General features: G+C 65.5%; 428 protein-coding genes, 5 tRNA genes and 7 pseudogenes (2 of these 440 only partly in view). 204 read left to right on the forward strand and 236 right to left on the reverse strand.

The window, feature by feature from the left end; translation table 11 throughout:
* Positions 1-168 carry the 5' end (the start) of a Cdc6/Cdc18 family protein gene (locus NO931_RS04510; RefSeq protein ID WP_256391448.1) on the reverse strand. The gene continues 1323 nt to the left of window position 1, outside the view, so only the first 168 of its 1491 coding nucleotides appear in the window; its start codon is at positions 166-168; the stop codon falls past the left edge of the window.
* Between the two features lie 1306 nt (positions 169-1474).
* Between NO931_RS04510 and dipA the strand changes: the two genes are divergently transcribed.
* The 3 genes from dipA to NO931_RS04525 are packed head-to-tail and all read left to right on the forward strand — an operon-like array spanning position 1475 to position 3586.
* Positions 1475-2116, forward strand: a complete 642-nt coding sequence (dipA, locus tag NO931_RS04515; protein ID WP_256391449.1) for a divisome-positioning GTPase DipA — start codon at positions 1475-1477, stop codon at positions 2114-2116.
* A gap of 1 nt (position 2117) precedes the next feature.
* Positions 2118-2510: a divisome-positioning protein B gene (gene dipB / locus NO931_RS04520; protein ID WP_256391450.1), complete on the forward strand. Its 393-nt coding sequence runs from the start codon at positions 2118-2120 to the stop codon at positions 2508-2510.
* Positions 2510-3586 (forward strand): OapC/ArvC family zinc-ribbon domain-containing protein, encoded by a 1077-nt coding sequence (locus tag NO931_RS04525; protein WP_256391451.1) that lies wholly within the window; start codon positions 2510-2512, stop codon positions 3584-3586. Before dipB ends, NO931_RS04525 begins: the two co-directional genes overlap by 1 nt.
* 245 nt (positions 3587-3831) lie before the next feature.
* Here NO931_RS04525 and NO931_RS04530 read toward each other — a convergent pair whose 3' ends face one another.
* The 4 genes from NO931_RS04530 to NO931_RS04545 all read right to left on the reverse strand — a co-directional run bounded on the left by NO931_RS04530 (position 3832) and on the right by NO931_RS04545 (position 8376).
* Positions 3832-6027 (reverse strand): (Fe-S)-binding protein, encoded by a 2196-nt coding sequence (locus NO931_RS04530; RefSeq protein WP_256391452.1) that lies wholly within the window; start codon positions 6025-6027, stop codon positions 3832-3834.
* A gap of 278 nt (positions 6028-6305) precedes the next feature.
* A complete protein-coding gene (locus tag NO931_RS04535; RefSeq protein ID WP_256391453.1) occupies positions 6306-7010 on the reverse strand; it encodes an energy-coupling factor transporter transmembrane component T family protein in 705 nt (234 codons plus the stop codon).
* Positions 7004-7771, reverse strand: coding sequence for an energy-coupling factor ABC transporter ATP-binding protein (locus NO931_RS04540; protein ID WP_256391454.1), 768 nt, complete (start codon positions 7769-7771; stop codon positions 7004-7006). The genes NO931_RS04535 and NO931_RS04540 overlap by 7 nt, the downstream gene beginning before the upstream one ends.
* Positions 7768-8376: a biotin transporter BioY gene (locus NO931_RS04545; protein ID WP_256391455.1), complete on the reverse strand. Its 609-nt coding sequence runs from the start codon at positions 8374-8376 to the stop codon at positions 7768-7770. The genes NO931_RS04540 and NO931_RS04545 overlap by 4 nt, the downstream gene beginning before the upstream one ends.
* A 156-nt stretch (positions 8377-8532) precedes the next feature.
* Between NO931_RS04545 and NO931_RS04550 the strand changes: the two genes are divergently transcribed.
* Together NO931_RS04550 and NO931_RS04555 are read left to right on the forward strand one after the other, a co-directional pair.
* Entirely contained in the window at positions 8533-9135 is a 603-nt protein-coding gene (locus tag NO931_RS04550) for a conditioned medium-induced protein 4 (RefSeq protein ID WP_256391456.1), read from the forward strand.
* 59 nt (positions 9136-9194) lie between these two features.
* Entirely contained in the window at positions 9195-9857 is a 663-nt protein-coding gene (locus NO931_RS04555) for a CRISPR-associated protein Cas4 (RefSeq protein ID WP_256391457.1), read from the forward strand.
* A 35-nt stretch (positions 9858-9892) separates the two neighbouring features.
* Here the strand turns inward: NO931_RS04555 and NO931_RS04560 are convergent, their stop codons facing one another.
* From NO931_RS04560 to NO931_RS04585, 6 genes are all read right to left on the reverse strand, one after another.
* Positions 9893-10480 (reverse strand): L-threonylcarbamoyladenylate synthase, encoded by a 588-nt coding sequence (locus NO931_RS04560; RefSeq protein WP_256391458.1) that lies wholly within the window; start codon positions 10478-10480, stop codon positions 9893-9895.
* A gap of 58 nt (positions 10481-10538) precedes the next feature.
* A complete protein-coding gene (locus tag NO931_RS04565) occupies positions 10539-11870 on the reverse strand; it encodes a glutamate-5-semialdehyde dehydrogenase (protein WP_256391459.1) in 1332 nt (443 codons plus the stop codon).
* Positions 11863-12726, reverse strand: a complete 864-nt coding sequence (gene proB / locus NO931_RS04570; protein ID WP_256391460.1) for a glutamate 5-kinase — start codon at positions 12724-12726, stop codon at positions 11863-11865. The genes NO931_RS04565 and proB overlap by 8 nt, the downstream gene beginning before the upstream one ends.
* Positions 12719-13495: a pyrroline-5-carboxylate reductase gene (gene proC / locus NO931_RS04575; RefSeq protein ID WP_256391461.1), complete on the reverse strand. Its 777-nt coding sequence runs from the start codon at positions 13493-13495 to the stop codon at positions 12719-12721. The genes proB and proC overlap by 8 nt, the downstream gene beginning before the upstream one ends.
* 249 nt (positions 13496-13744) lie before the next feature.
* Positions 13745-13815, reverse strand: a tRNA-Gly gene (locus NO931_RS04580).
* A gap of 121 nt (positions 13816-13936) precedes the next feature.
* On the reverse strand, positions 13937-14143 hold the full coding sequence (locus tag NO931_RS04585) for a hypothetical protein (protein WP_256391462.1): 207 nt from the start codon (positions 14141-14143) through the stop codon (positions 13937-13939).
* A 147-nt stretch (positions 14144-14290) separates the two neighbouring features.
* On the opposite strand from NO931_RS04585, the gene NO931_RS04590 reads away from it, so the two are divergent.
* Positions 14291-15079, forward strand: coding sequence for an NAD+ synthase (locus tag NO931_RS04590; protein WP_256391463.1), 789 nt, complete (start codon positions 14291-14293; stop codon positions 15077-15079).
* Between the two features lies 1 nt (position 15080).
* On the opposite strand, the gene NO931_RS04595 is transcribed toward NO931_RS04590, so the two are convergent.
* Both NO931_RS04595 and NO931_RS04600 read right to left on the reverse strand, forming a co-directional pair.
* On the reverse strand, positions 15081-15809 hold the full coding sequence (locus NO931_RS04595) for a hypothetical protein (RefSeq protein ID WP_256391464.1): 729 nt from the start codon (positions 15807-15809) through the stop codon (positions 15081-15083).
* Between the two features lie 82 nt (positions 15810-15891).
* Positions 15892-16602 carry an enoyl-CoA hydratase/isomerase family protein gene (locus NO931_RS04600; RefSeq protein WP_256391465.1) on the reverse strand — a complete coding sequence of 237 codons (711 nt, stop codon included), beginning with the start codon at positions 16600-16602 and terminating at the stop codon, positions 15892-15894.
* A 154-nt stretch (positions 16603-16756) separates the two neighbouring features.
* On the opposite strand from NO931_RS04600, the gene NO931_RS04605 reads away from it, so the two are divergent.
* Positions 16757-17443 carry a DUF7114 family protein gene (locus tag NO931_RS04605; protein WP_256391466.1) on the forward strand — a complete coding sequence of 229 codons (687 nt, stop codon included), beginning with the start codon at positions 16757-16759 and terminating at the stop codon, positions 17441-17443.
* Between the two features lie 47 nt (positions 17444-17490).
* Here NO931_RS04605 and NO931_RS04610 read toward each other — a convergent pair whose 3' ends face one another.
* The gene (locus NO931_RS04610; protein WP_256391467.1) at positions 17491-18744 is read right to left on the reverse strand and encodes an RNA-guided endonuclease InsQ/TnpB family protein; all 1254 of its coding nucleotides are present in this window, start codon (positions 18742-18744) and stop codon (positions 17491-17493) included.
* Between the two features lie 362 nt (positions 18745-19106).
* Here NO931_RS04610 and NO931_RS04615 point away from each other — a divergent pair.
* From NO931_RS04615 to NO931_RS04630, 4 genes are all read left to right on the forward strand, one after another.
* Positions 19107-19178 (forward strand) — tRNA-Thr (locus tag NO931_RS04615).
* A gap of 277 nt (positions 19179-19455) precedes the next feature.
* On the forward strand, positions 19456-19827 hold the full coding sequence (locus tag NO931_RS04620; RefSeq protein WP_256391468.1) for a sensory rhodopsin transducer: 372 nt from the start codon (positions 19456-19458) through the stop codon (positions 19825-19827).
* 138 nt (positions 19828-19965) lie between these two features.
* A complete protein-coding gene (locus NO931_RS04625) occupies positions 19966-20292 on the forward strand; it encodes a DUF7552 domain-containing protein (RefSeq protein ID WP_256391469.1) in 327 nt (108 codons plus the stop codon).
* 150 nt (positions 20293-20442) lie between these two features.
* Positions 20443-23955, forward strand: a complete 3513-nt coding sequence (locus NO931_RS04630) for an LAGLIDADG family homing endonuclease (RefSeq protein WP_256391470.1) — start codon at positions 20443-20445, stop codon at positions 23953-23955.
* A gap of 775 nt (positions 23956-24730) precedes the next feature.
* Here the strand turns inward: NO931_RS04630 and NO931_RS20965 are convergent.
* On the reverse strand, positions 24731-24982 hold the full coding sequence (locus NO931_RS20965) for a DUF8028 family protein (protein WP_510629978.1): 252 nt from the start codon (positions 24980-24982) through the stop codon (positions 24731-24733).
* A gap of 213 nt (positions 24983-25195) precedes the next feature.
* Between NO931_RS20965 and NO931_RS04635 the strand changes: the two genes are divergently transcribed.
* Together NO931_RS04635 and NO931_RS04640 are read left to right on the forward strand one after the other, a co-directional pair.
* Positions 25196-25318 carry a hypothetical protein gene (locus NO931_RS04635; RefSeq protein ID WP_256391471.1) on the forward strand — a complete coding sequence of 41 codons (123 nt, stop codon included), beginning with the start codon at positions 25196-25198 and terminating at the stop codon, positions 25316-25318.
* Complete coding sequence (locus tag NO931_RS04640) at positions 25318-26556, forward strand: RNA-guided endonuclease InsQ/TnpB family protein (protein WP_256391472.1); 1239 nt, start codon at positions 25318-25320, stop codon at positions 26554-26556. Before NO931_RS04635 ends, NO931_RS04640 begins: the two co-directional genes overlap by 1 nt.
* Positions 26557-26796: 240 nt before the next feature.
* Here the strand turns inward: NO931_RS04640 and NO931_RS04645 are convergent, their stop codons facing one another.
* Positions 26797-26976 carry a hypothetical protein gene (locus NO931_RS04645; protein WP_256391473.1) on the reverse strand — a complete coding sequence of 60 codons (180 nt, stop codon included), beginning with the start codon at positions 26974-26976 and terminating at the stop codon, positions 26797-26799.
* Positions 26977-27647: 671 nt separating this feature from the next.
* A pseudogene (locus tag NO931_RS04650) lies at positions 27648-28878 on the reverse strand (phage NrS-1 polymerase family protein).
* 747 nt (positions 28879-29625) lie between these two features.
* Between NO931_RS04650 and NO931_RS04655 the strand changes: the two are divergent.
* The 6 genes from NO931_RS04655 (at position 29626) to NO931_RS04680 (ending at position 34571) form a co-directional block, all read left to right on the forward strand.
* Positions 29626-30483, forward strand: a complete 858-nt coding sequence (locus NO931_RS04655) for a DNA-binding protein (protein WP_256391475.1) — start codon at positions 29626-29628, stop codon at positions 30481-30483.
* Between the two features lie 118 nt (positions 30484-30601).
* The gene (locus tag NO931_RS04660; RefSeq protein WP_256391476.1) at positions 30602-30784 is read left to right on the forward strand and encodes a hypothetical protein; all 183 of its coding nucleotides are present in this window, start codon (positions 30602-30604) and stop codon (positions 30782-30784) included.
* 121 nt (positions 30785-30905) lie between these two features.
* A complete protein-coding gene (locus NO931_RS04665; protein ID WP_256391477.1) occupies positions 30906-31526 on the forward strand; it encodes a DUF6735 family protein in 621 nt (206 codons plus the stop codon).
* Positions 31527-32173: 647 nt separating this feature from the next.
* Positions 32174-32575: a hypothetical protein gene (locus NO931_RS04670; protein ID WP_256391478.1), complete on the forward strand. Its 402-nt coding sequence runs from the start codon at positions 32174-32176 to the stop codon at positions 32573-32575.
* A gap of 267 nt (positions 32576-32842) precedes the next feature.
* On the forward strand, positions 32843-33766 hold the full coding sequence (locus tag NO931_RS04675) for a transcription initiation factor IIB (RefSeq protein ID WP_256391479.1): 924 nt from the start codon (positions 32843-32845) through the stop codon (positions 33764-33766).
* Between the two features lie 349 nt (positions 33767-34115).
* Entirely contained in the window at positions 34116-34571 is a 456-nt protein-coding gene (locus NO931_RS04680; protein WP_256392037.1) for an SWIM zinc finger family protein, read from the forward strand.
* A 4-nt stretch (positions 34572-34575) separates the two neighbouring features.
* On the opposite strand, the gene NO931_RS04685 is transcribed toward NO931_RS04680, so the two are convergent.
* Together NO931_RS04685 and NO931_RS04690 are read right to left on the reverse strand one after the other, a co-directional pair.
* On the reverse strand, positions 34576-35115 hold the full coding sequence (locus NO931_RS04685) for a hypothetical protein (RefSeq protein ID WP_256391480.1): 540 nt from the start codon (positions 35113-35115) through the stop codon (positions 34576-34578).
* A gap of 310 nt (positions 35116-35425) precedes the next feature.
* Positions 35426-36313 carry a DUF8172 family protein gene (locus tag NO931_RS04690; RefSeq protein WP_256391481.1) on the reverse strand — a complete coding sequence of 296 codons (888 nt, stop codon included), beginning with the start codon at positions 36311-36313 and terminating at the stop codon, positions 35426-35428.
* Between the two features lie 693 nt (positions 36314-37006).
* Between NO931_RS04690 and NO931_RS04695 the strand changes: the two genes are divergently transcribed.
* Entirely contained in the window at positions 37007-37912 is a 906-nt protein-coding gene (locus NO931_RS04695) for a DNA-binding protein (protein WP_256391482.1), read from the forward strand.
* A 634-nt stretch (positions 37913-38546) separates the two neighbouring features.
* Here the strand turns inward: NO931_RS04695 and NO931_RS04700 are convergent.
* Entirely contained in the window at positions 38547-39824 is a 1278-nt protein-coding gene (locus tag NO931_RS04700; protein ID WP_256391483.1) for an RNA-guided endonuclease InsQ/TnpB family protein, read from the reverse strand.
* 148 nt (positions 39825-39972) lie between these two features.
* A complete protein-coding gene (locus NO931_RS04705; RefSeq protein ID WP_256391484.1) occupies positions 39973-40491 on the reverse strand; it encodes a DUF7342 family protein in 519 nt (172 codons plus the stop codon).
* Between the two features lie 241 nt (positions 40492-40732).
* On the opposite strand from NO931_RS04705, the gene NO931_RS04710 reads away from it, so the two are divergent.
* The gene (locus NO931_RS04710; protein ID WP_256391485.1) at positions 40733-42190 is read left to right on the forward strand and encodes an ATP-binding protein; all 1458 of its coding nucleotides are present in this window, start codon (positions 40733-40735) and stop codon (positions 42188-42190) included.
* 117 nt (positions 42191-42307) lie between these two features.
* On the opposite strand, the gene NO931_RS04715 is transcribed toward NO931_RS04710, so the two are convergent.
* Positions 42308-42475, reverse strand: a complete 168-nt coding sequence (locus tag NO931_RS04715; RefSeq protein WP_256391486.1) for a hypothetical protein — start codon at positions 42473-42475, stop codon at positions 42308-42310.
* A 481-nt stretch (positions 42476-42956) separates the two neighbouring features.
* Positions 42957-44120, reverse strand: coding sequence for an outer membrane protein assembly factor BamB family protein (locus tag NO931_RS04720; protein WP_256391487.1), 1164 nt, complete (start codon positions 44118-44120; stop codon positions 42957-42959).
* A gap of 160 nt (positions 44121-44280) precedes the next feature.
* Between NO931_RS04720 and NO931_RS04725 the strand changes: the two genes are divergently transcribed.
* Together NO931_RS04725 and NO931_RS04730 are read left to right on the forward strand one after the other, a co-directional pair.
* Positions 44281-44970, forward strand: coding sequence for a hypothetical protein (locus tag NO931_RS04725; RefSeq protein WP_256391488.1), 690 nt, complete (start codon positions 44281-44283; stop codon positions 44968-44970).
* A gap of 148 nt (positions 44971-45118) precedes the next feature.
* Positions 45119-47122 carry an excalibur calcium-binding domain-containing protein gene (locus tag NO931_RS04730; RefSeq protein WP_256391489.1) on the forward strand — a complete coding sequence of 668 codons (2004 nt, stop codon included), beginning with the start codon at positions 45119-45121 and terminating at the stop codon, positions 47120-47122.
* Positions 47123-47685: 563 nt separating this feature from the next.
* Here NO931_RS04730 and NO931_RS04735 read toward each other — a convergent pair.
* From NO931_RS04735 to NO931_RS04780, 10 genes and pseudogenes are all read right to left on the reverse strand, one after another.
* The gene (locus NO931_RS04735; protein ID WP_256391490.1) at positions 47686-48366 is read right to left on the reverse strand and encodes a DEAD/DEAH box helicase family protein; all 681 of its coding nucleotides are present in this window, start codon (positions 48364-48366) and stop codon (positions 47686-47688) included.
* A complete protein-coding gene (locus NO931_RS04740; RefSeq protein ID WP_256391491.1) occupies positions 48363-52202 on the reverse strand; it encodes a DEAD/DEAH box helicase in 3840 nt (1279 codons plus the stop codon). Before NO931_RS04740 ends, NO931_RS04735 begins: the two co-directional genes overlap by 4 nt.
* A gap of 21 nt (positions 52203-52223) precedes the next feature.
* A complete protein-coding gene (locus NO931_RS04745; protein WP_256391492.1) occupies positions 52224-55988 on the reverse strand; it encodes a hypothetical protein in 3765 nt (1254 codons plus the stop codon).
* 2 nt (positions 55989-55990) lie between these two features.
* Complete coding sequence (locus NO931_RS04750; RefSeq protein ID WP_256391493.1) at positions 55991-56986, reverse strand: hypothetical protein; 996 nt, start codon at positions 56984-56986, stop codon at positions 55991-55993.
* A 1-nt stretch (position 56987) separates the two neighbouring features.
* A complete protein-coding gene (locus NO931_RS04755; protein ID WP_256391494.1) occupies positions 56988-58883 on the reverse strand; it encodes a hypothetical protein in 1896 nt (631 codons plus the stop codon).
* A 510-nt stretch (positions 58884-59393) separates the two neighbouring features.
* Positions 59394-59669: a hypothetical protein gene (locus tag NO931_RS04760; RefSeq protein ID WP_256391495.1), complete on the reverse strand. Its 276-nt coding sequence runs from the start codon at positions 59667-59669 to the stop codon at positions 59394-59396.
* Positions 59670-60082: 413 nt separating this feature from the next.
* Positions 60083-60703: pseudogene (locus NO931_RS04765) on the reverse strand (7-cyano-7-deazaguanine synthase).
* On the reverse strand, positions 60700-61308 hold the full coding sequence (locus NO931_RS04770) for a GTP cyclohydrolase I (protein ID WP_375142041.1): 609 nt from the start codon (positions 61306-61308) through the stop codon (positions 60700-60702). Before NO931_RS04770 ends, NO931_RS04765 begins: the two are co-directional and overlap by 4 nt.
* A gap of 1 nt (position 61309) precedes the next feature.
* Positions 61310-61829: pseudogene (locus tag NO931_RS04775) on the reverse strand (hypothetical protein).
* Positions 61829-62322 (reverse strand): annotated as a pseudogene (locus tag NO931_RS04780) (6-pyruvoyl trahydropterin synthase family protein). The pseudogenes NO931_RS04775 and NO931_RS04780 overlap by 1 nt, the downstream one beginning before the upstream one ends.
* Positions 62323-62335: 13 nt before the next feature.
* Between NO931_RS04780 and NO931_RS04785 the strand changes: the two are divergent.
* The 5 genes from NO931_RS04785 to NO931_RS04805 all read left to right on the forward strand — a co-directional run bounded on the left by NO931_RS04785 (position 62336) and on the right by NO931_RS04805 (position 69275).
* Entirely contained in the window at positions 62336-63064 is a 729-nt protein-coding gene (locus NO931_RS04785; RefSeq protein WP_256391497.1) for a hypothetical protein, read from the forward strand.
* An 81-nt stretch (positions 63065-63145) separates the two neighbouring features.
* The gene (locus tag NO931_RS04790) at positions 63146-66049 is read left to right on the forward strand and encodes a DUF6884 domain-containing protein (RefSeq protein ID WP_256391498.1); all 2904 of its coding nucleotides are present in this window, start codon (positions 63146-63148) and stop codon (positions 66047-66049) included.
* A gap of 141 nt (positions 66050-66190) precedes the next feature.
* On the forward strand, positions 66191-67225 hold the full coding sequence (locus NO931_RS04795; protein ID WP_256391499.1) for a tRNA-guanine transglycosylase: 1035 nt from the start codon (positions 66191-66193) through the stop codon (positions 67223-67225).
* Positions 67222-68118, forward strand: coding sequence for a hypothetical protein (locus tag NO931_RS04800; protein WP_375142032.1), 897 nt, complete (start codon positions 67222-67224; stop codon positions 68116-68118). The genes NO931_RS04795 and NO931_RS04800 overlap by 4 nt, the downstream gene beginning before the upstream one ends.
* Positions 68118-69275, forward strand: a complete 1158-nt coding sequence (locus tag NO931_RS04805; protein ID WP_256391501.1) for a BREX system ATP-binding domain-containing protein — start codon at positions 68118-68120, stop codon at positions 69273-69275. The genes NO931_RS04800 and NO931_RS04805 overlap by 1 nt, the downstream gene beginning before the upstream one ends.
* A 10-nt stretch (positions 69276-69285) precedes the next feature.
* On the opposite strand, the gene NO931_RS04810 is transcribed toward NO931_RS04805, so the two are convergent.
* Complete coding sequence (locus tag NO931_RS04810; RefSeq protein ID WP_256391502.1) at positions 69286-69528, reverse strand: helix-turn-helix domain-containing protein; 243 nt, start codon at positions 69526-69528, stop codon at positions 69286-69288.
* A 257-nt stretch (positions 69529-69785) separates the two neighbouring features.
* On the opposite strand from NO931_RS04810, the gene NO931_RS20905 reads away from it, so the two are divergent.
* A complete protein-coding gene (locus tag NO931_RS20905; RefSeq protein WP_445668780.1) occupies positions 69786-70142 on the forward strand; it encodes a DUF7344 domain-containing protein in 357 nt (118 codons plus the stop codon).
* A gap of 594 nt (positions 70143-70736) precedes the next feature.
* Here NO931_RS20905 and NO931_RS04815 read toward each other — a convergent pair.
* A pseudogene (locus NO931_RS04815) lies at positions 70737-71154 on the reverse strand (RNA polymerase subunit sigma-70); the annotation flags it as partial.
* A gap of 39 nt (positions 71155-71193) precedes the next feature.
* Between NO931_RS04815 and NO931_RS04820 the strand changes: the two are divergent.
* On the forward strand, positions 71194-71472 hold the full coding sequence (locus NO931_RS04820; protein ID WP_256392053.1) for a hypothetical protein: 279 nt from the start codon (positions 71194-71196) through the stop codon (positions 71470-71472).
* Positions 71473-71689: 217 nt separating this feature from the next.
* Here the strand turns inward: NO931_RS04820 and NO931_RS04825 are convergent, their stop codons facing one another.
* Together NO931_RS04825 and NO931_RS04830 are read right to left on the reverse strand one after the other, a co-directional pair.
* Positions 71690-71977, reverse strand: a complete 288-nt coding sequence (locus tag NO931_RS04825) for an SHOCT domain-containing protein (protein WP_256391503.1) — start codon at positions 71975-71977, stop codon at positions 71690-71692.
* A gap of 34 nt (positions 71978-72011) precedes the next feature.
* The gene (locus NO931_RS04830; RefSeq protein WP_256391504.1) at positions 72012-72206 is read right to left on the reverse strand and encodes a hypothetical protein; all 195 of its coding nucleotides are present in this window, start codon (positions 72204-72206) and stop codon (positions 72012-72014) included.
* A 118-nt stretch (positions 72207-72324) separates the two neighbouring features.
* Between NO931_RS04830 and NO931_RS04835 the strand changes: the two are divergent.
* Positions 72325-73069: pseudogene (locus NO931_RS04835) on the forward strand (glycerol dehydrogenase); the annotation flags it as partial.
* 43 nt (positions 73070-73112) lie between these two features.
* On the opposite strand, the gene NO931_RS04840 reads toward NO931_RS04835, so the two are convergent.
* The 7 genes from NO931_RS04840 to NO931_RS04875 form a co-directional block, all read right to left on the reverse strand.
* The gene (locus tag NO931_RS04840; RefSeq protein WP_256391505.1) at positions 73113-76946 is read right to left on the reverse strand and encodes an ATP-binding protein; all 3834 of its coding nucleotides are present in this window, start codon (positions 76944-76946) and stop codon (positions 73113-73115) included.
* 185 nt (positions 76947-77131) lie between these two features.
* Positions 77132-78004 (reverse strand): hypothetical protein, encoded by an 873-nt coding sequence (locus NO931_RS04845; protein WP_256391506.1) that lies wholly within the window; start codon positions 78002-78004, stop codon positions 77132-77134.
* Positions 78005-78593: 589 nt separating this feature from the next.
* A complete protein-coding gene (locus NO931_RS04855; protein WP_256392054.1) occupies positions 78594-78812 on the reverse strand; it encodes a hypothetical protein in 219 nt (72 codons plus the stop codon).
* 380 nt (positions 78813-79192) lie between these two features.
* On the reverse strand, positions 79193-80368 hold the full coding sequence (locus NO931_RS04860) for a mandelate racemase family protein (protein ID WP_256391507.1): 1176 nt from the start codon (positions 80366-80368) through the stop codon (positions 79193-79195).
* A 74-nt stretch (positions 80369-80442) separates the two neighbouring features.
* Positions 80443-81309, reverse strand: coding sequence for an MBL fold metallo-hydrolase (locus NO931_RS04865; protein ID WP_256391508.1), 867 nt, complete (start codon positions 81307-81309; stop codon positions 80443-80445).
* Positions 81310-81380: 71 nt separating this feature from the next.
* The gene (gene gfo6 / locus NO931_RS04870) at positions 81381-82463 is read right to left on the reverse strand and encodes a D-xylose 1-dehydrogenase Gfo6 (protein WP_256391509.1); all 1083 of its coding nucleotides are present in this window, start codon (positions 82461-82463) and stop codon (positions 81381-81383) included.
* Positions 82464-82532: 69 nt separating this feature from the next.
* Positions 82533-83288, reverse strand: coding sequence for an ATP-binding cassette domain-containing protein (locus tag NO931_RS04875; protein WP_256391510.1), 756 nt, complete (start codon positions 83286-83288; stop codon positions 82533-82535).
* Between the two features lie 125 nt (positions 83289-83413).
* On the opposite strand from NO931_RS04875, the gene NO931_RS04880 reads away from it, so the two are divergent.
* Positions 83414-84397 (forward strand): ABC transporter permease, encoded by a 984-nt coding sequence (locus tag NO931_RS04880; RefSeq protein WP_256391511.1) that lies wholly within the window; start codon positions 83414-83416, stop codon positions 84395-84397.
* 75 nt (positions 84398-84472) lie between these two features.
* On the forward strand, positions 84473-85450 hold the full coding sequence (locus NO931_RS04885; RefSeq protein ID WP_256391512.1) for a substrate-binding domain-containing protein: 978 nt from the start codon (positions 84473-84475) through the stop codon (positions 85448-85450).
* A 59-nt stretch (positions 85451-85509) separates the two neighbouring features.
* Here NO931_RS04885 and xacF (NO931_RS04890) read toward each other — a convergent pair whose 3' ends face one another.
* Positions 85510-86949, reverse strand: coding sequence for a 2,5-dioxovalerate dehydrogenase (gene xacF / locus NO931_RS04890; protein WP_256391513.1), 1440 nt, complete (start codon positions 86947-86949; stop codon positions 85510-85512).
* Positions 86950-87039: 90 nt separating this feature from the next.
* Between xacF (NO931_RS04890) and NO931_RS04895 the strand changes: the two genes are divergently transcribed.
* The gene (locus NO931_RS04895) at positions 87040-87903 is read left to right on the forward strand and encodes a fumarylacetoacetate hydrolase family protein (protein WP_256392039.1); all 864 of its coding nucleotides are present in this window, start codon (positions 87040-87042) and stop codon (positions 87901-87903) included.
* A 66-nt stretch (positions 87904-87969) separates the two neighbouring features.
* Here the strand turns inward: NO931_RS04895 and NO931_RS04900 are convergent, their stop codons facing one another.
* The 4 genes from NO931_RS04900 to NO931_RS04915 all read right to left on the reverse strand — a co-directional run bounded on the left by NO931_RS04900 (position 87970) and on the right by NO931_RS04915 (position 93152).
* Positions 87970-88734 (reverse strand): IclR family transcriptional regulator, encoded by a 765-nt coding sequence (locus NO931_RS04900; protein WP_256391514.1) that lies wholly within the window; start codon positions 88732-88734, stop codon positions 87970-87972.
* Between the two features lie 1028 nt (positions 88735-89762).
* Complete coding sequence (locus NO931_RS04905; RefSeq protein ID WP_256391515.1) at positions 89763-90602, reverse strand: IclR family transcriptional regulator; 840 nt, start codon at positions 90600-90602, stop codon at positions 89763-89765.
* Between the two features lie 235 nt (positions 90603-90837).
* Positions 90838-92280, reverse strand: a complete 1443-nt coding sequence (gene xacF / locus NO931_RS04910; protein WP_256391516.1) for a 2,5-dioxovalerate dehydrogenase — start codon at positions 92278-92280, stop codon at positions 90838-90840.
* A 101-nt stretch (positions 92281-92381) separates the two neighbouring features.
* Positions 92382-93152, reverse strand: a complete 771-nt coding sequence (locus tag NO931_RS04915) for an IclR family transcriptional regulator (protein WP_256391517.1) — start codon at positions 93150-93152, stop codon at positions 92382-92384.
* A 279-nt stretch (positions 93153-93431) separates the two neighbouring features.
* Between NO931_RS04915 and NO931_RS04920 the strand changes: the two genes are divergently transcribed.
* The 3 genes from NO931_RS04920 to NO931_RS04930 are packed head-to-tail and all read left to right on the forward strand — an operon-like array spanning position 93432 to position 96699.
* A complete protein-coding gene (locus NO931_RS04920) occupies positions 93432-94544 on the forward strand; it encodes an amidohydrolase family protein (RefSeq protein WP_256391518.1) in 1113 nt (370 codons plus the stop codon).
* Positions 94545-94549: 5 nt separating this feature from the next.
* Positions 94550-95059, forward strand: coding sequence for a Rieske (2Fe-2S) protein (locus NO931_RS04925; RefSeq protein ID WP_256391519.1), 510 nt, complete (start codon positions 94550-94552; stop codon positions 95057-95059).
* Positions 95056-96699 (forward strand): BCCT family transporter, encoded by a 1644-nt coding sequence (locus tag NO931_RS04930; RefSeq protein ID WP_256391520.1) that lies wholly within the window; start codon positions 95056-95058, stop codon positions 96697-96699. The genes NO931_RS04925 and NO931_RS04930 overlap by 4 nt, the downstream gene beginning before the upstream one ends.
* 230 nt (positions 96700-96929) lie before the next feature.
* Here NO931_RS04930 and NO931_RS04935 read toward each other — a convergent pair whose 3' ends face one another.
* From NO931_RS04935 to NO931_RS04945, 3 genes are all read right to left on the reverse strand, one after another.
* A complete protein-coding gene (locus NO931_RS04935; RefSeq protein WP_256391521.1) occupies positions 96930-97463 on the reverse strand; it encodes a universal stress protein in 534 nt (177 codons plus the stop codon).
* Positions 97464-97514: 51 nt separating this feature from the next.
* A complete protein-coding gene (locus tag NO931_RS04940) occupies positions 97515-98678 on the reverse strand; it encodes an MFS transporter (RefSeq protein WP_256391522.1) in 1164 nt (387 codons plus the stop codon).
* Positions 98679-98797: 119 nt separating this feature from the next.
* Positions 98798-99208, reverse strand: a complete 411-nt coding sequence (locus NO931_RS04945; RefSeq protein WP_256391523.1) for an EamA family transporter — start codon at positions 99206-99208, stop codon at positions 98798-98800.
* 125 nt (positions 99209-99333) lie between these two features.
* Between NO931_RS04945 and NO931_RS04950 the strand changes: the two genes are divergently transcribed.
* Positions 99334-100587 (forward strand): saccharopine dehydrogenase family protein, encoded by a 1254-nt coding sequence (locus tag NO931_RS04950; RefSeq protein ID WP_256391524.1) that lies wholly within the window; start codon positions 99334-99336, stop codon positions 100585-100587.
* Between the two features lie 556 nt (positions 100588-101143).
* Entirely contained in the window at positions 101144-101500 is a 357-nt protein-coding gene (locus NO931_RS04955) for a DUF7858 family protein (RefSeq protein ID WP_256391525.1), read from the forward strand.
* A 65-nt stretch (positions 101501-101565) separates the two neighbouring features.
* Here the strand turns inward: NO931_RS04955 and NO931_RS04960 are convergent, their stop codons facing one another.
* The gene (locus NO931_RS04960) at positions 101566-102243 is read right to left on the reverse strand and encodes a ThuA domain-containing protein (protein WP_256391526.1); all 678 of its coding nucleotides are present in this window, start codon (positions 102241-102243) and stop codon (positions 101566-101568) included.
* Between the two features lie 155 nt (positions 102244-102398).
* On the opposite strand from NO931_RS04960, the gene NO931_RS04965 reads away from it, so the two are divergent.
* Entirely contained in the window at positions 102399-103418 is a 1020-nt protein-coding gene (locus tag NO931_RS04965; protein WP_256391527.1) for a zinc-dependent alcohol dehydrogenase, read from the forward strand.
* A gap of 27 nt (positions 103419-103445) precedes the next feature.
* On the opposite strand, the gene NO931_RS04970 is transcribed toward NO931_RS04965, so the two are convergent.
* From NO931_RS04970 to NO931_RS04980, 3 genes are all read right to left on the reverse strand, one after another.
* The gene (locus tag NO931_RS04970) at positions 103446-104078 is read right to left on the reverse strand and encodes a YdcF family protein (protein ID WP_256391528.1); all 633 of its coding nucleotides are present in this window, start codon (positions 104076-104078) and stop codon (positions 103446-103448) included.
* A gap of 9 nt (positions 104079-104087) precedes the next feature.
* Complete coding sequence (locus NO931_RS04975; protein WP_256391529.1) at positions 104088-105290, reverse strand: aminotransferase class V-fold PLP-dependent enzyme; 1203 nt, start codon at positions 105288-105290, stop codon at positions 104088-104090.
* 89 nt (positions 105291-105379) lie between these two features.
* Positions 105380-105763, reverse strand: coding sequence for a RidA family protein (locus NO931_RS04980; protein ID WP_256391530.1), 384 nt, complete (start codon positions 105761-105763; stop codon positions 105380-105382).
* 218 nt (positions 105764-105981) lie between these two features.
* Here NO931_RS04980 and NO931_RS04985 point away from each other — a divergent pair, with 218 nt between their 5' ends.
* Together NO931_RS04985 and NO931_RS04990 are read left to right on the forward strand one after the other, a co-directional pair.
* Positions 105982-107373, forward strand: coding sequence for a family 10 glycosylhydrolase (locus NO931_RS04985; protein ID WP_256391531.1), 1392 nt, complete (start codon positions 105982-105984; stop codon positions 107371-107373).
* A gap of 59 nt (positions 107374-107432) precedes the next feature.
* Complete coding sequence (locus NO931_RS04990; protein WP_256391532.1) at positions 107433-108095, forward strand: hypothetical protein; 663 nt, start codon at positions 107433-107435, stop codon at positions 108093-108095.
* Positions 108096-108128: 33 nt separating this feature from the next.
* On the opposite strand, the gene NO931_RS04995 is transcribed toward NO931_RS04990, so the two are convergent.
* From NO931_RS04995 to NO931_RS05010, 4 genes are all read right to left on the reverse strand, one after another.
* The gene (locus tag NO931_RS04995) at positions 108129-109211 is read right to left on the reverse strand and encodes an ABC transporter ATP-binding protein (protein WP_256391533.1); all 1083 of its coding nucleotides are present in this window, start codon (positions 109209-109211) and stop codon (positions 108129-108131) included.
* Between the two features lie 74 nt (positions 109212-109285).
* Positions 109286-110224, reverse strand: a complete 939-nt coding sequence (locus tag NO931_RS05000; protein WP_256391534.1) for a carbohydrate ABC transporter permease — start codon at positions 110222-110224, stop codon at positions 109286-109288.
* Positions 110225-111253, reverse strand: coding sequence for a carbohydrate ABC transporter permease (locus NO931_RS05005; RefSeq protein WP_256391535.1), 1029 nt, complete (start codon positions 111251-111253; stop codon positions 110225-110227).
* Between the two features lie 12 nt (positions 111254-111265).
* On the reverse strand, positions 111266-112723 hold the full coding sequence (locus tag NO931_RS05010) for an ABC transporter substrate-binding protein (protein WP_256391536.1): 1458 nt from the start codon (positions 112721-112723) through the stop codon (positions 111266-111268).
* A gap of 214 nt (positions 112724-112937) precedes the next feature.
* Between NO931_RS05010 and NO931_RS05015 the strand changes: the two genes are divergently transcribed.
* The 3 genes from NO931_RS05015 to NO931_RS05025 all read left to right on the forward strand — a co-directional run bounded on the left by NO931_RS05015 (position 112938) and on the right by NO931_RS05025 (position 116888).
* Positions 112938-114458 carry an FAD-dependent oxidoreductase gene (locus tag NO931_RS05015; RefSeq protein ID WP_256391537.1) on the forward strand — a complete coding sequence of 507 codons (1521 nt, stop codon included), beginning with the start codon at positions 112938-112940 and terminating at the stop codon, positions 114456-114458.
* Positions 114459-114461: 3 nt separating this feature from the next.
* Positions 114462-115991, forward strand: coding sequence for an FAD-dependent oxidoreductase (locus tag NO931_RS05020; RefSeq protein WP_256391538.1), 1530 nt, complete (start codon positions 114462-114464; stop codon positions 115989-115991).
* A gap of 87 nt (positions 115992-116078) precedes the next feature.
* A complete protein-coding gene (locus NO931_RS05025) occupies positions 116079-116888 on the forward strand; it encodes a sugar phosphate isomerase/epimerase family protein (protein WP_256391539.1) in 810 nt (269 codons plus the stop codon).
* Positions 116889-116962: 74 nt separating this feature from the next.
* On the opposite strand, the gene NO931_RS05030 is transcribed toward NO931_RS05025, so the two are convergent.
* From NO931_RS05030 to NO931_RS05040, 3 genes are all read right to left on the reverse strand, one after another.
* Positions 116963-117451, reverse strand: a complete 489-nt coding sequence (locus tag NO931_RS05030) for a sigma-70 region 4 domain-containing protein (protein ID WP_256391540.1) — start codon at positions 117449-117451, stop codon at positions 116963-116965.
* Between the two features lie 426 nt (positions 117452-117877).
* The gene (locus NO931_RS05035) at positions 117878-118909 is read right to left on the reverse strand and encodes a hypothetical protein (protein WP_256391541.1); all 1032 of its coding nucleotides are present in this window, start codon (positions 118907-118909) and stop codon (positions 117878-117880) included.
* Positions 118906-119604, reverse strand: coding sequence for a PIG-L deacetylase family protein (locus NO931_RS05040; protein ID WP_256391542.1), 699 nt, complete (start codon positions 119602-119604; stop codon positions 118906-118908). The genes NO931_RS05035 and NO931_RS05040 overlap by 4 nt, the downstream gene beginning before the upstream one ends.
* Positions 119605-119738: 134 nt before the next feature.
* On the opposite strand from NO931_RS05040, the gene NO931_RS05045 reads away from it, so the two are divergent.
* Both NO931_RS05045 and NO931_RS05050 read left to right on the forward strand, forming a co-directional pair.
* A complete protein-coding gene (locus NO931_RS05045) occupies positions 119739-120767 on the forward strand; it encodes a Gfo/Idh/MocA family protein (RefSeq protein ID WP_256391543.1) in 1029 nt (342 codons plus the stop codon).
* The gene (locus NO931_RS05050) at positions 120764-121819 is read left to right on the forward strand and encodes a Gfo/Idh/MocA family protein (RefSeq protein WP_256391544.1); all 1056 of its coding nucleotides are present in this window, start codon (positions 120764-120766) and stop codon (positions 121817-121819) included. Before NO931_RS05045 ends, NO931_RS05050 begins: the two co-directional genes overlap by 4 nt.
* A gap of 17 nt (positions 121820-121836) precedes the next feature.
* On the opposite strand, the gene NO931_RS20685 is transcribed toward NO931_RS05050, so the two are convergent.
* Entirely contained in the window at positions 121837-122823 is a 987-nt protein-coding gene (locus NO931_RS20685; protein WP_256391545.1) for a Gfo/Idh/MocA family protein, read from the reverse strand.
* Positions 122820-123803 (reverse strand): Gfo/Idh/MocA family protein, encoded by a 984-nt coding sequence (locus NO931_RS05060; protein WP_256391546.1) that lies wholly within the window; start codon positions 123801-123803, stop codon positions 122820-122822. The genes NO931_RS20685 and NO931_RS05060 overlap by 4 nt, the downstream gene beginning before the upstream one ends.
* A gap of 141 nt (positions 123804-123944) precedes the next feature.
* Between NO931_RS05060 and NO931_RS05065 the strand changes: the two genes are divergently transcribed.
* From NO931_RS05065 to NO931_RS05080, 4 genes are all read left to right on the forward strand, one after another.
* Positions 123945-125063: a BMP family lipoprotein gene (locus NO931_RS05065; RefSeq protein ID WP_375142033.1), complete on the forward strand. Its 1119-nt coding sequence runs from the start codon at positions 123945-123947 to the stop codon at positions 125061-125063.
* 93 nt (positions 125064-125156) lie between these two features.
* Positions 125157-126689 (forward strand): ABC transporter ATP-binding protein, encoded by a 1533-nt coding sequence (locus tag NO931_RS05070; RefSeq protein ID WP_256391548.1) that lies wholly within the window; start codon positions 125157-125159, stop codon positions 126687-126689.
* Complete coding sequence (locus tag NO931_RS05075; protein WP_256391549.1) at positions 126686-127819, forward strand: ABC transporter permease; 1134 nt, start codon at positions 126686-126688, stop codon at positions 127817-127819. Before NO931_RS05070 ends, NO931_RS05075 begins: the two co-directional genes overlap by 4 nt.
* Positions 127816-128865 (forward strand): ABC transporter permease, encoded by a 1050-nt coding sequence (locus NO931_RS05080; protein ID WP_256391550.1) that lies wholly within the window; start codon positions 127816-127818, stop codon positions 128863-128865. The genes NO931_RS05075 and NO931_RS05080 overlap by 4 nt, the downstream gene beginning before the upstream one ends.
* Positions 128866-129006: 141 nt before the next feature.
* Here the strand turns inward: NO931_RS05080 and NO931_RS05085 are convergent, their stop codons facing one another.
* The 3 genes from NO931_RS05085 to NO931_RS05095 form a co-directional block, all read right to left on the reverse strand.
* Positions 129007-129432: an HIT family protein gene (locus NO931_RS05085; protein ID WP_256391551.1), complete on the reverse strand. Its 426-nt coding sequence runs from the start codon at positions 129430-129432 to the stop codon at positions 129007-129009.
* 72 nt (positions 129433-129504) lie between these two features.
* The gene (locus NO931_RS05090; RefSeq protein ID WP_256391552.1) at positions 129505-130221 is read right to left on the reverse strand and encodes a uracil-DNA glycosylase; all 717 of its coding nucleotides are present in this window, start codon (positions 130219-130221) and stop codon (positions 129505-129507) included.
* A 2-nt stretch (positions 130222-130223) separates the two neighbouring features.
* On the reverse strand, positions 130224-130466 hold the full coding sequence (locus NO931_RS05095; protein ID WP_256391553.1) for a DUF7860 family protein: 243 nt from the start codon (positions 130464-130466) through the stop codon (positions 130224-130226).
* A 139-nt stretch (positions 130467-130605) separates the two neighbouring features.
* On the opposite strand from NO931_RS05095, the gene NO931_RS05100 reads away from it, so the two are divergent.
* From NO931_RS05100 to NO931_RS05120, 5 genes are all read left to right on the forward strand, one after another.
* Positions 130606-130917, forward strand: coding sequence for a CGCGG family putative rSAM-modified RiPP protein (locus NO931_RS05100; protein ID WP_256391554.1), 312 nt, complete (start codon positions 130606-130608; stop codon positions 130915-130917).
* Between the two features lie 79 nt (positions 130918-130996).
* Positions 130997-131221: a DUF8151 family protein gene (locus NO931_RS05105; protein ID WP_256391555.1), complete on the forward strand. Its 225-nt coding sequence runs from the start codon at positions 130997-130999 to the stop codon at positions 131219-131221.
* Between the two features lie 109 nt (positions 131222-131330).
* A complete protein-coding gene (ileS, locus tag NO931_RS05110) occupies positions 131331-134528 on the forward strand; it encodes an isoleucine--tRNA ligase (protein WP_256391556.1) in 3198 nt (1065 codons plus the stop codon).
* A 67-nt stretch (positions 134529-134595) separates the two neighbouring features.
* Entirely contained in the window at positions 134596-135180 is a 585-nt protein-coding gene (locus NO931_RS05115; protein WP_256391557.1) for a class I SAM-dependent methyltransferase, read from the forward strand.
* A 36-nt stretch (positions 135181-135216) separates the two neighbouring features.
* Complete coding sequence (locus tag NO931_RS05120; RefSeq protein ID WP_256391558.1) at positions 135217-135627, forward strand: GNAT family N-acetyltransferase; 411 nt, start codon at positions 135217-135219, stop codon at positions 135625-135627.
* A gap of 6 nt (positions 135628-135633) precedes the next feature.
* Here NO931_RS05120 and NO931_RS05125 read toward each other — a convergent pair whose 3' ends face one another.
* Together NO931_RS05125 and rnz are read right to left on the reverse strand one after the other, a co-directional pair.
* The gene (locus tag NO931_RS05125; protein ID WP_256391559.1) at positions 135634-137625 is read right to left on the reverse strand and encodes a DUF460 domain-containing protein; all 1992 of its coding nucleotides are present in this window, start codon (positions 137623-137625) and stop codon (positions 135634-135636) included.
* 144 nt (positions 137626-137769) lie between these two features.
* The gene (gene rnz, locus NO931_RS05130) at positions 137770-138699 is read right to left on the reverse strand and encodes a ribonuclease Z (RefSeq protein ID WP_256391560.1); all 930 of its coding nucleotides are present in this window, start codon (positions 138697-138699) and stop codon (positions 137770-137772) included.
* A gap of 448 nt (positions 138700-139147) precedes the next feature.
* On the opposite strand from rnz, the gene NO931_RS05135 reads away from it, so the two are divergent.
* The 3 genes from NO931_RS05135 (at position 139148) to NO931_RS05145 (ending at position 142967) form a co-directional block, all read left to right on the forward strand.
* Positions 139148-141466 (forward strand): DUF7282 domain-containing protein, encoded by a 2319-nt coding sequence (locus NO931_RS05135; RefSeq protein WP_256391561.1) that lies wholly within the window; start codon positions 139148-139150, stop codon positions 141464-141466.
* Positions 141467-141589: 123 nt separating this feature from the next.
* The gene (locus NO931_RS05140) at positions 141590-142594 is read left to right on the forward strand and encodes an AAA family ATPase (RefSeq protein WP_256391562.1); all 1005 of its coding nucleotides are present in this window, start codon (positions 141590-141592) and stop codon (positions 142592-142594) included.
* Between the two features lie 4 nt (positions 142595-142598).
* Positions 142599-142967, forward strand: coding sequence for a hypothetical protein (locus NO931_RS05145; protein ID WP_256391563.1), 369 nt, complete (start codon positions 142599-142601; stop codon positions 142965-142967).
* A gap of 3 nt (positions 142968-142970) precedes the next feature.
* Here NO931_RS05145 and NO931_RS05150 read toward each other — a convergent pair whose 3' ends face one another.
* Positions 142971-144092 (reverse strand): methyltransferase domain-containing protein, encoded by a 1122-nt coding sequence (locus NO931_RS05150; RefSeq protein ID WP_256391564.1) that lies wholly within the window; start codon positions 144090-144092, stop codon positions 142971-142973.
* A 318-nt stretch (positions 144093-144410) separates the two neighbouring features.
* Between NO931_RS05150 and NO931_RS05155 the strand changes: the two genes are divergently transcribed.
* On the forward strand, positions 144411-144971 hold the full coding sequence (locus NO931_RS05155; RefSeq protein ID WP_256391565.1) for a TATA-box-binding protein: 561 nt from the start codon (positions 144411-144413) through the stop codon (positions 144969-144971).
* Positions 144972-145017: 46 nt separating this feature from the next.
* Here NO931_RS05155 and NO931_RS05160 read toward each other — a convergent pair whose 3' ends face one another.
* Both NO931_RS05160 and tnpA read right to left on the reverse strand, forming a co-directional pair.
* The gene (locus NO931_RS05160) at positions 145018-146292 is read right to left on the reverse strand and encodes an RNA-guided endonuclease InsQ/TnpB family protein (RefSeq protein ID WP_256391566.1); all 1275 of its coding nucleotides are present in this window, start codon (positions 146290-146292) and stop codon (positions 145018-145020) included.
* Positions 146289-146669, reverse strand: coding sequence for an IS200/IS605 family transposase (tnpA, locus tag NO931_RS05165; protein WP_256391567.1), 381 nt, complete (start codon positions 146667-146669; stop codon positions 146289-146291). Before tnpA ends, NO931_RS05160 begins: the two co-directional genes overlap by 4 nt.
* A 257-nt stretch (positions 146670-146926) precedes the next feature.
* Between tnpA and NO931_RS05170 the strand changes: the two genes are divergently transcribed.
* From NO931_RS05170 to NO931_RS05180, 3 genes are all read left to right on the forward strand, one after another.
* Complete coding sequence (locus NO931_RS05170) at positions 146927-147295, forward strand: DUF7473 family protein (RefSeq protein ID WP_256391568.1); 369 nt, start codon at positions 146927-146929, stop codon at positions 147293-147295.
* 51 nt (positions 147296-147346) lie between these two features.
* Positions 147347-148087: a bacterio-opsin activator domain-containing protein gene (locus NO931_RS05175; RefSeq protein WP_256391569.1), complete on the forward strand. Its 741-nt coding sequence runs from the start codon at positions 147347-147349 to the stop codon at positions 148085-148087.
* 102 nt (positions 148088-148189) lie between these two features.
* Positions 148190-148420 (forward strand): HalOD1 output domain-containing protein, encoded by a 231-nt coding sequence (locus NO931_RS05180; protein WP_256391570.1) that lies wholly within the window; start codon positions 148190-148192, stop codon positions 148418-148420.
* 16 nt (positions 148421-148436) lie between these two features.
* Here the strand turns inward: NO931_RS05180 and hisG are convergent, their stop codons facing one another.
* A complete protein-coding gene (hisG, locus tag NO931_RS05185) occupies positions 148437-149291 on the reverse strand; it encodes an ATP phosphoribosyltransferase (RefSeq protein ID WP_256391571.1) in 855 nt (284 codons plus the stop codon).
* A 77-nt stretch (positions 149292-149368) separates the two neighbouring features.
* Positions 149369-150421, reverse strand: coding sequence for a DUF2332 domain-containing protein (locus NO931_RS05190; protein ID WP_256391572.1), 1053 nt, complete (start codon positions 150419-150421; stop codon positions 149369-149371).
* 153 nt (positions 150422-150574) lie between these two features.
* On the opposite strand from NO931_RS05190, the gene NO931_RS05195 reads away from it, so the two are divergent.
* From NO931_RS05195 to NO931_RS05210, 4 genes are all read left to right on the forward strand, one after another.
* Positions 150575-151924 (forward strand): amidohydrolase, encoded by a 1350-nt coding sequence (locus NO931_RS05195; RefSeq protein WP_256391573.1) that lies wholly within the window; start codon positions 150575-150577, stop codon positions 151922-151924.
* A 146-nt stretch (positions 151925-152070) separates the two neighbouring features.
* Positions 152071-153120 carry a collagen-like triple helix repeat-containing protein gene (locus NO931_RS05200; protein WP_256391574.1) on the forward strand — a complete coding sequence of 350 codons (1050 nt, stop codon included), beginning with the start codon at positions 152071-152073 and terminating at the stop codon, positions 153118-153120.
* 336 nt (positions 153121-153456) lie between these two features.
* Positions 153457-154812, forward strand: a complete 1356-nt coding sequence (glnA, locus tag NO931_RS05205; RefSeq protein WP_256391575.1) for a type I glutamate--ammonia ligase — start codon at positions 153457-153459, stop codon at positions 154810-154812.
* 397 nt (positions 154813-155209) lie between these two features.
* A complete protein-coding gene (locus NO931_RS05210; RefSeq protein ID WP_256391576.1) occupies positions 155210-156493 on the forward strand; it encodes an adenosylhomocysteinase in 1284 nt (427 codons plus the stop codon).
* Between the two features lie 22 nt (positions 156494-156515).
* On the opposite strand, the gene NO931_RS05215 is transcribed toward NO931_RS05210, so the two are convergent.
* The 4 genes from NO931_RS05215 to NO931_RS05230 form a co-directional block, all read right to left on the reverse strand.
* Entirely contained in the window at positions 156516-157115 is a 600-nt protein-coding gene (locus NO931_RS05215; RefSeq protein WP_256391577.1) for an FmdB family zinc ribbon protein, read from the reverse strand.
* A gap of 127 nt (positions 157116-157242) precedes the next feature.
* Positions 157243-158703 (reverse strand): MATE family efflux transporter, encoded by a 1461-nt coding sequence (locus NO931_RS05220; RefSeq protein WP_259371464.1) that lies wholly within the window; start codon positions 158701-158703, stop codon positions 157243-157245.
* A 31-nt stretch (positions 158704-158734) separates the two neighbouring features.
* Positions 158735-158857, reverse strand: a complete 123-nt coding sequence (locus tag NO931_RS05225) for a hypothetical protein (RefSeq protein ID WP_256391579.1) — start codon at positions 158855-158857, stop codon at positions 158735-158737.
* Positions 158854-159456 (reverse strand): TetR/AcrR family transcriptional regulator, encoded by a 603-nt coding sequence (locus NO931_RS05230; RefSeq protein ID WP_256391580.1) that lies wholly within the window; start codon positions 159454-159456, stop codon positions 158854-158856. The genes NO931_RS05225 and NO931_RS05230 overlap by 4 nt, the downstream gene beginning before the upstream one ends.
* A 475-nt stretch (positions 159457-159931) precedes the next feature.
* On the opposite strand from NO931_RS05230, the gene NO931_RS05235 reads away from it, so the two are divergent.
* Positions 159932-160171 (forward strand): DUF8001 family protein, encoded by a 240-nt coding sequence (locus NO931_RS05235; protein ID WP_256391581.1) that lies wholly within the window; start codon positions 159932-159934, stop codon positions 160169-160171.
* A gap of 67 nt (positions 160172-160238) precedes the next feature.
* Entirely contained in the window at positions 160239-160619 is a 381-nt protein-coding gene (locus NO931_RS05240) for a helix-turn-helix domain-containing protein (RefSeq protein ID WP_256391582.1), read from the forward strand.
* Positions 160620-160700: 81 nt separating this feature from the next.
* Here NO931_RS05240 and NO931_RS05245 read toward each other — a convergent pair whose 3' ends face one another.
* A complete protein-coding gene (locus NO931_RS05245) occupies positions 160701-162719 on the reverse strand; it encodes a hypothetical protein (RefSeq protein WP_256391583.1) in 2019 nt (672 codons plus the stop codon).
* A gap of 105 nt (positions 162720-162824) precedes the next feature.
* Between NO931_RS05245 and NO931_RS05250 the strand changes: the two genes are divergently transcribed.
* The 3 genes from NO931_RS05250 to NO931_RS05260 all read left to right on the forward strand — a co-directional run bounded on the left by NO931_RS05250 (position 162825) and on the right by NO931_RS05260 (position 165113).
* Positions 162825-163064 carry a hypothetical protein gene (locus tag NO931_RS05250; RefSeq protein WP_256391584.1) on the forward strand — a complete coding sequence of 80 codons (240 nt, stop codon included), beginning with the start codon at positions 162825-162827 and terminating at the stop codon, positions 163062-163064.
* A gap of 162 nt (positions 163065-163226) precedes the next feature.
* Positions 163227-164507: a threonine synthase gene (gene thrC, locus NO931_RS05255; RefSeq protein WP_256391585.1), complete on the forward strand. Its 1281-nt coding sequence runs from the start codon at positions 163227-163229 to the stop codon at positions 164505-164507.
* A 249-nt stretch (positions 164508-164756) separates the two neighbouring features.
* Positions 164757-165113, forward strand: a complete 357-nt coding sequence (locus NO931_RS05260) for a hypothetical protein (protein WP_256391586.1) — start codon at positions 164757-164759, stop codon at positions 165111-165113.
* Between the two features lie 8 nt (positions 165114-165121).
* On the opposite strand, the gene NO931_RS05265 is transcribed toward NO931_RS05260, so the two are convergent.
* The 5 genes from NO931_RS05265 to NO931_RS05285 form a co-directional block, all read right to left on the reverse strand.
* The gene (locus NO931_RS05265; protein ID WP_256391587.1) at positions 165122-167185 is read right to left on the reverse strand and encodes an ATP-binding protein; all 2064 of its coding nucleotides are present in this window, start codon (positions 167183-167185) and stop codon (positions 165122-165124) included.
* Between the two features lie 85 nt (positions 167186-167270).
* Positions 167271-169232: an ATP-binding protein gene (locus NO931_RS05270; RefSeq protein ID WP_256391588.1), complete on the reverse strand. Its 1962-nt coding sequence runs from the start codon at positions 169230-169232 to the stop codon at positions 167271-167273.
* Between the two features lie 116 nt (positions 169233-169348).
* The gene (gene serA, locus NO931_RS05275) at positions 169349-170938 is read right to left on the reverse strand and encodes a phosphoglycerate dehydrogenase (RefSeq protein ID WP_256391589.1); all 1590 of its coding nucleotides are present in this window, start codon (positions 170936-170938) and stop codon (positions 169349-169351) included.
* 173 nt (positions 170939-171111) lie between these two features.
* Positions 171112-172011 carry an EamA family transporter gene (locus tag NO931_RS05280; protein ID WP_256391590.1) on the reverse strand — a complete coding sequence of 300 codons (900 nt, stop codon included), beginning with the start codon at positions 172009-172011 and terminating at the stop codon, positions 171112-171114.
* 1 nt (position 172012) lies between these two features.
* Entirely contained in the window at positions 172013-172702 is a 690-nt protein-coding gene (locus NO931_RS05285) for a DUF502 domain-containing protein (RefSeq protein WP_256391591.1), read from the reverse strand.
* Positions 172703-172832: 130 nt separating this feature from the next.
* Between NO931_RS05285 and serB the strand changes: the two genes are divergently transcribed.
* Together serB and NO931_RS05295 are read left to right on the forward strand one after the other, a co-directional pair.
* Entirely contained in the window at positions 172833-173468 is a 636-nt protein-coding gene (serB, locus tag NO931_RS05290; protein ID WP_256391592.1) for a phosphoserine phosphatase SerB, read from the forward strand.
* A gap of 284 nt (positions 173469-173752) precedes the next feature.
* The gene (locus tag NO931_RS05295) at positions 173753-174331 is read left to right on the forward strand and encodes a DUF7090 family protein (RefSeq protein ID WP_256391593.1); all 579 of its coding nucleotides are present in this window, start codon (positions 173753-173755) and stop codon (positions 174329-174331) included.
* A 7-nt stretch (positions 174332-174338) separates the two neighbouring features.
* On the opposite strand, the gene NO931_RS05300 is transcribed toward NO931_RS05295, so the two are convergent.
* Genes NO931_RS05300 through NO931_RS05310 form a run of 4 tightly spaced genes read right to left on the reverse strand, consistent with a single transcriptional unit; the run spans position 174339 to position 175961 of the window.
* Positions 174339-175115 carry a DUF7089 family protein gene (locus NO931_RS05300; protein WP_256391594.1) on the reverse strand — a complete coding sequence of 259 codons (777 nt, stop codon included), beginning with the start codon at positions 175113-175115 and terminating at the stop codon, positions 174339-174341.
* The gene (locus NO931_RS20910; protein WP_445668781.1) at positions 175115-175201 is read right to left on the reverse strand and encodes an adenosine deaminase; all 87 of its coding nucleotides are present in this window, start codon (positions 175199-175201) and stop codon (positions 175115-175117) included. The genes NO931_RS05300 and NO931_RS20910 overlap by 1 nt, the downstream gene beginning before the upstream one ends.
* Before the next feature lie 48 nt (positions 175202-175249).
* Positions 175250-175687, reverse strand: a complete 438-nt coding sequence (locus NO931_RS05305) for a type II toxin-antitoxin system VapC family toxin (protein WP_256391595.1) — start codon at positions 175685-175687, stop codon at positions 175250-175252.
* Positions 175671-175961 carry a hypothetical protein gene (locus tag NO931_RS05310; RefSeq protein WP_256391596.1) on the reverse strand — a complete coding sequence of 97 codons (291 nt, stop codon included), beginning with the start codon at positions 175959-175961 and terminating at the stop codon, positions 175671-175673. The genes NO931_RS05305 and NO931_RS05310 overlap by 17 nt, the downstream gene beginning before the upstream one ends.
* A gap of 123 nt (positions 175962-176084) precedes the next feature.
* On the opposite strand from NO931_RS05310, the gene hemB reads away from it, so the two are divergent.
* From hemB to NO931_RS05325, 3 genes are all read left to right on the forward strand, one after another.
* Positions 176085-177065 (forward strand): porphobilinogen synthase, encoded by a 981-nt coding sequence (gene hemB, locus NO931_RS05315; protein ID WP_256392040.1) that lies wholly within the window; start codon positions 176085-176087, stop codon positions 177063-177065.
* A 61-nt stretch (positions 177066-177126) separates the two neighbouring features.
* Positions 177127-178335, forward strand: coding sequence for a hypothetical protein (locus tag NO931_RS05320; protein WP_256391597.1), 1209 nt, complete (start codon positions 177127-177129; stop codon positions 178333-178335).
* Positions 178336-178387: 52 nt separating this feature from the next.
* Entirely contained in the window at positions 178388-179563 is a 1176-nt protein-coding gene (locus tag NO931_RS05325; RefSeq protein WP_256391598.1) for a hypothetical protein, read from the forward strand.
* 12 nt (positions 179564-179575) lie between these two features.
* On the opposite strand, the gene NO931_RS05330 is transcribed toward NO931_RS05325, so the two are convergent.
* Positions 179576-180052 (reverse strand): cupin domain-containing protein, encoded by a 477-nt coding sequence (locus NO931_RS05330; RefSeq protein ID WP_256391599.1) that lies wholly within the window; start codon positions 180050-180052, stop codon positions 179576-179578.
* A 406-nt stretch (positions 180053-180458) separates the two neighbouring features.
* Here NO931_RS05330 and NO931_RS05335 point away from each other — a divergent pair, with 406 nt between their 5' ends.
* The 8 genes from NO931_RS05335 (at position 180459) to NO931_RS05370 (ending at position 190710) form a co-directional block, all read left to right on the forward strand.
* Positions 180459-182171, forward strand: a complete 1713-nt coding sequence (locus NO931_RS05335; RefSeq protein ID WP_256391600.1) for an ammonium transporter — start codon at positions 180459-180461, stop codon at positions 182169-182171.
* Positions 182172-182394: 223 nt separating this feature from the next.
* The gene (gene hemL / locus NO931_RS05340; protein ID WP_256391601.1) at positions 182395-183732 is read left to right on the forward strand and encodes a glutamate-1-semialdehyde 2,1-aminomutase; all 1338 of its coding nucleotides are present in this window, start codon (positions 182395-182397) and stop codon (positions 183730-183732) included.
* 206 nt (positions 183733-183938) lie between these two features.
* Complete coding sequence (locus tag NO931_RS05345) at positions 183939-184367, forward strand: hypothetical protein (protein WP_256391602.1); 429 nt, start codon at positions 183939-183941, stop codon at positions 184365-184367.
* Positions 184368-184487: 120 nt separating this feature from the next.
* Entirely contained in the window at positions 184488-185612 is a 1125-nt protein-coding gene (gene hemC, locus NO931_RS05350; RefSeq protein ID WP_256391603.1) for a hydroxymethylbilane synthase, read from the forward strand.
* Entirely contained in the window at positions 185609-186469 is an 861-nt protein-coding gene (gene cobA / locus NO931_RS05355; protein ID WP_256391604.1) for a uroporphyrinogen-III C-methyltransferase, read from the forward strand. Before hemC ends, cobA begins: the two co-directional genes overlap by 4 nt.
* 15 nt (positions 186470-186484) lie before the next feature.
* Entirely contained in the window at positions 186485-187339 is an 855-nt protein-coding gene (locus NO931_RS05360; RefSeq protein WP_256392041.1) for a uroporphyrinogen-III synthase, read from the forward strand.
* A gap of 88 nt (positions 187340-187427) precedes the next feature.
* A complete protein-coding gene (recJ, locus tag NO931_RS05365) occupies positions 187428-188864 on the forward strand; it encodes a RecJ family nuclease (RefSeq protein WP_256391605.1) in 1437 nt (478 codons plus the stop codon).
* Between the two features lie 85 nt (positions 188865-188949).
* Entirely contained in the window at positions 188950-190710 is a 1761-nt protein-coding gene (locus tag NO931_RS05370; protein ID WP_256391606.1) for a sensor histidine kinase, read from the forward strand.
* A gap of 36 nt (positions 190711-190746) precedes the next feature.
* Here NO931_RS05370 and NO931_RS05375 read toward each other — a convergent pair whose 3' ends face one another.
* Complete coding sequence (locus NO931_RS05375) at positions 190747-191526, reverse strand: PHP domain-containing protein (protein ID WP_256391607.1); 780 nt, start codon at positions 191524-191526, stop codon at positions 190747-190749.
* Between the two features lie 263 nt (positions 191527-191789).
* Here NO931_RS05375 and NO931_RS05380 point away from each other — a divergent pair, with 263 nt between their 5' ends.
* The 3 genes from NO931_RS05380 (at position 191790) to NO931_RS05390 (ending at position 195552) form a co-directional block, all read left to right on the forward strand.
* Positions 191790-193532, forward strand: a complete 1743-nt coding sequence (locus tag NO931_RS05380) for an excinuclease ABC subunit C (RefSeq protein WP_256391608.1) — start codon at positions 191790-191792, stop codon at positions 193530-193532.
* A 256-nt stretch (positions 193533-193788) separates the two neighbouring features.
* Positions 193789-194913, forward strand: a complete 1125-nt coding sequence (locus tag NO931_RS05385) for an SPFH domain-containing protein (RefSeq protein WP_256392042.1) — start codon at positions 193789-193791, stop codon at positions 194911-194913.
* A gap of 87 nt (positions 194914-195000) precedes the next feature.
* On the forward strand, positions 195001-195552 hold the full coding sequence (locus NO931_RS05390; RefSeq protein WP_256391609.1) for a hypothetical protein: 552 nt from the start codon (positions 195001-195003) through the stop codon (positions 195550-195552).
* A 7-nt stretch (positions 195553-195559) separates the two neighbouring features.
* Here the strand turns inward: NO931_RS05390 and NO931_RS05395 are convergent, their stop codons facing one another.
* Positions 195560-196069, reverse strand: a complete 510-nt coding sequence (locus NO931_RS05395) for a redoxin domain-containing protein (RefSeq protein ID WP_256391610.1) — start codon at positions 196067-196069, stop codon at positions 195560-195562.
* Positions 196070-196396 carry a glutathione S-transferase N-terminal domain-containing protein gene (locus tag NO931_RS05400; RefSeq protein WP_256391611.1) on the reverse strand — a complete coding sequence of 109 codons (327 nt, stop codon included), beginning with the start codon at positions 196394-196396 and terminating at the stop codon, positions 196070-196072.
* A gap of 182 nt (positions 196397-196578) precedes the next feature.
* On the opposite strand from NO931_RS05400, the gene NO931_RS05405 reads away from it, so the two are divergent.
* Entirely contained in the window at positions 196579-198000 is a 1422-nt protein-coding gene (locus tag NO931_RS05405; protein WP_256391612.1) for a hemolysin family protein, read from the forward strand.
* Positions 198001-198358: 358 nt separating this feature from the next.
* Here NO931_RS05405 and NO931_RS05410 read toward each other — a convergent pair whose 3' ends face one another.
* The 4 genes from NO931_RS05410 to NO931_RS05425 form a co-directional block, all read right to left on the reverse strand.
* The gene (locus NO931_RS05410; RefSeq protein WP_256391613.1) at positions 198359-199543 is read right to left on the reverse strand and encodes an inorganic phosphate transporter; all 1185 of its coding nucleotides are present in this window, start codon (positions 199541-199543) and stop codon (positions 198359-198361) included.
* A gap of 24 nt (positions 199544-199567) precedes the next feature.
* On the reverse strand, positions 199568-201286 hold the full coding sequence (locus NO931_RS05415) for an extracellular solute-binding protein (RefSeq protein ID WP_256391614.1): 1719 nt from the start codon (positions 201284-201286) through the stop codon (positions 199568-199570).
* Between the two features lie 81 nt (positions 201287-201367).
* A complete protein-coding gene (locus NO931_RS05420; protein ID WP_256391615.1) occupies positions 201368-202081 on the reverse strand; it encodes a DUF5828 family protein in 714 nt (237 codons plus the stop codon).
* A gap of 218 nt (positions 202082-202299) precedes the next feature.
* On the reverse strand, positions 202300-202515 hold the full coding sequence (locus NO931_RS05425) for a DUF8007 family protein (RefSeq protein ID WP_256391616.1): 216 nt from the start codon (positions 202513-202515) through the stop codon (positions 202300-202302).
* Positions 202516-202706: 191 nt separating this feature from the next.
* On the opposite strand from NO931_RS05425, the gene NO931_RS05430 reads away from it, so the two are divergent.
* Positions 202707-203309 carry a DUF8052 family protein gene (locus NO931_RS05430; RefSeq protein WP_256391617.1) on the forward strand — a complete coding sequence of 201 codons (603 nt, stop codon included), beginning with the start codon at positions 202707-202709 and terminating at the stop codon, positions 203307-203309.
* 63 nt (positions 203310-203372) lie between these two features.
* Here NO931_RS05430 and NO931_RS05435 read toward each other — a convergent pair whose 3' ends face one another.
* The 5 genes from NO931_RS05435 to NO931_RS05455 all read right to left on the reverse strand — a co-directional run bounded on the left by NO931_RS05435 (position 203373) and on the right by NO931_RS05455 (position 207469).
* On the reverse strand, positions 203373-205226 hold the full coding sequence (locus NO931_RS05435; protein ID WP_256391618.1) for a carbon starvation CstA family protein: 1854 nt from the start codon (positions 205224-205226) through the stop codon (positions 203373-203375).
* Positions 205227-205342: 116 nt separating this feature from the next.
* Positions 205343-206350: an ArsA family ATPase gene (locus NO931_RS05440; protein ID WP_256391619.1), complete on the reverse strand. Its 1008-nt coding sequence runs from the start codon at positions 206348-206350 to the stop codon at positions 205343-205345.
* Positions 206350-206646, reverse strand: coding sequence for a DUF7990 family protein (locus tag NO931_RS05445; RefSeq protein ID WP_256391620.1), 297 nt, complete (start codon positions 206644-206646; stop codon positions 206350-206352). Before NO931_RS05445 ends, NO931_RS05440 begins: the two co-directional genes overlap by 1 nt.
* A 138-nt stretch (positions 206647-206784) precedes the next feature.
* On the reverse strand, positions 206785-207102 hold the full coding sequence (locus tag NO931_RS05450) for a hypothetical protein (protein ID WP_256391621.1): 318 nt from the start codon (positions 207100-207102) through the stop codon (positions 206785-206787).
* Between the two features lie 181 nt (positions 207103-207283).
* Positions 207284-207469: a DUF5786 family protein gene (locus NO931_RS05455; RefSeq protein WP_256391622.1), complete on the reverse strand. Its 186-nt coding sequence runs from the start codon at positions 207467-207469 to the stop codon at positions 207284-207286.
* A gap of 133 nt (positions 207470-207602) precedes the next feature.
* Between NO931_RS05455 and NO931_RS05460 the strand changes: the two genes are divergently transcribed.
* Positions 207603-207965 carry a hypothetical protein gene (locus NO931_RS05460; RefSeq protein ID WP_256391624.1) on the forward strand — a complete coding sequence of 121 codons (363 nt, stop codon included), beginning with the start codon at positions 207603-207605 and terminating at the stop codon, positions 207963-207965.
* A gap of 117 nt (positions 207966-208082) precedes the next feature.
* Here NO931_RS05460 and NO931_RS05465 read toward each other — a convergent pair whose 3' ends face one another.
* Both NO931_RS05465 and NO931_RS05470 read right to left on the reverse strand, forming a co-directional pair.
* The gene (locus NO931_RS05465) at positions 208083-209177 is read right to left on the reverse strand and encodes an NADH:flavin oxidoreductase/NADH oxidase (RefSeq protein WP_256391625.1); all 1095 of its coding nucleotides are present in this window, start codon (positions 209175-209177) and stop codon (positions 208083-208085) included.
* 69 nt (positions 209178-209246) lie between these two features.
* Positions 209247-209657 carry an SRPBCC family protein gene (locus NO931_RS05470; protein ID WP_256391626.1) on the reverse strand — a complete coding sequence of 137 codons (411 nt, stop codon included), beginning with the start codon at positions 209655-209657 and terminating at the stop codon, positions 209247-209249.
* A gap of 249 nt (positions 209658-209906) precedes the next feature.
* Here NO931_RS05470 and upp point away from each other — a divergent pair, with 249 nt between their 5' ends.
* Both upp and NO931_RS05480 read left to right on the forward strand, forming a co-directional pair.
* Positions 209907-210581, forward strand: a complete 675-nt coding sequence (gene upp / locus NO931_RS05475; protein ID WP_256391627.1) for a uracil phosphoribosyltransferase — start codon at positions 209907-209909, stop codon at positions 210579-210581.
* A gap of 197 nt (positions 210582-210778) precedes the next feature.
* The gene (locus NO931_RS05480) at positions 210779-210976 is read left to right on the forward strand and encodes a DUF7569 family protein (RefSeq protein WP_256391628.1); all 198 of its coding nucleotides are present in this window, start codon (positions 210779-210781) and stop codon (positions 210974-210976) included.
* A 184-nt stretch (positions 210977-211160) separates the two neighbouring features.
* Here NO931_RS05480 and NO931_RS05485 read toward each other — a convergent pair whose 3' ends face one another.
* The 5 genes from NO931_RS05485 to hisA form a co-directional block, all read right to left on the reverse strand.
* Positions 211161-211769: an IMPACT family protein gene (locus tag NO931_RS05485; protein WP_256391629.1), complete on the reverse strand. Its 609-nt coding sequence runs from the start codon at positions 211767-211769 to the stop codon at positions 211161-211163.
* Between the two features lie 10 nt (positions 211770-211779).
* The gene (locus NO931_RS05490; RefSeq protein WP_256391630.1) at positions 211780-212295 is read right to left on the reverse strand and encodes a hypothetical protein; all 516 of its coding nucleotides are present in this window, start codon (positions 212293-212295) and stop codon (positions 211780-211782) included.
* A gap of 924 nt (positions 212296-213219) precedes the next feature.
* Positions 213220-213723, reverse strand: coding sequence for a TrpY family transcription regulator (gene trpY, locus NO931_RS05495; protein ID WP_256391631.1), 504 nt, complete (start codon positions 213721-213723; stop codon positions 213220-213222).
* Positions 213724-213784: 61 nt separating this feature from the next.
* On the reverse strand, positions 213785-214375 hold the full coding sequence (hisB, locus tag NO931_RS05500) for an imidazoleglycerol-phosphate dehydratase HisB (protein ID WP_256391632.1): 591 nt from the start codon (positions 214373-214375) through the stop codon (positions 213785-213787).
* A 96-nt stretch (positions 214376-214471) separates the two neighbouring features.
* On the reverse strand, positions 214472-215197 hold the full coding sequence (hisA, locus tag NO931_RS05505) for a 1-(5-phosphoribosyl)-5-[(5-phosphoribosylamino)methylideneamino]imidazole-4-carboxamide isomerase (protein ID WP_256391633.1): 726 nt from the start codon (positions 215195-215197) through the stop codon (positions 214472-214474).
* A gap of 183 nt (positions 215198-215380) precedes the next feature.
* Between hisA and NO931_RS05510 the strand changes: the two genes are divergently transcribed.
* From NO931_RS05510 to NO931_RS05535, 6 genes are all read left to right on the forward strand, one after another.
* Complete coding sequence (locus tag NO931_RS05510) at positions 215381-216547, forward strand: inorganic phosphate transporter (RefSeq protein WP_256392043.1); 1167 nt, start codon at positions 215381-215383, stop codon at positions 216545-216547.
* A gap of 133 nt (positions 216548-216680) precedes the next feature.
* Positions 216681-217070 (forward strand): ferredoxin Fer, encoded by a 390-nt coding sequence (fer, locus tag NO931_RS05515; protein WP_256391634.1) that lies wholly within the window; start codon positions 216681-216683, stop codon positions 217068-217070.
* 157 nt (positions 217071-217227) lie between these two features.
* Positions 217228-217494 carry a hypothetical protein gene (locus NO931_RS05520; RefSeq protein ID WP_256391635.1) on the forward strand — a complete coding sequence of 89 codons (267 nt, stop codon included), beginning with the start codon at positions 217228-217230 and terminating at the stop codon, positions 217492-217494.
* A gap of 66 nt (positions 217495-217560) precedes the next feature.
* Entirely contained in the window at positions 217561-218622 is a 1062-nt protein-coding gene (locus tag NO931_RS05525; RefSeq protein ID WP_256391636.1) for a prepilin peptidase, read from the forward strand.
* Between the two features lie 218 nt (positions 218623-218840).
* The gene (gene hisI / locus NO931_RS05530) at positions 218841-219218 is read left to right on the forward strand and encodes a phosphoribosyl-AMP cyclohydrolase (protein WP_256391637.1); all 378 of its coding nucleotides are present in this window, start codon (positions 218841-218843) and stop codon (positions 219216-219218) included.
* Positions 219219-219222: 4 nt separating this feature from the next.
* The gene (locus tag NO931_RS05535; protein ID WP_256391638.1) at positions 219223-220359 is read left to right on the forward strand and encodes a DUF7118 family protein; all 1137 of its coding nucleotides are present in this window, start codon (positions 219223-219225) and stop codon (positions 220357-220359) included.
* A 62-nt stretch (positions 220360-220421) separates the two neighbouring features.
* Here NO931_RS05535 and glmM read toward each other — a convergent pair whose 3' ends face one another.
* Positions 220422-221780 carry a phosphoglucosamine mutase gene (glmM, locus tag NO931_RS05540; RefSeq protein ID WP_256391639.1) on the reverse strand — a complete coding sequence of 453 codons (1359 nt, stop codon included), beginning with the start codon at positions 221778-221780 and terminating at the stop codon, positions 220422-220424.
* A 125-nt stretch (positions 221781-221905) separates the two neighbouring features.
* Here glmM and NO931_RS05545 point away from each other — a divergent pair, with 125 nt between their 5' ends.
* The 3 genes from NO931_RS05545 to NO931_RS05555 all read left to right on the forward strand — a co-directional run bounded on the left by NO931_RS05545 (position 221906) and on the right by NO931_RS05555 (position 223416).
* On the forward strand, positions 221906-222556 hold the full coding sequence (locus NO931_RS05545; protein WP_256391640.1) for a thioredoxin domain-containing protein: 651 nt from the start codon (positions 221906-221908) through the stop codon (positions 222554-222556).
* Between the two features lie 57 nt (positions 222557-222613).
* Entirely contained in the window at positions 222614-223111 is a 498-nt protein-coding gene (locus NO931_RS05550) for a DUF367 family protein (protein ID WP_256391641.1), read from the forward strand.
* Positions 223112-223221: 110 nt separating this feature from the next.
* The gene (locus NO931_RS05555; RefSeq protein WP_097009945.1) at positions 223222-223416 is read left to right on the forward strand and encodes a cold-shock protein; all 195 of its coding nucleotides are present in this window, start codon (positions 223222-223224) and stop codon (positions 223414-223416) included.
* A gap of 104 nt (positions 223417-223520) precedes the next feature.
* On the opposite strand, the gene NO931_RS05560 is transcribed toward NO931_RS05555, so the two are convergent.
* Positions 223521-225503 carry a DEAD/DEAH box helicase gene (locus NO931_RS05560; RefSeq protein ID WP_256391642.1) on the reverse strand — a complete coding sequence of 661 codons (1983 nt, stop codon included), beginning with the start codon at positions 225501-225503 and terminating at the stop codon, positions 223521-223523.
* 228 nt (positions 225504-225731) lie between these two features.
* Here NO931_RS05560 and NO931_RS05565 point away from each other — a divergent pair, with 228 nt between their 5' ends.
* On the forward strand, positions 225732-227129 hold the full coding sequence (locus tag NO931_RS05565) for an NCS2 family permease (protein WP_256391643.1): 1398 nt from the start codon (positions 225732-225734) through the stop codon (positions 227127-227129).
* A gap of 77 nt (positions 227130-227206) precedes the next feature.
* On the forward strand, positions 227207-227452 hold the full coding sequence (locus NO931_RS05570; protein WP_256391644.1) for a glutathione S-transferase N-terminal domain-containing protein: 246 nt from the start codon (positions 227207-227209) through the stop codon (positions 227450-227452).
* Positions 227453-227536: 84 nt separating this feature from the next.
* Here the strand turns inward: NO931_RS05570 and alaS are convergent, their stop codons facing one another.
* Positions 227537-230314 (reverse strand): alanine--tRNA ligase, encoded by a 2778-nt coding sequence (gene alaS, locus NO931_RS05575; protein ID WP_256391645.1) that lies wholly within the window; start codon positions 230312-230314, stop codon positions 227537-227539.
* A gap of 196 nt (positions 230315-230510) precedes the next feature.
* Here alaS and NO931_RS05580 point away from each other — a divergent pair, with 196 nt between their 5' ends.
* Entirely contained in the window at positions 230511-230666 is a 156-nt protein-coding gene (locus NO931_RS05580; RefSeq protein ID WP_256391646.1) for a hypothetical protein, read from the forward strand.
* Here NO931_RS05580 and NO931_RS05585 read toward each other — a convergent pair.
* Complete coding sequence (locus NO931_RS05585) at positions 230663-231244, reverse strand: hypothetical protein (RefSeq protein ID WP_256391647.1); 582 nt, start codon at positions 231242-231244, stop codon at positions 230663-230665. The genes NO931_RS05580 and NO931_RS05585 overlap by 4 nt on opposite strands.
* 140 nt (positions 231245-231384) lie before the next feature.
* Between NO931_RS05585 and NO931_RS05590 the strand changes: the two genes are divergently transcribed.
* Positions 231385-231894: a metallophosphoesterase gene (locus tag NO931_RS05590; protein ID WP_256391648.1), complete on the forward strand. Its 510-nt coding sequence runs from the start codon at positions 231385-231387 to the stop codon at positions 231892-231894.
* A 353-nt stretch (positions 231895-232247) separates the two neighbouring features.
* Here NO931_RS05590 and NO931_RS05595 read toward each other — a convergent pair whose 3' ends face one another.
* Positions 232248-233099 (reverse strand): ArsR/SmtB family transcription factor, encoded by an 852-nt coding sequence (locus NO931_RS05595; protein WP_256391649.1) that lies wholly within the window; start codon positions 233097-233099, stop codon positions 232248-232250.
* A gap of 122 nt (positions 233100-233221) precedes the next feature.
* Between NO931_RS05595 and NO931_RS05600 the strand changes: the two genes are divergently transcribed.
* Positions 233222-233344 (forward strand): DUF7859 family protein, encoded by a 123-nt coding sequence (locus NO931_RS05600; protein WP_256391650.1) that lies wholly within the window; start codon positions 233222-233224, stop codon positions 233342-233344.
* Here NO931_RS05600 and NO931_RS05605 read toward each other — a convergent pair.
* A complete protein-coding gene (locus NO931_RS05605; RefSeq protein ID WP_256391651.1) occupies positions 233341-234360 on the reverse strand; it encodes a threonine aldolase family protein in 1020 nt (339 codons plus the stop codon). The two genes, NO931_RS05600 and NO931_RS05605, sit on opposite strands and share 4 nt — an antisense overlap.
* A gap of 72 nt (positions 234361-234432) precedes the next feature.
* On the reverse strand, positions 234433-234768 hold the full coding sequence (locus NO931_RS05610) for a CHY zinc finger protein (protein WP_256391652.1): 336 nt from the start codon (positions 234766-234768) through the stop codon (positions 234433-234435).
* 144 nt (positions 234769-234912) lie between these two features.
* On the opposite strand from NO931_RS05610, the gene NO931_RS05615 reads away from it, so the two are divergent.
* The 3 genes from NO931_RS05615 (at position 234913) to NO931_RS05625 (ending at position 238063) form a co-directional block, all read left to right on the forward strand.
* Positions 234913-236007, forward strand: coding sequence for an aminopeptidase (locus NO931_RS05615; RefSeq protein WP_256391653.1), 1095 nt, complete (start codon positions 234913-234915; stop codon positions 236005-236007).
* 318 nt (positions 236008-236325) lie between these two features.
* Entirely contained in the window at positions 236326-236478 is a 153-nt protein-coding gene (locus tag NO931_RS05620) for a hypothetical protein (protein WP_256391654.1), read from the forward strand.
* Between the two features lie 115 nt (positions 236479-236593).
* Complete coding sequence (locus tag NO931_RS05625; protein ID WP_256391655.1) at positions 236594-238063, forward strand: HTTM domain-containing protein; 1470 nt, start codon at positions 236594-236596, stop codon at positions 238061-238063.
* A gap of 136 nt (positions 238064-238199) precedes the next feature.
* Here NO931_RS05625 and NO931_RS05630 read toward each other — a convergent pair.
* Together NO931_RS05630 and NO931_RS05635 are read right to left on the reverse strand one after the other, a co-directional pair.
* Positions 238200-238303 (reverse strand) — tRNA-Arg (locus NO931_RS05630).
* 43 nt (positions 238304-238346) lie between these two features.
* On the reverse strand, positions 238347-238724 hold the full coding sequence (locus NO931_RS05635) for a YccF domain-containing protein (protein ID WP_256391656.1): 378 nt from the start codon (positions 238722-238724) through the stop codon (positions 238347-238349).
* Between the two features lie 111 nt (positions 238725-238835).
* On the opposite strand from NO931_RS05635, the gene NO931_RS05640 reads away from it, so the two are divergent.
* From NO931_RS05640 to NO931_RS05650, 3 genes are all read left to right on the forward strand, one after another.
* Entirely contained in the window at positions 238836-239435 is a 600-nt protein-coding gene (locus NO931_RS05640; protein WP_256391657.1) for a hypothetical protein, read from the forward strand.
* Between the two features lie 84 nt (positions 239436-239519).
* Positions 239520-240083 carry an AAA family ATPase gene (locus NO931_RS05645; RefSeq protein WP_256391658.1) on the forward strand — a complete coding sequence of 188 codons (564 nt, stop codon included), beginning with the start codon at positions 239520-239522 and terminating at the stop codon, positions 240081-240083.
* Positions 240080-240502 carry an RNA-binding domain-containing protein gene (locus NO931_RS05650; RefSeq protein WP_256391659.1) on the forward strand — a complete coding sequence of 141 codons (423 nt, stop codon included), beginning with the start codon at positions 240080-240082 and terminating at the stop codon, positions 240500-240502. Before NO931_RS05645 ends, NO931_RS05650 begins: the two co-directional genes overlap by 4 nt.
* 20 nt (positions 240503-240522) lie before the next feature.
* Here the strand turns inward: NO931_RS05650 and NO931_RS05655 are convergent, their stop codons facing one another.
* The 4 genes from NO931_RS05655 to NO931_RS05670 form a co-directional block, all read right to left on the reverse strand.
* A complete protein-coding gene (locus NO931_RS05655; protein WP_256391660.1) occupies positions 240523-241491 on the reverse strand; it encodes a hypothetical protein in 969 nt (322 codons plus the stop codon).
* 189 nt (positions 241492-241680) lie between these two features.
* Complete coding sequence (locus NO931_RS05660) at positions 241681-243189, reverse strand: polymer-forming cytoskeletal protein (RefSeq protein ID WP_256391661.1); 1509 nt, start codon at positions 243187-243189, stop codon at positions 241681-241683.
* Complete coding sequence (locus NO931_RS05665; protein WP_256391662.1) at positions 243186-243722, reverse strand: DUF7344 domain-containing protein; 537 nt, start codon at positions 243720-243722, stop codon at positions 243186-243188. Before NO931_RS05665 ends, NO931_RS05660 begins: the two co-directional genes overlap by 4 nt.
* 67 nt (positions 243723-243789) lie before the next feature.
* Positions 243790-244308 carry a hypothetical protein gene (locus tag NO931_RS05670; protein WP_256391663.1) on the reverse strand — a complete coding sequence of 173 codons (519 nt, stop codon included), beginning with the start codon at positions 244306-244308 and terminating at the stop codon, positions 243790-243792.
* 151 nt (positions 244309-244459) lie between these two features.
* Here NO931_RS05670 and NO931_RS05675 point away from each other — a divergent pair, with 151 nt between their 5' ends.
* The 5 genes from NO931_RS05675 to NO931_RS05695 all read left to right on the forward strand — a co-directional run bounded on the left by NO931_RS05675 (position 244460) and on the right by NO931_RS05695 (position 249730).
* Positions 244460-245014 carry a hypothetical protein gene (locus tag NO931_RS05675; protein ID WP_256391664.1) on the forward strand — a complete coding sequence of 185 codons (555 nt, stop codon included), beginning with the start codon at positions 244460-244462 and terminating at the stop codon, positions 245012-245014.
* A gap of 216 nt (positions 245015-245230) precedes the next feature.
* Positions 245231-245731, forward strand: coding sequence for a hypothetical protein (locus tag NO931_RS05680; protein ID WP_256391665.1), 501 nt, complete (start codon positions 245231-245233; stop codon positions 245729-245731).
* A gap of 75 nt (positions 245732-245806) precedes the next feature.
* Positions 245807-246955 carry a CARDB domain-containing protein gene (locus NO931_RS05685; protein ID WP_256391666.1) on the forward strand — a complete coding sequence of 383 codons (1149 nt, stop codon included), beginning with the start codon at positions 245807-245809 and terminating at the stop codon, positions 246953-246955.
* A gap of 144 nt (positions 246956-247099) precedes the next feature.
* Positions 247100-248266, forward strand: a complete 1167-nt coding sequence (locus tag NO931_RS05690; protein ID WP_256391667.1) for a signal peptidase I — start codon at positions 247100-247102, stop codon at positions 248264-248266.
* A 231-nt stretch (positions 248267-248497) separates the two neighbouring features.
* On the forward strand, positions 248498-249730 hold the full coding sequence (locus NO931_RS05695; RefSeq protein ID WP_256391668.1) for a DUF5305 domain-containing protein: 1233 nt from the start codon (positions 248498-248500) through the stop codon (positions 249728-249730).
* Between the two features lie 27 nt (positions 249731-249757).
* Here the strand turns inward: NO931_RS05695 and NO931_RS05700 are convergent, their stop codons facing one another.
* Positions 249758-250933 carry a hypothetical protein gene (locus NO931_RS05700; RefSeq protein ID WP_256391669.1) on the reverse strand — a complete coding sequence of 392 codons (1176 nt, stop codon included), beginning with the start codon at positions 250931-250933 and terminating at the stop codon, positions 249758-249760.
* 179 nt (positions 250934-251112) lie between these two features.
* On the opposite strand from NO931_RS05700, the gene NO931_RS05705 reads away from it, so the two are divergent.
* Positions 251113-251355 (forward strand): DUF7511 domain-containing protein, encoded by a 243-nt coding sequence (locus tag NO931_RS05705; RefSeq protein ID WP_256391670.1) that lies wholly within the window; start codon positions 251113-251115, stop codon positions 251353-251355.
* An 88-nt stretch (positions 251356-251443) separates the two neighbouring features.
* Here the strand turns inward: NO931_RS05705 and NO931_RS05710 are convergent, their stop codons facing one another.
* The gene (locus NO931_RS05710; RefSeq protein WP_256391671.1) at positions 251444-252850 is read right to left on the reverse strand and encodes a signal recognition particle protein Srp54; all 1407 of its coding nucleotides are present in this window, start codon (positions 252848-252850) and stop codon (positions 251444-251446) included.
* Between the two features lie 203 nt (positions 252851-253053).
* Here NO931_RS05710 and NO931_RS05715 point away from each other — a divergent pair, with 203 nt between their 5' ends.
* From NO931_RS05715 to NO931_RS05725, 3 genes are all read left to right on the forward strand, one after another.
* Complete coding sequence (locus NO931_RS05715; protein ID WP_256391672.1) at positions 253054-255336, forward strand: amino acid permease; 2283 nt, start codon at positions 253054-253056, stop codon at positions 255334-255336.
* Positions 255337-255396: 60 nt separating this feature from the next.
* Entirely contained in the window at positions 255397-255825 is a 429-nt protein-coding gene (locus tag NO931_RS05720; RefSeq protein WP_256391673.1) for a universal stress protein, read from the forward strand.
* Positions 255826-255941: 116 nt separating this feature from the next.
* Positions 255942-256124: a hypothetical protein gene (locus tag NO931_RS05725; RefSeq protein WP_256391674.1), complete on the forward strand. Its 183-nt coding sequence runs from the start codon at positions 255942-255944 to the stop codon at positions 256122-256124.
* Between the two features lie 31 nt (positions 256125-256155).
* Here the strand turns inward: NO931_RS05725 and NO931_RS05730 are convergent, their stop codons facing one another.
* Positions 256156-256368: a zinc ribbon domain-containing protein gene (locus NO931_RS05730; protein WP_256391675.1), complete on the reverse strand. Its 213-nt coding sequence runs from the start codon at positions 256366-256368 to the stop codon at positions 256156-256158.
* Positions 256369-256428: 60 nt separating this feature from the next.
* Between NO931_RS05730 and NO931_RS05735 the strand changes: the two genes are divergently transcribed.
* Positions 256429-256677, forward strand: a complete 249-nt coding sequence (locus NO931_RS05735; protein WP_256391676.1) for a DUF8143 family protein — start codon at positions 256429-256431, stop codon at positions 256675-256677.
* Between the two features lie 160 nt (positions 256678-256837).
* Here NO931_RS05735 and NO931_RS05740 read toward each other — a convergent pair whose 3' ends face one another.
* From NO931_RS05740 to ahaH, 9 genes are all read right to left on the reverse strand, one after another.
* Positions 256838-256972 carry a hypothetical protein gene (locus tag NO931_RS05740; protein WP_256391677.1) on the reverse strand — a complete coding sequence of 45 codons (135 nt, stop codon included), beginning with the start codon at positions 256970-256972 and terminating at the stop codon, positions 256838-256840.
* Between the two features lie 83 nt (positions 256973-257055).
* Positions 257056-258483, reverse strand: coding sequence for an ATP synthase subunit B (locus tag NO931_RS05745; RefSeq protein ID WP_256391678.1), 1428 nt, complete (start codon positions 258481-258483; stop codon positions 257056-257058).
* A 2-nt stretch (positions 258484-258485) separates the two neighbouring features.
* Positions 258486-260246 (reverse strand): ATP synthase subunit A, encoded by a 1761-nt coding sequence (locus tag NO931_RS05750; RefSeq protein ID WP_256391679.1) that lies wholly within the window; start codon positions 260244-260246, stop codon positions 258486-258488.
* Between the two features lie 3 nt (positions 260247-260249).
* The gene (locus NO931_RS05755; RefSeq protein ID WP_256391680.1) at positions 260250-260579 is read right to left on the reverse strand and encodes a V-type ATP synthase subunit F; all 330 of its coding nucleotides are present in this window, start codon (positions 260577-260579) and stop codon (positions 260250-260252) included.
* Positions 260576-261640 carry a V-type ATP synthase subunit C gene (locus tag NO931_RS05760; RefSeq protein ID WP_256391681.1) on the reverse strand — a complete coding sequence of 355 codons (1065 nt, stop codon included), beginning with the start codon at positions 261638-261640 and terminating at the stop codon, positions 260576-260578. The genes NO931_RS05755 and NO931_RS05760 overlap by 4 nt, the downstream gene beginning before the upstream one ends.
* Positions 261637-262218 carry a V-type ATP synthase subunit E gene (locus NO931_RS05765; RefSeq protein WP_256391682.1) on the reverse strand — a complete coding sequence of 194 codons (582 nt, stop codon included), beginning with the start codon at positions 262216-262218 and terminating at the stop codon, positions 261637-261639. Before NO931_RS05765 ends, NO931_RS05760 begins: the two co-directional genes overlap by 4 nt.
* A 21-nt stretch (positions 262219-262239) precedes the next feature.
* A complete protein-coding gene (locus NO931_RS05770; protein ID WP_256391683.1) occupies positions 262240-262518 on the reverse strand; it encodes an ATP synthase subunit C-like protein in 279 nt (92 codons plus the stop codon).
* A 271-nt stretch (positions 262519-262789) separates the two neighbouring features.
* On the reverse strand, positions 262790-265018 hold the full coding sequence (locus NO931_RS05775) for a V-type ATP synthase subunit I (RefSeq protein WP_375142042.1): 2229 nt from the start codon (positions 265016-265018) through the stop codon (positions 262790-262792).
* A 55-nt stretch (positions 265019-265073) separates the two neighbouring features.
* On the reverse strand, positions 265074-265406 hold the full coding sequence (gene ahaH / locus NO931_RS05780; RefSeq protein ID WP_256391685.1) for an ATP synthase archaeal subunit H: 333 nt from the start codon (positions 265404-265406) through the stop codon (positions 265074-265076).
* Between the two features lie 287 nt (positions 265407-265693).
* On the opposite strand from ahaH, the gene NO931_RS05785 reads away from it, so the two are divergent.
* Positions 265694-266314, forward strand: a complete 621-nt coding sequence (locus NO931_RS05785; protein ID WP_256391686.1) for a methyltransferase domain-containing protein — start codon at positions 265694-265696, stop codon at positions 266312-266314.
* Positions 266315-266364: 50 nt separating this feature from the next.
* On the opposite strand, the gene NO931_RS05790 is transcribed toward NO931_RS05785, so the two are convergent.
* Entirely contained in the window at positions 266365-266832 is a 468-nt protein-coding gene (locus tag NO931_RS05790) for a type IV pilin N-terminal domain-containing protein (protein ID WP_256391687.1), read from the reverse strand.
* A 53-nt stretch (positions 266833-266885) separates the two neighbouring features.
* Positions 266886-268121, reverse strand: coding sequence for a DUF7096 domain-containing protein (locus tag NO931_RS05795; RefSeq protein WP_256391688.1), 1236 nt, complete (start codon positions 268119-268121; stop codon positions 266886-266888).
* 202 nt (positions 268122-268323) lie between these two features.
* Here NO931_RS05795 and NO931_RS05800 point away from each other — a divergent pair, with 202 nt between their 5' ends.
* The 3 genes from NO931_RS05800 (at position 268324) to NO931_RS05810 (ending at position 271558) form a co-directional block, all read left to right on the forward strand.
* On the forward strand, positions 268324-269694 hold the full coding sequence (locus tag NO931_RS05800) for a helix-turn-helix transcriptional regulator (RefSeq protein WP_256391689.1): 1371 nt from the start codon (positions 268324-268326) through the stop codon (positions 269692-269694).
* A 110-nt stretch (positions 269695-269804) separates the two neighbouring features.
* The gene (locus tag NO931_RS05805; protein ID WP_256392044.1) at positions 269805-270599 is read left to right on the forward strand and encodes an electron transfer flavoprotein subunit beta/FixA family protein; all 795 of its coding nucleotides are present in this window, start codon (positions 269805-269807) and stop codon (positions 270597-270599) included.
* Complete coding sequence (locus NO931_RS05810) at positions 270596-271558, forward strand: electron transfer flavoprotein subunit alpha/FixB family protein (RefSeq protein ID WP_256391690.1); 963 nt, start codon at positions 270596-270598, stop codon at positions 271556-271558. Before NO931_RS05805 ends, NO931_RS05810 begins: the two co-directional genes overlap by 4 nt.
* 104 nt (positions 271559-271662) lie before the next feature.
* Here the strand turns inward: NO931_RS05810 and NO931_RS05815 are convergent, their stop codons facing one another.
* From NO931_RS05815 to NO931_RS05825, 3 genes are all read right to left on the reverse strand, one after another.
* Positions 271663-271905, reverse strand: coding sequence for a HalOD1 output domain-containing protein (locus NO931_RS05815; RefSeq protein WP_256391691.1), 243 nt, complete (start codon positions 271903-271905; stop codon positions 271663-271665).
* Positions 271906-272062: 157 nt separating this feature from the next.
* The gene (locus tag NO931_RS05820) at positions 272063-272527 is read right to left on the reverse strand and encodes an Lrp/AsnC family transcriptional regulator (protein ID WP_256391692.1); all 465 of its coding nucleotides are present in this window, start codon (positions 272525-272527) and stop codon (positions 272063-272065) included.
* An 86-nt stretch (positions 272528-272613) separates the two neighbouring features.
* Positions 272614-272946 (reverse strand): DUF7344 domain-containing protein, encoded by a 333-nt coding sequence (locus tag NO931_RS05825; protein WP_256391693.1) that lies wholly within the window; start codon positions 272944-272946, stop codon positions 272614-272616.
* A gap of 352 nt (positions 272947-273298) precedes the next feature.
* On the opposite strand from NO931_RS05825, the gene NO931_RS05830 reads away from it, so the two are divergent.
* Positions 273299-274582 carry a cation:proton antiporter domain-containing protein gene (locus NO931_RS05830; RefSeq protein WP_256391694.1) on the forward strand — a complete coding sequence of 428 codons (1284 nt, stop codon included), beginning with the start codon at positions 273299-273301 and terminating at the stop codon, positions 274580-274582.
* Positions 274583-274723: 141 nt separating this feature from the next.
* On the opposite strand, the gene NO931_RS05835 is transcribed toward NO931_RS05830, so the two are convergent.
* From NO931_RS05835 to NO931_RS05845, 3 genes are all read right to left on the reverse strand, one after another.
* Positions 274724-274918, reverse strand: a complete 195-nt coding sequence (locus NO931_RS05835) for a cold-shock protein (RefSeq protein WP_256391695.1) — start codon at positions 274916-274918, stop codon at positions 274724-274726.
* 196 nt (positions 274919-275114) lie between these two features.
* Entirely contained in the window at positions 275115-275699 is a 585-nt protein-coding gene (locus NO931_RS05840) for a hypothetical protein (protein ID WP_256391696.1), read from the reverse strand.
* Positions 275700-275756: 57 nt separating this feature from the next.
* Positions 275757-276614: an alpha/beta hydrolase gene (locus NO931_RS05845; RefSeq protein ID WP_256391697.1), complete on the reverse strand. Its 858-nt coding sequence runs from the start codon at positions 276612-276614 to the stop codon at positions 275757-275759.
* 109 nt (positions 276615-276723) lie between these two features.
* On the opposite strand from NO931_RS05845, the gene NO931_RS05850 reads away from it, so the two are divergent.
* Positions 276724-277029, forward strand: a complete 306-nt coding sequence (locus tag NO931_RS05850) for a 2Fe-2S iron-sulfur cluster-binding protein (protein WP_256391698.1) — start codon at positions 276724-276726, stop codon at positions 277027-277029.
* A gap of 39 nt (positions 277030-277068) precedes the next feature.
* Here NO931_RS05850 and NO931_RS05855 read toward each other — a convergent pair whose 3' ends face one another.
* Together NO931_RS05855 and NO931_RS05860 are read right to left on the reverse strand one after the other, a co-directional pair.
* Entirely contained in the window at positions 277069-277749 is a 681-nt protein-coding gene (locus NO931_RS05855) for an RNA ligase partner protein (protein ID WP_256391699.1), read from the reverse strand.
* Positions 277750-277793: 44 nt separating this feature from the next.
* A complete protein-coding gene (locus NO931_RS05860) occupies positions 277794-279503 on the reverse strand; it encodes a sensor histidine kinase (RefSeq protein ID WP_256391700.1) in 1710 nt (569 codons plus the stop codon).
* 206 nt (positions 279504-279709) lie between these two features.
* On the opposite strand from NO931_RS05860, the gene NO931_RS05865 reads away from it, so the two are divergent.
* Both NO931_RS05865 and NO931_RS05870 read left to right on the forward strand, forming a co-directional pair.
* Positions 279710-280819: an RNA ligase gene (locus NO931_RS05865; RefSeq protein ID WP_256391701.1), complete on the forward strand. Its 1110-nt coding sequence runs from the start codon at positions 279710-279712 to the stop codon at positions 280817-280819.
* An 86-nt stretch (positions 280820-280905) separates the two neighbouring features.
* The gene (locus NO931_RS05870) at positions 280906-281301 is read left to right on the forward strand and encodes a DUF5811 family protein (RefSeq protein ID WP_256391702.1); all 396 of its coding nucleotides are present in this window, start codon (positions 280906-280908) and stop codon (positions 281299-281301) included.
* Positions 281302-281507: 206 nt separating this feature from the next.
* Here the strand turns inward: NO931_RS05870 and infB are convergent, their stop codons facing one another.
* Complete coding sequence (gene infB, locus NO931_RS05875) at positions 281508-283313, reverse strand: translation initiation factor IF-2 (RefSeq protein WP_256391703.1); 1806 nt, start codon at positions 283311-283313, stop codon at positions 281508-281510.
* Between the two features lie 205 nt (positions 283314-283518).
* Between infB and NO931_RS05880 the strand changes: the two genes are divergently transcribed.
* The 4 genes from NO931_RS05880 (at position 283519) to NO931_RS05895 (ending at position 286183) form a co-directional block, all read left to right on the forward strand.
* Positions 283519-283836, forward strand: a complete 318-nt coding sequence (locus NO931_RS05880; protein WP_256391704.1) for a 30S ribosomal protein S24e — start codon at positions 283519-283521, stop codon at positions 283834-283836.
* Position 283837: 1 nt separating this feature from the next.
* Complete coding sequence (locus NO931_RS05885; RefSeq protein ID WP_097009620.1) at positions 283838-283972, forward strand: 30S ribosomal protein S27ae; 135 nt, start codon at positions 283838-283840, stop codon at positions 283970-283972.
* 19 nt (positions 283973-283991) lie between these two features.
* The gene (locus NO931_RS05890) at positions 283992-285614 is read left to right on the forward strand and encodes a bifunctional N(6)-L-threonylcarbamoyladenine synthase/serine/threonine protein kinase (RefSeq protein WP_256391705.1); all 1623 of its coding nucleotides are present in this window, start codon (positions 283992-283994) and stop codon (positions 285612-285614) included.
* Between the two features lie 122 nt (positions 285615-285736).
* Positions 285737-286183: a response regulator gene (locus NO931_RS05895; RefSeq protein WP_256391706.1), complete on the forward strand. Its 447-nt coding sequence runs from the start codon at positions 285737-285739 to the stop codon at positions 286181-286183.
* Positions 286184-286209: 26 nt separating this feature from the next.
* On the opposite strand, the gene NO931_RS05900 is transcribed toward NO931_RS05895, so the two are convergent.
* From NO931_RS05900 to NO931_RS05915, 4 genes are all read right to left on the reverse strand, one after another.
* Positions 286210-286872 carry a cyclase family protein gene (locus tag NO931_RS05900; RefSeq protein WP_256391707.1) on the reverse strand — a complete coding sequence of 221 codons (663 nt, stop codon included), beginning with the start codon at positions 286870-286872 and terminating at the stop codon, positions 286210-286212.
* 73 nt (positions 286873-286945) lie between these two features.
* Complete coding sequence (locus NO931_RS05905) at positions 286946-288862, reverse strand: cation:proton antiporter domain-containing protein (protein WP_256391708.1); 1917 nt, start codon at positions 288860-288862, stop codon at positions 286946-286948.
* A 149-nt stretch (positions 288863-289011) separates the two neighbouring features.
* A complete protein-coding gene (locus NO931_RS05910; RefSeq protein ID WP_256391709.1) occupies positions 289012-291000 on the reverse strand; it encodes an AMP-dependent synthetase/ligase in 1989 nt (662 codons plus the stop codon).
* 128 nt (positions 291001-291128) lie between these two features.
* A complete protein-coding gene (locus tag NO931_RS05915; protein WP_256391710.1) occupies positions 291129-293210 on the reverse strand; it encodes an AMP-dependent synthetase/ligase in 2082 nt (693 codons plus the stop codon).
* A 158-nt stretch (positions 293211-293368) separates the two neighbouring features.
* Between NO931_RS05915 and NO931_RS05920 the strand changes: the two genes are divergently transcribed.
* Positions 293369-293641, forward strand: coding sequence for a hypothetical protein (locus tag NO931_RS05920; protein ID WP_256391711.1), 273 nt, complete (start codon positions 293369-293371; stop codon positions 293639-293641).
* On the opposite strand, the gene NO931_RS05925 is transcribed toward NO931_RS05920, so the two are convergent.
* On the reverse strand, positions 293623-294534 hold the full coding sequence (locus NO931_RS05925) for an MBL fold metallo-hydrolase (RefSeq protein WP_256391712.1): 912 nt from the start codon (positions 294532-294534) through the stop codon (positions 293623-293625). The two genes, NO931_RS05920 and NO931_RS05925, sit on opposite strands and share 19 nt — an antisense overlap.
* Positions 294535-294695: 161 nt before the next feature.
* Here NO931_RS05925 and NO931_RS05930 point away from each other — a divergent pair, with 161 nt between their 5' ends.
* Both NO931_RS05930 and serS read left to right on the forward strand, forming a co-directional pair.
* Positions 294696-295082 carry a hypothetical protein gene (locus NO931_RS05930; RefSeq protein WP_256391713.1) on the forward strand — a complete coding sequence of 129 codons (387 nt, stop codon included), beginning with the start codon at positions 294696-294698 and terminating at the stop codon, positions 295080-295082.
* 67 nt (positions 295083-295149) lie between these two features.
* On the forward strand, positions 295150-296532 hold the full coding sequence (serS, locus tag NO931_RS05935) for a serine--tRNA ligase (protein ID WP_256391714.1): 1383 nt from the start codon (positions 295150-295152) through the stop codon (positions 296530-296532).
* 33 nt (positions 296533-296565) lie between these two features.
* Here the strand turns inward: serS and NO931_RS05940 are convergent, their stop codons facing one another.
* A complete protein-coding gene (locus NO931_RS05940) occupies positions 296566-296895 on the reverse strand; it encodes a nuclear transport factor 2 family protein (RefSeq protein ID WP_256391715.1) in 330 nt (109 codons plus the stop codon).
* A 60-nt stretch (positions 296896-296955) separates the two neighbouring features.
* Between NO931_RS05940 and NO931_RS05945 the strand changes: the two genes are divergently transcribed.
* A complete protein-coding gene (locus NO931_RS05945; RefSeq protein ID WP_256391716.1) occupies positions 296956-297597 on the forward strand; it encodes an alpha/beta hydrolase in 642 nt (213 codons plus the stop codon).
* A gap of 30 nt (positions 297598-297627) precedes the next feature.
* Here NO931_RS05945 and NO931_RS05950 read toward each other — a convergent pair whose 3' ends face one another.
* Positions 297628-298875 (reverse strand): iron-containing alcohol dehydrogenase family protein, encoded by a 1248-nt coding sequence (locus NO931_RS05950; RefSeq protein ID WP_256391717.1) that lies wholly within the window; start codon positions 298873-298875, stop codon positions 297628-297630.
* A 1-nt stretch (position 298876) separates the two neighbouring features.
* Complete coding sequence (locus NO931_RS05955; RefSeq protein ID WP_256391718.1) at positions 298877-299842, reverse strand: ring-cleaving dioxygenase; 966 nt, start codon at positions 299840-299842, stop codon at positions 298877-298879.
* Positions 299843-299970: 128 nt separating this feature from the next.
* Between NO931_RS05955 and NO931_RS05960 the strand changes: the two genes are divergently transcribed.
* The 4 genes from NO931_RS05960 to NO931_RS05975 all read left to right on the forward strand — a co-directional run bounded on the left by NO931_RS05960 (position 299971) and on the right by NO931_RS05975 (position 304048).
* The gene (locus tag NO931_RS05960) at positions 299971-300324 is read left to right on the forward strand and encodes a hypothetical protein (RefSeq protein ID WP_256391719.1); all 354 of its coding nucleotides are present in this window, start codon (positions 299971-299973) and stop codon (positions 300322-300324) included.
* Entirely contained in the window at positions 300321-301163 is an 843-nt protein-coding gene (locus tag NO931_RS05965) for a beta-keto acid cleavage family enzyme (protein WP_256391720.1), read from the forward strand. Before NO931_RS05960 ends, NO931_RS05965 begins: the two co-directional genes overlap by 4 nt.
* A gap of 139 nt (positions 301164-301302) precedes the next feature.
* Positions 301303-303732 (forward strand): bacterio-opsin activator domain-containing protein, encoded by a 2430-nt coding sequence (locus tag NO931_RS05970; RefSeq protein ID WP_256391721.1) that lies wholly within the window; start codon positions 301303-301305, stop codon positions 303730-303732.
* Between the two features lie 242 nt (positions 303733-303974).
* Positions 303975-304048: transfer RNA gene (locus NO931_RS05975), tRNA-Phe, on the forward strand.
* A 166-nt stretch (positions 304049-304214) separates the two neighbouring features.
* On the opposite strand, the gene NO931_RS20810 is transcribed toward NO931_RS05975, so the two are convergent.
* The 7 genes from NO931_RS20810 to NO931_RS06005 all read right to left on the reverse strand — a co-directional run bounded on the left by NO931_RS20810 (position 304215) and on the right by NO931_RS06005 (position 309192).
* A complete protein-coding gene (locus NO931_RS20810) occupies positions 304215-304826 on the reverse strand; it encodes an HNH endonuclease (RefSeq protein WP_375142034.1) in 612 nt (203 codons plus the stop codon).
* 363 nt (positions 304827-305189) lie between these two features.
* Positions 305190-306728, reverse strand: coding sequence for a methyl-accepting chemotaxis protein (locus NO931_RS05980; protein ID WP_256392045.1), 1539 nt, complete (start codon positions 306726-306728; stop codon positions 305190-305192).
* A 1-nt stretch (position 306729) separates the two neighbouring features.
* The gene (locus NO931_RS05985) at positions 306730-307305 is read right to left on the reverse strand and encodes a heme NO-binding domain-containing protein (protein ID WP_256391722.1); all 576 of its coding nucleotides are present in this window, start codon (positions 307303-307305) and stop codon (positions 306730-306732) included.
* A gap of 362 nt (positions 307306-307667) precedes the next feature.
* Positions 307668-308033 (reverse strand): DUF2892 domain-containing protein, encoded by a 366-nt coding sequence (locus NO931_RS05990; RefSeq protein ID WP_256391723.1) that lies wholly within the window; start codon positions 308031-308033, stop codon positions 307668-307670.
* 87 nt (positions 308034-308120) lie between these two features.
* Positions 308121-308318 carry a helix-turn-helix transcriptional regulator gene (locus NO931_RS05995; protein WP_256391724.1) on the reverse strand — a complete coding sequence of 66 codons (198 nt, stop codon included), beginning with the start codon at positions 308316-308318 and terminating at the stop codon, positions 308121-308123.
* Positions 308319-308321: 3 nt separating this feature from the next.
* Positions 308322-308711: a hypothetical protein gene (locus NO931_RS06000; protein ID WP_256391725.1), complete on the reverse strand. Its 390-nt coding sequence runs from the start codon at positions 308709-308711 to the stop codon at positions 308322-308324.
* A 250-nt stretch (positions 308712-308961) separates the two neighbouring features.
* Positions 308962-309192 carry an Lrp/AsnC family transcriptional regulator gene (locus NO931_RS06005; protein WP_256391726.1) on the reverse strand — a complete coding sequence of 77 codons (231 nt, stop codon included), beginning with the start codon at positions 309190-309192 and terminating at the stop codon, positions 308962-308964.
* A 140-nt stretch (positions 309193-309332) separates the two neighbouring features.
* On the opposite strand from NO931_RS06005, the gene NO931_RS06010 reads away from it, so the two are divergent.
* From NO931_RS06010 to NO931_RS06020, 3 genes are all read left to right on the forward strand, one after another.
* The gene (locus NO931_RS06010) at positions 309333-310421 is read left to right on the forward strand and encodes an AI-2E family transporter (RefSeq protein ID WP_256391727.1); all 1089 of its coding nucleotides are present in this window, start codon (positions 309333-309335) and stop codon (positions 310419-310421) included.
* A gap of 92 nt (positions 310422-310513) precedes the next feature.
* Complete coding sequence (locus NO931_RS06015; protein ID WP_256391729.1) at positions 310514-310885, forward strand: truncated hemoglobin; 372 nt, start codon at positions 310514-310516, stop codon at positions 310883-310885.
* 130 nt (positions 310886-311015) lie between these two features.
* Positions 311016-311717 (forward strand): CehA/McbA family metallohydrolase, encoded by a 702-nt coding sequence (locus tag NO931_RS06020; RefSeq protein WP_256391730.1) that lies wholly within the window; start codon positions 311016-311018, stop codon positions 311715-311717.
* Positions 311718-311749: 32 nt separating this feature from the next.
* Here the strand turns inward: NO931_RS06020 and NO931_RS06025 are convergent, their stop codons facing one another.
* Positions 311750-312160, reverse strand: a complete 411-nt coding sequence (locus NO931_RS06025) for an Lrp/AsnC family transcriptional regulator (RefSeq protein WP_256391731.1) — start codon at positions 312158-312160, stop codon at positions 311750-311752.
* A gap of 106 nt (positions 312161-312266) precedes the next feature.
* On the opposite strand from NO931_RS06025, the gene carA reads away from it, so the two are divergent.
* Entirely contained in the window at positions 312267-313349 is a 1083-nt protein-coding gene (gene carA / locus NO931_RS06030) for a glutamine-hydrolyzing carbamoyl-phosphate synthase small subunit (RefSeq protein WP_256391732.1), read from the forward strand.
* A gap of 97 nt (positions 313350-313446) precedes the next feature.
* Here carA and NO931_RS06035 read toward each other — a convergent pair whose 3' ends face one another.
* The gene (locus tag NO931_RS06035) at positions 313447-313743 is read right to left on the reverse strand and encodes a hypothetical protein (RefSeq protein WP_256391733.1); all 297 of its coding nucleotides are present in this window, start codon (positions 313741-313743) and stop codon (positions 313447-313449) included.
* Between the two features lie 261 nt (positions 313744-314004).
* On the opposite strand from NO931_RS06035, the gene NO931_RS06040 reads away from it, so the two are divergent.
* Together NO931_RS06040 and NO931_RS06045 are read left to right on the forward strand one after the other, a co-directional pair.
* Complete coding sequence (locus NO931_RS06040) at positions 314005-314238, forward strand: hypothetical protein (RefSeq protein ID WP_256391734.1); 234 nt, start codon at positions 314005-314007, stop codon at positions 314236-314238.
* 133 nt (positions 314239-314371) lie between these two features.
* Positions 314372-314689: a hypothetical protein gene (locus tag NO931_RS06045; RefSeq protein WP_256391735.1), complete on the forward strand. Its 318-nt coding sequence runs from the start codon at positions 314372-314374 to the stop codon at positions 314687-314689.
* Between the two features lie 23 nt (positions 314690-314712).
* Here the strand turns inward: NO931_RS06045 and NO931_RS06050 are convergent, their stop codons facing one another.
* The 10 genes from NO931_RS06050 to carB form a co-directional block, all read right to left on the reverse strand.
* Complete coding sequence (locus tag NO931_RS06050) at positions 314713-315705, reverse strand: NAD(P)/FAD-dependent oxidoreductase (protein WP_256391736.1); 993 nt, start codon at positions 315703-315705, stop codon at positions 314713-314715.
* Positions 315702-316811, reverse strand: coding sequence for an ABC transporter substrate-binding protein (locus NO931_RS06055; protein ID WP_256391737.1), 1110 nt, complete (start codon positions 316809-316811; stop codon positions 315702-315704). The genes NO931_RS06050 and NO931_RS06055 overlap by 4 nt, the downstream gene beginning before the upstream one ends.
* 118 nt (positions 316812-316929) lie before the next feature.
* A complete protein-coding gene (locus NO931_RS06060) occupies positions 316930-318042 on the reverse strand; it encodes an ABC transporter substrate-binding protein (protein ID WP_256391738.1) in 1113 nt (370 codons plus the stop codon).
* 82 nt (positions 318043-318124) lie between these two features.
* Positions 318125-318994, reverse strand: coding sequence for an ABC transporter ATP-binding protein (locus NO931_RS06065; RefSeq protein ID WP_256391739.1), 870 nt, complete (start codon positions 318992-318994; stop codon positions 318125-318127).
* A complete protein-coding gene (locus NO931_RS06070) occupies positions 318994-320118 on the reverse strand; it encodes a FecCD family ABC transporter permease (RefSeq protein WP_256391740.1) in 1125 nt (374 codons plus the stop codon). Before NO931_RS06070 ends, NO931_RS06065 begins: the two co-directional genes overlap by 1 nt.
* Before the next feature lie 62 nt (positions 320119-320180).
* Positions 320181-320588 carry a DUF3006 family protein gene (locus tag NO931_RS20690; RefSeq protein WP_256391741.1) on the reverse strand — a complete coding sequence of 136 codons (408 nt, stop codon included), beginning with the start codon at positions 320586-320588 and terminating at the stop codon, positions 320181-320183.
* 28 nt (positions 320589-320616) lie between these two features.
* Positions 320617-321750, reverse strand: coding sequence for an ABC transporter substrate-binding protein (locus NO931_RS06080; RefSeq protein WP_256391742.1), 1134 nt, complete (start codon positions 321748-321750; stop codon positions 320617-320619).
* A 323-nt stretch (positions 321751-322073) separates the two neighbouring features.
* Positions 322074-322997 (reverse strand): DUF4382 domain-containing protein, encoded by a 924-nt coding sequence (locus NO931_RS06085; RefSeq protein WP_256391743.1) that lies wholly within the window; start codon positions 322995-322997, stop codon positions 322074-322076.
* Positions 322998-323197: 200 nt separating this feature from the next.
* Positions 323198-323614 (reverse strand): FxLYD domain-containing protein, encoded by a 417-nt coding sequence (locus NO931_RS06090; protein WP_256391744.1) that lies wholly within the window; start codon positions 323612-323614, stop codon positions 323198-323200.
* 91 nt (positions 323615-323705) lie between these two features.
* Entirely contained in the window at positions 323706-326960 is a 3255-nt protein-coding gene (gene carB / locus NO931_RS06095) for a carbamoyl-phosphate synthase large subunit (protein WP_256391745.1), read from the reverse strand.
* Positions 326961-327167: 207 nt separating this feature from the next.
* Here carB and NO931_RS06100 point away from each other — a divergent pair, with 207 nt between their 5' ends.
* Both NO931_RS06100 and NO931_RS06105 read left to right on the forward strand, forming a co-directional pair.
* Positions 327168-327665 carry a hypothetical protein gene (locus tag NO931_RS06100; RefSeq protein ID WP_256391746.1) on the forward strand — a complete coding sequence of 166 codons (498 nt, stop codon included), beginning with the start codon at positions 327168-327170 and terminating at the stop codon, positions 327663-327665.
* A gap of 57 nt (positions 327666-327722) precedes the next feature.
* The gene (locus NO931_RS06105) at positions 327723-328277 is read left to right on the forward strand and encodes a class I SAM-dependent methyltransferase (RefSeq protein ID WP_256391747.1); all 555 of its coding nucleotides are present in this window, start codon (positions 327723-327725) and stop codon (positions 328275-328277) included.
* A gap of 47 nt (positions 328278-328324) precedes the next feature.
* Here the strand turns inward: NO931_RS06105 and NO931_RS06110 are convergent, their stop codons facing one another.
* From NO931_RS06110 to NO931_RS06135, 6 genes are all read right to left on the reverse strand, one after another.
* Entirely contained in the window at positions 328325-328537 is a 213-nt protein-coding gene (locus NO931_RS06110; RefSeq protein WP_256391748.1) for a hypothetical protein, read from the reverse strand.
* Between the two features lie 100 nt (positions 328538-328637).
* Positions 328638-329171, reverse strand: coding sequence for a DUF5815 family protein (locus NO931_RS06115; RefSeq protein WP_256391749.1), 534 nt, complete (start codon positions 329169-329171; stop codon positions 328638-328640).
* A gap of 65 nt (positions 329172-329236) precedes the next feature.
* Complete coding sequence (locus NO931_RS06120; RefSeq protein WP_256391750.1) at positions 329237-330433, reverse strand: ATP-binding protein; 1197 nt, start codon at positions 330431-330433, stop codon at positions 329237-329239.
* Between the two features lie 219 nt (positions 330434-330652).
* Complete coding sequence (locus tag NO931_RS06125) at positions 330653-330970, reverse strand: hypothetical protein (RefSeq protein ID WP_256391751.1); 318 nt, start codon at positions 330968-330970, stop codon at positions 330653-330655.
* Positions 330971-330994: 24 nt separating this feature from the next.
* Complete coding sequence (locus NO931_RS06130; RefSeq protein WP_256391752.1) at positions 330995-331420, reverse strand: hypothetical protein; 426 nt, start codon at positions 331418-331420, stop codon at positions 330995-330997.
* A gap of 24 nt (positions 331421-331444) precedes the next feature.
* Entirely contained in the window at positions 331445-332071 is a 627-nt protein-coding gene (locus tag NO931_RS06135) for a twin-arginine translocation signal domain-containing protein (RefSeq protein ID WP_256391753.1), read from the reverse strand.
* A gap of 713 nt (positions 332072-332784) precedes the next feature.
* On the opposite strand from NO931_RS06135, the gene NO931_RS06140 reads away from it, so the two are divergent.
* Positions 332785-334677 (forward strand): heme-binding protein, encoded by a 1893-nt coding sequence (locus tag NO931_RS06140; RefSeq protein ID WP_256391754.1) that lies wholly within the window; start codon positions 332785-332787, stop codon positions 334675-334677.
* 3 nt (positions 334678-334680) lie between these two features.
* Here the strand turns inward: NO931_RS06140 and NO931_RS06145 are convergent, their stop codons facing one another.
* The 3 genes from NO931_RS06145 to NO931_RS06155 form a co-directional block, all read right to left on the reverse strand.
* The gene (locus NO931_RS06145; protein ID WP_375142035.1) at positions 334681-334893 is read right to left on the reverse strand and encodes an HVO_2922 family protein; all 213 of its coding nucleotides are present in this window, start codon (positions 334891-334893) and stop codon (positions 334681-334683) included.
* 146 nt (positions 334894-335039) lie between these two features.
* Positions 335040-335513 carry a TRAM domain-containing protein gene (locus tag NO931_RS06150; RefSeq protein WP_256391755.1) on the reverse strand — a complete coding sequence of 158 codons (474 nt, stop codon included), beginning with the start codon at positions 335511-335513 and terminating at the stop codon, positions 335040-335042.
* A 90-nt stretch (positions 335514-335603) separates the two neighbouring features.
* Positions 335604-336839 (reverse strand): S1C family serine protease, encoded by a 1236-nt coding sequence (locus NO931_RS06155; protein WP_256391756.1) that lies wholly within the window; start codon positions 336837-336839, stop codon positions 335604-335606.
* Positions 336840-336986: 147 nt separating this feature from the next.
* Between NO931_RS06155 and NO931_RS06160 the strand changes: the two genes are divergently transcribed.
* Positions 336987-337862 (forward strand): EamA family transporter, encoded by an 876-nt coding sequence (locus tag NO931_RS06160; RefSeq protein WP_256391757.1) that lies wholly within the window; start codon positions 336987-336989, stop codon positions 337860-337862.
* Between the two features lie 63 nt (positions 337863-337925).
* Entirely contained in the window at positions 337926-338807 is an 882-nt protein-coding gene (locus NO931_RS06165; RefSeq protein WP_256391758.1) for a hypothetical protein, read from the forward strand.
* Positions 338808-338917: 110 nt separating this feature from the next.
* On the opposite strand, the gene NO931_RS06170 is transcribed toward NO931_RS06165, so the two are convergent.
* Both NO931_RS06170 and NO931_RS06175 read right to left on the reverse strand, forming a co-directional pair.
* Positions 338918-339898 (reverse strand): transcriptional regulator, encoded by a 981-nt coding sequence (locus NO931_RS06170; RefSeq protein ID WP_256391759.1) that lies wholly within the window; start codon positions 339896-339898, stop codon positions 338918-338920.
* 163 nt (positions 339899-340061) lie between these two features.
* Positions 340062-340379, reverse strand: coding sequence for a DUF7991 family protein (locus NO931_RS06175; RefSeq protein WP_256391760.1), 318 nt, complete (start codon positions 340377-340379; stop codon positions 340062-340064).
* A 93-nt stretch (positions 340380-340472) separates the two neighbouring features.
* On the opposite strand from NO931_RS06175, the gene NO931_RS06180 reads away from it, so the two are divergent.
* Positions 340473-341510 (forward strand): thiamine pyrophosphate-dependent enzyme, encoded by a 1038-nt coding sequence (locus NO931_RS06180; protein WP_256391761.1) that lies wholly within the window; start codon positions 340473-340475, stop codon positions 341508-341510.
* Between the two features lie 30 nt (positions 341511-341540).
* Here NO931_RS06180 and NO931_RS06185 read toward each other — a convergent pair whose 3' ends face one another.
* The 6 genes from NO931_RS06185 to NO931_RS06210 all read right to left on the reverse strand — a co-directional run bounded on the left by NO931_RS06185 (position 341541) and on the right by NO931_RS06210 (position 347599).
* Positions 341541-342674: a Brp/Blh family beta-carotene 15,15'-dioxygenase gene (locus NO931_RS06185; RefSeq protein WP_256391762.1), complete on the reverse strand. Its 1134-nt coding sequence runs from the start codon at positions 342672-342674 to the stop codon at positions 341541-341543.
* Positions 342671-343387: a lycopene cyclase domain-containing protein gene (locus NO931_RS20695; protein ID WP_256391763.1), complete on the reverse strand. Its 717-nt coding sequence runs from the start codon at positions 343385-343387 to the stop codon at positions 342671-342673. Before NO931_RS20695 ends, NO931_RS06185 begins: the two co-directional genes overlap by 4 nt.
* Positions 343388-343487: 100 nt before the next feature.
* Positions 343488-344237: a bacteriorhodopsin gene (locus NO931_RS06195; RefSeq protein ID WP_256391764.1), complete on the reverse strand. Its 750-nt coding sequence runs from the start codon at positions 344235-344237 to the stop codon at positions 343488-343490.
* A gap of 75 nt (positions 344238-344312) precedes the next feature.
* Positions 344313-346361, reverse strand: a complete 2049-nt coding sequence (locus NO931_RS06200; RefSeq protein WP_256391765.1) for a bacterio-opsin activator domain-containing protein — start codon at positions 346359-346361, stop codon at positions 344313-344315.
* A gap of 86 nt (positions 346362-346447) precedes the next feature.
* Positions 346448-346849 carry a DUF6276 family protein gene (locus NO931_RS06205; RefSeq protein ID WP_256391766.1) on the reverse strand — a complete coding sequence of 134 codons (402 nt, stop codon included), beginning with the start codon at positions 346847-346849 and terminating at the stop codon, positions 346448-346450.
* A gap of 60 nt (positions 346850-346909) precedes the next feature.
* Positions 346910-347599, reverse strand: a complete 690-nt coding sequence (locus tag NO931_RS06210; protein WP_256391767.1) for a V-type ATP synthase subunit D — start codon at positions 347597-347599, stop codon at positions 346910-346912.
* A gap of 153 nt (positions 347600-347752) precedes the next feature.
* On the opposite strand from NO931_RS06210, the gene NO931_RS06215 reads away from it, so the two are divergent.
* Entirely contained in the window at positions 347753-347899 is a 147-nt protein-coding gene (locus NO931_RS06215; protein WP_256391768.1) for a hypothetical protein, read from the forward strand.
* Between the two features lie 59 nt (positions 347900-347958).
* Positions 347959-348606, forward strand: coding sequence for a ribonuclease HII (gene rnhB / locus NO931_RS06220; protein WP_256391769.1), 648 nt, complete (start codon positions 347959-347961; stop codon positions 348604-348606).
* A gap of 61 nt (positions 348607-348667) precedes the next feature.
* Here rnhB and NO931_RS06225 read toward each other — a convergent pair whose 3' ends face one another.
* Complete coding sequence (locus NO931_RS06225; protein WP_256391770.1) at positions 348668-350251, reverse strand: preprotein translocase subunit SecD family protein; 1584 nt, start codon at positions 350249-350251, stop codon at positions 348668-348670.
* Positions 350248-351135, reverse strand: a complete 888-nt coding sequence (secF, locus tag NO931_RS06230) for a protein translocase subunit SecF (protein WP_256391771.1) — start codon at positions 351133-351135, stop codon at positions 350248-350250. The genes NO931_RS06225 and secF overlap by 4 nt, the downstream gene beginning before the upstream one ends.
* Before the next feature lie 214 nt (positions 351136-351349).
* Here secF and coxB point away from each other — a divergent pair, with 214 nt between their 5' ends.
* The 3 genes from coxB to NO931_RS06245 all read left to right on the forward strand — a co-directional run bounded on the left by coxB (position 351350) and on the right by NO931_RS06245 (position 355380).
* Positions 351350-352222 carry a cytochrome c oxidase subunit II gene (gene coxB, locus NO931_RS06235; protein WP_256391772.1) on the forward strand — a complete coding sequence of 291 codons (873 nt, stop codon included), beginning with the start codon at positions 351350-351352 and terminating at the stop codon, positions 352220-352222.
* Entirely contained in the window at positions 352219-354741 is a 2523-nt protein-coding gene (locus tag NO931_RS06240) for a cbb3-type cytochrome c oxidase subunit I (RefSeq protein WP_256391773.1), read from the forward strand. The genes coxB and NO931_RS06240 overlap by 4 nt, the downstream gene beginning before the upstream one ends.
* A gap of 81 nt (positions 354742-354822) precedes the next feature.
* Positions 354823-355380, forward strand: coding sequence for a GNAT family N-acetyltransferase (locus NO931_RS06245; RefSeq protein ID WP_256391774.1), 558 nt, complete (start codon positions 354823-354825; stop codon positions 355378-355380).
* A gap of 17 nt (positions 355381-355397) precedes the next feature.
* On the opposite strand, the gene NO931_RS06250 is transcribed toward NO931_RS06245, so the two are convergent.
* Positions 355398-355781: a DUF7410 domain-containing protein gene (locus NO931_RS06250; protein ID WP_256391775.1), complete on the reverse strand. Its 384-nt coding sequence runs from the start codon at positions 355779-355781 to the stop codon at positions 355398-355400.
* Positions 355782-355876: 95 nt separating this feature from the next.
* A complete protein-coding gene (locus tag NO931_RS06255) occupies positions 355877-357292 on the reverse strand; it encodes a hypothetical protein (RefSeq protein ID WP_256391776.1) in 1416 nt (471 codons plus the stop codon).
* Between the two features lie 145 nt (positions 357293-357437).
* Here NO931_RS06255 and NO931_RS06260 point away from each other — a divergent pair, with 145 nt between their 5' ends.
* Positions 357438-357704, forward strand: coding sequence for a cytochrome C oxidase subunit IV family protein (locus NO931_RS06260; RefSeq protein ID WP_256391777.1), 267 nt, complete (start codon positions 357438-357440; stop codon positions 357702-357704).
* A gap of 13 nt (positions 357705-357717) precedes the next feature.
* On the opposite strand, the gene NO931_RS06265 is transcribed toward NO931_RS06260, so the two are convergent.
* The 7 genes from NO931_RS06265 to NO931_RS06295 form a co-directional block, all read right to left on the reverse strand.
* Positions 357718-358503: a DUF7546 family protein gene (locus NO931_RS06265; protein WP_256391778.1), complete on the reverse strand. Its 786-nt coding sequence runs from the start codon at positions 358501-358503 to the stop codon at positions 357718-357720.
* A 2-nt stretch (positions 358504-358505) separates the two neighbouring features.
* Positions 358506-358967, reverse strand: a complete 462-nt coding sequence (locus tag NO931_RS06270) for a hypothetical protein (protein ID WP_256391779.1) — start codon at positions 358965-358967, stop codon at positions 358506-358508.
* Positions 358968-359114: 147 nt separating this feature from the next.
* Complete coding sequence (locus NO931_RS06275; RefSeq protein WP_256391780.1) at positions 359115-359612, reverse strand: pyruvoyl-dependent arginine decarboxylase; 498 nt, start codon at positions 359610-359612, stop codon at positions 359115-359117.
* A gap of 160 nt (positions 359613-359772) precedes the next feature.
* Positions 359773-361011: a proteasome-activating nucleotidase Pan2 gene (gene pan2, locus NO931_RS06280; protein WP_256391781.1), complete on the reverse strand. Its 1239-nt coding sequence runs from the start codon at positions 361009-361011 to the stop codon at positions 359773-359775.
* Positions 361012-361101: 90 nt separating this feature from the next.
* The gene (locus NO931_RS06285) at positions 361102-362130 is read right to left on the reverse strand and encodes a sugar ABC transporter permease (RefSeq protein ID WP_256391782.1); all 1029 of its coding nucleotides are present in this window, start codon (positions 362128-362130) and stop codon (positions 361102-361104) included.
* On the reverse strand, positions 362127-363092 hold the full coding sequence (locus NO931_RS06290; RefSeq protein WP_256391783.1) for a carbohydrate ABC transporter permease: 966 nt from the start codon (positions 363090-363092) through the stop codon (positions 362127-362129). Before NO931_RS06290 ends, NO931_RS06285 begins: the two co-directional genes overlap by 4 nt.
* A 19-nt stretch (positions 363093-363111) precedes the next feature.
* Entirely contained in the window at positions 363112-364341 is a 1230-nt protein-coding gene (locus NO931_RS06295; protein WP_256391784.1) for an extracellular solute-binding protein, read from the reverse strand.
* Between the two features lie 460 nt (positions 364342-364801).
* On the opposite strand from NO931_RS06295, the gene NO931_RS06300 reads away from it, so the two are divergent.
* Positions 364802-365944, forward strand: coding sequence for an ABC transporter ATP-binding protein (locus NO931_RS06300; protein WP_256391785.1), 1143 nt, complete (start codon positions 364802-364804; stop codon positions 365942-365944).
* 113 nt (positions 365945-366057) lie between these two features.
* Here NO931_RS06300 and NO931_RS06305 read toward each other — a convergent pair whose 3' ends face one another.
* Entirely contained in the window at positions 366058-368088 is a 2031-nt protein-coding gene (locus NO931_RS06305) for a DUF7997 domain-containing protein (protein ID WP_256391786.1), read from the reverse strand.
* 201 nt (positions 368089-368289) lie between these two features.
* Here NO931_RS06305 and NO931_RS06310 point away from each other — a divergent pair, with 201 nt between their 5' ends.
* On the forward strand, positions 368290-369366 hold the full coding sequence (locus NO931_RS06310) for a TrmB family transcriptional regulator (protein ID WP_256391787.1): 1077 nt from the start codon (positions 368290-368292) through the stop codon (positions 369364-369366).
* Between the two features lie 93 nt (positions 369367-369459).
* Here NO931_RS06310 and pepF read toward each other — a convergent pair whose 3' ends face one another.
* The 3 genes from pepF to gfo6 (NO931_RS06325) all read right to left on the reverse strand — a co-directional run bounded on the left by pepF (position 369460) and on the right by gfo6 (NO931_RS06325) (position 373229).
* Positions 369460-371253, reverse strand: coding sequence for an oligoendopeptidase F (pepF, locus tag NO931_RS06315; protein ID WP_256391788.1), 1794 nt, complete (start codon positions 371251-371253; stop codon positions 369460-369462).
* 90 nt (positions 371254-371343) lie between these two features.
* Positions 371344-372153 carry a tRNA pseudouridine(38-40) synthase TruA gene (truA, locus tag NO931_RS06320; protein ID WP_256391789.1) on the reverse strand — a complete coding sequence of 270 codons (810 nt, stop codon included), beginning with the start codon at positions 372151-372153 and terminating at the stop codon, positions 371344-371346.
* Positions 372153-373229: a D-xylose 1-dehydrogenase Gfo6 gene (gene gfo6, locus NO931_RS06325; protein ID WP_256391790.1), complete on the reverse strand. Its 1077-nt coding sequence runs from the start codon at positions 373227-373229 to the stop codon at positions 372153-372155. Before gfo6 (NO931_RS06325) ends, truA begins: the two co-directional genes overlap by 1 nt.
* Before the next feature lie 212 nt (positions 373230-373441).
* Here gfo6 (NO931_RS06325) and NO931_RS06330 point away from each other — a divergent pair, with 212 nt between their 5' ends.
* Positions 373442-374260 carry an SDR family NAD(P)-dependent oxidoreductase gene (locus NO931_RS06330; RefSeq protein WP_256391791.1) on the forward strand — a complete coding sequence of 273 codons (819 nt, stop codon included), beginning with the start codon at positions 373442-373444 and terminating at the stop codon, positions 374258-374260.
* A gap of 34 nt (positions 374261-374294) precedes the next feature.
* Here NO931_RS06330 and NO931_RS06335 read toward each other — a convergent pair whose 3' ends face one another.
* Entirely contained in the window at positions 374295-376130 is a 1836-nt protein-coding gene (locus NO931_RS06335) for a S9 family peptidase (RefSeq protein WP_256391792.1), read from the reverse strand.
* Positions 376131-376289: 159 nt separating this feature from the next.
* Between NO931_RS06335 and NO931_RS06340 the strand changes: the two genes are divergently transcribed.
* Positions 376290-377351 carry a glycosyltransferase family 4 protein gene (locus NO931_RS06340; RefSeq protein WP_256391793.1) on the forward strand — a complete coding sequence of 354 codons (1062 nt, stop codon included), beginning with the start codon at positions 376290-376292 and terminating at the stop codon, positions 377349-377351.
* Here the strand turns inward: NO931_RS06340 and NO931_RS06345 are convergent, their stop codons facing one another.
* Positions 377352-377867: a DUF2299 family protein gene (locus NO931_RS06345; RefSeq protein WP_256391794.1), complete on the reverse strand. Its 516-nt coding sequence runs from the start codon at positions 377865-377867 to the stop codon at positions 377352-377354. It abuts the gene before it with no gap.
* Positions 377868-378248: 381 nt separating this feature from the next.
* Between NO931_RS06345 and NO931_RS06350 the strand changes: the two genes are divergently transcribed.
* On the forward strand, positions 378249-378425 hold the full coding sequence (locus tag NO931_RS06350; protein ID WP_256391795.1) for a DUF7511 domain-containing protein: 177 nt from the start codon (positions 378249-378251) through the stop codon (positions 378423-378425).
* Positions 378426-378583: 158 nt separating this feature from the next.
* On the opposite strand, the gene folP is transcribed toward NO931_RS06350, so the two are convergent.
* The 4 genes from folP to gap all read right to left on the reverse strand — a co-directional run bounded on the left by folP (position 378584) and on the right by gap (position 385914).
* Positions 378584-381076, reverse strand: a complete 2493-nt coding sequence (folP, locus tag NO931_RS06355) for a dihydropteroate synthase (RefSeq protein WP_256391796.1) — start codon at positions 381074-381076, stop codon at positions 378584-378586.
* A 137-nt stretch (positions 381077-381213) separates the two neighbouring features.
* Positions 381214-383514, reverse strand: coding sequence for a PAS domain S-box protein (locus NO931_RS06360; protein ID WP_256391797.1), 2301 nt, complete (start codon positions 383512-383514; stop codon positions 381214-381216).
* Between the two features lie 88 nt (positions 383515-383602).
* Positions 383603-384820 (reverse strand): phosphoglycerate kinase, encoded by a 1218-nt coding sequence (locus NO931_RS06365; protein WP_256391798.1) that lies wholly within the window; start codon positions 384818-384820, stop codon positions 383603-383605.
* Between the two features lie 56 nt (positions 384821-384876).
* Positions 384877-385914: a type I glyceraldehyde-3-phosphate dehydrogenase gene (gene gap, locus NO931_RS06370; protein WP_256391799.1), complete on the reverse strand. Its 1038-nt coding sequence runs from the start codon at positions 385912-385914 to the stop codon at positions 384877-384879.
* A gap of 379 nt (positions 385915-386293) precedes the next feature.
* On the opposite strand from gap, the gene NO931_RS06375 reads away from it, so the two are divergent.
* A complete protein-coding gene (locus NO931_RS06375) occupies positions 386294-387349 on the forward strand; it encodes a type II glyceraldehyde-3-phosphate dehydrogenase (RefSeq protein ID WP_256391800.1) in 1056 nt (351 codons plus the stop codon).
* A gap of 145 nt (positions 387350-387494) precedes the next feature.
* Positions 387495-387884: an Hsp20/alpha crystallin family protein gene (locus NO931_RS06380; protein ID WP_256391801.1), complete on the forward strand. Its 390-nt coding sequence runs from the start codon at positions 387495-387497 to the stop codon at positions 387882-387884.
* A gap of 13 nt (positions 387885-387897) precedes the next feature.
* Here NO931_RS06380 and NO931_RS06385 read toward each other — a convergent pair whose 3' ends face one another.
* Together NO931_RS06385 and NO931_RS06390 are read right to left on the reverse strand one after the other, a co-directional pair.
* The gene (locus NO931_RS06385) at positions 387898-388770 is read right to left on the reverse strand and encodes an ATP-grasp domain-containing protein (RefSeq protein ID WP_256391802.1); all 873 of its coding nucleotides are present in this window, start codon (positions 388768-388770) and stop codon (positions 387898-387900) included.
* A gap of 134 nt (positions 388771-388904) precedes the next feature.
* Positions 388905-389435, reverse strand: coding sequence for a 50S ribosomal protein L16 (locus NO931_RS06390; protein WP_256391803.1), 531 nt, complete (start codon positions 389433-389435; stop codon positions 388905-388907).
* Positions 389436-389745: 310 nt separating this feature from the next.
* Here NO931_RS06390 and NO931_RS06395 point away from each other — a divergent pair, with 310 nt between their 5' ends.
* The gene (locus NO931_RS06395) at positions 389746-391143 is read left to right on the forward strand and encodes a DUF4397 domain-containing protein (protein ID WP_256391804.1); all 1398 of its coding nucleotides are present in this window, start codon (positions 389746-389748) and stop codon (positions 391141-391143) included.
* Between the two features lie 70 nt (positions 391144-391213).
* Here NO931_RS06395 and NO931_RS06400 read toward each other — a convergent pair whose 3' ends face one another.
* Positions 391214-392284: an ATP-binding protein gene (locus tag NO931_RS06400; RefSeq protein ID WP_256392046.1), complete on the reverse strand. Its 1071-nt coding sequence runs from the start codon at positions 392282-392284 to the stop codon at positions 391214-391216.
* A gap of 302 nt (positions 392285-392586) precedes the next feature.
* Between NO931_RS06400 and gltB the strand changes: the two genes are divergently transcribed.
* Positions 392587-397116, forward strand: coding sequence for a glutamate synthase large subunit (gltB, locus tag NO931_RS06405; protein ID WP_256391805.1), 4530 nt, complete (start codon positions 392587-392589; stop codon positions 397114-397116).
* Positions 397117-397153: 37 nt separating this feature from the next.
* Here gltB and NO931_RS06410 read toward each other — a convergent pair whose 3' ends face one another.
* Positions 397154-397807 carry a helix-turn-helix domain-containing protein gene (locus tag NO931_RS06410; RefSeq protein WP_256391806.1) on the reverse strand — a complete coding sequence of 218 codons (654 nt, stop codon included), beginning with the start codon at positions 397805-397807 and terminating at the stop codon, positions 397154-397156.
* A gap of 254 nt (positions 397808-398061) precedes the next feature.
* Positions 398062-399330 (reverse strand): M48 family metallopeptidase, encoded by a 1269-nt coding sequence (locus NO931_RS06415; protein ID WP_256391807.1) that lies wholly within the window; start codon positions 399328-399330, stop codon positions 398062-398064.
* A 153-nt stretch (positions 399331-399483) separates the two neighbouring features.
* Here NO931_RS06415 and NO931_RS06420 point away from each other — a divergent pair, with 153 nt between their 5' ends.
* Complete coding sequence (locus NO931_RS06420; RefSeq protein WP_256391808.1) at positions 399484-400488, forward strand: NAD-dependent epimerase/dehydratase family protein; 1005 nt, start codon at positions 399484-399486, stop codon at positions 400486-400488.
* Between the two features lie 177 nt (positions 400489-400665).
* Here the strand turns inward: NO931_RS06420 and NO931_RS06425 are convergent, their stop codons facing one another.
* The gene (locus NO931_RS06425) at positions 400666-401151 is read right to left on the reverse strand and encodes a hypothetical protein (RefSeq protein WP_256391809.1); all 486 of its coding nucleotides are present in this window, start codon (positions 401149-401151) and stop codon (positions 400666-400668) included.
* A 142-nt stretch (positions 401152-401293) separates the two neighbouring features.
* Between NO931_RS06425 and NO931_RS06430 the strand changes: the two genes are divergently transcribed.
* Positions 401294-402352, forward strand: coding sequence for an NAD(P)-dependent glycerol-1-phosphate dehydrogenase (locus tag NO931_RS06430; protein ID WP_256391810.1), 1059 nt, complete (start codon positions 401294-401296; stop codon positions 402350-402352).
* A 20-nt stretch (positions 402353-402372) separates the two neighbouring features.
* Here NO931_RS06430 and NO931_RS06435 read toward each other — a convergent pair whose 3' ends face one another.
* The 5 genes from NO931_RS06435 to NO931_RS06455 form a co-directional block, all read right to left on the reverse strand.
* On the reverse strand, positions 402373-403059 hold the full coding sequence (locus NO931_RS06435; protein WP_256391811.1) for a glutamine amidotransferase-related protein: 687 nt from the start codon (positions 403057-403059) through the stop codon (positions 402373-402375).
* Positions 403060-403119: 60 nt separating this feature from the next.
* Positions 403120-404424: a histidine--tRNA ligase gene (hisS, locus tag NO931_RS06440; RefSeq protein ID WP_256391812.1), complete on the reverse strand. Its 1305-nt coding sequence runs from the start codon at positions 404422-404424 to the stop codon at positions 403120-403122.
* 600 nt (positions 404425-405024) lie between these two features.
* Positions 405025-406842 carry a S9 family peptidase gene (locus NO931_RS06445; RefSeq protein ID WP_256391813.1) on the reverse strand — a complete coding sequence of 606 codons (1818 nt, stop codon included), beginning with the start codon at positions 406840-406842 and terminating at the stop codon, positions 405025-405027.
* 101 nt (positions 406843-406943) lie between these two features.
* Positions 406944-408458, reverse strand: coding sequence for a carboxypeptidase M32 (locus NO931_RS06450; RefSeq protein WP_256391814.1), 1515 nt, complete (start codon positions 408456-408458; stop codon positions 406944-406946).
* A 161-nt stretch (positions 408459-408619) separates the two neighbouring features.
* Positions 408620-409765: a M20 family metallopeptidase gene (locus tag NO931_RS06455; RefSeq protein WP_256391815.1), complete on the reverse strand. Its 1146-nt coding sequence runs from the start codon at positions 409763-409765 to the stop codon at positions 408620-408622.
* 271 nt (positions 409766-410036) lie between these two features.
* On the opposite strand from NO931_RS06455, the gene NO931_RS06460 reads away from it, so the two are divergent.
* Together NO931_RS06460 and NO931_RS06465 are read left to right on the forward strand one after the other, a co-directional pair.
* Positions 410037-411152 carry a GNAT family N-acetyltransferase gene (locus NO931_RS06460; protein ID WP_256391816.1) on the forward strand — a complete coding sequence of 372 codons (1116 nt, stop codon included), beginning with the start codon at positions 410037-410039 and terminating at the stop codon, positions 411150-411152.
* 135 nt (positions 411153-411287) lie between these two features.
* Positions 411288-412364, forward strand: a complete 1077-nt coding sequence (locus tag NO931_RS06465) for a TylF/MycF/NovP-related O-methyltransferase (RefSeq protein ID WP_256391817.1) — start codon at positions 411288-411290, stop codon at positions 412362-412364.
* Here NO931_RS06465 and NO931_RS06470 read toward each other — a convergent pair whose 3' ends face one another.
* Positions 412365-412679, reverse strand: a complete 315-nt coding sequence (locus tag NO931_RS06470; protein WP_256391818.1) for a DUF7553 family protein — start codon at positions 412677-412679, stop codon at positions 412365-412367.
* Positions 412672-412926, reverse strand: coding sequence for a glutathione S-transferase N-terminal domain-containing protein (locus NO931_RS06475; RefSeq protein ID WP_256391819.1), 255 nt, complete (start codon positions 412924-412926; stop codon positions 412672-412674). Before NO931_RS06475 ends, NO931_RS06470 begins: the two co-directional genes overlap by 8 nt.
* A 132-nt stretch (positions 412927-413058) precedes the next feature.
* Between NO931_RS06475 and NO931_RS06480 the strand changes: the two genes are divergently transcribed.
* Together NO931_RS06480 and NO931_RS06485 are read left to right on the forward strand one after the other, a co-directional pair.
* Complete coding sequence (locus NO931_RS06480; RefSeq protein ID WP_256391820.1) at positions 413059-413427, forward strand: DUF8147 domain-containing protein; 369 nt, start codon at positions 413059-413061, stop codon at positions 413425-413427.
* A 128-nt stretch (positions 413428-413555) separates the two neighbouring features.
* Positions 413556-415424 (forward strand): PINc/VapC family ATPase, encoded by a 1869-nt coding sequence (locus NO931_RS06485; protein ID WP_256391821.1) that lies wholly within the window; start codon positions 413556-413558, stop codon positions 415422-415424.
* A gap of 21 nt (positions 415425-415445) precedes the next feature.
* Here the strand turns inward: NO931_RS06485 and NO931_RS06490 are convergent, their stop codons facing one another.
* Together NO931_RS06490 and NO931_RS06495 are read right to left on the reverse strand one after the other, a co-directional pair.
* The gene (locus NO931_RS06490; RefSeq protein ID WP_256391822.1) at positions 415446-417434 is read right to left on the reverse strand and encodes a PAS domain-containing sensor histidine kinase; all 1989 of its coding nucleotides are present in this window, start codon (positions 417432-417434) and stop codon (positions 415446-415448) included.
* Positions 417435-417509: 75 nt separating this feature from the next.
* Positions 417510-417815 carry a hypothetical protein gene (locus NO931_RS06495; protein WP_256391823.1) on the reverse strand — a complete coding sequence of 102 codons (306 nt, stop codon included), beginning with the start codon at positions 417813-417815 and terminating at the stop codon, positions 417510-417512.
* Between the two features lie 109 nt (positions 417816-417924).
* Here NO931_RS06495 and NO931_RS06500 point away from each other — a divergent pair, with 109 nt between their 5' ends.
* Positions 417925-418899, forward strand: a complete 975-nt coding sequence (locus NO931_RS06500) for a cobalamin-binding protein (RefSeq protein WP_256391824.1) — start codon at positions 417925-417927, stop codon at positions 418897-418899.
* Between the two features lie 39 nt (positions 418900-418938).
* Here NO931_RS06500 and NO931_RS06505 read toward each other — a convergent pair whose 3' ends face one another.
* Entirely contained in the window at positions 418939-419097 is a 159-nt protein-coding gene (locus NO931_RS06505) for an HVO_A0556 family zinc finger protein (RefSeq protein ID WP_256391825.1), read from the reverse strand.
* Positions 419098-419593: 496 nt separating this feature from the next.
* On the opposite strand from NO931_RS06505, the gene NO931_RS06510 reads away from it, so the two are divergent.
* The 5 genes from NO931_RS06510 (at position 419594) to NO931_RS06530 (ending at position 427356) form a co-directional block, all read left to right on the forward strand.
* Complete coding sequence (locus NO931_RS06510; RefSeq protein WP_256391826.1) at positions 419594-420136, forward strand: peptidylprolyl isomerase; 543 nt, start codon at positions 419594-419596, stop codon at positions 420134-420136.
* Between the two features lie 388 nt (positions 420137-420524).
* Positions 420525-422297, forward strand: a complete 1773-nt coding sequence (locus tag NO931_RS06515; RefSeq protein WP_256391827.1) for a nitrite/sulfite reductase — start codon at positions 420525-420527, stop codon at positions 422295-422297.
* A 252-nt stretch (positions 422298-422549) separates the two neighbouring features.
* The gene (locus NO931_RS06520; RefSeq protein ID WP_256391828.1) at positions 422550-425204 is read left to right on the forward strand and encodes a DUF2309 domain-containing protein; all 2655 of its coding nucleotides are present in this window, start codon (positions 422550-422552) and stop codon (positions 425202-425204) included.
* Positions 425205-425398: 194 nt separating this feature from the next.
* Positions 425399-426832, forward strand: coding sequence for a proton-conducting transporter transmembrane domain-containing protein (locus tag NO931_RS06525; protein ID WP_256391829.1), 1434 nt, complete (start codon positions 425399-425401; stop codon positions 426830-426832).
* 143 nt (positions 426833-426975) lie between these two features.
* Positions 426976-427356 (forward strand): hypothetical protein, encoded by a 381-nt coding sequence (locus NO931_RS06530; protein ID WP_256391830.1) that lies wholly within the window; start codon positions 426976-426978, stop codon positions 427354-427356.
* 514 nt (positions 427357-427870) lie between these two features.
* Here NO931_RS06530 and NO931_RS06535 read toward each other — a convergent pair.
* Positions 427871-428149: a hypothetical protein gene (locus NO931_RS06535; protein ID WP_256391831.1), complete on the reverse strand. Its 279-nt coding sequence runs from the start codon at positions 428147-428149 to the stop codon at positions 427871-427873.
* Between NO931_RS06535 and NO931_RS06540 the strand changes: the two genes are divergently transcribed.
* Positions 428111-430168 carry a hypothetical protein gene (locus NO931_RS06540; protein WP_256391832.1) on the forward strand — a complete coding sequence of 686 codons (2058 nt, stop codon included), beginning with the start codon at positions 428111-428113 and terminating at the stop codon, positions 430166-430168. The genes NO931_RS06535 and NO931_RS06540 overlap by 39 nt on opposite strands.
* Positions 430169-430284: 116 nt before the next feature.
* On the opposite strand, the gene cynS is transcribed toward NO931_RS06540, so the two are convergent.
* Positions 430285-430749 (reverse strand): cyanase, encoded by a 465-nt coding sequence (cynS, locus tag NO931_RS06545; RefSeq protein WP_256391833.1) that lies wholly within the window; start codon positions 430747-430749, stop codon positions 430285-430287.
* 512 nt (positions 430750-431261) lie between these two features.
* Between cynS and NO931_RS06550 the strand changes: the two genes are divergently transcribed.
* The 6 genes from NO931_RS06550 (at position 431262) to NO931_RS06575 (ending at position 435259) form a co-directional block, all read left to right on the forward strand.
* Positions 431262-432107, forward strand: a complete 846-nt coding sequence (locus NO931_RS06550; RefSeq protein WP_256391834.1) for a formate/nitrite transporter family protein — start codon at positions 431262-431264, stop codon at positions 432105-432107.
* A gap of 501 nt (positions 432108-432608) precedes the next feature.
* Complete coding sequence (locus NO931_RS06555) at positions 432609-433448, forward strand: formate/nitrite transporter family protein (protein WP_256391835.1); 840 nt, start codon at positions 432609-432611, stop codon at positions 433446-433448.
* Between the two features lie 79 nt (positions 433449-433527).
* Positions 433528-433872 (forward strand): ferredoxin, encoded by a 345-nt coding sequence (locus NO931_RS06560; protein WP_256391836.1) that lies wholly within the window; start codon positions 433528-433530, stop codon positions 433870-433872.
* A 40-nt stretch (positions 433873-433912) separates the two neighbouring features.
* A tRNA-Leu gene (locus NO931_RS06565) sits at positions 433913-433997 on the forward strand.
* Between the two features lie 262 nt (positions 433998-434259).
* Positions 434260-434913 carry a helix-turn-helix domain-containing protein gene (locus tag NO931_RS06570; RefSeq protein WP_256391837.1) on the forward strand — a complete coding sequence of 218 codons (654 nt, stop codon included), beginning with the start codon at positions 434260-434262 and terminating at the stop codon, positions 434911-434913.
* A gap of 55 nt (positions 434914-434968) precedes the next feature.
* Positions 434969-435259 carry a DUF8002 family protein gene (locus NO931_RS06575; RefSeq protein ID WP_256391838.1) on the forward strand — a complete coding sequence of 97 codons (291 nt, stop codon included), beginning with the start codon at positions 434969-434971 and terminating at the stop codon, positions 435257-435259.
* 8 nt (positions 435260-435267) lie between these two features.
* Here NO931_RS06575 and NO931_RS06580 read toward each other — a convergent pair whose 3' ends face one another.
* Positions 435268-435978 carry a phosphoribosyltransferase family protein gene (locus tag NO931_RS06580; RefSeq protein WP_256391839.1) on the reverse strand — a complete coding sequence of 237 codons (711 nt, stop codon included), beginning with the start codon at positions 435976-435978 and terminating at the stop codon, positions 435268-435270.
* Positions 435979-436172: 194 nt separating this feature from the next.
* Between NO931_RS06580 and NO931_RS06585 the strand changes: the two genes are divergently transcribed.
* Positions 436173-436709 (forward strand): YqaA family protein, encoded by a 537-nt coding sequence (locus NO931_RS06585; protein WP_375142043.1) that lies wholly within the window; start codon positions 436173-436175, stop codon positions 436707-436709.
* A 126-nt stretch (positions 436710-436835) separates the two neighbouring features.
* On the opposite strand, the gene thrS is transcribed toward NO931_RS06585, so the two are convergent.
* The 3 genes from thrS to pyrE all read right to left on the reverse strand — a co-directional run bounded on the left by thrS (position 436836) and on the right by pyrE (position 441849).
* A complete protein-coding gene (gene thrS, locus NO931_RS06590) occupies positions 436836-438785 on the reverse strand; it encodes a threonine--tRNA ligase (protein WP_256391840.1) in 1950 nt (649 codons plus the stop codon).
* A gap of 145 nt (positions 438786-438930) precedes the next feature.
* On the reverse strand, positions 438931-441087 hold the full coding sequence (locus tag NO931_RS06595) for a nuclease-related domain-containing DEAD/DEAH box helicase (RefSeq protein WP_256391841.1): 2157 nt from the start codon (positions 441085-441087) through the stop codon (positions 438931-438933).
* A 237-nt stretch (positions 441088-441324) separates the two neighbouring features.
* Positions 441325-441849, reverse strand: a complete 525-nt coding sequence (pyrE, locus tag NO931_RS06600; RefSeq protein ID WP_256391842.1) for an orotate phosphoribosyltransferase — start codon at positions 441847-441849, stop codon at positions 441325-441327.
* A 683-nt stretch (positions 441850-442532) separates the two neighbouring features.
* Between pyrE and NO931_RS06605 the strand changes: the two genes are divergently transcribed.
* From NO931_RS06605 to NO931_RS06620, 4 genes are all read left to right on the forward strand, one after another.
* Positions 442533-442979, forward strand: a complete 447-nt coding sequence (locus NO931_RS06605) for a DUF5810 domain-containing protein (RefSeq protein ID WP_256391843.1) — start codon at positions 442533-442535, stop codon at positions 442977-442979.
* 25 nt (positions 442980-443004) lie between these two features.
* Positions 443005-443421 (forward strand): DUF5809 family protein, encoded by a 417-nt coding sequence (locus NO931_RS06610; RefSeq protein ID WP_256391844.1) that lies wholly within the window; start codon positions 443005-443007, stop codon positions 443419-443421.
* Positions 443422-443449: 28 nt separating this feature from the next.
* Positions 443450-443728: a WNWW family protein gene (locus NO931_RS06615; protein WP_256391845.1), complete on the forward strand. Its 279-nt coding sequence runs from the start codon at positions 443450-443452 to the stop codon at positions 443726-443728.
* 74 nt (positions 443729-443802) lie between these two features.
* A complete protein-coding gene (locus NO931_RS06620) occupies positions 443803-444369 on the forward strand; it encodes an NUDIX hydrolase (protein ID WP_256391846.1) in 567 nt (188 codons plus the stop codon).
* Positions 444370-444387: 18 nt separating this feature from the next.
* On the opposite strand, the gene NO931_RS06625 is transcribed toward NO931_RS06620, so the two are convergent.
* Both NO931_RS06625 and NO931_RS06630 read right to left on the reverse strand, forming a co-directional pair.
* Positions 444388-444537, reverse strand: a complete 150-nt coding sequence (locus tag NO931_RS06625; protein ID WP_256391847.1) for a hypothetical protein — start codon at positions 444535-444537, stop codon at positions 444388-444390.
* A gap of 53 nt (positions 444538-444590) precedes the next feature.
* Positions 444591-446642, reverse strand: coding sequence for a DEAD/DEAH box helicase (locus NO931_RS06630; RefSeq protein WP_256391848.1), 2052 nt, complete (start codon positions 446640-446642; stop codon positions 444591-444593).
* Positions 446643-446938: 296 nt separating this feature from the next.
* Here NO931_RS06630 and NO931_RS06635 point away from each other — a divergent pair, with 296 nt between their 5' ends.
* The 4 genes from NO931_RS06635 to NO931_RS06650 all read left to right on the forward strand — a co-directional run bounded on the left by NO931_RS06635 (position 446939) and on the right by NO931_RS06650 (position 450721).
* On the forward strand, positions 446939-447160 hold the full coding sequence (locus NO931_RS06635) for a DUF4391 domain-containing protein (protein ID WP_256391849.1): 222 nt from the start codon (positions 446939-446941) through the stop codon (positions 447158-447160).
* An 89-nt stretch (positions 447161-447249) separates the two neighbouring features.
* Positions 447250-448740 carry an MATE family efflux transporter gene (locus tag NO931_RS06640; RefSeq protein WP_256391850.1) on the forward strand — a complete coding sequence of 497 codons (1491 nt, stop codon included), beginning with the start codon at positions 447250-447252 and terminating at the stop codon, positions 448738-448740.
* Positions 448741-448823: 83 nt separating this feature from the next.
* Positions 448824-449357, forward strand: a complete 534-nt coding sequence (locus NO931_RS06645; protein ID WP_256391851.1) for a GNAT family N-acetyltransferase — start codon at positions 448824-448826, stop codon at positions 449355-449357.
* Positions 449358-449443: 86 nt separating this feature from the next.
* Positions 449444-450721 (forward strand): MFS transporter, encoded by a 1278-nt coding sequence (locus NO931_RS06650; protein ID WP_256391852.1) that lies wholly within the window; start codon positions 449444-449446, stop codon positions 450719-450721.
* 38 nt (positions 450722-450759) lie between these two features.
* Here the strand turns inward: NO931_RS06650 and NO931_RS06655 are convergent, their stop codons facing one another.
* A complete protein-coding gene (locus NO931_RS06655) occupies positions 450760-451161 on the reverse strand; it encodes a hypothetical protein (protein ID WP_256391853.1) in 402 nt (133 codons plus the stop codon).
* A 410-nt stretch (positions 451162-451571) separates the two neighbouring features.
* Here NO931_RS06655 and NO931_RS06660 point away from each other — a divergent pair, with 410 nt between their 5' ends.
* From NO931_RS06660 to NO931_RS06675, 4 genes are all read left to right on the forward strand, one after another.
* Positions 451572-452525, forward strand: a complete 954-nt coding sequence (locus NO931_RS06660) for an aminopeptidase (protein WP_256391854.1) — start codon at positions 451572-451574, stop codon at positions 452523-452525.
* Positions 452526-452660: 135 nt separating this feature from the next.
* On the forward strand, positions 452661-452834 hold the full coding sequence (locus tag NO931_RS06665; RefSeq protein ID WP_256391855.1) for a DUF5786 family protein: 174 nt from the start codon (positions 452661-452663) through the stop codon (positions 452832-452834).
* The gene (locus NO931_RS06670; RefSeq protein ID WP_256391856.1) at positions 452831-453400 is read left to right on the forward strand and encodes an endonuclease dU; all 570 of its coding nucleotides are present in this window, start codon (positions 452831-452833) and stop codon (positions 453398-453400) included. Before NO931_RS06665 ends, NO931_RS06670 begins: the two co-directional genes overlap by 4 nt.
* 145 nt (positions 453401-453545) lie before the next feature.
* Positions 453546-454142, forward strand: coding sequence for a uracil-DNA glycosylase (locus NO931_RS06675; RefSeq protein ID WP_256391857.1), 597 nt, complete (start codon positions 453546-453548; stop codon positions 454140-454142).
* A 22-nt stretch (positions 454143-454164) separates the two neighbouring features.
* Here the strand turns inward: NO931_RS06675 and NO931_RS06680 are convergent.
* A pseudogene (locus tag NO931_RS06680) lies at positions 454165-454338 on the reverse strand (DUF7331 family protein); the annotation flags it as partial.
* Between the two features lie 252 nt (positions 454339-454590).
* Here NO931_RS06680 and hisH point away from each other — a divergent pair.
* Both hisH and NO931_RS06690 read left to right on the forward strand, forming a co-directional pair.
* Positions 454591-455259, forward strand: a complete 669-nt coding sequence (hisH, locus tag NO931_RS06685) for an imidazole glycerol phosphate synthase subunit HisH (protein WP_256391859.1) — start codon at positions 454591-454593, stop codon at positions 455257-455259.
* Positions 455260-455393: 134 nt separating this feature from the next.
* Positions 455394-455716: the 5' end (the start) of a hypothetical protein gene (locus NO931_RS06690; protein WP_256391860.1), read on the forward strand. 550 nt of this gene lie beyond the right edge of the window; the window shows 323 of its 873 coding nt (coding positions 1-323); the start codon lies at positions 455394-455396; its stop codon lies beyond the right edge, outside the window.

Here is a 455716-nt window from a genome sequence, read left to right on the forward strand (position 1 = left end):
CACCTCCTTGTTCTCGAAGATCGGCTCGCTGTCGAGCAGGTCGTCGAACAGCCCCTGACTGTCTTCCTCCTCGTCGTCGAGGACGACGTCGTCGAGGTCGACGTCGAACGACCGCGGGCTGTCGCCCGGGTCGGAAGCGCCGTCGGGAGTGGTGTCGTTGTCGGCCATCTGTTGATCGTCCAACCCCTCTGTTTCGTCTGGAACGGACACCCACGGGAACGTCGAAATCGGCGTCACACGGCGTAACGAGCGTTAATATACGGCGAAATGCTCACGGGTGCGTCCAGTTGATGCAGACGAAGCAAAGGTCGAGGAGGGTCTTAAATTCTTCCCTCTAGTCCGTCAGTACGAATCGAACGGCCGGGCTACGGCTCGAACGCAGTCGTACGTGGACGTCCAGCTGTCGTCGTTGTCGGACCGGAGTACCACCATTCGGACGTTTATCCCGAAGTGTATGATGAATTGACTCTGGCACCGAGGACGAGGTGCTCGCTCACATCGAGATGTGAGACAGTCGGGATCGGGATAGACCGAATCACCGTTCGACGACGTCTCGTCGCTCGGGCGGACGCCGTTTCGTTCGGGGGCCACTTCGAGCTGGGCCGTTTCGATCGGAGATCGCAACGGACCCACAGCCCATACACGATAGACCCCGAAGCCGTCTGCGATATCTCCAGACGAAACAGAGGGGTGGGCGGCGTGTTAAGCGCCGTACGCACCGCATACGACGGGAGTGCTAACACTCGATCAGTGAGGTCACGGTCGAGTAATTGTCTGCGGTTGTAGATAGTGGGCCGATAGTCCACCCGAAGCGAGGGGGTTGTGGCGTGAACGGGGCAGACCCCCCCACCCCTTTGTTTCAGGTGGAACGCGGAAAGGCAGGGGAGGGGGTGAGAAAGCCAGCAACGCTTCTAGCGAGGCAAACCTTTACTATCCATGCAGTAAAACCATACCCGTAGGACAGTAGCAGAGATAGTATTGAGTGGATTAATCTAGTTATAAACTAGACGAACGACACAATCGTGAGACCGTCTCTCGTGATTCTTCCCCGCGCTCGCCCCCTCCCCACCCCACCGTCCTGACGTTCCACCTGAAACGAAGGGGTGGGGGCCCGTCCGATACGGCTGTGAACTGCCAGCAACGCCCGTGCCAACGCATCCCACTGGTGGTGCGTTATCGCGCCCCGCGAAATACACTACTACGCCGCTTAGAATAGAAACGACCCACAGGAGCCAACGACGACCCACGACCATCCACAACGTGGCTCACATCACCTTCCCGTGCCGGTCGGTAGCCAGCTCGGTCGGTCCAGTAGCACCACCCCCGCGTTCGCTCTGATTCGAGCACGTGGCAACGAAAAACAATCAGTGACGCAAGTGTATCCAATAATATGGGTGTCTGACGTAGGCTTAAGTAGCGTGGGGCTCCTTGTCCGCCATAGCACCTAGCCCACGCGCGGGTGCGGGGTGACAGGATGGGACTGTTCACAGGACTCAAAGATAGTATATCGCGGGTGACGGACCGACTCTTCTCCGACGACGAACAGAAGCGGATCGGCATCTACGGGCCGCCTAACGCGGGCAAGACGACGCTGGCCAACCGGATCGCCCGGGACTGGACCGGCGACGCGGTCGGCCCCGAGAGCCACGTGCCCCACGAGACGCGCCGGGCGCGCCGCAAGGAGAACGTCGAGATCGAACGCAACGGCCGATCGGTGACGATCGACATCGTCGACACGCCGGGCGTGACGACGAAAGTCGACTACGAGGAGTTCCTCGACTACGACATCGAGGAGGACGACGCCGTCCGCCGGTCTCGCGAAGCCACCGAGGGCGTCGCCGAAGCGATGCACTGGCTCCGCGAGGACGTCGACGGCGTGATCTACGTACTCGACAGCACGGAAGACCCGTTCACGCAGGTCAACACGATGCTGGTCGGCATCATCGAGAGCCAGGATCTGCCGGTGTTGATCTTCGCGAACAAGATCGACCTGGAGGATTCGAGCGTCCAGCAGATCGCGAACGCCTTCCCGCAGCACGAGACGGTCGAGCTTTCGGCGCTGGAAGGGAACAACATGGACGAAGTGTACGACAAGATCGCGGAGTACTTCGGATAACATGCCGGAAGTGAAAGAACCCGCCGACGGGGTCCAGATCGACCTGATAAGCGGCGAACGGATGGAGGGGATGGCGAGCATGGAGAAGATCCGGATGATCCTAGATAGCGTCCGGGACAGCAACATCGTCATCCTCGAACAGGGGCTCTCGCCCGACGAGGAGTCGAAGCTCATCGAGGTGACGATGACCGAGATCACCCCCGCCGATCCCGAGGATTTCAACGGGATCGAGATCGAGACGTACCCGCGCTCGGAGGCCGACAGCACGGGGCTGTTCGGCCGCCTCATGGGCAAGGAAAACGCCTCCAAGCTGACCGTGATCGGCCCGGCCAACCAGATCGAGACACTCCACAAGGACGAAACGCTGATCAGCGCGCTCGTCTCCCGCCAGTAATGCCTCACCAGTGTACGAACTGCGGCCGGACGTTCCCCGACGGCTCCAAGGAGATGCTGTCGGGCTGTCCGGACTGCGGGGGCAACAAGTTCCAGTTCGACCCGTCCGGCGGGAGTTCCGGAGCCACTGGCGGGGCGGCCGACCCGGACGCCTCGACAGCGGCGTCCGACGCAGCCGATTCGTCGGCGTCGGCATCGGAAGACACGTCGGCCTCCGGCGTCGGCGGAACGGTCTCGCAGGCGAAACAGACCGTCAGCGACTGGGTCGGGCGCGGCGGCCAGTCCGACGCCGACGACGCCGCGGCGGCGTCGTCCAAAGCGGACGAATCGATGCCGGCCGCCGACGCGAGCGGTAATCAGGACGCTGCTGCGAGAGCCGACGACGACGCCGATGCGACAGCAAGCCAGAACGCCGACGCGACAGCAAGCCAGAACGCCGACGCGACAGCAAGCCAGAACGCCGACGCGAGCCATTCCACGTCCGATCTCGGATCGACCCGCGACTGGCCGGACGTGGGGAGTCGCGATCCGAAGGGCGATCCGACTCGGTCGAACGACCAGACTGGACCGCTGGGCGACATGTCTGGATCGAGCGACGGCACCAACTCGTCGCCGTCCGCCGGAGACGGCGTGCCGTCACAACCGCCGTCCAGCGAAGACGGTGTGCCGGCAGAACCGCCGTCCAGTGAAGACGGTGTGCCAGCAGAACCGCCGTCCAGTGAGAACGCCGCGCAGGCCAGCGCCCGATCGGACGTTATCGACCCGAACGATCTACCGAACGACGCCGCCAGCGACGGCGCCGAAGCATCGGAACACCCGCTGGACGACGACCGGAGCGACACGCCGCCGGACGCCGACGACGGGAACGTCGTCGGCACGCCCGACGACGAGCAGCCCGATCTGGAGGCGCTCCGGCAGGAGCTCAACGAGCAGTTCGAGAGCATCAAGATCGTCCGCCCCGGCGAGTACGAGCTCAACCTGATGGAGCTGTACGACCGCGACGAGTACATCATCTCGCTGATGGAGGACGGCCGCTACGCCATCGAAGTCCCCGACGCCTGGCGCGACGGGGAGTAGGGCGTCCCTCTGGAAGTTTCGGATCCGTCTCGATTTCTCTTCCCGACTTTCGAAACTGCAGCCAGATCCCCCGTTTCGGTTGGAAGCTGTCGTACAGTGTGGTACGACATGGTTCGAACGAGTTCGTAGCCGTTCGTTTTCTCGGAATCCCGACTCCTCCGGCACCGGGTGGAACCTCGATTTCGGCTCCGGGCGAAGGACCGACCCCGGCGTCGAACGAAGGACCGAACCCGGCGTCGACCGACTCAGTTCTCGCCCAGTTCGTCCGGTTCGTTTCCGGTCACCGCCTCGACGAGCAGTTCGGCGACGTCGACGATTTCGATCTCGTCCTCGTAGCCGCCGGTCTTGCGGCCGTCCTCGTACATCGTCATGCACATCGGGCAGGCGACGACGAACTTCTCGACCGCCTCTCCAGCATCGGTGTCCTCCAGCGCTTCTCGAAGCCGCTCCTCGCTGGGCTTTGGCTCCTCGTCGAACTCCATCCAGAGGCCGCCGCCGCCACCGCCACAGCAAAACGAGTTGTCGCGGTTGCGCGGCATCTCGTGGAGCTCACAGCCAGTCGCGCGGACGAGTTCGCGGGGCGCCTCGTACTCGTCGTTGTACCGGCCGAGGTGGCAGGGATCGTGGTACGTGACGGTGTAGTCGAGTTCGTCTCCAGAGAGCCCCAGCCGACCCTCCTCGACCAGTTCCTCGACGACCTGCGACCAGTGGAACACGTCGATCTCGCCCTCGGCGTTCCAGTGCTCGTCGTAGTCGAAGGGCATCATCGGATCGTCCGCGAACTCCTCGAAATCGACCTCGGGGTACTCGTTTTTCATCGTGTTGTACGAGTGGGGATCGGTGCAGACGATCTTCTCGAACTCGCACTCGGCGAACGTCTCGACGTGGTGGCCCGCGAGTTCGAGGTAGAGGAACTCCTCGCCGATCCGGCGAACGTCGTTGCCGTCGTACTTCTCGTCGTCGAACAGGATGCCCCACTCGATGTCGGCGGCCTCGAACAGCTTCGCCAGCGACCGGGCGACCTTCTTGTTGCGCTCGTCGAAGCTCGGGTAGTCGCCGACGTACCAGAGGTACTCGACCTCCTCTTTGCGGGCGTCGGTCGGCTCGATCTCCAGGGGATCCGCCCAGTCGGCTCGCTCGCGCTGGGGATCGCCGAACGTGTTGCCCTTCTGCATCACGTCCTGGAACACGTCCTGGACGTTCGGGTCGACGTCGCCCTGGTCGGTCAGCTGGCGGTTCATCCGGGTGAAGGAGTTCAGGTGTTCGATCTCGACCGGACAGGCGTCCATGCAGGCCATGCAGCTCATGCACGACTCCATGGTCTCGCTGTCGATCACGCTCGCCCCGCCGTCAGCGATAATCGGCTTCTCCTCGGTCTCGCCGGCGTCGAGCGACTCGCGGTAGGATTTCAGGTCGAGGATCACGTCCCGCGGATCCAGCGGACGACCGGACGCCTTCGCCGGACAGACCGACGAACACCGGCCGCACTTCGTGCAGGCGTCCTGATCGAGCAGCTCCTTCCACGTGAAGTCGTCCAGCGACTCGGCGTTCGTGGCGTCGAGATCGGCCGGAACGCCCGGGAGCCGGGAGCCCGCGTTCTCGTCGCGCGCGACGACGTTCGCGAACGACGAGAGCATGTGGAACGGCTTGGCGTACGGCACCGCCGCGACGAACGCCAGCGCGTGCAGCGAGTGGAGCCACCAGACCGCGGGGTAGACCGTCTGCGCGCCGCTTGCCGAGAGTCCCGCGGCGTCGAACCCGATCGCGAGGAAGTAGCCGACGAAGCTGATCGACTCGTGGTCGGGGAATCCGCGTCCGACGATGCCGACGCCTTCGAGCAGGTAGCCGCCGACGCCGAGCACGAACAGCGTCCAGACGAACAGGTCGTCCTCCAGTCCGGTGTGTTTGCCCCAGAGCCGCTCCGAGCGGCGCCAGTAGCGCTTGTACAGCGCCATCCCGACGCCGACGACGAACAGCAGTCCCATCGCGTCGAGCACGAACGAGTACGCCAGGTAGAAGTCGCCGGTCCAGAACGACTCGCCGGTCAGCGGCCGGTAGAGGTCCATGTCGATGCCGAGAATCGTCGTCCCGATCAGCAGGGTGAGAAAGCCCCACATGATAAAGGCGTGCATCACGCCCGCCGTCAGGTCCCGGTCGAACTGGTAGCGATTGGAACCGACGATCGTCACCGCGTCGACGAGTCGACCGGGCAGGTTCGCGAGTCGCTCCCGGCGGTCGTCGCTGCCCTGCGCGTACCGGGCGAACCGCTCGTAGACGCCGTGGAGAAAGATCAGGATCGCCACCGCGGCGAGCATGTAGAAGATCGCCTTCCCGACGTAGCCGATCTCGAAGAACGTCGGGCGGGTCACGTCGCCGCCGGACTGGGCGACGACGATCGCGTCGGTCGATAGCGCGCCGCCGACAGCTCCGACCGACGTCATGGCTGCCACCACCTGTCCCTTCCCGTCCAGCTTCTCCACGACCGTAGATCGTGGTCACGCGTATCTATCATGTACTATCACGGGGGCACCTGCGAGTTAAATCTTGCTCCGAACTCGACGCCCCACCCCCGTCACGTCTTGCGCGAATCTACAACTAGTTTGGCGTTCATACGTCACTGGACCCGCTCCGCGTCCCGCTCTCACAGCCGCGTCCGCCGTCCACCACTCACGGCCGCGTCCGCCGTCCACCACTCACGGCCGCGTCCGCCGTCCACCACTCATAGCAGCGGCGAGAGCGCCAGCCCGACTGCGAGCGCCAGCACCGGAACGTCCCGCGCCCCGAACGACAGCGTCGGCAGCGTCGGGTTCCACGCGAAACAGCGGGCCTGGAGCGCCACCGCCAGCCGATCAGCACGACGGAACGTCCGGTCGACGCCGCGGACGCCGATGCGTCGCGCGCGCTCGACGAACGAGCCTCGATCCCCGCCCCGGGCGGCCATCGCGTCCCGGATCGAGCGCAGGTCGGCCAGTAGCACCGGGAAAAAGCGGAACACGAGTCCGACGCCGACGCCGAGCGTGACGCCGATCCGGCCGGGCAGGAGCCACTGGATCGCCGTCCGCGAATCGCGTGCCGGCGTCGACGCGACGTACGTCGCGCTGACGAGCAACACGAGGACGACGCGGTAGCTCGCCAGCGCCGACGCCGCGCCGTCCGAGAGATCGAGCCACGGCGGCCCGAGCGTCGCGGCGGCGACCAGCGGCGCGAACAGGAGGATCGCGAGCACGAAACGGAAGGCGGCGAGCGCCCGGATCGGCGACAGCCCCGCGCTCGCGGGCGCCGCCAGCGCGACCACAGTCAGGACTGCCAGCGCCTCGGGCCCGCCGTGGCCGAACGCCGCGATCGCGAACCCGAACTGGGCTGCGAGCTTCGTCCGCGGGTCCAGCCGGTGGGCCAGCGAGTCGCCGGGTTCGTAGGCTAGCATCGATCGTTTGTGGTCGCGGCCTCGCCCGGCCATCGCTGCGATTCGGGCACGCGGACGCCGAGCCCCGAGAGCGCGTCGCGCACCGCAGCGGCCGACTCGGCGTCGGCACCGACCCTCGCGTCGGCTGCAACCTTCCCGTCGGCCAGCGCGACGACCCGATCGGCCAGCGCCAGCACGTCGCGCAGATCGTGGGTGACGACGACGATCCCCGTTCCGTCGGCACGAAGCGCCCGCAACCGATCGAGTACGGACTCGCGGGCGGGCTCGTCCAGCCCGGTGAACGGCTCGTCGAGGACCAGATGGTCGGGCTCCATCGCGAGTGCCCCGGCGATCGCGACCCGTTCCTGCTCGCCGCCCGAGAGCCGGTCGATGCGCTCCTCGTGCCGGCCGTCCATGCCGACCGCCGCCAGCGCGTCCGCGACCCGATCATCGATCTCGTCCGCGTCCAGCCCCAGATTTCGCGGCCCGAACGCGACGTCTTCGCCGATCGTCGCGGCGACGAACTGGTCGCGGGGGTTCTGGAACACCATCCCCACGCGCCTGCGCGCGCCCACCAGATCGTCTTCCACGGGCGTCCCGTCGACCAGCACGTCGCCCTCTTCGGGCGTCTCCAGCCCGTTGAACTGCCGGACGAGCGTCGTCTTGCCGCTGCCGTTCGCGCCCGCCAGCACGACGAACTCGCCGTCGGCGATCGTCAGCGAGACGCCGTCGAGCGCCGTCGCGTCGCCGTACCGACAGACCAGCTCTCGGGTTTCGATCATCGCCCGCTCGCGATCCCCTCCGCCGACCAGTCGGGGACGGCTCTGCTCCGCACCACTGCGATCACGGCGGCGATCTTGGCGGCTTCGGCCGGGAAGAACACGATCGCTCCAACCCAAATCGCCTCGGCGAGCGCCAGTTGGTTGACGACCATCATCTGGGCCGTTCCGAGCGCGTAGATCACGAGCGTCCCGGCAGCCAGCGCACCGACGAGACGCGCCGCTCCGGTGTCCGATGGCGAGGGAATCCCGATTTTTCCGTAGGCGAGCCAACCGATCAGCGGGACCGCGAGCGGGTACGACCAGAGGTAGCCGCCAGTATTCCCGAGTAGGACGCCGATTCCCGGGGAGCCGCTCGCGAAGACCGGCGCGCCGAGCGCACCGGCCAGCACGTACAGTATCGCCGAGAGTCCGCCCCACTTCGCGCCCAGGAACGTCGCGGTGAGGAATATCCCGAGCACCTGCAGCGTCACCGGCGCCGGCGAGAGCGGATACGGGATTGAGATATACGCGAGCGCCCCGGTCAGCGCCGCGAACAGCGCCGCGCCGCTCAGTCCGACGACGTACTCTTCGTCTACCAGATCGACCTGCTCGTCGGTCCGTTGCATGGTGGATCGATCTACGTCAACCGTAATTAACGAACTGGTTTACGAAGCGGCGTTCGCTCGCGCGCGGTCGGCGTCGCGGAACGCCGCCGCGGGCCGTCCTGAAAGCTCATCGTCAACAAGGTTTTTTACTCCCTCCTGTTGATAGGTACCGTACCGATGGACGAGAAGACCGAGGAGCTCCGCGACATATTCATCGACGTGACGGACGAGGACACCGTCACGGAGTCCCAGGAGGACACGCGGGGCTCGCTCGCGGACGCCGACCGCGAGAACGTCGACGAGCGGATCGAGGGGGTTATCGAGAGCATGCGCGAACGCTACGAGTTCGATACCGACCTCTCGACCGAGCAACTCTGCGAGCTCGTCGAGCGGTTCTACGATGGCGACTCCGACGCCGAAATCGCGCGGGCGCTCGACGAGTCGCGTACGTCGGTCGTCCGGGCACGACTCGACGTCCACCTCGTGCGCGATCGGGATACCGACGCTCCCTTCGAGTTCGACGCCTTCCGCCGGGCGCTCGCCGACGACCCCTCGACGGCCGAACTCGCCGAGCGCTTCGACGTCAGCGAGTCCACAGTGAGACGCTACCGCCGGGTCGTCGACGCCGAAAACGAGTCCCGGCAGGCAAACGACCGCTACCGCGACGAGTTCGATAGCGTCCTCGCGGACGCCGACCTCTCCGAGCGCATCACCGAGGATGTCCAGCAGGACGGGCTCGAGGACGCCACCGAGGGGATGGAGACCGACGTCTCGTTCTGAATTTTCCCCGTCACTAATCGCCCGCAGATTCAAACCCGATCCCGCGGCGAGAGCCTCGCGTGTCTCGTCACGCCTTCAGCGACCTCCGTCTCGCGGCGTACTGCCCGCGGAAGCTCTACTACGCCCGCCGCGAGGACGACCGATCGCCGCCGCCCGAGGTCGAGCGCCGCCGCGAACTGGCGTTCCGGTACGAGGAGCTGACAGCGGCCGCCGCCGACCTCACCGACGAGCCGATCGCGGTCGCTCCCGAGAAGTTCCGCGAGAATCTGGAGCGCGCTCGACGCCGCCTCGACGACTGGGAGGATCTCCGCGATCCAGCCGAGCGCGACGTTCTCCTCGCCGGCCGGGAGTGTCGCGGCGTCGTCCACAAACTCCTCGACAACCCGCCGCGTCCCTCGCTGATTTCAGCCGGTAGCCCGCCCGAGCAGGGCGTCTGGGACGCCCAATCGGTCCACGCCGTCGCCGCCGCGAAGGCGTTGGCCTGGGAGCGCGAGCAGCCGGTCGAGCGGGCCTACGTGGAGTACCCCGCCCACGGCGTCGTCCGGCCGATCGATCTCACCGTCCGCAGGAAAGCCCGGTACAGAAAGGCGATCCGTACCCTCGAATCGATCGACGGGCCGCCGCCGCGACTGCGCGACGACGCCAAGTGCGACTCCTGCGAGTACGCCGACGAGTGCGGCGTCCGGACGCGCTCGCTCCGCTCGATGTTGGGGTTCGGGTAGCTACCGAGGTCACTGCTCTGGCAGCGCCGCCGGCGTCAGTGCTCGTCGAGCCACGCCTCGATCTCGTCGGCCATCGCGCCCCGCCGGTGGATCGTCCCGTCGCTCACGTCGACGACGGTGCTCTCGGTACCCGCGGTCTCGCCGCCGTCGAGCACGACTGCGGCATCCCCGCGGATCTCCTCGTCGAGGTCGTCCGACCGCAGCACGCTCGCCCGTCCGCTCACGTTCGCGCTCGTCGCGGTGATCGGCGTCGGAGCGACGGCGTCCAGCAGTTCGAGCGCCAACTCGTGGTCCGGCACGCGCACGCCGACGCGGTCTTTCCCCGCGGTGAGGACGTCCGGCACCGACTCGCGGCGCTCGCAGACGACCGTCGCCGGACCCGGAAGGAACTCCTGCATGAACGCCCGCTCGCGCTCGGTGGGATCGACGTACTTCGCGGCCGTCTCGACGTCCGGCACGCCCAGCGACATCGGATTCGACCGGTCCCGGCCCTTCGCCTCGAACGCCCGCTCGACGGCGTCGGCGTCGAGCGCGTCGGCGCCGAGGCCGTAGACGGTCTCGGTCGGGTAGACGACGAGCCCGCCCGATCGAATCGCTTCGGCGGCGCGATCGATATCGGTCATTGGCGGAACGTGGTCGGTTGGACGGCAAAAGCGTGGCGTCACGCCGATGCGTCGACGCCTACCGCTCGGACAGCGACCCCGGCGTCCACGAGCCGTCGAAGTCCTCGTGGACGAAGGGTTTCGCGTCGGCGCCGGCGTACGTCCCGACGATCTGCCCGTCGCCTTCGAGGTAGTACTGGTACGTGGTGAGCCCTTCGAGGCCGACGGGACCGCGCGCGTGGATCTTTCCGGTGCTGATCCCGACTTCGGCGCCGAGCCCGTAGCGGTAGCCGTCGGCAAAGCGCGTCGAGGCGTTGTGGAACACGCTCGCCGAGTCGAGGCTCCGCATGAACCGCCCGGCCCGATCCGAGTCGTCCGTCACGATGGAGTCGGTGTGTTTCGAGCCGTAGGTCGTGATGTGACTGGTCGCGTCGCCGAGCGATTCAACGATCTTGACGGCGACGACGAGGTCGCCGTACTCGGTCTCCCAGTCGGCGTCGCTGGCTTCCTCCATCGACACGATCGCTCGCGACGCCTCGTCGCCCCGCATCTCGACGCCGGCGTCCTCGTACCGCTCGGCGATCATCGGCAGGAACTCCTCGGCGACGTCTTCGTGCACCAGCAGCGTCTCGACGGCGTTGCACACCGCGGGGTACTGCACCTTCGCGTCGTACGCGATGTCTGTCGCCATCGAGAGATCGGCGTCCTCGTCGACGTAGACGTGACAGACGCCCTCCGTGTGCCCGAGGACCGGGATGCTCGTGTTGTCCTGGATGTAGCTCACGAATTCGGAGCTACCGCGCGGCATGACGAGGTCGATCGAGTCGTCCATCCCGAGGACGGTGTCCACGTCGGCTCGCGCTTCGATGAGCTGCGCCCAGCCGTCAGGCACGTCGGCCGTCGCCTCCTCGATCAGCTCGAAGAGGACGCGGTTCGAGTGGCTCGCCTCGCTGCCGCCCTTGAGGATCACCGCGTTCCCCGATCGCAGACAGAGCGAGGCGATCTGAACGAGCGCGTCGGGCCTGGACTCGAAGATCGTTCCGACGACGCCGATCGGAACAGTGTTTTTGTACAGCTCCAGGTTCTCGTCGAGTTCTCGGGCCGTTTGGGTCGTTCCCAGCGGGTCGTCCTGCGCGGCGACGCTCCGAACCATGTCGGTGATACTCTCCAGCTTCGACGGCGAGAGCTCGAGCCGGTCGACGAGCGCCTGCGTGTACTCGCCCGCTTCGAGGAGATCTTCGGCCTCGGCGACGTCTTTCTCGTTTGCCGCGAGGATCTCGTCGTGGTTCGCGTCGATCGCGTCCGCGATCGAGTGCAGCGCGTCCGATCGCGCCTCGTCGGACAGTCCTGCGATCTCCAGCGCGGCCGCCTGTGCCTCCTCGACTTTCGTTTCGGTCGTTTTCTCAGTCATCGTCCTCGTGATCTCCGTCGTTGTTTACCGGGACGAACAGCGTCCCGACCGTTCTCTCGTCGCTGATCTTGTCTAGCACGTCGTCCTCGGTAGACTTTGCGATGATGGCCGGGATGCCGTGCTCGCTCGCCGAGCGGGCCCCGGACACTTTCGTCTGGATGCCACCGAACTCGTCCGTCGAACTCTCCGAGACCAGTTCTTGTACTGCAGCGTAGTTGCTGTTGACGGCTTCGATCCGCTCCGCCGACGAGTCGTGTTTTGGGTTCCCCGTGTACACGCCGCCGACGTCGGTCAGCGTGACCAACAAGTCCGCGTCGATGCCGATCGCGACCGACGACGACAGCATGTCGTTGTCGCCGATGCGAAGCTCTTCGGTCGCGACGGCGTCGTTTTCGTTGAGTATCGGGACGATGCCCCACTCGAACAGCGTCTCGACGGTGTTCGTGAAGTTGGTGAACCGGTCCGGGTCGTCGAGGTCGTTCTCGGTCAGGAGGATCTGTGCGACGGTCTGGTCGAACCGCTCGAAGCTCTCCGTGTACCGCCGCATGAGCTGTGATTGCCCGACCGTCGACAGCGCCTGGGACTGTTCGACCGTCTCGTCGGTCAGATCGACCAGCCCCTTCCCCGCCCCGACCGCCCCGGAGGATACGAGCAGGACCTGCTTTCCCTGTCGGCGGAGGTCCATCACGTCCTCGACGAGCTTGTCTACCTTCTCGTCGTCGAGATTCGACTCGTCGTCGGTCAACGAGTTCGTCCCCGCTTTGACGACGACCAGATCGGCGTCCGCCGCCAGCCGTCTGGCTTCGCGGACGGCGTCGGCCTCGACGGGATCGGTCAGTTCGGGCGTTTCACTCATCGTCGTCCCCTCGCGCCAACTCCTCCGAGCGCCGTTCCGCGGCGGCGACCGCGTCCGCCACCGTCTCGTCGACGGTGCTCTCTCGAAGCACTTCCATACCCTCGATGGTCGTCCCCTTCGGCGAACAGACGTCGTCGATGAGTTGCTCGACGGATTCCTCCGACTGAAGCACCGTCTCGGCGGCGCCCTTGAACGTCTGTGCGGCGAGTATCTTCGCGTCTTCGGGGCTCAACCCGCTCTCGACGCCCGCGTCCATCATCGCTTTGATGAGATAGAAGACGAACGCGGGCCCGCTCCCGTTGACCGCGGTCGTGGTGTGCATCTGCGCTTCGTCGACCTCGACGAACACGCCGGCGTCGTCGAGAAGCTCGGCGACGTCGTCGGTGATCTCCGCTCCCGCAACGGCTGCCGCCATGTCTCCCGTCGCGGCTGCGAGGTTCGGCATGACCCGAACGACGTCGGCGTCGGTCCGCGGTTCGAGCGCGTCCGTCGAAACGCCCGCGGCGATCGAGACGAGCGTCTGGTCCGCCGAGAGGTCGAGGTCGTCGACGATCGCCGCAGTGAGATCCGGTTTGACGACGACGAACACGACCGTCGCTTCGGCCGCGGTCGCGAGGTCCGTCGTGGTCGTTTCGCAGTACGCTTCGACCTCGTCGAGCGCCCCCTCATCGACGTCACAGGCTGTGATCGTGTGATTGCCGGTCCTCGAAAGCCCTCGAATGAGGGCGCTCCCCATATTTCCGCACCCGATGACGCTGACGTGTACCATTGCTACCCGACTACAGCCGTGTGAGACACAAAGCGGCTATGATTTTGCCGTCGGCTTTTCGCGACGGGGGTGCGGGCTCGACGGCGGTCTCGGTCGTGACGCAGTCGCTCGTGATGAAATCCTCGCAGAAATGCGCCGGCCGGGACCGAGCGAACGCTTCGCGTTCGCGAGGGTCGGAACGGCTTCGCCGTTCCGGGAGTTCACCGAGCGCAGCGAGGTGAACGTCGGCCGGCAAACGACCGCAGGGAGTGCGCCGGCCGGGAATTGAACCCGGGCTATGAGCTTGGGAAGCTCATGTCCTACCACTAGACCACCGGCGCTCGTTCGCTTCGCTCACTCGCGCCCCGAGGCTCGCGATTCCTTTGGAATCGCTCACCACCAGCGCTTGAAACCTGCTTGAGGATGCCCGCACTTGAACGTAGCGCTTCCGTCGGCGAATCGTCACTCTCGAAGTCGCCAGACGTCGCGCACGTTCGGTACCGGCACGGCACCGGCGGCCAGCGCGCTGCCGACCGCGAGCGCGTACCAGCCAAGCGCCGCAGCGGTGCTGTCGACGCCGTCGATTAGCGCGAACGCGATGCCACAGCCGACGATCCCGAGCCCGATGACCGCCCAGGCCGCGAGCGTCCGCTGTGCTTCCGGTTCCATGTTCGAGTACTCGGACTCGAGGGTCCTAAATCCTGCCCGCGATCTCTCGGAATTACTTCGACGATCGCCCACGTTTCGAGTCGAAACGAGGACGATATTTGGGGGCAACGGACAGCTATTAGCCGGTCCAGCACTAATTCTTCGGTAATGGTGGACCTTCGATTCTCCGACGCCGAACTCGCCGCTCGGCGCGATCACATCACGACGTTCATTGCCGAGCAGGTCGCGGCGGCCGGCGCCGACGGCGCCGTGCTGGGGCTCTCGGGCGGGATCGACAGCACTCTCGTCGCACACCTCGCCGTCGAGGCGCTGGGCGAGGACGGCCTCCGCGGGCTGGTGATGCCCGGCACGGTCAGCCGCGACGACAACATGAGCGACGCCGAGCGCGTCGCGCTCGATCTGGGCATCGAGTACGACGTGATCGAGATCGGGCCGATCGTCGACGCGTTCGTCGACGCCTATCCCGAGAGCGAGGGCGACGAGGTCGCCGTCGGCAACGCTCGCGCCCGGACGCGGGCGGTGCTCAACTACCTGGTGGCCAATCACGAGGACCGTCTGGTACTGGGCACCGGCAACCGGAGCGAGGCGCTCGTGGGCTACTACACGAAGTACGGCGACGGCGCCGTCGACTGTCACCCGATCGGCAATCTCTACAAGCAGCAGGTGCGCCAGCTCGCCCGCGCGATCGGCGTCCCGGACGATCTCGTCGAGAAGCCGCCGACGGCGGGGCTGTGGAGCGGCCAGACCGACGAGGACGAACTCGGCATCCCCTACGACACGCTCGATCCGATCCTCGCGCTGCACGTCGACGGCGGCGTCCCCGCGGTGTCGACCGCGCGGATCGTCGACGTCGACGTCGAGACCGTCGAACGCGTCGAGGAACTGTACGAGCGCAGCGCCCACAAGCGCGCGATGCCGCCGTCGCCCGAGCGCTGAGTCACTCGGCCGACGCGTTGCTCGCCGATTCGTTGGTTTCCGAGCCGCCACTCGCCGACTCGTCGGTCACGACGACCTCGATGTAGTCGTTCTCCTCGAGCACGTACGTCTCCGGATCGACCGACTCGCCGTTCACTTCGTAGCGCACGGTCGTCCCGTCCTCGCTCCCGTCGTACAGCGTCCCGTCGTAGTAGAACGTGTCCTCGGTGACGCCGAAGGCCGTCGTCTCCAGGCCGTACTCCAGGGTGACGCCGCTGGCGTGGCCGTGCCAGCGCGCCTCGCCGCGCTCGAAGTGGAACGCCGGACTGGCGCGGGGGTGCTGGAACGCCGCGCGGGTGAAGTCGATCGCCTGGCCGTCGACGGTGACGCTGATCTCGCCGTGGTAGTGCACCGTAGCCTGGTCGTAGGGCTCGTAGACCTGGTCATCGCCGGCCGGCCCGAGATCGAAGCCGGGCGGGTTCGGCGCCGCTCCCTGTTCGCCGAGGTCGCCGTCGCCGCCCCCGCCGAGCGCACCGGAGACGACGACGTAGGTGAGCAGGCCGGCGATCAACGCGACGCCGACGATGCCGACGGCGTACAGCGCCAGATCCCGGCCCTCCTCGTCCCCGTCGTCGGCGTCGATCCGTCGGCGGTCGATCGCTCCGAGCTCGCCGCGGTGGTCGGCTTCGAGATGATCGAGGTAAGCCGACTCGTCGGAAAATGAGGCGTCGCAGTAGTCGCAGTCGGGCATGCTACCGACTGGGTGCTTCCCCGTATCAAAGCTGTCGGCTCGCTGGGTCCGCGGCGTCGTTGCGACAGGTCGCACCGAGTGATCACTCCTCCTCGCGCCTACGTGCGCGCAAGTCGTCCGCCCGCTCGACGACGAGTTTCGCGAACGCGTCGGCCTCCCGACGTTCCCGCGCCTCCCGATCGGCGTCGTCGCGCAGTCGGCGTTTCACCGCGCGCACGGCGGCGGCGTCGTTGCCTGCGATCTCCGCGGCGACGGTCCGGGGCTCTTCGATCACGCGCGAAACGAGGCCGGTCCGCAGCGCGTCGTCGGCGTCGAGCGCGCGCCCGGACAGCGCCAGATCCATCGCGTCGCCGCGGCCGACGATCTCCGGAAGGCGGACCGTCCCGCCCCAGGCGCCGAACAGCCCGAACGTGACGCCGGGCTCGGCGAACGTCGCCGCGGGCGTCGCGACGCGCACGTCACAGGCCAGCGCCAGCTCGACGCCCCCGCCCCGCGCGGCGCCGTCGATCCCCGCGACGACCGCGCTCTCGGCGGTCTCGATGGTTCGTGCGACGCGCTGGCCGCGCCGGGCGAAGTCCCGGGCCTGGTTCTCGTCGTCGAGTTCGGCCACGGCGTCGAGATCCGCGCCGGCGCAGAACGCCGAGCCCGCGCCCGTCAGGTACACCACGGTCTCGTCGGCGTCGTCGATCGCCGCGGCGAGGTCGTCGAGCGCCGCCGGCGTCAGCGCGTTTCGGCGCTCCGGTCGCCCCAGCCGAACCGTCCGAACGTCCCCCTCGACTTCGGTCTCGATCATACGTCTCGTGGCGCGCCCGCGACCGTGTAGGTTCCGGCACCGGTCGCAGGCGTCTCGTCGGCGCCGCCCTCGTGTGCCGGTCGGCTCGATCGCGTCGCAGCCGCCCCCGGGCGTTTCCAAAGGTCTTTGCCTGTCCTTTCCCTAGCCCGCGGTGATGGACGATGCCGCGAGGATACGGCGCGCAGCCACCGACGCCGTCTCCGACATCGAGCCCCGACGGCTCCGCGAGGAGATCGACGACGCGCTCGCGGACGCCTCGATGGCCCCTGGCGCCCTCGTACTGTTGAGCGCTCGCGCCGTCGACGACTCGGTCGCCGCCGAGCCGGTCGCGGAGCGCGGCGCCGGCGTCCAACTCATCTACGAGGGGCTTCGGCTCACCCGACAGCTCGCTCACGACGAGCCGTGGGCTGACCTCGACCCCGCCGATCACACCGAGCCAAACCTCGCCGTACTCGCCGCCGACGTTCTCGTCTCGCGGGGATTCTACCTCCTCGCGCGCACGGAGGCGGCCGGCGCGGCGGTCGACGTCGTCCGGGCGTTCGGGCGCGACCAGACGCTGCGGCGCGACGCCGAGAACGCCCGGGCGCTGGATCGCTCGCTGGAGACCTCGGTGCTCGAACTCGCGGTGATCGCGGGCACCACCGCGGTCGACGGCGTCAGCGCTGACGCCGCTCCGGCGCGGCCGCGGCTCATGCAGGTCGCGACGGAACTCGGTCGGACGACCGAGCTCCCGCTGGCGCCCGCGGCGGAGCTGTTCGGCGACGGACTGGACGCTTTCCTGAGTTCGACGCCGAGCGACGGCGGCGCTGACGATCAGGTCCGCTCGGCGACCGATCACTGACGCCACGACACCGCATGCCGGGGGTGGGTCGAATCGAAATACTTGAGCTACCCACGACCAAAGTCGCGGGATTCAGCGTGGACTCCCGTTCTGGCCTCAGTTGAGGCAGGAGAATAGCCTCCATTCACGGTCAACGTCCCGCTGTTCAAGCGCACGCCCAAGGGTGCGCCTCCGTCGCCGCCGGTTTGGATGCGACGGAGATACCGTAGACCGATATTCTTCGCGGCGTTGTAGTCGGCGTGATTCTCATACTCGCATTTCAGGCACTCGAACGCCTCACCATCACGGTTGTCGGGGTGGGTAAAGCCACAGTGTGAGCAACGGCGACTCGTGTTCTCAGGGTCAACTTGCTCAACCGTGATACCGTATTCTTCGGCTTTGTACTCAACGTAGTCGCACAAGCGGTCGAACGCCCACTTGTGCCCCCACGACGCGCCAGTTCGCTCACGGATGTCCGTCAAATCCTCAAATACAATGACAGAACACCCGTTCTCACGGGCTTCCGTGACGAGCTCGTTGCTGATGCGATGCAGCATCAGTTTGAACCGACCTTCTTCCTTCTGTCCGACTGATCCGATGTTCTGGTGTGCCCACCGCGTCCCGCACTGTTGGAGGTCGCCACGTCGCTTTTCGTATTCTCTGCGCCAGTGGTCGAACTCGTTGCCCGTCCAGAACGTGCCCGTGCTGGTGACGGCGAGGGTGTTCACACCGAGGTCAACCCCGAGAACCGTTCCGTTCTCAGGTGTTGCCTGTTCCGACGTGTCAGACTCCACTTCCATCTTACAGTGGATGTGAAGTGCCCATTTACCGTCATCGTAGTGTAGTTCCGCACCCGTCGTTTCGTATTTATCTGAAAAAAGATACTTCGAGTGCGGTGTGTCACTATCCTCGTCAGGTAGTACGTAGTCGGCTTCGATGCGACCGTCCGTGGTGGCGAGACTCACGTACTCACCGTGGAACGTTGCTGTGCGGTGGTCGTAGACGACGTGCGGGCTGGTGAAGGAGGGTTTCGACGCGTTCTTGCCGTGCTTCCAGCGGGCGACGACGCTTTTGCAGGCTTCAGCGGCTTTGTTCCTCGCTGCTTGCACCAGTCCCGCGTTGAAGCCATCTGTTTTCTCTCGCACGTCGCTATAGGTTGCGTCGTCCAGCGTGGTTTTGCTGGTGGTGACGTATTCGCCTTGGAAGGCGTGGTCGACGACGTACTGCGCCGACCAGAGGAACGTATCGACGGTGTCTTCGAGGAGTGCGGCATCGTCGCTATCTACGTCGAGTGCAACGGGGACGGTACGCCGCACGTCCATATCTTATATGAAGAAGTGGTGTTTCTTAAACGTCGGGATGTCGGCCTGCCACAGTAGCGTGGTTTGATTCAACAGTGACAGATTCATCCCACGGCTAAAGCCGTGGGTTTCTCCTGTATTTCGTATAATGCTTTAGCTCGTTGAGATTCACGAAAATGGAAATGTGATAGCAGTATTCCGGCTGTGAGTCCACCCGGCAGCAAGCGCTTTACACCGCTGAATGTCTAGGAAACCGCGATCGTGCGTTATTGATTGGGTACGTCACCACACGGCACTCTCGGGCGGTTTCATCACATATTTATACGCGACCGCAGTAGAATCGGATGCCGAAGGCGGAAATCGGCGTGTACGCATCATAGCGCGCCTGGGTAGCTTAGCGGTAAAGCGCGTCCTTGGTAAGGACGAGAGCCCGGGTTCAAATCCCGGCCTAGGCTCTTCTCGCGAACTCACGTTGCGGAGCAGCAGCATTGCGAGTATCGTGACCGAGGCGAATCGCTCGTCGGTGTCGACTGGCTCGATACCGACGCGCCCTCGCCGTCTTGCACCATCGGCGCCACGGTCACCGCGAGAGCGTCGTGGCGTCGCACTTCGTCTGGGCGGGCGATTAATCCGGGATCGACGAGCGCCCGTCGTACCTTCGGGCGTACGAAGCGGCGATTGTAGGGCCGATCGGGACCAACGGTTTTCCCGTCGGTCGTGGCACCGATACCTGTGATCGGAAAGCACTGCTGGGCGATCCCGGAGGGGTACATCCCCGCGGGGAGCACCGGCCCGGCCCCGGAGATGACGAGCCACGAGACGATTTGCATCCTGAACGCCGGCGACGAGGACGCCGACGTCGAGATCACGATCTACTTCAGCGATCGCGAGCCAGTCGGTCCCTACCGGCTGACGGTGCCGGCCGAACGCACCGAGCACGTGCAATTCAACGACCTCGACGACCCCGAGGAGATCCCGAGGGGCACCGGGTTCGCGAGCGTGATCGAATCCGACGTGCCGATCGTCTGCCAGCACACCAGACTGGACTCCCGGCAGGCCGAAAACGCGCTGCTGAGCACGATGGCGTACGCCGGCGACCCCTGAGCGTCGAGCGCGATGTCGACGCCGCGGCCCGTCGGCGGTTTCGAGCGGAGCGCAGCGAAACAATTTTACGGATTTAGGTAGACCTAAAACATACGATTGGCGCACCATCGTTCGCCGTCGAGAGTTCACCTCACAGCCATGACCTGCTCGCTTCGCTCACTTCGCGCTCGCGTCGAATCGCTCGCGACCAGCGACGGCCGCTTCGGCGTCGCCTGCGCCCGGACCGGATTCACGCCGGTTCCCGTCGCCGGGCTCTGGTTCGAGAGCCGCGAGGACGCCGGGCTGGCCGCCCGCTTCGCGAGCGCCTACCGCGCGCGCCTGCGACGCTTCGATCCGGCGATGGAGTACCACGATCTGGTGGTCCACGAGTGTCCGTCCGCTCCCGCGACCGCAGCCGTACGCGACGCCGAAGCCGAGCGCCGCGACGGCGTCGAAGCACGGCCGTCCCGCGAGGACGGCGATTGAACGCCGGCGTCGCTCCCGACGCGAAGCCGATTAATCCCGCCCGCATCCCCGCTCACGCTCCGTCTACCGGTCGCGCGTTCGACCTGTCTCCCGTCCAGTTACACTACCCTTTGCCAAGGTTCATAGGCGATGCCGCGTTACGAGAGAGCAATGGCGCGAGCGGAAAATACCGAACTCGTGGACTCTTTCGAGCAGTTCTATCGGAACTACTATCGGGAGGAGATCGGCCAGCTCGCGCAGAACTACCCCGGCGAGCAGCGGTCGCTCCACGTCGACTGGCAGGACCTCTACAAGTACGACCCGGACCTGGCCGACGACTACCTCTCCCAGCCCGAGCAGCTCCAGGAGTACGCCGAGGAGGCGTTGCGAATCTACGACCTCCCGGTCGACGTGAGCCTCGGGCGAGCGCACGTCCGCGTTCACAATCTCCCCGAAACCACCGAGATCCGGCAGATCCGATCGCGACACGTCGGCAAGCTACTGGGGGTTCAGGGGATCATTCGCAAAGCGACCGACGTCCGCCCGAAGATCGAGGAGGCCGCCTTCGAGTGCCAGCGCTGTGGCACGCTCACCTACATCCCCCAGTCTTCCAGCGACTTTCAGGAACCCCACGAGTGCCAGGGCTGCGAGCGGCAGGGCCCGTTCAATATCAACTTTGACCAGTCCGAGTTCGTCGACGCCCAACGCCTTCGGGTCCAGGAGAGCCCCGAGGGGCTGCGCGGCGGCGAGACGCCCCAGAGCGTCGACGTCACCATCGAGGACGACGTCACCGGCCAGGTCACGCCCGGCGACCACGTCACAGTCACCGGAATTCTCCACCTACAACAGCAGGGCAACGATCAGGAGAAGTCGCCGATCTTCGACGTGTACATGGAGGGCGTCTCCGTCGAGATCGAGGACGAGGAGTTCGAGGACATGGAAATCTCCGAGGAGGAGAAGGCCGAGATCGTCGAACTCTCGAACGACCCCGACATCTACGAGAAGATGATCGCGTCGATGGCGCCCTCGATCTACGGCTACGACCAGGAGAAACTCGCCATCATCCTGCAACTGTTCTCCGGCGTCACCAAGCACCTTCCCGACGGTTCGCGGATTCGGGGCGACCTGCACATGCTGCTGATAGGGGACCCCGGTACGGGGAAGTGCGTCAAGGGCGATACGAACGTCACACTCGCTGACGGTCGTGAGCGTCCGATCAAAGAGATCGTCGAGGCGAATCTCGAGGATCCCAAACCGGTCGACGACGGTGTCTATGACACGATAGACCAAGACGTCGTGTCGCTCGGTGCAGACGGCTCACAGTCGATCCAGCGAGCGACGAAGGTGTGGAAACGCGAAGCGCCCGAGCAGATGTACCGGATTCGGACGTCGAGCGGGTACGAAGTAGAGGTGACGCCGTCTCACCCACTATTTACTCCCGGCAATGGTGGTATCGATGCCGTTCGTGCAGGAGATCTATCTGAGGGCGCATTTGTCGCTACGCCACGGGAGATTTCGACGACTCCGGACGACACACTCGACGTGTCGTATCGGCGCTCTCAGTCCAATAACGCCGTCCGACTCGATCTTCCGGACGAGTGGACGCCGTGGCTCGCACGCCTCGTCGGCTACGTGATCGCCGAAGGATACGTCGAACAGCGGGATGACAATACTGGGTTCGTCTCGATCACGAACAACGACCGAGAGATACTCGATGACGTTGCCCGCGCATACGACCGATTGGGGCTCAACTACTTCGAGCGCGAACCGCACGAGGGCAAGGAAGCACGTGAGATCATCTGCACGTCCGGCGAGTTCGTTAGCTTCCTCTCGACCCTCGATCCCAGCATTCTGTGCGGATCGGCCGACCAGCGCGTCCCGTCGGATCTCATGCAAACATCGTCCGCGACGAAAGCTGAGTTCGTACGCGCGTTGATCGACGCGGAAGGACACGTCTCTGCCAAGGAACGGGAGATCACAGTCGCGTCAATGAGTCGTGAACTCCTTGAGAACGTACGGAGTCTCCTGCTTTCTCTCGGTATCACGTCGCAGTTAGCGCCTCGACAAAACGGAAGCTATCGGCTCCGGATCAGCGGTCCGCAGTTCGGACGCTTCGTCGATCAGATCGGCTTCGTCACGGACCGTAAATCGGCAGCTGCCCAGGAGTACGCTGAGACATCCAGTAACACCAACCGTGATGTCGTCCCGATCGACGGCGACGAACTGCGCGAGACACGCAACGACCTCGGATTGACGCAGTCGGAGTGTGGAATCCCGCGAACGACGTACCAGCACTACGAGCGCGGCTCTCGAAACCCGAGTAGAGGGAGTCTCCAATCTGTTGTGGACGCCTTTGAGAGGCAAGCAGGTGCGGCAGAGACGTTCACAGAGGTTGCTGCTGACGGCGGGACGACTGAGATTCAGCACAATGTCGAATCGCTACGCGAACTCACTGAAAACGGAGTTCTCTGGGACCGCATCGAGTCGATCGAAGCGATTGATCCTGAGTACGACTGGGTCTACGACCTCGAAGTTGCGGGCACCCACAGCTACCTCTCGAACAACATCTACTCGCACAATTCCCAGCTACTCCAGTACGTCCGCGAGATCTCGCCCCGGTCCGTCTATACCTCCGGTAAAGGATCTTCAGCTGCCGGGCTTACTGCTGCTGCGGTACGCGACGACTTCGGTGACGGCCAGCAGTGGACGCTCGAAGCGGGCGCACTCGTCTTAGCTGACAAAGGGATCGCCGCGGTCGACGAACTGGACAAAATGGATGCGTCGGACCGGTCAGCAATGCATGAGGGGCTGGAACAGCAATCCATTAGTGTAAGCAAAGCAGGAATTAACGCTACACTGAAAAGTCGCTGCTCTCTGCTCGGCGCCGCGAACCCCAAGTACGGCCGCTTCGACCAGTACGAGCCGATCGGCGAGCAGATCGACCTCGAACCCGCACTGATCTCGCGGTTCGACCTGATCTTCACCGTCACCGACCAGCCCGACGAGGAAGAGGACGCCCGCCTCGCCGAGCACATCATCCAGACGAACTTCGCGGGCGAGCTCAACACCCAGCGCAACGAGATGGCGACGCCCGACGTCACCCGCGAGCAGGTCGACGCCCAGACCGAGCAGGTCGAACCCGCAATCGAGGCCGACCTGCTGCGCAAGTACGTCGCCCACGCCAAGAGCAACGTGTTCCCGACGATGACCGAGGAGGCCCGCGATTCGATCCAGCAGTTCTACGTCGACCTTCGCTCGAAGGGGACCGACGAGGACGCCCCCGTCCCCGTGACCGCCCGGAAGCTCGAAGCGCTCGTCCGCCTCGCGGAGGCCAGCGCCCGCGTGCGCCTTTCCGACACGGTCGAGGCCCAAGACGCAGACCGCGTGATCGAGATCGTTCGCTCCTGTCTGCAGGATATCGGCGTCGACCCTGAAACGGGGCAGTTCGACGCCGACGTCGTCGAGACGGGTCAGTCCAAGACCCAGCGCGACCGGATCAAGAACATCAAGCAGCTGATCGCCGACGTCGAGGAGGACTATGAGGACGGCGCGCCGGTCGACGTGGTGATGGACCGGGTCGACGAGATCGGCATGGACCAGACGAAAGCCGAGCGCGAGATCGAGAAACTCAAGCAGAAAGGCGAGGTGTACGAGCCGAACCTCGATCACCTTCGGACCGCCTGAAACGGGTCGGCTTCGGTTCAAGTCGTTTGTACAGCCGATTGTGAGCCCTATTTTGGACTACTTTGTTTGATCACCTAGTGTAATCTTGCAATTGTCCTCTGTAGGCCTCACAACTGTCGAGATCGGACGATTGGGACGTTTAGAACTGGGGCTGGCTCAGCACCGATTTTCACGATCGGCGTTATCGACCGCAAGAGTAGGTATACGGCCTGTTTAGACAATAGTCGTGAGCTGACGACCCCAGCATGGCTGGAGCCAATCAGAAGGTGGTGAGATGTCGATATCCGGAGTTTCGGTAGCTATTGCAGACGAATTCCCTCCTGAAGATACCAACCACACGTCCTCTCGAACTGAGACGTCCGAGACCTGATCTCGTCCACACACCGACGCAGTCTTGCGGTTTTCATCTCTTGATTCGGATTCAGCGTCGCATCGAACGATACCGATGCATCACCCGAAATGATAATCCGCTCGTTGACGCCGATAGACGGCCGCATTCGCTCGTCTGCAAATCCGTCTGTCTCGCATTCTCCCCAACTGGGCAGGTTCACACACGCCCTCGAAACCTCCAATATCTCCTCTCTTGCGGGGGTGTGAAGCCGTGTGTGGAAAATCAGGCCGAAGAATGAGCATGCGCTAGTGATGTGCTCGACCTATGAGAACGAGCAGTGACGTAACTACAGAATGCGCCACACGCTTTTCAGTGTGTGAGTAAGACGTTGCTTGGAAATTCCACTTCGAGCTGCGACCGTCCCAGCAACGACCCAGTGGTAGGTCACCGAGGTCGGTACGTGTGTCCAGTGATGAGGACGACGAGATTCAATGCCACAAGTGACATGAAGACACCAATCTGTGCGTCTGTCTCGAGTCCCCGTCCAAGCAGTGGCAGATACAAAAACGGGAGACAGACTGCACTCCAGAACGACAGCACACGCAGCGGTTTGACGATCAAGAAACGGAGTGTGCCTGTCTCCTCGCTCCCCGACCAAACGCCAGAGAACCGATCACGAAGTGCAGCAAAAGCCATCAGTAGTTCACATACTATAGTTCTCCTATACAAACAAATAGTTCGCGTAGACTACAATCGATGTTTTAGCTGAATCGAGGCGCTAAGCCCCCTTCCTCACCGAGCGTAGGGAGCAGGGAGGGGATACAGCGCCGCTCGTTTTTTATACACTCTATTACGGCAGACTCACGTTCCGCAAGACTTATGCGCATAAGCACGCATAATGCGTATGTCGTGAGACGGAAGAATATCACCATTCGAGAGGACCAAGCCGAGTGGGTTGAGGAGAACCACCTGAACCTCTCGTCGTTCGTCCGTAGTCAACTCGACGAACTCATTGAGGAACGCGAGAGCTGATGTACTACGCCTACAAGTATCGTCTCGAGCCGTCCGACGCCCACCGCGAGGAGTTGGACCGACATCGCGATATCTGTAGGCAACTGTACAACCATACCCGCTACCGCCTCAACGAGTATCGAGAGAACCACGGCAAACTGCCGTCCATGACCACACTTCGATCGGAGCTCCCCGACCTCAAGAAGTGGTGGGTCTGCCTCTCGGACGTGTACTCGAAAGTTCTCCAAACCGTCGTCGAACGCCTGTTCAACAACCTCAGTAGTCTTTCTGCGCTCAAGCAGAACGGCTACGGCGTCGGGATGCTCAAGTGGAAGCCACCGCGCGAGTTCCGCAGTTTCACGTACAATCAGTCTGGCTTCAAGCTCGACAAGAAGGGCGGCCAGACTGTGTTGTCACTCTCGAAACTCGCGGACATCCCGATCCGGCTCCATCGAGAAATACCCGACAACGCCGTACTCAAGCAGGTTACGCTCAAGAAGGAACCGACGGGCGAGTGGTTCGCTACGTTCGGTGTCGACGTTGACCGAGAGCCACCGAAGAAGCCCGACCGTCCGAAGACCGTCGTCGGGATCGACGTGGGTATTCTGAAGTACGCCCACGACACCGACGGCCACGCGATCGAATCGGCCGACCTCTCGGACGAACGCGACCGACTCGAGCGAGAGCAACGGAAGCTTTCACGCAAAGAGCACGGATCGAGCAACTACGAGACACAACGCCGTTGCGTGGCCGAATGCCACGCCGATCTGAAGAACAAGCGCCGCGACTTCCTTCACAAACTCTCGGCGTACTACGCACGAGAGTACGATCTCGTCGCGGTCGAAGATCTGGACGCGAAAGGTCTGGTCGAGCTTGACGGCAACTCACGGAACCGTGCCGGAGCAGCATGGGGAACGTTCCTTCGAATGCTCGAGTACAAGTGCGAACGCGACGGCACGCATTTTGTCGCGGTCGATCCAGCCGGAACGACCAAAGAGTGTGCGGCGTGCGGTGTCTCGACCGACAAACCGCTGTGGGTTCGCGAACACTGCTGTCCCTCGTGCGGCTTCACCGCCGATAGGGACTGGAACGCAGCGTGGAACATTCTTTCTCGCGGTATCAAGCAGGTAGGAGCGGGACGCTCCGAATCAACGCCTGTGGAGACTGCGCTCCCTACGGGAACCACTTCAGTTCCTGCAAAGCGCGTCATCGAAGCAGGAAGCCCCATCCTCAAGGAGCGAGCGCAAGCGAGCGAGTAGGGTGGGGTAGTTCACTGATGCTCTCGGACACAAATGACGTACACGGCGCCACACGTTCGGTCGTTCGCGGGACGTGATGAGTTCAGATTGCTCGTGGATGATTTGACGCGTGGCGAACGGGTACTGCTGTTTGTTGATGACGCTGTGTCTGGAGCACAGAACAACCGGTGTCAACCAGCCAGTGTCGGTGAGCGCTCTACTACGACCGAACTCTCCGAGCGATTTGAACTGCTCAGGTATTCACTCCGTCGTCTCCACCGGCGTGACCTCCTTCGCCCCACATTCGGGGCACTCCCCCTCGTGTGTATTAAACCGGGCATCACAGTCCTGACACCGGTAGGTCGCGTTCTCCTCGGCAGTTTCCTTCGCAGTCTGTTTGAACTGCTCGACCTGACGCCCGAACTTCTCGAAGAGTCCCATCGTTCTCTACAATGAGCGGTGCAAGAGGGATAAGCATTCACTGGGAAAGCGTCCAGTCGATTCGGATCCCGCGTTCTGGCAGCGTCAGTCTGTTCTCTCTGGAAGTATTTCGACTCAACTCTGGGGATACAGGGCGCCTCTCTTGTACGGTAGTAGCTCACAAGTTTGCTAGTGGGTTCGTTAGATACAGGGTGTTCACCTATCGAGAGAGAACTGCAGGATAAACATTACAATGAACGCAGTAACTGCACCTGTGAGACCAGACTCAATCGAGGAACCACCAAGGACAACAAATCCGATGAATGTCCCAACTGCAATTGCGATAGGACGGCGAATACTCTGCATAGTTCTGTGTTCTTTCCTATTACTGAAAGTGTTCTGTAACGAGAAGGTGATTCGCGGGAAGACTCCATACGCGCCCTGTATCTAATTCTGGAGGTCAGTTCGCTGCGCTACGTATTAGCCGATTCACTTGCGGATAGATGAAATGAACACGACACTCGTGAGAGATACAGGGATCCACCGGCCCTTCTGATTTCATTGATTCAGTTACAGTGTATCCGACCCGTCTCAACAATACATCGTGAATCTGCTGAGTAGCCAGCTCATTCGATTACCAGTACACAAAGGGACCCTTGGGGACATCCCAGATTGCTGGTAGTGCCATGACCCTACCGAGCTTGCTCGTCCCGACCGAAGAGCCCCCAGAACCGCTCTCGGAGTGACTGGGTCCTGGTGGTCTGATCTTCGAGCTCGTCTTCAAGCTGCTGGCGTTGGGCTCGTTCGTCGGTTAGTTGTTCTGCAAGACGATCACGCTCGGTGGTGAGCTCACGAACTTCGGTTTCGAGACGTTCGATCGTTCGGAGTCGGACGTGTTCTCGCGTTTCGATCCGCTGGAGTTGCTCATCCGTGACGACGCGCTGGTTCGTCGTGGTAGCAGACGGACTGGCGTCGACGTCACTCCCCGAATCACTGGGAGTGTAGAACTCCGATGTCACGGCGATCGCCCGCTCGATCGTCTTCTCGCCGTACGTACTCCCATCGCCGAAATGGACGTCGTCCCATTTTGGGCGGGCCAATCCAGAGCGACGAACGAGCCGGTCCATCTGCGTTGGGTCACCACCACTCCAGAAGGCAATGATCGAACAGAGTGCGAAATCCGCCTCTGAGTGGCTTTCGTAGCCGCTTGTGTTGCCGCCGAAGAGACGCTCAAACTTCTGACCGTTTGCTGCCGCCCGTGCGTTTGCTATGAGTTCGTCGTCGGTGAGCGCTGCGGATTCGGCTGGGGCGTCGCCAGTCGGATCGGTGGTATTTGACGAGGTGGTGTCGGCGTCTGTAGAGGATGTCTCTGTGGCAGAAGCAATGTGCTCGTGATAGATGGTTGTGAGTCCGTCTGAGCGAGGATGAACGTCTGTCGGCGTTGAGTCGACGTGTGCTCCCGTGACGGTGAAAAAGCGGGCTGTCTCGTAGCATTCGACGTCACCTCGTCGGTTCCGATCGCCAGGAAGCGTTCCCTCGACGATCGTATGGACGCCGGTGCCCGAGGGGCTGATCTCGGTGAACGAGTCGAGCGCCTCGACGATCGATTCGGCCCAGGGTTCGAGTACTCCTGTGGCTGGATCACGGCAGTCATCGAGGTCGACGCCGACGAGTGGGTCCTCATTGGTGAAGACGAAGCCAACTCCTGCTATCTCACCGTCTGTGGTCGCTGCATCTCGAGCGGTCTCGAAGGATGTCCACGTCGAGGGATCCGTCGCCGACGCGAACTGGCCATTCGTCGGGACCACCGGGATCTTGGTATTTCTTGCCCTCTCGCTCTTGGACGCGCCAGCAGACCCACTGGTCGCGCTCTGTGAGCGCTGTGGGGAGTTCCGAATGATCTGGGAGTGAAGTGATGCGCATTGAGTCGAGTTGGCTGAGAGGCGCGTGAGGGCCGCATAGGCATTTCGCTTTGCTCGCTTGCGGTGGTCTGGGTTCTGGGGTCGTGGCTTGGATGTCGTGGGATGGGGAGTGTGACTCAATGGGGTGACTAGGGAGATAGATGCGGAGACGCAGAATGGTACTGCCGTGCTTTCTGGATCAGTACCGGTGACCACGACCAGCCTGAAAGCCCCCGGTGCGCTCGACGGCTGCGACTCGTTGTGCTCCTCGCTCGCAGTGCTCGCTGTGGTGCTTACGTCGTCTCGCTCGTCGAGCGCACCGGCCCCTTTCGATCCCACCCCGTGGAGTGTGTGGTCTACTGTCGGTCGTGTACGTCCGGTGTGTGCGCTTCGTCCGCCCGCTCGCCGTCACGCTCGGCCGGACCGTCGCTCGCGCTCTCCGGACGCCAGCGGGTTAGTCAGGCGGTTCCTGCGCGCCGTCGGCGCTCGGAACTCGCCAGACTAACTCCGCTGGCCACTCGGTCCGGCTGAGACGCCAGGTCACTCACTCCGTTCGTGCCCCGAGCCTCACCTCGCTTTGCTCGGTGAGCCGGCGCGCGGTCTTGATTGTGGGGTCGCTCGTGCTCTCGCTCGCGCCCAGCGAGCTGGGCGAAGGCGCGAGCGAGAGCGTAGGAGACGATGTGTCGGAGAGTGTTGAGTTGTGACTCATGTAGGAGTGAGTCTCGGAAAAGACGCGGTAGGAGGCGCGCCTCCGGAGTGTATGACTCCAATGAGTACTACGAACGAAATCGGTAATGAGCTTTCGGTTGCACAGGCAGTTGAACAAGACGAAGAGCGGTTTGCGGTCGATGAGGAGTCGGCGGAGCTACGGCCGAGGGTGGAAGCGGAGATACAGGCAACGGTAGATCTGAATCACCCCGATGGGGTGGGACGGGGACTGACACTCGAAGCCGAAGAACGACTGGTGGCGCGTGAGTGGGAGATCGGGCGGACGCGACACCGGATTGATCGAGGTCATGATGCAGACCGGGAGGCACGGACGAGAGATGTGGTCAGGCAGGGAAGTCAAGAGCGACGCGAGACGTTCCAGAAACGGGCGGCAAGCGTGGATCCGTGGGCGGATCCAGAGCGAGGCGATCCGAGGACAGAGCTGTCACGGGAGGAGTTGGCGATGGTGAACACCCAAGCAGGGCGGTTGAGCGAGAAACTCGACGGCTGGACGCGGGCGGCGATCAGTCGGCGGTTGGCTGAGCGGATCGCAGACGGTGCGGATGTGTTGGGTGCGGTCGTCGGGGTGTTCGAGGAACTACAGACTGCCAACGGACACGTCATTCCAATCGCGGCGGTGGATGAGGTGAATCGAAGCGAGGTGAGTATCGAAGGCAGAGTAACGAAACTGTGGGAGCCAAGCCATCGCAGTATTGCTCAGGTTGGGTTACTTGAGGATGAGTCGGCGAGAATCAGATTCACGGTATGGGAAAAGAGCGAGCAACCGATCGTCCGGGAAGGAGAGACGGTCACGTTCCGAGGTGTGGCCAAGAGCTGGTACGAGGGCCGATGTTCGGTCGCGCTCACAGGGTGGAGTCGCGTCGGCTTCCCGGATCGGCGAGGACGGACGCTCAAGTAGCAGAGCTGAGCCCCATTCAACATCATTTATTACTTTACTAAGGACGAAACAGCCACTGTAGTAGGTTGCATACTTACCGAAAAGAACTTGTTGTAGAATTTACTATTCCTGGCAGTGTATGGAAGAGATCTCAATCACTCAGCTAGCGACGCTCTGGTTTGTTGTCCTTATATTCATACAAACAGGTTCTGGAGGCGGTGGCGGAGTTCAGATGGCCATCGGAATCGTTGCTCTTCTTCTCATGTATATTCTGCCAGCCATGATTGTCCTTCTCACCGTTCTGCGACTGGCCAATAACTAATTTAGCTGCACTTGGAGAGCAACGATTCGAGACGTGATCGTGACAGGAACTTCCAGCAGTGCTCCCCGGATTTTTGCGCCCCTCACGGGTGCGGGGCGCAGTGCCTTGCAGGAATCACAGAATGGGACATAGAGCACTCCTAGCCTATGAACGACCGGAAGAATCGTACAACATTCATTACTCTCACTGGGGCGCACTCAACCTCCAGTTAAAACACGACATCGACGACGAGACGCCCTTCGGAGGACATGACGTCCACGCCGAGTGGGCAGCCGAGATCTTCGAGCAAAGTTGTGGGCAAGAACTCCCCAGTGGTCTCCTCAAGAGCGATGAGCGACCTCGAACGACGGTCTATCCAGACCCAGAAGCGACTGGCCTCACCAAAGAAGAGATCATCACCCAACACCTAGATTTCGAGTATCACGAAGCATTCTATGTGGTGACGACCGAGTTCGACATCACAGCGTACCGGACGCTCTGGTTTGGACTCCAGCACGTCTGCGAGCGCATCAATGATGGCCCGAAATTCGGGAATGGGGCGCTCCAGACGGTGCGCTGGTACGACGGCGAACCCGTCGGGGATGGACCGCTCCGTGGACGTTTCGAGGCGCTCAAAGACGTCGTAGGTGATCTGATCGACGACGACGTTCTCACCCACGACGAGGCGATCGAGTACATAATCGAGAAACTCACCGTCTGGTGTGGCACAGAGCAGGAGTTGGTCGTGCGGACGCCGAGCTAGCGCTCCTACATTGTATCTGCGCCTGCAGGGGTGCAGGCGCACTCAATTCGTGCCTGTCTGAGAACCCGTGCATACTTCTAGTCAAAAGCAGATCGACGACGCAGAACAGGCCCTCGAATGGTGGCTCGTGAGCAACGCAGAAGCAGGCATTCCAGAGCTTGCCCTCATTGAGGTGCTTCGGACCTACGCAGAGACCATCGAACAACTCGGCTACGTTCCGCGGTCGTGGGGCCCGACCCAGCACGTGCCGTACCCGAAAGCGGGTGATGGCCAGCGATGAACGCCGTCCTTCGTGTACTCCTTGTAGGCTGGAATCGAGCGAGTTCGTTGGTATGTGAGTGTCGCCACTGTGGGACAACCGTCCTAGATGAGAATGAAGCGTGCCCCGCTTGTGATCGAACAGCAGTTGTCGTGTACGACGTTTCCTGAGTGGGTTGGTACAGGGTACAAATCTCCCACAACAGCAGTCCCCGGGTGCGGGCAGTGGAATCGTTAGATACAGCCTGTAGATTCAGCGAAGTATCTTAAATAACTGTGGGCGTCACGAGAGACGGACTAGTCAGTGTCGTAGAATGCAGCCAATTTGGATGAACGGGCTCAACTCGTGTAAGGAAAGTTTATGTTTTCATCGTTCGTGACTGCAATTTGTGTCCGAACAGCCCTCCAATACTGAGATAGATATCGGACTTATCGTCCAGACAATATTCGTTCTCGCGGTGGTGATCGGCATCCCTTCGGCGTTTGCGCTCGATGGACAACTCCGCTCTCTCGCTTTCATAATCATAGGCGTCCTGCTGCTCGTGGGCTTTCTCGTCGTCGGTTACCGCCACGCACGCCGACAGAACTCTCTCCATCAGCACGTCGCTTTTTTAATAGTTTGGTTCGGTGGTATCGCTCTAGCGGACCGGCTCGAACGCACAGCAAGCGGCCGCCTCCCAGAGCCGATTCCATACCTCTTGGCAATAGGCGTCACGCTCGGTGCACTGTGGATCGGTTCACGGCTTGCCTACGGAGGTGCACTGACCCGGGCGCTGTTTGGATCAGACTGAGACTTCACGGTGAGGCTGAACTGGTCAGTCGAGGTCCGGTCACTCCCAATACAAGCGTTCTCTGTCGTATTCGCGGATCTACCTCACAACTGTTTCACCGAGGATTCTGTCTAACTAATAGGATCTCAATGGACCCATCTCTGGTCTATTGACTGCCCAACGAGTGGTCTGTTTTCTTCTGCGGACGCTCCCGCAGAGAGTGTATTGTCCCCTCAACGGGTGAGGGGACTCGCTCGAAGTGGGCTCCTCGAAGATTCGGTGAAATAGATGGCAATCAGTGATATCTACGAGACGGCGTTCGACGAAGATGTACAGCAAGAGACGACCACGAACCAGTGTCCCGAGTGTGATGGACGAGTCACGACGAACACGGTCGAGACGGTCTGTGAGGAGTGTGGTCTCGTCATCGACGAGCAACGGATCGACCCTGGGCCGGAGTGGCGATCGTTCGACAAAGATCAACGAGAGCGGACGGGTGCTCCCCTGACCGTTGCACGCCACGATCGCGGCCTCTCGACGGAGATCGGGCGAGGCATCGATGCGAAGGGGAATGGACTCTCTGGTCGAAAACGACGACAGCTCCGTCGGTTGCGGCGTGAACAGACGCGCGGGAAGTGGCAATCGAAAGCAGACCGCAATCTCGCCCACGGACTTGGCGAAGTGCGGCGGATTGCCAGTGCACTCGGCCTGTCCGAGACGATTCGTGACCAGGCGTGTGCTCTGTTCCGAAGTGCTCAGTCAGAGCAACTCCTTCGTGGACGATCGATCGAAGGGATGGCTGCTGGGAGCGTCTACGGGGCGTGTCGGTGTAACGGACTTGCTCGAACGCTCGACGATGTCTCGAAGGTGGCGCAGGTGACGCAGTCGAGAGTGACGAATTGCTACCAGACGCTGAACGCAGAACTCGGCCTTCCGGCGAAGCCAGTGACACCAGGCATGTTCGTTCCTCGGCTCGCCTCCGAGCTCGGTATCTCCGATTCGGTTCGTCGACGTGCCCAAGCGCTTGCAGAAGTCGCGGAGGACGGGCAGATTACCACGGGTGTGAGTCCATCAGGATTCGCCGGCGCGTGCATCTACACGGCTGCTCGTGAGTGTGAACAGGTGTTAACGCAAGCGCAGGTGGTGGCCGTTGCGGACGTCTCGCCGGTGACGCTGCGAAAGCATCGCAACGCGCTCGTAGAGACGTACTAAGTCGCGGGAGTTTTTCCAGCACTTGTGGGCGGACGCTGACGCCGTCTCGGTGATTGAGTTCAAGCGGTGAGAAGCTGGTATCTGTGGAGATTCGAGGTCGTACGTCGACGTGTGGACAGTGGTGAGCCGAGCGTTCCCGTTATAGACGTCGATCGTTATCCCACTGGGAAGCAATAGGCGAAGTACTGCTCGTTGCTGCCCACGTCCTTTCACAGCCTTGGGTGCCTGCTCTTTCGACCTAGCTCAGGTTGCTACCACGAGACTCTGACAGAGTGTGCGTTCCGCTGGGAGTGTATTGTGCCCCTCACGGGTGCGGGGCACTCACTTCAGTGTGGCCCTGCTGAACGAAATGACTACTCCAGCACTTGCCCGACTAGAAACGACGAACCGTGTCCGAAAACGTGCCCAGTACGAAGCCTTCGAGTTTTCCGTTGACCAGGAGGGCGTCCTCATCCGAAATGGAAGCTACGCCGATCCGGAGAATCACGAATACCTCGTAACGGTCACAGACGGCCTGCCAACCGATTGTGAGTGTCCAGCCAACGCGAACTACGATGGTGCGTGCAAGCACCGCGTCGCCGTCGCGATTCGACGACCGGTTCTGGATGCACTCGAGAACCTACGCCAGACGCAAAAGCCACACTCGGCGCTCCTCACCGATGGTGGGTCCCAAGCAGACACAGCGGATGGCGGCGAACAGGGAGAAGACAACGCTGCTGACCCCGCGTGTGATTGCGCAGCGCTCCCCGAGGGGTTTCCTTGCTGGGAATGTGTTCGGACTGGACGACGTGAGCTTCCGCAGTAGTGGACTACACTTCTGGTGGTTTCTCGATGGACTGGTCAACCAGTGTTTGGATATCGGAGACTAAGGGATGTGCTTGGGGCAGATGATCGAGGACCCACTTTAATCGTGACCAGCGGAGTAACCCAAGATCCCCCTGTCGTACAAGCATTCCCAGATTGACCGCTGGTGGGTAATAGCCATCTGCCGAAGGGGAGTACTCAAGAACCGTTACCTCCGTCGTATCCGCACTCAAGACACCATTTGACTCGTGGATTGGAAGAGACATGAGGACCTCATCGATACCGTTGGTTGTGGGATCAAGCGTGTCGGTCTCGCAGTGTGAGCACCGCGCTGCATCGAGCATCCAACACTCCGGAATGTCGAGTGTTGCTTGGAGCTTCGGAAGATCGGAGATCCGAAGTGCATCGTACATCACCCGGTTGCTTGCGGTGATCTCACGACCACAGAGATCACATTGGAATGGGCCTGAGACGGCTATCTCCTCACCATAGAGTTGCTCTGTGAGCAATGTGCGTTCTTCGGGTGGGATCGTCTGTGTCTTCATTATCACTCGTTTTGATGGCGTGTGCTTACGCTTTTTCGAGGGTTGGAGGACATGTCTTTAAAGAGAGGTGGAGGAAGGTATTCACCTTCTACGCTGCAGGGGTGTGAGACGATTGTCCGTCCCGAATCAGGATCCACACCGCTTTCTAAGACGAACAACAAAGCCCAGCACTAGGTTTATGCCGTCTGAACAGGTTCTTTCTACTATGAACCTCGAAGAGACTGTCGACTACCTCGCAGAGGAGTTCGACCTTGAGCGAAGTGAACACGTTCGCGAGGTCGGTCAGTCGGTTGCAGAGCTTCGTGACTGATCAGAACATTTCTCTGAAGTCTCGTTCGACAAGTCCTTCCTCTAGGTACGTGCTGAACTCTTGTTTCGTTGGTCCTTGATGATCGAGCAGGTCGTCCCGTTCTGTACGATTTAGCACTGCCTGAGCGAAGTCCGTACAGTGCGATTCGTGCTGCCTAGCATACTCTGAGAGGGCCTCACGCCAGTGCATATCCAATTCGAATTCGGCTAATCGGATTTGGATCCCGTCTTTCCGTTCGACGAGGTCGATGTCCAGCTCTTCGAGCTTCTTGAATCGGAGGTTGTTCCGACGAACAGTGATGAGCCGCTTCGAATCGACGATGTAGGGATCGACCCACTCTCGCCAAGTGTCATCGTCGACGTGTGTTTGAGGCATCTCAAAGTCTGGCTTCACACTCTCGATGCAGAATTGGAGCATCGCGATGCTGGTTCGATGATTCGCATTCGGGAGGGAATGTCGGAGAATCAAATTCGACATTATTTCTCCAGCGACGTTCGGAAGTGGGGCTCCCCAGGAGACGTGATTGAGTGCCTGTTGAATCTTTTGCGGTTCAAACTCCTTGTAGAGCTGGAATTTATGCTCTTCTCGAACCTCTACAGCGGCTTCGAGCAATTCCACTAATCGGAATGCTACAACTTGCCCAACACGAGGGAGGTCACTAATACGATCCCTCAGCCATTCCTGATCGAAGTCGATCTCTTGTGCTGATTCGATTTCTGAATCCCCCTCGTAGAGTACATAGATCGGTGTTTCAAAGGGATACCCGATGAGCTTTGTCGACTTGTTGGATTGCTCTCGCTGAGATCGGATCTCTGCTATCGACGCTGAGCTAAATTTGAGTGATCGGTTTTCGTCCTGTGGGTGGTGATAGAAGACGAGCCGCGCCATCTTATTGTGTATTTGTGGGGAGTCGGTAAAGCAGTCCTGTTTTCCACCAATGTCATCTCTGTTGTTGTGGACAACAGCATCTCGTGGAGGTCGATGTTGCGGGTCGGCCTTTGGACTGTTCTCGTTACAGCGGAAATGACCGATAATGTCGTCGATCCTCTAGTGGAGTTGCTCAGTGTTTGAGGCATGGGGTTACCACTTCAAAAGCCCCTGGCCCGATCGACCGCTCCGGGGCTCGCTGTGCGCCTCGCTTCGCGTCGGTGCTTACGTCGCCCGGGAGGGACCGATCGCGCCAGCCCCTTTCAGTCCCACCCGTGGCGGTTGTGTCAGGTGCTGGAGTACGGCCCGCCCCGCTCGCCGCAGTCGCCCGACGCAACGCTCGCGACTGACCATTCCGGGTGCGCCGAGCACGCTCGGCGTACCGGGCGTATGGCTTCGACGCCAGCATTAAGCGCGCTTTCGATCCTCGCAAGCTCGGACCGGAAACCGGCTTAAAGCTGGACGCTCGCGTCGGGCGAGACGGCGCGCGGTACTGGGTGGGTGGTCTCGATAGCGCGCACTGCTCGCGCCCAGGGGCGCTCGCGAAGGCGCGAGCAGCGCGCGCGGATGTGTGGTCGACGATGAGAGTCACGGCTGGGGAGTCGTGGTGTTGGAAAAAGACGCTGGGTAGGCGCCTTCGGAGATTGGCACTCCATGAGTACTAATTACAGTACGGTAGATGAAGTTTCGGTTGCTGAACAGACGGACGAGTACCAGACGACGGTGGACGAGTGGGCGGACGAAGCGGCGGACGAGTGGGCGAGCGGAGCGGCGGACGAATGGGTCGTTGATGAGACACCGGAGCTGCGGGCGAGCGTCGAGCAGGACGTGCAGGCAACAGTCGATTACGCGGATGATCAGGAGATCGACGGGCGGCTGTTCGGGCAGACGCTGGCAGCACAGGAGCGACTAGAAGCGAGAGAGTGGGAAGTCGAGCGGACGCATGAACGGTGGGATCGGGGGCGGTATTCGATGCGGGAAGAAGAGACACGCGTTGTGGTGAGTGAAGGACGAGAGCGATTTCGTCGAGAGTTCCAGCGGCGTGCGGCGAGCGTGGATCCCCGGTGTGATCCGGATGCTTCCGATCCCAGAGCGCGACTGAGCAGGGAGGAGTTGGCGATGGTGAACAAACAAGCACGGCGGGTAGAAGCGAAGCTCGATGGGTGGTCCAGAGCGGCGATCAGTCGGCGGTTGGCCGAGCGCGTCGTCGATGGGTGTGGTCTGCTGGGTGCGGTCGTGGGCGTGTTCGAGGAGCTAGAGCAGGCGGCTGGGACGGTAATTCCGATCTCGGCGGTCGAAGAGGTTGACCGAGGTGAGGTGAGTATTGAAGGCCGCGTGAAGGTCCTCTGGGAACCGTCTCATTCTGCCATTGCGCAGGTTGGGTTACTTGAGGATGATTCGGGTGTCTGTAAATTCACGGTGTGGAAGGCTAGCGAACAGGCGTGGATGTCTGAGGGAGAGCGCGTCCGGATTCGCGATGCAGCTAAGAGTTGGTATGAAGGACGTGTCTCGTTAGCGCTGACTCGACAAAGTGAGGTCTACTTCCCAGATCGGCAGTAGCGAGGGTCAGTTCCTCTATTTTTGGAAGCATCCAGTAGAATAGGGTAAGACGGTTACAGCCTCCAACACGAAGGTAGCTGACAAACTTGACGACTACTTTGAGTGCCGATTGGCAGTGTTCCGGAGACACTCACTGTAATCGATCAGATAGTTGATCGAGAATCGTCCACAGAAGCCGAGAGGGCGTCTCTACTGAGAAAGAAACTGACTCGTACTCGAAGTCGTCGCCAGGGCCACTCCGCTCTTGGAAGTGAGCTTTCTCGTCGACATGAGGATTTGGCTCGCGATGGAATCCACAGTCGTATCCGGTGCTCTCGCTGTAGTGAACGGCGAACTCTGAATCCTCCGGAGCTGGCCACCAAGCAACCCTGAGCGTTGCACGCTCAGCGGCGCGTCCGAATGCCGATGGATTGATGTCCGCACGAAGTTCCCGGAACTTCCCATCAGGGATGCCCTGTACGTCTTCGATCGCAGGATGTCGCGTTAACTGCTGTCGTAACTCCCGGAGGATTCGGTGGCGTTCTTGACCGAGATCCCGAGACGAATCGCGGCCACCGTCCGTGATGAATGGCGGTTGCAGTTCGTTCGCTCGAGTTCTCATGTTGGTGCAGGGCGATTCGTAAACTACCCTACCCTACTTCGCTCGGTCTGACGACCTCGCTCGTTGAGGGTAGGGCTTTCGCGTGGACTCCTGTTCTATGCCACCGTCCGTAGTAGCAGGGGGGACGTACTCCCCACTCACGTTCAGCGTCCCGCGATTCAAGCGCACGTCTACTGGTGCGCCTCCGTCGGCTGCGTTTTGCCTCCGACGGAGATACCGGAAACCGATGTTCTTCGCCGCGTTGTAGTCCGCGTGGTTCTGATACCCGCATTTCAGGCACTCGAAGTGCTCGCCGTCGCGGTTATCCTCATGAGTACAGCCACAGGTCGAACAGCGTTGGGAGGTGTGGTTCGGCGGGACTTGCACGGCTTCGACGCCGTACTCTGCCGCCTTGTATTCGACGTATTGGAACAACCGACGGAACGCCCAGACGTGTGGCCACGTCGCCTGCGGGATGTTCTCGCGGATGTGTGTTAGGTCCTCAAAGACGATGTGCGAACAGCCGTATTCGACGGCTTCCTCAATGAGTTCGTTCGCTACGCCGTGGAGGTATATCTCGAAGCGCCCGTACTCCTTCTGACCGACACCTTCGATGGCTTCATGGGCGGCTCGCGTTCCGGTCTGTTGGAGCGAGCCACGACGCTTCTCGTACTCCCGACGCCAATGGTTAAACTCATCGGCGGACCAGAACGTACCGGTTGATGTAACAGCGATGTTGTTCACCCCGAGGTCCACACCGAGGACTGTTCTGTGCTCGGTATCGGGTTCAGGGTCGTCGGCTTCGACCTTCTGCATGGACGCATGAAGGAACCACTCGCCTTCACGATGCTGTAAGGTCGCCATGCGGAACTCGTAGTCCTCGTCATCGAGGTACGTCCGAGGGTGACGGTCGGGGTCGCCGGGAAGAATGTAGACACACTCGACCCGTCCGTTGACGGTCGAAAGCGAAACGTGGTCGCGGTAGAATGTCGCGCTTCGTTTGTCGTAGACCGCACTATCGGAGGAGAAGTAGGGTTGTGACGTTCGTTCACCGCGCTTCAGTCGTGCTACGCCGCTCTTGATGGCTTCGACCGCCCTCCGAACCCCTTTCTGAACAAGGTTCGCGGTAAGGTCGGTTTCGTCCCGTAGTTGGTCGTACAAGGCACGTTCTGCTTTGGCCTTCGAGGTAACGTGGTATCCGTCGTCGCCGTGCCAACACCATTCGCTCGCAGTGTTCGCGCAGTGTTTGAATTGCTCGACCGTCTCGTGGAGGGACGAATCGGCGTTCTGAGGCACGTCGAGCTTGATTACGGCGGTACGGCGGTATTCCACGACGATTCACATAACGTGGCGGTGTTACTTAAATATTCGGGAGTAGGGCTGCCGGGGAACATTGCTCGTTGCGGAATTGTCGGCTCCTCCCCTTCCTACTCCGTTCGCTCCGCTCACTCCGTTGAGGAGGGGGCCTCCGCCTCGAAAGTTAGGTGAACTCGCCGTACCGTTCTAACGCGTCTTCGATGAGCGACAAGCGGTAGCGAGTGTGCTCCCAATCACTTGCAACGTGTCGTCGCTCTCGGGATTCTTCGGCTGAGAATGAGTCTTCAGCCGTCTGTTTCCGGACCTGCTCGGGGCTACTGGCATCGAATTCAGCCTGCCAATTCTCGATGTCCGATTTCAGTTCCGTGGCGAGTGCTGCGAGGCTATCCTGATCGTGTTCATCGATGAGTGCTCTGACCTCTCGAGTACGGACGTATACTGGGTCAGGGAAGTACGTCGTCGCACCACCTTCAGCGTCTGCTGTCAACACGTTCAATTCTACGAGCCGCTGGAGGTGACGCCGTGCGGTGTTCTCCGCGACGAGCGCCTCATCGGCGATCCACGATGCAGGACGGGGCTCAGCTACTGTGAGTGCAACACTCTGGACTCTGTCGAAGCTGCTGGTGTGTTCTTTCCAGGCCTCATCTCCAGGTGTTTCTGTTGGTTCGTCGTCCGTTTCCATACCCATCCTACCTGCTCAAGACGTATAATTGTATCTCTGAGTCTAATTATTGACCTGCTCAGAGTAGATAGGGCTACACTGTAGGTTTCAACAATTCACTCCTCGAAAAGTAGGGGCTCCGAGTATTGACCAATGAAGTTCCCTCCTTTGGGATGATATTGAAAGCTCTAACACCCAACTCTTGACTGATATTGTTGACTGCAGTCAACAACATTATGCTGTTCCAGTCTCACGAAGGGGTATGGACGAAGCGAATCTACTGGCTCTGCTGAATCGGATGAATCTATGGTGGGGGGGCGAAGAGGTTCAGGAATCGTTGAAAAAGGCGGAACATCGTCGACGCGACTTCTACAAGATCAGAGAGCGATTGATGACCTCTTCGCGGCCGATAATGACAATCCGTGGCCCTCGGCAAGTAGGGAAAACAACGCTCTGTGGCCAATTGATTGAGTCGCTACTCACCGAGGACCAAATTCCTAGTGATCGGATTCTGTACCTCACAATAGAAAACAGTGCGATCCTCTCGAATCCAGAAGGGGTAATCGAAGAAGCCATCGAGACGTTCAAAACTAATATCCTTCAAAAGGACTTCCGGGACGTAGATGGGACGGTCTACATTTTCATCGATGAAGTACAAAAGACATCGAATTGGGCAGATACGCTGAAGTATTACACTGATACATACTCGAATCTCCAGTTCGTCGCCACTGGTTCTATCAGTACCCTAATCAAGAGTGATGCGGGTGATACGCTCATCGGCCGGATGGACGAACGGGTTATGATGCCGATGAAATTCATCGAATATGTCCGATACGAATCCGTTATCGACGAGGAGACGGTTTACGACGAGTCCACTGAACTACGCTCCAAGCTCGAAGAGAGCGTAAAAGAGGGTGACTCAGCGGCACTCCGTGGTGCACTCTCACGATTCTTCGGTGTCTATGAGAATAAGAAGCCACAACTGCTGCGGTTAAAAGACGAGTACCTCCTGAAAGGGGGCTACCCTAGTGTTCTCAACGAGAGTGTTCCCAACTCGTACCCCGTTTTGGATACCGACCTACGGAACACAGTCACTGGCGATCTTGCAAACGTGTTTCAGGTGGAAACACCAGAGAAAGTGCTACGAGTTCTCTCTCTGCTGGCCGCCTCCACGGGATCAAAAGTGAGCAAATCAAGTATTGCGGAGGCGGCAGATCTGAGCCGACAAACGGTTGACGCATATCTGGAGCACTTAGACGAGTTCTATCTGATCAATCGCTGTCCGAAGTACAGTGGTTCAGAGTACTCTTCTGGCGGCCTGCCGAAAATCTATCTGCAGGATGTTGGGGTCTATAACGCGCTAAACGGGACTCTCGCTGAATCAACGTTAGAGAACCCGGAAGCAATGGGGCCGATTTTCGAGACGGCGGTCTGCGATCACACTCGACGACTACAATTCTACCTCTCGAATGCACAGAACGCGGACATCTCCTATTACGATTCTGGCGGCGAAGTCGACTTTGTTCTCGATGGAAACGAGTATCTCATTCCGATCGAAGTCAAGAATGGCGACTCTACATCACAGTCGTTGCGGGGGCTGAAGCGATTCCTAGAGGAACGCAACGCCGAATTCGGCATCTGTGTTAATAATTCAGACGTACTTGATAATGAAGATGGTATTATACACATCCCTGCCTGGATGTACTTCTTCCTCTGCTAGCTGTCTCTGTCTGGTGTGTCGCTCAGAGAGCTTCAACAAAGTACGATCATGTTCCATTGGAAGAAGGTGTCCTTAGATTTGACACTCAGTTGTCTGCCGATACAGTAGAGAAAGGTATCACTCTGGTGTCCCTGAGAACACTCCTGTCAGCACGACGGCGGTACCCGCCAGTCCGAACAGGAAACCCACCAGTGGATACGGGTACACTCCCTCGAAGAATACGGCGAGAAGCAACCCGACGAGCGTCATCTGTACACCAAGAATCCCCGATTCTATTGTGTTCACAGTGACACGTATTTGTCGAGACATCAAAATGCTTCGGTCAATTCGCAGATCTACCGAACAGCGATCTCGATAGGGCATGTGTTGGACGAAAGAATCCCAACAGAGCCGACGAAGTTTATAGAGATTAGGCGAGAAAACCCACGACTTTAGTCGTGGGATGGATCGCCGAACGGTTCCCAAACACTGTAATCGATGGGTTTGAATGCCCATACCACGTATCAATGATTGTCGTTGCGATGATTCCCTATCGTGGACGATTGTCCGAAAACTGGCAGTTGACTTGGCGTCTGCCTCATCAAAACGTAAGCCTTCGGATACCACAACCGACGTAAAATAATCAGATAACTCCGAGTCCTTCACGGGATAGGAGTAACGGGGGCGTGGCACTCACATCGGCGTGTCGGGTCGTAAACGTAAGTTCCCAAACCAGCGCATTGCGGTGCGGGTGTGGGAAGCCCACGACTTCAGTCGTGGGAGGATGTCACGCGGCACTATCTTCGTAGATTTCGACGCGACCAGTCTGTTCTTCGGTCTCCTGAATCCCCACACTCCACGTTCCCCCAGTCCCTGAGAGAGCCCCGACTGCCGGGCCTACGTTGTAGGTGTTCTCCCAGATCACACCGCTCTCTTCGACGACGTAGATCTCTCCATCGGTACGAACCGAAGCGAGAACGCGGGTGCCATCTTCATTGACGCTTATATCTTCACCAGCTACCGACCCGATTTCGGTAGACCACTGTTCGTCACCGGTCATACTATCGTACGCCTGGATAACTCCCTCAATAGTAGAGTTGATTACAGTACTCCCATCCCTAGAGATGTATGGCCACCCACCGGCTAGTGGGTCTTCCCAGCGTAGTTCTCCATCGAGATCAAGCGCAAAAATTTGCCCATCCTCGGTCCCAGCGACGACGCATTCGGACTCGGCATTGATTTGAGTGGAGATGACGTTGAGGTCGGTTTCGTAGGTCCATTGCTGGTCACCCTCGCTATTGTAGAGCATCACACCGGGCGTTCCTGCTTGCTCTACTCCGTCCGTCCAGTATTGGGTTCCTCCAACGGCAATGGCTTCGCCGTCAGCGGTGATGTCGACGCTGCTTGCGGCTGCCTCGTCGAAGTTGTCTCTCCACTGTTGTCCGTCCTCAGTCGCAAGCATAACGCTTCCCTGACCATCTATCGGAGACGAGACAGACGCCATCGTCGCGTCCTCGGTTGCCATCGCGATGTCCCACAGGCCCGGATGTTCGATAATCGGTCCGTCCTGGGTTGTGAGATCAAGCGATCCGTATATGTCCGCGTCCATCCACGCAAGCGCAGCCGTGTTCGTAGCTCCCTCAATCTGAATGTGGGAAATCCCCGAGCTCATCGTAAACGGGAGGAGTTCTGATTGACGGTTGGCGTCGTACATAACGAGATCACCATTACCGAAGCCGAATAGTACGGTGTCGCCCGAGGCTGAAACGTCTGTGACGAGGCTGACTGCGGTGTATTGGTCCTGTACAACTTGCTCGACACTCGTCGGCTGTTGCGTCGACGCGGTAGTCTTTCTGTGAGTTCGTGCTGACGCACCAGCTGTCCCTGCGACTGTACTGCCGGCGATTAGGGAGAGGAGTGCTCGTCGGGAGTGTTTGCTATCATCTGCCATGGTTCTTCCTCACACGAGCGACCTTGTAAGCGAGTGTTCGGCATCACTAGGAATACGTTTGCTATATCGGCGTTCGCCTACCGCGTCACTGTTGACGGGCAACTCTTACAGTCTCACACCTGTCTTTTTGCGGCTTCGGTATGCTGGTAGGTCGTGTACGATGACCGACGAAGAGACGACAGCTGAAATGGATCCGATCGAGCGTGTCTCCTCAATGCTTGCGTCGGTCATGGCAGACGACTCGTCGGAGTCGGAGGTCAGGAGGGAGCAACTCGTTCGTGAGGCTCGCAACGAGCTCTCGCGGTGGCTCGACGAGCGTCCACCGACAGACCATCTTGAGCGGCTTCGGGAAGCAGCTCGGGATCGCTGGGACGACAAGTGGACGATCGACGCACGGCACTACGCCGATGGCACGGTTCAAGCCTGGGCATATCACAGTCGACGTCGACTCGATGTAAACGAACACGACTTCGGTGATGATGCTAATGTCTTCGAACAGGAGGGTCTATGGATCGGCCCCGATGGGGAGCGTGTCGTTCAGCGAGAGCACATCCGAGGAGAGGATCGGGAGACGATCGAGGTCCTCGAAGATACGCACGGTCTATTGGAGCCGTCGCCGTACGAATGGTTCACCAAGGATCCCGATGGACGCTGGCACGCCGTGATCGAGTTTCCTGAAACGGACGACTCCGATGTTTCCATGGGTGACTTCGATCATCGCGAGCAACTCGCGTGTGGGGTAATGTTGGAGCCTGCTGACCAACTCGAAAAGATCTCCAATGCTCCAACGGATATTGATGGAGCGGACGTCTGTGATGCGTGTTTGACGACGCTTGATCCGGAGTCGTGACTAGCGGTCCAGGGTAGCTATTCACCACGTATCGGTGTATACGTCGCTACTACTGTTCTCTGGCTAGCGCCCAAACATCAGGCAGGCTTGCAAGATATCTAACAGAGATGTAACATCGGGTTTAGGTGTCGTTGTCGGAGCTCTATCCATGTGCAGTGATACCAACCAGCAGCGCATAGCTCGAATTGCAGCGATCATCGTCGTGACGTTCGTAGTTCTGGCAACGATCGGTGCTGGCCTTACGCCAGCAATCTTGAACCCGGATCTGGATGCTGACCAAGGCGACGAGAAGACTGCCCTAACCAACACCGTCCAGGAGGAGGACGACGAGTTCCCGCCATCGACAGACGACGTTACGGATCCCGTCGTCGATTACGATAAGATCGATCTCAACGTCACGCTAACGAACAACCGCAGCGACAACGACTCGCTCGACTATCGTCTCGTCGTCCTCGGTGCGATCCAGTCCACGAACGACACTGCTTCGGGGACGGTTTCCTGTGAGGACCAGACGTGTGTCGTCAACGGCACCCTTGATGCGGATGACCGTGCGGCCTATCGCCTCTCTGGTGCCATTGTCTCGGTATCACCGGATGACGATCTGATCGGGGAGTTCAACAATGGTTCTCTCGAAGGAAACGCATTAGAGGGACTCGGCATCGGCGCTGTGTACTCTACTGGAGATGATTCGGACAATGACGGTGATGATGATGGCGACACGAGCGTAACCGTGGATGTGGACTCCTCGGCTTCCGCAGCAGCGTCGGCAGTTGCAAATGCTACTGTTGGTGATGATGGAAACGGCGACAACGGGGGCCCCAGTGAAGACCCGAACGGAACGGACAACGAGAGTCCGACCGTCGAGTCGATCAATTACGTGAACTGCTCCACTATCCGGATCGAGGGCAACGGTACGGTGGATCGGATCGACTACAATACGGTTGGCTATGACGAGGGGGGACTCGATTACCGTCGTCTTGGCGAGAGTGACGTCGAACTCCCATACGAACTACAGCGGGAGGAGCTCGTGATCCAAAATGTCGAAGTATCTCATGACGGCGAGGAACTTGCTCAACAGGAGAATCCCGACAATGAGGCCTGTGTCGAAGAGCTTCGACAACGAAACAACGAAAGTTACGTAGAGGACATCACGTTCGATGGGTGTTCTGCCGCTGAGATTGAGGGTCAGGGAGACGGGTTCAGCTACACTGTCACGACGGAGTACTACACTGAAGATGGAATTGCCACGGACTCGCGGACCGAAGAGAACGTTACGCTTCCAGAATCGATCTGGATCGCTGTCGCGTACCCTGACTCGTCCGCCTCGACGAGAATCATCTCTGAGATAGCGGTAACCAATTCGGCTGGAGACGTTGTTGCTGAGGCCTCTCCCCCAGACTATGATGCGTGTCGGGAGCGACTCGGCGAGGAACCTCCACCACGCGATTACAATTGTGATGACTTCGATACTTGGGAGGAGGCGAACGAAGTCTACGAAAACTCGTCTGGTGAATACGGTCTCGACGGAGACGGTGACGGCATCCCCTGCGAAGACCTGCCGGGAGCGCCGGACGACGGGAATGGCGATAACGGTGAGGACGAGGACTACAATTGCGAGGACTTCGAGACCTGGGAAGAGGCAAACGAGGTCTATGAAGACTCTCCCGGAGAACACGGCCTCGACGGTGATGGGGATGGAGTTCCCTGTGAAACCCTCCCCGGCGCACCGGACGATAGTGAAGACGACACTACTGCAGAGTCCGATGATGAGGACAGCGAGGATGAATCTTCTTCGACGAATGGCGAAGAGGACGGTGAGAGTACTGATGAGGACAGCGACGGTACCGATGATGCTACTGACGACGGCGACGAAGATACGGAGACTGGAGATAGTACCGACGAAGGTGAGGGAGATGGAGAGAATGGGGATGGTACCGACGAGAACGATGCAAACGGCACTGACGAGGATGACGAAGGGAGCTCCGAGGAGGATGATGAGGCGTCAGAGGACGATGGGGACAACGGAGAGAGCAACACCGACGACGAATCATCTGAGGAAAACGGAGATAGTGAGGAAGGGAACGGAGAGGAGACAGATGAAACGATGACCGACGACAGCCAGAGCGTGCTCGTATCTGCTGGTGGTTCTTGAGACTGCTGACAGTCCAAAAGCCCCTGGCACGATCGACTGCTCCGGGGCTCGCTGCGCGCCTCGCTTCGCGTCGGTGCTTACGTCGCCCGGGAGGGATCGATCGCGCCAGCCCCTTTTAGTCCCGCCCGCGGTGGTTGTGGCAGATGCTATTGAACGGCCCGCCCCGCTCGCCGCGTTCGCCCGACGCAACGCTCGCGACTGACCATTCCGGGTGCGCCGAGCACGCTCGTCGTACCGGGCGTATGGCTTCGACGCCAGCATTAAGCGCGCTTTCGGTCCTCGCAAGCTCGGACCGGAAACCGGCTTAAAGCTGGACGCTCGCGTCGGGCGCCGCCGGCGCGCGGTTCTGGATGGAGAGTCTCGATAGCGCGCGCTGCTCGCGCCCGGGGGCGCTCGCGAAGGCGCGAGCAGCGCGCGGAGATGTCGTCGACGATGAGAGCCACGGCTGGGGAGTCGTGGTGTCTGAGAGATCGTATTTTTCGCTGAACCCAGCACGGAACACACCTGCCGGTTGGTGTCATACGTCCAAACAACACGACATCGAGAATATTCTCTGTGTCGGATCAGTTGGAGAGGAATTTTAAGCCATCAAACCGATTCAGAAGCCCCTCTTCAATAATATAGCTGGGTGTTCGTGGCAGGAGGAGACATTGTTCACAGAAATCCTGGCAGACACAATCATCCAGAGAGGTTCTCGTCTCCCATAGGAAATCTTCTAAGTCTTGGTGGACTGCGTGGGATAATCCTGCTCCGCCTACGTCGGCGTCGTGGACAATTAGCTGAACAAAACGTTGAGACATTGTTACAGAACATTGGATATCCAAGCTGTCGACACCGAGCTTTCTAGAAATTATAGATCTAAGCCCATATCCGGCCGAGTATGCCGCTGTAATTGCCTTCCTGTTATCATTCGATCCGAGCTTCGATCTGAGATCTTCAATCCTATGTAGAAAGACGATACCATCGGTTGGATGTTGATGGCCGGGAATAGCGTGATCCCATTTCACTTCACCATCTTCAAATTTCAGAATATCTCCTTTCGCGTCTTCGACGTTACTATTGGAGAAATAGCTAATTTCGACTTTGGGCACGGTACTTCGAACTTTCAGGTTAGATACGAACCGGATGTGAAGATCCTTGAAGTCTGTCTCATCCAGTATTTCGGCGTCTCTTGTTAGACCTCCTTCTATCTCGTCTTCGTCCAAGTCAAGTGCTTCTTCGAAGTTCTCGGAGAACTCAGTCAAAAGTCAACACCTCGCATTATCAGTGGCCGTGTTCTCTTTCTGGATCTGGATGATTTGAGCACCGCTCCCAAGTATTCGTGAACGCTGATTTCCTCTAAGTCATCTCCACAGAGCGGGCAGACTTCTAAGGCAGGGTATTCATTGTAGGGAAGAGTGCATGATTGGTTTGTGCAAACGCTGGTGGAGAAGATTTCATCTCGACTTACTTGTGCACTCACAACTTCGTAGTCGACTCCTCCATAGGTGTCCATTGCTTCTGGGTATGATTCTCTCAATGCTTGTGAGACGCTCTTGGATTCGTAGCTGAGATGGACTTGACCGTCTTCCTCACTTTCTTTTTCTCGGAAGAGCGCTACTGAATCCTCGGTGGACCGGTATTGGCTGATCATTCCGGCACTGGACAGCAGCATTGGGAGGTAGCCAACTTCCCTCTCCAGTTCCTGAAGAATTTCCTCCTGGATGACTCTCCGTCTTCTGAGACCCTGAGCACCCTGGCCGGTTTCCTTTTCCAATGCCCGGAAGGTTGTGTAGAATTTGAAAAGTCGGCGAAGCACACGCTGTTTTACATCAGATGGGCTCTCAAACAGATCTTCTAATGCTTGTTCAAGGTCCTCTTTATCCGATTTAAAAGCCCCTTCCAAGTGCTCCTTGATAGAGCCATGATGTTCATCGACAGTATCCAGTAATGCTTCTACGCCGTCGTAGACTTCATTAATCACTTCGTCAATATCTTGGCCCGTTTGGAACCGCTCAAATCGTCCATAGCCGAGATCGTTCAGATTCAGATATGTGAGTACCTCAGACATCACCTGTGTCTTCAGGATATCGTAATTGAGATGGTTGATCTGCACCGGTTTGGAAGGTGCATTGAGGAATCTACTTTCTATATCTTCGAAATAGAAGTTATCCACGGCGTTGTGAGGACGAGCAACCGTAAACACCATTGAGGACTGGTCTAAGCTACGTCCAGTACGACCAGCTCGCTGGACATAGCTTGTCTTTGTAGGCGGAATACCCAGCCCGGCGATGCAATCGAGAGTTCCTATGTCTATGCCGAGTTCCAGGGTGTTAGTAGCTGAGACTACGTTGATCTTGGGCGGATTTGCGCCGAATCCTTCTTCGATTTTATTCCGAGTATCGGTCTTTATACCGGCCTTGTGCACTGCACTTACGAGAGGATCAACTCCGTGACCGAGGACCACCTCTCCCCAGTGGTCTAGGGAGTACTCTCCCTGGTCGAATTCGACTTGATCGTATGAATCTCGGTCAACTTCGACTAAATGCTTGCCACAGTCTGGACAGTAACTTCTATCCCAGAATGGCCATCCTGAATAACAGAATTCGCAAACACGGGCTTCTCTTTGAACATCTAGCTCGAGGAAGTTCCTTCTCAGGGTGAGGATAGTTACGACTTCATCGCTAGATCGCTCTCTTTCTCGGCTAATGATGTCCGCTTGCTCCAGGACGGAGAGTGCTTCGTCAAGTTTCGCGTTAAGATCAGGTGCGGAATCGAAATAGGTCGGAACCGAGTTTGAGAGTTTAGATTTTAGAGAATCGATTTTGATGCTATTACTTTGATCCAGATTAGTATGGGGTTTGAACGCCAGAATTTTCACGATCTCGTTCGCTAAGAGATTGATCTCATCGTTTTCTGACTCGGGTCTAACACTGAGAATCCCCGCGTCCCACAATTTCCGATGGTTGCCTTTGTCGAGAGGATTTGCTAGAGCACCTAGCTGCGAGAAGAGGCCTTGCGAGAGCGTTTCGTCCTCTAAATATGTGTAAGGTTGCTTTACGTAGTGTTCCTTCAGCTCTTCGTATAGGTCTTCTCGGAGATTTGAGACGGAGTAGAATTGGTCGTCATCCTGCTCTTCTAATAATGATACCATCATTCTCTCGCTTTCCAACGAGTAGTCGAGTTTCATCATTAGAGAGCCGACTCCTTCTGCGTCTCCTCTCCGATTAGAGAAGACTAGGACTTTGCCTGCTCCGAATTCCTTCATATCTCTACCGAGCTGAGATAGGAAGTAGGATAGGAAAGTGGTTGTCTGCATTGGTGGCTCAGTATAGCTGCGCCTAGAGCAGGAGCAAGGTTCTCCGATTGCATATTCTTCGCCTCTGTCTACGTAATATGGTGTGTGGCAGTTGGAGCAGAATTTGACTTCTCGGAGAGAATGGTGATCTCTTCTTCTCTCCGAAACTCGTTCCGTGAACATGCTATGGCAGTCAGGACAGTAGAAAAAGTTCACATAGGGCTTGAGGAAGTAGTGATAGCGGTCGTAGAGGACACCTCCTAATTTACACCATTCGAGTAGATTAGTGAGTCTTTCAAACTGGTTTTCTTGAATCTGATCGGAAAATATGCTCTCCAGTAGTCTTTCTACTTCGATGAAATTTTCTTCGCCAAATTGGTCGAATATCTCTGCAACCTGAGGAACTTCGTTGACTAAGCTGTCCGCTATCTGTTCTCTGAATCTTAGAACTTCGTTGAATACGGATTGGAGTTCATTATTCTCTATCGCATTTCGTTTCTCTATTTCGTCTAAGAGCTCTTCTGCGTGTTCTGTAGCCTCCTGTTGACTATCCAAATAACCGATTCTCTGGAGAAGAGTCAGTGTAGACTGGACCTCTTCTTCTGAAGCTTCCGCGAATGAATTTAGATCAGATACGTCTGGATTCCCTTCTTTGATTTCTCTCAGCATCCGGAAACCGTTCTGAGGGGATAGGAAATCTACGGAGGTGAATTCTCTGTTGCTTCGATGTCTTGTATCCACGTTCCCTGCCTCGAAGTCGATATGATCTATACCTGTTTCAGTACGGTTGAGAAGGTCTGAAGCGAATTCCTTGGGGTTAGCAATGGTAGCACTGGCCAAGACCATTGTGGAGCCGTAACGATTTCTTAGACGGCTGATGAATTGCGAGATTGCTTTACCTCCGTTCCCGTTCCAGACGTGGGCCTCGTCGAAAACCACGAGATCCAAGAGATCAGAGTTGACTAAATCTCGTGAATCAGAGGAAAAGAATCGGAACTCAAGCGCCTCGGGATTCGTGAGTAGGATGTCTGCCCCGTTTTCTTCAATATCGTCTCGGGTGAGCTCCAAGAAGTCGATTTCAACTGGCCTGCGATGTTCCTCAGTGTTTGTGCAGACCATCGTTCCAGAGTCTTGATCCCAGCCTAATTTCTGGTCGCATTCAGGGCATTCTAATCCTCGGACGTTTTGGCCGCTGGAAATTTTATATTGCCCTCTTGGGGTGTCTCCGTCATAGATGCCTATTTTGACGCCTTCAGTGCTGGGCCGTTGCTTATTGATCTCGTATGTGTATTTCACTAGGCGGTCAAGTTGGTCGGTTTCGAGTGCCTTCTGAGGATAGATGATGAGTGATTTGATTTGTCGGGGGAATTCCCGCTCTTGTTGATTTCTGATAGCGGTGTCGAGAGCGGGGATTACGAAGCACTCTGTTTTCCCTGTGGCAGTTGGAACTGTTATGATGACGTCGTCTTCTGTGTCTCCATGGACTGAGTCCAAGATAGATCCTACTGCTCTTCCTTGGTGTCGGTAAAGACGTCCGTCACCTCCACCGAAAACTACGTCCCGTATCGCTGACTGGACCTCATGTTGGATGCCGTGTCTTTCACAGTAGTAGGGCCAAGGTTGATTCGAGAACTTAGGTGGTTGGACTTTTTCGAGATAAGGCCCCTTGACCTGAACCAGGTTATCGATAAACTCGTTGTAGTTCGAAATCGTATCTTCGTTGAGTTTGGTCAGGCCTTTGTTCCACCAAATCGTCTCGGTGAGGTGGTCAATAGACCTGTTTTTGATATCTAGGATATTCATTGAGACCACCTCTCCTCAGACTTAATCTGATGCATACTTCTCCTGGAGATTGCCTAACTCACTGGTGTATTCGGTGAGATCGATTTGACCCTTCTTCCGCTCTATCTTTTCCAACTCTTCTTCTACGTCGCCTGCTTCCTCTTTTTTGTCTTCGGCGGCGTCCTTTTCTGATTCAATAGAGTCTAAGGAGAAGTCGACATCCGGATAATCCTCTTTCATCCGTTCGAGCTCATCTTCAATTTCTTCTTTCCGTTCAGGCGACAGATCCTCCCAATCGCTTTTACAGACCTCACAGTGTTCCTCGTTGAGTTTGAGGTACCTCTCAGCGTTATCTAAGTCCTCCACCTTTTCTTGGAGGTGCTCAAGTTTATCCCCAATATCATCTCCGGGAACTGATTCTACCTTCTCCCGCTCCTCTTCGGCGTCTTCTGTTAAATCTTGTAATTTTGATGAGTCACGGATTAGCTTCTTAGTATTCTCGCAGAAGTCCTGAAGGTCTTGAAGAACTATCTCTGGTTCATCGCTGTCGTCGTCGAAGAGGACGTCGTCGTCTAATAGTCGTTGGACGATCTGCTTTCCGACATCGGTGTAGTCTGAAGCCTTGACGTGGTCTATGTCCTCCAGAGATCCGATGTCTAGGGTCTCTACGAAGGTGTCACGGGTTCGATCCGCTCTAGTTAGTAGTCCGGTCGCACTGCTCAGATTGCTTCTTTTGGATTCATTCTCAGCAATGTCCGAGATGAACGACTCGAAGTCGAAGTCCTTGAGATCTTCTTTTGACAGTTCTGATAGAGTCTCTGAGTTCGAATCATTGAGTTCAACATCATCTTCCGAGCTTGAATCAATATCCGCGAATTCTTCTAAGTCGGAACGTAGCTCTTCCAGGTCGCTGCTTTCGTCTTCGAATCCCTCAGAGACTTCCTCATCTACGTCATCGAGTTCTTCCAGTATTTGCTGAATTGTTTTGTGGAGATCGTAGATTAGAGTAGGATAGTCTCTGTCGTCGTCTAAGTAGTCTGTCGCCCAGTTTGGCGGTTGTTTTGGGAGTTTAGCGTAGAAGAGTTCTCGGTGAATTGGTGAGATGTCATCATCGACATCTAAGTCTTGTATTTTTGACCAGAGGTCTTGATCGGCCTCAAATTTTTCTCTTACGAGTTTAAAGTCCTCCTCGTCAGTCTTTTTTGCTTCTGCAATCTTGTCTAAGACGTTAGAGAAGATATTGACATCGGAGTCATTGATCTCGCTTTTGATGTCTGCCAGTTTATCGTCGTTATAGAGGAAGAAGTCGACTATGTTGCTCTTTCTTTCCAGGTTATCCAGCCTGTTACTGATTTCGTCGTCATCCCGCGTGACACGGCCGGATTCCATCTCGTGGAATTCTTCGAGTTTATCGAAGATTTCTGGCCCCACTGGGAAGAGGTCTCTTTTGTCACTGACTCTTCCAACCTTTGATACTCCACCGAAATCTTCCTTCAAATAGACAACTGTCCGATCATCTTCTGTTTCGAACCGTTTTATAGCGCCTTTTTCGATTAGAGATTCTATTTCAACTCCGTGATCTTCCCGAAGGTCATCTAGAACTTCATCTGAAATGAAGCCTCGATCCTTGACTTCTTCAAGGATTTCCGAGAAGGCTTTTGCCTCGTCTATTGCCGGTCCATTATATTTTTGGCAGATGCTATCGTGGATGTTACGGACTGCTTCTGAGGAATCCTCGTAAAGCCCCGTTACTAAATCCTCCAAATCAGGGAGTTCTGGGAATTGTGACTGGTCAGAAAGTCTTCTGATTTCTGCTAAGACTTCGCTGTCATTCTCGAAGTCCTCCTCTTGGAGATGACGGTAAAGACCTAATAAGTCTCTTAGTCGGCCAACATGGATTATCTGAGTTATATCTGCCCATGTATATTCGTTTTCTCTCCACCGCTGTTTATCGATAGTGTCATCAAACCAATCCGGCTTCGAGATCTCTTCTGGATCTTTGTTAGTGATGATGAGTAATCCATTGTCTCCGTCGAACCACTCTTGGATGTCGTCACGGATTTCTGGGTCATTGAGTGAGTCATCTGAGAAGAGGGTTGTGACGAGGAATCGATAGTCGTATTCGGAAAGGTTTCCGTCGCTTATTTCGATTTTCTCAGCACGTCCTGTAGTTGAGGAACCTACTAGTTCTAAGAAATCGGATTCAGGGGTGTTGCCGCCTGGAAGAGCGAGAGAAGACGACTGGGAAATATTTGCCTGCTGAGAATTCACTCTTTCCAGTAGAGTTGAAAGACCTATGTCAACATTTCTCCGTAGGGTTCCCCGGTTACTGGCCTTGTCATCACTGAAGCTTTGTACTGTATCCCGGTAGGCTACTAACTGATCTTCCGGTTCCTCTGTTGTACGTGGGGTAGTTTCTTTCGACCGAGAGTAGTCAGACTCTTCATAATTCATCAGATAAGGGTTCAGTTCAATCTCTCCGCTGTCGGAATCCTCAATCAGGACACGTGCTTGTTCTAACTCATCTTGAACCTCGTCTTCTACTTCCTCTAAGTCTGTAGATTGCGTGATCAGTTCCTTTGCCCTCCAAACCGCCTCTGTTTCTTCATCCGGATCTAAATCTGAGTTACCCTCAAACCGTTGCTTGATTTGAACGTGACTCATCTTCCGACTGCATTCGTCGAATAGATATGCTCCGATCTCTTTCTCGTCAATACCGTCTGCTCTGTCCTGAGCGAATCGCTCTATTGCAGTATTCAAGCCGTCAATGAGGTTCCCTATAAGACCACCTGCTGCTAAGAGCCGTTTCATCCATTCGAGGTTTGCCTTGTCCAAGGGCCCGTATTCGGGATGGTCTTCCTCTATATATACATCGGAAAAGTAGTCTTGGAGCAGCTTTTCGATATCTATTATCCGGTGCTGCTTGCCCCGGATATTGATGACAATATCCTCTTTGATGTCGTAAGTTTCCCCAGCGATGTTGAGAGTTCTATCAATATTTCTTCTAGTAGCTTGGTCCTGCATTTCGCTCTTGATGGCGCTAGAGACGTCTGGATGGGAGAAGAGTACAAGGCCAACGTATGGGTAGAGGTGGTCTTTAAACCATTTTAGTACAGATTTGGCTTTTTCTGCGTCATTCTCAGAGACCATCTCGTCGAAGATGAATAGGAAGAGATAGCCTTCGCTGGCGAGTTGGCTTACAACTTCCTTGGGTTCGTATTCTCCCCCTCCAAATCCTGCTTCTCCTAGAATCCCTTTGACTTGTTCTGCGTTAGCTCCGTGTTGCTCCCCTATCTTTGAGATCTGTTCATCAGATAGTTCCGCATCCATTCCGTTGAGGAATTCTATTTTGTCATCTATGTCAGGAACATCTAACTCCTCAAAGACTCTGCGTCCCTCATTCTGTAGGAGGCCTCTGTATTTGAAGGAGGTTGGATTTGGATCAGTTGAATCCCAGACCGGGATGATCATTGGGATATTCGATTGATCTGGATTTTCTGTGGGGTCTAACTGATTTCGAATGTACCGGGTCATCGTGGTCTTCCCGGTTGCTTGAGCCCCTTCGATCACAAGAAATAGGCCGTCATCTGAGCCTCCGGGATTACCTGCAGAATCGTGGATTTGATCCGCCCAGTCATCTACGAGGCGGAGAACTTCTGATTCGACTTCTGTATCGATGTGGACTCGATCATCGGGATCTTCGTCTGAGTCCCAGATTTGCGAGAATACGACATCGAATCGTTGTGGATCGATGCCCAGCTCCGACTCAAGTGCCTCTTCTGCTCCAGATTCCAGTCTTTTAGCCATTTTCACATCACCCCGAACTCGAATTCCGCGAAGCGGACGTTTTCATCCCAGCTATCCTCACCTTCGAACCATCTCACTTGATAACCGGTTGAATCATTGTTATTCTGGTTGAGCAGGTCGTGAAGCACAGGGTAGCTTTTATCCGTTATTTTGGTATTCTGGTGTAGCATGCCATCATAGAGGACATTCTGTTCGAAGAACTCCTTGGCTATCGGATACCATTTGCTAAGATCACTGTAAAACTGTCGTATATTTGGGGTTGCATCGGCCAGATCTTTTCGGTAGTGCTGGTTCATGTAGAACACGCTCGCTTGGAAGATGTCTTCAACAAGTACAGGGTATATGAGGTCGGAGCGGCCGCCTCTTTCTGAGCGTCGGCAAACTCCGAGGTCAATAGCTCTTGTTGCGCAGTGACGAAGCTTTTCTTCGTTCCAGTCCTCAGACATTTCAGGATCGGTTAGGATATCTTTGAAGTACGTGTTGTCTTTCCGCCAGTTTGTTTGGTAACGACCTGTGGATTCATCCTTTTGTTCCCATACCTTACTTAGGAATGTCCGGAATGCGTTGGAAATCGTCACATTTGAGGTGTCAATATCGGCCTCGCAGAGAAGAGAGAGTATTAATGCGCCGGCTGCTCCTCTTTTTGTCTCATCATCTAATTTATCGGTAGATAGGATATTGTAGACTTTTCTGCCACTTGCTTCTGTGCCGAGATTATTCTCTAATTCTTCTGTTAAACTTAGCTCAGTATCTAGAGGGTCGTCACCTTCACCTTCTACAAAGTTCAGGAGTTGAGTGATCTCAGAGTAGGTGTGTCCTCCTGGGCTGAGGGCGGGACTGTGGTCTTCTCCCCTACCGTCCTGAACTATTCTGTATCCAAAATGTTCAAGGTCTGGTATTAGGTCTCTAACGGGTTGGCTTCCCTCATTCCCCAGGATATTCACGATTTCAAGTACAGCTCGATAACCTCCTTTCGGCATAGGTTTGTTTAAAGACATCTCATTCACTCCTCCAAATTGCGACAGGAACAACAGACTCCTCTATAGAAACTCCGCCGTGAATCCAAAGGTCGGAGCTTTGAGTACCAAACTTCGCGTTAGGGTTGTTAGGATTTAGCATCACACAATTCTCATCACTGTCTGGTAACCCCACTTCAATATAACTTACCGTATCATCTGGGAGTTTCCTCCTTACTGCATCGGCGTCGTCTACAAATGTTCCTCGACAGTGACCCATTCCTCTTTGATTCGCTTCTGCAGGTCGTGGAATAGCTTCCGACTCATAAGTTTCGACCATTCCGTGATCTGAAGTGATTAAGATGTCAGCATGGTCTCCGTATTTTCGTATAAATTCTGGGACATTTTCTCTCAAGTGAGCGTCTATCTTCCGATGGATATCTGTGGGGTAGCGTGCACCCTGATCGATGTCGGCGTTGTATATGATTACTGAATCACCATTCTGAAGCATTTTGAAGAGTTCCTCCTCTTTCTCATCTCCGAGAAATGCATCTAAGTCAAGTCCTGCTAGTCCATCTTCGCCATCAGTAAATCCACCTAAGTCCTCAAAGTCTAATTCGCTGCTGAGGGAAGATCGGAACATCTCCGTTACTGATGGGATTGGAGCGATTGCCTGCTTAATTTCCCATCGCTCGTCCGTCTTCCTTTCAGACAGGAATCCTCCCGTTTCACGGGTCGCGAGCGGGAGACCATCCAATAGGAGAACGATTTTCGGTCCATCTTCGTCTAAGAAGTCAGCTATCACGCTGTGGTTTTCCAAGGAAGAGTAGTCTCCTCCAATAATTTTCTCGATTAAAATCCTCGTCACTAAGGCCTTATCTCTGGGCGTAACTTCCATCTGGTATCTTTTTATGATATCTAAGAACGGGTCCTCACCACTAATCCCATCTAGATTAACTGCAGTGAGTAGCGCTGAGAAGATACTTTTTGTGGGGTCTGACTCCAGAAACTCGGCGATATAGCTTGAACGCTCTAGGAATTGGTCTCGGTCTACTTCTTCGATCTTACTAAGGACGTCACTCGGTTCTCTTGCAAGGGTATCGCGTATGGATTGCTCCAACTGATTCTCAAAGGTATCGAGGCGTAGTATGCCTGCTAGAACCTGAATTGTACTGAATTGCTCTATGTCTCCTTCTTCAGTAGTCACTTCTTCAAGAATATCCTCGAATATTTGGCTGTTAGATTGGATTTTGCGGGGGATCTCGCCGAAGAGATTGACGAAGTCTTGTCGGGCGAACCGACCTCCCTGTCGGTCTCTTAGCTCTTGGGCCGCTATATAGCGAAGTAGTTCTTCGTTTGGACGAAGTAGGAGTGATTTCTCCGAGTCGCTTAGATTCCAAAGACCTTTCCGGTCGATAATAGATTGAAGGCGGTTAGGGTTAATTCCAACTTCATCAAGGAACTCGGTGAAAAGATCCCTCTGTTGGAGGTATTCGTGAATGACTAGTCGACTTTGCTTTTTGGATATATTTTCTTCTTGGAGGAGATGTTGTGCGGAGCTCTCAATTGGTGGGTGGTCGGAGATATGTTGGATTGAGCTCAGGTGACTAGTCCATCTTCCGTCTCGAGTTTGGAGGAGTTTCCATTGCCAGGTCTTACAGAGGAGAACTATTTTGTAGGTTTTGACCCAGCCCATTACCTGCTTTCCTGCCTTGGGTTCGGACAGAACAATTTCACTCCTATCAGAAAGATCAACACAGTTTACAACGCCAATTGCGGGATCAAACTCTTCTATATCCCCAATATTTCGACGCTGTAGGTTGTCTATTCTTTCTTTTAAGTATTCGACCACTTCCTCTTTCTCTTTTTGTGTAGTATATGTGATTAGAGTTCCCCATGAGTTTCTTTGGTCAGGTGTGTCAAGATCCAGGTCCCTCATCAGTCCTCACCATATATTATATCACAAAGCAGTTTAATCATATTGAATGTATCCCGCCGCCCCTCTGTGAATGAATTTTTTCCACCATTATTAGTATGTGGCTCCGTTATTCTAGACCATAATGTAATAGTATTTTGGTCACTCTCCGGTCTAGCACCTCGTCAGTTGGTGTTACCCCCTCGATCGGTTGATGTGGTCGTTGCCGGTTGTAGTAATGTATAGACTGGTCCAGATCACTCACGTGGACTCTTCCCCAATGGGACTTAGATCAGTTTAGCAGACCTAACCATTTAATTATATTCGTGGAAGGGGTGCCTGATTATTGAACCGATCGACAAGAAATGTGGTGTCTGAGAGAGGGTGATTCTTGCGGAGCAATATAAGGAATGCAGACGCCGGATCGGTGCCATGCCGGCCAAACATTTCTACATATAGGGTCTGTTTGTGTCGAGATCTATTGTAGCGTACAACCAATATCACTCGCTATTATTACAGGCGAGGGCCTAGTTCCTACTCGCACCAACAGTGAACTGGTCCGGTGTTCTGCTCCTCGCCCTGTGATTCGATTTCGCAAACGAAAAACTCCCCTTCTGGATACATGATGAACCGATCTTCATCGATATTCTGAACGGAAGCTACATCCTCAATCTCCCACTCAGCGTCCTCATTGCCGTCCCACGTGTAGTAGTCGTCCTCTCCATCTACTGCGAAGTCGATTACCCCGGTCCCGCTACCGATGATGTGCTGAACCCGACTAAGTCGGGTCGATTGTATGATTCTGGTCATGAGTCAATCTCATTCGGCTACGATAATCAATGTCCGCCACTTCAGTGAAGGGAGTAGTACAACTGATGGAACTGGCAACTCCCAAGCATCCCAGGTGGGGCGACGGGCATTTTTCCCGCCGTGCACCCTACTACGCGGCGCTTCGCGTCCGATTAGACCAAGAGGTGAAACCCCTATAGATATTCATTGCCTAGAAATGTTGGATGATTATCAGATTGCTTTCTGCATCAGGCACCTTGGGTTCGGTGCCTTCAGCACCGGGCCTACTCTTCGTGAGCACCCCCCACGTCGAGAAGAATTAGCGCCAGAACCCGCTTAAGCGTGGGCGAATCGGCTCGCTGGCGTCTATGATTCAGTATAGTCCGGCGCTCGGCGTATTCAATCGGATCGCGGTCGCCGAGATTCTGGAACGCCTAGAGGCGGAACGCATACGCGTCATACGGGCCACACGCTGGTGCTTCCTCCCGGTAGCAGCGCCGAGTGTGCTCATAGGGGAGGTCGAGTTCCAGACCGCGCTCGGCAATGTCTGTCTTCGTCAACTCGACGAACGGCGCTTCGACGCTGATCTCCGTCTCTGGTTTCGTGCCGACGTCGACGACCTGCTGGAACGCCTCGAAGAATTCCAGCCGGCAGTCTGGATACCCTGAGAAGTCCTCGCTGTGCGCACCGCTGAACACAGTTGCACAGTCGTTGGCTTCCACATATGAGGTTGCCATCGATGGTCGGTTCCGGAACGGCACGTAGCTTGATGAAAGCTCGTCACTTTCGAGGTCCGCCTTCTCGACGTCCATTTCGTCGTCGGTGAGGCTCGACGCACCGATCTTTGAGAGGTGATCCGTTGTCAAGCGGAGAAAATTGGCGGCGTCGAAGGCCTCGGCCTAAGCCTTTTCACAGTCGTACTCTTTACTCTCGGTCTGCTGGCCGTAGGACATGTGCAGCATGGACAACTCGTAACCGGCATCCTACGCGACAGCGGCGGCCGTCGCACTATCCACCCCTCCAGAAGCCAGGATAACTGCTCGCTGTTCGCTCATGGCTGCCCCTCCGTACCCTTGACCGCTGCCTGGAACCGCTCACGTTCGGCCGCGGTCGGTTCACCGGCTGTCGCCCTAGTGGTGGTCGTACTTTCTGTTTCGACGCCGTGCATCGTCTCACAGGGATGCCTTGCGTTCACTTCGACGAAAACAGTGGCTGCGTCGAGCTCTTCTTTGAGCCTCGACGGGATGTCGTTCGTCAGCTGTTCCTGCATTGTGAGTTGGTGTGACTGCCAGCGGACGTACCGAGTCAGCTTCGAGAGCCCTACCACCTCGTCTGTCGGCCGAAACGTGATATGGACTGTTCCTAAGAACGGTAGCAAGTGGTGTTCACACAGCGAGTAGGCGGGAATTCCGGTTTCCACGATGAGGTCGGTTGTCTCGGCATCAAAGATCCGCATCGTCGGCTTCGCGACCTCCCGTTGGCCTTCGGTGAGTGTCGCGAACGTGTCCGGAACGCGACGCTGCCAAGTCTCCGCGAGCGCGTCACTGTCCAGGTCCTCGCCGACAGCCTCTAACAGGAGGCGAACACCGCGCTGGGCCTTCTCGTAGTCGATGTCTGATCCCACCTCATCAGTCGCAAATTGGGAGTTCGTACTCGTTATATTACGTTTCGGGAGCGTCGTTCCACCAGTCGACGTGCAAGCGGGGCGTGTATCGGTAGCCGTACTCCACCGCGAGGTCGGCGACCTCGTTCCGGCAAGCGTCGAGTTCGTCCCGAGTCGTTCCCTCTGGCATCAACAGCACGTCGGAGTCCGGGATGCGACTCGCCGCTGTCGAGCGGACGTCGGCGAGGAGGGATTCAATCTCGGACAGGTCGGCGGGGCCAGTGACAACGAACTTGAGTTGTCACCACCAGTGAGGACGACGTGGTCGGCGTCATCGGGTGACTGAACCTCCTTGACGATGTCGTCGACGCTCATGGTGGCGTGGGTCGGTTCCCAGGAGGTGTGGTAGAAATCATAGAACGACACCAGAGGTCACAGGCACTCGTGCGGACGGACACCGACGGTGTCCAGATGAGTTTGCCCTTGCCCTGGAGCGAGTAGAAGAATTCGTTGACCGCCAGCGCTGCGCCATCGATGTCGTCCGCTGGCTGCTCATCAGATGTCGAGCTGACTGGCATCAGTGCGTTGCCCCTGTACAGAGCTCCGATGTCTCCCGCACCGTCACTGAGACGTCTGAGACTGACTCTGGGAGTGTCTCGATGAGTTTTCGTTCCAAGACGAGCCCCATCACCTCCGCGGTCGGTAGGCGTTCGAGAAGGACGAGTGGATCACCGTCGCCACTCTGCTCGAAGGCGTCGATGAGCGGGTCGTCTTTCTCGAGGAAGAAATGGTGGTCCCAGTTATCTATTACTGAAGTAACATCTCCTTTGTATACGACCCAGCCATCTTGAGTGAGAGATCCGGTTACCTCAACCGAGATTTCATAGTTGTGTCCGTGCGGACGGCTACGTTCCCATCGTGCTGGAGGAGGCGATGCCCGGTGGTGATTCGGATCGGGTTGTCCTTTCCTACGAATAGTGTTCTCTCACTAGACTCAGTAAGATCGGAGACCAATTCTTGTTCAAGATGCACACCAAGGGGGTTCTCCCAGAATTCATTAAGTATTATCATTACTATACTTACTATGTCTCTGATCACAGGAGGAAATTATATTGCAGTTGGCAAATTAGAACCAATAGCCGTGGAAACGTCGCCAGTCAGGAACCTAGAGACGGTACAGCCGGATTGGGACGACCTTCCGCTAGCTTGCGAGTTGCTTGAGTTGCGACGGCGTGAGCAGAATGTCGATCTGCGGACATCATCTTTCAACGGAGGTGTCGTGGGGTCAAGAAAAGTTCAGCACGTGACTCGACTCTTGGAACTGCTTGACCTTTTGGATGAGGGCGAATTAACTGAAAGAGGGCAATGGCTGACCGAAGTGTATGAACCCGCGTTGCAACAGAGTCATTCAGGAGCAAAGTTAGGTATCGGAGTGAAAGATTCGCTTTCGTGTACCGAGCAGCTCCTTCTCTGGATGGTTATTTTTTATGAGCACCGTTTGCCAATGCTGGCAGTTCTTCACCAACTCTCAGCCGAAACCGTTCCGACAACTCAAGACTCACGAGCGGCACAGAGATTCGGTGAGCGAATCGGCCATCTTTACCCCGATGTCAATAGTGATAGCTCATGGGTGCCGCGTGCAAAAGTACACTACAAGTGGTTAGTCCACCTAGACCTCGCGAAGATTCGGTCGAGCAGTTACGTATTGACCGCTATTGGCGACAGTGTTTTTGAGCAAGTCGAATCAGAGTGTCCTGACCAGTGGAATTCGATACAGATCCACACCGGCCCTACACTGTTTGACTTCGATTAGCGGGGGCCAGTTCCAGAGTGAGATACTTCAAACGGATTTATAGGATGGCCCTCCCATCGCTACTACTGGTGACTATCTAACGTGCGGTTCTACGTACCTGAGTGGGATGACGCAGTCGACTCCCACTACGATTTCGAACACGACGAACTCTCTACCCTGAACCGTCAAGAGCGCGATTTAGATTATATCTGGGATATTTTCGAGCCCGAAACCACACCCGTAGACGGGGTTCTCATTTCCCGCGAACAGGTTGAAGAAACAAACCGCAAAGCCGACCGACTCGCCCAGTATGGTGTCTACGATGACCCCGTACTTTCCATCCCGAATTGGTTGCCGACGATCAGTGACTGCGGCGCTTGGGGCTACAAGTCGCTACCCTTCCCGCCGTACGGGAACCAAGATATGCTCGACTTCTACGAGACGCTGGACGTCACAGTTGGCGTCACTATCGACCACCTTGTCCTCGGGTCGGGCAAGGACAAGGGACGGCTCTATCTCGACGAACGAGCGTTTGACGGGGAACTCGACAAAGGCGACATCCCCGAGGCCGTCTCGGATGTCGTTGACGTTATGATCGATGACTGGCCAGAAGAATGGCCCTCATATGTCGACGAGTACGAGCCGACGATTCGTACTGATCTCGACACAGAAGTTGAACCGTTCGTCGCCGAGGATTTTCGTGGAGACATCGATGCCGTTCTGCCCCGTCTTGCACAGGATTCACGTGCGGTCTACCGCGAACACGACGCCGAGTTCCGCTACGACCTGACGCTGCGGAACGCCCGAGAGATGTATAACCTCTACCAGCGTCGTGACTACCCGTTCCGACTGATGGTCGCCATACAGGGATGGAACCCTGACTCATACAGTAAGGCCGCCGAGGAAGTGCTTGGTATGGGTTATGACTACCTCGGGATCGGGGGAGTCGCAGGTAGCCCAGTTCACGACGTTCGTGGAATCGTCAAGAGCGTCGGGAAGACGATCAAGCAGTTCGAACGGGAAAACAACACTCGTATCGACTCCCACGTCTTCGGCTTCGCGAAGACTGAGGCGTTCGAGACGATCGGTCGGTCGGGGATGACCAGTTTTGACAGCGCAAGTATGCTTCGTTCGGCGTGGACAGGTGGACAGAATTTCCGTCTTGATAACGGCGAACGCTACGATGCTATTCGAGTCCGCTATCCATCGAGTCGGGCCGATCTCGACGAAGCTGTTGAAGAGTCTCTACGCGGTCGTGAAACACTGGTGGCACTCCGAGCATACGATACGGGAGATTCGATTCGTAATGCTCTCGAGAGTTGGCACGAGCGGGCTGAGAAGGTGCTTCCAGCGACGAGAGAATATCTGCTAGAACACCGCCACGATGATCAGTATGATGAGTCGCTCCTACAGGACATAGAAAGAACGTTCCGGGAGGATTTCGAGTATGGACGCGAGCTTCAGGCGAGCTTCAGTGATAATCTCCGTAGTAAGCTAGTCAAACTCTTGCGGGAAGATACCTCGACTACTCCAGTACCGTTCGAGGAGTACGACGAACTGCTGAGCACGGCGGTAGACGTATTTGAGGCGTTCCCACACGCGAAGACCGTTTTGAACGAGCCGTACGTTGTCAGTGACTATGATCGAGTCTGGGCGATTGTCCGGGATTACGCTACTTGGATCGGTGACGACAACCTGCTCCAAGAGTATCAAGACACCCTTCGAAGTCGTCCGTGGGAGAAATGTGACTGTCCAATCTGTATAGAGTACGGTATCGAGGTTTGCATCTTCCGTGGGAACGATCGAAATCGGAGACGCGGGTTCCACAACACACGACGCTTCTACGATGAATTCGAAGAAGACCTTCCGAAGATCCTCGTCGCGACCCAGGGTGATGCGGCCCTCAGTGGCTACGAAACTGTTGAAGATTATCTGCGCGACAAACACTCCTCGTTCTGGACCCAGACACACGACCTTCCGGTCGCAGAGATTGGTGTACTAGATGCGAACGGCGTGAGTGAGTGGTGGGAAGAAACTCCGTCGCTCGTCTCGTTCGCCCCAGACCGTCTGGCAGCAAACGTCGGCGAACAAGCAGCGCGGTATCAACACCTCTTCGTGCACACACTGGACGACGAGTTGGACGAAGAAGCCGTAGAGGCTGCTCGTGAACATGGTTGCGAGGTTCACACCAATAGCAATCCCCGAAACTTGCGAGATGAAATACTCGAGGTCTGCGGGCAGAACTATGCCGCCAGTGACGACTTTGTGCCTCATCCACCTGAGATCGATACCGAGAACGGATTGGACATCCTTGTCATCGACCAGTGTTCAGGGTCGAAGGAGATACCAGACGACGCACCCATTTTCGGTGAAGAAGAAACTCTTCAGTTCTCTCGCGAAGACCTCCTCGCTCGTGATAATGTGCCTGGTATCGCGGCACGCGACCTGTACACTGGACGCCAGCAAAACCACGTCAAGAATGCAGTTAGATGGCTCATGCGACAAGGCCACGACGTCGATCGCTACTTCGTGAGCGCAGGATTTGGCCTTGTCGCAGAAGACGAGTATCTCCCACCCTATGAGGTAACGTTCAGTTCAATGAACGTTAGCGACATAAGAGAGCGATCTGCGAAACTTGACATCCAAAAAGACCTACGACGCCTCCTGCAAGAGGCCGACTACGATGTCGTCTTCTTTACCCTCGGGAAGGACTACTACACCAGCATCGACATCGACGAGATGGTTCAGGAAGTGCGTTCCGACCGGATTGGTGTGGTATTCAACCGCGAACTTGTCGAAGACCAGTTTGACAATATCGAGTCCATCCCCGCCCGGACAGAGGATGCAAAAGAACATGGCACGATCGTTGTTGGACTCAAGGGACACTATATGAAGAACTTCGCTCGATACATCGACAGCGTCGATACCCTTCGCCCGAAAACTATCGAAGAACTATGTCGGCGAGTAGAGGAAGTACCACCACAAGCAGAATTCGAGTCTGAGTGATCCTCCACTACCAGATGGAATCATACGTGTTCTTTCGCTCCTAAGAATTGTTCTCCTGCTCCGAGGATAAGTTTCAGATGTATGAATGGAGCATATCGCCCCATTCACTAAATAAGAGGACAGCCTATCCGAGCGGGAGGCATGTTGTATCGACGCCAGGAACTCGACCTTCCCCGAGGGGAACTAGATACCCCTGTTCTCTTTCCCGTCAGAAACATCGGGAAGCGATCGAGTGACAATACACCGACGTACGTCGGCACGATCCCAGACTTCTCGGCAGCGATGATCAACGCGAGATCCATCCGCAACCGAGACCCAATGTGGCAGAGAATATCGAATGGTGTAACGTTACGGGAGGAAATGGACGTCCCCGAGGACACCATCGTTTTCGCGGACAGTGGTGGGTTCGATTTCGCCAACGAAGAAGTGGACACTACCCCAGCAAAAACACTTGACACCCAGAGTCAATTGGACGCGGACATCCTCGGTACAGTCGACATTCCTCTCTCAAGGGACAACCGGGCAGCAGAAAATCAACGACGAATCGACCAAAGCATCGAGTACGCACTCAAAGCGAGCGACCACCACGATGGAGATGGACTTCTCTTCGCGAGTGTACATGGTTACGATTCAGAGACGATTCGGAATAACATACAATACCTGGAGAAGAACGGCGAATTCGATGGGTATGCCCTCGGAAGTATGGTCCCGATACGAACCGATTATAAAAAAGTAACAAAATTGATACTGTCTGCACGAAACGCGACAGATAAGCACCTGCATGTGTACGGCCTCGGGGGCCTCGTCTATCAACCACTTCTGCTCTACTTGGGGGTCGACAGTTTCGACTCTTCGGCCTTCATTCGTAGCGCAGGCAACCGGAACTATCTGATTCCGGGCTTCGGCGGGGAAGAGCTACGGAATATCGAGGAACTAGACAGGCTTCCCTGTCCCTGTCCAGTGTGTGGACAAAGGGAACTCGACGAGATTCGCGAAGACCGAACTGCCCTGACCCAGCATAATCTCTGGGCACTCGCGACTGAACTACGTCGCTTCCGCTATGTCGCCGAATCTGGTCGAGACATCGAAGAGTATCTCGACTTGCGTTTCAGTGGAAACGAGGTCACTAAGCGTGCATACGAAACCGCAAAGCAACAGGTGCGGAGGCTCACATGAGCGACGCGAGGCCAACTGTAAGGCCAGTCACTCTCAGTCGGATGGCTGAACTGACTCATGCCTCCGAAGCAGTTAGCAAGTCAACTGAGGAGCTCGAAGACGAATTGGACGTGAGTCACCGGCGTGCGCGTGAAACGATTCTCGAAGCAAAACGCATCTCCTTGCTCAACGAAGATGACTCTGACGAGGAGCCAGTCTACACGACGACTGAGGTCGGTTTGTCGTTCCTCAGTGCAATTCGCGACGAGGACTGGAGTCAAGTAAGCACAATCCTGGAGACACGTAGTCCACACTACGGGACCTTCATCGAGGTTCTCAAAGACGTCGAAAACGCTGGTTTAGACACACTCCTGACCCAGTTGGAAGAGGCTCAAGAATTCAGCCCATATTCGTATAACCAAACGAGTGTGGAGGTGCTCGGTGACTGGGCTGAGCGGTTGGGTCGGGTTCAACGAAATGCGTTCACGGGAGACTACTACTTGACAGATCAGGCGGCGATACCCGCCAACTTCCACTACCTGCTCTTGGGCGTGTACGACGACCTCGAAGAAAGAGCGGGCGTCGACCTGCGCCAGCGCTACCTGTCGATTCCACGTCTTCGTGAGGAGACCTGTGAACGACTCGGCTGCACTCGTGATGATTTCAACAATGCGCTGCTTGGGCTCTGCCGGCAGAACGTCGGTAAACTTGAGCTGTCGGGCGCACCGATGGATACGGCTGCAAAGGATGCCGCACTCGGTATCAAGCGTATTGCGCTCTCCGAAGAGGACGGTTTAGTCAGCACTTCTCAGTCCACTCAGCAGGTCATGGCCGGTGTCGAACAGTTCGGTAAGAAATACTACTACCTCGCGGTGCACGACCGCAACATCGAATACACACAGGAGGCTACATAATGTCCGACGCATTCACGATCACCGACGAGCAGCAAGACTACTCACAGTACGACTTGGACGCGAATCCATTCCCGTACAGTCCGGTACCCGCTGAAGATCCCGAGATATACTGTGGCCAACAGCACGTCTCGGGCAAGATCAGCTCAACTGTCTCGTCGATGCTCTCTACCGGCAAGTCCAAGCACTTGGTAGTCACGGGGAAGTATGGCAACGGAAAGTCACACACGCTCAAGTATACCCGTTCACTCCTCCGCGATCGCGATGATGTCGTCGTAGGATACGTTGCTCAGCCTGGGGAAGGATTCCTCGACATCTACCACGAATTCGTCTACGATCTGGGCTTCAACCGACTCCAAGAGCTCGCGTACGAGTTCCTTGCATCGGTGGCGAGAAATGCCACCGACACGAACCCGATCGGCGCCAGTGCGATGGAGTCGCTGATAGACGATGGCGACGTACTTCTCTCGGAAATTGTCCCCGAGGCGATTCGCCGCCTCAGCGATGTGACGAAGTTCGCCGACTTTGCGCGTGCCATCATCCACATGGTGTACGAAGATACGAATCTCTACGCGTGGCAGTGGCTCACCGCAGAGGGGATTCGATACGAGCAGCGCAAGGAGATGGAAATTCACAGCGCACTCGACGACGACACGATGGGTGTTCGGGCCTTCACCGCACTCAAAAATATGCTCCTCGAACTCGGCTATACCGGTATTTTCGTCTTCGTCGACGAGTTTGAGAGCATCGCACGACTCTCACCCAAAGACGAACAGGCAACACTCAACAGCATTCGGCACCTGATGGATCAGAACAGTTCGGGACTATGCATGCTGTTTGGTTGTGCTCCCGAGGTCTGGCAAGACGTGATGAGTGAGTACCACGCATTCAGTGAGCGAATTGGGGAAGAAGTTGCTCTGAAACCCCTCACAAGTGAGAACCTCTATGAGTTGGTGCGTGATTATTTAGATCAAGAGAGGATGTCTTCTGCTGAAAATGAGGGGATAGACCCATTCTCTGAGGAGGCTTTGGATTTGATTCTCCAAACATCACAGGGCAATATCCGACAAGTCCTATCTATGTGTAGCCGTATCCTCGATGATGCCGCAGAATCACAGAAAAATAAAATCACGTCTTCTTGGGTCGAAGGAAAGATCTGAGATCAATAATTCAGGCGTTACCATTTCGGGGATCGTCAACGAATTCATAAAGCCCCTCCGTGACCTTAGTTACCCATCCAGCAGCGATGAGTTGCCTAAGTGCATAATTCACCTGCTGTTTGTTTAGACCGGTCTGTTCCCGTAGGAATAATGGATTCGCTCGTCCCCAGGGTTGAGATGAACCCCGCCCTTCCTTCAAAACATTCAGGATTTCTTCCTCGTTTTCACTCGGAGTGTATTCCTCATTAGTCATATGTGGCGAATACGCGTCAGTTCGTATAGTCGTATCCTTCCGCATTCATCTAACAGAGTAAATTACTACGTTAGAATTAAGAGTCTGGGAGAGTGTTGATGGTATGAAGCGCGGTCCTTCAGAAACGAGGGCGGTGCTGGAGACACCGCACCCGCGCTGCCTGAGACAGACAGCATGTACATTCAAACCGACAACCTGCAAAAATCCGATGATCAGAAGCGGTATGTACCGCCGAATGGAATTCGAGGAGATCTTGTATGACGTCTAATGTTCATTACCCCAGTAGCGTTGCGAATGTCCTTGGAATACTCGGAAATAAACGGCGAGTCCTTCTATTAAATTACTTATTCCTATTCGGGTACGAACAGGGTATCGAAGTCCGACATCTGGCTAGGGTGATTGGAGGCGTCGAAAATGGGATTTCACCACGAGAAGTCACTACCGAAGATTATGAATCAGTATATAATGGGTTGATTCAGAACCACCTGCCCAAACTCGCCAAATACGATATTATTGATTACGACGACCGCGCGAAAGTCGTAACAGTCACTCCTCGTATTGAGGAGTATGTGATCCTGATTGTGATTGCTCGAATTATATCTCCAAATCGGTGAATGAGTATGAATGGGTCTGCCCGCTGCACCAGTATTCTTCAGTCGGCAGATTGCGTTGGGTTGATTGTCGTTCTCGGTGTACGGTGTTCTATGACATAACAAATAATTGAGTAACTCGAATACTCTGCCGATCAGGTCGCCGTTGAATTCCTTCGCGAGACCGTGATCGTTCTCAACATGAGGGGCACTCAGCTCCAGACGTCCTTATGCTAGCCACGGTCGACTGACACGGTCATTTTATTTTGCCTCGCCATGGGCGGAGGCGAGTTTCAATGAGACTCTCGATACGAGTTATCGATCAAGATAAGAACGAACAGACAATTTCCGGCGTCAAGCGGGATGACTGGGAAAATATGAATGATTCCTGTCCGGAGTGTGGAGGGCTTGAGTTCAACCATTTTTCAGTATCTGGCGGACATTACGGATCACGTGATTCCGCTGTCGTAATGCGTTCTGATTTTTGGGATGCTGACAAATCCCTATTCACACGGTGCCGTGAGTGCCGCGAGATTCTCTACAAGCATCCTGTATTCGATCTTCTCTTTCGACCCAATGATAATGGGGAACTCCCTTTTGACTTCTAATCTGACCTTTCTAGAGCTTGAGACCGTCGTACATCCGGTTGATCATCGCCAGCGCCGACTGGAACTGGGCGTAGTTTTCGCGCATGTACTCGATCGTTTCGGTTCTCGGGATCACCGGATCCCCCCGACGTGTTGGATGTCGAGTGAGGGGTGTGGTTCGAGGATGATCTGCAGCGGTCCGTCCAGTTCGTCTCGAGGCTGTCGCTCCAATGCGGTGGGAAGGTCGAAGGACTCAAAGAATGCCTCCCAGGCGTCGATGTCCTGTTCCCGGACGGCCCGGAACAACGGATAGTCGTCGGGCTCGCGACCGACTGGTAGCCGCCTTGTGTCCACACATAGACGTCGTCTATCCGTGTGAACGCGAACGGCCAGTCACCGAACTGTGGGATAACGTAGGTCTCCTCGATGGTGGGGGAACTGACGCCGGCGATCGTGAACGACCCCAGGCGCTGCGCGACCGCGCGCTCGTGTACGTTGTCGCCCTCTCGGGTGCCCGCGGGGCCGAGGTGTTCCGCGACAAGAACGACGACTACCGCGAAGGGCTACGCTGGAAGGACGTCGATCTCGATCGCGGCATCTTCGAGGTGTTCGGGGAGACCCACGAAAACCAAGAGGTGGCCCTCCCGACATCGGCGGGCAGTAGGGTGGCGAGCAATGTCGAGAACGACAAACTTCGAGCGGTTCGAGTTTACCAGAACCCCACCGGAATGGGCGAGTACGAAAAAATGAGGTCCTCGCCGGAGTAATTGAAGAAGCTGACAGTAACACATACTACAAGTGCGTATTGCAGAAAGACGACGGTGCTGAACCTGGTGGGTCTACGAACAAGATGGTGGCTTGATGAACTACGGTCCTGACCTCCCGACCGCCGTGCGGTAGATGCTCGGGAAGTTGGCCGAGGACGCTAAGTAAGCTACTCGAAACGTTCTAAGATCGGCTCGGCTAAGCTTTCGCCGATCCCGTTCACGGGCTCCAGTCGCTCGCTATCGGCACGCCGGAGTCCTCGAGAGAATCGACCTCCCGCACCACCGCCAGCGACAGCTCGGGCCCGATGCCCGGGACGGGCGTCACTGTCGCCCGGATACGCTCAGTCTCTGGGTCAAGTAGCGTCTCGACGCAGCGCTCGAATTCGATCTCGTCGATCTCGCCGGCGACGTACGCTTCGCGAGCGGCCTCGACGGTGTTCTCGTCAGGTACGTCCGGGGACACGCGGTCATAGAGCATCGCGACGCCGAGTACGATGAGCAGCACTGCGGAGAACCAGTTCGGTGAGCCGTAACATGGATTAGGCCTCAATCTCGTCCAGACAGACCGTCACTTCGTAGCGCCCGCCGCTGATCGTGTCGATCCAAATCTGCGTCGGACCGCCGTCGGTTCGGATGGTGATATCGTCACCAGAGATGGCTGCGGCTGCCGTCCGGTTCGTCGTAGCGCTTGCACCGACCACGGCGCCCGGTATCTCGGGGTTGTCAATATTCAACTCGTATCCAGGGTAGAACGTCGGATCTGCGTTGTGTCAAACCGAGACTTTCGAAATGTTCAGCGATTGCGCGTCGGTGTCGGTTGGGAGGTCAGCCCCATCGTCGCCGTCGCACGCCATCGCGTCGACAGATGCCCCCACAAGTTCGCTCTCAGTGATTTATACTGAACACGGCGAGTTCGAGGAGTACTGGTTCCACTCGAAGAACCCGGAACTTGTCCTCGTCGATACGGTAATCATCGCGGCGGCACCGACCCTGGACGTTCCGGTCAGGTATCGCCGACGCGCTTGCAACGTGGTTCGAGGCCGACGCAACCTACCGCTTGCAGGGCGAGAACATCCTCGGTGGGGCCTCAACACGGACCGGTCACGCGCTTGCCGAACTCTATTATGACACGTTGCGCCGACACGGCGTTTCGGCCGTCCACGCGGTTGAGAACGACGCCGTGACCGAAAGCGTCGAAGCCGTGACCGAGGCGAATACACTGCTCAGTGGCCTCGAATTCGAGAGCGGCGGGCTCGCAGCGGCCCACTCGATCCACTACGGACTCACGCAACTCGAGGCAACTCACGACGCGCCCCACGGTGAGAAGGTCAACATCGGCACTCTTGCCCAACTTGTCCTCGAGGGCAAGGACGACGAGTTCGTCGACTACGTCATCGAATTCTCGCTCGACATTGGGCTGCCAGTAACGCTCGTGGACATCGGTCTTGACGATCCTACGGAGGACCAACTCGAGACGGTCGCCGAGGCAGCATGCGTCGAGGAGGAGACGATCCAGAATGAGCCATTCCCAGTCGAGCCTGCGATGGTCCGGGACGCGCTGGCGACCGTGAACTCGCTCGGCGAGCGCCACAAGTAGCACATCCCCTATCGAATTCCAATAGGTTGTCGAACGTGGCGATTCAGCTATCCTCCAACTCCTTTTGGATGTGCGTGACCGGATAGATCGCAGTCGCCCCAGCCGCATCCAATTTGAACTGCTGAGGCGGCGTATTCCGACTGTAGGTCTTCTCCACTCGCGGCTCGCCTTCATTCGGATTGTACAGCGTCTCGAGGACGTCGTGGCCATCCTGTCGCTTCAACACGACCCAGATCGCCTCCTCTGGGTCACACGAGGCCATCTTATCGAAGTCCTCAAGAACAGCCGTCGACCGATCGTGGTTGATCCGTTCGGCTTCGACCGTCACCACCACATTCCCATCTTCATCTAACCCTGCACAATCGAGGCGATGGCCATCGTCCAACTCGTAGTACGGATGGACCGTGACCACAGCTGAGTCTGGATTCTCCTTGTACTCCTGGACGAGATAGCGTCGAGCGGCTTCAATCAGACAGACGTGCTGGGAAGACTCCTCTAGGTCACCGACACCATGCCCGTAGTCGATGCCCTCGCGATAGGCCTCACCGATAACCGATCGACCGTCAGGAGAGACTGAATACAATCGATGAGGATGATCACCGTCGCGCCGGAGCACATCTTCCTCGATGAGTGCCTCGATCTCCTCGGGTTCGATGCCGACGTACTCCTGCAATCGTATCATGCTGTCGTAGACAATATCGTACTCCAGCCAATCGTAGCGCAACTGCTGGGCGTTGTAGACCGCTTGCAAGAACAACAACTGTGAGATCGACCACTCTGAGTCCTCGATTTCTGCGGGCGAGAGCTTCAGATTGAACTCACACACAGGGATGGTATCGCGATCGGCCCTGTCCATCGAAAAACAGCACTCGATGGCACGCACCATCCCCTCGATCGCTGGGTCGTATCGGTTTTCACAGCGACTACACTGGAGCGCGTGCATCGAGTCGTCGTACTCGATGAATTTCGGCAGGCGCTTCGTGTGGGGTAGTAGCGTATCGACCCGGACAGCGGGGTGTTCGGTATCCTCCACAGATACGGTCTCGTCCTCAGCATCCTCGTCAGTCATCTCCGCTTCACTCTCATCCTCACTGCCTGCGAACATCGAATCGGCCTGAGCGAGTCCAGCATCGAGGAACGTCTCCGATTGCACCTGCTCGAATGCCGCCTCGAACAGGGCTGCATCTGTCCCTGTGAGTGGGTCATCACTCGCGGGATGGCCAGATGGTGCAGGCAGTGATTCTGCGAGGAATGGGCGTGGGAGTGGCTCACCGAAATCAGTTGCAGGGCGGACGAGCCACTCGCCTCGGCGCATCCCACTCAGGCGCCGTGCAACCTCCTGTGGGCCCATCGCCTCGGTCGCAAGCGCTTTGGTCAACTCGTCGTCGACGGTGACGTTCCCGACGACGAACGTCGCTGTCTCGTTGAGTGCTTCGAGGTACGTGTCGTTCTCGGGATCAGCTGAGGCGAGCTGACGAGCGAACTGGACGCCAAGCGTCACGGAGAGATTGAACGACCGTCCCTGTGACAACAACGTATCGACGAGCGACGTGTCTGCAACGTCTGCGGCCTCTTCGAGATACAGGTTCACCAGCGGCGGCGTATCCGGCGTCTCTGGATCGTGCTCACGAGCCTTGAGTGCACTCCAGAGGTTCGAGAGCAAGACGAGCGTGAGCGTCCGCTTCACGCGGTCTTCCATCCCACCGAAATCGAAGATGACGACCTTGTCTTCGTTCACTACGTCCGCGAAGTCGAAGCGCGGGTCGGCTTCGATCGCGTCTGTCTCCACAGTCTCTGCATCCGAATCCGGGACGTACTCGAAGATCGGCCCCAGTCGACTGTCGGTCGCAATTTCGTCGACCCGGCCGATCGCACCTCCGAGTACTTTCTTGAAGACGTCTCTGTCGCGTTCGATGAGACTCTCGAAGTACCCCGTGTATCGGTCATCAGAGACCGGTGGTGTTGCGTGTTGTTCCTGCGTGCGCCGCAATGCATCGTAGAGATCAGCATGAGAGAACGCCTCATCACCGTGGATCGGATCAAAGAGTGCCTTGATGTGATTGCGAATCACCTTCGGCGAGTCGACGGCGCGCCCGAAGCGTTCTGTCCCCATCACGCCCGCGAGGATCTCTTCGTAGTGGCCAGCCACTCGTGAGCGCGCTTCTTCCCGAGGGATCCCAGCATCAAGCAATGGCTCGATATCAAAGAAGGTGAGCGCGGGCAGCACCTCCGTGAGATCGAAATACAGTACGTCATCCAAATTGCCATACTCCGCGTAGTGGGTTCGGAGATACTCTTCTGCGGTGCCACCGCCTTTCGTGTCGAAGATGATCTCCGGACCATCTGTCGCGGCTACGTTTGTTCGGATTCCCCCACCCATCAAGACCGTCTTCCCCGCGCCAGTGTCGCCCACGACGAGGATGTGTCGGTTCTGATGACTGGGTGTGAGCGCGAATGGATGACTGTACGGACGACGATCCTGTGTCAGTGGCATGCAGAACGTCATCCCCGGTGGTTTGTACCGAGCGAGTTGCTGGGGCGGCGGCAGTCTGATCCCCGTTCGTTCAGCCGTTCTCGCCGCAAGCGCTCGCTGTCCATTCGGCGTCAGTCGTCCACCGTCCAGCAGGCAGAAGTTTGGGAGTTCCTCTGGTGCAACGACGATCCCCGCACTTTCGTGTGGAACGCCTGGAAGGTGGTTCCGAATGGTCTCATAGGAGACGTCGCTGATCGTCCGCTCACAGAGATCCTCGAAAAGTTGCGTCCCGGGCGGATTCGCCAAGGGTGGGTGAAGCTCATCATCGGTCGCAATGCGAGCGGAGATCTCGTGATGATCGCCACTCAGATGCCCGAACACACGCGCCAAACGGCCTGCCGTTGAATCGGCCTGCTCGGGCGTTTCGTGTGTCAACGCGACGGCCCGCGTCGAGAGACAGAAGCTTCGGCGGAGAGTACGATCTCGGATACCATCGATCCGGGCCTGATCTGTGGCGGTCGGCTCATACGCGCGGATATCCTCCTCTGATCGTGGCGAAAACGCTTCAACAATCTTCGACCCGAATGAGCCCTCGCCGCGTTCGAGGTCGAAAATATACTCATCTGCCGGTGCGGTTTGATCACCGTATGGCCGACACACTGTCTGAAAGATGACGGGGACGTCTGTCTGATGCAGTGTCTCGATGAGTGTCGCCAACGGAACGCGCCGAGTGTCGCCGTCGCGTGCGTCCGGTTTGCTGCTTGCAGCTGGCTGTCGCGTACTCGCTTGGATGAACGACTCGAAGGGAGTGAGTGGACAGAGCCAATCATGCCGGCCTTTCCCAGTCCCTCGGTATTCGACGCCTGCAATGTATGGCTCGGCAGGTGCAGCGTCTATCGCCTCTCGCTCGGGGTGGGGTTCTGGGTCACCAGACTGTGGTCCCGCAATCGGCATCGGGAGCCGTTCGACCACGTCATGTGGATGCCAGTCGACGCGCTGGAGTTCGTATGTATTCGGGAAACACGTCCGGAGGATCCCCTCAAGATCGTCCAGCAGGTCCTCATCCGTCGTGCCGACGAGATACCTGATACTCCCGTCTGTGTGGCCATCAGAAACGAGCAGCCATTCCACGAGCGGGCGTTCGACAGATCGGGTCAGCGTCTGTAAGAGTCCGCTCTTGGTCGCATCGCGTAGCAGCGAGCACAAGAGATCCATCGCGCGTGCGATGGTCTGGGTAGAAAGAGCGGTCTCTGATGGACGTATCTCGATATACGATCGCGGCTCGATCGTCTCGAGAGCAGATCGCTTGGTCGTCGTCGTCTCTTCGAGCGTATCGTCGGCGTCACCGGGCGCAGTGGGAGAGTACGGTTCGTCTGTATCGATGTTGGTGTTCGGCGTCGACATAGTAGCAAATGGATAGTATGTGTCTCTAGAGGCGACATAATCCACTCACTATGGGGTAATGAGTACCAGTTATCTTAGATAGGAGATTCTGCTTCGGTGAACCCTCCACATGTCCAGACAGGTGATGGGCGAGACGAGTATTCTCCGTCCGGAGACGCCCGCTGTGTATGTCGCTACAGCGAGGATCACCAATGTGGACGAAGTTTTGCGGTCACGAACAACGACCGACGTACGGGTGGTTCGATTGTGATGACTCGATCGATGCCATACTGTGCTTCCTCAGCACCCCATTCGGTCACATCGTACGGAAGTGTGCTTACAGCAGACAGCGGGTCGTACATCTCCTGTTTGAGCTCCTTGGAGAACGACCGGTTGCTGAGACTCGACAACGAGGTTCCAAATATGGGATTTGTGCCGTGGATCCCGAGTGATGGTCGCTCGTACGCTGCGTCATCTGTGGCCGCAGCCTCGGTGTTGGCGAGCGTTTCTGGATGGAACTCGTCGGTAATCTGTACTGTTCGGCTGAGCACCTTCCCTCGATTGCCCGAGAGATCGAGCCTGCGTAGCGGCCACTGGTCGTGCGTTCGTGGTCGTTCCTCGTCGATGGCCTCGAAGAACGGCGTGATGTCCGTCGCATCGAGTATGGGCCCTCGAAGAAGCAATCCATACTGGACGTCAAACGCGGGACCGTCCCTTTCCTGTGTCGCTTCAATGTAGAACCACCCCAGATCCGTCTCCCACACACCTGCTCCGACCGCTACATCTGGCGCCCGCGATTGCTTGATCCGCGGTACTGGGACAGTGTCTGCCTGCGAGGCGTACCCTTCGATGGATTCGAGATCGTCAAGGAATCGCGCAGGCGTATTCGAGAAGGTCTGGACCGTTTCGAATCGGACGCCATAGTGAAACCCACCGGGCCCACGACGAGATCCGAGGTGGCGCTCTACCGCATCGAACAGGTCGGCAATCTCCTCGGTGGTTTGTGCTTGTCGTGTCCCCGAGAGGGTGGTGAAGATCGGTGCGGATCGTTCGAGTGACGGAAAGAGCCATAACGGCATACAGACGATAACGCGTCCGCCGTAGTTTCGTGTGAGTATTCGCTGTGTTTGCTCCGTTGAGGGCCAGTTTGTTGGAATCTGACGCTCAAAGTCCGCGTGCTGGTGAGACGACCAGGACAGTTCTTTAGGGAGCGTACAATGTTCGGTGAAAGAATCGAGTGCCATTCAAGGATGCCTGGCGAAGGTGAGAATACGCGATAACGTTAGGTTGTCGAAACGCCGTCTAAGGCCATTATAGGAAGAATAGTGAGATATCAGGAGGTTTGGTACTATCTAGCCACAGAGTGATCCGGTCGAAAAGTAGGGCCTTCATGCCACTCATCGACTGTTCCCAGGCCCTCGCCGCGAATGTTCTTTCTATGGCTCACAATGGGTGCACCAATCACTCAGCGGAGAGGGAACAGCGGGGGTGAACTACACGGTGCCCATATGCCCAAAGTATCAATTCCATATACAACTACAAAATTAGAAACATTCAGTGTCAAATAGATGTGGAAAGCCGTTCACGACTGAGTACAGAAGGTAGATCTACAGCCTGCTAACGATGTGAGTCCGGATCACATTGCGCTTGACGAGACGGCGATCCGAATCAACAGGCAGCAGTTCTGGCTGTACGTGCCGTTGGTTCAAAAACGAATGGACACATATTCATGGCATTCCCGATGAGATACTCAAAAAATTTAGAGAATTTCTTAAGAATATCCATAATGAACATCATGTCAAAGACGCTGGCTTTCTCGTTGATCACGCGAGCATATCCCGGTTGCGTTACGTCGATCAGGGGCTCCGATTTCAGCAGATCAAACATAAAATCGTAACGTCAAAGAATATGACTGGATATATATGTTACAACAAAAATACTAGTCTAGTAATATGTCTGGCTACATTTATTGGGCAATCGTCGAATCGTGGTATAGACGCAAGATGGCGCCAAGGACCACATCGTTGTTGCAGAGACGGACGACCTGAACTTCGCATCGACTGCGACCGTCTCGTCGGTCTGCACCTGCGCGGGCGGGCGCTGCCTGGCGAACGACGTCGTTGAGGAAGCCGCCTACGACCTACATGGACAAGATGACCTGCATCGAGCGTTGGCCGATCTCGTGAGACCGAGCGCCCCCGCGGTGTGCGAAGCGGGACGGACCATTCCAACTTCAACAGAGCCAACGAAAGGCCCCGCGAGCGACGTTACTGGTAGGTGTGGACGTCGCCAGTAGTGTTCGCCTCAATGTAGTCCCAGTCGTACTCGACGCCGAGGCCGGGGCCGTCCGGCACGGCGACGGTGCCGTCGTCGTCGACGGCGTCCATCAGGTCGGAGTAGCCGCCCTCGTAGACGGGGGGCTGCGTGTTCTGACAGTGCGGATGGACCAGCGCCATCTCGTAGTAGTTCGAGTTGCGACAGGCGGCGATGCAGTGGCGCTGTGCGGGTCCAGGCGCGTGGAACTCCACGTCGAGGCCGTACGCCTCGGCCATGTGGGCCACCTTCATCGCACCGGTGATACCGGCGTCGTATTCGGGGTCGGCCCGCAGGAAGTCTGTCGACTCGTTGGCGGCGAAGTCGGACTTAATCTCCAGTCCACGGATGTGCTCGGTCTGGAGGATTGGTGTGTCGAGTTTCTGTGCGAGCTTCCGGTGGGCGTGCTGGGAGATACCGCCGTCGCGGAACGGGTCCTCGTACCAGAAGAAGCCCTGATCGTCCAGCGCACGGCCGAGCTCGAGCGCGTCCGCGAATGTCTCGAGTTCGCAAGCCGGGTCGTGCATCAGGTCCATCTCGTCGCCGACGCGTTCGCCGACGGCGTGGACAGCCTCTATCTCGCGGGTGAGGTCGCGGGACTCATCGCCCCCACCCCAGCCATGGATCTTGAACCCGCCGTACCCCTCGTCGCGGCAGTGCTCAGCGAAGTCGGCGAACGCCTCTGGGGAGTCGAGTCCGCCGGCGTCGTCGCCGTGGTACGTCGACGCGTAGGCAGGGATGCGTTCGCGGTAGGTGCCCAGAATCTCGTGGATGGGCGCGTCGTAGTACTTGCCCGCGAAGTCCCACAGTGCGATGTCGATGGGGCCGATCCCCATCCGGTCGTACTTTCGCAGGGCGCGTTTGATCTCCGACCAGTGCTTCTCGCGCTTGAGGGGATTTTTGCCGATCAGATACTTTGCGATGATGTTGTACTGGGCCGCCGCCGGGGAGTTCCCGCCGACGTACTCGCCAGTGACCCCCTCGTCCGTGTGGATCTTGACGCCGAACAGCTTCCGGTAGGTCGTCTCGCCGGGCTCGTACACCAGGTTGAACCCGTGTTCGTCGGTGCCCACGTCCTCGAGGGGGTACTCGAACTCACGGCTCTCGATCCTCGTTATCGTCGGTGCCATGCCCTGTCATTTCGCGGAGCGGATAATAAAGCTATTCACCCTTGGCTTCGGGGGCCGCGCCGGGCGGCCCTACCTCACTCCCCATCGAGCGCCCCGATGCGACGGATCCCGTATTCACCGAGACGGAACGAACAGCCGACATGCGGCGGCTCGATCACCCGGGGATACTCGAACGAGGTCGCGTGCTCGTGAAGCACCTTGGGGTCGGCGCCGACGCCCTGCCACATATCATGGTGTGAGGGGACCAGCCGGTCCAGTTCCAACTGGTTGGCTGCCTCGATCACCTGATTCTCGTCCATGTACCAGCGGGTACGCTCGCCGTGGCCGAGGTCATGCTTGTAGACCTCACCGACGGAACCGAACGCAAGCGCCCCGACGTCGAGAGAGAACTCGTCGGCCACGTCCGTGAACTCCTCGGCCGGACGGCTGTCGCCGCCGTGGAAGAACGTGCCCGCATCGTGTTCGATGACGTAGCTCACTGGCTCAATGGCATCCGGGTCGTTCGCGCCACGCACGTGGACGTCGAAATCGCCCACGTTGAAGTCGTCGCCCGCTGCGACCACGTTGCGACGGCCGTCGGGCGCCCGCATGTTGCCGTCGAAGTCGGGCGAGTCATAGGACGCACTCGGCGCGTACAGGTCCGCTCCGCAGTCCTCGACGAGCGGCCCGTACGATGGCGGGTGCATATGATCGATGTGCTCGTGAGTCACCAATACTCCGTCACAGGCCGTCGCGTCGGCTGGGTCCATCGGTACCGGGATCATCCGGATGATGTTCGGCGGGTCGCCGGCCCCGAAGTACGGGTCGACATACAGCGTCGTCGACTGCGACCGGAGGATGAAGCCGTTGCAGCCGAGATACCAGACAATGACGCCGTCGTCCGGGTCTTTGCCTTCGATTTCGTCGTTGACGAACCAGTTGCCCCAGGTGGAACGTATCATATCACGGATGCTCGTTGGGCCGGATCAAAAATGTTTGTGACAGGTAAAGCCGAGACCGCCATGGGTCGCCCTCAGTCGAGTTCGACCGTCGACTCGGTCTCGGAGGCTTCATAGACGGCCTTGATCGCCTCGATGTCGACGAGGCCGTGATCGCCGTCCGGATACGGTTCCTCGCCTGTGAGCAGGCAGTGTGAGAAGTACTCAAACTCTTCTTCCATCTGGTCTATCTGCTCGAAGTCGACGTCGAACGTCGTGCCACCCCGGGAGACGGTGAGCGCGCGGTCGTCCCACGGGTAGAATGCGGGCTCGACGCGGACCTGCCCCTCAGTGCCGATGACGGAGATGTGGCTCGCCATGTGGGCGTTCTGACTCGCGGTGCAGACCGCGTACACGTGCCCGGGGAAGTCCAGCTGGAACGCGCCGTGTTCGTCGGGTACGTCCGAGAACTCCTCCTGGACGGAGGCAACTGTGCCACGGACACGGAGGGGATCCTCGCCGAGCAGGAAGCGGCTGGTGTTCAGCGGGTACAGGCCGATGTCCATCACTGCACACCCGCCGGACAGTTCGCCGTCGAGCCGCCATTGGTCGGGGTCGGGGACCAGGTCAAGAATCGGCTCGGTCATGTTCCCGTTGATGAACACCGGATCACCGATGACCCCTTCATCGATCATATCCTTCGCGCGGCGGACCGCGGGTTCGGTGTGCATTCGGTAGGCGATCATCAGTGTCGTGTCGTGCTCCTCGCATACCTCGACCATCCGCTCGGCGCGTTCGATGGTCGCCTCCATGGGTTTCTCACAGAGGATCGCCTTGTCCAGTTCGGCGGCCGTCTCTACGAACGAGAGGTGGCGTGCATTCGGTGTGACCACGTAGACGGCGTCGTACGCGTCGCTCGCAACACCCTCGTGGAACTCGTCGTAGGTGATCGCGTGCTCGACCGTCGACGATGACTCCGCGACGTCGGCGGCCTTCTCGCGGTCGCCACTGACTAGCACAGTCGTCTCGCAGAGGTCGCCGTTGGCGACGGCGGGCATCGCCTGTTCGCGCGTCCACCAGCCGACGCCTATCATGGCGAAGCGGACCGGGTCGTCCGTCTCGGTGAGCTCCTGCCAGTCCCGTCGGTCGAAGTCGTCCGCGAGTGCTTCGAACTCCATATCCGACTCCTCTCGCCGGGTCGTAATATGCGTTGCGTTGGCAGGGGGCGATCCGGCCGTTGGTGCCGGTCAGGCCGTCTGGGTGTCGCTCTCCTCACTGCTGGTCGTCCGGCCGCTGACCATCCGTGAGACGACTTCGTCTCGTGTCACTGTCGCCGCGTCCAAGACGCCGGCGTCGTGGCCCTGGTGAAGCACTTTGATTCGGTCGGCCACCTGCTGGAGGTGCTCTAGATTGTGGGAAATGAGCAGAACGGAGATGCCCCGGTCGCGCATCTGTTCGATCAGTTCGAGAACCCTGTCGACACCCTCCACGGAGAGCGCGCTCGTGGGTTCGTCCATAATGACGATGTCGGGATCGGAGAGCAGCATCCGCGAGACAGCAACGAGTTGGCGTTGTCCTCCCGAGAGATCGCCGGCGGTCTGGTCGGGTTCGACGCCGATTTCGAGGTCGTCCAGCAACTCGGCTGCGCGCTCGCGCATCGAAGACTTGTCCAGAAGGCCGAACACGCGGTCCGCACCGATCATCTCTTCTCGTCCCAGGAAGATGTTCTGTGCAACCGTGAGGTTCGGCGCAAGCGCTAGGTCTTGGAACGTCGTCTCAATGCCGAGCGACTTCGAGTTTCGGGGGCTGTCGATGGCTACCTCCTCGCCACGGATCCGAATCGACCCGTTCGTCGGCTCGTGGGCACCAGCGAGACACTTGATCAGTGTCGACTTTCCAGCGCCGTTGTCGCCGACCAGACCCAGTACTTCCCCCTCACGGAGCGTCAGGTCGACCCCATCCAGCGCAATAATCTCGCCGAACTGCTTGCGGATGTCTCGCATCTCGACTACTGTGCTGTCAGTTGTCATGCTAAACCGGTTTGGCCGCGGTAACAAAATCCTTATGGTGATTTAAGATTGGTGCCATAACCCGAATATATATGAATGATTGGTGAACATGAGAAACCATGGCAACCGAGTCCACGGCGACGCCCAGATCGCTCTCCGACTACGTCTCCCTTCAGACTCTCGGGCAGTACGGCCCCATACTCGGTTTGGTGGGCCTGTACCTGTTTTTCGCGCTCAACACGGCGAACTTCATGACGTATGCGAATCAGGTGAACCTCCTCAGGCAGGTCTCGATAATCGGCATTCTGGCCATCGGGAGCACGTTCGTCATTCTGGCGGCGGAGATTGACCTCAGTATCGCCGAGATGATGGAGTTTACTGGACTGCTCATCGCCTCATTGGCGACGGGCGGCTTGCTGTCAAGTGCGGTCCCAATCCCTCTGGCCATCCTCGCGGGCTTGGCTGCGGCGGTCGTACTCGGTGGGATCTCCGGCTACGTCACTAGTCGGTTCGGCGTCCCGTCGTTCATGACGACGCTGGCGATGTTGTTCCTTGCTGACGGCTTCGGACAGATAGTCTCCTCAAACCGGCCGATCATCGGCCTCCCGGACGCCCTACTGTGGCTTGGGAGCGGAAGCACGTTCGGCTTCCCGAACATCGTGATCACGTTCCTCGTTCTCCTTGCCGTCTCCCAGATCATCCTCTCGTATACGCGGTTCGGGCTCTATCTCTACGCGGTCGGCGGCGACGCTGATGCCGCCGAACTGATGGGGATCAACGTGAAGTTCCTCCGGATGGGTGTTCTGGTACTCTCGGCCGTCTTCACCGTCATTGCTGGCATCGTGATGATGGGTCGCATCGGAAGCGCTACGCCGAACATGGGGTCGAACCTGCTCCTGCCGCCGATCGCGGCGGTCATCCTCGGCGGCACCGACCTATTCGGCGGCAAGGGCAATATGATCGGTACGCTCATCGGCGTTCTCATCCTCGGGTCGCTGTCGAACGGTCTCAACCTGATGGGCGTCGACCCAGCTGGCCAGCTCGTCGCACAGGGCGTCGTCCTCATGATCGCGGTGCTGGCGAACGTCGCCGGCGACCGTTAACGTCCGGTTCGGCCGTCCCAGCGCCGCCGACCGCTCCGATAATATTATAAAAGATCATCGATAATCGTGTATCGTATGCCATCCAATACCAGTAGGCGGAGTGTCCTGAACGGAGCAGCGGCGGCCGGCGTCGTGGGCCTCGCAGGCTGTCTGAACCTCGGTAGCGGCGGCGGAAGCGACGCTGAGAACGAAACGGCCCTGTCGGTACCGTCCCTTGAGTTGACGTTCTTCGCCCGGATGCAGAATGCGTTCAATAACCTCACTGAAGAGCGTGACGACCTCGGTGGATCGTTCTACGACGCCGGGAACTCACAGGCACAGCAGGTGTCCGACCTCGAGACGCCAATCTCACAGGGCGTCGACTTCATTATGGTCGCCCCGATCACCGCCGAGGGGATCAGCCCAGTCGTCCAGCAAGCCAACGACGCTGACATCCCTGTTGTCACCATCGACCGCAACATCTCGGAGGGCGATATCGCCACCTACGTCGCATCCGACAACGTAGCGCTCGGCCGTCGATCAATGGAGCTCTGTTACGGCTTCATGACTGACCTCTCGGATCAGGACGAGTACAACGTCGTTGAACTCCAAGGGACCCAGGGCGCGTCCGTCACCAACGAACGCGCCGAGGGGGCAGGTGAGGCCATCGATTCAACTGACGACCTGACTCTCCTCGACAGCCAGACTGGGGACTTCTCCACTGAGGAGGCTGTCAGCGTGATGGAGGACTTCATCACGAGCTACGGCGACGACATCGACGGCGTGTACGCGCACAACGACCTGATGGCGCTCGGTGCTCACCAAGCTATCAACAACGCCGGCGTCGATGACATAGCGATCACGGGTATCGACGGGAGCGAGGCGTGGGTCCAAGAGGTCCAGAACGTCGATCACTACGGCACGCTCGCACAGCTGCCGGAGGAGATGGTCAGTCAGGGCGTTGACTTCGGCCTACAGGCTGTCGACGGGGAGGACCTGGACGATTACTACCAGATCGAGGGGCTCGAAGTCACGTCCGAGAATGCAGGCGGGTACCTCGACGACTACTTCTAGCGCCCCCTCGCTCCTCCACCGTAGTCAGGCAGATAGACGGTGCGAACCCGGTTCCGACCTCAGTAGTTGTCGTACACCGTCTTGCTGATAGTGTAGAAGTCCAGCCCAGCGTCGCCCTGCTCGCGGTACGTCTCGCTCGAGGATGCCTTCACCCCACCGAACGGAACGTGGAGTTCGAGCCCGGTCGTCTTCTCGTTGATCTTCACGACGCCCGACTCGGCCTCGTCGACGAACCGGTTGGCCTCCGTGTGGTCGTCCGTGACGATGCTGGCCGAGAGCCCGTATTCGACACCGTTGGCGATTTCGAGAGCCTCTTCGTAGCCGCTGACCGGGATGATCGATAGCACCGGGCCGAAAATCTCCTCTTGGGCGATCCGATAGTCCGGATCCACGTCCGAGAAGACGGCGGGTTCGACGAAGTATCCCTCGCGGTCGAGCGCCGCGCCGCCCGTCTCCAGGGTCGCGCCCTCGCGCTTGCCGACCTCGACGTAGTCGACGGTGCTCTCTAATTCGGACTCGTTGACGTGGGGACCCATGTCCGGGTCGTCGAGACCGGGACCGGGCTCAATCTCCTTTGCGCGTTCAACGACTGCGTCGACGAATTCGTCGTACACGTCCTCGTACACGATGGCGCGAGAGCAGGCAGTGCACGCCTGCCCCGTAACGCCGAACGCGCCGGACGCGACGATGTCGGCAGCCTCCTCGACGTCGGCGCTGTCGGAGACGACCGTCGGGTTCTTGCCGCCCATCTCCAACTGGACGCGCTTGCCGTCGTCAGTCGCAGTATCGTATACCGTGTTGCCGACCGCCGTGCTCCCAGTGAACGAGATGGCGTCGACATCTGGGTGGCTGGCGATAGTATCGCCGACCTTGCTACCGGGACCGGTAACGACGTTCAGGACGCCGTCGGGAAGGCCCGCCTCGTCAAGTGCCTTTGCCATCTCGTGGACCACGCCGGGTGCGAGCGACGCGGGCTTGATGACCGCTGCGTTCCCGGCCGCTAGCGCGGGCGCGATCTTCCAGGCAGGGATGGCAATCGGGTAGTTCCACGGCGTGATCAGTCCCGCGACCCCGAGTGGTTCGTTTTCCGTATACAGGTTCGTATTCCGGGCGCTGGAACTCTTGACCGTGCCGCCGAGGTCACTCGCCTTCGCGCCGTAGTAGTCGAAGATGTCGATGGCGCGCTGAACCTCACCACCAGCCTCGCTCCGTGTCTTTCCCTCCTCGCGGACGAGGAGTTCGGTCAGTTCGTCTTTTCTCTCGTCCAGCAGGACGCTGGCCCGGGAGAGGACGCGACCGCGCTCGGGGCTGGGCATCGAACCCCACGTCTCGCTCGCGTCGACGGCGGCCTCAATGGCTACCTCAGTATCCTCGACATCTGACTGCGGGTAGGTGGCGACCGCCTCGTCCGGGGTTGCCGGGTCGTACGTCCGGAAAGTCTCGCCGCTGTTCGCGTCGATCCACTCGCCGTCCACGTAGTTCGCGTACTCCGATACCATACATATTAATCAGATTCGTTTCCCTTAACGCTTTACCCACCGGACCGCGACGACGGGAGATTTATAATGGGAAAGGTCTACCATTTTCTCATGCGTTACTTTCGGACTACCAGCGGATCCGACGACAGCCTGATAGCCGTCGAGGGCGACACAGCGTACGATCTCACTGCAGTCAAGCAACGACTCAACGGATTCGCGGATCTCGCGGCAGCGGCGAATGTCGCGGAAACAGGGGTCGACGACCTCGCGGCTGACCTGACGGCTGAGGCGCCTGTCGTCGATGTGACGCCGAGCGTCAGAGCGCTCCCGGTCGTCCCAGAGGAGGTGTGGGCCGCCGGCGTCACGTACGAGATCAGTGAGGAGGCCCGCGAGGCCGAGAGCGGGATGCCCGAGATGTACCTCGACGTGTATGGTGCGGAGCGGCCCGAGATATTCTTCAAGGCGACGCCGAGCCGAACGGTCGGCCCGGGTGACGCCATTGGCGTCCGCAGCGACTCCACATGGGACGTCCCTGAACCCGAACTCGGAATCGTCCTGTATGACGGCGATATCGTCGGCTACACGGTCGGCAACGACGTGAGCAGCCGGTCCATCGAGGGAGAGAACCCGCTCTACCTCCCGCAGGCGAAGGTATACGACCGCTGTTGCGCGCTCGGTCCCTGTGTTGCCTCACCGGAGTCCGTCGGTGACCCCCATGACCTGACAATGTCGATGTCGATCGAGCGCGACGGCGAGACGTTATACGACGACGCGACCTCGACCGGGGAGATGGCCCGAACCTGCGAGGAACTCGTCGACTACTGGACCGCCCACAACGCCATCCCCGAACTCGCCGTTCTGCTCACGGGCACGTCCTTGGTTCCCGAGGAGGGATTCACCCTCTCGCCCGGCGACGAGGTGCGTATCAGCATTGACGGCATCGGCGACCTGTCGAACCCCGTCATCGAGGTATAAGGTGGGCGGCCAAGCCGCCGAATCGTTTCACATTGCTGAACGCAAGTTCGTTGGAAGGAATGCTAATCAGGAGTACGTACGGTTCAGTTCAACGACATTGGCCGCACTTTCCAGTCGTTCCGGGATTTCCGACTCCAACCGCTCGCCTTTCATCCGGCTCTTCGGACCGGAGACGCTGATCGCGCCGACTGGACGCCGTTCGTCGTTGAGTATCGGCACGGCGACACAGCGGAGCCCGGCGATCCGCTCTTGCCTGTCGAACGCGATGCCGTGGTCCCTGATGTCTGCAAGTTCAGCCCGTAGCTCGTCCGGGTCGGTTGTCGTCCGCTCGGTCGTCTCCGGTAAGCCGTGCGCGTCGAGTATCTCGTCCACCCGTTCCTCGTCGCTGTACGCGAGGATCACCTTCCCCAGCGCGGTGCTGTGGAGGTACACTCTGTCGCCAGTCTTCGCCTCCACATTGACCGCACGGTCGCCACGAACCCGGCAGACGTAGACGCCCTGTCCGTGTTCCTCCACGAGAAGATTGACGAGTTCGCCGGTCTCGTCGGCCAACGTCTCCAGCTCGGGGCGGGCCGTCTCGTACAGCGAGTCTCGCTGACGCGCGTGCCGCCCTAAATTTAGGAACCGCAGCCCCACGTAGTACTTGCCGTCCTGCTTAAGAACGTACTCCTCCTGTTCGAGCGTCTCAAGATGGTTGTAAACGCTGCTCTTCGGCAATCCAAGCTCGTCGGCCACCGCCGTCACGCCTGCGCCGTTGAGGCGGCGGAGTGCCTCTAGCACCTCGAACGCCGTTACGACCGACCCGACCGGGTTCGCGGCTTTGTCTCCCATGTATCCCCCTGCGTTCGTTTCCTACAAGTATTTGTCTGTTCGTCTCTAACGAACAGTGGTCCGATGGTCACAGACACGTCATCCGAGAGCCGAATATTACTTGGGTCCATCCGCTCGTTTTTGCACGGCATCTGAGTTTTTGAGGCCAACAGCGGGTTTGATTGCCGAATCAATCTGAAGGTCGCGGGTTCGATTCGTTCATTTATGAGGAACGTGAAGTTGGCTTACATTACAGTAGAGGCTCGTAAAGGACCGCATGCCTGAGTGCTGGGAAACATCCTGATCCATCGCCGTAAGTGGCCATTTTCTTTTATATTATTTATTAATTTTACTTCCGGAAGGATGTATAATCTCGTTATGCTTTACGCCGTTAACAGTGTAACTGTGTTCTGAAAGAGCTTGTTCAGCTATACTGAAACGGGAGATAGGCCCACAGGTCCCGCTCAAATGTCGCAGTCGGTAGTCTGCATAGACCCGCTGAAGAGCGTTCCGCCTCACTCTTCATCCTTATCTGAACACCGCCGGAAGAACGAACTGTGATCCGCTATTGTTTCATCAACGGCTAACTCGCCAACGGTGAGCACGTCCCTCTATCTATCTCTCATTCTACTTCTTTAGGGTCCATGTCTTCGAGAACGCTACAGAGACCAGTCGAGATTGTATGCTCCCCCGTACATATTTTACACGGAGAACGCTCTTTGTCAAGTTCAGATATGCGAGTTGCTTCGACGTACGGAGCACAGCTCAGTGTAGAACAATCGCGTGCCGTATGGTACGTCTCTCCCGGCCTTGTAACGTAGACCCTTTTGCTCTTGTACTCGTCTGACATCGTTATTCTTGACACACCTCCAATCTACTATCAGGAGGTATAGACACAATTAGTAACTGGCGAATATATAGGTTGTGTGCCAGAGAGAATCGCAATACGAAATAAAAATTCTTTCACGTTATTATTCCTCGACTTAGAACTCTACTCAGTCGAGAAACAAATAGAACACGGTCACGTCGGAAATCCGTGACCGTCGTGGTCAGTAATCTCGAAGGTTTATTTCTATCCGGTTTTTCGCGCCTCGTAGGCGATCCGGAAGCGTTTCGCGGTACCACTCGCCGGTCATATCGGCTGCGGGGCCGGACAGACTGACCGCGCCAGCGATCGAGTCGTCAGGGCCGACCAGTGGCACGCCGACACAGCGGAGACCCCGACCGTACTCCTCCTCGTCGAACGCGACGCCCCGGTCGCGGATCTGGTCGAGTTCCTCCAGTAGCGCTTCCTCCTCGGTGATCGTGTTGTCCGTGTAGCCGACGAGGTCGATCGAGTCCAGAAGTCGCTCGGCCCGATCGGACGACGCGTGAGCGAGTATCGATTTGCCGGTCGCCGTGCAGTGTAGGTCGTGAGCCTCTCCAGCTCGGGTCGAAAAGCGGATATCGTCGCTACCGCGAGATCGGTACAGGTACACTCCTCTCCCCCGTTCTTCGACGGCGAGATTCCCGACGAGATCCGTTCCTTCGACGAGAGTCTCTATCTGAGGCCGCGCCACCTCGAAGAGGTCAGTCCGCATCCGGGTCGTTTCGCCAATACGGAGAAACTGGAGTCCGAGCCGATAGTGTCCGTCCTCGTTGACGACGTAGCCTCGCTTCCGGAGCGTCGTTAGGTGATTGTGTACTGTGCTCTTCGAGACGTCAACCGCGTCGGCGATTTCGGTCACGCCGGCCTCGCCGGACTGTTCGAGATACTCCACCATCGAAAGGAGCGTCTCGACCGATTCGACGGGGGCGTTTGAGCGGTCCATGTTAGTCTCTCTTCTTTGGCCTGGTAATTGAAGCTTGTTCCGATATGCTGTTCTGTTCATCAGAACGATTCTATTCATTTCGTGCGGTGATACCTCACGCCATGCGTTTGAGACATGGTCTGGACGAAATCCCGGCCAAGAGTTTACAGAGTTACACGTGTAATGAATTGTCCAGTGCCCCTCGTGATCAGCCACAAACGTTCTGCTGTCCAGAACGCAGGTTTTGTCAGGTGAGTCGCTGAACTACGGAACGAGGCGCTGACAGAGTCGATCGGCAAAAAAGAGGGGTCCGTTCGGGCAAAATCGGTTGCTGTCAGTAGTTGAGATACACCGTCTTGGAGGTCGTGAAGAAGTCTAGACCGGCATCACCCTGTTCGCGCCACGTCTCGCTCGAGGAGTTTTTCGTGCCGCCGAATGGAACGTGAAGCTCGAGGCCGGTCGTCTTCTCGTTGATTTTCACGACGCCCGCGTCGATCTCGTCGACGAAGTGATTGGCCTGCGAGAGATCGTCCGTGATGACGCTCGCGGAGAGCCCGTACTGGCTGTCGTTCGCGGTCTCAACCGCTTCCTCGAAGTCGGCGACCGGGATGACGGCGACGACCGGTCCGAAGATCTCCTCTTGGGCGATCCGCATGTCCGACTTGACGTCGCTGAAAACGGTCGGTTCGACGTAGTGGCCATCGGCGTCGACATCGGGAACGCTGCCACCCGTTTCGAGCGTTGCCCCCTCTTCGTTCCCGACTTCGATGTAGTCGAGCGTCCCTTCGAGTTCGGATTCGGTGACTTGCGGTCCCATGTCCGCTTCGAGGCCCGGGCCGATGTCGATGTCCTCGGCGTAGTCAACGAGCCCCTCGACGAACTCCTCGTAGATCGATTCGTGGACTATCGCGCGCGAGGTTGCGGTACAGGCCTGCCCGGTGACGCCAAACGCGCCGCTGCCGACGATGTCGACCGCCTCGTCGACGTCGGCACTCGGCATCACGACGGCGGGGTTCTTCCCACCCATCTCGAGCTGGATCCGCGCGCCGGTTTCGGCTGCGGATTCGCGGACGATCTCGCCGACGGCCGAACTGCCGGTGAACGAGATCGCGTCGATCGACTCGTGGGACGTGATTGTCGCACCGACCTCGCTTCCAGACCCGGTGACGACGTTGAGCACGCCGTCAGGGAGGCCCGCCTCATCAAGGCACTCGGTGAGTTCGTGGACGACCGTCGGTGCTTGGGACGCCGGCTTGAGTACGACCGCGTTGCCGGCGGCCAGCGCGGGAGCGGCTTTCCACGTCGGGATGGCGATCGGGTAGTTCCACGGTGTGATAAGACCGACGACGCCGACGGGTTCGGTGACCGTTCGAAGGCGACTGGCCCGACCGCTCGGCGCCTTCGCCTCGCCCGCGAGGTCACTGGCCTTCTCCGCGTAGTAGTACAGTATGTCGACGGCGCGCTGGACTTCGCCGGATGCTTCCGGGAGCGCTTTCCCTTCCTCGCGGGTCAGCGTCTCGGCGACATCGTCCGCGCGGTCCTCCAGGAGTCCGGCGGCGCGCCGAAGGACGGCGCCGCGCTCGGGCCCGGGCGTCTCCGCCCACGCGTCCTTCGCGTCGACGGCGGCGTCGATCGCTCGCTCGGCGTCGCCCGCCGTCGATTGTGGGAACTCCCCGACGACCGACTGGTCGGCGGGGTTCCGCACGGTGAACGTCTCCGTCGATTCCGACTCGACCCACTCGCCGTTACAGTAGTTGGTGCGCTGTTGGGCAGCCATCTACGAGTATACTTTCCGTCGCCCCCACAAATAGGTTGCCCCACTGTATCGGGTCGACAGGTACCTGGGCACAGCCGCGCGAGTCCGGAAGCGCGAGCGCGTCACCGCGCGCTGTAGTTCAGTTCGATGATATTGACTGTCGACAGGAGTTCGCTCGTGAGTTCTTCTTCGACTTCCGGCTCTTCTAATCGGTGGACCGGCCCGGTCACACTGAGGCCGCCCAGAACGGTCCCGGCAGAGTCCTCGATGGCGGTCGAGAACGTCGTCATCCCCATCCTGTACTCTTCGCGGTCGAACGAGAGGCCGCTCTTTCGGATCTGCTCGAACTCGTCTTCGAGTTCGTCGCGATCGGTGATCGTGTTTTTCGTGCGGGCCGGCAGTCCGTGCTTGTCAAGGATCTCCGTCACGCGCTCGTCCGAGTAGTGAGCGAGCATCGCTTTGCCGACGCCCGAAGAGTGCATGTGAAAGTGCGTTCCGTCGGTAAAATCGTAGGAGATGCTCTGTTCGCCCTGAACGACGTCGAGTGCGACGCACATCCCGTTCTGTTCGACCGATAGCGTGACGAGTTCACCGCTAGATTTCTCGGCTAGACGGCGCACTTCAGGCTTCGCCACTTCGTACAGCGAGACGTTCTTGCGGACGCGTCCACCGAGTTCGAGAACCCGGAGACTAAGTTCGTACGTACCGCTGTCGTCCTTTACGACATACCCGAGCTGCCGGAGCGTGCTCAAGTAATCGTGAACGACGCTTCGAGGTCTGTCTATCTCCTCCGCCAGCGCCGTGACGCTGCCCTCCTGTCCCCGGTTGAGCGCGGTAACGATATCGTCCATCGTCAACAGCGCTTTGATCGGTCGGTTGGCTTCCTCATCCATACAGTGTCGATCAGTAGCACGCCCCATATACGTTCGCATTTGTCGAACGCGTCGGTTGGGTGGCTGCTCTAACGTCCCGAAACCTACCCCAAGCGTCGAAAAAGTCGGAGTACGATCGGGAATCCGTTCGACAATACCGAATTGATTGTCGGCCGTTTAAGTAAGGATCCTACAGCGAATCCATCGAATCATGGAGTTTGAGGCGCTGTATCTGCGTTTCAGTCGGTTCGGCTAGAACAAATTTTATGTATGACCATGATATTACGTCTATGTGGAACTATGACACAGGATGCTCGGGGGGCGACAGCGGACCATCGCTCCGAGTCGGAGCTGACGCTGGTCGACGCCGACATACACCAGCGATGGGCGGACGACGAAGCAATCATCCAGTACCTTCCTGAGAGGTACAAGGACGACGGGCTTGTACTACCGGAGCTCCTGTACCGGAATCCGGGGGAGTTCCTTAGGCAGGACGAGAAAACCGAGGACGGCAACAAACCCGGGTCGGACCTGCAGAAGATCGCAGAGGAGCATCTGGACGAGCACGACATCGACTACGCGATGTTGACGGGCAACTCATGGTTCAACCTCGCCGCGCTGCCGAACCGGGATTACGCCAACGAGCTGGCGCGAGCCTACAACGAGTGGCTGGTCAACGACGTTCTCCCGGTCGACGACCGGTTCATGGGATCACTGTACGTCGCGCCGAAGGCGCCGAAAAAGGCTGCTGAACTCATCGGCGAGTACGGCGATCATCCGCAGATTCGACAGGTGCTGCTTCCGGGAGGCGCTGAAATTCCCTACGGTCGCCCCCAGTACTGGCCGATGTACGAGGCTGCCGAAGAGATGAATCTCGCGATGGCGGTCCATCCGTTTTCGGAAGGGCACGGCACGAGCAATCCACCGACCGGAGCCGGCCATCCTAACAACTACATCGAGTGGCACACGCTGCTGGGCGCGTACTACATGGGTCAGCTCGCCTCGATCGTCACCGAGGGTGTCCTGGTCGAGTATCCCGATCTCCGGTGGGCATTCATCGAAGGGGGCTACGGATGGCTCCCGCACTTCATGTGGCGTCTCGACAAGAACTGGAAGGGACTCCGATCGCAGGTGCCCTGGCTGGAAGAGAAGCCGAGTCACTACATCCGCGAGAACGTCTGGTTCGCGAGTCAGCCTGTGGAGGAACCTGAACGTCCGGAGCACCACGACCAGATCCTGGAGATGATGCACGCAGACGAGATACTCATCTACGCCTCGGACTACCCGCACTGGGACGGTGACGACCCCACGTGGGGGCTTCCGCCGATGGACGACGAGATGGAGCAGGCGATCAAACACGAGAACGCGGCCGAACTGTGGGACCTGCCCACGGACGGGAGTTCACTGGAGTGATCACGATGAAAGACAAACGATTCGAGATCTGTCCGGCCGAAGAGTTCGATGCCGGCGAGCGACGTATCGTCACCCTGAACGGATTCTCGGTCGGCGTCTTCAACGTCGACGGAGAGTACTACGCGATGAAAAACGACTGTCCCCACCAGCGCGCGCCGCTCTGTGAGGGGAAACTCGGTGGCACTACGGAGTCAGACACCCCCGGCGAGTACGATTGGGTTCGACCGGGGCAGGTCGTTCGCTGTCCGTGGCACGGATGGGAGTTCGATGTCACGACAGGTGAGTCGGTATTCAATCCCCACAAAGTGAAAGCCAAGACGTTCGAGGCTCGAGTCGAGCCCTCCGAGGGCGAGGACGACTCCGCCGGCGAGCCCGAAGAAGCCGGCGACAATGACAAGAAAGCCGCCGCCGACGGCGGCTGCGAGGGTTGCGGTGTCGACCTGGAGGGCGATGATCCTCCTGTCGAGACGTACGATGTCGAGGTCGAACGGGGAACGGTGGTGGTGTACCTATGAGTACGGACTCCCAGAGTCGACTCGGCGCCTTCCGCGACGAGATCGATCCGTTCGTGTTCCTTGGCGGCGCGCTCGTCACGATTCTCGCGATCGGCTACATCGCCGCTCGGCCGGACGCCGCCGCGAAAACGCTGACGAACGCCAACAACTTCCTCTGGAGCGAACTCGGATGGATCTTCCTCTGGGCGATGTTCTTCGCCGTCGCGTTCTGCGTGTGGCTTCTGATCGGCCCGTGGGGCAAGATCAAGTTCGGCGGCCCGAACACGGAGCCCGAGTTCTCGTACTTTTCGTTCCTTGCGATGCTGTTTTCCGCGGGGCTCTCGACCGGTCTGGTCTTCTACGGCCCTGCCGAGGCGCTGTTCCACTACTCTTCGGGGCCGCCGTTCTTCGGCGCCGAGGCCCAGAGTGCCGCGATCGTCCCGGACGCAGTCCAGTACACGATGCTCCACTGGGGCATCTCCCCGTGGTCGGCGTATCTCGTGGTCGGCATCACGATCGCGTACTACGTTCACCGCAAGGGCGCACCGATCAAACCGTCGACGGTGTTCGCCCCTTTCATCGGCGTTGAGAATCTCGATAAGAAGTGGGTCAAGCCGCTCGACCTGCTGATGGTCGTCATCTCGGTCGGCGGCGTCGCCGTCTCGCTCGGGTTCGTCGTCACCCAGTTCCTCGCCGGGCTGAGCTACAACTACGGCGTCGAGTTCGGCAACCTCGGGACGATACTGGTGACCGTCGGTCTGACGGTCGGCTTCACGGCCTCCGCAGCACTCGGAGTCAAGCGCGGAATCCGACGCGTCTCGACGTTTAACATGTACCTCTTCGCGTTCCTCCTCGCAGTCGCATTCCTGTTCGGTCCGACCGCGTTCCTGCTCAGTACCGGCACTGAGGCGCTCGGCGGGTACGTCAACGACTTCGTCAGCATGAGCCTTTACACGAACGCGGCCAACGCAAGCGAGTGGGTCGGTGCCTGGACCGTCTTCTACTGGGCCTGGTGGTTCTCGTTCGCGCCCATGATCGGCATCTTCATCACGCGCATCTGTCGCGGTCGCACCATCCGGCAGGTCGTCTTCGCAGGACTCGTCGGTACCACCGCCGCCTCGTTCCCCTGGTTCATCGTCATGGGGGGATCGTCGCTGTGGGTCCAGACGCGAGGCTCGCTCGACCTGCTCTCGATCGTGTTCGAGCAGGGACGCGAAGTTGCCGCCTTCCCGCTCTTCGAGACGCTCATGCCCTTCGGGGGGCTCTTCGCAGTCGCCTACCTCGTGCTCGTGCTCACGTTCCTGATCACGACCGTCGACTCGACGACGCTGAGCCTGGCGATGTTCACCACCGACGGGAGCGAGAACCCCTCGACCGCCAACCGCGTTACCTGGGGCGGGCTCGTGGGACTGCTCTCCTCGCTCCTGCTCATCAGCGGCGGGCTCGCGGCGCTCAAGGACTTCGTCGTCCTGCTCGGATTCCCCATCGCGTTCGTCATCGGACTGTGTATCATCGGCCTCGTCATCGAGTTCGAACAGCTCCACCCCGTGTTGCTGACCGAGCGCTACGAGGGCGACGCTCCCGAGGACGAAGATCAGCAAACGGTCGCGGGGCTCCTCTCGGATCGTCGGCCAACCTGGATGGGGGGTGCTGACGACTGAGCGCTGTACTATCACGGTCGCGTGGTTGACTGACGCCTTTTCGATCGACACGGTCCTTACACACATTCGAGTCGGAACCGCTCGATAACGACTACGTCATTCTCCAAGCAGCGTCTGCGCTCTGGACACTTCATCACGGCACACGGCGGTGGCGTAGCACGGCGCCGTTCGTGCGACTAGCGTTCGCCGTTCCATCGTGGCACCCGCTCAGGAAAAAAGAAGCGACCGAGTCACTCAATGGCGACGTTAACCACCGGCGCGGGCGAGTCGAAGATCACATCCTGCGTGACGCTTCCGAACAGTGCCTTTCCGGTCGGCGAGCGCTGTCGTCCTCCGATGACGACGTAACGTGCGTCCTCGTCGTCGGCGTACGACGAGATCTCAGTGCCGGGATCTCCGACGCGTACCGATATTTGGGGGTCCGGTAGGTCTGGGCCCTCCAGTGCCCGGTCCACGATGTTCTCACCGACTTGCTGGACTTCGTAGTTGTCGGTCAGATCTTGTCCCTCGACGTCTTTTTCGAGCACTTCGACGAGTTCCGACCGTTCGAGGACGTGAATTGCGTGCAACTCCTCGTCGAGATCGTCCGCGAGCGTCTGAGCCTCCTTGAGGACGGTCGTCGCTCTGTCCGAATCGTCGATGGCTGCTACGATCGCCATACGTGGTAAACACGACCAACCCGCAAAGATGTTTCGGCGGCGCGAGAGGTCCGCTGTGAGCGAGTCGCTGCCGTCGACCCATCGCCCAGTGACAATCGAGTGCATCGCGGGTACCGCCACTGCAAGTGTCGACTAACTGTCAGCTGGCGCCCGCGCTTACCGGCGCCCGAGCCAGAGCAACGCGAGCACAGTCAGGCCGAAACAGATCAAGAGGCTCGAAAACGACGCCGTGTAGCTAAATCGAGTGGCGACGGTCCCGACGTACGCCGGGCCGAGACTGCCGACGGCGAAGTACACCGCCCGCAGCGCGCCGAGATCGCTGCCGATCGTCTCCCGGGCGAGGACGTCGGTCAGATAGACGAACATGACCGGCCAGATCGTGGTCAGGCCGACGGCGAAGACGAACAGTCCGACGCCGAGGCCGACGAGTGAATCGGTCCCGACGATGGCGGCGAGCCCGACGATTCCAAACCCCGTCGCGCCGAGACCGAGATCGATCGGGGTCCACCGCTCGCAGAGGGCACCGGCGATCGGCGTAACGAGCGCTCCGACGAGAAATATGCTCGCGAACGCGGCCGTCGCCTGGAACGCGGTGAACGATTTCTCGGCGCGGAGAAACGCTGGCAGGAAACTCGCACTTCCCTGCCAGATAAAGTTGAACACGGCCAGAACGAACAGGATCGCGTACGTCTCCCGGGAGCGAAACAACCGGGTACCGACGGACTGCACGTCGAGTGGCACACGCGAGATGGCGTACGGCTCGCGATTGAGTCGGTGGCCGCTGACGACGAGGACGCCGAGCAGCGCGACGACGGGCGCGAAGGCGGCCCGCCACGCGGCGGCGCCGACGACGATGGCAGCCAAAACCGCCGAAAGCGCGCTTCCGAGGTTGACGGCGGCATCTCTGATGCCGAGGGCCTGCCCGCGGTTCTCGTCGAAGAGCTCCTGCAGAAGTACGATTCCCGCCGGTTCGAACGTTCCGTATCCGAATCCGATGAGTCCGATGGCGACGATAAACATCGGGAACGCGTTCGAGACCACGAGCAAGAGAAATCCCGCGGCCATCACACATTGGCTCGCAAGCAAGACGACGTTCGACGACAGTCGCTCGGAGTAGCGACCACCAGGATACTGCGCGAGGGCATTGCAAGCCCACATGAACGATATCGATCCGCCGGCTTCGGCGGCAGTGATGCCGAAGTCGTCGATTATCTCCGGCAGCATCGGCGCGATGACGAGAATGCCGGACAGGGAGACGACGATTCCGAGCGCGTGTACGTTCAGTCGCTTGCCGCTGTAACCGTATAACGTCTCTAACATCGACGACCGATGTCCGGTGAGGTCGCCGTCTTTGACCACGACCACGTCTTCACGGCCGCTACTGTTCTCGACCGCGGTCCGCAGTTATCGGCTTGCTGTGGCGTCGGTGTCTCCATTGGCTATCTCGAAAGCAAGATGACCGCGACGACCGCGAAGCCGAGGCCGGTGATTTCGACCATCGTCAGCGATTCGTCGAGGAAGACGACCGCCAGAATCGCCGTCCCGAGAATGTACATTCCGCTGATGCTGGTTGCGATGGCCGCGGAGCCTGACCCGAGGGCGAGGTAGTACGCGATCGTCCCGCCGCCGAGAAAGAGGCCCGCAACCAGTGCGACGCCGATACTGCCCGGCGCGGCGACGATCGCATCCCCGCTGAACAGAACGTACGTCACGGCGACGCCGATTCCGGCCGTATACGTGTAGACGACTGCCTGCTCCGCCGGGAGGCCGCCCGTTGCGACCTTTGCGAGAAACGCCCATCCGGTGTACAGAAGCATAGCTCCGACTGCGAAGGTGATGGTCTTGCTCATCCGTGTTTCAGCGCTCTCAGTCGGGACGGATAGATGTTACGCAGCCGGGTATCGCTGCGAGCGGCGTATCATACGTCGGCGGGCCGTAGTTTTATATTGATTCAGGTTCACAATCGAGTGAGTACATGAGTAGCAAGACTGTCGTGCTAGGCGGTTCTGGCGCGATGACGTCAGGATGCGTCTATGACCTTCACCAGACAAGTGACTTCGACGAAATCGTCGTCGCGGACGCTGACGAAGAGAACGCTCGTCGTCTCGTCGAGCTCATCGATGACGACCGCGTTCGGTTCGAGCCGGTCGATGCGACCGACACGGCTGACCTCGTACGCGTCCTCGAGGGGGCCGACTACGTCGTCAACGGGCTTCCGTACCCCTTCGAGGAGAACGTCCTCGACGCGATGCAGGAAGTTGGCGATCTCACGGGCGTCGACCTGAACGCGTTCGACTTCGACGAGGTGCTCGATCGATCCGAGGAGTTCGCCGAGGCGGGCAACTCGCTGTGGTTCGCCAACGGCGGCCTCGTGAGCACCATCGCGCTCGGGATGGTTGCCTGCGATCGCTTCGACGACGTGTCCGATGTCAACTTCTACTGGGGGATGTGGCGCCTTCTCACCCAGACGACGCCAGGACTGACCGATACGGTTACTTACGAACACGATCCTGATGTCGACGAGCGGGCCAGGTGGGAAGACGGTGAAGTTATCGACGACCTGCCGGCGTTCAGCCAGCAGCGGACGTTCGAGTTCCCGGAGCCGATCGGCGAGGAAGAGACGTACGTCATCTCCCACCCGGAACCGATCACGTTTCCCGAGGCGCCGGTCGCACAGGAGAAGAACGTCGACCGCATCATCACGCGCGGCGCGTGGCACGACGAGTGGAAGCGATACGAGCGAACGCTCCACGCGGCAAACGCCTTCGAGACGGACGCCGTCGAGGTCGACGGAGCGGAGGTCGACCCGGTCGAAGTGATGCAAGAGCAAGTGAAATCACAGGGGATCGAACTCGAAACCGAGTGGAAGCCCCCCGAAGAACTCTCCCCGGAAACCGAGTGGACGCCACAGACCATCCTCTCGGCCGAGGTGACCGGGTCGGTCGACGGTCGCGACGATCGTGCAGTCTTCCACTTCGAACAGCCGTTCCCGTTCTTCGACGGGAACGATATCACGCTGATGCGCGAGTACGGCTGTTACGTCGGCGTCCCGCTGTCCGTGACGCTACAGCTCATGGCCGACGGTGCAGTCGACGAGGACGGCATCTTCATCACCGAGACAAGCGGTCTCGACGCGGACCGCTACTTCGAGGAGATGGAAGCCCGCGGATTCGATCTCGTCGCCGAACAGGTTCCCGAACAGGCCATTCCCGCAAAGAATCAGGACTGATCGACAGGCGCGCTGACCGGGTGCCGCGCTCCCGGTAGCTTTCAGTGTATTTTTGGAGCCTTCGGGACCCAATCCAATTCTGAGTTAAAATTATTGATAAGTTTATTCAGGAATACTATGGAGTGTGGTGATTACTGAAGCTTATGTATTCTGAAAATATATCTTTAAACTCTGTCAATTTGGGTCAAGTGAGTCCGGAACTCCGTCTGGAACTGGATCGGACTGTCCGAATGCTGAACCTACGAAAAAGATCCTGGCAGTTCGATCGAAACGGACATTTATTACCGATAGGGGATCTCTCTCTCTCGGATTTGTATTCGGACAAATTTCGACCACTGCCAATCGATTGGTGGTTTCAGTGCTGCTCTTCTAATCCCTCGAAACGCTTTCTTATGGCTCAAAAATAGCTTTCTCTGTTTTGGTCACTGGAATTTCGCCTGCAACTACCGCACTCCACGAAGTGATCGATCCAGCTACCGATTCAAAACATAATATATCTTGGAGTAGCTACAAAATATATTAAATATTTCATTTTGAAGTAGCTGTGATTGTAGCTATGACATCCATGTGTGTATGTTGGAGTTTCTCCTGTAGGAACTACGTAGTGTGTTACCTATTCGGGATTGGAATTAACCCGATGCTTTCGGAGATCGCCGCCGGCATCGAGGTGACCGCCGAGCAGCGCGAGCGCGGCGTCGCGACGGTCGACGGTACCGACGACGATCTGGCCGGCCCGGTGTGCGACGCCGAGGCCGAACTCCCCTGCTCGGCGGACGCCGCGGCGGCGGTCGTGCGCGCCTACACGGCAGGCGCGAGCGTCGGCGACGCCGCCGGCGAGGCTGGCGCTGTTCAGACATGCCAGCCGCTACCGCTCGACCCGATAAAAAATGCGACGGATGTGTCGAGAAACTAATTCCGGAATCGACGGCGCCGGGAGAATGCGGAACTGACACGCGGACGCGATATCGGATGCTCCGCTTACGAGTTGGCGCCGCTGCCCGCCCACAGGGCCGCGTTCGTCAGAATCTCTCGGATCGAGGGATGGTGGTAGATTCGGAACGTCTCATGGCCGGGCCGAACGTACGCACCGCGTCCCGCGCCGAACGTGAACGTCACGACGGATCGAAACTCGCCGCCTTCGGGGAACGTGCTCCGACAGACGACGTCGTCGGGCTCGGGCACGTCGAACGGTTCGCCGAACATCTCCGTTTCCGGGAGCGCGAAGTCGTCGACGCCGTCGGCGATCGGGTGGTTCGGCGCTTCGACCTCGATGATCTCGGGTTCGCCCGGATCCTCCCAGCGGGCCTCTCCCAGATCACCAGACGTCCCGAGGAGGCGTGTGAACGGCCGCGCGTAGTGAGCGGAGTGGAGCGCGACGAAGCCGAGGCCGTCCTCGCGAACGGCGGTTTCGACGCGGTCGACCGTCTCCTCGGTTACGTCGTCGTGGCGAAGGTGCCCCCACCAGAACAGCACGTCGGCCCAGTCCAGGTCGTCCTCGCCGACGCCCTGCTCGGGCGCTTCGATCCCCGTCGCTCGGGCGACGATCCGGTTCTGCTCGTTCAGGTGTTCCGCAACGGTCGCGTTGATTCCGTTGGGATACGCGTCTTTGGGTGCGGTCTCTTCGGACCAGACGAGTACGTTGAGCGGGTCGGACATGTGCGCTGGTTCCGGAAAGTGACCCAATACTCTTTCTACTTATCTGGCGCCTGACTATCCATCCGTAGTAAAGCGCTCCGACGGGTCGGTCCTCCGATCGCGTCTACTACTTGCTGCTAGGTTTTAACCGGTGGACTCGCGAGTGGTAGACGAGAATGAGAGCGATAGTCACGGACGGGGAGGAGTCGGTGTGGGAGGAGACCAGAGAGCGACCCGAACCGGGCCCGGGCGAGGCGCTGGTGAAGATCCGCGCCGTCGGCATCTGCGGGAGCGACGTCGGACTGATTCACGGCGAAGGGCCGCCGTGGACGCGCTACCCGCTGGTTCCGGGCCACGAGGTCTGTGCGGAGGTCGCGGAGCTCGGCGACGGCGTCGACGAGCTGTCGGTCGGCGATCGAGTCTCGTTGCACGGGTTTATTTACTGTGGCACCTGCCGAGCCTGCCGCGAGGGGCGGTACTACCAGTGCGACGAGCTCAAGGAGGTGGGGTTCACCGTCGACGGCGGCTACCGCGAGTACGCCGCCCTCCCCGTCGAGACGCTCCGGCCGCTCGAAGACGACATCACGGATCTCGAAGCGACGCAGATCGACTCCGCGGCCTGCACGCTCCACGCGATGCAGCGCGTCGAGACGAGCTACACCGACACCGCCGCCGTCCTCGGCCCGGGGTCGCTGGGACTGTTCGGCGTGCAGTTGCTGAAGGCAAAAGGCGTCGAGGACGTCGTGCTCACGGGCACCCGCGAGGAGCGCCTCGCGGTCGGAGAACGCTACGGCGCCACCCGGACGATTAACGTCCGCGAGGAAGACCCGGTCGAGGCGCTACGCGAGCACACCGACGGGCGCGGCGTCGACCTCTGCGTCGAAGCTGCCGGCGCTGGCGACGTGGTCAACACCTGCCTGAAAGCGACCAAAAAGCGCGGGTCGGTCGTACTCACGGGCGTCTTTGATGGGAAGCGCGAGATCGATCCGAACGACATCGTCGCGAAGGAACTGGAGGTCGTCGGGGGCGTCACGGCGGCTCACGCGGTCGAGGACGTCGCCGCGCTGTTCCGGCGGGGCGACCTGAGCGTCGACGGCGTCGTCACCCACGAGTTCGACCTCGCGGAGTACGAGGACGCGCTCGACACGGTGATGGAGCGCCGCGACGGCGTCATCAAGGCGGTACTGCGACCCTGAGTTCCGGGCCGGGGAACCCCCGAAGTCCTACTCGTCGCCGGGCGGCGCTGGTCGGTTGCAGTCCGGCGCGTCGTACCCCTCCGTCTCGGCCAACCGCCACCGGATCGCGTCGACGTTGCCCGGGTCGATCGGGGCGAAAAACTCGCGAGCGCGGCGGAAGCTCTCGCGCTCGGCCTCGCGGCGGCGCCGGTCGATCGCTCCCTCGTCGTGGCACCGGTCGGCGTCGATCTCGACGCCGTCGCCGAAACACTGTTCGAAGACGTACGCGGCGCGCTCGGCGTGGTAGCACGAGGTGACGACGCTGACGGCGTCAACTCGTCGGTCGAGGGCGTCGACGACCCGGCGCACGTAGAAGCCGTTCTCGATCGTGTCGTCGGCCTCGGATTCGAGCAGCACGCGGTCGGGATCGACGCCGCGTTCGACTGCGTACCGGCGCATGAGCTCGGCCTCGGTCAGGTCGACGGCCGGGTTCGTCGCGGCGCCGGAGACGACGAGATACTCGGCGTCAGTCTCGTCGAGCGCGTCGATCGCTGCGTCCATCCGTCCGGCCAGCGCGTCGTGGATCTCGGTCGACTGGAGCTGGTGGCCGAGCGCGGCGACGACGCGGATGGTCTCGGCGTCGGTGCGGGAGGCGCGTCGGTCCTCCGCCGTTCGGGTCACGAGCTCACCTCAAAGCCGCGCACGGATACGTTCGAGGACGTACTCGACCTGTTCGTCGGGCAGGCACATCGGGTTGATCGTGAAGCGGGCCTCGTCGAGTTCGTCGGCGCCGACGAAGATCCGCGGCGTCTCTTCGCGGAGGCCCCGGACGAGTTCGGCGGTGGTGACGGGCGCTTCGGCCTCGTCGACCGTTACGGGCACTGTGGGCGCCACGTCGGTCTTCTCGGCGGCGGTGACGCTCGTCGACAGTGCGGGCTCCTCGGCGAGTTCCCCGGCGATGCGCTCGGCGCGGGCGCGCCACTCGGCTTTGCGAGCCTCGTGGTCCTCCTCGACGAACAGTTCGAGCGCGCGAATTATGCCGACGAGCTCCTCCTTGCCGACCTTCATGCCGCGGCCGATCCCCTGGCGCGGCACGCCGGCGAGCTTCTCGGTGTCGATCACGCCCTCGGGGGGCACGTAGGCGTCCTCCGCCGCGTGCATGTCGAGATGCTGGAGCGCAGCGGAGCGGATCAGGTCCTCGCGTCCGGCGAGGATGCCGGTGGTCTGGGGGCCGCGGATCGCCTTCCCGCCGCTGAAGGCGACGAGGTCGACGCCGAGGTCGATAAAGCGCTCCAGATTCTCGACGGGCGGCAACTCGGCGGCGGCGTCGACGATCACCGGCACGTCGTTGTCGTGGGCGACCTCGACGACGGCTTCGAGCGGCGGGGTGGTGTAGGCCTTCTGGACGTACGCGACCGCCGCGGTGTCCTCGCCGATCGCGGCGTCGATCTCCCACAGCTCGGTGTTCTCCGACCCCGTTCCGAGGTACGCGTCGTTCGCACCCACGTCGACGAGCTCGGCGCCGGCGACGCGGTAGGCGTGGTCGTAGCCCGTCCTGTGTGTTCGGGGAACGACGATCTCGTCAGCCAGCCCCTCGGTATCGGGCAGCGACGCCGTCGCCGAGAGGTCGTCGCCGGCGATGCAGGCCGCCGCGGCGAGCGTCATGCAGGCGCTGGCGCCCGAGGCGACGTAGCCCGCTTCGGCGCCCGTCACGTCCTGAATCAGATCAGAGGCTCTGGCTTGCAGATCCGAGATGCGAGCGAAGCCCTCGGCGGCGCGGCGCATCGCGTCGGCCGCTTCCGGCCGGATCAGGCTCCCGCCGATGCGGGTCTTCGTACCGGTCGCGTTGATCACTTCTGGCACGTCGAGTTCCTCGTAGACGGAGTCGGTCATACCTGTGGCTTGCGCCGAGCGCCCTTTAGTCCACCCCTGGATGGTAAGCGCTCGGCGCGCGTTGGGATGCTGAACGGGAACCGCCTGCCTCAGGCGTCCGGCGCGCTCGCGATCACTTCGATCTCGACTTCGATGTCGACCGGCAGGTCGGCCACCTCGACCGCGCTGCGAGCGGGGTACGGCTCCGAGAAGTGCTCGGCGTACACCTCGTTGACGGCGTCGTAGTTGTCCATGTCGCGGACGAACACGGTCGTCTTGACGACGTCGTCGAGGCTCGCGTCGGCGGCGCGCAACACGGCGTCGACGTTCGCCAGCGTTCGGCGCGTCTCGTCTTGCACGTCGCCCTCGATGATCTCGCCCGACTCGGGATCGATCGGCCCCTGTCCCGAGACGAAGATGCGGTCGCCGTCGCGAACACCCTGCGAGAACGGTCCGATGCTCGCCGGCGCTTCGTCGGTGCTGAGTTCTTCCATACTGTTCGCGTCACCCTCCGGGGTTACGAATCTTACCAAATATAATTGTCATTATTGCCCGACGGCCGCGTCGACAGCGGCGGAATTCCGGGAAGAAGCTGGCCGATTATTTATAAGAAGAACTCGATAGAGACAGTGCTTTAGATAAATGCATTCTTAAAGTATTAACTTAGAGTAACGTATTTTGTGAATGCCACTCACGGTAGAACTGGATCGATATGTCAGACGACGATTCAAGAGCGGCGACACGACGAACCGTACTGTCCGGACTGACCGCGAGCGCCCTGGGAGTTGCGGGCGCCGGCCAGGCGAGCGCTCGCGGGCGCGGACCGAACCGGGATACCGAGGTCTCGGGCGTGGTGCGCGGCGTCGTCGAGGACGGCGCGATCAAGATCGGCGGCCGGCGGGCGTCGATCTCGGGGACTGACCCGAGCTACCAGCTCGACGGCGTGAAGTCGGGCGAGCGGCCCGTTCAGGTGTTCGAACGAAAGGGCCGGACGAACCAGATCCGGGAGAGCGGGAATCTGGTCCACAAGGATCGCCTGTCGATCGAGGGCGACGAGACCTACGACGTCACCGTCGACGCGATCAGGTACACGTACGTCCGACCGCCGACCGACATCGAGGAGATGAAGGCGACGGTCGACGAGCTGGCCGAGGCAGGGATCACGGACCTGTTCGTGGAGACGTTCTTCCACGGCCAGACGATCTACCCCAGCGACGTCGCGACGGAGAAAGACTACGCCGACGACTACTACGACGAACTGCTCGACCACGCCCACCGGCGCGGGATGCGGATCCACGCCTGGATCGAGACGCTGTACTGGTACAACCTCCGGTACATCGGCGATCCGCCCGCGGGCCACCTGCTCGACGGCGACGACCCGGTCGAGGTCGGCGGCGAGGAGTACACCGTCGACGGCGACCTCGTGACGGTCGACGCCGACGGTGAGATTCAGGCCGAGGGCGGTAAGGCGTTCGTCTCGCCGTTCTCGGAGGAAGTCGTCGGGACGCTCGAGGACCTGCTCGCAGAACTCGACGCGCGCTACGACGTCGACGGCATCTCGCTGGATTACATCCGGTTCCCCGGCGGGACCGCACCGTGGGCGCCGCGGACGTACGGGTACGAGGACGTCGGTCCCTACGAACCGGAGATGAGCGACGCCGAGCTTCACGACCGGCGGGTCGACGCCGTCACCGACCTCGTGGGGACGCTCGGCGACGTCGTCGACGACGACACGGTGTTCTCGGCGTCGGTGTTCCCCGGCTACTACACCAGCAGCGATCAGGCGTTCGAGTACAACAAGTCCCAGGACTGGCAGACCTGGATCGACGAGACGCGGATCGACTGGTTCAACGCGATGTGCTACGCGCTGGCGCCGAACGACCTCGAACGGACCCTCGAAGCCCGCCGCGAGGAGATCGAGTTCGTGATGGACGCCCAGCGCGGCGACGTCACCGTCACGCCGCTGGTCGCGATCACGTCGGGCCACCCCGATCTGGGACTGCAGTACGACGAACTTCTCGAGGACGAAATCGGTGCGGGCTACGGGCTCTGGAAGGCGCCGGCCGCGCTCGACGACGACTCCTACGACGGCGAGGTACCGTAGGGTAGCCCCCTGACATCGTACCGTCATGCTATTACAGGAGCGCTCGGAGGTGTTCATCGATGGGAGTCTCGCCGGCGTCGCTCGACCGATCGTTCCGTGAGTCGATCCGCTCGGGGTACAACAACGCCGTCGCGTTCCTGACGCTGTCGCTGCTGGGCGCGCTGGCGACGGTCCCGGTCGCCACCGTCGGTCACGCCGTGTTCGGCGTCACGTACGCTGTCGGCGTGATCCTCGCTCGCGGGACGCCCCACACGGCTCGCGAGGCCGCGGGACTGTTCGCCGAGGGCGTCCGCCGGAACGCGGCTACCGGCGCGTTACTCACGGCGGCGATCGCCGTAGCGGGCGCCGTACTCGCGGGCAACGTCCTGGTGATCACGTCGCCGAGCGCGGCCGTGGCGCTCGTCGCGCTCGCGGTCGTCTCGACGGCGCTGATCGCGGCGGGGCTCGTCGTGCTGGTCGTCGCGGTCGCGCTCGTCGCCTGCGGACAGTCGGTCCGCGCGGGCGTCCGGGACGCCGCCGTCCTCGTCGCGTCGAACCCCGGCTACGCGCTCGTGATCGGCCTCGTCGTGGCGTCGCTGCTCGCGCTGGGCGCGCTGACGCTCGGGGTCGGGTGGGCGGTCGTCGGATTCTCGTTTACCGCCGGGTTCGTCCTCCTCGCGACCGCGCACGCGTACGAGGAACGCGCCGGCGAGAATCCGCTGGAGGCACTGGCTGGCGAGTGAGGACGTCCGCACGGAAGTAGAGAAGCGTCGGCGTCAGTCGAAGCGGTCGCCGCTCGCGGCGTCGAACAGGTGGACGCTGTCCCGATCGAAGCGCAGTCCGATCGCGTCGCCTTCCTCGACGGTCGTGTCGGTCTCGAGTATCGCGATCACGTCGTCTCCGTTGGGGAGAGTCACGTGGGCCTCGAAGTGCGATCCGAGCAGTTCGACGAGGCGCACGGTCCCGTCGACGTCGCCCTCGCCGGGCGCGACGGTCGCGATGTTCTCGGGGCGAACGCTCAGCACCGCTTCGCGTCCCGCGGGGACCGAGACCCCGTTCAACGCGATCGGATCGGCGTCGCCCCCGATGACGAACCCGTCGGTCGCGATCTCGCCGTTGAAGAAGTTCATCGACGGCTCGCCGATGAAGTCCGCGACGAAGCGGTTCGCCGGATTTTCGTAGACGGTCTGGGGCGGGCCGACCTGCTGGATCTCGCCGCGGTTGAGGATCACGATCTTGTCGGCCATCGTCATCGCCTCCTCCTGGTTGTGGGTGACGTAGATCGTCGTCGTCCCCAGCTCGGCGTGGAGCTCCTGTAGCTCGATGCGCATCTCCCGGCGGAGCTTGGCGTCGAGGTTCGAGAGGGGCTCGTCCATCAGGAACACCTCGGGATCGCGGACGATCGCCCGCCCGAGCGCGACGCGCTGGCGCTGTCCACCCGAGAGGTCGCCGGGGAGCCGATCGAGCAGGTCGCCGATGCCCATCATCTCGGCGGCGTCCGTGACGATGTCGGTGGCCTCCTCGCCGGTGATCCCACTGCGCTGTTCGAGGGGGAACGCCATGTTCTCTTTGACGGTCATGTGGGGGTACAGCGCGTAGTTCTGGAACACCATCGCGATGTCTCGCTTGCGCGCCGGCTGGCCGGTGACGTTCTCGTCGCCGAACAGCACCCGCCCCGTCGTGGGCTGGAGCAGCCCCGAGAGGATCTCCAGGGTCGTCGACTTGCCACAGCCCGAGGGGCCGACCAGCACGACGAACTCGCCGTCCTCGATCTCCAGGTTGACGTCCTCGACGGCGACCGTCGCGTCGTTGCCTTCGTAGTACTGATGCGTGATCTCGTTTAGCGTGACCGATGCCATGTGTTAGCTGTCGTATCGTAGACGCGAGCGGCGACCGTGCCGCCCGCAGTAGTCGTTCGGTCGATCGGTGCGACTCATCCTTTGACTCCGCTGAGCTTGATGCCTTGGACGTAGTACTTCTGGAGCGCGACGAACAGCGCGATCACGGGCAGCGACGCGATCGCCGTCCCCGTCATCAGCGCCGCGATGTCCTGCTCGAACCGGCCCTGGAACTGCGCCAGCGCCACCTCTAGCATGTACATCGACGAGTCCGAGGCGACGAGCAACGGCCAGAGGAACGCGTTCCACGTCCCGATGAACGTGAAGATCGCCAGCGTCGCCATCGCGGGCTTGCTCATCGGGATGACGATCTTGTAGAACACCTCGAAGCGGGTGCAGCCGTCGACCATCGCCGCCTTTTCCAGACTAGTGGGGATCGTCTCCATGAACTGCTTCATCAGGAAGATCCCGAACGCGCTGGCGGCGAAGGGCAGCGCCATCCCGAGGTGCGTGTTCAGCAGCCCGAGCTGGCTGACGATCACGTACAGCGGAACGACCGTGACCTGCTCGGGGATCATCAGCGTCGCCAGGATCAGCATGAACAGCACCCGGCGGAACGGGAACTCCATCTTGGCGAACACGTAGCCCGCGAGCGTGTCGAAGAACACGTTGAACACGGTCACGCCGACCGTGACCACGAGCGTGTTGAACAGCACGCGGGTGAAGTCGAACTTGGTGAACACCCGCTCGTAGTTGTGGGGTCCCCACTGGAGCGGATCGGCGGGGAGGAACTTCGGCGGGATCTGGCGGACCGTGTACGGCTCCATCATCGAGACGCTGATCATGTAGAGGAACGGCCCGATCATCACGGCGGCGATGAGAAGCACCGTCGCGACGTACGCGCCGGTCGTCGCCCAGTCTCGAAGCCGCTCTTCCCGCGACGGCTCGTCGGGGCGCAGCGGCGGTTCGACGTCGATGTCGAACTCCGAATCGGCGTCCGCGTCGGTCGACGCCGAGCTCGAAGCGCCCGCCATTCAGTAGCTCACCTCCGTGTTCAGATAGCGCATGTTGATGATGGTGATGACGAAGATCACGGCGAACAGCACGAACGACATCGCGCTGGCCTCGCCGATCTGGAAGTCGCTGAACGCCGTCTCGTAGATGTAGAAGACGGCGACGCTGGTCTGGAACCCGGGCCCGCCGTCGGTCATCACGTACACCTGCGTGAACACCTTGAACGAGCTGATCGTCGACATCACGACGACGAACAGCGTCGTCGGCATCAGCAGGGGCCACGTGACGTTGCGGAATCGTGCGAGCCGGCCGGCGCCGTCGACGCGGGCCGCCTTGTAGAGACTCTGGGGAAGCCCCTGCAGCGCCGCGAGGTACAGCAGCATGTTGTACCCCACGCCCTTCCAGACGGTCATCGCGACGATCGCGAGCATCGGATACTCCTCGAGCCAGACCGTATCACCGGGTAGCCCGAGCGCCCCGAGCACGTAGTTCAACAGCCCGTAGGACGGGTTGTAGATGAACGTGAACACCAGCGAGACGACGACCATCCCGGTGACGACCGGCAGGAAGTACACCGTTCGAAGGTACTTGATGCCCCGCAGCTTGCGGTTGACCAGCAGTGCGAGGGCCAGCCCGCCGAGCACGTTCAGCGGGACCGCCAGCAGCCCGAACACGACGTTGTTTTTCAGGGCCGCGAAGAACGGGTTGTTCAGCGGATCGAACAGTATCTCGAAGGCCGCCATCGGCCCCGTCGAGACGAGCACGCCGGCGGCCTCGGCGAGCGGTTCCCAGACGATCGCCCGGTAGTGTTCGAGCCCGATCCAGGTGTAGGTGTCGGCGAACAGGTACGCGTCGTGAAGCGAAAGCCACAGCGCGTACACGATCGGCAGAAACACGAACCCCAGAAACGCGATCAGGTTCGGCGCCAGCATCGTGTACGCCGCGAGCGTCTCGAGTTTGCTGTAGCGGCCCAGACTGAGCGCTGCACGTTCGATTCTGCGACCGAACCCCTCCTCGCGCGGCGTCTCGAGTGTCGATTGCTCAGCCATTGGTTGACGTCGTCACTCCGAGAGGGCCTCGTCGTAGCGATCGACCAAGGTGCTCTGCAGGTCGCCGAGCCCGCCTTCGACGCTCCGATCGCCCGAGAGAATGCTCTGGACGACCGAGCCGGTCGTGTTCCAGAGGTCGGCGTCCGGGAGCTTCTCGGCGCCGTCGTAGAACGTCGCCTTCTCGACGATCGATCCGAGCCCCGCGAGCTGCGGGATCTCGAAGTTCTCCTCGGTGTTCAACTCGGGACGGATCGACAGCGTGCCGGCCTGGCTGACGAACTCCTTCTGGCGCTCCTCGGAGAACCAGATGTCGAAGAACTCGCCTGCGGCGTCGGCGTTGTCGGTCTGGTCGATCACCATCAGCGGCTTGCCGGGTTCGGCGATAAAGTACCCCTCTCCCGAGACGCCGCCCGTCTCGCCGCTGGTCGGCGCCGGGAACACGTCCCACTCGAAGCCGGAGGCGTGCTGGTTGAGGATGTTGTACCCCCAGGGCCCGGAGAACACCAGGCCGACCTGCTGGTTCGCGAACGTGTTCGTCAGGATGTCGCTGGTCTCTAAGGTCAACACGTCGTCTGGGACGTACCCCTCCTCGCGCATCCGCTTCATCCAGCTGACGACGGCGATCATCTCGTCGGAATCGGCCCGGACCTCGACGTCGGTCACTTCGGCGTCCGCGAGCCGGGCAGGTTCGACGTCCTGCTCGAAGATGAAGTCCGTGTACAGTCCCTCCGAGCCGTCCTGGAGTTTGACGTGTGGCTCGACGTACTCCGTTCCGAACCACGTTCGCGTGAAGTGCTGGGGGTAGTACCAGTTGTACGACGTGGCGCCGCCCTCCCAGACCCAGCCCAGCGCGTCGGTGTTCTCGGTGATGTCGACGATGAGCTGCTCCAGCTCGCCGAGGCTTTCGGGTTCGAGGGTCTCCGGATCGTACCCGGCTTCCTCGACGATCGACTCGTTGTAGAACCAGTTCCGCGCGTTGACCGTGTGCGGGACGCCGTAGACGTTCCCGTCGAACGTGACGCCCGGCCAGATGACCTCGTAGGTCTCGTCGGGCAGGTCACCGACGTAGTCGTCGATCGCCATCAGGGGCGATTCGTCGACGTTCTGCGGGTCGATGTACTGGTTGAACTGCTCGCTGAAGTCGTGGACGATATCCGGTGCGTTGCCGGTCTGGTAGTTCGTCAGCACCTTTTCGGTGAGCCGGTCGGGGTGGCCCTCCAGTTCGAAGGTCGTGTCGGTCTCCTCCTCGAACTGGTCCCCCGTTTCCATGACCCACACGCTGTTGGGATCCTCCTGGTCTTCCCCGACGTGATCCCACATGGTGAGGGTGTTGTCGTCCCCGTCGCCGTCGTTGCCTCCCAGGCACCCGGCGACGACGGCCGTGCCGGTTGCAGCAGTACCGACGAGGAATCGTCGGCGAGTCGCGTTCGTATCACCGCGTTCGGCGGGTGATGTGGGTTCGTCTCCCATGACACTCGCATCATCGTCGTAACCCTATATAAATCTTGTTCATACTTCTTAGAATTCATAATGGTCCATAATGTCTAACACCCCCTTGTTTATACTATAACATGGTGGTAACCGAGAGTACTATTTAAAAGAGCCGTGCAGTGGTGGTTATTCATTATGTTCAGATTACTCGTTACCGGATGCTTTAAGTACTACCCGTGAGTGTTAGACACGTATGTCCAACACCTTCGGAAACTACGCCATCATCGTCTACGGAGGGACGTTCTCCGGGGTGGCGGCGGCGGAAAACGCCGCCAAGTTGCTACCCGACGAGTCGATACTGCTGATCAATCCCAGCCCGGGCTGGGGCGGCGTCAGCGGCGTCGGCGGCCAGAACGCGTGGGACACGCGGAACTGGCAGCACGGCGACCGATCGATGACGCCGCAGGGCGGGTCGTTCCGACAGTGGTATCGGACGAGCGGCCAGGCCTACGACCCCGAAGCGATCCAGGACCAGCTCCGGGAGAGCGTGGCCGGGCACGAGAACGTCGACGTGCTCGACTTCTGGGACGCCGTCGACGTGGTCGCGTCCGACGACGGACGGGGGCTCTCGGGGGTCCAGGTCACTCCGCTCAAGCGCGTCGAGGGCGAGACGAAGCCCTCCGGTCAGCAAGTCATCGTCGAGGGGCGCCAGTTCGTCGACGCCTCCGAATCCGGCCGGCTCGCACGGCTCGCAGGCGTCCCGCTCAGCGTGGGGCGGACCGACTGGGCGAACGACTCGCGCCAGATGGCCGCGACGCTAATGTTCCAGATGACCGACGTCGACTGGCGGACGATCTCCCAGGCGCGGAGTCCGAACGGCCAGCAGACGTACGGGCAGGCGACCGCGCCGTCGAGCGACCGGCGGCTGTTCTGGGGCGGCCACTGGTACGTGAAAAACGCCGCCGCGATCCAGGAGTTCAACGACTCGTTCCCCCGATTCCGGATCAAGGCGCTCAACGCCGCCGAGAGCGGCGACGGGGAGTTCTGGTTCAACGCCCTGCTGATCTACGACGTCGACGGGCGCTACGACGCCCGCGAGCGCGGGAAGATACTCCCGGCGACGCCGGACCATTCGCCGTGGGATATCGATCGAGCGCGCAACCGTGCGAACGAGATCGTCGCCACCGACGACTTCGAGACCGCGATGCGGGCGTTCCCCGGGCTCGAACGGGCGTCGTTCGTCCCCGACGATCGGGGCGAGCCGACGACCGCCGACGCCTTGTACCTCCGTGAGACCGTCCACGCGCGAGGCGACGACGGCTTCGCGATCACGCGCGACGACGTCGTCGACGCCGGTACGGGACCGAACGACGGCGCCGACGCCGACTACTACGATACGAGGATCGGGCTGGCGTACTACTGGCTGAACAACAACGGCTACGTCAGTTCGACGCCCTCCGACGCCGCGGAGTTCTACGCCACCGAGAACCCGGTGTACGTCCCCTTCGAGGCGTTGACGACGAGCCACTGCGACAATCTTCTCGTGTCCGGGTACGCCGCCAGCGTCAGCAGCGAGGCGTGGTTCGAGATGCGCCTGACGCCCAACCTCTGCGTGCTGGGCGACGGTGCGGGCGTCGGCGCCGCGGTCGCCAGCGAGCACGGCGTCGACCCGATCGACTTCGGCGACGAGGAGATCGAGGAGCTTCAGACGATCCTCGCCGACGAGGTCGGAGCGATCCTCGAGAAGGACCCGGACGCGGGCACGGTGGTCTGACGGATGGCGGCGCACCCTCCCGACGTAGCCTACGACGTCGTCGTCTACGGCGCCACCATGCCGGGAATCGCCGCGGTCCGGTCGCTGCGGGCCGCCGCCGACGGTCCATCCGTCCTCGTCGTCAACCCCCAGCGCGAGGTCGGCGGGATCGGCTGCGCCGGCGCTCAGAACTTCTGGGACGTTCGCGCCTGGTCGCCCGACGGGCAGTCCTCGCTCCCACAGGGCGGGAGCTTCCGGCGGTGGTACCGCACGCAGGGTCAGGCCTACGACGTCGACCGCATGGCAGCGACGCTGCGCCGCGAACTCGACCGTGCGGATGCCGACGTTCGCTCGTTTCACGATATCACGGACGTCACGATCGAAAACGGCCGAATCGACTCGGCCGTACTGGTGCCGTTGGAACGGAGCGACGGCGAGACGACGGCGGGCGAGAGCGGCGTCCGGGTCGACGCCGACGTGTTCGTGGACGCCTCCGAGTCGGGCCGACTCGCTCGGCTTGCAGATGTCCCGCTGACAGTCGGTCGAGCGGACTGGGGGCCGGACGATCGCCAGATGGCGGCGTCGCTGATGGTGCTCGTCGAGGACGTCGACTGGGACCGGATCCGCGACGCGACGGACGCGGCGGGCGACCCCGTGTACGGAACGACGGTCGACCCCGTCGAGGACAAGCGTCTGTTCTGGGGCGGCGAGCAGTCGGTAACCGCCGACGCGATCACCGAGTTCCGCGACGCGTTCCCCCGCATGGATCTCAAGGCGATGAACGCCGCCGAACAGGCCGACGGGCAGTTCTGGATCAACTCGCTGCTGCTCTACGATGTCGACGGGCGCTACGACGCCCGCGAGCGCCGACGGCTGTCGGGCGGCCCGGATCGAACCCCGTGGGATCGCGATCGAGCCTACGAGCGCGCGGTCGCGGCGATCGAGGACTCGCGGTTCCGCGCCGCGCTGCGAGCGTTCCCCGGGTTCGGCGAGGCCGCGCCGGTCCGCGACGAGTCGGGCTCGCCGCGCGTCGGCACGGAACTGTACCTGCGCGAAACCGTCCACGCCCGGGACGATCGGGGATTCGCGGTCGAGCGCCGACACGTCGAAACCGCCGGCGAGGGCCCCGAAACGGGCGGCGACCGGGAACTCTACGAAGAGCGGATCGGGCTCGGATACTACTGGCTCGACAACAACGGGTACGCCCGAACGGGTCCGGGAAACAACGGCGCGCTCAAACCGGCCGACAACCCGGTGTACGTTCCCTACGGCGCGCTGACGATCGACCGGCGACCGAACCTTCTCGTCCCGGGCTACGCCGCTCGCGTGAGCAGCCAGGCGTGGTTCGAGCTGCGCGTCCTGCCGAACCTCTGCGTGCTCGGCGACGGAGCGGGCGCCGCCGCGGCGGTCGCGCTGGACGGCGACGCCGACCCCGCTGCCTTCGACGGGGAGATGATCGACGAACTCCAGGACAGACTCCGCGAGGACTGCGACGCCGTCCTCGACAAGCGAACCGTCCGCGAACGCGCGAGTGCACCGCAGGCACACGACTGATCACATGATTCGGACACGACACCGACGGCCGATCGAAGACCAGATCACAGACCGACCCGCTGAGCGTCCCCCGGAGGGCGATCGACAGTGACGACTGATGGACCGAACGACGCCGGATCGTGGCCTCGAACGGCGATCCAACTCTACTCGATCCGGGAGATCGAGGCGCCGCTTCCGGACGTACTCGCCCGCGTCGGCGCGACGGCGTTCGACGGCGTCGAGTTCGCCCACCGGTTCCCCGACGCGGACGTCGATCGGACCGCGGCCGCGCTCCACGACGCCGGCCTCGACGCCGCCGGCGCGCACGTCGGCTTCGAGCAGGCCGAGACGAACGCCGACACGCTCTCGGAGCGCTCTCACTCCGTCGGCACCGATCGCGCCGTGTTGCCCCACGTCGAGGCGCACCACTTCGACGACGAGGCGTCCGTTCGATCGCTGGCCGACCGGTTGAACGACGTCGGGCGTCACCTCGCTGACCGGGACCTCGAATTTCACTACCACAATCAGGACCACGAGTTCGCACGAATCGGAGACTGCACGGGCTTCGACCTGCTCGTCGCGGCGACGGACCCCGAACTCGTCGGCTTCGAGCTCGACGTCGGGGGCGCCGTCGCGGCCGGCGAGGATCCCGTCGCGCTCCTGGAGCGGTACGGCGACCGGATCTCGCTGGTCCACGTCAAAGACGTCAGTGCGCCCGATCCTGCGCCCGGTGCGGGGCAGGACTGCGTGCCGATCGGCACCGGCGACGTCGACGTCCCGGCGGTCGTTCGAGCGGCCCGGGAGGCCGGCGTCGAGTGGCTGATCTTCGAGAACGACGAGCCCGAGGACGCGACGCAGGCGCTCGAACGCGGCGCCGAGGCGCTGTCGGAGGCGGTCGCGGCGACTTGGGACCAGTAGCTCCGGAAACTGTTACTGCGGAACGGCCCGGTTCATCTTCGAATTCCGTCAGGAGAACGCGTCGACTGCGCCGATCAGGGATCGACGCCCGGTAGCGCCGACAGCACGGACTCTTCGATATCCAGCGCCCGGATCGTGTTGACGACCAGCTCGGTCATCTCGTCGTCGATGTCTTTCACGTTCTGCAGATGATTATCCACCGTGTTCGGCGAGATTTCGAGCTCTCGCGCGATCTCGCTCCGGCCGAGCCCGAACCAGCGACGCAGGACGTACACGTCCGCCTCGCGGCGCGTCAGCGGCGTCCGGACGTGAAGATCGACCGAAATCTGACACCAGTCGACTTCGCGCGCGCCCTCCGGGAGTTCGCCGCGGTCCCACTTGCGCAGCGGCACGCGCTCGGCGCTCGCGAGGTCGGCGTCGCCGGCGAGCTCTCGGACCGTTTCCGTCGGCAGGACGACCCACCGCGGATCGACGCCCGCGTCCTCGACGATGCGCCCGTACGTCTCGCCGCCCTGCGGAGTGCCGAACGCGAATCGGCGTCCTCCCGGCCGTTCGCGGTCCATCGTCGTGGGACGAGTCGACGACACCGCGATCACCGCCCCCCGATCGAGTGGGTCCGGAGTCCAGTTCGTTTCCCCTCAGTGTGTGCGTCTCCCATGGTTGTCAGACCAGAACGAAGAATAATAAAGATTCTCCTATAGGGTCGTATTCTTAATGATTTATAATCGTCTGAATCAGGCATTTAATACAGGTGCTCTGGCGCTGCCAGTAGAGCATATAAATATCTCTCATATTCAGGGAAGATCTGGAGGGCGAGAAATCCATTTATATGTATATCCGAGTCGCCTCGATAATCAACTTCGATACGGGAGGAAGCGGAGGTCGAAGCGCGCACGTTGAGTGTCAGTCGGCGGCGTTCGGGAGCAGTGATTTCCAACACCGCCGCTAGCGGAACGCGATCGGCGAGAGCAACGAGAACGTGGCGACCGTTACGGCAGTTCGTCGAGGTACGCTCGCCAGACGGCCTCGGGGTCCTCGCAGGCGATATCGGAGATCACCCGACAGCCGTCCCACCCCCACGTGAACACGCTGTCGACGCCGCCGTCGAGCGCGGTGCGGGTCGCGGTGCGAACGTCCGCGGCCGCGTCGGCGTCGAGCTTGAACCCCTGAATCCAGATCTGGCTCTCCAGGTCGTACTCGTCGGCGAGGTCGACGACGAGTTCGGTGTTCTCCCGGACGTACGATTCGGGATCCTCGTCGTAGCCCGCCCAGTAGGGGTCGGTGGCGAACACGTCGAGATGCTCGCTGGCCGCGAGGCGCTCCCAGTCGCGGATCCCGTGGTCCGGATGCGCCCCAGGCAGCAAGCACAGCGCGTTGCGCGCGCCCAGGTCGCGGACGAGCCCCATCATCTCTTCGAGGAACTCCACCAGCGAGTCCTCGCGGAACGCGGCGATGCGATCGGTTTCGGTCGCGGGCATCGCCTCGTCGTACCGTTCTCGGTACCGCTCCTGACAGGCGTCGCACCGGCAGGTCCAGGCGCCCTCGGGCACCGAGTCGCCGTGCCACTCGGGGATGTACCAGTGGGGCTCGTCCCAGAACACCACGTCGGCACCGATCGCTACGGCGTCCTCGACCCACCCGCGCATGTACTGTCGGAAATCGGGGTGGTTGAAGCAGGCCGCCGGGAGCGCGTCGCCCGTCGAGAGCCGCTGGCGGGCCTGGGGCTGCCTGCCGATGAACTCCGAGAGCGCCTCGCCGCCGAACACGCGCCCGACGCCCCACGGGTTGACGTACGTCGTCAGCCCGCGGTCCGCGCCGGCGTCGACGATCTCGCCCATCGTGTCGCGGTAGTACAGGCGATCGCGCTCGCTGAACGTGTGCAGGACGGCCGAGAGCCCCTCGTCGGCGAACCGATCGAGATCGCGCTCGGCGTGGCGCGGATCCCTGACGCCGAAGTAGCTCGTCCCCGTCTCGACGCCGCTGCGGGGACCGCTCTCGCCGTCCGCTCGCTCCCCGGTCATCCGAGATACCCCGTCGCCGTTTCGTGGAGCGTTGCGAACGGCTCCGCGTAGCGGACGCCCGACCGCTTGCCGGCGACCCGCGCGTCGGCGCGGACGCCTTCGAGCAGGTTGTCGAACTCGGCGTCGATCCCGCCGTGTTCCTGCAGGAACTCGACCTGGGACTCGTGGGCCTCGATCGCCCGCTCCTTTTGCTCCTGATACCCGGTGATGTCGACGAACAGCTCCGGCTCGAACTCCGCGGTCGGCTTCCCGAAGTAGTAGACGTTGTCGACCTCGTGCGGCGGCGCTTCCGTCTCGACGAGCGGCAGCGACGACATGTAGTACGCGTCGGTGACCAGCCGCGACGTGGCTCGATGGTCCGGGTGCATGTCGTCCCGATAGTGGGTGATCACCGCGTCGGGTTCGTACTCGCGAAGCACGTCGACGAGCGCGAGCCGGTTCTCCATCGAGTAGGTGATTCGTCCGTCGTGGAAGTCGAGAAACGCGGTGTCGACGCCGAGTTCCGACCCCTCGGCTTCGGCTTCCGTCTCGCGGACGTCGGCGACCGCGTCGGTCGTCGCGTCGAACCCGCCGTACTCGCCGCGAGTCATGTGGACGACGGCGACGTCATCGCCGCGGTCGGCGTGCTTGGCGAGCGTTCCGCCGCAGAAGATTCCGGCGTCGTCGGGGTGAGCGACGATTGCTAGCAGTCTCATCGTTCGAGCAACGTCAGTCGCGAGCATAAAGCCACTCCGCACTGGTAACGAGCCGTTCCACGCCGCACTGGTACCGAGCCGCCGATTGACTACTGCGCTCTATATTTATAACAGCGCGCCCTCTGGCAAGGGTTATGACCACGACCGTCGCGGCGATCGGGCTCGGACTGCTCGGTCGGATCGAATGTCGAGCCTACCAGTCGATCGAGGGCGTCGAACTCGCTGCCGGCGCGGACGTTTCCCCCGACGCCAGAGAGACGTTCGAAGCTGAGTTCGAGATCCCGACGTACGAGGACTACGAGACGCTGCTGGAGGAACACGCCGCGGAGATCGATGCGGTCAACGTCGTGACGCCGCACACGCTCCACTACGAGCACGCCAGCGCGTGTCTCGAACGCGATCTCCACGTCTTCTTGGAGAAGCCGCTCACGACGGACTTCGACGATGCGGTCGCACTGGTCGAGGAGTCCCGACGGCGCGATCTCGTTTTGCAGGTCGGGTATCAGCGTCACTTCGACCCGGTGTTTCAGGAGATCAAACGGGTGATCGAGGAGGGGCGGATCGGCGACGTGCACGCGGCGACGTGCTATCTCGGCCAGGAGTGGATCACTACCCACGAGGATAGCTGGCGGACGAACCCCGCGCTGTCCGGCGGCGGCCAGCTCTACGACTCCGGGTCGCACCTGCTCGACACGCTGCTGTGGACGCTCGACGCCGACCCGGTCGGCGTCACCGCGACGATCGACGATCGGGGGAACGACGTCGACGTCAACAGCGCGCTGACCGTCACGCTGGACCGCGACGGCGACCGGATCCTCTCGACGGTCGCGGTGAGCGGCGACGGCAACGCCCCCGAGCCGACCGAGGGACTCGTGATCTGGGGGACCGACGGCCACGTCTCGTATCTCGACGGGACGCTTCGGATCGCCGAAGCCGACGCCCCCGAGTACACGGCCGACGTCGAACAGGCGTCGTTCGAGACGATCACGGAGACGAAGCTCGGCGCGTTCGTCGACGCGATCCGGACCGGGTCGCCCTCGCCCGTCCCGCCCGAGTTCGGCGCGACCGTTACGGCACTGACCGAGGCCGCCTACGAGGCCCACGAGACGGGGCGACGAGTCAGCATCCCGAGTCTAGACGACCGCCGACCGATCGAGCAATGACGCGGATCGGGTTCGTCGGCGGCGGCAACATCGCCCGGACGCACGCCGAGGCGCTCGCGCCGCTCGACGCGGAGCTGGTCGCGGTCGCCGATATCGACCCGGCGGCCCGGGACCACTTCGAACGCGAGTGGGACGTGCGGACCTACGACGATCACGCGCGCATGCTCGAAAACGAGTCGCTCGACGCCGCATTGATCGGCGTCCCGAACGACCAGCACGCCGAGTGCGCCGTCGACGTGCTCGATCGCGGCGTCCACGCGCTCGTCGAGAAACCGCTGGCGCACACGCTGGAGGACGCCCGTCGGATCGCGGACGCCGCCGCCGAGAGCGCGGCGACGGCGATGGTCGGGCTCACGATGGTGTTCAAGCCGACCGTCCAGTCGACCCGATCCCGAATCGTCGACGGGGAGTTCGGCGACGTTCACGACGTCGATTTGCGGTACGTCCGACGCCGCGGCATCCCGCAGCTTGGCAGCTGGTTCACCGACCGCAGCCGGTCTGGCGGCGGCGCGCTCATCGACTGCGGCGTCCACCTCCTCGCGGTCGCGCTCTACGCGCTGGGCTGGCCGGAGATCGACGAGGTGAGCGCCAGCACTCGCGCAGCCTTCGGCACGAAAGCGGAGTACACCTATCTCGACATGTGGGGCGGCGACCCGCTCCCGGAGCCGACGTTCACCGTCGAGGACTCGGCGCGGGCGCTGATCCACACCGCCGACGGCGCGTCGATCCATCTCGACTGCGCCTGGGCGAGCAACCGCGAGACGGAGACGTGGATGCAGCTGCTGGGCGACCAGCAGGGCGTCACGCTCGACGTGCACGAGGAGGACGCGACGATCTACGGCGACGATCGGGGTGAACTCACTGATACCGAGCTTCACGCCCCCGAAACGAACGTGTTTCGCGCCGAGTGGCGCTACTTCCTCGACGTGCTCGCCGGCGAGCGCGACCACGAGATCAACACGATCGAGCACGGGCTCGCAATCCAGCGGCTGATCGACGCGATCTACCGGAGCGCGGACGACGGCGGGGTCGAGCCGGACAGCGCGCCGTAAGAAGGGTCGGCGTCGCCTCAGTAGTCGACCACGACCGGTTCCGATCGCTCCGCGGACTCGTAGACGGCTTCGACGACCGACACGGCGTCGACGCCGTCCTCGGCGGGCGTGGCCGGCGGGCGACCGTCGCGGACCGTCTCGACGAACCGCCGCAGCATCCGTTCGTTCGGATCGTCGCCCCAGAACACCGATTCGACACCCGTCTCGGGGCCGTCGTCGATCGTTTCCGTGAACGTCTCCGCGAAGCAGTCGACCGAAATCGTTCCCTCGGTGCCGGTGAGGTCGACCGTCGCGTCGCCCCAGAAGTGCCACTCGTCGGGCTTGCTCCACGACCCGTCGAGGGAGAATATCGTTCCGTCCGACAGTTCCATCGACAGCACGTTCACGTCCTCGACGGGCACGTCGTGGAATCGCGTCGCGGTCTCGGCGTACACCTCGCGCACGCGCTCGCCGGTCAGCCAGTGGACGAGATCGACGACGTGGACCGTGTGGTCCATCGCCGCGCCGCCGCCCGACTGTTCCGGGTCGACGAACCAGCCGCCGGGCATCTGCCCTCGGTTGGTTCCGGAGATCGCCTGCAGGTCCCCGATCGCGCCCTCCGAGAGCAACTCGTCGGCGCGGCGCGCCGGCCGACTGTGCCTGAGCGGCATCGCGACGCCGAGCGGGACGTCCCGGTCGGCGCAGTAGTTCGCGACCGACGACGCTTCGTCGACGGCCGTCGCGAGCGGTTTCTCGCTGAGCGCGGCGACGCCGGCGTCGGCGGCGGCGCGGATCCAGCGGCCGTGCTCCGCGTTTGTCGAACAGATAACGGTGCCGTCGATCCGCTCCAGCAACTCCGACGGGTTCCGGTAGCCGGTGCTGTGTTCGTCTGCGAACTCGCGTCCCCGCGCCTCCTCGTCGTCGGCCACGCCGACGAGTTCGACGCCGTCCATTCGATCGAGAATCTCGACGTAGGCTTCCGCGTGGAGATGCGCCGTCGAGAGGACGCCGATTCGGACGGTCACGCCTCCACCTCCGCGATCCGCACGGGGACACCCCGCTCGGCCGACCGATTGGCGGCGATCGCGACGCGCATCGCGGCGACGGCGTCGTCGACGGTCACCGGCGGTTCGGTCCCCCGCTCGACGCACTCGACGAACGCCTCGATTTCGCGCCGGTAGCCGTCCCTGGCGATCGTTTCGGGCGCCGGATCGTCCGGCTTGGCGTCCGTCTCGACGGCGAGCGGCGTCGGCTCGTCGGCGTCGTACTCGATCGCGCCGGCGTCGCCGGCGAGCTCCAGATCGCTCCACAGCTCCGTCCCGGAAGCACGGTCCCAGCCCGCCTCGACGTAGCCCACGGCGCCGCTCTCGAACGTGAGCGTCGCGTGGCCCTGCTGGCGGTCGTCCCACCGGCGCCGGCGCGCGAACACGCGCTCGACGTCGCCGAAGAGCCACCGAAGGTAATCGAAGTCGTGGATCCCCATGTCGAGGAAGACGCCGCCGCTTCGCTCGTCGTCGGCGAACCAGTCGCCGCCCCAGTCCGGAAACGGCGAGTGGCGTCTGGCGCGGGCCGTTCCCGGCGTCCCGATCGCGCCGTCGGCGACGCGGTCCCGGATCGCGCGGTAGTCCGGGAAAAAGCGGAGCACGTGACCGGCCATGAGCGTCACGTCGTTGGCCTCGACGGCGCCGGCGATCGCCTTCGCATCGCCGAGAGTCGGGGCCAGCGGCTTCTCGCAGAAGACGTCGAGCCCGCGGCTCGCCGCCGTTTCGACCGCGTCGCGGTGGGTCGGCGTCGGCGAGCAGACGTCGACGGCGTCGAGGTCGCGCTCCTCGATCGCGGCGTCCAGCGACGAGAACGCCGCCGCGTCGAGGTCACGATCGTCGACGAACGACCCCGCCGTGTTGGGGGAGACGACGGCCGAGACCGTGACGCCGTCCATCCGGCGGTAGCGTTCGGCGTGGACGCCACCCATGAACCCAGCCCCCACGATCCCGATGTGTATCACGGTACCTACCTGCACGCCCGATCGCAAAAAGATTGTGACAGGCCGGAGCGCCGGTGATTTCGGGGCGATGAACTGCAAAACCGAGCGAGCAACACCTCAACAAAGTACATGATCTTTATACTAGGATCCGTATACAATACTGTGATGTCTCGAAAGACAGCGCACGGAGACGGGGGAGGGGATTCGCGCACTGCGGATTCGTCGATCGATCGCCGCACCGTCCTACAGTCGGGAGCGGCGGTTGTCGGCGGGCTGTCGTTGGCCGGCTGTATCAGCGACAACGGCGGGGGTGGCGGCAGCGGAACGCAGGTGACGATCATCTCCAGTCCCGCGGGCTTCGACGACCAGGCGTTCAACGATAACGCGCTCTCAGGCCTGCAGGAGGCGTCCGACGAGTGGGACGTCAACATCAACCAGGTCGAAGCGACGAACCAGAGCGAGTACCCACAGCGCCAGGCCGACGCCGCCGAAGCCGGGCCCGACCTCATCGTGATGGTCGGGAACCAGCACACCGAACCCCTCCGGTCGAACGCCCCCGAGTACCCGGACGTGAACTGGATGCTCATCAACAACCACGTCGACGAGCCCAACGTGTCGGGGTGGATCGAGATGAACCACCAGATGTCGTTCCTCGCCGGCGTCGGCGCCGGGACGCTGACCCAGGAGCAGATCGAAAACGCGGGGAGTTCGACCGACCCGAGCGGCAGCACCGTCGGGTTCGTCGGGGGCGAGCAGATCCCGCTGATCGAGGCGTTCGAGGTGTCCTACCAGCAGGGCGTCGCGTGGGTCGACGACAGTATCGAGGTGCTGACCGGGTACGGCGGTAGTTTCAGCGATCCCTCGGGAGTGAACGATCAGGCGGTCTCGCAGATCGAGAGCGGCGCCGACATCGTCTGGCACGCCGCCGCTGCGGCGGGCGAAGGCGCGTTTCAGGCCGCCTCTGACAACGGCCGATTCGCGATCGGCGTCGACAGCGATCAGTCGGTGGCGTTCGACAGCTACCAGGACGTCATCCTCGGCTCGGCGATCAAGGCCCTGAACGAAGCGACCTACGAGGTCACCGGAGCCGTCGTCGAGGACAACTGGGAGAGCGTTCAGGGCGAGCAGAACCTCTCGGTCGACGGCGGCCAGATCGACTGGGTGACCGGGCAGGCGTTCGAGGGCTCGATGCCCGACTCGCTCGACCAGAACATCCAGGACGCGAAAGACGCCATCGTCAACGGCGACATCGACTTCGAGTGCGGCCCGACCGGCTGCTGATCGGCCGGCGGGGTTTTTCGGCGCCGCAAACGGAGACCGCGACACGACTACAATTGCTACATGACTACACGTAACGTACCACCCGCGGCCCGGATGGAGGGGATCACGAAACGCTTCGGCGACGTCGTCGCGAACGACTCGGTCGACTTCACGCTCGAACGGGGATCGATCCACGCCCTGATCGGCGAGAACGGGTCCGGTAAAACCACGCTGATGAGCGTCCTCTACGGGCTCTACGAACAGAACGCGGGAACGATCTTCGTCGATGGCGAGCCCCGGACATTCGAGACGCCGCGGGACGCGATGGACGCCGGCGTCGGTATGATTCACCAGCACTTCCAGCTCGTCGAGCCGATGACCGTCCTGCAGAACGTCATCCTCGGCCACGAGCCAGTCGAGCGGGGGTTCATCGACGAGGAAAGCGCCAGGGAGGAGATCGCGGAGATCAGCGACCGGTACGGGTTCGAGGTCGACGAGTATCTCGATGTCCCGATCCAGGATCTCGACCTCGGGACGAGACAGCGCGTCGAGATCGTCAAGAGCCTCTATCGCGGCGCCGAGATCCTCATTCTCGACGAACCGACCGCCGTCCTCACGCCCCAGGAGGTCGACGGGCTGATGGAAGTGATGGAGGATCTCCGCGCGGACGGCCACTCGCTCATCTTCATCTCGCACAAGCTCGAAGAAGCCCTGCAGATCGCCGACGACATCACCGTGCTGCGGGACGGACACGCGGTCGGGACCGTCGCCGCGTCGGAGACCTCCGAGCAGGAACTGGCCCAGATGATGGTCGGGCGGGAAATCCAGTCCGATCGCAAGCCGCGAACGACCGCTCCCGGCGACACGCTCCTCGACGTCGAGGAGCTCCGAGTGACGGGCGACCGCGGTCTCGAAAAGGTCGCCGGCGTGGATTTCGACGTTCGGGAAGGCGAGATCTTCGGCGTCGCGGGCGTTCAGGGGAACGGACAGAGCGAACTGATCGAAGCCCTCACCGGGCTCCGCCCGCCGGATTCGGGAGTCGTCCGATTCGGCGGCAGGGACGTCTCCGACATGACGCGCCGCGACCGGATCGAGGCGGGAATCGCCTACATCCCCGAGGACCGCCACACGGAAGGGCTGGTGCTCGAGTACGACCTGGTCAAGAACGGATTGCTCGGCAACCAGACTCTCGACCCGTTCGCGAAAAGCGGGATGATAGACTGGGAGGCCGTTCGCGACCACGCCGAGACGATCGTCGAGGAGTTCGACGTCCAGCCGCCCGACGCCGACGCCAGGGCGGCGTCGCTCTCCGGCGGGAACCAGCAGAAGTTCGTCGTCGGGCGTGAGATCGGCCACGATCCGGACCTGTTGATCGCCTCGCATCCGACGCGCGGCGTCGACATCGGCTCCATCGAGTTCATCCACGACCAGCTGCTCGAGCTCAGAGACGAGGGGCTGGCGATCGTCGTCGTCTCCTCGAAGCTCGGCGAGATCCAGAAGCTCTCCGATCGGATCGCGGTGATGTACGAAGGCGAGTTCATCGACACGGTCGACCCGAACGCGGTGACCGAAGAGGAGCTCGGGCTCCTGATGGCGGGTCAGCGACTCACCGACGAAAGCGAGGCCGACAGCGAGGTCCGGCCATGAGTTCGGCCGGCGAAGGTGACGCGCAGTCGGTGCTGGACCGTCTCCCGGACCGACTGGTAGACGCCACGGTGCTGGAGCGGCTGGGAATCGCCGTCGCCTCGACGGCCGTCGCGATCTTCATCGGACTGCTCATCGTGGCCGCCGCCGGCTACAGTCCGATACTCTTCTTGAACAACCTGATCGTCGGCGCGTTCGGGAGTGAGCGCGTCATCGCGCGGACACTGCGGCTCTCGACGTTCTTCATCCTGACCGGCGTCGCCGTGGCGATCGCGTTCAGGGCCGGCGTGTTCAACATCGGCGTTCAGGGCCAGTTCATCGTCGGTGGACTCGCCTGTACCATGTCGATCCTCTGGACGGCGCCGTTCCTGCCGGGCGGCGCAGTCGGCGGCGTCGCGCTGATGCTGATCGGGACAATAAGCGCCGCGATCGGCGGCGGGCTGTACGCCGCGATCCCCGGCGTGCTGAAAGCGTACGCGGACGCCAACGAGATCATCACGACGATCATGCTGAACTTCATCGCCATCGGCGCGGTCAGCTGGCTGATCACGAACCCGTTCGGGCGAGAGGGGTCGACGGTCGTCCAGACCGAATCGCTCCCCGAAAACGTCGGACTGCCGCCGATCGTCTTCGGCGACGCGAACTTCTCGGTGATCGGACTCGCGCTCACGCTCGCGTTGGTCGTCGTCGTTGCGGCGGTCATGACGCGGACGAGTTTCGGGTACGACATGGTGACCAGCGGCTACCAGGCGGCGGCGGCGGTGTACTCCGGCGTCGACGCCAACCGCACGATCGTCGCGACGATGACGTTCTCCGGGGCGGTCGCCGGGCTGGCCAGCGCGCTGTACGTCATCATGTTCCAGGGGCGGTTCGTCGAGCCCGCGAGCATCCACACGTACGGCTACGACGCGATCGCGGTGAGTCTGCTCGCCGCGAACAACCCTCTCGGCGTGATCCCGGCGGGCCTGCTGTTCGGCGGGCTCAACTCGTCGAGTTCGTACATCCAGATCTACAGCGACGTGCCCATCCAGCTGATCGACGGCATCGTCGGGCTCGTCATCCTGCTTGTGGCCGCGCCGGAGCTGTTCCGGATGGCCGCGAAGCGCGCGGGGATTGGAGGTGAGGACCGATGAGCGTCGTCGACGACGTTCGCAGCCGGCGGTTCGGAACGGCCGGCCTCGTCGCCGTCGCGGCGGTCGGCGTCGCCGCGATCGCGACGGTCGCATTCGGCGTCCCGCTCGGCAGGATCGTCACGCCCGGCTACGTCGCCCGCTCGATCCAGTTGGCGGCCCCCATCACGCTCGCGGCGATCGGCGGGCTGTACGCCGAGAAGAGCGGCGTGTTCAACATCGGCCTGGAGGGGTTCATGATCTTCGGGGCGTTCTTCGCGGCCGCGGGGACGTACTTCGTCGGCGTCGACGGTGCGGTCGGCGCCTGGGCTGGGATCGTGATTTCGGTAGTGCTCACTACTGTCTTGACGGTGCTCTTCGCCGTGTTGCTGATCCGGTACAAGGCGAACCAGATCGTGGCCGGGCTCGGTGTCTGGTTCGTCGGCCTCGGCTTTGCCCCGTTTACCGCGTCGATCATCTGGGGCTCCAGAAACAGCCCGCGGATGCCCGGCATCGGGCGATTGACGATCCCCGGTCTCAGCGAGATTCCCTACCTCGGACGAATCGTCTTCGACCAGTCGCCGCTCGTGTGGCTCACCGCCCTCCTCGTCCTGGCGTCGTGGGCGTTCCTCTACCGGACGCGGTACGGCTACTGGATCCAGGCGGCCGGCGAAAATCCCGAGGCGCTCGATACCGCGGGCATCGACGTCAATCACGTCCGCTACGCGACGGTGATCTTCTCCGGGGCGATGGCGGGGCTGGGCGGTGCGGTGCTGCTCGCTCACAGTTCGTCGTTCATCGGCACCGGGCAGACGATGGTCGACAATCGCGGCTGGCTCGGCATCGTCGCCTACCTGTTTGGCAATTACAACCCCCTCGGCGCGGCCGCCGCGGCGCTCCTGTTCGGCGGGGTCGACATGCTGCAGGGGCAACTCCAGACGCTCAACATCAACGTCTCGCCCAAACTGCTCGGACTGCTCCCCTACGTGGTCGTCCTCGTCGTGCTGACCGGCTGGGGCAAGACGCGGGTCCCATCGTCGGTCGGCGAACCCTACGAGTCCGAGGATTGACCTCGGAAAACGGCGTCAACGACGCTTTCTGCCGAACTCCTCGGACGCCCGCTCTCGATACGACGGGTGCTCCTCCTGTCGGTCGCCCGAACGGGCCCACCGCTCCCGCGTCAAAATGCGTCGCGAACGGTCGCCCCTCGGCTACGTGCGTCCGGCGACCGCGTCGGCGATGTCGTCGAGTTCCTCGTCCGAGAGATCGGGCCGGTCGCCGGCGATGGCGTGAATCGGGGCGCCGCCGTCGCCCTCGAACCGCGGGATGACGTGACCGTGGACGTGAGGGACCTCCTGTCCGGCGGCCTCGCCGTTGTTGAACGCGACGTTGCTGCCGTCGGCGTCGACCGCGGCCTCGATCTCGGGAGCAAGCCGGTGGAGCGTCTCGAACACTTGCGCTCCCGCGTCCTCGGGGAGGTCGCCCAGCGTCTCGTGGTGGTCCTTGGGAATCACGAGCGTGTGGCCCGGCGCGAGCGGGTTGGCGTCGAGGAACGCCATGACGTCTTCGTCCTCGTAGACGCTGCGACTGGGGATCTCGCCGTCGACGATCTGGCAGAAGATGCAGTCCTCGGGCATACGCGATACGTCACCGCGTGTCGGCATGAAAGTTTCCCGAGCGGTGCGGGATCGCGTCCCCGGAACTTCCGTTCAGGCATCTGCGCCGGTCAGCCCGTCCAGCGCGTCGCCGATCGCGGCGACGTACTCGTCGGGCTCGTAGCCAAGTCTGGCGATCCAGATATCTTGGTAGGACGGGTGCAGGATCGGCAGGATCGCCGGGTCGATCCCCGGCGCCTCGATCGGTTCGAGGACGGTGTCGACGAAGCCGTCCAGGGTCAGCCCGGCCAGCGCGAACGTCGATGCGGTGGCGTGCTTCCCGGCCGGCACCAGCACGTCGGGAGAAACTCGCTCGATCTCGGTTTCCAGGTGTGCCCGGCAGTTCGCGCGTTCCTCGGCGGTCGGCTCGCGATTCGAGCCGTCATCTCCCTCCGGGAAGCACTTGACGGCGTTCGTGTAGAAACACTCGTCAGCGTAGCCCGCCTCGTCGAGCAGCGAGCGGATTCGGCGGCCGGAGTGGCGCGTCGTGAACGCCATCCCCGTCCAGTTGCCGCCCCGCCAGGGGTCGGCGTCGCCGGCGTCGACCGGCGGGGCCGATTCGGCGTCGCCGCTGGTTTCGGTCTGATCGTCGGCGTCGTCGGGCGGCCGCCCGGCACCGGGCGCCTCGCCGACCACCATCACTGCGGCGTCGGTCGGCCCGGCGCCCCAGGCGATGCACTCGCGGGCCTCGGCCAGCGCGGGGCAGCGCCGGCAGCCCGGTTCGAGGACCAGCCGCTCATCGGGATCGGGGAACGCCGTAGAATCGACCATCGCTACTCCGTCAGCGGCATCACGATGCCGAACACGAGCGGCGCGAACAGGCCCAGCACGACGCCGATGATCTCGGCGCCGGTTAGCAGCGTGTCGATCCCCCCGGGGTGTCCGGCGGCGATTCCGGTCGACAGGACCGCTTCGCCGAGCGCGCCGCCGAGGAACAGCGCGGCGCCGGCGAGAAAGCCGTACTTCGCGAGCGTCGGATAGTCGAGGTCGCCGTAGCGACCCGAGACGTGTGCCATATTCCGAACGAACCGCTCGCCCCAAGGTAAGCTTTCCGTAGCGCCGCGGGTCGACGGCGTCCACGCGGGATGCCGTCACGCCGGCCACCCGAACGTGTTCGGCTCAACGCCCACTCACGTTCGGAGCCAACGTGCAAGTATGGGAACGACCGATCACGGCCACGGCGACGTCGACCCGGTGACCGACCGCGTCCACGACAACTCCTGGTCGGCCAACATGGAAAAGCCCGAGCACGCCGGCGAGCCCGACCTCGTCGTCGAGCAGGCGATCGACGCAGTCGAGCACACGACGGCCGGCAACCACGTCAACCTCGTCACGCACGGCGAGAACGGCCACCCCGAGGCGTACCTCTACGAGGCGCTCGACGCGGAGTACGGCGACGACGTCGAGTGGGAGTACGTCGAGCAGTGCGGCTGCGGCGGGCACGTCACGAGGGTCCACGTCAAGTAGTGCAGCAGATCGACGCCGCCGGGCGCTCCCGTATCGCGCGCCCGAAAGGTCCATAGTTCTCCGGTGGCTGGTAGGGGGTATGCAACTCGAAGTAATCGCCGAACTGATCGCCTATCTCGTCGCCGCGGCGGTGCTGACGGGACTGGGGCTGGCCGCGGAGTTCGCCAGCTTCCTCCGGATCGGTGCCGGCGAAACGACGCTCGCCATCTGGTTCGCCTTCTTTGGCGCCCTGCTGCTGTACGCCGGCGTCTACATGATGGGCTACGAGAAGCTCGCGAAGACCGCGCTGGCGCTCCAGTCCTGAGCGGTCGACGGCGCCGAATCGCCACGCATCGCGCAGTCCCGTTTTCCGCCGCCGAACCGGCCGCTCGCTAACCGATTGTCCTTTACTGCCGGAGTGAGATAGCAGGCACATGGACCGATTCGGGGAAGTCGACGACCAGTACGATCCGGACGCGGTGGAATCCCGCGTGTTCGAGTACTGGGACGAGGTCGACGCCTACGAGAAAGCGAAGGCGGCACGGGCGGGCAACGAGCGGTTCTTCTTCGTCGACGGCCCGCCGTACACGTCGGGCTCGGCCCACATGGGCCACGCCTGGAACAAGAGTCTCAAGGACGTTTACATCCGCTACAAGCGGATGCAGGGCTTCGATGTCACCGACCGACCGGGCTACGACATGCACGGCCTGCCCATCGAGACGAAAGTCGAGGAGGAGAAGGACTTCGAGAACAAGAAGGACATCGAGGAGTACGGCGTCGAGAACTTCATCGACGCCTGCCGGGAGTTCTCCGAGGACAGCCTCGAAGGGCTCCAGGAGGACTTCAAGTCCTTCGGCGTCTGGATGGACTGGGACGACCCCTACAAGACCGTCTCGCCGGAGTACATGGAGGCCGCCTGGTGGGGCTTCGCGCAGGCCCACGACCAGGGGCTGGTCGAGCAGGGCAAGCGCTCCATCACGCAGTGTCCCCGCTGCGAGACCGCGATCGCCAACAACGAGGTCGAGTACGAGGACGTCGAGGACCCCTCGATCTACGTCAAATTCCCGCTGAGCGACCGCGAGGGCAAGCTCGTCATCTGGACGACGACGCCGTGGACGATCCCCGCGAACACGTTCGTCGCCGTCGACGAGGACGTCGAGTACGTCGGCGTCGACGCCGAGAAGGACGGCGAGACCGAGCGCCTGTACGTCGCGGATGGCGTCGTCGAGCACGTCCTCTCGGAGGGTCGCTACGACGACTACGAGGTCGTCGAGGAGATCACCGGCGAGGACCTCGTCGGCTGGGAGTACGACCACCCGCTGCGCGAGGAGGTTCCCGACGCGCCCGACGGCGAGGGCGCCCTGCAGGTGTACGACGCCGACTACGTCGAGGTCGATCGGACGGGACTCGTCCACTCCGCGCCCGGGCACGGTGAGGAGGACTTCGAGCGCGGCCGCGAACTCGGCCTGGACATCTTCTGTCCGGTCGGCGGCGACGGCGTCTACGAGGACTCGGCGGGCAAGTACGCCGGCCAGTTCGTCAAGGACGCCGACGACGAGATCATCGCCGACCTGCAGGACAAGGACCTGATGCTCTCGGCCGGCACGACGAACCACAGCTACGGCCACTGCTGGCGCTGTGACACCGGCATTCTCCAGATCGTCACCGACCAGTGGTTCATCACGATCACCGACGTCAAAGACGATCTCCTCGATAATATCGGCGACTCGGAGTGGTACCCCGACTGGGCCCGCGAGAACCGCTTCCGGGACTTCGTCGAGGAGGCACCGGACTGGAACGTCTCCCGGCAGCGCTACTGGGGGACGCCGATCCCGATCTGGACGCCGGCCGACTGGGACGGCACGATGGACGACGCGATCGTGATCGGCGACCGCGAGGCGCTCGCCGAGCGCGTCGACCAGGACGTCGATCCCGACGCGGTCGATCTGCACAAAGACACCGTCGACGACCTGACGATCACCGAGGACGGCCGGACCTACACGCGCGTCCCGGACGTGTTCGACGTCTGGCTGGATTCGGCGGTCGCGACGTGGGGCACCATCGACTACCCCTCCGAGACAGAGGCGTTCGACGAGCTGTGGCCCGCCGACCTGATCCTCGAAGCCCACGACCAGACGCGGGGCTGGTTCTGGTCCCAGCTCGGCATGGGCACCGCCGCGGTCGGCGAGTCGCCGTACAAGCAGGTCGTGATGCACGGCCACGCGCTGATGCCCGACGGGCGCGCGATGTCCAAGTCCAAGGACATCCGCGTCGACCCCGGCGAGGTCATCGACGACTACGGCGCCGACCCGATGCGGGCGTTCCTGCTGTCGCTCACCGCGCGCGGCGAGGACATGCAGTTCTCCTACGACGAGACCCAGGAGATGCAGCGCCGGCTCAACATCCTCTGGAACGTGTTCCGGTTCCCGCTGCCGTACATGCGGATGGACGGGTTCGATCCGGACCAGACGAGCGTCGAGGACGTCGAACTCGACCGAGAGGACCGCTGGGTGCTCTCGCGCCTGCAGTCGGTCGAAGCCGAAGCGACCGAGGCGATGGAGGAGTTCCGGCAGGACCGCGCGATCGACGCCGTGCTCGAGTTCGTCGTCGAGGACGTCTCGCGGTACTACGTCCAGCTCGTCCGCGAGCGCATGTGGGACGAGGAGGACAGCGAGTCCAAGCGCGCCGCCTACGCGACGCTGTACCGGGTCCTCCGGGAGGTCGTCGCGCTGCTGGCGCCCTTTACGCCGTTCGTCGCCGAGGAGATCTACGGCTATCTCACCGGCGACGCCGAGCACCCGACGGTCCACATGTGCGAGTGGCCCGAGGCCGACGACGACCTCCGCGACGCGCAGCTGGAGGAGGACGTCGATCTGGTGCGCGCCGTCGAGGAGGCCGGCTCGAACGCCCGCCAGCAGGCCGAGCGCAAGCTCCGCTGGCCCGTCACCCGCGCCGTGGTCGCCCCCGACGACGAGCGCGTCGTCGACGCCGTCGAGCGCCACCGCGACCTGCTGGCCGACCGCCTGAACGCCCGCGAGATCCAGCTCGTCGACCCCGACGACGACTGGGGCGAACTGAGCTACAGCGCCGAGGCCGACATGAGCGAGCTCGGCCCCGCGTTCGGCGACCGCGCCGGGCAGGTGATGAACGCGCTCAACGAGGCTCGTGTCGACGAGCCAACCCTCGACGCGCTGGAGGACGCCGTCGCCGACGCGCTCGAAGCCGACGACGAGCTCACCGAGGCGATGGTCTCCTTTGTCACGCAGACGCCCGACGCCGTCTCCGGCTCGGCGTTCTCGCGCAACGGCGACGATCTGGGCGTCGTCTACGTCGACACCGAGCTCAACGAGGACATCGAGAGCGAGGGGTACGCCCGCGAGGTGATCCGACGCGTCCAGGAGATGCGCAAGGACCTCGATCTCGAGATGGACGCCTCGATCCGACTGGAGATTGACGTGGCCGACGACCGCGTGGCCGGGCTGGTGCGCGAGCACGAGGAGCTGATCACGCAGGAAGTTCGCGCAGAGGAACTCGGTTCGGTCGAGGTCGACAATGGTAACCGGAAGACCTGGGAGGTCGAGGGCGTCGAGATGACGCTGGCGGTCGAGCCGCTGGCGGAAGCCGCGGCGTAAGCGCGAGCGCAAACTCGACCCTCTGACAGCGCCCACTTCTTTGTCGTTCGAGCGGGAGGAAATTGCCATGGACGAGGTCCGTCGGACGCTCGACGCCTACGAGTCCGACGCCGACGCGTACGTCGAGAAGTATCTCGGCGGGTCGATCGCCGCCCAGTACGGTGACGCGTTTTTCGACGAACTCGACGGCGACCGGATCCTCGATGTCGGCTGCGGCCCCGGTCCCGATCTCGAGACGTTCGCGAACCGCGGTTACGACGCGACGGGGCTGGACCTGTCGCCGTCGTTTCTCAGGGCCGCGAGCGACCACGTTTCCGACGCCGCGGTCGCTCGCGGCGACATGCGTCGACTCCCCTTCGAGGCGAGGTCGTTCGACGGCGTCTGGAGCAGCGCCTCGTTGCTCCACGTCCCCCGCGCGGATGCGGCGTCGACGCTCCGGGAGTTCCGGCGCGTCCTGCGCCGCGGCGGCGTCGCCTTCGTCTCGGTAAAGCGCGGCGAAACCCCCGGTTCCGACCCGAACGGCAGACACTTCGAGTACTACCGCGAGCGGGAGCTCCGCGAGCTGCTCGCCGACGCCGAACTCGAGCCGGTCAACGTCCGAACCGATACCAACTGGGTGAGCGCCGTCGTCCGTCGGCCGGACTGCGCGTAACCGAAGTTTCATCTCTCGATCACGAGACGGGCCGGTATGGAGATCCGCGAACTCGACGCAGAGCGCGAGCGTCGCGACGCCGTCCCGATCCTGCGCCAGCTGTGGTCCGACGCCGATTCCGAGGCGATCGTCGCGTGGACCGGCGCAGACGAGTACCACCTGTTCGGGCGCTTCGACGGCGAGGACCTCGTGGGGGTCGCCGGCGTCCAACTCGGCAACCACCTCCACCACGCCCGGATCGCGTGGCTCTACGACCTCGTCGTCGACGAGCCGCGCCGGGGCGAAGGTCACGGTACCGCGCTGCTGGAACACGTCGAGGCGTGGGCCGCCCAACGGGACTGCGAGTACGTCGCGCTGGCGAGCCCGCTCGACAAGGGGGCGGTTCACGAGTACTACGAGGGTCGCGAATACGAGCGGTGGGGCTACGTTATCGAGAAAGAGCTCTGACCCGGGTTACAGGCCGGACGCCCCGGCCTCGTCGTCGCGCACCCGGTGCTCGCTGATGATCTGGTCGACCATCTCGGCGTTCTGCTCCTTGCGCCGTTCTTCGGCGCGCTCGTGCCAGTCCTCGATGACGGCCTCGACGTCCGTCTCCCGGGCCACCGCGAGTTCGTCGACCTCCTGCATCCGGACGTCCGCGGCGGGGCCGACCGGAATCTCGTGCTCGAAGAGGATCTCGTCGGCGACGTCGGAGAGGTCGCCGCCGGCTTTGAGCACGACGCGGGGATCGACATCGACGAGGCGCTCGGCGGTCGAGCGCCCGGCGCCGCTGGCGTCCCGGAGGAAGATCACGTCGTCCTCGGCGAGCCCGTAGTTCTCGTGGGCCGCTTCCAGCGCGTTCGTGGTGAACGTCTCGACGGGCTTGATCGGGACCAGATCCTTCTTTTTCGCCGAGACGTCCGCGAAGTTCGAGTGGTCGAGCTTCCAGAGCTCCTTCAGGCGGTCGAGCTTGCCTTCCAGGGCCTCGTTGTCGTCTTCCAGTTCCTCGATCTCTCGCTCTAGACGCTCGTTCTTGCGCTGGAGTCGGGTTACCTCGCGACGCTCGCGGGCCTCGCGGCGCTCCTCGCGGCGGGCTTCCGAGAGTTCGCCCTCCAGTTCCTCGATGCGGTCGTCTTTCTCGTCGACGGTGTCTTCAAGCTGGTCGACGTGGGACTGCAAGCGCTCGACCTGGCGTTCGAGGTCGCGGATGCGCTTTTCCTCGTCGGTGAGTTCGCGGGGCGTGTGTTCGGTCTCCTCGGTCTCCGCTTCGTCGGGCTCGGTGAGGTCCTCCAGAACCGTTTCGACGGACTCCTCGCCGGTGACGACGCGGGCGGTGACCTCGCCGCGGTCGAACTCCGGAGGCACCTTGCGGGCGATCCGGCGGAACTGGTCCTCGCGCTCGTCGAACGCCGACAGCGCGGCGGCCATGGCGTCCCGTTCGTGGTCGTTGTCGTACCCCTCCTCGCGGGTGCGGTGTTGCTTGGTGTCGACCGGCAGGTCCGAGGTCGGCGTCCACGGGGCGGCGTCGAAACTGCGCCGGATCTTCTCGACGGTCTCGGGCATCGGCGTCACGTCGGCCGCCACGAGGATCGGCCGCCCGCGCTCGACGATCCACTCGATCACGGCGGCGGTGTCGGCCGTCCGCGTCGAGAGCACGTCGAGCACTTCGCCGTCGAGGCCGACGACGGCGACGGCGGTCGTCGTCCCGGGGTCGATCCCCACGAGCACGTGGTCCCGGCGCTTGACGAGCGGGTGGAACTCGATGCCGTCGCGGCGCTCGCGCTCGATCTCGATGCGCACGTCGCCCGAGCGCTCGCGGCCGACCGGGATGTCCTCGGGTCGCCCCGACACGCGAAATATCGCGTTGCTGAACCCGCCGTACTTCTCGGTGACGTCTTTCTCGTATTCGAGGGCGGCGTCGTCGAGTTCGCTTTCGACCTCCCGGGAGCGACGCTTGACCGAGCCGTGGATCTTGCGCGTGTAGCGGTCCTCGCTCCAGCCGCCCTTGCCCGTCGAGCGCCCTCGGGCGACTTTGACCTCGGTCGTGTCGGTAAAGGCCGACACCTCGTAGCCGACGTTCCGCGCGGCGAGTCGCGCTGCGGCTTCGGCTTCCTGCATCGGGTCCTTGCCGTAGGGGACGCCGTGGCGCTTGGCCACCCGCGAGAGCGGTTCGGGCTGCTCGTCGCCGGTCACCTGCACGAGCCGCGTGCCGTCGGGCAGGTCGCCCAGCAGCGCGATCAGGGCGTCCTTGTTCTCCGCCAGCTCGTACATGTTGTCGGTGGCGACCATCGCGGGTTCCCGGTCCACGATCAGCCGGCGGAGCTTGCGGTAGCTGACGACGTCCCGCTCGATCGACTCGCCGTCGAAGACACACAGCGCGTAGGAGGGCGCGTCGCCCCGCACGTCCCCGCTCTGGACGTCGACGCCGAAGACGACCGCGTCGAGGGCGCTCGTTCGGTGGCTCACGGCACTGTGTAAGGAATCACCACGAATAAATCCACGGCGGGCACGAGCGTCGACGCCGACCGGCTGCTCGCGTCGACTGACTGCTCCCGTCGACCGCTGCCCGACGAGCCGGGCGACGAGTGGTCGAGGAGCCGATTCGATCCCCTACTCGCCGTCGGGATACGGCACCTCGACGGTCTGGCCGTCGTCGGGCGCGAACACGTCGCCGTCGAACGCCTCGCGGGCCTCCCGAAGGTGGGCGCCGACGTCGCCGGTGTACCGCGAGGAGACGTGCAACAGCGCGAGCCGGTGGACGTTCGCTCGGCTCGCGATCCCGGCGGCCTCGCGCGCCGTGGCGTGGGCGGTCTTTTGGGCGCGATCCGCGCGGTCGTCGGCGAACGTGGCGTCGTGGATCAGCAGGTCGGCGCCCTCGGCCATGTCAACGGTGCGCTCGATCGGGCGCGTGTCGCCCGAGTAGACGATCTTGCGACCCGGCCGCGACTCGCCGACGACCTGTTCGGGGTCGATCACGGTGCCGTCGTCCAGTTCGACCGACTCGCCCTCGTGGAGCCGCGAGAACTTCGGCCCGACCGGAACGCCAAGCTCCTCGGCTTTTTCGCGGTCGAACCGGCCCTTGCGGTCGTCCTCGACGAGCGCGTAGCCGACGGCGCTGGTGCGGTGCGTGACTTCGAACGCCCGCACCTCGTAGTCGTCGCGACGCAGCGCGACGCTCCCGTCTCGGACCTCGTTGAGCCGCAGCGGAAACGAGGGGCGCGCGCCTGCCGCGTCGACGAACTCTCGGAGCTCGCCCTTCTTGCCCGGCGGGACGTGGATCGTCAGCGCGTCCTCGCGGTCGTTGAAATCCAGCGTGTCGAGCAGCCCGGGGATGCCGTACACGTGGTCACCGTGAGTGTGGGTGACAAAGAGATGCGAGACGCCGAAGCCGGTGCCAAAGCGCATCATCTGGCGCTGGGTGCCCTCAGCGCAGTCGAACAGCAGCTGGTCGCCCTCGCGGTTGACGGCGATCGCCGGCGGGTTGCGCTCGGTCGTCGGCACGGCCCCGCCGGTTCCGAGGAACGTCGCGCGCAGCGTCATCTGCTCGCAACTGGTCGGCCGACGGGTAAACCGGCTTCGGATCGACGCCCCTCCGCGGTAGCGGGTCGTACGATCCGTCGGCGTCGATCGTCGGCGTCGCGCAGCCGATCGGCGGTGGCTCGCGACTGCGCGTCGGCGTCCGGCGCCGGATAACGTCGAGTTACCGGTCGGTTCCGCGGCGAACGCCGCGACGCCGGTCGGAATGCCGAGCGCCTGTGGCCCAGCTTATTCGGGGAGCGATCGGTAAACGGACCGTACTTACCGACCGACGAGAACAATCTTGGGTCAGCTTACCGACGAGTACGGAACTGGTACTCAGTGAACGATAGAGCCTGTTTATCCGCCTATTAGGCCTGCGAAAACACGTGCGGCGCCAGAGCCGTGCGTGACCCCGCGGTGCGTGACCCCGCGACTCGCAGCGGCACCGGCAGCCGCGCCCGTACAAACCATGAAACAACCGAACCGACGGACGATCAGTGTCCTCTTCGTCGCGATTGCCCTCGTACTCGCGATCGGCCCCGCCCTTGGCGCGGCCGGCGCGACAGCACCGAGCGTGCAGGAGGGAGACGATGCTACCGACGACGGAATCACCGACGAGTCGGAGGACACCGGCGCACAGAACGGTACAGACGACACAGACGAAACTGACGACCAGAGCGAGGACGACAGCGAGTCCCAGACGCGGACTACGATCGACCGGATCACCATCGATCGGATCTCGACCGACTACGTCACGATGGAGAACGTCACGATCGAAGGGATCAACATCACGACCAGCGCGGCCGAGATGCTGTTCGGTCAGATGCCCGACGATGGTATCGACGTCGACGACGGCCTCGACAACGAGACCGACGATGGAATCGACAACGAGACCGATGACGGCCTCGACAACGAGACCGATGACGGCCTCGACAATGAGACCGATGACGGCCTCGACAACGAGACCGATGACGGTCTGGACAACGAAACGGACGACGAACAGCTGACGGAGCCGAACGCGTCCGTGACGTTCGAGGACCAGGAAACCAACGGTAGCACGGTCACGGTCGACAGCGTCAACGTCTCCGAGGGCGGGTTCGTTACGATCCACAACAGCTCGCTGCTGGAGGGCGCGACGTTCGACAGCGTCATCGGCTCCTCGGAGTACCTCGACCCCGGCGAGCACGAGGACGTCGAAGTGCAACTGTTCGACAACGAGACGGTGCCGGGCGCCGAGTTCGATCAGGACGCCCTGGAGGACAACGAGACGCTGATCGCGATGCCCCATCTCGACACGAACGACAACGAGACCTACGACTTCATCGAGACCGAGGGTGCGGAAGACGGTCCGTACACCGAGGACGGTGAAGCCGTGATCGACGACGCCGAGATCACGGTCGTCGACGGCGAGATGGAGAACGTCACCGACGATAACATGACTGACGGTGACGAGATGGACAACGTCTCTGACGGAGATGAGATGGACAACGTCTCCGACGATAACATGACCGACGGAGATGAGATGGAGAACGTCACCGACGATAACATGACGGACGGTGACGAGATGGACAACGAGACCGAGATGGCGGGTGACGCTCCCGTGCCGGAGGGCGATTCCTACGGCGTGAGCAGCCTCGAAGCCCCCGAGACGGCGACGGTCGGCGAGACCCTCAACGTCTCGGCGGAGATCTCGAACCCGAACGACTTCGAGAGTAACCAGTCCGTCGAGTTCCGTCTCGACGGCGACGTTGTCGACCGCCAGTTCATCGTTCTCGAAGGCGGCGAGAACGAGACCGTGACCTTCGAGATCCCCTCTGACGGGCTCGAAGCCGGCGACTACAACCACGGCATCCTGACGTTCGACGAGGGCGAGGTTGCCGACATCACGCTCGAAGCGGAGGAGGAAGACGACGAGGAAGAAGCGCCGGTCGACGACGGTGAAGACGAGGAAGACGCCGAACCCAACGCCACGGTGACGTTCGACGATCAGGAGACCGACGGTAGCACGGTGACGGTCCAGAGCGTCAACGTCTCCGAGGGCGGGTTCGTCACGATCCACGACAGCTCGCTGCTCGAAGGAGCGACGTTCGACAGCGTCGTCGGGTCCTCCGAGTACCTCGACCCCGGCGAACACGAGGACGTCGAGGTCCAACTGTTCGACAACGAGACGGTGCCGGGCGCCGAGTTCGACCAGGACGCCCTGGAGGAGAACCAGACGCTGATCGCGATGCCCCACCTCGACACGAACGACAACGAGTCCTACGACTTCATCGAGACCGAGGGTGCGGAAGACGGTCCGTACACCGAGGACGGTGAAGCCGTGATCGACGACGCCGAGATCACGGTCGTCGAGGATGACGTCGACGAGGCGACGGACGACGCGGAACCGTCCGCGACGCTCGACGTCGCCGACCAGAGCGGTGACGGTACGACCCTCGAGGTCGCCGAGGCCTCCGCCGACGAGGACTTCTACGTCGTCGCCAACTACGACGGCGAGACGTCCGAGAGCCCGACGTTCAACGCCGTCGAGGAACGCCTCGACTACTCGTTGACGCTCGACCCGCCGATTGAGGACGACACGACCGTCGAGGTCGCCATCCTCGCCGCTGAAGACGACGAGGAACTGACGAGCCAGGAGATCGAGTACACCGTCGAGGCGGACGGTGACGCCGACGTCGAGGACGGTGCGGACGACGGCGACGCGAACGCGACCGACGGGACGACCAACGAGACCGACGGCGACGCGACGGGCGTCGACGGCAACGAAACGGCCGCGCTGCTCGCCTGAGAACGCCGATCGGTCCGTCACCTCGCGACGCGGCCAGGCGCACAGCACGCGAACCGGGTCGCGGCGGCGGGGCGCCGCCGCCGACCGACCGATTCTTACTGACGCGCACAGTACGAGCGGGTAATGGAACCGCCGCTGTGGATCGACGAGCACGCGCCCGCGCTGGCGGATCTCCCCCAGTCGGACGCGCGCGACTACCTGACCGAGGGCGTCGACGAGCCGATCAACCTCGTGTTGCACGGCCCGCCGGGCAGCGGCAAGACCGCGGCGGTGCGCGCGCTGGCCGACGCCGCCCACGAGAACCCCGACAGCGACCTGATCGAGATCAACGTCGCGGACTTCTTCGATCGCACGAAGACCGAGATCAAGAACGATCCCCGGTTCGCCTCGTTCCTGGAAGGCAAATCCAGCATGGCCAAGCGGGATATGATCAACCACGTCCTCAAGGAGTCGGCCAGCTACGCGCCCGTCTCCGGCGAGTACAAGACGATCCTGCTGGACAACGCCGAGGCCGTCCGCGAGGACTTCCAGCAGGCGCTGCGCCGGGTGATGGAGCAGCACCACAAGACCACCCAGTTCGTGCTGACGACGCGCCAGCCCACCAAGCTCATCCCGCCGATCCGCTCGCGCTGTTTCCCGGTTCCCCTCCGGGCGCCCTCTCACGAGGAGATCGTCGCCGTCCTCGAAGGCATCGCCGACGCCGAGGACGCCGAGTACGACGCCGACGGTCTGGAGTACGTCGCGGGCTACGCGGCCGGCGACCTCCGCAAGGCGATTCTGGGCGCCCAGACGACCCACGAGCAGGAAGACGAGATCACGATGAACGCGGCCTACGAGACTCTCGGCGAGGTCGGTACGACCGACCGGATCGAGGAGATGCTCGACGACGCCGAAGCCGGGGAGTTCACCGACGCCCGGAAGACGCTCGACGACCTGCTCGTCGAGGAAGGATTAGAGGGCGAGGAGGTGCTCCGGGACGTGCTCTCGGTCGCCCAGTCGCGCTACGACGACCGGACGCAGGCCGAACTGTACCGCGCGGCGGGCGAGGTCGATCTGGATCTCACCGAAGGGACCAACGATCGCCTGCACGTCTCGCACCTGCTCTCGCGGATCCCCGAGATCGCCTGAGACGATGCGATTGCTCCGCAACTTCTCCGTCTGGCTCGCGCTCGACCTCTGCGTCAAGTTCGTCGCGATGCCGGCGATCGGCACCGTCACCGCTTCGACGGCGCTGCCGGCGTACGCCAGTAGCGTCATCAGTCTGGCGCTGACGTACGGCGTCCTGCGGCGCTATCCTGATCTCGATGTCGGCGCGCTCGGGAACGCGGCCGCTCTCGCGATCTGTCTCGCGCTGGCGGGCCACGTGATCGTCGCCCTGACCGTCGGCCGGACGCCGCTCCGCGAGGTCGGGATCGGCGTCGTCGCGCTCTCTCTGGCGGCGGCGATCGCCCGCGAGCGGTGGTTCGACGGCGGCCCGTCCGCGCCCGACGCCGCCGCCTGATCCTCACTCCGGAACGCCGGCCGACTCGCCGCCGCCGCGTTCGAGCACGAGCACGTGTCGATCCAGCGACCGGTGAACGCGCCGCTCGAACCGATTCTCGATCCGCCAGCCGGCAGCCCGCGCTTCGGCGTCCCACGGCCGATCGGCGACGACGACCGCTCTGGGAGCGATCCGGTGGGCCTCCACGAGCGCGCCGGCGACCAGATCCGAGAGATCGAGGTTGGCGATCTTCGACTGGCGGCCGTACGGCGCGTCGAACACCACGGCGTCGGCGGCGTCGTCCGGGATCGGGAGCTGCGTGGCGTCGCCGCGGGCCGTCCCGAACGCGGCGTCGTCGGGGAGCGCGTGGGCGAGGTTGCGCGCCGCGCCGCGGGCCATCTTCCCCTGAGCGTCGGTGCCGAGCACGTCCGCGCCGGCCAATCCGGCCTCGATCAGGACGCCGCCGGTGCCACACATCGGGTCGACGACGAGCGCGCCGGGCCGCGCGCCGGCGAGGTTGGCCAGCGCGCGGGCGAGCAGCGGGTCCATGCTGCCGGGCTGGAAGAACGGCCGGTCGGTCGGCGCGCGCTCGCCGAAGTCCCGGCGACTCTCGGCGACGACCCAGCCCAGCGCGCAGCCCGCCTCGCCGTCGACCGCGCGGTCGTCGATCGGGATCGCGTCGCCGCGCCCGGGACCGCCAGCGTCCTCCGGGTCCGCCTCGCGCGGATCGAGTTGTCCCTCGCGCTCCCACGCGACGGGGTCGGAAAACAGCGCTCGCAGCACGTGATCGGGGTCGTCGAGGTCGACGTCGAACCCGCGGTCGACCAGCAGGCCGCCGAGTTCGCGCTCGACGCGCTGGGTATCGACGCCGGTCGAGCCTCGAACGTCCTCGGCGCGCACGGCGACCGATCCCTCGCGATCGACCGCCGCGGCCGAGAGCAACGCGCTTGCGCTCTCGAGGTCGGCGTCGGCCAGCCCGACGAGCTCGCTCGCGCGGCGGGCGTACGCCAGCGTCTCGACGCGCTGGCGCTCGACGGCGCCGGCGGTGGCGAGTCCCGGCGCGAGCAACTCGACGCCCGCGGCCGCGCTCCTCGCTTCGCAGGCGGCGAATCGGTCGTCCTCGCCGCCCAGTTCCAGCAGGTACACGCCGCACAGTCGGCCGCGCGAACGTATGAAACGGCCGGTTCCTCGCCCGCGCTCGCTCGCGGGACGTGACGGGCACCTACCGGCAAAAAATGCCGATTGTCGGCGGGTGTCCGCGGTCGGCGCCGGACCCGCTGACGCCTCGATCTCCCCCTTTATCAGCGGGTGGGTGTTACCCTGCAGACGACCCACAGCCCGCCGATGCCCTGCGATTCCGAGGGCCCGCGTCGGCGCGAAGCGTCGCGCTCGTTCCGCGTCAGCGACGTATCAGACCGTGGCATGAACCTTTATAAGCCTTAAATACATCCTTTAAAACGTACTATGAGCGACCCCAAGGAAACTATCAATATCGAAAACGTCGTCGCCTCGACGGGGATCGGGCAGGAGCTCGACCTCCAGAGCGTCGCCATGGACCTCGAGGGCGCCGACTACGATCCCGAGCAGTTCCCCGGGCTCGTCTACCGCACGCAGGATCCCAAGTCGGCCGCGCTGATCTTCCGGTCGGGCAAGATCGTCTGCACGGGCGCCAAGTCGACCGACGACGTCCACCAGAGTCTGCGCATCGTCTTCGACAAGCTGCGCGATCTGGAGATCAACGTCAACGAGGATCCCGAAATCGTCGTCCAGAACATCGTCACCTCCGCGGACCTGGGCCACAACCTCAACCTGAACGCGATCGCGATCGGCCTCGGTCTGGAGAACATCGAGTACGAGCCCGAACAGTTCCCCGGGCTGGTCTATCGCCTCGACGACCCCGAAGTCGTCGCGCTGCTGTTCGGTTCGGGTAAGCTCGTCATCACCGGCGGCAAGAAGCCCGAGGACGCCGAGCACGCGGTCGACAAGATCGTCTCCCGGCTAGAAGACCTCGGCCTGCTGGAATGACACTCTCCTCGCCCTAATGGGCGAGGATTCCTCCGTTGGGATTCAGCTACTGACCCACGGAGGCAACTTGCGGATTCGTGCGCACTTCTTTGAGACTCTCGTGAGGGTGTGGTTTCCCCGACCATTCGTGATCGTCCCACTCGAATCGCACGGGCCGTGCCATCGGCCTGACTTCCGTATCGCTGTGTTCCCGAAGGAACGTCTCTGACGCCGTGAGATCGGCGTGCCCCTCGAATCCGCACGGGCACGTCAGCGTCTCCCCGTGGCGAATCGTCGCGTCGTGGTCGCCACACTCGGGGCACGTCTGACTCGTCCACGCTTCCGACTCGGCTTCGAGGCTGATGCCGTATTCCTCACAGACGCACGCGAGGCGGTGGATGAACTTCTTGAACGCCCAGAAGTTGTGCGCCTTCTCGTTCACCCTGACCGACCAGTGCGTGTCCAGCACGTCGGTCAAATCACCCACGTACACCGTCGCCACGCCCTCATCGTACAGCCGTTCAACGAGGTCGCGTACCAGCGCGTTCTGTGCGTGGTCACGGCGTTTCGTCCGCTGTCGGTACAGCCGTTGAATCCGCTTGGAACTGTAGCGTCCCTCGCGGAGTTTCGACTGTAGGCGGGCGATTTCGTTGGTCGTCTCGCGGAACCGTCCGAACAACTCACGACCGTCGTAGAGGTATTGGTTCCCAGTGGTCGTTGAACAGGCGACGAGATTGTTTGCGCCAACGTCGAGGGCGGCTTCTTCCGAAGCCAGTGGTGAATCCAGTCGAGAATCAGGGACGGTAACTGGTTGAAAAGCCCTGAACGTGTCGCTCACTTCGTCGTACTCCAGTTCCAGACGACCCCGTTTGCCGTCCCACTTCGGGTTGCCTCTGACTTCGAGGCGAAGTCGTTCGTGGTAGCCGAGTCCGTATTCATCTTTCAGTTCTTGCCCGACAGGGATTTCAAGACGGCTACGCTTGCCCCACTGAATCGTGTACTGGTCGCATCGGATGTAGGTACGGAGTTCGCGTCCGTCCTCCTCGTTGCCCCAGTACGACGGTGGGTTGGCATACTCGCCGTTCTCCTTGAAGGCGAAGAACGACCGCCACGCTTCGCTGTTCTTGCGCGTGACCTGTTGAACGGTCGCACTACCTACGATACCGTTGTAGCGTCCTCGGTACTCGGACGTGTCCCACACGTCGCCGTCACCAAAGTAGTTCTGACGACGTTCGTAGGTCAGTTCATTCCACAGAGAGGCGGACGCGTCGAGTAGCCGTAGGAGGCACTCTTTGTCGTTTTCGGACTGTGGAACGGCCTTGAAGGTGTTGACCCGCTTCATTCGTCGTCCCCTTTCTGTTCAGTGACGTAGCGTTCGACAGTTCCCTTCGAGGTACTTTCTTCCGTGCCGACATAGTACGAACGAGTCCACTTCACGCGGTCGTCGTAGCGTTGGTTGTACTTCCGCGCCGAGATGCCCTTGACCCAGTTGACGATGAGGGACGGGGCGTTCTTGGGTGGACTCCCGATGAACAGGTGTACGTGGTCGGGCATGACCTCGGACTCGGCCAGTTCGAGGTCTTTGTCCTCGCAGATTTCCGCGAAGATGGTTTCGAGACGTTCCTTCGTCTTCCCCGTCAGGTGCGAACTCCGATATTTCGGCACGAACACTATGTGATAGTAGAGTTCATATTTCGCATGACGGGTGCTCTTTACCATCTATGTATACTATACTATTCGGACGTGTTAAACATTGCGTTAGAACCTGTCTATGGACTTATCAGCGATCGTATTCTGTTGGTCAGCTTCACCCCCGTCCTAAATTTCTGCAATCTGTAGTCGGCACCGCACCGCTGCGCGCTCTGACGTACCTGCCGCCGCTCAAGCGTTCGCTCGATCCGCTTTTCGGCTCTCGGCGGCGACGCCCCGCCTGAACGTATCAGCACGTACAAGTCCCGGCAGCCGAAGCCACAGGCATGGTCGGTCTCGCGCCCGCGCAATCGCTCCCGTTCGGCTCGATCCCGGCGGTGCTCGGCACGCTGTTGATCGCCGCCGTGTTCTACGGCGTCACCGCCCACGTCGCCGCCCGGTACGTGCTCGGCGACGTCCACTTCGAGCAGGGGCTGCTCGTCGGCATCGTCCCCGCCACGATCCTCGTCGTCGGCGTCTGGCTGCTCGGCGAGGGGATCGGGCTGTACGTCGCGCTGGTCGGCGCGCTGGTCGGCGACTTCGTCGCGATCGACCGCGTCTACGACCCCGGAATTAAGTGGTCGATCGCCGTCACGCTCGTCCACTACGCGGTGAGCGTCCTCCTGGGGGTCTGGGTCACGAGCCTCTTCCTGTGACGATCGCTTCACACCCCGTGCTTACTATGCGGGCGGACGAACTTCGAACCGATGGCTGCGTCCGCGCCCTCGCCCGACGGCGGCGTCGAACTCGTCTTCGAGATTCGCGACGAGCGCTACCTGTTCACGACGCTCTCGTCTGAACTGAACGCTGAGGTGGTCGCCCGCCAGATCGTCCAGCGCTCGGACAACGACCTGCTGGAGTTTTTCACCGTCGCCGACGCCGACCCGGAGGCGGTGACCGCGTTCGCCGCGGAGTTCCCGGGCATCGAGCGCGTTCGGACGATCCCGCGAGCGGACGACGAACTGCTCGTCGAGGTCGTGGTCTCGGGACCGTGCCTCGGCGCGGCGATCGCCGACGCCGGCGCGGTCGCGCGCGACGCCGTGGCCGTCGATGGCATCGCGACGGTCACCGTCGACGTTCCGCCCGGCGTCGCCCCGCGAGCGGTGTACGACGCGATCGAGGAGCGCCACGAGGTGTCGCGGCTGGTCTCGAAGCGCCAACAGTCCGCCGCCGGAATCGTGCCGGTCAGCGACGTCGACCGGCTGCTCGACCCGCTGACGGACAAGCAACTGCGGGCGCTGAAGGTCGCGCTCGCCGGCGGCTACTACGACTGGCCGCGCCAGAGCACCGCGACCGAGTGCGCCGAGGCGCTGGGCGTCTCGCAGCCGACGTTTAGCCAGCATCTCCGGCGCGCCGAGTCCAAGCTCCTGACCGCCGTCTTCGAGGCCGCGACCCGATCGTCGATCGATCGGGACGCCCAGCCGGAGCTGGAGAACCTTTCCTCATAGGCACCGACGTTACCCGTCGGTCTGACGTATCGTCGGGTACCGATGCAGCCGATGTCCACGCCCTCTCCACCGGCCGGTGACGAGTCGTCGTCCGACGATTCCGTGAGCCCCGCGATCGCCGTCGTGCGCTCGATCGCGTCCGCGACCGGTCGCCAGCCCCACGAACTCGCCCCGCTGTACGACTCGATCGATCCCGACGCGCTGGACGCGCTGTTCGAGCACGCCCGCGACCGGTCGGCGTCGACCGGCGTCTCCTTCTCTCACGACGGCGTCGAGGTCGAACTGTGCGTCTCGCCGGACGGCGGGCTCACCGTCGACGTCGACCCGGCCTGAGATCGGCGTCCCCGCCCTACTCGACGAGTCGCTCGATCTCGGTGACGAGGATGTCGCTGGCGCCGGCGTCCTTGACGTCGTTGATCGTCTCGAACACGTCGGCCTCGTCGACGACGGCGTGGACGGCGACCAGGTCTTCCTCTCCATCCGCTATGTCCATCACCGTCGGGCCGCCCATCCCCGGAATCACGTCGCGCACGTCGTCCAGACTGTCCTCGGGGACGTTCATCATCAGGTAGCGCTTTCCGTCGGCCGACAGCACCGACTCCAGCGCGGTCGCGATCTGCTGGACTTTCTCGTCGTCGGCGACGTCCTCGCGGGCAAAGAGTCGGACCGAGCTGTCGAGCACCTCGTCGATGATCGCCAGCCGGTTGACCTTCAGCGTCGTTCCGGTGGACGTGATGTCGACGATGGCGTCGGCCATCTCGACGTGGGGCGTCAGCTCGGTCGCGCCCGTCACTTCGACGATCTCGGGGTCGATCCCCCGCTCCTCGAAGTACCGGCGCGTGATTGTCGGGAACTCGGTGGCGACTTTCTTGCCGGCCAGATCCTCGACGGCCTCGATGTCGCCGTCCTCGGGCGCTGCGAGCACGAGCCGACACTGCCCGAAGCCCAGATCGAGCAGTTCGGCGACGTTGCCCGGTTCGGCTTCCGAGAGCTGGTCGTGGCCGGTGATGCCCACGTCGGCGGCGCCGTCGCTCACGTACTCGGGGATGTCGGCGGCCCGCGCGAACAAAAGCGTCACGTCGGGGTCGACGGTGTCGGCGTACAGCTTCCGGTCGGCGCCGTCGACGACGTGTAGCCCGGCGCGCTCCAGCAGGTCCAGCGTGGGGTCGTGCAGGCGACCCTTGTTGGGGACGGCGATTCGCATTTGCCCGTGATTCGCGGGCCGCGGGGAACTGTTTTTCGACCGAGCGACGGCGTCCGGCGGCGGCCTCGTCTCCGCTCTCACCCGTCGAGCCACCGAATCCAGTCGCCGTAGGGATCGAACTCGGCAATCTGCGATTCCGCGACGGCGTCGCCGCCCGCGAAGCGAACGAGCCGATACGTCGCCGGCGCTCGATTTTCTTCGGGGTCCAGCGAGAGCCAGTAAATCGGTCGCTCGACGCTGCGCTCGGCGAGCAGCCCGCGTAGTTCGCCGATCGTCTCGTCGTCGAGCTGGTAGAGGACGTACGTGCTAAACACGACGAGAGCGGAATTGTCGGGCGCCTCGTCGAGGAGTGCCGGCAACTCCGCGATGGCGTCGCCCGCGACGAGATCCGGCGGATCGTCCCGCGCCACGTCAATCGCGGCGTCGAGCCGCTCGTGGCGACGCCGCAGGCCGGGGTGGACCAGCGCTCGGAGCCAGCGCGCGTCCGCGGGATCGGTCACGTCCAGCGGGTTCAGGTCGACGCCGACGCGGCGCTCGACCGAGAGCTCAGTTTCGGGCAGCGGCGGCGTCCCATCGCCCCGGAGTTCGCATTCGATGCGAACCGGCGCGTCGGCCGACCCCGCGGTCCCCGCGTCGCCGTACTCGTACGCGTACTGGTCCCAGCAGAGATTGAGTCCCGCGCTGGCGCCGATCTCGACCAGCGCGAGCCGGCGGGTGCCCGCCGTTCTGGCGACGCGCTCGAACGCCGGTACGAGAGCGGCCGATCGTCCCACGTCGTTCGTCTGGGTGCGACGCGTTGCGACGAGCTCTCGAAGCCGATCTTCGTTGCTCGCGCAGAACTCTCGAAACGCGGGAAACGGATCCTCGTCCGGCACGTCGCTACCCCGACCCGATGCGTCGCCGCCGCAGGTCGGGTAGAATCGCGCCAGCGGGTGGTCGCTATCCTGCAGGAGCAGCGCGTGGACTGCCGCGAGCAGCGTTTCCGGTCCGGGTTGCCCCTCGCGAGCTTCCCCGGCGATGTCGAGGAGCAGGTCGTCGTCCGCGCCCGCTCTCGTCACGCGTTCGTACAGCGGCGACTTGTCGCCGACCCAGTCGGCGTACGCCTCGAACTGCTCGACGAGATCGTCCATACGCCCGACAGTCGCGGGCGCCTGATGAATTCTTCGCGTCCGTTGGAGCGAAACGATCCGTCGCGTCCTGGCTTCGCGCGGGATCAGTTCCGAGCGGCGGCGCTCCCGCTCCGGATCGGACGGATTAACACCGGTGCTCCCGAATCGACGCCCATGACTACGCTGCGGATCGCGGGCGGGCGGGTGCTTCGCCCCGACATGACGGTAGAGCGCGCGGACGTGCTGGTCGATCAGGACGCCGGCGAGATCCTGGAGGTCGGCACCGACGAGCAAAGCTCGTCGAGCCCTCGTTCGGCTTCGCCTCACGAGGACGTCGAGGCCGGCGTCGGCGACGAACTGCTCGAAGCCGACGGCGGGCTGGTGATCCCGGGCCTCGTCAACGGCCACACGCACGTCGCGATGACGCTGCTCCGGGGCTACGCCGACGACAAGCCGCTGGACGCCTGGCTGCAGGAGGACATCTGGCCGGTCGAAGCCGAGTTGACGCCCGAAGACATCAGAGCCGGCGCCGAACTCGGCATCGTCGAGATGATCAAGTCCGGCACGACGGCGTTCTCGGACATGTACTTCCACGTCTCGGAGATCGCCGACGCCGTCGACGAGGCGGGCGTCCGGGCCGTGCTGGGCCACACCGCGATCACGGTCGGCAAGGACGAGGAGGACGCCGAGGCCGACATGCAGGACAGTCTCGCCGTCGCGCTGGAGCTCGACGGCGCCGCCGACGGGCGGATCTCGACGACGTTCCAGCCCCACAGCCTGACGACCGTCGGCGAGGAGCACCTCCGCGAGTTCGTCCCCCGCGCTCGCGAGGCGGGCCTGCCGATGCACTTCCACGCCAACGAGACCGAGGGCGAGGTCGAGCCGATCGTCGACGAGCACGGCGAGCGCCCGCTCGCGTACGCCGACGATATCGGTCTGCTGAGCCCGGAGAACTTCCTCGCCCACGGCGTCCACGTCGACGACGAGGAGATCGACCTGCTCGCCGACTCGGGGACGGGCGTGATCCACTGCCCGGCCTCGAACATGAAACTCGCCTCCGGGATGGCGCCCGTCCAGCGCATGCTCGACGCCGGCGTCACGGTCGGGCTGGGCACCGACGGCGCCGCGTCGAACAACGACCTGGACATGTTCGACGAGATCCGCGATGCGGCGATGCTGGGCAAGCTCGCCGCGGACGACGCGAGCGCGGTCGCGGCGGCCGACGCGGTCGGACTGGCCACGGCCGGCAGCGCGCAGGCGCTGGGGATCGACTCGGGCCGGATCGAGCCCGGCGCGAACGCCGACCTCGCGGTCGTGGATCTCGCCGAGCCCCACCTGACGCCGCAACACGACCTCGTGAGCCACCTCGCGTACGCCGCCAACGGCGGCGACGTCCGGCACACGATCTGCGACGGCGACGTGCTGATGCGAGATCGCGAGGTTCTGACGCTCTACGAACCGAAGGTTCGGGACGCCGCCGCCGAGCGAGCAGAGGCGCTGGTCGAGCGAGCGGCCGACGAGTGACGTTCGTCGGGTGCAACTAACAGGAAAATAAACGACGAGATCTGTTTTTAAACGTTACAACGATTTCTCCTCCGGTTTCGATATCGGGTGAACGAGGTGAACGAGAGTCCCCCTTTATGATCCGATCCTGATATGGAGGGAACGTGATGAGTCGGAAAACCCAACTGTTCGCGGTGCTGGGCGCGGTCATGCTGATCGTGTCGATGGCGGCCCCGGCGGCCGCCGCGTCCGCGATGGTCCAAGAGGACGTCGACGAAGACAGCGACGACCTCGAGGATGCGGACGACAACGAGAGCGACGGCGATCTGAACGAATCGGACGAGGATGAACTCGACAACGAGTCTGACGACGACCTCGACAACGAGTCTGACGGCGACGAGGAGGAGTTGGATGACGAAGAAGACGAGGAGGATGCCGAAGACGAAGATGAGGAAGACGAAGAGGATGAAGAGGACGCCGATGACGACGACGCCGAAGACGACGAGGACGGCGCGGCCGCCTCGGCGACCAGCGAGAACCTCACGATCTCGGTCACCAACGCCCCGTCGGTCGAGCTGACCGACGACGGCGAGGCGGCTGCTAACGCCACCGTGTCGGTCGCGGTCGACGACGAGAACGCGTCCTACGAGGGCGCGGGCGAGTACACGACCGACGAGGACGGGACGGTCGCGCTGCCCTCGCCGAACGAGACGGTCGCGGTGACCGTCACCGGCGAGGTCGATAACCGCTCGGTCTCGGTGTCGACGACGCTCGGCACCGACGCGGCCGACAACTTCGGTCTGGAGGTCGCCGCGTTCGTCGAGTCGCTCCAGCAGGAGAACGTCAGCGGCCCGATGGGCCAGCAGGTCGCGGCCTTCGTGGTGGAGAACAACCCGGCCGCGGACAAGATCCCGGACCACGCCGGTCCCGGTAACCAGGGTCCGCCCGAACACGCCGGCCCCGACGGCGACAAACAGCGGGGGCCGCCGGAAGACAAGGGTCCCGACGGCGACAAGGGCCCGGACGGTGACAGAGGACCTGCCAGCGACAAGGGTCCGTCCGATGACAAACAGCGCGGCCCGCCCGCGGACAAGGGTCCCGGCGGTGACGACGCGGACGACGACAGTGAACAGGACGACTCGGAGCAGGTCGACGACGACGATAGCGAGGTGGACTCGGACGACGCTGACGACGAGGACGCCGACGAAACGGCCTAAACGGCGGCTTTTCTGCGACCGCGGTTTTCGACGCGTGCGAACCGAACACCGGCAGCGCAGTAGTGTCATCCGACGGGTGCTCGTCCCCCGTTCCTGCGCGTCGATCCGATTTTCGTTTGCTCTCGGCCGGCACGGTCGAGCGTCCGAACTCGGCACGGAACTCCGGGCCGCTGGACGTTCGTTAGAGCGAACTACATCCGACGAAACGAATGGAAAAAAGACCGATCTTGAGGGCACGTAATCGGATGAATGTCTTGATCTTCGGATCTTCGTGCAAATATTTGCGCCGATCGCCGTCGCTTTAGTACTATCTATGCAAGGAATGACCGAAGCAACATGGCATCCGAAAGCCTCACCCCCGACGAACGGGACGTGCTCGCTCGCATCGAAGAGGAGGACGTAGACTTCCTCCGCCTGCAGTTCACCGACATTCTGGGTACCGTCAAGAACGTCTCCATCACGGCCGACCAGGCCGAGAAGGCGTTCACCGAGGGGATCTACTTCGACGGCTCCTCGATCGAAGGGTTCGTCCGCATCCAGGAATCGGACATGCGCCTGGTGCCCGACCCCTCGACGTTCGCCGTCCTCCCGTGGCGGAACACCGAGAGCGGGAAGGCAGCCCGCCTGATCTGTGACGTCTACGACACCAAGACCGGCGAGCCGTTCAGCGGCGACCCGCGTCACGTGCTCAAGAGCGTCCTCGACGAGGCCGAGGAGATGGGCTATACGGTCAACGCCGGGCCCGAGCCGGAGTTCTTCGTCTTCGACAAGGACGAGGACGGTAGCGCGACCACCGAAACGCACGACGCCGGCGGCTACTTCGACCTCGCGCCGAAGGACCTCTCGTCGGACCTGCGCCGAGAGATCATCTACAACCTCGAGGACATGGGCTTCGAGGTCGAGTCCAGCCACCACGAGGTCGCCGAAGGCCAGCACGAGATCTCGTTCAAGTACGACGACGGGCTCTCGACGGCCGACAACATCGCGACGTTCCGCTCGGTCGTCCGCGCCACGGCCGAGGTCAACGACGTCCACGCGACGTTCATGCCCAAGCCGATCGCCCACATCAACGGCTCTGGCATGCACACGCACCTCTCGCTGTTCACGACCGACGGCGAGAACGCGTTCCACGACGAGGACGACGAGTTCAACCTCTCCGAGACCGCCAAGCAGTTCGTCGCGGGTATCCTCGACCATGCGCCCGCCGTCACGGCGGTCGCAGACCCGACGGTCAACAGCTACAAGCGCCTGGTGCCCGGCTACGAGGCGCCCGTCTACGTCGCCTGGTCGGACGTCAACCGCTCGGCGCTGATCCGCAAGCCGGCGGCCCGCGCGCCCGCCGCCAGCCGCATCGAACTGCGCTCGCCCGACCCGTCGTGCAACCCCTATCTCGCGCTCGCCGCCATGATCAAGGCCGGTCTGGACGGCATCAAGCGCGATCTGGACTGTCCCGACCCGGTCCGCGAGAACATCTACGAGTTCGACGCCGAGAAACGCGAGGAGTACGGCATCGAGACGCTGCCGCCGAACCTCGGCGCCGCCGTCGACGCGCTCGAACAGGACGAGGTCATCCAGGACGCACTCGGCGAGCACGTCGCCGAGAAGTTCGTCGAGGCCAAGCAGGCCGAGTACGACGAGTACAAGGCCGAGGTCTCCGAGTGGGAGATCGACAGCTACCTCGAAACGTTCTGAAGCCGCTCTCTCCGTCGCCCGAGGCAGCGATCGGCTGACGCCGGTCGACGTTCTGGCGAGCGTACGAGCCAGAGCTCGACGCGGTGTTCGGTGTCGGTGCCTCCGCCGGGCGTGTCAGGCTCGCGTCGGCGGTGCCGTAGGGACTCCAGTGGACTGGCTACTCACGACACTGCGAGCGATCGGAACTCAGGCTTCCGAACGGGGGATCCTACGACGAAACGCCAAGTTCCGACGCGGGCCCACGAAATCCGGCGACCGCGACCTGACGCCGCGTTCCGGCGGCCGCGACCGATGCCGCGTTCCGGCGGCCGCGACCGATGCCGCGCTTCGACGCTGCGATTCGACGCCGCGCCCGCCCTTCGGTAGGGTTTTGGGCGCCCTGGTTCTTTTTCAGTGCATGAGCGACTACTCCCCGATCAGCGAGCACCTCGACGACGTGTCGGGCGCTCGCGAGGACGGGCACCGCAAGATGGACTGGGCGCGCCAGCACATGCCGATCCTCGCCGAACTCCGCGAGGAGTTCCGCGACGAGCAGCCCCTCGCCGGCGAGCGCGTTGGGATGGCGATGCACGTCGAGGCCAAGACGGCCTGCCTGGTCGAGCTGCTCGCGGAGGGCGGCGCCGACGTGGCCGTCACCGGCTGCAACCCCCTCTCGACCCACGACGACGTCAGCGCCGCGCTCGACGAGCACGAGCGGATCACCAGCTACGCCAAGCGCGGCGTCGACGACGAGGAGTACTACGCCGCGATCGACGCCGTCATCGAGTTCGAGCCGACGGTCACCGTCGACGACGGCGCCGACCTGATCTTCCGCATCCACCAGGAGTACCCCGAACTGATCGAGACGATCGTCGGCGGCTGCGAGGAGACCACCACCGGCGTCCACCGCCTGCGCGCGATGGACGAGGACGACGCCTTAGACTACCCGGTGTTCGCGGTCAACGACACGCCGATGAAGCGGCTGTTCGACAACGTCCACGGCACCGGCGAGTCCTCGCTGGCCAACATCGCGATGACGACGAACCTCTCGTGGGCCGGCAAGACGATCGTCGTCGCGGGCTACGGCGACTGCGGCCGCGGCGTCGCAAAGAAGGCGTCGGGCCAGAACGCCGACGTGATCGTCACCGAGGTCGAGCCCCGCCGCGCGCTCGAAGCCCACATGGAGGGCTACGAGGTCATGCCGATGGCCGAAGCCGCGAAGGAGGGCGACGTGTTCCTCACGACCACCGGTAATCGCGACGTGATCACGCGCGAGCACTTCGAGGCGATGGGCGACGGCGTCCTGCTGGCCAACGCCGGCCACTTCGACGTCGAGGTCAACCTCGATCACCTCTCGGATCTTGCGGTCGACACCTACGAGGCCCGCGACGGCGTCCAGACCTACGAACTCGAGGACGGCCGCCGGCTGAACGTGCTCGCCGAGGGTCGCCTCGTAAATCTCGCCTCGCCGATCGCGCTCGGCCACCCGGTCGAAGTGATGGACCAGAGCTTCGGCGTTCAGGCCGCCGGCGTCCGCGAACTGGTCGAGAACGGCGAGGCGTACGACGCGGGCGTCCACGACCTGCCCGACGATCTCGACCGCGAGATCGCCGAGATCAAGCTCGCCGCCGACGGCGTCGAGTTCGACGACCTGAGCGACGAGCAGGCCGAGTACATGAACAGCTGGCAGCACGGGACCTGATCGCGACGCCGACGCTCGATCCTTAGAATCGCTCTTCGATATCGGTCGACCCGCAGTCCGGACAGACGAGGTCCGGCCCGTCCTGATCGAACGCCTCCCGGCAGTCCTGACACCGGTACTGTCCGGTCGCCATCAGTTCCCGTACCACGGCCGCCTCGTCGTCGTCCGTGCCGTTTGCCGCCCCGTCGCCCGTCTCACTTGCCGCCTCGTCGTCCGTGCCGTTTACTGCCTCGTCGTCCGTCTCGCTCGCGGCCTCGTCGCCCGATCGGTCAGCGACGCCGTCGTCCGGTCCGTCCGCTTCTCCGTCGCCGGCCCACTCGAACTCCGCCGCGCTCGCCTCGTCGTCCGTCGACGCGGTCGCTTCGGCGTCCGGCGCCGCCGCTGCGTCGTCCGCGTCGGTCGGATCGTCGTCGGACCGCGGATCCAGCGGGTGCGACCCCTCGGCGCTGTCGGGATTGGCCAGGAGTTCGACGTCGCCCGAGTCGCAGTCCGGACAGCTCGCGTGTCTCGGCGACTGGTTCGAGTTGAATCTCCCGTGACAGCTGTTACAGCTGTACTCCGGCGGGTCGGAGCCGCCGCTGCCGCCCGTGATCGATTCTCGGATGCGGTCCTGCCATCCCATTCTGTGACGACAGTTGTCGCGGTCCTTAGTTAATATACCTGATAGTACGCGACTGACCGATCGTTCAACTATCCGCAGCCGATCGGTAATTATCGATCGGGATGATGCCGGGGATCGCGCTGCGGCGTCAGTCGTCGGCCGCCGCGGCGTCTTCGGACTCCGGTGCGGTCGACTCGGGGGCCTCGCTGTCGTCGTCGACGACGCCCTGATCCCAGTTGCCGACGAGGAACCAGATCCCGACGAGCACCGCCGCGGCGACGTGGGAGAAGGCGATCCCCCACCAGACGCCGGTCGCGCCCATCCCGAGCAACGCGATGAACGCCAGCGTCGGCGGGATGCGCAGCCCCCACTGGGAGACCGCCGAGAAGATGAATGCGGTGCGGGTGCTCCCGGCGCCGCGGAAGCCGGCGTTGAGCACGTGGAACAGGCCCATGAACACGTACGTCGGCCCGATGATCTTGAAGTAGTTCGTCCCCATGTCGACGACGGCCGCTGCGTCCTCGCCCTGGATGAACACGCGCACGAGCGGTTCGGCCAGCAGGAACGCCAGCACGCTGAACACCGAGAGGATGGCGACGATGATGCCCGAACTCATCAGCACGGCCGTCCGCGCCCGGTCTTCCTGCCCGGCGCCGAGGTTCTGGCCGACTGCCGTCTCGGTCCCCTGCGAGAGCCCGACCGCCGGGAGGTAGACCAGCGTGTTGATGCGGTTGCCGATCCCGTAGGCGGCGACGGCGTCGGCGCTCACGAGGCCGACCAGCGCCGTCATCCCGGTGTAGGCCAGCGAGTTGGCGCTCTTTTCGAGTCCCGAGGGGCCGCCGACGTCGATGATCTTGCGGATGACCGCGGGTTCGGGCCGGAGGTCCGACAGCGACAGCGAGATGCCGACGTGCCCGCGAAAGAGCATCCAGAGCCCGATCACCGCGGCGACGCCCCGCGAGAACACGGTGGCGACCGCCGCGCCCTGGACGCCGAAGCCGGTGAAGCCGGTGGCGTCGAACAGCGTCGTCTGGAGCGATTCGAGGCCGGCCCAGGCGAACACGGGGTTGTTCTGGAACCCCAGGATCATGAACGGGTCGAGCACGACGTTGAGCGCGACGCTGACGCCCATCAGGTACAGCGGCGTCGTCGTGTCGCCCCACCCGCGCAGGATCGCCTGGAAGATGAAGAAGCCGAACATGAACACGACGCCGACGAAGAACGTGCGCGTGTACTCGACTGCGAGCGCGTGGACGGCCGTCCCCGGCTCCGTGCCGACGTACGGCAGGAGGATCGGCGCGAGCACGTAGCCCAGCGCCGCGAGCGCGACCGACGTCAGTGAGACGAACGTGATCGTCTGTCCGGCGACGCCGGCGACCCTGTCCTCGTTGCCCGCACCCTTGTGCTGGGCGACCAGCACGGTGCCGGCGACGGTCAGCCCGCTCCCGAGGCTGATCATCAGGAACGAAAAGGGCAGCGCGAACCCGAGCGCGGCGACCGGATCGGCGCCGAGCCGACCGACGAAGAACGTGTCGACGAGATTGTACGTGACTTGCAGCAGCTGCGAGGCGACGATCGGCAGCGTCAGCGTCAGCAGCGGCTTCAGCATCGGCCCCTCGGTGAGTTCGACCGAGCGATCGTCAGGCACGGTGCTCACCTCCCGTCGCCGCGGCGTCGGCGTCGCGACCGGACACCGCGGCGTCGACGCCGCTGTCGAGGGTCCTGTCGTCGGCGACCGGGCAGTGGCGTCGACCTCGATTCACGCGTCACCGTCCCCCGTTCGCTCGCCCTCGACCAGCAGCTCGCGGACCAGCAGCTCCTCGATCCCGGCCATCGCCGCCTCGCTGGGGGCGTCCTCGCCGAGGATCACGTTGTGGGACTGGGCGCCCTCGATCGCCGACCGAAACAGCGCCGCGAACTGCTCGGGGTCGACCTCCCGAAAGACGCCTTGTTCGATGCCGTCGCGGACGATCTCGGCGATATGCTCGCGCCAGACGGCGTCGTTGCGCGCGAGTTGCTCGCGGAGCGCCTCGTCGTAGGGGGCCTGTGCGCGCAGCTCCAGCAGCGCGGTGTGGAACTCGTCGACGCCGCCGTCGCCGGCGCCCCCGACGACCAGATCGGCCAGTCGGAGCAGTCGGTCCTCGGGATCGGCTTCGGGATCGTGTTCGAGGTCCTCGAGAAATCCGTCGAGGATCGTCTCCAGGCAGGTCGCCAGCAGGTCCTCCTTCGAGTCGAAGTGGTAGTGGATCAGCGACGTGCTCTTGTCGAACTCTTCGCCGATCGCCTCGATCGTCAGATCCGCGTAGCCGTGCTCGTACAGCGCCGTGAACGTGGCGTCGACGATCTCGTCCCCGGTGGTCATAGTTGATTGAGTGTCCAATCAATATTTAAAGGCGGCGTTCGCAGCGCGACGATCCCTCGAACGGGCGGGCGCGATCGTTCGGACGTCGAGACTAGAAAAGCGACCGCTCGTGGCCGTCGGGGCCGTGAAACTGGCTCACTTGCCGGCCGAAACCGGGTCTACGTCGCCGGAGCCGCAGGTCGGACAGTGAACGACCGCCGGATCGTGACACGTCCGGAATACCTGTCGGCACGCCCCACAGCGGAGTTCACGCCCGTCCGTCGTGGGCCGGTCCTCGTCGCGATCTGTACTCATCGCTGTCCGACACACTGTTGCCGATGGTAATTAATATATCTCATTCTATGTATGACCGAGAAGTTGATATTTGATTCTCCGCCGGAAATTCAATCCGGCGGGCCGCTCGCTCGCTGCCCCGGCGCTCGACGCGTCGGACCATTCCACTACAGTAAGGTGGATCGGACACGAACTCCTTCCAATGGCAGAGCCACTCCGCGTCGCAGCCGGCGAGCGCTCGGTCGAGGAACTGCTCGGCGCTCTGGAGGACGGTCGCCGAGTCGTCGTCGAGACGGAGATGTTCGGCGGCTCTCACGAGGTGACCCTGCGCCACGACGGCGACGTGTACTACTGCGACACGCCGACGACACTGCATCGCCACGAATCGCCCGACGGGATGCGTCGATGTATCGTGAAAAACGGATACGGCGCCGAGGAGTAGGCAGTCGCCGCCGGTTCGGCGCCCGCGTGTAGCCGGTTTTATCGTTCTCGATAACCCATTCGTTCCCATGAGCAACGCCGCCCAGCCGGACATGGTCTCCCTGATGGAGAACGCCGATCCGGCCTTCGAGGACGTGATGACCTGCGTGTTCGGGATCCAGGACCACGAGACGCGCACCTACCTCGCACTGCACGACCGCCCCGGTAGCACCGTCGAGGAACTGGCCGGCGCGCTGGATCGGGATCGGAGCAACGTCAACCGCTCGCTGTCGACGCTGCTGGAGGCCGGTCTCGTCGAGCGCGAGCGCCGCCTGCTCGACTCCGGCGGGTTCGTCTACCAGTACACCGCCGTCCCGCTGCCGGATGCCAAGGAACTGCTCCACGACGCGCTCGACGCCTGGTCGGAAACCGTCCACGACGCCATCGATTCGTTCGGCGACGACTGCTGAGACGCGCGCTATTTCTCGGTCGCACCGACGCGAGGCGTCTCGACGCCGCTGCGCGGCGGCGTCGGGCGACGGTGGCCGCGATCACGGCGCCGACGCGACGGCCAGCGCGTACGTTCGCACTTCGCTCGGTTGCCCGCCGACCAGCTCGGCCGCTCGCGCGGGCGTGACGACGTTCCCGCTCCCGAAGTACGGCATCGCGACGACCGCCTCGACGCCGTCGCTCCATTCGGGACGATCGGCCCCCGACCATCTCACGGCCGCACCGTCGCCGAACAGTCCTTGTCGGTCGATACCGCTGAACAGGGCCGCGTCCGGCGACCCCGTCGAGACCAGCGCAGCCTTGCCCGGCCCGGACAGCTCGCCGACGCGGAGTTCGGTGCCGACCGTCCCGGCGTCCGGCAGCTCCTCGCCGAGCACCCACAGGTCGAACCGGTCGCCCGGGATGATCGGCGTCTCCGCCGCCGCCTCGGCGTCCGCGAGCCGGCGGCGCAGGCTCGCACGATCGTCGCCCAGTAGCGCACCGACCGACTCCTCGGCGTCGGCGTCGACCGAAATCGACAGCCGGACCGTCTCGCCCGGCGCGAGCCGGTCGTCAACGCGCTCGCGGCCCAGCGCGGCCGCGGCGTGCTCGCCCGACGCCATCGCCGCGGCGACGTCGGCGTCCGTGAGATCGGCGCCCGGCTCGGACGGCACGGCCGCGGCCTCGACGAGCGGTGTCGCGTCGGCGTCCGGGCCGGTTTCGATCTCGACGTCGAGATGACCGTCCCCGAGGTACCGCTCGCGGTCGAGCGCCCGGATCGTCTCGGCGCCGGCGTCGGCGTACGGCGCGGCGCCGTCGAGGTACGTCCCGACGTCGCCGACGAAGCGCCAGCCGCCGTCGCCCGTCCGAAGCCGAACCCGGTGGTCGTAGAAGCCGGCGTCGGGACAACGGAGCCAGAGGTCGAACCGGTCGGCGCCGCGATATCTCGCAGATGTCGCCCCCGCGTCGGCGTCCTCCGTCGCGGCTCTGGCGTCGGCCGTCGCGGCCCAGGCGTACCGGTAGCGATCGCGCGCGACGGTGAACGTGCTCGCCTGCGCCCGGTCAGCGGCGGCCGAACCCTCGGGGTTGGGCACGAGCGGATCGAACCCCTGCTCGGTCGGGACGTAGGCCGTTCGAGCGTACCAGCCGACGCCGTCGGCGCCGGCGTCGAGCGCCGCGCGGTGGTCCATCCGGAGGGACTGGCGGCTCGGCGTGTGACCGGGGTTGATCGTGTGGGACTGGCCCATGTAGTAGACGTCGCCCCCGCGGAGGCCCGCTTTCGCGTTCGAGACGAGGCTCCGGACCGCGTCGTTCGCGCGCTCGGGGCCGACGTCTTTCTCGTACCAGCCGCGGTAGTAGTCCGCGAACGCGAAGTCGGGCGGCGTCCCCTGGCGATGGAGGTCGTCGAGCAGGCGCGCGAACACGTCGGGCTGTTTCGAGTCGACGACGTAGGGGAAGTGGACGAACACCCCGACGTCGATCTCGGGGTCGACCTCGCGGGCGACTCGCCGCTGGGCGGCGAACACGGCCGGGCCGTACGTTCGGAGGTTGTCGACGGCCTCGTCGTCCCATTTTTCGTCGGACCACCCGCCCATCACCGGCGCCTCCTGCCACGGGATGAGCTTCCCGCCGGACTCGAACTCGCTGTAGGTCTCGACGGCCCGTCGGATCCCCGTCAGGTTGCGCTCGCGGGCGTCGCGGCTCCCGGCGAACTCGTCGGCGGTCACGTCCGTGAGCACGCCCGCGTGGAGCCACGCGGGCACGCCGAGGCGCTTGGCCGTCGCGAGCCCCTCGTGGAGGCTCTCGATCGCGCCCGACGCCTTCGGATTCGGGATCGCGAGGATCGCCGCCAGATCGCGCCGGGCGGCAAAGGCCAGCAGATTCTCTCGGATCGCCTCGTTGGACAGCAGCGAGCCGCTGAGCCACACGAAGTCCGACTCGTCGTCGGCGTCGCTGGTCTCTCCCGCCTCGACTGGAGCCTCGATCAACCCCTGACAGCCCGCGGTAGCGCTCAGTCCCGCGATTCCCGCCAGACAGGCCCGACGGTTCAGCGCGACCGCGCGCTCTGACTCCTCTCGCATACGCGTTACCCGTCCACGAACCGACGCTTCACTCTGGGGGTGCGCACGCGGACGGCGTGCCGTCCGGGGCCGCCGTCTTTTGTGCTGGCCGCCGAAGTCGGGCGCATGAGCGAGGACGCGTCTGAACTCCCGACCTGCGACCGCCGCAGCTGCGACGAGACGGCGGCGTTCCACGTGCTCGAACGGTATCAAGAGGAGACCGGCAAGGGGACCGTCGACGCCGAGACGGTGCTCTGTCGATCCCACACCGACGAGGAGTCGCCGGTGAATCTGGACGCCGCCTCCCTCGACTACGTGTTCCGGGTCGAGCCGATTTCGGCGGCCGCGCTCGACGCGACGGAGTGACGCCGCGGCGCCGTCGCGCGCCGACCGGCCTCGCCCGACGCGACGGAGTGACGCCGCGGCGCCGTCGCGCGCCGACCGGCCTCGCCCGACGCGACGGAGACGGCCCGAACGCCCGACGCAAAACCCGCTCTCTTTTCCCCCCGGGCCCCTTGCACATCGACAATGAGTCTCGAACTCGACGCGCCCGCCGAGGCCGCACCGGACGTCGCCGACGACGGCGTCTGGCTGGCCTGTATCGAGTGCGACAACGTCCTCGCGCCGTTCGACGACGTCGTCTACACCTGCCCCGACTGCGACGGCCTGCTGGAGGTGCGCTACGCCGATCTGCCGACCTTCGACGACTTTGAGGGCCGGGGGGTCTGGCGCTACGACGACGCCCTGCCCGTCGAGATGGGCGTCACGATCCAGGAGGGCGACACGCCGCTGTACCCGGTGCCGGACCTCGAAGCCGAAACCGGCGTCGACCATCTCCACGTGAAACACGAGGGGATGAATCCCACGGGCAGCTTCAAGGATCGGGGCATGACCGTGGGCGTACAGGTCGCCAGCGAACTCGGCGTCGGGCGGCTGGCCTGCGCTTCGACTGGAAACACCAGCGCCGCGCTGGCGGCCTACGGCGCCCGCTCGACCCTGGAGACGCTCGTGCTCCTGCCGGCCGGCAAGGTCGCCGCGGGGAAGGTCGCGCAGGCGAGCCTCCACGGCGCGCGCATCCTCGAAGTCGACGGCAACTTCGACACCTGCCTCGACATCGTTCAGGAGCTGGCGGGGATGGGCGAGGCGTACCTGCTGAACTCGCTGAACCCCTTCCGACTGGAGGGCCAGAAGACGATCGGCCTCGAAATCCTCGAACAGTGCAAGGACCGCACCGGCGAGTTCCCCGACCGGATCGTTCTTCCCGTGGGGAACGCCGGCAACACCAGCGCGCTGTACAAGGCGTTCCGCGAACTCGTTCAGGCCGGCGCGCTCGACGAGTCGGAGGTGCCCAAGCTCACCGGCGTTCAGGCCGAAGGCGCCGCGCCGATGGTCGAGGCCATCGAGGAGGGCAACGACGAGATCCGCCGCTGGGACGAGGTCGAGACGCGCGCGACGGCGATCCGCATCGGCAACCCGGTCAACGCGCCGAAGGCGATCCCCGGCATCCGCGAGACCGACGGCACCGCCGTCGCCGTCTCGGACGAACAGATCACCGACGCCCAGCGCTCGCTCGCCGAGGAGGGCGTCGGCGTCGAACCGGCGAGCGCGGCGTCGATCGCCGGCCTGCGCAAGCTCCGCGATCGCGGCGTCGTCGACGCCGACGAGAACGTCGTCTGTCTGACGACCGGCCACCTGCTGAAGGATCCGGACGCCGCTGCGGCGGCCGGCGCCGATCCCGAGCCGGTCCCCGGCGACACCGAGGGCGTCCTCGCGAGCCTCTCGAGCGAGGGCTCGGACGACGAGCGGTAGCGAGTCTTCCGGCGTCCTCAGTCATCTGGATGATTGAGGGCTCGCGGAGCGTGCTCCGCGGCGTTCTCGATCAGCTTGAGTGATTGAGGGCTCGAAGCGGCGTCGCCGCTTCGGCGTCCTTGGTCATCTCGACGACTGAGAGCCCGAACCGCCGGACTGCTCGGCGACTGGACGCTGCCGGACGCCGCGCGTCCGACGCGCGTCTCACATAAATTTTCATTATAGTATCGCGTACGCTCTCGTCGTCCGATGTCGCTCAACGATCCGTCCTTCGACGACCGAACCGACCCCCCGACCGGCGAGAAAGACGGCCCCTCGATCGTCGACCGCGCCGACTCGGGAACTGCATCGCCGACTGCCGCCGACCGACGCCGATCGCGGGCGGCGGTCCAAACCGAGAATCGGCTGCTCCGAGCGCGCGCGGCGGCGCTCGAACGGGAACTGGCCGACAGTAGCGAGAGGCGTCGGCGCGTGATCGACCGGTACGAGGCGCTGCTGTCCGAACGCCGGGACGACGCGGGGAGCGACCGCGCGACGGCGTCCGATCGTTCGTCTCCCCCAGCGAAGCTCCTGGCGGCGCTTCGCGGCCGGATCGCTCGACGCTGACGCCGCGCCTACGTCGGCGGCTCGATGGCGAACTCGAAGCGCGCTCCCGACGGCTCGGCGTCGGTCACGTCGACGGTCCAGCCGTGCGCGTCGGCGAGCGTCCGGACGATGTAGAGGCCGAAGCCGGTGCCGTCGGCCGCGTTCGTGTACCCCTGTTCGAACACGTCGCCTTTCTCCGCGTCGGGAATGCCGGGGCCGTCGTCTTCGACCAAAAAGCCCGTTTCCGTGCGTCCGACCGTGACGGTGACGGGGTCGTCCGGCTCGTGGGCGTGTTCGATCGAATTGCGGAACAGGTTTTCGAGTAACTCGACGAGCCGCTCCGGGTCGGCTTCGATCGAGCCGACGTCGTCGTCGACCGTCAGCGTCGCTTCCCGGGTATCGACGGCCTGCCAGGCGTCGTAGGCGACTCGCGAGAGCGAGACGCGCTCGGTGTCGCCGACGATCTGGCCCTGGCGGGCCAGCGTCAACAGCTCGTCGGTCAGTCGGTTCATCCTGTCTAAGGCCCACTCGATCTCCTCGACGATCTCCTCGTCGGCGTCGACCTGCCCGAGATAGCCTCGGGCGACCGACAGCGGGTTGCGAAGATCGTGTGAGACGATGCTGGCGAACTCCTCGAGGCGGTCGTTCTGGTTGGCGAGATCTTGCTCGCGCTCGCGGAGGGCCTCCTCGCGGGCCGCCCGGTCGAGTGCCGCCTCCATGTTCGCCGCCAGCACCGCCGCGAGTTCGACGCCGAACTCGCTGAACGTGCCGCTGGTCGAGGCGAAGCCGAGGACGCCGTGTTCGCCCAGCGGCAGGGTCACGGCCACCGGATCGGCGTCGACATCGCCGCCCGCGTCGCCGTCGGCCTCGACGACCGAAACCTCGCCGGTCTCGTCCGGTCGATCCTCGATGAACTGCGCCCGGCCCGTCTCGTAGGCCCGCCGGAACCACTCGCCGTACTGATCGACGAGCGCGACCTCCGTCCCGTCCTCGCCCGTGTTCTGCACGTCACGTCCGGACGATTCGTCGCCGGATGTGCTGTCCGTCAGCGCGTCGGACAGCTCGACCGGGGCGTCCGCCTCGATCGGTTCGACGGGGTAGGCCTCCTCCCTCGGCTCGTCGCTCGCCTCTTCGGTCGGTGCGCCCCGAGCGCCTGCCACCGGCGCCAGGCCGGCATCGTCGGTCAGCGCCACCTCGACGACCGGCAGGTCGGGGATCTCCTCCGCGATGTCGACGGCGATCTCGGCGATCTCCCGGCGCGTCTCCGTCGCGACCAGTTCCCGGCTGGCGGCGTGGAGCGCGTTCATCATCTCCTCCTGACGGTGCTGCTCGGTGACCTCGCGGGTCGTCCCGATGATGCCGACGACGTCGCCGTCGCTGTCGTAGCGCGGCGCTTTCGTCGTCGACATCCAGCGGTCCCGACCTCGTTCGTCGATGAAGTGCTCGATCTTGTTGATGACCGGCTCCTCGGCCTCCATGATCTCTTTTTCCTCGGCCCACAGCTCGTCCGCGTGGGAGGGCGGGAACAGTTCGTAGTCGGTCAGGCCGATCATCTGCTCGCGGGAGAACCCGTACTCGTCGGCGGCGGTCGCGCTGGCGTCGGCGATCCGCCCGGTATCGTCCTTGATGAACACCTGATGGGGGAGATACTCCATCAGCGAGTCCAGTTGTTCCCCTTCGGTCTGGAACGAGGTGCCGTCGTCGCCGACGTCTCGAAGCCGGCGGACGACCGCGATCGGGAACTCCTCGTCGATTCGAACCTCCGGGCCGGCCGTGATCACGTCGGCCGCGCCGGCGTCGAGACCGGCCCTGATGTCGCCGTCGTCGGGATCGCGGACGACGATCACGACCGGCACGTCCGGCAGGTGGATCCTGGCCGCTTCCAGCTGTTCGACCCCGTCGACGCCGGCCTCGTCGTGGTCGAGGACGACGACGCAGTCCGGCTCCAGTTCGGCGTCGACCGCCGCGGCTGGTTCGGAGACGGTCTCGATACCGACGTCGTCGGCCTCGGCCCGGAGCGACCGCTCGACTTCTTCGAGATCGCCGACTGGATCGATCAGGAGTACGTTCATCCGCGCTGTGCGTTCCCCCATGTAAATTCCGTTCCTACGGGTTCGTACGACGTCTTCAAAACAGTAACGGCGGATTTCCGGGCTCGGATTGCCGGTCGTCGGCCGGTCATGAGCGGTGCCCGCTATCGACGCTCGGCGAGTGCTTCCCCCGCTCGACGCCGGTGATCTCGAAGCGCGCGCCGCCGGGTCTCGAACCGTCGGCCCCGGCGTCGGTGAGCTCGACCGACCAGTCGTGGGCGTCGGCGAGCGTCCGGACGATGTAGAGGCCGAAGCCGGTGCCGTCGTCGGCGTTGGTGTAGCCCTGCTCGAAGACGGTTTCTTTTTCGCTATCCGGGATCCCCGGGCCGTCGTCCTCGACGAAAAAGCCGGCGTTCAGGCGGCCGACCGTGATGGTGACCGGATCGTCCGGATCGTGGCCGTGCTCGATCGCATTGCGAAAGAGGTTCTCCAGCAGCTCCAGCAGCCGGTCGCGGTCGGCGGCCACCGTTCCGAGGTCGTCCTCGACGGAGAGCGTCGCGGCGCCGGTGTCGACGCCCTGCCAGGCGTCCCAGGCCGCGCCCGACAGCGCGACGTTCTCGGTGTCGCCGACGATCTGGCCCTGACGGGCCAGCGTCAGTAGCTCGTCGGTCAGCCGGTCCATCCGATCGAGCGCCCAGCGGACCTCCTCGGCGTTGGCGTCGTCGTCGTCGAACATCTCGGCGTAGCCCTGGGCGACCGACAGCGGGTTGCGCAGGTCGTGTGAGACGATGCTGGCGAACTCCTCGAGGCGCTCGTTCTGGCGGGCGAGTTCGCGCTCGCGCTCGCGGATCGCCTCCTCGCGGGCCGCCCGGTCGAGGGTGGCCTCGACGTTGGCCGCCAGCACCTCGGCGAGTTCGACGCCGGCGTCGTCGAACGTGCCGCTGGTCGAGGCGAAGCCGAGGACGCCGTGCTCGCCCAGCGGAAGCGCGACCGCGATGGGATCGACGCTGTCGGTCACCTCCGACTTGGCGTAGCCGACGACCGCGCCGGGGTCGTCGTCGGACAGCGAGACGACGTACTGACCGACCCCCGACTCGTAGGCCCGGCGGAACCACTCCTCGTAGCGCTCGAACACGGACGCGGTGTCCTCGGTGTGGCCGGTGGCCACGGTCTCGAGGCGTCTGTCCTCGTCGTCGTACAGCACGACTTCGAGCACCGGCAGGTCGGGGATGTCGTCGGCGATGTCGACGGCCGTCGCCGCGATGTCGTCGTAGGTTTCGGCGGTTACCAGATCGCGGCTGGCGGCGTGCAGGGCGTTCACCATCACTTCGCGGCGGTTCTGCTCGGTGACGTCGCGAGCCGTCCCGATGATGCCGACGACGTCGCCGTCGCTGTCGTAGCGGGGCGCCTTCGTCGTCGACACCCACCGGTCCTGCCCGTCTTGGACGTAGCGTTCGACCCGATTGATGATCGGCTCCTCGCGCTCCATGATCTCCTGTTCTTCCTCGTAGAGTTCGCGCCCGAGTTCGGTGTCGAACAGGTCGTGGTCGGTAAAGCCCTGGATCTCCTCTTGGGTGGGCTCGTGCTCGTGCATCGCCACATTACTCATCGCGGCGATCCGTCCGACGTCGTCCTTGATGAACACCTGGTGGGGGAGATACTCCATCACCGAGTTGAGCAGCTCGCTGTCGGTCTGGAACGACTCGCCCTTGCCGGCGGCGTGGCGGACGCGCCGGGTCAGGAGGAGCGGAAAGTCCTCGTCGGTCTCCCGGGTCCCGCCGGTCCCGATCGTGAGCACGTCGGCCGCGCCCTCTTCCAGCGCCGTCTGGGTGAAGTACGACTCGGGGTCGATCACGAACACGACGATCGGGACGTCCGCGATCCGGTCCTCGACGTCGTGGAGCAGTTCGATCCCGTCGACGCCCGCCTCCTCGTACTCGAGCACGATGATACAGTCGGGATCTTCGCCGGTCTCGGCCACCCCGTCGGGCGAGGCGACCGTCTCGACGGTGATCGTCGGATCCTCGCCGACGAGCGCCTCCTCGACCACGCCCATCGCGTCGGCGGGGTCGACGAGGAGAACGGTCATCGGCTCACGATCGGGCGCCATCAATAGTCAGCTACCGTGTTTCGACCACACTGTGAAAATACTGACGCCCGTTGTTAACTCCGTTCTGAGGCTTGCTAATGCCGAAAGAGATGGCGGTCGGCAACGCCGGTCGGCGGTTACTCGTCGCGGCCGTCGAGCGTGATCTGGCGCACCTCGATGATGCGCTCGTCGGCTTCGAGACTCTCCCGCACGTCGTCGGGGACGTCGCCGTCGAGGTTGTACACCGACAGCGCCTCGCCGCCGATCGTCTCGCGGGCGTTGAACATCCCGGCGATGTTGATGTCGTAGTCGCCGAGCACGCTGCCGATGTGACCGATCACGCCGGGCGCGTCCTCGTTACGCGCGACCAGCATGTTGCCGTAGGGAATCGCGTCGACGCGGTAGCCGTCGATCCGGACGATCCGCGGGTCGTCGCCGGCGAAGAGGGTGCCGTCGACGCTGATCTCCTTGTCGCCGTCCTTCGCGGTGACCGTGATCAGGCTCTGGAAGTCCTCGGCCTGGCGGGTCTTGGTCTCGGTGACGTCGACGCCGCGCTCGTCGGCGATCTTCGGCGCGTTGACCGCGTTGACCTGCCACTCCAGGGGCTCGAACACGCCCTTGAGCGCGCTGGCGGTAACCAGTTCGACGTCCTCCTCGGCGATCTCGCCCTCGTAGCGCACCTCGATCTCGGCGATCCGGTCGCCCAGCAACTGGGCGGCGATCTTGCCGGCGGTGTCGGCCAGTTCGAGGTACGGCTCGACGCGCGGGAACGCGCTCTCGTCGATCGAGGGGGCGTTCAGCGCGTTGATCACGGGCTCCTCGCGGAACGCGGCGACGACCTGATCGGCCGTCGAGACGGCGACGTTCTCCTGTGCGGCCTCGGTGCTGGCGCCGAGGTGAGGCGTCACGATGACGTCCTCGACGTCGAGCAGCGGGTTGTCCTGCGAGACGGGCTCCTCGGCGAACACGTCGATCGCGGCGCCGGCCATCACGCCGTCCTCGACGGCTTCCGCGAGCGCTTCCTCGTCGACGACGCCGCCGCGCGCGCAGTTGACGAGGTAGCCGCCTTCGAGCTGGGCGAGCTCCTCGTCGCTGATGAGGTGCTCCGTCTCGTCGGTCAGCGGGACGTGGACGGTCAGGAAGTCGGCGCGGTCGAGACACTCGTCGAGATCGACGAGTTCGGCGCCGAGCTGGTCGGCGCGGTCCTGGCTGATGTAGGGGTCGTAGGCGACCAGATCCATGCCCAGCGAGTCGAGCTTCTTGGCGACCTCCTGACCGACGCGGCCGAGGCCGACGACGCCCAGCGTCTTCTTGTTGACTTCGGTACCGAGGTAGTCGCCCTTGGCCCACTCGCCGCCCTTCAGTCGGCTGTGGGCCTGCGGGATCGAGCGCGCCGTCGCGAACGCCATCGCGACCGTGTGCTCGGCGGCCGCGCGGACGTTGCCCTCCGGCGCGTTCGCGACGATCACGCCGTGGTCGGTGGCGGCGTCGATGTCGATGTTGTCGACGCCGATGCCGGCGCGACCGACGATGACGAGGTCCTCGGCGGCCTCGAACACTTCCTCGGTCACCTCGGTGCCCGAGCGGACGATGAGCCCGTTGGCGTCCGAGACGGCGTTCAGCAAGGCGTCGCCCTCGACGTCGTAGGCTGTCTCTACCTCGTAGCCCGCCTCGCGGAGCCGCTCCAGGCCGGCGTCCGCGATCGGGTCGGTCACGAGTACCTTCATACGCGTTCGATACAAGGGGTCGGGGATAACCCTTTCTTCATCGGGACGACGGAGCGGATTCCGGCAGTCCGGTGGTGGCGTCGAGACGCCGCAGTCGCGGCGGCGTCGACGGCGTCACCGAGTCGCCCCGATTTCGGACTGCCGACGATCAGCGCGGCGTCGACGCCCGCCGCTCACAGCGTGATCAGCGCGGCGCCGACGACGATCAGCGCCGCACCGGCGACGACGCCTCTGGTCACGCGCTCGAACTCGCGCAGCAGCCCGGCGGCGAAGATCACCGTAAAGAGCGGTGCGGTCGCCACCAGCGGGTCGACGAGCGCGACCCGGCCGGACTCCAGGCCCAGCGCCGCCATCAGCGACAGCATCGCGACGGTCGTCAGCAGGCCGCTGGAGGCGAAGTAGGCGTAGGTCTCACGCGGGCGCGCAAGCACGTTCGCCCGGCCGCGAGCGGCGACGACGTAGGCCGTCAGCGCGATCATCCCGGCGGTCTCGTTGAGCGCGACGGCCTCCAGTGCGGTGATCGGCGACTCCAGCAGCCCGTACCGGCGGGCGACGTTGGCGAAGCCGAACGTCGCGGCGGCCGCCAGCGGCCAGGCCAGGTCCCGGGGGTCCCAACCCTGCAGGTCGCCGCCCTTCGAGATCGTCAGCGTCGCGAGTCCTCCCACGAGCACGACGATCCCGGCGATCGTGAGCGGCCCGACCGGTTCGCCGAGCGCGACCAGCGCTACGATCGTCGCGAACAGCGGGCGCGTGCTGAGGACGGCGTTGTTCAGGCTCGCTCCCACCCGGTCGACGCCGACGAAGATGACGATCCTGCCCAGCGCCGTCCCGACGACGCCGGCGCCGACGAACACCGCCAGGATCTCCGGCGTCAGTCCCGAGAAGGCAGATCCGCCACGCAGTGCGGCGATCGCTGTCCAGTAGATCGCGACCTCGACGACCACGACCACGAGCGACGCCTGCACCGAGCCGCCGCCCGCGGCCATCCCGCGCTTGTCGAAGATCGGCGTCAACCCCCACAGCACCGCCGGAATCAGCGCGAGCGCGATCGGATTCGAGAGCAGCCCCGACACGCTACTGCTCGCCGTGGGCGTTCTCGTCGATCGCCATCCCCGTCGTGACGATCGCCTGCATCCCCTCCTCGACGGTGAGGTCGACGTCGTGGATGCGTTCGACCGGGATGTTCAGCAGGTGCCCGCCCATCACCGGGTTCGGCGCCATCGGCACGAACAGCGTCTGCATCCGGTCGTAGCCCGCCGCCTCCTCGATCGCCGTCGGCGACTCCGCTGTCAGGAAGCCGATCGCGAAGCTCTCCTGCTGGGGGAACTCCACCATCTTGACTTCCCGGAAACTCTCGGTGTCCCCCTCGACCATCACCTCGCTCATCCGGTCGACGCTGGTGTAGATCGAGCCGATCCCCGGAAGCTCGCCCATGACGGCGTCGATGCGCTTGCCGAAGCCGGTGTTCGGGCCGTGCTGGGCGGCGAGCCCGACGACAAGGATCAGCCCGATGAGCACCGTCGCGGCGATGGCCTCACGAACGATCTTCCCGAGCTCGGAGGCGGGGCCGAACACGCCAAGCAGTTCGACCAGCGGCGACAGCGCGTCCGAGACGAAGTTGGTGGCCCACACCAACACCAGCACCGTCACGAAGAAGGGGACCGTGATCGCGACTCCCGACAGCAGCGCCTGCTGGAGATCCTGTCGCACCTCTCTCCCGTCCGGTGTCGGATCGAGTATCTCGTCGACGTCTGGTCTGGACATACCCCCCTGTTGTGTCCGAACCCCGAAATGCGTTCCCGGTGATCGGTAGCGGTCGACATACTGCGACCGGCACCGCCGCTCGACGCCGAAAGCGGACGTTTTTCAACCCCGCTCCGCCAACCCGAGAGCAATGACGCTTGTCGCGTTCGACTTCGACGGCACGCTCTCGGACTCCGAGATGACGGTGCTGCTGGGCGAGCAGTACGACGTCGCCGGCCAGATGGAATCGATCACCGAGCGGGCGATGAACGACGAGATCGACTACGCCACCAGCCTGCGCGAGCGCGCCGCGCTGCTGGAGGACCTCCCCGAGGCCCGCGCCGAGCAGGCGTTCGGGCAGGTGTACCTCCGCCAGGGCGCCGCCGACCTGATCGAGGCGCTCAACGACGCCGGCGTCCACACCGCGATCCTGACCGGCGGCTTCGAGCGCGGCGTCGAAGCCGCGCTGGCGCGGGAGAACGTCGAGGTCGACACGATCGTCGCCAACCGCCTGCCGATGGCGGACGGCAACCTCACCGGCGAGGTCGAGGGGCCGCTGATCGAGGGCACCAAGGACACCGCCTTGGAGAATCTCGCCGCCGAGACCGGCGTCGACATGGCCGACACGATCGCGGTCGGCGACGGCGCGAACGACCTGCCGATGCTGCAGGTCGCCGGCAAATCGGTCGGCTTCGTCCCGAAAGACGCGGTGCGCCCCCACTGTCAGGTCGTCGTCGCGACGATGGACCGACTCAAAACTGTGCTCGAAGAAGACGGCGTCCTGTAAGACGACGCTACGACCTTTTTCCACCTCGGGTGCGCTCGCGTTGCTCGCTCACCGCTCGGTGCAAAAAGCTCGGCCAAAAAGCCGGGCGCGCCCTTCGGTCGCGCCCGGTATCCTCGTGAGCGCACACAGTGCGCGAACGAGGGCTCGAAAGACGCCAGCGTCTTTCGGCGAACCGCTCCCTTCGGTCGCGGATGCTCGCACCGTTTCTACACCACTGCCCCCTGCTACCGTCTCCCGATCCGCCACCCGCAACCTTAAGTTCGTCCGCTGGGTTTTCGGCACGTATGGACTACTCGCTTGCGGTAGACGGCGCGCCGGAGACGATTCCCGGCGGGACCGGCGTCCTGTTGCTGCACCCGAGCACCGGCGAGACCGACCGCATCGACACCGACTTCTTCAAGACCGACACCGATCACTTCCTGGTCATCTCGACGCGGACGACCGCCCGCGAGGTCAAGCAGAAACTGGAGTACTACGACGTCGACGAGACGTCCGCCGAGATCCTCGACACGCTCAGCGTCGAGCGGGGCTACTCCCGACGATCGAGCGACGCGGTCCACTACGTCGGCTCGCCCGACGACCTCGACGGCATCATCGAGCAGACCGAGCGGTTCCTCGACTCTCACGACGGGAAAGTTCGGATCAGCCTCGACTCGATCACCGAGCTGGCGTACTACGCCGGCGAGGAAGAGACCCAGGAAGCGGTCGGCGAGCTACTGGAACTGCTGGCAGAGCACGACGCTGTCGGTCTCTTTCATCTCTCGAAGGAGGTCCACCCCGAGGACGTGCTCGAATCCTACCGCGAGCAGTTCGACGGCGTGATCGATCTGGACGCCGACGGCGAGACCGACGTCGAGTTCTGACGCCGCTCTACAGCTTCTCGAACGTCTTTTCGGCCCACGTCACCGCGTAGTCGGCGCCGCGATTCGCGTACGCCCGGTTGTCGAGCGCGCCGAACGGATCGGGCAGTTCCTTGCCGTGCTTGATCCCGCTGCAGGCCAGTTCGGTCGCGTCGGCGAAGTCCGTCTGGCCCTGCGCGACCGACGCCGGCAGGTCCGTTAGTCGCCCCTCGATCCGCTCGCCGGCGTCCTCCCAGGCCGCGCCGAGTCGTGAGCCGTCCTCGCGCCACTGGCCGAACGTGTTGCGAGTAAAGAGCCCGACCCAGGCGTCACAGAGCGCGGCGGCGATCTGGTAGGTGCTGTTGGGATCCAGATCGACGGCGGCGTCGAGCGCGGGGTAGCGGTCCCCGAAGAACTGGATGAAGTGCTCGGGCGCGTCGACGCCGAGTTCGACCAGCGCCTCGCCGATCAGGAAGTCGACGAACTCCTCGGAGGCTCCCTCCACGCGGGGCTTGACCAGCACGATCGGCGGGTCGGTCTGGCGGGTCCAGGCGACGCTGCCGTCGCCCGGCATCCCGATGGTGAAGTCGCTCCCGGCGTAGCGGTGGAGCAGCTGCGGCGCGTCCTCGGGAATCCACTCCTCGGAGTACGTCGCGGGGGCCAGTTCGTCGACCAGCAGCCCGAGATCCTCGGCCTGTGCGGGCGGGAGCGTCTCGAAGTCCGACTCGCAGTCGAGCACGACGGCGCCGGGGACGAGTTCGTCCCGCACGGCGGCGAGGTCCTCGGGCAGGTCGCGTTCCGAGAACATCAGGCGAGCGTCTGGACGATCAGCACGAGCGAGAGGACGGCGGCGATGCCGACGGTTCCGATCACGATCTTGGTGGCTTGGCTCATAGTCGCACGCTGGCGTCGCGGTCGCTTAAAACCTTTCAGACGCGGCGACTACTCGGCGAGGGTGATCGGATCGACGCGCTCGACGAGGCCGTCGAAATCGTCGTCGAAGGATAGCACCGCGTCAATGTTGCGTTCCTCGACCAGTGCCACCGTCGTCGCGTCGGTGAAGCTCAGGGCGTGGTCGTCGAACCGATCGAACGCCGCGACGGCGCGCTCGAAGCAGTCGGACGAGACGAACAGCAACGAAACGACATCGGGGTAGTCACCGGCACCGCGGATCCGTTCGCCCGCTTTTCGCGCTGCTTCGACTCGGCTCGTCCGGGACAGCGTGAGCGTCACCGTCTCGTCGAACACGTAGTCGCTCGTGAACGCTTTGCCGTACCTTCCTGCGAGGAGTTCGCGCATTGCCGCCGCCGCGGCGTCGTGGCGCGGCGAGGATCGATCGTGGTGAGCGTAGAAGACGCCGGTGTCAACGAAGATGCTCATCGTCGTACAACACCTCGTCGATCTCGTCTTCGTCTACTGGGTTCTCCGACGCGACCGTCCCCGACATCCATCGGTCGATCTCTTCCTCCGAGAGCCCCTCGAAGTCGTCCCTGTACGAGTCGACGAGTTCGTCCTTCGATTCGTACGACTCCTCGACGAGTCGGTCGAGCAGTTCCTGTTGGGTGACCTTCGTTCCCGTCTCGAGCCGAATTTCGGCCTGTAACTCCTCGAGTCTGGATTTGGCTCGCTCACTTATCTTTACTGAGGTACTCATTACTACTGAGTAGAAGATTCTACCGGTTAAGCATTTCCACGCTTCGCGATGAGTTACGAGGGCGACGACAGTGACAGCGCGACGAACGACGAGAATTTCACCGTCCCGTCCGTAGCCCGGATCATGAACTTCACCGATCGCCCGCGCCGGCTCCGCCGCGACGGCGTCCGCGAGCTGGTCAGCGAAACCAGCCTGGCGCCCGAGGATCTGATCGCGCCGGTGTTCGTCGACGCGACCACGGACGAGCGGGTCCCGATCCAGTCGATGCCGGGCCACGAGCGCGTGCCGATCGACCAGGCGGTCGACCGCGTCGAGGAGGTCCTCGCGACGGGCGTCGAGGCGGTGATGCTCTTCGGCATCCCCGAGTCCAAGGACGCGCAGGGCTCTCGCGCCTGGGCCGAGGACGGCGTCGTGCAGGAGGCGACGCGCCGGATCACCGCCGAGACTGACGCCTACGTCATCACGGACGTCTGTCTCTGTGAGTACACCGACCACGGCCACTGCGGCGTCGTCGAGGAGACGGCCGCCGAGGATCCGGACCTCACGGTGAAAAACGACGAGACGCTCGACTTGCTCGGCAAGATCGCCGTCTCGCAGGCCGAGGCGGGCGCCGAGATGGTCGCGCCCTCCAGCATGACCGACGGGATGGTCGGGGCGATCCGCGAGGCGTTAGACGACGCCGGGTTCTCCGACGTGCCGATCATGAGCTACGCCGCCAAGTACGAGAGCAGTTTCTACGGCCCATTCAGAGACGCCGCAGACGGCGCGCCGGCCTTTGGCGATCGGCGTCACTACCAGATGGACCCCGCGAACCGCGAGGAGGCTACCCGCGAAGTTCGGCTGGACGTCGAGCAGGGCGCCGACGTGCTGATGGTCAAGCCCGCGCTGCCGTACCTCGACATCGTCCGCGACGTCGACCGCGAGTTCGACTACCCCGTCGCGGCGTACAACGTCAGCGGCGAGTACGCCATGCTTCACGCCGCCGCCGAGAAGGGCTGGCTCGATCTGGACGCCGCCGCGACCGAGTCGCTGCTGTCGATCAAGCGCGCCGGCGCCGATCTGATTCTCACCTACTTCGCCGAGGACGTGGCGCGGCGGCTGTAGCGCGCGTTCGGATTCGGCTGCGGGCGATAATTTTAACAGTTGACAGTTTGAACGCGAACTCATGACTTTCCTGTCACGTCGCGACCTGCTCCGCCGGGCCGGCGCGGGCGCCGCCGCGTCGTCGCTCGGTGCCCTCGCGGGCTGTTCGGGCGTGCTCCCGTCGGACGACGCTCCCGAGCCCGACACCGCGCTGGCGCCCGATCGCGACCCGACGTATCGGCGGTGGGTTCCCTCCCCCGAGGTTCCAGAGGATGGACTGGATTTCGTCGGCTACTGGTATCTCGACGTTCGCGCGCTGCGAGCGCACGAGGATCAGCTTCCCGAGTCGCTGTACAAACGGTTTGCAAACGTTCGTGGCGGGCAGGACGCTTTCGGGATCGCCTTCGAGGACATCGAGGCGGTGATCAATCCGATGCCGCTCTGGACCTCCGTCGTCGTCGGCTCGTACGACGCCGACGCCGTCGTCGAGACGTTGCTCGGAACGGGCTACGAGGAGATGGGAACCCGCGGCGAGTTCACGCTGTTCGAGGGGACGCTTGGCCAGCGTGCCGCCGTGAAGGATGGTGCGGTGATCTGGACGCACGAACTGTACGGCAACGATCTTCTCGAGGCTGTGATCGACGCACACCGCGGCGAGGTCCCGCGGTTACACGAGTACAGCGATGCCGCCGCCGCGCTGACCGAGGCTATCGGTCGCCCGGATCGAATCCAGAGCAGCGTCGGCGTCGACGCCGAGGAGAGACTCGAAATCACTCGTGCAAACGGGTACGCACAGCTCGCCGACTTCGACGGCGAGCGGAGCCACGAATCGTTCGTGGTGCAGTTCCCCGAAGCCCAGCAGGCCGAGGCGCTCGACGAATCGGTGCTACGCGACGCGGTCGGCGATCGGTTGTCGGGTGGCGGCGTCGACGCGGTTCGGACGGACGGCCGGAGAATCCGCCTCGACGGGACGACGCCGACCGCGGAGTTCGGCGCCGATGTCGATGGAACGACGGAGCCGGTCGTCACCTGGACGGTCGAGTACGACGCGTTCGCCTCGAAGCTGACCGTCGAGCACGCCGCCGGCGATCCGGTCGACGCGGATCGGCTAACGCTCGAAACCGACGTCGGCGACTCGTACGATCGGCAGTTCGCCGACGAGTACGAGACCGTCGGCCCCGAGGACTCGGTGACGCTCTTTACCGACGAGCCGTTGCGAATCCGCTGGCGCTCGGAGAGCGGCACGTTCATCCGACAGTTCGATCCGTCCGATAGCGCGTCTCCGCGATAGAATTCCCAAAGTAGGCGGTGGTTTTAAGATAAAATGCCTGAAACAAGCGTTCATGGCTTACCTGTCACGCCGCAAACTTCTTCGGCGATCGGGCGCGGCGCTCGGCGTCGGCGTGCTGACGGCGTCGAGCGGCACGGCGACGGTGACACCGGGGACGGCGCTGGCGCCGGATCGCGCGCCGACCTACCGGCGGTGGCTTCCGGCCCCTCGGACGTTCCGCGACGCGGACGACTACTTCGCGCGCTACGTCGACGTCGCGACGATTCGCGCCCACGACGACGTTTCGGTCGGCGAGGCTCGAGGGCTGGGGTACGCCCTGGGGCCGCCGGATCACCTCGGAATCCCGGAGGGGAGCGTCGACGAAGTGATCCAGGCCGGGCTGTATCTGGGCGGTGTCGTGCTCGGGACGTTTGACGCCGACGCCGTCGTCGAAACGCTACTGGGGAGTAGCTACGAGCGGGTCGGCGAGTACGGCGGCTACGACCGGTTCGAAGGGTCGCTCGGTCAGCGTGTAGCCGTTCGCGAGAGCGCCGTCGTCTGGGCCAGCGAGCGGCTCTCGGGGGAATACGTCGAAGCGACGATCGACGCCCGAAGTGGCGACGCGCCCCGGTATCACGAGGAACGCGACGCGTTTGCGGCGCTCACGGAGCGGATCGGTCGACCGACGGTACTCACGACCTCTGCGGGCGATCGTGCGATCACCGAAGGACCCCACACGAACGCTACGGGACACGCACTGCTGTGGTTGCTCGACGGCGCTGACGCCCACCGCACGCAACTGCTACAGTTTCCCGACTCCGAGGCGGCGGGGGCGGTCGACCGGGCGAAGTTCCGCCGGGGCTCGCTGGGCGGAGCGTTCACGCCCCCGCATATCGCGGTCCGCCAGAGCGGTCGGTCGGTCCGTCTCGACGGGACGGTCGGCGTCGCCGAGTTCGCCGAACGGGCCGTGGACGGCGCGACGCCGGCCGTGACGTGGGCAGTCGATCACGATCCGGCCGCAGACGAGGCGACGATCGAACACGCCGCGGGCGACGCCGTAGACGCCGCGACGCTGACGCTCGAAACGCTCGGCGGCGAGACCGAGCGGCAGTTCGCCGACGAGTACGGGACGGTCGAACCGGGGGACGCGATCACGGTTGCCTACGACGCGCCGAACGACGGCGCCCTCCGGATCGTGGTCGGTGACGGGTCCGCCGTGTACACGCGACGGTTCGATCCTGCGGAGTAACGCGACGCCGACCTACCCCTGCTCGTAGCCACACTCCGTACATTCGAGTTCGAACTGTCCGCTCGCGAATCCCACGTCCTGCGTGGTCTCGTCCTCGCACTCCGGACAGTACGCCCGCGAGTACAGTTCGTCCCAGTCGTGGCTGGCGCCCGGCGCGCCGATCGCCCAGCCGACGACGCGCTCCTCGTCCTCGTTCGAGCCCTTCTGGAACTCGCCGGGCGGGAACCGGATCAGCTCGCCGGCCCCGACGTCGACCGTCTCGCGGTCGACGCCGACCTCGAACGTCGCGGTGCCGGCCTCGACGTAGAAGATCTCTTCTTGATCCTCGTGGGTGTGGAGCGCGCCCGAGAAGGACTCGCCGGGTTCGAGCTCGAAGTAGTTCATCGCGACGTCGGTCGTGCCGAGCGCGCGCGAGACCGGTTTCCGGACGCTGTGGACTCGCATCGGGTTGATCTCCGTCTCGACGCTCTCGATCGCGACTTTCTCCATGCCCACAGGTCCGTCCCGCTGGGCAATAAACGTACCCCGAGTTCAGTGTTGTACTCGCTCGCGTATCGGCGGGCCCGCCCGCTGCGCGCTCGCGGCGAGACGCGCCGGGTAAGGAAACGGTCGTTCGGCGCCGACGATCTCGACTGTACGACCGTCCAAAAGTTATACCGAGTGACGGACGAGTTCGTCCGACGAACGTCCTTATATACGTATAACGTACTATTACTTCGAGAGATTTCCAATTAGGAGGTTCGATTATAGACGAACGTCAACGCTAATCCTTATATTGGTGTGCTTCCTGAATCTCAATCGTGATGCAGAACACGATCGTTCGGAATACGAGTGAATTGGTGGACGACTACGGGTCCTCGCCCCCGAGGACCACGCGGTCCGTGGAGGTGGCAGCATGGTAGCGCCGCTGCAGGTCGATCCGACGGTGCTCGCCGAGGGTATCAACCTCATGTGGGTACTGGTCGTGTCGTTCCTGATCTTCTTCATGCACGCTGGCTTCGCGATGCTGGAGGCCGGTCAGGTGCGTTCGAAGAACGTCGCGAACCAGCTGACGAAGAACCTGCTGACCTGGAGCGTCGGCGTGACGGTGTTCTTCCTCATCGGTGCGGGCGTCTCGTCGCTGGTCGGCGGAAGCGGGTTCTCGCCCGCCTTCGCCGCCGAGAGCGCTAACGACTGGGTCAGCTGGCTGTTCGGCGCCGTCTTCGCGATGACGGCGGCGACGATCGTCTCCGGCGCAGTCGCCGGCCGCGCGAAGCTCCGCGCGTACGTCAGCTACACGTTCCTGCTGGCGGCGGTCATCTACCCGGTCGTCACCGGCCTGACGTGGGCCGGCGAGATCATCGCGATCAACGGCGTCGTGTTCCAGGACTTCGCCGGCGGTATGATCGTCCACGGGATGGGCGGCGTTGCCGGGCTCACGGCAGCGTGGGTGCTCGGTCCGCGCATGGACCGATACAACGAGGACGGCTCGGTCAACGTCATTCCCGGTCACTCGCTGACGTTCGCCGTGCTGGGGACGCTGATCCTGGCCTTCGGCTGGTACGGATTCAACGTCGGCACCGCCGCGACGGTGTTCGCCGTCGAGGACGGCGCGCTCGTTCTCGGCGCCTTCGAGACCGTCGGCCGCGTCGCGATGACGACGACGATCGCGATGGCCTGCGGCGCCATCGGGGCCGGCGCGGTCGCGCTGCTGAAAACGGGCAAAGTTGACACGCTATACGTCGCGAACGGCCTGCTGGCCGGCCTGGTCGGGATCACCGCGATCCCCGACACCACCACTTGGTGGGGCGCCTTCGTGGTCGGCGGCCTCGCCGGCGCGCAGCTCCCGATCGTCTTCGGCTTCGTCGAGAAGCGCCTGAAGATCGACGACGTCTGTGCGGTGTTCCCGGTCCACGGCTCGGCCGGCATCCTCGGTACGCTGCTGTTCCCCTTCGTGGCCACCTCGGCCGCACTCGAGGGAACGAGTATCGCCGAAGCGTTCGCCGTCCAGCTCCTGGGCGTTTCCGTCATCGCGCTCTGGACCGTCGTCGCGACCGCCGCGGTGTTCGGCGCGCTCAAGCTCGCCGGGCAGGCTCGGGTCACCCCCGAGCACGAGCGTGACGGGCTGGACGTCTCCGAACACGGCGTCGACACCTACCCCGAGTTCGGCAAACCCGACGTCGCGACCGACGGCGGTCAGCGCTCCTCCGGAGCGCAGACCTCGTCGGAGCTGCGCTCTGACGGCGGCAAGGAGATCCGCACCGACGGTGGCGTCGAGAAAGAACGCGACATCAAGATGGTCATGGCGATAATCCGCCCCGACCGCCTCGGCGAGGTCAAGAAGCAACTCGCCGAAGCGGGCGCACCCTCGCTGACGGTGACCAACGTCTCCGGCCGCGGCAGCCAGCCCGCGAAGAAGGGCCAGTGGCGCGGCGAGGAGTACACGGTCGACCTCCACCAGAAGGTCAAGCTCGAGTGCGTCGTCGCGGACACGCCGGTCGACGAGGTCGTCGAGGCGATCCGCGAGGGCGCCAACACGGGCGAGCCCGGCGACGGCAAAATATTCGTGCTGCCGGTCGACGACGCGCTGCAGGTCCGCACCGGTAACAGAGGGCCCGACGCAGTGTAGGGCCGCCACGCCCCGGTCTGGTCCGGCACGACGCCTTCGGTCCGTTGCCTCTGCTTCGCTTTGGCCGTTCTCGCGACCGGCTCGCGGGTGGCGCCCGCGCCCGCGTCGCACCCTTTCTCGCAGCTTTTTTCGACGTCCGATAGCTTCGCTTCGGACCGCCGTTCGACGCCACTGCCTCGCTGGCTTCGGTACTGACTTTACGCGCGAGCGCCACCGTGCGAGCATGAACCACGACCGCTCTCGCGACCTGTACGACCGGGCGCTGTCGGCGATTCCGGGCGGCGTCAACTCCTCCGTTCGGGCGATCCGCCCGTATCCGTTCTTTGTCCAGCGCGGCGACGGCGGCCACGTCGTCGACGCCGACGGCAACCGCTATCTCGATTTCGTCAACGGCTACGGCCCGCTGCTGTACGGCCACGATCTTCCGGATCCGGTGCAGGCCGCGGTTCAGTCGGCGGTCAGCGAGGGGCCGATGTACGGCGCCCCGACCGAGGTCGAGGTCGATCTCGCGGAGTTCGTCGCCCGCCACGTCCCGAGCGTCGAGATGACCCGGTTCGTCAACTCCGGCACGGAAGCGACCGTTTCGGCGGTTCGGCTGGCGCGGGGCTACACCGGCCGGGACAAGATCGTCGTCATGCAGGGCGGCTACCACGGCGCTCAGGAGTCGACGCTCGTCGAGGGGTCGGCCGAGAACCCACAGCCGAGCACCGCCGGCGTCCCCGAGGAGTTCGCCGAGCACACGCTGCCCGTGCCGTTCAACGACTTCGACGCGATCCACGAGGCGTTCGAGGCCCACGGCGACGAGATCGCGGCCGTGCTCACCGAGCCGATGCTCGGGAACTCGGGCATCGTGATGCCGGAAGACGGCTACCTGGAGACGCTGCGCGACGTCACCGAGGACCGCGGCGCGTTGCTGATCTTCGACGAAGTCATCACGGGTTTCCGCGTCGGCGGCCTCCAGTGCGCCCAGGGGAAGTTCGGCGTCACGCCCGACGTGACGACGTTCGGCAAGATCGTCGGCGGCGGCTTCCCCGTCGGTGCGATCGGCGGCCCCGCCGAGATAATCGAACAGTTCACTCCGAGCGGCGACGTGTTCCAGGCCGGCACGTTCTCGGGGCACCCGGTCACGATGGCCGCGGGCTACGAGTCGCTCAAGTACGCCGCCGAGAACGACGTGTACGAGCACGTCAACGAGCTGGGCGAGACGCTTCGGCGCGGTCTGACCGAGATCATCCACGATCAGGCGCCCCAGTACACGGTCGCCGGCACGGACAGCATGTTCAAGGTCATGTTCACGCGCGAGGGGCCCGACGCGACCGACGGGCACTGCGAGGCCGGCTGCGAGCAGCGTCCCGACTGCCCGCGCTACGACTACTGCCCGAAGAACGCGGCCGACGTCGCCGACTGCGACACCGAGCGCTGGGAGCGGCTGTTCTGGCCCGCGATGAAGGAGCGAGGCGTGTTCCTGACGCCGAACCAGTTCGAGTCGCAGTTCGTCAGCTACGCCCACACCGAGGAAGACGTCGAGACGGCGCTCGACGCGTACCGGGAAGCGCTGTAGGCGTCGCGACGCCGCCGACGCCGCGGGCGCTTCGGCATCGACGCCGCGGGCGCTTCGGCATCGACGCCGCGGGCGCTTCGGCGTCCCGCCCTCGCCGACTGTGCCCTCCCGATCGCATCGCGGTAGCCGCCCCGTACCGTCGCGCGACGCCGCGCTCGGGCGGTAACCCCCGCATACTTTTCCCGCCGTTCTCGGACAGTTCGCACGTGTCCGACGCCACCGCATCGCAGGCGTCGTCGATCGGCTCCGACGAGGAACAGCTGTCGGGGGCGGGGAGCCGCTGGTGGTACCTCGTCGCGACCGTCCCGGTCGTGTACACGCTCACGCTGGCGCTGGCGCCGATGTTCACCCTCTCGGTCGTGCTCGGCAACCCGCTGCCGACGGCCGGCGTGTTCCTCTCGCCGAAGGTGACGATTCTGGTGCTGGGGACGCCAGCGCTGCTCGTGACGCTGTCGCTGCCCCTGGCGCTCCACCAGGATCTCCGGAGCCTGCCCACCGAGTCGGCGGCGACCGACTGGTCGCCCGATCGCGAGACGTGGGTGCTGCTGGGTGCGGTGGGACTGTTCGTCCCCGGCTACGCGCCGGTCGTCGCGTGCTACTATCTGTTCCGGCGCGTCCAGCAGGTCGGACTGTAAGCGCAGTTGCGGGCCCGACGACGCCCGACGTCGCGCCGATGCTCGATCGATCGCTCCGGCGTGACGCCGCGCTGTCCGCCAAAGAGTGTCCTTTTCACCGTGGCCCCCCGAGAGGCGCGTATGAGTACTCGCGGCCCGATACGCCTGGCGACGCGGAGTTCCGATCTGGCGCTCCGCCAGGCGGCGACGGTGAAGGCGGCCTTAGAGGACCGCCGCTACGACGTTGAACTGGTGGAGGTGGAGACGACCGGGGATCAGATCCAGGACGAGCTGATCCACCGCCTCGGCAAGACCGGCGCGTTCGTCCGGAGCCTGGACGAGAAGGTCATCGAGGGCGAGGTCGACGCCGCGGTCCACTCCATGAAAGACATGCCGACCGAGCAGCCCGACGAGCTGATCGTCGCGGGCGTCCCCGAGCGGGCCGCGCCGGGTGACGCCCTGGTCACGCCGGACGGGGCGACGCTCGACGAGCTGCCCGACGGCGCTACGGTCGGCACCTCGAGCCTGCGCCGGCAGGCCCAGCTGCTCGATGCCCGCCCCGACCTGACGGTCGAACCGCTCCGGGGCAACGTCGACACCCGGATCGAGAAGCTGCTCGCGCCCGGCCTGCAGGCCGAACACGAGGCCCGCACCGACGCCGAGAAAGAAAAGAAAGGAAACACCGACAACGACGACTACGAGCACCCCTACGAGCGCGACGTCGAGACGTGGTTTTCCGGGCTCGACGAGATCGAGCGCCGCGCCCTCGAACGGGAGCCCGACGTCGAGTACGACGCGATCGTGCTCGCGGAGGCCGGACTCGACCGCAGCGGGCTGGCCCACCGCGTCGAGTACCGCAAGCTCTCGCCCGAGCAGTTCGTTCCGGCACCGGGGCAGGGCGCGCTCGCGGTGACGAGCCGCGACGACGAGGTCGGCGAGGCGATCACGACGATCCTCGACAGCCCCCGCACGCGCGTCGAGACGACCGCCGAGCGCACGATCCTCGACGAGCTCGGCGGCGGCTGCGTCGCGCCGATCGGCGTCCACGCCGTGCTGCGCGGCGAGTACGTCCACGCCGACGTGCAGGTGTTCAGCCGCGACGGCTCCGAGTCGGTGACGGCAGGCCGCGACCTGCCCGCCGAGAACCACGTGTCGGCGGCCCGGTCGTTCGCCGCCGAACTCGCCGACCGAGGCGCCGACGACCTGATCGCCGAGGCTCGGCGCGACGACGAGGAAGCCGAAGCCAAGCGCGAGGAATCCACATGAACGCCCGCGATCCGGACGCCGCCGCGGACGCGTCGGCGTCGGACGGGCAGGCCGACGGCAAGGTCTACCTCGTCGGCAGCGGTCCCGGCGATCCGGATCTTCTCACGGTGAAGGCCCGCCGGCTGCTCGACGACGCCGACGTCGTGCTCCACGACAAGCTCCCGGGTCCGGACATCATCGGCCTGATCCCCGAGGAGAAACGCGAGGACGTCGGCAAGCGCGCCGGCGGGGAGCGCACCTCCCAGCAGTACACCAACGACCGGCTCGTCGAGCTCGCGCGCGAAGGAAAGACGGTCGTCCGACTGAAGGGCGGCGACCCGTTCGTGTTCGGCCGCGGCGGCGAGGAGCTGGTCCACCTCGCCGAGCGATCGGTACCCGTCGAGATCGTGCCGGGCGTCACCTCGCCGATCGCCGGCGCCGCGGTCGCGGGCATTCCCGCAACCCACCGCGATCACGCCTCCAGCGTCACGCTGGTCACCGGCCACGAGGACCCCACCAAGGAGGAGTCGGCGGTCGACTGGGACGCCCTGGCGGCGACCGGCGGCACGCTCGTCGTGCTGATGGGCGTCGGCAAGCTCCCCGACTACACCGCCGCGCTGCGCGAAGCCGGGATGGACGCCGACACGCCCGTCGCACTCGTCGAGCGGGCGACCTGGCCCGACCAGCGCGTCGCGACGGGGACGCTGGACACAATCGTCGACGTGCGCGACGACGCCGGCATCGAGCCGCCCGCGATCACCGTGATCGGCGAGGTGGCCGCGACGCGCGAGCGCGTGCTGGACTTTCTGGACAACGAGCCGGACGCCGACGCCGCGGACCGTCCCGACCGGGACGTCTTCGGCGCCGGGGAGGACTGACCCGTGCCCCGCGACATGTCGGTGGCGGCCTTCCGTCCCGACGACGAGCGCCTCGCCGACGCCGTCGAGCTGATCGAGTCGCTCGGCGCGACGCCGGTGCCCGATCCGATGCTCGCCGTCGAGCCGACCGGGGCCCGCCCCCGCTCCGACGCCGACTTCGTCGTCCTGACGAGTAAGACCGGCGTCGAACTCGCCGCCGGACTGCGATCCAATGGGGACACCGACGAGCGAGACTCGTCGAGCCCTCGTTCGCAAGCTCACGAGGACGCCGACGCGGCGGACGCCGATACCGACGCCGATACCGCCAGCGACGCCCCCGCAGAGCGGTGGGATCCCGGCGACGCCACGGTCTGCGCCATCGGCGAGCCGACCGCGGACGTCCTGCGCGAAGCCGGCTACGACGTCGATCTCGTCCCCGATGAGTTCTCCTCGTCGGGGCTGGTCGACGCCCTCGCGGACGAGGTCGACGGCGCCCGCGTCGAGGTCGCCCGGAGCGACCACGGCAGCGCGGTGCTGACCGACGGCTTGGAGGAGGCCGGCGCGTACGTCCACGAGACCATCCTCTACAGGCTCGTCCGTCCCGAAGGCGCGGGCGAGTCGGCTGAACTGGCCGCCGACGGCGAACTCGACGCCGCGCTCTTTACCTCCTCGCTGACCGTCGAGCACTTCCTCGACGCCGCCGAGGAGCTGGGCGTCCGCGAGGCCGCGATCGAGGGGCTGGCGGCGGCGACCGTCGGCGTCATCGGCGAGCCCACCCGCGAGACCGCCGAATCGCTGGGCGTCGACGTCGACGTCGTGCCCGAGCGAGCCGACTTCGAGGCGCTGGCCTGCGAGACGATCGAGGACGGGGCGCCGACGTACACCGAGTGAGCGGCCGCCGACCGGGCGCGGACACCGGCGTGGGGACGAACGGATTCCGCAGGTTTATCGGGGATTCCGACGAACCTCGTAGCGACCGATGGACGCACCGATCCCGGACCTCGCCGAGCGCGCGGACGCCTGCGCCCAGCACTTGCGATCCGCCGACAGCGTCGTGCTGGCCTCCCACATCGACGCCGACGGCCTGACGAGCGCGGCGATCGCGGCGACCGCGCTAGAGCGCGCGGGGATCCCCTTCCGGACGGTGTTCAGCAAGCAACTCGACGCCGAGGAGATCGCCGGCATCGCCGAGCTGGAGCCGGATACGGTGCTCTTTACCGACTTCGGCAGCGGCCAGCTCGACATCATCGCCGAGCACGAGGCGGCGGGCGATTTCACGCCGGTGATCGCGGATCACCACCAGCCCGCCGGTGCTGATTCTGAGGACGCCGCGGCGCCCGAAACCGAGTTCCACCTCAACCCGCTCCTCTTCGGCATCAACGGCGCCTCCGAACTCTCCGGTGCGGGTGCCAGCTACGCCCTCGCTCGGGCGCTCGAACCCGAGGGCGGCGACAATCGCGACCTCGCCGCGCTGGCGGTCGTCGGCGCCGTCGGCGACATGCAGGCCAGCGGCGGCGAACTGCACGGCGCCAACGAGCGCATCGTCGAGGAGGGCGTCGACGCGGGCGCGCTGGAGACGGCGACCGACCTCGCGCTGTACGGCAAGCAGACCCGCCCGCTTCCGAAGCTGCTGGAGTACTCCAGCGACGTGAACATCCCCGGCATCTCGAACGACGAGAGCGGCGCGCTCTCGTTTCTCGACGACCTCGATCTCGATCTGAAGTCCGACGGCGAGTGGCGCCGCTGGGTCGATCTCGACGACGACGAGCGCCAGACCGTCGCCAGCGCGCTCGTCCAGCGCGCGGTCTCGCGCGGCGTCCCGGCGTCGAAGATCGACGGGCTCGTCGCGACGACGTACGCGCTCGCCGACGAGCAGGTCGGCACCGAACTGCGCGACGCCAGCGAGTTTTCCACCCTGTTGAACGCCACCGCCCGGTACGAGCGGGCCGACGTGGGGCTGGCGGTCTGTCTCGGCGATCGCGGGCCGGCGCTCGAACGCGCCCGCCAGCTGCTTCGGGACCACCGGCGCAATCTCTCGGAGGGGATCCAGTGGGTCGAGGAGGAAGGCGTCAACAGGGAAGACAACCTCCAGTGGTTCCACGCCGAGGATCGCATCCGCGAGACGATCGTCGGCATCGTCGCGGGGATGGCCGTCGGCGCCGACGGCGTCGACCGCGGGCTGCCGATCGTCGCGTTTGCGGAGAAAAACGACGAGGAAGTGAAGGTCTCCTCGCGGGGAACTCACAGTCTGGTCCGGACGGGGCTCGATCTCTCGGCGGTGATGGGCGAGGCGTCGCGCGCCGTCGGCGGTGACGGCGGCGGTCACGACGTCGCGGCGGGCGCGACCGTGCCAGCGGGCACCGAAGCCGAGTTCGTCGAGCGGGCCGACGAGATCGTCGGCGACCAACTCTCGTAGCTCTCGACGGGGTAGATCGCTCCGATCCCGGCCGAAACGGCAGCAGAACTTATTATGATTTAATCCTAGGTTCTGGTAGTACCGAATGGACCACCTCGCATCGGCGCTCCCGTGGCTGACGCTCGCAGCGTTCGCCTCGGGCGCCGGCGCGCTGGGGCTGGTCAGCTACCTCTGTCGATACCGCGATCAACCCGGCGTAGACTGGTTCATCCTCGCGATTAGCTCCGTCGCAATCTTCTCGATCACCTACGGCGTCGGGCTGCGGGTGTTCGACCCGGTCGTTCGCGAGGCGATCGGAGTCGTCTCCTGGGTCGCGATCGTCTGGATGGGGATCCCGTTTCTCGCCTTCGCGCTGGCGTACACGGGGCGAGGGCGCACGATCCGCTCGACGCCGTTCCGGCTCCTGCTAGGTGTGCCGGCGCTGGCGACGCTGCTGGTGGTGACGAATCCCGTGCTGGGATTGCTCTGGAGCGACTTCGACGTCGTCTCCGTCTTCGGCCACGCCGGCGCGGAGTACGCGCTCGAACCGCTGGCGTACGTCATCTTCATCGTCGGGACGCTGGCGGCCGGGCTGGCGACGCTGCTCCTGTTCGACACGGTGTTCAGCTACGGGCCGCTGTACCGCCGCGAGGCGGCCGCGGTCGCGCTGAGCGCCGTCCCGCCGGGGGTCGGCGGGTTCGTCTGGCTGTTTGGCCTCGGGCCGGTGCCGCAGTTCAACGCGATGGCGGTGCTGTTCCTGCCTCACGTCGCGCTGGACGCCTACGCCTTCGTCGGCAACAACATGTTCGACTCTCGGCCGGCGACCCGACGGGCCGCCGAACGAACGGCGATCGACGACATCGACAACCCGATCGTCGTGCTCGACGAGAGCGGGCTGGTCGTCCGGCTCAACGCCGCCGCGGAGTCGCTGCTCGAATCCGACGACGTCGCGACGGTCGGCGAGCCCGTGGCGGACCTGCTCGGTCGATCGATCGATCTCGAGGGGACCGACCAGCACGTCACGATCCGCAGCGACGGCCGCCGCCGCGAGTACGCGGTGTCGACCTCGCCGCTCCGAGACTCGGCGGGGACTCGCGTCGGTTACACGCTCGTCCTCCAGGACATCACCGTCGAGCGCCAGCGCGAACAGCGTCTGCAGGTTCTCAACCGGACGCTCCGGCACAACCTTCGCAACGATCTCAACGTCGTCCACGGCTACCTGGAACTGGCGGCCGAGCGGATCGACGACGAGGGGATCGAGTCGACGCTAGAAACCGCCGAGGAGACGACGACCGAGCTCATGGAACTCGGGACGAAAGCCCGCCGGTTCGAGCAGGCCGTGGCCAACGAGCGCCAGTCCGCCAGCGACGCCGTCGCGCTCCGGCGAGTGATCGAGAAGCTCGCGACTGAGCCGCCGCTCGACGATCGGTCGATCGACGTCGACGTCCCCCGGTCGCTCTCGCTGGAGGCCGACGAGCGACTGCTCCGGATCGTCCTCAGGAATCTCTTCGAGAGCTGCCTCCAGTACGCCGACGACCCGCCGTCGTTCGAGATCCGGACGAACGGTCACATTTCCTCGGAGTTTTCCCACGTCGACGTGCGGATGCTCGGCGCGGCGATTCCCGACCACGAGATCGCCGTCGTCGAGGACGGCCAGGAGACCGCCCTCAACCACGGCAGCGGGATGGGACTGTGGTTCGTCAAGTGGGGCGTCTCCACCCTCGGCGGCGACGTGGAGTTCGAGACCGGCGACTCGGCGTCGACGATCCGGTTGCAGCTCCCCGCAGCCGACGGGGGCGACGGGCGGTCGCCCGCGGACGTCGGTGCCGACGATGGGGAGATCCCCGACGTCGAGCACGCCGACTGACGGCGCCGACGCGAGACCGCGCGGGGCGACCGTCTCTCAGGGATCTAGTCCCGGCGGCGCCACCGGGTCGATGCCGCGGTCGTCGAGGTACCGTTCGAGAAATGCGGCGCGATCGGCGATCTCACCCGGTCTGTGGGCGTCGGTGCCGACGGTGACGCCGACGCCGCGCTCGCGGAGCGCGTCGAGAAACGGCTCGCTCGGGTGGACGATCCCGGCGTCGCGCAGCGCGCGGCCGGCGTTGATCTCGGGAACGGTTCGCGAGTCCGCCAGCGCCTCGGCGGCCCGGCGGTAGTGGTCCTCGGTCGCACGCCCGCGCAGCGGCGGCGTCCGCTCGGTGAGATCGAGGTGGGCCGCCACGTCGAACAGCTCGGACTCGACGAGCGCGACCAGATTCTCGTAGTACCGATCGACGACGCGATCGCGTTCCGCCTCGCTCAGGCCCGCGAACGCCGACGCCGACTGGATCGACCGCCCGTCGACCGCGTGGACGCTCCCGAGCGAGTACTCGAATTCGGCGTCGGCCAGGAACTCGCCGATCCGCTGCTCGTCGCGCGGCTCGTAGTTCATCTCGACGGCGTCGTAGATCTCGACGTCCGCTCGCTCGCGGGCCTGTTCGATGGCCCGGCGCCGGCGCTCGTAGGTCTGATCGAGCGTGAAGCCGTAGCGGGCGCGCTCGTCGCGGGCCGCCTCGCGCTCCGTGACGACGCAGTGGTCGGCCAGCCCGACCCCCTCCAGACCCGCCGCGTCGGCGGCGTCGACCATCGCCGGGAGAAAGGCGCCGTCGGAGTAGCTCGAGTGGAGGTGGAAGTCGCGCACGTGTGGAGTTCAGCGGTGCGGAACGTAAACGGTGGGTTCGGTTCGCGATCGCTCGTACGACCACGAGTTTATGAACGATGGGGCGACCAGCGTCGCCGTGCTCTGACCGCCCGACGCGATGCCGGCCGAGGCAGCTGTGCGGCAGCCGCATCGTGAACTGCTCGCGCCGCCTGTTCGCTACCGAGCCGGCTACGGAGCCGTCGCTCCGGCGGCGTCACCCGCAGGCGTAGCCCTCAAACCGCCTGCCCACCTAGCGCGCGCCGATGGACGCCGAATCGGTCCGCGAGCGCGCCGGCGACCTGCCCGCCGATCCGGGGGTCTACCAGTTCCTCGACGGCGAGCAGGTGCTGTACGTCGGGAAGGCCGTCGACCTCCGATCGCGAGTGCGCTCCTACGCCGACCCGCGGAGCCGCCGGATCGCCCGGATGGTCGACCGCGCGCGGACGATCGACGTCGCGGTGACCGACACCGAGACGCAGGCGCTGTTGCTGGAGGCCAACATGATCAAGCGCCACCAGCCCCGGTACAACGTCCGCCTGAAGGACGACAAGTCCTACCCTCTCGTGCAACTCACCGACCACGCCGTCCCGCGGATCGAGATCACGCGCGACCCCGACGAGGCGGCGACGGTGTACGGCCCCTACACGAAGCGCGGCGAGGTCGAAACCGTCGTGAAGGCGCTCCGGGAGATCTACGGCGTGCGGGGCTGTTCGGACCACAAGTACTCGGGCCGCGACCGACCGTGCCTGGACTACGAGGTCGGCCTCTGCACCGCGCCGTGTACCGGCGAGATCTCCGAGGCCGACTACGCCGAGGACGTCGAGTCCGTTCGCCGGTTCTTCGAGGGCGAGACGGGTGTGCTGGCGACGCCGCTCCGCAGCGCGATGGAGCAAGCGTCGCAGGACCAGGAGTTCGAGCGCGCCGCCAACCTCCGCGATCGCCTCGACACCGTCGAGCGCTTCCACGGCGAGGGCGGCGCCGCGGTCAGCAGCGAAGACGACCGGGGCGAACGAGCCGTAGACGTGCTCGGCGTCGCCGTCGAGGGCGAGGAGGCAACCGTCGCGCGGCTCCACAGCGAGGGCGGCCAACTCGTCGACCGGGAGCGCCACACCGTCGCCGCGCCCGAGAGCGGCCCGGACCAGATCCCGCGCGTGCTCGCCGCGTTCGTCCCGCAGTACTACGCCGAGCGCACGCTGTCCGACGCCCTGCTGCTGCCCGAACATCCCGACGACGAGGAGCTGGACGCGTGGCTCGACGCCGAGGGCGTCGCAGTCCGCGTGCCCGGCGCCGGCCGCGAAGCCAAGCTGATCGAGCTCGCGTTGAAGAACGCCCGACGGTCGGGCGGCCGGCGCGACGAAGTCGGTGCGCTGGAGAGCGCGCTCGGCGTCGACGCCGCCGATCGGATCGAGGGGTTCGACGTGAGCCACGCCCAGGGGACGGCGGTCGTCGGCAGCGACGTGACGTTCGTCGATGGCAGCCGCGAGAGCGCCGATTACCGACGGAAGAAACTCGACGAGCGAAACGACGACTACGCCAACATGCGAACCCTGATCGGGTGGCGCGCCAGTCGGGCGGTCGAGGGCCGGGACGACCGACCCGATCCCGACCTCCTGCTGATCGACGGCGGCGAGGGCCAGCTCTCGGCGGCCCGCGATGCCCTCGACGACGTGGGCTGGGACGTGCCCGCTGTCGCGCTCGCGAAGGACGAGGAGCTGGTGATCACGCCGGATCAGACCTACGACTGGCCCGACGACGCGCCCCAGTTGCACCTGCTCCAGCGCGTCCGCGACGAGGCCCACCGCTTCGCCGTGCAGTACCACCAGACTGTCCGCGACGACGTCTCGACCGCGCTCGACGACGTGCCGGGGATCGGTCCCGAGACCAGGAAGCGACTCCTTCGGCGGTTCGGCAGCGTCGACGGCGTCCGCGCGGCGTCGCCCGACGAACTGGCGTCGATCGACGGCGTCGGCGAGAAGACCGCGGCGACGCTCGACGAGCGACTGTGACAATCTCGGCGAGCACCGCGATCCGGACGGCCGACACTCCTGTCGTCCCTGCCGCTGACGGCCGGGTAGTGCCAACCGTTAACCACGTACGATCCTAATCTATCGTATGGCACGACCGGAGGGCGACGGCGTCGAGGGCAAACGGGCGCTCAGGCCGCGAGCGATGCTGGTCGGCTTCGCCGCGTTAGCGATCGGCGCGTGGGTCGCGCTGAACTTCCTGTCGACATCGCCGCTGGCGGTCGTCGGCGCCCTACTGATGCTGCTCGCCGTCGTCACGATCGCCAGCGCCGTCGAGATCGTCGGCGCCTACGAGAAGCGTGCGCTGACTGTGTTCGGCGAGTACCGCAAACTGCTCGAACCGGGGATCAACTTCGTCCCGCCCTTTGTCTCGAAGACGCACGCCTACGACATGCGGACCCAGACGATCGACGTTCCGATGCAGGAGGCGATCACGCGCGACAACTCGCCGGTGCGAGCCGACGCCGTCGTCTACATCCGCGTGATGGACGCCCGGAAGGCGTACCTGGAGGTCGACGACTACGAACGGGCGACCTCGAACCTCGCCCAGACGACACTCCGGGCGGTGCTGGGCGACATGGAACTCGACGAGACGCTCAAGGAGCGATCGAAGATCAATCGCCGCATCAACACGGCGATCGACGAGGCGACCGACGAGTGGGGGATCCGCGTCGAAGCCGTCGAGGTGCGGGCTGTCACGCCGAGCCAGGGCGTCCAGAGCGCGATGGAACAGCAGACCGCCGCCGAGCGCCGCCGCCGCGCGATGATCCTCGAAGCGCAGGGCGAACGTCGTTCGGCGGTCGAGACCGCGGAGGGTGACAAGCAGTCGAACGTCATCCGCGCGCAGGGCGAAAAGCAGAGCCAGATCCTCGAAGCGCAGGGTGACGCCGTCTCGACGGTGCTGCGCGCCCGATCGGCCGAGTCGATGGGCGAGCGCGCCGTTCTCGACAAGGGGATGGACACGCTGGCCGGCATCGGAAAGGGCGAGTCGACCACGTTCCTGATGCCCCAGGAGCTGACTTCGATGGTCGGCCGTTACGGCAAGCACCTTTCGGGCAGCGACGCCGCCGGGGACGGCACGGCGCTCGACAGTCTCCAGATCGACGCCGAGACGCGGGAGCTGCTCGGCCTCGACGACATTCAGGCGATCCTCGGCGGGGTCGAGGACGTGGATGGGATCGGCGAGGGCGAGGCGCCGCTGGGGAGCGAGGCGGGCGCCGAAATCGCCGGCGCTGGCGGTGCCAGCGAGGAGCGATCGGACGGCGGCGACGCCGACGATCGAGACTCGACGAGCCCCGACTCGCGGGCTCGTCAAGACGCCGACGACGAGGCGACGGAACTCGCCGAGGAACGAGAGCGCTGACGCCGGGCAGCGGCGTCGATCCGCTGGCTTTTCGACGCCGTTCGACGGGCGAGTACCTTTTTGCTGTCACGACGAGTCGCTCTCGCCATGGACGAGTGGCGCGGGCGCGTCGACGAACTCCTCTACGCCGGCGAGTCGATCGAGGAGCGGATCGGCGTCGGCGACGCCGACGTCGTGGTGACCACTCACCGCGTCCTCGCGCTGACTCCCTCGGGTGACGGCGAGCGCTACCGGGCGATCGACCGGCCGAACGTTCTCGGCGCGTCGATCGACGCCGGTGGCGATCGAGGCCACCTCCTGACGGCGGGGAAAGCCGGGGTCGTCGCGGCGTTACTGTTCGGGCTCGACGCCGCCGTCGATCTCGGGGGACTGCTCTCGATGTCGCCGACCGACGCGCCTGTGGGTGCCGCCGGCGCCCTCGAGACCGTCGCGAGCGCGCTCGCGCTGGTCGATCTCTTGCTGACGCTGGCGTGGGCGCTGCCGGCGGTCGTTGCGCTGGCGTTTCTGGTACGATACGTCGTCGGACGTGGCCCCGCGCTCAGGATCGCGGTCGCGGGCGGTGACGACGTGGTCATCCCCGTCGGCGAGAATCCGGCGGTCGAGCGGCTCGAACGCGCGCTCGATTTCGACGGCCGGTGATCGCTGCTCAGATCTCGTCCAGTGCGGCCTCGATCTCGTCGTAGTCGGGGAACTCCGGCCACTCCTCGCTGACCCAGGCGTACTCGACGGTGCGGTCCTCGTCGAGCAGGAACACCGAGGGTCTGGGCTCGCTGATGCCGGTCATGCCGTCGAGGTCGTGGGCGATGCCGTACTCGACGGCGACGGTGTTTTTCGGATCGGAGAACAGGTCGTAGTCGATCTCGCGGTCCTCGATCAGCGCTTTGTGCGAGTAGGGATCCGAGATCGAGCAGCCGACGATCTCGACGTCGTACTCGTCGTCCCACGCCCGGTCGCGGATCTCGTTCCAGACGTACGTCGCCGGGAACGCGCCGTCCATCGTCGTGAACACCAGCAGGACGGGCCGTTCCGCTGTGAGCTCCGAGAGCGATCGATCTTCCCAGTACTCGTCGTTGACCAGCGGGCGCGTGAAGTCGGGCGCGACCTCGCCTTCGGCGACGTGGTCGGTCTCGCCGAGATCGACGACGTCGAACTCCATCTACTCGTCACCTCCGCTGGGATCGCCGCTGGCGCCGGTCGCTCCGGCGGCGTCCGGCCGTTCGCTCCCCTCGGCGCCGTAGGTCTTCTCGAGGTAGTCGACGATGTTGGCGCTTTCCGACATCGTGACGCCCGTGTGTTCGTCGACGATCGCGGGCACCGAGCGCTTCCCGCTGACGCGCTTGACGACGTTGCGCTTCGAGTGCATCGGTTCGACGAACCGCGACTGGTAGTCGAGGTCGAACTCGTTCAGCGTTCGCGCGACCCGTTCACAGAACGGGCACGCCTGCAGGCGGTAGAACGTGATCGGTCGGTCGGACTGGCTCATACCGCGTAGTTGGGGCGGCAGGCGTGAAAGCGTTGGGCAGACGGCCGTCGTTGCCGGTCGCATCGATCGAGCACGTGCGCGAGACGGACTCGCCTCTCGGCTGTCGCAGCCTCAGAATGGCGGGAGTTCCGTGGGCTTCCCTCACAAGAGTTAATTCACCCGACCGGCAAGTACCCGTGTCGATGGGTATACCTGTCTCGTGGTTGGCGCCGTTCTCGCCCCTCGCCGCCGAAGTGCCGTTTGTCGGCATCGAAATTGCGGACTCGGCGGTCGGCATCCTCGGCGTGGCGACGATAGCCATCCTGATCGGGCTCTCGGCGTTTTTCTCCTCCTCGGAGATTGCCATGTTCTCGCTGCCCGATTATCGGACGGAGGCACTCGCCGAGGAGGGCAAACCCGGCGCACGGACGCTTCAGGGACTGAAGGAGGATCCTCACCGCTTGCTGGTGACGATCCTGGTGGGGAACAACCTCGTCAACATCGCGATGTCGTCGATCGCGACCGCCCTCGTCGGGATGTATCTCACGAGCGGCATCGTCGCGGTGCTCGTCTCGACGTTCGGCATCACGGCGCTGGTGTTGCTGTTCGGTGAGAGCGCGCCCAAATCGTACGCGGTCGAACACACCGAATCCTGGGCGCTGACGATCTCGCGCCCGCTGAAACTCTCGGAGTACGTGCTGAAGCCGCTGGTGATCACGTTCGACTTCCTCACCCGGCAGGTCAACCGCCTGACCGGCGGCGGCAGCGCGATCGAGTCCGGCTACGTCACGCGCTCGGAGATCCAGGACATGATCGAGACCGGCGAGCGCGAGGGCGTCATCGAGGAGGACGAACGCGAGATGCTCCAGCGGATCTTCCGGTTCAACAAGTCGATCGCCAAGGAGGTGATGACGCCGCGGCTGGATATGACCGCGGTGCCGGCCGACGCATCCGTCGAGGAGGCGCTCCAGACCTGCGTCCAGAGTGGCCACGCTCGCGTCCCTGTCTACGAGGGGAGTCTCGACAACGTGATCGGCGTCGTCCACATCCGCGATCTGGTTCGAGACACCAACTACGGCGAGGCCGATTCGCGCGCGCTCGAACTCGAGGACCTCATCAACCCCACGCTGCACGTCCCCGAGTCCAAGAACGTCGACGAACTGCTCACCGAGATGCGCGAGGAGCGCATGCACATGGTGATCGTCATCGACGAGTTCGGCACCACCGAGGGGCTGATCACCATGGAGGACATGGTCGAGGAGATCGTCGGCGAGATCCTGGAGGGCGGCGAGGACGAGCCGATCGAGTTCGTCGAGGACGGCGCCGTCGTCCAGGGCGAAGTCAACATCCACGAGGTCAACGAGGCCCTGGAGATCGACCTCCCCGAGGGCGAGGAGTTCGAGACGGTCGCCGGCTTCGTGTTCAACCGGGCCGGCCGCCTCGTCGAGGCCGGCGAGGAGATCACCTTCGACGGCACCCGGATCACCGTCGAGGAGGTCGAGAACACCCGCATCAAGAAAGCCCGCCTGGAGCAACTCGACGTTCCCGAAGAGGCAGCTGACGCCGACGACGATGACGAAGTCGCCGTCACCGACGAGCAGGACGGCGCGTCGATCGATAACTGATCGCTGATCGTTTTTCGCTGCACTCGACGGACAGCCGCGGCGATGGATGTCCGAGTGAGCGCTGCTATCGTCCCGTACACTGCGCTGAACACGGCCTCTGCCCAATGCGGGCACACATACCGGATTGCAGTGAACAAAAGTCCACGAAAAGAGTTAATAACTTCTGTTCTATTGTTCTATTCAGGTGGATCTGGAATGAGCATACAGAAAGAACGGTACAGGTGTCGCGAGTGCGAACGGACCGTCCACCCGGTGTCGTACCGTGCGACCTGCCCGGACTGCGGCGGTCGGCTCGGCGCCTCGCCACGGCGTTCGTCGTAGGCCCCGAGCCACTCGATTTTCTTTCCTGTCGGCGTCCTCAGAATACCAGCGAGACGCCGGTGTACCCCGCGTACCCCACGACGATCGCACCGATCAGCGATCCGATCCACGCAAGCACGGTGTAGCCCATCTTGCCCGCACTGACGCCGCCGCCACCGCCCGCGGCGTAGCCGCTGCCGATGATCGAACTGACGATGATCTCGTTAAAGGAGACGGGAATACCGAAGAAGACGGCGGTCTGTGCGATGGCGAAGGAAGGGATCAGCGCGGCGATCGACCGGCGCGGGCCCAGCGAGGAGTAGTCCTGCGCGATCGCCTTGATCATCCGCGGCGCGCCGGTCCACGAGCCGACGAGCAGGCCGAGCCCGCCGCCGACCAGCGCGGCGGTCACCGGTACGCCCCGCGGTTCGACCAGCGGGAGCATCGGCCCGACGGCGAGCCCGACCTGACTCCCGCCCGCCGAGAACGCCACGAGCCCGCCCATCACGAGCAGGAACCGGCGCTGCCCGCGGTCGGCGTCGACGCGCAGGTCCCGATACAGCGCCAGCCCCGCCAAGACGCCGAGCGCGAGCGTCGCGACGGCCTGGCCCACGAACGAGGACAGCGGCAGCGGCCCGGCGATCGTCTGTGCGATCGTGGCGCCCTCGCCCGGAGGACCGAGCACGACGAACTCCACGTTCGCGAGGATCACGCCGACCAGCCCGGCGAGCACCGGCACCGTCGCCTGCTCGTCCCACGAGTCGTTGCGCAGCGTCCGCGCGGTCGCGTAGGCGATCCCGCCGCCGACAAAGGGCGTCAGCACCCACAGCGCGCCGATCTCCCGGTACTTCGCCCACGCCGGATCGCCGCCCATCGCCAGCCCGACGCCGACGACCGCCCCCGTAACCGTGAAGGCGGTGGCGATCGGGTAGCCCGTGAACACGCCGATCGCGACCAGTGTCGCCGCGATGATCAGCGCGAGCGTCGCCGCCGTCGGGGTGAGCGAGACGCCGCCGATCAGCTCCCGTCCGACGGCCTCGGAGACGTTCGCGCCCTGTAGGACGGCGCCGAGAAGGCCCAGCAGCCCGACGAAAAAGCCCGCGCGCATCACCGAGATCGCGTTCGCTCCCACCGCGGGGGCGAAGGGTGTCGACCCGCTGGAGCCGGCGCCGATCGCCCACGCCATGAACATGCTCGCCAATCCGGCAACCAGAAGCGTCGCCAGCGTCGCGGCGTCGACCATCTATCGGCGTACTACCGCCGGCCCCTACAAGTGCCTACCGACCGAGCGCTCCGCTAGCGGACTCAATCTCCCACTCAGACCGGATCTCTCCTCCCATTCGACCCGGATCATCTCGGCGGCCTCGTCGAACCGGGAGTCGATGTCGGCGCCGTCCTGCAGGACGTCGTACATGGCGTCTTCGGTGGGCGTCCAGACCGAACTCATGCGCGGGTGGTTCGGCATCGCGATCCCCTCGTCGTAACTGCCCTTGAACCCGGCGACCTGCGAGCCGAGATCGTCGGCGCTGATCGATTGCAGCACCGGCACGTCACCGTGTGCATCAGCGTACGCCAGTTGGCGCTCCTCGCTCTGGGAGATCCAGCTGGCGTAGTTCAGTGCGGACTCGCGACGATCCTCGTCGTCGTACATCCGCTCCGAGAAGTACCACATCGAGGTGCCCGTGTACGGTGACGGCGTGTTACCGTCGATCGTCGGGAACGACGTGACACCGACGTCGATGCCGTTGTCCTCGAAGGTGCCGATACTCCAGGGGCCGTTGACCGCGAGCGGCGCGTTTTCGTTCTGGAAGACCGCCTGCTGCGGGCCGGGGTTGGTGTCGGCCGGGACGTAGGGCCAGATGCGGTCGCGAATGAACTCCATCCCGCGCTTGGTCTCGTCCATGTCCAGCCCGGTCACGCCCTCGCCGTCCTCGTTGACCTGGAAGTAGTAGCCGCCGAAGGCGTGCATCCAGGCGCTGGCGAAGTAGGCGTCGATCGGGTGCGAGAGGCCGAACTGACCGTTGTTCGGATCGTTGTACTCCTGCATGATCGACTCCATCTCCGCGAACGTCTCGGGCGGAGAGTCGATCATGTCCTTGTTGTACAGCAGCGAGACCGTCTCGCCGCCGACCGGCAGCCCGACGACGGCGTCCTCGGCGCCGACCGTGATGGCCTGAACGGCCGCCTCGCTGAACGTCTCCTCGAGGTTGATGTCGATGTCGTCGCTGGCGTCGTACAGGAAGTCGCGCTGGTAGTGGTTACCGACCCAGTGCTGTGCCCAGCGGTACATCTCGGGGCCGTCGCCCGAGTCCAGTGTCGTCTCGACGTTGTTCCGGAGGTCGCCGTTCTCCTCGGACACGATCTCGGCGTCGTTCTCGTCGTTGTAGATGCTGAGGCTCTCCTCGAACGTCTCCGTCTCCGACGACGTCATCGCGTGCCACACCATCGCATCGCCCGTCGGATCCTCACTTTCCTCGTCACCAGGGCCGATCCCGCTGACGTTGAGCGTCGCACGCGACTGGACTCGCGTCCCTCCCCGACGGTACCAGCCGTCCTCTTTCAACTGCGTCTCGGTGAACTCCATCGCCTCGGTGTCGTTGCTGTCGTAGTGAAGCGTCGCGACGACCGAAACTTCGTCGCGCTCCGACCAGTCCTCTACGGAGACGTAGGAGTTTTCGCTCGGTAGTTCGATCTCGATCGACTCGTGGCTTCCAGCCGATAGAAGGTCGGATGCCCCGAGTCTAGACACTCTGTCGTCGTAGACGACGACGAATCCGCCCTCGGGCAGCGTCGCCGACGCTACGGTGACGCTCCCGCCGTCGAACGACTGATCTGCGATCGCTACCGATGGACTGGTGTCGTCTTTCGTCTCGTCCGACGACGCTTCGTCGTCGCCGATCGGAACGTCGCCGGAACAGCCGGCCAGAAGCGTGATCCCGCCCGTCGCCCCGAGACGCCGAAGCAGCGCCCGTCGGTTCGTATCCATGCCATATTTCCGCACTATATTATGTAAAAACTTGTCGGATAGAACTAGCGAAAACGGATGGCGGACCGCACTGGCGGGCGCTCAGTTCTTCGACGGCTTCGAGCGTCCGTCGTTCTCGTCCTCGGGCGGTTCGACGCCTTCGGCGGCCGCGACGACGTCGGTGTCTTTCTCGGTGTCGACGTGCCACCGGTCGACCTCGTCCTCGTACTCGGCGAGTCGCGACGATACCTCGTCTTTGAGCTCGTCGTCGTTGACGTTGATCTCGAAGACGAACGTCTCCTCGCCGTTGCGGGTCGAGCGCTGGAGGTTCGCGCTGATCAGCTCGTTGTCGAAGTAGTAGGGAGCGAGCTGGGTCATCACGCGCTGGTAGACGGTGTTCTCGACGGTCCGAAGCGCTTTGCGGCCCGCCGAGTCGGCGGCGCGGGCGACGTACTCGATCGACTCGCCCCACTTGTCGACCGCGCCGTCGGCGTCGTCCTCGTCGAGTTTTTCGTAGGACTCGGTGAGCTTCTCCCCGGCGGTGCGAATGTCCTCGTCGGGATTCTTGCCGGCCTGCTCGCCTTTCCCCTCCTTGACGCTGGCCTGGTCGGCGGTCTTCTCGCTGACGTCCTCCTCGATTCGCTCGTGGGCCTTGGGTCGCCACTCGTCCCACTCGGCGAACGCGTCCGGGTAGCTCGGCTCCCCGGCGGACTCGTTGGCGTCGACGTCGCGCAGTGCCCGGGAGATCCGCTCGCCGTGCTCGACGACGTCGCCCCACGTCCCGCGGATCTTGAACCCGGAAATGCTCTCTTCCATGCCGTTGAGTACCCGCTAAGGACACCGGCGGTTAAACCCTTTGCCCCGGGTGCGTAGGTACCGACCGACCGCAGTACCGACGTAGTTCGGTCGCCGGTTCGGCGCTCCACGTTTGGCGTCTCGACGCCGCTGCACGTCCCGCCGTGGCGTCCCGCCCCGGTGCGGCTCGTCGCTCATCCTATCGTGCTGCGGCTCGCCGCGCGTCCGGCGCGACGCCGTCACCGCCCGTAGGTCAGTCTGGTCGCGATTTCGTCGAGGCGTCGCTTGAGCCGGCCGGCCGCGACCTGCGGTCGCATCGCCGCGCGCGCCTCCCGCTCGTCGACCTCGATGCGCTCGCCGCCGAACGGGTCGCGCTCGTCGCTCTCGTCGTCGGTCGCGTCGACGACCGAGCTGACGCCGCAGCGGCCGCAGGCCTCCGTGCGTTTCCCTCCCATCTCGGTTGTGAGTACGTCCCACGCCCGGGTAAAGGTTTCAGCGGCGTCGGCGCCCGGCCGAACTCGTCCCCAATTTCTCCAGCCGAACTTCGGCGTCTCGACGCCGGTCGTCCCGCCGCGCGGCGCCGTCTCGTTTCGGCTCGCGAGACGCCGCTGTCAGCTATATATGGTGGTTCGATCACAGTTCACACATGGGAACCGAGGCCCTCGAACGCCCGCCGCCGACCGAGGAGCCGGCGCCGGAGTGGGACGACGAGTATCTCGACGACGCCGCCGACCGGCTCGCGCACAACTACGATCTCGCGGCGAACGTGACGATTCGGGACGAGCCGTTCGATCTGTACGGCCGGATGAAGATGAAAAGCCAGAAGCACTTCCTGCACCCCTCTATCTCGTTCGCCCAACACGAGGCCCACGAGCACCTGTTCGTCCGGCGGGTCGACGCGCTGTACGTCGCGGAACTGGAGCATCTCGTCGAGTTCTGTCACGATCTAGCCGACGACTGGATCGAGCCCGACGAGGAACACTACGGCACCGAGTTCACTGCCGTGCTCGTCCCGCCGGTGCTCACCGACGACGTCCGATCGTTCGTCGAGGACTTTCGCGACCGGACGCTCATCAAGTTCGGCTACCACGGCCACTACGAGATCAACCTCGTCGCCGTCGCGCCCTCGGACGAGGAACTCGTCGCCAGCGAGAACGCCGACGTCCGGTCGGTGTTCGAGACGTGGGAGCCGATCGAGCGTACCGAGCCGGGGCTGTTCGATCTGCTCAAACGTCGGCTGCAGTTGTAATCGGTCGCCGGCCAGAAAACGGCGTCCGGACGAAAACGGCGTCCGGCGTCTGGATGCCGACGCTCAGTCGTCGCTGGGTTCGCTCGGTTCGCCTCCGTCTGCCGCGGCAACCTCGCCGCCGGTCCTGACGCGCTGGATGTTGCTGTACCCCATCCTGACCAGCGACAGCGCCAGCCCCACGAGTACGAACGCGATGACGATCTGTAAGGACGTGCCGATCAGGTCGAGTACCGTCGCGTCGGCTCTCCAGGCGCTGTCGAGCAGCTTCACGGCGATGTTCTGATACAGCGCCAGCCAGAGCAAGCCAAGCACCGTGATCGACGCCATCACCACCATCGGGACGCCGGTGCTGACGAGCTGCTTGGCCTCGTCCCAGTTGGCGAGCCAGACCGTCGCGGTCAGCAGCGCGAGCGCGGCCAGCAGCTGGTTGGCGCCGCCGAACAGCGGCCAGAGGTCCTCCCAGCGCCCGCTGGTGACCAGCAGGTAGGCGAGCGCGACCTGCACGCCGGTGCTGAAGTAGCGGTTCGCGGCGACCGACTGGGTCGTCGTCTCGGGCGTCTCGACGATCTCTTCGAGCATGTACCGGCCCAGCCGCGCCGCGGTGTCGGTGCTGGTCAGCAGGAAGCTCACCAGCACCAGCGCCATGAAGGGCGCGCCGTACGACGTCGGGATGCCGAAGCTCGTGAAGATGACGCCGCCGCCGGTCGCGAAGTTCGGCAGCGCGAGGCCGATCCCGCCCGACGCCGCCACGTCGGCGACCAGGACGACCGTACAGAGCGCGACCGTCGCGAGCAGCCCCTCGCCGAGCATCCCGCCGTAGCCGATCAGGCGGGCGTCGGTCTCCTTGTCGAGCTGCTTGGCGGTGGTGCCCGAGGAGACCAGCGAGTGGAACCCGCTGATCGTCCCGCAGGCGATCGTGATAAAGAGCAGCGGGAACAGCGGCATCAGCGCGAAGCTGGCGACGTCGCTCCCCCAGAATCCGTAGTACGCCTGCGTGTTGACCGTCAGCGGCTCGGCCGCGGTGCCGAACACCGTGCCGACGATGATCGCCAGCAGGGCGCCGCCGACGCCGGCGTACAGCAGGAACGACGAGAGGTAGTCCCGGGGCTGGAGCAGCGTCCACACCGGCAACACGGCCGCGACAAAGGCGTACAGCAACACGACGACGATCCACGCCGCGATGTTCGGGTTGAACAGCTCGGCGCCGGGCAGCCACGCGCCGCTGCTCGCGAACACCACGAGCGTACCGGCGGGGTAGCTCGCGTCGCCGACCGCCGGGAACAGCGCCAGCGGGTACTGCACGCCGATCCAGACGCCGGCGAACACCGCCGAGACGAACGCGACCGTCCCCGGAATGAACGGCAAGTCGAGCTGATACAGATAGACGCCGAAGATCAGCGCCAGTCCGATGTAGATGATGCTCGCGGTCGCCGCCTGCGGGTAGGCGTCCAGCACGATGCCGACGACGAGCGCGAACACCGCCACGACGAGGATGATCGTCAGGAACGCGAACCACAGCAGCCGATTCTTCCCGCGCTCCCCGAGGTACGTGCCGATGATCGACCCGATCGATTTGCCCTCGTGGCGGATCGATCCCGACAGCGACATGAAGTCGTGGACGGCGCCCATCAGCGGGTTCCCGATCGCGACCCACAGCACGGCCGGCACCCACCCCCAGACCAGCGCCGCCGTGATCGGGCCGACGATCGGCGCGCCGCCCGCGATGCTCGAATAGTGGTGCCCCAACAGGACCGGCTTCTTCGACGGCACGTACTCCTGTCCGTCTTCGTGCTTGTGCGCCGGCGTCGTCCGCTCTTCCTCCAGATCGACGAAGTTCGCCAAGTATCGGGAGTATCCCAGATACCCCGCGCTGAACATCCCCAGCACGCCGAGCACGAGCCATATTACCTGAACCATCCGTTCTCCCCCAGGTTACCATTATCAATACTGATAATAAATCTTGGTACCGGATGTCACTGTGGGCAGAACGATCCGATCGGCGGACGTCGATACGCTTGCGACTGCCGGTTCGGTCACCCCGCTCGCTCGTCAGTCGCCCCGGCGCGCGCGGCCCGTATGTCGAGCGCCTCGGCGACGGCGTCGAGCTGCTCGCCCCGGATCTCCTCGATCCGCGACTCGATCGTCGCGACGACGGGCGCCTCGAACGTCGACCGGATCGTCGCCAGCCGCTCGCGTTCGGTCTCGCGTCGGGCGCGCAGGTACCGGGCGCCGCGGCCGTCCTCGTGGTCGTCCGGGGCGGGCGTGAGCCGGTTGACGACCAGCCCCCGGACGCCCAGATCGTACTCGGCGAGATCCGCAATCGCGCGCTCGGTCTCCCGGATCGACAGCGCGTCGGGGTTCAGCACGAAGAAGAAGGCGGCGTCGTCTCGGAGCACCTGCCCGGCGAACTCGAAGTTCTCCTTGCGCTCGCGCAGGCGGGCGACGATCGGATCGTCGTCGATATCGGGGGCCTGCCGTTCCCCGATCGCCGCTTTCTCGTAAAGGTCGATGCTCTCTGCGCGCTTGCGGACCAGCCGGTCGATCCACGACTCCAGCAACTCAGGTAGCGACAGCAGCCGGAGCGTCCCGCCGGTCGGTGAGGTGTCGAACACGACCCGGTCGTACTCCTCTCGGGATCGCATTACGGCGACGAACCGGTCGAACAGCGCGGCCTCGTACGCGCCGGGCGTCCGGTGGGCCAGTTCGATCTGCTGGTCGATCTCGTTGACGATCGCCGGGCTCACCTGATCGGACAGCGACCGCCTGATCCGGTTCATGTGGGCCTCGACCTCGGCGTCGGGATCGATCTCCATCGCCCACAGATTCTCGCGGCCCTCGACCGATCGCGGCTCGTCGACGAACTCCTGATCGAACACGTCGGCGGTACTGTGGGCCGGATCAGTCGAGACCAGCAGCGTGTCGAGCCCGTTCGCCGCGCAGCGCGTCGCGTACGCGCTCGACACCGTCGTCTTGCCCACGCCGCCTTTCCCGCCGAAGAAGACGAACCGGTCGGTCTCGCCGACAGTACCGTTCCCCGCCATCAGAAGTGGTACTGCTGACCTTTCCGTTCGATCACCGACGAGCGGTCCCACATCCGGCGTTCCCACTGCTCGAACTCCTCGGCGAGATAGGGCAGCAACTCGGCGGTGTAGTACGACGCCGGGCTCGGGACGCCGAACGCGTCCGCGAAGCAGGCCAGCAGGAACTCGTCTTCCCGATCTTCGGCTTCCTTCTCGATCAGTTCGTACGCGGGGTGCTCGATCATGCCGTGATAGAGCCCGCCGAGCACCTCTCGGAGGTACTCGCGGTAGGCGGCGATCCGTTCGGCGAGGCTCATACGGTAGGTATCGGCCGATCGGCAGTTAAACGGGTGGTGTACGTAACCACGGCACACGCCGCGCTCCGCCGCGGCGTCCGGACGCCGCCGCTCGGCTCTGTCGGCCGACCGCCGCGCCTACGGCGGTCGCCCTCGTCGCTACAGCACCAGCGGGAGCGCGAACAGCGGCACCAGCGCGACGAGCGCGACGCCGCCGTACAGCAGGCGCCGGAGTCGCAACTCGACGGGCACTTCGCGCCGGAGTTCGGGCCGGACGGTCCAGACGAAGCGGCGGTGCGCGACGGCCGTCGTCAGCGCCGCCACGCCCGCGCAAGTCGCGAGCGCGGCCGGCAGCGACAGCCCGAGCGTGAGGAGGTAGCCGGGGCCCAGCGAGAACGTCGCGGTGCCGGCGAGGACGGCGACGACGACGAACGGGACGGGATCGACGGCTCGTCCGTGGCGATTCCGTAGCTCCATGGTTAGTGGGGCCGCTCGCGACCGGGGGTCGCGCCGCGGCGAAGTCGTCCCGGCGTAAGCGACTGGTGGGTATAAGCTTCGTGTCCGAGGTCGATCCGCTCCGGCCGCGGCCGGCTGGCGTCGACGATACTGGCGGCTACGGAACGTTCGACGGGGCGCGAAAAGTGGGGCTATCGGGCGGTTACTCGTCGTCGTCTTCGTCTTTCATCTCCTGGAGACGACCGACCAGATCCTCGGTCGACCCCTCCGCCTCGAAGGAGACCTCTCCCTCGTGGTCTTCTTCGTGCACGTTGACGGCCTCGGAGTCGTCGTCCTCGTCGACGCTCTGGTCTTTCTGCTCGGATTCGTCGTAGCTACCAAAACCCATACTCGGAGAGACGCGAGTGAGCTACTAAGGTAGTTCGGTCCGGCCACCGGTTCGGGTGGCGTCCACAATCGTGCCGCGTGCTGTCACGGCGTCTCTCGCCACGCTTTTGCGAGTACGGGCCGACGCCTCGGGCATGTCCGATCCGGCACTCCGCGAGGAGGGCGGCGTCACGGTGCTCGCGCTGTACGAGACCCGTCGTGAGCGCGAGCGCGTCGCCTCGATCGAGGACGCCGTCGAACTGATCGCCGACTCCGAGCCGTCCGACGCCGTCTGCCGGAAGATCGTCACCCGCGACGACACCGTCGTCTACGACTCGACCCGGAACGGCTCGATCGAGAACTGGGCCGCCGAGTGGCGCCTCGAACGCGAGCGGCTCTCGGTGAGCGAGGACGTGCACGCCTGCCCGCACGAGTCGCCGGGCTGCACGGCTGAGGATCTCTGTCTCCAGTGCGCGATGGACCGGCAGATCGAGCGCCACAGCACGTCCGGCCGGTAGTCAGGTCGGGTGTCGCTGCCGTGGTTCGACGCCGCGGCCGTGGTTCGACGCCGCGGCCGGGGTCCGACGCCGCGAGTCGGCATCTCGCGGCCGGGTAAGCGGCTCGTGCCGGCGCGCTCAGTACGCCCGCTCGTACTGCTCGGGCACGTCGGCCCGATCGAGCGCGTCGAGTTCGCGCGCGGCCCGGAGCGCGAACTGGGGGTCCCGAAGGTGCTCGCGCCCGACGATTGCCAGGTCGGCCCGGCCGTTCCGGACGACGGCGTCGGCCTGCTGGGCCGTCGTGATGCCGCCGACCGCGCCGACGGCCACGTCGTGCTCGCTCTCGGCGCGGACGTGCTCGGCCAGGGGCACCTGGTAGTTCGGCCCGCCCGCGGGCAGTTGCTGGTCGGGGTGGAGCCCGCCGCTGGAGACGTCGATCAGGTCGGCGCCGGCGTCGGCCAGCAGGTCCGCGAGCCGGGCCGACTGTTCCCGGGTCCACGAGTCCCGGTCGGGCAGCCAGTCGGTGCCGGAGATTCGCACGAACACCGGTCGGTCGTCGGGCCACACCTCGCGGACGGCCTCGACGACCTCGACGACCAGTCGCGCGCGGTTCTCGAAGCTCCCGCCGTACTCGTCGGTCCGGTCGTTGGCGACCGGCGAGAGGAACTCGTGGAGCAGGTAGCCGTGGGCGGCGTGCACTTCGGCGATCTCGAAGCCGGCGTCGAGCGCGCGCTCGGCGCCGCTCCGGAACGCCTCGATCACGTCCGCGATGTCCTCCCGAGTCATCTCGCGCAGCGCAACGTCCTCGTTGCCGGGGTACGGTGTCGCGCTCGGCGCGATCGCCTCCCAGCCGCCCTCCTCGGGTGACAGCGGCTCGTGGCCCTCCCACGGGCGACTCGTCGAGGCCTTCCGCCCCGCGTGGGCGAGCTGGATCGCCGGGACGCTGCCCTGCGCGCGGACGAACTCGGCGACCGGCGCCAGCGCGTCGGCGTGCTCGTCGCTCCAGATGCCCAGGTCGTGGGGCGAGATGCGCCCGCGGGGCTCGACGGCGGTCGCCTCGGTCATCACGACGCCGGCGCCGCCGATCGCCCGGCTCCCGAGGTGGACGCGGTGCCAGTCGGTCGCCAGTCCGTCCCGGTCCTCGCAGGAGTACTGGCACATCGGGGAGACCATCACGCGATTCGGGAGCTCCGTTCCGCGTAGCTCCAGCGGCGAAAACAGGTCGTCGGTCATCGCCCGCGAGTTGGGCCGTGGCGTCGAAAGGGCTGGCGGTAGCCCCCTGGAGTTCCGGAATCGCGGCGGCTACTCGACGTCGTCGGCCAGCGCGTCCAGCAGCCGGTCGAGCTCGCCGCGGCGCTTCCAGCCCGCGATCCGATCGGCGATCGCGGCGGGCGGGGCACCGAGGCTGACCGACGAGGACACCCGCACGCGAGTGCCCTCGTTTTTGGGCTCGTACGTCAGCGTCGTCTCCATAGCCTCCAGCGGGCCGTCCGCGCCGAGCTGCTCGTACTCGTATCCGCGCTCGCGGGCCTCGAATCGAAGCGCGAGTTCGAGGCCGGGCCCGCCGGCCGTGACGATCGTCTCGCCGTCGCGCTCCTCGATCTCTCGGACCGAAAACGAGCCCTCGTACTCGACGATCCGGCGCGGCGTCAGCGCGCGCTCGACGGCCGCGGGCGGCGCCCGGACGAACCGCGAGGCCTCGACAGAGCGCATCGTATGGACGCTGAGCGAGGCGGCACTTGAACGTCGGCGTCCTGCCGAGGCGAAGCCGAGGCAGGGCTTGGAGAGCTTTGCTCTCCAGCGTCCTGCCGAGCGTGCGAGGTGGTTCGAGAGCGCGAAGCGCTCTCGTCATGCCGAAGATCTTGATCTTCGAGCACAGGGCTCGCGGAGCAGTGCTCCGCGGCGTCCGCATCGTCGGAGAGGATCGGTAGGTTATACTCGCCGGATCACGACCCTCCGGTAATGACGATCGAAGACCGCGACGAGGCGTACGTCGTCACGCATGCGCTCGCCAAGCACACCCTCTCGAAGCTCCGGGACGTCGAGACCGAGCAGGTCGCGTTCCGCAAGGGCCTGGTGAAGCTCGGCCGCATCTGCGGCTACGAGATCATCGACGGCCGGATGGGCACCGAGTACGTCTCGCTCCAGACGCCCTTAGAGGAGACGATGGGCGAGCAGGTCAAGGGGCTCGACGACGTCGTGATCATCAACGTTCTCCGCGCCGCGACGCCGTTCGTCGAGGGGCTGTTGAAGGCGTTCCCCCGCGCCCGCCAGGGCGTGATCAGCGCCAGCCGCGACGAGACCGGCCGCAACGAGGACGGCTCGTTCCCGATCACCGTCGACTACGTCAAGCTCCCCGAGATCACCGAGGACGACACCGTGATCGTCGCAGACCCGATGCTCGCGACCGGTTCGACGATGTGTACGGTGCTCGATCACGTCACCGAGAACTCGCCCGAGCCGGAGAACTTCATCGTCCTCTCGGCGGTCAGCGCCCCCGACGGCCTGCTCCGGGTCGGCGATCAGTTCCCCGACGTCGACCTGCTGACGGTCGCCATCGACGACTACCTCGACGACGACGGCTACATCGTCCCCGGACTGGGCGACGCCGGCGACCGGGCGTTCCGGACGCAGTAGCCCGGCCGACGCACGATTTTTTGTGTCGGCGACCGGACGTCCGTCCGGTGACGACCGATTCGACCGCGACGCGCGAGCGGCGCTCCTGACGCCGCGGCGGCGTCGGCGTCGCGCGATTGGCTCGTCGACGCCGCGGTGGCCGTGGCGTCGATGCCGACCCTAGAGCTTTGTGGGTGAGGAACGCAGGTCAGTCCAGTATGTCAGACGCCTGCGACGGCTGCGGGGACTCGATCTCGGACCCGCTGGCGCGGACGGTGCGGCTCACCGTCGACCGCTCACAGGTCGACGCCCAGCGGCTCTGTCCGGCCTGCTTCGCCGACTGGATCGAGCGCTACCGCGACGAGATGCAACCCGAGGAACGCGAGACGATCGACGACGAGATCATCGTCGACTGACGCCCGCGATCAGCGGGGATCGACGCGCGCCGAACCCCTTCGTTTCGTGTCGAGACCGCTAGACGGAGCGTCCGCAGCGTCGCGGCTTCGGCGCCGATACCGAGCGCTCTGGAGCCGTACTGTCGCGAGGTCGCCGAATTCGTTCGTGTGCGAGTAAATGTTTTCGTCGAGATACGTCGCGGCGTCAGCGCTCGTCGTCGAACTCCGCGCGCCCGCTGGTCGCGCTCCGGATTCGGTCGCGCAGGTCGTCGGCGTCCTCGACCGGCGCGCGCACGGCGATCGTCACGCGCTCCTCGTAGTCGGCGTCGAACTCGACGCCCGCACTCTCGACGATCCCCCGGACGGTTCCCGAGTCGTCGTAGTCGACGACGACCGCGAAGCGCTCGTGGGGTCGCTCCTCGATGACTCCGGCCGCATCGAGTCCGTCCTTGACCGCCCGGGAGTACGCCCGCGCGAGACCGCCGACGCCGAGGTTCGTCCCGCCGTAGTAGCGCGTCACGACGGCGACGACGTTCTCCACGTCCTCCTGCTGGAGCACGTTCAGCGCGGGCTTGCCCGCCGAGCCGGTCGGTTCGCCGTCGTCGCTGGCCCACTCGCGGAGCGGGTCTGCCCGGACGCGGTAGGCCGGAACGTTGTGGGTCGCGTCGTCGTACTCCTCGCGCACGTCGTCGACGAACGCCTCGGCGGTCTCGACGTCGGGCGCTGGCGCAACGTGGCCGATGAACTCCGACCCCGTCACCTCGAACTCGGCGCGGCCCCTGCCGGCGACCGTGCGGTACGGTTCCTCGGCCATGCTCGGGGTCTTATCGCCCGGCGTCGGACTCTGCGGGCGATTCGCGGTCTGTCGGCGCGTCGGTCGCGACCTCGTCGTACAGCAGCGCCCCGAGCACGCCGAACAGTGCGACCTCGACGAGCTTCGAGAGCCCCTCGATCGGGTCGCCGACGGCGTGTTCGAGCAGCACCGCGACGGGGTTGCCGACGTGGGTCTGCGAGACGCCCTCGGGCGCCCACGGCAGCAGGGCGACGTGGCCGCCGAGGTGCCAGACCATCCATCCCGCGATCGAGACGGCCATCAGCGCCATCCCCGCGACGTACGCGGCGGTCCGGGGGATCGCGCCCCGCTGGACCAGCACCAGCCCACCGAGCACGAGCACGGTGAGGCCGACGAACAGCAGCGGTCGCGGATCCCGATACAGCGGTTGGCCGTACTGGACGGTGCGAACGAGTTTGGGGAACGCCCAGTAGAAGTGCAACCCGGCGTACACCGCCGCGAGCTGGACCGCGACGAAGCCGAGGGTGCCGCGCGTACTCTCGTCCATGGTCGGTGGGTCGGGACGCCGCGGGCAATAGCCCGTCGGTTCTAGGACGATGCGTTTTCGGACGACTCGCCGGCTTCGCGATGGCCGTCTTCGACGAGAACACGCTGAAAGCCCTCGGATCGCTTTTAACATCTGCAGCTACCGATACAGACGGTGCCTCCACGAAAGCCCTCGGCCCGCTGGGCGGTTCTCGAGTGGATATCCTCACTGCGTTCGGATAGGGCCACCCGAGAACCGCCCACCGCGCCTCGCCGGGAGAGCAAGCTCTCCCGAGCCCACGTTCGCTACACTCACGAGGACGCCCTTTCATTCCGCCAGGCAGGTACCGCAGTGCGCGGGTCGCCGGAAGACTCGCTCCGCTCGTCTTCCGAGCCCTCACTCGCTCACTACGTTCGCTCGTGAGGACGCCCTTGGGCGACCACGCGCGACCCGGCCCTCCCCCTTCAGCGCGGCACCGGAAGACGCTGCGCGTCTTCCGAGCTCACGCTCGCTTCGCTCGCGTGAACACGAGGCCGCGCCCGGCCGAGCGGTTGCGGTGGCGCGCGCTGTCGAGCCTTCTATGGCGAGACAGCGTCGCGCGAGGGATGAGTGAGGGAGCGAAGTGACCGAACGAATCGGCTGGGGAGGACGAGGCTGCGGTGGGTGGGAATGAAAGGGGCCGCCGTGCTCGATCCGGTGAGGCGAAGCAAGCACCGTAGCGACCGAAGGGAGCGAGGAGCACAGCGAGTCGCAACCGGTCGAGCGCGGCGGGGGCTTTCAGGGCGTTCGCAGTCGTAGCAGCCATCCCAGAGAGCGCGGCGGGGGCTTTCAGGGCGTTCGCAGTCGTAGCAGCCATCCCAGAGAGCGCGGCGGGGGCTTTCAGGGCGTTAGAACCAGCGTCTGTCCTCTGTTTAGAGAGTACGCCGATCGCACCCGAGCAGTATCCTACTGCAGTTCGATGCTGCGGACGAAGGCAAGGTCGTTCAACTCGTTGATCAGATCGCCCGGAAGCCGCTCGCCGGTCACCAGATACAGCCGCGGTTCGTCGGTGAACTCCGGGTCTTCGCTGATCGTCTGGCGGATCGAGATGCCCCGATCGGCGAGTCGACCCGTGATCTCTGCGACGATTCCCTCCTCCTCGGCGTCGGTCACCGCGACCGAGACGACAGTGAGATCGAGCACCGGCGCCAGATCCATCAGGCTGGGCACCTGCGAGATGTTCTGAAAGATGCGGCGCAGCTCGTCGTCGTCGAGGATCGCGTCGGTCGTCGAGTCGACCACCCGACGGTCGACGTCGATCTCGCGGGCGATCCCGGTGTTGGGGATCTCGATGCCGCCCGAGACGACGCGCCCCTCGTCGTTGACCGAGAACCCGCGTTCGAGGAGCAGCCGGATCACCCGCTGCTGGGAGGGGCTCCCCTCGAACTTCTCCATGATCTCGTCGAACATTAGGTAGGGCGAGGGATGCCCGGCACTTTTAACTGCGGGTTCGGTAGGAGCGCTCGCCACCTCAGAGCTCGCCCTTCGTGCTCGGCGTGTCGCCGCCGCGGCGCTCGTCGATCCGCGTCGCGTCGTCCAGCGCTCGCGCGGTCGCTTTGAACAGCGCCTCGATCTCGTGGTGGGCGTTCTCTCCCTCGACCTCGGCGTGGAGCGTCAGGTCCGCGTTCATCGCCAGCGAGCGCAGGAAGTGCTTGGCCATGTGGCTGGTCAACTCACCCACCGAGGCCTGCGAGAACTCGCCGTCGAACTCGAATAGCGGGCGCCCGCTCACGTCGACGACGATCCCGGCGACGGCCTCGTCCAGCGGGACTTTGCGGTCGGCGTAGCGCCGGATTCCGCGCTTCTCGCCGAGCGCCTCGTCGAACGCCTCGCCGAGCACGATCGCGACGTCCTCGACGGTGTGGTGGTCGTCGATCTCCAGGTCGCCGTCGCACTCCACTGTGAGGTCGAAGAGGCCGTGCTTGGCGAACGACTCCAGCATGTGATCGAAGAAGCCGATCCCGGTGTCGACGGCGGCCTCCCCGTCGCCGTCCACGTCGAGCGTGACGTCGATCTCCGTCTCGGCCGTCTCGCGGACGACGGCCGCTGCGCGGTCGGTCATGCGCGAGACGACGGACCCGACCACCATACTTCTGACGCTGGGCGGTGGCGTCCCGACGCTGAGCTGGGCGGTGGCGTCCCGACGGTTCGATGCCGATCAGAGCGCCGCGATCGCTTCGTCGAGCGTGAACTCGCCCTCGTACAGCGCCGACCCCACGACGACCGCGCTCGCGCCCGCGTCGCGCAGCGCCAGCACGTCGTCGATCGACGCCACGCCGCCGCTGGCGATCACCGGGATGTCGACCGCCTCGACGACGTTCCGCACCGGCTCGGTCTGGACGCCCTCCAGTCGCCCCTCGACGTCGACGTCGGTAAACAGGATCGCGCCGGCGCCGAGGTCCTCGTAGCGCCCGGCGGCCTCGGCGGGATCTAATCCCGTGCCCTCGGTCCAGCCCTCGACGACGACCTCGCCGTCCTTGGCGTCGAGGCTGACCACGACCGTTCCGGGGTGCTCCGAACTGATCTCGCCGACGATCTCGGGCTCCTCGACGGCGGCGGTCCCGAGGATCACCCGGTCGACGCCGCGTTCGAGCAGGTCGACTGCGTCGTCGACCGTCCGGATGCCGCCGCCGAGTTGCACGTCGGCGTCGACGGCCTCGACCACGCGCTCGACGGCGTCGGCGTTGGCGCGCTCGCCCTCGAACGCGCCGTCGAGATCGACCAGGTGGAGCGTCTCGGCGCCCTGATCGACCCACCGCTCGGCGGCTTCGACGGGGTCGCCGTACCGCTTCTCGGTGCCGCGCTCGCCCTGGACCAACTGGACGACCTCGCCGTCCTGCAGGTCGACCGCCGGGATCACCTCGAACTCCGGAAACGCGCTCATGTGCGAGCGATGGCGGGGCGGCGGCCTAAAGGCTCCGAAGCGCACCCGCGCGGCACCGCGGAAACGCGACTCGGCGCCGCGCCGCCCGGCGGAGTTGGCCGTCTCGACGATGCCGACGCCCGGCGGCCCGACCCGCGGATTGATTCCAGATTCATTATGGTCCGTCCCGCTCTACCCTCGGTCGTGATCGAACCGCTGTTGCTCGTCGGACTCGTCGTCGCGGCGTTCGTGGGGTACAACATCGGTGGGGCGACCACCGGCCCCGCCTTCGGGCCCGCCGTGGGCGCCGACGTGATCGCCAAGACGACCGCCGCGGCGCTGATGTCGCTGTGCTTTTTCGTCGGCGCCATCACGATCGGCCGGCGCGTCGTCACGACGCTGGGCGCCGATCTCGTCGACCCGTCGGTCTTTACCCTGACGACGAGCATCGCGGTGCTGTTTTTCATCGGCCTCGCGCTGTTCGTCGGGAACGTGTTCGGCGTCCCGGCGTCGACGTCGATGACCGCGGTCGGCGCGATCGCCGGGCTGGGCGTCGCCAGCGGCACGCTCGACTGGGGCGTGATGAGCGAGATCGCGATCTGGTGGCTGGTCGCGCCGCTGATCGGCTTCTGGGTCAGCGGCGTCGTCGGCCGGTACTTCTACCCGGCAATCAACGAGTGGATCGCGATCGACCGCTCTGACGCCGCGCTCGTCGAGGTCGACCGCTCTGGCGCCGTCCCGCGGGTCGCCGTCGCCGACGAGGCCACGCGTCGCGAGCTGGTCGGCGCGGGCGTCGTCGTCGCGATCGGCTGTCTGATGGCGTTCTCCTCGGGGACGAGCAACGTCGCCAACGCGATCGCGCCGCTGGTCGGCAGCGATCTGGTCGAGATGAACCCCGGCATCCTGCTGGCGAGCGCGGCCGTCGCGGTCGGCGCCTTCACGATCGCCCGGCGGACGCTGGACACGCTGGGCAACGACATCACCGAGCTCCCGCTGACGGCGGCGATCGTCGTCGCGACGGTCAGCTCCGGGCTGGTGATCTTCCTGTCGGCGATCGAGATCCCCGCCAGTTTCGTCGTGATCGCGACGATGAGCATCGTCGGGCTGGGGTGGGGCCGGGCGACCCGCACCGCGGGCGTTCGCGAGAGCGTCCGCTCGCCCGAGGACACGATCGGCGCGTTGGCGGCCGACGAGGAGGGCGAGGCGCTGCCAGCGATGGGCGAGGAAGATCCCGCCGACGTCCCCAGCGCCGCCGACCTGTTCGATCCCGAAACGACCGGGCGCGTGATCTTGCTCCAGAATCTCGTGCCGACGATCGCGACGGCCGGCGCGTATCTGGTGTTCGAGTTCGTCCCGATTTTCGGTTTCTGAGCGCCCGGCCGTCGGCATCCTCGTGCGTCCATCCCACGACCGTCCACCGGGTCGTCGCCCCTGCTGGCGGATAGGTCACCGGACGAACTCAAAACAGCAACTTCTAACCGTTTGGACAGAGAAGTTTGGCGTGATGCCCACGGTAGAATACCTCAACTACGAAGTACTGGACGACCAGGGCTGGGACATGGACGACGACGATCTCTTCGAGCAGGCCGCCGACGCGGGCCTCGACGACGAGGATTACGGTTCTCTCGACGTCAACGAGGGCGAGTACATCCTCGAGGCCGCCGAGGCCCAGGGCTACGACTGGCCCTTCTCGTGCCGCGCCGGTGCCTGCGCGAACTGCGCAGCCATCGTCTTCGAGGGCGAGATCGACATGGACATGCAGCAGATTCTCAGCGACGAAGAAGTCGAGGAGAAGGGCGTGCGCCTGACCTGCATCGGTTCGCCCGATGCCGACGAGGTCAAGATCGTCTACAACGCCAAGCACCTCGACTACCTGCAGAACCGCGTCATCTGAGCGGCTCTGCCGTCTCACCTGCCGACGCTTCATTTTTTGGTCGCCGACCGCTCAGTGCGGCGCTCCGGCCGGCCGATCTTTCAGGAACATTCGTTCGGTTTTCTTCGCCGCGCTCGAACCGAATAGATCTTCTTCGCTGACGCCCTACCCCCGGTCGATGGGACTGCCGGACCTGTTCGCTCGCGTCACGGGCACGAGCGAGGACGGCGTCGAGCACGCTCGCGATCGCCGGGCCGAAGCTAGGGCGACGGGACTGCTTCCCGACGATTGGGACGGCACGTCGCCGCTCGCGCTCTGCGTGCTCTGTCACGCGTTCAACCGCGAGGGGTTCGCGCACTGCCGGATCTGTGCCGAGCGACTCCCCAGAGCGACGGTGCCGCCCGAGGACTGCCGTCGGATCGCGCTCCAGCGGAGCGGGCACTGACCGCCCCACCGACCGCACCTCGCTGCGGGCGGAACCTATTTTACGGTCGCCCGCCCGCATGGGAACGTGATCGACCTCGGGTTCGTCGTGGCGCCGGCGCCGGATCTCCTCCGTTTGCTTGCGGTGCCCGTTTTCGGCTGGGCGGCCTGGCGCGACGTCAAGAGCCGACGGGTTCCCAATAAGACGTGGCTTCCGCTGCTGGCGCTCGGGCTGCTCGCGCTCGTCTGGCAGGCGGCCAGCCTGCACGCGACGGGCGGCTATCGCTGGCAGCTGTTCGTCAGGCAGGTCGCGATCAGCCTCGGGCTGGTCGTCCCCCTGGCGTACGCGTTCTGGTGGATCGGCGGCTTCGGCGGCGCCGACGCGAAGGCGTTGATGGTGCTTGCGGTGCTGTTCCCGGCGTTCCCCTCCTACTTTCTGGCGGGCGGCGCCGAGTACCCGCTGGTCCAGACGCGGATCGGCGTGTTTTCCTTTAGCATCCTTACGAACGCCGTCCTCGTCGCCGCGGCCTACCCCCTCGCGCTCGCGCTGTACAACGCCGTTCGCGGCCGCTTTTCTTCGGCGATGGCCGTCGGACTGGAGCGGCCCTTGTCGGCGGTGCTGACCGCTCACGGCCAGCTGCTGGAACGCCCGGACGGGCTGACCCGCCGCGGATTGGATCTCGACGCGCTCCGGATGTACCTGCGCTGGCGCGGTCTCGCGCTCGCTGACCTGCGCGAGCGCCCCGAGCACTACCGCGATCCAGCCACGCTTCCCGCCGATCCGAACCCGCCGACCGACGGCGCCGTCGGGGCGGTTTCTCCCGTCCCCGACGCGGCGGGCGACGCCGATCACGCCGCGGCGACTGCGGCGTCTCACGACCCGGGCGAGACCGACGGCGGGACGCCTCGCGACGACGCGGCGTACGACGACCCCTGGGGCGCCGCCGCCTTCCTCGACGCGATCGACGGCTCGGCCTACGGAACGACGCCCGAGGACCTCCGGGACGGGCTGGACGTGCTCGCACAGGAAGAGACCGTCTGGATCTCGCCGGGCATTCCGTTCATCGTTCCGCTGTTCGCGGGACTGCTCGTCTCGCTGGTGTACGGCGACCTGCTCTTTTCGCTGCTGGGCGCCCTCGGGCTCGTCTGATCGGCCGCGGCGTCGACTCCTCCGTCCACAGCTTTACGTACGATACGGCGGCGACGGCCGGCGTGACCTGACAGTCGCGCGGAGCGTCTCGCCGTCGCGCACCGCAGCGCTCCGCGCCCCCATCGCGGTGCCTGTTCGCCACGTTGCCCGGCAGCGACGGCCGAACTGCCGCCTCGCCGACCAAAAAGCATACCTCGGCGTCGGGCCTCGGTCTCGACATGAGCGACGCAGCCGCCGCCGTCGATCTCGATTTCGGCGAGTCGGGCCGCATCCCCGCGGTCGCCCAGGACGCCGACTCCGGCGAGATCCTGATGCTGGCGTACGTCACGCCCGAGGCCGTCGAGCGCACCCGCGAGACGGGGCGCGCCCACTACTACTCCCGGAGCCGCGAGGAACTCTGGGAGAAAGGCGCCACGAGCGGGCACGTCCAGCACGTCGAGGAGATTCGCGTCGACTGCGACGGCGACGCCATCGTCTACCGAGTCGACCAGGAGGGCGGCGCCTGCCACACCGGCTACGAGTCCTGCTTCTACCGCACGATCGACGGCGAGACGGTCGGCGAGCAGGTGTTCGATCCCGACGCCGTCTACGAGTAAGCCGATGAGCGAACCAGCGAGCCGTCGGTTCGACTCGGTCGAGCGGCTCCGGGACGCCCACGAGCGCCTGGAGCGGCTCCGATCGGCGGTCGCGGACCACGGCGAGAACGACGTCGAGACCGTCGCCGAGACCTATCGCTCGGCCCACCGGCTGCTCGACCGGTACGTCGACGACGCCACCGGAACGGGCGATTTTCAGTCCTACGTCGAGTTCCGCGGCGAGTTCGCCACGCTCGTCGAGGACCTGCCCGACGAGCTCCCCCGTCGCGAGGCGTTCGAGGACGCGCTGGAGGCGGTCGACAAGCGTCGGCTCAGCCAGAGCGATTTCGACCGAGCGCAAGAGGCGCTCGCACGCGCCGAGGATCTCGTCGACCTGCTGGGGGATCGCGACGACGCGCGGGCGGCGTACCGCGATGCTCGCATCGACGCCGCCGATCGGCTCGACGCGATCGACGAGCGCGAAGCGGAGCTCGAACGACTGCTGGAACTGGGCGACGCCGACCTCGACGCGCCCGTCGAGCAGTTGCGCGACCCGATCGAGGCGTACGACGAGTCGATCCGCGAGGCGTTCCGCGAGTACCGCGAGACGGCGTCGGCTCGCGAGCTGCTGGCGTTCGTCGAGCAGACGCGCGCGTTCCCGCTCGTCGACCTGCCGCGCCCCTCGGAGGAGCTGCTCGCGTACGTCCGCGAATCTCCCGACGGCGAGGAACCGCTGCCGACGCTACTGGAGTACGCCGACTACTCGCGCTCGAAGCTCGAACACTACGCGGCCGACGCCGACGCGCTCAAGCGCTCGATCGCGACCGAGCGGACCTACCTCGAACGGCTCGACGCCGAGCCCCTGACGATCGGCTGGCCGCCGCCGGAGCGAGGCGTGCTGCGCTGGCGGGTCGTCGAGCTCCGGAAGGTCGTCGACCGGTTCGCCCCGGAGGACGCCGTCGCGAAGCTCCGCGAGGTTCGCGCGCTGGCGAACGACGCCGAGCGGTACGAGCGCCTGCGCGACGCCGCGGTCGCGACCCACCGGCTCGACGCCGACGATCGGGAGCGTCTGGCGTCGGGCGGCGTCGCGGACGACCTCGACGAGTTGCGCGAGGAGCGTGCGGCCCTCGAATCGGCCCTGTCGGAGCTTCCGGAGCCGTAGCTGCAGACTCTACGTTCGACGCCGTAGCTCGACGCCCGCGAGCGATCGGTGCGAGAACGAGCTCAGTTCCTGCCCGCTTCGAGCGCATCGCCGACCGCCGCCGCCAGCTCCTCGGCTCGCTCGGCGTCGCGCGCCTCGGCGTAGACGCGGATCAGCGGTTCGGTGCCGCTCGGTCGGGTCAGCGCCCAGGCGTCGCCGTAGTCGAGCCGGTAGCCGTCGATCGTCGTCAGCTCGGCGTCTTCGGTTTCGGCCCACTCTTCGGCGGCCGCGAGCATCCGGTCGCGCTCGTCGCGGTCGGCGTAGTCGACGTTTCGTCGGACGTTGTGGTAGTCCGCGAACGGCGCAACGACGTCGCTGGCCCGGCGGCTGGCCACCTGTTCGAGGAAGCGAGCGGCGGTGTAGGCGCCGTCGCGAGCCAGCCGGAACTCGGGGAAGAAGATTCCGCCGTTGCCCTCGCCCGCGATCGGCACGTCGGCGCCCTCGCGCTGGAGCTCCAGCACGCGACTGACGATGTGGGTCGATCCGATCGGCGTCAGTTCGAGATTCGCGTCGGCCGCGTCGACGGCGTCGACCAGCCGCTGGGAGACGTTGACCGCCGAGACGGTGGTTTCGCCGGGATCGAGTTCGGCCGTCGCCAGCGCGGCCAGCGCGGCGTCGCCCTCGACGAACTCGCCGCGCTCGTCGAAGAAGATCGCGCGGTCGGCGTCGCCGTCGTGGGCGATCCCCAGGTCGGCGCCGGCAGTCCGGACCAGCCGTCCGAGGTCCGCCAGGTTCTCCGCGACCGGTTCGGGGTCCCGTCCCGGGAAGTGGCCGTCGGGCTGGGCGTTGACAGTCACGACCTCACAGCCCAGCGAGCGGAAGAACTCGGGGCTGGTCAGCGCCCCGGCGCCGTGGCCGGGATCGAGCGCGACCGTCAGGTCGGCTGCCGCGATGCGCTCGCGGTCGATCGCCGACAGCAACTCGGCGACGTAGTCGTCGTTGACGTTCGACACGCGCCGTCGCGTACCCACCTCGTCCCACGGCACCGTCTCGACGCCGCCTTCGAGGAACGCTTCCTCGATCAGTTCGAGCGCGTCCACCGACAGACCGACGCCGTCGGGCCCGATCAGCTTGATCCCGTTGAACTCTGGCGGGTTGTGCGAGGCCGTCACCATCACCACTGGCATCTGCGCCCGTTCGGCGTACGCCTGCGCCGACGGCGTCGGTGTCCGGCCGAGTCGGTCGACGTCGGTCCCGACGCTGGCCAGCCCGCTCGCGGCCGCGTCGGCGAGCATCCCGCCGGTCACGCGCGTGTCCCGCGCGACCGCGGCGCGATCGGCGTCCCAGACGGTTCCGGCCGCCTGGGCCACCTGTACGACGAACTCGGGAGTGAAGGACTCGTTGACCGTCCCCCGCGTCCCGCTCGACCCGAAAACCTCCATGTGCGGAGGTGTGACTGCCGTCCTCAAAGTGGTTCCGCATCCGAACGGGCGATCGGTCCCGGTGCGCCCCGTCGCGGCGACCGGAAGCCGGACGGTTGATACTGGACCGGTCCGTACGGCTACTCATGGCACCTCGATTCACCCGTCGTCGGGCCCTCGCGCTCGCGGGCGGGCTAGCGACCGGTTCGATCGCCGGCTGTTTCGGCCTCGGTGATGCGCCCGAGCCCTCCGGTGAGGCGGTCGAATCGCTCCCGACGCCGGTGCAGGGCGACCCGGAGTCGTCGATCACCGTCGCCGCCTACGAGGACTTCTCGTGTCCACACTGTCGGGACTTCCATCTGAACGTCTACCCCGACGTCGTCTCGGAGTTCGTCGACACCGGGCGCGTCCGCTACGAGCACCACGACTTCCCCATCCCGGTCGACGATCGGTGGTCGTGGGCCGTCGCCGGAGCCGCCCGCGCTGTCCAGGACGGGGTCGGCGACGCGGCCTTCTTCGAGTACGCCGCGCTCGCGTTCGAGCAACAGGGATCGTACTCGATGGACGTGCTCGCGGACCTGGCGAACGAGGTCGACGCTCCAGCCGATGCGGTGCGCTCGGCCGCCGAAAACGACACGTACGCGCCGGTACTCGAAGCCGACCGCAGCGACGGGCAGGATCGCGGCGTCCAGGGCACGCCGACGGTGTTCGTGAACGACGAGCAGGTCGATCTCGACTCGGGCGACAGCCAACTCGACGCGATCCGGTCGGCGATCGAGTCGGCGGAGTCGGGATAGCCACCGAGCGGCGCCGTCCCGCATCGCTTTTGCTCGCCCGCCGCCAACGCTCGGCCAGTGAATCTCCACGTCCGGTACGAGGGCGACGACGACCCCGACAAGTGCACCGCTCGGAAGCTCGCGCGGTTCGACCTCGCCGAGCTACATCGCAGCGACCGGGCGACCCCGTACGGGATCGTGCTGAACCCTCACGCCGAGCGCGCGCTCTCGCCGGCCGACCGCGAGGCGAGCGACCGGCTCGTCGCGCTGGACTGCTCGTGGGAGACCGCCGGCGAGGCGATGTTCTCGATCGACGGCGAGCACCGCGCGCTTCCCTTTCTCGTCGCCGCGAACCCGATCAACTACGGCAAGCCGTTCCAGCTGACCACCGTCGAGGCGCTGGCCGCCGGGTTGACGATTCTGGGCGAGCGCGAGCGCGCCGAGGAGATTCTCGCGAAGTTCACGTGGGGCGAGACGTTTCTGGAGATGAACGAGGAACCGCTCCGGCGATACGCCGATTGCGAGGATTCGAGTGAGGTCGTCGAGATTCAACAGGAGTATCTGGATCGAGAGTGACGCCGCGGCGCCCCGATATTCGCCTCGACGATCGTCGTTTTGTCCCCGCCCCTCGTGGTACCGCGACCCTCGCAAGGGTTATCCCCCGAGTGCCCCTACAGTTGTTTGCAATGGCGAAAGGAAACGTTGATTTCTTCAACGACACAGGCGGCTACGGTTTCATTTCGACGGACGACGCGGACGATGACGTATTCTTCCACATGGAAGACGTCGGCGGCCCGGACCTCGAAGAAGGCACCGAGATCGAGTTCGACATCGAACAGGCCCCCAAGGGTCCCCGCGCGACGAACGTCGTCCGCAACTAATATCTCATTCACTGTCGCCTGACGGCGGCGCTGAACGACGATTTCATTCTTCGGAAGATTACGCACGGAGCGCGGGCTTTGCGCGCCGTAGTCGCGTCGCGGCCTCAGTCCTCGCGCTCGACGAGCGCCTCGCGCGTCTCGCGGATCCGATCGACGACCCGTTCGTAGTCCGGATTTCCGGCCCCCGCACCGCCGTCCGCCGCGGCGTCGGCGTCCGTGTCGGCGTCTCGATCCACGGCGCCGTCCGCGAGATGCTCGGCGATCACCTCCGTGGCCGAGAGCAGCCAGGCCGCGCTCTCGGCCAGTCGGCGGACGTCGCCCGGCGCGACGCCGTAGCGCTCGTCGATCGTCTCGGCGTCGGCGCCGTCGGCCCAGTCGGCGAGCAGGCGGGCGGTTTTCAGGGTGCCGAGCCAGGACTGGAAGTTCCCCTCGAACTCGCTGACGGACTTGGTGAACTGGTCCTCGCGGCGCATCGCGAACTCGCTGAGCCGCCCGGCCTCGTCGTTGCGGACGTGCTGGGTCGTCATGTCCTCGGTGTCACAGACCAGTTCGAGCACGGTCAACGCCGTCACGCGCTCCATCGCCGCCGCCGTTTCGACGGCTTCCACCACTTCGGCGCCGGTCAGCGGGTCGACGTACACCCGCGAGACCAGCCGGCCGAGATCCGTCGCCGCCAGCCCGCCGTCCCGGCGCAACATCCCCGTGGCGTCGAGGTAGGCCAGCACCTCGTCGGTCAGATCGACGAGTTCGGACTCGTCGCGCTGGTGAGCGAAAAACGTCGACGCGAGCACGTCCCGGAGCCCCTCGCGGGAGTCGGCGAACCCGCCCGCGACCGTCGCGAGGACGTGCGTGCGCAGCGGTTCGCGGGCGGCCAGCTTCGACTCGACGGGCTCGGGCTCGGCGCCGACGTAGCGCTCGCGCAGCCGGTCGGCGTTTTCACCCGTGGCGACCAGTACCGCCTCGCCATAGGGGTCGAGTCCCGGGCGGCCAGCGCGCCCGAACATCTGGTGGACCTCCAGCACGGGCAGGGGGTCGTACCCCTCGCCGGTGAACCGCTCGGTGTCCCGGACGATCACCCGGCGTGCGGGGACGTTGACGCCCGCCGCGAGCGTCGGCGTCGCACAGAGCACGCGCAGGTCGCGCTCGCGGAAGGCGTTCTCGACGATCGAGCGGTGCTCGGCGCGCAGTCCCGCGTGGTGGAAGGCGACGCCGCCCGCCGCGGCGCTCGCGAGTGCTTCCCCTGTGCTCGTGGTGGCGTCGGCGCCGATCTCCTCGGCGATTTCGGGCGCCGCGGCGAACTCCTCGTCGGCCAGCTCCGCGGCGAGTTGCTGGGCCTCGCGCCGGGAGTTGACGAACACGAGCGACTGGCCCCCTTCGTCGAGCGCGTCGGCGACGAGCGCCGTGGTCGGCGATCGATCTTCGGCGTCGATCGGGTGGCTTTCGCCGTCCTCGAACGCGATCGCGCCGTCGTCGTACACGCCGGTCTTCAGATCGACCGGCCGCCACGTCGACTGGACGAGTTCGGCGTCGAGCCAGTCGGCGATCTCGTCGGCGTTGCCCACAGTCGCGGAGAGCGCGACGATCTGCTGGTCCGGGCAGAGCCGTTGGAGCTTGGCTAACGTGACCTCTAGGGTCGGCCCGCGCCCGCTGGCGTCGAGCAGGTGGACCTCGTCGACGACGACGCAGGCGAGCTGCTCGACCCAGCCCGCGCCGTTGCGGATCGCCGAGTCGACTTTTTCGCATGTGGCGACGACGATGTCGTCGTCCGCGAACGCCTCGTCGTCGGCGTCGTAGTCGCCCGTCGCGACGCCGACGCTCACGCCCGGGAGCTCGCTGAACGTCTCGTACTTCTCGGTCGCCAGCGCGCGCAGCGGGACGACGTACAGCGCCGGCCCGTCGGCGGTCAGCATCGCCAGCTGGGCGACGAACGTCTTCCCGCTGGCCGTCGGTAGGGCGGCGACGACCCGCTGGTCGTCGGCGACGCCGGCCTCGACCGCGGCGACCTGCGGCGGGTACAGCGATTCGATCCCTTGCTCCTCGAAGTGCTCGACGAACCGGTCTTCGAGGGGTAGCTCCCGTACCTCCATCTACCGTACTCTCCGGCCAGATGCTATTTAAACTACGGGGCGGGCGGTAACGCCGGCTTCCCCCGGGTCGAGAGAGTCGGTACGGGATAATCGAATTATGTCAATATGGTGGGACCAGAGGATCGCAGGACGGCGCTCGACTGTCAGTGTATGCACGTTTGTGACGGCTGGTTCTCCGACGACAAGAAAATACTTAAGTTGTGGCTGGGCCCTTTGCACAATCATCCAATGGGACTCGCCGACCAGATGGCTGACTTCTTCGAGTTCGAGGCGCACGACACGGACCTGAGCACCGAGGTCGTCGCGGGGCTGACAACGTTCCTGACGATGTCGTACATCATCGTCGTCAACCCGGCGATCCTCGCGCCGGCGCTGATGACCGACCCGGCGATCGCCGAGGCGTACACGATCGCTCAGGTTCAACAGATGCTCGCGGTCGTCACAATCCTGGCGTCTGTCGCCGGTATCCTCGTGATGGCGCTGTACGCGAACCGGCCGTTCGGACTGGCGCCCGGGATGGGCCTGAACGTGTTCTTCGCGTTCACCGTCGTGATCGGTCTCGGCATTCCGTGGCAGACCGCGCTCGCGGCCGTGTTCGTGGAAGGCATCGTCTTCATCGTGTTGACCGCGGTCGGCGCGCGCCGATACATCATCGAACTGTTCCCCGAGCCCGTCAAGTTCGCCGTCGGCGCAGGGATCGGTATCTTCCTGCTGTTTCTCGGCCTCCAGCAGATGCAGGTCGTCGCGCCGGCCCCGGACGGCACGTTCGTCACGCTCGGTGAGATCGCCAACAATCCGGTCGCCTCGCTGGCGGTCGTCGGCCTGTTCTTCACGTTCGTGCTGTACGCTCGCGACGTGACGGGAGCGATCATCCTCGGTATCCTCTCGACTGCGGCAGCCGGGTGGGCGCTGACGTTCGCCGGCTTCTACGATCGTGGCGTGCTGACGCCGGAGACGCTGACTGGCGCCCAGTACGACATCACGCCGCTCGCTGGCGCGTTCGTCGAGGGGCTCCGCGATATCGACCCCGCGACGTTCACGTTCGTCGTGTTCACGTTCTTCTTCGTCGACTTCTTCGACACCGCGGGGACGCTGATCGGCGTCTCCCAGATCGCCGGTTTCCTCGACGAGGACGGAAACCTCCCCGACATAGACAAGCCGCTGATGGCCGACGCTGTCGGGACGACCGTCGGCGCGATGCTCGGCACCTCGACAGTGACGACGTACATCGAGAGTTCGACCGGCGTCGAGGAAGGCGGCCGGACCGGCATGACCGCGCTCGTGGTCGGGCTGGCGTTCCTGGCGGCGCTGGCGGTCGTCCCGCTGGTCGCCGCGATCCCCCAGTACGCCTCCTACATCGCGCTGGTGGTCGTCGGCATCATCATGCTCCAGGGCGTGACCGACATCGACTGGCAGGATCCGGCCTGGTCGATCGCCGGCGGGCTCACCATCGTCGTGATGCCCCTGACGACCTCGATCGCGGACGGGATCGCGGCCGGTATCGTCAGCTATCCGATCATCAAGGCAGCCGTTGGCGAGCCCGGCGACGTCAAACCGGGGCAGTGGCTGCTCGCCGCGGTGTTCGTCGTCTACTACTACGTCCAGACCAGCGGTATGATCGTCTGAGCGTCCTCGACGCGCTTGTGCACCGCACGTACACTGCATCCGGGTTTTCTTACCGCTCGCTTTCCTACGTCGAGTCGATGTCAAACCTCGAACTGTACGAACTCAGCGGCTGCCCGTACTGCGCGAAAGTGGTAAACAAGCTCGACGAGCTCGACCTGGACTACGAGTCCCACATGGTCCCCCGAAGCCACTCCGAACGCACCGAGGTCGAACAGATCAGCGGCCAGACCGGCGTCCCCGTCCTCGTCGACCCCGACAACGGCGTCGAGGGGATGGCCGAGAGCGACGACATCGTCGAGTACCTCGAAGAGACGTACGCGTAAGCCCCGATTTTTCTGGTCGCGAGCGTTCTGTAGTCGTCTCGCTGGTTACCGTCGACAAAGTAGTCGTGATCGAAGAGCCGTTCGTCAGGCGTTCTGAACCTGCCGGAGCACGTCGGGCGCTTCCGCCAGCGCCTCGTCCAGCTTCTCCACGTCCGGCCCGCCGCCCTGCGCGAAGTCCGGCGGCCCGCCGCCGCCGCCGCCGACGCGACCCGCTAACTCGCTGACGACCTGCCCGGCGTTGACGCCCACGTCGTCGGGGACGCCGACGACGAACTGCGCGCTGCCGGCGCCGCTGCCGATCACCGCGACCGAGCCTTCCTCGACGATGGCGTTGGCCGTCGCCCGAAGCTCGTCCATCTCGCCGTCGAGCCGCTGGACCACCGCGGTCGCGCCGTCGAGATCGACCTCCTCGGCGTCGCCCGCGCCGCCCGCCCGCACTTCCGCGAGTTCCTCCTGTAGCTCCTCGATCTGCTTGCCCCGCGCTTTCCACTCCTCGAAGAAGCGTTCGGCCGTGTCGGGGACCTCCTGGGGGTTCACGTCGAGCGCCTCGGCGGCCTCGTAGAGCGCGTCTTCGGTCTGCTGGGTGCCCTCGATAGCGGCCTCGCCGGCCGAGAACACGATGCGCTCGACGCCGTCCTGGACGCGCTCGGTCGTCCGGACCTTGATCGACCCGATGTCGCCGGTGCGCTCGACGTGCGTGCCGCCGCAGGCCTGGACGTCCTCGGCGACGTGGATCAGCCGGATCTGTTCGCCCGGCGGGATGCCGCCCTGGTAGAGACCGAAGCCGTGCTCTGCTTCGGCGTCGTTCCGGTGGGGCCACTCCTGGGTGACCGCGACGTTGTCCATCACCAGCTCGTTGGCGACGCGCTCGATCTCCTTGACGTCCTCGCGGGTGATGCGCCGGTAGTGTTGCAGGTCGATTCTCGAACTGTCGACGCCCTTCTGGGCGCCGGCCTGCCGGACGTGCTCGCCCAGCACCTGCTTTGCGCTGTGGATGATCACGTGGGTCGCGGTGTGGTTGCGCATCAGCTGGCGGCGGCGCTGGATGTCGATCTGGCCGCGCACCATCGCGCCCTTGTCCAGCGGTTCGTCCGTGCGGTGGCGGACGACGCCGTTCTCGATCTGGACGTCGCCGACCTCGACGGTGGCGTCCTCCGTCGACAGCGTCCCGTGGTCGGCGGGCTGGCCGCCGCCCTCGGGGTAGAACATCGTCTGGTCGAGCACGACGTCGTAGCCGTCCTCGCGCTCGAACACGTCGAGCACGACCGCCTCGAACTCGGTACCCTGCTGGTCGTCGTAGTAGAGCTTGTCAGTCTCGGGCAGGTCCTCGAACCGGTCGTCGATCTCGTCGGCGCCCTCGGCGCCGGTTTCCTGATCGTGGCGCTGGGCGACGAGGCTGTAGAAGTCGTCCGGCACGTCGACCGCGGCGCCGCGCTCGCTCGCTATCTCCTCGACCATGTCCGGCTGGATGCCGTGAGAGTCATACAGCTCGATCAGCTCGTCGGTGGGCACCGGCTCGCCTTTCGCGCTGTACTCCTCGGCGAGCTGCTCGACGCGTCGGGAGCCCCGATCGAGCGTCTCGCGGTACTTCTCGACCTCGGTGCGGACGACGTCGCGGATCGTGTCGCGGTTCTCGTACTCTAAGCGGTCGGCCTGCATGTCGACGAGCTCGTCGAGCGGCGCGTCGACGCCGACGTTGTCGACCAGCCGCTTGGTGCGCCGAAGCACCATGCGAGCCAGGTAGCCCGTCCCGACGTTCGAGGGGACGATGCCGTCGCCGAGCATGTACGCCAGCGTCCGGCAGTGGTCGGCGATCGCGTAGATGTCTTCGAGCGGCTCGACCAGGTCCTCTAACTCCTCGGTCGTGACGCCGACTTCCTCGGCGATCTCGTCGCGGGCGGCCTCGATGTCCTCGGCCTCGTCGATGTCCATCTTGCCCGCCAGCTTCGAGGCGTGGTGGACGACCGCCTGCTCGCCCTCGGTGAGCTCGATCCCGGCGTTGTCCTTCAGGAACTCGATCGTTTCGGGGTAGACCGCCTCGTACACCGTCGGCGTCCCCTGGCTCATCCAGGTCCACCGTTCGAGGCCGTAGCCGGTGTCGACGATGTAGGTGTCCATCGGCGAGTAGCGGTTCCCGTCTTTCATCTCGTACTCGCCCTCCGGATCTTGCTCCATCGACATGAAGACGAGCGTCGCGAGCTCGGCGCCCTTGTAGATGACCTCGATCGCGGGCCCGGCGTTGCCGCCGCCGACCCACGGGTCCTCGATGTAGGTGATCTCCTCTAAGTCGGCGCCCAGCGACTCGAACAGCTCGTCGCAGTACTGGACCGTCTGGTCCTTCCAGTACACCTCGCCCTCGTAGGCGTACTGGCCGGGGTCCTCGATGTCCTCGCGGGCGTTGAACGCGTGGTGGGCCATCATCTCGAAGGCCATCGTGTGCCGGCCGGTCTTGCCCACGTTGTCGATGTCCTGCATCCGGATGCAGGGCTGGCTGATCGTCAGCGGATTGGCGGGCGGCGGCGTCTCGCCCGACGTGACCAGCGGCTGGAAGTCGTAGATCGACGCCTGGGTCAGCAGGACGTCGTCGCGCCAGCGGTTCGCCGCCACCGGATACGGCTCGATGCGCTCGTGGTCGTGATCCTCGAAAAAGGAGAGGAACGCCTCGCGCATCTCCTCTAAACTGTACTCCTCGTCGAAGCCGGGATCGTCGATAAACGAGTACTCCGCGCAGGGCGGCTCGCCGCAGGTCACCCGGTCGTGGTCGCGCGTCCAGAAGTGATCGCCACACTCCGAACACTGTTTTCGGACGAAGTCGTTGTCCTCGAAGTAATCGAGGCGGTACTCCTCCTCGAGTTCGCTCATTACCCTCTGGTGGTCACGCAGCAAGTAAAACAGTTCCGCAACCGCGGTTCTCGCCTCGCGCCCGGCGGTTCGAGCGGCGTCGACGCGCGGGCACGATTTCCGCCGAGCCGGTGGTCGGGCCGTTCCTCACTGCCCGGACCTGTCGCCGTCCGGTCGGATGCGTACGCTTAAGCGCAGCTCTCTGGCAGCCTCTACCATGCAGCACTGTAGCGCCTGCGGCGAGCGCATCCCGCTGGGAGACGCACAGCGATGCGGCTGTGGGCAGACCGTCCACGCGCGATGTCTCGGCTACCACGCGGAGTTCGAGTGCGACGCCAGCCGCGAGCGCTGGATCGGCGCCCAGGAGTTCTAGTCGGCCCGGAACCGATCGTCGCTTCGCTCGACGCCCGGCAGTTCTGTCAGCCGCGGTGCGACGCAGCTGAGCCACGACTCGGCGTCCGCGTAGCCCGCCGAGTGGGCGGGATACACGTCTTCGGCCAGCGCCTCGCGGTCGGCGGGGCCGCGCTCACGGAGGTACTCGTAGGCCGCGCGGACGGCGTCGCGACGCCAGTCGCGCATCAGCTCGCTGGCGCCGGGAAACGCCAGTTCGTCGAGGGCGTCTTCGATCGCCCGATCGTCGTCGATCGTGACGACGACGTCGCCGTCGGCCAGCCGGTCTTCGGGGAGATACCAGAGATCGACGTCGAGATCCTCGCGCGCCTCGTCTCGCGGCCGCTCCCGAGCGTCGGCGTCGACGCCGGAGACCGTTTTCCGCCGGAGCGCTCCGCGCTCGACGAGCGCGTCGAGCGCCGCCGCGGTCGACTCGGCGTCGAGACCGACCGCCGACGCGACTTCCTCGGCAGTCAGCGGCGCGGCGTCGTCGAACGCCGCCAGCACCGACGCCTCGTCGGCCGAGGGCGCTCCGCCGCTCGCGTCGCTGTCCGCAGCCATAAGTGGGGGTTTGCGAGCATCCATCATGGACCTTCCCCTTCGCGAGCATGCGACGGGCGTCTCGCTCGGCACGTCGCGACCCGATCCCGCCGCGGCGCCGAGTCGAAAGACAGGTCGGAACGGCGTCCCTCCCCACTGCTATGCTCACCGTCTGTTCCGACACCCACAGCAACGAGGGCCACGCGCTCGAAGGACGAACGCTCGACGCCGTTCGCGAGGCCGACGCGGTGATCCACGCGGGCGATTTCACGTCGACGAGCGCGCTCGAGGACTTCTATGACGTCGCCGACACGCTGTACCCGGTTCACGGCAACGCCGACAGCGCGGCGGTCCGCGATCGACTGCCGACGGCCCGCACCGTCGAGTACGAGGGCGTCCGCATCGCCGTCACACACCGACGGGACGGCGGGCCGACCGCGCTCTCGTTGTTCGGCCGCCAGAAAGGCGCCGATCTAGTGATCTCGGGTCACTCCCACGATCCCGGCGTCGTCGAGACCGACGCGGTGACGCTGCTCAACCCCGGGAGTCACGCCCAGCCGCGGGGGAATCGGCCGGGCCACGCCGAGCTGGTCGCCACAGACGGCGGGCTCGACGGAACACTGGTACAGCCGGACGGCACCGTGTTCGAGGAGTTCTCGATCCGTCCGTAAGCGTGGCAAACTGAGAGTGGGGAAATGGGTTCGGTAGTGACGACCGACGACGGCGGCCGGGGCCAGGTAGATCCGGCCGCCGGTGGGTTCGGAACCGCGCCGGCGTCAGGGACCGGCGCGAAGTGGGAGGGCTTCGGACAGTGGGATTCGGGTCGGGGGACCGATCGGGCGGCGGACCCGTTCTGGAGGGCCGTCGGACAGTCACCGCGTCCTCGGGTGGACGCATCTACGACTTTGTACGGAAAGGGAAAATAGCCATCGTAGGGTCAAACAGCGGTTTTAGTCACCGGACGGCGCCGGGTCGATCGCCGCGCGACACCGACGATCAGCGTCGCTCGACTGATCCCAGCGGCTCACACCCGGTACGCCCGCGCGTACCAGAGCACGAACCAGGCGATCATCACCGTCGCGCCGCCGGCGAAAAACAGCGCCCCTGGCGGCAGTCCGGCGCCGAGGAGGTCGCCGAGAATCGGGATATCGTCGATCAGGGGGACGTCGCCGTCGAGAAACGGCAGGTCGCCCCCCGATCCACCGTCGTCCGCGCCGCTTGCGCTTCCGCCCTCGGCGTTGCTTCCGTCGGTACTGGTGCCACCGTCCGCACTGTCTCCCGAGGCGCTGTCGCCCTGATCTGCACTGCCTCCCTGCTCGCCACTCCCGCTCTGATCCGAACCACCGTTTTGGTCGGTGTCGGACGTAGTGAACCCGCCGCCACCGCCGGAATCGTCGGTGGTTCCGCCGCCGGCTGTGGTGCTCGTGCTCGTCGCGGCGTCGGGCGCGAGATACTGGACCAGCAGGCTGGCGCCCGCGACGGCGCCGATACCGCCGAGTAGTCGCGAGAGCGCGGCGCGGAGCCCGGTCTCCTTCTCGTCGTCGCCGGCGAACACGACCAGCGGCTGATCGGTCGGCCCGTACACTTTCATCTCGCGGCCCTTTTCGGAGTACGCCGTATCGAGCACGCGGATCACGTCGGCGTCGGCCAGCTTTTCGAGGTGGTACTGGGTGTTCTGGAGCGAGGTGTCGACGCGGTCGGCCAGCTCCGAGGGGGTCCCGGGGTCGTCGTGGAGCGCGGACAGCAGTTCGCGCGCGGTGCCCGAGGAGAGGGCGGCGAGCACGTCGTCGGCCTCGTCGCTGTCTAACCCGACCACCCGCGGATCGCCGTCGTCCGCGGCCGAGGTGTCGGGGGAGGAGGGCAGGAGGTCGGCCATGCCCTACATATCTCAATCGTGCTGCATGAACTTTCCGGGCTGGACGCGCTCGTGGACCGGGGCCGCCCGGTCGTCGACATCCCGTCGAAACGCCTTTGTTCCGTCCGACTGAACGTCGAGACATGAACCTCGACCCGTTCTTTATCATCATCGTCGCGGCTTTCGTCGGCCTGTTTTTCTTCCTGTTCCTGCTGTTCCGCCGGACCATGCTGTCGTTCAAGGAAGGGATGGACGAGTCGCGCTAGCGAAGCTCGTCCCGGATCCGCCTCGCGGCCGCCTCGACGTCCTCTCGAGCGACGTCTAAGTGCGTGCAGAAGCGGACAGTGTGGTCGCCGAACGCGGTGCCGAGCACGTCGCGACGCTCCGCGGTAGCGAGAAACTCCTCGGCCGAGAGGCCGGCGTCGCTCGTGTCCACGAGCACGATGTTCGTCTCCGGATCGGACGCCGACAGCCCCGGAACGGCGTCCAGCCCGGCGGCGAGTTCCTGCGCGTTCTCGTGGTCCTCCGCCAGCCGGTCGCGGTTCGACAGCGCTTCGAGCCCCGGCGCCGCGATCACGCCGGCCTGACGCATCCCGCCGCCCAGTAGCTTCCGGGTGCGCCGTGCACGTTCGATGAACGCCTCGTCGCCCGCCAGCATCGAGCCGACCGGCGCGCCCAGCCCTTTCGAGAGGCAGAACATCACCGAGTCGACGGCCTCGACGAAACGCTCGGCGGGCACGTCGTGGTGAGCGGCGGCGTTGAACAGGCGCGCGCCGTCGAGATGGACCGGGACGCCCAGGTCGTGCGCGGCTTCCGTCGCGGCGTCGATCCGCTCGGGCGCGATGGCGACGCCGCCCTTGGCGTTGTGCGTGTTCTCCAGCGTCAATAGACCGGTTCCGGGCCGATGGAGGTCTTCCACGACGTACTCGGCCCGGATCTGCTCCGGCGTCGGGACGCCGCGGTCACCGCCATCCAGCGTCCGGACCTGTAGCTGGGCGTGCTGGGCGAGCCCGCCGAGCTCCCACTGATAGATGTGGCTCTCGCGCTCGACGAGCACCTCCTGGCCCCGCTCGGTGTGGACCCGGGCGGCGATCTGGTTCCCCATCGTCCCCGTCGGGACGTACAGCGCGGCTTCCGCCCCGACGATTTCGGCGGCGCGGCGCTCTAGCTCGTTCACCGAGGGGTCCTCGCCGTACACGTCGTCGCCCACCTCGGCGTCGCGGGCGGCCGCTCGCAGCTCGTCGCTCGGCGTCGTCACGGTGTCGCTTCGCAGGTCGATCATACTCCCGCGTTGGCGGCCGATCGGAAAAACGGTCCCGGCCGCGGCGACGTCCGCGACCGGTCGGCCGCTCTCTCACTCGTCGCCGACACCCTCGAAGTACAGGTGGTAGTGGTCGGCGCAGCCGGGGTTGAACGCCGCGTCGCAGGCCGGACACGCCGCGACGCCGACGTACTCCTCGACCGTAAGCTCGACGCCGCAGGCGCCACAGAGCACCGCCGGCTCGTCCCGGCAGTTGGCCGGCCACCGCTCGGCGTCGTGGTCGGCGACTGCGTCGTGACACCGGAAACAGGGGTAGTACGTGCCACAGCAGGCGAACTTGATCGCGACCACGTCGCGCTCGCTGGCGTAGTGGGCACAGCGCGTCTCGGCGTCGACCGCGCCCCGGACTTCGTGGCCGTGGATCTGCACACCGACCAGTTCCGCGCCGCAGGCGTATAGTTCCCGGCCCGACGCCGACGCTCGACCCGATCGGGGCGGCTGGCCAGCGCGTCGCCGGCCGCGCGATCTTCGCCAAACCAAACCGTTTTGCGCGCTCCGGATCCAGAACGGGGTATGGATCCACGCATTCGCGAACACGCGTCGCTGCTCGTCCACGACGCACTGGAGGTCGAGGAAGGCGACGACGTGATCGTCAAGGCCGCACCGGTCGCGGAGGACCTCGTCGTCGCGGTGTTCGAGGCACTCGGCGACGTCGGCGCGAACCCGGTCGCCCAGTACACCAATCGCGGCGGGCGAGCGATCCGCGCCTACCTACGGGCTCACGACGGCGAGTTCGAGACGCCCGACCACGAGATGGCGCTCGTCGAGGAAGCCGACGCCCACATCCACATCCGGGCCGACGCGAACGTTACCGAGACGAGCGACGTCGACCCCGAGCAGAACTCGGCGTTCCAGCAGGCCCAGCGGCCGATCCTGAACGAACGGCTCACCGACGACTGGACGCTCACCCAGTACCCCGCGCCGGCGAACGCCCAGCTCGCGGAGATGAGCACCGAGGCCTACGAGAACTTCGTCTGGGACGCAGTCAACAAGGACTGGGACGAACAGGAGGAGTTCCAGGCCCAGATGGTCGAGATCCTCGACGGCGCCGAGGAGGTCCGCATCGTTTCGGGCGACACGACCGACGTCACCATGCGCGTCGCGGACAACCCGACGCTCAACGACACCTGTTCGCACAACGTTCCCGGCGGCGAGGTCTTTACCGCACCCCAGCCCGACAGCGTCGAGGGCGAGGTGCTGTTCGACAAGCCCGTCTACCAGCAGGGCCGCGAAGTGCTCGACGCCCGGCTGGTGTTCGAGGACGGCGAGGTCGTCGAGCACTCCGCGAGCAAGAACGAGGACGTGCTCACGGAGATTCTCAACACCGACGACGGCGCCCGACGCCTCGGCGAACTCGGCATCGGGATGAACCGCGATATCGACCGGTTCACCTACAACATGCTGTTCGACGAGAAGATGGGCGACACCGTCCACATGGCGGTCGGTCGGGCCTACGAGGCCACCGTCGGCGAGGGCAACGAGCAGAACGAGAGCGCCGTCCACGTCGACATGATCGTCGACATGAGCGAGGACTCGCGCATCGAGGTCGACGGCGAAGTGGTCCAGCGCGACGGGACGTTCAGATTTGAGGATGGGTTCGAGGAGTAGAACCGCGCGAACGCAGTGAGCGCGGCCTTTTTGCCCGAGCTTTTTGGACGAGCGGTGCGCGTAGCGCACCCGAGGAGAAAAAGGTCGTACTGGGACGTTCCGGTTCGAAGACGCGTTCGAGGAGTAGCCCTACGACGATCGGAGCGAGCCGGCGATCGTCGCTCGCCAAGTGTAACGACGGCGTCACACCGGGGCGGCGTCTCGCCGTAGTCTGTCGATCGTAACCGACCGGATACGTGCTGAGTGGTGTAATTTAATCGCCGCTCTCCTCTACAAACTTGAGAATCGTTTATGATGGTCCCGCGGAGTTGCAGTACCATGGCCAAGCTCAGCTGTCCGGACTGCGACCGCAGCATCGCGATGCACGAACTCGAAGCCCGGACGGTCACCCAGCGCAGCGGCTTCGACACGAGCTATCGGTGTCCGTTCTGTCGCAGCGACATCGAAGACGTGAGCAGCCAGTTGGCCTGACGCCGCGGACGGCCGTCGGTCGCTTGCGGTTCCGTTCTCACTGCTGGCGGCGCTCGTTTATTTCGCCACGGTTCACAAACTATTTACTCGCGACCGGGAAACGATAGCGCCGACGATGGCCCTCCACTCGAACGGCGGCGCGTCCCCCGCGGCGCGGTTGCGCGCGGCGCTGGAACGGCGTCTCGGCGTCGACGCCCGCGCGCTGGCGGCGTTCCGCGCCCTCGTGGCGATCACGCTGCTGGTCGATCTCCTCCACCGGTCGACCGATCTGGTCGCGTTCCACACTGATCGGGGCGTCCTGCCCCGTGCGGCGCTCGCCGAGCAGTACCCGCTCGCCGAGTCGATCTCGCTCCACGCCGTCTCCGGCGCGGCGTGGGTTCAGGCGTGTCTGTTCGTCCTCGCGGGACTGCTCGCGATCGCGCTGTTGCTCGGCGTTCGGTCGCGCCTCGCCGCGGCGGGGTCGTTCGCACTGCTCGTCTCGCTCCAGGCGCGCAACCCGCTCGTGCTGAACTCCGGCGACGTGTTGCTCTCGGTGCTGCTGGCGCTCGCGCTGTTCGTCCCGCTGGGCGAGCGCTGGTCGGTCGACGCGCTCGGCCGCGCCGATCGGGACCGACGCGTCGCCTCGGTCGCGACGGCGGCGCTCCTTTTGCAGGTCGTCGCCGTCTACGCGACGAACGCGGTGTTCAAACTCCACGGCGGCTGGCTCGGCGGCGACGCGCTGTGGACCGTGTTTCGGCTCGACCAGTTCACGATCCTGCTGGGCAACTACCTCTCGGGGACTCCGACGATCGCCGGCGCGGTCGCGATCGCCTGGCTCGCCCTGCTCGGCGCGTCGCCGCTGCTGGTCGTGCTGACCGGGCGTGCCCGGACGGCGCTCGTACTGCTGTTCCTCGGCGCGCATCTGGGGATGCTGCTCACCGTCAGCGTCGGGCTGTTTCCGCTCGTGCTGACCGCCGGCGTCGTTCTGTTTCTCCCCGCGAGCGCGTGGGACGCCGTCGAGCGCCGCGTCCAGCCGCACCTCGGTCCGTTCGCGCTGGAGTGGTGGGCCGCGGTGCTGACCGTCGCCCGATCACGGGCGCCCGCGCCGCCTCGATCGTCGTCGATCGCGCGGTGGCGTCGCCGCGCCGGCCTCGCCCTCGGCGTGCTCGCGCTCGTTTCGGTGCTGGCGTGGGGCGTCGGCTCGGTCGGCGCCGCGGACCCGCTGGCGCCGATCGACGGCGCCGAGACCGAGGACTACACCTGGTCGATGTTCGCCGACCCGCCCGACTCCTATCGGTGGTACGGCGTCACGGCTCGGCTGGATACCGGCCGCGAGGTCGACGCCCTTGGCCGGTCGGTCGCGGACTGGACCGCGCCGCCCGACGCCGCCCGGACGTACGGGTCGTTCCGGTGGCGCAAGTTCATGAGCGGTCTCGGCGAGTCGGACGCCGCTGCCGAACGCCTCGCCGAGCACGCCTGCTGGCGGGCGAGTACGCAGTACGACGCCGACGCCGAGCACGTGACGATCACCGCGTACGAGCGGTTTGTTCAGGATAGCGGCGTCAGTCCGACGAGCCAGCGGCAGGTGCTGCGGTACGAGTGTTGATCGACGCGGTCGATCGCAGAATCACGGGCACGGTGGGATTCGAACTACGTCGTCGACTCGCTTCGCTCGTCGCCGTCTCCTTCGAATCCCACGTGGTCCTTCATTTGCTGCTCACGTCCGTTCGCAGCAAAATCAGCGGGCACGGTGGGATTCGAACCCACGACCGTCGGATGTCTTCCCCCAACACAGACGTATCGGGGATAGAAGTCCGACGCTCTATCCGGACTGAGCTACGTGCCCTCGCCCGGTCTTTTCATCCGAGTTCTCAAAAGCGATTGGATTTCTACCCGTGGAATCGGTACAGCGAGGTCACGTACGGCAACCGGTTGAACATCCAGTACGCGACCGGCAGGCCGATCACCGTCACCGCGAGCAGGGCAGCGACGTTCGCCCAGAGCAGGCTCGCCCACCAGCCCACGAGCACGAAGTACAGCCCTCGGATCAGGAGAGAACTCTGGCCGCGGGCGCTGCTCGGGTCCGACAGCGAGCGCGGTTCCTTGAGTGTCAGCACCGTCGGGACGAGGTTGATCAGCTTGATGCCGATGGGAAGCAGGATGATCGTGACGTTCAGTGCCCACGCCAGGTTGACCACGATCGGCGTGAGCCACCAGCCCACGAGGACGAACCAGAGCGCGCGGACCGGCAGGGACCGTTGAGTCATGCTACCGGGTAGGTGCCAGATACGTATACCCCTCCCGGTCGATGAGCGCTCGTGCGCTCTTTCGTGTCACTCCCGTAACGCTAATGCGTCGGTCGGACGAACCGTCGCACGATGGACACGCGACGCATCACCGGTGCGCTGATCCAGGTCGCTGGGACCGTCTCCGGGTTCGCGCTGCTGGTGCTCGTCCTCGACTGGCCGGTCGAGCGCCTCGTCCCGATCGCGTTCGCGTTCGCGGCGGTGAAGGCCTACGAACTGGCGCAGGACCGTTACGAGTTCAATCCCGGCTGGGCGAAGGCGATCCTCGGCGTCGCGCTCGCGGGCCTCGGCGCGGCGGCGTTGCTGCGGCCCGGTGGGATCGTGTGGGTCAAGCTCGGACTGCTCGGCGCCGGCGCGTGGCTCGCGCTCGACGGCGTCTGTGACCTCCGAGTCGGCGCCTCGCGGCGACGCACCGGCGATCCCTACGTCACCGTGCAGGACGCCGGGACAGTCTGGCGAGCGCTCGATAAGGAGCCACGAACCGCGGAGGCGGTCCGGGACGCCGTCGACCTGCCGGCCGACCGGGTCGATCGGGCGCTCGCGGAACTACAGCGACAGGGTCGCGTCGCCGAGACCGGCGGCATCTACGAGCCGAGCGATCCCGACCGTGACTGGGGCGGCCTCGTGAACAAGGCCCTCGCGCGGCTCGGCCGGCCGCTCCGGCAGTTCTGACGCCGCGTTTCGGCTCGCCGCTTCGCTCTCGTCCGGCGCGCGGAACACAGCGCTTAAGCGGCCGTCAGCGCTACAATCGAGTCGATGAGTGTTATCGGGACCGTCGGCCTGCCGGGCAGCGGCAAAGGCGAGGCCGCCGAAGTCGCCCGCGAGATGGGCGTGCCCGTCGTGACGATGGGCGACGTGATCCGCCGGGAGTGCCGGGACCGCGGGCGCGATCCCGCGATCCACCACGGCGAGGTCGCGCAGGCGCTGCGCGAGGAGAACGGACCGGCCGCGGTCGCCGAGCGATCGCTACCGCTGATCCGCGAGGAACTGGCCGACGCCGACGCGGTGCTGGTCGACGGCATCCGCAGCGACGTCGAGGTCGACGCCTTCGAGGACGCCTTCGGCGAGGAGTTCTCGCTGGTCAGCGTCGAAGCTCCCTTCGAGGTGCGCGAAGAGCGCCTCGCCGAGCGCGGGCGCGACAAGAGCGAAGCCGAGGGCGGCGAGAGTCTCGCCGAGCGCGACGAGCGCGAGCTCGGCTTCGGTATGGGCGAGGCGATGGAGCGGGCCGACGTGCGTATCGACAACACCGGTTCGCTGGAGTCGTTCCGCCGCACGGTTCGCACGGTGATCGAGAGCGGTCCGGAGGCGGTCCCGCAATGATCTACAGCGTCGACATCCAGATCACGGCGCCCGTCAACGACACCGAGGTCACCGACCGCGTCCGGGACGCCATCACGAACCTGTTTCCCGACGCCGACGTCGAGTTCCAGCACGGCGAACTGCTCGGCGAGGCCCACTCGATGGACCACTTCTCCGAGCAGCTCCACCGCCAGGAGATCCTCGACACCGCTCGCGGCGAGTTCTTCGGCGACCAGCGCGGCGACGCGTTCTCCTTCGCGCTGAAGAAACAGCCCGCCTTCGAGGGCGTCGTCAACTTCGCCGTCGGTAACCCGGACGAGCTCGGCGACATTCAGGTGCGCGTGCGCGTCGACGAACCCGACGTCGAGTCCTTCGTCGACCACGTCGCGCCGCCGACCGAGGAGGGTAAGCCGATCGTCGACGACGCCGACGACGCGTAACTCCGACTTTTCGCCCCCCGTCAGACCAGCAACAGCGCGACCGTCAGCGCGATGAACCCCATCTTCAGCGTCGTGTTCACGACGATCACTTTCGTCCCGAAGGTCGGTCCCCAGATGCCGTACTGGAAGGGTATCGAGCGCTTGAACGTCGAAAAAGCGAACGAAACGATGCCGCCGATCAGCATCGTCGCGACGGCCTCCCGAGGCGTGAACGGCGCGCCAATCTGGGGCGCGATGGCGGCCGCGCCGCTGGTCGTGTCGACCGCGAAGACGCCGACGACGCCGGCGCTTTCCGGCGGGAGCCCCACCAGCGCCGTCAGCGGCTCGACGCCCGCGAACAGCGCGTCGAACGCCTCCCGATCGGTCAGCACGGCGACGATCGCGTAGACGATCGCCAGCCGCGGGACGATCGTCCGCAGCTTCGACCAGGTGCTCTCCGCGGCGCTGACGACCCGCTTCCGCCGGCTCCGCTCGGCGTCATCATCGCCGCCGTCGGTCGCCGGGCGCGCCGTCGGGTCGACGTTCTCCTCGGAGAGCAACGCTGCGCCCGCGAGGATCCCGACGACGGTGATCGCCAGCGAGATGCCGGCCCGCGCGCCGACGTACATGACGCCGACCTCCAGGCCGAGAATCGGGATCAACACCGGCACGTAGAACGTGAAGATGTGCTGGACGAACCCGAAGAACGTGTTGATGGTGATCGCGACGAGCGTCGCGAGGTCGTCGATCAGGCCCGACTCGCGGTACTCCGCAAGCATGCCGTACCCAGCCGTCGGCGACGTCGCGGTCGCGAGGATCGCGGTGCCGACCTCGTCGGGCAGGTTCGCCGGACCGGTCAGGGGCTTCGAGAGCACCGCGATGTACTCGACGGCGCCGAACTCCACGGCGAGGTTCGCGAGCGCGAGACCTATCGCGACGAACAGCGCGATGCTGGCGACGCGGGGGAGAACGTCCGAGAGTAGGAGGTTCAGCGTCGACTCCACGCTCATCACCGATGGATCCGATCGGATTGGTCGTTGCGGTTTCGAGCGGGTCGGTCGGCGCGGCCGGTCGCCCTCTCGCAGTCAGGTGAAAGACGCCGCGGTTCCTTTCTCGGCGTAGCTCATCGTGCACCGATCTTCGGCGTCGCCGCCCGTCGAGAAAGAGCGCCACGCCGATTGTCGACGACTTGACGGACGCTATCGGCGGTCCGTCACCGTCCCGTCAGCACTCACGCTGCCGTCGACCTCCGCGCCGTAGTTGATCGCGACATTCCCGCCGGCGTCGACGTCGCCGCCGATCTCGCTGTCGCCACCGATCGTGATGTCTCCGCCAGCGGTGATGTCGCCGTCGACCGCCGCGCCGTACTCGATCGTCACGTCGCCGTCGGCATCGATGCTACCACCGATCTCGGTGCTGCCGTTGATGGTGACGTCGCCGCCAGACTGGATATCGCCGTCGACCGTGCTGTCGTAGCCGACCGTCACGTCCCCGGTTGAGTCCACGTCACCGCCGATCTCCACTTGGGTACCCGTACTGACGTCGCCGCCGGCGTCGACGCTGCCGTCGATCTCGCTGTTGTAGCCGGCCATCACGTCCCCACCAGCGGAGACGTCGCCGCCGAGTTCACTCTCGGACCCCGTGGTGACGTCGCCGCCCGCACTCACGTCGCCGTCGATCCCGCTGTTGTAACCGCTCGTCACGTCGCCACCAGCATCGACGCCGCCGCCGATCTCGCTCTCGCTGTTCGTGGTGACGTCGCCACCGGCATCCACGTCACCGTCAACGTTGCCGTCGTACTCGACGACCACCGATCCTTCCGTGTCGACCGAGCCACTCTCGGTCACCGACACGGGGATGTTCCCAGACAGGGAGTAACTCGACTGCCCGTTCCCGTACAGCGTGAACTCGACAGTTTCTCCTTCCATGTCGACCGCCTGTCCGTTGCCGCTCTGGAACTGCCCGATCGCAACCGTCGCCGTGCTGCCGGGCTGGATCGTGACCGGTGACCCCTTGCCGTACTCGGTCCCGTCGATGGTCATCTGCTGGTTGCCCCGCACGTTGACGACCTCAGCGCCGTCGATACTGACCTCCGGGCCGTTCCCGTTGCTGACACGGGTCGCAGCACTCGTCGTGGCGTCGATGCTCGCGCTCTTGATTTTGGCCTGCTTGCTACCGGTGTTCTCGACCTCGACCGCGACCGTCCCCGTGTTGGTCTGCGAGGCGCTCTGAACACTCAGCTGCCCCTTGCTGCTGCCGGTACACTGATAGTCGACATCGACGGTGATCGTCGCGCCCTCGATCGTGACTCCGTCAGCGGTCGCCTGATCGACGACGATCGTCACGGCCTGCGTGCCGCTCCCGCCGCCGCCAGCGCACGCGAGGGTGAGAGACGTGCTGTCGCCGGCCGCCACCGACGAGTCGAAGCCGTTCTGGATCGCCAGATCGCCGCCCTGTGAGACGGTCGTCTGAAGGCTCATGCTCGCGTCGAGGTTGTTGGTGAGTCGGGCGACCGTCGCGGTGTCCTGACGCCCGCTGATCGACTCGCCGACGGGCTCGATACCGATGTAGGCGCTCTCCTGTGCGGTATCGGCTGTGACCCCTCGATCCGTCGCCACGGTCGCGAACCCGAACGTCGATCCCGCGAGCACGACGCCGCCACACACGAGACACAACATTCCGAACACCGCGAAGACACGCGACCTCATGGTGGTCGTTCCACCTCTCCGAGTCGGTTCTGGCGGCTCTGATGAACGTGGTAAGCTGCGGACCCGGCGAACACCACGAGCACCATCGCGGCCCAGCCCACCGCCGGTACGAGGTCAGTCGGAAGAACCTCCACCCACACGCCGGCGAGCACGAGCATGCCGACCGCCGACAGCCCGAGGTAGTACTCGCCCCAGGGGATCGAGTCGCCCGGAACGACGTCCATGTACACCTCCATCTGCTCGGCTTCGTCGGTCAGCGTCACCTCCGAGCCGTCGAACTCGATCATCCCGCTGTCGGACAGCGTCGGGAGGTGGGTTTGCTGGAGCGACGTGTACACCCGCTTGCGCTCGGCCGACGTCAGCTCCTCGACGGGCTTGTCCTGCTCCCAGGCGGCGACCTGTTCGGCGACGTCCGAGAGCGACACGGCCTCGTCCTGCTGCTTGCAAAAGTGGATGGCGTACCGGCGGCGATGGTTGCTCAGCAGATCGAAAATCTCACCCCGGCCCGGCGTCTCTTCGCTGCTGGTTGCCATCGTCTAACTGTTCAATTACTGTCGTCGAACCTGCAAAACACTTTCGGGTTTTAGACTGCGACGGGCGTCAACCCCTGCAATCGTACTGGATCGCGTCCACGGTCGTCGTCGCGCCGGCGATCGACGCGTTCTGGCTCGTCGCGCTCATCTCGAAGGTTATCGTGGCGGTCCCTGTCCCGTCGCTGTTGTCGGCACAGCCGATTTCGACCGCCCCGTTCCGGCCCTCCGCGAGCTGCGACGGTTGGGCTGTTATCTCGAACGTTCCTGCGGTCGCTCCCTCGACTCCCGAGATTTCGACCTGAACGGACGTATAGTCCTCTACGTAGCGGTTTTGAAGAGTCGACGTCTCTTGGTTGATCGTGCCGAAGCATCCGAAGAACGGGATCCAGCAGTCCGTCACTTCGCCGCCGTTCGTCCTATCGTCGTACGTCTCCTCGACCGCGAGATACGCCGCGCTCTGGGACGCAACCTCGACCGAGACGCCGCGATCGGCGTCGACCTGGTCGAACCCGCCGGTCTGGACGCCGGCGACGAGCAGGCCGGCGACGATCAGTGCCGCACCCAGCAGAGCAACGCGTCGAGCCATTCGGTTCGTCTCGATTACAACCCCTCTCCTCAGTCACAAAAATATTACTGAGGTGGGATGTGTTTACCTTCATCCATCGATTCTGAGTAATACTTATCGGAGAGCAAAATAATTGGAAACCCGAACGGTTCGATTCACCGCCCCGACACACATGAAACGTCGCACGCTACTGGCTGGCATCGGAACGACGGTTCTCGGCGCCAGCTACGCCTTCGACACCGGCGCGTTCGGTCGGACCGAAGCCGAACGGCAGGTGTCGATATCGACGTCAAGCGACGCCGACGCGTACCTCCGACTGACCCCTGGCCCCGGCGACACCGCCGGGTTCGTTTCGCAGAATGGTGACGGCGTTGTCTCGGTAGCGATCGGACAGGTCGACAACAGTGTGGGCGATCCCGCTCAGGGTGCGAACCCTGGCGTCGTCACGGCGTTCAAGAAACTCCTGCGGATCGGCAACTACGGCACCGATCCGGTCGCCGTCTCGGCGACGCTCCCGCCGAACGGCGGCGTCGCGCTGATGACCGCCTACGACGGCCCCGACGCCATCGACACGCTCGACGAGCCGGGCGTCGAACTGTCGCTCGCTCCCGGCGAGAGCGGGCTGGCCGGTCTCGCGATCGATACCGGGTACGGCACCGACGAGATCCCCGGGACGATCGGCGACTCGGGCGATGTCGAGATTACGATCACTGCGCAGGCCGAGTGACGCCCTCTATCGGCATATATTTCCTCTTTTCACGGTCTTCGGGCACCGTCTCCGGTCCGGATTGCCGCTTCAAGCTCACCTTTCCAGGCCTCAAGACGGCCTTTCTCGGCTCCAAGCGCCCCAATACAAAGTGGGTGGGGTTCCACTGGTGTTCCAAGGCGCGGTAGCCACACCCTGTGGACTGCTCGCGCGCAGTAAGAGACGATTACCATGAGAATGAATCGACGCAACGTACTGGCTGGGATCGGCGCACTGACTGCTGGCGGCGGAGCTATCTTCGGCTCGGGGGCGTTCTCCTCGGTCGAGGCGACGCGGAACGCGAGGTTCAGCGTGGCGGCAGACTCAAGCGCTGAAATCGGTTTCGAGGGAGACGGCGACTACATCACGACGGTTTCAAGCTCCAACGGCAACCAAGTGATTGAGTTCGACTTTCAGAATCTGAACGACAAGGCCACGACGACATTCACTGGCTTGCTGACGATTACGAACAATGCTTCTGACGGCAATGAAGTGACCGTGTACATCGAAAACTCCGGTGAAGTGGGGAACTCGGTTGACTTCGAGTACGATGAGAGTTCGATTGTCGGTGCCGATAGCACCGCAGGCACAGCGATCACCAACGGAAGCTCGATCGATGTCGACGTCGTCTTCGACACGACCGCGGGCGATCCGTCGACCGTAGATAGCGTCACGATCCACGCTGAGGACACCGCCTGATCACGCTCAAACTCGCGGTCGATATCCGGATCGACGTTCGATAGGATGGCGCCGGCCGTATTCACGATTTCAGGCATGAACCGGATATCCATCGTACTTGTCGTGCTCGCCGCGCTCTTCCTTGCAGTCCCCACCATGGCGGCTACCATGGACGAGGACCGCGCGGGCGACCTCTCGCTCTCTCCTGGTGACTCGAACGGCGGATACGCCGACATCGACGCCGATGGACAGCTCTCGGTCGAGATGGACCGGCTCAACGATCGGGCGACCACCACCGCCAACGACGTGTTCACGATCACGAACACCGACGACGAGGACGCGCGCGTGTGGGTCGAGCACGATCTGGAGGGGACGACGATATACCGCGGCGACCCGAGCAACCCCGTCGAGAGCCGCAGCGCCGCCTTCGACCTCGACGCGGGCGAGACGGCGTCGCTCGGCGTCCGGGCCGATACGCGGGACGCCGACGTCGAGCCGGGCGATCTCACGATCCGCGCCGAGGGCGACGACGGGCCGGACTTCGCGGTCACCGACGTCGAAATCGAAGGGCTCGACGCGAACGGCTCGATCGCGGTCGGCGAGTCGATCCGGATCACCGCGACGGTCGCGAACCGAGGGACGGAGGGCGGCACTCACTCGGCCGATCTGCTCGTCGACGGCGTCGAGGTCTCCCAGCGCGCGGTGTACGTCCCGGCGGGCGAGCGCCGGACCGTGACGTTCGAGCGGACGTTCAAGCGGCCGGGCGAGTACGAGGTCGGCGTCGATCGCACACCCGGCGGGACGGTCACCGTCAGGGAGCCGCCTGCGGGGGACGCCGCGTTCGAGGTACGCGACCCGTCGCTCGCGTCGGCGTCGATCGCGCCCGGCGAGACCGTCGACGTGACCGCGACGATCGAAAACACCGGCGGGTCGACCGGCGAGTTCACCGCCGAGTTGGCCGTCGGAGGCACCGTTCTCGAAACCCGAACCGTTCGCCTCGGTCCCGGCGAGACGACGACGATCACGTTCACGCGCACGTTCGATCGCCCCGGTCGCTACGAGATCGCGATCAGCGGCGCGTCGGCGGGCGAGCTCGACGTGTCCTCGTCGGGCGGAGGCGGGGTCGAGGCGGTCGAACAGCAGCTTCGATCTCCGGCGACCGGCGTGGTCGGGCTCTCCTTCGTCGCGGGCGCGTTGCTGGTCAGTCGGCGCAACCCTCGGGAACTGCTCGCCTTGCTCCGATGATCCGATCGAGCGGGTTTCCGGCCCGAGGATGTCGATTTCGTCGTCCGACCGGTCGGGAGGTAGATATTTCCGGATCGGCCGCCCAGGTGACGGTGACGTGAGTATCGCATCGAAATCGTCGCAGTCCCGGTTCTCGCCACGGCCATGAGACTCGGGAGCTACGCGAAGGGCGCCGCGGCGACGCTGCTGCTCGTCGCCGTCGCGGCGCTCGTCGTCGGCCAGCTGCTGGGCCAGCCGATCCTGCTGGGCTACGTCGCGACCGACAGCATGGAGCCGACGATGGACGCCGGCGACGGGTTCGTCGCGGTCCCTTCGCCGCTGGCCGGCGACGTCTCGGAGGGCGACGTCGTCGTCTTCGAGGCCGAACAGCTCCACGGCGGCGGGCTGACGACCCACCGCGTCGTCGGCGAGACCGACCGCGGCTACGTGACGCGGGGTGACGCGAACCCCTTCACCGACCAGGACGGCGGGGAGCCGCCGGTGAGCGAGCAGCAAATCGTCGCCGAGGCGCTCCAGATCAACGGCGAGGTCGTCGTGATTCCGCACCTCGGGACCGCGGTAATGGGAATCCAGTCGGGCGTTTCGGGCGCCCAGTCGACGCTCGCCGGCGCGGTCGGCGTCGGCGGCGGGCTCGGCAGCTCGCAGGTCGGCGGCCTGCTGGTCACGCTCGGCCTCATCTTCCTCGGCGTCGCGGCGGTGTCGGGCGCCCGCGGCGGCGGGGTTCGAGACCTCGCGCGGTCGACCGACCGTCCGGGAGTCGTGGCCGCGTGGTCAGTCGCGGGCACCGTCGCGATCTTGGTCGTCCTGTTCGCAACCGCGGCGATGGTCGTTCCCTCCGGAGTCACGGAGTACGGCATCGTCAGCGCCGAACAACCCGGCGACGATCCGCTGGTGGTCGAGACCGGCGGCACCTCGACCGTCGAGTACCGCGTCACCAACGACGGGGTCGTGCCGGTCGTCGTCTTCCTCGAGACCGGCGAGGGCACCGCCGTCGAGCCCGACAGGCTCCGAGTCGGCGCCGGCGGCGAGGTCGAGGCCAGCGTCACCCTGAGCGCCCCGGAAAGCGAAGGCAGGTACGACCGCCGGGTCACCCAGCGGCGCTACCTGCTCGTGCTCCCGCCCGGACTCATCGCCGCGCTGCACGCGGTCCACCCCACGCTCGCGCTACTCGCGATCGACGCCGTCGTCGTCGGCGTCGTGCTGTCGATCGCCGTCGCGCTCTTTGGCACCGGAGACCTCCGACTGCGATCGGGCGCCGATCACGTCGCCCTGTCGGCCAGACTTCGGCGCAAGCTCCGCAAGTGGCTGTAGGTGGTCCGTTTCGGGCACTCGTTCGGTATTATTATTGTGATCGCGCGCAGTTACATCGATAGTTCTACGCATGCAATCGCGAATCCGGCCTCCTGCCTCGGCTCCGTCGCGCTGTGGTCGCCGACCCACGGGACGCCGGCGTTCGCAGCCGCGGCGACGTGACGCCGATTCGACTGCGGCGTCCCGTTTCGGTATCCGGAGCGACGCCGAAGCGACGGGGTGGGATCGGGCGTGACGGACGACCCTCGATTCCAACTGTTGATCGCCCGGTACGGCCGGAGTCTGGCGATCGCGCTCGTCGTCGTGGGCGCGCTGTTGTTGCTGGTCGGCGGCTGGATCGCGCTCACGCCGCCGACGACGACCGCGACCGAGCAGCGGACCGCGGCGACGGCCTCGACGGGCGTCGACACCGCCGCGAACGTCACCGGTGACAGCGACCTCTGGGAGCGGGGGACGGAGCTGCGCAACAATCCCGTCTACCTGACGAACGCCTCGCCCACCCTCGTCGTCGAACCTCGAACCGAGGTTCCCTCGGGCTCGTCGGTCACCCAGACGGTGCGGCTTCAGATCACGGCGACTCGCGACGACGAGGTGTTCTGGACCTCGACCGAGCAACTCGTCGCGGAGTCCGAGACCGTCGAGAACGGGACCGCGATCGCCCGGACCCAGATCGACGCCCGCGAACTCGAAGCGCGGCTCGCGACCCTTCGGGAGCGACTCGCCGGCGTCGGTTCCGTGCAGGCGTCGCTCCAACTGGCCGTCGAGTACGATACCGGCCGGTACGCCGGCCGGCTCGAATCGTCCGCGCCCCTGACGGTGACCGACCGGGCGTACTGGCTCGGGGGCGAACTCTCGGACTCCCAGCCACACTACGCCACGACCACCCGGCAGGTGACCCACTCGCCGAACTGGCTCGCGGTGCTGCTCGCGACGCTGCTGGCTGCGCTGTCGCTGACCGGCGCCTGGACGGTGTTTGCGACCCGGCCCGAGGAGCTAGACGTCGACGCGATCAGGCAGGAGCGGCACCGCCGGAAGTACGCCGACTGGATCTCGAAAGGCTCGATCCCGATGTGGGTCGGACAGAACTACGTCGAACTCGACACCCTGGAGGACGTCGTCGACGTCGCCATCGACACCCAAGAACGGGTCGTCCACGACACGCGCCGGGACCTGTTCGCGGTGATCAGCGAGGACGTCGTCTACTACTACTCCAAGAGCGGCGACTGGGACCAGTCCTCCTGGCCCCGCATGGAGCTGTCCGGACAAACTGAAGAGGACACGGTCGACGTCGACGGCACGCTGTCGGAGGGGCTCGGCGACCTGCCCGGAAGCGGCGAGCTGTCGGGTGGCTCCGACGACGGGCCGGATGTGGAGCCCAACGACGGACCGGCTGACGAGGGATCGGACGAGTCATCGGGTAACGGCCCCAGCGACTGGGACGACGACGTCTGGAGAGGACTCTGACGGCGTCGAAAAAGCAATCGCGGTCGGCTAGCAGTTCCGCGCGTCGTCGACCAGCTGTTGTCCCTCCTCGCGTTTCCTCTGCGCTCGGACCAGATTGCCGCCGTCGGCGGCGGCAGCGGCTTCTTCTAGGGCGTCGGCCGCCTCGACGAGGTGACCGCTACGACAATCGGCGGTGTCAAACCGTTCGTCGAACTCCCCTTCGGGTTTCGGCTTCGTGTCGAACGTCGCAGCGGCGTCCTCGAACGCCGTTCCCGCGGCGGCGAACGACTCCTCGGCGGCGGCGTACTCCTCGTTTCTGGACTGCTGTTGTCCGGTCTTGAGATTGTCCATTCCATCGAGTAACGTCGTGTACCCTCCCGAGAGCGAGACCAGCGAATCGCTCCGTTCGAGTGCCGGCCCGAACCGCTCGTCGAGCTGCTCGGGCGCCGCTTCTGACCCGCTCTCGAACGTACTTCGGGCCTCACCGAAGTGACCCCGTGCGTCCTCGAAGGCGGTGCGGGACGCGTCGTAGGCGGCGTCGTCGAACTCCTGCTGGGCGACAGTGACGTCGTCGACGCCGTCGACGAGCTGCTGGTAGCCCAGCGAGAGCCCGTCGAGTCCCTCGGCGAACCCGACGAGCTCGGAGACGGCGTCTGAGACTCGCTGGACTTCGGCGTCCAGCTCGGTGAGGACGTCCGCGTCGGCGTTCTCGACGGCCGTTGCGGCGTCGTCGCTCGCCGAGACAGCCGTCGCCAGTGGCTCGCGGCTCTCCTCAAGTGCGTCTTCGATGTTGCCGAGCGCGTCGGGGTCGAACTCCCCGTCGAGGCCCGACAGTTCCGCGGCGCCGTCGAGCAGCGCGACGAACGCGTCGACGATCGACTCGATCGCGTCGGCGTACGTCCTGGCCTGTGCGATTTCGGTCTCGAACGAGCCGGAGTCGGCTTCCGCGGCGGCGTCGAGCGCGCCGCGGGCGGTCTCGATCCGCGCTCGGGGCTTGGACGCGTCGAACTCGACGTCGGAGGGGTTCTGGATGTCGGAGCTGACCGTTCCCAGCGCCAGCGCGGCGGTGTTTAACTCCCCGACGGCGGTGTACAGTTCGTCCATGACCGCGTTCTCCGGGTCCCGCTCGGGCGTCGACCCGCTCGACAGCGGGTTCGAACAGCCGGCGAGCGACGCGCTCGCGCCGGTCGCCGCGAACGCGGAGATGAAGCGTCGTCGATCCATACCCCTACGGTGCCGTCGAATCCCCTTAACGGTTGTCGCCCAGCCGGTAAGTGTGTATTACTGACGAACGGCGTCGATCGTCGCCCGCGTACCGGTCGATACCACTACGAAGCCGTACTGTTCGATCCAGTCAACTACTAGTAACGTATTTCCCCGGTCTTCCCGCTGTTCGAAACGAGATGGCCACTGACTCTCCGTTCGACGGGCCCGCCGACCGAGGCGATCGCGAACCCACCGGAGCGCCGATCGAGGTCGACGGCGCTCGACGCGGAGCGGGCGGCCTTCGTCACGAGGTCGTTAGCTACCCGGATCGGCCCGACCAGTGTACGATCTTCCCGCCCGAGGCGACCGGCGTGACGCGGATGTCGACGTGGCTGACCGCCGATCGCGGCGCGTTCGTCGATCTCTCGACTGTGCGGTAGGCGTCGTGACGCCGATGCGTCGGCGATCCGGCGCCCGCGACGGCGCGCCGTCGTGATGCGGCCGCGGCGCCCGCGAACTGCCGGCCGCTCAGAACGGTCCCTGTCCGCCGCCGCCGAGACCGCCCATGCCGCCGCCACCGCCGCCTCCGCCGCCCTGCTGCATCTTCTTCATCATGCGCTGCATGTCGCCGTCGCCCATCCCCTGGAACTGCTTGATCGTCTGTTCCATCATCTTGTGCTGCTGGAGCAGTTCCCGTACGCGCTCCTCGGGCTTGCCAGAGCCTCGCGAGATGCGGTCGATCTGGCTGGCGCCGATGGCGCGGGGATACTCCATCTCCTCGTCGGTCATCGAGTCCATGACGACCTCGAAGTCCCGCATCCGCTCTTCGGTGACGTCCATCGCGTCGTCGGGCAGCTGGTCCATCAGCCCGCCGCCCATGCCGGGGATCATGTCCATCACCTGGTCGAGCGGGCCCATGTTGTTCATCGCCTCCATCTGCTTTTGCATGTCCTTGAGGGTGAACGACCCGGACATCATGTCCTCGGGGTCCCAGTCGTCTTCCTCTTGGCCCGTTTCCTCCATCGCCCGCTCGACGCGCTCGGCGAGCTGGCGCAGGTCGCCCATGCCCAGCAGTCGCGAGATGAAGCCGTCAGGCTCGAAGCGTTCGACGTCCGCGACCTCCTCGCCGGTCCCGAGGAACGCGATCGAGGAGTCGGTCTGGTCGACCGCGGTCAGCGCGCCGCCACCTTTCGCGGTCCCGTCGAGTTTGGTGATCACGACGCCGTCGATGCCGATCGACTCGTCGAACTGCTGGGCCTGATCCTTGGCGCCCTGCCCGATCGCGGCGTCGAGCACCAGCAGGTTTCGGTCGGGGTCGACGACCTCCTCGATGTCCTCGATCTCGTCGATCAGGTCGTCCTCCAGGGCGTGGCGACCGGCCGTGTCGACGATGTGGACGTCGGCGTCCTCGGTCGCTTCCAGGCCCTCGCGGGCGATCTGGACGGGATCGTCGGCGTCGGGGTCGCCGTAGTACTCCACCTCGGCGCGGTCGGCCATCTGCTTGGCCTGATCGTAGGCGCCGGGGCGGAACGTGTCGGTCTGGATCACGGCAGGCCGGAGCCCCTTCTTCGAGAACCACCACGCCATCTTCGCGGCGGAGGTGGTCTTCCCCGACCCCTGCAGGCCGGCGAGCATGATCGTCTGGCTCTCGAGGGGCAGCTCGGTGCTCTCGCCGACGAGCGCGACCATCTCCTCGTAGACGATCTTGAGCACGTGATCGCGGGCGGATGTGCCGCCGGGCGGTTCCTCCTCTAAGGCGCGCTCTTTGATGCTGTCCGAGAGGTCCTGGACGAGCGCGATGTCGACGTCGGCCTGGATCAGGGAGCGCTGGATCTCCTTGACGACCTTGTCGACGTCTTCCTCGGTGATGCGGGACTTCCCGCTCAGCGTGTCGAGCGTGTCGCGGAGGGAGGTCCCCAGATCGTCGAGTACCATTTGCCGAGAGGTAGGACTGCCATCCGTTAAAGGCTTTCTCGGTCGCTCGCGCTCGCGCGTATCGTAGCACCCTTAACGACTCGGTAACCAGTGCATGCACATGAACACGACTCGCCAGTTACCGCGCTCCCCAGCGGACGATCCCGCAAGCACCGTCCGCCCTCCGGGGACGAACGATCGCGCGAACGCGCGGAGGTCGGTCGATGAGTGACGAGGAACTCGCCAAGGACCTCGGGCTCCTGTCGGCGCTGACGATCGGCATCGGCACGATGATCGGTGCCGGCATCTTCGTGCTGCCCGGCACCGCCGTCGCGCGAGCGGGCCCCCTCGCCGCGGCGACGTTCGTCCTCGGCGGCGTGATCGCGCTGTTCACCGCGCTGTCGGCCTCCGAACTCGGCACCGCGATGCCGAAATCCGGCGGGGCGTACTTCTACGTCAACCGCGCGCTCGGCCCGCTGTTCGGGTCGATCAGCGGCTGGGCCAACTGGCTGGGGCTGGCCTTTGCCTCGTCGTTCTACATGTACGGCTTCGGCGAGTACGTCAACACGCTCGTCGGCGCCCCCTCGCTCGCGCTCGGCCCGGTGACGATCTCGGCCGCCCAGCTGATCGGCCTCTTCGGCGCCCTGCTGTTCATCGGCATCAACTACGTCGGCGCCAAGGAGACCGGCGGCCTCCAGATCGTGATCGTCCTCACGCTGATGGGGATTCTCGGCCTGTTCACCGTCGTCGGTCTGCTCAACGGGGACGTCGACTCGCTGACGCCGCTTGCCCCCGACGACACGGCCAGTCAAGTGCTGCCCGTGACCGCGATCGTGTTCGTCTCGTATCTCGGCTTCGTCCAGATCACTTCCGTCGCCGAGGAGATCAAAGATCCCGGCCGGAACCTCCCGCTGGCAGTGATCGGGTCGGTGCTGATCGTCACCGTCATCTACGCGCTATTCCTGCTCGTGTTGCTGGCGGCCGTACCGAACGAACTCGTCGCCGACAACAGCACGGCGGTCGTCGACGCCGCCGAGTTGCTCTTCGGCCAGTACAGCATCTTCGGTTTCAATCTCGGCGTGGTCGGTTCCGCGCTGTTGCTGATCGGCGGCCTGCTGGCGACGGCCTCGTCGGCGAACGCCTCGATTCTCTCGTCGTCCCGGATCAACTTCGCGATGGGCCGCGAGAAGATCGTGACGCCGAAGCTCAACGAGATCCACCCGCGCTTCGGGACGCCCTCGAAGTCGATCCTGATCACCGGCGGGCTCATCGTCTTTTTCCTGCTGGTCGGCGACATCGAACTGCTGTCGACGGCCGGCTCGGTGCTGCACCTGATCGTCTACGGACTGCTGAACATCGCGCTGATCGTCATGCGCGAGGCCGACCCCGAGGGGTACGATCCGGACTTCGAAGTGCCGCTGTATCCGATCGTCCCGATCATCGGCACCGTCTCGTCGTTCGCGCTCATCGCGTACATCGAGCCCTTCGTGATCGGCCTCTCTGCGGCGCTCGTCGGCTTCGCCGCGCTCTGGTACCTGTTCTACGCGCGCTCGCGCGTCGAGAGTTCGGGCGTGCTCGCCGACTGGATCATCGACCGGTCCGAGGAGATGCCCGACGCCGCCGTTTCGGCGGCCGACACCGTCCGTCCGGACGCCGCCGGCACTGCCGTGCCCAACGGCGGGGACTTCCGGGTGATGGTGCCGCTGGCGAACCCGCGTACCGAGACCGACCTGATCACGCTCGCGGGCGCCATCGCCAAGCAGAAAGGTGGCACCGTCCACGCGGTCCACATCGTGCAGGTGCCTGACCAGACGCCACTCGATCGCGGCGGCGAAGCGGTCGACCGGATCGACGCCGAGTCCGCCGACCTGCTCGCGCGTGCGCGAGAGGACGCAGAGACGTTCGGCGCCAGCGTCGAGACCCACACCGTCCTCTCGCACCGCTCGTTCGACGAGATTTTCGACTCCGCGCGGCGGTTCGAGGCCGACCAGGTCGTGATGGGCTGGGGGCCCCACTCCCACGGGCGCGCCGAGTCACGCATGGACGAGCTCACCGAGGACCTGCCGTGTGACTTCCTCGTGCTGAAGGACCGCGGGTTCGACCCCGAGCACATCCTGCTGCCGACCGCCGGTGGCCCGAGTACCGACCTCAGCGCCGAGGTCGTGAAACTGCTCCGCGAGGAGTACGGGTCCGAGATCACGCTGCTGCACGCCGTCAGTGCGGACGAGGATCGGGCGGAGGCCGAGCAGTTCCTCGACGATTGGGCCGCCGAGCGCGGTCTGTCCGACGCCCAGCTCGTGGTCGACGATCGGGACGTCGAAACGGCGATCGAACGGTCCGCCGAGGACGCCACGATGGTCGTGATGGGCGCGACCGAACGGGGTCTGCTATCGCGGCTGGTGAACCAGTCGCTCGTGCTCGACGTGTTAGACGACGTCGAGTGCTCGGTGCTGCTGACCGAGACTGCCTCCGAGCGGTCGCTCCGGGAGCGACTGTTCGGCCGGTAGACCCGGGATTGGCGTCCGGCGACGGATACAGTTTTCCGGGTGCGCGGGCACGGTGTACACATGACGACGCCACTGTTCGAGCGCGCGTTGGTTCCGCTCGCCAGCGCCGACGACGCCGAAGCGACGTGCCGTGCGATCGAACCCTACCTCCCTGAGGGCTGCGAGTTCATCGCCGTCCACGTGATCGAGAAAGCCGGCGGCGCCCCGGACAAGGCGTCGGTCGAACAGCGCGAGGAAGTCGCCGAAGCGATCTTCGCCGTCGTGGACGAGCAGTTTCCGGATCGCGACGTTACCACCGAGGTCCTCTACGGCACCGACGTCGCCGATACGATCCTCGCGCACGCCGGCGAGGTCGACGCCTCGGTCGTCGCGTTCACGCCACGGGAGGCCGGCCGTCTGGTTCGCCTGTTGACCGGCAACACGATGACGTCGATGGTGACCGAGACGGACCGGCCGGTGCTGGTGCTGCCGGACCCCGACGACGAGTAACGTCCGTCCCGCCGATCGCACCGCGCGACGCCGACGGCCGGGTCGACGCGACGCACCCTCGGAGATGTCTCACGAACGACTGTATTTATGTAGTTTGAGATACAGAATCTCCCTTGATGGTCGGAGCTACGACATCCGGTGCGACGCCGCTGGGCGAGCGAATCGAACTGGTTCTTCTCGGCCTGGGCACGCTGGCGACCGTCGCCGCGGCCTACCACGCCGGGACGACCGGGAACTGGATGCCGTTGATGATCGCCAGCGTGGCGACGGGGACGTTGGTCGCGCTCACGTCTCGGTAACGGCGTCGAAGCGGCGACTGTCGGCCGCCGGTTACCCGAGAAACAGATCCGCCAGATTCCCGCTCGACGAGCTCTTGTACAGCTCTGCGTACCCGCAGTTCGCACAGGAGACGACTTGGAACGACCTGTTCTGGACGTCGAACATCTTCGAGAGGCCGCCGCCGGTCGTGGAGATACTGTCGAGTTCCGTTTCGGTGTGACCGCACTTCGGACAGCCTTTCTCGTCGGTCTGGGGAGGGCTCATATCTCGAATGGGAGTTGGCACCGACAAAATCTTTGTGCTCGGCCGACACGTTCGAGTACCGTGTCGGGAGTCGCCATCCTCTTCGTGCTCGCTCTCGGTATCGGCGGAACGCTCGCGCTGTACGCGCTCATCGCCGGCGAAACGTCGAATCCCGAGATCGTCGACCGCGAGACGGCCGAGCGCAAGGCCCGAGAACGCGGCGGACGTCGGGGAGCCGCGGACGGAACTTCGACGGCGGACGACGATACTGACGACCGGTGGGGTGAACGCGACGACGATCGCTGGGGCGAGCGCAACCACGAGCGCTAAGTTGGCGACGGACGGCGGATTGACACAGCCGATCCGATAGGAATTCTACAGGCTAACGAAGCGAGAACCGGGTCGGCGTTCCGACGAGTACCGCAACGGACAGCGCGAGCATCGCGAGGTAGACCCCGACGATCAGCGGTCGGAACCACGGCGTGGCGTCCTACCCGATCGCCGGCGCGATCCCGAGCGACGCCGCCGATCCGCCGGCCAACGCCTTCGCGTCTTGCTCGCCGAGATCCGCTCGCGTAGCGAAGTAGGTCGGGACGAACAGCGCGAGCGGGCCGATCAGGAGCACTGCGACGCGGACGTACGGCAGTTGCGCCGTACGTTACGCTACACAGAGGTAAAAATGAAAACGACGAAAATCTGCGTCGCCGATCAGTCGGCGGTCGCTTCGACGGTCTCTCCCTCGTCCTCGCGGTAGTGCTCCGCGATGAGGTCCTCGTCGATGCGGTTGAGCGCTTCCTTGGGGAGCATGCTGAGCAGGTCCCAGCCGAGTTCGATCGTGTCGTCGATCGAACGGTCGGTGTCGTAGCCCTGCTGGACGAACTCCTCCTCGAAGCGGTCGGCGAAGTCGAGGAACTTGTTGTCCCGCTCGCTGAGCGCTTCGCGACCGACGATGTTCACGAGGTCGCGCAGGTCTTCGCCTTCCGCGTACGCGGCGTACATCTGGTCGGAGACGTCGGCGTGGTCCTCGCGGGTGAGCCCCTCGCCGATGCCGTCGTCCATCAGGCGCGAGAGGCTCGGCAGCACGTTGACCGGCGGCTGGACGCCCTGACTGTTGAGGTCCCGATCGACGTAGATCTGGCCCTCGGTGATGTATCCCGTCAGGTCCGGGATCGGGTGGGTGTCGTCGTCGCCGGGCATCGTGAGGATCGGGATCTGGGTCACGGAGCCCTCGCGGCCCTCGATGCGGCCGGCCCGCTCGTAGAGCTGGGCCAGGTCCGTGTACATGTACCCGGGGTAGCCACGGCGGCCGGGCACCTCCTCACGTGCGGCGCCGATCTCGCGCAGCGCCTCGCAGTAGTTGGTCATGTCGGTCAGGATGACCAGCACGTGGTAGTCCTTCTCGAAGGCGAGGTACTCCGCGGTCGTGAGCGCCATCCGCGGCGTGACCGTCCGCTCGACTGCGGGGTCGTCCGCGAGGTTCATGAACACGACCGAGCGCTCGAGCGCGCCGGTGCGCTCGAAGTCCTGCATGAACTCGTTGGCCTCCTCCTGGGTGATCCCCATCGCACCGAAGATCACCGCGAACTCCGACCCTTCGTCGTCGTCATCGTCGCCGGACTCCTCTTCCTCCGGGACGGTCGCCTGACGGGCGATCTGCAGCGCGAGCTCGTTGTGGGGCAGCCCCGATCCGGAGAAGATCGGCAGCTTCTGGCCCCGAACCAGCGTGTTCATGCCGTCGATGGCGGACACGCCGGTCTGGATGAACTCCTCGGGGTACTCGCGGGCGTAGGGGTTGATCGCCTTGCCGACGATGTCGATGCGGTCGTCGGGGACGATCTCGGGCCCACCGTCGATCGGGTTGCCCGACCCGTCGAGCACGCGCCCGAGCAGGTCCTCGGTGACGGGCATCTTCATCGTCTCGCCCAGGAAGCGAACCGAGGAGTTGCGGTCGATGCCGCCGGTCCCCTCGAACACCTGGATCGCGACGACGCCTTCGCTCGATTCCAGTACCTGGCCGCGCCGAGTGTCGCCGTTCGGGGTCTCGATCTCGACGACCTCGTCGTACCCGACGGGCTCGTCGACCTCGGCGAACACCAGCGGACCGCTGATCTCGGTGATTGTCTGATACTCTTTCATTGTTAGTACAGCTCCCGGAGCTGGTTCGCGATGTCGTCTTCGAGGTCGCTGATGAACTCCTCGTAGTCCTCGGCGACGCCCATGCGGTTGAGCTGCGGGGCGGCGTCGATGTCCTGGATCTCCTCGACGGGGACGCCGGCTTCCAGCGCCTCGAACGCCTCGTCGTTGAACGTCTCGATCGCCTGGAGCATCCGGTAGGTCTTGGTCGGCTCGCAGTACGTGTCCGTCGGGTGGAACGCGTTTTGCTGGAGCCACGCCTCGCGGAGGTAGCGAGCGACCTCGAGGGTCAGCTGCTGGTCCTCCGGCAGGGCGTCCTTGCCGACGAGCTGGACGATCTCTTGGAGTTCGTCCTCCTCGTCGAGCACGTCGATCGCCCACTGGCGCAGCTCGGGGTAGTCCTGGGCGACGTTGTCGCGGTACCACGGGTCCAGCTGGTCCCGGTACAGCGAGTACGACTCGTTCCAGTTGATAGAGGGGAAGTGCCGACGCTCCGCGCGGTCGGCGTCGAGCGCCCAGAACGTCTTGACGATGCGCAGCGTGTTCTGGGTGACCGGTTCCGAGAAGTCACCGCCGGGCGGGGAGACGGCGCCGATCGCCGACACCGACCCCTCGCGGCCGTTGAGGTTCTCGAACTTGCCGGCGCGCTCGTAGAACTCCGCCAGGCGAGCGGCGAGGTACGCGGGGTACCCCTCCTCGCCGGGCATCTCCTCGAGTCGCGAGGAGATCTCGCGCATGGCCTCGGCCCACCGCGAGGTGGAGTCGGCCATCAGCGCGACGTCGTACCCCATGTCGCGGTAGAACTCCGCGATGGTGATTCCGGTGTAGATGCAGGACTCCCGGGCGGCGACGGGCATGTTCGAGGTGTTCGCGATGAGGCAGGTGCGGCTCATCAGCGGCTTGCCCGTCTTCGGGTCTTCCAGTTCGGGGAAGTCCTCGATCACTTCCGTCATCTCGTTGCCGCGCTCGCCGCAGCCGACGTAGACGACGATGTCGGCGTCGGCCCACTTGGCGAGCTGGTGCTGGGTGACGGTCTTGCCCGAGCCGAACGGACCGGGAATCGCGGCCGTCCCGCCCTTGGCGATCGGGAACAGGCCGTCGAGGATGCGCTGCCCCGAAACGAGCGGGGTCCGGGGCGTGCGCTTCTCCTCGGCCGGGCGCTGCTCGCGCACCGGCCACTCCTGGCGCATCTGGACCTCCTCACCGTTGTCGAGCTTGACGACCGTCTCCTCGACGTCGAAGGTGCCCGACTCGACGGCGGCGACCTCGCCACCCTCGTAGTCCGGCGGTACCATTACCTTGTGCTCGATGCTCTCTGTCTCGGGGACGGTCCCGACGACGTCGGTCGGGCCCACTTCGTCGCCTTCCTCGACCTCGGGAGAGAACTCCCAGGTCTTGTCCAGGTCGATCCCCGGCGCGTCGACGCCGCGGTCGAGGAACGCGCCCATCTTGTCTTCGAGCACCTCGAGCGGGCGCTGGACGCCGTCGTAGATGGAGTCCAGCATTCCCGGTCCGAGGTCGACGCTCAGGGGTTCGCCAGTGTTCTCGACGGGTTCGCCCGGCCCGACGCCGGACGTCTCCTCGTACACCTGAATCGTCGTGATGTTGCCTTCGATCTCGATGACCTCTCCCATCAGCCCCTCGTGACCGACGTAGACGACGTCGTTCATCCGGGCGTCGAGGTCCGTCGCGGTCACGACAGGGCCGCTCACGCTGTCGATGACGCCGTCCTCGCGGACGGAGTCTGTGTCTGTTGCTTGACTCATGATTTAGCTCTCGTCTTCCTCCATCAGGTCGATACCGATCGCTCGCTTGATCTTCTCGCGCAGCCCGCCGCTGCCCGCGCCGCCACCGAGGGTGACGACGACCGGTTCCACGCTCGTCTCGACGTCCTGTCGGACGCCCCGCGAGAGGTGTTCCAGATCGTCGTCGTGCATGACGACGATGCCGACGCCCTCGTCGGTGAGGACGTTCTCGACGGCGTCGTCGAGCGCCTCGGCTTTCTCCTCGTCGGGGACGTTCTCGAACTTGCGGACGCCGGCCAGCCGGAAGCCGGTCGTGAAGTCCGGACTGCCGACGACGGCGATCTCCTGGCTCATAGTATCACCAGCTCTTCCTCGATCTCTGACTCGTCGAGACCGGCCTCGCGACCGCGCGCGATCGCGCGGACGTTCTCGACCTCGCGCTCCTTGGCGAGGATGTACGACAGTACCGCGGCGATCGACACCGGGTAGACGTTCGAGAGCCGGTCGGAGTACTCCAGCAGCGCCGCCTCCAAGGCGTGCTCGAACCCGATCAGGCTCTCGGCGCCCTCGAGCTCGTCGAGCGCGACGTCTAACTCGTCGCCGTAGTGGCTGTCGCGGATGTGGGCGACGAGCTCGTCGAAGTTCCCAACGAGCTGTCGTAGCTCCCGCTCGTCGAAGAGCGTTCCGCCCTCGATGAAGAACTCCGCCGGATCGATGTCGGCGCCGGTCCGCGCGAGCCGCAGCGCGTTCCGGGCGTTCCGGAAGTCGATCTCCGCTTCGAGGAACTCGACGTAGCGGGCTCTCGGCCCCTCGGCGTTCGGGCCGACGCTGACGTCCGACAGCAGTAGTTCGTAGAACGCGCGGTCCGCGGCGTTTTCGAGCGGGACGAGCAGCCCCTCGGCCTCGAACGCCTCGTAGGCGCCGTCGAGGGGCTCGTGGAACACCGTCCCGTCGAGCAGCTCGATGGCGTCCTCGACGCTACCGGCTTCCGAGAGCCGGTCGAGCAGTCGGTCGTCGAACTCGCCGGCGCGGATGTAGTCGGCCTGGATCGCCTCGGCGTCGGCGTCGGTGTAGATGCCGCGCAGCGCCGTCTTGACGTTCCAGACGTCGAACTTCCGGAGGTAGCGCGCGATCAGGTCGTACAGCGTCCCCTCGGACCACTCCAGCAGGTCGTCGAAGTGCTTCGCGAGGTTGGCGTGCAGCGCGTACTCGATCAGGTCGACGCCGTCGTAGCGCGACCCGAGCGAGTTGATCTCGCGCTCGTACTCGCTTTCTTCCATGAACCGCGCGATCCCGCCGGGGCCCATCCGCACCAGCTTGCGGTAGTCCTCGTCGCCGAACAGCTTCTGTCGCCGGGAGCGAACGCGGGCGTTCACGTACTCCGGGTTCGAGGCACCGTGCTGGCTCGTACTCATTGTTCGAAGAGTCGCGAGCTGATCTCTCGCAGGTTGTCTTCCCAGACGTCCTCGAGCACGGAGTCGAACGTGTTGTTCACGCGCAGTCGGCTCGACTCGCTCTCGACGACGACGCCGCCGAGACAGTCGTACTCCCCGCCGTACTCGAACCCGTCGTAGTCTTCGAGGATCTCTTTCAGGAGCTCCTCGTCGTCGGGCCGAGCGTAGACGACCACGTCGTCCGCGTCGTCGAACTCCGGCTCGGCGGCCTCGAGCAGCGCGCGGGTCAGCTCCTCGCGCTCGTCGCCGCCCAGCTCGGCAAGCTCGGATTCGACGGTCTCGCGGACCGACTCGAGCGTGTCGCGTCGGGCTTCGAGGCGCTGTTGCTTGGCCTCCAGCTTCGCGCTGGAGAGCTTCTGTTCGCGCTCCTGAGTGACCTGTCGCTCGGCCTCTTCCTCGGCCTCGGCGACGATCTCGTCGGCCTCGGCCTGAGCCTCGTCGACGATCTCCTCGGCGCGGGCTTCGCCCTCCTCGCGGATATCCTCCGCACGCGCGCGGGCTTCGTCTCGAATGTCCTCAACGACTGTATCCAGACTCATTGTAAGAAATGGGGGTGCGGTTTAGACGAAGAGCGCGACGAGCGCGAAGATCACCAGCGTCTCGGGCAGGACCGTCAGAACGATCCCGATACCCGTAGAGATGGAGTCTTCGGCGAGTGCGCCGACTGCGGCGGCGCCGATACCGCGCTCGGCGTAGCCCGCGCCGATCGCGGCGAGGCCGATACCGATCGCAGCTGCAGCGCCCTGGCGAAGGGCCGGCTCGTGGTTGACCGTGGTCTGGGAACCGTCCTGAAGGACGGTGAGGCTGTCGACTAGTGCGGGTGCGATGGTTTCGATCATGATTATGTGTACCTCGTGGCTTCGGACAGTCCGTACTTCTCCCCACAGAGTTCATAAAGCTTCCCAAACGAAACGGCCGATTTCGGGCTTCTAACCGCTAACAGCGGGCTTCGACGGGTATTATACTTTCGATACAATCTCAGTTCGTGACAGTAGGATGAACGATATGCGGACGCGGTTACGAGTTGAAGCGAGAGGCCTTCTCACCTGCCGTGCGGCGGCGCCGCTGTCGAGCCGACGCCGAGCAGAAAAAATCGACCGCGGCGAGGCGTCAGTCTTCAGCGGTGTACTCCCGATCGTAGCCGAACGGGGAGAACACGCGACCGCCGCCCTCGTAGAACTTGTCGAAGAACTCGACGTACTCGAGACGGATCCCCTGCAGGCCGGCGCTGGTGACGCCCAGCAGCAGGACGACCAGATGGCCGATCACGAGGATGAACACGCCTGCGATCGCAAAGGGGAGGCCGCCGTGAAGGAGGCCGCCGAACATGACTTCCGAGACTTCGGCGCCGTGATACCCGTGCTCGGCGTAGTACGACGGTGCGTGGCTCGTCGCGAAGTGCCACTCGCCGTCGACGACGTACACCCCGAAGAACAGCAGGTTGACGACGAACGCCATCCCCGCCTTCGCCAGGATCACCGCGCCGATCCGGAGGTAGGATAGCACGTCGCCGAACACGCTGAAGCTTTCGAGGCCGCCGATGAGGATGCCCATCACGCCGTAGTGTTTGACCTCACCGTAGACCATCGTCAGGAAGCCGATGGCCAGCAGCGGGAGGCCGACGAACAGCCCGGCGGCTTCGGGGAGGCCGCTAAACCCGAGGTTCAGGGCCGTGTGTTCGCCCTGTGGGCCGAACGAGGTGTACAGAATGTCGGGCTTTGCTCCCGCGAGGTGGCGGCTGAACACCCACGTCCACAGTCCGATCATCATCGTCGCCCACGAGCCGTGCTCGAGGTAGGACTTGACGACGCCGTGGTCGAGATCGTTGATGAACCCGAACACGTAGCCGATCGTGAGATGGAGCAAGCCGAGCAGCAGGCTCGCCACCAGCCACGCCGTACCGTAGTAGCTGAAGGCGGGCTGGAGCCCCTTGTGCAGCGGCGGACTACCGCTCGGGAACACGATCTCTCCGAGGAAGTGCATCCCGAAGAACTCGCCGTACAGCACGCCGAACAGCATCGTGAAGCCACCGGCCCACATGCCGATCGCGCCGAGGCTGCGGAACACGTCGTCCTCGAAGCGGCTGTACAGCAGGTAACCGACCGCGACGTACAGCAGTCCGTACCCCAGGTCGCCGAGCATGAACCCGTAGAACGCCGGGAACGTCAGCAGCAGGACGATCGTGGGGTCCAGCTCGGAGTACTTCGGCCGGTTGATCATCTCGAGCAGGAACTCGAACGGCTGGGCCGCCTTCACGTTGTCCTGGATCACCGGCGGGTCGTCGGCCATGGTGACGGCGCCGGAGGAACCGGCTGCCGATGCGGTCGCGGTTCCACCGTCGGTAGCAGCCTTCGGCGGCTCCTCCTCGTCAGCGTCGCCGGGTTCATCTGGCGTCTCGGTCGACTCTGGTTCGCCGTGGTCGACTTCCTCGGTGTGGGCCGCGTGGCCGTCCTCGGTGTACTCCGCGCGTTCGAGCTCTTCGATCTCGACGCGGTCGCCGACGGCGTCTTCGAGCGCCGCGACCAGCTCGTCGTACTGATCGGTCGGCACCCAGCCTTCGGCGACGAACGCGCGCTCGGTCGTCGCGAACTGCAGGGGCGCCTCGGTCTGTTGAACCTCGATCGAGAGCTTCTCCTCGGCCGCCAGCAGGAAGCCGGCGGCGTCGAGCTTGATCTCTTCGAGGTCGCTCTCGATCGAATCGAGCTTCGATTCGAGCTGCTGTTTGCGGTGGCGCAGCTCCTCGAGGTACTCCTCGGGACTGCCCTCGGCGTCGGGCACTTCCAGGCCCGCGAAGTCGACGCCGACGAGCGCGTCGTCGAGCGTCTCGCCGTCGGCCTCGCCCTCGGGGTAGACGAACGCGGCGACCACGTCGCCGTCGCCGGTGAACAACTCGAACTCCTCGACGTCGTCCTCGGCCGCCAGCGCAGCCCGGAGCTCTTCCTCGTCGCCCTCGCCGACGCGGACCTCGAGTCGCTCGTAGCCGCCGAGCAGGTCAAGATCGATACCGAGGTCGGCGAAGGGTGCCATCGAGTTGATTCGATCCTCAACCTCGCGGAGCTCGTCCCGCACTTCGGTGCGACGCTCGTCGAGTTCGTTAACTTCCTCGCGCACCTCGGCGAGCTCCTCGTCGAGCGCCTCGTCGTCGACGATCCGGCTCGGGCCGGCGTCTTCCTCCTCGACGCCGAGGATGCTCTTGAGCGAGCGGACGGTGACCAGTTTCTCGGATGCCGTCTCCGAGCCCTCGACCGGGTCGCCGTTGTCGAACCCGGCCCAGGAGCCGTCGTAGTCGCTCAGGTGGACCAGGTTGAGGTCGTGGACGGCCTCGATGACCGGCTCCATCACCGCGCGCGAGCCCGTCACCGACACCTTGCTCATCCGCTCAGGTCTGAGCAGCTCAGAGCTGGCCATGCACCGCCTCCGTGAACACCTCGAGGACGTGTTCGACTACCTCGTCCTCTCGCTCGCTTGCGGTCTCGGCGAGCTGGTCGCGCTGTTGGCGTCCTTCTTCGAGGATCTCCTCGCGCTCCTCGGACAGTTCCTCGCGAGCCTCTGAGAGCCGCTTCTCCTTCAGCTGCTGGGCCTCGGTCTCCGCCTGCTGGCGGATCTCCTCGGCGCGTTCGCGCGCCTCGGCGATGCGGTCGTCCCGATCCGCCTCGGCCTCAGCGACGATCTCGTCGGCTTCGTCTTCGGCCTCCTGTATTCGGTCGAGAACCTCTGGCCTCGGCATGTCTATTATCAGGCGGAACTTTGCAAAGGGGCGTATAAGGTAGTTGCGAAAGGTTCCGCGCCCAGCGGCCCGATCACGGGACGGCCGATCGTCGGTGAGGCGCCGCGATCGCACCGCTAGGCGGCGAGATGCCGTGTTCGCGGGCGATGGATGTGTCTCCTAACAGCGAAGCGGAGTGTAACGTACGCCAGCCCGACGAAGCTGAGTGCAGCTGCCCGTTGTCCTCGGCGCCGCTCGCTCGCCGCCAAAGGTCAGGATTATGACTCGGCAGTCCAAAACCCCGAGTAATGGGCGTTCTCGAGAACAAGCGGCGTGCACGGCTGTTCTACAAGTACCTATCGCAGGTGTACGATCGCGTCAACCCGTTCATCTGGAACGAGGAGATGCGCGAGGAGGCGATCGGGATGCTCGACATCGACGAGGACGATCGGGTGCTCGACGTCGGCTGTGGCACCGGGTTCGCCACCGAGGGCCTTCTCGAACGCACCGAGAACGTCCACGGACTCGACCAGAGCGTCCACCAGATGGAGAAGGCGTGGGCCAAGCTCGGCAAGCACGACCCGGTGCAGTTCGCCCGCGGCGACGCCGAACGGCTCCCCTACCAGACCGACAGCTTCGACGTGATCTGGTCGTCGGGCTCGATCGAGTACTGGCCCCACCCGGTGGCCGCGCTGCGGGAGTTCCGCCGCGTCGTCAAGCCCGGCGGGCAGGTGCTCGTCGTCGGGCCGAACAACCCCAAGAGCTCGATCGCACAGAAGGTCGCCGACGCGATCATGCTGTTCTACGACGACGAGGAGGCAGACCGGATGTTCTCCGAGGCGGGCTACGAGGAGATCGAACACCGGCTGATGGGGCCCGCCCACAAGCCCAACATCGCGATCGTCACCGTCGCCCGCGCGCCCGAGTAAGATCAACGCGGCGTCTCGACGCCGCACTGCGATCTACGTCGTGCGCCAGTTCACCGTCCGACCGTCCGCTGATCGGCGAGCACCCGGCCGTCGATCCGGACGACGACCCGAACCGTCGCTCCTTCGTCGATACCGCCGGGCTCGTTCGTCGCGGCGACGCGCAGCGAGGCGGTCTCGCCGGCCGTCCAGTCGCCGTGCCAGCCGGAGTTGAACGGCCCGCTCGGTCCCGGTTCGAACCCCCGCGCAGAAAAGAAGGGGACCGGCGGCTGGTGAGCGAGTTCCGTCCCGTCGATCTCGACGTGCATCGAGACGGCGGTCGGATCGAGCGCGTCCCCGCCGCCGTGGGTCACGGCGATCCGGTCCGCGTCGGCATCCGCCGCGATCTCCAGCGTCGCGGTCGAGGACGGTGCGTCGACGCCGACCGTCGCCAGCCCGCCAGCGACGACGGCGGCGAGCGCGACGCTCAGGAAGACGAGCAGCGCAACGCCGACGAGCGGGGCGAGGCCGCGATCGGTCACGGGCGGCGCTCGCCGCGCCATCCGATATCAACCTGTCGCGCGAGGGGGCGCCGTCAGTCTGACGGATCCCGCACCGTCACCGTCGCGTTCTCGGCGCCCGGCGCCGACACCGTCACCGTCACGTCGCCCTCGGGTGCGAGGAGCCACGCGACGCCGTCGCCACCGGTCCGGGCCGTGTACCCGTCGCCGATCGTGACCGTCGCGTTGATCGGCTGGCCGTCGTCGTCAGTGACGTTGACCCAGACGGGACCCCCGTTCGGGACGCGGTTCGCGCCGACTGTGATGTTTCCGTCCGGCGGCCGCACCGTCGCCGTTCGATCGAGCGCCGAGAGGTCGAGCGTGTGGTACTCCTGGAACACGCCCTTTGTGGAGCTGTCGAGGAAGATCCGAGTCGATCCCGCGGGGTGGTTGTTCACCGTCTCGCGGGTCGTCGTGCCGTACGTTCGCGAGGACGGCTCCCGCTCGTTGGGGGCCAGCGAGTAGAGCCACGGGTAGTGGTCCGACGCCGTGTCGAGGACCTCCTGACGGCTCTCGAACTGCTCGGTGCCGTCGGGATCGTACTGGTCGGTCTGGATCCCCTCGCGCAAGTACTGGTCTCCCTCGATCTTCGAGAGGACGGCGGTGTTCTCCGACGTCTCGACGTGAATGTGCTCGTCGATCGAGCCCTCTCCCGTCGTCGCGGCGACGAGATCGTTTCTGATCGGCGTGTCGAACCGGGAGAACGCGTACCGGAGGTTTCGCGTGCTGATGTCCACGTCGGCGTCGCGACTCGCGAGCTCGTCGATACGATCGAGACGTCGCTCGCCGTCGGTCGCGTTCGTCGATAGCATCGCGAGTTCTCGGAGGAACGCGGTCGTCGATAGCTCGCCCGCGGCGTGGTCGTTTATCGCCACCCGCTCGCGCTCGACGAGCAGGTCGTGACGGCGCTCCATGTCGGCCAGCGCCTCGTCGAGCACGGCCTGTCGTTCGGCGGTCGTGTCCGCGGCCTCGAAGCGGTTCTCGTATCCGGTCGCTGTCAGCTCCGACCGCAGGTCGCGGTCGGCCATCTCCAGCGTGTTCCCGATACTCCGCGACGTCTCGTCGGTGTCGGCCCGCGCCGCCTGGCCGCCGTGGGTGATCCACGAGATCGGGCCGGCCGGCTCGGTGAGCGCGGCGGCGTCGATCGACGGCGCGGCGTCCCGATCGGTCGAGAGCGCGGATACGTCGGCGCCGCCGGCGGGCGCCGCCGCGACCACCGGCGACACGAGGAGGAGGAGGGCGACGACGATCGTCGCGGGGATGCGTGTCATTACCGGCGACGTAGGATATTCTTATACAAAAGTTCGCCGCCTCTCTGACGGTCGTGCGTCCTCGCCGTCCGCTCGGACGCCGGAAACGACGCGGTGCCGAGCGAGCCGCGACGAGCCGAGCATCCGCGAGACAATTTATAACCCGATCTGACGTTTTATCACGATGAAAAGCATTTTCTTCCCCCAGTTAGGATGGGTGGGTATGCGGGTTCGCGCCGCCCTCCTGACAGTCCCGCTGTTGTTCGCCCTCCTCGTCGTCCCAGCCGCCGGAACGGCCCTCCTTCCGGCGGGTGCGCCCGACGGCGCATCCGCCCAGACCGCGGCGCCGACGCTGCAGAGCGACGGCTCCAACGAGTCGACCGTCAATCAGGTGTTTCGAATCAACGTCACGGACGACGGCGACGCGCGCTGGATCGTCACCAGCCGCGTCCACGACCTCGATACGCAAGAGGATCGGCAGGCGTTTCGCGATCTGGCCGCCGAGTACGAGGCCGGACAGACTGACACCGGCTACTCCACGGCGACGTTCGAGCCGTTCGCCGCCAACGCCTCGGACGTGACCGGTCGCGAGATGGCGATCGTCAACGAGAGCCGGTCGACGCGGCTGGTGAACGGGACCGGCTACCTCTCGTTTTCGTTCACCTGGACTAACTTCGCGACCGTCGACGACGATCTGGTCGTGCTGGGTGACGTGTTCCAGACGGGCTCGGGGACGTGGCTCTCCGGTGTCGAAGACGGACAGCGACTCGTGATCTCCCCGCCGCCCGGCTACGCGGTCGATTCGCTGAGCTTCGGCGCGCTGCCCGACGGCGGCCTCGATAGCGGAACGCTGACCTGGACCGGACCGGTGTCGTTCGCTGACTCCGACCTCGGGGTGACGTACGTCGCGACCGACGGCCCCACCGGTCCGACGGGCCCCCCGACTGATCCCTCATCCGACGGGATCGTGCTACTCGGCGTCGGACTCGCGGCGATCGTCGGCGGGCTGGCGCTGGGCGGATACGTCCTCAGGGGACGCGATGACGCCGTCGCCCAGATTGTCACGGCGATTCCCGGTGCAGGCGACGACCCGACGGCTGACGACGGCAACGGCACGTCCCCTGCCGGGCGGTCGACGTCGCCGGCCGGCTCGGACGACGCGGCGTCGGACGACGGCGGGCCAGCAGTCGCCGCGGACGACGCCGGAACAGCAACTGCCGCGGGCGACGCCGACGTGGAATCGCCGGACGACCCGTCGACGGCCGACGCTACCGACGCGTCGAGCGATCTCGACGACGGTGCGGCCGCCGGCGCTGCGGGCGCCGCTGCCGCCGATGCGTCCGACGCGGACGGCGACGACGCCGACGAGGTCGACCCCGAACTCCTCAGCGACGAGGAGCGCGTCGAGCGGCTCCTCCGGGAGAACGGCGGTCGAATGAAACAGGCGACGATCGTGACCGAGACGGGCTGGTCGAACGCGAAGGTGTCCCAACTGCTCTCCGCGATGGACGAGGACGACCGCGTCGACAAGCTCCGGATCGGCCGCGAGAACCTGATCAGCCTGCCCGACGAGGACGTAACCGAGGTCGAGTAACGGCGTCGAGGCCCCGACGCCGACGGGTCGCTGTCGGCGTCGGGACAACCCCGGGCGACGGATTCCGAGTTTCAAAACCATTTAGCGGGTGGTCCGTGACACGTACAATGATGAAGATTCTGGTCACCGTCAAGGAGGTGGCGGCGGTCGCCGACGACTTCGAGATCGAGGGGACCGAGATCGGCGAACAGTATCGCGAGTACGACCTCAACGAGTGGGACGACTACGCGATCGAGTCGGCCGTCCAGCTCGCCGAAGCCGGCGACGACGTCGAGGTCGTCACCGCGACGATCGGACCCGAGCGCAGCGAGGAGACGATCCGGATGGCGCTGGCGAAAGGTGCCGACCGCGCGATCCGAGTCTGGGACGACGCGCTGGCCGACGCCGAGACGCTCGACGTCGGCTCGAAGGCCGAGATCCTCGCTGGCGTCGTCGAGGCCGAGGACCCCGACCTCGTTCTCTCGGGCGTTCAGGCTGAGGACGACGCGTTCGGCGGCACCGGCGTCGCGCTCGCCGAGCGCGTCGGCTACGGCTGGGCCGCGGTCGTCAACGCTCTCGACCTCGAACCGGGCGCGGACGTCGCGTCGGTCCGGCGCGAGCTGGAGGGCGGCGTCGAGGAGCTGACCGACGTCGACCTGCCCGCGGTGCTGACGATCCAGACGGGGATCAACGAGCCCAGGTACGCGAGCCTGCGCGGCATCCGGCAGGCCCAGTCGAAGGAACTCGACGTGCAGACGCTCGCTGACATCGGGCTCGACGCCGCGGCGGCCGACAGCCGCCTCGACGTGGTCGACATGTTCGTCCCCGAGACCGACAGCGACGCCGAGCTGTTCGAGGGCGACGCGGGTGAGAGCGCCGCGAAGCTTGCGACCACTCTCCGCGACAAGGGGGTGGGCGCGGAATGAGCGACGTACTCGCCGTCGCGGAGCACCGCCGCGGCGACCTTCGGGACGTGAGCCTCGAACTGCTCACCGCCGGGCGACAGCTCGCCGACCAGACCGGCGGCGACCTGCACGCCGCGGTGATCGGCGGTACCGTCGACGAGTTCGCCGAGAAGCTCGACCGCGAGGGCGTCGACCGCGTCGTCACCGTCGCCGAGGGCGAGGAGTTCAACCACGACGTCTACCTCCAGTCGGTCGAGCAGCTCGCCGCCGCCGTCGATCCCGCGGTGGTGCTGACGCCCAACAGCGTCAACGGACTCGACTACGCGCCCGCGCTGGCCGAATCGCTGGATCTACCGTACGTCTCGGACGCGGTCGATCTCTCGCTCGACGGCGACGCGCTCACCGCCGAGCGCGAGATGTACGGCTCGAAGGTCGCGACGACCTGCGCGGTCGACGCGAGCGACGGCGTCGTCGCGACGATCCGCGGCGGCGAGTGGCCCGCGGCCGAGGGCACCGGCGGCGCCGCGATCGAGTCCCTCGAAGTCGAGATCGACGAGTCGCGCGTGTTCTCCTCCGTGACCGGTTTCGAGGAGGTCGGCGGCGGCGACGTCGACATCAGCGAGGCCGACGTGCTGGTCTCGGTCGGGCGCGGCATCGAGGAGGAGGAGAACATCGACCTGATCCGCGATCTCGCGGACGCGCTGGACGCGACGCTGTCGGCGTCCCGCCCGATCGTCGACAACGGCTGGCTCCCCAAGAACCGGCAGGTCGGCCAGTCGGGCAAGGTCGTCACGCCGGACGTGTACATCGCGATCGGCATCTCCGGCGCCGTCCAGCACGTCGCCGGCATGAAAGGCTCCGATACGATCGTCGCGATCAACACCGATCCCAGCGCGCCCATCTTCGACATCGCGGACTACGGCATCGTCGACGACCTGTTCGACGTGGTGCCGGCGCTGATCGAGGAGTTCGGGAACTAGTCGCGGTAGCGAGCGGTCGGGTTTCTCCATCTTTGCGCGAGCGGTGGCCGAGCGTGCCGAGGCTCCCGAGGCAGAAAAAGTAGTCGCGAAGCTCGATCGCTCCGTCAGTCCTCGACCGAAACGTCGCCGTCGCCGCTGACCCGCACGTCGTAGCCGCAGTACTCGAACGCGACCGTCCCCTCTGGCCCGATCGACTCGGTCACGTCGTCCAGCGCCTCCGGATCGACGACGTCGTACAGCGGCGGCGTGAGCTGGGTTGGCGCCTCACCCTCCGCATTTGATATCGACTCGATTATTTTTTCGGAGACGGTTCGAGGAGGATCTCGGTCGAGACCTGTACTGCTCATCGTCCTACATCAGACGGCCCGTAGTCAAAAACTTGTCGGGCATAAAACATTTCCGGCGTACGGCCCCGTACGTCGGATACATTTCCACAGTAGCGATATTCCGTGGACAATTGTGAATCCGCGGTTCCCCCGGCTCCCGTCGGCGACCGAACGTCCGCTACGGCGTCTCGTCGCCGAAGCCGCCGAGCGGCTGGGCTTCCTCGTCGCGGAGTACCTCGGTCCGCGTGATCTCGACGCCTCGTTCGTCGAGGGCGTCGAGCCGCCGCTCGATCTCCTCCTGCGTCGCGGCGACCAGTTCGATCAGCACGTTCTCCTCGTCGGTCGCGAGCCGGCGGACGCAGGTCACGCCGTCGACGGCGAGCGTCGCATCGACGGAGAACTCGTCGTCGATCGCGGTGCCAAAGAGGATCATGTGGGGATCGAATCCGGCCTGCCGGTAGTCGATCATCGGCGCGTACCCCTCGATGACCCCCTCGTCCTCGAGGTCGTTGATCCTCGCGGCGACCGTGCTAGACGCCAAGCCGACGCGCTCGGCGATCTCTTCGGTCGTGACGTTTCGCGCGTCGTCGGCCAGCGCGCGCAGGATCTTTCGATCCAGTTCGTCGAGGTTCTCCGGAGGCATTCGATACCGGTCGTTGGTGGACCGGAACAATAGCAGTTGGGTCTGGTCACGCTGAATCCGGGGCCGCGGACTCGCGCGGCGCCCGCTCAGTCGCCGCTCGGCTGTTCGATCGTCTCGGAGACCGAGAGGATCGCCGAGAACTCAGCCGGGCTACCCGTGACCTCGACGACCTCCTCGTCGGGATCGTACTCGACGAACTCGGCGTCGGACGCCTTCGGCAGGTGCTTGTGCTCCAGTTCGAGTTCGACGTTGCGATACTCGTCGGAAAGGTCGAGGTCGGTCGGGTCGTCTTCCCACTCGTCGATCTGTTCTGCGAGTTCGTCGACGGGGATCGGCTCCTCGCGCTGCTCGAGGTAATACAGGGCGTACCGCCGTCGTTCCTCGCTAAGCAAGTCGAAAATCCTGCTCAAGGATGCCATCGTGCCGAGTAACGCGACGGTACGGAAAGAGGGTTTTTGCGGGGTGGCGGCGGACAGGTGGCCCGCCGGTCGAGAGATAGTACCGCTTCCGGGCCGGCTACGAGCATCGGCGGCGGATCGGGCCGGTGGACGCCGACGCTGAATCGGCGCAGCCGGCCGAGGTTTCCGCCCGGTCTGGCTTCCCTTACTCTGCGATCGGCGCGTAACGACGCCTTACTGAACGTCAATCGCGTCGGCGAACGAGCCGACCCGGTCGAACGATCCGTCGACAGTCCCGATCACGCCTCCGGTCGTGCGCTCGGCGTGTTCTCGGACGACGTGTATACTCGTTCGGGCGGTCGGAGCCGACGCGATGTCGGTCGTGGTATTATTGGCGCCGGCGTCGTTGCTCCAGTCGTCGATGCCCGACCTGAACGTCGTTGTTCTCCTATTCGGGTCGTTGACGCTCGTTCTGAGCCTGTTTAGCGGCTTTCTCAAGGAACGAATCTACGTCGTCACCGACCCGCTGGTGGCCACCCTCTTCGGCGTCGTCATCGGCCCGGTTGGTCTGGGACTGCTCGTTCTTCCCGCGGGCTGGGAGCCCCTGATCGTCGTCGAGCAGATCGCCCGTCTCACGGTCGCACTCGCGGTGACCAGCATCGCGCTTCGACTCCCCCAGTCGTACGTCCGGCGCCGGGCGCGATCGCTCGCGGTGTTGCTCGTCCCCGGGATGACCGCCATGTGGCTCCTCAGCGGACTGTCGGCGTACGTCGCGATCGGCGTCTCCTTCTGGACGGCGATGCTGATCGGCGCGGTCGTGACGCCGACCGACCCCGTGATCGCGAACACGATCGTCACGGGGCGGCTCGCGGAGGCTAACATCCCGGACGGCGTCCGCCGGCTCGTCTCCGGCGAGTCCGGCGCGAACGACGGGCTCGCCGCGCCGTTCGTCCACCTCGGCATCCTCGCGGTCCTGCACCCGTTCGGGGCGGCGCTCGCGGAGTGGGTCCCGACGACGTTCGTCCGTGAACTCGCCATCCCGATCGCGGTCGGCGCGGGCGTCGGCACCGCGGCCGGGGTCGTCGAACGGTGGACGAGCGAACAGCAACTGGCCGACGAGACCTCCGTCCTGACGGTGACGGTCGCGCTCACGTTCGCGGTGCTCGGCGCCGTCACCGTGCTCGACGGCGGCGGGATCCTCGGCGTCTTCGTCGCGGCGCTGGCGTACAACTGGTGCGCCGACCCGACCGACGAAGCCCGCGAACAGCAGGTCACAGAGGTGTTCAACCGCCTGTTCAGCTACCCGGTGTTCGTCCTGTTCGGCATGGAGATCCCGTGGCGCGAGTGGACCGCGCTGGGCTGGCGGGGGCCGGCGCTGGTCGTCGCGGTCCTGCTGGTGCGGCGCCTCCCGATGGTGCTCGCGCTGGGGCCGCGGATCCATCCGCTCGATACCCGCCGCTCCAGACTGTTCGTCGGCTGGTTCGGCCCGATCGGCATCGCCGCGCTGTACTACGCGACGCTCGCGGCCCGCGAGACGGGCGCCGAGGTCGTCTGGGTCGCCGGCAGCCTCGTCGTCGCCGGATCGCTGCTCGTCCACGGCATCTCCGCGACGCCGCTGACGCGGTGGTACGGCGAGCGCGACGCCGACGCTCGGTGAGCTATCGCGAGGGCGGGCGCCCTCCGAGACAGTTCGGGATCGGCGCGCGCGGCGGGCGACCCGTCGCTATCGCTCGTCGACGTAGCGCTGAAAGAAATGGTGTCTGTAAAAGCCGCGGTAAAGCGACCGATTAGTACCGAATTACAGCCGGGTGAGGTTCGTCGCGCGCGGACCCTTCGGGGCCTGCTCGATGCTGAATTCGACTTCCTGTCCCTCTTCGAGGTCCTCGCCGCCGACGTCCTCCATGTGGAAAAACACGTCGTCGTCTTCCTCGTCCGTCTCGATGAAACCGTAGCCGCCTGTGTCGTTGAAGAAATCAACGTTTCCTTTCGCCATTACACCCTAACGAAGTCCCGGACCACGGATAATGGTTCCGGTACGTTCGCCAGAGCAGAAAATTTCTGAACGAGTGGTGTAGTATTAGATGTTAGGGAGTACACTTGTCTATGCACGGTCGCAAGATGGGGCCCATAGTAGCGGATACGGACAGATGAACCCGCCTTTCCTCTGAATCGGAAGTTCGAAGCGGCAGTCACAGTAGCCCGGCGTCCAGCTCGGTGACGACGATCGTCCCGTCGACCAGCACGACGATCCGGACCGCCAGCAGCTCGATCGTCGCGACCGGCGCTTCGGCGTCGCCGCCGTCGCTCGCGGTCGCGTCGTCGAGCGAGAACGCCACCGAACTCGGTTCCGCGTCGGCGTCGGCGAGTCGCTCCGCGGCGTCTGCGGGGACGCCTTCGAGGACGCCCTCGACGGTAAACGAGATTCGCCCGACGCCGCCCGCCAGCTCGGTCGGATTCGCCGCGGCGCTGCCCGAGTCGGGCGCCGCGTCGACCGCGCTGGACGTCGCCTCGTTCGGTAGTTCGACGCCGACGTCGACGGCCTCCAGTCGCAACTCGGCGTCGCTCGCGACGTCGATCGCCACGCGCTCGTCGCCGGCCGCGAATGCGACCTCGACCGGCGTCAATCTGGCGTCGACGAACGGTTCCAGGGCGTCGCCGCCCGCTCGAAGCACCCCCTCGACCGCGAACGTGACCGTCTCTTCCCCGTCGACGGTCACCGCCGCGTCCGTGATTCGCACGCCGTACTCGTTCTGAACGTCGATCCTGACTACCACGGTTCTCCCCCGCCTGTGGGTGACGCGCTCGGCGAGCAAGTAGCTACGTGCGCGGCGCTACGCTCCGTCGAGTAAAAACCGCGCCGCGTCCGGAAACCGCCGCGCCCAGGCGTCCTCGTGGTGGACGGCGCCGTCTTCGAGGACGAACTCGAGTTCGTCCTCGCCGTACCCCAACTCTTCGAGCAGGTCGACCATCTCGCGGGCTTCCTCGCGGTAGCGCGCCGAGAGCTCGGGACTGTCGGGCATCTCGTCGCCGCCGACGTCGATGTAGAGCCGTCCCGGAACGTGGGACTGCTCGGCGACGTGCTCGAAGATCTGCCCTTCCGTCCACCAGAACGCGGGGCTCATCACGCCCGCGAACCCGTACAGGTCGGGGTACTCGAAGTAGCCGTAGAGGCTGACGAGCCCGCCGAGCGAGGACCCGGCGAGGCCGCGGTGTTCGCGGCTCGTCTTCGTCCGGAAGCTGTCTTCGACGGCCGGAACGACGCGTTCGGCGAGGAACGCCAGATACTCGTCGGCGTCGCCGCCGGACAGCTCCTCGGGATCGTAGGGTGCGTCTTCGACGCCGGCTCCCGTCGGCTCGACGGGGCTGTACTCCGACCCCCGACCGTCGTCCGCGTTCGGAATCCCGACGACGATCGCCTCCAGCCCCTCGTCGGCGAGTTCCTCCATGGTCTCGTCGACCCGCCACTCGCCAGAGTGGCTCGTCCGGTCGTCGAACAGGTTTCGGCCGTCGTGCATGTACAGGACGGGATACTCGCGGTCGTCGGTATCGTACGACGGCGGCAGGTACGCGAGGAGTTCGGTTTCGCGGTCGAGGCGCTCCGAGAACAGTTGCTCCGAGACGCGCACGTCGCCCGTGACGGTCGGGTCGTCGGAGAGGTCGTACTCGCGCCAGTCGAGGCTGTCGGTCATTCGAGACGCGATTATCGCTCTCCGTATCAATCCTTTCCGGTCTCCGCGAGCGCGGTCGCGCTGCGTCCGAGCCTCCAGTTACTTGATCGTCACGTCCGTTAGTACGACTATGCCCACGGTAGAGTTCCGCGGCGCGGAGATCGAGTGCGAAGAGGGCCAGATTCTCCGAGACGTGCTGCTCGACGCCGGCGAGACGCCGCACAACGGTCTTTCGAGCCGGCTTAACTGTCACGGGATGGCGACGTGCGGGACGTGCGCGGTCGAAGTCGACGGCGCGGTCGGCGACCGCACCGCCGCCGAGGAGCGGCGACTGTCCTTCCCGCCGCACGATCCGGACGACGGCCTCCGCCTCGCCTGCCAGACGACGGTTCGCGGCGACGTCTCGGTGACGAAACACGGCGGGTTCTGGGGCTAGAACGTCGAGGAGTAGCCGCCACGACGCCGCCCGGCGCCGTCAGTTTGCGTCGGTCCCGGACTCGTCGATCTCCTCGACGGCCCGCAGGTACTCCCGGAGAAGATCCGGAAACTCGCGTCCCCGCAGGTACCGCAGTCCGAAGTCCTCGGTCCATGCGATGATCCCCCGGTCTTCGGTGACGACGCCGGCGCCGAGTTCCCGCCCGAGCACGAGCAGGTCGAAATCCTCCCGGGAGTCTAACACGCCCCGCCGGAGCGCACTCCGGTACTTGTCCCGCAGGTCCGAGACGATCTGGTCGGCGTCGGTCATGTGCTCGTGATCCTCGACCGGTTCGTCGGATGTCGCCTCGGCGCGCCGGACCGCGTCCTCGGCGACTCGGAGGCCGCGGTCGACGCGGTCGCTCATCTCGTCGACGAAGCGGTAGACGACGTTCGCGGGGATCGACACCTCGTAGCGGTCGGGATGCTTGCGGATCACCCAGGTGTTGAGCTTCGAGAACACCTCGTCGTCGACGTTGCGGTCCGCGAGCATCGTCGTCAGCTCGTCGTGGATCGTCGGCGGCACGTAACAGGAGATGCCGAGCCGGAGCCGCGCCTCCGCGATCAGGTCGAGCAGGTCGAGCAGGGCCTCCTGCAGCGACTCGTCGTCACCCCGGATCTCGTCGGTCAGGAACATCGACGTGTCGAGGACGAACCGCTGCTTGAACGGATCGCCGGGCATACCTCCACCTAAGCCGCCAGCGGGCAAATAGCTGTGTCTCGGCGTCAGGATCTCGACACCGTCGCCGCCAGCTGGACCCCGACGAACTCGAATCTGGCCCCGCCGGAAGACTCGCTCCGCTCGTCTTCCGGGGATTGCGAACCGTCGGTTTCCTCACCCCCCTCGGCGCTCTCGGTCACCCTCACGGTCCAGTCGTGGGCGTTGGCGATCTTCGTGACGATTTCGAGACCGAACCCAGTGCCGTCTTCCGAGGACGTGACGCCGGCTTCGAGGACGCGCTCCCGGTCCTCCGCGGGGATGCCGGCCCCGTCGTCCTCGACGTAGAACCCGTCACCGTCTTCGAGTTGTCCGACGGTGATGGTCACGTCCGAGCCGCCGTGTTCGACGGCGTTACGAAGCAAGTTTTCGAGGAGCTGCTGGAGTCGGCTCTCGTCCGCGATCACCCGGAGATCGTCCTCGACGGCCAGCGTCGCCGCGGCCGTGTCGACGCGCCTCCAGCACTCTTCGACGGTCGCCGCCAGCGACACCGGCTCGGTGTCGCCGATATCCTCGCCCTCTCGTGCGAGCGTCAGCACGTCCTCAATGATGGCGTCCATCCGATCGAGGCTCTCGTCGATCGCCTCCAGTTCGTCGCTGTCTCGGCGTTCGCGTTCGATGTCGAGATACCCCTGCGCGACGTTCAGCGGATTTCGGAGGTCGTGGGCGACGATGCTGGCGAACGCGTTCAAGCGTTCGGTCTCTCGCTCTAGCTCCCGCCGGTATCGTTCGGCTTCGGTGACGTCGTCGATCCGCAACAGCTCGCCGATCCGGACTTCGCCGGCGGTAAACGGCGACGTCGACAGCTGGTAGTAGCGCGTGCCGTCCGGGGCGTCGCGTTCGAGCACTGCATCCTCGGCGTCGATGCGGTCGGCGACGGCGGGCAACACGTCGTCGAGCGGCCGTCCGGCGGCGTCGTCCAGGGCGGGAAACAGCTCGCGGGCGAGGTGGTTGAACTCGCGAACGCGCCGGTCCTCGTCGAGGTAGACGACGGGATCGTCGTCGTCGCCGGCGAGCTGGATCGCCTCGAACCCGTCGAGGTAGAAAAACAGGACGCCGACGGCGAAGGCGGCGACGCCGATCGGCTCGTAGGTCGTGTTCAACAGCAGCGGGTGGGTCACCCCGATCACGTCCGCGACGGCGGGCAGTCCCGTCAGGGTCACCAGCGCCACGAACGGCCCGGCGTCGTAGTCGACCTGCAGGAACCGTTCGATCAGCATGAAGTAGCCGACAAAGGAGAGCGCGTACGCCAGCGCCATCGCCAGCCAGTGGGCCAGCCCCGGCTCGATAGCGAGGTACCGAAACGGCGTCGTCTCCCACGTCGCCGCGTAGTAGATCCCGTGTATCGGGTTCGTGAGTTTCACCAGCACGATCCCGGCGAAGACGGCGACTGCGGTCCGGCGGATCCACGGCATCCGGTGGAGCACTCGGCCGGTGTAGGCCGAACAGAAGTACAACCACGCGCCGACGGCGGCGAGCCCCGTCGAGAGCCCGAGCACGAAAAACGCGAGTCTCGCCGACCGCATCGGAACGAGCAGGTAGCCGACGTGCGAGACGGACCAGCCGCCACACAGCACCAGCAACGCGGCGAGCCCCCGTCGCGTGTCGGGATCGGTGATCCGTCGGGTTCGATAGAGACTCGCAAAGCAGAGTACCCCCGTTCCCCCGAACGCGACGACGTAGGCGGCGAGCAGCAGGTCTGCACCGAAGAGCGACACGATGATCTATACTTATAAGAGAACGCATATATAAATTGTCGTACTTATTACGGACTCTTCTCTGAAACGATCGCCCTCTACGACGAACGGGCCGAGATTCCTCAACTGGCGCCGCCTCGAATGTACTCACACTGAAACGTCCGGTCGGGTGACGGCCACGGTCGACTAATGTATGGGACGTCGTAGCTACGCCGGGGGAGAGACCAGTGGAGTACCACCGAACGCTCGGGCTATCGCCGGACGCCTTCGAGACCGTACTCGACCACGTCGAGCGGGCGAGCTACGAGGGCACTGAGTACCGCCACGTCCCGGACTATCGCCGTGGCGTCGAGCGCGGGACGGTGCTGTTCGACGGCGAGGTCGTCCGCGGGTTCCCGAAGGTTCCCCGGACGCTCGTCCTCGCGGCGGGCGTCCCGCAGCAGTTCGACGGCCCCGTCGCCGTCGAGGAGAAACTCGACGGGTACAACGTCCGCGTCGCCCGGCTCGACGGCGACGTGCTGGCGTTCTCGCGGGGCGGGCTGGTCTGTCCCTACACGACGTGGTTCGTCGAGCGCGAACTCGACCTCGACGGGCTGTTCGACGACCACCCCACCGCTGCGGTCTGCGGCGAAGTGATCGGTCCCGAAAACCCCTACACGGCACGCGACTACCCGGACGTCGATTCGCTGGCGTTCCGCGCGTTCGACTGGCGCGACCGCGAGTCGGGCGACCCGCTCGACGTTCGCGAGCGCCGCGAGCGCTACGGCGAGTACGGCGTCCCTCAGACCCGATTGTTCGGCGTCTACGACCCTGACGACGCCGCGGCCGACCTCCGGGAGATCGTCGACGAGCTCGACGCCGACGGTCGGGAGGGTATCGTGATGAAGTCGCTCGACGGCACGAGCCAGCTGAAGTACACCACGTCGGCGGCCAACCGCGGCGACCTCGCGTACGCCTTCTCCCTGCCGTTCGACTACGGGCAGTCGTTCATGTTCCGCCGACTCATCCGCGAGGCGTTCCAGTCGATCGAGTGGGACGAGTCACCCGCGGCCGCCAACGAACGCGCTCGGGCGGTCGGCGAGGCGATCGTGCTGTCGATGACCGACGCCATCGAGCGGATCGCGGACGGCGAGGCCGTCGGCGAGCGCCACACGGTCCGGGGCGATCCCGACGCGATCGACGCCCTGCTCGCCCACCTCGACGAGCAGGGCCTGACGATCGACGTGGAAGCCGACGATCGAGCGGACGGCGAGCGCGTCGTCACGTTTTGCAAGCGCGTCCAGTCGACCAACGACAAGATCCGAGGCTACCTCGACGGGCAGATCGTCCGGGAGTGAGGGCGGCCCGCTCCGATCCCGCCAAAAAACCGTCGGGGACCGAATCTTTTTACACGCCGGTTCCCTACGAGGGGTGAGAACTGTTCATGAACGGAAACACGCCGTACGCAGGGTCTCCCGGCATCACGCAGGCTGGTAAGCGCGCCGCCGCCGATCTCCCCGAACTCACAGGCGAGCAGAAGCGCGCGCTCCGCCGGGACGTCTCGCGGATCGCCGCCCAGACCCGCGCGTACCTTCCCGACGAGTACGTCGTCGACTCCGACGTGAGCCAGGCCGCCGGCGGCCCGCGTGCGACCGTCGCCGTCCAGCCCCCGGTCGGGCACCCCGTCAGCGCCGGCTTCTCGCCCGAGAACGATGATCTGGAGTCCGATTCGCTGATCGACGACGAGGACCGCAGCGAGGTCGCCCGCGGGCTGGCCGCCAGCGCCGCCCTGCAGGTCAAGCAGGCCGTGCAGGACGACGTGATGCCGACCGCGCGGTAACTGCTGGAGTTCCGTTTCTGTCGACCGTCGTTTGACGCCGAGTTACGGCGTTCCTCGTCTGAGTCTGAGCGCCGGCGTTGGCTCGTCTGGACGCCGATCTTCGGAACCGCGTTGCAGTACGTCGAATTGCGGCGTCGCGACGTGATGCGGTCGCTCGTAGGAACTGATTTGCGATCGCGAGAAGGTGCGTCCTCTTGGCTTGTCGCTTATTTGCCCCAGAACGGGTCACGCCGCCGGTGCTTGTCCAGATACATCTGGAGCGCGTCGCGCTCGTCCGGCGGGATGTCGTCGACGAGTTCCTGTTCGAGGATCTTGGCGTGCTTCTCGTGGAGTTCGGTCCACAGCTCGTCGCCCTCCTCGATCTGGCGCCCGACGGTGGGACCGTCGATGGCGATGCTGACGCGATCGCCCTTGCGGGCCTCGTCGACGTCGTCGCCCTCCTTCTGGATGCCCTTGAGCTGGCCGATGCGCTCGGGCTCCTTGCCGTCGAAGGCGACGACGTTGGTGTTGTTCTGGAGCGTGCCGGCGAGAATCTCGACGCCGACGACCGCCGGGTCGTTCTGGCGGAACGTGTGATCGGGGAGGATCTGGAACCGGCTCGGGCGCGTGATGTTTTCGAGGACGGCCTCCTGCTGGGCCTGCTCGCGCTCCTCGACGAACTCCTCGTACTCCTCGATCAGTCGGTAGATCACGTCGCTCTGGAAGATCCGAACGTCGTCTGACTCGGCCTGCCGTCGGGCGTCGGACAGCACGTCGACGTTGAACGCCAGGATCGCCTCGTGCATCGGGTCCTCGGCCGTGCTGGCGACCGAGATGTCCCGCGGCGCCACGTCGCCGACCTCCGCGCGGACGATCGGGATCTCGGCCTCGCCCAGCGCGTTGGCCATCGCTTCGAGGCTGCCGAGCGTGTCAGCCTTGACGACCAGGCCCTGTTCCTGGGCGTCGACGGCGATGTCGGCCAGTTCGGCCTGGACCTCCTCGACGACCTCGTCGATCTGGCGGTCGCGGACCACGCGGACGGGCGCGCCCGACATCGCGCGATCGAGGTCGGGTGCGGCGATCTTGATCCCCGAGGCCGCCTTGAGCTGGTCGACCTTCTCGAAGCGGCTCTCGGTGCGGATCTCGGCGAGCGGGCGGGGTTTCAGCAGCGCGCGGACGTCGGTGACGATCGGATCGCCGGAGCTGCCGACGACGATCGTGTCGTCTTCCTCGACGACGCCGTCGTACAGCACGACGTCGATCGTCGATCCGAAGCCCTTCTCCTCTTTGACCTCCAGAACTGTGCCGACGCCGGGCCCCGAGACGTCGATCGCCATCTCGTCTTTCATGTAGCGCTGGGAGAGGCCCATCATCACCGTCAGCAGGTCCGGAACGCCTTCGCCGGTCATCGCCGAGACCGGGACGACGCCGACGTTGTTCTGGAAGTCCTGGACGCGCCAGTACATGTCCGCCGAGAACCCCTTGTCGGAAAGCTGGCCGATGATCTCGTAGAGCTTCTCGTCGACGTCTCCGCGCACGCGGTCGCTCTGGCGCTCCAGAGACTGCTGGATCGGGGCGTTCTCCTCGGAGTTCCAGCCGGGTACCGTGTCGACCTTGTTCGCGGCGACGATGAACGGCGTCTGGGATTGGGCGAGGATCTCGATCGCCTCCTCGGTCTGGGGCTGGAACCCGTCGTTGACGTCGACGACGAGGATGGCGATGTCCGCGAGCGCCCCGCCGCGCGAGCGCAGCGTCGTAAAGGAGTGGTGCCCCGGCGTGTCGATAAAGAGTAGGCCGGGCAGGTCGAAGTCGTCGGGGTCGACCAGATCGCCGGCGATCCCGGAGATGACGTCCAGCGGGACGGCGGTGGCGCCGATGTGCTGGGTGATCGCCCCGGCCTCGCCCTCGATGACCGCCGAGCCTCGGACTTTGTCGAGCAGGCTGGTCTTGCCGTGATCGACGTGACCGAGGACGGCCACGATCGGCGTTCTGAGAGAGGATGCCGCGGATTCGGGGGGTTCGGTGTCCGACATGGTAACCACCAGAGAAGGTTGTTGTGTGGAACTTTGCGGCGCGGCATTTAGTTCCATCGTCACGCCCTGGTCCTCGTCAGGCGGTGACGAGGACCGAACGCCGCGATTTCGAGCGCTGCGCGCGGTAGCCGCGCCCCGGAATCGTCCCCTCCGTTCGAAATCCTTTTACGCGCTTCGGGGGCAACCTAGAGACAACTGAGTACACATGGACGTCGAAATCATTGACGAGGACGAGAACCCGATGTTGCACCGCACCGACGTGACCTTCCGCATCACCCACGACGACGCCACGCCCGAGCGCCTCTCGGTCCGCGACAGCCTCGCGGCGAAGCTCAACAAGGACGCCGGCGAGGTCGTCGTCCGCAGCCTCGACACGAAGTTCGGGATGCGCAAGACGATCGGCCAGGCGAAGGTCTACGAGACCTCCGACCACGCCAAGGACGTCGAGCAGGACCACATGCTCGAGCGCAACAAGATCACCGCCGGCGAGGACGGCGACGCCGAAGAGGCGGAGGAGGCCTAACATGCCCCGACACGAGCTCTACGACGACGACGGCACGACCGACCGCGAGCAGTGTCCCCGCTGTGGCGACTCGTTCCTCGCGGACCACGGTGACCGCCTGCACTGCGGCAAGTGCGGGTACACCGAGTGGGAGTAGCGGGCAGTAACGACCCACCATGCGCGTTCTCGGGATCGAAGGGACGGCCTGGGCAGCCAGCGCCGCGATCTACGATTCCGAGGTCGACGACGTTTTTATCGAGACCGACGCCTACCAGCCCGAGAGCGGCGGCATCGATCCGAGCGAGGCTGCCGAGCACATGCGCGACGCCATCCCGACGGTCGTCGACGCCGCGCTCGCCGAAGCCGCCGATCGGGCTCCCGATGCCGAGCCGATCGTCGATGCAGTCGCGTTCTCCCGGGGTCCCGGCCTCGGCCCGTGCCTGCGGATCGTCGGCACCGCGGCGCGCTCGCTGGCGATGACGCTCGACGTGCCGCTGGTCGGCGTCAACCACATGGTCGCTCACCTGGAGATCGGCCGCCACCAGTCGGGATTCGACTCGCCGGTCTGCCTGAACGCCAGCGGCGCCAACGCCCACGTGCTGGGCTTTCACGACGGTCGCTACCGCGTGCTCGGCGAGACGATGGACACCGGCGTCGGCAACTCCCTGGATAAGTTCACCCGTCACGTCGGCTGGTCCCATCCCGGCGGCCCGAAAGTCGAAGAGGCCGCGAACGACGGCGAGTACACCGACCTGCCGTACGTCGTCAAGGGGATGGACTTCTCCTTCTCGGGGATCATGAGCGCCGCCAAGCAGGCCTACGATCGGGGCGTCCCGGTCGAGGACGTCTGCTACTCGCTCCAGGAGACGATCTTCGCGATGCTGACCGAGGTCGCCGAGCGCGCGCTCTCGCTGACCGGCAGCGACGAGCTCGTGCTCGGCGGCGGCGTCGCGCAGAACGCCCGGCTGCGGGAGATGCTCGCGGCGATGTGCGAGCAGCGCGGCGCCGACTTCTTCGCGCCCGAGCCGCGATTTCTCCGGGACAACGCTGGGATGATCGCGGTCCTGGGCGCGACGATGTACGAAGCGGGGGACACCATCGAGATCGAGGACTCGCGGATCGATTCGGACTTCCGGCCGGATCAGGTGCCCGTGACGTGGCGCGAAGGGGAGAGCGTCGCCCGCGTGCCGACGAGCGACGGGGACGTCGGCGACGAACTTCGCGGCGCCGAAGCCACGGTCGAGATCGAGGCCGACCGCGTCGTCAAGCGCCGGGTTCCCAAGCGCTACCGCCACCCCGATCTCGACGAGCGACTGCGCCGCCAGCGCACGACGCTGGAGGCGCGGCTCACCAGCGAGGCGCGACGCCACGGCGTCCCGACGCCGCTGGTTCGCGACGTCGACCCGCGCGAGGCCACGATCGTCTTCGAGCACGTCGGCGACGCCGATCTGCAGGCCGACCTGACCGTCGACCGCGCGCGGGCGGTCGGGCGTCACCTCGCGGCGCTCCACGGCGCCGGGATGGTCCACGGCGATCCGACGACGCGGAACGTCCGGGTCGATCTGGCGGACGGCCCGGGCGGTGACGGCGTCTACCTCATCGACTTCGGCCTGGGGTTTTACACCGACGCCGTCGAGGACTACGCGATGGACCTCCACGTCTTCGCCCAGAGCCTCGACGGCACCGCCGAGGACCCGGCCGCGATGCGCGCGGCCGTCGAGGACGGCTACGCCGACGCCGGCGACGACGCCGTGATCGAGCAGCTGCGCGAGATCGAGTCCCGCGGCCGGTACCGGTGACCGCGAGCCGCGGAGCATCGCGTACTATTCGCGTATAGAGGATCAAAGCGCCGCGTACAGGAACGTACGCGGGTAGTACGCGCAACCGCGGCGTTATGACGTCTCGCCCGCTACTCGCTGCAATGGCCTCGGACGACGACCAGATCGACATCCTCCTGATCGAGCCGAACGCCGCCGACACCCGCCTCTTCACGGAGCAGTTCAAAGACGCCAAACTCACCAACAACCTCCACGCCGTCTCCGACGGCGAGGCCGCAGTCGAGTTCGTCCGCCAGCGCGGCGACCACGCGGCGACGCCGTGTCCCGACCTCATCCTGCTCGAACCGAACCTCCCCGGAAAGACCGGCAGGGACGTACTCTCGGAACTGAACGGTGATCCGCAACTGAGCGAGATTCCCGTCGTGGTCCTGACGAGTTCGGACGCCGAAGAGGAGATCGTCAAGTCCCACGGCCTCGACGCCGATCACTTCATCCGCAAACCGATCGAGCCGGCGGAGTTCATCGACTTCGTACGGACGATCGAGGACTTCTGGCTCGCCATCGTCCAGAAATCCGCCGCCGGCGACTGAGAGCGGTCCGTGTGTCCGCGCTCCCATCACGGTTCGTCGACCCGCGCCACCGCCCGTGCCGGCGCGCCGTCGGCGTCCGGGATCGGAAGCGGGTAGGCACAGAGCTCGAAGCGATCGGGTGGCGCGCCGAGGTTTCGGAGATTCTCGACGAGCAAGCAATCGCTTCCCAACAGCGCGCGGTGGGCGGGGAACCCCTCAGGTTCGTCCGTTCGTTCCGTAGTCGGCTCTTGGCGCGGGGTCGGATCGACGTTCGGCGTATCGACGCCGACGTGAAATCCCTGCTCCGCGAGCCACACCGCGGCGTCCGACGACAGGTACGGGTGATCGAGGTAGCGGTTCGTTCCCCAGTGCTCGCTCCAGCCGGTCCGGACGACCAGCAGGTCGGCGTCGGTCGGCGCCGCCGCGACGGCGTCGCGGCCGATCGGCTCGCGGGCGCCGTGGTCAGTGCAGTCGATCCGGACGGCGTCGAACGCGAACGTCGAGAGGCCGACCTCGTCGAGGTTTCGGCCGTCCGGGAGGAGGTGACTCGGCGCGTCGACGTGCGTGCCGCTGTGGCTGCCCAGCGCTAGCTCGGTGACGCGATAGCCGTCGCTCTCGTGGGTGGCGTGTGGCGTCACGGACACCGCCGGATCGCCGGGGTAGGTCGTCCCCTCGGCGTCGAGCGACTGCGAGAGGTCGTAGGTCGTCACTGGAGCGGTGTACGCCGGCCGGCGTGCTAAGCGTTCGGACGAGGCGCGAGAACCGAGGGACGCGGAGCGCGGCTCAGTCGTGGGGATGCCACCGCTCCAGCGCGGTTCGGACGGCGTCGGTCTGTCCGATCACGGTGATGTGGTCGCCGTGCTCCAGCGTGAAGTCGTCCTCCGGGATGCGGCTGTCGCCGTTCCGGCTGACCAGCGCGATGAGGGCGCCGCTGGGGACCTCGTCGCCGAGTTCCTCGATCGTCGTCCCCGTGAGGTGCTCGGCGGTGACCTCGATCTCCTGAACGTCGCCGCTGCGGCCGAGCTCGGTCATCCAGTTCGACAGCGCCGGTCGCTCGATCAGGTTGTCGATCGCCCACGCGGTCGCCAGCGACGAGGAGACGGTCTCGACGCCGAGATCCTCGAACGCGTCGACGTTGCTCGGCTCGTTGACGCGGGTGATCACCCGATCGACGTCGAACTTCGAGCTGGCGAGCTGGCCGACCAGCAGGTTCGCGTCGTCGTCGCCGGTCGCGGCGATGACGGTCTTGGCGTGGTCGGCGCCGGCGGCTTCGAGCACCTCCGAGTCGGTGCCGTCGCCCGTGTGGACTGTGAACCCGCGTTCGCGGGCGTTTTCTATGCTCTCCTTCCTGTCGTCGACGATGACGACGTTCTCTCCGCGGTCTTCGAGGCGCTCGGCGAGCGCGAGGCCCACCCGACCGCCTCCGACGATGAGTACGCGCATTGGTAGTACGTCAAGTGCTTCCGCGATCCGCCTCGCGAGGCCGCCCTGAAAGACGACCGTCAGCAGGATGGTCAGGAAGACGGTTCCGAGCAGCAGGTTCGCCTCCTCGGCAAGTACCGGATTGTTGGTGTCGGCCGCCAGCGTCTGGAGTTCCAGCGCGAACAGGGTCGCGACCGAGGCCGGAATGATTCCGCGCGGTCCGACCAGCCCGACGAACAGGCGCTCGTTTCTGGTGAAGCGATCGCCGGCCGTGGAGATCCACGCCAGCGCCGGGCGGATCACGACCCCGACGAGGACGACGACGAGCAGCCCTCGCCAGCCGACCTCCGCGAGCGTTGCGAACTCGATCTGGGCGGCCAGCGCGATGAACACGAACGACAGGACGATCAGCGTCATGTCGCCCTTGAACTCCTCGATCTGTTCCTCGTAGGGCACGTCCGCATTGCCCAGCAATATCCCGGCCGTCGCCGCCGCGGCGACGCCGGCCTCCTTGGCGATCGTGTTCGCCGCGGCGTACGCGACGATCGCGCCCGCCAGCGTCAGCAGGCGGGCGTGCTGGGGCGCGCTCCCCCGCGAGAGGTCGACGTGCTCGAAGAGATACCACAGCACGAGCGCGACGACCCCCCCGACGATCAGCCCGGCGCCCAGTCGCTCGAAGAACAGCGAGAGAAACTGGACGTCCTCCAGGCGCTCGGCGGTGACGCCCTTGAACACGACGATCGCGAGGATCGCCGCCGTCACGTCGTTGACGATCCCCTCGACCTCCATGGCGGCGGCCACCCGATCCCGGACGGGGACGACTTCGAGGATCGGCGTGATGACGGTCGGCCCGGTCGCGACCAGCAGCGCGCCGATGAGTAGCGATATGTCCCACGCCGCGGGTAGCAGGAAGTGGACGGCCGCGCTGGTGGCCAGAAAGGCGATCACCGCGCCGATCGTGACCAGCCTGAGCGCCGCGGTCGGCGCCGTCCTGATCTTGTCGAGCTTGAGGTGAAAGGCGCCCTCGAACACGATGATCGCGACGCTGATGCCGACGATCGCCGAGAGCGTCTCGGGCGCGAAGTGGATGACGTCGAACCCTTCCGGTCCCATGGCGACGCCCGCCAGGATCAGAAACAGCACGCTGGGCACCTGGAACCGGTCGGCGATCACCTGTGCCCCGATGCCGACGGCGATGATCGCGGCGACGACGATGACGACGTTCGACTGGCCGCCGGTCTCCTGTAGCGGGACCAGCGCTCCGAGCGCGGCGCTCACCGTCGATCACCGCTGTTCCGCGGTATCAGGCTCGATCCGTAGCTCTCGAAACGATCCACACCGGATCCAAGGAAGGCCACTCTCAAACCGGTTTCCCATCCGACAGTCGATTCCGGAAACGAGCGCCGGCGTGGCGACGCCCCCGCCGGTCACTCGGCGGGCGCCGGTTCGGAGTCGGATTCATCGGCGCTCTCGTAGATGTCGGTGACCTGATCGTCGAACCGATCGAGGATGTTGCGGCGTTTCTTCTTCATGGTGGGCGTCATCAGGTCGTTGTCCTCGGTGAACTCCTGGCCGACCAGCCGGAACTCCTTGATCCGCTCGTGGGCTTCGAACTGCTCGTTGATCTCGTCGACCTCGCGCTGGATGCGCTCGCGGACCCGATCGTCGGCGGCCAGTCGGTCGGTCGCGGGCAGATCGTACCCCTCGCGGTCGGCCCACTTGCGCAGCCCCTCGACGTTCGGCACGACCAGCGCGGCGATGAACTTGCGGCCGTCGCCGACGACCAGACACTGCTCGACGACCTCGCTGGAGGCGAAGGCGTCCTCGATCGGCGCCGGCGCGACGTTCTTGCCCGTCGACAGCACGAGAATCTGTTTGACGCGCTCGCGGAACACGAGGTAGTCGTCGGGCCGTTGCTGGACGACGTCGCCGGTCCGGAACCAGCGCTCGCCGTCGATCTCCGCGAACGCGGCGTCAGTCTTGTCGGGCTTGTTCCAGTACCCGTCGGTGACGTTGGGGCCCTTCACCAGCAGTTCGCCGACCTCGCCGATCGCGTCGGTGAACTCCCCTTCCGGCGCGATCGACGTGTCGATCTTCACGTCGACGTCGGGTAGCGGCGGGCCGATCGTGCCGATCTTGGGATCCTCGGGCGGGTTCGTCGAGACGACGGGCGCGGTCTCGGTCAGGCCGTACCCCTCGTAGATCGGCAGGCCCATCCCGTGATAGAGCCGGCACAGCTCCGGCGAGAGCGTCCCGCCGCCGCTGTTCATCAGCTCCAGCTCGCCCCCGAGCGCGTCGCGGACGTCCGAGAACACCAGCTTGTCGGCGACCTTCATTTTGAGCTTCAGCCCGATCCCGGGTCGCTCCTCGCGCTGGTAGGCCTGGCTCACGCCGGTCGCCCACTCGAAGATGCGGGCCTTGAGATCCGACTCCTGGGCCTGCTCGCGGATCGCGTCGTACATCTTCTCGTAGACTCGCGGGACGCTCGTCGCCGCGGTCGGCCGGATCGCCTGGAAGTCGTCCCGCAGCGTGTCCGGGCTCTCGGCGTAGGCCACCGAGGCCCCGACCGCGAACATCAGGAAGTGTCCCACCGTGCGCTCGTAGACGTGCGCGAGCGGGAGATACGAGACGGCTCGCGTCTCGTGGTCGATCGAGGCCAGCGACGCGTCCCGGTCCGGGCGGGGCGCGACCCGCCGATAGATCTGGGTGACGTTGGCCCGCAGGTTCCGGTGGGTGAGCTTCACGCCCTTGGGCTGGCCGGTCGTCCCCGACGTGTAGATCAGCGTCGCCAGGTCTTCCAGTTCGCGCTCGTCGAGCCACGACTCGTAGGCGTCGGCGTCGAACCGATCTGCGCCCCGCTCGTACACCTCGTCGAGGGTGTAGACGCCGTCCTGATCGTGGTACTCGGGATCGAGCTCGTCCATCGCGACCACGAACTCGATGGCGAGGTCGTCGGCCACCCGCAGCACGCGTTCGAGGTGGTCCTGCGACTCGACCACGACGCCGGTCGCGCCGGGATCGTCGAGCAGGTACTCCACCTGCTCCGGCGAGGAGCCCTCGTAGATCGTCGTGACGACGCCGCCCGCGGCCAGCAGCGCGAAGTCCGACTGGGCCCACTCCATGCGGGTGTCGGCGAAGATGCCGACGCGATCGCCCGATTCGACGCCGAGATCGCGAAAGCCCGCCGCGAGATTGCGGACGATTCCGCGCATCTCGTCGTACGCGATCGACGCGTACTCGCCGTCGGGCGCCGGGTCGACCGCGACGCCGGCGAGCGACCGGTCGTAGATCCCGCCCTTGTACCGCTGGGCCGTCCGATCGCCGTGGCGATCCGCGGCCGCCTCGAACGTCCGCGGGAGGGTGGTCAGCTCCGTTACCTCGTCCTCGAACTCCCGTTCCGCGTCACGCCAGCTCATACCTTGGATGTCAATCTCTCTCTATAATAATAAATCAGTGGGATGTTTTCGACGGTCGCGTACCGGCCGACAGCAACCAGCGTACCTATCACTCAGCTAAAAAGAGGGCAGTCGGCGTCGCGCCGTCGTTACTCGTACATCGAGTCGATCTCGGTCTCGAATCGGTCGAGGATGTTGCGGCGTTTCTTCTTCATGGTGGGCGTCATCAGGTCGTTGTCCTCGGTGAACTCCTGGCCGACCAGCCGGAACTTCTTGATCTGCTCGTAGCTCTCGAAGTTCTCGTTGACCTCGTCGACCTCGCGCTGGATGCGCTCGCGCACGCGGTCGTCGTCGCCGAGCGCTCCCTCGTCGTCCGGAAGGTCGATGCCCTCCGCGTCGGCCCACTTGCGAAGGCCGTCGAGGTTCGGAACGACGATCGCGGAGACGAACTTGCGGCCGTCGCCGACGACCATGCACTGCTCGACGATCTCGCTGGAGGCGAAGGCGTCCTCGATCGGCGCCGGTGCGACGTTCTTGCCCGTCGACAGCACGAGAATCTGCTTGGCGCGCTCCTCGAACTCGATGTACTCGTCCGGTCGGAGGTGGACGACGTCGCCGGTGCGGAACCAGCGCTCGCCCGCGTCGGCAGCCTCGGCCGACCCGCCGTCGGCTTCTGCCGGCCCGCTGTCGCCGTTACCCGGCTCGGAGCCGGCCCTGCTGTTCTCGGCGGACGCCGCGGCGTCGGCGGCGTCGCCCGCGAGTTCGGCGTCCGTCACGAACGCCGACTCGGTCTCCTCGGGCTTGTTCCAGTACCCCTCGGTGACGTTGGGGCCCTTCACGAGCAACTCGCCGACCTCGCCCGCCCGGTCGGCGAACTTCTCCTGGGGGACGATCGACTCGTCGACGCGCACGTCGACGTCGACGACCGGCGGACCGATCGTCCCGACTTTCGGCTCCTCGGGGGGATTGACCGCGATGACTGGCGCGGTCTCGGTCAGACCGTACCCTTCCATGATCGGCAGCCCCATCCCGTGATAGAGGGCGCACAGCTCCGCGGAGAGGCTGCCGCCGCCGCTGATGAAAAAGTCGATCTCGCCGCCCAGCGCCTCCCTGACCTGATCGAACACGAGCCTGTCCGCGACTTTCCGCTTGGCTTCCAGCGCGATGCCGGGGGAGTCGGCCTCGTGGTACGCCCGTCCGACGTCGGTCGCCCACTCGAAGATCCGGGCCTTGAGGTCCGACTCTCTCGCCTGCTCGCGGATCGCGTCGTACATCTTCTCGTAGACCCGCGGGACGCTCGTGGCTGTCGTCGGCCCGACGGACTGGAAGTCGTCTCTGAGCGTGTCGGGGCTTTCGGCGTAGGCGACGCTGGCGCCCGACGCGAACATCAGGAAATGCCCCGCGAGACGCTCGAACACGTGCGCGAGCGGGAGGAAGGAAACGGTGCGGGTTGTCCGGTCGATCGCCTGCGCGTCGTCCTTGTCCGGTCGCGGGCCGTACCTGGCGTACACCTGATTGACGTTCGACCGGAAGTTGGCGTGGGTGAGCTTCACGCCCTTGGGCTGGCCCGTCGTCCCCGACGTGTAGATCAGGCTCGCGAGATCCTCGGGGTCGCGCTCGTCGAGCCAGGTCTCGTACTCGTCGGGATCGAACAGTTCGGCGCCCCGGTCGTGGACCTCGGCGAGCGTCAGGATATCGTCGCGGTCGAACGCCTCGTCGCGCCTGTCGATCTCGTCCATCACGACGATGAACTCCAGATCGAGCTCGTCCTCGACGGCCAGCACGCGATCGAGCAGCTCCTCGTTTTCGACGACGACGCCGGTCGCGTCGGGATCGTCGAGCAGGTACTGGGCCTGCCGGGGCGACGAGCCGGTGTAGACCGTCGTGACGACGCCGCCGGCCGCCAGCAGCGCGAAGTCCGACTGGGCCCACTCCATGCGGGTGTCGGCGAAGATGCCGACGCGCGTGCCGGCCTCGACGCCCAGATCGCGAAAGCCAGCCGCGAGGTGGTGGACGATATCGCGCATCTCGGCGTAGGGGATCGATCGGAACTCGTCGTCCGGCGCCGCCGGGAGCACCGTCTCGGTCAGCGATCGGTCGTAGATGCCGCCCTTGTACCGCTGTGCGGGCCGGTTCTCGTTGCGCTCGGCGCTCTCCTCGAACATCCGGGGGAGCGTCGTCATCCCGATTACCTCGTCCGAAAAGTCCCGTTCCGCCTCTCGCCAGTTCATGTGCATGTCAACGCTCCCCGTTCATGATAAAAGGTCCTGAACTGGCAGGGCGTGTATAGTTGTGGGTTCGCGTCCGGCGCGTATCGATCGCTCATGGCGGTCGACATCGACTACGTAACCGACGTTTATATGCTCCCGAGATAGATGTGAATCTATTGATGGCTGGCGTCGTGGATGTTCTCATGGCGATGTCGGTTCTGACGCTTCTCGGGATCGCGGTTCTCGACCGCGTTCGGGGCGAGTCGCTGCAGCGTCAGGTGGGTACCGCGCTGCTCGGCGTCGGACTGGGCGTCGGCCTGTTTGCCGGGGTGTTTCCGAGCGATTTTCGCATCGCCGCGGCGACGCTCGGCTTCGTGCTCGTCAACGTCGGCGGGTACGCGCACTATCGCGACGTGCGACGAAGTGCGAACGGCTACGACGAGTCGAGGTAGCCCAGCACGCCCCGGACGTTCATCCCCGTCTCCGCCCTCGCTTTGTGCTCGCCCCAGATCTCGATCAGGTCCGAGTCGACGGTCTCGGCGAAGTGCTCGACGACGGCGTCGTCGTCCGCCCGCTCGGCGCGTTCCTCCTCGACGGCAGCGACCCACTCCGCGAGCACGTCGGCGTACTCGTCGAGCACGTCGTCGGTCGGGCACGGTCCGAAGTGACCGAACAGCAGCGTCTCGACGCCGAGTTCCTGTAGCATCTCGACGTCGTCGAGCGCCGCCTCCAGATCGAAGTTCGAGGGGGGCGACGTCGGCTCGATCCGGTCGAGCGAGGGCACCCAGATGCCCGCCGCGTCGGCCGTGAAGACGGCGTCGTTCGCGGGGTCCTCGTAGACGACCTGGTGGGGGGCGTGGCCCGGCGCGTGGTGCGCGATCAGTTCGTGATCGCCCAGATCGATCGCGTCGCCGTTGGAGAGTTCGACGATCCGATCCTCGGCGATCGGCCGCGGTTCGACGTAGTACTGCCACTGGTCGCCGACCGCGCGCTTGGTCCCCTCGACGAGTCGCTCGGGGTCGACGAGGTGGCGCGCGCCGATCTCGTGGACGTACACGTCGGCGTTCGGGCAGTCCCGCGCGAGAAAGCCCGCGCCGCCCGCGTGGTCGAGGTGGACGTGCGTGACCGCGATCACCTCGATGTCGGCGAGCGAGAGGCCGACCGACTCGATCGCGTCGACGATGCGCTCGTAGTTCGTGCCGAGCCCGGTGTCGATCACCGCGGGGCGCTCGGCGTCGAGCACGTACACCGAGCCGTACTCGGGCGAGTCGTACATCCCCGTGTCGACGTAGTGCAAGTCCTCGCAGCTCCCGGTCGTCGCCTCGAAAACGTCGCCTGCTGCCATACCTTGACGCGCGTCCCCCGGCCTCAAAGAAGTTGGCGCGCCGGAACCCGTCGCCGACGCTCGGTGTCGTCCCGCGGTGCGGCGACCCGCCGACGCGGTGGCCGACCGCCCGAGCCGTCAGCCCCGCAACCTTATGGGAACCGCCCGGAAACAACCGGGCAATGCGATACTGTCACCACTGCGGGGCCGAGGTCGGGCCACAGGCCGAGGTCTGCGACGAGTGCGACGGCGACCTGTTCGAACCGCCGGAGGATCTGGGCGTCGAGGAGGAAACTGAGCCGGTCGACGCCGAAGCCGCGGACGTCGACGGCGTCGAGGGAGACGACGGTGACGCCGACGCCGCGCCGGCCGCAGACGCAGACGACCCGGTCGCAGAAGCGGAGGCTGGCGACGCCGAAGCCGAAACGGACGCCGAAGCCCGAGCGGACGCCGCCGACACCGAGGGCGACGCGACCGACGACCAGTCGATCGAAAACGACGGCGCAACGGCCGACGCGTCCGACGACGAGCAGGGATTCGTCGCGAAAATCAAGGGGCTGTTCCAGTAGGCGAACCCCGAGAAGGTCCGGCGCATCGACACGGTTTTGCCACGCGACCCGGAACTGCCGACTAAGAATGCTCGACAGAACGTTGCTCCGCGAGGACCCCGAGCAGGTGCGCCGCGCCGTCGAGGTGAAAGGCGTCGACGGCGTCGACGTCGACGAGATCATCGCGCTCGACGAGGAGTGGCGCGACCTGAAAGCCCGCGGCGACGAGCTGCGCCACGAGCGCAACGAGGTCAGCCGGCAGATCGGCGAGTACAAGCAGTCCGGCGAGGAGGAGAAGGCCCAGGAGGCGATCGACCGCTCCCAGGAGCTGAAAGCGGAACTCGAAGAGGTCGAGGACCGCGCCGACGAGCTGAAAGACGAGATCGACGAGCGCATGCTCGAACTCCCCAACATCCCCCACGAGGACGTACCGGTCGGCGACGACGAGGCCGACAACGTCGAGGTCGACCGCTGGGGGTTCGACGAGCTTCGCGACCTACCCGAGGAAGTCATTCCTCACTACGATCTCGGCGAGGAACTCGACGTGCTCGACTTCGAGCGCGGCGCGAAAGTCTCGGGCGGCGGGTTCCAGTTCGTCAAGGGCGAGGGCGCCCGCCTGGAGCACGCGCTGATCCAGTTCATGCTCGACGTCCACCGCGAGCAGGAGTACGTCGACGTGTTGCCGCCGATCCCCGTCAACTCCGCGTCGATGGAGGGCACCGGCCAGCTCCCCAAGTTCGACGAGGACGCCTACCGCATCGGTTCCCGGCAGGACGACGAGATCGAGGACGACGATCTCTGGCTCCTGCCGACCGCGGAGGTGCCGGTCACCAACATGTACCGCGACGAGATCCTGCTGGACGACGATCTCCCGATCAAGCACCAGGCGTTCTCGCCGAATTTCCGGCGCGAGGCCGGCGAGCACGGCACCGAAACCCGAGGATACGTTCGCGTTCACCAGTTCCACAAGATCGAGCTGGTCAACTTCGTCCGCCCCGAGGAGAGCGACGACCGCCTCGACGAGCTGGTCGAGGAGGCCGCCGAGGTGCTCGAACGCCTCGACCTCCCCTACCGCGTGCTGGAGATGTGTACTGGCGACATGGGCTTCACGCAGGCCAAGAAGTACGATCTCGAAGTGTGGGCGCCCGGCGACGACATGGAGGACGGTCCCGAGGAGGGCGGGCGCTGGCTCGAAGTCTCCTCGGCGTCGAACTTCGAGGAGTTCCAGGCCCGGCGCGCGGGGCTCCGCTACCGGCCCGAGCGCCACGAATCGGCCGACTACATCCACACGCTCAACGCCTCCGGCGTCGCCATCCCGCGCGTGCTGGTCGCCGTGCTGGAGTACTACCAGAACGACGACGGCACCGTGACGGTGCCAGAGGCGCTGCAGCCCTACATGGGCGGTCAGGAGGTCATCGAGGGTCACCAGCCCGTCGGTGAGTCGGCGGTCGGCGCCGGCGAGCGCGAATAGCGATCGATCCGGGCCTCGATTCTTCGTTTTCTCCTACTGCGTGTACGTCCGCAGGTGGACGATTCGCCCATTCTCCACGACGTGGACGTCCGCGAACCGGAACAGCTCCTCGCTCGACGAGTCGAGCAGTCGCCCCTGGACGGCCGCGCGCGAGCCCTCGACGAACACGCGCTCGATCTCGTGAGTGGTGTCGGTCTGCGGGCGGTCGTCGCGCATGAACGCGACGAACGCCTCGCGGCCCTCGAACGTCCGATCCGGGCGCTCCTGGACGAACTCGGGAGCGAGCAGCCCGCGCAGGTCGTCGTAGGCGTGCTCGTCGAGCGCGTCGTAGAACGCGCGGACGAGCGTCTCGGGCGAATCCATGGGGTTCGTTTCCGGTGGGAGGACACTAAAGGCTCCGCAGCGGGTACTCGAAGTACACTCATGAGCGGACCCCACCAGGAGCAGGAACTCGTGACCGCCGGCGCGCCGCTCGATGCGGCCGATGCGGCCGCGGTGCTCGTCCACGGGCGGGGGGCCAGCGCGGGGAGCATCGTCCAGATGGGCGACGAGTTCTACCAACACGGAGTGGCGTTCCTCGCGCCCCAGGCTGCCCGCAACACCTGGTATCCGAACTCCTTTCTCGCGCCGGTCGAGCAGAACGAGCCCGGCCGGAGCTCCGGTCTGCAGGCGATCGGCGACGCCGTCGAGACGGCCAACGACGCCGGGATTCCGACCGAGCGCGTCGTCGTGCTGGGGTTCTCGCAGGGCGCCTGCCTCGCCAGCGAGTTCGTCGCCAGAAATCCAGCGCGCTACGGCGGGATGGTGGCGCTGAGCGGCGGGCTCATCGGCGAGACGATCGACGAAGGCGACTACGAGGGCGATCTGGCAGAGACGCCCGCCTTCTTCGGCTGCAGCGACGTGGACCCCCACATTCCCGAGCAGCGCGTCCACGAGTCCGCGTCGGTGTTCGAGAACCTGAACGCCGACGTCGAGAAGCGCCTCTACGAGGGAATGGGCCACGGCGTCAACGAGGACGAAGTGGAGTACGTCTCTGATCTGCTCGCTGATCTCGTCGAAGAGTAGGACGCCGCGCCACGGCCGTCAGTACGCCGCTCAGTACGCGTCCCGCAGCACGGCTTCGATCTCTGCTGCTTCGACGTCGAGCCCCCGCGGCGCGTTCGCGACGAACGAGTCCGCGACGATGGCTTCCGCGACCTGCGGGAACGCCTCTGGATCGGGGCCGTCGACGTCGCGGAGTCGCGAGGGAAGATCGAGGGCGTCGCGCACCTCGGCGACGGCGTCGATCACCGCCTCGGCGGGGTCGGGCGCGTCGGGTGCGCCCAGCGCCTCGGCCAGCAGGTCGCGCCGGGCGTCGACGCGCTCGAACAGGTATCGGAGGACGTGCGGCGCGACGACGGCGTGGGCCGCGCCCTGCTGGACGTCGTAGGTGCGGGTCAGCCCGTGGCCGAACGCGTGGATCATCGAGAGCGTCGTCCCGTCGGGCCGCGAGATGCCGTACTGGACGAGCCAGATCCCCTCGACGACCGGCTCCAGCGTCTCCGCGGTCGCTCCTTCCTCGCCGAACTTCCGGAGCCCGTCCGCGAGCAGCCCCAGCCCGCGGGCGGCCGTGGCGTCGGTGACCGGCGTCGCGTTCCGAGCGTACAGCGTCTCGATCCCCTTGTCGAACCCGTTCATCGCCGAGGCCGCGAGGATCCGTTCGGGCGTCGTGGCGAACAGTTCGGGGTCGTAGACGGTCGCGGTTGGCATCAGCCGCGGGTCCGAGACGCCCCCGCCCACGGCGTCGGTGCCGGGCGGCACCGCGCGCTCGTCGACGAGGCCCGACTCGGGCGACGCCGTCACGCCGGCCACCGCCGAGAGGTCGGCGCCCGCGAGTGTCGTCGGGACGGCGACGACGGGCAGCAGCGATCCGTCGGGCACCGAGATCGAGCCGGTGTCGGCGAGTTCGGCCCCCACGGCCGCGGAGTCGCGATCGTCGGCCGAGAGCACGCTGATCACTTTCGCCACGTCGAGGCTGCTCCCGCCGCCCAGCGCGACCAGCGCGTCGGCGTCGTGCTCTCGGGCGGCGTCGAGGCCGTCGTACGCGGTGTCGAGGCGCTTCTCGGGCGTCGTCTCGTCGAACACGTCCGCGAGCCGGTCGCCGAGCCCGTCGGTCACGGGATCGATCACCGCGGGCGTGCTGCCGACGGTCGACCCGCAGACGACGAGTGCCCGCTCGATCCCCTGCTCGTCGAGTTCGTTCGCGAGCTCGGCCGCGGCGCCCTCGCCGAATCGCACGACGCCGGGGTCGTACTCGAACCGGATGCCGCCGCGGCGGTCGGTGAGCGAATCGGGCGGGCTCATGCTACTGGCTCCCGTCTTCGATCGAGGGGCCATCGAACTCGGGCAATTGGGCCTCGATCGACTCCCGGTCCGCTTCGAGCCATTCGGGGAGCACCAGCGAGGAGCCCAGCTCCTCGACGTCCTCGTCGACGGCGAACCCGGGCTCGTTCGTCGCGACCTCGAAGAGGATGCCGCCGGGCTCCCGGCAGTAGATCGACCGGAAGTACTTGCGGTCGACGATCTCCGTCGATCGCAGCCCCTGATCGGCGAACGCCTCGCGGTAGCGCTGCTGTTGGGCCTCGTCTTCCGCCATGAACGCGATGTGGTGGACCGTTCCGACGCCCATCCGGCCGCGTCCGGCGTCGGTCTCGACGAGATCGATTGCGGAGCCGGGGCCGCCCTCGGCGGCGCGGTAGCGGCGGCGTCCGTCGGCCTCGGCTTCGAGCTCGTAGCCAAGCACGTCGGTCAGCGCCGACGCGGTCGGCTCGAACTCCGCGACGGCCAGCGTGACGGCGTGGAACCCGCGGAGCTGGTGGTCGACCGGGACGGGGCCGTCGTCCCACGGCTGGACGTCCGCATCGTCGGCCAGCTCGGTCGCGACGAGCTCGAGGCCGATCCCGTCGGGATCCTCGAATCGGAGCACCGTCTCGCCGAAGCGCTCGGCGCGCTCGACGTCGATGTCCCGGGATTCGAGCCGGTCGACCCAGTAGTCGATCGAATCCGTCGGGATCGCGTACGCGGTGTCCCGCGTCTGCCCGGCGCCGAACTCGCCGGCGCGCCCGCCGTCGCTCCACGGGAAGAAGGTGATGTTCGTCCCCGGCGACCCGCGCTCGTCGCCGAAGTAGAAGTGATACGTTCCCGTGTCGTCGTGGTTGACCGTGCGCTTGACGAACCGCAGGCCGAGCGTGCCGACGTAGAAGTCGGCGTTGCGCTGCGGATCGCCCGCGATCGCGGTCACGTGGTGGAGTCCGGATGTCGGCGGTGCCATAGTAGCAGTCCGTAGGGCCTCTACGCTGGTATGGCTTTGCGGACGGCGGTACCACCTGGTTACACCGATGCCACCGGCTGACGCCGGCGCCAGCGAATCGTTAACTTCCCACGCGGTCACGCATCAGTATGTCCTGCCCGTTTCTGGAGTATCGCCGCGAGTCGGACGACCTGCAGTTCGAGGACGCTCGCGCGTACTGCGGCGCCGCCGAGCGGTTCGTCCAGCCGATGCGCGCGGACATCTGCAACGACCGCTACGACCTCGATCACGCCGACCACTGCGAAATTTACCGCGAGCACGCCGACGCGGCTGAGGATGGTGGCGACGCGGGAGACGCCGATGCGGGGGACGCCGAAGCCGCGGACGGCGACGCCGAAGACGCCGAGTCGAACGACGCCGAAGCACCCTGCGCTTCGAGCCCCGACTCGCACGCTCGTCGGGACCCCGACCGCGCCGCCGGATCCGAGGTGTCCGACCGGTGAGCTACGAGGACTACCTCGCGGGCGAGCCACTGATCGTCACCGCGGCGCTGACCGGCGGCGTCCACGGGAAGGAAGCGAACCCGAATCTCCCCGAGTCGCCCGAGGAGATCGGCCGGGCCGCCGCGGCCGCCGAGGACGCCGGCGCCGCGGTCGTTCACCTCCACGCCCGTCGCCCGAACGGCGAGCGGTCGTTCGCGACCGAGCGGTTCCAGGAGATCGACGACGCGGTGCGGCGTCACGCCGACGACGTGGTGATCCAGCACTCGACCGGCGGGACCGGTGCGCCGGCCGCGAAGCGCCACCAGCCGCTTCGCACCGATCCGCCGCCGGAGATGGCGTCGCTCGACATGGGGCCGCTGAACCGGTACGACCACCTCACGAGCGAGAACACGCGGGCGACGGTCGACGCGCTTCACGCGGAGATGCGGGAGCGGGGGATCAAGCCCGAGTTGGAGGTGTTCAACGACGGCCACCGCAACGAGGTCCACGGGCTGCTCGACCGGCGCGACCTCGCAGAGCCGGTGTACGCGACGCTGATCTTCGGCGGCGGGACGCTGACCCGCCCGCGGCCGCGCAACCTGCTCACCGCCGTCGAGGATCTCCCCGACGGCGCGCTGTTCAACACGCTCGGATTCGGCCGCCACCAGCTACCGTTCGCGACGTTCGGCATCCTGCTGGGCGGGCACGTTCGGGTCGGGTTGGAGGACAACGTCTACTACGAGCGCGGCGAACTCGCCGAGAGCAACGCCCAGCTCGTCGAACGGGCCGTCCGCGTCGCCGAGACGCTCGGTCGCGAGGTCGCCACGCCGGCGCAGGCCCGGGACGTTCTCGGGCTCTGACGCCCCGACCCGGCCGCCGACGAGCCCCTGTTTCGAGAGAATATTACAGCTCGCGGAGCTGTCGCGCAACTATGCAGATATTTTGGTGAATTTGAGTGGTAGAAAACGCCTTTTGTTTCGGCTTTCGTAAGTGATCGTAATGGATACCGTCACGGTTCAGTCAGTCACCGACGACGCACGGCCGCAAGTGTTGCTCGTGGGTCGATCGGAGTCCGTCGAATCGACGGCCGACGGGCTGCGGGACGCCCAGCCCGCGTTCGCGGTGACGACGGCCACCAGCGGCGAGCGCGCCCAGTCGATCGTCGCCGATCGAGACGTCGACTGCGTCGTCTGCGCCGAGGCGCTGCCCGACACCGACGGCGTCACCGTGCTGTACGCGATCCGCGAGACCTATCCGTCGATGCCCGTGTTTCTCTACGCCGGCGGGGGCACCGAGGAACTCGCCAGCGAGGCGATCTCGGCGGGCGTCACCGACTACGTGCCGACGACGCTGGCCGAGGAACAGCCCGCCGTTCTGGCCAATCGAATCCTGAACGCCGTCGAGAAACACCGGGCAGAGACGGCTCTCGAGGACCGCGAGCGGCGTCTCGCGCGGCTGATCGACAACTTGCCCGGGTTCGTCTACCGAAGCGAAGACGTCCCGCCGCGCACCATGGCGCTGGTTCAGGGTGAGTGCGAGCAACTGACCGGCTACGACGCCGCGGCGATCGAGGACGGCGTCGACTGGCTGGACGACGTCGTCCACCCCGACGACCGCGAGGACGTCCGCGAGACGATCAGCGAGCGCCTCCGAGACGGCGATCACTACGAGCTCACCTACCGCATCCGGACCGACGCGGGGACGATCAAGTGGGTCTGGGACAAGGGCTGTGGCGTCTCCGAGGACGACGAGGTGGTCGCACTGGAGGGGTTCATCACCGAGATCACCGACCGGGTCGAGCGCCGTCAGGAGCTTCGCGAGTACGAGACGCTGCTGGAGACGATCCCCGACGGCGCCTACGTCCTCGACGAGAGTTTCTGCTTCCGAACGATCAACGGAGCGCTCGGGGAGCTGACCGGCTACGAGAGGGACGAACTGCTGGGCGCCCACATCTCGACGCTGACCGACGCCGACGCCATGACCGACTCCGAGCGACTCCGCTCGGAACTGCTCTCGGGGACCCGCGACGTCGCGACGATGGAGGCGGACGTCGAGACCGCCGACGGCGACCGATTCCCCGCGGAGCTGCGCTTTTCGACGCTGTCGGACGACGCCGGCGAGGAGTTCGCCGGCACCGCGGGCGTGCTCCGGGACACGACCGAGCGCAAGGAGCGAAAGCGCCAACTGGAACGCCAGCGCGAGCGACTGGCCGCGATCAACCAGCTCCACCGCGTGCTGGAGGATATCACCGTCTCGGTGATCGAGACGCCGACGCGCGAGGAGATGGAACGACGGGTCTGCGAGCGGTTAGTCGAGTCCGACTCCTACGCGCTCGCGTGGATCGGCGACGTCGACCGCGGTACGCGCACGATCTCCCCCTCGACGTTCGCCGGCGACGGGGACGGCTACCTCGACGAGGTGACGATCACCGCCGACGAGACGGAGACCGGAACGGGACCGGCGGGGACGGCCGTGCGCACCAGCGAGCCACAGATCGTCGGCGACATCGCGACCGAGGCGTCAGTCGAGCCCTGGCGCGAGGCGGCGCTCGACCGCGGCTTCCGGTCGCTGGCGTCGATCCCGATCACCCACCGCGGATCGGTGTACGGCGTCCTGACCGTCTACTCCGAGCGAACGGACGCGTTCGAGGACCGCGAGAGCGAGATCCTCGACACGCTCGGCGACGTGCTGGGCCACGCGTTCAACGCGTTCCAGCGCAAGAAGACGCTGATGGGCGACGTGCTGACGGAGTTGGAGTTTCGGATCCCCGAACTCGAATCGCCGCTGGCCGCCGCCACCGAGGAGCGGGACTGCTCGATCGCCGTCGACCGGACGCTGCCCGCCGGCGAAGACGAGTTCCTCCAGTATCTCACGGTCGAGGGGATCGACGCCGACGCGGTCCGGGAGCTCGCCGACCGCGTCGACAGCATCGACCGCGTCTCGCTGCTCGGCCCCGAGGAGAGCGGGTCCGACCACCAGGTCGAGGTCTCCCAGACGGCGCCACCGCTCACGAGCACGGTCGCGGCGTTCGGCGGCCGCGTCCGCTCGGGCACCGTCCGCGACGGCGAGTTCCACGCCACCGTCGAACTGCCGCCCGACGCCGACGTCCGGTCGATCCTCGAAGCCGTCCGCGAGCAGTACCCCGACGCCGAACTGGTCGCCCAGCGCACGACCGAACAGGACGCCGTGACGACCGGCGAGTTCCGCAGCAGCGTGTTCGAGGAACTCACCGAGAAGCAACGCACCGCGCTGGAGGCGGCGTACTTCTCGGGCTTTTTCGAGTGGCCTCGCGAGAACAGCGGCGAGGAGATCGCCGACACGCTCGGCGTCGCGCCGGCGACGTTCTCCCAGCACATCCGCACCGCCGAGCGCAAGATCGGCGACGTCCTGCTGGAGGGCGATCGCGACGACGAGTCCGACGAGGAGTGACTACTCGTCGAGTTCGGCGCCGCAATCGGAACACCGATCGTCCCGTACGTGTGCCGTCGCGTCGCACTCCTCGCAGATCACGAGGTGACAGGCGCGCTCTCCCATGTGGAGTGCTGACGTGCTTCGGCGTCAAAAGGCTGACTGCCGGCTCGAATGGGGCGCCGTACCACGGTACGGCGTCGGCGCCGTATCGAAATCCTTTTTTCTCCCATCGACCGAGTAGGGAGTACGCCACGCGGCGGGCCGCCTTAGCTCAGACTGGGAGAGCACTCGACTGAAGATCGAGCTGTCCCCGGTTCAAATCCGGGAGGCGGCATTTTCCTGCGTCGTCGCGAACTATGTGAGCGACGGCTCGGAGCGGCTTGCCGCTCCGGCGAACAAAGTGAGCAGTGAAAATCCTCACGAGCGGGTTTGAACTAGACCGGGAACGCGCAGCGCAGCGAGTATTTCCGGGCGTAGTTCACACCCCTCGACAGAGACCACTATTCTCTGTAATCCGATAGAGAGCTTTGGCCAACCACTGTCTCTGCAGGATGTGGTTCGGCTGTTACCCAGTCACGGAATCCCTCTTTGTCACTATAGACGGTATCCGAGGTTGTTTTTGAGCCACCGTGAGCCGCGGTGTGGCAGTTCTCACAAAGCGTAACAAGATTGCCATCATCTTTTGTGCCTCCTCGGGAGACAGGTATGATGTGATGAACTTCTAGTGGGGAACTTGTCTGGCATCTGGGGCAACGATTGTTGTCTCGTCGGAGGATTCGATCGCGCTGCCCCGGAGACACTTTCGAGTTCTGGTTTTGCTTCGACCACTTTCTCTCGAAGGCTCGGCCGGACTCCGGATTATAATCGAACCTACGGACGTAGCTGATACTGCAGTCAATAGCATCTGCAACTAGCTCCGGATGAACGCGGTCTTCAAATGACTCGAATATGAACGATATCTCTTCTCTGTGGTTCGCGTTCTCGTCTAAATGCTCTGCGACCAACTCCGAGATACACTCGGAGACTTCCGATCGAGTGTCGTTATCTCGACGCCACCTCTGGTCGGAAATGAAACTCCGATATCTGTCGTGAAGAGCCTCGATGGAGGACATTAACGACTTCCAATAGACCCTGCGATACTAAAGTATTGGACAGCCCGCGTCCTTAGATATATTCCTTTACTAGACTATAGCGGATCGAGGGGCAACTACTGCTTTCATCAGCATCGAATAGTACCGCGGTTCCAGCGATATGCGAGGGTCGTTCAACTCGCTTCCGGGCGGACCATCACGGCGCGCTAACTGGTCACAGAGCCGGTTCGGGAGAGTCACAGCCGGCGGCCTCGGGCGCAGCGAGTTTTGCACTGCGTTCAAATCCGTGGCGAGGTAGTCGTCATATCAGCTCCCTTTGGGAGCTTCGCTCCGTATGGTCGCTGTGGAGCCTCCTAATTCGATCAAAACGGGACCGCTCGATCTTCACGCGGCGTCTGTCGGCATCGCCTGCTCGCCCTCAGCGTCGACCTCGACGGATTCGAGCGTCTCGCTGAGTTCGTCGGCTTGGTCCGCGAGTTGGTCGATGCTCTCGTTCACGCGGGAGAGCGCGACGGACTGGGATTCGGCGGAGGTCGCCGCGCGCTCGGCCTCGTCGGCCGTCGTCGAGGAAACCTCGGTCGCATTCTGCACCGTCTCGAGCACTTCGCCGACCGAGTCGGCCTGCTGTTCGGTCGTTTCGTTGATCGCCTGAACGCCGGCGTTAGTCTGGGCCGCCGCCCGGGCGATCTCCTCCAGCGAGTCGACCGCGTCCTCGACGGAGGCGGTCTGCTGGGCGATCCGCTCGCTCGTCTGCTCGGCTTCGTCGACGGTCAGTTCGGTCTGGGACCGGATGTTGTCGAGGCGCTCCTCGACCTCGTCGGCCGCCTGCTTGGAGTTCTCCGCCAGCTCCTTGATCTGGGTGGCGACGACTGCGAAGCCTTCCTCTTCGCCGCCGGTGCGCGACGCCTCGATGTTGGCGTTCAGCGCGAGCAGGTTCGTCTCTTCGGCGATCTCTCGGATCGCCTCGACCAGCTCGTCGATCTGGGTGACTTCGGCTTCGAGCTGTTCGAGCGCGTCGACGGTCTCGGCGGACTCGGTCTGGATCTCGCCCATGGCATCGATCGCGTCGGTCGCGGCGTCGCGGCCCTCGCGGCCGACTTCGGCGGTCCGCTCGGCGATGTCGGCGACTTCGGCCGTCGAGATCGACATCTCCTTGACCGTCGCCGAGAGGTCGCCGACCTCCTGGGTGGCGTGTTCGAGTTCGGCGGCCTGGGTGTTCGACTCCTCGGAGATTTCGGTGAGCATCCCGTGGACGCGGTCCGCCCCCTCGCTGACCTCCTGCGTCGAGAGCGTCACCTCGTGGCTGTAGGCGGCGACTTCGTCGGCGAAGCCGCGGATGTCCGTCAGCGTGGCCGACACCTCGTCGAGCAGCGCGTTCACCGATGCGGCCGTCGCGCGGGCCGTCTCGTCGGACCACTCCTCGTCGACGCGGACGGTGTAATCGTCCTCGCGGGTCACCCGCTCGACGCATCGCTCGACGTCGGCGGCGACGGCGTCGCGCTCCTCGGCCTGACGCCGCAGCGTCGCGAGCTCGGCTTCGAGCTCGTCGGCCTGCTCCCGCAGGGTCGACGCCTCGCGCACGCGGTCGTTGAACTCGCTGGCCGCCAGCTCGAACGCCGGCGCGCTCCATTCCTCGTCGAGTTGCTCTCCCGCGCTCCGGGTTTCGAGCGCCGTCCGGAACGCGTCGCGGTCGCCGGCGTCGTTGCTGGCGCGCCGCCCGGACAGCGCCGTCCCGACGACGGTGCTGGCGAGGACGCCGGCCGCGCCGGCGGCGGCGACGGCGGGATCGGCGTTGCCCGTCCCGACGAGCGCGCCGGCGAGGACGACGCCGCCGCCGAGCACGCTCGCGATTCCGAGACCGAGCGTCCCCAGCGCGGTCCCGCCAGCGTCGGCGCTCGCGTCGGCGTCGGTGTTCGTGCCCATCTCAGTCACCCGTCTGCCCCGTCGGTCCCGAGTTCGAGACCCGCTGGACGCTGAACGTACACCGGTCGTCGCCGTCGAGCATGCAACTGTGTTCGTTGTACCGGTACTCCTCGTCGTAGTAGTCACCGACGCCCTCGATGAGCCCGGGGATCCACTGGCACCACTGTCGCTGCGAGCCGTAGACGATTTTCAGCGTCCCTTCCTGGATCTCCTCGATCTGCAACACCGGCGGCGTCATCTCGCCCATTCGCCGCTGTCGCAGCTGCGTGTGGATCGCCTCGATCTGGGACAGCAGGTCGAACCCGTCCCAGTGGGGTTCGACGTACGCGCTCCCGTAGATGTCGACCAGGGGCTCGATGATCCACTCGCCCCAGTTGTACATGAACGTCTTCATCGAGGTGTCGGTGACGTCGAGCGTCGCCTCCAGCAACTCGACGGTAACTTCCTCGTCGTAGGTCGTGACCGCGACGTACATTTCGCCTTCTCTCCCTGCCCGGCCCTGCACGTCCTCCCACGTCTCGGTGTCGTACTGCTCGACGATGTAATCCTTGAGCGTCTTCAGAATGATCCCGTGCATCAACGACGGTCCTCGCGTCGGGACGACCAGCCGATACGACGAGATGTCGGATCAACAATCTCTCCTCGTGATACTCTCGGTTCGGCAACCATACTGCTAACGAGCAAGGGTTGGAAGAACATAAAAACCATACATGGGCGATTCGGCAAACGTATGGAAACTAAACGTCGGTTGGTTTTGACAATCGAAAAACTGTTCGAACTCGACTCCCGGGAGCCCCCGACGGTGACTTGGTCTCAGTGTCGCCGTCCTCCGTCAATCTCGCAGACGGCGTGTCTCCGTGACCTATCGAACGAACACGCCGAGTCGAACGGACCGGGTAATCGCCACCGAACGGTTCGTGTGCCTGTGACGCGCGTCGCTCACGCCGCCGCTTCCTCGCAGGCCTCGTGGACGATCTCGTCGTTCGCGTTCGGGCCGCGGGCCTGCCCGGTGACGATCGGCTCGCCGCAAGCCGCACAGCGTAGCTTCACGTCTTCGTCGGTCGCGTCGTCCTCGGTCGAGTCCGCTTCCTCGTCGCTCGCTCCGACCGCGTCGACGTCGAGTTCGGTCAGTTCGTCGCCGCTCTCGATCGCCTGGTAGCCCAGCACGACCGCGCCGACGCCCGCCAGCGCGCCGCGCAGTCGCTTCCCGTTCCGGAGCGACCCGGCAGCGACGACCGCCAGGGCGCCGGCGGCTAGCGTGCGGACGAGTCGGCTCCGATCGTCGACGATCTCTCGCAGGTCCATACGCGAACGTCGGCCTCTGGCGTCTTCAAGGTCATCATCGGCGCACCGTCGCCGCCGCCGACGCAGCCCGGCGTGTCCGGGCCGCGCTCAGTCGGGGTCGTACTCGAAGATGTCTTCGATGTCGCACTCGAAGTAGATCGCCAGCTCGAAGGCGAGTTCGAGGCTCGGATCGTAGCGTCCGCGCTCGATGGCGTTGATCGTCTGTCTGGAGACGTCGACGGCGTCGGACAGCTCCGCCTGGGTCACGTCCGCTTTCGCGCGCCAGACTTTGAGATCGTTTTTCATCGTTCACATGATCCGCTCGTAGTACGAGACGGTGACGAAAAACACCACGAACGGAACGGGCATCAGCCACGTCAGCGGGTCGAGCACCGGCGTCGCGACGCCGCTGCCGAGATCGAGCGCTCCGGCGACCGAGACGGCCCAGTAGAACGCCCACAGCGAGATCGCGGCGCCGCGAAGGCTGATCTTGAGGAACCGCTCGTCGAACCCGTTTTGCTTCTCCGCGATGCGGAACCCCCACACGCCGGCGACGGTCACGACGGCGCCGCCGCCGATCGCGACGGAGTTTCCGAGCGCGGGATCGGGCGCGATATCGGCGCCGACCGTCAGCGCCGCGACGCCGAGGATCATCAGTCCGATGCTGGCGTACAGCTTGGTGCGGTACGTCAGTCCCATTTCGTGTAAAGCAAGCTTTCCAATATGGAATAAGTGTTTCCCAATATATCGGAGATACACGACCCGACGGCAGCGCCGATCGCGGGAGTTGCACCGCTGTCGCGAGTTCCGATCGGAGTGCTGTGGCTCGGCGCGGTTCGACGACGAGCCGCCCGCTCTGTGCGCGCTGGGCGTGTCCCGGTTCGGCGTCTCGACGCCGCGCGTGCCCTGACTCGCTACGTCGACACGCCCCGATGGGAACGGGGATCGCTCACTCCAGACAGACGTACGTCCGCGTCGTGCCGACGCCGTCCAGCGGTCGTATCCGGGCGGTCAGGACGTGCTGGAGGTCGTAGGGGCGCTTTCCTTGGAGTTCGACGACGATGTCGAAGTCGCCGGCGACGACGTGGGCCTCGCTGACGCCGTCGAACGTCCGGATCCGCTCGCACAGTTCCGACGAGGCGCCCTCGCCGACATCGATCATCGCGTATGCGCTAACCATACGCACCTTTCGCGGTGTGCGGTGAAAACTGGCCCCGTGACGGACGACGCCGCGGGCGCCGCGACGACGACGGCCGCTGTGGTCCGGTGCAGTTTCCAACCGTGCCGGCGGTTTTTCCCGTCGGTCTTCGAACGTCCCGTATGAGCGTCATGGGCGACCACGACGCGGAGAACGTTCTCTGGGCGGCGATCGGCATCGCGCTGGCGGCGCTGGTCGGCATCGCGCTGTACAGCTACATCGGCGCCCTCGTGTCGGCGATCTTCATCTACTACGCTGTCAGGCCGATCTACCGCCGGATCGAGGCGTATATCGAGCATCCGAACGTCGCCGTCGCGCTGACGCTGCTCGTGCTCGTGGTACCGCTGCTGCTCGTGGTCGGCTACGCTGGGTTCCTGCTGTTGAACGAGGTCGATCGGCTTCTCTCGGGCGGCGTCCTCTCCGCGCTCCGCCCCTACGTCCAGCCGTACCTCGAGTACGCCCGGCAGGGCGAGATCCAGCAGATACGGGACGCGCTCACCGGTCAGGGCGGCCTGCAGGGCGCGACCGCCGGCGCCGCGCTCCGTGATCTGGCGACCCGATTCGCGGGCGTTGTCGGGGTGTTGCTGGGGCTGCTCACCAGAACCGTGCTGATGCTGATCTTCCTGTTTTACCTGCTCCGGGACGGCCACAAGCTCCGGAACTGGTTCGTCGAGGCCGTCGACCGCGACGACCGGATCGTCTCGTTCGTGGTGGGGGTCGACGACGACCTCGAAACGGTCTTTTTCAACAACCTCGCCTTTATCGTGTTCACGGCGATCCAGGCGTCGATCATCTACTTCGGCTTCAACCTGATCGCGCCGACCAGAGCGGTCGTCGGGACGCCGGTGTTGCTCGGCGCGCTCATCGGGATCGGGACCCTCATTCCGGTCGTCGGGATGAAAATCGTGTACCTCCCCTACGCCGTCTATCTCGGAGCTCTCGCCGTGACGACGGCGACGCCGGTCTGGCATCCGGTCGCATTTCTGGCGGTTTCGGCCGTCATCGTCGACACGATCCCCGACATCGTGATCCGGCCGTACCTCTCCGGGCGGAACACGCTCCACATCGGCCTCGTGATGCTGGGCTACTTCCTCGGGGCGCTGACGTTCGGCTGGTGGGGGCTGTTTTTCGGCCCGATCGTCGTCGTCGCGGCCGTCCACTTCGGCGAGGACGTCTTCCCGTGGCTGGCCAGCGAGTACCTGCAGCGGTGACAGCGCGGCGACACCAAACGGTAGTCTTCGCTGACGATGCGGCGACCGCCGTCTCTCGGCGAGCCTATATACGCTCCGTGCCAAGCCACGGTATGGCAGACGGCACCCTATACGAGCGGTTGGGTGAGCGAGACGGGATCGCGGCCGTCGTCGACGACTTCTACGATCGGCTCGTCGCCGACGAACTGCTGGGCCCCTTCTTCGAGGGCGCAGATCTGGCATCGCTGCGGCGAACGCAGACCGACTTCCTCTGCGAAGCGGCGGGTGGCCCCGAGAGCTACGACGCTGCGCCGATCCACGAAGCGCACAGCCACGTCCCGTTCGAGCCCGAGCACATCGAGCGCGCGGTCGCGTTGCTGTACGAGAGCCTCGACGCGTTCGACGTTCCTCGAGAGGACGCCGACGCCGTCGTCGCGGCGGTCGCCGCGTACGAGGACGACCTGTTGGCGGATCCCGAGGAGTAGCTGCCCGACGCGGCGGGGCCGGTCCGTCACCGCTCGGTCGTGCTCGACGCCGACGCCGCGACGAGCCGTCGATCGCCGACGGCCGATGGTTAGGCCCAACTCACAACCCTCTCGACGTCGTATCTGACGTATGTTCGCGGTCGATCTCCACTCGCACACGCGCTTCTTCCACGGACGGCGACGCCTCGGCGACCTGTTCGACCCGGTCGGCGTCGAACTGCTCGCGCGGATGGCTGCCAGGCGAGGACTCGACGGACTGGCGACCACGAATCACGACTACTACACGCACTTCGAGGATCGAAACTCCGTGTCGGTGCTACCGGGCATCGAGGTGACGACCAGCGACGGCCACGTGCTGGTCGTCGGCTCGGACCCGCCCGCCGAGACCGAACCGGGCGAGCTCACGCCGACCGAGACCGTCGAACTGGCCCACGAACGGGACTGCGCTGCGATCCTGGCGCATCCGTTCCGCGACAGCAGCCTGCGCGAAGCCGACGCCGGGTTCGACGCCGTCGAGATCAACGGCAAGCACCCCCGGACCAGCGACTGGGTGCGCGATCTCGCCGACGATCTGGACCTGCCGCTCGTGGGCGGGAGCGACGCGCACTACCCGATCGAGGTCGGGCGGGCCCACACCGCGATCGACGCCGAGGAGCTCACGGTCGAGAGCGTCGTCGCGGCGATCCGGGACGGCCGAGTCGAGGCTCGCGTCGACGAGTGGCTCCCCCAGCGGGCGATCCGCAAGGGGTACCGGTTCGTCCACGGCCGGAAAGGCCACTTCGAGCGCCCGGAGGTGACGACGCCGGGGTTCGGCGTCCCGCCCGAGGAGTGAGAACCGCCGAAAGTCGATGTTACGCACCGCGGTCAACGCTGCTCGTCCAGAATCAGCCGCGTCTTCGTGCTCACGACGTCTTCGAGCTCGCGGGACTTGGTGATCAGCTCGTTGAGCGCCTGCGTGTCGGCGGCGTCGACGATCAGCACGACGTCCTCCTCGCCGCTGACCTGCCAGACGAAGTCGACGAGCTGCCACTCGGCCATCCGCGCGGACACCGCGGTCGTGTCGACGTCGACCGCGACGCTGACCTCGACCATCGCCTTGACGTTGCCCGTCCGGGTCGAGACGGTGAAACGGTCGATGACGCCGTCCTCGGTCATCCGCTCGACGCGATTTCTGACGGTGCCCTCGGAGGTCCCGACCTGCTCTGCGATCTCGGTGTACGGCGTCCGGGCGTCCCGCCGCAACACGTCCAGAATCTGTTGGTCGAGCTCGTCCATTGGATGGCCGAGCCTACGTCGGGGGTCCACTTACCCGTTACGAAATTCGTAACTTCGCTTCGAAAGCAAGCTTTATGCACGGGAACGCCATACGCATATCGTAACGATGGATGCCTACGTAGCGCTCGAGGGCGGTCACGTGGTCGAAGCCCGTGGTCGCGTTCCGGGAAGTACACGCGGCGAACTCGTTTTCACGACGGCGTACACGGGCTACGAGGAGAGCCTGACCGACCCCTCCTACGAGGAACAGGTCCTGACCTTCTCGTACCCGCTGATCGGCAACTACGGCGTCCGGGAGGACCGCTTCGAGTCCGACCGGGTCCACCCCAACGCCGTCGTCGCCCGCGAGCTCACCGACGAGGTCGTCGAGTGGCTCGACGAGGAAGACACGCCCGCGGTCGACCACCTCGACACCCGCGACCTCGTGACCGACATCCGCGAGGGCGGCGCCATGAAGTGCGGTATCGTCGTCGGCGAGGACGTCACCGAGCAGGACGCGCTCGACGAGCTTGACGGCTGCAAGGGGATGAGCGACCACACCGAGATCGGCGCGCAGGTCAGCGTCGACGAGCCCGAACACCACGCGGGCGCCGACGACGGCGTCGACGCCTCGGTCACGCTGATCGACTGCGGCGCGAAGGGCTCGATCGTCGACTCGCTGAACGAGCGCGGCGCCGACGTCGACGTGCTGCCCCACGACGCGAGCGTCGAGGACGTCGAGAGCTACGACACCGACGTTCTGTTCATCTCGAACGGCCCCGGCGACCCCGCGAACTTCGAGGCCACGATCGATCTGGTCGACCACTTCGCCGGCGAGGTCCCCCTCGCGGGCATCTGTCTCGGCCAGCAGATCGTCGCCGAGGCGCTGGGCGGCACCACCGAGAAGATGGACTTCGGCCACCGCGGCGTCAACCAGCCCGTCATGGACGTCCGCACCAATCAGGTCGTCATGACGACGCAGAACCACGGCTACACCGTCGACGAGCCCGGCGAGACGCTGGAGGTCACCCAGTTCAACGTCAACGACGACACACCCGAGGGGCTCGACAACGACGAACTCGACATCATCACGCGCCAGTACCACCCCGAGGCCAACCCGGGCCCGAACGACTCGCTCGACTTCTTCGACGACGTGCTCGCGATGACCGACCCCGCCTCGTCGCAGACCGCCGTCACGGCCGACGACTGAGTGTCGGCGACCGTTCGATCTGCCCCTGTTGAGAGGATGTGGCGGACGTATTTTACGTCTCTTTCACTCGACGTCCGTTAGCTGTTGCGCCGTACTATCAAAGAAATGTAGATGCCAGCAGGACGAGCGCGATGAGAAAGACGATACCGTAGAGGATGAGGACGAGACCTGAGGTTCCGGAATCCGTATCTCCGCCGCTCCTGTCCGGCCCAGTTCCGCCATCGACCGTGTAACCCATCGACTCGAGGGCTGCGGCCCCTGGATCCTCGTGATTGCCGTCGACACGACCATTTTCTCTCCCGCCGTTTCCGCTCACGTCGCCCATGCCAGTTCGGCCCATGTCAGTTCCGCCCGTGACAGTCCCGCTAATGTCGCCTCCGCTATCGCCGTCCATATTTCACCTACTCCACTTCCACTAATAAAACTTCGTTTGAATTGACATGACGTCTTCCGGATCAATCGTGGAATCACCGTACTGATCGAGGGAAGATCGTATTCACTCGACCGCTGAGGCTCTCAGCCGAGCCCTCGATCTCGTTTTCGCGCTTCTTTCGCCTCTTTCACCGGTGGCATCCTACTGAGCGCGAGCGAACGCAGACTCGACGAGCGTTCACCGGCGTCATCCAAAAGTAGCCCGAGCGGCTAGTCCATCCGTATGACCGACTCCTGCCCCAACTGCGGCGCGCCATACAGCGCGACGACCACCGTCGAGATGGGCGACCGGTACGAGGGGGCGTTCGGCGCCACCCCGCGAACGCTGCTGACCGACTACGTTCGCGTCTGTTCGGACCCGGAGGCCGCCCAGCGCGCCGGTCGGGAGTCCCACGTCGACCTCGACGTGTTTCTTCACAGCGCGAGCGACCTCGGCGCGGGCAACGCGACCGCGTAGAGACTGCGACGTGCGTTCGCAGCGGCGTCGACGAGCACGGCCGAGTCGGCGCAGTGGATACCGGCACGACGACCCGCGCCTAGCTCGACGCCGAACCATCACGAATATAATGAGTGGACCGATACGTGAACGTATGTCGCAACGCGTATCGGCCCCGAACGGACGCTGCACCCTCGGCCGACCCCTCCCGATCTCGCTGGACACGGCTAACCCGATGAGCTGGCGGCTCGGCGAGCGGAACACCGATGACACGGCGACGCTCGGCGAGTGGGAACACGCCAGCGGGCGCGTCGTCACGATCTTCGAGGCGACGCCCGACACGGCGATCCTGCGCTGCAAGACGCCGGCCGGCCGGGAGCGGTACTACGGCATGGCGAGGATCGACCTCGAACGAGAGATCGAAGCGTTCGAGCGCGCAGACGGCTGGCGGGGCTCGGCGGGCGGCCTGTAAGTGTGGTCGACCGTCCCGACGCTTCACCGCGCGTCCGGACTTTCCTCGGTGTACTCCTCGATCGTCGCGTCGTCGACGGCGTCGAGCACGTGCTCGGGCCCAAGCACCTCGACTAGTCGCTCGACGCCGCCGTCCGCTCGCGACTGGGCTTCGGCGTCCGTGAGGCGCGTCTCGAACGCGCGGTCGATGTAGCGCTCTCGCAGTTCTTCCAGTCGCTCGTCGTTCAGGCCGTGATCGTCCTCGATCTCGTTCTCGAACCACTCGCGCCAGCGGTCCCGGTCGGCCCACTCGCCGGAGAACTCGCCGTCCTGTCGCAGCCAGTCGTACTCCGTCGCGACGCCCTCGGGATACCCCTGCGCGATGCGGTGGTCCTCGAGCAGACAGCGCGCGACGTGGGCGCCGTTGCCCGCCGCGACGATCGCCTGGGCGCTCCGGTTGCCCGCGGGCGAGGCCACGTACAGCCCCTCGAACGGCGTCCGACCGTCCGCGTCGGGGTACTCCGGATCGAACCGCTCCTCCAGTTCGCCGTGGTGTTCGTGCTCCTCGAACATCGCGTCGTCGTCCAGCGGGCGGAGGTAGGAGCCGTCGTACCACGCCGCGGCGATGACGTACGCCGCGGCGACGCGGCGCCCCTCGTCGGTCTCGACGACGAACCGGGCGTCGTCCGGCGCCGAGGTATCACCCTCCGCCCGCTCGACGGCTTCGACCAGCTCGCGGCGAAGCCGACAGCCCGCCCGGTCGACGTGCTCGTGCATCAACTCGTGGAAGGTGTCCACGTCGATCCCCGCCGGGAAGCCGAGGTAGTTTTCGAGGTACGCGCACCGGCGCAGCGCCGCCGGCCCGCGATCGAAGACCACCGTATCGAGGCCGTACCGGGCCGCGAACACGGCCGCCGAGCAGCCCGCCGGCCCGCCGCCGATCACGACGACGTCGCGCGTCGCGTCGACCTCGGCGTCGTTCGCCTCGGCTTCGGCGTCGCTCGCCGCGTCGACGTCCTCGTCGTTCTCCGTACTCATAGCTCTCCCTTGACGATCTCGGCGACGCGCTCGCGGTCGAACAGCTGCTCGTCGCCGAACTCGTCGGGATAGAGGTCCTGGGCTGCCCGTTCGGTCTGGAACAGGTTGATGATCGGACCCTGGTAGGTCATGCCGCCGTAGATGACGCGGTCGTTCTGGACCGCCCGGAGTTCGCTCGCAACGTCGTGGTTGCGCATGTGCGAGACGAAGGTCTCTCGGAAGCTCTCCTCGGTGACCCGACCCTGCTGGCGGATGGCGATCACGTCGGGATCGACTTCCAGCAGCGTCTCGTAGTCGATCGTCCCGCGGCTCGCGTGGAAGTCGGCGACGTCGCTCTGGGCCAGCGCGCGCCCGACGTTCAGGTCGTTCCAGTGCTTGGACTGGGTGCCCTCGTTGATGACGTAGGGGTAGAACGCCTCCGGCGGGACCGACTTCGGGAACAGCACGGCGACGCTCGGCGTCTCCTCGGGGAGCCGGGACTGGAGCGTCGAGCGGAACTCATCGTGTAGCTCCGCGAACGCCTCGTAGCGCTCCTGTTCCTGGAACATCTCCGCGACCTTTTCGAAGGCTTCGTACAGCGTGTACCGCTGGTAGTCGTGCCAGGAGTAACTCCCCGAGAAGATCGTGTTGCCGAAGAACGGCCCGACGTCCGATTCGACGTCGCCGACGTCCTCCTGGGACCACTGGATCCGGTTGATCATGAAGTTCGGGTCGATCAGGTGAACGTCGGCGTCGAGTTCGTAGAACACCTCCTGATCGGTGCCGTCCTGCCAGAGCTGGGTGAGCTCGCTCTTGTCCACCGAGACTCCCGGAAGCTCGTCGTAGTGGTGCGAGCCGAACCGTTGCCGGATCCCGATCGCGGTGAGGCCGTCGGCCTGCCCGAGCGCGACGCCCATGTCCGCGTAATCGCCGGTGTAGGGGAACCACGTCTCGGGCACCGCGTCGAACTCGACGGTGCCGACGGGCTCCATCGTTACCGAGTACGCGCCGTCCGCGTCGTCGTCGCTCGAATCGCCGTACGTCGTACAGCCGGCCATCCCGCCGGCTGCGGCGGCAGCGGCGGTCGTCAGTACGTTGCGTCTCGTCGTGCCGGATCGTTCAACCATGGTTTTTAGGCTGGCCTAAAAATTCAAAAGCGTTCCGATGCGATCCGCCGTCGACCGGCGGTCCGAGCCCGTCGCTCGGCGCGATCGTGGCGGACACCGATCGACCGCGGACGCCGAGCTAGAAGTCTCCGGCGACGATCTCGGCGACGCGCTCGCGATCGTACAGCTCGTCCTCGACATCGTAGAGCTGCCCGGCGGCGCGCTCGGTCACGACCATGTTCGTGATCGGGCCCTGGTACAGCGGGCCGCCGCGGTAGACGTCGCCGTTCTGGACGGCGGTTAGCTTCTGGGCGGTGTCGTTGGCCTCCATGTTCGCGACCAGCGTGTTCTGGAACTCCTCTTCGGTCTGGGTTTCGTGGCCGCGGAACAGCAGGACGTCCGGGTCGATCTCCAGCAGCGTCTCGTAGTCGACCTGACCGCGAGTCTCGTGGAAGTCCCGCACGTTCGTCTCTGCGAAGGCGTCCCGAACCTCCAGGTCGCGCCACTGCTTGAAGCTCGTTCCCTCGCCGATCAGGTACGGCGAGAACGCGTCGGGGTCGTTCCCCGCGGCCCACATGATCGCGACGGCGGGCCGCTCGCCCTCCGGCGGGACCACGTCGGCGACGTTCGACTGGAACTGCTCGTGGTGCTCGGCGAACGCCTCGTAGCGTTCCTGTTCCTGGAACACCTCCGAGAGCTTCTCGAAGGCCTCGTACAGCGAGAGATACGGATACGATTCGTGCCAGCCGTAGCCCGTCGAGAAGATGCTGTTGCCGAAGAAGGGACCGCCGGTCGTCTCCTCGATCTCCTCGATGTCCTCCATGCTCCAGCTGTCGGACCACCGGCCCGTCAGGAAGTTCGGGTCGATGACGTGAAGATCGGCGCCGATCTCGTGGAACTTCTCGGCCGAGACGCCGTCGTCGGACAGTCGCACCATGTCGCTCTTGTCGACGCTGAGGCCGGGGATCTCGTCGTAGTACTGGGTGTGGTATCGGCTGGGGAGCCACGCCGATCTCGGCGGATCTTGACCCAGGGCGATCCCCATGTCAGCCCAGCTGCCGTTGTTGGCGGCCCAGACCTCGGGGACGCCGGTGAACTCGACCTCGCCGACCGGCGGCATCGTCACCGTGTGTGTGACCTCGGTATCATCGTCGGATTCCCCGGTGGACAGACAGCCGGCCGCCGCGGCGATTCCGGCAGCCGCGCCGACTTGCAGTACGTCGCGTCGCGTCGAGCTTCGTCCGTCGGTCATCAGTGTTTAGGCACGCCTAAATAGCTAAAAGAGTTCCGATCTTTTGGCGGACCTAAAAGCCTGTCGGCGAGCCGCCGGGCCGTTAGTGCTCGTTGGGCAGCGCGCGGTGGGGCAGCACCTGCAGCTCCGGCTCGTGCTCGACGGTCGCTTCGACGCCGAACACGTCCGCGAGCAGCTGTTCGGTCACGACCTCCTCCGGCGGCCCCCAGTCGTACAGTTCGCCGTCGTTCATCGCGACGAGGTAGTCCGCGAAGCGGGCGGCCTGCGCGATGTCGTGGAGCACGACCGCGACGGTCACGCCCTGTTGCTCGTTGAGCTGCCGCACCGTCTCCAGCACCCGGAACTGGTGATAGAGGTCGAGGAACGTCGTCGGCTCGTCGAGCAGGAGGACGTCGGTGTCCTGCGCCAGCACCATCGCGATCCAGGCGAGTTGCTTCTGGCCGCCGCTGAGCTGCCCGAGTTCGGCGTCCCGGAGATGCTCGACGCCCGCCATATCGAGCGCGCTCTCGACCGCCTCGTGGTCCTCCGCAGTGGTCTCATCGAAGAAGCCTCGGTGAGGATAGCGCCCGTGGTAGGCCAGATCCTCAACGGTGATGCTCTCCAGCGAGTCGTTCTCCTGGGAGAGCACGCCCATCTCCCGGGCCAGTTCCTTCTTGCTGAACGCGTCGATGTCCTTCCCGCGGATCAACACGTCGCCGGCGTCCGGCGCGAGGTGGTCCGAGAGCGCTTTCAGGAGCGTGCTCTTGCCGCTGCCGTTGGGACCGACCAGCGCCGTGACTTCGCCCTCCGGCACGTCGAGGCGCGCGCAGTCGACGACCGTGCCGTCGCTGGTCGGGTAGCTCAGTTCGAGCCCGTCGCCCACCAGCGCGCTGTCGACGACCGCGCCGTCGCCGTCGGTGATGTGATCCCGTTCGATCTCCTCGGACTTCGCGTCGGCGTCGGTTCGCGTCATCAGAGTTCACCCATGGATTGCTGTTTCCGCATCAGGTACAGGAAGTACGGCCCGCCGATCAGCCCGGTGACGACGCCGACCGGCATCTGCTTGGGCGAGTTCGCCACGACCTGGAAGAATAGCCGCGCGCCGACGTCGGCGACGACCATCAGCGCCGGCCCGGCGAACAGGCAGCCGATCATCAGCCGGCGGTAGTCGCTCCCGACGACGTTCCGGACGATGTGGGGAACGACGAGGCCGAAGAAGCCGACGATGCCGGCCACCGAGATGGCGGCGCTGGCCGCGAGGATGGCGACGCCGGACAGCAGGAATCGGACGCGCTCGACGCGCATCCCCAGCGACTGGGCGGTGCGCTCGCCCAGCAACAAGACGTTGAGCTGACGGGCGCCCGCCAGCGCCACGACGATCGCGAAGATCGCCGGCAGGATCGCGATCCGCACCTCCTCCCACCCCGTTCCGGTGAGCGAGCCGGTCGTCCAGGCGATCGCCGTCTGGACGACGCCCAGATCGTCGGCGAAGAAAAACAGCGCGTTCTGGAGCGACTGGAACACCATGTTGACGATCACGCCCGCCAGCACGAGCCGCACCGGGCTCGTTCCGCCCTTCCAGGCGATGGCGTACACGATCAGGAACGCGATGGCCCCGCCCGCCGCCGCGAGAAACGGCAGGAACGGCGCCAGCCCGCTGAACACCACGAGCGTCAGCAGCACCGTGAAACCGGCCCCCGAGCTCACGCCGAGCACGAACGGGCTCGCAAGTTCGTTGCGCGTCACGGCCTGGAAGATCGCTCCCGAGACCGCGAGCGTCGCGCCGGCGATGATGCCGACGAACACCCGGGGGAGCCGGAGGTTCCAGACGACGACGCTGGCGGTGCTCATCTCCGGCAGCTCGCCGCCGAGCAGGAACGCGTTCCAGGCGTGGAGATTGAACACGACGTTCGGGTCGAACACCGTCTTCCAGGCCTGAACGATCGTCATCGAGTACGAGCCGAACGATACCTGCACGAGGCCGCCGATCACCGTGAGCGCCGTACACGCCAGACAGAATATGACGAGCGTCGGCGTAAACCACCCCTGCCGTTCCCGGGTCGCGGCCTGCGTGGCCGACGCGTGCGATTCTCCCATATGGTTTAGGGTTGCCTAAACATCCGGATAGGCGTTACGATTCGATACCGCGGTACGACCGGTCAGCCCTCCTCGTCGCGGCCCGGCGGTCGCTCGGCCAACTCGTCGAACCGCGCTCGGCGACGCCGGCGCCGCGCCGCGGTCGCATCGGCGTCCGAACGCGCGGCGACGAGTTCGCCGTCCTCGATCTCGACGCGCAGCACCGTCCCCTCCTCGTCGGTCGGCAGGGCGGCCGCCGGGACGACCAGTTCGGCGCGCTGTTCGCCGTCGGCTTCGAGGAGCACCGTCGCTCGCTCGCTCTCGATTTCGTCGATGGTCGCCGCGTACCGCCCGTCCTCGATCACGGTTCGAAGTCCCGCGTCGCAGCCGCTTCGGTGTTGTGGCGTCGGCGGCGTCGTGGGCGTCGGCGGCGTCGTGGGCGTCGTGGGCGTCGGCGGCGTCGTGGGCGTCGGCGGCGTCGCGGGTGTCACGAACGGTCGGCTTCCGAGCTGCGGCCGCTCACTCCTCGCCCGCGACGATCTCGACCACGCGCTCGCGGTCGAACAGCGCCCGACCGCCGAACACGTCCGGGTAAATCGTGCGCGCGGCCCGCTCGGTCGCGAACAGGTTGCGTATCGGCCCCTGGTGTCTCGGCCCGCCGCTGAACACCCGGCCCTCCCGAACCGCGTCGATCGCCCCGCCGACATCGTGGTCGCGCATGGGCGCGACGACGGCCTCCTCGAACGCCGCGCGGTCGAGATCATCGTGGCCGCGGACGAGCAGCACGTCCGGATCGACGCGTCGGATCGTCGCGTAGCCGACGGTCCCGTCCGGCGCGGTCGGCAGCTCCTCGGCGTTGAGGTCCGCCAGCGCGTCGCCGACGCCGAGGTCGCGCCACTGCTTCGTGCTCGTCCCGCGGTCGGCGATCCGCAGCGGCGCGAACTCGTCGTTCCCTTCGGGCCGGACGAGCAGCGCGTCGGGCCGCTCGCTGGCCGGCGGGAGTTCGGCCTGTAGCTCGGCGAGCCACTCGTCGTGAAACGCCGCGAACGCTTCGTACCGACCCCCGCGGCGGAACACCTCGGCGACCTTCTCGAACGCCTCGTACAGCCCGTAGTACCGGTAGCTGTGCCAGGGCTGGTCCCGTCGCTCGATCGCGTTTCCGACGAACGGGGCGACCGTCTCGGCGACGTCGGCCACGTCGGCCGCGTTGAACTCGAACGCCGGGGCGTACACCAGCTGGTTCGGATCGACTAGGTGGACGTCGGCATCGAGCTCCCGGAGTGTCCCGCGGTCGGCCGGTCCATCCCCGCCCAGCGTCGCGGGCCGGCCGCCGACCCCGACGCCGTCTAGTCCGTCGTACCGGTCGGCGTCGTACTGCTCCCCGACGGCCGCGAGACCGTCGCCCAGCCCGAGGGCGACGCCCATGTCGGCGTACCCCGGCGAGTAGGCGACCCACCGCTCGGGCACCGCGTCGAACTCGACGGTGCCGACCGGCTCCATCGTCACCTCGTACGGGTCGGGGTCGGTCTCCGTGTCCTTGGGCGGTTTCGACCGATCGATCGATCCCGTCCCGCTGGCCAGCGCGCCGGCGACCGAGACGACCGCGCTCGCACGCAGGAGGTCCCGACGGCTCAGAGTCTCCTCGTTCGCCACGGCGTCACCACCTCCGCCGAGCGGCGACGGATGACCGACGCGCGGTGCCGGAGACGGCGTCCGCCTCGATCGGCGAGCGTCGATCGACGGTTGGATGGCCGATAGGGAGCATACCCTCGTGACTCGCCGACCAGTTTATAGTCCCTCTGGATCCGCTTCCGTACGATTACTGGATATTTAGCCATCGATACCTTCGTTTAGTTGCGACGACCACTCGCGTAGCCGCACCGAAAAATGTTGTCGACCGACCGGTGCGCGTTCGGTCCGGACCGTGGCTCGCGGCGTCGGGCGGCGGCACCGCTCGTGCGGCGTCGTCCCGAGGGCTACTGTTCGTCGGCGTCGTTACCGCCGTCGCCGCTCCCGGCCGACGTCTCGCCGTCGCCAGCACTCTCGTTGCCGCCGTCGGCCGTGCCGTTCTCGGCGGTGCTGTTCGCGTCGCTCTCGTTGCCGCCGGCGCCCTCGCTTTCCTCGTCCGGATCGATCTCCTCGACGTCGACATCCTCGCCGTCGACGCCGCTGCCCGAGATCACGGGGCGGAGGTTATAGCCGCCGTTGCCTTTCTTGACGACGTGGATGTCGAAGACGAAACTCACCGATTCGTCGGGCTCGATCTCGAACTCGTGGACGATCTGGAGCTTCCCGCTGGGGATCTTCACGTCGACACGCTCGCCGTCGACGATCCCCTCGATGTCGGCCGCGTGGAGTTCGACTTTCGAGTAGGTGCCGGCCTCCAGTTCGCCCTCGAACACCGACACCGCCTTGTCCCCGACGACCTGCGTCAGGTCGACCGTCTCGCCCTCCAGATCGAGCCAGAAGAACTCGCTATCGCCGTCGTTTTCCGCCGATTCGCCGTCCTCCTCGGCGTCGTCACCGTCGTCCGCGGACTCGCTGCTGTTCGTGTCGCCGTCCGCAGACGCATTCCCCGCATCCGCGCCGTCGCTCTCGTCGTTCGCGGCGGATTCATCTCCATCTTCGCCGGACTCGTCGCCGTCCCCCGACCCGGACCCTCTGAACACGCGCGCCCTGTCGAGGGTGACTTTCAGCGAGTCGAAGTCGCCGATATCGGCGGGGAGGTCGGTCACGAGCAGCCGGAACGATCCGGTGCCGCCGTCGCTTCCAGTATTGGTCGAACCCATGCACCCGGCGACCAGCGTGGCGCCCGCCGCGCCGCCGGCCGCAAGCAGCGCGCGGCGTGGGAGACTGTGCTCGTCGGACCGTCCGTCGGCGTCGGATCGGTGTCGCGTCATCGATCACGGCGAGTGGTCGATCGACCTAATAGCCGGCAGTTCGTCAACTCGATTCAACGACAGTTCAACGCCGTTCATTCGAGTTTTGTCCCGGTTTCAACGGGATTTGGACCGACGTATCGGCCGCCGTCGTTTCGCCGACGCACCGGCGGGCGGGCGGCCGGATTCGGGGCGGTGACGCCGCTCGCTCGCGCCAGCGTTCACCCCGTCCAGGGGTCGATGAGTTGCAGCTCGTACCGAGCGACGTCCGCGACCCGTCCCGGTGCCGACGCGTGGACTTCGACGTCTTGGTCGTGCGGGACGGATCTCGAACCCGAAAGCCCCGCCCTGGCGATCAGCACGTCGTCGCCGTCGTAGAACTTCGCGCTCGCATCGACCGTCGTTGCCTCGTCGGTGTTGTTCGTGACCGTAACGTCGGCTCTCACCGAGTTGGTCCCGCCGAGTCTGGCGTTCTCGATTTCGTGATCCAGTACCTCGATGTCGCCCTCGAGCTCGTTTTTGGTCACCTCTCCGTCCGCACCGCCGCCGAGAACGCCCGTACAACCGGCTACCCCGGCAGCGAGCGCCGTTCCGGCAGCGAGAATCGTCCGACGACGTGTGGAACTCTGCTCCGTCATGGGATGTTTCGCCGCGCCATCGCATAAAAATATGTTGCGGCAACGACGACGCTGACGACGGAAGAAATGACGACGAACCGCTACGGCCGTCCTACTCGCCTTTCGGCTGGCCCCAGAACTCCTGCATCTTGGGGCGCTCGTCGACCGGCGCGACGTCGATCGACTCGTCCTTGTGCTGGCGGGCTTCGAGTGCCGCCTCGGCGGAGGCCTGCGTCGAGAAGTACGTGATCTCCTCCTCGACGGCCGTCTCCAGCAGGTCGCGGTCGCGAGAGACGATCAGGTCGACCTCGCCGCGCTTGACGGCGTCTTCGAGGTCGACGGCCTCGCAGAGGTCGTAGTACTCGGTGAATCCTTCGACCAGTTCCTCGCCGGCCTCGGTGCCGGGGTCGGGGAACTCCTCGGCCGACAGGTCGACGACGACGGTGCCGTCCTCGGGGATCGGCTTGCCGACTGAGTCCTGGGCCTTGTCGTAGGCCTTGCCGAACGTGCTGGCGGTGCCCATGACCTCGCCGGTCGATTTCATCTCCGGGCCGAGGCGCGGGTCCGAGCCCGGCAGGCGGTCGAACGGCAGGACGACCTCTTTGATCGAGGTCTGCTGTGGCACCTGTTCCTCGACGTCGAGCTCGTCGAGCGAGGCGCCGGCCATCACCTTCGCGGCGAGCTTGGCGATCGGCACGCCGGTCGCCTTCGAGATGAACGGCACGGTGCGCGAGGAGCGCGGGTTGGCTTCGAGCACGTACACCTCCTCGTCCTTGACGGCGAGCTGGACGTTCAGCAGGCCGACGGTGTCGAGCGCCGCGGCGATATCCTCGGCGACCTCGCGGACCCGGCGGTTGACGTCGCGGCCCAGCGAGCGCGGCGGGATCATGCAGGCGGAGTCGCCCGAGTGGACGCCCGCGGTCTCCACGTGCTCCATGATGCCGCCGATCAGCACGTCGTCGCCGTCCGCGACGGCGTCGACGTCCAGTTCGACGGCGTCTTCGAGGAAGTCGTCGACGAGGATCGGCTTGTCCGGCGCGACCCGGACGGCCTCCTCGATGTACTCCTCGAGTTCGGCGTCGTCGTAGACGACGTCCATCGCGCGCCCGCCCAGCACGTAGGAGGGGCGGACGAGCACGGGGTAGCCGATGTCGTGGGCGAGTTCGAGCGCCTCCTCCTTGCTGAAGGCGGTGCCGCCCTCGGGCTGGGCGATGCCCAGCTCGTCCATCAGCTCGTTGAAGCGGTCGCGGTCCTCCGCGAGGTCCATCGCCTCGACGGTGGTGCCCATGATTTCGCAGTCGAGCTCGCGGCGCTGGAGTTCCTCTTCGAGCGGTTCGCCGATATTCACCGAGGTCTGGCCGCCGAACTGCACCATCACGCCGTCGGCGCCGGTCGCCTCGATCACGTCGGCGACCTCCTCGGCGGTGATGGGCTCGAAGAACAGCCCGTCGGAGGTGTCGTAGTCGGTCGAGACCGTCTCTGGGTTGTTGTTGACGACGTGGGCGTCGATGCCGGCCTCGCGGAGCGCGCGCACCGCGTGGACCGAGCAGTAGTCGAACTCGACGCCCTGCCCGATGCGGATCGGGCCGCCGCCGACGACCACGACGCTCTCGGCGTCGCGGTCGACTTTCACCTCGTCGGTGAGCCGACTCTGGCCTTTGCTGGCGGCCGCCTGGCGCGCCGAGTAGTAGTACGGCGTCGAGGCGGCGAACTCGCCGGCGCAGGTGTCGACCTGCTTGAACGAGCGGTCGGGCGTCGAGGCCTCGACGGCGTCGATCTCCCCGCCGTCGGCGCGGGGCAGGCTGGAGGCCTCGCTGGCCTCGACGCCGGCGGCGATCTGGCCGTCGGTGAACCCGCGCTGGGCGGCGTCGTCGAACTCACCGTCCTGCGCGGCCTCGGCGGCCTCGGCGACGTTCTGGTAGCGCTCGACGTACCACTCGTAGATGTTCGTGAAGTCGACGACTTCCTCGACCGTGTAGCCGCGCTCGAACGCCTCGAACATCGCGTAGGGGCGATCCGGCGTCGGCGTCTCCAGGTAGTCCGCTTCGAGCTCCTCGTCGGAGATCTCGTCCCAGTCGGCCTCGGGCTCGTACTCGCTGGAGCGCAGCGCCTTCAACAGCGACTCCTCGAACGTTCGGCCGATCGCCATCGCTTCGCCCGTCGACTTCATGGCGGTGCCCAGCTCGAACTCGACGTCGTCGAACTTGTCTTTGGGCCAGCGGGGCACCTTGGTGACGATGTAGTCGATCGCGGGCTCGAAGGCGGCGGTCGTCTCGCCGGTGATCTCGTTTTCGATCTCGTGGAGCCGCTTGCCGAGCGCGACCTTCGCGGTGACGCGGGCGATCGGGTAGCCCGTCGCCTTCGACGCCAGCGCCGACGAGCGGGAGACGCGGGGGTTGACTTCGACGACGCGGTACTCGCCGCCGGGCGTGCCGTCGTCGCGCCAGGCGAACTGGATGTTACAGCCGCCCTGGATGCCCAGGTCGCGGATCACCTTCAGCGCGGAGTCGCGCATCTCCTGGTGGCCCTCGTCGGGGATGACCTGCGAGGGCGTTACGACCGTGGACTCCCCGGTGTGGATCCCCATCGGGTCGATGTTCTCCATGTTGCAGATGATGATACAGGAGTTGTCGGCGTCCCGCATCACCTCGTACTCCAGCTCGACCCAGCCGGCGATGGATTCGGTGATCAGCACCTCGTCGTTGCGCGAGAGGCGCAGCCCCTTGCGGACGCGCTCGACGAGCTCGTCGAACTCGTCGACGACGCCCGAGCCCGAGCCGCCGAGCGTGTACGTCGTCCGGGCGATCACGGGCAGCCCGCCGACGTGATCGACGGCGTCCTGCACGCGCTCTTCGAGGTCTGCCTCGGTCAGCTCGGCGACCGCCTCGTCCTCGTCGAGGTCGATCGTCGTCGAGCGGGCGACCGGCTCGTCGAGGTCCTCCATGCGCTGGCGGAACAGCTCGCGGTCCTCGGTCGCGTAGATGGTGTCCAGCGGCGTCCCCATGATCTCGACGTCGTGCTCCTCGAGGACGCCCTCCTCGGCCAGCTCCGCGGTGACGTTCAGGCCGGTCTGCCCCCCGAGACCGGCGATGACGCCGTCGGGCTGTTCTTTCCGGATGACCTCGGCGATCGCCTCGGTGGTGATCGGCTCGATGTAGACCTCGTCGGCCATCTCCGGATCGGTCATGATCGTCGCCGGGTTGGAGTTGACCAGCACGACTTCCGCGCCCTCCTCTTGCAGGGCGCGACAGGCCTGGGCGCCCGAGTAGTCGAACTCCGCGGCCTGCCCGATCTGGATCGGGCCGCTCCCGATGAGCAGGATCTTGCGGTCTTCCTCCGCCGGGTCGGTTGTCCCGTCGCTCGTCATTTCTATCTACTCGGAATCCGCACATCGTAATAAGCCCGGCGATAGATTACGAAGAGCGAAATGGAATTTCGAAATTCGTATCTCAGCGAGCGGGTTCAGGGGAACCCTGGCTCTCAGGTCGTCTGCCCCGCATACGAGCGCGTTTACCGCGCCGGGTACGCATCGAGTCTGGTACATTTTTGACATTGCGGGACGAACTTTAGTCGCATGGGCGCGTCCGAGTATACGGACGAGGAGTACGAGACCCTCCAGACCAGCAAGCGAGAGATCGCCGGCAACGAGGAGCCCGCCCGGATCGTCGACGTCCGCGTCGGCGCCAGCACCGCCCGCCTGACACTCGAGTTCGACTGGAAGGACGGTCGCGAAATCGCCGAGTTCGACCTCGATAGCGAGCGCGACGTGATGGAACTGAAGACGCTGGCCCGCGGCCTCGGCTACGACTACGACCACCTCCCCTACCTAGAGGGCGAGACGGTCACCGCGGTCTACCTCGACGGCGAGTGGGTGCCCGCGGCCACGCTCCCCGACACCGGGCAGGACGTCTTCGGGGACGTGCCGGCGAGTCGGCCCACCCCACTCTCGAGGGCCTACCGGGCCGCGACGGGCCGCGTCGGCGATCTCTCGACCAACAAGCTTCTCATCGCGGTGATCGTTTTCAAAAAGCTCCTGATCGCGAGCGCGGTCGTCTACCTGCTCGTCGCCTGATCGACTCGTTCGCCCGTACGCGAGGGGTAAAGCGGCTCCGGATCGTACGTCCGTGCGATGGGCTTTCACACGTTTGATCCGGCGGGCGCGGACCGCCTCGACGACCCCTCGCGCTTTCGCTTTTGCTCTCGCGAGGAACTGCTCGCGGCGCTCGATCCCGATCCCTCGGCGACGGTCGCCGACCTCGGCAGCGGCACCGGCTTCTACACCGACGAGGTCGCGCCGTTCGTCGACAAGCTGTACGGCGTCGACGTGCAATCGGAGATGCACGAGCGCTACCGCGAGAACGGCGTCCCCGAGGCCGTCGAACTCGTCACCGCGAACGTCGAGGAGCTTCCGTTCGCTGATGACGATCTCGACGCCGCGTTCTCGACGATGACGTTCCACGAGTTCGCGAGCGACGCCGCGCTCGCCGAGATCCGGCGCGTCCTGACACCCGACGGCCGGCTCGTGACGGTCGACTGGTCGGCGTCGGGCGACGGCGACGCGGGGCCGCCGGTGGCGGAACGCTACGACGCCGCCGACGCGGCGTCGCTGCTGGAGGACGCCGGCTTTTCGATAGCGCGGGTCGACGAACGCCCGGAAACGCTGCTGGTCGTCGCGACGGCGTAGCGTCGACGAGCGATCGCGCCGATCGCCGTTGCGTCGGAGAAGACCGATTACAGTTCGTACCGGTAGGGCTGGCCCCGGTGGACCTCGACCTCGCCGCGCTCGGCCTCTCGTCCGAGCACCGTCGCGATCCGGTGGGTGCTCTCGAACTCCTCGTCGCGCTCGTCGAGCAACCGCAGGATCTCACGGGCCGTCATCGGTTCGTCGACGTCCGCGTCGTCGAGTGCGTCCTTGATGCGCTCGTACTCCCCCCGAGCGTGCATAAGTCGTGTTCGAATATTGTTGGCGCTCGCTCATAAACGTATGTCGTACGCGCGTCAGACGCGCCGCATCCGACGGATTTTCGAGCGACCAGTCGACGGCCTACAGGGCGGCGTCGTGCTCGCTCTCGAAGTCTCGTTGCGCCCGGTACTGTTCGACGAACTCGGCGACGTCGAACTCCAACATCTGCTCTTCGAACTCCGAGGCCGCGGCGTCGCTGTCGGCGTGGCTGATCGCGTGGTCCATCAATTCGACGAGCAGTTCGACGACGATCTCGTGGAGGCGTCGGGAGTCGAAGTCGGTCACCCACAGCAGTCCGTAGCCGACGTTGCCGTCGTCGCTCTTGTCGGCGCTTTCGATCTGCTCGGGGAACTCCTCCATCACGACACCCATGACGTGTGGCGTCCCGAACTCCTCGAACTCGTCGTCGGTTTCGATCGTTTCCCGCAGCATCTCGACGAGCGACTCGGGGACGAACCGCGACGGCGGGTGGACGTCCATCACGACCGCGTGCGAGTCCCCGCAGTCGCAGTCGTACTCCCGCACGCCGAGGTCCAGCGCCCGCGGATCGACCGACTCGCCGCAGGGCAGCGACAGCTCGTCGCTCGCTCCGCCCGGGACGCGCGGCTCAGGCATGCACGAGCGTTGGCGGTCGGGCCGAATAAACTCCGCGTCTCGGGACGGCTCGCGCGGAGCGACGGTCAGGCCTTCGCCTGGCGGCGCTCCGCGCTGGCGTCCGCGGTCTCGCCGCCGTCGTCGGGCGTCCGGGGATCGGCCGCCAGCGGGAGCTCGACGACGAACGTCGTCCCGTCCGGCCCGGTCTCGGCGATCTCGATCGCGCCGTCGTAGCGCCGCACCAGCGTGTCCACGATAACGAGCCCCAGCCCGTGGTCGGGGCTTCCGCTGCTCTCGGGTTCGAACGGTGCGTCGCGCTTCTCAGCCGGCATCCCCGGGCCGTTGTCCGCGACCCTGACCGTCGCCGTGTTCCCCGCCGACTCGACGGTGACGGACACCCGCGGCGTCGCGCCGTCGTTGTGCTCGACCGCGTTCGAGAGCAGGTTCGCGAACGCTCGCTTGAGCAGCGGATCCGCACGCACGGTGAGCCGCTCGGGCGCCGACAGCTCGGCCTCGACGCGGTCGTATCGGCGCCGAAGCTTCCGCAACTCGTCGGTCAGCAGCGCGTTCAGGTCGACGGGTTCGAGGTCTGCAGTGTGTTTCGCCGCGTCGAGCAGGATGCGCACGTCCTGTACCGTACAGGTCAGCTCCTCGGTCTCGCTGCGGATGATCTCGACGTGTTCGCGGGCCGTATCTCCGAGGTCGTGGCTCTCGACGAGCGCGGCGTACCCGTCGATGACGTTCGCGGTGTTCAACACCTCGTGGCGCAGCAAGCTGTTGAGATAATCGAGCAGTTCGCGGCGCTCCCGCAGTTCCTCGGCGCGTACGGAGGCGCGCTGGGCGGCCAGCTCGCGCTCGATGGCGCGCGCCTCGAAGACGCCGATGAGCAGTCCGGTCCCGCACCCGAGGCAGACCGCCCACCGGAGCCAGCCGATCAACACCGCGATCGTCGCCGGCGGCATCGCCGCCATCAGTCCGGAATTCACGAGCACGAACACGGCGCCGCCGCCGACGCACCACCAGCCGACGCGGCCGTACCGTTCGACGGAGAGATCGGAGTGCCGGAGCCAGTACCCCCCGATCGCGAGCCCGGCGACGAACGGGATCGAACTGGCGACGCCCACGAGGAATACGGGATCGAGAGGGTTCGGACCGAGTACGACGTTGCTCATCTCACCGACCAGCAGCGTCGCGAGCAGGACGCCGAGGCCGAACAGGGCACGAGGCAGTCGCTCAGTCGTGGCCCCGGCGTTTGATCCCGGCTCGTCGGACGTGCTAGTCACTTGGACTCCACCGTACGTTTGTATCGTTACCCTCTCCGAGCCGATAAGATTCTATCGGCCAACCGGCTCGCCGAGACGAGTCGTTCGACCGGATGTCGAGGCGCTCGACGCCGCCGCTACTCGGTCGAGGTCCTGCGGGACGGCCACTTTCGATCGACCAGTGACACGGTACGTCGGATCCTGAAAAATCGAGGTGTCGGCGTCGTCAGTCTCCCGCGACTACGACACGGAGGTCTCGACGAGGTTGAGGTCGGTGCTGAAGTAGCTCGCGTTCTCGCCGAACTCCACCGAGTCGTCCTGCTCGACGCTGCTCGTCGTGAACATGTACGCGTAGATCGAGCTGTCCTCCAGCTCGTAGCTCACGACGTAGCCGTTGTAGTCGCTGGGGTTATCGATCTCGGGGATGCCTTCGTCGTCGGGGCCGTCGAGGATGTTGACGGTCGTGGATTGCTGGAGCTGCGTCGTGACGTTGGCCGTCACTCCCGGATAGAAGTCGTAGGCGAACAGTATCGCCGTTTGATTGTCTTGTTGGACCATTGGTTGTTGCGTGATTCGGTATCGTTAGTTGCCGGACTCGTTACCGCCGCCGGTCATCCCGCCGTCGGATTCGTTGCCGCCGGTGGCGCCGCCGTCACCGCCTGGGGTGTCGTTCCCTCCTCCACCGCCGCCGGGCGACGCTGACGTCTCGACGAGGTTCAGATCGGTGCTGAAGTAGCTCGCCTGATCGCCGAAGGTGAGGGTGTCGTCCTGCTGGACGTTGCCCGTCGTGAACATGTACGCGTATATCGAGTTCCCTTCGAGGTCGTAGCTCACGACGTAGCCGTTGTAGTCGGAGGGGTTGTCGATCTCGGGGATGCCCTCGTCCTCCGGGCCGTCGAGGATGTTGACCGTCGTCGACTGCTGGAGCTGCGTCGTGACGTCGAAGCTCACTCCCGGATAGTAATCGTACGCGAACACGATCGCCGTCTGACTGTCTTGTTGGACCATTGCTAGTTGCGTGGTTCTGCGAGATTAGTTGCCGCCACCGCCGCCGGTTTGGTTGCCACTGCCACCGCCGTTTCCGCCGCCACCGCCGCCGGTCATCCCGCCGTCGGATTCGTTGCCTCCACCGGTGGCGCCGCCGTTGCCGCCGTTACCGCCGTTACCGCCGTTGCCACCGTTGCCGCCGTTACCGCCCCCTCCGCCGCTGCTCTCTGCCGACGACTCGATCAGGTTCAGGTCGGTGCTGAAGTAGCTCGCCTGATCCTGGCTGAACATGTACATCGAGTCGGTCTGGAGCTGTTGCGTCGAGAAGGCAAACGAGTACGTCGGCGTGTCGCCGACGTCGTAGTGGATCACGTACCCGTTGTAGTCGCTGGGGTTGTCGATCTCGGGGATGCCGTCGTCGTCGGGGCCGTTGAGAATGTCCACGGTGACGGACTCCTGGAGCGAGGCATCGACCATGAAGTCGACGCCGGGGTAGAAGTCGTACGCGAACGCGAGGGCGGTCCCCCCGTCCTGTCCGCCACCATCTTGCTGTGCTGAGACGACACTGCCGGCTCCGAGTCCGCCGATCGCACCGGCCGCGCCGACTGCTTTCACGAAGTCGCGGCGGTTCGGACCCAGATAGCTCTGTTCGTTGCTGTTTTCTTCGGTCATCGTTGGTCACACCCCTGTGAGGGCAAGCAGTACCAGAACTCGCAAGGGTAAATACCGAAAACACCGTTTACGGGGGTATCGGGCGTCTATAACGGGATGCGTGTTCGTTAGGATCGACGGGGACGACTCGACCGACCGAGCCGACGCCGCATTTCGAGCGTTCCGTGCGACTACAGGACTCGCTATCGGTCACCCTGCGTGACTCTCTGTAATCCAGTGAGGTACGGCGGTGCCGAGTCCGCACCCGGTCCGGGTCGATCACGATTTACGGCGAGATTCGCGCGAGTGCGTAGATCGATATCCGACCGGTAGGTTCGGTTGGGGCTCGGTTTGCGTGACGTTTCGTCGCTCTATCTCGGAAGCCGTTCGAGTAGTGTTGGTCTCGTGCTCACTTCCGTCGGACTACGTGTCGCAGCGCTTGTTTCACCATCTCCCGGAACTCTCGGTCCTCCGGCATCTCTGTGAGGATGATACGGGTGACACTCTCGAGCCGTGACCCGTTCGTGGAGTTCCACGGCGCATCCGTGATCGACCGTGATAGCTGCCGACGGCGGGGGTCTCGTCGCCGTCTCCGGCACCGCCGTGTACCGCCCGCCAGACGTAGCTCTCGTGCGGTGCCGGCACCCCGGGAGGCCCCGCTCTACGGGCGCCTCCCGACACGGGGCGATCGCCAAACGGTAACTCACTTACCCGGCCCGTCCCAACCCGCCCGCATGGAACGACGGGAGCCACCACAGACCGACGAGGGCTGGTACGTCCTCCACGACCTGCGGACGATCGACTGGGACGCCTGGCGCGGGGCGTCCGAGCGCGACCGCGAACTGGCGATCGACGACGGCGTCGAGTTCCTCGAAGCGGCTGCGAATCTTGATGACGCCGATGCGGGCGCCTCCGCGGTGTTCAGCGTGTTCGGCCACGAGGCCGACCTCCTGATTCTGCACCTGCGGCCGACGATCCGCGAACTCGACACCCTCGAACGCCGGTTCGAGCAGACCGCGTTCGCCGAGTTCACCGAGCGCACGAACTCCTATCTCTCGGTGACCGAGGCGTCGGGCTACACCGGCGCCGAGGCGTACTTCGACCCCGAGCAGGAGGCCGACCCGGGCATCACGAACTACATCGAGTCGCGGCTCTACCCCGACCTGCCCGACGCCGAGTTCGTCAGCTTCTACCCGATGGACAAGCGCCGCCAGCCCGAGCAGAACTGGTACGACCTGTCCTTCGAGGACCGCGCCGACCTGATGTCGGGCCACGGTGACATCGGCAGGGAGTACGCCGGCAAGGTCAGCCAGATCATCTCCGGCAGCGTCGGCCTCGACGACTTCGAGTGGGGCGTCACGCTCTTTGCCGACGATCCCACCGACGTCAAGGACCTGCTCTACGAGATGCGCTTCGACCCCTCCTCCTCGAAGTACGCCGAGTTCGGCCCGTTCTTCTCGGGCCGGCGCTTCCCGCCGAGCGATCTGGAAGCGCTGCTCGCCGGCGAGTCGATCCCGACCGACGAGGACGCGTTCGGCGACGACGCCACCGCCGCCGGCGACGAGGACCTGCTCGCGGAACTGGAGCGCTTCGGCGTCGACGTCGACGCCGCGCCCGCCGGCGCGAACGGGCTGGTGTTTTCGTCCGAGGCCGACGTCGAGACCGTCCGCGACGAGGTCGAGGGCCTGCGCGGGAACTTCGAGCACTACGACACGCACGTGCTGACCGAGGTGTACGAGGACGGGGACGGCGCGGCGATCGTCAGCGTCTGGGAAACCGAGAGCGCCGCCGACACCGCCGCCGGATTCCTCGAAGAGCTGCCGGGCGTCACCGACTACCGGCAGGGGTCGCTCGGCGGCGACGCCGACGGTGGGGCCGCAGAGAGCGACGCCGGCCACCGCGACGCCGAGGGCGGACGCCCTCACGGCGACGACGCGGCGGCCCACGGCGACGATAGCGGGAGCGCGCCCACATCCCACGGCAGCGACGGCGAGGCCGACCTCCGCGAGGAACTGGAGGAACGTGGGATCTACGGCGGCCAGCCCCACGGCGAGGACGTGTACGCACTCGTGCTCTACTCCGAGGCCGATCCCGAGGAGCTCTCGGAGGAAGTCGAGAGCCTGAGCGACGGCTTCGACCGCTACGACTCCCACGTCAAGACCGCGGTCTACGAGGCGCCCGGCGAGGACGCCCATCCGGCGGTCGTCAGCCTCTGGGGGACCGAGAGCGCGGCCGGGACCGCCGGCGGCTACCTCGAAGATCTGCCGGGGATCGTCCGACAGGCCGGGGACGACGGGGCGGCGACTGCCGCCGATGACGAGTCGGCGGCGACCGAGGGTGACTCCGGATTCGGCACGATGGGGATGTTCTACACGGTCAAGCCGGAGCACCGCGAGGACTTCGTCGAGAAGTTCGACACCGTCGGCGGCCTGCTCGCCGACATGGAGGGCCACCTCCAGACGGATCTCTACGCGAACCGCGAGGACGAGAACGACATGTTCATCGCCAGCCGCTGGGAGTCCCGCGAGGACTGCATGGACTTTTTCCGCAGCGACGCGTTCGTCGACACCGTCGACTGGGGCCGGGACGTGCTCGCCGACCGCCCGCGGCACGTGTTCCTCGCCTGAGGCCTACCCGAGGTCCTCGATCGGCGCCGCCGCGGCGTTTCGCTTGACGCTGCGAACACCTTTCTTCGCGTTCGCCTTCGAGGTGTACCCCTCGCCGGAGTCGGCGATCACGTTGCCGTTGTCGTGGACAAGCCGCCAGCGCCACTCGTCGGCCCGGTCACGGTACAGTTCGAACGTCGCTTTCGACGCGTCGGCGTCCGGAGTCGAATCGGTCACGTCGCTGGCTACGGGCGCCGTCCGTATCAATATCCTGGCGCTTCCGGAGTCCGAGCGACAGCGTACGGACGCATGGCGGCGAAACGCGACTGCGAAGTAAAAGAAAGCGGCGGCTGTCCAGGCCGGCGGGACGGGCCGGAGCGACCCTACGAGCCCCAGAAGTTGTCGCGGCTGCCGAGACGCTCGCGGTCGGGGCCGCGGCCGTCGCTGTCGTCCTCGTCGCCGTCTTCGACGTCGGCGTCAGCGTCGTCCCCGTCCTCGATGTCGGCGTCTTCGAGATCCTCGTCCATCGGGAGGCGCTCTAACTCCTCGGCGCGGGCGTGGTTCGAGTGGACTTCCGTGATCTCGACCCGCGCTCGGGCGTCGGGCAGCACGCCGTCGACCATCACGATGAACCCGTCCTCGGTCCGGCCGACGCCGGCGCCGCTCTCGTGGATGTCGGTCACGTCGACGACGACCTCCTCTTTTTGCTTGACGGGCTGGGTTTTCAGATCGCTGATGGGCTGGCTGTAGTGTTTACACCACTCCTTGCCGCCCCGGTCCCCGTAGTGTTGGCATCCCATGCCTTCGATGCGCTCCGAGAAGCTCGGACAGTCGTCCGCCAGTGGACAGTCGGCCATGCTATGGGGTATTCGACCCCCGAAGTAAACGCTTGCGACTGGTTGGGCCGCCCTCGGCGAGCCCCGCTCGTCGACGGCCGCGCGACGGCGTCACCCCGGCAGACCACCAGTCGGTGGCCCGGTCGGCCCGCTCGCGGGCGCCGGCCGCTCGTCGAGCGTCACTTCGATCTCCTGACGCTCGCCGTCGCGAAGCACGGTCAGCGTCACATTCTCGCCGGGACTGGTCTCGGTGACGAGATACGAGGAGAGCTCCTCGCCCGAGGTCACCGGTTGGCCGTCGATCGCGACGATCACGTCGCCCCCGACCGGCACGGAGAACCCGCCGGCGGTCTCGTTCTCGCCCGCTTCCTGCAGGGCGTCGGCCGCCGGGCTCCCCTCGGCGGTCCGGACGACGTACAGCCCTTCGGTCGCGTTCAGGTCGTTGGCTTCGGCGATCGGCGGCGTGACCGGCGTCGCGGCGACGCCGAGATACGCGTACTCGTACTCGCCGTCCTCGATCAGCGCGGGGACGACCCGATCGATCAGCGTCGCCGACACCGAGAAGCCGATGTTCTCGGCGCCCTGGGCCGCGATGCCGGCGGTGTTGACGCCGACGACGGTGCCGTCACAGGTCACCAGCGGGCCGCCGCTGTTGCCCGGGCTGATCGGCGCGTCGGTCTGGACGACGTTGGGCACGGCGTACCCGCGCGTCGTCGGCATCGACCGGTTGACGCCGCTGACGATCCCGTGGGTGATCGTCTCGTCGAGGCCGAAGGGGTTGCCCAGCGCCGCGACGGCGGTGCCGGGATCGGCCGGCTCGTCGGCGACCGGCAGCGCCTCCGCGGCGTCGGGCGTCTCGTCGATTCGGATCACCGCGAGATCCGAGAGCTCGTCGCGCCCGACCACCTCGCCGGTCCGGGACTCGCCGTCGGCGAGCTGGACGACGACTTCGTCCGAGTCGCCGACGACGTGAGCGTTCGTGACGACGTAGCCCGTCCCGCTCTCGTCGGTCTGGTAGACGAATCCGGAGCCGATCCCGGCGTCCGTCTGGACCGAGACGACCGAGTCGATCGTCCGGTCGTACAGGGCCGCGTAGTCACAGCTCTCGGGCGACTGGCCCCCGGTCGTCGCGCCGTTCGCGCTCTCGTTCGTTCCGTTCGCGCTCGCCGTTCCGGCGTCGCTGTCGTTCGGCCCGCTCTCGTTCGCCTGGAGCGCGGCCTGATCGACCGCATCCGCCTGGTCTCCGCTCGGTGCACCACCGTTCGTCGGCGCCGCGATCGTGCCCGCCGCCACCGTCCCGACGACGACGAGCAGCGCGACGCCGAGCGCAAAGCGTCCCTGACCCATGCGTATCGGGGTACCACGGTCCCGCTGAAAGGGAATGCTGCCGGGCCGTTGCCGGTTGTCTGGATCGTCCCCTCGATCGGTTGCCAGTCGACCCGTCGCGGGCAGAACCAGCGGGTTCAAGTCGATTCCGCGGGTCGCTCAGAGCGGATGGAACTCGGGCTCGGCTACGCGCTGCTCGCGGCGTTCGTCTGGGGCGGCTACCTGTTCGGACTCAAACAGTACTTCGAGGGGTACCCCGCGACGACGCTGACGGTCTGCGTCAACGCTTTCGCGATCGCGTTCTACCTTCCGGTGACCCTGCGGGCGCTCGCGAACGGCGCCGGAACGGCGTTCGCGAGCCTGAGCGCGCTCGACGCCGGCGTCGTCGCGCTGACGATCTGCGCGACGGCGGCCGCGTTCGTCCTCTTTTTGCACGCCATCGCGGCGGGCGACGTCTCCTACGTCACGCCGATCAACAAGATCGTTCCCGCGCTGGTCGTGCCGATCGAGGTGCTCGTCCTCGGCGAGGTGCTGACGCCGATACAGCTCGTCGGCGTCGTCGTCGCGACTTCGGCGATCTACGTGGCGAACTACCGCGCCGGCGGGCTGCTCGACCCGTTCCGGCGGATCGTCCGCTCGCGCCCGGCCCAGCTCGCGCTGCTGTCGGCAGCGCTGTACGCCGTCAGCGACGTCGGAAAGCGCGTCGCCCTGCAGGAACTCGGCATCCCGACCGCGCTGTGGGTGCCGGTGTTGCTCGCCGGCATCCTGCTGGTGTTGCTGGTGCCCGGGGTCAGGGATCGGCCCGACGAGTTGCGCGCCGACGTTCCGAAGTTCGCCGCCGCGGGCGCGTTCGTCGCGACGGGCGAGCACGTCACCTCGCTGGCCTTCTCGCTGGTGCCCGCCAGCGTCGCGTCGCCGATCGTCAACACGCAGGCGATCCTCGTCGTCCTGCTCGGCGGCGTCGTGCTCGGCGAGGACCACTTCCGCGTGCGAATCCTCGCGGCGGTGCTGGCGGTCGCCGGCGTGACGCTGATCGCGCTCTGATCGCGGGTGCCTGTCTCGGGAGCGTCGACAGGCTGATGTGACAGCCTGATAACCGCTCGTACGATGGGACGCTTCTCCGATCATCTCGAAACGGGTGTCGGCGCGGTCGGCGACCTCGCGCCACTGATGGTCGTCCCGGTCGTGCTGTCGCTGTTCGACGTCGACGCGATCCGGAACGTGCTGGCCTTCGAGGGCTGGCACGTCGGCCTGCGGTTCGGCATCCCCGTTCCGGCGGTCGACCTCTGGACGGTCGTGAACCCGCCGGACGCCGAGGTCGTCGGCGGGACGAGCTACCAGTGGGAGGCCGGGACGACGGACCTGCTGGCCGTCGCGAGCGGCGGCGCCGACGCGCTGGCTCTCGCGATCGGGTCGGCGTTCGTCGGTCTGCTTCTCGAAGCGGTCCTCGTGGCAGGCTATCTCGGGAGCGTCCGGGAGCACCTCGTAACCGGTTCGTACGAGTTCGTCGGGAACGTCCGGCGCTACGCGGGCCGGATCGCCGGGCTCTACCTGCTGGGCTTCGCCGCCTTCGTCGTCGCGGTGCCAGTCTTCCTCGTCGCGCCGCCGCTGATCGTCCCGGCGATCGTCGGCTTTTTCGCCGCACTGTACTTGCTCTGGGCGACGCCGTACCTGATCGTCGTCCGGGACTGCTCGCTCGGCGACGGACTGGTCGAGAGCTATCGCTACGCGGTCGCCGGCGGCCCTCACTTCCGGTTCACGATCGGCTTTCTCGTGACGATTCTCGCGCTCTCTGCGCCCGCGTCGCTGATCGTCGCGAACGCCGGCGCGATCGGGCTACTGCTCGGGGTCGCCCTCATCGGGCCGCTCGGCCTCGCGCTGAACGTGGCGGTCGTGGACTTCGTGCTCGATCTCGTCGACGACCGTGACGCTGCGGCATCGAACTCTGCGGATCGCCCGAGAAGCGGCGCGGACGACGCTCCGTTCTGAGACGCTCTCTCCCCCGTCAGTGATCGTCGATATCAGAAAGTCCCCGCCCGCTCGACGGCGGACGAGCCGAGGGCTCGGACGATATCACTCGGCGCCCTCAAAAACTGATCCTAGGCCGGCTCTTCTTCGTAGTCCGTGCGCTCGCGCAGCAGGTCGCGGAACTCGTCGGGGTCGTCGATCGACTCGGCCTCCTCGCGCTCGATGAGCGCGGTGCCTTCGACGGAGTCGCGCTTGGTGCTGTCGACGAAGTACACCGACCGCGTCCCCACAACTCGGCCCAGCGAGCCCATGATGCGGGCGCGCTTCTCGGCGGCGCGGGTGAACTCCGAGTGGCCCGTCAGCACCGTCCCCTCGGCGGGCCCGGCGTCCTCGGATTCCTCGCTGACGGCTTTGAACGGCGCGCGCAGCGTCGGGTGGACGTCGTAGCCCGCCTGAGTCATCACCGTGACGATACGTTCGTCGTCGGGGTCGGCGTCGGGTTCGTTCGGCGTCGGATCCTCGTCGCGGACCTCCTCGGCGCCTTCGAGCACGTCGACCGGACTGGTCAGCCCGGAGCCGAACATCTCCTCTAACTGCATCGCGACCTCGATCGAGGCGTTCATCCCGTCCTCGTACTTCGAGACGGTGCGTCGCGAGACGCCCAGCTCTGTGGCCAGCTGACCGAGGCTCCAGCCGCGTTCCTCGCGCTTGTCCTCGAGGATCTCGCTGTCGATGCTGACGTACAGTCCGCCGGGGGCGGCGTAGATCAGCGGCGGGATCTCCTCGACGAACAGGTCCATCGCGGTGTCGGGGCTCAGCGCGGGGACGCCGTGGCGGAAGTACACCACCTCGGGTTTGAGATCCTCGTCGCGCGTCCGCAGGCCGACGACCAGCGGCGTCGCGTCGAGGTACGCGCCGATGCGGCGCATCTCTTGGCCCGTCTGAGCGTCGAAAGCGTCGACGTTCCGCAGAATCTTCAGCAACACCAGATCTTCTCCCCGGCGGGCAGCGACGTCGAAGCTCCGCGGCCGGATCGCACAGCGATCGCTCACCGCGAAGCCGGCATCCTCCAGCATGGCGACGACGTTGCCGACCAGCGCAGACCGGGACATACCCGTAGGTAAGTAATTCGCTCTATTTAGGGGTTGTGGCGTCTACGTCGCGCTCGCGTCGGGTGATTGCCCCCGAACGGCGGCGGTAGTTTAAAATACGACGCCGCGGTCGCTTCGGCGTCCCGCCCGTCACGCCGGCCGGACGCCGCGGACCGGTCGAGACTCAGGTTTTCTCGGGTAGTTCGACGGTCTCGGGATCGGGCATCCACAGCAGGTCGATGGCGAATCCGAGCGTCAGCGGGATCGCGATGACGAGCAACACCGCCGTCGTCTTGTTGCCGACGTTCCCGCCGATCCCCAGCGCGCCGGTCAGAACGAGCGTGCTCGCCACCAGCAGCATCGGGACGAACACGACCGCGTACACGGCCGACCCCCAGACGGTATCGAGGCTAATCCGGAAGAAGCGCGTCGCGACCGCGGCGATCACCGTGTGCAAGGCGACGACGAAGAGCAGTCCCGCGATCGCGCCGATGGAAGCCATGCTTCCCCGTTCGGTCCGCCCGACCTTTTCGCTGTCGGATAGCGGTGACGCTCGGGCCGAACGATTAAGCCACGGCCGCACGACGCACAGAGCGTGTACACGGTCATCGCCGAGCGCGATCTCGACGAGGCGGGCGTGTCGCCGGACGCCGCGCTCGCGATCTACAGCGAGATGGTCCGCGCGCGGCGCTTCGACGAGCGCGCGCTCGCGCTCCAGCGCCGCGGCTGGATGAGCGGCTACCCGCCGTTCAGGGGGCAGGAGGCCACGCAGGTCGGCGCCGTCCGCGCGATGGCGGGCGACGACTGGCTCGTCCCGACGTACCGCTCGAACGCCGCCCAGATCGCCCGCGGCGTCCCGATGAGCGACCTGTTTCTCTTTCGGCGCGGCCACGCCGAGTTCCACTCCGGCCACGACCGCCCGGTGTTCCCGCAGGCGGTGCCCATCGCGACTCAACTTCCCCACGCCGTGGGGCTTGGAATGGCGGCGGACTACCGGGGCGACGACAGCGCCGTCCTCTGCCTGTTCGGCGACGGCGCGACCAGCGAAGGCGACTTCCACGAGGCCGTCAACTTCGCGGGCGTGTTCGACGCGCCGGTCGTCTTTCTCTGCGAGAACAACGGCTGGGCGATCTCGATGCCCGCCGAGCGCCAGACCGCCAGCCCGACGATCGCCGAAAAGGCCGGCGCGTACGGCATCGACGGCGAGCACGTCGACGGCAACGACCCGCTGGCGGTCCGTGACGTCGTCGGCGTCGCGCTCGAACGGGCCCGCGAGGGCGATCCGGTGCTCGTCGAGAGCCTGACCTATCGACAGGGCGCTCACACCACCAGCGACGACCCCTCGCGGTATCGCGAGGACGCCGCTGCCGAGTTCCCCGAGTGGCGCACCGCCGATCCGGTCGAGCGCTACGAGGACTACCTGATCGAGCAAGGGCTGCTCGACGAGGACACCCGCGAGGAGATCCGAGCGGACGCCGACGACGCCGTCGACCGGGCCGTCGAGCGCGCGGAAGCCGTGGCCGATCCGGACCCCGACGGGGTGTTCGATGACGTCTACGACGACCTGCCTCCGGAGCTGCAGCGACAGCGGGACGACTTGCTGGACCGCGCAACTGGCGACGGCGGCGACTGACTCCTCGGCGGACGACTCGCTCCGGGTGACTCACGCGCGCCGACGATCTCCGTCGGCGTTCGATCCCGTATCGGTGCCCGCCGTCGTGACAGCGACCGTTCTTTCCCCTTCGCCTGCCCCCGCGTCGGCGTCCCACAGCCCCTGCGCGCGGTCCAGCGCGCAGACGACGACCGTGTGGGGAAGCGTCAGCACGGCGATAAAGGCCAGATAGAGCCCCAGCGAAGCGAGCGGGGTCGCGCTCGTCGCTCGCACCGCGTACCAGCCCGCCAACAGGGCGATCGCGAGCCCCGTCAGCGGCGCCGCGTCGCGCCCGACCAGCCCGAGTGCGCGACCCGGGCGTCCGCTCGCGAGCGCCGCGTCGCCGTCCGGGTCCAGCGCCGCGAGCCGGCCGACGTGTCGGAGCGAGTGCCACAGGCAAAAGTACAGCCCGACGGAAAGCAGCGGCGGGACCGTCCAGAAGTACGCCCACAGTAGCGCGGTCTCGCCGGCGTCGATCAGCCACCCGCGCGAGGGGCCCCGCCGGCGGTAGCCGGCGGCCAGCGCGAGCACGGTCAGCCCGCCGAACCCGATGCCGAGCGCCAGGCGCGTCCCCGGAGCGAACGGCCACGCCGGGACGCTCGACGCGCCGACGGCGCCGGCCATCGCGGCGACGACGCGCCGGTACCAGCCGGGGTACGCGAGCAGCGGGACCACCATCGGAACGCCGCCCCGGACCGCCACCGCGAGGGCGCGTCCCCGTCGCGATCGCAGGTGATCGGCGCCGAGCAGCGCCACCAGCGGGTACAGGTCGCCCTGCCCCCAGTGGGCCCACGTCAGCAAGATGAACAGGCCGGCCGCGACGACGGGCGCGACGAGCCACAGGACCGCGTACGCCCCGCCCAGAATGAGGTAGAGTACGCCGACGCGGGCGAGCGACCGCGCGTCGGCCCGACGCCCGTTCGCACGGGGCAACGCCAGGTGGTCGACCGCGCCGTGGGGAAGTCCCAGCAGGAGTACGCTCGCCGCTAGCGGGGCCAGCCGGAGTTCCAGCGGCAGCGACGACAGCCGGACGAGGACGCCGGCGAGCAGCCCCGCGCCGACGGCGAGCCACGACGGCACCACGGTCGCTCGGACGAGGCTCCGCCGCGCCGTCTCGGTCGCGCTCGGCGGCGTGGCGGCGCTCACTCGCCGATCACCCAGTCGAACAGCACCAGTCCCTGGACGACGAACAGCGTCGTCGTCAGGAAGAACGTCGCCTCCTCGACGGGCAGTCCCAGCACGGCGACGCCGGTGGTGTGGCGCGCCGAGAGCTGCCAGGTGCCCGCCGAGAGCGCGATCCGGTCGATCAGACAGAGGTACGCCGTCGGGAGCGCGACGCCGACCGCGACCGTGCGACGCGCACGCCACAGCGCCGGCCAGCCGAAGCCCCACTGTAGCGCCAGCACCGGGCCGGCCCACGCCAGGATCGCGCCGAGGTAGAACGTCGCGCCGCCCCGCAGCGCCAGCGCGACGCCGACGACGCCGACGGCGATGCCCGCGAGCGCACCGCCGAGCCGATCGGTCCCGCTCACCGACGCGCCGTCGGCGTCGGGCGCGGGCAGCTGGGTCAGCCACAGCGCGGCCAGCACCGTCTGGACGACGATGAACAGGTACTCCTCGACCGGCGCGAGCCAGAGCCGCGCGGTCACGGCGTCCTCGCCGTACCACCAGACGCCCCGGTCGATGAGGTAGTTGTCCCACGGCGTCGTGTACGCCAGCGCGAGCGCGAGGACAACCGCCGTGCCGGCCCAGTGGGCCGAGTTCCACTCCGACCGCCGGCGCACGCCCGCCGCTGTGAGCGCGGCCAGCGGCGGGAGCAAGAACAGCCCGTGGAACTGGAAGTAGGTGATCGCTGTCACTGTGGTGTCTCGCGGGGCCGGCGGCGGTCGTACGCGCTGTTCGAGCGTCTCCGTCCGGTCTCGTCCGACGGCCGAGCGGGTCGGCCGACCGCCGCGGCGATCAGGCCGTCCGCCCGGTCGCGGGCTGGATCGTCTCGGCCTGATCCAGCACCGTGTGGCTCCGGAGCAGGATGTAGCCGAAGCCGGCCTTCGCGGTCAGGTCAAGCGCGGCGAACCCAGCCGTCTCGACGAAGAGGCCCAGCAGATTGAGCCCCTCGGTGCCGAGCAACCACCAGACCGGGTACGCCAGCCACAGTACGGTGAGCATGTTCCGCAGCAGGGTGAACTTGTTCTGTGCCTCTGTGGGCAGCGTCTCGGCCTGTTCGGAGAGCGCGCCGAACAGGTAGTACAGTAACACGAGCAGGAACGCGGTGCTGACGCCCCACCAGATCAGCCGCTGTGCGCCGACCGCGATCGTCCCCGTACCGTCGCCGGTCAGGGTTGCGATCGCACCCGTGCCGATCATCAGCACGTCGAGGCCGACCACCGTCTGGATCGTGTTGCGGTCGGCGCCGGCGAGCAACCCGAGGTCGTACAGCAACAGCGGCGTCGTCAGGATCCAGTCGGTGTACCGCGCCCAGTAGATCGGGAGCGTCTCGCCGGCGACGGTCACCTCGGTCAGCCCGAACCCCAGTGCCATCGCGAGGTAGTTGACGAACGCGATCGCCGTGATGAACGTGGTGACGATGTAGAATTTCTTGCGTCGTTCTTCCTCGACGCTTCGGCCGCGAGCGACGAAGTACACCGTCGCGAGAAACATTCCTGCCGTGCCTATCCACAGCCAGATGGCCTCTGCTTCGGGTTGTGCCATGGTACATCCTATACTCGGGAGTAAAATTGCAAAACGGCGATACCACACCTGTGTGGTGGCCGACGGGGGGATTTATCAGTCGGCCGGGTCGGCCCGCTCCTCGTAGAACGCTTCGACGAGTTTGCGCTGGGCGGCTCGGAGGTGCTGGTGGAACGTCGACCGCGAGACGCCCATCGAGTCCGCGAGTTCGTCGCCCGACACCGACCGAGGACGCTCGAAGTAGTCGCCGAGGTACGCCCGCCGGAGCGCGCTCTGCTGGCGGTCGGTGAGCCGCCGCTCCACCCTGGCGACGAACTCGCGGCGGGTCTCGGCCGGTCGATCGCGCTCGCGGTAGGCCGCGAAGTCGACGCCGGGGAGCCGCTTCTCGATGCGGTCGACCACCGCGCGGGCGTCCTCGGTCTCGGAGACGCGGACCGTCAGCCTCGCCCCGTCGGGATCGGCGACGATCGATCGCGTCTCGACGCCCAGCTCGGCGAGCACCTCGACGACGAACGGTTCGGCGAGTTCGAACTCCGCGAGACACCCCTCGTCGCTCTCGCTCACGATCGTGGTGGACGCGACCGTCGGTCGCCTCGCCGCGGCGTCCGCGAGCCGGTCGGGCGCCGCGTCGGCGACGTCGACGAACGCCAGCAGCGCCCCGTCGTCGGCTCGGACCGACCCGGCGTACTCCACGCGACAGTCCAGTTCCGCCGCGAGCGAGACGAGTAGCAGGTCGCTTCCCACGACGTCGAACTCCAGCTCCGCCACGACGTCGGCGGTCAGTCGCTCCTCGTTCTCGCGCGCGTTGATCGTCGCGGCGACCGTTCGCCCGAGCGCCGTCAGGATCGCCCGCTCGTGGTCCTCGAAGGCGTCCGGGTCGCTCGCGTAGACGCAGAGCACGCCGTAGAGTCGCCCCCTGTCGGTCAGGGGCACCGCCGCCATCGACTGGCTCCCCTCGGGCCAGCCGACCACGGGGAGTCCGTCGGGGTCGCCCGAGCCGTCCTGAACGACTCGGAACTCGCGCTCCTCGATGGCCGCGCCGACGGGCGTCTCCGCGCCGAAATCGACGTCGTGCCCGTCGCCGAACTGGACGTCGCCGGCCGAGCAGGCTGCCGGCCTGACCCGGTCGCTCGCCACGTTGTACTCGCCGATCCAGGCGAAGTCGTAGGGCTCCGCGTCGCCGACCCGCTCGCAGACGCGCCGGAGCAGTTCTTCCCGGCCGCTCGCGTGCACGAGCGCCCCCGTGACGTCTAAGACGAGCCCGTCGAGGCGGTCGAGCAGCTCCTTCAGCGACCGGCGTTCCGCTTCGAGGGCGTCCGCGCGCCGGCGGGCCGCGAACTCGGCGCGCTTGCGCTGGGTGACGTCGGTCTGGAACCCCACGTAGTACGCCAACTCCTCGCCGTCGTAGACGGGCGCGAGATCGACCCGATTCCAGAACATGCGACCGTCCTGCCGGTAGTTGACCAGCACCTCGCTCGCGGACTCGCCGGTGTCGATGGCCGCCCGCATGCGATCGACCGGCTCCGACGCCGTCGCGGGCCCCTGGAGGAACCGGCAGTTCCGTCCGAGCGTCGCCGCGCGGTCGTACCCGGTGAGCCGCTCGAACGCCTCGTTGACGTACACCAGCGGCATATCTTCCGCCCGCGCGTCCGCGATGGTGATCCCCACCGGCGCCTCGTCCATCGCCCGCTCTTTCAGCGCGGGCGGGAGATCGCCGTCCGCGTCGCCGATCGTGTCGATCGCCGTTCGGCGGCCGAACTGCCGGCGGTCGAGCAAGTCGGAGACGGTCTCGACGAGTCGGTCGACACCGTCGGGCAGCGGCTCTTTGATCACGTACTCGGTGACGCCGGCCGACAGCGCGGCGCTCGCGAGCGCCTCGTCGCCGTCGCCGACGAACAGCACGACCGGCAGCGTCGGGTAGCGATCTCGCACGGCGTTTAGCAGGTCGATGCCGTCGCTCTCGGGAAGCTGGTGTTCGCTGATCACGCAGTCGACCGGCTCCTCGAGCAGCGCTCGGCGCGCGTCCGCGGCGGTCGTCGCCGTCTCGACTGCGGCGTCGCCGAACGCCGCCACCACCGTCTCCGTCGCCCGCGCGTCGGCGTCGACGTACAGCACGCAGTCACCTCCGTCGGACGGGCACGCCATACGCGGCGTCGAGGTCCGGGCCGACAAGAACGTTTCCCCGGTAGACCCGGGTTTGACGGGGTAAGCACCGCTTTCCGCCCGACGGGTCACTCGATCAGCTGCTGGAGCTGGGGCCGCCGCCGCTCCAGATCGACCCGCGGATCGACGTCCGGATCGCTCGACAACCGATCGAGCACCAGAAAGACGTCCGTTCCGCCGTCCTCCAGCCGGTCGACGAGCGACTGAATCTCCGGTTTGTTCAGGACGAGCGACTCCAGCAGGCCCAGCAGGAGCGCGACCCCCGCGGCGGCGTCCGGATCGGCCGGGAACGCGTCGTGGACGGATGCCGCGGACGCCGCGGCGGCGTCAGCGCCGTCGTCGACCGCCCGAACCGACAGGCAGATCGGGCAGATCGCGGCGACGTCCGCTTCCTCGGGCGCAAACTCCCGCAGCTCGTCGGGCACATCGAAAGCAACCATAGCCTCGTCGCCGCAGGCGTCACAGCGCATGCAGGGGGCAACGACTCGGAACGAGAAAAACTACCGGGAGAACGGATCGCGCGGCGTCGCTCAGTCGTCCGCCTGGAGCGGCTCGGTCTGGCGCTCGGCCTCGGCGCGCTCCTCTTCCTCTTCGGCTTCCTCCTTTTTCTCCTTGATCTTCTTCATGCGGAAGATCTCCTCGCGCTCCTGCTCTTCGAGCTTCTGCTCGATGTACTCCTGGTTTTCCTTGAGGTCGGGCAGGAGCTTGAACTCCAGAGCGTTGACGCGGCGCTTGGTCGTCTCGATCTCCTCGAGCATCTTCTTCATCGCCGTCTCGACCTCGGCGGCGAGGATGATCGATTCGAGCAGGTCTTCGTAGGCCTCGGCGGCCTCGTCGATCCGCGCGGAGGTGCCCAGCACGCCGTAGCCCCGCTGGTCGAGGCTCTTTTTGACGCGCGTGGACTCGATCTGGGGGACGACGACGCCCATGATGTTCTTGGACTCGGTCGTGATCTCGGGATGTTCCTTGAGCGCGGCGGCCGCACCGCGGACCGCGACGTCGCCCTCCATCGCGCGGGCCTTGTCGATCGTCGTCTGGGCGGTCTCGTAGTCGGCTTCGAGGTTCGCCCGGACGTCCTGGGCCTGGTCGAGGATGTCCATGAACTCCATGATCAGGCCGTCGCGCTTCTTCTCCAGCGTGTCGTGGCCCCGCTCGGAGAGCTCGATGCGATCCTCGATCGCCATCAGGTTCTTCCGAGTGGGCTTGACGTCTTTGGCCATTTACCGGGTCCTTGTGGGCCGAGTCGGATAACTGTTTACAGACGCCTCGGGAGCGGTCCGGCGGCCTGACAGGCTCGCGGCGGGCGGCTTGCCGGCGCCGGCGTGACGCTTATGACGTCTCGTGCCAGAGAGTACCACGGAGGGGGAGACAGCATGTGTCACCACTACGTCGAGGACGAACTGGCGCTCGCGGAGGAACTGCGCGACGCGGACGCCGACGAGGAGCGCGTCGAGGACGAGCCACAGGAGGAAGACGAGCCCGCCGAACCGGCGATGCCCGAGCCGGCGGCCGACGACTGAGGAGACCGCCCGCTTCTTTTGCGAAACGACTTTGCGCCGGCAGCGGCTGCTATCGCTCGATGGAGCACGCCTTCGGCGCCGACGAGGCCGGTCGCGGCCCGGCGCTCGGCTCGATGTTCGTCGCGGCGGTCGCCGTCGACGACGCCGCGGCGATCCCCGACGGCGTCGACGACTCGAAGCAACTCTCCCGCGCGCGCCGGGAGGAGCTCGCGGCCGAACTGCGCGGCGACGACGGCGTCCGGGCCGAGATCGTGGAGATCCCGACCGAACGCATCGACGCTCCCGAGTCCGACATGAACGCGCTGACCGTCGACGCACAGGCGCGGGCGCTCGACGCCGTCGTCGAGGCCGGAACCGTGGGAATCGTCGACGCCTGCGACACCGACGCCGAGCGGTTCGCCCGCCGGGTCGGCGACGGCGTCGACGCCGCCGTCGAGGTGCGCGCGGAACACGGCGCGGACGAGGCCTACCCGGTCGTCAGCGCAGCGAGCGTGCTGGCGAAAGTGGCCCGGGACCGTCACGTCGACGCGCTCGCGCAGCGCTACGGCGAGGTCGGCAGCGGCTACCCCAGCGATCCGACCACGCGCGAGTTCATCCGCGGCTACGTCGACGACCACGGCGCGCTGCCCGACTGCGCGCGCGAGAGCTGGGGAACTTGCGAGGACGCGCTGGCGGCCGCCGAGCAGTCGGCGCTGGATCGGTTCTGAGGCTGTTTCGAGAAACGACGGCGCAAGAACGAGACTCCGCCAGCGAAAAAACGAACGGCGCTTACTTGTCGGTCTTCAGCCGCCGGAGGATGTTCCCGTAGGCGGGGCGCGTGATGAACACGCCGATCAGCACGCCGAGGATCGTGATGATGGCGAACCCGCGCAGTTCGCCCAGCGAGAGGATCGCCAGCGGACTCATCGCGATGATCGTCGTCGCGGCGGCCGCGCCGATCACCCAGAACGCCTTCCTGAACCGGCTGTCGAACACCCGGCCGGCACTGACGTCCCCCTCGTCTAACACCTCGTCGGCGATGATGATCAGGTCGTCCACCCCGGTCCCGACGACCGCGATGAACCCGGCGACGTGCGAGAGATCGATCGGCATCTTGATCGCCGCTGCGAAGCCGAGCAGGATCACCACCTCCGAGAGCGCGGTGACCGACATCGGCGCGGCGACCCGCGGGTTACCGTACCGCAGGAACACCACGAGCACGACCGTTAGCACCGCGATGAGGCCGGTCAGCGCCGAGCTGGTCCGGAACTGCTGGGCCTGATCGGGCTCGATCTCGTCGCTGCTAGAGTCCTCGCCCAGATCCAGCGTCGCCGGCAGGCTACCCTGCTGGATGCTGGTGCGGATCTCCTGGGCGCTCTGGCGGTCTCCCGTGGTGATGTCGAATGTCGGCTGTCGCGCGAACTGGTCGTTTACCATCAACTGTCCGAGACTCTGGGTATCCATCCCGAGTCCGGTGACGGTCTCGTTGTCGTAGTTCACGAGCTGACAGTACCCCCATTGGCTGGGATCTCTCTGCTCCGAGTAGACGCACTGCCCGTTGGTCGCGATCCCTGTCTCGACCATCAGGTCCGAGTACCCCGGTGCGGCTTCCTGCGTGAGCGTCACGGAGAACCGGTAGCCGTCACGCCCCTCCATCTGTTCTATCTGGCCGGTATCCGTGATGTCGTCCGACCGCAGTGCGACCTGCTGTTCGTAGCCGGTCCCGTTACCGCTCGCGTTGTCGGTCGGGTAGTGGGCGACGACCTCCACGACGCCGCGGTTCTGGATGACGTCCCGGAGCTCGCCGAGCTCGACGTTTCGCCCGGGCGCCTCGATCTCGAGGTACCACTCGCTGCCGACCTGCACCTCGCTCACCGTCGCGCCGGTGAACCCGGTGTTCTGGACGCGGGTTTCGAGGACCTCGACCATCGTGTCGCGGGTCTCGGCGGTGACGCCGCTCCGTATCGTGACGTCCTCGCTCGCGTGCCCGGTCTCCTCCAAGGCCGCCTCCAGTTCGGCGTCGGTGACGTTGCCGCTGAACACCTCGACGGTGTTGCCGTCGGCGCTGGCCGCCACCCGCGGCTGGTCGAGCCCGAGTTGGTTCGCCACCGCGGCGGCGATCTCGCCCTGTTCGTTCTGGGCGACGTCGACGTTCTCGGCGGTGACGCCGTCGACGGGTGCCCGGATCCGGGCGCCGCCGCCGAGTTCGATGCCGTACTTCAGATTCGTCGGCGTATCCGCCGCCGTCTGGTTCCCGCCGATGTCGTCGCCCAGGCCCGCGCCGGGGACGAACAGGAAGAAACACGCCAGCGCGATCAGCGCGACGAGGATCGAGATCCGGAGGTTGTTCCGGACGAGTTCGATCGGCTTCATCGCGCCACCCCCTCGAACTTGTACCAGCGAAGCAGACTGAGGTTGAGCATGTAGGTGTTCATCAGGTCAGCCGCGAGCCCGACGACCAGCACGAGGCCGATGTCCGAGAGCAGCCCGATGCCGAAGAACGTCGCCACGATCGTCATCACCGCCATCGCGGCCATCGAGGTGACGGTCATCGTCACGCCGGTTTTCATCGCGCGGTAGGTGCTCTCGTAGAAGCCGCCGCGTCGCCGGAGGATGTGGTTGTTCAGCAGGATGTCCGAGTCGACGCTATACCCGATCAACATCAGCAGGGCGGCGACGGTCCCCAGCGACAGCGGGATGCCCGCGAGGTTCATCACCGCCAGCGGGATCATCACGTCGCTGAACGCCGAGATCACGATCGCGATGCTCGGGACGAACGTCCGGAACAGGATGAACGCGATGACGCTCATCCCGAGGAACGCGATGACCAGCCCCCAGAGCGCGAGCGTCTTGTTCTCCTGCCCGAACGTGGGCGGGATCGAGCTCTCCTGGCTGACCACCTCGCCGTCCTCGGCGTCGGGGACTGGTTCGAGGTTCTCGTTGGCCTGCTGAGCCAGCGCCTCCGAGTCGCTGCTCGAGAACTGGACGAGATAGGTGTTGGACTCGCCGCCCACCGTCGAGATCGACTCGACGTTCTCGTCGAACGCTTGACTGATCTCGTCGGGGCCGTCCGTGGTCTGGATCCGGAGCTCCGTCCCGCCCACGAAGTCGAGCCCGAGCGTGGCCGGTGCGCCGGTGACGATCCACCAGCCGGCGATCACCACCAGCGCGACCGCCAGCACCGCGAGAGGGACCGCCGCGAGCTGACGGTTCGTGTACCGGTCGTAGTCGATTTCCGGTACATCGAACTGAATCATATGGCGGCACGTCGGTCGGGATTCCGAATAAGCCTTCTTATCTCGCCGAGCGCCGGCGCCTCCCGATGCGACGGTCTGTCCCCCTCCAGTACCGCGGTTCGAAGCGATCCTCCGAACACGAGAATCGTTCTCAATGACATCCGTTATCGTGAGTAGAGTTACCGATCCCCGCAACAGATAAGTGAGATCCATGTGAATTTTGAGTAATGTGCTCGTGAGTAGCCCAGCTACGCTGTTCGTTCCCCTGCAGTTCGCCGGCCAGTCCCGCGCCGAGATCTTCCAGTCCATCTTCACGGTGTTTCTGGCGCTGGGGACGCTCGTCGGCGTCGTCGTGATCGGCTACACGCTGTACAACGCCTACCGCAACCGCGCCGAGGGCGTCGAACGCGACGCCGAGGACGGGCTCGACGACCCCGCGGGCGCCGCGGCGTCGGAGAACCGAGCGCGCGTCGGCGATCTCCCCTCGGGCGGCGGCGGCGGCCGAAAGCTGTTTCTCTCCTTCGCGATCAGCGCGATCATCGTCGTCGGGCTGATCATCTGGACGTACTCGGCGCTGCTGTACGTCGAGGGGCAGCCCAACACCGCCGACGCCGAACAGATCAACGTCACCGGCGAGGACTTCACCTGGCAGTTCGAGTACGAGAACGGCGTCACGACGGTCAACGAGCTGCGCGTGCCGGCCAACGAGCGTGTAGTGCTCCGGGCGACCTCGGGCGACGTCTGGCACACCTTCGGCATCCCCGAAAAGCACGTCAAGACAGACGCCATCCCCGGCCAGACCTCGACGACGTGGTTCGACACGGGCGAGACCGGCGAGTATCGCGCCGAGTGCTTCGAGCTCTGTGGCACCGGCCACTCGGGCATGACGGCCGACGTGATCGTGATGGAACCCGACGCCTACGAGCGGTGGCTCGCGAACCAATCCGATGGCGACGAAGCGGCGTCGAACGAGAGCGACGGCGCGAACACGTCGGCGAACCGGCTCGACGCCGGGGACGCCGCGGCGTCCGGGCCAACCCACAGCGATGTCGCGGCGACCGAATTGACACCGCCGATCGCCGCACGCGACCGAGGTGAGAGCCGATGAGCACCGAAGACTCCCACGACCATCACCTCCCGCCGATGTCGTCGGTCAGGCGCTGGCTCGTCACGACGAATCACAAGGACGTCGGGATCCTCTACATCGTGACCTCGCTGTTCTTCCTGGTGGCCGGCGGGATCCTCGCGCTGCTCTTTCGAGTTCAACTCTGGTCGCCCGGCGCGTCGATCCTCTCGGCGTCGGCGTACAACCAGGCCGTCACGGTCCACGGGTTGGTGATGGTGTTCTGGTTCCTCTCGCCGTTCGCGTTCGGGTTCGCCAACTACGTCGTCCCCCTGCAGATCGGCGCGAAGGATCTGGCGTTTCCCAGGCTGAACGCCCTGAGCTACTGGCTGTACCTGTTCTCGGGGCTCCTCGTCCTCGCCTCGTTCTTCCAGGGCGGGGCGTTCCAGGGCGGCTGGACGATGTACGCGCCGCTGAACGTCGAGATGGCCGAGGCGACCGGCGGGCAGCTCCCGATGTTCACGCCCTCGGTCGGCGGCACGATGACGATTCTGGCGCTGACGCTTTTTGTCATCTCGGTCACCGTCGGCACGATCAACTTCCTCGTGACGATCCACCGCGGGCGTGCGGAGGGGATGGGGCTGTGGCAGCTCCCGATGTTCTCGTGGTCGATCCTGCTGACCGTCTGGATGATGCTGTTCGCGTTCGCGGCGCTGCTGGCCGCGCTGGTGGTCCTGCTGTCGGACCGGATCGTCGGCACGACCTACCTCGCCGCGACGGGCTCTGGCGGCTCCTTGCTGTGGGCCCACATCTTCTGGTTCTTCGGCCACCCGGAGGTGTACATCGTCTTCTTCCCGGCGCTGGGCGTGATGTTCGAGGCGTTCCAGTCCTTCTGCGGGCGTCGGCTCGTCGGGCGCAAGTGGGTGATCCTCGCGATGATCCTCGTGGCGGTCCAGAGCTTCCTCGTCTGGATGCACCACATGTTCCTGACGACGATCAACTTGGAGATCAAGACGCTGATGATGGCCTCGACGATCGGGATCTCGCTACCCTTCGACCTGATGGTGTTCTCGATGATCTACACGATGGCGAAGGGGAAGATCCGCTTCACGACGCCGTTCCTGTTCTCGCTGGGCGCGCTGATCCTGTTTATCATCGGCGGGATCACCGGCGTCTTCCTCGGCGCGATCGTGCTCGACTACGAGTTCCGGGGCACCTACTGGGTGGTCGCGCACTTCCACTACGTGATGGTCGCGGGCGTGACGGCGTTGATCGGCGGACTCTACTACTGGTTCCCGAAGATGACGGGGAAGATGTACGACGAGCGCCTCGGAAAGCTCCACTTCGCGCTGTACTTCGTCGGGTTCAACCTGCTGTACTTCCCGATGTTCGCCGCCTGGGAGACGCCTCGGCGCGTGTTCGAGTACGCCACCGGCCTGACGCCGTGGCACCAACTCGCGACGATCGGCGGATTCGTCCTCGGCGGGTCGTTCCTCGTGATGTTCTACAACCTCTACCACAGTTTCCTCTCGGGCGATCCCGCGGGCGAGAACCCCTGGACGCACGCCCGGACGACCGAGTGGGCGATCCCCTCGCCGCCGCCCCTGGAGAACTGGACCGGGCGCGTCTCCTTTGCCGACGGCGGGCTCTCGTTCGTCGACGACGAGGACCGGGCCGCCGCTGACGGTGGGATGTCTGACGCCGCCGATCGCTCTGCAGACGGCGGCACCGCGGTCGGCCGCCCGGCCGTCCCGACCGGCGCGACCGCGGCGCCGACGTCGACCGAGACCGCCCACGGCGACGAGCCCGACCACGCCAGCATCTGGCCGCTCGGCGTCGGCGTCGGGCTGTTCTTCCTGTTCGCCGGACTGTCAGCGTTCCGGCAGGGCGAACTCGTTCAGAACGTCTATCTCGCGCCGCTGGCGGTCGGGCTCGGGGTCACCCTCTACAGCTCGTATCAGTTCGGGATGGAGAGCTTCCACGCGCCCGAGCCGGCGATCGCCGAACGCTGGCCGTTCGACGGCGTCGAGAAGGGGAAGCTCGGCGTCTGGTTCTTCCTCGCCTCGGACGTGGTCGTGTTCGGCGCGCTCATCGGCGCGTACCTGTTCATCCGGGTCAACTTCGGCTGGGCCGACTGGCACAACGTGCCGCCGGACGCCCTGCCCGGGCTGGTGAACACGCTCGTGTTGCTGACCAGCAGCTTCACCGTCGTCCTCGCGATGGTGTACGCCGAGCGCGGAAGCAAGCGCGGACTGGTCGGCAGCCTCGTCGCCACCGTCCTACTCGGGCTAGCGTTCCTCGGCATCAAGGCCTGGGAGTGGTCCCACGAGTTCGCCATCGGCGTCTACCCGTGGTCGGGCATCGAGGAGTCGGTGTACTACCTCACGACGGGGATGCACGGGCTCCACGTGATCCTGGGGATGCTCGTCGCGCTGTTCATGATCTACCGCGCCAGCAACGGGGCGTATCTCGGCGACGACGAGCCGGTCGAGTACTTCGGGCTGTACTGGCACTTCGTCGACATCGTGTGGGTGTTGCTGTTCCCGCTGTTCTACCTGCTGTAAGGTGATTTTCCCGCCTCACATCGCCGTCTCACGATCGGTCGTGGCCGAAAGCTTATGCCGCGTCTCCGAGTCGACGGGCGCATGCCCGGTCCCAGAATCGCGAGTGGTGAACGGGTCACGCTCCGGACGCTCGAACGCGACGACCTTCGGTTCCTCCAGCGGGCGTTCGCCAACCCCGAACTCCGGTACCCGGTCGGGACGCAGCTCAAGACCGAGGATCAACTCGAAGACTGGCACGAGGACGAGAGCAAAGACGAGTTTCTCGTCTGTCTGGACGACGCCGGCCCCGGGCGTCCCGACGAGGACGCCGACGTCCGGCCCATCGGTGCGATCACCGCCGAGGATATGGATTGGCGTCGCCCCGAACTCGCCTACTGGCTCGTCCCCGAGGTCCACGGCGAGGGCTACGGCGCGGAGGCGCTCTCGCTGGTCGTCGACTATCTGTTCCGCACCTACGATGCGCCCGCCGTCGGCGCGGGCGTGTTCGCGTTCAACGACGCATCGCGAGGGCTACTGGAGTCGCTGGGGTTCGAGGAAGAAGGGCGCGTTCGGAAGGATCGATTTATCGATGGAGCGTACCGCGATCGGATCGTCTACGGACTGCTCCGTGAGGACTGGCGCGACGCGGAGCGTTCGTAGCACGACGCCGCTGCGCCTCACGCCCAGACGAACCCGTACAGGTACGTGAACACGAAGTAGGTGACCAGCAGCGTCACGACGACCTTGACGTGGAACGTGAAGAGGTCGTGGTTCTCCTCGTCGTAGATCGCCTCGTAGCGCTCGCGCTCGGCGTCGCTGCACGCGTCGGGATGGACCTCGCCGAGGTGGAGTGCGTACAGGCGCTCGTTCTTGAATGGCCGCTCGCAGTGGCGACACCGCGCCGCGGGCTGTTCGCCCTCGGGCACCGCGACGTTCGGGCCGGGCGTCGACGCGGCCGTAGCGGCGTCGGCGGTCGCAGGCGTAGCGGCGTCGGCGGTCGCGGGCGCTGCGTCGCCGTCGTGCGACGCGGACGCGGCGGCGTCGTTCGTCGGTGTCGCCATGGCGTCGTCGATCGGTGTGTGATACGATCCCTCACCTCAAGAAATTTGCTGCCACGTGACGCACGGGAACGGTCGGAATCGAACGCTGCCTCGCGCTATCCCTGCACGAACGGCGTCGCCCCCGTCGGCAGCGACAGCAGCCACAGCGACAGCATCGTGTAGGCGACCATCACCGCGATGAAGGGGATCTGGCTGCGGATCGCCTGCAGGCGGCCGGGGAACAGATCGAACGATGTCGCGTGGGCCGCCCAGACCGCCAGCACGTGGCCCGCGAGCACGAAGGCGATGTCGAGCGTTCCGAACCAGCCGGGCAGCACCAGCCGCGTGAACGCCGGCGGCGCGGGCGGCGAGAGCGGGTTCAGCAGCGCGGTCCACAGCGACGGCGTCTGCGAGACGAAGAAGGCGAAGTAGTGCGCGAGGTGGTACCCTCCGGCGATCGCCAAAAGCGAGGGGGCAAAGCGCAGCGCGAGAGAGCGCGCGGTGAGGTACGTCGTCGCGCGCTCGCGGGAGCGACGCGCCGCCAGCAGGTACGCGCCCAAGAATAGCGCGAAGCCGGCGAGCAGGAGGAGCAGGTACGCGACGACCGGCGGGAGGCCGACGCCGACCAGCGCGCGGACGACCGTCTCGCCCGGCGGCGTCACGACGAACCCGCTCAGCGTCAGCTCCCAGACCAGCAACACGACGAAGGCCACGTCCGAGAGGTCGGTGACCAGGTCGGCCTCGCGGAGCCGCGAGCCGGGCGCGCGCAGCGACCAGCCCTCGCTCGTGCGCTGGAGCGGCCCGACCGCGCCGTAGAACCGGAACCACGCCGAGACGGGGTCGGCGTTCCGAACCCAGGCGTCGGGCCCGACCGCGACGGCGCCCGTGATCGTGAACGCCGAGTAGCCCAGGACGGCCCACGCGAGCGTCGCGGGCGACTGGGTCAGCGGCGTCACGATCTCGACGTAGATCAGCGCCAGTAGGGCGGCGACGGCGGGCCAGCGCTTCCAGTCGGCGGGGTACTCGACGACGCCGTTCGGGAGCGCCGCGGCGACGCGACGCCACGGATCGAGCGCCGGCCAGGGGTTCCCGACGGCGTACGCGACCATCGTCAGCCCGGCGCGCGCGCCGACGAACACCACCAGCACCGCAAAGCTCGCGCTCCCGATCTGCGGGCCGGTGAAGCCGGTGTAGACGACCAGCGCCAGCACGAGCGCCGTTCCGGCCGCCCCCAGCCTGCCGAGCCACTCCCGGGCGGTCTCGGGTTCCGGAACGGTCAGCGACCAGGTGTGGATCTCCTCCAGGAGCGCCCGATCGGTCACCAGCATCGAGAGCATCCCCGAAGCCGCGATGACGGCCCCGCCGGTAAGCAGGAACAGCCACGTCGGCACCGTCACGGTGCCCGTGCCGCCCTGCAGGCCGCTGACGACGTTGCTCGCCGCCGCGACGTCGCTGCCGGCGGCGACGCCGACCGTCAGCGCCAGCGCGGCCGTCAGCGCGCCGCGGCGTCCGCGCAGTGAGCCCGCTGTCATTCTCGTCTGCATCGTGCCGGCCGAGCATCATCATCCTGTCGTCTGCTTCGCTCGGTCCGGCGGCACGGCGGCGGTCGGCACCGCAGTATCGTGCGTGTTATTCACAGGCGAATCTATAAGTTTCGGGCGACCCAGATCTACAGTGATGGCGTCGCTCCGGACGTACTTCGCGATCTACGTCGTGCTGATGGCGCTGGCGATCTCGAAGTTCGCGTTCTTCGAGGTCGCCTTTCTGAGCTACGAACAGGCCATCGCCGCGACGTTCGTCGCCGCCGCGATCAAGATCAGTCTGATCGCGGGTTACTTCCAGCACCTGCGCGAGGAGCCCCGACCGATCACGTACGTGATGCTCACCGGGCTGTTCATGGTGCTCCTGCTCGCGGGCGCGGCGACGTTCTCTGTCTGGGGCTAGTTCTCCCGGTTCGTTACGAGAACCGACCGCCGATAGCCGCGCCGATCGCCGGGCCCCAGTACAACCCGGCCGCCGACAGGAGGTACGACAGCGTCGCGATGTCCAGCGAGAACGCGTAGGCCGCGGTCGCGGCGCCGGTGCCGGCGACGCCCGCGACCAGCGCGGCGACGAGTGGGAGGCTACAGCTCGCGCAGGCAGCCAGCCCGAGCACCCCGGACAGCGCGGCGCCGCTGGCGTCGAGCACCGCGGCGTACACGAGGTACGACAGCGCGGCGTAGCCGATCACCACGAACGGGATCGCAGTCACGGTCAGCACCGCGCCGGAGTACTGGATCGTCGGCCCCCACCCGGGCGACGCCGCGATCACGCGGACGCCGCTCGCGCCGTGGCTCGCGGGGCCGACCACGCTTCCCAGCCGCGCGAGCGCCAGCAGGTACGCCGCGGCGACCGCGACTGCGACGAGTCTGCGGCGGCGGTTCGTCGGCGGCAGCGAGCGCGTCGCGACCGCCCACGCGCCGACGGTGATCCAGACGACCGGGTACCAGATGTACCGCAGACTGGTCGGCCGAGCGTTCGTCACCGCGAAGTAACCCGCGACCAGTACCGCCTGCGCGACGACCAGCGCCGTCGCGACCTGCACGTCCCGGCGCGCGAGCGTGGCCGCGAGGTGGCCGTCCGCGGTCGGCGCCGCTTCGACGCGGCCGCCGTCTGCTCGCCGTTCGTCCGGTGCTCGCTCGCCGTCGGCGTCCGGCCCGTCCTCGGGTCGTCCCCAGTCGCGGCGTCGGTCGTCGCCCGTCACGGTCAGCCCAGCACCAGGACGACGATCATCCCGAGCAGCGCGAGCCCGCCGAGCACGCCGATCCCCTCGGCGATGGCCAGCGACTCGGGGCGGCCGCGGCTCTTGGCGGTCGCGTACGTCCCGACGACGAGGTACAGGCCGACGAGCGCGACGAGCCCCAACGCGGCCAGCGCGCCCGCGCTCTGGGCGAGGCCGGAGACCGCCGCGATCCCCGCGACGACGACGCCGAGCACCGCCGCAGCGACGCCGAGATACCACGCCCGCGGCGTCCGCGCGAGCCGACTCGGCCGCGACTCGTCGGTTCCTCTGGAATCGTCAGCTTGCCCGTCGCTCCGGGGCCCGCGCGTCCCGAACGACCCGCTCGACGCCGCGCGGCGTCGCCGGTTCGTCCGAACGAGCAGGTACGTAACCGCCAGCAGGGCGGTTCCGGTCGCGAGCGTACTCGCGAGATGCGGTTCTGCCATGATTTCTCTCCGTCCGCCGGCCAGCGTTCACGCCTCGTGTTGGCACGGCGTACGCTAGTGAGTCTTTCACGTTCGTTCGTCATAAAATGGCGTGTCCGTTCGGTCGATGGCCTCCTCGGCAGCGGGCGGCGTCGTCTCGTCCGACGCCTATAGAATCGGGTCGCTACGGCCGTACGCCGCGAGTACGACGACCGTGGTGAACGCGTCGTCGGCGACGTCTGCGCTGACGACCTGGTACTCGGGGTCGCCGAACGTCCAGTCGCGAAGCTCCTGTCCCGCCTCTAGTCCCTCGATCACGCGTCGGCTGGCGTCGTCCGGCGACGTGCGGTCGGCGGCCTCGTAGAACAGTCCCGGCCCGTTCTCCGAGCGAACCCACCCCAGTCCCGCGCTGACGGTGTCGCCCGCGCCCGCGACGTCGTCGGCGGGCGGCGCCGTCGCACGCCCTTCGACGACCGTCAGGCGCTCGCCCGCGGGGCCCAGATCGGGTGCCGTCCCGACGGGATCGATCTCCGCGCCCGCGGGCACGATCGAGGAGACGGGAACGAGGTTGTAGTTCTCGATTCCGGCGTCGGCCAGCGCGGCGTCGTACGACGCCATCTCGGTGGGGCCCTCGCCGGTCCCCCAGACGATCCGAATCGGTTCCATGTCCGTTCAAGTGCGCGCGGGGGATAATGCGTTACGAATCCGCCGGGCCCCGCTCGTCGAGACGCCGGATCGGAACGAGTCGACGCTTCGCCGCGGCGAGTGCGGCGTCCGAAACGACATCGAAGGAAGATCGGTCGACGAAAAAGCGGCGGACAGTCCGTCAGTACGCGTAGTCGGCGTAGCCCGCCGAGGCGATCTGATCGCCGGCGTCGTCGTCCTCGTCGAGCTTCTCCATGGCCTCCTCGAAGTCCTCCATCCGGACCTCGGTGCGGCCGTCGCGAATGGCGAACATACCGGCCTCGGTGGCGAGGCTTTCGAGTTCGGCGCCGCTCTTGCCCTCGGTCTGGCTGGCAAGGGTCGTGAAGTCGAGATCGTCCGAGAGGCTCATGTCGCGGGTGTGGATCTGCAGGATCTGCTCGCGGCCGTCGAAGTCCGGCTCGGGCACCTCGATGAGGCGGTCGAACCGACCGGGGCGGAGGATCGCGCGATCGAGCATGTCGAAGCGGTTCGTCGCCGCGATGATCCGCACCTCGCCGCGAGTCTCGAAGCCGTCCATCTCCGAGAGCAACTGCATCATCGTCCGCTGGACCTCGGCGTCGCCGGAGGTCTTGGACTCGGTCCGCTTGGCGGCGATGGCGTCGATCTCGTCGATGAAGATGATCGACGGCTCGCGCTCGGTCGCCAGCTCGAACAGGTCACGGACCAGCCGGGACCCCTCGCCGATGAACTTGCGGACCAGCTCCGAGCCGGCCATTTTGATGAAGGTGGCGTCGGTCTCGTTGGCGACCGCCTTGGCGAGCATCGTCTTGCCGGTGCCGGGCGGGCCGTGCAGCAGGACGCCGCTGGGCGGGTCGATGCCGGCCTCCTCGAACTGCTCGGGCTCGACGAGCGGCTGCTCGACGGCCTCCCGGACCTCCCGGATCTGCTCGTCGATGCCGCCGATGTCGCCATAGGTGACGTCGGGCGACTCGTCGACCTCCATCGCCTGAGCGCGTGCGTCGGTTTCCTGATCGAGCACCGTCTGGATGCTAAAGGAGTCGTTGACAGCGACGCGGTCGCCGGCCTCCAGATCGTCGGCGAGCGAGGGAGACACTTCCGTGAGTACTTCTTGGTTGTTGCCGTGCTGTTTGACGACGACCTCCTCGTCGGTCACCTCTTCGACCGTCGCGACGTACAGCGAGGATGTCTTGAGCGCCTCGTTTTGTCGTTCGAGCGTCTCTGCCTTCTCCTTGAGTTCTTCGCGCCGGCGGTCGGCGGCGTCTAACTGTTCGGTGAGCTCTTCGTTGACGTCGAGAATGTCCGCGTAGTGCTCCCGCAGCGCCGCCAGCCGTTCCTCGTCGGTCATCTCGGGATCGAGTTCGAGCCGGGGGCGGTCAGGAAGCGAGGGACTGTGCGCCATTGGTTATCCGTGGTAGGCCCCCGCGTAAGAAGTGCCTTTTGGGTCCGGTAGGTCTCTCCCGCACCGAAGAAAAACGCAGCGACGGACGGATTACCCTTCCATGCCGCCGAACGACAGGCCGCTCTCCACGTAGCGCTGGGAGAAGAAGTAGATCAGCGCAACGGGTGTCGCATAGGTGAGCGCGTACGCCGCGAACTGCGCCCACGGCGTCGCGAAGTCGTCGACCAGCTGGTACAGTCCGACCGACAGCGGGTACCCGTCGGCGCTCAACATCAGCTGCGCGACGACGAACTCGTTCCACCCCGCGAGGAACGTGAAGATCAGGACGACGGCGAGTCCGGGCTTCGTCAGCGGGAGGATGACCTCCCAGACGATCCGACGCCGCGAGGCGCCGTCCACCAGCGCCGCTTCCGTGTAGGACTCTGGGATGTTGTCCATGAACGTCTTCAGTAGCCAGGTGTTGAACGGCACCGCCCCAGCCGCGTAGAACATCGCAAGCGCGAGATGGCTGTTAGTGATGCCGGCCGCGTTGAACACCACGTACAGCGCGATCAGCGCCGCGATGTTGAGTCCGCCACCGACCTGGGTCAGCATCACGTACCCGTACAGCAGCGGTTTCCGTCCCGTGAACTCGTGGCGCGAGAGGGTGTACGCGCTCGGAACGATCAGCAGGAACGAGAACGCGACCGTCGGGATCGAGAGTCGGAGGCTGTTGGCGAGGTTCGATCCGAGGAACGCTGTCCAAATCTCACCAAGTCCGGCGCCCTTCGGGAATCCGCCGTCGAAGAAGAAGTTCGACTCGCCCCATAGCCACTCGTAGGCCTGGACGTTCCATTGGCTGGGCGAGGCAAAGATCCCCTGACTGTAGAGGTTCGCCGCGGGCGTCCCCTGTGCGATCGAGGAGTTGATCACCCAGTACACGGGGAACATGAGCAGCACGACGAACAGCAGTGCCCCGATCGACGCGAGGCTCGTCAGTGCGATGTCCCGGTAGGTAACTCGGCCCTCGCGGAGGCCGACGATCGTCTCCTGTACGTCCTCCACGACGCGCACCGGCCATCGCAGCGCGTGGACGATGTCGTCGCGGATGTTCTCGAGGATGGATTGTCGCATGCTCATGCGTTCTGCACCCCGTCTGCGAGACGGCCTTTCTTGACGTTGATCCACATGAACATGGCGATGAAGATCAGCGCGCTAAACATAATCGCCGAGGCCAGCGCCATGTTCTGCGGTGTTCGGACGAATGCCTCGCGGTACCCGTACACGAGGATCAGCTCGTTGTTCCTCGCGGGGCCACCTTCGTTGAACACGAACGGGACCAGGAACTGCTGGAACGAGGCGGCGGCGGTCAGGATCGATGCGAACCAGACCGGCCGCTTGATCGCCGGCAGCGTGACGTGGACGAATCGATGGAAGTAGCCCGCGCCGTCGACCTTCGCGGCGTCGTGGAGCTCGCCCGAAACGTCCTGCAGTGCGCTCACGATGATGATCACCATGAACGGGTACGCCAGCCACAGTTCGGTGACGACGTAGCTCAAGAACGCCAGCCAACGGTTGGCTAGCCACTGTATCGGTCCTGGACTCGCCCCGAACAGTTCCATGATGTTGATATAGAGCGTATTCGCCAGACCGAAGCGCGCGTTGCTGAAGATGCTCCGCCAGACGGTGATCTTGAAGATCCCCGGAAGGCCGAGCGGGATAATCACGATTGCGCGCATGTAGCGTTTGCCCTTGACCCGTTCGTGGGTGAGCACGAGCGCGACGAAGATGCTGAAACCGATCTTCAGCGTCATGCTACAGAACACGAACAGCCACGTGATCCCCATGGACTGCCAGAACTGCGGGTTCTGGAACAGGTTCAGGTAGTTGTCGAAGGCGATGAACGTCCAGTTGCTGTTGATGAGGTCTTCCGGGGGTCGCGCATTGGTGAACGACAGGAACACCAGGTAGAACAGCGGGAACAGCATGAACCCGGTGTAGGCGATGAGCCCCGGCAGCGCTAACGCGCCGGCTTTGTCCTCGGAGGACGGTAGCCGGTCCGTTAACCAGGATCTGTCGACGGAGTCGCTAGACAGGCTCATAAAAATTCAGGTAGTTGGGTTACCCTTCCCAGTTGCTACGGACTGTCTCCGCGGCTTCGTCGAACCGGGAATCAATGTCGGCGCCGTCCTGCAGGACGGCGTACATGGCGTCCTCGGTAGGCGCCCAGACCGCGCTCATCTTGGGGTGGTTCGGCATCGCGATACCGCCGTCGTAGGAGCCCTTGAATCCGGAGACCTGATCACCGAGGTCATCGGTGGAAATCGAATTGAGCACCGGAATGGCGCTGGTCGCCTCGGCGTTCGCTAGCTGGTGGTCCTCACTCTGGGAGACGTACTCGGCGTATCCGAGGGCTGCATCGCGGCGATCTTCGTCGTCGGCCATGCGGGCCGAGAAGTACCACATCTGCGTCCCCGTGTACGGCGAGGGCGTGTTGCCTTCAACTGTCGGGAAGGAGGTGACGCCGACGTCGATGCCATTATTCTCGAACGTGCCGATAATCCAGGGGCCGTTGACCGCGAACGGCGCATTTCCGTTCTGGAAGATCGCCTGTTGCGGTCCTGCGTTGGTGTCGGCCGGCACGTACGGCCAGATACGCTCGCGCAGGAACTCCATCCCGCGCTTGGTCTCCTCCTTGTCAAGTCCGGTCACGCCTTCGCCGTCGTCGTTGACCTGGAAGTAGTAGCCGCCGAAGGCGTGCATCCAGGCGCTGGCGAAGTAGGCGTTGATCGGGTGCGAGAGGCCGAACTTGCCGTTGTTCGGATCATTGTACTCCTGCATGATCGATTCCATCTCCGCGAACGTCTCGGGCGGGGAGTCGACTATGTCCTTGTTGTACAGTAGCGAGACCGTTTCCCCGGCGACCGGCAGGGCGATCGTTGCGTTGCCGCCGTCCACCTGAATCGCTTGGACGGCCGCCTCGCTGAACGTTTCTTCGAGGTTGATGTCGATGTCGTCACTGGCGTCGTACAGGAAGTCGCGCTGGTAGTGGTTACCGGCCCAGTCCTGCGCCCAGCGGTACAGCTCGGGACCATCGCCAGAGGCCAGCGTTGTCTCGACACTGTTTCGGAGGTCACCGCTGGCCTCCGCCTGAACGTCGAGGTCCTCTTCCTCATTGTAGGTCTCAAGGCTCGACTCGAACAGGTCCATCTCGGACTCCGTCAGGTCGTGCCAGAGCATCGCATCGCCCTGGTTTCCGCCGCCACCGCCACCCAGAATGCCGAGACAGCCCGACAGGGTGCTTGCTGCTGCAATACCACTCGCGCCTTTCAGTACGCTGCGTCTATCCATTGGCATGGATGAATTGTTGATGAATAATATCTTCGTGTATTTAATGGTTTGGGTTATCGTTTCGACGACGAACTGCACTACTGGTGATATGTTGTTAGCCTTGGACTATCCGGGCAGTAGGGCGAGGACATATATAACACTATCTATCATGTCGGTGACGACAACCACCCGTTACGCGGGTCGCGAATCCGGTTCGATCCGTGTGACCGATGCTGCTTATTGTTTTCGTATACCAGCCCCCAATGCTGCCCGTCCGCTTCGAGCGATGGCGGTCGAACCGGACCGCGGTATTTCTGACCTGCCGGTGCGTTAGCCGTTTTCTACTACCGTCTTTCTCCCTTTGCAGTAGTTGCTGTGGTGGTCGATACCAAAGTCTCGCCATCACGCACGATGAATTTGTTCCTCTCATCTTGATCCGTTTGGGCAAGAGTTATACGGTTTGATACCACGCAAAATAATAATGGCAAGTATCACGGTCGAGGACCTGCGCAAGGAGTACGACGCCGGGAGCATCGTGGCGGTCGATGACCTCTCGCTGGAGATCGACGACAAGGAGTTCATCACCGTCGTCGGCCCGTCCGGCTGCGGGAAGACGACCACGCTGCGGATGCTCGCCGGGTTGGAGCGCGCGACGTCGGGCACGATTCACATCGGCGACGAGGACGTCACGGACGTCCACGCAAAGAACCGCGACATCGCGATGGTGTTCCAGAACTACGCGCTGTACCCCCACAAGACGGTGTTCGAGAACATGGAGTTCGGTCTCCGGATGAGCACCGACCTCGGTCCCGACGAGCGACGCGAGCGCGTTCGTCAGGCCGCTGAGATGATGGGAATCGAAGAGCTGCTCGCCGACAAGCCCGACGAGCTCTCGGGCGGCCAGAAACAGCGCGTCGCGCTCGGCCGCGCGATCGTCCGCGAGCCCGAGGTGTTCCTGTTCGACGAGCCGCTCAGCAACCTCGACGCCAAGCTGCGGACCACGATGCGCACCGAGATCCAGCGCCTGCAGAACGAACTCGGCGTCACCTCCGTCTACGTCACCCACGACCAGGAGGAGGCGATGACGATGGGCGACCGGATCGTGATCCTCAACGACGGACAGCTCCAGCAGGTCGGCGCACCCAAGGAAGTCTACGAGAATCCCGTCAACGAGTTCGTCGGCGGCTTCATCGGCTCGCCGAGCATGAACTTCGTCGATGTCGAGGCATCTGCAGTGAGCGACGGCATCCAGCTGTCCTCCATCGACGGCCGGTTCGAGTACCACCTTAGTTCCGAGTACGTCCAGGGCCTCGAGCAGGACCTCGCGGGCAAGCGATTCACCATGGGCGTCCGTCCGGAGAACGTCTACCCGACGCGCTCGGGGAGCAGCAAGTCCTTCACCGCGACCGTCGAGGTGCTCGAGCCGGTCGGCAGCGACAACTACCTCCACCTCGATATCGCCGAGGACTTCATCGCGCGCGTCGACGCCGACGTCGAACCGGCTGACGGCGACTCGATCGAACTTACGTTCGACGAGGAACACGTCCACCTGTTCTCGCCCGAGACGGGACTGGACATGCTGTCGGCCGAGGCGACCCGAAAGGCGCCCGCCACCTCGGACTGACGCCACAGCCGACCGTTCTTTCTGCCGTCTTCTGCTGTCGACTCGCGCCGAAGCTACACTCTGAACCCGGAGCCGCTGCTACGGAGACGAGTTCACAAAAAAGGGAAGTCGAGTTAGTCGTCGGCGACGACCGGCTCCTCGTCGGCGACCGAGCCGCGGGTCCGCAGTTCCGTGTCGGTCGCCAGTCGGAGCGCGTGGGGCCACCCCAGCGGCGTCGCGCTGTCGGGCGTCCCGTCGTCGAACATCTGCTCGGGGAGGTAGCCGCTGTCGAGACAGAGAGGGCCGCCGGGCGCGATCACGTCGAGCAGTTCGACCGCGCGGTCGAACGCGTCGTCGGCTTCCTCGCGATCGTACTCGTCGAGCAGCGCGCCGAGCTTCGTCGCGGCGTTGGCCGCCCACGCCGTCGAGACCGACCAGATCTTCTCGTCGGCCTGCTCGCGGCGTCGCCAGGGATCGTCCTCGAATCGGACGACCCCGTGGAGGTCGCTGTCGTCGGGATTCCGGTACAGCCCGTCGATCGTCGTCTCGACGTGGCTGACCAGCCGTTCGAGGCGCTCGTCGTCGATATCGGCGACTGCGGCGTACTCGCGGTGGGCGTCGGCCAGCGCGAGCGCACTGGAGTCGAGGCGCTCGTCGAGTTCGCCGTCTTCGATCCGGAGCGCGTACGCGCCGCGGTCGTCCATCCACAGCTCGTCGACGCTCTCGTAGACGTTCTCGGCACCCTCGCGGGCGCGCTCCGCGAGCTCGTCGTCGACGGGCGCTCGGGCGATCGCCGCGTAGGCGTGCAGGAACGTCGCCGTCGTGTGGGCGAACCGCCCGGTCATGTTCTCCCAGGCGTTCTGGGCCGTCTCGGGCAGACCGTCGTCGTCGGTCGTCGCGGCGAGTCCGTCGAGCGCGTCGACGAGCGTCGCCTCGATCGCCGCCGGGTCCTCGGGCTCGCCCAGCCGGAGATACGTCGCCAGGAACGCCGCGACGCTGCCGGTCTGGTCGGCCTGATAGTCGGCGCCGTCGGTCGCTTCCAGACGACCGTGCGCCCACCCCGGCGCGAGGCTGCCGTCGTCGGGCCACACGCGGTGGGGCCAGGTGCCGTCCGGCTGCTGGGTGTCGGCGTAGAACTGCGCGCTGGCCTCGTGGAACCCGGAGAGATCGAGGTCGGTCCGGTCGTCGGCCTCCAGCAGGAACCGCGAGATCTCGGCGTCGTCGCGGAACCAGGTGTAGCCGTAGCCGCCCGAGTAGGCGTACGTCGGGTCGAAATCGGGCCCGGCGATCCGCGCGCCGGTTTCACAGGACAGCAAGGAGAGCACGCGCAGATCGTCCGTCGCGCCGCAGTCGCCCGACAGGCCGGTGTCCCAGTCGGGAATCTGGCGCGCGCCGGCCGTCGCGATGGCGTCGGCGTCGTGGTCGGCCGCGAGCGAGCGCGTCCGGTCGAGCGCCTCGGGCCGGTCGATCTCGTCGACCGCGGTCAGCAGCGAGGCGAACGTGACCGCGCCGTCTTCGAGCGGGGCGACACCGTACACCGTCCCGCCGAGCTTGTTCTCCTCGTAGCGGCCGTCGTCGACGTCGCGCGGGAACTCGACCGGGTCGCCGTCGGCCAGCACCTCGTCGATCTGTTCGGGCACCTGTCCGGAGAGCTCGTCGAAGCCGGTCGACGCCGCGAAGTAGTCGTGCTCGCGGCGGTGGAACACCTCGACGGCGTCGCCGTGATCGAGCTGTGCGAGCTGGGTGCCGGTATCGTCCGGCGAGAACGTCGCCGAGACGCAGACCGCGTCGGCCTCGCCGTCGACGGTCACGTTCGTGACGTGCCCGTCCCCGAGCGTCAGGTCGCGCTGGACGACCGTCGCGTCGCCGATGGACCGCTTCGTCTCGACGATCGCGGTCTCGTCGACGTACGCCTGTTGTTCGGTGTCGTACTCGTCGAACCAGCGGATCTCGTCGTCGACCCGCAGTCCGAAGCGCAGCTGTTCGATGCCGCCGTACCCGGTCAGAGGATACGAGAAGTCACGGAGCGAGCCGTCGGGCCCGACGTGCACGAGGCGATCGTCGAGACCCGAGAAGATGCCGGCAGTCGAGCGGCGTTCCCCCGGGAACGCCGTCTCGCTGCCACGCCGCTCTTTGTAGTCCCGTAGCGCTGTCCGCAGTTTCATCGTTCCGACACAGAAGTCGGTCGGATATAAACATTGTTGAAATACTAATTCACGGTTTATTGCACCGGGGTCGCGGGGGCATCGAGGTTTCTCGGGGTGTAGACGCTGCGTCGTCCCCGATTCGGGTCGTCGGTACCGCCGCCGTGGCCGGTCCTTGCCATTTATTATTGCCCGCGAGCAAGAGTGATGTAGTCAATAATCATGGATGAAAGGGGGCTCGCCGATCTGCTGTCCCAGTTCGGCCTCTCGGAGAAGGAGATCGACACGTACCTGGCGATTCTGGACAGGGGAGAAGCCAAAGCGAGCGAAGTCGCGAACGACGCCGACGTCTCCAAGCGCTACGTCTACAGCATCAGCGAGGAGCTAGAGGAGCGCGGCTTCGTCGAAGTCAACGATCACTCGGTGCCGACGATGATCAAGGCCCGGCCGCCCTCGGAGGTGATCGAGCGGCTCAGCGGGACGATCGAGACGATCGAGCCGGAACTCGAGCAGCGCTACACCAGCACCAACGACGACATCGAGCAGTTCGAGGTGATCAAGTCCCGACCGACCGTGATCAAGCGCATCGAGCGGCTCCTGGAGTCCGCCGACGAGGAGGTGACGCTGACGCTGCCCGCGTCGCTCCTGACGCGGATCCAGCCGACGCTGCGCGAAACGGTCGATCGTGGCGTGCTCGTCTTGCTGTTGCTCAGCGGCCCCGAAGCCGAGGATTACCCGATCGAACAGCTCGACGGCGTCGCCAGCGCAGTTCGCGTCTGGCACGCGCGCGCGCCGCTGATGCTGACCGTCGACCGATCGCTGGGGCTGATCGCGCCAAACGACATGCTGACCCAGTCCAACAGCGACTCCAACGCCATCTCGCTGGCCCAGCGCCAGCTCGTTCCGGTGCTGATCGGCTCGTTCCTCGGGAACTACTGGCCGGTCGCCGAGGAGCTCCACGTCGAGCGCGCCCGCGAGTTGCCGCTGACGACGAGCGACTTCCGGAACGCCGTCCTGCAGGTCGCGCTTCACATGCAACAGGGCCAAGACGTCATCGCGACCGTTCGCGGGCGCCCGGTCGCGACCGAGAACGGCGAGGAGACGATCGAGGGCGAAGTCGTCGGCGTCCGGCAGGGGCTGGTCAAGCCGGCGACCAACTCGTTCCCCGTCGAGAACGCTTTCACCATCGACGCCGGCAACCGGCGGTACACGATCGGCGGCGAAGGGGCGTTCGTCGAGGACTTCGAGGCCTACGAAGTCACGCTGGAGCGTCCCGACGAGCAGGACGCCGACGCGTAAGCTCGCGTCGGTCGTGCTGGGGATCGTTCGCACGGAGAGACGACGACCGACGCCGCCGTTCGGGCGAGCGCCGATAGGCGGCGAGAGCAGTTCTTATCGGAGTAGTTCGGCCATCTCGTCGAGGCGGTCGTCGTAGAACGACAGCGCCGACTCGATCGGCTCGGGCGAGCGCATATCGACGCCGGCGTCGGCCAGCAGTTCGAGCGGATACTCTCTGGAGCCGCGCTTGAGGAACTCCAGGTAGTGGTCGGCGGCGTCGTCGCCGTCCGAGAGGATGCCGTTGGCCAGCGCCACCGCGGCGCTGATTCCCGTGCTGTACTGGTAGACGTAGTACGCCCGGTAGAAGTGCGGGATGCGCATCCACTCGCGGTCGATCCGGTCGTCGAACGCCGCCGGCTCGTAGAACCGCTCTTTGAGGTCGCGGTACAGCTCGTCGAGCCGGTCGGGCGTGAGCGCGCCGCCCTCTTCGACGATCTCGTGGGCGCGGTGCTCGAACTCCGCGAACATCGTCTGTCGATACAGCGTCGATCGGAACCGCTCTAGGTACTCGTTGAGGATGTGCCGGCGGAACGTGGGATCCTCGACGGTCTCCAAGAGGTGTTCGGTCAGCAGCGCCTCGTTGACGGTGCTGGCGACCTCTGCGGTAAAGATTTCGTAGTCGCTGTAGACGTAGGGCTGGTGCTCGCTGGTGTACTGGGAGTGCAGCGAGTGGCCCAGTTCGTGGGCCAGCGTGAACATCGATGCCACGTCGTCCTGGTAGTTCATCAGGATGAAGGGCTGGGTGTCGTACGTACCCCCGGAGTACGCGCCGGACTGTTTGCCCCGGTTCTCGTAGACGTCGACCCACCGCGAGTCGAGCCCCTCGTCGACGCGGGACTGGTAGTCCTCGCCGAGCGCGCCGACCGCCTCGACGACGTGCTCGCGGGCCTCCTCGTAGGGGACCTCGGGACTCTCCGTCTCGGTCATCGGCATGTACAGATCCCACATCCGGAGCTCGTCGACGCCCAGCGCCTCGCGCTTGAGCTCCGCGTGGCGGTGGAGCTTGTCGAGGTTGTCGTCGACAGTCTCCAGGAGCGTGTCGTACACGTCAGTCGGCACGTTCGGGCCGTGCATCGCCGCCTCGCGGGCGGTGTCGTAGTTGCGCGCTCGCGCGAGCTTCACGTCGGCCGTGGCGCTCTTTCGGTACGACGTCGCCACCGTGTTGCGGATCTGGCCCCACTCGTCGTAGAACTGCTCGTACACCTCCCGGCGGAACTCGCGGTTCGGATTCTTCTGGAGCGTCGTGAAGTTCGCCAGCGAGATCTCGACGGCTTCGCCGTCGGGGTCCTCGACGGTGGGGAACTCGACGTCGGCGTTCGTCAGGATGTTGTAGATCTCGCCCGGCGAGCCGGTCACCTCCGAGAGATCCGCCAGCAGCCCCTCGATCTCGGCCGAGCGAGTGTGGGGCTTCATGCGCATGACGTCGTCGACGTAGTGGCCGTACACCTCCAGCCCGTCGGTCGACTCGATCATCTCGTCGATCTCCTCGCGGTCGAGCGCCTGCAGCTCCGGTTCGAGGAAGCTCGCCGCGCTGGATGCCTGCGCTCCCAGCGACTGGGCGCGCGTGGTCATCGCCTGGTACTCCTGGTCGCGCGTGTCCTCGTCGCGGCGCATCCGCGCGTACGCGGAGATCTGCTGGACCGACCGCATCACCGACTCGTAGAGCTCGAACAGCTCCAGCAGCGTCTCCCCGTCGCGGGTGGCCTCCCCCTCGTAACTGGCCAGTTCCTCGATCCGGGACTCGGTTTCCTCGTAGGCCGTCTCCCAGTCCTCGTCGTTCGCGTAGATGCTCTCGAGATCCCACTTGTACTCGTCGTCGATCTCGGAGCGTTCGGGCACCGAACTCATGTGCGAACGGTTGTCTGTCGCGGTGGTAAGTCTTGCTTCTCCGGCGATGCGCGGCCGAATCCGGCGCGTCGGGACGGCCGCCGCCACCGGTCAGCTCTCGCCGATCCCGCCCTCTATTCGCCCCGCGACGCGGGCCCCGGCCGCCCGTTCGATCCGCTTCTCGCGAAACACCTCGCGGGCGCTCGCCGCGGCCTCGGCGTCGACGCCGAAGGTCACGCCCGGATAGGACACGTCGGTGAGTACGAGCGGGTACGGCGGCGCCGGGCCGACGCCCTCGGGACCGTCGATCGGCTCGGCGCCGAGCACGCGCTCGATTTTCTCTCGGTCGGCCGCGCCGGTCGCGACTTCGCGCACGAGTGCGACGACGCGCCGAACGAGCTGCCGGCAGAAGCCGCCAGCCCGCAACGTGACGATCAAAAACGGCTCGTCGACGCGCAGTGACGCCGAAAGGTTGCGTACGGTATTCTCGTCGTCGCTCGTCAGGTTGTGGTAGTCGTGGCGGCCCGCGAGCGCGTCGAGGGCGGCCCGCGCTCGCTCCGCGTCGGCGTCCGGCGCGTGCAGCCAGTAGGTGTAGGTCCGGCTCGCGGCGTCGTGGGTCGCGTGGAACCCGGCGTCGACGTCGGCGCTCGCCCACGCCCGAACGTCCGCGGGCAGTTCGCTGTTGAGCGCGGCGGGCGTCAGCCAGTCGGGCGCCTCGAACGCGACCGTCTGGGCCAGCGCGGAGACGCCGGCGTCGGTTCGGCCGGCCGCGGCGTAGCCGTCGGGAACAGTGGTCTCGCTCTCCGTGACGCCGAGCGCCGCCAGCGCGTCGAGGATCGCCCCCTCGACGGTCGGCACGTCGGGCTGGCGCTGGAAGCCGTGGTAGGGCCGGCCGTCGTAGGCGATCCGGTACGCGCGCATCACCAGTCGAGCTCGACTGGTTCGCCGGTTTCGGCGGACTCGTGGACCGCTTGTATGATCCGCAGGTCGTCGAGCCCGTGGCGCCCGTCCGGCTCGATTTCGGCGTCGCCGAGCACGCGATCCGAGAAGTAGTCGAACAGCTCCAGCACCTCGCGCTCGGCGTCGAACTCGCGGTGGTCGACGTCGACGACGAGGTCGCCCCGCGTGAGCCGGAGCGCGCACTCGCCGTGGAACGCGGGATCGAGCTCGATCTGGCCCTCGGTTCCCGTGATCTTGAGCTGCGTGTCCGTCTGGGCGTTCTGGCTCGTCGTCGTGACCATTCGGACGTCGCCTTCCAGCTGGAGCAGCGAGGAGGAGCGCTCGTCGGGCACGTCCGAGAAGGCGTCGTGGAGCGAGGACATCCGCGACTCGACGGCGACCGGGTCGCGGCCGAGCAGGTAGCGCGCCGTGTTGATCGAGTAGATGCCCAGATCCATCACCGACGTCCCGTAGCCCGAGATGTCGGGATCGAGGCGCCACTGATTCTCGTCGGGGATCATCTCCAGCAATCGCTGGCTGTTGTGGCCCTGGACCGTCGCGGGCTCGCCGATGAACCCCTCCTCGATCAGTTCGCGGGCGCGGCGCACCGCCGGTTCGGTCTGCATCCGGTAGGCGATCATCAGCGGCACGTCGGCGTCCTCGCAGGCCTCGACCATCGTCTCGGCGCGCTCGACGGTGGCCTCCATCGGCTTCTCGCACAGCACCCCCTTCCCGAGGTCGGCGGCCGTCTCGGCGTACTCCAGGTGGTAGGCGTTGGGCGTCCCGATGTACACCGCGTCGTAGGCGTCGCTCGCGGCGCCCTCGTGGTACTCGTCGTAGCTGATCCCCCGCTCGACGTTCTCCTCGTCGGCGATGCGCTCGGCCTTTTCGGTCGAACTGCTCACCAGCACGGCCACCTCGCCGAACTCCGAGCGCTCGATGGCCGGGATGGCGACGTCTCTGGTCCACCAGCCGATCCCGACGAGCGCGTACCGGACGGTGCCCTCGTCGATCGTCTGCCAGTCGCGCTCGTCGTACCCGTCGAGCCACTGTTGCATGGCTCGAACTGTGGTCGCCCCGGGAATAAACGTTGACGCCCCGGAAGCGCGCTTCACCTCGTCGATCGATGAACGGCCGCCGAAGGACCGAAGGGAGCCACTACGCACTAGCCGACTGTGAGCCGAGCTATCACGTCCGGCGCCCGGATCGACGCACAGACCGGCCAGGACGCCTCCACGAGGGCGTCGAGCGTTACCAGGGGGGTGGCACCGTGACCGACGGTCCCGTCGCTCCGTCGCCCGCCGAGACGCCGTGTCCCGATCGCTTCGACGGCGACGTCGTGGTGGTCACCGGCTCGACGCGCGGGCTCGGCGAGACGATCGCCCGGCGGTTCGCGGCCGAGGGCGCCGCGGTCGTCGTCTCCGGCCGCACCGTCGAGGACGGCGAAGCGGTGGCGGCGTCGATCCGCGAGGACGAGGGCGAGGCGACGTTCGTCGAAGTCGACCTGCGCGATCCCGACGCCGTCGCGGCGCTGATCGACGCCGCCGCCGAGGAGTACGGCACGCTCGACGTCGTGGTGAACAACGCCGGCGTCGAGACGTACACCGGCGTCGAGGAGGCGACGATGGAAGACTGGAATCTCGTCGTCGAGACCGACCTTCGAGCGTACTGGCTCTGCGTGAAGCGCGCGGCGGAACACATGAACGAGGGCGCCGTCGTCAACGTCTCCTCGAACCACGCGTTCGCGACGACGCCGGAGATGTTTCCGTACAACGCCGTCAAGCCGGCCGTCGAAGGGATGACCCGCGCGATGGCGCTCGATCTGGGCCCGGAGATCCGGGTGAACTCGGTCGCGCCGGGGTGGACCGAGATCGAACGCACCACGGAGGGCCTCGACGAGGAGACGCACGAGCGCGCCAAGGCGAGCCACCCGCTCGGACGACTGGGCCGGCCCGAGGACATCGCCGGCGCCGTCACGTTCCTTGCGAGCGACGACGCCGCCTTCGTCACCGGCACGTCGCTCGTCGTCGACGGCGGCCGGACGGCGGTGCTGCAGGACGACGCGCTGCCCGATTACCGGCGGGAGTAAGTCGCCGGTCGTCAGCCCCGCAACTAGCGGCCGCTCAGACGTGTTCGTCGAGGAACGCCGCGATCGCGGAGTACGCCTCGATCTTGTTCTCCAGCTTGGTGAATCCGTGGCCCTCGTCGTCGAAGATCAGCTTTCGCGTCGGGACGCCCTGCGCGTTGGCTTCCTCGACGATCTGCTCGGCCTCGCCGACGGGCACGCGGGGATCGTTCGCACCGTGGAGCACGAACAGCGGCGAAGCGATCTTCTCGACGGTGTTGACCGGACTGATCGACTCCAGGAACTCGCGGTCCTCGGCCAGCGAGCCGTACTCGGCCTCCCGGAGTTCGCGGCGCCACTCGCCGGTGTTCTCTAGGAACGTGACGAAGTTGGCGATGCCGACGACGTCGACGCCGGCCGCCCAGAGATCGGGGTACTCGGTCAGGCACGCCAGCACCATGAACCCGCCGTAGGACCCGCCCATCACGGCGATCCTGTCTGGGTCGACCGCGGGATGGTCGTGGAGCCACTCGACGCCCGCCCGGACGTCTTTCACCGAGTCCATCCGGTTTCGCACGTCGTCGAGGTGGGTGTACTCCCGGCCGTAGCCCGACGACCCGCGAACGTTGGGCTCGAAGACGGCGTACCCTCGGTCGAGGAAGTACTGCTTGACCGAGCTAAAGCTGGGTCGGCGCTGGCTCTCGGGCCCGCCGTGAATGTCGACGATCACGGGCACGTCGGCGTCGACGCTGTCGCTCTCGCCGGCGCTCGCCGCGCCGGTGGCGTCCTCCGGCAGCGTGAGGTACGCCGGAACGTCCAGTCCGTCGAAGCTCTCGAAGCGTACCAATTCGGGTGTCCGGAACGTCTCGCGAGGGACTCCCGCCGTCGGAGCGTCGGTCCAGCGCTCCGCCTCGCCCGTCTCGAACTCGACGACGTGGACGTTCGTGTTGCTTCCCCGGCCGCTGGCGGTGATCGCGTACCGGTCGCCGTCGGGCGCGAAGTCGACGCCACCCGCCGTTCCTTCGGGCAGATCCGGCGCCGGAACCTCATCGATCTCGGTCGGCCCGGCGAGTTCGCCAGCCGTGATCTCCGTGTAGCCGTCGACGTTGCGCGAGTAGACGAGCCGACCGGTCTCCTCGTCGAGCGCGACGCCGTCGACGTTCCAGTCGCCGCCGTCGACGACCGTTTCCAGGTCGCCCGAACCGAGGTCGAGGCGCGCGAGATAGAGCGTGTCCGCGCCCTCGTCGGTCACGAGGTAGACCGCCTCGCCCTCGGGCCCCCACTCGGCGCCGCTGTAGCGCACGTCGCCCTCGTGGGGCGTGACGTGCTCCAGCTCACCCGATTCGAGATCGAGCACGTGCAGATCGTGGTCGAAGCTCGCGCGGGCCTCGTGGACGAGCAATCGGTCGTCGTCGGGGCTCCAGCCGGCGACCGAGAGCCAGCCCGATCCCTCGTGGACCAGTCGGGCGTCGTCGCCACGCTCGTCGCGGTCCTGCACGTACACGTCGAAGACGGCCTCGTCGCGGCGATTCGAGGCGAACGCGAAGCGCTCGCCGTCGCTCGACCAGCCGCCCCAGCGGTGCTTGGCGTCGGGCATCCCGGTCGCGTTGTCGATCGCTCCGGTTTCGGCGTCCAGCACGAAGAGCTGCTGGCGCTCGTTGCCCCCCTCGTCCATCCCGAACGCCAGTTCGGCGCGCTCGGGCGACCAGTCGACGAAGGTGACTCGCTCCTCGTCGAACGTACGCTGGGTCGGCCACTGCCGGGGGCCGTCGAGCGTCCACACCTGCGGGACGCCGGTGGTGTCCATCTGGAAGGCGAGCCGCTCGCCGTCGGGGCCAAAGGAGGAGCCGTAGGCGCTGCGGACGTTGAGATATCGGTCGATAGAGTAGGCCATATCGGGTCCAACACCGCTGGGGCCGAGTAGCTTCCGGCGTCTCGCGACGCTGGCGTTTCACAGACACGTCCGGCTGGCGACACGCAACGTCCCGCAGCCAGATGCGACGCCGCCGGAAAATAGCCGGGATTTTTAACAGATCGTTTCATCTGGCGTGGTATGCGCGTCGCGCTGGTTTCGCTGACGACTACGCACCACCGTGACGCATCTCCGGAACGGCGGCTCCGGCGGGTGGCGACGTCGCTGGCCGATCGAGGCCACGACGTCCACGTCTTCTGTGCCAGATGGTGGACCAACACCGACGACACGCGCGAGGAGGCGGGCCTGACGTACCACGGCGTCACCCTCGACGAGACGGCCCGCCAGTCGTTTCTCCTCCGTGCGCCGTTCGCGATCGCTCGTGCGGATCCCGACGTCGTCCACGCTGGTGCGACGTATCCGCCGGCGATCGCCGCCGCCAGCGTCGGTGCGACGCTGGCCCGGACGCCGCTGCTGGCCGACTGGTACGACCCCGAGGGCGCGGACGGGGGCTTTCTCACCCGCCGGGCGCTGACCGCGCCCGACCGCATCGTCACGCCCTCGCGGCTCGTCCGGACGCGGCTTCGCGAACACGGCGCCGACATGGAGCGCCTGCAGGTCGTCCCCAACGGCGTCGACTTCGACCTGATTCGGTCGACCGATCCGGCCGACGAGCGCCACGTCGTGTACGCCCGCCGGCTCGACGAGGGGGCCAACTTGGAGAGTCTGCTGCTCGGGCTCGCCGAGTTGCGGGACTTCGAGTGGTCGGCGACCGTGATCGGCGACGGCCCCGAGCGCGAGGCCTACGAGCAGCAAGCGCGGGACCTCCGGATCGAGGACCGGATCGAGTTCGTCGGCGAGCTCTCCCGCGAGGACCGGGTCGCGATCTACCGGAGCGCCCACGTGTTCGTCCAGACTGCCCGGCAGTGCAAGTTCGCGACCGAACTGCTGTGGGCGCTGGCGTGTGGCTGCGTCGGCATCGTCGAGTACCACGCCGATTCGAGCGCTCACGAGCTCGTCGAGGGGCGCGAGCGCGGCTTCCGGACGACCAGCGAGCAGGAGCTGGCCGACGCCATCCGCGAGGCCGGCGAGATGGAGCCGATGACCGTCGACGAGGACTTCTCGGGGTTCGATCGCGGCGCCGTGCTCGACAAGTATCTCGATCTGTACCGGGAGCTGCGATCGCAGTACGGGCTGCTGTAGCTACTCCGCCGTCTCCTCGCCGTTGTCACCGCTCGCCTCTCCACCGCCGTCGCCGGTCGTCTCCCGAACGACGGCGACGACGTTCTGGACGTGACGCATCCCCTTCGCGATCGCGATCACGTCGCCCATCAGCCGATCCCGACTCAGTCCGTCAGGGTAGCGGCGCTGCTCGAACTGGATCGTCCGGAGATCGGAAAACTCGCAGCGAGTGCCCTCCTCGTCCATGAACGTGTAGAACCCGGGCACGGTGACCAGCACGGGGCTCAACTGGGAGAACAGTTCGCGCTGCCGGCGATCGTCGTCGAGCAGCGCGGCGACGCGTTCGGTGTCGAACCCGCACTTCCCGACGATCCGGACCGGGCCGGACCGCTCCTCTTTGATGACGTGCAGCGGCATCCGCGAGACTTCGAGTTCGAGATTGAATTCGGTCGTCGACTCGGAGGTCTCCGTAATCTCGCCGACGACGCTCGGGTCGAGCCACGCCCGCACCTGCTCGACGGTGATGCGTTCGACCATGGGCGTCTATCCACGGACGCGATAAAAAGCGACGGGTAAGACCAGTGGCAGCGTTCGGTCTCGAAGACGGACAGACGTGGAAATGGTCGTAGGGCCCGGAGCGAGTGGTATCACGATCGGGACGGCTCAGCAACGCCGGGCGGCCTACGGACCGGGACGGTACAACTCGGCTTCGGTCGGTTTCTCCTGTGTGTCGAATCGGATCACCTCCTGTGTTACTTGTTCACGAATATCACTTCCTGGCTTAAAAGCTTTTCGTAAGATGTGCTAGTACACTCGTGATTATCCATGCGTCTAACGAGTCTATCGTGAGATAGTTGGACAAGATGTAAATAGTCGTGGAGCACAAGTTACGATTGGTAACAAACCATGTCCCAACGGATGTCCGACGACGCGGCGCCTGCGCAGCCCGGCGAGCTCGAACACGTCACCGTCACCGACGACGAGGGGCCGCCTACGTGCACGATCTTCCCGCAGGACTGCTCTGAGGAGAAGCTGGTGACCCATTGGATCACCGCCGAGGAATCGTCGTTCGTCGCGCTCGATCGGTGGCAGTGACCGGACGGGCTACTCGTCGTCTGACTCGCCGTCGGGCCCTGCGCTCGAAAATCGAGATTTTCGGCATCCTCAAAGGAGCGCTTGCGCTCTTTTGGACCTCGCGGGAGCTCGCTCCCGCTCAGTGACGAGAGAGCTCCGCGCTCTCGAACCACCTCGACTCAGTCTCGGCAGGACGCCGACGACGCCGCGGCGACGTTGACCGCGGCGACGTTCTCCGCTACGTCGTGGACGCGCACGATGTCGGCGCCCCGATCCGCGGCCAGCGCCGTGCCCGCTACGGTCGGCGGACCGCGCTCGCCGGCGTCCTGACCGGTGTGCGCGTACATCGACTTGTGGGAGTGACCGACCAGCACCGGACAGCCGAAGGCGTCGAACTCGTCGATGCGGCCGAGCAGCTCGAACGCCTCGGTTGCCGACTTCGCGAATCCGAGTCCGGGATCGACGACGATCTGCTCGCGGTCGAGACCGGCCTTCTCGGCCAGTAGCACGCGCTCGCGGAGCTGGTCGATCACGTCCGTCACGACGTCGTCGTACTCCACGTCGGCGTCCGGATCGACGGGCGCGTTGACGCTGTGCATCACCACCAGCGGAGCGTCGTACTCCGCGGCGACGAAGCGCATCTCCGGGTCCTCCAGCCCCGAAACGTCGTTCAGGATGTCGGCGCCGGCCTCCAGCGCGGCGCGACCCACCTCGGCCCGGCGGGTGTCGACCGACACCATCGCGTCGAGGTCGGCGATACGCTCGACGACCGGGACGACGCGTTCTTTTTCCTCCTCGACGGGGACCGGCTCGGCGCCCGGACGGGTGCTCTCGCCGCCGACGTCGACGATGTCGGCGCCCTCCTCGACCATCTTTTCGGCCCGCGCGACGGCGTCCTCGACGGCGTCGTACTCGCCGCCGTCGTGGAAGCTATCGGGCGTGACGTTCAGGATGCCCATCACCGCGGTGCCGTCCGCCCAGGGGTACTCGCGGCTGCTGGTGGCGGAGTCAGCCTTCGCGTCGGTGTCGCGCTCCGGAGCAGCGGCGTCGCCGTCCAGCGCCAGCGTCTCGCGTAGCTCGTCGGCGATCGTGCCGAGCCCCTCGCCCCGCTCGTCCAGTTGCTCGACGAGCGCCTCGAACTCGGCGAGCGTCCCCAGCAGCGCGACGTCGACGACGGCGTCGTCCTGTTCGCTCACGCCCGACAGCGCGCAGTCGCCGCCGACGTCGAGCATCGCCGCTTCGAGCCGCCGGGCCTGGCGCGTCCGGACGCGCGTCGTCAGCACGCGGTGGACGCCGTCGGCCGCCGTCCGCTCGATCTCGGCGTCCGGGACGTGCGCGCCGTCGAGCGTCGATCGCGCGTCGTCGATATCCCGAACGCGATGGGGGAACTGCAGGCGCGACCAGCGCGTTCTGGCCTCGGCGACGGTAAAGAGCGAACCGGTCACCAGCACGCAGTCGCCCTCGTCGGCGGCGTCGAGCGCGTCGGCGACGGCGCCCTCGACGGACCCGCCCGCGACGACTTCCGCGGCGCCGGCGCGCTCGAACACTTCCGCGAGCACGGCGGCGTCCTCCGATCGGTCGAGATCGGGCTCGCAGGCGACGACGCGGTCGGGCGTCGGGAGCGCGGCGGCCATCTCGCCGTGGTCTTTGTCGTGCATCGCACCGAACACGACGTGGAGGTCGTCGTAGTCGAACTCGGCGAGCGCGCCGGCGAGCTTCTCGCAGGCACCGGGGTTGTGGGCGCCGTCGAGCACGGTCAGGGGCTCGCGTTCGAGCACCTCGAACCGGCCCGGCCAGTGGGCCTGCCGGAGGCCCCGCTCGATGCGCTCTTCAGCGACCGGCTCGCCGCCCAGGCGCTCGGTCACCTGCCGGGCGAGCGCGGCGGCGATGCCGGCGTTGTCGGCCTGGTAGGCGCCGACCGTCGGGACGCGCGCGTCGACCGACCAGCCCGGTCCCGCGACCGAAACGGCCGACTCGGTGTGGTTCCGCCGGCCGCCGTAGGACGGCACCACGTCGCCCTCAGTTCCGACCGTCAGCACGTCGCCGGCAATTTCGCGGACGGCGTCGAGCGCCTCGCCCTCGGCGCCGGTGACCAGCGGCGCGTCGGCGGGCGCGACGTGGGCCTTGTCGCGGGCGATCTCGGCGATCGTGTCCCCGAGCACGTCGGTGTGTTCGAGCGTCACGGTCGTCACCGCGCTCGCGATCGGGTCGACGACGCTCGTCGCGTCGAGCTTGCCGCCGATGCCGACTTCGAGCACGGCGACGTCGACGTCGCGCCGGTCGAACTGCCAGAGCGCCATCGCGGTCGTCGCCTCGAAAAACGTCGGCGAGACGCCGTCGGCGCCCTTCTCGCGGACGTACGGTGCGATCTCGTCGGCGAACTCGGCGACGGCACTCGTCTGGATCTTCCGCCCGTCGACGCGGATCCGCTCGCGCAGGTCTTCCAGATGCGGCGAGGTAAAGAGTCCCACCGTCAGCCCGGCCTCGCGCAGGATCGACTCGACCATCCTCGCGGTCGAGCCCTTGCCGTTCGATCCGGCGATCTGCACGCAGGCCAGCCCGTCGTGGGGGTCGTCCAGGTGAGAGAGGAGGTCGGCGGTCGATTCGATCCCGGGGCGCGGGCCGAACCGCCGAAGGTCGTAGAGGAAGTTCGCCGCCTCGTGGAACTTCATACTCGCACGTCTCCTGCCGCGCGCTTTAGCCCTTCGGAACGGTCGCTTTCGCCCGCCGGGCGACGCCGGAGAGCGGCGTCGAGACGCCGCCGCGAACGCTCGACCCGAGCGGGACGCTGCGACGATCTCGGCTCGATTCAGTGCGACGGCGCCGCGTCCGGCGATGCGACGCCGTCGATCTCGAACCGCGCACCCCCATGCTCGCTCTCGGCGACGTCGATCGTCCAGTCGTGGGCGTCGACGATCTGCTCGACGATCGCCAGCCCGAACCCGGTTCCGTCGGGCGCGGTCGTGTGGCCCTGCTCGAACACCGCTTCGCGTTCCTCCAACGGGATCCCCGGCCCGTCGTCCTCGACGAAAAACCCCTCGTCGTCGGGCAGTGCGCCCATTCTGACGGTCACGTCGTCCGGGCCGTGTTCGACGGCGTTTCGAAAGAGGTTCTCCAGCAGTTGGCGCAGCCGTGACTCGTCGGCCTGAAGCGTCGGCGCCCCGTCGAGTTCGACGCTCGCGTCCGCCGTGTCTGCCGTCTCCCAGGCGTCCCGCGCGACGGCGTCGAGCGCGATCGTCTCGACGTCGCCGACCGAGTCTCCCTGTTGGGCCAGCGTCAGCAGGTCGTCGATCAGCGCGTCGATTCGTTCGAGCGACTGCTCGACCTCCGCGAGCTGGTCGTCGTCGCCGTCGCTGCGCTCGCGTGCGACCTCGAGGTGGCCCATCGCCACCGTCAGGGGGTTCCGGATGTCGTGGCTGACGACGCTGGCGAACTGTTCGAGCCGCTCGTTCGTCTGTTCGAGCTGGCCGTTCGCCCGTTCGAGCTGTTCCTGCCGGCGCTGGCGTTCGAGCTCGTGGCTGGCCCACTGGGCGAGCAGCTCGACGAACGTCCGCTCGGAGTCCGAAAAGAGCTTCTCGCGCGCGGCGTCGTCGGCGAAACAGAAGGTTCCGAACAGCTCGCCGTGGACCTCGATCTTCGATCCCAGGTAACAGGACAGCCCCCAGCGGTCGTACGTCGCGGCGTCGAGCCAGTCGCCCCCCGCGGCGTCCGCGGCGCCGACCAGCTCGTCGGACTCGATCGTCGCCTCGCAGTACGCTTCCGAGAGCGGCGAGGTCGCCCCCTCGCGGAGCTTCTCGTGGTCGCCTTCGACTGCGAGGATCTCCTGGCGACCGTCCTCGATGCGAGTCAGAAAGCCCAGCGAGAGCCCCAGTCGCGAGCAACCGATCCCGAGAATCCGGTGGAGCTTCTCGTCGAAGGAGAGATCGGGATTCGACGTGACGTCGTAGAGTTCGCGCAGCGAGCGCTCGCTGGTCTGGAGCTCCTCTTGAATCCGGTTGCGCTCGGAGATGTCCCGACCCTCGGCGATCAGCGAGACGACCCGGCCGTCCTCGTCGGTGACGGGTCGGATCGTCCCGTCGATCGTCGCCGTCTCGCCGTCGGGGGCGTGGTGGGTCGCCTCGTAGCGCACCGACTCGCCGGCGGCGGAGCGGTCGACCCATTCCCTGAGCTGCTCCCGCGGCGCACTCGGGTGGTCCCACCACGGCGTGTCCCAGAACGGAACGCCGTGGACCGACTCGAAGTCCGCGTCGACGAACTCCAGGGCGGTGCCGTTGGCCTTGCGGACGATCCCGTCGGGATCCAGCAGTACGATAAATGAGTCGGGATCGTCGAACACGGCGTCGAACTGGCGCTTGTACTCCCGGAGCCTGCGCTCGCGAGCGTTGCGCTCGGTGACGTCGCGGACGATCCCCGAGAACAGCCGCTCGCCGCCTCTGTGGTGTTCCTCGAAGGAGATCGCCAGCGTGATCTCGCGGCCGTCGCTGTGGCGCCCGGGCAGCTCGACGTAGTTCCAGTCGATCGTCCGCTCGCCCGATTCGAGGTACGCCGCCATCCCCTCGTTGTGGTCGGCGCGGAACGACTCGGGGATCAGCGTCGTCAGCGGCTCGCCTTCGACTTCGGCGGCGTCGTAGCCGAACACCTCCGAGACGGTGTCGTTGGCAAAGCGGATCGTGCTCGACTCGTCGACGACGAGGATCGCGTCCGACGCCTCGTGGACGAGATTCTGGTAAAACCGCTCATCAGCGTCGCCGGCGTTCCGGTCGACGACGCTCTCGATCCGCCGTTCGAGCGTCCTCGACGGGTCGGGCGCGTCGGCCCGGACGTACTCGTCGACCGTAGAATCGGCGTCGGCAGCGTCCTCGAGGGCGGCATCGATCAGAACGACCGGAATCTCCGGCGCAGAATCGCGCACTCGCTCGGCGACTGTCCGCCAACCCTCGTCCGACGCCGTCGTGACGACGCAGTCGACGTCCCCGTCTTCGATCCGCGCGACGGCGTCGGCAGCGCCCGTCGCTTCAACAACGTCGAACCGCTCGTGGCCGGGGACCGGCGTCGACGCTGGTGGGTCGGCGTCGACGTACAGAACTGAGATGTGCCCCGAGGCGTTCATACCTACAGGGTGTATTCCAGCTACTTGAATCCGTTTGCGGCGGCGTGCGTCGCGATCGAGGGCTTCCCGGCGCGGGGTCGTCCCCGCTCTACCGCTCGGCGGCCGCTTCGAGCGCCTCGACGGCCGGCAGCGGTGCGCCGGTCAGGGCGCGCAGGTAGGCGCCGCCGGCGATCGAGAGGTGGTCGAAGTTCTCCTCGCCCAGATCGTACATCGTGACGGTGCGGGAGGTGTCGCCGCCGCCGACGACCGAGTAGCAGTCGGTCTCGGCGACCGCCCGCAGGACGCCGACGGTGCCGTGGCTGAACTGCTCCATCTCGAAGACGCCCAGCGCGCCCTTCACGAGCACCGCCTCGGACTCTCGGACGTGGGGCTGGTACGCCTCGACGGTCTCCTCGCCGATGTCCAGGTACTCGTCGGGGTGGTCGGCGGCGTCCTCGACGCGCTCGGTGACGCGCTCGCCGTCCTCGCCCTCGCGTGCGACGTCGACCGGCAGCGAGATCCGGTCGCCGTACCGCTCTTTGACCTCGCGGATCGTTTCCTCGTTTTCGGCCCAGCTCTCGTCGTACAGGCCGGGGCCCTCGGGCGTGTCGATGCCGATCTCGTACCCCTCCGACCGGAGGAACAGCTGGCCGACGATGCCGCCCAGCAGGAACAGGTCGACCTTCTCGTCGAGGTTCTCCATCGCGGCGACGACGTCCTCGACCTTGGTGCCGCCCAGCACCATCGTCACTTTGCCGTCGAACTCCCGGCGCTCGATCGAGGTGTTGTACTCGTACTCGTCTTCCATCACGCGGCCGGCGTAGCTGTCCATGACCTGCGGGAAGCCGACGATCGAGGCGTGGGGGCGGTGGGCGACCGAGTAGCCGTCGTTGACGTAGGCGTCGAACTCGGGCGCCAGCGTCTGGACGAGGTCGCTCTCGCCGTGTTCCTCGGGGGTGCGGTCGGCGAGCTCATCGTCGGTCATGCGGACGTTCTCGAGGACGAGCACGTCGCCGCCGTCGAGCTCCTCGATCGCGTCGAGGGCCTCGTCGCCGTACGTCGAGGGGACGTAGTCGACGTCCGTCCCGACGTGCTCGGCGAGGATGTCGGCGTGCTGTTCGAGCGTGACGAACGTGTCGCGGCCGGGCCTGCCCTGATGGGCCAGCAGCGCGACGGCGTGGCCGTCCTCTGCCAGTTCGGCGATCGTCTCGGCGTGGCGGGCGAACCGGCGGTTGTCCTGCACCGCGCCGTCGTCGACGGGGGCGTTCACGTCGATCCGCATCAGGAGTCGCTGCTGGGTGTCGAGGTCGTCGATGGTGTTGAACATGGGTTGTGAAATCGGCGGAAAGTAAGTGAGCGAACGGTTCGGCGGGGGCTACGGCGTCAGGCCGAGGCTTCGAGCTCGGACTCCTCGACGACGTGCGTCGCGAGGTCGAGCATGCGGTTCGAGAAGCCGTACTCGTTGTCGTACCACGCGAGCACCTTCACCTGGCCGCCGACCTTCATCGTCGAGTCGGCGTCGATCAGCGAGGAGTAGGGCTGGCCGACGACGTCTCGCGAGACGATCTCGTTCTCGGTGTAACCCATGACGCCCTCGAGCTCGCCGTTCGCGGCGTCCTCGAACGCGGCGTTGACCTCCTCGATCGAGGCGTCCGCTTCGAGGTTGACCGTGAGGTCGGTGATCGAGCCGTCCGGGACGGGCACGCGCATCGCCATGCCGTCGAGCTTGCCCTCGAGTTCGGGCAGGACCTCGGTCGTCGCCTGCGCGGCGCCGGTCGAGGTCGGAACGATGTTCTCGGCGGCGGCGCGGCCGCGGCGGCGCTTGCGGTTCGGACCGTCGACGAGGCTCTGGGTGCCGGTGTAGGCGTGGGTCGTCGTCAGGACGCCCGACTCGATGCCGAACTCCTCGTCGAGCACCTTCGCGACCGGCGCGACGGAGTTGGTGGTACAGGAGGCGTTCGAGACGACGTCCTGCCCCTCGTACTCGTCGTGGTTGACGCCGTAGACGATCGTCAGAACCTCCTTCTCGCCCTTCGGGGGCGCGGAGATGATCGTCTTGTCGGCGCCGGCCTCGACGTGCTTGTAGGCGTCGTCGTAGTTGCGGAACAGGCCGGTGCACTCGAAGGCGACGTCGACGTCGAGGTCGTCCCAGGGCAGCTCGGCGGGGTCTTTCTCCGAGAGGATCGGCACCGTTCGGTCGCCGACGACGAGGTCGCCGTCGTCGTCGATCTCGACGTCCTCGGTGCGGCCGTGGACGCTGTCGTACTTCAGGAGATAGGCCATGTCGTCGACGTCCATCACGTCGTTGATCCCGACGATCTCGATGCCGTCGGTCACGAGCGAGGCGCGAAACACGTTGCGCCCGATGCGACCGAACCCGTTCAGCCCTACGCGGAGCGTATCGTCTGCTGAGTCACTCATACTGACTTGGTACGACCTTCCGGCTAAAGTATTTACCTAAATAGGAGTCGGCGTCTAGATCTGCATTGTAATTAATTGTTGAGGATTACAAAACGGCGCCTGACGGTTCGATTCCTGAAAAAATAGGGAACGGACAGAAACAAACGATTACCCTCCGAACATATCTAGAGTTTCTTACTTGTGACGCTCCGCGTCCCTCGAGCGATGTGTTGGACGGTATCATTGCTCATGTCTGTCAGAGCGCGGAGATTCCCGTCGCGACGCTCTGGCACGGGCGCCCGTCCGCTTTCTACGGATCGTCGCCTTAACAACTCTATTTCGAGTAAGGATCTATCAGCTAGTACGAACATTTATCCCGGCGCTGGTCGCAACCTCATACATGCTCCACGTGGGCGTCAACGGGTACGGTACGATCGGCAAGCGCGTCGCCGACGCGGTGCGGGCACAGCCGGATATGACGATCGCGGGCGTGACAAAGACGAGTCCCGACTTCGCGGCCGAGGGGGCTCGTGCCGCGGGCTATCCCCTCTACGCGTGCGACGAGGGGTCGGTCGACGAGTTCCACGCCGCGGGCCTCGCCGTCGACGGGACGGTCGAGGACATGGTCGACGCCAGCGACGTCGTCGTCGACGCGACGCCGGGCGGCGTCGGCGCGGAGTACCGCCCGCTCTACGAGGCCCATGACACGCCCGCCGTGTTCCAGGGCGCCGAGGCTCCGGACGTGGCCGAGACGAGCTTCAACTCGCGTGCGAACTTCGAGACCGCCCGGGACGCCGACTACGTGCGGGTCGTCTCCTGCAACACGACCGGGCTCTCGCGCCTGCTCGCTCCGCTCGCGGAGACCTACGGCGTCGAGAAAGCCCGGACGACGCTGGTGCGTCGCGGCGGTGATCCCACCCAGTCCGAGCGCGGGCCGATCAACGACATCCTCCCCGACCCGGTCGAGGTGCCCTCCCACCACGGTCCGGACGTACAGACGATCTTCCCCGACCTGTCGATCGACACGCTCGGACTGACGGTGCCGGCGACGCTGATGCACCTCCACAGCGTCAACGTCACGCTGGAGTCGACACCCGATCCCCACGAGGTGCGCGACCTGCTCGACGCCGAGTCGCGGCTGTTCGTCGTTCCCGAGCGCTCCGGGATCGAGAGCTGCGGCCAGCTCCGCGAGTACGCCCGCGACGCCGGCCGCCCGCGCGGGGACGTCTGGGAGAACTGCGTCTGGGGCGAGTCGATCACCGTCGAGGGCCGGGACTTCTACTGCTTCCAGGCGATCCACCAGGAGGCCGACGTCGTGCCCGAGAACGTCGACGCGCTCCGGGCGATGTTCGACATGGCCGACGCCGAGGAGAGCGTGGCCCGAACGAACGCCGCGCTGGGCCTCGAACGCGACGGCGACGCCCGTCCGGACCCGCGGGTCGCGGCCGACGACTGAGCGGCACCGATCGCTGACGGCGTTCCGGCGTCCGCAGCGCCAGCGGCCGCGGAGCGGGCGGCCGCAGCGGCGTCGTCGCGCGGGCTCGTCGGCGAATTCCGGGGCCGACAGAAGGTTTTTGCCCGGGTAGGAACTACCAATGCGTATGCACCGCGACGACCGCGACGACCCCTTCGACGATCTCTTCCGGGAGATCGAGCGGATGATGAACGACGTGATCGGGCAGGGCGACGTCGACGTCGGCTTCGAGAACGACGCCGGGTTCGGCAGCGACACCCACGTGGACGTCCACGAGACCGACGAGGAGGTCCGCGTCATCGCCGACATCCCCGGCGTCGAGAAGGAGGACATCGACCTCCAGTGCGACGGGACGGTGCTGACGATCGGCGCCGCCAGCGAGCGCCGCACCTACGACGATCGGGTGACGCTGCCCAGCCGCGTCGACGAGCACACCGCCGACGCGACGTACAACAACGGCGTCCTCGAAGTCGTGTTCGACCGGGCCGACGACTCGGCGGACATCGACCTGGAGTAAGTCCTCTTCTCGCTCACTCTTCGGCCCGCTGCCGGATCGACGCCGCCAGCCGGTCGTAGAAGCCCGGCTCGTACTTCGTCTCGGCGTCGATCGTCGGCCGGGCGTTCGTTTCGCTCACGACCACCTGGTCCCCGCTCGCGAGCAGATCGACGCCGACGAACGACAGCTCCAGCTCGGCGGCGACGCGCTCGGCCAGACGCCGCCACTCGTCGGGCAGGTCGACGCCGGTCGCCTCGGCGCCCCGGTGGACGTTGTGCTTCCACTGGCCCGCCGCCAGCGCGTCGTCGGGGAGGCGCCGCTCGACCGCGCCCACGAACTCGCCGTCGAGCACCATCGCCCGGTAGTCTCGCGCGTCGGGGAGGTACTCCTGAATCAGGAACGACTTGTCGCCGGTCGCCTGAAAGTCGTGGACGAGATCGAGGTAGTCGACGACGCCCAGAAAGGAGTCCAGATCGTCGACCCGCGCGACGCCGACCCCGCGCGTGGTGGAGGTGGGCTTGACGACCACAGGAGGATCGAACCGCTCGAAGGCGGCGATCAGTTCCTCGTCGTCGACGGGGTTCGACACGAGCGTCGTCTCGGGTACCGGCAGCCCCGCACGATCGAGGCGGGCGATCACGCCAGCCTTGTTCCGCGAGGTGAGGACGGCGTCGCGACCGTTGAGCCACGGCACGTCGAGCGCGGCGTCGGCCGCCCCGCCCTCGATCATCCGGCCGGGGAAGACGAAGCCGACGTCGAACTCGTCGGGCGACCACGGTCGCTCGCCGGTGAGCGGCACCGTCCGCTCGGAGACCGGGCAGTGGCGCGCCTCGATCCCGCGCTCGGCCAGCGGCTCGGCCATCCGCTCGAACGTCTCCGCGCGGTTCGCGACCGCGAGCGTCAGCATACCGCTCTCTGGGGGCCGGAGCGGGAAAAAGGCAGCCGAACGCGGGGCGCCGAAGCTGTCGGGGAGCTACTACGAAAGACCGCGAGAAAGCAATCGTCAGAACCGGGAGAGAACGTGAGCGGCGTCGACCGGCCTCAGGAGACGAGTTTGTCTTCGCCGCGCTCGACGACGATGCGACAGGGCGGCGAGAGCTTGTTGTACGACCGGCGGAAGGCCTCCTTGACGACGGTGGCCTGCTCGACGGTACAGTAGGCGGTGAAGATGCGGTCGCCCTCGGGGATGCGGGCGGCGGTGCCGACGATCTTCCCGAACGCCTGACGCATCCCGTCGGACACACGGTCGGCGCCCGCGCCGGTCGCCTGCTTGTTCTCCCGGATGACGTGGTGGGGGAACTTCCGGAGGATCATCTTGTAGTTGCCCTCGCCGAGTTCCTTGATGAGGTGGCGGTTCGCCGAGAGGCGGGAGGCTTCGAGCGAGCCGTGGCGGAGCTGGACTTCTTCCTCGGTGACGAGGCTGATCTGGACGGGGTAGTCCTCGGGGTCCGATTGGAGGTCGCCCATCTGGTGCTGTGCGATCTTCGAGCCGGGGATGCCGCCCATGAACTCCTTGCGGGTGTAGGGCGGCTTATCGATATTCCGGTACATCGAGGCCGGTTTCTCTGCCATGTTACCCGAAGCGTGGCCCACGCCGCCGATAAAGCCTTCGAAGCGGATACTACTGCGCCGCGATCGCCGCGCTTCGATCGCCATCTGCGCTCGTCGGCGGTCTGGCTCAATATCGATAGACTCCGTCGCTCTACCCGCTGGATCGCGCAACAATCCGATACTCACGGCGACAGTGACTCAAGCGAACGCGCTGTCGACCCTGCAGTCGCCAGCATGGATTCAGCTTCTGAACAAATCAAACGCCTAAATTAAAAATCCTTAGTCATAACAACGCACTTTAGTTTAATATCCATAGTTAGAACTGTATCATATGACGGGAGACACTACGCGGCGGACTGTACTGACCGGCATGGGAGCGGCGGCGATCCTCGGCGGCACGGGGATGGTGACCGCTGGCGGAGACGACTCCGAATCGGACGACGAAAATGGAAACGGAAACGGCGACGGCGGGAACGTAGCCAGCCTCAAGGGGTTCCACGCGTCGCCGGACGCGCCGAACGTCGACGTGTACGTCAACGACGTGCTCGTCCTCGAAGACGTGGCGTTCGGCGAGGTGAGCGACTACCTGGTACTGCTGTCGGGCGAGTACGACGTGATGGTCGTTCCGACGGGAGAGGATACCGACGCGGCCGTGATCGACCAGTCGGTCGAGGTTCCGGCGGGCGCGGCCACCGCAGTCGTGGTCGGCGAGGCCGCTGAAGACGGCGACCAGCCGCTCGAACTGCTGTTGCTGGAGGTCGAGCTCGGCGATCTCGGCGAGGACGAGAGTCGCGTCCGCGCGGTCCACGCGTCGCCGGACGCGCCCGCGGTCGACATCGTCGCCGGCGATCAGGTGCTGGTGTCCGACCTCGAGTTCGGGAACGCCGAGAGCGTCGACGTCCCGGCGGACTCGTACACGCTGGAGATCCGACCCGCGGGCGGCGAGGACGCCGTCGCGGAGTTCGACGTCGAACTCGCGCCGAACACGATCTACTCGGCGTACGCCGTCGGCTACCTCGAGCCCGAGGACGACCAGCCGGCGTTCGACCTGCTGCTCGATGTCGACGCCCTGACGCCGGACACCGAGGGCGACGACGACGAGCAGGCGGCCGACGACGGTGAAGAGGAGGACGACGAGACGGCTTCGGTCTCCTTCGAGGATCAGGAGTCCGACGGCACGTCGGTCGAGGTCGCTTCGGCGACCCTACCCGAGGGCGGCTTCGTGACGATCCACGACAGCACTCTCCTCGAGGGCGAGGTAACCGGGAGCGTCATCGGCGTCTCCGAGTACCTCGACTCGGGCGATCAGGAGGATATCGTCGTCGATCTCTACGAGGGCGTCCCCGGCGCCGAGTTCGACGACGACGAGCTCACCGAGGACGAGACGCTGATCGCGATGCCCCACCTCGACACGAACGACAACGAGGAGTACGACTTCGTCGAGTCCGAGGGCGAAGACGACGGCCCCTACACCGAGGACGGTGAGCCCGTCATCGACGACGCCGAGATCACGGTCGAGGACGGCGATGACGAGGAAGACGACGACGAGGACGACGATGCCGCGAGCGACGATGCGGCCGACGACGACGCCGACGCGATGGCGGACGACGACGGCGGCAACGCCAGCGACGACGCCGTCGGCATCGACGGCAACGACAGCGCGGGCGGCAATATGAGCGACGGCAACGACAGCGCGGTTAGCCAGATGTCGACCGGCAACGACTGCTAACCGAGCGCCGACGACTCGGATGCGGTACCGCGATCAGCGGCCCGCGGCACCGCGACCAGCGGCTCATTTTTCATCGACGACGTGCCTCGCGAGCAGCCTCGGCGTCGCGCGCTCGCGGGCTGTCGCCGCCGTGTGGCGTGTCGCGTCGGCGTATCTTGGCGGCGTGGACCGTCTCGGTGGCGTCGTCGATCACCACGACCTCGCCGGGCGCGGCGGGCAACCGCTCCTCCAGCGATCCGCTCAGGTACGTCGGCTGGGCGCGCTCCAGCGCGTCGAGGTCCGGCCCGGCGGTGAGCCGGTGGGCGACGAGGACGTCCGACTGGGCAATGCCCACGTCGGGCACCGCGCTGGGGCGCTGGGTCGCCGCGACGAGGCTCACGCCCGGCGCGCGACCGCGCGTGAGAATCGTCCGGAGCGCGGGCTCGGCGACGCCGTCGAAGAAGGCGTGCGCTTCGTCGAGCAGGATCCAGGGGAGACGGTCGATCGATCCAGTCACGCGCGCCCGGTACAGCGCCTCGGCGACGCCGCGACATATCGCGTTCATCGGCGCGGCGTCGAGTCCGGAGACGTCGACGACGGTCACCTCGGGACCGCCGAGATCCGCGGCGTCCAGACCGTCGGCGTCGAAGACGCCCCACGACGCCGCCAGATCGAGGTGGTTGCTCGCCGCGCGGGCGTCGACGGCCGGCGCGTCGGCCGACTCGATCTCGTCGCGCATCCCCGCGAGCGTCGACGCCGCCGCTGTCGCCCGCCAGATCAGGCTTCCAGCGCCGCTCTCGGGCGAAAGCCCGAGCAGCGAACACCACGAGCGCGGGTCGAGCGCGGAGGGCGCGACGCTCGGCTCGGCGACGACGTCGGCCGGTACCGTTTCGCCGTCGGCGGGCGCCGCGAGTTCGTGGAACACGTCCATCGGATCGACGACGACGGGTGCGACGCCGCTCGATCGGGCCAGCGACTCCGCGATCACGCCTATCGTGTAGGACTTACCGTAGCCGCGCTTGCCGACCAGCAGGGCGGCGTGGGGCCCGTCGAGGTCGAGGTACAGCGACGCGCCGCGGCTGCCGTCGAGCGCGCGGTACGTTCCGAGTTTGCCGGCGTACTCGGGCGGGGCGTCTCGGTCGTCGTCCCCGTCGGCCGTCACTTCCGAGGCAGGACTCGACGACTGTTGCTTGGCGTCGGCGCCGCGTCCGATGACGAAGGTCACGGGCTTCGGTGGCGCTCTATCGGATTTGAACGTGTGGCCGTTCCCGCCCGCGACAGTCGGTAGAACGACGTGATCGTTCCCGGCGTTGCGCGCCGATCGTATAAAAAGCGCCGGACGGGCGTCCAATTTCTCTACGAACGATATCGGAGACTAACAGTCCTAATATTTCCTTGCATGTGTATATAATACCCTTAGCCATTCAGGAGAACCCTCTTATTGGAGAAGATCAAGTCTGACGTATGACTCAGCAACGAGATACGAACACGGACGGCTCGCGGGGCCTCGCCAGCCCCGAGGACGAGCGGTCCAACTGCGGCGTCGGCGTCGTCATGGATCTGGACGACGGTCGATCGCACGACGTGGTAGCGGACGGCATCGAACTGCTGGAGAACCTCGAACACCGCGGGACCACGGGCGCCGAGGAGGCGACCGGGGACGGCGCGGGCGTGATGCTCCAGACGCCCCACGAGTTCTTCGCCGACGAGCTCGACGTCGATCTGCCCGACCAGTACGCGGTCGGCTCCTTTTTCCTCCCCCAAGATGCCGACGCCGCCGCCGCGCTGCGCGAACGGACCGAGGACGCGCTCGCCGAGTACGGCGTCGACGTCGTCCACTGGCGCGACGTGCCGACCGACAACGCCGAGCTCGGCGCGACCGCCGTCGACTCGGAGCCCGACGTCTGGCAGTGCTTTGCGACGCCGGCGGGCGACGCCACCGACGAGGAGTTCGACCGCGCGCTGTACGTCGCGCGTCGCGCGCTGGAGAACTCCGTCGAGGCCGAGGAACCCGCGGGCGCCGAGCGATTCTACGTCTGCTCGCTCGACCGCCAGACCCTGGTCTACAAGGGCCTCCTGAAAGGCGAGCAGGTCTCCGAGTACTACCCCGATCTGGCCGACGAGCGCGTGCAGTCGACGTTCGCGATGGTCCACGAGCGGTTCTCGACGAACACGCTCGGTGCGTGGCACCTCGCCCACCCCTACCGCGGCATCATCCACAACGGCGAGTTCAACACCATCCAGGGCAACATCAACTGGATGCGCGCCCGCGAGACCGACATCGAGAGCGAGTCGCTGGGCGACGACGTCGAGGAGATCAAGCCGATCATCGACGACCCCGAGCAGTCCGACACCGCCTCCGTCGACAACGCGCTCGAACTGCTCCTCGAAGACGGCCGCGACCTGCCCCACGCGCTCCGAATGTTGATCCCGGAGGCCTGGCGCAGCAACGACCAGCTCGACGAGGACCGCCGGGACTGGTACGACTTCCACGCCTCTCTCGTCGAGCCGTGGGACGGTCCCGCGCTGGTCTGTGCGACCGACGGCGACCGCATCGGCGCGGTGCTCGACCGCAACGGGCTGCGCCCCTGCCGGTACGACGTCACCGCCGACAACACGCTGATCATGGCCAGCGAGGCCGGCGCGCTCGAACCCGACTACGGCGCGATCGAGGAGCGCGGCCGCCTCCAGCCCGGCCAGCTGTTTTTGGCCGATCCCGAGGAAGGCCGCGTCATCCCCGACGACGAGGTCTTCGACGACCTGACCGACGAAAAGTACGGCGAGTGGGTCGACGACCAGCAGGTCGCCCTCGACGACGTCGCGGATCTCGACGACCTCGAACCGCGCGGCGAGATCTCGGACCTCCGAGCTCATCAGTCGACGTACGCGTACAGCCACGACGAGTTGGAGAACATGATCGAGCCGATGATGAAAGACGGCAAAGATCCCGTCGGCTCGATGGGCGACGACACGCCGCTGTCCGTACTATCGGACTACAACCGCCCGCTGTTCTCGTATTTCAAGCAGCTGTTCGCGCAGGTGACGAACCCGCCGCTGGACTACATCCGCGAGGAGCTGGTGACGAGTCTCGAATCGCGGCTCGGCTTCCAGCGCAACCTGCTCGACGAGTCGCCCGCCCACGCCCGCCAGCTCGTGCTCGACTCGCCGATCCTCACCGACGCCGAGACTGAATCGATCAAGGACCTGGACGCCAACGGCATGACCGCCGCGGCCGTCGACATCACCTACGAGCGCGGCGTGGACATGGAGGCCGCGGTCGAGCGCGTCCGCAAGGACGCCGTCGAGGCGATCGAGGCCGGCAACGACGTCGTCGTGCTCTCGGATCGCGCGACCGGCCCCGACCGGGTACCGATCCCGGCGCTGCTGGCGACCGGCGCGGTCCACCACCACCTCGTGCGCAACGGGCTCCGGAACCACGCCGGGCTGGTCGTCGAATCGGCCGGCCCGCGCACGGTCCATCACTTCGCGACGCTGATCGGCTACGGCGCCGACGCGGTCGACCCCTACCTCGCCTACCAGACGATCGCGGACGTCGTCGCCGGCGAGGACGGCGCCGACCTCGACGAGGCCGTCGACGCCTACGTCGGCGCAGTCGAGGACGGCCTGCTGAAGACGATGGCGAAGATGGGCATCTCGACGGTCGAGAGCTACCAGGGCGCCCAGATCTTCGAGGCGGTCGGTCTCGACGACGACTTCGTCGCCGAGTACTTCGAGGGCACCGAGTCCCGCACCGGCGGCATCGACGTCGCCGAGATCGAGCAGGACGCTCTCGACCGGCACGCCGACGCCTGGGACGAGGACGCCGACATCGACCGCTACGGCGAGTTCGAGCACCGCTCGGACGGCATTCACCACCAGTGGAACCCCGACACGGTCGGCAAGCTCCAGCAGGCGGTGCGCGCGGGCGACTACGAGCGCTACCTGGAGTTCGCCGACGCGATCAACGACCAGCAGGAGACCCTCCAGACGTTGCGAGGGCTGCTGGAGTTCGAGACCGACGAGCGCGAGTCGATCCCCGTCGAGGACGTCGAGCCGATCCACGAGATCGTCGAGCGATTTTCGACCGCGGCGATGAGCCTCGGGTCGATCTCGCCGGAGGCCCACGAGAACAACTGCATCGCGATGAGCCGGCTCGGCGGCAAGAGCAACTCGGGCGAGGGCGGCGAGCCGCCCGAACGGTTCGGCACCGAGAAGGAGTGCTCGGTCAAGCAGGTCGCCTCGGGGCGCTTCGGCGTCACCTCGGAGTACCTGACCTCGGCCGACGAACTCCAGATCAAGATGGCGCAGGGTAGCAAGCCCGGCGAGGGCGGCCACCTGCCCGGCATGAAGGTCAACGAGATGATCGCGCACGTCCGGTACGCGACGCCGGGCGTCGGGCTGATCTCGCCGCCGCCGCTCCACGACATTTACTCGATCGAGGACCTCAAGCAGTTGATCCACGATCTGAAGGCCGCGAGTCCTGACGCCGACATCAACGTCAAGCTGGTCTCCGAAGCGGGGATCGGCACGATCGCCGCCGGCGTCGCGAAGGCCAACGCCGACGTGGTCCACATCTCGGGCCACTCCGGCGGCACGGGCGCCAGCCCGCGCACATCGATCAAGAGCGCCGGACTGCCGTGGGAGCTCGGTCTCGCGGAGGCCAACCAGATGCTCGTCGAGACCGACCTGCGCGACCGGATCCGCGTCTCGGCTGACGGCGGGATGAAGACCGGCCGCGACGTCGCCGTCGCCGCGGCGCTGGGCGCCGAGGAGTACGTGTTCGGCACGGCGTCGCTCGTCACTTCGGGCTGCGTGATGGCCCGCCAGTGCCACAAGAACACCTGCCCGGTCGGCGTCGCCACCCAGCGCGAGGAGCTGCGCGAGCGGTTCCCCGGCCAGCCCGAGCACGTCATCAACTACATGACGTTCATCGCTCAGGAGCTCCGCGAGCTCATGGCCGAGCTCGGCTTCGAGACCGTCGACGAGATGGTCGGCCGCGTCGACGTGCTCGACCAGCGCGACGACATCGAGCACCCGAAGGCCAAGAACGTCGACCTCTCGGCGGTGCTCGCCGAGCCCGAGGGCGACCAGCGCCGGAAGACCCGCGAGCAGACCCACGAGATCGACGAGCAGCTCGATCACGACCTGATCGAGGCCGCCGAGCCCGCCCTGGAGACGGGCGAGCCGGTCGCCGTCGAGTCCGAGATTTCGAACGTCGACCGCGCCGTCGGCGCGACGCTGTCGAACCGCGTCTCCAGCGAGTACGGCGGCGACGGGCTGCCCGAGGACACGATCGACGTCGATCTCCACGGCACCGCGGGCCAGAGCTTCGGCGCGTTCCTGGCCGACGGCATCACGATGCGCCTGACCGGCGGCGCCAACGACTACGTCGGCAAGGGCCTCTCGGGCGGCAAGCTGATCGTCGAGACGCCCGCCGCGGCACCGTACGAGCCCGAGGACAACTCCCTGATCGGCAACGTCGCGCTGTACGGCGCCACGCAGGGCGAGCTGTACGTCAACGGGCAGGCCGGCGAGCGCTTCGCCGTCCGAAACTCCGGCGTCAAGGCCGTCGTCGAGTCGGTCGGCGACCACGGCTGCGAGTACATGACCGGCGGCGTCGTCGCGGTGCTGGGCGACACCGGGAAGAACTTCGCGGCCGGCATGTCCGGCGGCGTCGCGTACGTCCTCGACCGCGAGGGCGAGTTCCCCGAGAGCGTCAACCGCGACATGGTGTCCGTCCAGCACGACCTCGACACCCGCGACCGGAAGATGCTCCGGCGTCTGGTCGAGAACCACGTCGCCCACACCGGCAGCGACCGCGGCGAGTACGTCCTCGAACACTGGGAGGAAGAGCTCGACAACGTCGTCAAGGTGATGCCCGACGCCTACGCCCGCGTTCTGGAGGAGGGCGCCGAGGACGTCCGCGAGCAGCTGCCCGCCGGCGCGACGCCCGACGCCGACGCCAGCGCCGAGTTCGCGGCCTCGGACGACTGACGCTCGCGCTCGGTCGTTTTTGCTACCGTAGACTCCCTTACTCTCGCTTGTCGTCCCCGACGAGCGCGCCGTCGACCAGATTCTCCATCCCCCGGCGAAGTCGCTCGGAGGCGGCCTGGCTCGACACGCCGAGCTGTTCGGCCAGCCCGGCTAGCGACGTCTCGCGCGGGATCGAAAAGTAGCCCTCCTCGCCGGCGATCAGCAGCGCCTCCCGCTGCTGGTCTGAGAGGCCGTGGTGGCGCTCGGGCGGCGTCTGCTCGGCGCCGTACAGCGCGCTGACGTCGATCGAGAGGCCGTCGGTTCCGCACGCTTCGCGCCACGACGCCAGCGCATCCCTGTCGGGAACGAACATCCGGGCGCGGTAGCCGTCGGACGTGATCGTCGCCGATCGGATGAGCGCGTCGTGCTCGATTGCGTGGTGATAGAGGTCGACGATCGGTAACCTCGCCGGGTGAGTCACCCGATAGAGCCGACGCCCCGGTTTCGTCTCGAGGCAGGTCCACCGCTCGACGCCGTCGTCCTCGTCGAGACCGGCCTCGAACTGATCGAACTGATCGCCGTAGCTCCAAAAGAACGCCCGCAGCGGGATCTCGTCGGTCGCCGCGAGGTGCTCCATCTCGACCTCCATCGCCGGGGCTCGTCGGATGGCCACCTCCAGCGGCGCATCGTCGACCCCGAACTCGACGATCATATTAGGTACGTGACAGCTATGCTGATAAGCATTCCGGCATCGTCACCGTCGAAAAGCGGGGGGCGACCCCGCCGTCGGTCATGTCAGAGGCACCGGATTCAGAACGACGTCCGAATCCAGGCAAAGAAATTGTTCACGGCCATATCCTAAAACCACAGGCCATGAATATACAACTCGGCCGCCGCGATCCCGCCGAGGGCCATGGCATACCATGTCGATGACAGTTCACGTCCTCGGTAAAAACGATCGCCTACTCACGCCGGCGCGGCCGACTCACCGTCGCTCTCGGACTGGACCGCCCGGATCCGCTCGGGGATCGGCGGATGGGTGTGGTGGAACGCCGCGTACCAGGGGTGAGGGAACGGGTTCGCGAGGTTCTCGCGTGCCAGTTCGGCGAGCGCGTCGGCCATCGGGCCGCCGTCGCCCACCACCTCGACCGCAAAGGCGTCGGCCTCGCGCTCGAAGCCCAGCCAGAACCGGTTGACCAGCGGCGCCGTCAGGCCGAACAGCGGGTAGACGAACAGCGCCGCGACGAACAGCCCGGCGTAGGTGGCGTCGGCCGGCAGGTCGAACAGTGCGTAGAGCCACCCCGCGTCGACGAGGTAGCCCAGCGCCGCGAACGCGACGCCCGTGCGGACCGCCGAAGCGCCCAGTCCTTTCCAGATGTGGGCCTTCTTCCAGTGGGCGAGTTCGTGGGCGAGCACGCTCTGGATCTCGGGGACCGACAACTTCTGGACGAGCGTGTCGAACAGGACGACGCGCTTGGTCGAGCCGAACCCGGTGAAGTAGGCGTTGAGCCGCGATGAGCGGCGGCTCGCGTCCATCGTGTAGATGTCGGAGGTCTCGAAGCCCGCGCGGTCGAACACGTCGACGACGGCGTCGTGGAGCTCGCCGTCCGCGACGGGCTCGAACTCGTTGAACAGCGGCGCGATCACGCGGGGGTAGAGGATCTGCATCACCAGTCCGAAGCCGACGACCAGCAGCCACGCGCCGACCCACCACCACGTCGGCGCCGCGGCGATCACCCACAGCACGGCGCCCAGCAGCGCACCGCCGAGCACGAGCGCGACGACGGTCCCGACGACGGCGTCGCGTAGCCACAGCCGCGGCGTCTGCTCGTTGAACCCGAACTGCTCGTCGATCACGAACGTCTCGTAGAGGTCGAACGGCGTCTGCGCGACCCGCTGGAGCACGAGCAGGGCGAGAAAGAAGACCAGTCCCTGCGCTATCGGACCCAGCCCGGTGTCGCGGAGCCCGGCGACGGCGTCGCCCAGCGCCCCGGCGTACAGCGCGACCAGCAACAGCGCGAGCAGCGTCCAGCTCTGGAGCTGTCCGAGTCCCGCCGTCGCCCGGTTGTAGTCGATCAGTTCGTCGACCGACTCGACGCCGATCCGTTCGTCGAGCCACTCAGCGTTGGCCCGACTTTCGCGGGCGCCGTGACGGACGTTCAGAATCGCCAGCGCCGAGAACAGCGCCTGCGAGCCGACCAGCAGCGCCAGCAGCAGCGCGTGGTACTCGATCATCGGGCGTTCGTTTCCGCGTGGCGGCCTAAAATGGTCGGGGGCATACACAGCGGGCGAGTGCTTCGCGGGACGCCGTCGTTCGGCTGCCGTCGCACGGCCGAGCTATCGCCGCCCGGTCGCCACCGTTTTTGCCCCCGCGACGAATCCGGACCCATGAGCACTGAGACGGGCGATTCTGTCCTGATCATCGGCGGCACGCGGTTCATCGGACGCTTCGCGGTCGAGGAGTTCCGCGAGCACGGTTACGACGTGACGATCTTCAACCGCGGGAACCACGAGAACCCGTTCGCCGACGATCCCGACGTCGAGCACATCGAAGGCGACCGCACGGACGACGGCGACCTCGCCGACGCCGCGGCGGCCGATCCCGACGTGGTGATCGACTGCGTCGCCTACAAACCGAAGGAGGTGCGGACGGCGACGCGGCTGTTCGACGACGTCGACGCCTACGTCTACGTCTCCAGCGGCGCGGCGTACGGCGACGAGGACGTGCCAAAGCGCGAGGACGAGACGACGCTGCACGAGTGCACCGAGGAGCAGGCTCGCGACGACTCCCACGAGACCTACGGCCCGCGCAAGGCCGAGGGCGACCGGGCGGTGTTCGAGGCAGCCGCCGAGCGCGGGGTCAACGCGATGAGCCTTCGCCCGCCGGTCGTCTACGGCCCCCACGACTACACCGAGCGCTTCGACTACTGGATCGACCGAGTGAACGAGCACGACCGCGTGATCGTCCCCGGCGACGGGACGAATCTCTGGCACCGCGTCTACGTCGAATCGGTTGCTCGCGCGTTGCGGGTCGTCGCCGAGGAGGGCGAACCGGGCGAGGCGTACAACACGGGCGATCGACGCCTGCTCACGCTGGAGGAGGCCGTCGAAACGGTCGCGGACGCGCTGGACGCCGACGTGGAGGTCGTCACCGCCGGCGAGCGCGAACTGGCGACCGCGGGCATCGAGCTGGAGGACTTCCCGCTGTACCGCGATTATCCGCACGTCATGTCGACCGAGAAGCTCTCGCGACTGGGCTGGGAGCCGGTTTCGGTCGAGGCAGGAATCGAGCGCGCCGTCGAGGACCACCTCGAAAGCGACCGAACGGGCCGCGAGAACGGGCCGGATCGGGACGCCGAAGAGCGGGTGTTGGGCGTGCTCGATACGCTCTGACGCTCTGATTTATCTCCAAGGCAGGCTGTGAAGCCTTCGTGAACAGTCTCTGTCTATAATAATTTCGACGGTTGATGCGAACACGCGAAAATCCTCGTCGCACTCGCGGTCGTTCCGGTGTATCCCCTCGCTACGCTCAGGTAGTATCTACTCCAGTGCGACATCTCGAATGGTTCCTTATCTCCTGAGTCCCAATATAGGGGTAGCAGCATCAGCGAACTCGATCAGCCACGAGCCGAATCTCGAAAGCGGGTCGGCTACGTCTTCACGCTCTAACGCATCTTGACGTGCCCTGTCAAGATTCCTACTACACTCATGATAACAGTCCTGAATACGTTGTTTTTGCTCCATCGTTAGTGGTGCGAATCCCCGATAATCATCCCCCAACGCCCACCGTCGCAAGGTGTGGTCGCTGTTCTCCTCGGGAAACCGGTTATAAAGCCGATCAAAGGCCTGATGCAGAAAATCACTCTCTGAATAGCCTTCCTCATCTGGATTCAATGCTCCAAGCCGGTAGGCACTCAGATCAGAGAGACGTTCATATGAATACCGTTCCCTGAGTGTGTCCAGTCTCTCATCTAAGAACTCCTCATTATTGGAAGGGTCTAGTTTGTCCGAGGGTTGCTGATCGGACTGGCTGTTTTCTTTGTTGTCCACACTCATGACGCAAAATTGTCGATATACCTGAATAAATCTTCGGGACATCAGCAACGCGTCAAGCGCGTGAGGAATGGATATCTGCACCGACCAACGCCAAGTTCCCGAAGGGACAAACTGTATCACACTCGGGTGTCTTCCCCCGAGTATGTTCGACAAGACCACCTGGATCCGGCTGCCCCGGAACGTGGTGGTGGGCCACGGCGTCATCGACCAGACGGTCGAGGCCGTCCGCGAGCTCCACCTCCAGGGCCGGCCGCTGATCGTCACCAGCCCGACGCCCCGGGAGATCGCCGCCGATCGGATCGTCGAGCAGTTCGCGGCCGAGGGCGTCGACCCCGAGATCGTCGAGGTCGAGGACGCCAGCTTCGAGGCGATCCAGCGCGTGATCGACACGGCCCGCGAGGTCGATCCGGGGTTCCTGATCGGCGTCGGCGGCGGGAAGGCGATCGATATCGCAAAGATGGCCAGCGACGACGTCGGCCGCGGGTTCGTCTCGGTGCCGACGGCGGCGAGCCACGACGGGATCGTCAGCAACCGCGGCTCGGTGCCGGACGGCGACACGCGCCACAGCGTCGCCGCCGAGCCGCCGCTGGCGGTCGTCGCCGACACCGAGATCCTGGCGAACGCGCCCTGGGAGCTGACCACGGCGGGCTGTGCCGACATCATCAGCAACTACACCGCCGTGATGGACTGGCGGCTCGCCGACCGGCTCAAGAGCGTCCACTACTCCGAGTACGCCGGCGCGCTCTCGGAGATGACCGCCGAGATGCTTGTGGGCAACGCCGACTCGATCCGGCCCGGCCTCGAGGAATCGTCGTGGATCGTCGTCAAGGCGCTGGTGTCCTCGGGCGTCGCGATGTCGATCGCCGGCTCCTCGCGACCGGCCTCGGGCGCCGAGCACCTCTTTTCACACCAGCTCGACCGAATCGCGCCGGGGAGAGCGCTCCACGGCCACCAGGTCGGCGTCGGCTCGATCATGACTGCCTTCCTCCACGGCGGCGAGGACGGCATCTGGCGGGACATTCGGCGGGCGCTCGACAGCATCGACGCCCCGACGACCGCGGCGGAACTCGATCTCGATCCGGAGGAAGTCGTCGAGGCGCTGTCGACCTGTCACGAAATCCGGGACCGCTACACGATCCTCGGCAACGGTATCGAGGAGTCGGCAGCGCGATCTGTCGCCGAGAAGACGGACGTGATCTGACCCCGGCAAAAGCGGGTTTCTCAGACCGACGCCGCCAGCCGATCCAGTACCGCGTACAGCCTCTCGCGGCACGCCTCGAACGGCGCGTCCTCGGCGAGTAGCTCGTTCTCGGACTGCACGTACTTGCCGTCGCCGAGTTCGTCGGCGGCGTCGACGAGCGCGGTCAGACTCTCCGGCGTCGCTTCGAGGTGGAACTGCAGCCCCAGCGAGTTCCCCACGGCGAACGCCTGCTGCTCGCAGGCGTCCGTCCGGGCGACCTGCGTCGCGCCCTCGGGCAGATCGTACGTGTCGCCGTGCCAGTGGAGCGCCTCGTAGCGCTCGCCCAGCGGCGCCAGCGGCGACTCGGCGGCGGCGTCGGTCGCCTCGACCGGGAACCAGCCGATCTCGGAGCGCTCGTGGGGGTAGACGTCGGCGCCGAGCGCCGCGGCGAGTAGCTGGGCGCCCAGACAGACGCCGAGGACGGGCGTGCCGTCCTCGTGGACCGTCCGAATCAGGTCGCGCTCGTCGACGAGATGCGGATACGCCTCGTCGTCGTAGACGCCCATCGGCCCGCCCATCACGACGAGCAGGTCGAACTCGTCGGGATCGGGCAGCGGCTCGTCGTCGGAAAGGTGTGTCCCGGTCAGCTCGTGGCCGCGCTCGCGCGCCCAGTCGGCGATCGCCGCCGGCGGCTCGTAGGCGACGTGCTGGAGGTAGTGAACGTGCACGGCGGGACTGGGGTCGGAGCCGGCATCAAGCGGCCGGTCGGCGCAAAAATCGCGGCCGTGTCAGGCGAAGTCCTCGTACGTCGGCCGATCGCGGTCGCCGGGGAACTCGTCGACGGGCGCGGTGGTCTGGTCGCCGCTCTCCATGTCCTTGACCGTCACCTCGCCGTTTTCGAGGTCGCGCTCGCCGGCGATGACGACCGTGTCGGCGTTGATCGAGTCGGCGTAGTTCATCTGGGCGCCGAAGCTGCGATCGGAAACGTCGGTCTCGACGACGTTGCCCGACGCGCGCAGGTCGCGGGCGATCCGGGCGGCGACCGGTCTGGTGTCGCCGACCTGCAGCACGTAGTAGTCGGTCGACAGCGCCTCCTCGGGCCAGACGCCGGCGCGCTGGAGGAGTAAGGAGAGCGTGGCGTCGCCGGGCGCGAAGCCGACCGCGGGCGTGGGCTGGCCGCCGAAGCTCTCGATCAGGTCGTCGTAGCGCCCGCCGCCGAAGACGGCCCGGGAGACTTCGCCGGTGGAGTCGAAGCACTCGAACACGACGCCGGTGTAGTAATCGAGGCCGCGGGCGGTTTCCAGCGAGAGCGTGCAGTGCTCGCGGACGCCGAAGTCGTCGGCGGCGTCGAGCACGTTCTGCAGGTTCGTGACGGCCCCCTCGATGCGCTCGGTGCCGGCGAACTCGATCAGCTCGTCGAGGTTTGCCTCGTCGACGTCGAGCAGCTCGTCGAACTGCTCGGCCTGCTCGTAGGAGAGTCCGGCGCCGACCAGCAGGTCGTGGTACTCCGCCTGTTCGACCTTCGCGCTCTTGTCGACCGCGCGGATCGCCTCGCGCACGTCGATCTCGCCGTCGAACGTCTCCAGCAGCCCGCCGAGGATATCCCGGTGGGAAACCCGGAACTCGAAGTCCGATTGCTCTAAGCCGAGGTTCGTGAGCATGTCGCCCGCCACGGCGAGGATCTCGGCGTCGGCGTCCGGACTGCTGGAGCCGAAGATGTCGACGTTGGTCTGGTAGAACTCGCGGAACCGGCCCTGCTGGGGCTCCTCGTAGCGCCAGAACGGCCGCGTCGAGAACCACTTGATCGGCTTCGAGAGCTCCTGTTGCTTGGCGACGACCATCCGCGCGACCGTCGGCGTCAGCTCCGGCGTCAGGGCGACGTGACGGCCGCCCTGGTCCTCGAAGCTGTACAGTTCGTCGACGATCTCCTCGCCGCTCTTGTCGATGTACATCTCGGCCGGCTCCAGGGTCGGCGTGTCGATCTCGCGGAACCCGTATGCTCGGACGGTGTCCTCGACGTCGTCGAAGACCTGCCGCCGAGCCTGCATCTCCGCGGGGTAGAAGTCGCGAAAGCCCTTGATGCGGTCGTACATACGGGTGGATTCGCCGAGGGGCCGCTTGAAACCTGCCTTTCGAGGATGGGTACGTGTGACTGTCGTGACCGATGGGAATGGACTCGAAAGCCCTCGGATCGCCCCTCGGAATGACCGACACGATGGCTACGATCGAAGACACTACTACGAAAGCCCTCGGCCCGCTCGCCCTTTCAGTCCACCAGGGACAGCATTGCGCGGGTCGCCGGAAGACTCACTGCGTTCGTCTTCCGAGCCCTCACTCGCTCACTACGTTCGCTCGCGAGGACGCCGAGGGCGACCACGCGCACCCCGGCCCTTCCCCGTGGGCGCGACACGGAGGTCGCGCCCGGCCGTGCGGCTGCGGTGGCGCGCGCTGTCGAGCCTTCATGATCTTCGCGAGCGCAGCGAGCGAACGGCTCGAAAGAGCTTGCTCTTTCGGTGCGAGACAGCGCCGCGCGAGGGAGGCGCCGCAGGCGCCGAGGCTGGGGAGGACGAGGGTGCGGTGCGGTGGGTATGCAAAGGACCACCGCGGGCTTTCAGGGTGTCGTCGTTCCGTCCCGTTCGAGAGAGCGCGGCGGAGGCTTTCGGAGCGTGAGAACTAGGTATCGGCCGTCACTTCTAGAGCCGTCGATCCAGAAAGTCCGCCAGGATCTCGAACAGCCGGATCTTCTGGTCGATATCCGAGGAGGCGTGGCCCTCCTCGCCGAGTTCCACGTACTCGAAGTCGCCGTCCTCGCCGTCCTCGAACCCGAGGTCTCGCAGTTCGTCGCGGAAGATCCGGGCTTGGGACACCGGGACCCGCCGATCGTTGACGCCGTGGACCATCAGCAGCGGCGCCGCGAGGTTCTCGGCGTGGTTCACAGGACTTCGCTCGCGGTACAGGTCGGGGTTCTCGTCCGGCGTGCCGATGTTCTTCTCCAGCAACTCGGTCCGGTAGTGGGGCATCGTGTTCTCGAACATGTCATCCAGATCGGTCAGGCCGATCCAGGCCACGCCGGCGTCGTACAGCTCCGGGTACATCGTCATCTGGCAGTACGCCGAGTAGCCGCCGTAGGAGCCGCCGAACACCGCGATCCGGTTCTCGTCGATCCAGTCTTTGTCGCGCAGCAGTTTCGCGCCCTCGGCGATGTCGGCCTGCTCGTCGCCGCCCCAGTCGTCGTACAGCAGTTCGACGAACTCGCGTCCGCGGCCGGTCGACCCGCGGTAGTTGACCTCCAGCACGCTGTACCCCTGGCTGACGAGGAACTGCGTGTACAGATCGAAGCTCCGCGTGTCCTGTGCGCGGGGGCCGCCGTGGGGTTTGACGACCGCCGGCGATGGGCGCTCGCCCGAGTCGTACAGCAGCGCCTCGATCTCCAGCCCATCGTGGCTCTCGAACGTGAAAAAGTCGGCCTCGGCGAAGCGGTCGGGATCCACGTCGCCGTACTCGGCTTCGAGCAGCGGCTCGGACTCGTCGGCCTCGAGGTCGTAGGCCAGCAGCTCGGGCCGTCGATCGCCGGTGGTGTGGGTGAGCAGCACCCGATCGTCCCCCAGCACGGGGTCGCCGCCCTGGCGCCCGTGGTACTGCGTGACGCCTTCCGGAACGTCGAGTTCGCGCCCCTCGCCCGTCTCGACGTCGTAGACCAGCGGGACGACCGCGGCGTCGCGCGTCCGGTGGGCGAGGAAGCGCTCGCCGTCGGGCAGGAAGGCGACTGGCTCCTCGACGGCGTCGAGATCGCCGAACCAGGTCACCTCGTCGGTCGACAGGTCGTAGACGCCGCACCGCGAGAGATCCTCGGTGTTGTCCGAGACGAGCAGGCGCTCTCCGTCCGGCCCCCAGTCGGCCGGTGCCGCTTCGGCGCCAGTCTCGCCGATCTGCAGATTCCGCGGGTCCGACCCGTCCGCGTTGGCCACGTACGCGTCCATGTTCTCGAACACGTCCGTCTCGTTGGTCGCGTACGCGATCCGGTCGCAGTTCGGCGAGAGCAGCCCGCCGTAGGCGGCGCGCTCGTAGTCGGTCACCTTCGTCGTCTCGCCGGTCGACAGGTCGTGACGGTAGAGGTTCATTTGCCCGCCGGCCGAGGACCCCAGCAGCAGCGTCTCGCCGTCCTCGCCGACGTCCGCGAGCGTGACTTGCCCGTCCATCTCGACGACGGGCTCGGCCTCGCCCTCGCGGTCGATGGCGTACACGTCGTTTTGCTCGTTGCCGGCGTCGTCGAGGTGGAAGAACACCCGCTCGCCGTCGGCGTCCCACTCGACGGGCCAGCGAGCGTTGCGGGGCACCTCACCGTCGCTGACCTGCGTCAGCTCGCCGGTTTCGGCGTCGATCAGGTGGAGTTCGTTCCGGCCCGATACGTCGTAGTAGACGGCCACCTCGTCGCCGTCGGGCGACGCCGTCGGATGGTGGAACGTCGGGAGGCTCGCGAGGTCTTCGAGGAGGTCGCGATCGTCGGTCATACCCCAACGTGCAGCCGTTCGGCTGATAAATGTGTGCGAGCAGGAAAGAAGTGGGCGCTTCGGCGGCACGACGCGAGCGGCCTCCCGTCGCGGTCGGCGTCCTACGCGTCGTAGAGCTCGCCGTACTTCTCGGTGACGTGGTCGACGAAGTAGTCCGCGGTCAGCTCCTCGCCGGTCGCGCGCTCGATCAGTTCGTCGGTGGTGTACCGGCAGCCCTCGCTGTGGACGTTCTCGGTGAGCCACTCGTGGATCGGCTCGAACTCGCCCTCGCGGACGAGTTCGTCGACCGCCAGCTCCTCGCGGACGGCGTCGTCGATCTGGGCGGCCAGCACGCTGCCGAGCGTGTACGTCGAGAAGTAGCCGAAGCTGCCGTGGCTCCAGTGGATGTCCTGCAGGCAGCCGTCGGCGTCGGTGTCGGGCCGGATGCCCAGATACTCCTCGTACTTGTCGTTCCAGGCCTCGGGGACGTCCTCGACGTCGAGTTCGCCGCGGATCAGCTGCTTTTCGATCTCGAAGCGCACCACGATGTGCATGTGATAGGTCAGCTCGTCCGCCTCGACCCGAATCAGGTTGTCGTCGTACACCTGGTTGGCGGCCTCGTAGGCCTCCTCGACGGTGACGTCTTCGAGCTGGGGGAACTGCTCTTGCATCGCCGGCAGCATCAGCTCCCAGAAGGCGCGGGTCCGCCCGACGTGGTTCTCCCAGAAGCGCGACTGGGACTCGTGGACCGAGAGGTCGCGGGACTCGCCCAGCGGCGTCCCGTAGTGCTCGTCGGGCAGGCCCTGGGTGTAGGTGGCGTGGCCGAACTCGTGGACCGTGCTGAGCAGGGCGCCCATCGGGTCCTCCTCGTTGAACCGAGTCGTGATGCGCGCGTCGAACTGCGTCCCCGAAGAGAACGGGTGGGGCGCGGTGTCGAGCCGGCCGCGGTCGAAGTCGTAGTCGAGCTCGTCGAGCACGTCGCGCACGAACGCCTCCTGCTTGTCTTCCGGATACTCGCCCGAGAAGGCGTCAGTCGCGAGATCGGCCTCCGAATCCGCGACCTCGTCGATCAGGGGCACCAGCTCCTCTTTGAGCCGGGTCAGCACGCGATCCGCGGTCTCGATGTCGAGGTACGGCTCGTACTCCGCGAACAGCACCGCGTAGGGGTCGGCGTCGGGATCGACGTGCTCGGCGTACTCCCGCTTGAGCTCGACCAGCTTCTCGAGGGTGGGCGCGAAGATCGAGAAGTCGTCTTCCTCGCGGGCCTGCTTCCACTTCGGATGGGCCTCACTGGTCGTCTTCGAGATCTCCTCGACGAGCTCGGTCGGCACGCTCGTCGCGCGGTCGTACTCCCGGCGGACCTCGCGGACGATCGCCCGCTGGTCGCCGTTCAGGTCGGCGGCTTCCAGCGCGTCGAGCTGTTCGCCGGTCTCCTCGTCGGTCAGCAGCTCGTGGCTCACCGCCGAGAGCGCCGAGAGCTGCTGGGAGCGCGCGGGCGTGCCGCCTTCGGGCATCATCACTTCCTGATCCCAGTTGAGGATCCCCGCGGCGTTCCGGACGTTCGTCAGTCGCTTGACCGTGCCGAGAAACGCTTCGTACTCCTCGGGCGTCTCCTCTGCAGTCGCGTCTGTTGCCATGGTCGCGAGGTAGACGGCGGCGACGTATCAATCCAACTGTAGCAGAAGATCATTCGGAACCTCGACGACGGATCGACCGCCGGCACCGCGTCGGCGCCGCTACTTGGCCGGTCACCGCTCGGAGACGCCGCTACTCGGCCGGCCACCGCTCGGAGACGCCGCTACTCGTCGAGCCACTGCTCCGCGACGCCGCGGTAGAGCTCGTAACACCACTCCAGCACCTCGAGCGAGACGCTCTCGTCGGCGGTGTGCGCTTCACCCGGTTCCGCGGGGCCACAGACCACGCAGGTCGTCCCCGCCTGCGCGAGCCAGCCGGCGTCGGTGGCGTGGGGCTTGGTCACGAGTTCGGGCGTCGTATCTTGCGCTTCCGCGGCGGCGTCGAGCACCGCCTCGGCGAAGGCGTCGTCGTCGCAGCGCATCGGCGGGAGATCCTGCTCGATCTCGACGCCGACGCCGGGGATCGATTCGACGCGCTCGATCGGCGCGCGCTCGCCGGGCACGGTGCGCTCGTCGACGGTGACCTCGCAGGCGTCGGGGACGACGTTCCAGGCCGTCCCGCCGTCGATCTCGGTCGCGACGAGGCTCCCCGACAGCTCCTCGCCGGCCACCTCGACGGTCGGCGGTTCGATCGCGCGCAACTCGTCGACGGCGTCGGTCGCGCGGTAGATCGCGTTCTCGCCCTCCTCGGGACTGCTCGCGTGCGAACTCGTCCCGCTCGCGCGGATCGTGCTCGCTCGGCGGCCTTTGTGTGCGACCGCCACGTCCGTCACGTTCGGCGCCGAGTAGCCGGTCGACCCCTCGCCGACGACCGCGTAGTCGGGCGCGAACCCCTCGTCGATCGCCGCTCGGGCGCCGACGCCGCCCTGCTCCTCGCCCGCGAAGCTGGCGAGAATGAGTTCGCCCGGCTGGCCGTCGGCCTCCGGCCGACTCTCCGAGGCGCGTCGCGCCTCGCAGTCCCGGAACGCCAGCAGCATCGCCGCGACGGCCCCTTTCATGTCGGCGCTTCCGCGACCGTACAGCCGGCCGTCGCGGCGCTCGACGGCGTACTCCGCTGTGTCGTCCTCGTCGCCGTCGGCCGCTTCGGCGATCTGCGAGTCGTCCGGCGGCACGACGTCGTGGTGGCCGACGAGCGCCAGCGAACGGTCGCCGTCGCCCGTGCGCGCGATCACGTTCCCTGCATCGTCGACTCGCACCGACGCCGTCGTCTCCTCGGCCAGCCACTCCGCGATCAGCCGACCCGCTTCGCGCTCGTCCTCGTGGCTCGGGATCGCGACGAGGTCCGCCGCGAGCCGATCGAGTTCGTTCACGTCCGGTGGTTGGCGTTCGCCGGCAAAAACCTGCGGTGACCGGAGACTGAATGCCCCGACTGCGACGCCGTCGCCTCCGCGTCGAGGGCGACCGGCCGCACTCTGGTGCGAACTGGTTGCGACGAGCGGCCGGATGCGTTCGATCGGTTCGCGTAAGCCCGGGTTTATCGGCGATACTAGGCGTTTCCGTGCCCGTGGTGTGCGAACTTACTACGCCGGCTTCTAGCTATCCCGGCCATTACTTTGACCGCTACCGGGGTGAAGTGAGACGATGCACAGCGACGCGCTCGACGCCACGTACGAGGTGCGCCGGTACCGGCCGGAGGACCGGGCCGGTGTGCTCGCCCTCGACGACGCGGTGTGGGACCGCAATCGGGGCGGGCGCTGGTTCGACTGGAAGTACGGGCAGAACCCCTACGTCGACCACGTCCCGCTGTTCGTCGCGGTTCGCGGCGACGAGGTCGTCGGCGCGCGCCCGTTCATGGCGTTCCGGCTACGGGCTGGCGACGAGACGGCGCTGGCGCTCCAGCCCGCCGACACGATGGTCGACCCCGACCACCGCCGACAGGGCATCTTCACGCGGATGACCGAGCGCGCCATCGAGTTCTACCGTGAGCGCGGCGTCGAGCTGTTCTTCAACTTCCCGAACGAGGCGTCGCTGCCGGGCTACCGCAAGCTCGGCTGGCGGACGGTCGACGACAAGCGCACGTTCTATCGAGTTCAGAGTCCCGACGCGTTCGTCCCGCAGTACACCGACGGCCGGGCGGCGACGCTGCTGGGCCAGCTGGCGGCGCCGATCGTCCGGGGCTACCACGACGTCCGGACCGAACTCGCCCAGCCGCCGCCCGAGCTGTCGATCGACCGGCGGGCGGGCGTCGACGCCGATGCGCTGGCCGAACTGTACCGCCGGAACCGGCCGAATCAGCTCCACGCACACCGCGACGCGGAGTTCTACGGCTGGCGCTTCGACAGCCCCGTCTGGTCGCACTCGACGTACGTCGCCGCGGCGGACGGCGACCCCACGCTGGGGCTGGTCACACGTACCCGAACGACGAACGACGGCATCACCATCGCCCAGATCGCCGAAGTGGTTCCGATGAACGGCGGTCGGCGGTGGCGCGAGGCGCTGGCGGAACTGCTCGGCGACGCGCTGGCCGACCACGCCGACGCCGACGTCGTCGCGATCACCGGCGCGGTCGTCCCCGACGACGTGCTGACCGACTACGGCTTCGCGCCCGACGACCGCCTGCCGCTCTCGAAGTTCAGCGACCATCGCTGCGCGCTGGTCGTCCGCCCGCTCGACGGCGACTCGTGGTCGCTGAACGGCCGCGATCTCACCCGGTCGGTCAACTGGCTGCTGAGCTACGGCGAGCGCGACACGACCTGAGCGTCGTTTTCGAGCGCGAAAGCCCGGGCTACCGCGAGATAGCGATCGGCTGCGATTTCGTGACACGACGGTAAACGCGGACCCTTTTCGACATGCCCGATAATAACAAACACCGTTCGTCTGAACGACCAATCGATGCGATCGCGCCAATCAGACACCGACTCCGATGCGACCGCCGGTATCCACGGTCCAGCCGAACCCGATCAGCCATCCAGTCCCGACAGCGGGGAGCCGCCCGCGTCCGAACCGCCCGGCGACGCCGGCCGATCGACCGACCCCCGCGCCGACTCTGCCGAGTCGGAATCGTCCGGTTCGGACGACGCCGCGTCGGACGCCGTGGCCGCCGCGTTGCGGTGCTATCGACTCGCGCTGTTGGTCGCCAGCCTGCCCGTGATCCTCGGCGAGTACTTCAGACCGGACAACGGCGCGCAGTACGGCGTCGGCGTCGGCGACAAGCTCGTGCTCGCGGCGAAGATGCTGCGGAACAACCGCGCGATCCCGACCGGCTCGTCGTTCGTCGAGCACCTCGTGATGGCGACGAAAGTGCTCTCGACGCCCCGCGACGTCGAGGGGGCGATCGTCGAGTGCGGCTGTTACAAGGGCGGTAGCACCGCGAACCTCTCGCTGGTCGCCGGCCTCTGCGACCGCGAACTGGTCGCGTTCGACTGCTTCGAGGGGATGCCCGAACCCGGCGAGGCCGACGCCGAACACCTGCTGGTCGCCTCCGAGCGCGTCCACACCTACGAGGAGAACTCCTGGTCGGCATCGCTGCGAGAGGCCGTCGACAACGTCGAGCAGTACGGCGATCCCTCGGCGGTGTCGATCCGCCCGGGCTACTTCGAGGAGACGATGCCGACGTTCGACGAGCCGGTCGCGCTGGCCTTTCTCGACGTCGGGCTGCGCTCGTCGGCCGAGACGGCGGTCCGGGAGCTGTGGCCGCTGCTGGGCGATAACTGCTACCTGTTCACGCACGAAGCCAAGCACATGGAGATCGCCGCGCTGTTCTTCGAGGGCGAGTGGTGGCGCGAGCACGTCGGCGCCGACCCGCCGGGGCTGGTCGGCGCCGGCAGCGGGCTGGGCCTGCATCCGACGGCGAACGGCTTCTCCAGCCTGCTCGCGTACGCCCGGAAGAACCCCGACACCGCGGCGTTCGACACCGTCGCCGAGACCGGGGAGGACAACACCGTCGACGCGTCGGTCCGGAAGAACTGATCAGGACGTCCCGTCCTCGACCATCCGCTGGACGCGTCCGAGCCGTTCGAGCGCGTCCCGAAGCCGCTCGTCGGTCTCGGGCGCGGCGTCGCTCCGCAGCGTGACGAGCTCGCGCTCGACGGACTCCAGGCGATCGGGCCGCGGATCGGTCTCCTCGCCCTGCATCCGATCGAGCGCCTCGGAAACTTCGTTGAGCGGATCGTTCAGTTCCGGCTTGGCGTCCTCGCGAGCGTGCTGGAGCTGGCTCTGGACGGCATCGAGTTCGTCGGCCGGGTCGTGGCCGTCGTCGCTATTTTCGTCCGGCGGATCAGGCATAGTGTTCCTCCAGATGCGCCACGATGTCGTCGCTCTCGTAGATCGTCGTCTCGCGGTCGGCGTCCACGAGATAGGGGATCTGGTCCTCGCCGCCCTCCTCGACGAGTCGGTCGTAGCTCGTCTCGTTTCGCACGTCGCCGTCGACGCTGCGGGGGTTGTGGATCACGTAGGAGACGCCCAGCTCGGCCAGCGTCTCCCGCACCTCGGTCGAGTGGGGACAGTCCTCGTCCTGGTAGAGTTCGAGCACGTGGGCAGGTACGGCGTCCCCGTCCGTCAACGCTTTTCGTGACTGGATTGAACGTCTGCCTGACAGTCGTTTCGTGTCGCTCGACCGTCCGGTGTGCGCAGTTTTTTCACGGATCGCGCTCAGTGAGATGATATGAACGCTCGAACCTCACTCTCCGCCCTGGGAGTCGGCGCCGCGACGTTTCTCGCCGTCGGCGCAGCGGTGACCCTCGCGCTCGACGCCAACACGACCTACTCCTCGCTGGTCGGCGTCCCCGCGGGGCTGCTCGTCGGCGTCGGCGCCGGCGTCTTCGCCTACGTCGCGCTGGCGCGCGGCGTCACCGCCCGGTTCCGCCGCTCGCTGCTCTCGACGGCCGGCGGCGGGTACGCCGCGGTCGGCGTGCTCGTGCTGTGGAACCTCTCGCCGTCGGTGCGGTCGGCCGTCTCGGTCCGCGAGGTCGGCGTCGTCGCGGCGGCGGCGCTCGCGGTCGCGTACGTCGCGCTGGTCGTTCGGGACCGCTGACTGGCCGGGTCGTGTAGGCCGGCCGCGCCGCATCGGCGGCGCCATGCGATGCCGACATGGTGCCGCCGCGCGCCGCCGCCGCCGGGCCGTTGGACACCCTTTTCAACGTACGGACCCGAACAGCCCGTATGAACGTAGTTCCGGACACGAGCGTGGTCATCGACGGCCGCGTGTCCGATCGCGTCGAGAGCGGCGACTTCGACGGTGCGACGATATCGGTCCCCGAGGCCGTGGTCGCGGAGTTAGAGGCTCAGGCCAACGAGGGCCACGACAGCGGCTGGGACGGGTTAGAGGAGCTCCAGCGGCTCGCCGACCACGCCGACGCCGGCGACATCGACCTAGAGTACGTCGGCGAGCGTCCCGACGCTATCGAGCGGGGCCACGCCAGCGAGGGCGAGATCGACGCGCTCATCCGCGATCTGGCGGCCGACATCGGTGCGACATTCGTCACCAGCGACATCGTCCAGAGCGAGGTCGCCGAGGCCAAAGGGTTAGACGTCGAGTACATCGCCCCCGAGACCGAGGACGTCGGGACGCTGTCCGTCGAGGAGTACTTCGACGACCAGACGATGAGCGTCCACCTCAAGACCGGCACGGAGCCGATGGCCAAGCGCGGCGAGATCGGCGACATGCACTACGAATCGATCCGCGAGGGCGTCCTCTCGGAGTCGGAGATGAAAGAGATGGCCCAAGAGGTCGAGAACGCAGCCAAGGAGTCCTCCGAGGGGTTCATCGAGCTCTCCGAGCCGGGGATGACGATCGTCCAGTTCCGGGACTACCGGATCGCGATCGCCCAGCCGCCGTTCGCGGACGGCGTCGAGATCACCGCGGTGCGGCCGATCGTCCAGACCGACCTCGACGACTACGAGTTCGCCGACGAACTCCGCGACCGGATGCAAGAGCGCCAGCGGGGCATCCTCATCTCGGGGTCGCCCGGCGCCGGGAAGTCGACGTTCGCGCAGGCGGTCGCGCACTTCCTCGTCGACAGCGACTACTCGGTCAAGACGATGGAGAAGCCCCGCGACCTCCAGGTCGGCCCGGAGATCACCCAGTACACCGAGCTCGGCGGCGAGATGTCGCTGACCGCCGACTCCCTGCTGATGGTCCGACCGGACTACACAATCTACGACGAGGTGCGAAAGACCGACGACTTCGAGGTGTTCGCCGACATGCGCCTGGCCGGCGTCGGCATGATCGGCGTCGTCCACGCGACGCGGGCGATCGACGCCCTCCAGCGCCTCGTCGGTCGGGTCGAACTCGGAATGATCCCGCAGGTCGTCGACACCGTCGTCTACATCGAGGCCGGCGAGGTCCACACCGTCTACGACGTGACGACCGAGGTGAAGGTGCCCCACGGCCTGATGGAGGAGGATCTCGCTCGGCCGGTGATCGTCATTCGGGACTTCGAGACGGGCGAGCCCGCCTACGAGATCTACACGTTCAACCGGCAGGTCGTCACCGTGCCGCTGGACGACGAGGAAGACGGCGACGAGGCCGGCGTCGACCGCATCGCCCGCCAGGAGATCGAACGCGAGATCCGCTCGATCGCCCAGGGCCACGTCGACGTCGAACTCAAGAGCCAAAACAGCGCCGTGGTGTACGTCGAGGACGACGACATCTCGACTGTCATCGGCAAAGGTGGCGGGCGCATCCAGGACGTCGAGAACCGGCTGGGCATCGACATCGACGTCAGGACGCACGACGAGAAGCCGCCGGGTGCGGGGGCCGGTGGCGGCGCGGGCGGGCAGTCGGGCGAGGGCTCCTCGGGTGGCGGGGCCGGCCAGATCGTCCAGCCGGAGATCACCTCCCAGCACGTGATCGTGCCCGTCGAGGGCCACGCCGGCGAGACCGTCGAGGTGCAGGCCGACGACGAGTACCTCTTTACCGCGACGGTGAGCCGCGGCGGGGAAGTGCAGGTGTCGCGGGGGAGCGCCATCGCGGAGGAACTCGAGCGCGCGATCGACCGCAAGCGCCGGATCACCGTCGTCCCGTCGTAGAACGACTCCGGGACCGGCGGATTACTCGTCGGTCTCCGGCCGCTCGACCCCGGTGAGTTCGAACCTCGCGCCGCCCGCCCGACTTTCCTCGGCCGTCACGTCCCAGCCGTGAGCCTCGGCGATCCGCTCGACGATGTTGAGTCCGAGCCCGGTCCCGTCCGGTGACGTCGAGTACCCCGCGTCGAACACGGACTCGCCGTCCGCCTCGGGAAGCCCACGGCCGTCGTCAGCGACGTAGAACCCGCCGTCGACGTCGTCGACGACGATTTCGACGCCCTCGTCGCCGTGCTCCACGGTGTCATCGGACTCGCTGTGCGAGTCTGACTTGCTTGTCGAACCATGTTCGACAGCGTTCCGGACGAGGTTCGCGATCAGCTGCTGGACGCGACTCGGGTCCGCTCTGACCGTCCGGTCGACCTCGTTGCGCAGCGTCGCCGCCTCCGTCGCGACGGCTCGCCAGCAGTTATCGACGAGGTCGGCCAGTTCGACCGGCTCCGGCTCCCCGATCTCCTCGTCCGAGCGGGCCAACAGCAACACGTCGTCGATGAGCACCTGCATCCGGTCGATCGCCCATCGGCAGCGCTCGAAGTCCTCGGTCGAGCCGCTCTCCTCGGCGAGCGACAGCGACCCCTCGAGAACGTTCAGCGGGTTGCGAAGGTCGTGAGCGAGGATCGACGCGAACTGGTCGAGTTGCTCGTTCTGGCGCTCCAGCCGCTCCTGGGTTCGCTTGCGCGCGAGTTCGTACTCGACCCACTGGCTCAGCAGGTCGACGAGCGTCGTCTCCCACTCCGAAAAGGAGTCCTCGCGGGGCTCCTCGTCGTAGAAGCAGAACGTGCCGTACACGTCGTCCTCGGCGAACACCGGCGCCCCGAGGTAGCTGGCGATTCCCAGTTCCGTGTACCCGCCGCGCTCGGCTAGCTCGGGCGCGTCCTCGGCGACGTCGGCCAGAACCAGCCGCTCGTGGGTCGCCACCGCACGCTCGCAGTTCGTCGTCGAGAGATCGACGGTGTCGCCGTCCCCTACAGCGCTTTCCTCGGGCGCCGCCACGACCTCGAACGTGTACTCGTCGTCGCGGACGCGCGATAGCGTTCCGTAGGCCATGTCGAGGGCGTCGCAGCCGCGCTCGAGGAGCCCGGCCACCTGCTCGTCGAACGACCGCCCGGGGTCCGCGGTGATCTCGTAGATGTCCCGCAGGACCCGCTCGCGCTCCTCCAGGCGCTGTCTGTACGCGTGTCGTTCGGTGACGTCCTGGAGCGACACCGAGAGTCCCGTCTGCGAGGGCGACGCGCGGACCTCGAACCACGTTTCCAGGGGCTCGTAATACTCCTCGAAGCGCACCGGCTCCTGCGTCGCCATCGCCTCGTGGTACCGGTCGTAGAACGTCGTCTCGACCGCTTCGGGGATCTCCGCCCAGAGGTGTAGCCCCTCCACGTCGGCCGCCGGGTCGCGCTCCATCGCGTCCGCGAGGAACGCCCGCGCTCGATCGTTGGCGTACGTCACCCGCCACTCCTCGTCGACCGCGAAGACGGCGTCGGCCATCCGTCCGAGCGGCTCCCGCTGGTCGGCGCCGGCGTCCGCTCGCGGTCGGTCGCTATCACTCCGCTCCGAGACGTCGCGCACGATCCCCGAAACCACCCGCTTGCCGTCGTAGGCGTGCCCCCGGAACGCGACCGAGAGCGACAGCTCGCGGCCGTCGGCGTGCTTCGCGGGGAGTTCGACATCCCTTCCCTCCGGCGTCCGATCGTCGGCGTCGAGCGCCAACTCGACGGTCTCCCGAAACGCCGATCGGCCCCGCTCGGGCACGATCTCGGTCAGCTGCCGCCCGACCAGCGCGTCGGGGTCGTAGCCGAGAACGCGCTCGATACCCCGATTCGCGTAGCGGACCGTGCCTCCGTCGTCGATCGTGACGATCGCGTCCGCGCCGTGTTCGACGAGTGACCGGAAGAACGCCGGATCGTCGCCGGGCGAAGCCTCCGACCGTTCGTCGGACGATCCCGGCTCAAATTCCATCTACGCTACGGACGGACGGTACTCACAAAATGATTACTGAAAATTCCGGGCCGCGGGGCGCACGCAAAACCGACGTTACTCGTCCGCCGCGAACCGCGCCTCGACGTCCTGCAGGAGCACCGTCACGGCCTCGGCTCGCCGGTACTCGGCGTCGTTCGACCCGCGGGCGTCGGTGACGTGCTCGACGAGTTCCTCGTCCGGATCGCTGTCGGACAGTTCGAGCACGCGCTCGCAGACCGGGCCGGACAGTTCGGGGACGAACGCCGAGACGCTGTCCCAGCAGTCGTCGTTCGTCGGGGCGCCGTCGGCGCGCTCCCGGGCGTCGATCGCGAGGTCGTCGATCAGCGCGTCGTACCGCTCGCGGCTGTCGAGGTCGGTCATTGGAGACAGGTGACGACGGGTGCGGATAAAACTCGCGTCGTGGCGCCGTCAGGCATCGTCGCGAGCTACCGAACACAGGTTTAACACCGCGCCGGCCCAGAGTCGACCCATGAACGTCGTCTCCCTGCTGCCCTCGGGGACCGAGATCGTCTACGCGCTGGGGATCGAGCCGGTCGGCGTCTCCCACGAGTGCGACGTCCCACCCGAGGCCGCCGCGAAGCCGTCGATCAACCGGTCGCGGATCGACGCCGAGGCGAGCAGCGAGGCGATCGACGAGCAGGTGCTACGGGCCGAGCGCGACCACGGCAGCGTCTACGAGATCGACGTCGAGGCGCTCGATCGGGTCGACCCGGACCTGATCGTCACGCAGGGGATCTGCGACGTCTGTGCGGTCGACTCGGTGCTGGTCGAGGACGCCGTCGACCGGATCGACGCCGAGCCCGACGTCCTCACCACCGACCCCCACAGCGTCGGCGACGTGCTGGCGGACATCGAACGGATCGGTCACGCGACCGGGCGCGAGGAGCGCGCCGCGGAACTGACCGCCGACCTCGAAGCTCGGATCGACGCCGTGCGCGAAGCGACCGCCGACGTGCCAGACGCCGAGCGTCCAGAGGTGGCGATCCTCGACTGGCTGGACCCGGTGATGGTGGCGGGCCACTGGGTGCCCGAACTGGTCGAGTGGGCCGGCGGCGAGTACGGGCTGGCCGATCCCGGCGCGCGCTCGCGCCCCCGGGAGTGGACGGAGATCCGCGAGCACGACCCCGACGTGCTGATCGCGGCACCCTGCGGGTTCGACCTCGACCAGACCCGCGAGAACCTCGACGACCTGACCGCGCGGCCGGGCTGGGACGACCTGCGCGCCGTCGAGGGCGAGCGCGCGTACGCGATGGACGGCCACGAGTTCGTGAACCGGCCGGGACCGCGGCTGGTCGACACGCTCGAACACCTCGCGGCGCTGCTCCATCCGGATCGGATTTCGGCGTCCGGCGAGAGTCCGGTCGAGGATCGATCCGGGCCGCCGGCCGACGTGGCGACGCCGCTCGGACGCCTCGCTGGTCGCGTCGGCGCGGAAGAACGGTAAGTTCGACGCCGCGACGGGCCGGCCTATCGCCCCTCGCTGTTACCAGACCCGGACGATCGGCGTGTCGCAGTCCGGACAGACGAGCGCGTCGGTGTCCTTGTACTCCTCGCGTTGGAGTTCTCCCGAGCACTCCTCCGTCCACGGACATTCGTCGCCCTCCAGGTCCCGGAGGACGGTCCGGCGATCGACGGTCGCCACGATCAGACACCTCCGGCGACGGCGTGCGGTTGCGGCGTCGGTGCAGCGAGCTGACGGCGGAGTGAGCGTATCGACATGGTGCTGGCGTACCGGGGTTCGGTTCCCCGGCGTACTCCTTCCGACTTCGAGCCGAAGCCGGTTTGTTATACGCAGAGTGTCGCACTCCTCTGTGCGAGTGCCTTCGAATAACTCCGGCTTTCGTGTCGCCGCGCCAGGACCGCGAGTTCGCGTGCGGGGAGCGACTGGGTTCCCGCCGCGGATCGCCGGCCCGGATCTCGAACCGGGCTGGACGCCGTCGTAGAGCCGTGATCCTCCGAGAGTAGGTCGCTCCCCGAGGGCTGCCTGCAACGTATTGATCCGATTAACTACTCTCGCGGACGAGTAATCCGATATTGTCGTCGATCGCTGGACGCGATAGTCGGCGCCGTGGCTGTTTCGGGGCACCGTTCCGGCGACACTGCAAGCCTTTTTCAGTGCGACGGCCGTCCGAACGGGTATGAGCGACGCAACGCTGCACACGACGCACGGCGACATCGAGGTCGAACTGTACGACGAGAAGGTCCCCACGACCGTCGAGAACTTCGTCAACCTGGCGACACACGACCCCGCCGCGAACGACGACCCCGCGCCCGAGACGACGACCTGGGAGGACCCCCAGAGCGGCGAGGTTCGGGGCGACGCCCTGTACAACGACGTGGAGTTCCACCGGATCATCGAGGACTTCATGATCCAGGGCGGCGACCCGACCGGCACCGGTCGCGGCGGCCCCGGCTACGAGTTCGAGGACGAGTTCCACGACGACCTCTCCCACGACGGCCCCGGCGTGCTCTCGATGGCCAACAGCGGCCCGAACACGAACGGCTCGCAGTTCTTCATCACGCTGGCCGCCCAGCCCCACCTCGACGGCCGCCACGCCGTCTTCGGCAAGGTCACCGACGGGATGGACGTCGTCGAGGAGCTCGGCTCCGTCCCGACCGACGCTCAGGACAACCCCAACGAGGAGGTCCTGCTGGAGTCCGTGACCGTCCACGACGAGTAACGACGCCGCCATCGAACGACCGCGACCGCCGTCTCGACTCCATTCTTCGCGCGACGCCGACGTTCCGATAGCTCCGGCGCCGAATTTCGGCGGCGTGCAGCGGCCCGCACGGCGTCCGGCACCGCCGCTATCGACCGTCGATTTCCCGACCGACCGCGTTCGACGTTCGTCCAGTCTTTCGCCGTTCCCGCCCGGAGCAATCCGCCGTTGAACCGCTCGAAGAGCATTTAGGTCCTAGTACATTCGACGTTCTCCCGACGATCCGAAGAATAACACTATTTGTTAAAGAGGCACTTCTATAAGTGAACATCCAGTACCTAATGACGTGAAAACGCGGACGTTTGGTTAATCCATCCGCCGATGCCGACACAGACGATACCCCCCAACCATGCCAAACAAGAAAGAGAAGTGGAAGGACGGAATGTACGGCGACGAAGTGCGCGAGAAGCTCCTCGAGTTCGCTGAGGAGGGCTGGGCGTCGATCCCCGAGGACGAGAAGGACATGTGGTTCTCCCGGTTCAAGTTCTGGGGCGTGTTCCACCAGCGCTCGGGCCAGGAGAGCTACTTCATGATGCGGCTCACCAACTGCGACGGGATGCTCGAACCCGGACAACTCCGGGCGATCGCGGAGGTCGCCGACGAGTACGCCAGAGGCCCCGTCGAGAATCCCGAGTTCGGCGACGCGTGGATCGACTTCACGACGCGCCAGTCGGTCCAGCTCCACTGGCTCAAACTCGAAGACGTCCCCGAGATCTGGGACAAGCTCGAGTCCGTCGGCGTCACGACGCGCTCGGCGGGCGGCGACACGATGCGCAACATCTCGGGCTGTCCCGTCGCCGGCAAGGACGAGCACGAGCTCGTCGAGACGCGCGAACTGCTCGACCGCCTGCAGGAGGACCTGCGCGGCGACGACGCGCTCGCGAACATGCCCCGGAAGTTCAACATTAGCGTCACGGGCTGTTGCGAGGGCTGCGCGCAGGACTCGATCAACGATGTCGGGCTCGAACCCGCGGAAAAGGAGATCGACGGCGAGTCCGTCCGCGGGTTCAACGTCCGCGTCGGGGGCGGTCTGGGCGGTCGCGAGCCTCGCGAAGCCCGCGAACTCGACGTGTTCGTCACGCCGGACAACGCCTACGAGCTGGTTCGGGGCTTCGTCGAGCTGTACCACGCCCTGGGCAACCGCGAAAATCGCAACAAGAACCGCGCGCGCTTCTTCGTCGACGACTGGGGCACGACCAAGATCCGGAAGGTACTCGACGAGCACTACGTCGACTTCGAGCTCCGGGAGGCCGGCGAGGACGTCCGCGACGAGTACACCTACAACGCGGGCCGGCCGGTTCAAGCTGGAAAGAACGACCACGTCGGCGTCCACGACCAGCCCGACGGCCGCAACTACGTCGGCCTGAGCGTGCCGGTCGGCCGGATCACGTCCGAGGAGGCGATCGAACTCGTCGACCTCGCCGAGGAGTACGGCTCGGGCGAAGTGCGGCTCACCCGCCGCCAGAATCCGATCATCATGGACGTCCCCGACGAGGCCCTCGACGACCTGCTCGCCGAGCCGTTGCTGGAAACCCACAAGCCGGAGCCGAACCCGTTCCAGCGCGGCGCCGTCGCCTGCACGGGCACGGAGTTCTGCGGCCTCGCGCTCACGGAAACGAAGGCGCGCATGGCTCGGATGCTGCGCTGGCTTCGCGCGAACGTCGACCTGCAGGACGACGTCGAGCGCATCAAGATCCACTACTCGGGCTGTACGGCCGACTGCGGGCAGGCGATGACCGCGGACATCGGCCTGCAGGGGATGCGCGCCCGGAAGGACGGCGAGATGGTCGAGGCGATGGACGTCGGCGTCGGCGGCGGCATCGGCGAGGAGCCGACCTTCATCGACTGGATCCGCCAGCGCGTCCCCGCCGACGAGGTGCCGGGGCTGATCAAGAACCTCACCCAGGCCTTCGCCGCCCACCGCCAGGAGGGCCAGACGTTCCGCCAGTGGGTCGAGGCCACCGGCGAGGAGGCGCTGGTCGAACTGGCCGAACCCGAGGAGGCCGACGGCTACGAGGACCCCTGTCTCAACGACGCCAAGCAGTCGTGGTATCCCTTCGCCGACGGCGAAAGCCCCGCGCCGACCGATCCGAGCGGCGAGCCGCTTCCGTCCGACGATTAATCGGTCTCGAGTGCCCGTACGGGCCGAGATGCCGCAGTCCCTGACGGGCAGTCCGACGACTGACGACGCTCGTTTTCCGGCCGACGCCGTCGCTTCGCTCCGAGATCTGACGAGCCTCCGAACAGCCCCGCTCGTGCGCTGTCCGGATCGGAATGAATCCCGATTCGCGATAATAGTGTTTTAGGACGTACGCGGATTAATACTGTATTCATACAGAACTCTTATCTGATAGACTACGTTCGTCCAGTACAAATGAGAGAAGATAGCCAGACGGGCACGGTCGGGCCGCACTCGGTGCGCGCTCGCGTCGACAACGCGGCCGAGAGCATCGGCCGGGTCTGGCCGCTGTACGCCGACGTGGCGGCCAACCCGCTATCGGGGTTCGAGGATCTACCCTTCGACGAGGCGGTGACGCAGGGCGAAACGCTCTACGGCGGCCGCGGCTACCCTTCGGCCGACTACTTCCGGCGGGCCTGGGAGCGCGGCGAGATCGACCCCGAACTGCTGTCCGAGCGCCTCGCGGACGCCGGGATCGAGGACGACCCCGAGGCGCTGCTCGATCGGATGGCCGACGCCGAGGACGACTCGACGGGCGAAGCTGAGGACGTCCCCCTCGACCGACTGCTCTCGAAGTGGCTCGCCGCCTTCCTCGATCAGGGCGAGACCGCGTGGGCCATGCCGAACCGGGAGGCGGGGTTCTACGAGGCCTGGAGCGCCCTCGCGAAGTACGATGACGACATCCCCGCGTCGGAGACCCCGGTTGCGGCCTTCCACCGCGACCGGCTGACCGACCTGCCCGACACCGCGATGGAGGCGCTGTACGCCGTCCTCGCGGACCACTCCGAGGAGCGCTGGGAGGAGATCTTCGAGCACCACCTCGCCGCGCTGCCGGGGTGGACCGGGCTGATCAAGCAGCGCGAGCAAGACGAGAACAACCCCTGGCAGGACGCCTACCCGATCACGCTCGTCGACTACCTCGCGGTGCGCCTGATCCTCGCCAAGCACATGGGCGAGCCGATCGCGCCCGAGGCGAGCGCCGAGTCCGCGGGAGACGCGGACGAAGTGCCGTCGCTCCCCGAGATCTGGCTCGACGCCTGGGAGGAGAGCTACCGCCGAGACCTCGTCGACGCCGTCGACGCGTCGGTCGGCGTGTCGACGTCGGGTTCCGAGACGGACGCCGACGCGCCGACGCCAAGGTCCGCCGACGCCGCGGCGGCGACGGCGTCGCCCGACGGCGGCGAAACGGTGGTCGATGCCGATGCGGAATCGGCGTCCGGCGGCGACGCTGCGGCGACGGACGCTCAGTTGGTGTTCTGCATCGACACTCGCTCGGAGATCATCCGTCGCCACGTCGAGGACGCCGGCCCCTACGAGACCCACGGGTACGCCGGCTTCTTCGGCATCCCGATCAGACACGAGGAGTACGGCGAGCACGTCTCGACCGACTCCTGTCCGGTGATGGTCGATCCCAAACACCGCGTCGCCGAGCGTCCGACCGAGGACGCGCCGGCCGAGCGCCACGATCGCTGGAGTTCGCTGTCCCACGCGGGCCACAAGCTGATGAAGTCGCTCAAAAACGACGTCGCGGGCGCGTTCGGCTTCGTCGAGGGCGCCGGCGGGTTCTTCGGCGCGGCGCTAACCGCCCGGACCCTGCTGCCCTCGCGGATGTACGATCTCGGGGAGAACGCGGGCGCGCCGCGGAACGAGGCGTTCTGCGAGCCCGGCGTCGACCATCCCGACGAGGCGGGCGAGGACGACTCTGAACCCGGGGCCGCGTCGCCGCCCGCCGACGAACTGGCGTCGGAGACGGCCGCCGAGGAGACGCTCGCGCTCGAACCCGAACACGACCTCCCGTCGGGGATCTCGACCGAGCAGCGCACCTACTACGCCGAGGCCGCGTTCGACCTGATGGGCTGGGACGAGTTCGCGCCGGTCGTCGTGTTCGCCGGCCACGCCAGCCAGACGGTGAACAACCCCTACGAGTCCAGCATCGACTGCGGCGCCTGCGCCGGCAGCTCCGGCGTCCCGAACGCCCGCGCGCTGGCCGAGATCTGCAACGATCCCGAGGTTCGCGCGACCCTGCGCGACCGCGGGCACGAGATCCCCGAGGAGACGGTGTTCGTCGCCGCCGAGCACAACACGACGACCGACGAGGTCACCCTCTTTGCCGACGAGAGTGCCCGCGAGCGCCATCCCGATGTCTTCGATCGGCTCGAAGCGGACCTCGAGACGGCCCGCGAGGGTGCGACCGCAGAGCGCGTCAAGACGATCGACGGCGAGGCGCCGGCCGAGAGCGCTCGCGAGACCGAGCGCCGCGCGGCCGACTGGGCCGAGCCCCGACCCGAGATCGGCCTCTCGGGCAACGCCGGGTTCGTCGTCGGTCGCCGCGAGCTGACCAGCGACGCCGACCTCGACGGCCGGGCCTTCCTCCACACCTACGACTGGGCGGCCGACCCCGACGGCGACGCTTTGGAGAACATCATGGTCGGTCCGCTCGTGGTCGTCCAGATGATCAGCGCCCAGTACTACTTCTCGACGGTCGACAACGACGTCTACGGGAGCGGCACGAAGGTCACGCACAATCCCGTCGGGAAAGTCGGCGTCTACCAGGGCAACGGCGGCGACATCCGGATGGGGCTGCCGTTCCAGTCGCTCCACGACGACGCCGGCGAGGCGTACCACTCGCCGCTGCGCCTGACGACGCTCATCCAGGCGCCCGTCGAGCGCGTCGAGCGAATCCTCCGCGAGAACGAGGCGGTCCGCCGGCTCTTCGACAACGGCTGGCTGAAGCTGACCGTGCTGGATCCCGAGCGGGCCAATCAGGCCTTCCACTACCGGGGCGATCTCCAGTGGGACGCCGAGCGGGACGCCGCCACCGCCGCTGCGTCGCCGGCGTCCGCGGACTGAGAACCGACCGTTCGGAGCGTCCCTGCCGGCCCCTTCTTTTACCGGACTGCGTACGGTCACCGAATGCACAACGACAATCGGACGTTCGGGCGGGATTAGTTCGTATTACGCGATGTTTTAGGAGTTTTACCACCGCAGTTGGTCTTATACAGAGGATTTAACCTCTTCAATGGGCATTTGATGGATAGAAACGGATGTCCGCCAAACGAACGTCCCGGTTGCCGACGGTACTGAGTCGCCTCGTCTGGTCGCTGTTCGTCGCGAACGTAGCGTTCGCCGCGTGGATGGCCGGTCCCGGCGACGAGTTGACGATCGACGGCATCGTTCACCTCGACGGGTTGACCGCGGTCATGTGGGTAGCGGTCGCCTTCTTCAGCGGGATCGTCCACAGCTTCTCGCGGCGGTACATGGCCGCCGATCCGGACGTCGAGCGCTTCTTCGGGCTCGTCTTCTTGCTGACGCTGGTCGTCATGCTGCTGACGGCGGCGGATCACGTTGCCCTCTTTGTCTTGGCGTGGATGTCGATGGGGCTGATCATGGCCGACTTGATCGGCCATGTCCGCGACTGGCCGCAGGCCGACGCCGCGGGCGGGCTCGCGCGCTGGTACTTCCTCGCGGGGAGCATCCTGCTCGGAGCCGGACTGGCGGTGCTCGCCTCGGCGACCGGGAAGACCGCAATCTCGGGAATTCTGGCGAACGTGGAGGGTCTCTCGCCCGCGACCACCGCGGTGGCCGCCGGACTGATCCTGAGCGCCGCGATGATCCAGTCCGCGCTGTTTCCGTTCCACAACTGGCTGCTGTCCTCGATGACCGCGCCGACGCCGGCCTCGGCGATGATGCACGCGGGGTTCGTCAACGCCGGCGGCGTCCTGCTGAGCCGGCTGGCGCCCGTGTTCGCCGGCGACGTCGTCATCATGCTCGTGGTCGTCGTCGCCGGCGCGGTCAGCGCCGTGCTCGCGCAGGCGTGGATGCTGGTCAAGCCCTCCGCGAAGGGCCGGCTCGGCTGCTCGACCGTGGCCCAGATGGGATTTATGATCCTGCAGTGCGGCCTCGGCTTCTTCGCCGCGGCCGTCACGCACCTGATCGTCCACGGGTTCTACAAGGCGTACATGTTCCTCTCGGTCGGCTCGCGCGTCGAGAAGGTCCCGCCCAAGAAGTCTAAGACGAGCGCCGGATCGAAGGTCCTCACGTTCGGCGTCGGCGTCCTCGCGGCGGTCGCCGCCGGCGTGCTGTTCGCCCAGCTCACCGGCAAGAGTCTGACCGGACCCGGGACGGGCGTGTTCCTCACCGCGATCGTCGTGCTCTCGGCGCTGCGCGGGACTCGAACGCTCGTCGAGCAAGCGTCGCTGTCGCCGCTGGCCCGCGCGGTCGCGATCCCGCTGTCCCTGCTGCCCGCCGTCGCGCTGTACGCAGGGATCTACAACGGCATCTCGGCGATGATGGGCGGGCTGCCGATGATCCATCCCCACCTGGAGATGACGCCGATCCACTGGCTCGTGCTGGGGCTGTTCGTCCTCGGCCACCTCGCGCTCGAAACCGGCTGGCACCGCGACAACGGCCGGCTCTACGTCGCGCTGCTGAACTCCTCCCAGCCCGATCCGGCGACGATTCCGACGCGGAGCGAGTAGCGCAGGCGATCGACGGGACCGTGCGATCCTCTTTTTTGGTTGCATTCGGCGTGCCCCGACCACTCCGTAAAAGCGCGTATCCCAGACGACCAACGAACATCTCTACGCATACATCTTTATGACGGGTGAAACAATCGTCGTGCATGCCCGAGCATCAGGGATGGATCGTCACTGAGATCGCCGACGACGGCGACCCAGATGCTGTGATGAAGAGCATGGTCGACGAGCGCCATCCGAATCGGTTCACCGGCCAACAACAAGGGTCGTCGTTGGTCGTCTACGACAACAACGTGACGACCAGCCCCGTCGAGTCGATGTTGCAGTCGGTCTCCAGTCATCTTGATCGAGTCGTTATCGTGGAATCGATCGAAGGCGGGGAGGGACAGACGAGGAGCAGGTATTACGAAGTCGAAGACGACCGGCTCGGGGATCCAGTCGACGAACTGTCCACTATCAGCCGGTGGTTCGTCGAATCGCACTTCGATTACTACGCGACTCACTACGGAATCGATGGCGCGCTCTGATTCAGATCCGACGATCAACGAGCTGTGTAGCCGCCTCGCGGAAGCCGAACCAACAGCCGAGCCCGCCGTGATGGGCCGGATCTCGCGGTCGGTTCTCGACAATCCGTCCGAGTGGCCCGTGATGAACCCGACCGCTCGGAGCGCCGAAATCCTGCAGTCGTATCTCGACCACGACGACCCCGAACTCCGAAGCGGGGCCGCCCTCGTGCTCGGTGCGATCATCGCGGGGGCGACCCAGCCGGATCCAGAAGAGATCGTGGACAAATCGGCCGTGAGTGCCCAGTTGCTCGAACTAATCGACGACGACAGCACTCGAGTGCGCCAGGTGATCGTCTCAACCGGGCTCCTCGGTGGTATCGTCGGCGAGGTACTCGATGACGACTCGTTTCCGGCGTCTGCAACCGACGACGACCGTGGCCCCCCGAAATCCGTCCCGTGGTTGGCGATGGCTCTCTTCGACCGCCTGCACGATCCGGCACCGATCGTCCGCAAACGAGTTGCCCACCATCTCGAGTCACACGCCGTCGCACTGCTCGAGGAGCACCCGGACGCCCGCACTGCAATCGGCACGGTCATCGACACCCTCGAGGACGACCTCGACGCACTTGCGCCGGAGCGTGACGCGACGACGCCCCGGTACGCGGCGGCCCGCATCCTCTGTGACGTGGCAGAAGAGTCCCCGGACCTGCTGCTCGATCGCGTCGATCGCCTCGACGAGTACCTCGATGTCGACGAGGACGAGATTCGAATCCGGATGGCGCGAACGCTCGGGCAGTTGGTCCAGTCGGACCACGTCGATCGAGCGGGCGTCGCCGAACGCGTCGTCGATCGGCTCGCTGGCCAGGGCCGCTCTCTACACGGCGATGCGGATCTGCTCGTGTCGGCTGGACTGGCCGCCAACGACGGAGCAGGTAAGACAGAAGCGGCTCTCACTGCACTGCTTCAGGTCCGAAGTCCCGATCACCGAAGTAGGGGCGCCGACACGCTGGCTCGGTACGTCCGTCAGAGCGATCGGTCCTTTGAGCCACACTTCGAGGCGGTAGCCGAGTACTCCGAAGCGCGCTCGTTCAGCGAGCGCAGTGAGGATCCGCTCGTCACGCTGGCTGCAGACTATCCGGAGTTCGTGGCGGACTGCCTGATCGACTGGCACGAATCGATCGTCGATGGGTCCGCACACAGAACGATCGACGACGACTTGCTGGTCGCGATCTGTGACCGGAACCCGGCGGCGATCGAGAAGTTCCTTCCCTACGCCGTCGAGACGGCCGGCCCGGAGTTCGATTACGAGCGGTTGGACCGCCATCAGGTCAGTTCATCAGTGCAGACGCTGAACACCCTGGCGAAGCGCCGACCGGAGGTGATTGGGGCTGTCGTGCCGGACCTGTTGGCAGCACGCGGACGGTCGGCTCCTCTCGACGACCAGGTTTCTGGTCTGGTGGAAGCGGTGGCCGACGTCGGACCTCCCGTCACCGACGAAACTGTCGCCGCGCTCGAGGGTACGCTCCGATCGACCGAGGGGACCCTGGGCGCTGCACGGGCGCTGGCCGCACTCTACGAGGCGGGCCACGACGCCGTCAACGACGACTACGAGATTTTCGTCGATCCGTATCGCGAGGGGGCCCTCGAGGGCTCGTCGAACGGCGGGAAATCTGCCCTACCACCCGTCGCGGCGGAGGATCCGGCATTCGTTTCGGACGTGCTGTACGATATCTTCGATCACTGGGCGGAAACTGACGAGGGGCGAGCCCCCACGAGAACCCTCGCGGCCGTCGCCGACGCCGAACTGGCCGCTGCCAGGTCGATTCTCGACGACTTGGTTGCAGTGACTCTGTCCGAAGAGCCGGCGGACGAGCGGGTCGAAAACCTATCCGACGACCAGCTCTTCGACCTTGTCAAGTTCTACATCTCGGGAGAACCGCCGAACGGTCCGGAGTTTTTCGAGCAGTTTCTCGATGCGCTCGTCCCGGTCGTCGAGCACGGATCGACGGCCGGCAACTCTACCGACGAGGGGGCGGAGGGCACTGATATCCCTGGTCGCTTCGATCCGGAGGATATCCTTGATCTGATTGATTCCGAAACAACGTTGACGCCAGAGACGGTCGAACCGGCGCTCGAAACGTTTGTCGACGCGGTCCTCGAGCCGTTGCTATCGCCGCGACCGCCGGCAATGGAACTCCACCTCGATATCGCGAAAGAACTCGGATTCGGTCACCCGGTGGTGTTCGAGCCGCACGTTCAGAGGCTGCTCGAAGCCGCCGAAGCTGCGGACGATCGCCAACAGGCCGATCTGGTCGGATACATGCTCTGTGAGTTAGGTGAGGAAACGCCTGAGACCATCCAGGAGCATCTCGACCGGCTGTCGGATCTCGCCGCCGACGGCGACGTTGCCCCCAGCTCGATCGCGGCTGGCACGCTCGGTAAGTTGCTCGAGGAACGTCCTGAACGTGCTGACATTGTGATCGAACCACTCGCTGCTGGCTTCCCGGACATCTATACCTGGGCGCGTCGCCAAGCTGCGACAGCCCTCGAAACCGCGGCGCAGGAGGATCCGCAGGCGATTCGCGATGCGATTCCCGAACTCGTGGCGCTCTTAGTCGCGTTCGACGGTTTGCCGGACGACGACCTCGACTGGTCGATCAGGCAGGAGATGAAGGCGTCCGTCAAAGACACGTTCGAGACGCTGGAAACGGTTGCTGAGGAGGATCCCGAATCAGTACTGGCAGCGTTCGAGCCACACGGTGGTATCGAATCAGTAGCGGTGCCGGGCTGGTCGAGTCGGCTTGCAGGCCTCAGAGCGGCGCTCGACGAGTGAGTGATTGGTCGACCGTTTCAGGGTCGAGTCTCGTGGCAGCCGCCGCGTACTCTGTGAATGTTCGGGCAGGGCGCTTCCACGGTCGCAAAAAGAAATCGGCTACCGCGCGACGGCGTCTACCAGCGCTTGTACGGCAGGAACTTCCCGTCGTACGTGATGACGACGTGGTCGCCCTCCGGGTGGGGCTCCTTGTCCACGCTCACCTCGAAGTCGATCGCGCTCATGATGCCGTCGCCGAACTCCTCGTGGATCAGCGCTTTCATCGCCGGACCGTACACTTGCGGGACCTCGTAGAAACGGTAGAGACACGGGTCCGACGGGATCGTCGGCTCGCCCTGGCCCTTCATCGGCGGCTTCTGGAGCTCCTCGACGACGTCGCTCCCGAGATCGAGCACCTCCGCGAACGCCATCGCGTCGTCTTTCGTCATGCTCGCGGCGTCGTACGTCGCCGAGGCGAGGAACGTCTTGTCGCCGCCCACCTGATCGGCGATATCCGAGAACGTCATTCCTTTCTCCTCTTTGGCCGCGAGGATCTTGCTGCGCGTCTCCGACTTGTCGTTGATCTCGTTGCGAGGGATCATTTCCCATCCGTGAGGTTGCAGAGGACATATTAAAACATTCTCCTGATATAGAGTCAAGATCACTAGTTCAAATGGAATATATTAGGTCATATGTCCAGATAAATCCGTTTTTGTGTTCGAACATCAGTTCATATCGCGCGCAGAGACGGGAGATCGTGCCGATCAGCTCGGGTGGGTGCTACTGTGCAACGAACCGACCCCGCCTGTTTCGAGAGCTCTCACGGGTGCTCTCGGCGTGCTCCGCTGGCGTCGGTACGGTCCGAATCTCGGCGTCGAAACCTCGGTCCATACGTGGACGCTCGCCCGGGCCGAAGGGCCGAGCCGCGAAATAACCCCTTTGTGGCATAATAGTGGTTAAGGTGGCGTCAATCATCCAAGGATTAGGGTTATATGTACTCAATTGATTCTCAAAACTGGATACAAATGAGCGAAACGACTGCTACTGTGGGCAGCAGCGTACGGACGTCAACTGCAACTCGTTGCGGATCGATCGCAGCGAGGTGGTACTAGCTATGTACAGCGAGACCATCGAGGACGTCTCGGGCGCGGCGGCCGCGCAGATGGAGTTGATCAACAAACGCTTACTGGCGTACCTCGCGCACTCGGCGCTGGCCGGGGCGTACCTCGGCTTCGGGGTCGCGATCGCCTTTATTTTCGCGGGCGATCTCATGGGGACCCAGTTCGAGCCGTTCCAGGGCATCGTGATGGGCGCCAGCTTCGGAATCGCGCTGTCGCTGGTCATCATGGCGGGCTCGGAGCTGTTTACGGGCAACGCGATGATCATGACCATCGGGCAGCTCACCGGCCGTGTCCCCGCGGGCGCGACGCTGAAGGTCTGGGCGTGGTCGTGGATCGGCAACCTGATCGGGTCGGTGATCATCGCCGCGATGCTCGTCGGCTCGGGGACGCTCCCCACCGAGCCGTTCGCGGCCATCGGCGCCGCCAAGATGACTATGGCGCCCTTGGAGCTGTTCCTGCGGGCGATGCTGTGCAACTGGCTGATCGTCCTCGCCGTGTGGTGTAACTTCCGCCTGGAGAACCCGGTCGCGAAGCTCATCATGATCTTCTGGTGCCTGCTGGTGTTCATCGGCGCCGGCTTCGAGCACAGCATCGCCAACATGGCGATCCTGACCTCGGCGAACCTCCTGCCGATCGCGGACCCGGCGGTCTCGTGGTCGGGAATGGCGTACAACATCGCGATCGTCACGGCCGGTAACGTCGCCAGCGGCGTGTTCTGCCTGGGCGCCGTCTACTACTACATCTCCACCTCGTACGGCATCGAGTACGAGTGGAGCATGGAGGACAACGTCGCGATGAACGTCGGCGCCGGCACCGCGGCCTCTCAGGACGACGACTGATCGTTCGATCGGAAACGAATCCCCTTTTTCGACGTGCGGTGAAAACGACAGGAGAGTCGGTCGGACCCGATACCGTGCCCGAAGCGGTCGGACCCCGACGCTCTCGGCTACCGGACGGCGGTTCGAAGGGCCCTGGCCGAACCGCCGGCGGTCGCCGTCGCCGCGAGCCGGTTGACGTTCGACCAGTAATTAACCGTCTTTGTGAAGCTATTACTGGTTATCTGGGCTTGTACTGTATGAATTCGGCCGTTTCGGATTCCCAGATCGATAGACATAAGTTCGGGAAGGTTGGCCATTCATTCGAGAAGCCAGACGAGATATGAACATGGAGTCATCAAAATCAGAAAAAAGGTCTGATGTGGTCAGCGTGAGTTCGAAGAGCAGTATTTGTTCAATCACTCGCCGGTCGGCAGCCGCAGTCGGTGAACGATCCTCCGCCGACGCCCCTGCGAACTGGACGATGCGTCATCGTTCGGCCACCGCGGCGGGAGGTGCCTGAGGATGTACGAGGATTCCCTCACGGACATCAGCGACGCCGCGGCCGCGCAGGTCGAACTCGTCAAAAAGAGCCTCCCGGCGTATCTGGTCCACTCCGGTATGGCCGGCGTGTACATCGCCTTCGCGGTCGTGATGACGTTCATCTTCGGTCAGTCGCTGTACCAGACGGTGTTCGAGCCGGTACGGGGCATCGTGATGGCCGCGGTGTTCGGCATCGCGCTGTCGCTGGTCATCGTCGCCGGCTCGGAGCTGTTTACGGGCAACGCGATGATCATGTCCGTCGGCGCGCTGACCGACCGGACGACGTGGAGCGACCTCGGGACGGTCTGGAGCATCTCCTGGGTCGGCAATCTCATGGGATCGTTCCTCATCGTCGGGCTGGCGTACCTCGCGGGCGTGTTCCCCGACGGAGCGCTGCTCGCGTCGGTCGGCAGCTACAAGATGAACGCCCCGGCGATCGAGCTGTTCACCCGCGCGATCCTCTGTAACTGGCTGGTCGTGCTCGCGGTGTGGAGCAACTTCCAGCTCGAAAACCCGGTCGCCAAGCTCATCATGGTCTGGTGGTGCCTGCTGGCGTTCGTCGGTTCCGGGTTCGAGCACAGCGTCGCCAACATGAGCATCCTCGGGCTGGCGAACGTGATCGCCCCGGGCGCCGCCGGCGTCTCGTGGCAGGGGATGGCGTACAACCTCACTATCGTCACGGCCGGCAACATCGTCAGCGGCGTCGTCTGCATGGGCGCTGCCTACTACTACGTGACGTCGTCGTACGGCTACTCGTGGAACTGGGGCGTCGAGGACACGTCGACCCAGACCGGCAACGTGGTCGTCAGCGACGACGACTGATCGGACGCGACTGACCGAACGACCGATTTTTCGCGCGACTACCGAAACCTGAAAGGTCGAACGGTTCCAGATACGAACGATGAGCGATCTTGACGCCGAGATTCAGGAACCCAGCGACGTCGGGAGCGCCGACGCCCCGCCGGTCGAGGAGAAGCCCTACAAGATCATCTTCGAGGCGAACAAGTGCTTCGGCGCGGGCAAGTGCGCGGAGGTCTCGAAGAACTGGGAGATGGACCTCAAAAGCGAGATGGCAAAGCCCCGGTCGTACTACGTCGGCGAGGACGATCTCGATCACAACGTCCGCGCCGCGGAGGTCTGCCCCGCGAAGAAGGGCGACGGCTGCATCCACGTGATCGACCGCCGAACCGACGAGGAACTCGCTCCGAATCCCCACGGCGACGGCACGCTCTCGGTCGACTGGTAAGCGAAACCCACTTGCCACCGAGGCGGCAATCCGGACCTGCGCGAGGGTGGCTGAGCTAGGCCAAAGGCGGCGGACTTAAGATCCGCTCCCTTAGGGGTCCATGGGTTCGAATCCCATCCCTCGCACTTCTCTCGACGCGAACGGACGTGAGCGTCGTGTAAGTCTGACGTTGGGATTCGAAGTAGACCAGTCGCATGCCCGGGACGCGAACGCAGTGAGCGACCCGGAACGCCTGGACGTAGTTCGAATCCCATCCCTCGCATTTTCCAGCCCGGACACGAGCATCGCGAGCTTCGGCAACGGCCTCGACGAGCGCAGACGCCGATCGGTTCGCGGCTTCTCGGCTTCGGGACAACGCCTACGGGGCCGGAGCCACTGCCATTTGGCATGAGCGTCGTTGTCGAGTTCGGGCTCGATAGCGGCGAGTTCGAGCTCGGACGTATCCTCGAACTCACAGCCGGCGAGGAGCTACAGCTCGAAGCGGTCGTCCCGACCGGCGAGCGCGCGGTGCCGTCGTTCTGGACCGACGGCGTCGACGTCGAGGCCTTCGAGGGCCGCGTCCGCGACCACGAAGCCGTCGAGTCGTTGACCGCGGTCCAGACGGCCGGGGAGCGCTGTCTCTACGCTTTGGAGTGGAACCGGCGGTCCGACCCCGTGATCGCGGGAATCCGGTCGGAGGGCGGTCAGTTGCTCCAGGCGAGCGCCGAGGCTGACGGCTGGGAGTTCCAGATCCGGTTTCCCACCCGCGGCCCGCTGTCGGCGTACCAGTCCCGGCTCCGCGACGCGGGGATCGTACCGTCGATTCGTCGGGTGTACACCCCGAGCGATCTGGATGGGGCGGGAGGGTACGGACTGACTGACAGCCAGCGCGAGGCGCTGACGCTCGCCGTCGCGCGGGGATACTACGACGTCCCACGGAGCTGTTCGACGGCCGCGCTGGGGGAAGCGCTGGGCGTCTCCGATCAGGCTATCACCGAGCGGCTGCGCCGGGGCACTGACGCGCTGGTGTCGGCCACACTGCTGCCCGACGCCGAAGACTGATCGCTGCGTCGGCAGATGAGTTAGTATATGTGTCGGGCCCGATCAAATGGGCGGTATGGCCCAGCAGGACGCGGTTTCGACCGGTGGTGATGCCGACGAGCAGCGCTCGTCGAACCCCTCCTCGGCATCGTCTCGCGAAGACGCCGACGAGGCGGGCGACGGCGCTGCGGCCGCCGAGCATCCGCCGACGGTCGAGCTGTCGCTGTACGAACTGGACGTGTCGGTCAGGGGCGCGGAGTCGGACTCGCTCGACGACGTCGAGGCGTCCGCGGAGAACCTGATGGATTACCTCGTCGAGCAACACCACCGGCTGGAAGACGGTCCCGAGGATCACCAGGTCATTTAGGCGCCGCTCTAGAACTCCAGCAGCGCGCCGACCGGCGCGTCCGTGCGCTCCTCGGCGCGTTCGACGCCGTCCGTCCCGACGGCGATCAGCGTGAACACGCCGCCGACCGACGCGTCGGCTCGATCGGCGATGTCCAGAAGCAACTCCTGGGTCTCGCCCGAGCGGATCAGGTCGTCGACGACCAGCACCGTCTCGCCGGAATCGATCGACGACGCCGGCAGGTAGTAGGTGAGTTCGATCCCCGACTGCAGGCGCTGGCGCGACTCGATGAACTCCTCGACGGCGGTCTCCTTGGACTGCTTGGCGTAGGCACAGCGCACCCCGTAGTAGCTGGCCATCGCCGCGGCGAGCGTGATGCCGTCGGTCGCCGCCGTCAGGACGACGTCCGGACGGTCGAACTCGAACGCCTCGGCCGCGATCGGCGCGACCAGATCGAGAAACGCCTGGTCGAACACGGCGCCGGAGTTGTCGACGTAGCCTTCCTCGTCGGTGGTGACGCGCCGCTCGAGTTCGTCCGCCAGCGCCTCGCGGCCGACGCCCGAGACGACCTCGCGAGCGCGCTCGTCGCTGGGAAGCACGTGGCCGTTGACGTATCGGTTGAGATCGCCCGCCGGCAGACCGGTCAGCTCCGCAAGCTCGTCGTACGTACGGGTCTCCTTGAGCATCCTGAGCACGGAGACGGCCCGCAACTGGAGGGCAGCTTTCTCTGCGCGGTTCATACGAATACGCACGATTCCACAACTATGGTGGTTTCGGTGCGAGTCCGGCGGTCTCCTGTGCAAGTCCGTGGCGCACTCTGATCGACCGATCGTGGTGAGCCGCCCGGCGCCCTCGACGAGAGTAAATACGAACTTTTACGAGCGCTCTGGACGGACACTCTCGCGTGCTCGCAGCGGCGCTTCAGGTCCCCGTGGTGCTCGCCGAAGTGGTTTCGCTGTTCGCCGACGGCGCCGAGGCGGCGTTCGAAACCGCGACCGGCTGGCCCGGTATCGGCCTCATCTTTACGTACTCGTTTCTCATCGCGTTCGCGTTGCCCGGGCCCAGCGAAGTCGTGCTCGTGGCGCCGCTGGATCTCGGACTGCCCGGGTGGACGCATATGGCGCTCATCATGCTCGTCAGCGCGACCGGGAAGGCACTGGGAAGCGTCTTTGCCTTCCACATCGGTCAGGAGGCCAAAGAGGCTGGCCCGATCGTGCGCTGGCTCCGGCGATCACGGTTCGACGTCATCGAGTGGTCCGAAAACCGAACGGTCGAGATCGCGCGCAAGTACGGCTACGCCGGGATGGCGCTGGCGCTGTGCGTTCCGTTTTTCCCGGACACGATCTCGATCTACGCCTTCGCCATCCTCGAAGAAGACTACGGGAAGTTCGCCGCGGCGACGTTCGTCGGCAGCCTCGGCCGGCTGGTCGTGACGCTGGTGATCGGGGCCGCGGCGGTCACGCTGTTCTGACGCCATCGGTCGGTACGAGACGTCGTTCGGACGCCGACTTTCGGTCGTCGAAGACGGTGGTCGGCCAGCCTGTGCAAGCGAGAGTCGTCGACGACGTCCGCGAGGGCAGTCGCGGGACGCCGCCGCTCAGTCCTGCAGGAAGTCCGGCTCGGTCCGCTTTTCGTCGCGTTCGGCCTGCAGGTGATCGCGGAACGCGTCGATCTCGACGTCGTACTCCTGGTCCTCGAAGCGGTCCCGCACCGAGATGTTGCCGTCTTCCTCCTCGTCGTCGCCGACGACGATCATGTACGGCACCCGATCCTCGTGGGCCGCGCGGATCTTGCGCTCGATCGTCGAGTCTCGATCGTCGACCTCGACGCGGAATCCGTCGAACTCGTTTTTGACGCGGTGGGCGTAGCCGAGGTTGTCGTCGCTGATCGGCAGCACGCGGACCTGCTCGGGGGCGAGCCAGAGCGGGAAGTTGCCGGCGTAGTGCTCGATCAGCACCATGAAGAACCGCTCGTAGCTGCCGTACAGCGCGCGGTGGATCATCACCGGCTTGTGGGACTCGTTGTCCTCGCCGACGTAGCTCAGGTCGAAGCGCTCGGGCATGTTGAAGTCGAGCTGGACGGTGGGGCCGTCCCAGCGACGCCCGATGGCGTCCTCGAAGCCGAAGTCGATCTTCGGACCGTAGAACGCCCCGTCGCCCTCCTCGACCTCGTAGTCGAGGTTGCGGCGGTCGAGCACGTCTCGAAGCTGTGACTCGGCGCGCTCCCAGATCTCGTCGGAGCCGACGCTCTTCTCGGGCCGGGTCGCCAGCGCGACGTCGTAGTCCAGATCGAACGTCGAGAGCACCTCGTCGATCATGTCCATCGTCTGTTCGACCTCGCGCTCGATCTGGTCGGGACGGACGAACAGGTGGCCGTCGTCGATGGTAAAGGCCCAGACCCGCGAGAGCCCCGAGAGCTCGCCGCGCTGTTCCTTGCGGTAGACCTTCCCGTTCTCGGCGTAGCGCATCGGTAGGTCGCGATACGACCAGGAGCTATCGTCGAAGATCGTCGCGTGGCCCGGGCAGTTCATCGGCTTGAGCCCGTACTCGTCGTCGTCGACGTCGAAGACGAACATGTCGTCCTGGTAGTTCTCGTAGTGGCCGCTCTCCTTCCAGAGATCGGTCTTGAACACGTGGGGCGTCTCGACGTACTCGTAGCCGGCGTCGAGGTTCAGCGACTCGACGAACGATTCGAGCTCGCGCAGGATGGTCTTGCCCGGCGGGTGATAGAGGGGCAGTCCGGGGCCGGTGACGTCCTGGATCGAGAACAGGTCCATCTCCGAGCCGATCTTGCGGTGGTCCCGACGCTCGGCCTCGCGGCGCCGCTCCTTGAACTGCTCCAGATCCTCCTCGGACTCGAAGGCGGTGCCGTAGATCCGGGTCTGCATCGGGTTCTCCTCGTCGCCGCGCCAGTACGCCGCCGCGATCTCCAGCAGGTCGACGGCGCCGATCTCGCCGGTCGAGTCGACGTGGGGCCCCTTACAGAGGTCCTCCCACTCGCCCTGACTGTAGAACGAGACCGTCTGGCCTTCCTCGGCGAGTTCCTCCAGGAGTTCGAGCTTGTAGGGCTGGCCCTGCAGGCGCTCGCGCGCTTCATCGATCGAGACCTGCTCGTACTCGACCTCGTAGTCGGACTCGATGATCTCCTCCATCTCCGCGAGGATCTCCTCCAGATCGTCCTCGTCGACGTCGAGGTCGTCGAAGTCGTAGTAAAAGCCGTCGTCGGTCGGCGGACCGATCGCTAGCTCGACGTCGTCGTAGAGCCGCTGGACGGCCTGGGCGAGGCAGTGCGAGGCGGTGTGTCGCAGCACGCGCACGTACTCGTCGCTGTCTTCCGTGACGAGTTCGATCTCGGCCCCGTCCTCGGTGACCGGAACCTCCTTGCCGACGAGTTCGCCGTCGATCCTGCCGCCGACGGTGTCCCGGCCGAGACCGGGCCCGATCTCGAAGGCGACGTCCTCGAGGGTCGCCCCGCGCGGGACTTCGAGCTCGGAGCCGTCCGGTAGCACTACCGCGATCTGGTCCTGTGAGTCTGCTTCCTGTGACATTGATAAACCTCCGGCTGGCCGGTGGGTGCCAGCGGGAAAACGGACAGATGTCTGGAGTGGCTATTGAGTGGGGGCGAGCCCCGCTGTAAAGCAGACACCTGCCATCGTAGTCGCCACTACCGCGGAGTCGAATAAAAGGGTTGTGTTACTCCGCCGGCGAGCCGAACTGGTCGATCGTCGTCGCGACGGTTTCGTCGGCGGCCAGTTCGTTCTCGATCTCCGTCGGATCCGGCGCGGGGAACGCGATCGTCGGGGTCTCGGCTCGGACGTTCCGGCGGATCTCCCGCAGCTCCTCGAACACGCCCGCGTCGTCCTCGACGCCCGTGACCGTACACCAGGCCCGGGTCCGCGTGAGCGCGACGAACGCCTCGTTTCGCGGGTGCACTCGGTTCGAATGCCAGTACGCGTCTTCGACGGACTGGACGCCGGCGACGTACACCATCGCCGCCTCGTTGCCTTTCGCACGGTTGATGCCCGAGATCGTTACCTCTCCGTCGCGGGCGAACACGCTCCTGTTGCCCTCCCAGGCGCGGTTTCCGTCGACACCGCGCTTCGACAGCGCATCTCGAAGCCGATCGCCCGTGTCGCGAACGTCGGGAACGTTGCCCAGCGGGACGACGAGGATCTGTTCGGGCGCGAGCCCGTGAAGTTCCACGTCGTCACGGATCGCGTCGGCGATGGCCGCGATTTCGGCGCCCGAACTCTCGAAGGACTCGACCGAGAGGAACGGTTTCGCGCCCGTTCGATCCCGGAGCGGGTGGGGCGAGTGTTCGGGCGGACGCCGTATTTCGACCGGCTCGCCGTACAGCCGGAAATCGCCGTCGACGACCTCGTAGCCGATATCCTCCCAGCCTTTCTGCGTCGTGATCGCCTGGACGGCGCCGCGGCGGCTCTTCAGCCCCATCCCGAAGACGTGCGCGGTCATCAGCACCTCCCGGGGCGTTCGGTAGGATCGGCGCATGATCTGACTTTTCTGGATGCCGCCCGCGTACGAGCCGCTGAGGTCCACTCGCGGCTCGTCGTCCTCGTCGACGCCGAACACGTTTCTGGGACTGGGTGCGGTAAGGCTCGTCAGGTTCTGTGCTTCGTCGTACGCCCAGACCAGCCGCTTGGGCGGTGCGAGCGCCTCGTAGCACATCTGGTAGAAGCTCGGCAGGAAATCCTGGGCTTCGTCGATCAGCACAGCGTCGTACTCCTCCTGGATGTCGCCGGACTCGACCAGTTCTGAACAGCAGGCTCCGAGCAGTTCGTCAGGCCCCATCTGGCCGAACTCGTCTTTCGCCGAGCCGACGTGTCGTGGCGTCCGTCCGGCGCTCTGGGCAACACGGTAGTACATCCCGTGTTCATTTTTGCCGCCCCAGCCGTGAAGCACGTCGAGCCGATCCCAGTCGGGTTCGTCGCCGCCGAAGTCCCGGTAGAACCGCTTCAGGTGGCTCCGGATCGTCTGGTAGAGGCTCCTGGTGTTGAATGTGACCGCAATTTTCCAGTCGGGGTGCTTGGCGTGCATCGCCGCGGCCTTACGGGCCAGCAGCGCCGTCTTGCCCGAACCGGCGATGCCGCGAATCTGCTGCGGGCCGTCGGGGATCTGAACGCTGATCTCCTCTTGCTTCTCGTCGAACTGCTTGAGTCCCGTCGCCACGCTCCGGTAGAGGTCGCCTTTCGTCTCCTCGTCGCCCGGTAGCCCCTCCCGGTCGCCGCTGATCGCTTGCCCGCCGCCTAGTACCGCCCGAGCATCGGCATACTGTTCGGTCGTCAGTCCGCGGCCGCCGGGCAACGATCCGAGCGCATCACGGAGCGCGCCGGGAGAGAGGTCGTCGGCCAGCAGGACGCGCGGGCTGGACGGCCCCTTGTGGAAGCCCCGCTCCTCCCACTCTGCTCGGGTAATGTTCGGGAGTGCGATCAGCGGCGTCAGCTCCAGTTCGCAGTTCCCACGCTCGTCGACCAGCGAGGGCTCGCGCATCATCGGCGATCGGATCCGAAACCCTTGATCCCGGGCCTGCGAGTACGGCGCCGTGGCGTCCTGCCGGAGTCCGGTCAGCTCCCAGCGCTGCCCCTCGATGCGCTCGATATTGTCGATCTGGAATCCTTTGCATTCGACGACGACGAGTCCGTGGTCGCGGTGGAGAAGCACGAAGTCTGCTTCCCGGTCGTGTTCGTCGTTCTGCGGGTCGACGATCGGGTAGCGGTAGTAGCAGACGCCGACGTCGTCGACGCCGAAACACCGCTTCAGACGCTCCCAGACGGTCCGCTCGGCGGCGGTGCCGGGGTTGCCGTCGTCGAACTCCGCCGCGATGAACTCCATGCCGTACCCGTGTAATCGGCTTTACAAAATTCTGCCGCTGTCGGCCGTCGATTCGACGGCAGGCCCCGCGGCTAGAACGGTACATCTCGGGTAGGGGTAGATGCGATGGGCAGGACTCGCACCTGCGTTACGGTCCTGGAGGGACCGTGTGTTCGCTGCTACACTACCATCGCGCAGATCGAGCTACGGCGACGTGGCGTGTAGTAATCCGGTCGCTACCGGGCAGGTATGCGGTATTTACTGCTCGTCCGCGAGTAGTTCCTCGGCCGTGACCAGCGACTCCAGCTCGACGTCGACCTCGGCGAGGTTCTCCTCGCCGCCCTCCTGGCGGTCGACGACGACCAGCGCCCGGTTGACCTCGGCGCCGGCCTCGCGCAGCGCCTCGACGGCGTCGACCGCGCTTTGCCCGGTGGTGGCGATGTCTTCGAGGACGACGACCTCCTCGCCCTCCGCCAGCTCGCCCTCGATCAGGTTCGCGGTGCCGTACTCCTTCTTTTGCTTGCGCGCGATGACGTACGGCAGCCCCGTCTCGACGCTCGTCACCGCGACCAGCGGGACCGCGCCGAGCGCGACGCCGGCGAGCTTGTCGTCGTCGAGGCGCTCGGCGAACGCCTCGGCGATCAGGCCGAGGCAGTGGGGGTCGGTCTCGAACAGGTACTTGTCGACGTAGTACTCGCTGGTGCCGCCGTGGGAGAGCTCGAACTCTCCGTACTGGACGGCGTCGGCGTCGCGCAAGGCGGTGATGAGCTCGTCGTTTGCCATGCGGAACTCTCGTCGGGGGTGGAGTATAAGCGACGTGGAACGGTGTCGAGGAGTCCGGAACGGCTTGGGTTCGTTCTCGGAAACTGCTGTTGTCGACACGGACGAGAATATCTCGAAAGCCTTCGGCCCGCTCCCAGTAACGGCTACTACGGCTATCGAGTACAACACCGCGAAAGCCCTCGGCCCGCTCGCCGGTTCTCACGCGGATATCCTCACTGCGTTCGGATAGGGCCACGTGAGAACTGGCCACCGGCCCTCGCCCTTTCATTCCACCGAGGACAGCGACCACGCGCAGCCCGGCCCTCCCCCGTTGGCGCGACACGAGGTCGCGCCCGGCCCTGCAGCTGCGGTGGCGCGCGCTGTCGCGCCCTCCGTGGCGCGACGACACTGTGCGAGGGATGAGCGAGCGATAGCGAGCGAATCGGCTGGGGAGGCCGAGGCTGCTGTTCGGGTGGAATGAAAGGGGCCGCCGCGCTCGATCCGTGAAGCGAAGTAAGGACCGTAGCCGAAGGCGAGGACCGCAGCGAGCTGCAACCGGTCGAGCGCTGCGGGGGCTTTCAGAGCGTTCACAGCCGTTACCGTCGTTCTAGAGAGCGCGGCGCGGGCGTCTGTCCAAGTCGACCCTGACTAGTTTCTCACGTCCAGTCTGAACCCTTTTCACGCCACACACCTATCCGCCGAGTATGGGATACGCGTGTCCGGTCTGCGAGGCGCCACAGGCCGACGGGGAGCACCTGGCGAACCACCTCGCCTTTACCGCGATGCTCGGCCGCGAAGACCACGAGGCGTGGCTCGACGAGCACGCGCCGGGGTGGGCGGAGTCCAACCCCGACGACCTCGCCGAGGTCGTCGTCGACTCGGTCCCCGAGACCGAGTTCCCGCAGATCTTCGACGACACGACGCACGACCACGACGGCACCGACCACGGCGCCCACGATCATCAGCACGGCGCCGCGCCCGAGGGGACGCCGTTCGAGCAGGAGCTCGCCCACCAGACTCGCGGCCCAGGCCGCGGTGATCTCAGCGCCCAGGCCCAAGACGTGATGGCCGAAGCCCGCGAGATGACCGAGCAGATGCTCGACGACGAAGACGCCGAGGCGGAAAGCGACGACGCGAACGGTAACGGGTAACTGTCCCGCGCCCGACCCTTCGAGCATGCACGCAGACGGATTTCTCGCGCCCGAGAACGCGGCCGCGGCCCGCGAGGCCTACGAGTCGGTCGGACCGGGCGCGCAGGTCGTCGTCAAGGAGGTCGCGAAGGCGATGGAACTCGACGCCGAGGAGTACGACGAGCGCGTCAACCCCGACGTGATCGAGACCGCCCGGGACGCCATGTTCGCCTCGCTACTGGAGGTCCGGGTCGGCACGAGCGAGGAGTTCCAGCAGTGGGCCGAGCGCTACGACGGCGAGGTCGACGTGCTGGGCGCCGAGCACGTCGACAACGTCGCCTGGCACGCCGGCCCCGACGGCGAGGCCGTCGCGGCGACGTTTCAGGACGAGGAGACCGCCGCCGTCGGCACGCTACGCCGCCAGGCCTACGGCCGCATCTACAGGAAGCTACTCAGCGAGTGAGAGCCCCCGCTACCGTCCACGCACTCCGATGAGTCTCGATCCCGACCGACTCGACGACCGCCTCGCCGACGCCTTCGGCGGCACGCCCGAAGAACGACGCGTGGTCGCCAGACAGGCCCGCGATCTGGCCGACTCGGGCCGGTACGCCGAGACGGCGGACCACGAACTGACGGTCGAGATCGTCCTCGACAACCTCGCGGACGCGCCGGAGGGATCGCCGGCCGAGCGCTGGAACTGGTGGATGGGCGCGCTCGGGCTGGCGTTCGGCGGGTTCGACCGGTTCACCGTCCGCGAGCGCGAGGAGTAGGCGGCGTTCCGGGTACGCACCTCCCGGCGTCGAACCGACAGGTCCGAGGGCATCCCACCCGATCGTTCGAGTGAATGAGCGACAGCGATCAGGACGACCGACCGGGCGGCGCCGACGCGGAGTGGCCGATCGTCGAGTCCGCGACCGAGTACGAGACGGGCTGGTACGACGGCGGGTACGATCTCGTCGAGCAGCCCGACGGCAGCGAAAAGCGCTACTACTGGGCTGAACTCCCGCCGGCGGTCGTGATCGTCGCCTCGACCGGCGAGGACGTGATCTTCGTCGAGCAGTATCGTCCGACGATCCGCGAGACGCAACTCGAACTGCCCGCTGGCATCGTCGAGGACGGCGAGTCCTACACGACCGCCGGCGCGCGCGAACTCCGCGAGGAGACCGGCTTCGACCCGTCCGGCGTCTCCCTGCTCCAGCAGTACAAGGTCGCGACCGGCGTCCTGCGCCACGATCGGGGCATCGTGTTCGCGGAGGGGCTGGAGCCGGTCGAGCAGACCCTCGACGACAACGAGTTTCTCGAAGTGCGGTCCGTTCCGGTCGAGGACGCCCTGGCGGTCGCTCGGGAGAACCCGACGAACGACGCGACGCTGAACGGCATCCTGCTGGCGAAAGAAGACGGGCTGCTGTAGCGGCGCGGCGTCGATCGGCTATCGGTGGCGGAAGAACGGCGCGGCGTCCGGACGCCGCTCCTCGTCTTCGGAATCCTCGTCGTCCGACGCCGTTTCGTCGCTCCGTCGCCGGTTGTCGACGAACGTACCCAGAAGCGCCAGTTTTTGCGTTTCCTCGTCCCATGCCATGTGGGAACGTACGGCCGCATCGAACGTAACCAGCGGGGGCGCGACGCCGCGACTTAGAACTCGTCCTGCAGTTCGATGTCGGCCACGATCTCGTAGGGGTGCTTGTCCTTCCGGATGCCGTCGAGCATCGTGAACGCGTCGCCGGGCGAGAGGAAGTGCGAGGTGACGGTTCGACCCAGATCCGTCGGCTCGAAGCCGTCGATGAACTCGTACTGCAGGAGTTTGCCGAGCGCGTGCTTGGTCGGCACGTCGCCGAGCATCCGGTCGTTGAGCCGCTTGGCGCCCTTGCCGGCGACCGTGACGTTCGCGAGCGTCTCCTCGACGGCGGCGCGCTCGTCGTACACCGTCCGGACGTCCTCCATCTCGCCTTTCAGGAGTTTGAACGCCACCTCGTCCTCGGACATCTCCATGCTGGAGTGATACGACGTGTCAGGCTCGACGAGTACGTACACCGTCCCCTTGTCGTGGTAGTCGGGACGCCCCGCCCGCCCGAGCATCTGGTGGAACTCCTGGACGGAGAGCCACTCGATCCCCATCGCGAGCGTGTCGAAGATCACCTGCGAGGCCGGGAAGTCGACGCCGGCCGCCAGCGCCGCCGTGGTGACGACGGCCCCCAGATCCTGGTTGCCGAACTTGCGCTCGACGGCCTTGCGCTGGCCGTAGTCCAGCCCGGCGTGGTACGCCGCGGACTCGTACTCTAACTTGCGGCTGATCTCGTGGCAGCGTCGCCGCGAGTTGGTGAAGATGATCGTCTGGCCGCGGTACCCTTTCGAGGACTCGCTGTCGAACTCCCGTCGGACCAGCTTGTTCTCCAGGCGGGTTTTCTCCTGCTGGTCGGCGAACGTGACGTGGCGCTCGATCGGGATCGGCCGCTCCTCGAACTCGACGAGATTCGCGCGCAGCCCCTCGGCGAGCTCGCGGGGGTTGCCCACGGTCGCCGAGAGATAGATGTACTGCGCTCCCGAGTAGTCCCGACGTTCCTGCTCGCGCTGCTCGCAGTAGTGCTTGAGCCGCGAGATCAGCCCGTCGAGGCGGTGGCCCCGCTCCTCCTCCTTGAGCGTGTGGACCTCGTCGATGACGACGGTGCCGATGTCGCCCAGGTCTCGCCCGGTCCGCAGCGCGTGGTCGATCCCCTCGTAGGTGCCGACGATCACGTCGGCGTTCGGGTCGAACCGCTCGCCGTTGTCCTTGACGCGGCTCGCGCCGACCCGGATCGACACGTCGACCATGTCGCCGTACTCCTCTTCGAAGTCCTCGTGCTTCTGGTTGGCCAGCGCCACGAGGGGCACCAGGAATAGCATCGTCCCCTTCCCGTTGAGCACGCGGTCGATCCCGGTCATCTCGCCGACGAGCGTCTTGCCGGTCGCCGTCGCGCTCACGACGAGCTGGTCCTCGCCCTCCAGCAACCCGTTCTCGACCGCGAGGCTCTGGACGGGAAGGAGGGTATCGAACCGGCTTTCGAGCATGTTCTGGATGCCGGGGTGGAGGTCGAGCGAGTCGGTCGGCACGGGGTCGACCTCGTCGGTCGTCGCGCTGATCGTGTCGAACTTCGTGAGATCGGGGTCGAGCTCGCCTTTCAGGAGGTTCGTGATGCGCTCTAGGTCCTGAACCTCCAGCAGGAGCTCCTCGAGGCGGTTCTGTGCGGCGCTGGTCAGCCCGCCCTGGTAGGAGAGTTCGCGCTCCAGTTCCTGTTTCGCGCAGTCGGGACAGACGTGCTCGTCGTCCTTCTTGATTGCCGTCTCGCTCGTCAGCGGGGAGTACCGGCCCGCCGACGCGCAGATCCGGCAGGTCCGGACGACCTTCGCCGACAGCTGGTAGCCGTCGAGCGCCTCGCGAAGCCGGTCGCGGTGCTCCGGGGCGGTCTGCTCGGAGATGCGGATCCGGTCGGCCATCCGCGCGATGTCGACGAACTCGTCGGGGTTGCGCGGCTCCTCGCTGGAGCCGTCCTTGATGCGGAATCGGCCGGGCCGGGGGCCCGCCGACGTCTCCTTGAGGTCGAGCCGCGCGCGGAACAGCCGCTGGTCGTCGCGCCGAACGACGACGTAGTAGTCCCCCTGGGACTCGTGGAGGAACAGCGTGTCGACCTGCTGTACCTGCCGTGACACGGACGCGTGTACTCGGGGGAGCTATTTGAGCCGTTCGGAACCCGTGGAGCGCGAGCGCCCCCGTGAGAGCCGGTACCGCACCGAATTCGACGGCTCGCGCCGCCGCAGTCCGGCGAGTAAGGCGCCCTTACTGCGCGGTCGGTGCCGCAGCGGCGTCGCGGCGTCGACCCGCGCGCTCGGGGTGCCAATAACCCGATCTGTCGACGCCCCGTCCTGCGTTTTCTCGGGCACGTTCGACGCCGACGCCGAGCGGCTAGTTCATCTTGTCGGGGCGCGTAGCCGATCCCGTGAGTTCGATGAAACCGATACAACCGCCGGCTCCGGCGGAAGACGACGAGCAGCTCCGCGCCGCTCTGGCCCGGATCGACCAGCTGGAGCGCCGCATCGCCAAGCTCGAACGGCGGGTCGCGGCGACCAGCCCGCCCGGCTGGGAGTGTTCCGTCTGTCGGCGCGGCTGGGTCACGGCCCGTGGCGACGTCCTGACGTGCAACCGCTGCTCGTACCGCCGATCGCTGTAGTCCTCCGACCACCTCGACGGCCAGCAACCGGCAACCGCACCGCCGAGAGCCGGGCTTAAGCGCCGGGCGCCCGTCCCAACGACCGACTCGTGGTAGAGACCGATCGCAAACGTGTCGACGTGACGACGGGGCCGATCGCGCCCAAGCTCGGCCGACTCGCGTGGCCGCTGGTGCTGGGGAACCTGCTCCAGACCGTCTACAACGTGGCGGACATGTTCTGGGTCGGGCGCGTCAGCTCCGAGGCCGTCGCCGCGGTGTCGCTGATGTTCCCGCTGTCGTGGATGTTCGTCTCGACGGCGATGGGGATCACCGCCTCGACGATCGCGCTGGTCTCCCAGCACGTCGGCGCCGGCGACGACCGGCAGGCCGACCGGGTCGTCGCCCAGACGATCCTGCTGACGCTCGCCGTCTCTGCTGTGCTCGCCGCGGTCGGCTTCGCGGCCCGCCGGGAGCTGCTGTGGCTGATCGGCGCGCGCGGACAGGTGTTCGTCGAGGCGCTGGCGTACATCGAGGTGATCTTTCTCGCGCTGCCGTTCACGTTCCTCTTTTTCGCGTTTCGCGCGTCGCTGCAGGGCGCCGGCGACACCAAGACCGCGATGTGGCTCGTCCTGCTGTCGGCGGGCCTGAACGTCGTGATCGATCCGTTCTTCGTGCTCGGCTGGGGGCCGTTCCCCGCGTGGGGGACCTTCGGCGCCGCCGTCGCGACGTTCATCTCGCGCGGCGCGGCGACCGCGGCGGGCATCTACGTCCTGCTGCGCGGCGGCTTCGGCGTCCAGTTGCGACTTGACGACCTAGAGCCCGATCTCGCGATCCTCCGAAAGCTCGTCGACATCGGCTACCCCGCGACGCTGGATGGCTGGGCGCGCAGCTTCGCGGCGGTCGTGATGGCCGGGTTCGTCGCGCGCTTCGGCGCCACGCCGACCGCGGCCTACGGCGTCGGCATCCGGCTGATGTCGATCACCTGGAGCGTCGCGGGTGCGGTCGGGCAGGCCACCGCGACCGGCGTCGGTCAGAACCTCGGTGCCGGGACGCCCGACCGCGCCGCCAGAGTCACCTGGATCGCCACCGCGGCGACGATGGCGCTGCTCGCGGCCGTCGCCGCGGTCGTCTTTGCGTTCCCCGCCCAGGCGATGCGGATCTTCATCGACGATCCCGCGGTCGTCGCCGAGGGCGTGGTGTTCCTCCGGGTAATCGCGCCGTTCTGGGCCTTCTTCGGCGGCGTGATGGTGATACAGGGCGGCTTCCGCGGCGCGGGCGACACCAAGGTCGCGATGGCGCTATCGATCCTCTCGCGGTGGGTGTTCCGGGTGCCCGTCGCGATCGCGCTGGCCTTCGCCTGGACGCTGACGATCCCCGGCATCGGCGTCACCCTGAGCGGCTTCGGCGTCGGCGTCGAGGGGATCTGGTGGGCGTTCTCGACCGGTGCGTTCCTGTCGTTCCTCGTCGCAGTGGCGTGGTTCCGGCTCGGAAACTGGCAGGAGGGCGTCATCGACGAGGGAGAGGAGCCCGGCGCCGGAGAGGGGCCGGCCCCGATGGCGGGCGGTGAGACCGAGGGCGACGCCGAGTTCGTCGACGACTGAGCCGCGGCGTCGAGACGCCGAACGTCAGGACGAATCGGAGTCCGGTCGAGAACCTTTTCGGGGACGCACGTTCCAGCGAAATCATGGTCAGGCGATACGAGCACCCGGACGATTTCGACGCCCTGTGGGACCTCAAGCGTGCCTTCGAGCTCGAACTCGGCGCGAGCACGGGCGGCGACGACAAGGAAGCCGCGTACGAGGCGAAACTCGACGACGATTACCGGGAACGCTACCGCGAGTGGGTCGCCGACTGCGTCGAGAAAGGCGAGGGCTGCATCCACGTCGCCGAGGCCGACGCCGAAGAGCAGGCTGCATCGCACGCCGAGGCGCAGGCAGCCCCGACCGACGCCCTCGCAGGCTACGCCTTCGTCCTCCCCGACGACCTCTCGATGATCTGGGACGCCGCGGTGCTCAACGAGATATACGTCCGCGAACCGCTCCGCGGTACCGGTGTTGCGGACGACCTGCTCGACGCCGCCGTCGAGACGGCCGAGCGCCAGAATCTCCCGCTCGACCGGCTGGTGTTAGACGTCGATCCGAGCAACGAGCGAGCGCAGGCCTTCTATCGTCGCCACGGCTTCGAACCGTGGGGCGAGATGGTCGCGCGATCGCTGTAAGGCGCCGAGGTTTTGTTCTCCAAGCCGATCCTCCCAGTCGAGTTTCCTTTCGAAACCGATTTGTCGACACTCCGGCACTCTCCGGCGTGAACGACGACAGGTCGCAGTTCTACGCGCTCTACCTCGTGCGGTTCGCGGAAGGCTTCGGCTTCATCGCGCTGATCACGCTGCTGCCGTACTACATCAACGAGCTCGACCCCTCCGCGACGTCGATCTTCGGCGTCACCGTCGGCGCGGGGTTCGTGATCGGGATGTACACTACGGGCTTCACGCTTGCCCAGACCATCGCCGTGATCCCGCTGTCGTGGGCCGGTGATCGGTTCGACAAGCGGAGCGTCCTGCTCGCGCTGCTGGGCGTCGGCGCAGTCGCGTACGCGCTGTTTCCGCAGGTCGACTCCAGTCTCTCCTTCATCCTGCTGCGCGGGCTCCAGGGCGTCGCGGTCACCGGCGTCAGCCTGATGTCGCTGTCGCTGGTCGGGCAGCTCGCCGACCACGGGACGCGCGCGAACTACATCGGGAAAGCCAACGCCGCGAGCTTCGCCGCCTCGATCGTCGGCAGCCTCAGCGCCGGCGCGATCTACGAGGCGCTGGGCTTCGGGCCGATCTTCGCGGCCGTCGTCGCGCTGACGACGCTGGCGTGGCTGGTCGCGCTCCGCTATCTCCCGCGGGACGAGACGCGCGTTTCGGGCTTTCCGTTCTCCGATCTCGCCCTGAATCGCCGGATTCTCACGATCACGAGCTTCCGGTTCCAGTACGCCTTCGCGGTGACGCTCGTCCGGACGTGGGTGCCGATCTACGCCGGCGTCGCCGCGGCGTCGGGCGGGCTGGCCTACGGCGCGCTCGCGGTGAGCCTGACCGTCGTCGCCGAGAAGTTCACCAATATGTGCTGCCAGCCGTTCACCGGCCGCCTGTCGGACGCGTACGGTCGGGCGCCGTTCGTCTTCGCGGGCGGCGGCGCCTACGGCGTCGTCGCGCTCGCGATCCCGTTCTCGCCGGCGATCGGGTCCGCGCTCGGGCTGCCGAACGCTCTGCCCGTGTTGGGGCCGCTCACGCCCGCCTTCCTCCCGCTGGTGGCGCTCTCGGGACTGCTCGGCGTCGCGGACAGCTTCCGCGAGCCGGCGAGCATGGCGCTCTTTGCCGACGCCGGCACCGAAGACGGCGGCGTGGCGTCGAGCTTCGGCATCCGCGAACTCGTCTGGCGGCCGGGCAGCGTCGCGGCGCCGCTGCTGGGCGGCTGGCTGATGACCGAGGTGAGCATGGCATCGGTGTTCTACGTCGGCGGCGCGTTCGCGATCACCGGCGTCGGCGCGTTTCTGGCGATCCTGCTCCGGCTCCACGGACGGCGAGCGCTCGCGGAGTGGTGATCTGCGTCGCGAAAAGCGGGTCCGCTCCGAAGCCGCGCTCAGTCGTCGGCGGGCAGGAACCCGTCGTGGGACTGCGGGTCGACGACGAACTGCTGGAGACGGTCGTCGCCGCTGCGAAGGTTGTCTGCCCACCGCCGGACGTCGGCCGCGAACAGCCGGGGTCCGCGGAGGAGGTCCGACTGCTCCGTGCCGCCGGCCAGCGGCGAGCCGGGCGAGCGCAGCGCGGCGATCATCGACCACATCGTGCAGGTCGCCGCGGCGCCGAGCGCCGAGAACGTCATCCCGAGCGTCATGAACGTCATCGAGTAGACGCCGCCGACGATCATTGAGGGGAGGCTCGTCGCCATGGGGACCTGCGCGCTGGCGTCCCGGATCGTCGGCGCGAGGAACAGCACCGACAGCGAACTTCCGGCCATGAAGACGAAGTCCTGCCACATCATTGTCGAATCACTCCCGTTCCGAACTGGTGTCGCTCGTTCATACTCCCCTATAGTAGCGATAGCCGGAAGTTTCGAGCGGCTATTCGGTTAGGGGGTGTCGCCGGGAGCGGGGCTATAGGAATTCATATGCGAGAGCGAGACAGACTGGCACACCGGCAGACGGCGTCGGGGTAATCCGGGATTGTCGCCGCGGCGTCGATCCGCACTCGCCGGGAACGCGTCGGACCGTTTCCGATCGTCGCGTGCGCCGCGGTGGCGTCGGGCCGCCGTACCTCGACCCCGCATAAGCCGCGCTTTCGAATCGGCGAGCGGGGAGGATCTCGCTCTTTTGGCCCGGCGCAGTCCGACCGCGGCGAGCCGCGGATTCGCCGAGGGCAAAACCTAACCCCGTGCCGGCCGACGGATCGGCCATGAGCGACCTCCGAAACGCGGCCGAAACCGCGGTGCGTCAGTGCCTCGATCTCTCGGCCGAGGAGTCCTGCGTGATCGTTACCGACGACAAGCGCGCGCCGATCGGCGAGGCGCTGTACGACGTGGCCAGCGAGATCGACGACGGCGCGGCGATCCTCCGGTACCCGCCGGGCGACCAGCACGGCGAGGAGCCGCCCGCGCCCGCCGCCGCCGCGATGCGCGACGCCGACGTCTTTCTGGCGCCGACGACCAAGAGCATCAGCCACACCCGCGCCCGCGGCGACGCCTGCGACGCCGGCGCCCGCGGCGCGACGCTGCCGGGGATCACCGAGGACGTGTTCACGGCCGGGCTGGACGCTGATTACGAGTCGATCGACGCCGAGTGCGACCGGATGCTCGATCTCGTCGACGACGCCGACGAGATCCGCGTGACGACGCCGCTGGGCACCGACATCACGTTCGGCATCGGGTCTCGCGAGTGGCTCGCCGACACCGGGATGGTCCACGAGCCCGGCCAGTTCTCGAACCTGCCCGCCGGCGAGGTGTTCGTCAGCCCTATTACGGCTGACGGCACGTTCGTCGTCGACGGGACGATGCGCCCCCACGGGCTGCTCGACGAGGGCCAGACACTGCGCTTCGAGGTCGAGGACGGCTTCGTCACCGAGATCTCCGACGACGAGATCCGCGAGCAGGTCGAGACCGCCGCCGAGGACGTCGGAGAGGACGCGTACAACCTCGCCGAACTGGGCATCGGGACGAACCTCGCGGTCGAGGAACTCGTGGGCTCGGTGCTGCTCGACGAGAAAGCCGGCGGCACGGTCCACATCGCGATCGGCGACGACGCGGGGATCGGCGGCGACACCGACGCGCCGCTGCACCTCGACGGCATCCTCCGCGAACCGACCGTCGAAGTCGACGGCGAGGCGATCGAGCTGCCCGCGGTCGACCGGTAAGTTCGGTCGCGGTCGGGTGCAAGGACGACTTACCCGGATCGGTGGGGATGGTAACGGCGAACACTAAATATAATCGACCGATCACGCCGATTTCTGCGTGGAATTTTTGTGGATCAAGCCCCTATTGATAACTGTATGGGATTCGGTAGCTACGACGAGTCCGAACAGGACAACCAGAATTTTGACGCCGATATCGACGACGACGGTGTCGACTCGTCGGAGAACGAACACGACGGGGACGTAGAGTTCGAGATCGGCGCATCGAACGACGAACTCCTCGACCGGTTGCAGGACATCAAAGAGGAGTGAAGTCCGGGACGCGGGCGCTCGGCGTCGCCGAATCGTACGACGGGTCGCAGGAGGCCGACGAGTCGACGTTGGCCGGCGCGGTCGTCCGCGCGGACCGCGTGGTCGACGGGGTCGGATTCGAGCGCTGTACGGTCGGGGGCACCGACGCGACCGAGACCGTCCGATCGCTGACCGATCGGCTCGCCCGCGCGGACGTTCGCTACGTTTTTCTGGCCGGCATCGCGCTGTCGTGGTACAACGTCGTCGATCTTCACGGCGTCCACGAGGCCGTCGAACGGCCGGTGCTCTCGGTGACGTTCGAGGAAAGCGACGGGCTGGACGACGCCATCGCCGAGGCGTTCGACGGCGACGCGCTGGAACGGCGACTCGACGTCTACCGCGACCAGCCGCCGCGCCGGCGCGTCGAGGTGAACGATCGGGCGGTGTTCGTGCGTTGCGTCGGCGCCAGCGAGGAGACCGCCGAACGGCTGGTGAAGCGGTTCACGCCCGCCGGCGGGCGGCCGGAGCCGCTTCGGGTGGCACGGATGGCCGCCAGGGCGGGGCACCGGTATCGGTTCGAGGAGTAGGGCTTCGCGAGCGTGTCGCTGCGGTGGGCGTTCTCCGGGACGTTTCACTGGGCTTTGGACCACCGATCCGCCGTTCGATCACGGAACCCGAAAAGAGCGATCACGGAACCCGAAAAGAGTAGTGTCCCGAGTGCGGTCCCCGAGTATGGAGCAGATGGACGGGCTGACGGTGACCGCCTGCGAGCGCTGCGCTGAGCTCTGCGAGTCGCGCAGCCGGATCGTCAGCGGCGTCGGGCCCGAGGACGCCGACCTGGTGTTCGTCGGCGAGGCGCCGGGCGCCACCGAGGACGAGCGCGGCGAGCCGTTCGTCGGCCGGAGCGGCGACGTGTTAGACGACGCGCTGCGGGACGCCGGACTCGCGCGGGCGGACGTGCGGATCACCAACTGCGTGCGCTGCCGGCCGCCGGACAACCGCGACCCGGCCGACGACGAACTGGAGAACTGTCGCGAGTATCTCGAACGGGAACTCGACCTGCTCGACCCCGAGGTGATCGTCACGCTCGGCAAGGTGCCCAGCGAGCACCTGCTCGAACGCTCGGTCGGCGTCACGAACGAAGCCGGCAGCGTCGTCGAGACGCGCGTCGCCGGGACGCCCCGTCGCGTGCTGATCAGCGTCCACCCCGCGGCGACGCTGTACGATCCGAGCCAGCGCGAGACGTTCGCCGAGACGATCGCCACCGCGGCAGACCTCGCCGGCGCCGCGGAATCGGGCGACGGGCAGGCGCGCCTCGGCGACTTCTGACTTCACCCGACCCTGGCGACGTCTAGCCTTCCCCGCCGACCTCGACGGCGTAGTCGGATCTGATCCAGGCGTCGTCGTCCTCGCGGTCGTAGACGACGACGGTGCCGTCCTCGATCCGGATCGCGCCGTAGCGCGGAACGCCCTCGAACTCCTCTTCCTCGATCGCATTCTCGAAGCGGTCTGATGAGAACATCGGGTGTGCAGCGTCCCTAGCCGCCGAAGTAGATTAAGCGCACTACCAATCTATTGGGGGTGCTCGCGGGGACTGTCCCGCCGGCTTGTAACCGCCTGCGGCGCGGTGCCGATCGGATACGGCGGCGACCTCAGGGCCGGTCGGATGCGGCGGCGATCGGACCGTCGGCCGCGACGCCGACCGGTTCGTCGGCCGACAGCGGCGACTGTCGCGCGAAGCGGAAGGAACTTCCCCGGGGTGGCCCTACCTGCAGACATGAGCCAGCAGACCGAACGCCCGGACGACGCCGCGGCGTCGGCGTCGATCGTCGTCGTCGACTACGGGCTCGGGAACCTCCGCAGCGTCACCCGCGGCCTCGAACGGGCCGGCGCGGACGTCGAGATCACCGACGATCCCTCGGCGTTCGCGGACGCCGACGGCATCGTGCTCCCCGGCGTCGGCGCGTTCCGCGAGGGCGTCGAGAACGCGGGGCCGTACCGCGAGCCGCTCGAAGAGGCCGCCGAGCGCGGCCAGCCCGTCTTCGGCATCTGTCTCGGGATGCAGATGCTGCTGACCGACAGCGAGGAAGCCGACCGCGCCGGCGAGGGCGACGTGCGTGGCCTGGACCTGATCCCCGGCACGAACCTTCGCTTCGACCAGGGCCAGAAAGTGCCCCAGATGGGCTGGAACGAACTGAACGTCGAGCGCGACCACCCGCTCGTCGAGGGCGTCGACGGACAGTACGCCTACTTCGTCCACTCGTACTACGCCGAACCCGACAGCGAGGATGCCGTCGTCGCGACGACAGACTACGGCGTCGACTTCCCCAGCATCGTCGCCAACGAGGCCGGCAACGTGTTCGGCACGCAGTTCCACCCCGAGAAGAGCGGCGAAACGGGGCTGCAGATTCTGCGGAACTTCGTGGAGATCTGCGCCGGAGAGTAGCGGAGACCGTGCAGCACCGTCATGGGACGAAATAGTTGATCTGGGTCGTCTCCTCGTAAGACATCGGTTTTGAACGCAAATATTATTTTCTGAAATAGTAAATATTAACGCCGTCGGGCAGGTACGCAGTTTCGATGCAATCCAACGACCGCGGGCGAGCTGGAAAGCGCCGCAGGGCGATTCTCACGACCGGTGCGAGCGCTCTGGCGGCCGGAGTCGCGGGCTGTACCGGCGTCCTGTCCAGCGGTGACTCGCCGGGATCTGACGACTCCTCGGACGATGACGGGAAGTCGTTCACGCTTCCGATCGATGGCGACGCCGAAACGATCGAGTACGGAACCTCCGTCACGGCGACGATCGACGGCGACGCGCCGGAGTCTGACGCCTACGTTGGCCGGTATCACCCCTGGACGTTCGAGGCCGAGGCGGGTGACGTCGTGACGGTCAGCGTCCCGAC

The organism is Natronoarchaeum rubrum, assembly GCF_024494695.1.

Bases quoted from the DNA above. Each gene is read 5' to 3' on its own strand.
- dipA (WP_256391449.1), top strand. From the start codon at position 1,475: ATGGGACTGTTCACAGGACTCAAAGATAGTATATCGCGGGTGACGGAC.
- dipB (WP_256391450.1), top strand. From the start codon at position 2,118: ATGCCGGAAGTGAAAGAACCCGCCGACGGGGTCCAGATCGACCTGATA.
- NO931_RS04525 (WP_256391451.1), top strand. From the start codon at position 2,510: ATGCCTCACCAGTGTACGAACTGCGGCCGGACGTTCCCCGACGGCTCC.
- NO931_RS04530 (WP_256391452.1), bottom strand. From the start codon at position 6,027: ATGACGTCGGTCGGAGCTGTCGGCGGCGCGCTATCGACCGACGCGATC.
- NO931_RS04535 (WP_256391453.1), bottom strand. From the start codon at position 7,010: ATGCTAGCCTACGAACCCGGCGACTCGCTGGCCCACCGGCTGGACCCG.
- NO931_RS04540 (WP_256391454.1), bottom strand. From the start codon at position 7,771: ATGATCGAAACCCGAGAGCTGGTCTGTCGGTACGGCGACGCGACGGCG.
- NO931_RS04545 (WP_256391455.1), bottom strand. From the start codon at position 8,376: ATGCAACGGACCGACGAGCAGGTCGATCTGGTAGACGAAGAGTACGTC.
- NO931_RS04550 (WP_256391456.1), top strand. From the start codon at position 8,533: ATGGACGAGAAGACCGAGGAGCTCCGCGACATATTCATCGACGTGACG.
- NO931_RS04560 (WP_256391458.1), bottom strand. From the start codon at position 10,480: ATGACCGATATCGATCGCGCCGCCGAAGCGATTCGATCGGGCGGGCTC.
- NO931_RS04565 (WP_256391459.1), bottom strand. From the start codon at position 11,870: ATGACTGAGAAAACGACCGAAACGAAAGTCGAGGAGGCACAGGCGGCC.
- proB (WP_256391460.1), bottom strand. From the start codon at position 12,726: ATGAGTGAAACGCCCGAACTGACCGATCCCGTCGAGGCCGACGCCGTC.
- proC (WP_256391461.1), bottom strand. From the start codon at position 13,495: ATGGTACACGTCAGCGTCATCGGGTGCGGAAATATGGGGAGCGCCCTC.
- NO931_RS04585 (WP_256391462.1), bottom strand. From the start codon at position 14,143: ATGGAACCGGAAGCACAGCGGACGCTCGCGGCCTGGGCGGTCATCGGG.
- NO931_RS04590 (WP_256391463.1), top strand. From the start codon at position 14,291: ATGGTGGACCTTCGATTCTCCGACGCCGAACTCGCCGCTCGGCGCGAT.
- NO931_RS04595 (WP_256391464.1), bottom strand. From the start codon at position 15,809: ATGCCCGACTGCGACTACTGCGACGCCTCATTTTCCGACGAGTCGGCT.
- NO931_RS04600 (WP_256391465.1), bottom strand. From the start codon at position 16,602: ATGATCGAGACCGAAGTCGAGGGGGACGTTCGGACGGTTCGGCTGGGG.
- NO931_RS04605 (WP_256391466.1), top strand. From the start codon at position 16,757: ATGGACGATGCCGCGAGGATACGGCGCGCAGCCACCGACGCCGTCTCC.
- NO931_RS04610 (WP_256391467.1), bottom strand. From the start codon at position 18,744: ATGGACGTGCGGCGTACCGTCCCCGTTGCACTCGACGTAGATAGCGAC.
- NO931_RS04625 (WP_256391469.1), top strand. From the start codon at position 19,966: ATGACCTGCTCGCTTCGCTCACTTCGCGCTCGCGTCGAATCGCTCGCG.
- NO931_RS04630 (WP_256391470.1), top strand. From the start codon at position 20,443: ATGGCGCGAGCGGAAAATACCGAACTCGTGGACTCTTTCGAGCAGTTC.
- NO931_RS20965 (WP_510629978.1), bottom strand. From the start codon at position 24,982: ATGGCTTTTGCTGCACTTCGTGATCGGTTCTCTGGCGTTTGGTCGGGG.
- NO931_RS04640 (WP_256391472.1), top strand. From the start codon at position 25,318: ATGTACTACGCCTACAAGTATCGTCTCGAGCCGTCCGACGCCCACCGC.
- NO931_RS04645 (WP_256391473.1), bottom strand. From the start codon at position 26,976: ATGGGACTCTTCGAGAAGTTCGGGCGTCAGGTCGAGCAGTTCAAACAG.
- NO931_RS04655 (WP_256391475.1), top strand. From the start codon at position 29,626: ATGAGTACTACGAACGAAATCGGTAATGAGCTTTCGGTTGCACAGGCA.
- NO931_RS04660 (WP_256391476.1), top strand. From the start codon at position 30,602: ATGGAAGAGATCTCAATCACTCAGCTAGCGACGCTCTGGTTTGTTGTC.
- NO931_RS04665 (WP_256391477.1), top strand. From the start codon at position 30,906: ATGGGACATAGAGCACTCCTAGCCTATGAACGACCGGAAGAATCGTAC.
- NO931_RS04675 (WP_256391479.1), top strand. From the start codon at position 32,843: ATGGCAATCAGTGATATCTACGAGACGGCGTTCGACGAAGATGTACAG.
- NO931_RS04680 (WP_256392037.1), top strand. From the start codon at position 34,116: ATGACTACTCCAGCACTTGCCCGACTAGAAACGACGAACCGTGTCCGA.
- NO931_RS04685 (WP_256391480.1), bottom strand. From the start codon at position 35,115: ATGAAGACACAGACGATCCCACCCGAAGAACGCACATTGCTCACAGAG.
- NO931_RS04690 (WP_256391481.1), bottom strand. From the start codon at position 36,313: ATGGCGCGGCTCGTCTTCTATCACCACCCACAGGACGAAAACCGATCA.
- NO931_RS04695 (WP_256391482.1), top strand. From the start codon at position 37,007: ATGAGTACTAATTACAGTACGGTAGATGAAGTTTCGGTTGCTGAACAG.
- NO931_RS04705 (WP_256391484.1), bottom strand. From the start codon at position 40,491: ATGGAAACGGACGACGAACCAACAGAAACACCTGGAGATGAGGCCTGG.
- NO931_RS04710 (WP_256391485.1), top strand. From the start codon at position 40,733: ATGGACGAAGCGAATCTACTGGCTCTGCTGAATCGGATGAATCTATGG.
- NO931_RS04720 (WP_256391487.1), bottom strand. From the start codon at position 44,120: ATGGCAGATGATAGCAAACACTCCCGACGAGCACTCCTCTCCCTAATC.
- NO931_RS04725 (WP_256391488.1), top strand. From the start codon at position 44,281: ATGACCGACGAAGAGACGACAGCTGAAATGGATCCGATCGAGCGTGTC.
- NO931_RS04730 (WP_256391489.1), top strand. From the start codon at position 45,119: ATGTGCAGTGATACCAACCAGCAGCGCATAGCTCGAATTGCAGCGATC.
- NO931_RS04740 (WP_256391491.1), bottom strand. From the start codon at position 52,202: ATGAATATCCTAGATATCAAAAACAGGTCTATTGACCACCTCACCGAG.
- NO931_RS04745 (WP_256391492.1), bottom strand. From the start codon at position 55,988: ATGGCTAAAAGACTGGAATCTGGAGCAGAAGAGGCACTTGAGTCGGAG.
- NO931_RS04750 (WP_256391493.1), bottom strand. From the start codon at position 56,986: ATGTCTTTAAACAAACCTATGCCGAAAGGAGGTTATCGAGCTGTACTT.
- NO931_RS04755 (WP_256391494.1), bottom strand. From the start codon at position 58,883: ATGAGGGACCTGGATCTTGACACACCTGACCAAAGAAACTCATGGGGA.
- NO931_RS04760 (WP_256391495.1), bottom strand. From the start codon at position 59,669: ATGACCAGAATCATACAATCGACCCGACTTAGTCGGGTTCAGCACATC.
- NO931_RS04785 (WP_256391497.1), top strand. From the start codon at position 62,336: ATGTCTCTGATCACAGGAGGAAATTATATTGCAGTTGGCAAATTAGAA.
- NO931_RS04795 (WP_256391499.1), top strand. From the start codon at position 66,191: ATGTTGTATCGACGCCAGGAACTCGACCTTCCCCGAGGGGAACTAGAT.
- NO931_RS04800 (WP_375142032.1), top strand. From the start codon at position 67,222: ATGAGCGACGCGAGGCCAACTGTAAGGCCAGTCACTCTCAGTCGGATG.
- NO931_RS04805 (WP_256391501.1), top strand. From the start codon at position 68,118: ATGTCCGACGCATTCACGATCACCGACGAGCAGCAAGACTACTCACAG.
- NO931_RS04810 (WP_256391502.1), bottom strand. From the start codon at position 69,528: ATGACTAATGAGGAATACACTCCGAGTGAAAACGAGGAAGAAATCCTG.
- NO931_RS20905 (WP_445668780.1), top strand. From the start codon at position 69,786: ATGACGTCTAATGTTCATTACCCCAGTAGCGTTGCGAATGTCCTTGGA.
- NO931_RS04840 (WP_256391505.1), bottom strand. From the start codon at position 76,946: ATGTCGACGCCGAACACCAACATCGATACAGACGAACCGTACTCTCCC.
- NO931_RS04845 (WP_256391506.1), bottom strand. From the start codon at position 78,004: ATGCCGTTATGGCTCTTTCCGTCACTCGAACGATCCGCACCGATCTTC.
- NO931_RS04855 (WP_256392054.1), bottom strand. From the start codon at position 78,812: ATGTTTGATCTGCTGAAATCGGAGCCCCTGATCGACGTAACGCAACCG.
- NO931_RS04860 (WP_256391507.1), bottom strand. From the start codon at position 80,368: ATGGCACCGACGATAACGAGGATCGAGAGCCGTGAGTTCGAGTACCCC.
- NO931_RS04865 (WP_256391508.1), bottom strand. From the start codon at position 81,309: ATGATACGTTCCACCTGGGGCAACTGGTTCGTCAACGACGAAATCGAA.
- gfo6 (WP_256391509.1), bottom strand. From the start codon at position 82,463: ATGGAGTTCGAAGCACTCGCGGACGACTTCGACCGACGGGACTGGCAG.
- NO931_RS04875 (WP_256391510.1), bottom strand. From the start codon at position 83,288: ATGCGAGACATCCGCAAGCAGTTCGGCGAGATTATTGCGCTGGATGGG.
- NO931_RS04880 (WP_256391511.1), top strand. From the start codon at position 83,414: ATGGCAACCGAGTCCACGGCGACGCCCAGATCGCTCTCCGACTACGTC.
- NO931_RS04885 (WP_256391512.1), top strand. From the start codon at position 84,473: ATGCCATCCAATACCAGTAGGCGGAGTGTCCTGAACGGAGCAGCGGCG.
- xacF (WP_256391513.1), bottom strand. From the start codon at position 86,949: ATGGTATCGGAGTACGCGAACTACGTGGACGGCGAGTGGATCGACGCG.
- NO931_RS04895 (WP_256392039.1), top strand. From the start codon at position 87,040: ATGCGTTACTTTCGGACTACCAGCGGATCCGACGACAGCCTGATAGCC.
- NO931_RS04900 (WP_256391514.1), bottom strand. From the start codon at position 88,734: ATGGGAGACAAAGCCGCGAACCCGGTCGGGTCGGTCGTAACGGCGTTC.
- NO931_RS04905 (WP_256391515.1), bottom strand. From the start codon at position 90,602: ATGAATAGAATCGTTCTGATGAACAGAACAGCATATCGGAACAAGCTT.
- xacF (WP_256391516.1), bottom strand. From the start codon at position 92,280: ATGGCTGCCCAACAGCGCACCAACTACTGTAACGGCGAGTGGGTCGAG.
- NO931_RS04915 (WP_256391517.1), bottom strand. From the start codon at position 93,152: ATGGATGAGGAAGCCAACCGACCGATCAAAGCGCTGTTGACGATGGAC.
- NO931_RS04920 (WP_256391518.1), top strand. From the start codon at position 93,432: ATGACACAGGATGCTCGGGGGGCGACAGCGGACCATCGCTCCGAGTCG.
- NO931_RS04925 (WP_256391519.1), top strand. From the start codon at position 94,550: ATGAAAGACAAACGATTCGAGATCTGTCCGGCCGAAGAGTTCGATGCC.
- NO931_RS04930 (WP_256391520.1), top strand. From the start codon at position 95,056: ATGAGTACGGACTCCCAGAGTCGACTCGGCGCCTTCCGCGACGAGATC.
- NO931_RS04935 (WP_256391521.1), bottom strand. From the start codon at position 97,463: ATGCACTCGATTGTCACTGGGCGATGGGTCGACGGCAGCGACTCGCTC.
- NO931_RS04940 (WP_256391522.1), bottom strand. From the start codon at position 98,678: ATGTTAGAGACGTTATACGGTTACAGCGGCAAGCGACTGAACGTACAC.
- NO931_RS04945 (WP_256391523.1), bottom strand. From the start codon at position 99,208: ATGAGCAAGACCATCACCTTCGCAGTCGGAGCTATGCTTCTGTACACC.
- NO931_RS04950 (WP_256391524.1), top strand. From the start codon at position 99,334: ATGAGTAGCAAGACTGTCGTGCTAGGCGGTTCTGGCGCGATGACGTCA.
- NO931_RS04955 (WP_256391525.1), top strand. From the start codon at position 101,144: ATGACATCCATGTGTGTATGTTGGAGTTTCTCCTGTAGGAACTACGTA.
- NO931_RS04960 (WP_256391526.1), bottom strand. From the start codon at position 102,243: ATGTCCGACCCGCTCAACGTACTCGTCTGGTCCGAAGAGACCGCACCC.
- NO931_RS04965 (WP_256391527.1), top strand. From the start codon at position 102,399: ATGAGAGCGATAGTCACGGACGGGGAGGAGTCGGTGTGGGAGGAGACC.
- NO931_RS04975 (WP_256391529.1), bottom strand. From the start codon at position 105,290: ATGACCGACTCCGTCTACGAGGAACTCGACGTGCCAGAAGTGATCAAC.
- NO931_RS04980 (WP_256391530.1), bottom strand. From the start codon at position 105,763: ATGGAAGAACTCAGCACCGACGAAGCGCCGGCGAGCATCGGACCGTTC.
- NO931_RS04985 (WP_256391531.1), top strand. From the start codon at position 105,982: ATGTCAGACGACGATTCAAGAGCGGCGACACGACGAACCGTACTGTCC.
- NO931_RS04990 (WP_256391532.1), top strand. From the start codon at position 107,433: ATGGGAGTCTCGCCGGCGTCGCTCGACCGATCGTTCCGTGAGTCGATC.
- NO931_RS04995 (WP_256391533.1), bottom strand. From the start codon at position 109,211: ATGGCATCGGTCACGCTAAACGAGATCACGCATCAGTACTACGAAGGC.
- NO931_RS05000 (WP_256391534.1), bottom strand. From the start codon at position 110,224: ATGGCGGGCGCTTCGAGCTCGGCGTCGACCGACGCGGACGCCGATTCG.
- NO931_RS05005 (WP_256391535.1), bottom strand. From the start codon at position 111,253: ATGGCTGAGCAATCGACACTCGAGACGCCGCGCGAGGAGGGGTTCGGT.
- NO931_RS05010 (WP_256391536.1), bottom strand. From the start codon at position 112,723: ATGGGAGACGAACCCACATCACCCGCCGAACGCGGTGATACGAACGCG.
- NO931_RS05015 (WP_256391537.1), top strand. From the start codon at position 112,938: ATGTCCAACACCTTCGGAAACTACGCCATCATCGTCTACGGAGGGACG.
- NO931_RS05020 (WP_256391538.1), top strand. From the start codon at position 114,462: ATGGCGGCGCACCCTCCCGACGTAGCCTACGACGTCGTCGTCTACGGC.
- NO931_RS05030 (WP_256391540.1), bottom strand. From the start codon at position 117,451: ATGGACCGCGAACGGCCGGGAGGACGCCGATTCGCGTTCGGCACTCCG.
- NO931_RS05035 (WP_256391541.1), bottom strand. From the start codon at position 118,909: ATGACCGGGGAGCGAGCGGACGGCGAGAGCGGTCCCCGCAGCGGCGTC.
- NO931_RS05040 (WP_256391542.1), bottom strand. From the start codon at position 119,604: ATGAGACTGCTAGCAATCGTCGCTCACCCCGACGACGCCGGAATCTTC.
- NO931_RS05045 (WP_256391543.1), top strand. From the start codon at position 119,739: ATGACCACGACCGTCGCGGCGATCGGGCTCGGACTGCTCGGTCGGATC.
- NO931_RS05050 (WP_256391544.1), top strand. From the start codon at position 120,764: ATGACGCGGATCGGGTTCGTCGGCGGCGGCAACATCGCCCGGACGCAC.
- NO931_RS05070 (WP_256391548.1), top strand. From the start codon at position 125,157: ATGGAGGGGATCACGAAACGCTTCGGCGACGTCGTCGCGAACGACTCG.
- NO931_RS05075 (WP_256391549.1), top strand. From the start codon at position 126,686: ATGAGTTCGGCCGGCGAAGGTGACGCGCAGTCGGTGCTGGACCGTCTC.
- NO931_RS05080 (WP_256391550.1), top strand. From the start codon at position 127,816: ATGAGCGTCGTCGACGACGTTCGCAGCCGGCGGTTCGGAACGGCCGGC.
- NO931_RS05085 (WP_256391551.1), bottom strand. From the start codon at position 129,432: ATGCCCGAGGACTGCATCTTCTGCCAGATCGTCGACGGCGAGATCCCC.
- NO931_RS05090 (WP_256391552.1), bottom strand. From the start codon at position 130,221: ATGGTCGATTCTACGGCGTTCCCCGATCCCGATGAGCGGCTGGTCCTC.
- NO931_RS05095 (WP_256391553.1), bottom strand. From the start codon at position 130,466: ATGGCACACGTCTCGGGTCGCTACGGCGACCTCGACTATCCGACGCTC.
- NO931_RS05100 (WP_256391554.1), top strand. From the start codon at position 130,606: ATGGGAACGACCGATCACGGCCACGGCGACGTCGACCCGGTGACCGAC.
- NO931_RS05105 (WP_256391555.1), top strand. From the start codon at position 130,997: ATGCAACTCGAAGTAATCGCCGAACTGATCGCCTATCTCGTCGCCGCG.
- ileS (WP_256391556.1), top strand. From the start codon at position 131,331: ATGGACCGATTCGGGGAAGTCGACGACCAGTACGATCCGGACGCGGTG.
- NO931_RS05115 (WP_256391557.1), top strand. From the start codon at position 134,596: ATGGACGAGGTCCGTCGGACGCTCGACGCCTACGAGTCCGACGCCGAC.
- NO931_RS05120 (WP_256391558.1), top strand. From the start codon at position 135,217: ATGGAGATCCGCGAACTCGACGCAGAGCGCGAGCGTCGCGACGCCGTC.
- rnz (WP_256391560.1), bottom strand. From the start codon at position 138,699: ATGACGCTGCGCGCGACGTTCCTCGGAACCGGCGGGGCCGTGCCGACG.
- NO931_RS05135 (WP_256391561.1), top strand. From the start codon at position 139,148: ATGAAACAACCGAACCGACGGACGATCAGTGTCCTCTTCGTCGCGATT.
- NO931_RS05140 (WP_256391562.1), top strand. From the start codon at position 141,590: ATGGAACCGCCGCTGTGGATCGACGAGCACGCGCCCGCGCTGGCGGAT.
- NO931_RS05145 (WP_256391563.1), top strand. From the start codon at position 142,599: ATGCGATTGCTCCGCAACTTCTCCGTCTGGCTCGCGCTCGACCTCTGC.
- NO931_RS05155 (WP_256391565.1), top strand. From the start codon at position 144,411: ATGAGCGACCCCAAGGAAACTATCAATATCGAAAACGTCGTCGCCTCG.
- NO931_RS05160 (WP_256391566.1), bottom strand. From the start codon at position 146,292: ATGAAGCGGGTCAACACCTTCAAGGCCGTTCCACAGTCCGAAAACGAC.
- tnpA (WP_256391567.1), bottom strand. From the start codon at position 146,669: ATGGTAAAGAGCACCCGTCATGCGAAATATGAACTCTACTATCACATA.
- NO931_RS05170 (WP_256391568.1), top strand. From the start codon at position 146,927: ATGGTCGGTCTCGCGCCCGCGCAATCGCTCCCGTTCGGCTCGATCCCG.
- NO931_RS05175 (WP_256391569.1), top strand. From the start codon at position 147,347: ATGGCTGCGTCCGCGCCCTCGCCCGACGGCGGCGTCGAACTCGTCTTC.
- hisG (WP_256391571.1), bottom strand. From the start codon at position 149,291: ATGCGAATCGCCGTCCCCAACAAGGGTCGCCTGCACGACCCCACGCTG.
- NO931_RS05190 (WP_256391572.1), bottom strand. From the start codon at position 150,421: ATGGACGATCTCGTCGAGCAGTTCGAGGCGTACGCCGACTGGGTCGGC.
- NO931_RS05195 (WP_256391573.1), top strand. From the start codon at position 150,575: ATGACTACGCTGCGGATCGCGGGCGGGCGGGTGCTTCGCCCCGACATG.
- NO931_RS05200 (WP_256391574.1), top strand. From the start codon at position 152,071: ATGAGTCGGAAAACCCAACTGTTCGCGGTGCTGGGCGCGGTCATGCTG.
- glnA (WP_256391575.1), top strand. From the start codon at position 153,457: ATGGCATCCGAAAGCCTCACCCCCGACGAACGGGACGTGCTCGCTCGC.
- NO931_RS05210 (WP_256391576.1), top strand. From the start codon at position 155,210: ATGAGCGACTACTCCCCGATCAGCGAGCACCTCGACGACGTGTCGGGC.
- NO931_RS05215 (WP_256391577.1), bottom strand. From the start codon at position 157,115: ATGGGATGGCAGGACCGCATCCGAGAATCGATCACGGGCGGCAGCGGC.
- NO931_RS05220 (WP_259371464.1), bottom strand. From the start codon at position 158,703: ATGCTGAAGCCGCTGCTGACGCTGACGCTGCCGATCGTCGCCTCGCAG.
- NO931_RS05230 (WP_256391580.1), bottom strand. From the start codon at position 159,456: ATGACCACCGGGGACGAGATCGTCGACGCCACGTTCACGGCGCTGTAC.
- NO931_RS05235 (WP_256391581.1), top strand. From the start codon at position 159,932: ATGGCAGAGCCACTCCGCGTCGCAGCCGGCGAGCGCTCGGTCGAGGAA.
- NO931_RS05240 (WP_256391582.1), top strand. From the start codon at position 160,239: ATGAGCAACGCCGCCCAGCCGGACATGGTCTCCCTGATGGAGAACGCC.
- NO931_RS05245 (WP_256391583.1), bottom strand. From the start codon at position 162,719: ATGCGAGAGGAGTCAGAGCGCGCGGTCGCGCTGAACCGTCGGGCCTGT.
- NO931_RS05250 (WP_256391584.1), top strand. From the start codon at position 162,825: ATGAGCGAGGACGCGTCTGAACTCCCGACCTGCGACCGCCGCAGCTGC.
- thrC (WP_256391585.1), top strand. From the start codon at position 163,227: ATGAGTCTCGAACTCGACGCGCCCGCCGAGGCCGCACCGGACGTCGCC.
- NO931_RS05260 (WP_256391586.1), top strand. From the start codon at position 164,757: ATGTCGCTCAACGATCCGTCCTTCGACGACCGAACCGACCCCCCGACC.
- NO931_RS05265 (WP_256391587.1), bottom strand. From the start codon at position 167,185: ATGGGGGAACGCACAGCGCGGATGAACGTACTCCTGATCGATCCAGTC.
- NO931_RS05270 (WP_256391588.1), bottom strand. From the start codon at position 169,232: ATGGCGCCCGATCGTGAGCCGATGACCGTTCTCCTCGTCGACCCCGCC.
- serA (WP_256391589.1), bottom strand. From the start codon at position 170,938: ATGAAGGTACTCGTGACCGACCCGATCGCGGACGCCGGCCTGGAGCGG.
- NO931_RS05285 (WP_256391591.1), bottom strand. From the start codon at position 172,702: ATGTCCAGACCAGACGTCGACGAGATACTCGATCCGACACCGGACGGG.
- serB (WP_256391592.1), top strand. From the start codon at position 172,833: ATGACGCTTGTCGCGTTCGACTTCGACGGCACGCTCTCGGACTCCGAG.
- NO931_RS05295 (WP_256391593.1), top strand. From the start codon at position 173,753: ATGGACTACTCGCTTGCGGTAGACGGCGCGCCGGAGACGATTCCCGGC.
- NO931_RS05300 (WP_256391594.1), bottom strand. From the start codon at position 175,115: ATGTTCTCGGAACGCGACCTGCCCGAGGACCTCGCCGCCGTGCGGGAC.
- NO931_RS20910 (WP_445668781.1), bottom strand. From the start codon at position 175,201: ATGAGCCAAGCCACCAAGATCGTGATCGGAACCGTCGGCATCGCCGCC.
- NO931_RS05305 (WP_256391595.1), bottom strand. From the start codon at position 175,687: ATGAGCATCTTCGTTGACACCGGCGTCTTCTACGCTCACCACGATCGA.
- NO931_RS05310 (WP_256391596.1), bottom strand. From the start codon at position 175,961: ATGAGTACCTCAGTAAAGATAAGTGAGCGAGCCAAATCCAGACTCGAG.
- hemB (WP_256392040.1), top strand. From the start codon at position 176,085: ATGAACTTCACCGATCGCCCGCGCCGGCTCCGCCGCGACGGCGTCCGC.
- NO931_RS05320 (WP_256391597.1), top strand. From the start codon at position 177,127: ATGACTTTCCTGTCACGTCGCGACCTGCTCCGCCGGGCCGGCGCGGGC.
- NO931_RS05325 (WP_256391598.1), top strand. From the start codon at position 178,388: ATGGCTTACCTGTCACGCCGCAAACTTCTTCGGCGATCGGGCGCGGCG.
- NO931_RS05330 (WP_256391599.1), bottom strand. From the start codon at position 180,052: ATGGAGAAAGTCGCGATCGAGAGCGTCGAGACGGAGATCAACCCGATG.
- NO931_RS05335 (WP_256391600.1), top strand. From the start codon at position 180,459: ATGGTAGCGCCGCTGCAGGTCGATCCGACGGTGCTCGCCGAGGGTATC.
- hemL (WP_256391601.1), top strand. From the start codon at position 182,395: ATGAACCACGACCGCTCTCGCGACCTGTACGACCGGGCGCTGTCGGCG.
- hemC (WP_256391603.1), top strand. From the start codon at position 184,488: ATGAGTACTCGCGGCCCGATACGCCTGGCGACGCGGAGTTCCGATCTG.
- cobA (WP_256391604.1), top strand. From the start codon at position 185,609: ATGAACGCCCGCGATCCGGACGCCGCCGCGGACGCGTCGGCGTCGGAC.
- NO931_RS05360 (WP_256392041.1), top strand. From the start codon at position 186,485: ATGTCGGTGGCGGCCTTCCGTCCCGACGACGAGCGCCTCGCCGACGCC.
- recJ (WP_256391605.1), top strand. From the start codon at position 187,428: ATGGACGCACCGATCCCGGACCTCGCCGAGCGCGCGGACGCCTGCGCC.
- NO931_RS05370 (WP_256391606.1), top strand. From the start codon at position 188,950: ATGGACCACCTCGCATCGGCGCTCCCGTGGCTGACGCTCGCAGCGTTC.
- NO931_RS05380 (WP_256391608.1), top strand. From the start codon at position 191,790: ATGGACGCCGAATCGGTCCGCGAGCGCGCCGGCGACCTGCCCGCCGAT.
- NO931_RS05385 (WP_256392042.1), top strand. From the start codon at position 193,789: ATGCTGCTCGCCGTCGTCACGATCGCCAGCGCCGTCGAGATCGTCGGC.
- NO931_RS05390 (WP_256391609.1), top strand. From the start codon at position 195,001: ATGGACGAGTGGCGCGGGCGCGTCGACGAACTCCTCTACGCCGGCGAG.
- NO931_RS05395 (WP_256391610.1), bottom strand. From the start codon at position 196,069: ATGGAGTTCGACGTCGTCGATCTCGGCGAGACCGACCACGTCGCCGAA.
- NO931_RS05400 (WP_256391611.1), bottom strand. From the start codon at position 196,396: ATGAGCCAGTCCGACCGACCGATCACGTTCTACCGCCTGCAGGCGTGC.
- NO931_RS05405 (WP_256391612.1), top strand. From the start codon at position 196,579: ATGGGTATACCTGTCTCGTGGTTGGCGCCGTTCTCGCCCCTCGCCGCC.
- NO931_RS05410 (WP_256391613.1), bottom strand. From the start codon at position 199,543: ATGGTCGACGCCGCGACGCTGGCGACGCTTCTGGTTGCCGGATTGGCG.
- NO931_RS05415 (WP_256391614.1), bottom strand. From the start codon at position 201,286: ATGGATACGAACCGACGGGCGCTGCTTCGGCGTCTCGGGGCGACGGGC.
- NO931_RS05420 (WP_256391615.1), bottom strand. From the start codon at position 202,081: ATGGAAGAGAGCATTTCCGGGTTCAAGATCCGCGGGACGTGGGGCGAC.
- NO931_RS05425 (WP_256391616.1), bottom strand. From the start codon at position 202,515: ATGGGAGGGAAACGCACGGAGGCCTGCGGCCGCTGCGGCGTCAGCTCG.
- NO931_RS05430 (WP_256391617.1), top strand. From the start codon at position 202,707: ATGGGAACCGAGGCCCTCGAACGCCCGCCGCCGACCGAGGAGCCGGCG.
- NO931_RS05435 (WP_256391618.1), bottom strand. From the start codon at position 205,226: ATGGTTCAGGTAATATGGCTCGTGCTCGGCGTGCTGGGGATGTTCAGC.
- NO931_RS05440 (WP_256391619.1), bottom strand. From the start codon at position 206,350: ATGGCGGGGAACGGTACTGTCGGCGAGACCGACCGGTTCGTCTTCTTC.
- NO931_RS05445 (WP_256391620.1), bottom strand. From the start codon at position 206,646: ATGAGCCTCGCCGAACGGATCGCCGCCTACCGCGAGTACCTCCGAGAG.
- NO931_RS05450 (WP_256391621.1), bottom strand. From the start codon at position 207,102: ATGGAGCTACGGAATCGCCACGGACGAGCCGTCGATCCCGTCCCGTTC.
- NO931_RS05455 (WP_256391622.1), bottom strand. From the start codon at position 207,469: ATGGGTTTTGGTAGCTACGACGAATCCGAGCAGAAAGACCAGAGCGTC.
- NO931_RS05460 (WP_256391624.1), top strand. From the start codon at position 207,603: ATGTCCGATCCGGCACTCCGCGAGGAGGGCGGCGTCACGGTGCTCGCG.
- NO931_RS05465 (WP_256391625.1), bottom strand. From the start codon at position 209,177: ATGACCGACGACCTGTTTTCGCCGCTGGAGCTACGCGGAACGGAGCTC.
- NO931_RS05470 (WP_256391626.1), bottom strand. From the start codon at position 209,657: ATGCGCTCTGTCGAGGCCTCGCGGTTCGTCCGGGCGCCGCCCGCGGCC.
- upp (WP_256391627.1), top strand. From the start codon at position 209,907: ATGACGATCGAAGACCGCGACGAGGCGTACGTCGTCACGCATGCGCTC.
- NO931_RS05480 (WP_256391628.1), top strand. From the start codon at position 210,779: ATGTCAGACGCCTGCGACGGCTGCGGGGACTCGATCTCGGACCCGCTG.
- NO931_RS05485 (WP_256391629.1), bottom strand. From the start codon at position 211,769: ATGGCCGAGGAACCGTACCGCACGGTCGCCGGCAGGGGCCGCGCCGAG.
- NO931_RS05490 (WP_256391630.1), bottom strand. From the start codon at position 212,295: ATGGACGAGAGTACGCGCGGCACCCTCGGCTTCGTCGCGGTCCAGCTC.
- trpY (WP_256391631.1), bottom strand. From the start codon at position 213,723: ATGTTCGACGAGATCATGGAGAAGTTCGAGGGGAGCCCCTCCCAGCAG.
- hisB (WP_256391632.1), bottom strand. From the start codon at position 214,375: ATGACCGACCGCGCAGCGGCCGTCGTCCGCGAGACGGCCGAGACGGAG.
- hisA (WP_256391633.1), bottom strand. From the start codon at position 215,197: ATGAGCGCGTTTCCGGAGTTCGAGGTGATCCCGGCGGTCGACCTGCAG.
- fer (WP_256391634.1), top strand. From the start codon at position 216,681: ATGCCCACGGTAGAATACCTCAACTACGAAGTACTGGACGACCAGGGC.
- NO931_RS05520 (WP_256391635.1), top strand. From the start codon at position 217,228: ATGGGACTGCCGGACCTGTTCGCTCGCGTCACGGGCACGAGCGAGGAC.
- hisI (WP_256391637.1), top strand. From the start codon at position 218,841: ATGAGCGACGCAGCCGCCGCCGTCGATCTCGATTTCGGCGAGTCGGGC.
- NO931_RS05535 (WP_256391638.1), top strand. From the start codon at position 219,223: ATGAGCGAACCAGCGAGCCGTCGGTTCGACTCGGTCGAGCGGCTCCGG.
- glmM (WP_256391639.1), bottom strand. From the start codon at position 221,780: ATGGAGGTTTTCGGGTCGAGCGGGACGCGGGGGACGGTCAACGAGTCC.
- NO931_RS05545 (WP_256391640.1), top strand. From the start codon at position 221,906: ATGGCACCTCGATTCACCCGTCGTCGGGCCCTCGCGCTCGCGGGCGGG.
- NO931_RS05555 (WP_097009945.1), top strand. From the start codon at position 223,222: ATGGCGAAAGGAAACGTTGATTTCTTCAACGACACAGGCGGCTACGGT.
- NO931_RS05560 (WP_256391642.1), bottom strand. From the start codon at position 225,503: ATGGAGGTACGGGAGCTACCCCTCGAAGACCGGTTCGTCGAGCACTTC.
- NO931_RS05565 (WP_256391643.1), top strand. From the start codon at position 225,732: ATGGGACTCGCCGACCAGATGGCTGACTTCTTCGAGTTCGAGGCGCAC.
- NO931_RS05570 (WP_256391644.1), top strand. From the start codon at position 227,207: ATGTCAAACCTCGAACTGTACGAACTCAGCGGCTGCCCGTACTGCGCG.
- alaS (WP_256391645.1), bottom strand. From the start codon at position 230,314: ATGAGCGAACTCGAGGAGGAGTACCGCCTCGATTACTTCGAGGACAAC.
- NO931_RS05580 (WP_256391646.1), top strand. From the start codon at position 230,511: ATGCAGCACTGTAGCGCCTGCGGCGAGCGCATCCCGCTGGGAGACGCA.
- NO931_RS05585 (WP_256391647.1), bottom strand. From the start codon at position 231,244: ATGGCTGCGGACAGCGACGCGAGCGGCGGAGCGCCCTCGGCCGACGAG.
- NO931_RS05590 (WP_256391648.1), top strand. From the start codon at position 231,385: ATGCTCACCGTCTGTTCCGACACCCACAGCAACGAGGGCCACGCGCTC.
- NO931_RS05595 (WP_256391649.1), bottom strand. From the start codon at position 233,099: ATGGCCGACCTCCTGCCCTCCTCCCCCGACACCTCGGCCGCGGACGAC.
- NO931_RS05600 (WP_256391650.1), top strand. From the start codon at position 233,222: ATGAACCTCGACCCGTTCTTTATCATCATCGTCGCGGCTTTCGTCGGC.
- NO931_RS05605 (WP_256391651.1), bottom strand. From the start codon at position 234,360: ATGATCGACCTGCGAAGCGACACCGTGACGACGCCGAGCGACGAGCTG.
- NO931_RS05615 (WP_256391653.1), top strand. From the start codon at position 234,913: ATGGATCCACGCATTCGCGAACACGCGTCGCTGCTCGTCCACGACGCA.
- NO931_RS05620 (WP_256391654.1), top strand. From the start codon at position 236,326: ATGGCCAAGCTCAGCTGTCCGGACTGCGACCGCAGCATCGCGATGCAC.
- NO931_RS05625 (WP_256391655.1), top strand. From the start codon at position 236,594: ATGGCCCTCCACTCGAACGGCGGCGCGTCCCCCGCGGCGCGGTTGCGC.
- NO931_RS05635 (WP_256391656.1), bottom strand. From the start codon at position 238,724: ATGACTCAACGGTCCCTGCCGGTCCGCGCGCTCTGGTTCGTCCTCGTG.
- NO931_RS05640 (WP_256391657.1), top strand. From the start codon at position 238,836: ATGGACACGCGACGCATCACCGGTGCGCTGATCCAGGTCGCTGGGACC.
- NO931_RS05645 (WP_256391658.1), top strand. From the start codon at position 239,520: ATGAGTGTTATCGGGACCGTCGGCCTGCCGGGCAGCGGCAAAGGCGAG.
- NO931_RS05650 (WP_256391659.1), top strand. From the start codon at position 240,080: ATGATCTACAGCGTCGACATCCAGATCACGGCGCCCGTCAACGACACC.
- NO931_RS05655 (WP_256391660.1), bottom strand. From the start codon at position 241,491: ATGAGCGTGGAGTCGACGCTGAACCTCCTACTCTCGGACGTTCTCCCC.
- NO931_RS05660 (WP_256391661.1), bottom strand. From the start codon at position 243,189: ATGAGGTCGCGTGTCTTCGCGGTGTTCGGAATGTTGTGTCTCGTGTGT.
- NO931_RS05665 (WP_256391662.1), bottom strand. From the start codon at position 243,722: ATGGCAACCAGCAGCGAAGAGACGCCGGGCCGGGGTGAGATTTTCGAT.
- NO931_RS05670 (WP_256391663.1), bottom strand. From the start codon at position 244,308: ATGGCTCGACGCGTTGCTCTGCTGGGTGCGGCACTGATCGTCGCCGGC.
- NO931_RS05675 (WP_256391664.1), top strand. From the start codon at position 244,460: ATGAAACGTCGCACGCTACTGGCTGGCATCGGAACGACGGTTCTCGGC.
- NO931_RS05680 (WP_256391665.1), top strand. From the start codon at position 245,231: ATGAATCGACGCAACGTACTGGCTGGGATCGGCGCACTGACTGCTGGC.
- NO931_RS05685 (WP_256391666.1), top strand. From the start codon at position 245,807: ATGAACCGGATATCCATCGTACTTGTCGTGCTCGCCGCGCTCTTCCTT.
- NO931_RS05690 (WP_256391667.1), top strand. From the start codon at position 247,100: ATGAGACTCGGGAGCTACGCGAAGGGCGCCGCGGCGACGCTGCTGCTC.
- NO931_RS05700 (WP_256391669.1), bottom strand. From the start codon at position 250,933: ATGGATCGACGACGCTTCATCTCCGCGTTCGCGGCGACCGGCGCGAGC.
- NO931_RS05705 (WP_256391670.1), top strand. From the start codon at position 251,113: ATGGCCACTGACTCTCCGTTCGACGGGCCCGCCGACCGAGGCGATCGC.
- NO931_RS05710 (WP_256391671.1), bottom strand. From the start codon at position 252,850: ATGGTACTCGACGATCTGGGGACCTCCCTCCGCGACACGCTCGACACG.
- NO931_RS05715 (WP_256391672.1), top strand. From the start codon at position 253,054: ATGAGTGACGAGGAACTCGCCAAGGACCTCGGGCTCCTGTCGGCGCTG.
- NO931_RS05720 (WP_256391673.1), top strand. From the start codon at position 255,397: ATGACGACGCCACTGTTCGAGCGCGCGTTGGTTCCGCTCGCCAGCGCC.
- NO931_RS05725 (WP_256391674.1), top strand. From the start codon at position 255,942: ATGGTCGGAGCTACGACATCCGGTGCGACGCCGCTGGGCGAGCGAATC.
- NO931_RS05730 (WP_256391675.1), bottom strand. From the start codon at position 256,368: ATGAGCCCTCCCCAGACCGACGAGAAAGGCTGTCCGAAGTGCGGTCAC.
- NO931_RS05745 (WP_256391678.1), bottom strand. From the start codon at position 258,483: ATGAAAGAGTATCAGACAATCACCGAGATCAGCGGTCCGCTGGTGTTC.
- NO931_RS05750 (WP_256391679.1), bottom strand. From the start codon at position 260,246: ATGAGTCAAGCAACAGACACAGACTCCGTCCGCGAGGACGGCGTCATC.
- NO931_RS05755 (WP_256391680.1), bottom strand. From the start codon at position 260,579: ATGAGCCAGGAGATCGCCGTCGTCGGCAGTCCGGACTTCACGACCGGC.
- NO931_RS05760 (WP_256391681.1), bottom strand. From the start codon at position 261,640: ATGAGTACGAGCCAGCACGGTGCCTCGAACCCGGAGTACGTGAACGCC.
- NO931_RS05765 (WP_256391682.1), bottom strand. From the start codon at position 262,218: ATGAGTCTGGATACAGTCGTTGAGGACATTCGAGACGAAGCCCGCGCG.
- NO931_RS05770 (WP_256391683.1), bottom strand. From the start codon at position 262,518: ATGATCGAAACCATCGCACCCGCACTAGTCGACAGCCTCACCGTCCTT.
- NO931_RS05775 (WP_375142042.1), bottom strand. From the start codon at position 265,018: ATGGAGCCGGTCATCGAGGCCGTCCACGACCTCAACCTGGTCCACCTG.
- ahaH (WP_256391685.1), bottom strand. From the start codon at position 265,406: ATGCCGAGGCCAGAGGTTCTCGACCGAATACAGGAGGCCGAAGACGAA.
- NO931_RS05785 (WP_256391686.1), top strand. From the start codon at position 265,694: ATGGGCGTTCTCGAGAACAAGCGGCGTGCACGGCTGTTCTACAAGTAC.
- NO931_RS05795 (WP_256391688.1), bottom strand. From the start codon at position 268,121: ATGACACGCATCCCCGCGACGATCGTCGTCGCCCTCCTCCTCCTCGTG.
- NO931_RS05800 (WP_256391689.1), top strand. From the start codon at position 268,324: ATGCGGGTTCGCGCCGCCCTCCTGACAGTCCCGCTGTTGTTCGCCCTC.
- NO931_RS05805 (WP_256392044.1), top strand. From the start codon at position 269,805: ATGAAGATTCTGGTCACCGTCAAGGAGGTGGCGGCGGTCGCCGACGAC.
- NO931_RS05810 (WP_256391690.1), top strand. From the start codon at position 270,596: ATGAGCGACGTACTCGCCGTCGCGGAGCACCGCCGCGGCGACCTTCGG.
- NO931_RS05815 (WP_256391691.1), bottom strand. From the start codon at position 271,905: ATGAGCAGTACAGGTCTCGACCGAGATCCTCCTCGAACCGTCTCCGAA.
- NO931_RS05820 (WP_256391692.1), bottom strand. From the start codon at position 272,527: ATGCCTCCGGAGAACCTCGACGAACTGGATCGAAAGATCCTGCGCGCG.
- NO931_RS05825 (WP_256391693.1), bottom strand. From the start codon at position 272,946: ATGGCATCCTTGAGCAGGATTTTCGACTTGCTTAGCGAGGAACGACGG.
- NO931_RS05830 (WP_256391694.1), top strand. From the start codon at position 273,299: ATGTCGGTCGTGGTATTATTGGCGCCGGCGTCGTTGCTCCAGTCGTCG.
- NO931_RS05835 (WP_256391695.1), bottom strand. From the start codon at position 274,918: ATGGCGAAAGGAAACGTTGATTTCTTCAACGACACAGGCGGCTACGGT.
- NO931_RS05845 (WP_256391697.1), bottom strand. From the start codon at position 276,614: ATGACCGACAGCCTCGACTGGCGCGAGTACGACCTCTCCGACGACCCG.
- NO931_RS05850 (WP_256391698.1), top strand. From the start codon at position 276,724: ATGCCCACGGTAGAGTTCCGCGGCGCGGAGATCGAGTGCGAAGAGGGC.
- NO931_RS05855 (WP_256391699.1), bottom strand. From the start codon at position 277,749: ATGCCCGGCGATCCGTTCAAGCAGCGGTTCGTCCTCGACACGTCGATG.
- NO931_RS05870 (WP_256391702.1), top strand. From the start codon at position 280,906: ATGAACGGAAACACGCCGTACGCAGGGTCTCCCGGCATCACGCAGGCT.
- infB (WP_256391703.1), bottom strand. From the start codon at position 283,313: ATGTCGGACACCGAACCCCCCGAATCCGCGGCATCCTCTCTCAGAACG.
- NO931_RS05880 (WP_256391704.1), top strand. From the start codon at position 283,519: ATGGACGTCGAAATCATTGACGAGGACGAGAACCCGATGTTGCACCGC.
- NO931_RS05885 (WP_097009620.1), top strand. From the start codon at position 283,838: ATGCCCCGACACGAGCTCTACGACGACGACGGCACGACCGACCGCGAG.
- NO931_RS05890 (WP_256391705.1), top strand. From the start codon at position 283,992: ATGCGCGTTCTCGGGATCGAAGGGACGGCCTGGGCAGCCAGCGCCGCG.
- NO931_RS05895 (WP_256391706.1), top strand. From the start codon at position 285,737: ATGGCCTCGGACGACGACCAGATCGACATCCTCCTGATCGAGCCGAAC.
- NO931_RS05910 (WP_256391709.1), bottom strand. From the start codon at position 291,000: ATGAGCTGGCGTGACGCGGAACGGGAGTTCGAGGACGAGGTAACGGAG.
- NO931_RS05915 (WP_256391710.1), bottom strand. From the start codon at position 293,210: ATGAACTGGCGAGAGGCGGAACGGGACTTTTCGGACGAGGTAATCGGG.
- NO931_RS05920 (WP_256391711.1), top strand. From the start codon at position 293,369: ATGGCTGGCGTCGTGGATGTTCTCATGGCGATGTCGGTTCTGACGCTT.
- NO931_RS05925 (WP_256391712.1), bottom strand. From the start codon at position 294,534: ATGGCAGCAGGCGACGTTTTCGAGGCGACGACCGGGAGCTGCGAGGAC.
- NO931_RS05930 (WP_256391713.1), top strand. From the start codon at position 294,696: ATGCGATACTGTCACCACTGCGGGGCCGAGGTCGGGCCACAGGCCGAG.
- serS (WP_256391714.1), top strand. From the start codon at position 295,150: ATGCTCGACAGAACGTTGCTCCGCGAGGACCCCGAGCAGGTGCGCCGC.
- NO931_RS05940 (WP_256391715.1), bottom strand. From the start codon at position 296,895: ATGGATTCGCCCGAGACGCTCGTCCGCGCGTTCTACGACGCGCTCGAC.
- NO931_RS05945 (WP_256391716.1), top strand. From the start codon at position 296,956: ATGAGCGGACCCCACCAGGAGCAGGAACTCGTGACCGCCGGCGCGCCG.
- NO931_RS05950 (WP_256391717.1), bottom strand. From the start codon at position 298,875: ATGAGCCCGCCCGATTCGCTCACCGACCGCCGCGGCGGCATCCGGTTC.
- NO931_RS05955 (WP_256391718.1), bottom strand. From the start codon at position 299,842: ATGGCACCGCCGACATCCGGACTCCACCACGTGACCGCGATCGCGGGC.
- NO931_RS05960 (WP_256391719.1), top strand. From the start codon at position 299,971: ATGTCCTGCCCGTTTCTGGAGTATCGCCGCGAGTCGGACGACCTGCAG.
- NO931_RS05970 (WP_256391721.1), top strand. From the start codon at position 301,303: ATGGATACCGTCACGGTTCAGTCAGTCACCGACGACGCACGGCCGCAA.
- NO931_RS20810 (WP_375142034.1), bottom strand. From the start codon at position 304,826: ATGTCCTCCATCGAGGCTCTTCACGACAGATATCGGAGTTTCATTTCC.
- NO931_RS05980 (WP_256392045.1), bottom strand. From the start codon at position 306,728: ATGGGCACGAACACCGACGCCGACGCGAGCGCCGACGCTGGCGGGACC.
- NO931_RS05985 (WP_256391722.1), bottom strand. From the start codon at position 307,305: ATGCACGGGATCATTCTGAAGACGCTCAAGGATTACATCGTCGAGCAG.
- NO931_RS05990 (WP_256391723.1), bottom strand. From the start codon at position 308,033: ATGGACCTGCGAGAGATCGTCGACGATCGGAGCCGACTCGTCCGCACG.
- NO931_RS05995 (WP_256391724.1), bottom strand. From the start codon at position 308,318: ATGAAAAACGATCTCAAAGTCTGGCGCGCGAAAGCGGACGTGACCCAG.
- NO931_RS06000 (WP_256391725.1), bottom strand. From the start codon at position 308,711: ATGGGACTGACGTACCGCACCAAGCTGTACGCCAGCATCGGACTGATG.
- NO931_RS06005 (WP_256391726.1), bottom strand. From the start codon at position 309,192: ATGGTTAGCGCATACGCGATGATCGATGTCGGCGAGGGCGCCTCGTCG.
- NO931_RS06010 (WP_256391727.1), top strand. From the start codon at position 309,333: ATGAGCGTCATGGGCGACCACGACGCGGAGAACGTTCTCTGGGCGGCG.
- NO931_RS06015 (WP_256391729.1), top strand. From the start codon at position 310,514: ATGGCAGACGGCACCCTATACGAGCGGTTGGGTGAGCGAGACGGGATC.
- NO931_RS06020 (WP_256391730.1), top strand. From the start codon at position 311,016: ATGTTCGCGGTCGATCTCCACTCGCACACGCGCTTCTTCCACGGACGG.
- NO931_RS06025 (WP_256391731.1), bottom strand. From the start codon at position 312,160: ATGGACGAGCTCGACCAACAGATTCTGGACGTGTTGCGGCGGGACGCC.
- carA (WP_256391732.1), top strand. From the start codon at position 312,267: ATGGATGCCTACGTAGCGCTCGAGGGCGGTCACGTGGTCGAAGCCCGT.
- NO931_RS06035 (WP_256391733.1), bottom strand. From the start codon at position 313,743: ATGGACGGCGATAGCGGAGGCGACATTAGCGGGACTGTCACGGGCGGA.
- NO931_RS06040 (WP_256391734.1), top strand. From the start codon at position 314,005: ATGACCGACTCCTGCCCCAACTGCGGCGCGCCATACAGCGCGACGACC.
- NO931_RS06045 (WP_256391735.1), top strand. From the start codon at position 314,372: ATGTCGCAACGCGTATCGGCCCCGAACGGACGCTGCACCCTCGGCCGA.
- NO931_RS06050 (WP_256391736.1), bottom strand. From the start codon at position 315,705: ATGAGTACGGAGAACGACGAGGACGTCGACGCGGCGAGCGACGCCGAA.
- NO931_RS06055 (WP_256391737.1), bottom strand. From the start codon at position 316,811: ATGGTTGAACGATCCGGCACGACGAGACGCAACGTACTGACGACCGCC.
- NO931_RS06060 (WP_256391738.1), bottom strand. From the start codon at position 318,042: ATGACCGACGGACGAAGCTCGACGCGACGCGACGTACTGCAAGTCGGC.
- NO931_RS06065 (WP_256391739.1), bottom strand. From the start codon at position 318,994: ATGACGCGAACCGACGCCGACGCGAAGTCCGAGGAGATCGAACGGGAT.
- NO931_RS06070 (WP_256391740.1), bottom strand. From the start codon at position 320,118: ATGGGAGAATCGCACGCGTCGGCCACGCAGGCCGCGACCCGGGAACGG.
- NO931_RS06085 (WP_256391743.1), bottom strand. From the start codon at position 322,997: ATGACGCGACACCGATCCGACGCCGACGGACGGTCCGACGAGCACAGT.
- NO931_RS06090 (WP_256391744.1), bottom strand. From the start codon at position 323,614: ATGACGGAGCAGAGTTCCACACGTCGTCGGACGATTCTCGCTGCCGGA.
- carB (WP_256391745.1), bottom strand. From the start codon at position 326,960: ATGACGAGCGACGGGACAACCGACCCGGCGGAGGAAGACCGCAAGATC.
- NO931_RS06100 (WP_256391746.1), top strand. From the start codon at position 327,168: ATGGGCGCGTCCGAGTATACGGACGAGGAGTACGAGACCCTCCAGACC.
- NO931_RS06105 (WP_256391747.1), top strand. From the start codon at position 327,723: ATGGGCTTTCACACGTTTGATCCGGCGGGCGCGGACCGCCTCGACGAC.
- NO931_RS06110 (WP_256391748.1), bottom strand. From the start codon at position 328,537: ATGCACGCTCGGGGGGAGTACGAGCGCATCAAGGACGCACTCGACGAC.
- NO931_RS06115 (WP_256391749.1), bottom strand. From the start codon at position 329,171: ATGCCTGAGCCGCGCGTCCCGGGCGGAGCGAGCGACGAGCTGTCGCTG.
- NO931_RS06125 (WP_256391751.1), bottom strand. From the start codon at position 330,970: ATGGTCCAACAAGACAATCAAACGGCGATACTGTTCGCCTACGACTTC.
- NO931_RS06130 (WP_256391752.1), bottom strand. From the start codon at position 331,420: ATGGTCCAACAAGACAGTCAGACGGCGATCGTGTTCGCGTACGATTAC.
- NO931_RS06135 (WP_256391753.1), bottom strand. From the start codon at position 332,071: ATGACCGAAGAAAACAGCAACGAACAGAGCTATCTGGGTCCGAACCGC.
- NO931_RS06140 (WP_256391754.1), top strand. From the start codon at position 332,785: ATGGAACGACGGGAGCCACCACAGACCGACGAGGGCTGGTACGTCCTC.
- NO931_RS06150 (WP_256391755.1), bottom strand. From the start codon at position 335,513: ATGGCCGACTGTCCACTGGCGGACGACTGTCCGAGCTTCTCGGAGCGC.
- NO931_RS06155 (WP_256391756.1), bottom strand. From the start codon at position 336,839: ATGGGTCAGGGACGCTTTGCGCTCGGCGTCGCGCTGCTCGTCGTCGTC.
- NO931_RS06160 (WP_256391757.1), top strand. From the start codon at position 336,987: ATGGAACTCGGGCTCGGCTACGCGCTGCTCGCGGCGTTCGTCTGGGGC.
- NO931_RS06165 (WP_256391758.1), top strand. From the start codon at position 337,926: ATGGGACGCTTCTCCGATCATCTCGAAACGGGTGTCGGCGCGGTCGGC.
- NO931_RS06170 (WP_256391759.1), bottom strand. From the start codon at position 339,898: ATGTCCCGGTCTGCGCTGGTCGGCAACGTCGTCGCCATGCTGGAGGAT.
- NO931_RS06175 (WP_256391760.1), bottom strand. From the start codon at position 340,379: ATGGCTTCCATCGGCGCGATCGCGGGACTGCTCTTCGTCGTCGCCTTG.
- NO931_RS06195 (WP_256391764.1), bottom strand. From the start codon at position 344,237: ATGGCACAACCCGAAGCAGAGGCCATCTGGCTGTGGATAGGCACGGCA.
- NO931_RS06200 (WP_256391765.1), bottom strand. From the start codon at position 346,361: ATGGCGTGCCCGTCCGACGGAGGTGACTGCGTGCTGTACGTCGACGCC.
- NO931_RS06205 (WP_256391766.1), bottom strand. From the start codon at position 346,849: ATGCGCTGTGACGCCTGCGGCGACGAGGCTATGGTTGCTTTCGATGTG.
- NO931_RS06210 (WP_256391767.1), bottom strand. From the start codon at position 347,599: ATGGCCAAAGACGTCAAGCCCACTCGGAAGAACCTGATGGCGATCGAG.
- NO931_RS06215 (WP_256391768.1), top strand. From the start codon at position 347,753: ATGTGTCACCACTACGTCGAGGACGAACTGGCGCTCGCGGAGGAACTG.
- rnhB (WP_256391769.1), top strand. From the start codon at position 347,959: ATGGAGCACGCCTTCGGCGCCGACGAGGCCGGTCGCGGCCCGGCGCTC.
- NO931_RS06225 (WP_256391770.1), bottom strand. From the start codon at position 350,251: ATGAAGCCGATCGAACTCGTCCGGAACAACCTCCGGATCTCGATCCTC.
- secF (WP_256391771.1), bottom strand. From the start codon at position 351,135: ATGATTCAGTTCGATGTACCGGAAATCGACTACGACCGGTACACGAAC.
- NO931_RS06240 (WP_256391773.1), top strand. From the start codon at position 352,219: ATGAGCACCGAAGACTCCCACGACCATCACCTCCCGCCGATGTCGTCG.
- NO931_RS06245 (WP_256391774.1), top strand. From the start codon at position 354,823: ATGCCCGGTCCCAGAATCGCGAGTGGTGAACGGGTCACGCTCCGGACG.
- NO931_RS06250 (WP_256391775.1), bottom strand. From the start codon at position 355,781: ATGGCGACACCGACGAACGACGCCGCCGCGTCCGCGTCGCACGACGGC.
- NO931_RS06255 (WP_256391776.1), bottom strand. From the start codon at position 357,292: ATGACAGCGGGCTCACTGCGCGGACGCCGCGGCGCGCTGACGGCCGCG.
- NO931_RS06260 (WP_256391777.1), top strand. From the start codon at position 357,438: ATGGCGTCGCTCCGGACGTACTTCGCGATCTACGTCGTGCTGATGGCG.
- NO931_RS06270 (WP_256391779.1), bottom strand. From the start codon at position 358,967: ATGGCAGAACCGCATCTCGCGAGTACGCTCGCGACCGGAACCGCCCTG.
- NO931_RS06275 (WP_256391780.1), bottom strand. From the start codon at position 359,612: ATGGAACCGATTCGGATCGTCTGGGGGACCGGCGAGGGCCCCACCGAG.
- pan2 (WP_256391781.1), bottom strand. From the start codon at position 361,011: ATGGCGCACAGTCCCTCGCTTCCTGACCGCCCCCGGCTCGAACTCGAT.
- NO931_RS06285 (WP_256391782.1), bottom strand. From the start codon at position 362,130: ATGAGCATGCGACAATCCATCCTCGAGAACATCCGCGACGACATCGTC.
- NO931_RS06290 (WP_256391783.1), bottom strand. From the start codon at position 363,092: ATGAGCCTGTCTAGCGACTCCGTCGACAGATCCTGGTTAACGGACCGG.
- NO931_RS06295 (WP_256391784.1), bottom strand. From the start codon at position 364,341: ATGGATAGACGCAGCGTACTGAAAGGCGCGAGTGGTATTGCAGCAGCA.
- NO931_RS06300 (WP_256391785.1), top strand. From the start codon at position 364,802: ATGGCAAGTATCACGGTCGAGGACCTGCGCAAGGAGTACGACGCCGGG.
- NO931_RS06305 (WP_256391786.1), bottom strand. From the start codon at position 368,088: ATGAAACTGCGGACAGCGCTACGGGACTACAAAGAGCGGCGTGGCAGC.
- NO931_RS06310 (WP_256391787.1), top strand. From the start codon at position 368,290: ATGGATGAAAGGGGGCTCGCCGATCTGCTGTCCCAGTTCGGCCTCTCG.
- pepF (WP_256391788.1), bottom strand. From the start codon at position 371,253: ATGAGTTCGGTGCCCGAACGCTCCGAGATCGACGACGAGTACAAGTGG.
- truA (WP_256391789.1), bottom strand. From the start codon at position 372,153: ATGCGCGCGTACCGGATCGCCTACGACGGCCGGCCCTACCACGGCTTC.
- gfo6 (WP_256391790.1), bottom strand. From the start codon at position 373,229: ATGCAACAGTGGCTCGACGGGTACGACGAGCGCGACTGGCAGACGATC.
- NO931_RS06335 (WP_256391792.1), bottom strand. From the start codon at position 376,130: ATGGCCTACTCTATCGACCGATATCTCAACGTCCGCAGCGCCTACGGC.
- NO931_RS06340 (WP_256391793.1), top strand. From the start codon at position 376,290: ATGCGCGTCGCGCTGGTTTCGCTGACGACTACGCACCACCGTGACGCA.
- NO931_RS06345 (WP_256391794.1), bottom strand. From the start codon at position 377,867: ATGGTCGAACGCATCACCGTCGAGCAGGTGCGGGCGTGGCTCGACCCG.
- NO931_RS06350 (WP_256391795.1), top strand. From the start codon at position 378,249: ATGTCCGACGACGCGGCGCCTGCGCAGCCCGGCGAGCTCGAACACGTC.
- folP (WP_256391796.1), bottom strand. From the start codon at position 381,076: ATGAAGTTCCACGAGGCGGCGAACTTCCTCTACGACCTTCGGCGGTTC.
- NO931_RS06360 (WP_256391797.1), bottom strand. From the start codon at position 383,514: ATGAACGCCTCGGGGCACATCTCAGTTCTGTACGTCGACGCCGACCCA.
- NO931_RS06365 (WP_256391798.1), bottom strand. From the start codon at position 384,820: ATGTTCAACACCATCGACGACCTCGACACCCAGCAGCGACTCCTGATG.
- gap (WP_256391799.1), bottom strand. From the start codon at position 385,914: ATGAGTGACTCAGCAGACGATACGCTCCGCGTAGGGCTGAACGGGTTC.
- NO931_RS06375 (WP_256391800.1), top strand. From the start codon at position 386,294: ATGCTCCACGTGGGCGTCAACGGGTACGGTACGATCGGCAAGCGCGTC.
- NO931_RS06380 (WP_256391801.1), top strand. From the start codon at position 387,495: ATGCACCGCGACGACCGCGACGACCCCTTCGACGATCTCTTCCGGGAG.
- NO931_RS06385 (WP_256391802.1), bottom strand. From the start codon at position 388,770: ATGCTGACGCTCGCGGTCGCGAACCGCGCGGAGACGTTCGAGCGGATG.
- NO931_RS06390 (WP_256391803.1), bottom strand. From the start codon at position 389,435: ATGGCAGAGAAACCGGCCTCGATGTACCGGAATATCGATAAGCCGCCC.
- NO931_RS06395 (WP_256391804.1), top strand. From the start codon at position 389,746: ATGACGGGAGACACTACGCGGCGGACTGTACTGACCGGCATGGGAGCG.
- gltB (WP_256391805.1), top strand. From the start codon at position 392,587: ATGACTCAGCAACGAGATACGAACACGGACGGCTCGCGGGGCCTCGCC.
- NO931_RS06410 (WP_256391806.1), bottom strand. From the start codon at position 397,807: ATGATCGTCGAGTTCGGGGTCGACGATGCGCCGCTGGAGGTGGCCATC.
- NO931_RS06415 (WP_256391807.1), bottom strand. From the start codon at position 399,330: ATGATCGAGTACCACGCGCTGCTGCTGGCGCTGCTGGTCGGCTCGCAG.
- NO931_RS06420 (WP_256391808.1), top strand. From the start codon at position 399,484: ATGAGCACTGAGACGGGCGATTCTGTCCTGATCATCGGCGGCACGCGG.
- NO931_RS06425 (WP_256391809.1), bottom strand. From the start codon at position 401,151: ATGAGTGTGGACAACAAAGAAAACAGCCAGTCCGATCAGCAACCCTCG.
- NO931_RS06430 (WP_256391810.1), top strand. From the start codon at position 401,294: ATGTTCGACAAGACCACCTGGATCCGGCTGCCCCGGAACGTGGTGGTG.
- hisS (WP_256391812.1), bottom strand. From the start codon at position 404,424: ATGTACGACCGCATCAAGGGCTTTCGCGACTTCTACCCCGCGGAGATG.
- NO931_RS06445 (WP_256391813.1), bottom strand. From the start codon at position 406,842: ATGACCGACGATCGCGACCTCCTCGAAGACCTCGCGAGCCTCCCGACG.
- NO931_RS06450 (WP_256391814.1), bottom strand. From the start codon at position 408,458: ATGGCAACAGACGCGACTGCAGAGGAGACGCCCGAGGAGTACGAAGCG.
- NO931_RS06460 (WP_256391816.1), top strand. From the start codon at position 410,037: ATGCACAGCGACGCGCTCGACGCCACGTACGAGGTGCGCCGGTACCGG.
- NO931_RS06465 (WP_256391817.1), top strand. From the start codon at position 411,288: ATGCGATCGCGCCAATCAGACACCGACTCCGATGCGACCGCCGGTATC.
- NO931_RS06470 (WP_256391818.1), bottom strand. From the start codon at position 412,679: ATGCCTGATCCGCCGGACGAAAATAGCGACGACGGCCACGACCCGGCC.
- NO931_RS06480 (WP_256391820.1), top strand. From the start codon at position 413,059: ATGAACGCTCGAACCTCACTCTCCGCCCTGGGAGTCGGCGCCGCGACG.
- NO931_RS06485 (WP_256391821.1), top strand. From the start codon at position 413,556: ATGAACGTAGTTCCGGACACGAGCGTGGTCATCGACGGCCGCGTGTCC.
- NO931_RS06490 (WP_256391822.1), bottom strand. From the start codon at position 417,434: ATGGAATTTGAGCCGGGATCGTCCGACGAACGGTCGGAGGCTTCGCCC.
- NO931_RS06495 (WP_256391823.1), bottom strand. From the start codon at position 417,815: ATGACCGACCTCGACAGCCGCGAGCGGTACGACGCGCTGATCGACGAC.
- NO931_RS06500 (WP_256391824.1), top strand. From the start codon at position 417,925: ATGAACGTCGTCTCCCTGCTGCCCTCGGGGACCGAGATCGTCTACGCG.
- NO931_RS06510 (WP_256391826.1), top strand. From the start codon at position 419,594: ATGAGCGACGCAACGCTGCACACGACGCACGGCGACATCGAGGTCGAA.
- NO931_RS06515 (WP_256391827.1), top strand. From the start codon at position 420,525: ATGCCAAACAAGAAAGAGAAGTGGAAGGACGGAATGTACGGCGACGAA.
- NO931_RS06520 (WP_256391828.1), top strand. From the start codon at position 422,550: ATGAGAGAAGATAGCCAGACGGGCACGGTCGGGCCGCACTCGGTGCGC.
- NO931_RS06525 (WP_256391829.1), top strand. From the start codon at position 425,399: ATGTCCGCCAAACGAACGTCCCGGTTGCCGACGGTACTGAGTCGCCTC.
- NO931_RS06530 (WP_256391830.1), top strand. From the start codon at position 426,976: ATGCCCGAGCATCAGGGATGGATCGTCACTGAGATCGCCGACGACGGC.
- NO931_RS06540 (WP_256391832.1), top strand. From the start codon at position 428,111: ATGGCGCGAACGCTCGGGCAGTTGGTCCAGTCGGACCACGTCGATCGA.
- cynS (WP_256391833.1), bottom strand. From the start codon at position 430,749: ATGATCCCTCGCAACGAGATCAACGACAAGTCGGAGACGCGCAGCAAG.
- NO931_RS06550 (WP_256391834.1), top strand. From the start codon at position 431,262: ATGTACAGCGAGACCATCGAGGACGTCTCGGGCGCGGCGGCCGCGCAG.
- NO931_RS06555 (WP_256391835.1), top strand. From the start codon at position 432,609: ATGTACGAGGATTCCCTCACGGACATCAGCGACGCCGCGGCCGCGCAG.
- NO931_RS06560 (WP_256391836.1), top strand. From the start codon at position 433,528: ATGAGCGATCTTGACGCCGAGATTCAGGAACCCAGCGACGTCGGGAGC.
- NO931_RS06570 (WP_256391837.1), top strand. From the start codon at position 434,260: ATGAGCGTCGTTGTCGAGTTCGGGCTCGATAGCGGCGAGTTCGAGCTC.
- NO931_RS06575 (WP_256391838.1), top strand. From the start codon at position 434,969: ATGGCCCAGCAGGACGCGGTTTCGACCGGTGGTGATGCCGACGAGCAG.
- NO931_RS06580 (WP_256391839.1), bottom strand. From the start codon at position 435,978: ATGAACCGCGCAGAGAAAGCTGCCCTCCAGTTGCGGGCCGTCTCCGTG.
- thrS (WP_256391840.1), bottom strand. From the start codon at position 438,785: ATGTCACAGGAAGCAGACTCACAGGACCAGATCGCGGTAGTGCTACCG.
- NO931_RS06595 (WP_256391841.1), bottom strand. From the start codon at position 441,087: ATGGAGTTCATCGCGGCGGAGTTCGACGACGGCAACCCCGGCACCGCC.
- pyrE (WP_256391842.1), bottom strand. From the start codon at position 441,849: ATGGCAAACGACGAGCTCATCACCGCCTTGCGCGACGCCGACGCCGTC.
- NO931_RS06605 (WP_256391843.1), top strand. From the start codon at position 442,533: ATGGGATACGCGTGTCCGGTCTGCGAGGCGCCACAGGCCGACGGGGAG.
- NO931_RS06610 (WP_256391844.1), top strand. From the start codon at position 443,005: ATGCACGCAGACGGATTTCTCGCGCCCGAGAACGCGGCCGCGGCCCGC.
- NO931_RS06615 (WP_256391845.1), top strand. From the start codon at position 443,450: ATGAGTCTCGATCCCGACCGACTCGACGACCGCCTCGCCGACGCCTTC.
- NO931_RS06620 (WP_256391846.1), top strand. From the start codon at position 443,803: ATGAGCGACAGCGATCAGGACGACCGACCGGGCGGCGCCGACGCGGAG.
- NO931_RS06625 (WP_256391847.1), bottom strand. From the start codon at position 444,537: ATGGCATGGGACGAGGAAACGCAAAAACTGGCGCTTCTGGGTACGTTC.
- NO931_RS06635 (WP_256391849.1), top strand. From the start codon at position 446,939: ATGAAACCGATACAACCGCCGGCTCCGGCGGAAGACGACGAGCAGCTC.
- NO931_RS06645 (WP_256391851.1), top strand. From the start codon at position 448,824: ATGGTCAGGCGATACGAGCACCCGGACGATTTCGACGCCCTGTGGGAC.
- NO931_RS06655 (WP_256391853.1), bottom strand. From the start codon at position 451,161: ATGATGTGGCAGGACTTCGTCTTCATGGCCGGAAGTTCGCTGTCGGTG.
- NO931_RS06660 (WP_256391854.1), top strand. From the start codon at position 451,572: ATGAGCGACCTCCGAAACGCGGCCGAAACCGCGGTGCGTCAGTGCCTC.
- NO931_RS06665 (WP_256391855.1), top strand. From the start codon at position 452,661: ATGGGATTCGGTAGCTACGACGAGTCCGAACAGGACAACCAGAATTTT.
- NO931_RS06675 (WP_256391857.1), top strand. From the start codon at position 453,546: ATGGAGCAGATGGACGGGCTGACGGTGACCGCCTGCGAGCGCTGCGCT.
- hisH (WP_256391859.1), top strand. From the start codon at position 454,591: ATGAGCCAGCAGACCGAACGCCCGGACGACGCCGCGGCGTCGGCGTCG.